The organism is Anaerocolumna sp. AGMB13025, from assembly GCF_029689925.1.
In the GTDB taxonomy this organism is placed as follows: Bacteria; Bacillota; Clostridia; order Lachnospirales; family Lachnospiraceae; genus Anaerocolumna.
In genome coordinates this window covers 1,828,431-2,289,803 of record NZ_CP121445.1, presented here as the reverse complement: position 1 = coordinate 2,289,803, position 461,373 = coordinate 1,828,431, and the positions used below count along the sequence as shown (strand labels likewise).

General features: G+C 39.9%; 361 protein-coding genes, 1 pseudogene, 1 riboswitch and 2 other annotated features (2 of these 365 running past the window's edge). Of the genes and pseudogenes, 59 read left to right on the top strand and 303 right to left on the bottom strand.

Annotated features, from left to right (window positions below):
• The 9 genes from QA584_RS09290 to QA584_RS09250 all read right to left on the bottom strand — a co-directional run.
• A protein-coding gene (locus QA584_RS09290; RefSeq protein WP_278274239.1) for a GMC family oxidoreductase N-terminal domain-containing protein crosses the window boundary here: on the bottom strand, positions 1-117 show its 5' end (the start). It extends 1,599 nt beyond the left edge of the window; the window shows 117 of its 1,716 coding nt (coding positions 1-117); its start codon is at positions 115-117; the stop codon falls past the left edge of the window.
• 175 nt (positions 118-292) lie between these two features.
• Positions 293-919 carry a hypothetical protein gene (locus tag QA584_RS09285; RefSeq protein ID WP_278274238.1) on the bottom strand — a complete coding sequence of 209 codons (627 nt, stop codon included), beginning with the start codon at positions 917-919 and terminating at the stop codon, positions 293-295.
• Between the two features lie 125 nt (positions 920-1,044).
• Positions 1,045-1,521, bottom strand: coding sequence for an NUDIX hydrolase (locus QA584_RS09280; protein ID WP_278274237.1), 477 nt, complete (start codon positions 1,519-1,521; stop codon positions 1,045-1,047).
• Positions 1,522-1,564: 43 nt separating this feature from the next.
• Positions 1,565-2,269, bottom strand: a complete 705-nt coding sequence (locus QA584_RS09275; RefSeq protein WP_278274236.1) for a hypothetical protein — start codon at positions 2,267-2,269, stop codon at positions 1,565-1,567.
• 26 nt (positions 2,270-2,295) lie between these two features.
• Complete coding sequence (locus tag QA584_RS09270) at positions 2,296-2,547, bottom strand: zinc ribbon domain-containing protein (protein WP_278274235.1); 252 nt, start codon at positions 2,545-2,547, stop codon at positions 2,296-2,298.
• Positions 2,548-2,579: 32 nt separating this feature from the next.
• Positions 2,580-3,164, bottom strand: a complete 585-nt coding sequence (locus QA584_RS09265) for a TetR/AcrR family transcriptional regulator (RefSeq protein WP_278274234.1) — start codon at positions 3,162-3,164, stop codon at positions 2,580-2,582.
• Positions 3,165-3,188: 24 nt separating this feature from the next.
• Complete coding sequence (locus QA584_RS09260) at positions 3,189-4,004, bottom strand: hypothetical protein (RefSeq protein WP_278274233.1); 816 nt, start codon at positions 4,002-4,004, stop codon at positions 3,189-3,191.
• 360 nt (positions 4,005-4,364) lie between these two features.
• Positions 4,365-5,192: a rhamnulose-1-phosphate aldolase gene (gene rhaD, locus QA584_RS09255; protein ID WP_278274232.1), complete on the bottom strand. Its 828-nt coding sequence runs from the start codon at positions 5,190-5,192 to the stop codon at positions 4,365-4,367.
• A 350-nt stretch (positions 5,193-5,542) separates the two neighbouring features.
• The gene (locus tag QA584_RS09250) at positions 5,543-7,093 is read right to left on the bottom strand and encodes a DUF3796 domain-containing protein (RefSeq protein ID WP_278274231.1); all 1,551 of its coding nucleotides are present in this window, start codon (positions 7,091-7,093) and stop codon (positions 5,543-5,545) included.
• 389 nt (positions 7,094-7,482) lie between these two features.
• Here QA584_RS09250 and QA584_RS09245 point away from each other — a divergent pair, with 389 nt between their 5' ends.
• The 7 genes from QA584_RS09245 to QA584_RS09215 all read left to right on the top strand — a co-directional run bounded on the left by QA584_RS09245 (position 7,483) and on the right by QA584_RS09215 (position 14,783).
• Positions 7,483-8,382, top strand: a complete 900-nt coding sequence (locus QA584_RS09245; RefSeq protein WP_278274230.1) for a glycosyltransferase — start codon at positions 7,483-7,485, stop codon at positions 8,380-8,382.
• A gap of 48 nt (positions 8,383-8,430) precedes the next feature.
• The gene (locus QA584_RS09240) at positions 8,431-9,561 is read left to right on the top strand and encodes a DegT/DnrJ/EryC1/StrS family aminotransferase (protein WP_278274229.1); all 1,131 of its coding nucleotides are present in this window, start codon (positions 8,431-8,433) and stop codon (positions 9,559-9,561) included.
• A 4-nt stretch (positions 9,562-9,565) separates the two neighbouring features.
• Complete coding sequence (locus QA584_RS09235) at positions 9,566-10,240, top strand: acetyltransferase (RefSeq protein ID WP_278274228.1); 675 nt, start codon at positions 9,566-9,568, stop codon at positions 10,238-10,240.
• 15 nt (positions 10,241-10,255) lie between these two features.
• The gene (locus QA584_RS09230) at positions 10,256-11,302 is read left to right on the top strand and encodes a glycosyltransferase (RefSeq protein WP_278274227.1); all 1,047 of its coding nucleotides are present in this window, start codon (positions 10,256-10,258) and stop codon (positions 11,300-11,302) included.
• 360 nt (positions 11,303-11,662) lie between these two features.
• Complete coding sequence (locus QA584_RS09225; RefSeq protein WP_278274226.1) at positions 11,663-12,562, top strand: glycosyltransferase family A protein; 900 nt, start codon at positions 11,663-11,665, stop codon at positions 12,560-12,562.
• A gap of 51 nt (positions 12,563-12,613) precedes the next feature.
• The gene (locus QA584_RS09220) at positions 12,614-13,714 is read left to right on the top strand and encodes a glycosyltransferase family 4 protein (RefSeq protein ID WP_278274225.1); all 1,101 of its coding nucleotides are present in this window, start codon (positions 12,614-12,616) and stop codon (positions 13,712-13,714) included.
• A gap of 142 nt (positions 13,715-13,856) precedes the next feature.
• The gene (locus QA584_RS09215; RefSeq protein WP_278274224.1) at positions 13,857-14,783 is read left to right on the top strand and encodes a DNRLRE domain-containing protein; all 927 of its coding nucleotides are present in this window, start codon (positions 13,857-13,859) and stop codon (positions 14,781-14,783) included.
• Positions 14,784-14,858: 75 nt separating this feature from the next.
• On the opposite strand, the gene pdxR is transcribed toward QA584_RS09215, so the two are convergent.
• A complete protein-coding gene (gene pdxR, locus QA584_RS09210) occupies positions 14,859-16,268 on the bottom strand; it encodes a MocR-like pyridoxine biosynthesis transcription factor PdxR (protein WP_278274223.1) in 1,410 nt (469 codons plus the stop codon).
• A 181-nt stretch (positions 16,269-16,449) separates the two neighbouring features.
• Here pdxR and QA584_RS09205 point away from each other — a divergent pair, with 181 nt between their 5' ends.
• The 7 genes from QA584_RS09205 (at position 16,450) to QA584_RS09175 (ending at position 20,714) form a co-directional block, all read left to right on the top strand.
• Complete coding sequence (locus QA584_RS09205; protein WP_278274222.1) at positions 16,450-16,818, top strand: pyridoxamine 5'-phosphate oxidase family protein; 369 nt, start codon at positions 16,450-16,452, stop codon at positions 16,816-16,818.
• 102 nt (positions 16,819-16,920) lie between these two features.
• Positions 16,921-16,973, top strand: a sequence feature (sodium ion sensor (DUF1646 type); this cis-regulatory element may regulate processes involved in with the transportation of sodium ions).
• A gap of 67 nt (positions 16,974-17,040) precedes the next feature.
• Complete coding sequence (locus QA584_RS09200) at positions 17,041-17,190, top strand: OadG family protein (protein WP_278274221.1); 150 nt, start codon at positions 17,041-17,043, stop codon at positions 17,188-17,190.
• A 54-nt stretch (positions 17,191-17,244) separates the two neighbouring features.
• On the top strand, positions 17,245-18,381 hold the full coding sequence (locus QA584_RS09195) for a sodium ion-translocating decarboxylase subunit beta (RefSeq protein WP_278274220.1): 1,137 nt from the start codon (positions 17,245-17,247) through the stop codon (positions 18,379-18,381).
• Positions 18,382-19,047: 666 nt separating this feature from the next.
• Positions 19,048-19,437, top strand: a complete 390-nt coding sequence (locus QA584_RS09190) for a DUF2089 domain-containing protein (protein WP_278274219.1) — start codon at positions 19,048-19,050, stop codon at positions 19,435-19,437.
• A 21-nt stretch (positions 19,438-19,458) separates the two neighbouring features.
• A complete protein-coding gene (locus tag QA584_RS09185) occupies positions 19,459-19,905 on the top strand; it encodes an SHOCT-like domain-containing protein (protein ID WP_278274218.1) in 447 nt (148 codons plus the stop codon).
• Positions 19,895-20,203: a hypothetical protein gene (locus tag QA584_RS09180; protein WP_278274217.1), complete on the top strand. Its 309-nt coding sequence runs from the start codon at positions 19,895-19,897 to the stop codon at positions 20,201-20,203. Before QA584_RS09185 ends, QA584_RS09180 begins: the two co-directional genes overlap by 11 nt.
• A 169-nt stretch (positions 20,204-20,372) precedes the next feature.
• Positions 20,373-20,714, top strand: coding sequence for a phage holin family protein (locus QA584_RS09175; protein WP_278274216.1), 342 nt, complete (start codon positions 20,373-20,375; stop codon positions 20,712-20,714).
• A gap of 118 nt (positions 20,715-20,832) precedes the next feature.
• Here QA584_RS09175 and QA584_RS09170 read toward each other — a convergent pair whose 3' ends face one another.
• The 10 genes from QA584_RS09170 to QA584_RS09125 all read right to left on the bottom strand — a co-directional run bounded on the left by QA584_RS09170 (position 20,833) and on the right by QA584_RS09125 (position 38,230).
• The gene (locus tag QA584_RS09170; protein ID WP_278274215.1) at positions 20,833-21,651 is read right to left on the bottom strand and encodes a TIM barrel protein; all 819 of its coding nucleotides are present in this window, start codon (positions 21,649-21,651) and stop codon (positions 20,833-20,835) included.
• Positions 21,652-21,906: 255 nt separating this feature from the next.
• Positions 21,907-23,022, bottom strand: a complete 1,116-nt coding sequence (locus tag QA584_RS09165; protein WP_278274214.1) for an aminotransferase class I/II-fold pyridoxal phosphate-dependent enzyme — start codon at positions 23,020-23,022, stop codon at positions 21,907-21,909.
• Positions 23,023-23,115: 93 nt separating this feature from the next.
• The gene (abc-f, locus tag QA584_RS09160) at positions 23,116-24,819 is read right to left on the bottom strand and encodes a ribosomal protection-like ABC-F family protein (RefSeq protein WP_278274213.1); all 1,704 of its coding nucleotides are present in this window, start codon (positions 24,817-24,819) and stop codon (positions 23,116-23,118) included.
• 876 nt (positions 24,820-25,695) lie between these two features.
• Complete coding sequence (gene hutH, locus QA584_RS09155; protein WP_278274212.1) at positions 25,696-27,225, bottom strand: histidine ammonia-lyase; 1,530 nt, start codon at positions 27,223-27,225, stop codon at positions 25,696-25,698.
• A 382-nt stretch (positions 27,226-27,607) separates the two neighbouring features.
• Entirely contained in the window at positions 27,608-28,195 is a 588-nt protein-coding gene (locus tag QA584_RS09150) for a PadR family transcriptional regulator (RefSeq protein ID WP_278274211.1), read from the bottom strand.
• A gap of 113 nt (positions 28,196-28,308) precedes the next feature.
• The gene (gene pdaA, locus QA584_RS09145; protein WP_442870356.1) at positions 28,309-29,106 is read right to left on the bottom strand and encodes a delta-lactam-biosynthetic de-N-acetylase; all 798 of its coding nucleotides are present in this window, start codon (positions 29,104-29,106) and stop codon (positions 28,309-28,311) included.
• Positions 29,107-29,352: 246 nt separating this feature from the next.
• The gene (locus tag QA584_RS09140; RefSeq protein WP_278274209.1) at positions 29,353-29,952 is read right to left on the bottom strand and encodes a rhomboid family intramembrane serine protease; all 600 of its coding nucleotides are present in this window, start codon (positions 29,950-29,952) and stop codon (positions 29,353-29,355) included.
• A 36-nt stretch (positions 29,953-29,988) separates the two neighbouring features.
• Entirely contained in the window at positions 29,989-34,128 is a 4,140-nt protein-coding gene (locus QA584_RS09135) for a DEAD/DEAH box helicase (RefSeq protein ID WP_278274208.1), read from the bottom strand.
• 158 nt (positions 34,129-34,286) lie between these two features.
• Positions 34,287-36,701: a leucine--tRNA ligase gene (gene leuS / locus QA584_RS09130; protein WP_278274207.1), complete on the bottom strand. Its 2,415-nt coding sequence runs from the start codon at positions 36,699-36,701 to the stop codon at positions 34,287-34,289.
• Between the two features lie 144 nt (positions 36,702-36,845).
• Positions 36,846-37,079, bottom strand: a binding site (T-box leader).
• Positions 37,080-37,186: 107 nt separating this feature from the next.
• A complete protein-coding gene (locus tag QA584_RS09125) occupies positions 37,187-38,230 on the bottom strand; it encodes a ketopantoate reductase family protein (RefSeq protein ID WP_331487873.1) in 1,044 nt (347 codons plus the stop codon).
• A 246-nt stretch (positions 38,231-38,476) separates the two neighbouring features.
• Here QA584_RS09125 and QA584_RS09120 point away from each other — a divergent pair, with 246 nt between their 5' ends.
• The 4 genes from QA584_RS09120 to QA584_RS09105 all read left to right on the top strand — a co-directional run bounded on the left by QA584_RS09120 (position 38,477) and on the right by QA584_RS09105 (position 43,275).
• Positions 38,477-38,998 carry an adenylate kinase gene (locus QA584_RS09120; protein WP_278274206.1) on the top strand — a complete coding sequence of 174 codons (522 nt, stop codon included), beginning with the start codon at positions 38,477-38,479 and terminating at the stop codon, positions 38,996-38,998.
• A 522-nt stretch (positions 38,999-39,520) separates the two neighbouring features.
• A complete protein-coding gene (hydF, locus tag QA584_RS09115; protein ID WP_278274205.1) occupies positions 39,521-40,732 on the top strand; it encodes a [FeFe] hydrogenase H-cluster maturation GTPase HydF in 1,212 nt (403 codons plus the stop codon).
• 211 nt (positions 40,733-40,943) lie between these two features.
• On the top strand, positions 40,944-42,263 hold the full coding sequence (locus tag QA584_RS09110; protein WP_278274204.1) for an aspartate ammonia-lyase: 1,320 nt from the start codon (positions 40,944-40,946) through the stop codon (positions 42,261-42,263).
• 121 nt (positions 42,264-42,384) lie between these two features.
• Entirely contained in the window at positions 42,385-43,275 is an 891-nt protein-coding gene (locus QA584_RS09105; RefSeq protein ID WP_278274203.1) for a polysaccharide deacetylase family protein, read from the top strand.
• A gap of 142 nt (positions 43,276-43,417) precedes the next feature.
• On the opposite strand, the gene QA584_RS09100 is transcribed toward QA584_RS09105, so the two are convergent.
• The 3 genes from QA584_RS09100 to QA584_RS09090 form a co-directional block, all read right to left on the bottom strand.
• Positions 43,418-43,636, bottom strand: coding sequence for a heavy-metal-associated domain-containing protein (locus tag QA584_RS09100; protein ID WP_278274201.1), 219 nt, complete (start codon positions 43,634-43,636; stop codon positions 43,418-43,420).
• 94 nt (positions 43,637-43,730) lie between these two features.
• Positions 43,731-45,137, bottom strand: a complete 1,407-nt coding sequence (locus QA584_RS09095) for a glycoside hydrolase family 5 protein (RefSeq protein WP_278274200.1) — start codon at positions 45,135-45,137, stop codon at positions 43,731-43,733.
• A 1,052-nt stretch (positions 45,138-46,189) separates the two neighbouring features.
• Entirely contained in the window at positions 46,190-47,899 is a 1,710-nt protein-coding gene (locus tag QA584_RS09090) for a M3 family oligoendopeptidase (RefSeq protein ID WP_278274199.1), read from the bottom strand.
• A 202-nt stretch (positions 47,900-48,101) separates the two neighbouring features.
• Here QA584_RS09090 and QA584_RS09085 point away from each other — a divergent pair, with 202 nt between their 5' ends.
• From QA584_RS09085 to QA584_RS09075, 3 genes are all read left to right on the top strand, one after another.
• Entirely contained in the window at positions 48,102-48,287 is a 186-nt protein-coding gene (locus QA584_RS09085) for an H-type small acid-soluble spore protein (RefSeq protein WP_278274198.1), read from the top strand.
• 303 nt (positions 48,288-48,590) lie between these two features.
• Positions 48,591-49,697, top strand: a complete 1,107-nt coding sequence (locus tag QA584_RS09080) for a response regulator transcription factor (protein WP_278274197.1) — start codon at positions 48,591-48,593, stop codon at positions 49,695-49,697.
• Positions 49,698-49,724: 27 nt separating this feature from the next.
• Positions 49,725-50,831, top strand: coding sequence for a helix-turn-helix domain-containing protein (locus QA584_RS09075; protein ID WP_278274196.1), 1,107 nt, complete (start codon positions 49,725-49,727; stop codon positions 50,829-50,831).
• A gap of 104 nt (positions 50,832-50,935) precedes the next feature.
• On the opposite strand, the gene QA584_RS09070 is transcribed toward QA584_RS09075, so the two are convergent.
• The 5 genes from QA584_RS09070 to QA584_RS09050 all read right to left on the bottom strand — a co-directional run bounded on the left by QA584_RS09070 (position 50,936) and on the right by QA584_RS09050 (position 59,041).
• On the bottom strand, positions 50,936-52,210 hold the full coding sequence (locus QA584_RS09070) for a LysM peptidoglycan-binding domain-containing protein (RefSeq protein ID WP_278274195.1): 1,275 nt from the start codon (positions 52,208-52,210) through the stop codon (positions 50,936-50,938).
• A gap of 104 nt (positions 52,211-52,314) precedes the next feature.
• Complete coding sequence (locus QA584_RS09065) at positions 52,315-52,929, bottom strand: CBS domain-containing protein (RefSeq protein WP_278274194.1); 615 nt, start codon at positions 52,927-52,929, stop codon at positions 52,315-52,317.
• Between the two features lie 159 nt (positions 52,930-53,088).
• Positions 53,089-54,501: a L,D-transpeptidase family protein gene (locus QA584_RS09060; protein WP_278274193.1), complete on the bottom strand. Its 1,413-nt coding sequence runs from the start codon at positions 54,499-54,501 to the stop codon at positions 53,089-53,091.
• Between the two features lie 114 nt (positions 54,502-54,615).
• Positions 54,616-56,829: a glycosyl hydrolase family 95 catalytic domain-containing protein gene (locus QA584_RS09055; RefSeq protein WP_278274192.1), complete on the bottom strand. Its 2,214-nt coding sequence runs from the start codon at positions 56,827-56,829 to the stop codon at positions 54,616-54,618.
• 118 nt (positions 56,830-56,947) lie between these two features.
• Positions 56,948-59,041 carry an alpha-galactosidase gene (locus tag QA584_RS09050; RefSeq protein ID WP_278274191.1) on the bottom strand — a complete coding sequence of 698 codons (2,094 nt, stop codon included), beginning with the start codon at positions 59,039-59,041 and terminating at the stop codon, positions 56,948-56,950.
• Between the two features lie 579 nt (positions 59,042-59,620).
• On the opposite strand from QA584_RS09050, the gene QA584_RS09045 reads away from it, so the two are divergent.
• Both QA584_RS09045 and QA584_RS09040 read left to right on the top strand, forming a co-directional pair.
• Complete coding sequence (locus QA584_RS09045) at positions 59,621-60,475, top strand: AraC family transcriptional regulator (RefSeq protein WP_278274190.1); 855 nt, start codon at positions 59,621-59,623, stop codon at positions 60,473-60,475.
• Entirely contained in the window at positions 60,472-61,158 is a 687-nt protein-coding gene (locus QA584_RS09040) for a YjjG family noncanonical pyrimidine nucleotidase (protein ID WP_278274189.1), read from the top strand. Before QA584_RS09045 ends, QA584_RS09040 begins: the two co-directional genes overlap by 4 nt.
• Positions 61,159-61,361: 203 nt before the next feature.
• Here the strand turns inward: QA584_RS09040 and QA584_RS09035 are convergent, their stop codons facing one another.
• From QA584_RS09035 to QA584_RS08875, 34 genes are all read right to left on the bottom strand, one after another.
• On the bottom strand, positions 61,362-68,159 hold the full coding sequence (locus tag QA584_RS09035) for a hypothetical protein (protein ID WP_331487872.1): 6,798 nt from the start codon (positions 68,157-68,159) through the stop codon (positions 61,362-61,364).
• A gap of 293 nt (positions 68,160-68,452) precedes the next feature.
• The gene (locus QA584_RS09030; protein ID WP_278274188.1) at positions 68,453-70,312 is read right to left on the bottom strand and encodes a UvrD-helicase domain-containing protein; all 1,860 of its coding nucleotides are present in this window, start codon (positions 70,310-70,312) and stop codon (positions 68,453-68,455) included.
• A gap of 16 nt (positions 70,313-70,328) precedes the next feature.
• Positions 70,329-72,392, bottom strand: coding sequence for an AAA family ATPase (locus QA584_RS09025; protein WP_278274187.1), 2,064 nt, complete (start codon positions 72,390-72,392; stop codon positions 70,329-70,331).
• Positions 72,393-72,857: 465 nt separating this feature from the next.
• Positions 72,858-74,483: a recombinase family protein gene (locus QA584_RS09020; protein ID WP_278274186.1), complete on the bottom strand. Its 1,626-nt coding sequence runs from the start codon at positions 74,481-74,483 to the stop codon at positions 72,858-72,860.
• On the bottom strand, positions 74,480-76,156 hold the full coding sequence (locus tag QA584_RS09015; protein WP_278274185.1) for a recombinase family protein: 1,677 nt from the start codon (positions 76,154-76,156) through the stop codon (positions 74,480-74,482). Before QA584_RS09015 ends, QA584_RS09020 begins: the two co-directional genes overlap by 4 nt.
• 1 nt (position 76,157) lies before the next feature.
• A complete protein-coding gene (locus tag QA584_RS09010; RefSeq protein WP_278274184.1) occupies positions 76,158-77,828 on the bottom strand; it encodes a recombinase family protein in 1,671 nt (556 codons plus the stop codon).
• 171 nt (positions 77,829-77,999) lie between these two features.
• Positions 78,000-78,263, bottom strand: coding sequence for a DUF6870 family protein (locus QA584_RS09005; protein WP_278274183.1), 264 nt, complete (start codon positions 78,261-78,263; stop codon positions 78,000-78,002).
• Positions 78,264-78,326: 63 nt separating this feature from the next.
• Positions 78,327-80,588, bottom strand: coding sequence for an ATP-dependent DNA helicase (locus QA584_RS09000; protein ID WP_278274182.1), 2,262 nt, complete (start codon positions 80,586-80,588; stop codon positions 78,327-78,329).
• 518 nt (positions 80,589-81,106) lie between these two features.
• Positions 81,107-81,601 (bottom strand): RNA polymerase subunit sigma-24, encoded by a 495-nt coding sequence (locus tag QA584_RS08995; protein WP_278274181.1) that lies wholly within the window; start codon positions 81,599-81,601, stop codon positions 81,107-81,109.
• A 390-nt stretch (positions 81,602-81,991) separates the two neighbouring features.
• Positions 81,992-82,081: riboswitch (cyclic di-GMP riboswitch) on the bottom strand.
• A gap of 121 nt (positions 82,082-82,202) precedes the next feature.
• Positions 82,203-82,445: a FeoC-like transcriptional regulator gene (locus QA584_RS08990; protein ID WP_278274180.1), complete on the bottom strand. Its 243-nt coding sequence runs from the start codon at positions 82,443-82,445 to the stop codon at positions 82,203-82,205.
• An 11-nt stretch (positions 82,446-82,456) separates the two neighbouring features.
• Positions 82,457-84,505, bottom strand: coding sequence for a ferrous iron transport protein B (feoB, locus tag QA584_RS08985; protein ID WP_331487870.1), 2,049 nt, complete (start codon positions 84,503-84,505; stop codon positions 82,457-82,459).
• Complete coding sequence (locus QA584_RS08980) at positions 84,505-84,738, bottom strand: FeoA family protein (protein ID WP_278274179.1); 234 nt, start codon at positions 84,736-84,738, stop codon at positions 84,505-84,507. The genes feoB and QA584_RS08980 overlap by 1 nt, the downstream gene beginning before the upstream one ends.
• 139 nt (positions 84,739-84,877) lie before the next feature.
• On the bottom strand, positions 84,878-85,303 hold the full coding sequence (locus QA584_RS08975; protein ID WP_278274178.1) for a metal-dependent transcriptional regulator: 426 nt from the start codon (positions 85,301-85,303) through the stop codon (positions 84,878-84,880).
• A gap of 174 nt (positions 85,304-85,477) precedes the next feature.
• Complete coding sequence (gene sufU, locus QA584_RS08970) at positions 85,478-85,927, bottom strand: Fe-S cluster assembly sulfur transfer protein SufU (RefSeq protein WP_278274177.1); 450 nt, start codon at positions 85,925-85,927, stop codon at positions 85,478-85,480.
• On the bottom strand, positions 85,914-87,143 hold the full coding sequence (locus QA584_RS08965) for a cysteine desulfurase (protein ID WP_278274176.1): 1,230 nt from the start codon (positions 87,141-87,143) through the stop codon (positions 85,914-85,916). Before QA584_RS08965 ends, sufU begins: the two co-directional genes overlap by 14 nt.
• Entirely contained in the window at positions 87,136-88,233 is a 1,098-nt protein-coding gene (gene sufD / locus QA584_RS08960) for a Fe-S cluster assembly protein SufD (protein WP_278274175.1), read from the bottom strand. The genes QA584_RS08965 and sufD overlap by 8 nt, the downstream gene beginning before the upstream one ends.
• A 14-nt stretch (positions 88,234-88,247) precedes the next feature.
• The gene (gene sufB / locus QA584_RS08955) at positions 88,248-89,654 is read right to left on the bottom strand and encodes a Fe-S cluster assembly protein SufB (RefSeq protein WP_278274174.1); all 1,407 of its coding nucleotides are present in this window, start codon (positions 89,652-89,654) and stop codon (positions 88,248-88,250) included.
• A 10-nt stretch (positions 89,655-89,664) separates the two neighbouring features.
• Positions 89,665-90,417 carry a Fe-S cluster assembly ATPase SufC gene (gene sufC / locus QA584_RS08950; RefSeq protein ID WP_278274173.1) on the bottom strand — a complete coding sequence of 251 codons (753 nt, stop codon included), beginning with the start codon at positions 90,415-90,417 and terminating at the stop codon, positions 89,665-89,667.
• A gap of 164 nt (positions 90,418-90,581) precedes the next feature.
• Entirely contained in the window at positions 90,582-90,995 is a 414-nt protein-coding gene (locus QA584_RS08945; RefSeq protein ID WP_278274172.1) for a metal-dependent transcriptional regulator, read from the bottom strand.
• Between the two features lie 289 nt (positions 90,996-91,284).
• Complete coding sequence (locus QA584_RS08940) at positions 91,285-92,562, bottom strand: methyl-accepting chemotaxis protein (protein WP_278274171.1); 1,278 nt, start codon at positions 92,560-92,562, stop codon at positions 91,285-91,287.
• Positions 92,563-92,680: 118 nt separating this feature from the next.
• Complete coding sequence (locus tag QA584_RS08935; RefSeq protein ID WP_278274170.1) at positions 92,681-92,878, bottom strand: hypothetical protein; 198 nt, start codon at positions 92,876-92,878, stop codon at positions 92,681-92,683.
• Between the two features lie 193 nt (positions 92,879-93,071).
• Complete coding sequence (locus tag QA584_RS08930) at positions 93,072-93,869, bottom strand: ZIP family metal transporter (protein WP_278274169.1); 798 nt, start codon at positions 93,867-93,869, stop codon at positions 93,072-93,074.
• Positions 93,870-94,160: 291 nt separating this feature from the next.
• Entirely contained in the window at positions 94,161-95,045 is an 885-nt protein-coding gene (locus tag QA584_RS08925; RefSeq protein ID WP_278274168.1) for a LysR family transcriptional regulator, read from the bottom strand.
• A 355-nt stretch (positions 95,046-95,400) separates the two neighbouring features.
• Entirely contained in the window at positions 95,401-96,015 is a 615-nt protein-coding gene (locus QA584_RS08920; protein WP_278274167.1) for a lactate utilization protein, read from the bottom strand.
• Positions 96,016-96,129: 114 nt separating this feature from the next.
• Entirely contained in the window at positions 96,130-97,005 is an 876-nt protein-coding gene (locus QA584_RS08915) for a methionyl aminopeptidase (RefSeq protein WP_278274166.1), read from the bottom strand.
• Positions 97,006-97,037: 32 nt separating this feature from the next.
• Positions 97,038-97,397 (bottom strand): helix-turn-helix transcriptional regulator, encoded by a 360-nt coding sequence (locus QA584_RS08910; RefSeq protein ID WP_278274165.1) that lies wholly within the window; start codon positions 97,395-97,397, stop codon positions 97,038-97,040.
• Positions 97,398-97,614: 217 nt separating this feature from the next.
• The gene (locus tag QA584_RS08905) at positions 97,615-97,851 is read right to left on the bottom strand and encodes an ATP-binding cassette domain-containing protein (protein WP_278275134.1); all 237 of its coding nucleotides are present in this window, start codon (positions 97,849-97,851) and stop codon (positions 97,615-97,617) included.
• Positions 97,852-97,976: 125 nt separating this feature from the next.
• Positions 97,977-98,306, bottom strand: a complete 330-nt coding sequence (locus QA584_RS28835; protein WP_442870355.1) for a hypothetical protein — start codon at positions 98,304-98,306, stop codon at positions 97,977-97,979.
• 199 nt (positions 98,307-98,505) lie between these two features.
• Positions 98,506-98,721: a hypothetical protein gene (locus QA584_RS08900; RefSeq protein ID WP_278274164.1), complete on the bottom strand. Its 216-nt coding sequence runs from the start codon at positions 98,719-98,721 to the stop codon at positions 98,506-98,508.
• 64 nt (positions 98,722-98,785) lie between these two features.
• Positions 98,786-99,259 carry a MarR family winged helix-turn-helix transcriptional regulator gene (locus QA584_RS08895; RefSeq protein WP_278274163.1) on the bottom strand — a complete coding sequence of 158 codons (474 nt, stop codon included), beginning with the start codon at positions 99,257-99,259 and terminating at the stop codon, positions 98,786-98,788.
• Positions 99,260-99,560: 301 nt separating this feature from the next.
• Entirely contained in the window at positions 99,561-100,877 is a 1,317-nt protein-coding gene (locus QA584_RS08890; protein WP_278274162.1) for a CynX/NimT family MFS transporter, read from the bottom strand.
• 345 nt (positions 100,878-101,222) lie between these two features.
• A complete protein-coding gene (locus QA584_RS08885) occupies positions 101,223-101,870 on the bottom strand; it encodes a helix-turn-helix domain-containing protein (RefSeq protein WP_278274161.1) in 648 nt (215 codons plus the stop codon).
• Positions 101,871-101,897: 27 nt separating this feature from the next.
• Positions 101,898-102,902: a hypothetical protein gene (locus QA584_RS08880; protein ID WP_278274160.1), complete on the bottom strand. Its 1,005-nt coding sequence runs from the start codon at positions 102,900-102,902 to the stop codon at positions 101,898-101,900.
• Between the two features lie 14 nt (positions 102,903-102,916).
• Positions 102,917-103,741: a C39 family peptidase gene (locus QA584_RS08875; protein ID WP_278274159.1), complete on the bottom strand. Its 825-nt coding sequence runs from the start codon at positions 103,739-103,741 to the stop codon at positions 102,917-102,919.
• A gap of 164 nt (positions 103,742-103,905) precedes the next feature.
• Here QA584_RS08875 and QA584_RS08870 point away from each other — a divergent pair, with 164 nt between their 5' ends.
• Entirely contained in the window at positions 103,906-104,157 is a 252-nt protein-coding gene (locus QA584_RS08870; RefSeq protein ID WP_278274158.1) for a hypothetical protein, read from the top strand.
• Positions 104,158-104,197: 40 nt separating this feature from the next.
• Here the strand turns inward: QA584_RS08870 and QA584_RS08865 are convergent, their stop codons facing one another.
• From QA584_RS08865 to QA584_RS08730, 28 genes are all read right to left on the bottom strand, one after another.
• On the bottom strand, positions 104,198-106,030 hold the full coding sequence (locus QA584_RS08865) for a VirB4 family type IV secretion system protein (RefSeq protein ID WP_278274157.1): 1,833 nt from the start codon (positions 106,028-106,030) through the stop codon (positions 104,198-104,200).
• A complete protein-coding gene (locus QA584_RS08860) occupies positions 106,023-106,718 on the bottom strand; it encodes a hypothetical protein (RefSeq protein ID WP_278274156.1) in 696 nt (231 codons plus the stop codon). The genes QA584_RS08865 and QA584_RS08860 overlap by 8 nt, the downstream gene beginning before the upstream one ends.
• Entirely contained in the window at positions 106,719-107,363 is a 645-nt protein-coding gene (locus QA584_RS08855) for a hypothetical protein (RefSeq protein ID WP_278274155.1), read from the bottom strand.
• A gap of 8 nt (positions 107,364-107,371) precedes the next feature.
• Positions 107,372-109,051 carry a hypothetical protein gene (locus tag QA584_RS08850; protein WP_278274154.1) on the bottom strand — a complete coding sequence of 560 codons (1,680 nt, stop codon included), beginning with the start codon at positions 109,049-109,051 and terminating at the stop codon, positions 107,372-107,374.
• A 76-nt stretch (positions 109,052-109,127) separates the two neighbouring features.
• On the bottom strand, positions 109,128-109,676 hold the full coding sequence (locus QA584_RS08845; protein WP_278274153.1) for a DUF6550 family protein: 549 nt from the start codon (positions 109,674-109,676) through the stop codon (positions 109,128-109,130).
• Between the two features lie 143 nt (positions 109,677-109,819).
• Positions 109,820-110,359, bottom strand: coding sequence for a hypothetical protein (locus QA584_RS08840; protein ID WP_278274152.1), 540 nt, complete (start codon positions 110,357-110,359; stop codon positions 109,820-109,822).
• 12 nt (positions 110,360-110,371) lie between these two features.
• Entirely contained in the window at positions 110,372-110,773 is a 402-nt protein-coding gene (locus QA584_RS08835) for a DUF4320 family protein (RefSeq protein ID WP_278274151.1), read from the bottom strand.
• 12 nt (positions 110,774-110,785) lie between these two features.
• Positions 110,786-111,661: a secretion protein F gene (locus QA584_RS08830; RefSeq protein ID WP_278275133.1), complete on the bottom strand. Its 876-nt coding sequence runs from the start codon at positions 111,659-111,661 to the stop codon at positions 110,786-110,788.
• A gap of 14 nt (positions 111,662-111,675) precedes the next feature.
• Positions 111,676-112,608, bottom strand: a complete 933-nt coding sequence (locus tag QA584_RS08825) for a type II secretion system F family protein (RefSeq protein ID WP_278274150.1) — start codon at positions 112,606-112,608, stop codon at positions 111,676-111,678.
• A gap of 4 nt (positions 112,609-112,612) precedes the next feature.
• On the bottom strand, positions 112,613-113,482 hold the full coding sequence (locus tag QA584_RS08820; protein ID WP_278274149.1) for a hypothetical protein: 870 nt from the start codon (positions 113,480-113,482) through the stop codon (positions 112,613-112,615).
• A gap of 15 nt (positions 113,483-113,497) precedes the next feature.
• Positions 113,498-114,853, bottom strand: a complete 1,356-nt coding sequence (locus tag QA584_RS08815; protein WP_278274148.1) for an ATPase, T2SS/T4P/T4SS family — start codon at positions 114,851-114,853, stop codon at positions 113,498-113,500.
• Entirely contained in the window at positions 114,838-115,311 is a 474-nt protein-coding gene (locus tag QA584_RS08810; RefSeq protein WP_278274147.1) for an XF1762 family protein, read from the bottom strand. Before QA584_RS08810 ends, QA584_RS08815 begins: the two co-directional genes overlap by 16 nt.
• Positions 115,311-116,171 carry a zeta toxin family protein gene (locus QA584_RS08805; RefSeq protein WP_278274146.1) on the bottom strand — a complete coding sequence of 287 codons (861 nt, stop codon included), beginning with the start codon at positions 116,169-116,171 and terminating at the stop codon, positions 115,311-115,313. Before QA584_RS08805 ends, QA584_RS08810 begins: the two co-directional genes overlap by 1 nt.
• Before the next feature lie 18 nt (positions 116,172-116,189).
• Positions 116,190-117,041 carry a Flp pilus assembly protein CpaB gene (gene cpaB, locus QA584_RS08800; RefSeq protein WP_278274145.1) on the bottom strand — a complete coding sequence of 284 codons (852 nt, stop codon included), beginning with the start codon at positions 117,039-117,041 and terminating at the stop codon, positions 116,190-116,192.
• A gap of 23 nt (positions 117,042-117,064) precedes the next feature.
• Positions 117,065-117,667 (bottom strand): prepilin peptidase, encoded by a 603-nt coding sequence (locus tag QA584_RS08795; protein WP_278274144.1) that lies wholly within the window; start codon positions 117,665-117,667, stop codon positions 117,065-117,067.
• Position 117,668: 1 nt separating this feature from the next.
• Positions 117,669-118,244 (bottom strand): MT-A70 family methyltransferase, encoded by a 576-nt coding sequence (locus tag QA584_RS08790; protein ID WP_334306018.1) that lies wholly within the window; start codon positions 118,242-118,244, stop codon positions 117,669-117,671.
• Entirely contained in the window at positions 118,241-119,941 is a 1,701-nt protein-coding gene (gene dcm / locus QA584_RS08785; protein ID WP_278274142.1) for a DNA cytosine methyltransferase, read from the bottom strand. The genes QA584_RS08790 and dcm overlap by 4 nt, the downstream gene beginning before the upstream one ends.
• Before the next feature lie 14 nt (positions 119,942-119,955).
• Positions 119,956-120,279 carry a hypothetical protein gene (locus QA584_RS08780; RefSeq protein WP_278274141.1) on the bottom strand — a complete coding sequence of 108 codons (324 nt, stop codon included), beginning with the start codon at positions 120,277-120,279 and terminating at the stop codon, positions 119,956-119,958.
• An 87-nt stretch (positions 120,280-120,366) separates the two neighbouring features.
• Complete coding sequence (locus QA584_RS08775; protein WP_278274140.1) at positions 120,367-120,828, bottom strand: hypothetical protein; 462 nt, start codon at positions 120,826-120,828, stop codon at positions 120,367-120,369.
• Positions 120,829-120,965: 137 nt separating this feature from the next.
• A complete protein-coding gene (locus QA584_RS08770) occupies positions 120,966-121,178 on the bottom strand; it encodes a mercury transporter (RefSeq protein WP_278274139.1) in 213 nt (70 codons plus the stop codon).
• Positions 121,179-121,194: 16 nt separating this feature from the next.
• Complete coding sequence (locus QA584_RS08765) at positions 121,195-122,037, bottom strand: conjugal transfer protein TrbL family protein (protein WP_278274138.1); 843 nt, start codon at positions 122,035-122,037, stop codon at positions 121,195-121,197.
• Positions 122,038-122,094: 57 nt separating this feature from the next.
• Positions 122,095-122,373: a SpoVG family protein gene (locus QA584_RS08760; RefSeq protein WP_278274137.1), complete on the bottom strand. Its 279-nt coding sequence runs from the start codon at positions 122,371-122,373 to the stop codon at positions 122,095-122,097.
• A gap of 82 nt (positions 122,374-122,455) precedes the next feature.
• Complete coding sequence (locus QA584_RS08755) at positions 122,456-122,659, bottom strand: DUF6133 family protein (protein ID WP_278275132.1); 204 nt, start codon at positions 122,657-122,659, stop codon at positions 122,456-122,458.
• 170 nt (positions 122,660-122,829) lie between these two features.
• Positions 122,830-123,192: an Mbov_0395 family pilin-like conjugal transfer protein gene (locus QA584_RS08750; protein WP_334306026.1), complete on the bottom strand. Its 363-nt coding sequence runs from the start codon at positions 123,190-123,192 to the stop codon at positions 122,830-122,832.
• Positions 123,182-125,443, bottom strand: coding sequence for a VirD4-like conjugal transfer protein, CD1115 family (locus tag QA584_RS08745; RefSeq protein WP_278274136.1), 2,262 nt, complete (start codon positions 125,441-125,443; stop codon positions 123,182-123,184). The genes QA584_RS08750 and QA584_RS08745 overlap by 11 nt, the downstream gene beginning before the upstream one ends.
• The gene (locus QA584_RS08740; protein ID WP_278275130.1) at positions 125,440-126,117 is read right to left on the bottom strand and encodes a DUF7768 domain-containing protein; all 678 of its coding nucleotides are present in this window, start codon (positions 126,115-126,117) and stop codon (positions 125,440-125,442) included. Before QA584_RS08740 ends, QA584_RS08745 begins: the two co-directional genes overlap by 4 nt.
• Positions 126,118-126,194: 77 nt before the next feature.
• A complete protein-coding gene (locus QA584_RS08735) occupies positions 126,195-126,644 on the bottom strand; it encodes a hypothetical protein (RefSeq protein ID WP_278274135.1) in 450 nt (149 codons plus the stop codon).
• A 12-nt stretch (positions 126,645-126,656) separates the two neighbouring features.
• Positions 126,657-127,505 (bottom strand): hypothetical protein, encoded by an 849-nt coding sequence (locus QA584_RS08730; protein ID WP_278274134.1) that lies wholly within the window; start codon positions 127,503-127,505, stop codon positions 126,657-126,659.
• Positions 127,506-127,646: 141 nt separating this feature from the next.
• On the opposite strand from QA584_RS08730, the gene QA584_RS08725 reads away from it, so the two are divergent.
• Complete coding sequence (locus QA584_RS08725; protein ID WP_278274133.1) at positions 127,647-127,955, top strand: helix-turn-helix domain-containing protein; 309 nt, start codon at positions 127,647-127,649, stop codon at positions 127,953-127,955.
• A gap of 27 nt (positions 127,956-127,982) precedes the next feature.
• Here the strand turns inward: QA584_RS08725 and QA584_RS08720 are convergent, their stop codons facing one another.
• The 23 genes from QA584_RS08720 to QA584_RS08610 form a co-directional block, all read right to left on the bottom strand.
• A complete protein-coding gene (locus QA584_RS08720) occupies positions 127,983-128,666 on the bottom strand; it encodes a hypothetical protein (protein WP_278274132.1) in 684 nt (227 codons plus the stop codon).
• Positions 128,667-128,678: 12 nt separating this feature from the next.
• Positions 128,679-129,350 carry a hypothetical protein gene (locus QA584_RS08715; protein ID WP_278274131.1) on the bottom strand — a complete coding sequence of 224 codons (672 nt, stop codon included), beginning with the start codon at positions 129,348-129,350 and terminating at the stop codon, positions 128,679-128,681.
• 20 nt (positions 129,351-129,370) lie between these two features.
• Entirely contained in the window at positions 129,371-130,582 is a 1,212-nt protein-coding gene (gene mobP3 / locus QA584_RS08710) for a MobP3 family relaxase (RefSeq protein WP_278274130.1), read from the bottom strand.
• A gap of 34 nt (positions 130,583-130,616) precedes the next feature.
• Positions 130,617-131,111: a hypothetical protein gene (locus tag QA584_RS08705; RefSeq protein WP_278274129.1), complete on the bottom strand. Its 495-nt coding sequence runs from the start codon at positions 131,109-131,111 to the stop codon at positions 130,617-130,619.
• A gap of 212 nt (positions 131,112-131,323) precedes the next feature.
• A complete protein-coding gene (locus QA584_RS08700; protein ID WP_278274128.1) occupies positions 131,324-131,617 on the bottom strand; it encodes a hypothetical protein in 294 nt (97 codons plus the stop codon).
• 80 nt (positions 131,618-131,697) lie between these two features.
• Complete coding sequence (locus QA584_RS08695) at positions 131,698-132,738, bottom strand: DUF5688 family protein (protein ID WP_278274127.1); 1,041 nt, start codon at positions 132,736-132,738, stop codon at positions 131,698-131,700.
• A gap of 43 nt (positions 132,739-132,781) precedes the next feature.
• The gene (locus tag QA584_RS08690) at positions 132,782-132,910 is read right to left on the bottom strand and encodes a hypothetical protein (protein WP_278274126.1); all 129 of its coding nucleotides are present in this window, start codon (positions 132,908-132,910) and stop codon (positions 132,782-132,784) included.
• A gap of 318 nt (positions 132,911-133,228) precedes the next feature.
• Positions 133,229-133,699 (bottom strand): hypothetical protein, encoded by a 471-nt coding sequence (locus tag QA584_RS08685; RefSeq protein ID WP_278274125.1) that lies wholly within the window; start codon positions 133,697-133,699, stop codon positions 133,229-133,231.
• 217 nt (positions 133,700-133,916) lie between these two features.
• Complete coding sequence (locus QA584_RS08680) at positions 133,917-134,258, bottom strand: hypothetical protein (RefSeq protein ID WP_278274124.1); 342 nt, start codon at positions 134,256-134,258, stop codon at positions 133,917-133,919.
• Positions 134,259-134,293: 35 nt separating this feature from the next.
• Positions 134,294-135,319: a DUF3991 and TOPRIM domain-containing protein gene (locus QA584_RS08675; RefSeq protein ID WP_278274123.1), complete on the bottom strand. Its 1,026-nt coding sequence runs from the start codon at positions 135,317-135,319 to the stop codon at positions 134,294-134,296.
• A 37-nt stretch (positions 135,320-135,356) separates the two neighbouring features.
• The gene (locus tag QA584_RS08670) at positions 135,357-135,728 is read right to left on the bottom strand and encodes a hypothetical protein (protein ID WP_278274122.1); all 372 of its coding nucleotides are present in this window, start codon (positions 135,726-135,728) and stop codon (positions 135,357-135,359) included.
• Positions 135,712-136,194, bottom strand: a complete 483-nt coding sequence (locus tag QA584_RS08665) for a DUF3846 domain-containing protein (RefSeq protein WP_278274121.1) — start codon at positions 136,192-136,194, stop codon at positions 135,712-135,714. The genes QA584_RS08670 and QA584_RS08665 overlap by 17 nt, the downstream gene beginning before the upstream one ends.
• Before the next feature lie 75 nt (positions 136,195-136,269).
• Positions 136,270-140,409: an S-layer homology domain-containing protein gene (locus QA584_RS08660; protein ID WP_278274120.1), complete on the bottom strand. Its 4,140-nt coding sequence runs from the start codon at positions 140,407-140,409 to the stop codon at positions 136,270-136,272.
• The gene (locus tag QA584_RS08655) at positions 140,406-141,716 is read right to left on the bottom strand and encodes a hypothetical protein (protein ID WP_278274119.1); all 1,311 of its coding nucleotides are present in this window, start codon (positions 141,714-141,716) and stop codon (positions 140,406-140,408) included. The genes QA584_RS08660 and QA584_RS08655 overlap by 4 nt, the downstream gene beginning before the upstream one ends.
• Positions 141,717-141,774: 58 nt before the next feature.
• Positions 141,775-142,446 carry a hypothetical protein gene (locus QA584_RS08650; protein ID WP_278274118.1) on the bottom strand — a complete coding sequence of 224 codons (672 nt, stop codon included), beginning with the start codon at positions 142,444-142,446 and terminating at the stop codon, positions 141,775-141,777.
• An 11-nt stretch (positions 142,447-142,457) separates the two neighbouring features.
• Positions 142,458-142,898, bottom strand: a complete 441-nt coding sequence (locus tag QA584_RS08645; RefSeq protein ID WP_278274117.1) for a hypothetical protein — start codon at positions 142,896-142,898, stop codon at positions 142,458-142,460.
• 9 nt (positions 142,899-142,907) lie between these two features.
• Positions 142,908-144,782, bottom strand: a complete 1,875-nt coding sequence (locus QA584_RS08640; RefSeq protein WP_278275129.1) for a helicase C-terminal domain-containing protein — start codon at positions 144,780-144,782, stop codon at positions 142,908-142,910.
• A gap of 716 nt (positions 144,783-145,498) precedes the next feature.
• Entirely contained in the window at positions 145,499-151,120 is a 5,622-nt protein-coding gene (locus QA584_RS08635; RefSeq protein WP_278274116.1) for an Eco57I restriction-modification methylase domain-containing protein, read from the bottom strand.
• Complete coding sequence (locus QA584_RS08630; RefSeq protein WP_278274115.1) at positions 151,117-152,133, bottom strand: ParB N-terminal domain-containing protein; 1,017 nt, start codon at positions 152,131-152,133, stop codon at positions 151,117-151,119. Before QA584_RS08630 ends, QA584_RS08635 begins: the two co-directional genes overlap by 4 nt.
• Before the next feature lie 2 nt (positions 152,134-152,135).
• A complete protein-coding gene (locus QA584_RS08625; RefSeq protein ID WP_278274114.1) occupies positions 152,136-152,948 on the bottom strand; it encodes a ParA family protein in 813 nt (270 codons plus the stop codon).
• 109 nt (positions 152,949-153,057) lie between these two features.
• The gene (locus tag QA584_RS08620; protein WP_278274113.1) at positions 153,058-156,444 is read right to left on the bottom strand and encodes a beta strand repeat-containing protein; all 3,387 of its coding nucleotides are present in this window, start codon (positions 156,442-156,444) and stop codon (positions 153,058-153,060) included.
• A gap of 115 nt (positions 156,445-156,559) precedes the next feature.
• Positions 156,560-156,892 (bottom strand): reverse transcriptase domain-containing protein, encoded by a 333-nt coding sequence (locus QA584_RS08615; RefSeq protein ID WP_278274112.1) that lies wholly within the window; start codon positions 156,890-156,892, stop codon positions 156,560-156,562.
• A gap of 422 nt (positions 156,893-157,314) precedes the next feature.
• Positions 157,315-159,795 carry a hypothetical protein gene (locus QA584_RS08610; protein WP_278274111.1) on the bottom strand — a complete coding sequence of 827 codons (2,481 nt, stop codon included), beginning with the start codon at positions 159,793-159,795 and terminating at the stop codon, positions 157,315-157,317.
• Positions 159,796-160,327: 532 nt separating this feature from the next.
• On the opposite strand from QA584_RS08610, the gene QA584_RS08605 reads away from it, so the two are divergent.
• Entirely contained in the window at positions 160,328-160,780 is a 453-nt protein-coding gene (locus QA584_RS08605; RefSeq protein WP_278274110.1) for a MarR family winged helix-turn-helix transcriptional regulator, read from the top strand.
• 123 nt (positions 160,781-160,903) lie between these two features.
• Complete coding sequence (locus QA584_RS08600) at positions 160,904-162,289, top strand: MATE family efflux transporter (RefSeq protein WP_278274109.1); 1,386 nt, start codon at positions 160,904-160,906, stop codon at positions 162,287-162,289.
• A 106-nt stretch (positions 162,290-162,395) separates the two neighbouring features.
• Here QA584_RS08600 and udk read toward each other — a convergent pair whose 3' ends face one another.
• Both udk and QA584_RS08590 read right to left on the bottom strand, forming a co-directional pair.
• On the bottom strand, positions 162,396-163,016 hold the full coding sequence (gene udk, locus QA584_RS08595; protein ID WP_278274108.1) for a uridine kinase: 621 nt from the start codon (positions 163,014-163,016) through the stop codon (positions 162,396-162,398).
• Positions 163,017-163,163: 147 nt separating this feature from the next.
• Positions 163,164-163,616, bottom strand: a complete 453-nt coding sequence (locus QA584_RS08590) for a hypothetical protein (protein ID WP_278274107.1) — start codon at positions 163,614-163,616, stop codon at positions 163,164-163,166.
• 305 nt (positions 163,617-163,921) lie between these two features.
• Between QA584_RS08590 and hisC the strand changes: the two genes are divergently transcribed.
• The gene (gene hisC / locus QA584_RS08585; protein ID WP_278274106.1) at positions 163,922-165,034 is read left to right on the top strand and encodes a histidinol-phosphate transaminase; all 1,113 of its coding nucleotides are present in this window, start codon (positions 163,922-163,924) and stop codon (positions 165,032-165,034) included.
• A gap of 94 nt (positions 165,035-165,128) precedes the next feature.
• Here the strand turns inward: hisC and QA584_RS08580 are convergent, their stop codons facing one another.
• The 7 genes from QA584_RS08580 to QA584_RS08550 all read right to left on the bottom strand — a co-directional run bounded on the left by QA584_RS08580 (position 165,129) and on the right by QA584_RS08550 (position 175,510).
• On the bottom strand, positions 165,129-166,469 hold the full coding sequence (locus tag QA584_RS08580; protein WP_278274105.1) for a discoidin domain-containing protein: 1,341 nt from the start codon (positions 166,467-166,469) through the stop codon (positions 165,129-165,131).
• Between the two features lie 281 nt (positions 166,470-166,750).
• Entirely contained in the window at positions 166,751-168,634 is a 1,884-nt protein-coding gene (locus QA584_RS08575; RefSeq protein ID WP_278274104.1) for a glycoside hydrolase family 127 protein, read from the bottom strand.
• A gap of 67 nt (positions 168,635-168,701) precedes the next feature.
• Positions 168,702-169,550 carry a carbohydrate ABC transporter permease gene (locus tag QA584_RS08570; protein ID WP_278274103.1) on the bottom strand — a complete coding sequence of 283 codons (849 nt, stop codon included), beginning with the start codon at positions 169,548-169,550 and terminating at the stop codon, positions 168,702-168,704.
• Positions 169,550-170,461, bottom strand: a complete 912-nt coding sequence (locus QA584_RS08565) for a carbohydrate ABC transporter permease (RefSeq protein WP_278274102.1) — start codon at positions 170,459-170,461, stop codon at positions 169,550-169,552. The genes QA584_RS08570 and QA584_RS08565 overlap by 1 nt, the downstream gene beginning before the upstream one ends.
• Before the next feature lie 92 nt (positions 170,462-170,553).
• Positions 170,554-171,954: an ABC transporter substrate-binding protein gene (locus tag QA584_RS08560; RefSeq protein ID WP_278274101.1), complete on the bottom strand. Its 1,401-nt coding sequence runs from the start codon at positions 171,952-171,954 to the stop codon at positions 170,554-170,556.
• A gap of 137 nt (positions 171,955-172,091) precedes the next feature.
• Entirely contained in the window at positions 172,092-173,912 is a 1,821-nt protein-coding gene (locus QA584_RS08555) for a sensor histidine kinase (RefSeq protein ID WP_278274100.1), read from the bottom strand.
• Positions 173,906-175,510: a response regulator transcription factor gene (locus tag QA584_RS08550; RefSeq protein WP_278274099.1), complete on the bottom strand. Its 1,605-nt coding sequence runs from the start codon at positions 175,508-175,510 to the stop codon at positions 173,906-173,908. Before QA584_RS08550 ends, QA584_RS08555 begins: the two co-directional genes overlap by 7 nt.
• 249 nt (positions 175,511-175,759) lie before the next feature.
• On the opposite strand from QA584_RS08550, the gene QA584_RS08545 reads away from it, so the two are divergent.
• Positions 175,760-176,488: a hypothetical protein gene (locus QA584_RS08545; RefSeq protein WP_278274098.1), complete on the top strand. Its 729-nt coding sequence runs from the start codon at positions 175,760-175,762 to the stop codon at positions 176,486-176,488.
• 446 nt (positions 176,489-176,934) lie between these two features.
• On the opposite strand, the gene QA584_RS08540 is transcribed toward QA584_RS08545, so the two are convergent.
• The 6 genes from QA584_RS08540 to QA584_RS08515 all read right to left on the bottom strand — a co-directional run bounded on the left by QA584_RS08540 (position 176,935) and on the right by QA584_RS08515 (position 183,184).
• Positions 176,935-177,771, bottom strand: a complete 837-nt coding sequence (locus tag QA584_RS08540) for an ABC transporter permease (protein WP_278274097.1) — start codon at positions 177,769-177,771, stop codon at positions 176,935-176,937.
• A 1-nt stretch (position 177,772) separates the two neighbouring features.
• Positions 177,773-178,693, bottom strand: coding sequence for an ABC transporter ATP-binding protein (locus QA584_RS08535; RefSeq protein ID WP_278274096.1), 921 nt, complete (start codon positions 178,691-178,693; stop codon positions 177,773-177,775).
• Positions 178,694-178,733: 40 nt separating this feature from the next.
• Positions 178,734-179,726, bottom strand: coding sequence for a Gfo/Idh/MocA family protein (locus QA584_RS08530; protein WP_278274095.1), 993 nt, complete (start codon positions 179,724-179,726; stop codon positions 178,734-178,736).
• A 155-nt stretch (positions 179,727-179,881) separates the two neighbouring features.
• Positions 179,882-180,826, bottom strand: coding sequence for a tRNA dihydrouridine synthase (locus QA584_RS08525; RefSeq protein WP_278274094.1), 945 nt, complete (start codon positions 180,824-180,826; stop codon positions 179,882-179,884).
• Between the two features lie 280 nt (positions 180,827-181,106).
• A complete protein-coding gene (locus QA584_RS08520) occupies positions 181,107-181,967 on the bottom strand; it encodes an AraC family transcriptional regulator (protein WP_278274093.1) in 861 nt (286 codons plus the stop codon).
• Between the two features lie 107 nt (positions 181,968-182,074).
• Positions 182,075-183,184, bottom strand: coding sequence for a C45 family autoproteolytic acyltransferase/hydolase (locus tag QA584_RS08515; RefSeq protein ID WP_278274092.1), 1,110 nt, complete (start codon positions 183,182-183,184; stop codon positions 182,075-182,077).
• Positions 183,185-183,542: 358 nt separating this feature from the next.
• On the opposite strand from QA584_RS08515, the gene QA584_RS08510 reads away from it, so the two are divergent.
• Positions 183,543-184,658 (top strand): tetratricopeptide repeat-containing glycosyltransferase, encoded by a 1,116-nt coding sequence (locus QA584_RS08510; RefSeq protein WP_278274091.1) that lies wholly within the window; start codon positions 183,543-183,545, stop codon positions 184,656-184,658.
• On the top strand, positions 184,645-185,730 hold the full coding sequence (locus QA584_RS08505; protein WP_278274089.1) for a tetratricopeptide repeat-containing glycosyltransferase: 1,086 nt from the start codon (positions 184,645-184,647) through the stop codon (positions 185,728-185,730). The genes QA584_RS08510 and QA584_RS08505 overlap by 14 nt, the downstream gene beginning before the upstream one ends.
• Before the next feature lie 107 nt (positions 185,731-185,837).
• Here QA584_RS08505 and QA584_RS08500 read toward each other — a convergent pair whose 3' ends face one another.
• The 3 genes from QA584_RS08500 to QA584_RS08490 all read right to left on the bottom strand — a co-directional run bounded on the left by QA584_RS08500 (position 185,838) and on the right by QA584_RS08490 (position 188,822).
• Entirely contained in the window at positions 185,838-187,652 is a 1,815-nt protein-coding gene (locus QA584_RS08500) for a BclA C-terminal domain-containing protein (protein WP_278274088.1), read from the bottom strand.
• Positions 187,653-187,990: 338 nt separating this feature from the next.
• The gene (locus QA584_RS08495) at positions 187,991-188,533 is read right to left on the bottom strand and encodes a DUF6323 family protein (protein ID WP_278274087.1); all 543 of its coding nucleotides are present in this window, start codon (positions 188,531-188,533) and stop codon (positions 187,991-187,993) included.
• 115 nt (positions 188,534-188,648) lie between these two features.
• The gene (locus QA584_RS08490) at positions 188,649-188,822 is read right to left on the bottom strand and encodes a chorismate--pyruvate lyase (protein WP_278274086.1); all 174 of its coding nucleotides are present in this window, start codon (positions 188,820-188,822) and stop codon (positions 188,649-188,651) included.
• 237 nt (positions 188,823-189,059) lie between these two features.
• Between QA584_RS08490 and QA584_RS08485 the strand changes: the two genes are divergently transcribed.
• Both QA584_RS08485 and QA584_RS08480 read left to right on the top strand, forming a co-directional pair.
• On the top strand, positions 189,060-189,983 hold the full coding sequence (locus QA584_RS08485; RefSeq protein WP_278274085.1) for a LysR family transcriptional regulator: 924 nt from the start codon (positions 189,060-189,062) through the stop codon (positions 189,981-189,983).
• Positions 189,984-190,089: 106 nt separating this feature from the next.
• Positions 190,090-191,226, top strand: coding sequence for a 5-methyltetrahydropteroyltriglutamate--homocysteine S-methyltransferase (locus QA584_RS08480; protein ID WP_278274084.1), 1,137 nt, complete (start codon positions 190,090-190,092; stop codon positions 191,224-191,226).
• A gap of 3 nt (positions 191,227-191,229) precedes the next feature.
• Here QA584_RS08480 and QA584_RS08475 read toward each other — a convergent pair whose 3' ends face one another.
• The gene (locus tag QA584_RS08475) at positions 191,230-192,534 is read right to left on the bottom strand and encodes an MFS transporter (RefSeq protein ID WP_278274083.1); all 1,305 of its coding nucleotides are present in this window, start codon (positions 192,532-192,534) and stop codon (positions 191,230-191,232) included.
• 205 nt (positions 192,535-192,739) lie between these two features.
• Between QA584_RS08475 and QA584_RS08470 the strand changes: the two genes are divergently transcribed.
• Positions 192,740-193,525 (top strand): TetR/AcrR family transcriptional regulator, encoded by a 786-nt coding sequence (locus QA584_RS08470; RefSeq protein WP_331487864.1) that lies wholly within the window; start codon positions 192,740-192,742, stop codon positions 193,523-193,525.
• 215 nt (positions 193,526-193,740) lie between these two features.
• Here QA584_RS08470 and yaaA read toward each other — a convergent pair whose 3' ends face one another.
• The 4 genes from yaaA to QA584_RS08450 all read right to left on the bottom strand — a co-directional run bounded on the left by yaaA (position 193,741) and on the right by QA584_RS08450 (position 202,183).
• Positions 193,741-194,523 carry a peroxide stress protein YaaA gene (yaaA, locus tag QA584_RS08465; RefSeq protein WP_278274082.1) on the bottom strand — a complete coding sequence of 261 codons (783 nt, stop codon included), beginning with the start codon at positions 194,521-194,523 and terminating at the stop codon, positions 193,741-193,743.
• 31 nt (positions 194,524-194,554) lie between these two features.
• Positions 194,555-195,832, bottom strand: a complete 1,278-nt coding sequence (locus QA584_RS08460) for a DUF6273 domain-containing protein (protein WP_278274081.1) — start codon at positions 195,830-195,832, stop codon at positions 194,555-194,557.
• A 368-nt stretch (positions 195,833-196,200) separates the two neighbouring features.
• The gene (locus tag QA584_RS08455) at positions 196,201-201,726 is read right to left on the bottom strand and encodes a S8 family serine peptidase (protein WP_278274080.1); all 5,526 of its coding nucleotides are present in this window, start codon (positions 201,724-201,726) and stop codon (positions 196,201-196,203) included.
• A 328-nt stretch (positions 201,727-202,054) separates the two neighbouring features.
• Positions 202,055-202,183 carry a hypothetical protein gene (locus QA584_RS08450; RefSeq protein ID WP_278274079.1) on the bottom strand — a complete coding sequence of 43 codons (129 nt, stop codon included), beginning with the start codon at positions 202,181-202,183 and terminating at the stop codon, positions 202,055-202,057.
• A gap of 139 nt (positions 202,184-202,322) precedes the next feature.
• On the opposite strand from QA584_RS08450, the gene QA584_RS08445 reads away from it, so the two are divergent.
• The gene (locus tag QA584_RS08445) at positions 202,323-203,063 is read left to right on the top strand and encodes a glycosyltransferase (RefSeq protein WP_278274078.1); all 741 of its coding nucleotides are present in this window, start codon (positions 202,323-202,325) and stop codon (positions 203,061-203,063) included.
• Between the two features lie 33 nt (positions 203,064-203,096).
• Here the strand turns inward: QA584_RS08445 and QA584_RS08440 are convergent, their stop codons facing one another.
• A complete protein-coding gene (locus tag QA584_RS08440) occupies positions 203,097-204,437 on the bottom strand; it encodes a CapA family protein (RefSeq protein ID WP_278274077.1) in 1,341 nt (446 codons plus the stop codon).
• Positions 204,438-204,453: 16 nt separating this feature from the next.
• Positions 204,454-205,761, bottom strand: coding sequence for an amidohydrolase family protein (locus QA584_RS08435; protein WP_278274076.1), 1,308 nt, complete (start codon positions 205,759-205,761; stop codon positions 204,454-204,456).
• Positions 205,762-205,876: 115 nt separating this feature from the next.
• Between QA584_RS08435 and QA584_RS08430 the strand changes: the two genes are divergently transcribed.
• On the top strand, positions 205,877-206,467 hold the full coding sequence (locus tag QA584_RS08430; protein WP_278274075.1) for a helix-turn-helix domain-containing protein: 591 nt from the start codon (positions 205,877-205,879) through the stop codon (positions 206,465-206,467).
• A 607-nt stretch (positions 206,468-207,074) separates the two neighbouring features.
• Complete coding sequence (locus tag QA584_RS08425) at positions 207,075-207,773, top strand: nuclear transport factor 2 family protein (protein WP_278274074.1); 699 nt, start codon at positions 207,075-207,077, stop codon at positions 207,771-207,773.
• Positions 207,774-208,228: 455 nt separating this feature from the next.
• On the opposite strand, the gene QA584_RS08420 is transcribed toward QA584_RS08425, so the two are convergent.
• From QA584_RS08420 to QA584_RS08200, 45 genes are all read right to left on the bottom strand, one after another.
• Positions 208,229-209,602 carry a radical SAM protein gene (locus QA584_RS08420; protein ID WP_278274073.1) on the bottom strand — a complete coding sequence of 458 codons (1,374 nt, stop codon included), beginning with the start codon at positions 209,600-209,602 and terminating at the stop codon, positions 208,229-208,231.
• Between the two features lie 105 nt (positions 209,603-209,707).
• On the bottom strand, positions 209,708-211,048 hold the full coding sequence (locus QA584_RS08415) for an FtsX-like permease family protein (protein WP_278274072.1): 1,341 nt from the start codon (positions 211,046-211,048) through the stop codon (positions 209,708-209,710).
• Entirely contained in the window at positions 211,038-212,111 is a 1,074-nt protein-coding gene (locus QA584_RS08410) for an ATP-binding cassette domain-containing protein (RefSeq protein WP_278274071.1), read from the bottom strand. Before QA584_RS08410 ends, QA584_RS08415 begins: the two co-directional genes overlap by 11 nt.
• 433 nt (positions 212,112-212,544) lie before the next feature.
• Entirely contained in the window at positions 212,545-213,447 is a 903-nt protein-coding gene (locus tag QA584_RS08405; protein WP_278274070.1) for a DUF7919 family protein, read from the bottom strand.
• A 343-nt stretch (positions 213,448-213,790) separates the two neighbouring features.
• Positions 213,791-214,261, bottom strand: coding sequence for a hypothetical protein (locus QA584_RS08400; protein WP_278274069.1), 471 nt, complete (start codon positions 214,259-214,261; stop codon positions 213,791-213,793).
• A 388-nt stretch (positions 214,262-214,649) separates the two neighbouring features.
• Positions 214,650-215,129 carry a hypothetical protein gene (locus tag QA584_RS08395; protein ID WP_278274068.1) on the bottom strand — a complete coding sequence of 160 codons (480 nt, stop codon included), beginning with the start codon at positions 215,127-215,129 and terminating at the stop codon, positions 214,650-214,652.
• 16 nt (positions 215,130-215,145) lie between these two features.
• Complete coding sequence (locus QA584_RS08390; protein ID WP_278274067.1) at positions 215,146-216,825, bottom strand: hypothetical protein; 1,680 nt, start codon at positions 216,823-216,825, stop codon at positions 215,146-215,148.
• A gap of 283 nt (positions 216,826-217,108) precedes the next feature.
• On the bottom strand, positions 217,109-217,375 hold the full coding sequence (locus QA584_RS08385) for a hypothetical protein (RefSeq protein WP_278274066.1): 267 nt from the start codon (positions 217,373-217,375) through the stop codon (positions 217,109-217,111).
• A gap of 622 nt (positions 217,376-217,997) precedes the next feature.
• The gene (locus tag QA584_RS08380; RefSeq protein WP_278274065.1) at positions 217,998-218,357 is read right to left on the bottom strand and encodes a hypothetical protein; all 360 of its coding nucleotides are present in this window, start codon (positions 218,355-218,357) and stop codon (positions 217,998-218,000) included.
• 42 nt (positions 218,358-218,399) lie between these two features.
• Positions 218,400-218,816: an immunity 70 family protein gene (locus QA584_RS08375; RefSeq protein ID WP_278274064.1), complete on the bottom strand. Its 417-nt coding sequence runs from the start codon at positions 218,814-218,816 to the stop codon at positions 218,400-218,402.
• Positions 218,817-218,828: 12 nt separating this feature from the next.
• Positions 218,829-220,400 carry a hypothetical protein gene (locus QA584_RS08370; protein WP_278274063.1) on the bottom strand — a complete coding sequence of 524 codons (1,572 nt, stop codon included), beginning with the start codon at positions 220,398-220,400 and terminating at the stop codon, positions 218,829-218,831.
• A gap of 325 nt (positions 220,401-220,725) precedes the next feature.
• Entirely contained in the window at positions 220,726-221,328 is a 603-nt protein-coding gene (locus QA584_RS08365) for an imm11 family protein (protein WP_278274062.1), read from the bottom strand.
• A 5-nt stretch (positions 221,329-221,333) separates the two neighbouring features.
• A complete protein-coding gene (locus QA584_RS08360; protein WP_278274061.1) occupies positions 221,334-222,854 on the bottom strand; it encodes an AHH domain-containing protein in 1,521 nt (506 codons plus the stop codon).
• A 96-nt stretch (positions 222,855-222,950) separates the two neighbouring features.
• Positions 222,951-223,523, bottom strand: a complete 573-nt coding sequence (locus QA584_RS08355) for a hypothetical protein (RefSeq protein ID WP_278274060.1) — start codon at positions 223,521-223,523, stop codon at positions 222,951-222,953.
• Between the two features lie 343 nt (positions 223,524-223,866).
• Positions 223,867-224,154: a WXG100 family type VII secretion target gene (locus QA584_RS08350; RefSeq protein WP_278274059.1), complete on the bottom strand. Its 288-nt coding sequence runs from the start codon at positions 224,152-224,154 to the stop codon at positions 223,867-223,869.
• A 16-nt stretch (positions 224,155-224,170) separates the two neighbouring features.
• Positions 224,171-225,493 (bottom strand): tetratricopeptide repeat protein, encoded by a 1,323-nt coding sequence (locus QA584_RS08345; RefSeq protein ID WP_278274058.1) that lies wholly within the window; start codon positions 225,491-225,493, stop codon positions 224,171-224,173.
• Between the two features lie 20 nt (positions 225,494-225,513).
• Complete coding sequence (locus QA584_RS08340) at positions 225,514-226,026, bottom strand: hypothetical protein (RefSeq protein ID WP_278274057.1); 513 nt, start codon at positions 226,024-226,026, stop codon at positions 225,514-225,516.
• Positions 226,027-226,083: 57 nt separating this feature from the next.
• Entirely contained in the window at positions 226,084-226,383 is a 300-nt protein-coding gene (locus QA584_RS08335; RefSeq protein WP_278274056.1) for a WXG100 family type VII secretion target, read from the bottom strand.
• A 2-nt stretch (positions 226,384-226,385) separates the two neighbouring features.
• Positions 226,386-230,930 carry a type VII secretion protein EssC gene (gene essC, locus QA584_RS08330; RefSeq protein ID WP_278274055.1) on the bottom strand — a complete coding sequence of 1,515 codons (4,545 nt, stop codon included), beginning with the start codon at positions 230,928-230,930 and terminating at the stop codon, positions 226,386-226,388.
• A 99-nt stretch (positions 230,931-231,029) separates the two neighbouring features.
• Positions 231,030-231,284 (bottom strand): EsaB/YukD family protein, encoded by a 255-nt coding sequence (locus tag QA584_RS08325; protein ID WP_278274054.1) that lies wholly within the window; start codon positions 231,282-231,284, stop codon positions 231,030-231,032.
• A 38-nt stretch (positions 231,285-231,322) separates the two neighbouring features.
• Positions 231,323-232,378: an AAA family ATPase gene (locus QA584_RS08320; RefSeq protein WP_278274053.1), complete on the bottom strand. Its 1,056-nt coding sequence runs from the start codon at positions 232,376-232,378 to the stop codon at positions 231,323-231,325.
• The gene (locus QA584_RS08315; protein WP_278274052.1) at positions 232,378-233,070 is read right to left on the bottom strand and encodes a DUF6382 domain-containing protein; all 693 of its coding nucleotides are present in this window, start codon (positions 233,068-233,070) and stop codon (positions 232,378-232,380) included. Before QA584_RS08315 ends, QA584_RS08320 begins: the two co-directional genes overlap by 1 nt.
• Before the next feature lie 48 nt (positions 233,071-233,118).
• Complete coding sequence (locus QA584_RS08310) at positions 233,119-233,433, bottom strand: hypothetical protein (protein WP_278274051.1); 315 nt, start codon at positions 233,431-233,433, stop codon at positions 233,119-233,121.
• The gene (locus tag QA584_RS08305; protein WP_278274050.1) at positions 233,393-234,487 is read right to left on the bottom strand and encodes a GGDEF domain-containing protein; all 1,095 of its coding nucleotides are present in this window, start codon (positions 234,485-234,487) and stop codon (positions 233,393-233,395) included. Before QA584_RS08305 ends, QA584_RS08310 begins: the two co-directional genes overlap by 41 nt.
• Positions 234,488-234,745: 258 nt before the next feature.
• On the bottom strand, positions 234,746-235,030 hold the full coding sequence (locus QA584_RS08300; protein WP_278274049.1) for a hypothetical protein: 285 nt from the start codon (positions 235,028-235,030) through the stop codon (positions 234,746-234,748).
• A gap of 415 nt (positions 235,031-235,445) precedes the next feature.
• Positions 235,446-236,507 carry a hypothetical protein gene (locus QA584_RS08295; RefSeq protein WP_278274048.1) on the bottom strand — a complete coding sequence of 354 codons (1,062 nt, stop codon included), beginning with the start codon at positions 236,505-236,507 and terminating at the stop codon, positions 235,446-235,448.
• Positions 236,508-236,591: 84 nt separating this feature from the next.
• On the bottom strand, positions 236,592-237,920 hold the full coding sequence (locus QA584_RS08290; protein WP_278274047.1) for a hypothetical protein: 1,329 nt from the start codon (positions 237,918-237,920) through the stop codon (positions 236,592-236,594).
• A gap of 25 nt (positions 237,921-237,945) precedes the next feature.
• Complete coding sequence (locus tag QA584_RS08285; RefSeq protein ID WP_278274046.1) at positions 237,946-238,449, bottom strand: hypothetical protein; 504 nt, start codon at positions 238,447-238,449, stop codon at positions 237,946-237,948.
• A gap of 86 nt (positions 238,450-238,535) precedes the next feature.
• Positions 238,536-238,994: a hypothetical protein gene (locus QA584_RS08280; RefSeq protein ID WP_278274045.1), complete on the bottom strand. Its 459-nt coding sequence runs from the start codon at positions 238,992-238,994 to the stop codon at positions 238,536-238,538.
• A gap of 15 nt (positions 238,995-239,009) precedes the next feature.
• Positions 239,010-239,672: an InlB B-repeat-containing protein gene (locus tag QA584_RS08275; RefSeq protein WP_278274044.1), complete on the bottom strand. Its 663-nt coding sequence runs from the start codon at positions 239,670-239,672 to the stop codon at positions 239,010-239,012.
• A 13-nt stretch (positions 239,673-239,685) separates the two neighbouring features.
• Positions 239,686-240,144, bottom strand: a complete 459-nt coding sequence (locus QA584_RS08270; protein ID WP_278274043.1) for a hypothetical protein — start codon at positions 240,142-240,144, stop codon at positions 239,686-239,688.
• Between the two features lie 53 nt (positions 240,145-240,197).
• A complete protein-coding gene (locus QA584_RS08265) occupies positions 240,198-240,722 on the bottom strand; it encodes a hypothetical protein (RefSeq protein ID WP_278274042.1) in 525 nt (174 codons plus the stop codon).
• Between the two features lie 73 nt (positions 240,723-240,795).
• Complete coding sequence (locus tag QA584_RS08260; protein ID WP_278274041.1) at positions 240,796-241,440, bottom strand: hypothetical protein; 645 nt, start codon at positions 241,438-241,440, stop codon at positions 240,796-240,798.
• Positions 241,441-241,735: 295 nt separating this feature from the next.
• Positions 241,736-243,802: a hypothetical protein gene (locus QA584_RS08255; protein WP_278274040.1), complete on the bottom strand. Its 2,067-nt coding sequence runs from the start codon at positions 243,800-243,802 to the stop codon at positions 241,736-241,738.
• Between the two features lie 23 nt (positions 243,803-243,825).
• On the bottom strand, positions 243,826-245,865 hold the full coding sequence (locus QA584_RS08250; protein WP_278274039.1) for an ATPase, T2SS/T4P/T4SS family: 2,040 nt from the start codon (positions 245,863-245,865) through the stop codon (positions 243,826-243,828).
• A gap of 15 nt (positions 245,866-245,880) precedes the next feature.
• The gene (locus QA584_RS08245; RefSeq protein ID WP_278274038.1) at positions 245,881-246,705 is read right to left on the bottom strand and encodes a hypothetical protein; all 825 of its coding nucleotides are present in this window, start codon (positions 246,703-246,705) and stop codon (positions 245,881-245,883) included.
• A gap of 2 nt (positions 246,706-246,707) precedes the next feature.
• Complete coding sequence (locus QA584_RS08240; protein WP_278274037.1) at positions 246,708-247,352, bottom strand: hypothetical protein; 645 nt, start codon at positions 247,350-247,352, stop codon at positions 246,708-246,710.
• Positions 247,353-247,459: 107 nt separating this feature from the next.
• Positions 247,460-248,404: an SAF domain-containing protein gene (locus QA584_RS08235; protein WP_278274036.1), complete on the bottom strand. Its 945-nt coding sequence runs from the start codon at positions 248,402-248,404 to the stop codon at positions 247,460-247,462.
• A 144-nt stretch (positions 248,405-248,548) separates the two neighbouring features.
• Positions 248,549-249,370, bottom strand: coding sequence for a hypothetical protein (locus QA584_RS08230; RefSeq protein WP_278274035.1), 822 nt, complete (start codon positions 249,368-249,370; stop codon positions 248,549-248,551).
• Positions 249,371-249,400: 30 nt separating this feature from the next.
• On the bottom strand, positions 249,401-250,507 hold the full coding sequence (locus tag QA584_RS08225) for a hypothetical protein (protein ID WP_278274034.1): 1,107 nt from the start codon (positions 250,505-250,507) through the stop codon (positions 249,401-249,403).
• A 200-nt stretch (positions 250,508-250,707) separates the two neighbouring features.
• A complete protein-coding gene (locus QA584_RS08220) occupies positions 250,708-251,730 on the bottom strand; it encodes a sigma-70 family RNA polymerase sigma factor (RefSeq protein ID WP_278274033.1) in 1,023 nt (340 codons plus the stop codon).
• Between the two features lie 257 nt (positions 251,731-251,987).
• Entirely contained in the window at positions 251,988-252,308 is a 321-nt protein-coding gene (locus tag QA584_RS08215; RefSeq protein ID WP_278274032.1) for a hypothetical protein, read from the bottom strand.
• A 234-nt stretch (positions 252,309-252,542) separates the two neighbouring features.
• Positions 252,543-254,534, bottom strand: a complete 1,992-nt coding sequence (locus QA584_RS08210) for a hypothetical protein (protein ID WP_278274031.1) — start codon at positions 254,532-254,534, stop codon at positions 252,543-252,545.
• Between the two features lie 32 nt (positions 254,535-254,566).
• The gene (locus tag QA584_RS08205) at positions 254,567-255,529 is read right to left on the bottom strand and encodes a hypothetical protein (RefSeq protein ID WP_278274030.1); all 963 of its coding nucleotides are present in this window, start codon (positions 255,527-255,529) and stop codon (positions 254,567-254,569) included.
• Positions 255,530-255,599: 70 nt separating this feature from the next.
• The gene (locus QA584_RS08200; RefSeq protein ID WP_278274029.1) at positions 255,600-256,226 is read right to left on the bottom strand and encodes a hypothetical protein; all 627 of its coding nucleotides are present in this window, start codon (positions 256,224-256,226) and stop codon (positions 255,600-255,602) included.
• Positions 256,227-256,484: 258 nt separating this feature from the next.
• Between QA584_RS08200 and QA584_RS08195 the strand changes: the two genes are divergently transcribed.
• Positions 256,485-257,177, top strand: coding sequence for a hypothetical protein (locus tag QA584_RS08195; protein WP_278274028.1), 693 nt, complete (start codon positions 256,485-256,487; stop codon positions 257,175-257,177).
• Positions 257,178-257,226: 49 nt separating this feature from the next.
• Positions 257,227-257,913: a hypothetical protein gene (locus tag QA584_RS08190; RefSeq protein ID WP_278274027.1), complete on the top strand. Its 687-nt coding sequence runs from the start codon at positions 257,227-257,229 to the stop codon at positions 257,911-257,913.
• Between the two features lie 137 nt (positions 257,914-258,050).
• Here the strand turns inward: QA584_RS08190 and QA584_RS08185 are convergent, their stop codons facing one another.
• The 9 genes from QA584_RS08185 to QA584_RS08145 form a co-directional block, all read right to left on the bottom strand.
• Positions 258,051-259,265: a helix-turn-helix domain-containing protein gene (locus tag QA584_RS08185; protein ID WP_278274026.1), complete on the bottom strand. Its 1,215-nt coding sequence runs from the start codon at positions 259,263-259,265 to the stop codon at positions 258,051-258,053.
• A gap of 328 nt (positions 259,266-259,593) precedes the next feature.
• On the bottom strand, positions 259,594-261,315 hold the full coding sequence (locus QA584_RS08180) for a glycosidase (protein WP_278274025.1): 1,722 nt from the start codon (positions 261,313-261,315) through the stop codon (positions 259,594-259,596).
• Between the two features lie 83 nt (positions 261,316-261,398).
• Complete coding sequence (locus QA584_RS08175; protein WP_278274024.1) at positions 261,399-262,382, bottom strand: adenylylsulfate kinase; 984 nt, start codon at positions 262,380-262,382, stop codon at positions 261,399-261,401.
• Between the two features lie 137 nt (positions 262,383-262,519).
• Positions 262,520-263,422 (bottom strand): carbohydrate ABC transporter permease, encoded by a 903-nt coding sequence (locus QA584_RS08170; protein WP_278274023.1) that lies wholly within the window; start codon positions 263,420-263,422, stop codon positions 262,520-262,522.
• Between the two features lie 11 nt (positions 263,423-263,433).
• On the bottom strand, positions 263,434-264,384 hold the full coding sequence (locus QA584_RS08165; protein ID WP_278274022.1) for an ABC transporter permease subunit: 951 nt from the start codon (positions 264,382-264,384) through the stop codon (positions 263,434-263,436).
• A 115-nt stretch (positions 264,385-264,499) separates the two neighbouring features.
• On the bottom strand, positions 264,500-266,071 hold the full coding sequence (locus QA584_RS08160) for an ABC transporter substrate-binding protein (RefSeq protein WP_278274021.1): 1,572 nt from the start codon (positions 266,069-266,071) through the stop codon (positions 264,500-264,502).
• Between the two features lie 99 nt (positions 266,072-266,170).
• Complete coding sequence (locus tag QA584_RS08155) at positions 266,171-267,676, bottom strand: serine hydrolase domain-containing protein (protein WP_278274020.1); 1,506 nt, start codon at positions 267,674-267,676, stop codon at positions 266,171-266,173.
• A 40-nt stretch (positions 267,677-267,716) separates the two neighbouring features.
• Positions 267,717-268,661, bottom strand: a complete 945-nt coding sequence (locus QA584_RS08150) for an alpha/beta hydrolase (RefSeq protein ID WP_278274019.1) — start codon at positions 268,659-268,661, stop codon at positions 267,717-267,719.
• 193 nt (positions 268,662-268,854) lie between these two features.
• Positions 268,855-269,970 carry an SGNH/GDSL hydrolase family protein gene (locus QA584_RS08145; protein ID WP_278274018.1) on the bottom strand — a complete coding sequence of 372 codons (1,116 nt, stop codon included), beginning with the start codon at positions 269,968-269,970 and terminating at the stop codon, positions 268,855-268,857.
• 106 nt (positions 269,971-270,076) lie between these two features.
• On the opposite strand from QA584_RS08145, the gene QA584_RS08140 reads away from it, so the two are divergent.
• Positions 270,077-271,057, top strand: coding sequence for a LacI family DNA-binding transcriptional regulator (locus tag QA584_RS08140; protein ID WP_278274017.1), 981 nt, complete (start codon positions 270,077-270,079; stop codon positions 271,055-271,057).
• A gap of 2 nt (positions 271,058-271,059) precedes the next feature.
• On the opposite strand, the gene QA584_RS08135 is transcribed toward QA584_RS08140, so the two are convergent.
• From QA584_RS08135 to QA584_RS08120, 4 genes are all read right to left on the bottom strand, one after another.
• Complete coding sequence (locus tag QA584_RS08135; protein ID WP_278274016.1) at positions 271,060-272,379, bottom strand: MATE family efflux transporter; 1,320 nt, start codon at positions 272,377-272,379, stop codon at positions 271,060-271,062.
• A gap of 299 nt (positions 272,380-272,678) precedes the next feature.
• Positions 272,679-274,262, bottom strand: a complete 1,584-nt coding sequence (locus QA584_RS08130) for a helix-turn-helix domain-containing protein (RefSeq protein ID WP_278274015.1) — start codon at positions 274,260-274,262, stop codon at positions 272,679-272,681.
• 45 nt (positions 274,263-274,307) lie between these two features.
• Positions 274,308-276,014, bottom strand: a complete 1,707-nt coding sequence (locus QA584_RS08125; protein WP_278274014.1) for a sensor histidine kinase — start codon at positions 276,012-276,014, stop codon at positions 274,308-274,310.
• A gap of 455 nt (positions 276,015-276,469) precedes the next feature.
• Positions 276,470-276,769 carry a WXG100 family type VII secretion target gene (locus tag QA584_RS08120; protein WP_278274013.1) on the bottom strand — a complete coding sequence of 100 codons (300 nt, stop codon included), beginning with the start codon at positions 276,767-276,769 and terminating at the stop codon, positions 276,470-276,472.
• Positions 276,770-277,831: 1,062 nt separating this feature from the next.
• Between QA584_RS08120 and QA584_RS08115 the strand changes: the two genes are divergently transcribed.
• Positions 277,832-278,422 carry a YdeI/OmpD-associated family protein gene (locus tag QA584_RS08115; protein ID WP_278274012.1) on the top strand — a complete coding sequence of 197 codons (591 nt, stop codon included), beginning with the start codon at positions 277,832-277,834 and terminating at the stop codon, positions 278,420-278,422.
• An 8-nt stretch (positions 278,423-278,430) separates the two neighbouring features.
• On the opposite strand, the gene QA584_RS08110 is transcribed toward QA584_RS08115, so the two are convergent.
• Positions 278,431-278,808, bottom strand: a complete 378-nt coding sequence (locus tag QA584_RS08110) for an iron chaperone (protein ID WP_278274011.1) — start codon at positions 278,806-278,808, stop codon at positions 278,431-278,433.
• Between the two features lie 466 nt (positions 278,809-279,274).
• On the opposite strand from QA584_RS08110, the gene QA584_RS08105 reads away from it, so the two are divergent.
• The 3 genes from QA584_RS08105 (at position 279,275) to QA584_RS08095 (ending at position 282,982) form a co-directional block, all read left to right on the top strand.
• Entirely contained in the window at positions 279,275-279,751 is a 477-nt protein-coding gene (locus QA584_RS08105) for an RNA polymerase sigma factor (protein ID WP_278274010.1), read from the top strand.
• Positions 279,744-280,862 (top strand): hypothetical protein, encoded by a 1,119-nt coding sequence (locus QA584_RS08100; RefSeq protein WP_278274009.1) that lies wholly within the window; start codon positions 279,744-279,746, stop codon positions 280,860-280,862. Before QA584_RS08105 ends, QA584_RS08100 begins: the two co-directional genes overlap by 8 nt.
• Before the next feature lie 380 nt (positions 280,863-281,242).
• On the top strand, positions 281,243-282,982 hold the full coding sequence (locus tag QA584_RS08095; RefSeq protein ID WP_278274008.1) for an ATP-binding cassette domain-containing protein: 1,740 nt from the start codon (positions 281,243-281,245) through the stop codon (positions 282,980-282,982).
• Between the two features lie 204 nt (positions 282,983-283,186).
• On the opposite strand, the gene QA584_RS08090 is transcribed toward QA584_RS08095, so the two are convergent.
• The 25 genes from QA584_RS08090 to QA584_RS07970 form a co-directional block, all read right to left on the bottom strand.
• Entirely contained in the window at positions 283,187-285,076 is a 1,890-nt protein-coding gene (locus QA584_RS08090) for a DUF4097 family beta strand repeat-containing protein (RefSeq protein WP_278274007.1), read from the bottom strand.
• Between the two features lie 10 nt (positions 285,077-285,086).
• Positions 285,087-285,392: a PadR family transcriptional regulator gene (locus QA584_RS08085; protein WP_278274006.1), complete on the bottom strand. Its 306-nt coding sequence runs from the start codon at positions 285,390-285,392 to the stop codon at positions 285,087-285,089.
• A 603-nt stretch (positions 285,393-285,995) separates the two neighbouring features.
• Positions 285,996-289,397, bottom strand: coding sequence for a glycoside hydrolase family 2 TIM barrel-domain containing protein (locus QA584_RS08080; RefSeq protein WP_278274005.1), 3,402 nt, complete (start codon positions 289,395-289,397; stop codon positions 285,996-285,998).
• A 385-nt stretch (positions 289,398-289,782) separates the two neighbouring features.
• Positions 289,783-291,450: an Mbeg1-like protein gene (locus tag QA584_RS08075; protein WP_278274004.1), complete on the bottom strand. Its 1,668-nt coding sequence runs from the start codon at positions 291,448-291,450 to the stop codon at positions 289,783-289,785.
• Positions 291,451-291,462: 12 nt separating this feature from the next.
• Positions 291,463-292,338 carry a hypothetical protein gene (locus QA584_RS08070; protein WP_278274003.1) on the bottom strand — a complete coding sequence of 292 codons (876 nt, stop codon included), beginning with the start codon at positions 292,336-292,338 and terminating at the stop codon, positions 291,463-291,465.
• A 211-nt stretch (positions 292,339-292,549) separates the two neighbouring features.
• On the bottom strand, positions 292,550-292,837 hold the full coding sequence (locus QA584_RS08065) for a hypothetical protein (RefSeq protein WP_278274002.1): 288 nt from the start codon (positions 292,835-292,837) through the stop codon (positions 292,550-292,552).
• 95 nt (positions 292,838-292,932) lie between these two features.
• Positions 292,933-293,214 carry a hypothetical protein gene (locus QA584_RS08060; protein ID WP_278274001.1) on the bottom strand — a complete coding sequence of 94 codons (282 nt, stop codon included), beginning with the start codon at positions 293,212-293,214 and terminating at the stop codon, positions 292,933-292,935.
• Positions 293,215-293,246: 32 nt separating this feature from the next.
• Positions 293,247-293,705: a hypothetical protein gene (locus QA584_RS08055; protein ID WP_278274000.1), complete on the bottom strand. Its 459-nt coding sequence runs from the start codon at positions 293,703-293,705 to the stop codon at positions 293,247-293,249.
• A 586-nt stretch (positions 293,706-294,291) separates the two neighbouring features.
• Entirely contained in the window at positions 294,292-294,570 is a 279-nt protein-coding gene (locus QA584_RS08050; protein WP_278273999.1) for a YciI family protein, read from the bottom strand.
• A gap of 72 nt (positions 294,571-294,642) precedes the next feature.
• A complete protein-coding gene (locus QA584_RS08045; RefSeq protein ID WP_278273998.1) occupies positions 294,643-296,127 on the bottom strand; it encodes a sensor domain-containing diguanylate cyclase in 1,485 nt (494 codons plus the stop codon).
• Positions 296,128-296,340: 213 nt separating this feature from the next.
• Positions 296,341-298,896: a DNA ligase D gene (gene ligD / locus QA584_RS08040; RefSeq protein WP_278273997.1), complete on the bottom strand. Its 2,556-nt coding sequence runs from the start codon at positions 298,894-298,896 to the stop codon at positions 296,341-296,343.
• 3 nt (positions 298,897-298,899) lie between these two features.
• On the bottom strand, positions 298,900-299,673 hold the full coding sequence (ku, locus tag QA584_RS08035; protein ID WP_278273996.1) for a non-homologous end joining protein Ku: 774 nt from the start codon (positions 299,671-299,673) through the stop codon (positions 298,900-298,902).
• A 123-nt stretch (positions 299,674-299,796) separates the two neighbouring features.
• On the bottom strand, positions 299,797-301,116 hold the full coding sequence (locus tag QA584_RS08030; protein WP_278273995.1) for a HAMP domain-containing sensor histidine kinase: 1,320 nt from the start codon (positions 301,114-301,116) through the stop codon (positions 299,797-299,799).
• On the bottom strand, positions 301,088-301,804 hold the full coding sequence (locus QA584_RS08025; RefSeq protein WP_278273994.1) for a response regulator transcription factor: 717 nt from the start codon (positions 301,802-301,804) through the stop codon (positions 301,088-301,090). The genes QA584_RS08030 and QA584_RS08025 overlap by 29 nt, the downstream gene beginning before the upstream one ends.
• On the bottom strand, positions 301,804-302,907 hold the full coding sequence (locus QA584_RS08020) for a lysylphosphatidylglycerol synthase transmembrane domain-containing protein (RefSeq protein ID WP_278273993.1): 1,104 nt from the start codon (positions 302,905-302,907) through the stop codon (positions 301,804-301,806). Before QA584_RS08020 ends, QA584_RS08025 begins: the two co-directional genes overlap by 1 nt.
• Position 302,908: 1 nt before the next feature.
• On the bottom strand, positions 302,909-303,496 hold the full coding sequence (locus tag QA584_RS08015) for a polysaccharide deacetylase family protein (protein WP_278273992.1): 588 nt from the start codon (positions 303,494-303,496) through the stop codon (positions 302,909-302,911).
• Positions 303,471-304,649 (bottom strand): MGDG synthase family glycosyltransferase, encoded by a 1,179-nt coding sequence (locus QA584_RS08010; protein ID WP_278273991.1) that lies wholly within the window; start codon positions 304,647-304,649, stop codon positions 303,471-303,473. Before QA584_RS08010 ends, QA584_RS08015 begins: the two co-directional genes overlap by 26 nt.
• A 204-nt stretch (positions 304,650-304,853) precedes the next feature.
• Positions 304,854-305,159: a carboxymuconolactone decarboxylase family protein gene (locus QA584_RS08005; protein ID WP_278273990.1), complete on the bottom strand. Its 306-nt coding sequence runs from the start codon at positions 305,157-305,159 to the stop codon at positions 304,854-304,856.
• 284 nt (positions 305,160-305,443) lie between these two features.
• Positions 305,444-308,290, bottom strand: coding sequence for an InlB B-repeat-containing protein (locus QA584_RS08000; RefSeq protein WP_278273989.1), 2,847 nt, complete (start codon positions 308,288-308,290; stop codon positions 305,444-305,446).
• A gap of 289 nt (positions 308,291-308,579) precedes the next feature.
• Positions 308,580-309,716, bottom strand: a complete 1,137-nt coding sequence (locus QA584_RS07995) for a response regulator (RefSeq protein ID WP_278273988.1) — start codon at positions 309,714-309,716, stop codon at positions 308,580-308,582.
• 64 nt (positions 309,717-309,780) lie between these two features.
• A complete protein-coding gene (locus QA584_RS07990) occupies positions 309,781-312,876 on the bottom strand; it encodes an ATP-binding protein (protein WP_278273987.1) in 3,096 nt (1,031 codons plus the stop codon).
• 311 nt (positions 312,877-313,187) lie between these two features.
• Positions 313,188-313,535, bottom strand: coding sequence for a GTP-binding protein (locus QA584_RS07985; RefSeq protein ID WP_278273986.1), 348 nt, complete (start codon positions 313,533-313,535; stop codon positions 313,188-313,190).
• The gene (locus tag QA584_RS07980; protein ID WP_278273985.1) at positions 313,535-314,053 is read right to left on the bottom strand and encodes a PadR family transcriptional regulator; all 519 of its coding nucleotides are present in this window, start codon (positions 314,051-314,053) and stop codon (positions 313,535-313,537) included. Before QA584_RS07980 ends, QA584_RS07985 begins: the two co-directional genes overlap by 1 nt.
• Before the next feature lie 9 nt (positions 314,054-314,062).
• Positions 314,063-314,890 (bottom strand): sialate O-acetylesterase, encoded by an 828-nt coding sequence (locus QA584_RS07975; protein ID WP_442870354.1) that lies wholly within the window; start codon positions 314,888-314,890, stop codon positions 314,063-314,065.
• Positions 314,891-315,133: 243 nt separating this feature from the next.
• On the bottom strand, positions 315,134-315,595 hold the full coding sequence (locus tag QA584_RS07970) for a Fur family transcriptional regulator (protein WP_278273983.1): 462 nt from the start codon (positions 315,593-315,595) through the stop codon (positions 315,134-315,136).
• 246 nt (positions 315,596-315,841) lie between these two features.
• Here QA584_RS07970 and QA584_RS07965 point away from each other — a divergent pair, with 246 nt between their 5' ends.
• The 5 genes from QA584_RS07965 to QA584_RS07945 all read left to right on the top strand — a co-directional run bounded on the left by QA584_RS07965 (position 315,842) and on the right by QA584_RS07945 (position 324,123).
• The gene (locus QA584_RS07965) at positions 315,842-317,518 is read left to right on the top strand and encodes a S8 family peptidase (RefSeq protein WP_278273982.1); all 1,677 of its coding nucleotides are present in this window, start codon (positions 315,842-315,844) and stop codon (positions 317,516-317,518) included.
• A gap of 65 nt (positions 317,519-317,583) precedes the next feature.
• A complete protein-coding gene (locus tag QA584_RS07960; RefSeq protein ID WP_278273981.1) occupies positions 317,584-319,278 on the top strand; it encodes a S8 family peptidase in 1,695 nt (564 codons plus the stop codon).
• A gap of 594 nt (positions 319,279-319,872) precedes the next feature.
• Positions 319,873-320,337, top strand: a complete 465-nt coding sequence (locus QA584_RS07955) for a MarR family winged helix-turn-helix transcriptional regulator (RefSeq protein ID WP_278273980.1) — start codon at positions 319,873-319,875, stop codon at positions 320,335-320,337.
• Positions 320,338-320,498: 161 nt separating this feature from the next.
• Entirely contained in the window at positions 320,499-322,229 is a 1,731-nt protein-coding gene (locus tag QA584_RS07950) for an ABC transporter ATP-binding protein (RefSeq protein ID WP_278273979.1), read from the top strand.
• A gap of 1 nt (position 322,230) precedes the next feature.
• Complete coding sequence (locus QA584_RS07945; protein WP_278273978.1) at positions 322,231-324,123, top strand: ABC transporter ATP-binding protein; 1,893 nt, start codon at positions 322,231-322,233, stop codon at positions 324,121-324,123.
• Between the two features lie 180 nt (positions 324,124-324,303).
• Here QA584_RS07945 and QA584_RS07940 read toward each other — a convergent pair whose 3' ends face one another.
• From QA584_RS07940 to QA584_RS07920, 5 genes are all read right to left on the bottom strand, one after another.
• Complete coding sequence (locus QA584_RS07940) at positions 324,304-328,764, bottom strand: InlB B-repeat-containing protein (RefSeq protein ID WP_278273977.1); 4,461 nt, start codon at positions 328,762-328,764, stop codon at positions 324,304-324,306.
• 414 nt (positions 328,765-329,178) lie between these two features.
• Positions 329,179-331,788, bottom strand: a complete 2,610-nt coding sequence (locus QA584_RS07935; protein ID WP_278273976.1) for an HD domain-containing phosphohydrolase — start codon at positions 331,786-331,788, stop codon at positions 329,179-329,181.
• Between the two features lie 515 nt (positions 331,789-332,303).
• The gene (locus tag QA584_RS07930) at positions 332,304-333,344 is read right to left on the bottom strand and encodes a substrate-binding domain-containing protein (RefSeq protein ID WP_278273975.1); all 1,041 of its coding nucleotides are present in this window, start codon (positions 333,342-333,344) and stop codon (positions 332,304-332,306) included.
• Between the two features lie 352 nt (positions 333,345-333,696).
• Complete coding sequence (locus QA584_RS07925) at positions 333,697-335,712, bottom strand: GxGYxYP domain-containing protein (RefSeq protein WP_278273974.1); 2,016 nt, start codon at positions 335,710-335,712, stop codon at positions 333,697-333,699.
• 694 nt (positions 335,713-336,406) lie between these two features.
• Entirely contained in the window at positions 336,407-337,558 is a 1,152-nt protein-coding gene (locus QA584_RS07920) for a GntR family transcriptional regulator (protein ID WP_278273973.1), read from the bottom strand.
• 258 nt (positions 337,559-337,816) lie between these two features.
• On the opposite strand from QA584_RS07920, the gene QA584_RS07915 reads away from it, so the two are divergent.
• Entirely contained in the window at positions 337,817-338,740 is a 924-nt protein-coding gene (locus QA584_RS07915; protein WP_278273972.1) for a phage tail tip lysozyme, read from the top strand.
• A gap of 123 nt (positions 338,741-338,863) precedes the next feature.
• Here QA584_RS07915 and QA584_RS07910 read toward each other — a convergent pair whose 3' ends face one another.
• The gene (locus QA584_RS07910; RefSeq protein WP_278273971.1) at positions 338,864-339,727 is read right to left on the bottom strand and encodes a hypothetical protein; all 864 of its coding nucleotides are present in this window, start codon (positions 339,725-339,727) and stop codon (positions 338,864-338,866) included.
• Between the two features lie 611 nt (positions 339,728-340,338).
• Here QA584_RS07910 and QA584_RS07905 point away from each other — a divergent pair.
• Positions 340,339-340,881: a sigma-70 family RNA polymerase sigma factor gene (locus QA584_RS07905; protein WP_278273970.1), complete on the top strand. Its 543-nt coding sequence runs from the start codon at positions 340,339-340,341 to the stop codon at positions 340,879-340,881.
• Positions 340,882-340,890: 9 nt separating this feature from the next.
• Positions 340,891-341,295: a phage holin family protein gene (locus tag QA584_RS07900; RefSeq protein ID WP_278273969.1), complete on the top strand. Its 405-nt coding sequence runs from the start codon at positions 340,891-340,893 to the stop codon at positions 341,293-341,295.
• A gap of 210 nt (positions 341,296-341,505) precedes the next feature.
• Here the strand turns inward: QA584_RS07900 and QA584_RS07895 are convergent, their stop codons facing one another.
• The 28 genes from QA584_RS07895 to QA584_RS07755 form a co-directional block, all read right to left on the bottom strand.
• The gene (locus QA584_RS07895) at positions 341,506-342,633 is read right to left on the bottom strand and encodes an anaerobic sulfatase maturase (protein ID WP_278273968.1); all 1,128 of its coding nucleotides are present in this window, start codon (positions 342,631-342,633) and stop codon (positions 341,506-341,508) included.
• A 574-nt stretch (positions 342,634-343,207) separates the two neighbouring features.
• Complete coding sequence (locus QA584_RS07890; RefSeq protein WP_278273967.1) at positions 343,208-343,522, bottom strand: putative quinol monooxygenase; 315 nt, start codon at positions 343,520-343,522, stop codon at positions 343,208-343,210.
• A 29-nt stretch (positions 343,523-343,551) separates the two neighbouring features.
• Positions 343,552-344,001 (bottom strand): MarR family winged helix-turn-helix transcriptional regulator, encoded by a 450-nt coding sequence (locus QA584_RS07885; RefSeq protein ID WP_278273966.1) that lies wholly within the window; start codon positions 343,999-344,001, stop codon positions 343,552-343,554.
• Positions 344,002-344,257: 256 nt separating this feature from the next.
• Positions 344,258-345,658 carry an MAC/perforin domain-containing protein gene (locus QA584_RS07880; protein WP_278273965.1) on the bottom strand — a complete coding sequence of 467 codons (1,401 nt, stop codon included), beginning with the start codon at positions 345,656-345,658 and terminating at the stop codon, positions 344,258-344,260.
• Between the two features lie 124 nt (positions 345,659-345,782).
• A complete protein-coding gene (locus QA584_RS07875; protein WP_278273964.1) occupies positions 345,783-348,272 on the bottom strand; it encodes a LuxR C-terminal-related transcriptional regulator in 2,490 nt (829 codons plus the stop codon).
• Positions 348,273-348,514: 242 nt separating this feature from the next.
• Positions 348,515-350,200, bottom strand: coding sequence for a glycoside hydrolase family 13 protein (locus QA584_RS07870; RefSeq protein WP_278273963.1), 1,686 nt, complete (start codon positions 350,198-350,200; stop codon positions 348,515-348,517).
• A 172-nt stretch (positions 350,201-350,372) separates the two neighbouring features.
• Positions 350,373-351,347, bottom strand: coding sequence for a hypothetical protein (locus QA584_RS07865; RefSeq protein ID WP_278273962.1), 975 nt, complete (start codon positions 351,345-351,347; stop codon positions 350,373-350,375).
• Positions 351,334-351,564 (bottom strand): helix-turn-helix domain-containing protein, encoded by a 231-nt coding sequence (locus QA584_RS07860; protein ID WP_278273961.1) that lies wholly within the window; start codon positions 351,562-351,564, stop codon positions 351,334-351,336. The genes QA584_RS07865 and QA584_RS07860 overlap by 14 nt, the downstream gene beginning before the upstream one ends.
• A 9-nt stretch (positions 351,565-351,573) precedes the next feature.
• Positions 351,574-352,542, bottom strand: a complete 969-nt coding sequence (locus QA584_RS07855; RefSeq protein ID WP_278273960.1) for a hypothetical protein — start codon at positions 352,540-352,542, stop codon at positions 351,574-351,576.
• 384 nt (positions 352,543-352,926) lie between these two features.
• Positions 352,927-354,780 carry a glycoside hydrolase family 13 protein gene (locus QA584_RS07850; protein ID WP_278273959.1) on the bottom strand — a complete coding sequence of 618 codons (1,854 nt, stop codon included), beginning with the start codon at positions 354,778-354,780 and terminating at the stop codon, positions 352,927-352,929.
• Between the two features lie 11 nt (positions 354,781-354,791).
• A complete protein-coding gene (locus tag QA584_RS07845; protein WP_278273958.1) occupies positions 354,792-356,141 on the bottom strand; it encodes a sugar ABC transporter substrate-binding protein in 1,350 nt (449 codons plus the stop codon).
• 90 nt (positions 356,142-356,231) lie between these two features.
• Positions 356,232-357,053, bottom strand: coding sequence for a sugar ABC transporter permease (locus QA584_RS07840; protein WP_278273957.1), 822 nt, complete (start codon positions 357,051-357,053; stop codon positions 356,232-356,234).
• A gap of 11 nt (positions 357,054-357,064) precedes the next feature.
• A complete protein-coding gene (locus QA584_RS07835; protein ID WP_278273956.1) occupies positions 357,065-358,402 on the bottom strand; it encodes a carbohydrate ABC transporter permease in 1,338 nt (445 codons plus the stop codon).
• A 399-nt stretch (positions 358,403-358,801) separates the two neighbouring features.
• The gene (locus QA584_RS07830) at positions 358,802-359,725 is read right to left on the bottom strand and encodes a LacI family DNA-binding transcriptional regulator (protein ID WP_278273955.1); all 924 of its coding nucleotides are present in this window, start codon (positions 359,723-359,725) and stop codon (positions 358,802-358,804) included.
• An 80-nt stretch (positions 359,726-359,805) separates the two neighbouring features.
• Complete coding sequence (locus QA584_RS07825) at positions 359,806-360,645, bottom strand: carbohydrate ABC transporter permease (RefSeq protein ID WP_278273954.1); 840 nt, start codon at positions 360,643-360,645, stop codon at positions 359,806-359,808.
• Positions 360,646-360,657: 12 nt separating this feature from the next.
• A complete protein-coding gene (locus tag QA584_RS07820; protein ID WP_278273953.1) occupies positions 360,658-361,542 on the bottom strand; it encodes a carbohydrate ABC transporter permease in 885 nt (294 codons plus the stop codon).
• 94 nt (positions 361,543-361,636) lie between these two features.
• Positions 361,637-362,947, bottom strand: coding sequence for an extracellular solute-binding protein (locus tag QA584_RS07815; protein ID WP_278273952.1), 1,311 nt, complete (start codon positions 362,945-362,947; stop codon positions 361,637-361,639).
• Position 362,948: 1 nt separating this feature from the next.
• Positions 362,949-364,748 carry an alpha amylase N-terminal ig-like domain-containing protein gene (locus QA584_RS07810; RefSeq protein WP_278273951.1) on the bottom strand — a complete coding sequence of 600 codons (1,800 nt, stop codon included), beginning with the start codon at positions 364,746-364,748 and terminating at the stop codon, positions 362,949-362,951.
• Between the two features lie 3 nt (positions 364,749-364,751).
• Complete coding sequence (locus QA584_RS07805; RefSeq protein ID WP_278273950.1) at positions 364,752-365,768, bottom strand: LacI family DNA-binding transcriptional regulator; 1,017 nt, start codon at positions 365,766-365,768, stop codon at positions 364,752-364,754.
• A gap of 327 nt (positions 365,769-366,095) precedes the next feature.
• Positions 366,096-366,782 carry an MgtC/SapB family protein gene (locus QA584_RS07800; RefSeq protein WP_278273949.1) on the bottom strand — a complete coding sequence of 229 codons (687 nt, stop codon included), beginning with the start codon at positions 366,780-366,782 and terminating at the stop codon, positions 366,096-366,098.
• A 46-nt stretch (positions 366,783-366,828) separates the two neighbouring features.
• Positions 366,829-367,611: a histidinol-phosphatase gene (locus tag QA584_RS07795; protein WP_278273948.1), complete on the bottom strand. Its 783-nt coding sequence runs from the start codon at positions 367,609-367,611 to the stop codon at positions 366,829-366,831.
• A 203-nt stretch (positions 367,612-367,814) separates the two neighbouring features.
• Complete coding sequence (locus QA584_RS07790) at positions 367,815-369,560, bottom strand: extracellular solute-binding protein (RefSeq protein ID WP_278273947.1); 1,746 nt, start codon at positions 369,558-369,560, stop codon at positions 367,815-367,817.
• Between the two features lie 42 nt (positions 369,561-369,602).
• On the bottom strand, positions 369,603-370,487 hold the full coding sequence (locus QA584_RS07785; protein ID WP_278273946.1) for a carbohydrate ABC transporter permease: 885 nt from the start codon (positions 370,485-370,487) through the stop codon (positions 369,603-369,605).
• Between the two features lie 16 nt (positions 370,488-370,503).
• A complete protein-coding gene (locus QA584_RS07780; protein ID WP_278273945.1) occupies positions 370,504-371,394 on the bottom strand; it encodes an ABC transporter permease in 891 nt (296 codons plus the stop codon).
• Between the two features lie 255 nt (positions 371,395-371,649).
• Entirely contained in the window at positions 371,650-372,678 is a 1,029-nt protein-coding gene (locus tag QA584_RS07775) for a response regulator transcription factor (protein WP_278273944.1), read from the bottom strand.
• Positions 372,671-374,428, bottom strand: coding sequence for a sensor histidine kinase (locus QA584_RS07770; RefSeq protein WP_278273943.1), 1,758 nt, complete (start codon positions 374,426-374,428; stop codon positions 372,671-372,673). Before QA584_RS07770 ends, QA584_RS07775 begins: the two co-directional genes overlap by 8 nt.
• 249 nt (positions 374,429-374,677) lie before the next feature.
• On the bottom strand, positions 374,678-378,436 hold the full coding sequence (gene malQ / locus QA584_RS28595) for a 4-alpha-glucanotransferase (protein WP_331487859.1): 3,759 nt from the start codon (positions 378,434-378,436) through the stop codon (positions 374,678-374,680).
• Positions 378,437-378,691: 255 nt separating this feature from the next.
• Positions 378,692-379,687, bottom strand: coding sequence for a LacI family DNA-binding transcriptional regulator (locus tag QA584_RS07755; protein WP_278273942.1), 996 nt, complete (start codon positions 379,685-379,687; stop codon positions 378,692-378,694).
• 359 nt (positions 379,688-380,046) lie between these two features.
• On the opposite strand from QA584_RS07755, the gene QA584_RS07750 reads away from it, so the two are divergent.
• Together QA584_RS07750 and QA584_RS07745 are read left to right on the top strand one after the other, a co-directional pair.
• The gene (locus tag QA584_RS07750) at positions 380,047-380,793 is read left to right on the top strand and encodes an SIMPL domain-containing protein (protein WP_278273941.1); all 747 of its coding nucleotides are present in this window, start codon (positions 380,047-380,049) and stop codon (positions 380,791-380,793) included.
• A 103-nt stretch (positions 380,794-380,896) separates the two neighbouring features.
• Complete coding sequence (locus QA584_RS07745; RefSeq protein WP_278273940.1) at positions 380,897-381,325, top strand: hypothetical protein; 429 nt, start codon at positions 380,897-380,899, stop codon at positions 381,323-381,325.
• Between the two features lie 318 nt (positions 381,326-381,643).
• Here QA584_RS07745 and QA584_RS07740 read toward each other — a convergent pair whose 3' ends face one another.
• The 4 genes from QA584_RS07740 to QA584_RS07725 form a co-directional block, all read right to left on the bottom strand.
• Positions 381,644-386,665: a carbohydrate-binding protein gene (locus tag QA584_RS07740; protein ID WP_278273939.1), complete on the bottom strand. Its 5,022-nt coding sequence runs from the start codon at positions 386,663-386,665 to the stop codon at positions 381,644-381,646.
• A 427-nt stretch (positions 386,666-387,092) separates the two neighbouring features.
• Positions 387,093-394,544, bottom strand: coding sequence for a chitobiase/beta-hexosaminidase C-terminal domain-containing protein (locus QA584_RS07735; RefSeq protein WP_278273938.1), 7,452 nt, complete (start codon positions 394,542-394,544; stop codon positions 387,093-387,095).
• Positions 394,545-395,448: 904 nt separating this feature from the next.
• Entirely contained in the window at positions 395,449-397,062 is a 1,614-nt protein-coding gene (locus QA584_RS07730; RefSeq protein ID WP_278273937.1) for an ABC transporter permease, read from the bottom strand.
• A 64-nt stretch (positions 397,063-397,126) separates the two neighbouring features.
• Positions 397,127-398,008: an ABC transporter ATP-binding protein gene (locus QA584_RS07725; protein ID WP_278273936.1), complete on the bottom strand. Its 882-nt coding sequence runs from the start codon at positions 398,006-398,008 to the stop codon at positions 397,127-397,129.
• A gap of 356 nt (positions 398,009-398,364) precedes the next feature.
• Here QA584_RS07725 and QA584_RS28830 point away from each other — a divergent pair.
• Positions 398,365-398,514, top strand: a pseudogene (locus QA584_RS28830) (hypothetical protein); the annotation flags it as partial.
• 539 nt (positions 398,515-399,053) lie between these two features.
• On the opposite strand, the gene QA584_RS07715 reads toward QA584_RS28830, so the two are convergent.
• From QA584_RS07715 to QA584_RS07665, 11 genes are all read right to left on the bottom strand, one after another.
• Complete coding sequence (locus tag QA584_RS07715; protein ID WP_278275126.1) at positions 399,054-400,262, bottom strand: DUF4118 domain-containing protein; 1,209 nt, start codon at positions 400,260-400,262, stop codon at positions 399,054-399,056.
• 225 nt (positions 400,263-400,487) lie between these two features.
• On the bottom strand, positions 400,488-403,310 hold the full coding sequence (locus QA584_RS07710) for an alpha-L-rhamnosidase (protein WP_278273934.1): 2,823 nt from the start codon (positions 403,308-403,310) through the stop codon (positions 400,488-400,490).
• 57 nt (positions 403,311-403,367) lie between these two features.
• A complete protein-coding gene (locus tag QA584_RS07705) occupies positions 403,368-404,249 on the bottom strand; it encodes a carbohydrate ABC transporter permease (protein ID WP_278273933.1) in 882 nt (293 codons plus the stop codon).
• A 14-nt stretch (positions 404,250-404,263) separates the two neighbouring features.
• Positions 404,264-405,211 carry an ABC transporter permease gene (locus tag QA584_RS07700; protein ID WP_278273932.1) on the bottom strand — a complete coding sequence of 316 codons (948 nt, stop codon included), beginning with the start codon at positions 405,209-405,211 and terminating at the stop codon, positions 404,264-404,266.
• Positions 405,212-405,332: 121 nt separating this feature from the next.
• Positions 405,333-407,003, bottom strand: a complete 1,671-nt coding sequence (locus QA584_RS07695; protein ID WP_278273931.1) for an extracellular solute-binding protein — start codon at positions 407,001-407,003, stop codon at positions 405,333-405,335.
• Between the two features lie 231 nt (positions 407,004-407,234).
• On the bottom strand, positions 407,235-409,610 hold the full coding sequence (gene lon, locus QA584_RS07690) for an endopeptidase La (protein ID WP_278273930.1): 2,376 nt from the start codon (positions 409,608-409,610) through the stop codon (positions 407,235-407,237).
• A 105-nt stretch (positions 409,611-409,715) separates the two neighbouring features.
• Complete coding sequence (locus tag QA584_RS07685) at positions 409,716-410,282, bottom strand: TetR/AcrR family transcriptional regulator (protein ID WP_278273929.1); 567 nt, start codon at positions 410,280-410,282, stop codon at positions 409,716-409,718.
• A 111-nt stretch (positions 410,283-410,393) separates the two neighbouring features.
• Positions 410,394-411,419 carry an AraC family transcriptional regulator gene (locus tag QA584_RS07680; protein ID WP_278275125.1) on the bottom strand — a complete coding sequence of 342 codons (1,026 nt, stop codon included), beginning with the start codon at positions 411,417-411,419 and terminating at the stop codon, positions 410,394-410,396.
• Between the two features lie 24 nt (positions 411,420-411,443).
• Positions 411,444-412,532 (bottom strand): AraC family transcriptional regulator, encoded by a 1,089-nt coding sequence (locus QA584_RS07675; protein ID WP_278273928.1) that lies wholly within the window; start codon positions 412,530-412,532, stop codon positions 411,444-411,446.
• Positions 412,533-412,696: 164 nt separating this feature from the next.
• A complete protein-coding gene (locus QA584_RS07670) occupies positions 412,697-413,782 on the bottom strand; it encodes a hypothetical protein (RefSeq protein WP_278273927.1) in 1,086 nt (361 codons plus the stop codon).
• Between the two features lie 468 nt (positions 413,783-414,250).
• Positions 414,251-414,934, bottom strand: a complete 684-nt coding sequence (locus tag QA584_RS07665; protein ID WP_278273926.1) for a YiiX/YebB-like N1pC/P60 family cysteine hydrolase — start codon at positions 414,932-414,934, stop codon at positions 414,251-414,253.
• A gap of 321 nt (positions 414,935-415,255) precedes the next feature.
• On the opposite strand from QA584_RS07665, the gene QA584_RS07660 reads away from it, so the two are divergent.
• Entirely contained in the window at positions 415,256-415,648 is a 393-nt protein-coding gene (locus QA584_RS07660; protein ID WP_278273925.1) for a MerR family transcriptional regulator, read from the top strand.
• Positions 415,649-415,766: 118 nt separating this feature from the next.
• Here QA584_RS07660 and QA584_RS07655 read toward each other — a convergent pair whose 3' ends face one another.
• From QA584_RS07655 to QA584_RS07590, 14 genes are all read right to left on the bottom strand, one after another.
• Positions 415,767-416,687, bottom strand: a complete 921-nt coding sequence (locus QA584_RS07655; protein WP_278273924.1) for an oxidoreductase — start codon at positions 416,685-416,687, stop codon at positions 415,767-415,769.
• Positions 416,688-417,244: 557 nt separating this feature from the next.
• A complete protein-coding gene (locus QA584_RS07650; RefSeq protein WP_278273923.1) occupies positions 417,245-417,595 on the bottom strand; it encodes an NUDIX domain-containing protein in 351 nt (116 codons plus the stop codon).
• 4 nt (positions 417,596-417,599) lie between these two features.
• Positions 417,600-417,728, bottom strand: coding sequence for a hypothetical protein (locus QA584_RS07645; RefSeq protein WP_278273922.1), 129 nt, complete (start codon positions 417,726-417,728; stop codon positions 417,600-417,602).
• Between the two features lie 587 nt (positions 417,729-418,315).
• Positions 418,316-419,704, bottom strand: a complete 1,389-nt coding sequence (locus QA584_RS07640) for a GH1 family beta-glucosidase (protein WP_278273921.1) — start codon at positions 419,702-419,704, stop codon at positions 418,316-418,318.
• 243 nt (positions 419,705-419,947) lie between these two features.
• Positions 419,948-420,826 (bottom strand): carbohydrate ABC transporter permease, encoded by an 879-nt coding sequence (locus tag QA584_RS07635; protein ID WP_278273920.1) that lies wholly within the window; start codon positions 420,824-420,826, stop codon positions 419,948-419,950.
• Between the two features lie 12 nt (positions 420,827-420,838).
• The gene (locus tag QA584_RS07630; protein WP_278273919.1) at positions 420,839-421,780 is read right to left on the bottom strand and encodes an ABC transporter permease; all 942 of its coding nucleotides are present in this window, start codon (positions 421,778-421,780) and stop codon (positions 420,839-420,841) included.
• A 141-nt stretch (positions 421,781-421,921) separates the two neighbouring features.
• Positions 421,922-423,442 (bottom strand): ABC transporter substrate-binding protein, encoded by a 1,521-nt coding sequence (locus QA584_RS07625; RefSeq protein WP_278273918.1) that lies wholly within the window; start codon positions 423,440-423,442, stop codon positions 421,922-421,924.
• Between the two features lie 267 nt (positions 423,443-423,709).
• The gene (locus tag QA584_RS07620) at positions 423,710-425,311 is read right to left on the bottom strand and encodes a response regulator transcription factor (RefSeq protein ID WP_278273917.1); all 1,602 of its coding nucleotides are present in this window, start codon (positions 425,309-425,311) and stop codon (positions 423,710-423,712) included.
• A 1-nt stretch (position 425,312) separates the two neighbouring features.
• Entirely contained in the window at positions 425,313-427,019 is a 1,707-nt protein-coding gene (locus tag QA584_RS07615; RefSeq protein WP_278273916.1) for a sensor histidine kinase, read from the bottom strand.
• Positions 427,020-427,926: 907 nt separating this feature from the next.
• Complete coding sequence (locus tag QA584_RS07610) at positions 427,927-428,679, bottom strand: endonuclease/exonuclease/phosphatase family protein (RefSeq protein ID WP_278273915.1); 753 nt, start codon at positions 428,677-428,679, stop codon at positions 427,927-427,929.
• Positions 428,680-428,714: 35 nt separating this feature from the next.
• Positions 428,715-429,740, bottom strand: a complete 1,026-nt coding sequence (locus QA584_RS07605; RefSeq protein WP_278273914.1) for a LacI family DNA-binding transcriptional regulator — start codon at positions 429,738-429,740, stop codon at positions 428,715-428,717.
• Positions 429,741-430,507: 767 nt separating this feature from the next.
• Positions 430,508-432,070: a DUF3502 domain-containing protein gene (locus tag QA584_RS07600; protein WP_278273913.1), complete on the bottom strand. Its 1,563-nt coding sequence runs from the start codon at positions 432,068-432,070 to the stop codon at positions 430,508-430,510.
• A gap of 233 nt (positions 432,071-432,303) precedes the next feature.
• Positions 432,304-433,215, bottom strand: a complete 912-nt coding sequence (locus QA584_RS07595) for a carbohydrate ABC transporter permease (RefSeq protein ID WP_278273912.1) — start codon at positions 433,213-433,215, stop codon at positions 432,304-432,306.
• A gap of 10 nt (positions 433,216-433,225) precedes the next feature.
• On the bottom strand, positions 433,226-434,161 hold the full coding sequence (locus QA584_RS07590) for an ABC transporter permease (protein ID WP_278273911.1): 936 nt from the start codon (positions 434,159-434,161) through the stop codon (positions 433,226-433,228).
• A gap of 440 nt (positions 434,162-434,601) precedes the next feature.
• On the opposite strand from QA584_RS07590, the gene QA584_RS07585 reads away from it, so the two are divergent.
• Positions 434,602-437,967, top strand: coding sequence for a GH36-type glycosyl hydrolase domain-containing protein (locus tag QA584_RS07585; RefSeq protein WP_278273910.1), 3,366 nt, complete (start codon positions 434,602-434,604; stop codon positions 437,965-437,967).
• Positions 437,968-437,978: 11 nt separating this feature from the next.
• Positions 437,979-440,774, top strand: a complete 2,796-nt coding sequence (locus tag QA584_RS07580; protein WP_278273909.1) for a beta-glucosidase — start codon at positions 437,979-437,981, stop codon at positions 440,772-440,774.
• Positions 440,775-440,971: 197 nt separating this feature from the next.
• On the opposite strand, the gene QA584_RS07575 is transcribed toward QA584_RS07580, so the two are convergent.
• From QA584_RS07575 to QA584_RS07495, 17 genes are all read right to left on the bottom strand, one after another.
• Positions 440,972-442,249, bottom strand: a complete 1,278-nt coding sequence (locus QA584_RS07575) for a LysM peptidoglycan-binding domain-containing protein (protein WP_278273908.1) — start codon at positions 442,247-442,249, stop codon at positions 440,972-440,974.
• A 158-nt stretch (positions 442,250-442,407) separates the two neighbouring features.
• A complete protein-coding gene (locus QA584_RS07570; protein ID WP_278273907.1) occupies positions 442,408-443,877 on the bottom strand; it encodes an RICIN domain-containing protein in 1,470 nt (489 codons plus the stop codon).
• A gap of 165 nt (positions 443,878-444,042) precedes the next feature.
• Positions 444,043-444,900, bottom strand: a complete 858-nt coding sequence (locus QA584_RS07565; RefSeq protein ID WP_278273906.1) for a carbohydrate ABC transporter permease — start codon at positions 444,898-444,900, stop codon at positions 444,043-444,045.
• 2 nt (positions 444,901-444,902) lie between these two features.
• Positions 444,903-445,793, bottom strand: a complete 891-nt coding sequence (locus tag QA584_RS07560) for a carbohydrate ABC transporter permease (protein WP_278273905.1) — start codon at positions 445,791-445,793, stop codon at positions 444,903-444,905.
• 349 nt (positions 445,794-446,142) lie between these two features.
• Positions 446,143-447,510 (bottom strand): ABC transporter substrate-binding protein, encoded by a 1,368-nt coding sequence (locus QA584_RS07555; RefSeq protein WP_278273904.1) that lies wholly within the window; start codon positions 447,508-447,510, stop codon positions 446,143-446,145.
• Between the two features lie 126 nt (positions 447,511-447,636).
• Positions 447,637-449,190, bottom strand: a complete 1,554-nt coding sequence (locus tag QA584_RS07550; protein ID WP_278273903.1) for a response regulator transcription factor — start codon at positions 449,188-449,190, stop codon at positions 447,637-447,639.
• On the bottom strand, positions 449,183-450,955 hold the full coding sequence (locus QA584_RS07545; protein WP_278273902.1) for a sensor histidine kinase: 1,773 nt from the start codon (positions 450,953-450,955) through the stop codon (positions 449,183-449,185). The genes QA584_RS07550 and QA584_RS07545 overlap by 8 nt, the downstream gene beginning before the upstream one ends.
• A 236-nt stretch (positions 450,956-451,191) precedes the next feature.
• Positions 451,192-451,872, bottom strand: a complete 681-nt coding sequence (locus QA584_RS07540; protein WP_331487857.1) for an ECF transporter S component — start codon at positions 451,870-451,872, stop codon at positions 451,192-451,194.
• Positions 451,873-451,911: 39 nt separating this feature from the next.
• Positions 451,912-452,454, bottom strand: a complete 543-nt coding sequence (locus QA584_RS07535; RefSeq protein WP_278273901.1) for a phosphopantothenoylcysteine decarboxylase — start codon at positions 452,452-452,454, stop codon at positions 451,912-451,914.
• Between the two features lie 49 nt (positions 452,455-452,503).
• Positions 452,504-453,112: a TetR/AcrR family transcriptional regulator gene (locus QA584_RS07530; RefSeq protein ID WP_278273900.1), complete on the bottom strand. Its 609-nt coding sequence runs from the start codon at positions 453,110-453,112 to the stop codon at positions 452,504-452,506.
• 441 nt (positions 453,113-453,553) lie between these two features.
• A complete protein-coding gene (gene nadC, locus QA584_RS07525) occupies positions 453,554-454,411 on the bottom strand; it encodes a carboxylating nicotinate-nucleotide diphosphorylase (protein ID WP_278273899.1) in 858 nt (285 codons plus the stop codon).
• Complete coding sequence (locus QA584_RS07520; protein ID WP_278273898.1) at positions 454,374-455,687, bottom strand: L-aspartate oxidase; 1,314 nt, start codon at positions 455,685-455,687, stop codon at positions 454,374-454,376. Before QA584_RS07520 ends, nadC begins: the two co-directional genes overlap by 38 nt.
• A 110-nt stretch (positions 455,688-455,797) precedes the next feature.
• Positions 455,798-456,706, bottom strand: coding sequence for a quinolinate synthase NadA (gene nadA, locus QA584_RS07515; protein ID WP_278273897.1), 909 nt, complete (start codon positions 456,704-456,706; stop codon positions 455,798-455,800).
• Positions 456,707-456,930: 224 nt separating this feature from the next.
• Positions 456,931-457,302 (bottom strand): hypothetical protein, encoded by a 372-nt coding sequence (locus tag QA584_RS07510; RefSeq protein ID WP_278273896.1) that lies wholly within the window; start codon positions 457,300-457,302, stop codon positions 456,931-456,933.
• A 362-nt stretch (positions 457,303-457,664) separates the two neighbouring features.
• Positions 457,665-458,576: a hypothetical protein gene (locus tag QA584_RS07505; protein WP_278273895.1), complete on the bottom strand. Its 912-nt coding sequence runs from the start codon at positions 458,574-458,576 to the stop codon at positions 457,665-457,667.
• Between the two features lie 94 nt (positions 458,577-458,670).
• Positions 458,671-459,123 (bottom strand): DinB family protein, encoded by a 453-nt coding sequence (locus QA584_RS07500; RefSeq protein WP_278273894.1) that lies wholly within the window; start codon positions 459,121-459,123, stop codon positions 458,671-458,673.
• A 124-nt stretch (positions 459,124-459,247) separates the two neighbouring features.
• Complete coding sequence (locus QA584_RS07495) at positions 459,248-459,928, bottom strand: CPBP family intramembrane glutamic endopeptidase (protein ID WP_278273893.1); 681 nt, start codon at positions 459,926-459,928, stop codon at positions 459,248-459,250.
• A 218-nt stretch (positions 459,929-460,146) separates the two neighbouring features.
• Between QA584_RS07495 and QA584_RS07490 the strand changes: the two genes are divergently transcribed.
• Positions 460,147-460,635, top strand: a complete 489-nt coding sequence (locus tag QA584_RS07490) for a hypothetical protein (protein ID WP_278273892.1) — start codon at positions 460,147-460,149, stop codon at positions 460,633-460,635.
• Between the two features lie 304 nt (positions 460,636-460,939).
• Here QA584_RS07490 and QA584_RS07485 read toward each other — a convergent pair whose 3' ends face one another.
• On the bottom strand, positions 460,940-461,373 hold the 3' portion of the coding sequence (locus QA584_RS07485; RefSeq protein WP_278273891.1) for a hypothetical protein. 412 nt of this gene lie beyond the right edge of the window; the window shows 434 of its 846 coding nt (coding positions 413-846); its start codon lies off the right edge, out of view; it ends in the stop codon at positions 460,940-460,942.

Here is a 461,373-nt window from a genome sequence, read left to right as displayed (position 1 = left end):
ATACCAGGCTCCTGCTTCCAGTACCAGTACTTTAATCCCTAACTCACCAAGCTCCCTAGCGGCAACCGCACCACCTCCGCCGGCTCCGATAACTATTACATCAGCGTCATTAATCATAAAACTCCTATCTGTGCGCCTTAGCGCACATTAAAATCAGGATGTTGAAAAATGTCATTCTTTTTCAACTTAACTCCTATCCGTGCGCTTTAGCGCACATTGAATCAGGATGTTGAAAAATGTCTTTCTTTTTCAACTTAACTCCTATCTGTACGCTTTAGCGCACACACTTTATTTATTGTACTGAATATCTTAAAACGCGGTAACCTAAAGAAGGACCGGGATAACCCACCTGACTCCAGCTTAAAGGATAAAATTCAAGTTTTCTGTCATCAGGAGGCATAAGTCTTGTTGATCCATATCCAAACCACTCCGAATAATAACCCATCATGGTATATCTAGTTAGAATCCCTGCAAAAGTAGTGACAAAACCCGGATTATCCGTATAGGGCATTGGCAGATCCGATAGATTCACTTTCAGTTCATCTAATAAGGTCAATGCCCGGAACCGGTCAACCGGTGCTAAGGCCGCAAAGGTCCCTCCCCCGGGAAACTGTGAGAAATCCAAAAGCCTGGTATTTTCTCCGATAAATATAAGCTGATCTGCTGCCATGTCAAGCATAACAGCGGTAGGCTCTGACATGGGAATAAAATAATAATTAAGAGTGATAATAAGATATTCATACGTATGCAGATTTAACGCTCCAAAATACTGTATTTTTCCATATTCCTCAGCCAGTCCGGGAGTTCTTGGAATGACAGCATCTACTAAAGCTTTAAAAGTTTCCGTCGTATACCTAAAACTATAATAATTCGGATCTGAGTAACTTTCATTCTCTGATTCATAAAACTTCTTATTCAATTTGCTGCCTGCCTTGATTATAATAGCTATTAAAAAATAATATGATTTTATTTTCCTGTTTATTACAAAAGAGCTGATATAATACCGGATAATCGGTATTGTATCAGCTCTTTTGCAATAAAATTTTATTCACCGTCTACAAATGTGGCATACGCCTTACCAAGCCCAAACTGTTTAACCTGCTCCACCATATGTCCGATATTTCCTTCCCCGGCAAATTTATTAAGGGCAAAAAAATCTTCCGTATTTTCCAGCCAGATAAGGGGATTGGCCTCCTCTTTTAATTCAATATTAAAACTGAGTATGCCTGCATATACCTCCACATAACAATCCTGATTATAATAGGTAAAATCCATCATGTGATATAACGTAATTTGATCCTTTCTGATTCCTGTCTCTTCTTCCAATTCCCGGTAGGCCGCAGGAAACCCTTCTTCTTTGGGTTCAATTTTACCTCCCACCAGATTATAAAGTCCCTTGTAGGGGTCTTTCCTTCTTTTGCAGAATAGTAGTTTACTCCTGTCCTGATTATACACTATAATACAATTATATCCCTGCATGCTGCGCTCTCTCCATTCTAAGGAAATATACGATATTGTCATCCCTTACTTTCCCTCAGTGTAACCTATCGCTCTACAGTTTCTCCTATTCCTTTATTAATATCTCAAATTTACGCTTTCCAATCTGCTGCTTTTCCAGTCGTCTAAAGCTTTTATTGGTGTTCTTCTGAGCTTTATCCATACAGATTCCAATAATTGTATTACTGCCGCATAGATCGTACAGCTTGTCCAGCAACAGATTAACACTTCCCACGTCCGCACCCTCCCAGCTTACTAAATCTCCATAGGGTACATCCGTCATAATAATATCCGGAATGGCAGTTAATGTAAGACCATTAAGGGCATTGGCCGCAAATACTTCTGTAACTATATTATTGTCTTCTCGTAATTCTAAGAGCCTTATGGCACTTTCTTCTGCTTCCTCATGGGATACTTTCCCATACTGTTCTTTTAATTCTCTGATTTGGCTGAGCCTTTTCTTTATACCTTCACTTTGAAGTAAGTCAAGGTTTGACCGTGCTGCATCAACTGCGGTCCTACTGATATCGCTTCCGATAATACGGGTAATCGTATTCCCGTATAAAAATCCTAAAACCGTAAGCAGATACCCGCCACCGCAGCAGCAATCATAAAGACAAATATCACGTTTCTTATCTGAGAATTCCAAACATCTTCCGAAAATCTCCTCTGCCAGCCTTGCAGGGAAATTCGTTATTCCTTTACAGTTATACAAAACCCTTCCGCTTGCAAAATCTTCGTAGTTATCCCTATTACCGTATCTGTATTCCATGATAGCCCAACTCTTTCCTCATATTCTCAGACAGTATCAAAATAATTCTCCCAGGCAGGCTGCTTTTTCATAAATTCTTCGGCCGTCTTATGAGCTACTGCACGATCAATGCCTTGGGTTCTCATAAGAAACTCTGACATCCCCTCTTTTTTTTCTTCAAAGGACTGCAGGGAACCGTCAGTCCTTGCACAATAAATACAATAGTCCTTGGATTCATCCTTAAGTGGATAATCTTCTGCCTTTGTCATAGGCATGCCACAGGAAATACATATCTTCATAAGTATCACTTCCTCTCATAAACTTTCACTTCTCAGACAGCCAGTAATTCAAGAAAATTTCTCACCAGCTCCTCTTTGTATCGGTTAAGGACCTTACCCTCCGGCGCGAATAATTCCTGATTTAGTAAATAATAATGCAAAAGCCCCAGCCAGGTATTAAAAATAAAATGAATGGGTATCTTTTTCAGTGTTCCTTCCTTAATACTAACCTCTAAAACTTTGCTCATATGAAACGAGACTGTAGACTGGATGGATAGATATATATATTTTACCTGTTCCGGTAATTGGCTGCTTTCACCAATCAGCCTTCGATAAAATTTCTGATGTTTTGTTAGTATTTCAATATGTGCATATAAAAATTCTTCAAGACTGCTATCATTCTCTGACAGTTCATGGAGCTGCCGATTCATATCTGTCCCAAATTGCTCTAAAAGATTCCTCTTTAAATCCTCTACTGTTGGAAAATGTGCAAAGATACTTCCATGGGCAATCTGAGCTTCTTTGGCAATACTAGTCGTTGTAGCACCAAAGCCCTCATTGGCATAAACCTTATAAGCTGCCTGTAATATCAGCTTTCTTGTTGACTCTTTTTGTAACTGCCGTTTACTTTGCTTCACTGATGACCTCCTTGCCTTCCTGAACTAACTCATAACTGCCTGAACCTCCCTGACTAATTCAGGGTATTTTTTTATAAGACGAGATTTGCCTAGATTGGATTTTAGTATCTTTATCATAATTTTATTATCTGACCCGGCAAACTTCTTAAGAAGTTCAAAGCCTTCCTCCGGCAGCTCGGTTACGAAAACGCTTAGGCAATATTCAAGACCTTTTATTAAAACACCAACCTCTTCGCTTCTCCTGATTTCTTCCTTTACTGTTAATAACTCTTTTAGGATATTCTCACTCATACTAAGGCTTAACCGAACTATTTCTTTGTCCTTTAAGATAGGCGGATGAGCCAGTGCTGCCAGAAAAGCCCGCTTTTCCAAATAATTGGAGCCTGGGTACCATTTCATGATATATTCTTTAACCGGTTCAAAATTCTTTTCTGCAATTAGCTGCAAGGCCATTGCAGCACTTTCTCTAATTCTCCATCTGCTGTCATTCATCGCTGCTTTTATCTGATTCATGATGTTTCCTTTTTGCTTTTCATCTGCATAAAAATAGTGTGAACTTAAAGCCATGACCGCACAAAAGGGCAGATATTCCCGGGGATTATTAACCGGTGATTCAAAAGCCGGTATGTTAGCCCAGCAAAATAATAATTCAATCAATTCATTACTAATCTGCTCCCTATCAAAAAACTCTGCAAATTCATAAGCTAAAGTCAGGTTTGCCCTTGGACCAGGCAGATTGGAGTTCATAAGAAGATATTCTTCTGCTTCCTTTAGTTTGTCCGGTGAATTTATCATTAATAGCGGAATAATCTTTTCTAAAATCTCATAATTTTCTTTCATCCGATTTTCTACCCCTTCGAAAAATTTCATCATATACTTACTAAAAATTACTAAGGTAACTATAAATAACTTTTCCATATAACTTTATTGACTAAATATGGGTAACATATTGTTTCTATTGATTTTTCACTCACTGAGTCATAACTCATTTTAATCATGAGCCATATACTTGTCAAGGTCTTTTTATATTTATCTACTCAAGTGGGTCAGTAAAGCTGATAAAATCAAAAAAAGTACCATGCGCTAAGAACAACATGGTACCTCTATAGGTTTTTACTTTGGTTTTTACTTTTTATTTTACTTTATATTTATTCATATTCCAGACAGAACTTTTCCGCCTGCACCGGTATAATATGTAATTTATTTTTCATATAAAAACCGTTCCGGCAGTGTCAACTTAAAATCAACTGCTAAGTCCCTGAAATTCTGGGGCTGAATCGTTTGTAATTTCTGAGGTGACATGGATAAGGTCTTAACTAATATTTCTGCTGATTTTTCAACCGTATGCATAAGCCCGAAGGTTAAATCAAAGTCTATGCCCGAACAAAACATACCATGATGTGCCCAGATAGCAACATCATACTTTTTCATCAGCTCGCTGGTGGCTATTGCTATAGCTTGCCCCCCCGGAACCATCCAGGGAACTACACCAACACCATCCGGGAATACCACCGGACATTCTGTTGCCATTTCCCAAAGCTCTCTGGTAAAAACTTCATCAGATAAAGGCAGCACAAAGGTAAGCGCAATAATGTTCGTTGTATGTGCATGATAGATTACTCTGTAGATTCCGTCTGTTACTTTTTTCTTTACTTCATGGTTCCTAAGGTGGGACGCCAATTCACTGGTAGGTCTTCCACCGTCTACAAGTCCCCAGCTGATCCGGTAATTCTCACCTTTGTCATCCAGTTCAATAATCGCAATACAGGCTTCCGGATCGACAATAATATTACGGAAATACTTTCCGCTGCCTGTTACCAGAAAGAATTCTCCGCCTAATCCCGGCACACTGGTGCCTATTGGCATCCACTCTGTATTAGTTGTGAGCCTTGTTCGGATACTTTCTACTTCTTCCACTTTCAGACGGTAGGAAAGATTACCCCCGTTGCGTTCATGCCAGCCCTGCATAAAACCATCATTAGCCATTTTTATAAAACCTTTTACAAATTCCGTATCTAAAACTTTCATGTTGTTTTTCCTCGCTTTCAAATGTTAATATTAGGTAGGATTCGAGTGTCAAACAGGAAGTACAGGCTGAGAGCCTTTTGATGTTCGTATCTATTGTACACTTATTTCATAAAATAGTTAACATCTTCATTTGCAAATTCATAAGAGCTTTCCTCGTCTATAAAATAAAAAAATATGGGCTGTTGCAGCATGATATGCTCCAGCATACCAACAAGCCCATATTTTTATCTATTCTATTAAGCAATATTTTTTACTTTATTTCCCCATTCAAAACCAATCATATTTGGCGGCATGACTAATCCGACCTCTATAAATTACATGATAGTATATTTCGCAGTTTCTTTTAAGCTTTATATTCGTTTCTCCGTACTTTTATCCATCTGATAAACAAAAAGACTTATTGTAAAGGTTAGTATTGATACAGCTGTACTAATCCCTAATCCAACTGCCAGCACAAAGGCACTGTTTTGAATTGCACCTAAGGTTATCATAAGTATGGATATGGCAATTCCGGCAAATAACGCGGGCAACGCCGCTTTTTTTACATCCTCCCAAAATACCTGATCCGGCAGGACAAAGAAATAACGAACATAGTACAGGAATGCCCAAAAGCCCAGACAGGCCTTGTTTTCCGTAAAGATTCCTAGTAATCCGAGAAATGCAAGCACACTAAAGAAACCTAAAATGTTTTTTATATGTATTGCTCCTGGATGTAATAAAGTTTCGCTGACTCCTTTAATTAATAGTTGATTTATCCTGGCTATAAAAGTTTCGGCTGCCAGCTTGTTAATACGCCCTCCTACACTAATATCCTGCACCGAGGTTTCATTCATACTGTCATCTAAATAAGGTATCTGGCTTTCTTCGTATATTTTAAACGCCTCAAACTGCAGATCGTAGGGTATGTTATCTTCTGAATTTTCAGTTTCTTTATCAGAGAATGATTTTTCTGATTTATCAGCAGTTAGAAGTTCATCCGTGTACTGCGCCTCCTCTTCTTCTGTCACTTCCACATCCTCTTTATCTTCACTATACAGCATTACCGTGCCTACAATACTGCTGCTGTTATATCTGGAAATGTCATGGTCCGCCTTTTCCTCATCCATTGTCCCTGCAATGGCCTCAAGGCTTTTGGAGGTTTCAGTAAAATCTTTATTGTTTTCTTCTTCTAGTTTCTCTGCCTTCGTATATGCATCTTCTTCAAATTCCGATATAAATTCTGATTCTGCTTCTATTTCCGCTTCTATTTCTGCTTCTATTTCTGCCTCTATTTCTGCTTCTATTTCTTCTATTTCCTCTTCTTTTTCATCATATCCAATAGGAACAAGCGATAACTTGCAGTCAACTTCTTCAATTACACATTTTTCATCTTCTATTATACTGTCATCATATATAGTGAAATTCTCAGGAAAAACTGCTATTTTAAAAGGCTCCGGTTTCTTTACCGCAGTATTATTAACTATATACTTCGTTCCTGCTCCCTTTGGGGCACCGGTTCTTATATTTTGTATCTGTCCGTTTTGAGTACTTTTACTCTGGGGAGTTTTGCCCTGGGTAGTTCTGCCCTGGATAGTTCTGCCCTGTGCTCCCCTGCTTTCGGATTTATTTTCAGAGTTCATTTTTACTGGTTTTCTAACGGCACTATTAAATTCTACCTGCCTGTTATCAATTGCTTTAATTTTTTTCCTGACCGTTTTACCCTGTAATTTATAGTTTGGTTCGGTGTATGCCAGACTCATAATAGAACTCTTACAGTCTACTTCTTCAATCACACAATTATTTAATGACTTAGGCACAGCACCAGCTTTCTCTTTAAACTGGTTTTGTTCCGCTTTAAATTTCTTATAGAAGGATTTTGGGTAATTGACTGTTTTGTCTATTTTGATTGCATTTATTTTCACTAATCTTCACCTCGTATAATTATTTTTTTAAACTACATATGAGTATCGGATTGATTTTACTGACCAGGAAAGGATTCCTGGCTTAATCTTAAGCGTTCTGGACGGGATTTTTATATGTCTGCCTCTTCTTTTATCCCTATTAACTTCCAGACAAATTAAATAGCAAGCAAGTATAGTTACGCAATTATAATATATGCAGTAATATTAAAAAGTTGATTTAATAACGACTCCTTTTTCAACCTTTCTTCTACTGCCCCTCCCAACACTTCTCAACTGACAGAACGGACCTGTAAATGACCCAAGAAAAATAGAATTAAATTATGTAGCAATTTATAAGGAGTAACATAAAATAAAGTTAAGATGAACTTATAACGAAAGGTTATGACCATATGTTACCTCCGCTTTTAAGTTATGTTACTTTTAACCGATTAGGTTTAACCGTTAAGAATTTATCTGCTATCCTTGATTCCAGTGAAGATTTTGAGATGCACATCATAGATAATAATTCTACCGACGGAACCTGGGCATACATCCAAAGTTTAAAAGACAGCCGTATTATGTCAAAAGCACGAATCAATGTTAATTTCGGACAGATTTATGCGTTAAATTTAAATCTTTTAAAAAGAAGACCTGATCAATTCTTTATAACTGTAGATAATGATGTTTTTATCGAAACAAAGGACTGGATTTCCCGTTTTATAAAGGTATTCGATGCTTTTCCGGAGGTCGGCTTGCTTGGAGTCCAAAAAGGTACGCCCTATCCGGAAGAATTACCTCCGGTGGTACCTAAGGTAAAAGATAATGTATTTTACTTAGAGCTTGACAACTCCACCCCAAACATAGAGAAGAATTATGTCCCCGGCTGCTGTATGTGTTTAAGACCTGAACTGATTCAGGAAATAGGCTACTGGTGCGAAGAAAACTGCTATGGAGAAATTGAATTGTCTAACAGAGTCAATAATTATACTTCTTTTAAAACAGGTCTGGTTCCCAACATAAGCATTCAATTGCCTCAGACAATTGAGTGCAGCGCTTGCCAGTATAATTCCAAATGTACATTGAATAAAGTTACTGATACCTGTTTTACCTGTTATAAAAAACTTTATAAAAATGAGGAATTCAAACAATATTACAAATGGAAATTTGACGAAACCGTAATTGATTTAAAAAGCGGTGCCAGACCAGTATTCTGCGCATCTGCCAACGACGGGACTTCACTCACGGATCATATTTTTAACAGTGAGTGGGCAATGGAAAATTTCCATTACTTTATTAATAATGCAAATTAAATAATTTAGAATCAATTTATTTGCAGGCTCAAGGAGGTGGATTACAATATGATAGAACCATTTGCAAAACCTTTCTATATCACCCAGCCCTTACTGCCTGATATGGATGAATTTAATGAAATGCTTAAATCAATATGGGCAAGCAAACAGTTAAGCAATAATGGAACTATGGTAAAACAACTTGAACGGGATCTCTCCGGTTATTTAAATGCAGATTACCTGTCGGTTTTTTCCAACGGTACCGTTGCATTACAGCTGGCATGTAAGGTTTTAAGGTTATCCGGAGAGGTCATTACTACGCCTTTTACCTTTGCAGCAACTACCCATTCCCTGCTTTGGAATAATTTAAAACCTGTATTCTGCGACATTGAAGAAGACACGTATAACATAAATCCCGATCTCATTGAATCTTTAATTACCCAGGATACTACGGCGATCATGCCAGTGCATGTTTTTGGTAATCCGTGCAATGTTGCGAAAATCAAACAGATCGCAGATAAGTATGGGCTTAAAATTATCTATGACGCTGCCCATGCCTTTGGGGTTAAGGTGGATGGGAAACCGATTTCAAGCTTTGGCGATATATCCATGTTCAGCTTCCACGCTACAAAGATCTATCACACCATAGAAGGCGGTGCCCTTACCTTTAAGGATCCTTATTTTAAGGAAAGAGCTGATTCTTTAAGAAACTTTGGCATTAAGAATACAGACACCGTACTGGAACCCGGAACCAATGGAAAATTAAACGAAATACAAGCCTCAGTTGGCATTCTGTTATTAAAACAAGTGGAAAGTGAAATAGAAAATAGAAAAGAAATTACAAATTATTACCGCCAGTTCTTAAAAGATATCCCTGGAATTATTACCGTCAATGATATCGAAGGCGTTTCCCATAATTATTCTTATTTTGTTATAAGAGTTGATAAAACTGAATATGGTTATTCCAGAGATGAACTATTTGATAAATTGTTGGAATACAATGTAATAGCAAGGAAATATTTTTATCCGTTGTGCAGTAACTTCCAATGTTATAGAGATTATCCCTCCTCCTTAAAAGATAAATTACCGGTAGCAAATAAAATCTCTGATATGGTACTATCCCTACCGCTGCACGGCAGAATGCAAAAGGAAGATGTAGAAAAAATCAGTTCCATTATAAAAGCAATTCATGAGGGTTGATTTTATGAAAGACATAGTTATCATAGGTGCCGGCGGCTTTGGAAAAGAAGTAGCTCAACTTATAAAAGAAATTAACCTGGATAAGAAAACCTGGAATCTATTAGGTTTTATTGATGAAACTACAACAAAACATGGGCTTTTAATTAATGAGAATCCCGTACTTGGGGGCTTTGATTGGTTTGCAAAAAATACCGGAAACCCAAAAAAGGTATGGGCAGTTTGTGCACTCGGAAATCCGAGGGATAAATATAATCTGGTAAAAAAAGCGTCAGCTTATCATTTAGATTATGCTACTTTAATACACCCTGATGCCAAAATGAGCAATTATAGTGAATTGGGATTTGGCTGCATCCTTTGCTGCAATTCTTTTATATCCGTAAACACAAAGATAGGTAACCATGTATGCATTAATCCTGGCTGCGGTATCGGGCATGATACGGTTATTGAGGATTACTCTTCTCTGTACTGGAATATTACCTTATCTGGAAATGTTTGTATTCATGAAGGCTGTGAAATAGGTTCAAAAGCGACCGTAATTCAGAAAAAAACAGTTGGTAAATGGAGTATTATAGGTGCAGGAGCAGTAATAATTAACGATTTGCCCGAATATTGTACTGCAGTAGGTGTACCTGGAAGAACTATAAAAATAACGGACCATGACCCAACAAAAAAAATATAGAAAGGACTGCTGAAATTGAAGCAATCATTTATAGGCAATAATATCAACCGCTTTACCGAAACGGTAAAAGATATAAGGGGAAAGTTATTCAGCAAAAATAATGATTATATCGAATGTTACGAAGCAACGGAAAGTGCCGAAGTAAAAAAAATGGATGTTGCTAAGATTCCTCCCTTTATTAACTTTGTAACCTTCAACAGGATGGGGCTGACCATTAAAAATCTGAATAATATCCTTGATTCCGATGAAGACTTTGAACTGCACATAATAGACTGTAATTCAAAAGACAATACCTGGGATTATATCCAGAGCTTAACCGACAAACGAATTAAATCGAAAACCAGATTTACTTTGAATCTGGGACCGATTTATCCCCTTAACTATAGTCTCACCAAACGCAAGCCCGGACAGTACTTTATCACAGTTGACAGTGATACCTTTATTAAAACAAAAAATTGGATTGCCTGCTTCATGGAGGTTTTTGACGCTTTCCCGGATGTCGGGCTGCTTGGTGTATCGAGAGATAAACCTTATCCCAGATACTTACCTCCTGTTATAGCAAGAGAAAAAGGTAATTCAAATTATCTTCAGCTTAAAAATGCCACCGTTGGAGTGGATCTGGATTTCATACCGGGACAATTACAATGCTTACGGCCTGAACTGATTGAACAAATCGGTTACTGGAGCGAAGAAAACGGCTATGGTGACGCTGAATTATCTCCCCGGATTGTTCATTATACAAATTATAAAGTAGGATATCTGACTACTGTTGAAATTGATATGACTCAATACATCGGCTGCAATTTATGTTTAGGCAGGGATATCTGCAAACTTAGTAAAAGTGTGAGTTCCTGTTTTTCACTTTGTAGAGCTTCTAACTTTAATGAGTCTTTCGTAAGAAAACACGGTTGGAAATATCTAGAAACCTTTAAAGAGCTGGAAGAAGGAAAAAGAACCGCTTACTGCGCTTCCGTCCATGACCCGGAATCTCTTAAAAATCATTATTACAATCAGATCTGGGCTTCTGAAAACTTTGATTACTATATCAAAAACTCTAACTGATAAAAAGTGACTAAGACTCATGAATATCAACTGGTCAGCTCCATGTTAAATCAGGCAGAAAACAACTTACTCATTAAACAGCTGTTACAAATGTTAAGGAGAAGTTGTTTTATGCCGGAAACAGGAATAACCGTTTATTATAACCTCACAATCCATAATCTGCCAAGCTTAGTCAGTTTAATCATATTCTCAGCCGGTTTTTACAGTTTACAGGCAGATGTATAAATACGAAACTATTGTATTATATGTTTTTATTAACAATCATCTCATAGTCACATAAGATATAAATAAACCATGTATTATATACGGATAACATAAATTTGCTCTTACTATTTACCGGTATGAATATGGAGGAATTCTATGACACCACCTTTAATCAGCTATTCAACCTTTCACCGAATGGGCTTAACAGTCAGAAATTTAAATTCACTCCTTAGAACTACGGATGATTTTGAGCTCCATATAATAGATAACAATTCCCAGGATGATACCTGGGAGTATATCCAAAGTCTGCATGACGGCCGTATTAAATCTAAAACCCGTTTTCCCATTAATTTCGGACCGATTTACCCGATTAACCTGAATTTAACCCGCAGAAGACCTGACCAGTATTTTATCGTCCTGGAAAGCGACGTTTATTTATATGCCCCTGATTGGATCACCCGCTTTATGAAAGTTTTCGAAGCCTTTCCCGAGGTAGGTCTCCTTGGTATCCCAAGACCGGTTCCCCTTCCCGGATATGAACCGGAGGTCATACCTGTTTACCGAAACGGTCAAAGCTATAATCAGTTATTACATTGTGAAGTCGGATCGATCTGTGATTTTGTACCCGGACATTGTCAATGCCTTAGGCCGGAATTGATTAATACCATCGGCTACTGGTGCGAAGAAAACGGCTATGGAGATGCTGAACTATCTATCCGAATTAATAAGTATACATCCTTTAAGGCAGGTCTGGCTACCAACATTCCTATCGATCTGACCCAAACCATACCCTGTGCTGCATGCGAGGGTATTGGATTATGTAAGCTGGATAAGATTACAAGAACCTGCTTTGACATACGAAACAGCAAGTACAAGAATGTGAACTTTTCAACGGCAAACCGCTGGAAATATTTTGAATATTTTAATGAGTTGAATCAAGGCAAACGGACGGTATACTGTGCCTCCGTTCATGATCCCATATCATACCAGACCCATTTTTACCATATGGACTGGGCTATGGAAAACTTTAATTATTATGCAGCTTATGCAAATTAAATCTATCATTTTATACAATACCGAACTAAAAGAATGGAGGGATAAGATTTAATGAACGGTAAATTAACAATTCTCGACGACTATTTTCCAAATCTCACAACAGGCTTTCGGATTTCCGAATTTAACTACTATCTGGAGAAGTTTCCAACCAGTGAAGTAATCTCCACCAGATATGACATGCACAATGCAGAGTATGTAGCTACCTATCCCCAGTTTTCAGGCAGAGTAAAACCCTTTACCGCCTTTGACTGGACCGGTAAGTCTACTTCTCTTTATTATTCCGTCTTTTTAGGTAATGCTTACTCTTTTTATTTTATCTATGAAATGTTTAATACCCCTTTTATCTTTGAATTATACCCCGGAGGTTCTTACTGGCTAAACGACCCGGAGGTCGATGAGAAACTACAGAAGGTGCTAAAATCTCCTCTTCTGCAAAAGGTAATCGTTACCCAGAAAATGACCTATGACGACATTATAAACCGTGGTTTCGTATCACCGGATAAAGTAGCATATATATACGGAATTGTAACACATCCTCAGTATTTTCAATCTACACCGCAAAAAAAACATTATAAGACCGAAAAGCAAACCTTTGATATCTGTTTCGTCGCACATAAGTATATGGCTGGTGGCATTGACAAGGGGTACCACATTTTTATTGATGTTTGCAAAAGGCTTGCAGCCACAGTTCCCGATATATTATTCCATGTTGTGGGTAACTTTAACAGTTCAGATTATGACATTACCGGTCTTGAAAACAGAATTATTTTCCATGGTCTTAAGGATCATACATGTTTCCCGGACTTTTACTCGGGAATGGATATTATCGTATCCCCGAATGCTCCCTTCCTGCTAATCCCCGGCAGAAACTTTGATGGTTTTCCCACTGGCTGCTGCATTGATGCTGCTTTGCACGGGGTTGGAGTTTTATGCAGTGATCTTCTGAATCAAAATACCAGTTTTGTAAATGGCAAAGACATATGTATCATTTCTCTTGACCCGGCTTCCATAACTGCTAATATACTGGATTATTACAGCGATCCAAAAAAACTATACCAGATGTCTGAATGCGGGCAGGCTAAATTCAGAGAGGTATTTGATTTTGAAGACCAGATGAGCAGGCGAGCTGCTGTATTACAGCAATTTCTATAATTGCAAATTGCGCTCTTTTCTCTTTTTATACCTTATTTATATCTTTTTTTAACACATTTCGACAAAATGAATATACTATACTGTGGCTATATTAAGTAATCCTTGATATACACCACAAATTTGCTAGAAAGGAGATGTTACTATGGCTAATCTTAATCTTCAAACTACTGGTACCACCTTCGTTTCAAGTTTATTAGCAACTTACAATCTGTCATTTAGTGCCGTAATTGTAGCCGGAACTGACCCAATCTATCTGGATAGTATCAGCTTTCTGAAATTCGACCTTTCATCAATACCGGTTGAATCAGTAACTAGTGCTATTCTCAGGCTATTTGTATTTGCAAAGAACGGTGCTTTACCAAGCACGGTTGTGGTTAACCGGGTCACTTCTGATTTTGATATCAATGCGGTGACCTATAATACAAGACCTCCTTATGTACCGACCGGTTCAACAACTATGGTTACAGCTGGTGAAGTCCTCCAGTTTATAGATATTGATATTACTGATTTGGTAAATCAATGGCTGAACGGTACATTTCCGAATTTCGGTTTGGCACTTACTGTACCTGACGGAACAACTTCCGTTCAATTTGGCGGAAAACCAATAGGCGCAGATTTTGAACCAATACTGATTGTAACGTATACACCGGGAACTGCCGGTACTTTTGATGGTCTTCAGGCACAGCTTCAGGGAAGTCCAGCTTCCCCTATAGCTAATGGAGCAAATGTTATATTTGATACCATTGTATCCGGTCAGTCCGAAAGAATCAGCTATAATGCCGCTACCGGCCAATTTACGCTTACAGGTGCAGGATTATATTACGTTAACTGGTGGGTAGCAACCGATGGTTCTGCCGGACCTGTTAATATGGTATTCGCAGTGAATGCTGACGGCACCCCTGTTGCGATAGGCAACTCACCAATAGTAACCGGACAGGTAAGTGGCAATGCCTTTATATCCGTAGACGGAAGTCCCGTTATTGTAACCTTATCTAACCTGACCGGCGCTGATGTACTGTATGGAAATATACCAATCCAAGCTGATATAAGTATAATTACGATAAACTAAGATTTGTGATTTATTGCTAAAAGCGGGGCGAAACTTAAATTTCGTCCCGTTTTTTACAGATAGTTTTTTCTATCTTTAAGACCATGCCTTTGATAATTGCATAACCCCCTTAAAAATGTCCGTTTCTGAAATACTTCCAAATCCCAAAAACACCATATTATTCAAATATCGGTCTTTTCTCTGCCAGAACCTGGATACCGGATAAACCAATACTCCGTTCTCTTTCGCTTTTTCAATCATCTCTGTTTCCGTTAATCCCAGCGTAGATTCCAGTAAAATGTGCAGTCCAGCATTCTTACCATGTATAATAACCTTATCCCCTAATTCTTCCTGTATTACATGAAGCAATAAATCATGTTTTTTCTTATTTGCCCCGCAGATTTTACGAAGATGGCTTTCCCAGTAACCGGAATTTATAAATTCCTCCATAATTCTTTGTTGTATAATTGAAACAGGACACTGGTACATCGTAAATTCTTTTTTGTAACGCTCCATCCAGTCTATCGGTAAAACCATATAACTTAACCTTAAACTAGGTGACAGTGCTTTTGAAATCGTACCGGTATAGATTACTTTACCGCTGGTGTCTACACTGCTTATAGACGGAATTGGTCTGGACTTGTAACGCAATTCACTGTCATAGTCATCCTCAATAATAATTCCGTTATTCCGTTTGGCCCACTCCAGTAACCTAAGCCTTTTTTGTATAGGCATAACAGCACCTGAGGGGAACTGATGAGATGGCGTTACATATACCATTCTGGCTCCGGATGCCTCCAACTCCGCAATATTTAAGCCATCCTTCTCAAGCCCCACGGGGAGGAGACTAAGTCCGTTATTGGCAAATAACTCTCTGGCACCCGGGTATCCCGGATCCTCAAACGCAATCGCTTTAAAGGAGTTCCTTACCAATTGACACAGGATGGAAAGGGCATAATCCGTACCGGAACAAAGAATTATCTGATCTCCACTGCATGGAACTCCCCTGGACTTTCTTAAATAATCCGCCAGAACAGTTCTTAACCCCAGTCCTCCAAGACGTTCTCCATAACTGGTCATTTCTTCTGCGGTTAAAGAAGTCATCGCTTTATTTGATACTTTTTTCCATACTCCAAGAGGAAAATATTCGGGGCTTAAATGTCCGTAATCAAAATTGTAAGGATACGACTGATGATGCTCCGGCTGCTTCTTTTTATCTTCTAGGGCAGTTTTATGGTTTTGATACCCTTTTACACCTACTTCCATACCATATATATTCTCAACGTAATAACCGCTGCCGGTTATGCTTTTTACATATCCTTCCGAAGAAAGCTGCAAATATGCATTTTCCACTGTATTTCTGCCCACCGCCAAGGTTTGTGCAAGATAACGGGTAGATGGAAGTCTTGATCCTTCCATGCGGACCCCTGTAATAATTTCTTCTTTTAACTGATTATAAATCTGTATATATAAAGGTGTTGCCAGACTACTATCTAATATAATCATGTTTTCTCTCCAACTGTATCCTATAAAATTATCGTAATTGGCTATTTCCATATATCCAATTTAATAGTATACTTACATCGTCAGCTTGTCAATTTAATATATACTAATATAGACGGATATAAATAATTTTATTTACCGTTCTGGTCTGATTGCGTGAGATGATACGCAGAAAGGAGCAACAATGCTTAATGAAAAATTACTTGAAGTTATGACTTATGAAGGTGTAGTTTCAATCGTTACCTGGAGCAGTAACGGGGTTCATGTTGCAAACACCTGGAATTCTTATCTGGTTCCGGTAGATGACAGAATTCTTATTCCTGCGGCAGGAATGATAAAAACTCAAAAAAACATCGAGGAAAACAACGATGTAAAAGTTACCCTGGGTGCCAGAGAAGTTATGGGCTATCGGTCCTTGGGCACCGGCTTTTCTATTGAAGGCACAGCAAAATTCCTTAAATCCGGATCAGAATTTGATCAGATGAAAGAAAAATTTCCATTTCTAAACAGAGTTCTGGAAATTACGGTTAAATCCGCGAAACAGACCCTCTGATTCTGTCAAAAGATATGTGTTTTTCATGTTATATCTTCGTTAATTAATTGACATTACCTGTAAAATATGGTATCATTGAGGAAAAAATATTTCATTTTTTCCGGTTGGCAGTTATTATGACTGTTTCAAGTTTTTAGCTTATAGGGTGGAGAGCTTCTATTGAAGTTCTTCGCCTTTTTTTAGTAAATTTCATATAAAATTTTTTTGGAACGAGGTGAAAGAATGTCGATATCTGAAAGCATACTTATTGGATTATTCTGCATGGCCGTTGTATTTGCAGTACTTGGAATATTATGGGCCATCATCCGGGTATTTTCTTCAATTATTATGTCTATTGAGAAAAAACCTGATGCAAATTCATCAGAAAAATAATGAAAAGTCGGTAAATCTAATAATAGACTGACGGAAATAAGGGAGGATTAAATTGTGTTTATTGATTCATTAATTAAATTATGGGAGGATTCCGGTTTTGTTGCGTTAACCTGGCAGTCTCTTGTAATGATAGTAGTTTCATGTGTACTCATTTATCTTGCTATAGGTAAAAAATTTGAACCCTTGCTTTTACTGCCAATTGCCTTTGGTATGTTACTGGCTAATTTACCCCTTACCGGTTTAATGAATGAACCGGCAAGTTCCAAAGAAGTCGGAGGACTTTTATATTATCTGTATCTTGGTGTTAAAAAAGGTATTTATCCCTCTCTGATCTTTTTAGGTATCGGTGCTATGACTGATTTCGGTCCATTAATTGCACGTCCCAGCAGTCTTATGATTGGTGCAGGATCACAGTTTGGTATTGCTATCGCTTTTATTATTGCTACTTTATTAGGCTTTACACCGGAGGAAGCTGCCTCGATCGGTATTATCGGCGGTGCCGACGGTCCGACGGCTATCTATCTCACAACAAGATTAGCACCTCATCTGTTAGCTTCCATAGCTATCGCAGCTTATTCTTATATGGCTCTTATACCACTTATTCAACCGCCGCTGATGAAATTAATCACTACGGAAAAAGAGCGCCAAATAGAGATGAAGCAGTTAAGACAAGTTTCAAAATTAGAAAAAATATGTTTTCCTATTGTAGTTTCTATCCTTTGTATCCTGTTACTGCCCTCTGTTGCACCCTTAATTGGTATGTTGATGTTAGGTAATCTTTTCAGAGAATCAGGAGTAGTTGAGAGACTATCCGATACAGTTCAGAATGCATTAATTAATATAGTAACCATATTCCTTGGTGTTACCGTAGGTGCAACTGCTGCAGGTACTGAATTCTTAAGACCACAGACTCTTGGAATCATCGTTTTAGGACTTCTTGCATTTATGTTCAGTACAGTGGGCGGACTCTTAATCGGTAAGTTCATGTGTTGGGCAACCGGAGGTAAGATTAATCCATTGATTGGCTCTGCCGGTGTATCCGCTGTTCCTATGGCAGCCAGAGTATCTCAGGTGGAAGGTCAAAAAGCAAGACCCGGAAATTACCTGCTTATGCACGCAATGGGTCCTAATGTGGCTGGCGTAATTGGTTCCGCTGTAGCTGCCGGTATCCTTTTATCTTTATTTGGCTGATAAATCAAACTTCTTTTATCTTGCCAAGAAGCAGATTTTTGTTATCAAATCTTAGCTTGGACACAACATTTTTTACGCTCTCTATTAACAAAAATTATATTTCTTTTTAATAATGAGCTGCATTAATGGCTGCAATAATGAGCTGCTGTAGATAATCTATCCTTAACTTATGAATACAAAGTATAAGTTAATCCAGATATTGATTATTTACAGCAGCTGTAATTTTGTATAAAAACCTTTTGATATCTGTTCTTCTCAATTGCTTATATTTCTCAGTTTTTCTGGTTTACACCTGTCATCTATTTCCATACTCCTGTTCTTCTTAATATTCTCCTTGCTTTATGAATTTCTTAATGTCTCTTTATATACTTTCAATGACATAAGTTTTTTACCTCTAAACTTTCATTTACCTTCTTTTGCACGAATACCATTCCATTCATTCAACCAGTCCAGGAATTTACCTCCTTAATTATTGTTTCACGATAGAGTTTTAGGAATTATAAGGTTAGATTAACTGTTTGATTAATTATTTTGAATATTTTTGAATATATTTCATGTAAAACTTAATATATTTAATATTTAATTTAATTATTTTAATTTATATATTGACTTTTTTAATTATTGGGAGTATATTTATGTCATCAAAATATATTAGAGGTGAATGCAATGAAGTATAAAGCTCCGGGAATATGTCCCGTATGCGGTGAAAAGCTTTCCATAACCAAACTTGGCTGCCCCAGATGTTCCACAGCAATTGAAGGAGACTTTCAGCCTTGCGAATTCTGCCGTCTTCCGGAAGATGATTTAAATTTTGTTAAGGTCTTTATAAAGTGCCGGGGCAATATCAAGGATGTGGAGAAAGAACTTGGTATATCTTATCCTACCGTAAGAGGTAAATTAGATGCTGTTATTAAAAACCTGGGATTTGATATTCCTGATAAGGAAACCACCAGGGAGAATGAAGTGAAAAAGGCTGCCAGAAGCGAGATACTAGAACAATTATCAAAGGGCGAAATCACCCCAAAAGAAGCCACGGAACAATTAAAAACTCTATAATAAGTATGAGGAGGTATTATCATGAATGAACAATTAAAAATACTGGAAATGATTGAAAAGGGACAGATCACTGCCGCAGAAGGGATGGAACTTTTAGAAGCTTTGGGAACAGCATCAGAAACTGAGACTAAATCTTATCTCGAGCCGGCTTCCGGGACTGTCCGACGGAATTACAAGTTCCTGAAAATTAAAGTTACCTCGGAAAATAACACAGTCAATGTTAATGTCAATGTACCCATACGACTGTTAACAACTCTAGGTGAAATTGCCGGAAAAATGGTAGTTCTGGTACCAAGCGATACAAGAAGGAATATGGAACAAAATGGTATTGACATCACTAGCATAGATTTTGTAAAAATCATCGAAGACCTGTTAAACGGTACCTTGGATGACCCTAACATAGTGGATGTGGAAGCCTGGGACGAAGAACATAATACCAATGTAAAGGTCAAAATATATGTCGACTAAATATTTTAGGTTAATTTGGATAAAATTAGGGGCTGAGAATAACCGTCACTTTAAGTTTTCTATTCCAGTTCCCATGTATATTCTTCAGGAACTTCTGGATTGTATCGACGATTTGGTACTGACCGCAGGTCTCTTTGTTCGGGGTAACCAAAGACAAACTTCCTCCTATTCCATTGATACCATAAAAGTATTGGTTCAGATGGCAGATAAACTGTTTGACTCCTTAAAAGGCGAGGAACCCTATGATCTGGTTAAGGTTGATACACCTCAGGTAAAGGTATCCATAGAAATCCGATAATATTATAGCTTTAATCGTTATATAACAGAGAAAAACAGCATTTCCACAAGTATTATAAATCTTACTGAACGAAAATATAAGAAATTGAAAAAAAGCCACAATACAATTCTACATCCTGTATTTTGTGACAGTATCGCAAGTGAAGCTGCGATATACATTGGGGGTAAACATGAATAAAATATTTCTAAAATATATTTCTATCATACTGACTATTTATATATTATCCAAGTTAATCAGCACGGTCTCAATAGAGAATACATCTTCGCTGCTCCTTATGGGATTTGTTTTGCTGATTGTTAATCTGATATTAAAACCAATTCTTTTATTGGTAACCCTGCCCTTTACGATTATTACCTTTGGGCTGTTCACTTTTATTGTGAATTCCTGGACTATAATGATATCAGACCATTTTGTAACAGGAATTAGTATGGGAGGCGCTTTAAATTCTTTGCTGGCAGCTTTTATTATTTCTCTATTGCATCATTTTCTTCGCGATATGCAAAAAAATTAAAACTTATATTATTCTAATCGAAGCTGCTCCAGATTCATACCGTATTAACGGTCCTGTCTCTTCTGTACAGCTGGTATACCATTAACAGAAGGGCAGCTCTAGCAGCCGCCCTTCCAAATTATAAGTTATTATACGTTTCCTTTAATAACAGTGCATCCCTTTCAAGAAGGGGTCCTTCTGCAATGATACACCCTCTGACATTAAAGTCTTTGATTGCCTGCAGACAAGCTGTATAATTAAAATCACTCTCTTGCAGAGGCAGATGCTTTATTTCACCCTTCAAACCATAAGCAATACCGCCCATATGGATATGCAGGTCATCAAGTGCTTCTCTTCCCAGATGACAGGAGATATATTGCAGAATACTTTTGAAATCTTCATAACTTTTCAAGCTTCCGTTCGTTCTGGCATGAATATGAGAAAAGTCGATACACAATTTGCAGGTCTTAACTTCTTTACATAGAGATACCAATTCCTCCAGTGTTCCAAACTGCGTTTCTTTTCCCGTTGTTTCCAGACGGTAATCTATCCCCTGACTAGGGAGTTTTAACAGATTTTCTTTTATGGTTAAGTAAGCCTCTGTTTTCGCAGCTTTCATGTAATAGCCCGGATGAAAGATAAGGCTCCTTCCTCTTACGCTTATCAGACCTGCTGCAGCGGCTTTGATCCTCTCCAGTGACTCATTCTGCTTTCCTTTTTCCTCTGAATTCAGATTAATATAATGGGAGCCGTGGGCAGAAAGATAAAAGTCATTCTCTTCTTTGGACTTTAATATTTCCTCCATATTCTTTGCTGTTACATTCACATTTCTCACAAAGAGAAGTTCCATCGCATCCAGACCAAGTGCTTTTAAATAGGGTATCGCCGAAGCATATTTAAATTTACGGCTTCCATCACCCTGTGGTAAACCGGATATACCAAATAACAACTGTTCCATTATATCTCCTTCCCTGTTTATCCAAAGGTAGAGTATATCAGCTAAGAATGTAATATTCCGTGTTTCTTTCAGTTTTTCTTCTAGTGTTTCTTCCAGTGTTTCTTTCATAATTTTCAGAGATATTTTTCAGAGATATTTACATTTGTTCACATCTTGAATATTTTTCTGCTAAAAGGCTTATTTTATTCAGCCTATAGAACAAACCGTTTTAGTTTCATCGTCCAGTTACAGGTTGCAGCTGCTAATTAGTTAATATTATATGTTTTCTGCAAGATATTCGTCTAGTTTTATCAGGGCTTTCTTAAAATTCTTACGTCCATAACCCATTCTGAAATAATCCCCATCGACCTCATATACATCTCCCGGAAGTAAAAGAACTCCTTTTTTCTCAATTAACTTCTCGCAAAAGCCTGTAATTCCTCCCGTAATCTTTAACTTATGAAAAGCAATGGGACCGGCCTGAGGTTTATTATTTATAAATAAATCACTATATTTTTCAAAGAAATTCTCGGCATATTCTATATTATCTTTAATAAGAGATATATTCCGCTTAAGAATCCTGTCTCTGTGCTTAAGTGCCAGAACGGATAGGAATTCGCTGGGTGCGCTGCTGCAAATGGTAGTATAATATTTATATTTTACCATACTTTCATACACCTCTTTGTTATGAGTTGCAATCCAACCAATCCGAAGACCAGGCAGACCGTAAGCTTTTGACATAACACCTAAGGACAGAGAATTCTCATATAAATCACAAAACCAGGAGTGTTCCTCACCGTCCCATTCCAGATCCTTATAGACCTGGTCACAAAATACAAAGATATTATGTTCCCTGGCAAGAACGGCAATACGCTTAAGTTCTTCCTCCGTAAAACTGTAGCCGGTTGGATTATGTGGTGTATTAATGACAAGTAGTTTTGTATTCTGCTTTATTAATCCCACAAGGTCATCAAAATTACAGCTCCATCCTTCCTCAGACTGGCAAAGCTTCCAGGGCGAAACCTCACAGCCTCTTGAAGCTGCCACTTCATAAAGGGACTGATAAGCAGGTGACAAGTATATCATATGATCCCCAGTCTGTAAAAAAATCTGCATAAAGTTAAACACCGCTTCTTCTGCACCTGCATGAATCAGTATTTCCTCACTTTGGCAGGTTTTATAAAGAGCTGCTGCCTTTTCCCTAAGCCTTACGTCTCCTTTTACTTCCGTATAGCCCAACCAAGTCTCCAGAAAAGCCTCCTCTGCACCCGGTTCGAAAGACAATAATTCCCTAATAGTCATAGATTCGCAATCGGACTGTGAAAGCAGGTAGGGGGTTGAGAATTCATGCTTATCGTAATAATCTTCTAATTGAAATGTTCTTAAATTCATACTATTTTCACTCCTTCTACTATACAGCTTATCACATTATGCCGCTGAATAAAACAACCAAGGCCTAAAATATACCAATCAAGGTTTATAATTTTATTTTTTACTCTGCACTGAAGTATCTCTTCTCAAACATAATTCGTCTAGCATCTCTCTATAATAATCAAAATTTCCCGGATAACTTTTAAAGTTTTTTTCTTCTATGGCGATAACTCTTTCCCCAATTTTATTAATAAAGTATCTGTCGTGGGATATAAAAAATATAGTTCCTTTAAACCCTTCCAGTGCTTTTTCGAGAGTTTCTATGGATACTGTATCCAGATGATTCGTAGGTTCATCAAGTATCAGCAAATTAATATCCTCATATAGCAGCTTACTTAACTTAAGTCGTATTTTCTCACCTCCAGATAGATGTTTTATCTTCTTGTAAACATTTCCTCCATAAAACATGAATTTGGCCAGATATTCCCTGGCTTTCCCTTCAAGAATCATGAGATCTTCCCGAAAGCAGTCCAACACAGTGAGGTCTTCATTATCAAAACTGATCTTCTGGGGCAGGTAGGCAGTTCTTACATTAGCTCCCAGCTTAACATAACCTTCATCAGGTGTTTCTTCACCCAGCAGCATTTTTAAAAAGGTTGTCTTTCCACTGCCATTGGCGCCAATCAATGCCACCCTTTCTCCATAATTAACCAGTAATCCAGTCTCTTTCAAAAGCATCTTATCCCCGAAACCTTTAGAAAGGTTTACTGCCTGTATGGTCACATTGCCTGACCGTTCGGAAGTGCTAAAATTCAACTTCATATTTCGTTTCTCAAATACCGGCTTTTCTACCCGTTCCATTTTGTCAAGCTTAATCTGCATACTGGCAGCCCTCTTAAAGAACTTGTTATTATCTGCCCTCTGTGCCCAGTCCCTTAATTCTTTCACGGACTTTTCCATGGAATTGATCTTCTTTTGCTGTTCTTTATAGTTGTCGTTTTGAATTCTCAGTTTATCCTCTTTAAACAAAACATACTGGGAGTAGTTGCCCTTATAGGTAACACTTATCTTATCTTCAATTTCAATGATTTTAGTAACCACATGATCTAGAAAATACCGGTCATGGGATACAATTATTACGGTCCCTTTGTAATTCTTAAGATATTCCTCCAGCCATTCCACCGACTCCATGTCCAGATGATTGGTCGGTTCATCCAGCAGCAGGATATCCGGATTATCAATAAGCAGTTTACCAAGTACTACGGTAGTCTTTTCTCCGCCGCTCAACAGGTTAAATTCCTGTCTTAAAAAGCTCTCTTCGAATTTTAGCCCTTTGCAGATACGATTTACTTTCTCTGCTGTTTCGTAACCACCCTTTAGTTCATAAAGCTCTGACAATTTGCTGTATTTCTTAAGGACTGCATCCAAATCATGGTCTATTAGCACCTTCATCTCCTCTTCCAACTTACGCATATCCTTTTCAATCTCTTGGACTTCTTCAAATGCCAGGTTTAATACATCAATTACCTTTAACCCCTCCCCATATTCCGGCATCTGATCAAGATATGCGCAGACACAAGTATCCGGTTTTACCACAAAGCCTTCATCATATCCGGGAGGTACCGGCGCAAAGGGGTAACCTGCACAGTGATTTAGTTTTAATTTACCTGCTATTAATTTAAGGATTGTTGTTTTGCCGCTTCCGTTTTCTCCGATTATTCCGGCTTTTTCTCCTCCATTCACCATAAAGGTTATATTTTTTAGGACCAATGTGGAATCCATATATTTTTTTACTCCATCCAGTGATATATCAAACATGTTTATACCTTCCTTACTTATTATTTGCTTACGGAAGAGGCTTTAAAGCACTACAAATCAATCAGGACCAACAAACTTCCTCATAGAAAGAACAAAGAGTCTGGCTCGCCAGACTCTAGCGCTGACGCACTGTCACGACAGTGACAATCTTCCTTAAGTGCATCATGCGCATCCTGCCTGGAAGGCTTTTTTATTGCTAGGTAAGTTCGAAGAAGTTTCCTATGCAATAAAAAAACTGCAAGAAGCAAAATTCTTCTTACAGTTAACATACACATTTCTCGAATTTATTTCATAAACAGTAAATGTTTCAAAGTAATAACTATGAAAACTTTCTGAATTACTGTAATTCCCCATTTCATCCATGACGAATACTGAAATATTATCAATAATATGGAATTGTAGATAAAGTAATTTCCCTTTAAATGCCTCATTCCGTAAAGAGTATAACAATAAAACCTGACAAAACCAGGTTTCATGAATCAAAAACTCATTACAAAATCACTATTAATTTACAATTAATAACGGCTATTTTCGGGTGTCATAACTTACTTTCTCCTTTCTTCCATAATTTGAATTAGGTAATTGCGAAACTCCAATATCTTATTTATGTATCATGCAAATAATACAATCTCAGAGCTTCACTTGTCCGTAGGGCAACTGAAGCTATGAAATCCGTATTAATTGTATGATATATTCAAAGAACTATATTGTTTCCCAATTGCCTAATAAATTGAAGCATGATTTGCGTGTCAAAACCCAGCTTCGAATCATATTTTACTATACCATCTTAACACAGGATTTATAGCTCTGGTACCTTAAAGACTTTTCAGAAATAACAATGAGGACTTAAGTTCCAGGCTATAAATCTAATATTCCCTAAAACAAAAGCTCTCCGGCCTCTTGCTCTACACGTTTGATTAGCTCACCGCTTTTGATTAATTCCTCACTTTGATTAATATCCTCATATAAGGCTCTGTCTTCCACAAGTTTTTCAATCTTTTCCCTTATTAAGCCATAAGCTGCTTCTGTTCCGATCCCAAGACCTTTATTACCCCGCAAATCTACAGCCTGGCAGGCACACATCAATTCCATAGCTAAGATACGTCTTACGTTTTTCATAATCTCATTGGCTTTCCTGGCTGCAATGGTACCCATACTCACATGATCCTCCTGGTTGGCAGAGGACGGAATACTATCTACACTGGCAGGATGGGCTAGTACTTTATTTTCAGATACTAAAGAAGCGGCTGAATACTGCACAATCATATAACCGGAATTAAGTCCTCCATGCTCCACTAAAAATGCAGGCAGTCCACTTAAGTTTGAGTTAACCATCCGTTCAATCCGGCGCTCTGCAATGCTGCCAAGTTCCGCAACCGCAATTCCCAGAAAATCAAAACTAAGGGCCATGGCCTGACCATGAAAATTCCCTCCAGAAATTCCTTCATAGGTATCTGCGAATATAATAGGGTTATCTGTTACAGAGTTAATCTCTATCTCTATTTTCTCTTTCACATAGTTCAGTGCATCTTTACTGGCTCCATGTACCTGAGGAACGCAGCGCAGGGAATAGGCGTCCTGTACTCTTAACTCTCCTTGTCTTGTTATGTTTTTGCTTTCCTTAAGGAGTCTGTTAATAATTCGTGCCGTATCAATTTGTCCTTTATGAGGTCTTAATTCCTGTATTCTGGGATCCAGGGCATCTATAATACCGTTCTGAGCTTCAAAACTTAAAGCTGCTGCAATATCAGCAGTCTTAACCAGCCATAGGGTATCAAAAAGTGCAAGTGTACCTGCCGCAGTCATAACCTGAGTTCCGTTAATTAATGCCAGCCCTTCCTTTTCAGTCAGCTCTATTGTCGGAATTCCCGCAAGGTCCATGGCTGTACCTCCGTCATATATCTGATTTTGATATACTGCTTTACCCATTCCAAGCATAGGAAGTACCATATGAGAAAGCGGAACCAGGTCACCGCTTGCACCAAGGGATCCCTTTTGCGGTACAACAGGAGTTACGCCCTTATTTAACATAAGGATCATAGTCAGCAGGGTTTCAAGACGGATACCGGAGTAACCTTTCGCCAGATTATTAATACGGAGCAGGATGATAGCCCTTACTACCTCTTCCTCAAAAGGTTCTCCGGCCCCCACCGCATGGGAGATAATCAGATTTCTTTGAAGTTTCCTGGATTCGTTAGAAGAAATAACTGTGTTGCAGAAATTACCAAAACCGGTGGTGATACCATACACCACCCTTTCCTCGGCGGTCAGGGTATCCACGGCTTTTCTTGATGCTATAACCCTTTCTTTCGCATCTTTATTAAGCTGTACTGCCGCCCCATATCTGCTTACACGGACTACCTCTTCTATCGTAAGGTCATTTCCTGTGATTACTACTGGTTTCATACTGTTTGTTCCTCCTATTTGTATTCTTCATCCTTTTGCACGCTTACATTATCTGTTTATCATGGTAAATTGTTAAAATAAATAAAGCAGACCACCTGGTCTGCTTTATTTACCCGTTCTATTTATATTCATATCTATCCTATCCAGTATATGCCTGGTTCTTCTTTGCATAAACATCCTCCTGCTTATAAGCCTAACAATAATCTTAAAACTTGAGTCAATTATACCACTATTTTAGGAAATGTAAAGAATTGGTCTTAGTATCGCTGAGTAAATGCATGAAGTAAGAAATCCTAATAGAGTTCGGCCATATCTTACTTCATGCATTGAAGGCGTGATTACCCTTACTATTACTTTTTACTTTTTAAGCTTATCTATCTTCTTATACTTTACGATTTTCATTATCTTCTTTCTGCTTATTCTCCTGTACTTCTTTCAATACCTTCACTGCCTGCTTCGCCCATTCAATATAAGCTTTATAAATCTGTTCTCCAAATAATACGGTAAGATAGTAATATAAGTGATCCTCATCTTCCTGCATTACCTGTTTTAAATTAGCTTCAAAAATCTCCAAAATTTTAACACTTTGAAGCTGCCGTTCTTTAAAGGTTTCAATCCGTTCTATATTATCCTCTACCGTTACCATACTGCCAAAAAACAGCTTTAACAGGATTTCATATTTTACATACTCTTTATCTTCTGGCAGTACCAGCCATTCCTTTAGCACTTTTTTACCTTCTTCGGTTATGGAATACAGGTTACGTTCCGGTCCCCTGTAATTTCCGTCTGGCTTGCGAAACACCAGTCCTTTTGCTTCCATGGTTTTTAAAGTAGGATAAATCTGTCCATACCCTACCTCCCAGAAATGGCTGATCATATCATCTATTCTCTTTTTTATATCATAACCGCTAAGTTCCTCGTGATTTAACAGTCCCAGAATTATATAGATGGTATTGTTCTTCTTTGGCATTTTATTAACCCTTTCCGCTGTAACAATTATTTATACTGAATATGTATCTTATTGTCATAGAAATTACTGTATCATTTTGATATAGGAGTGTCAACTCTTTTTACTCAGTTAACTTACTGCTGCTGTCCGGTCAGCTCATTCAAGGTACCAAACGTATAGCCCATCTCTTCCCATTTGGTCAGCAATTCATCCAGGATTTCGGAATTGGTTTTCGAAGTACTGTGGAGTAAAACAATTGCGCCGGGATGAATCCTGCCTAAAAGCTTTTTAAAGGCTTCTTCCTTGGTAGGCTGTTTATCATTATACCAATCCACATAGGCAAGACTCCAGAAAAAGGTTTTATACCCTAATTCCTGAGCCATCTTTAAGTTGCTCTGGCTGTATTTGCCCTGAGGGGGACGGTAAAATTTCACCATTTTCTGGCCGGTGGTATCCTCATATACTTTCTCTAAATCCTCCAGTTCCTTACGGAAGGATTCCATGGTAGATATATTTGACATATTCGGATGATGATACGTATGATTGCCTACGCAATGACCTTCTGCCACAATCCGTTTCACCAGATCCGGACTGCTGGTTATAAAGTTGCCTACCAGGAAAAAGGTAGCGTGTACATTGTGTTTTTTCAGGGCATCCAGTATTGCTCCTGTGTACCCATTTTCATAACCCGCATCAAACGTTAAGTATATTTCCTTCTTGCTGGTATCTCCAATATAATAGGTATCATATTTTTTTAATTCATCTGCGGTTGCATTTCCTGTGGGTGGTTTTCCTTCTGTTGAAAAACCAAGTCCCCAGTTTTCTTCCCCTGCTTCCATAATAGCATGACTGCCATATGCATTAACCAGCATGGCTATCCCGCCGCCTAAAAAGTACGCTAATGCAAACATAAAAACAGTAAGTATAACCATTTTATATTTTTTCAGTATCACAAGATGCTCCGTATCGCTTTTTATCATTATAGTATATTAGGAGTCATCGTCTGACATACCAATACAGTATTGTCCTTTTTTATTAAATCAATATAAGTCTAAATTTCTATTTTAATTGTCATGATAAATAATTTATCCCAATGTTTATCTTGTCCTGGCAATTGGTCTGTCCAGGTATCATTTTGTCATGATAATTTCTGTTATGGTAATTTATGTCATGGTAAATCACTTTCTCTTACCTATCCCAGCACCAAATTTTCTGTTGATTCCTAAAAATCCAAAGCCTGCGCCGCAGATACCACCCAATATATGAGCTCCATGGGCAATACCATCCTTTACTCCGATACTGCTCATCATTTCCCCGCCTATATAGATAATCAAAACCAATATCAAAGTGATAGGAATCCTGCCTGCCTCCATACCTGCTGCCGAGGAAAGGACAATCATCATGAATACGATGCCACTGGCTCCAAGTAAAGCATTCTGGGGATAAAAAACAACATAAAATAAACCGGATACAAAGGCTGTGACCACTATCATAGCCAATAAAAGTTTGGAACCGTATTTTTCCTCAAGCATTGGTCCCAGTACCAGAAATAGAACCATATTACCGGAAAAATGTGCCCAGTTCGCATGTCCCAGAACATGAGTAAACAGCCTTAAATAAGCGAGAGGATCCGTCAAATAGGACCTATAGGTACAAAAAAGTAAATTCGTACTAATCCCGTTGGTAACAATTCCAAGTAACAGGACTGCTAAGGAGATCAGTGCAAAGGTAAGGGTAACCGGGGAATTATATTGAAATTTTGATATTATTTTTTTCATAAGTTATTTAACCTCTCTTTTTCTTATGCCATGTAGTTATTTCCGATATAACACATAATCCTGCATTTCCCTGATAAAACCTGCGGCAGATAAGGCAGGGGCCGCTGATGCCGGATACTGTTTTACTACCAGACGGTTTAAGGTTTGATACAAACGTTTTCCATGAAAATCCTGGGCAAATACGTTAAGACTTTCCTCTAAATCCGCAGCTTCAAAAATCCGCAGTACTTTTCCCTGACGCTCAAACACCATAACCGGCATACCTCCCTTTAAGGAAACCACGGTTCCGGCTACGTTAAGGAAGGATTTTTCCTTACTGTGGGGCAGAAATTTTCCCCAGGGCTGGGATGGATCAGAGGCAGGAAGCCAAACAAGCTGATTGTCAGTCTGTTCTAATATCGACATGGTCCCGTTGAAATCCTTTTCTCTGATAAACTGGATTCCAGAAAGCCCTTCTATAAAATATCCTCTTCTTACTCGCCCCGTATATTCCCATACCCGCAAAACCGAAAGGGCTTCACCCCAGTTTATCTCCCCTGCTGTTTCCCTGCTAAGAATAACTACCCGGTCAAATATACGCTCCAACTGCTGTTCCAAATCAAACTCCATAAGGGGGCGGATTACTTCCCATCGTCCCGTGGACAGTGCCTTGCTGCGTGCTCCAACACGTTGTCTGGCTGAGGCTTTTTCTATCTTTTCCCGGTTCAGCCATAACCTGACCGGCTGATAACTGTCGGAACAGATAAGACCTTTTTCAGTTAATGAAAGTAAGACATCATAAGGAGAGCTGCCTCCTAAGAGGCTTGCCAGCCTCTGGGTAAAACTGGCTCCCTGTTTTAATAATGCTTCATATACGAGCTTTTCATTACCTTCTAAAGAATTCAGATTTACTGTAAGCTCAGCCTCCCAGTCTATGTCTTCATAAGATTGGAACATAAGACCTTCTCCGTTTATCATATGCCAGAAAAGTTTTCCCTGAGTTAAAAGTGTATCCAAAAGCTCGGTACGGTACCCTTTCACCCGGTAAGGCAGTAAGGTGCTTTCCCATAATGAAATCTGAAAGGGCAGTCCGGCTAATAATTCCAAGGTTCTCTCAAGCTGTTCCAGGGCTGGTGCGCTAATGCGGATACGGTTAATTAAAAGCGCTGCATAACGCTCAGGTCCCTGGGTTTTTATCTGCCGTCTAAGGTTCTTTACCGTTTCTCTCTGGGCTCTGCTGTATAATTCCCCATGATAATACACACCGTCTTTTTCTACAACACTTTCCTGTTCGCACAGACGGTTCAGTACTTTATATGCCTCTTCCTCCGACCAGAAATACCGTTCCCCAATCTGCAGCACAGTACTCTCACCCCGGTATCTTAAAACTTTTCGCACAAGTTCCATTCTGGCTTCTAAATCATTCTCAATCAGCGCAGCCATATACTTATCCTTTTGTTCCGCCGCAATCCACAGCCCCGGTTCGATATACTCCACCTGTTCTTTCTGTACTAAAGCTTCAAGCCATTCAATGGGAATATCCAGTTCTCCAGCCATAATATCCCCCTCCATCATAAGCAGGGAGTGAAGCTGGTTTTCATCCTCCGGAAGATGGGTCCGCATAGACACTTTGGCAAGCTGTTCGGTATCCGGGGTAATCATCTCTACCTGTTTTAGTGCTTCCTCAGAAGCTTTTATGATTCCAACCGGTGTAGGGGCATAATCATACATCATGGATGCCTCTGTCTGCTGCCTTAGTAGAAAAGACATAGGTGACGGTGTATCCAGATACATTTCCAAAAGATTGATATTACCACTTTGTATCCCATTTAGTACATACATAACCCCTTCTATATCCCAGTTATCCTCTAAACATTCCCGCTTTGTCTCCTGAATTAATGGGTGATTTTCATATTTAACCATAGAGTCTAACATCTCGGCACTTCGCATACGTTGTAACCACAATGGCTGACGTCCGTTTTTTCTCACTCCCATCATCAGGGCTCTACCGGCATTATAACGAAAGGTCATGTTAAATAGAGGTTCTTTGGGCAGCAGTGCGTATAGTATCTGTTTTGCCGAAGCGACTGGTATATCATATAATAAACGGTCGGGAAGATCACAGTCACCAAATGGGTATAATAAAAATCCATCATCATCCGCCACACAGTTAATTGTTTCCCCAGTCCTTTTTACAGCAGCTTCTCTGGCAAGGATGGCCAGAGGTTCATTAACCTGCCTGCCAAAGATGGAATGAACCATTATCTGGGGAAGTCCATTTTCATCTGTAAAGTGTTCCACCAAAACCGTACTGTCATCCGGCAGACTATTAGTAGCCGTAAGCTGTCGTTTCAGATATTCCCCGGCACTTTCCGCCGCCGGTTCATTCAGTCCCAAACGGAGTAATTCTTCGTTTAAACAGCCCCTCTCTTCTGCCTGGCTTAATCTTTTAAATATCTTTCCAAAAGCTATTCCTGTCTGTATTCTTCTGCCCTTTATCTCACCTTTCCAAAAAGGAAGCCTGGCTCCGCCTGGAGGTGCCTGGGTAACTACTACCGTATCTTTTTGAATATTTTTTATCTGCCAGCCAAAGGTACCTAAAAGGAATCTGTCACCTACTCTGGATTCAAAGATAAATTCCTCATCCAGCTCTCCAAGCTTAACTCCACTCTCGGTTCTCACTGTATAAAGCCCCTTGTCAGGAATGGTTCCCCCTGCGGATACGGCTAACATACGGCTGTAATTATCACCCTCCACACGTTCATGGATACGGTCATACAGGATTCTTGGGCGGACAGGCAGGTCAAGATCATGTTCATAATCTCCTGCTAACATCCGAAGAACCCCTTTAACCTCTTCCCTGGTCACTGTCTGAAAGGGATAAGCTCTGCTTAAAACTTCCATAACTTCCTCAAGATTGTAGCTCTTTACCGCTGCCATGGATACAAGGTGCTGAGCCAATACATCCAGGCATAGCCGGGGAGGCTTTGAGGGCTCAACTCCGCCTTGCCGTACTACTTCTGCCGTTAATCCGCAGTATAGACCTTCTGCTGCCGCACGGGGGAACATATGCATAACGCTAATCCGGTTAGGGTTATGTCCGGCCCGGCCAAGACGCTGTAAGGTACTGGAGATGGAACGTGGACAGCCAATTTGGAATACCTGGTCAATTTCTCCCACATCAATTCCAAGCTCCATAGAGGAGGTAGCACATAACAGCCTTAAATTCCCCTCTCGCAGGGAATTTTCCACTTCAAATCTCTGTTCCTTGGATAAGCTCCCATGATGGGTTCTTGCAAAGCCTTCCCCTCCCAATTGATTTACATAATAGGCAAGCTTTTCCGCATATCTGCGTCCCTCCACAAAGGCTATGACACTTTTTGCTTTGATACACTGTTCGTAGATCATGCCTGCCAGTTCCTGCCAGACAGGGTCCTTCATGGCAGGTTTTTTCTCCGCTAAAGGACTTGTAATCACGAGTCTGACTTCTTTTCCCATCTTAGGTGCTATAATTGCCGCTGGTTCCGGGGCTAGATACTCTGCTGCCTTATTTAGTGGTTCTATAGTAGCCGATAGGCCAATACGCTGCAAGGGTTTTTCGCACAACTGATCCAGTCTTGCAGCGCAAAGCATCAGATGGGCTCCCCGTTTAGAATCTATCAGGGCATGAAGTTCATCAATTATCAGGTATTTAGCCGTGTGAAGGATTGATTGTCCGGATTTACTGGTAAGCATCAGATAAAGGGATTCCGGTGTGGTTATCAGAATGTGGGGAGGTGTTTTAATCATCTTACGGCGCTCACTTTGAGGTGTGTCCCCGGTACGTATGGCTATGGTCAGATGAAAGGGCTCCCTGCCGGTATTGATGCCGGCTTTTAGCTCTTCCTCCAAAATCCCGTTAAGGGGTTTACGCAGGTTTTCTCGGATATCTCCAGCCAGTGCCTTTAACGGGGATATATAGATAAGCTGTAATTCCTGCTTTAATACTCCCGCCCTGGCCTCAGCTTTTAATCGGTCAATAAATACTAAAAAAGCAGAAAGGGTCTTACCGGTTCCGGTGGGTGCAGATACAAGGGTATGTCTTCCTTCTGCAATGGCCGGCCAAGCTTCTTTTTGCACCGCTGTCGGTTCACCAAGGGATCGTTCAAACCACTTTATGGTAAGGGCATCGAATATGTTGGATGTATTTATTGGCATAAGAACTCCTCCTTAGCTTTCGTGTCGGCTTCTTGCTGCATTTTTATTACAACGAACTTTCAGTTTCTCTTTTTTATTTAATCATACCATAAATTACAGCCGGCGCAAGTTATAAAAATCCTTCCTGCGCCGGCTGATAAGTTACGATTATATAATCCTTATCTTACAACAATATTTAAAATTCTTCCCGGAACATAGATAACTTTAACTATAGTCTTGCCATTTAATGCTGCTTTAATAGCATCTAATTCCTTCGCTTTTGCTTCTACTTCTTCCTGCTTTTCATCCAGGGAGATGACCAGGTTTGCTTTTACCTTGCCGTTAATCTGAACGGCAATTTCTACTGTATTTTCAATGGTCTTCTCTTCTTCATATGCTGGCCAGGATGCCTGATAGATTCTTACCCTTTCTCCAGTTAACTGCCATAACTCTTCTGTAACGTGAGGGGCTACCGGATTTAAAAGTAACAGTAAGGTCTTAAATTCACCCATTGTTATGGAACCGATACGGTAAAATTCATTTACCAGTGCCATCATGGCTGCGATCGCTGTATTAAACTTCATGCTTTCAAAATCAAAGGTTACTTTTTTAATCGTCTGATGCATTTTAGTTTCAAGGTCTGCGGAATAGGAATCACCTTCTTTTACCATGTCTTTTAACTTCCATACCCTGTCAAGGAAACGGCGGCAACCTTTAACCCCTTCATTGGACCAGGCCGCGCTTAAATCAAATGCACCGATGAACATCTCATAGGTTCTTAAGGTATCTGCACCAAATTCATTGATAATATCATCTGGATTAATGACATTGCCTCTGGATTTAGACATCTTTTCATTGTTCTCTCCAAGAATCATACCATGGGAGGTTCTCTTCTTATATGGTTCCGGTGTGTTCACTAGTCCCTGGTCATAAAGGAATTTATGCCAGAAACGGGAGTATAACAGATGCAGTGTAGTATGTTCCATACCACCGTTATACCAGTCTACCGGCATCCAGTAGTCAAGTTCTTCTTTGCCTGCAAATGCAGTTTGGTTATGAGGATCAATGTATCTTAAAAAGTACCAGGAAGATCCTGCCCATTGAGGCATGGTATCTGTTTCCCGGTGGGCTTTTCCGCCGCAGTGAGGGCAGGTAGTTTCCACCCAGTCCGTCATCTTAGCAATAGGGGACTCACCATTATCGGTAGGTTCATAGCTTTCCACTTCTGGAAGCAGTAAAGGTAATTCACTTTCTGGAATAGGAACATAACCACATTTATCACAGTGGACAATAGGAATCGGTTCTCCCCAGTATCTCTGACGTGAGAACACCCAGTCCCTTAATTTATAATTCACCTTTTTCGTTCCGATTCCATTATCCATTAACCATTCTAATATCTTTTGTTTTGCTTCGGCAACTTCCAGACCATCTAGGAATTCAGAATTAACCAGCTTACCGGTGGAGGTATTGGTAAAGGCAGCTTCTTCCACTTTACCGCCTGCAACAACCTCGACAATTGGTAAATTAAACTTCTTTGCAAAATCCCAGTCTCTTTCATCATGAGCCGGTACAGCCATAATGGCACCGGTACCATAAGTCATTAATACATAATCAGAGATCCAGATGGGGATTTCTTTTTTATTCACCGGATTAACAGCCGTCAAGCCTTCAATCACAACACCGGTCTTTTCCTTAACCAGTTCTGTACGTTCAAAGTCAGATTTCTTGGCCGCCTGCTCCCGGTAATTAATTAAGGCTTCATAGTTCTTAATTTCATTCTTATACTTATCAATTAAAGGATGTTCCGGTGAGATAACCATATAGGTTGCCCCGAATAAGGTATCTGGTCTGGTAGTAAAAATACGTAAGTTTTCTTCTTTTCCGGCTATTTTAAAATCCACTTCCGCACCGACAGAACGTCCAATCCAGTTTACCTGGGATACTTTAATTTTTTCAATATAATCCACCATGCTAAGGTCATCGATTAATTTGTCCGCATAGTCTGTGATTTTTAACATCCACTGGCTTTTTACTTTTCTGACAACTTCGCCGCCGCAGCGTTCGCAGACACCGCCTACAACCTCTTCGTTGGCAAGCCCAACTTTACAGGAAGTACACCAGTTTATAGGCATTTCTGTCTTATAAGCAAGTCCTTTTTTAAATAACTGTAAAAAAATCCACTGGGTCCATTTATAGTACTCTGGATCTGTTGTATTAATTTCTCTATCCCAGTCAAAGGAATAACCAAGAGCTTTTAACTGTTCTGTAAAATGTTCTATATTTTTCTTGGTTACAATCTTTGGATGGATATGGTTCTTAATAGCATAATTTTCTGTGGGTAGTCCGAAAGCATCCCAGCCCATAGGATATAAAACATTATAACCTTCCAGTCTCCTTTTTCTGGCGATGATATCCAGTGCTGTATAAGGTCTTGGATGTCCTACGTGAAGACCCTGTCCTGAAGGATAAGGGAACTCAACCAAGGCAAAAAACTTTGGTTTGCTCTTATCTGTACCTACTTTAAACGCTTTTTCTTCCTCCCAGATTGCCTGCCACTTTTCCTCAATTTCTTTTGGTGAATAAAACTCACTCATTTTTCATTCCTCCTGATATTTGGATCTATTCTTTTCTTGGTAAAACTAGAAAGCGCCTGACTTGTCAGACTCTAGCGCTCTTACTTAAGTGACATATTCCTCTTAAGTTTCATTCGCATTAAAAAACCTCTTCCTCTCTAATAATCTAGAGACGAAGAGGTTCTATCTATGCAAGAACTGCTTTCCGCGGTACCACTCTAGTCCATCGCCCAAAGGCAATGTACTCTTGTAATCTGTAACGGGATCTCCCGCTCTGCCTACTAACATGTTCAGTCAGAGAGCTCCAAGGCGAGTTCAAAGTCCTTAACTGCCACTTTCCACCACCAGTGACTCTCTGTAAGTCAGACTACTTTTACTACTCCTTATCATTGCCACAATATGATATATTTTATAACTTATTTTATCATTTCTAAGTTTGTTGTCAAGTAGATATTAATATATCCCCTATAAATCGTCAATTCTTCTTTTGACGGCATATTGCTATTCTAAAAATTAAATTTTCCCAGATTCTTTTCTTCACACACCTTAATGCCATGATAGAACATCCAGTTTAAAGGCGTTTCTATTCCAAGTTCTTCTCCTAGCTTCACCACTTTACCGGCAAACATATCTATTTCGGTCACTCGACCGTTCTCCAAGTCCTGCAGGGTGGAAGGCTTGTTGGATAAGGGCAGTTTTTTAATTGTCCCTTCCTGAATTTCAAGGTCTTCTTCGCCAAGTCCGACACCGAGTTTATTGGCAATTTGAATTACCTCACGCATTGCGGCATGACGGACGGCATTGGCATGTTCACTTACCTGATAGGCCCCAAAGGGTATGCCTAGTAAAGCACAGGTCAGATTTTCGCCTACATTGCACATGAATTTAAACCACATGCCCTTAATCATATCCGGGTCAATATTATAACCGATACCGCTGGCGTCAAATAATTCTTTCACTAAGTTTACCCGTTCTGATACTATTTCATTCTTAGCTTCACCAAAATGTACTTTGCCCCAGTCAGGTACTGCATCTGTAACTCCATCCTTCATGACAACGGAAACTCTCATATAAGAATACATAACATGTTCCCAGCCATAAACCGCTGCAACTCTTTCCTCACTGTCAATTCCGTTTAAGACACAAAGTATCAGGGTATGCTCACCAACCTGGTTACGGATATCCGTGATAGCCTGATTCAGACCGGTTTCTTTTACCGCTATAATAATCAAATCCGCCGTATCCTCTTTTAAGTCAGGCGTTATTACTGTAAATTGGTGTCTGACACCATTCACGGTTACCCCTCTTGTCTCTAACCTTTCCTTCCGCTCTCCCTCTGCCAGTACACGAAAGTTACCTTTTCCCAGATAGTGATCCAGTTTCGGTGCAAAAAATACTCCCATTGCTCCTAATCCAATTAAAGTTACTTTTTTGATAGCCATAATATTTCTTTCCTCCGGTTTGATTATTTTCAGTGTGTCAAAATGGGTATCCGCTATAAAACTATCCTTCGTTTCTTTTATTATATCTTTGGAAACTGAATTAAGCAATAGTCTCTCATAAAGCTTGATAGATACCAAGTTAGGAATAACTTCAAATGGTTGGCAGTATCATGAACCATGCTTTACTTAACGCATTTGGAATTAGTTGTAAACCTTTCCGATAAATGGTATACTAAATGTAAAACTTGAATCTCACTTTTCCTGTAGAGGTTCGTTAAATTCATGTATAAAAGACAAACAGAGATTTATTGACTCAATCAGAATCTTGCCCAGGGAAAAATGGAGGAATTAAATATGGTAATTCTAATAGCCGGCAGTTCACATACCGGAAAAACAGTACTTGCACAAAAGTTGTTACATAAATATGGATTCCCATATTTATCACAAGATCATTTAAAAATGGGCTTAATCCGAAGTGGTTTCAGTACAATAACCCCTGTAGATGACGTAAAAGATATCATGAACGTGATTTGGCCTGTGACCAGAGAAATAATCAAGACCTGTATCGAAAACAAACAAAACTTAACCATAGAAGGGTGCTATATCCCCTTTGACTACCATAAATCTTTTGACGAAGAATATTTAAAACACATAAAATATACCTGCTTAATCTTTAGTGAAACCTATATCCACCAACATTATGATGATATAATTACTCATGCCAATGCAATCGAATCCCGAGATAAGGAGGACTCCAAATACTGCACAAGAGAACTGCTTCTTACAGAAAATAACTATAATTTAAAACGATGTAAAGAGGAAACCCGAAATTACATACTAGTTAATGATAAATACGAAGTAGATATCACATTATAACAAACACAGCAAATAGCCTATTTTCTATGACTATGGCAGTTTTCTGATATGTAATTTTTTCGTTGGAATAATCCCTCATTCCATTTAAACTTGGTAAATCGCACCACACCAAGACGGAATAGAATAACTTTCGTAATAATTGACATAAATTTTTAGTAATGATATAATAACCGCATATGTTATAGGTTATATAAGCAGTGAGTTTAAGCATAAACCAACGTCATTTCCTTCTGACGCCAAAAATTTATAAAGGCGAAAGGCATATTCACACAGGAATGTATAGCGTCCTTTGCCGGACGCATTTTTTATGCAATAGTAAATTGTATCCAATTACACAAAAACGCTCTGTTATGGATGCGCACCTCGCGGAAAGAAGTTATTGCCAAGGTTCCCTCAGGTGCAAGTGTCAGTAAACCTACACTGTAATCTTTCCTGACCAAGATCATACCTTACACATATGCTGCAATCCTTGTTACAATTATGAAACTCAAACTTTAAACATCCCGAATTGGAGGTATACTTATGGGACTAAATGAAACTCCATCTGCGAATAGAATACACATCGGTTTTTTCGGCCGGCGCAATGCCGGTAAATCCAGTCTGGTTAATGCCGTTACCGGACAGGCCCTTGCTGTGGTGTCCGAAGTAAAAGGAACAACCACAGACCCGGTTTATAAGGCAATGGAACTGTTGCCTATGGGTCCCGTAATGATTATAGACACCCCTGGAATTGATGACGAAGGGGGACTTGGGGAATTGCGTGTAAAAAAGGCAAAACAGGTCCTTAACAAAACCGATATAGCCGTACTGGTAATCGATGCCTCGGAAGGAATTAAGGATACCGACCTTGATCTGATTACTACCTTTACCGCCAAGGAAGTACCTTATGTGATTGTCTATAATAAACAGGATTTACTTGATACGATACCTGATCCAAAGCCCAATGAAATATATGTAAGTGCCCAAAAACAGGACGGCATACAGGAGTTAAAAGAAAAAATTGCCCACTTAACTACGGTGGAGGATGAAAAATTAAAAATTGTAGCAGATTTATTACACCCCTCTGACTTTGTGGTACTAGTTACTCCCATCGATAAAGCTGCTCCCAAAGGCAGACTCATACTACCTCAGCAGCAGACGATACGTGATATTTTAGAAGCTGACGCGACTGCTATCGTTGTGAAGGAGTATGAGCTTCGGGATACCTTATTAAGTCTTGGTAAAGAGCCTGCCATGGTCATTACCGACAGTCAGGTATTTGCAAAGGTATCTGCCGACACCCCCAATCATATCCCGCTTACCTCTTTTTCCATCCTGATGGCACGGTACAAAGGACTGTTAGATACTGCGGTAAAAGGTGTGATTGCTGTTGAAGCTTTAGAGGACGGCGATACGGTTTTGATTTCGGAGGGCTGTTCCCACCACCGTCAATGTGATGATATCGGAACAGTTAAAATTCCCCGTTGGATGAAAAACTATACCGGTAAGAACATAAATTTTGAATTTACCTCCGGCACTGAATTCCCGGAAGATTTGTCCCCGTATAAAATGATTGTACATTGCGGAGGCTGTATGTTGAATGAACGGGAAGTCCGTTACCGTATGAAATGTGCCGTAGATCAGGGAATACCCATTACGAATTATGGGATAACCATAGCTTATATGCAGGGAATTTTAAAGCGCAGCCTTAAAGTCTTTCCCCATCTTGAGGCTATCCTTGAAGAGTTGATATAAAATCAAAAACCAATATAAAGTAACCATATGTTAGTAATAACTAGAAATCAATTACTTACTTTCAATTACTCAATATCAATTGCTTAATATCAATTAATCAATATCAATTAATCAATATCAATTAATCAATATCAATTACTCAATACAATTACTTAATATAATTTTTGAACGAGTACCTTCCATTATGTTAAATAGTCAGACAGGAGTTTCTATGAGAAAAGAATCGGATAAATTAGGCCAGTTGGAACTGAAAGAGAATGAACTGTATGGTTTGCAGACCAAACGTGCTTATGAGAATTTTAAACTGGAACATAAAAAGACTAATCTTCACCTGATCTATTCCATTGTGACTATTAAAAAAGCAGCCGCAATGACTTATATTAACCTGGGTGCAGATAAAAAAGAAATATATCCAGCCGTCATAAAAGCCTGCGATAGTATTCTGACCGGTGAAGCAGACAGCCAGTTTATTACCGAAGCTTTACAAGGCGGCGCAGGAACCTCCACCAATATGAATGTTAATGAGGTAATTGCTAATCTTGCCCTGCAGCAGTCAGGGCTTCCCATTGGTTCCTATGACAAGATTCATCCACTGGATGATGTAAACAGAGGTCAGTCCACCAATGATGTTTATCCCACTGCCCTTCGTATTGCAGCCATAGAGATTTTAAGAGAATTAAGCGACCAATGCGCAAAGCTCCAGGAAGCACTTCAAAAGAAAGAAAACGAATTTGACCATATTAAAAAAATAGGAAGAACAGAATTAATGGATGCCGTAGCCATTACTCTGGGAGCTGAATTCGGAGCCTATGCCCAGGCAATCTCCAGGGACAGATGGCGTCTGTATAAGGTAGAAGAACGTCTGCGCCAGGTAAATATCGGTGGTACTGCCATTGGTACCGGAGTAAATGCAGAAAAACAATATCGGTTTGGTATGATTGAAACCTTAAGGACCCTTACTGGAATCGGACTTGCAGTTTCTGAGTATCCCCTTGATATTACCCAGAATAACGATGTATTCGTAGAAGTCTCCGGTCTGTTAAAGGCACTGGCCGTTAATCTTATGAAGATTGCCGGGGATTTACGTTTAATGAATTCTAATGCGATTGGTGAGATCAGGCTAAAACCCCTGCAGATGGGCAGTACCATAATGCCGGGCAAAGTCAATCCGGTCATTCCTGAAATGGTTATGGAAGTGTCCATGCGTGTCATGGCTAATGACCAAGCCATATCCTTAGCGGCTGCCCACGGTGATTTCGAACTCAATGCATTTTTACCCCTAATTGCAGAATCATTACTGGAAAGTCTTGAATTATTAAGCCATGCCGTGAAATTATTCCGTGAAAAATGCATCGAATTGCTGGAACCAGATACCGAAAAGTGTCTGGCACTACTTAACGCTTCCTTTGCCTTTGCAACGGAATATACCACAAAACTCGGTTATGAAACCGTCAGCCGCATTATAGAACAATGCGGTGGAGATAACGAAATGGCAAAACAGCTTCTTAACGATTTACTAAAAGTAAAATAGGCAGATATCAAAATTGCCTGTAATAAAAATATTAAATATTAATTAATTTAACATAGGCAAGCCAGGTTAACACAACTTCTGTCATATAATTCTATAAAGAAAACAGTAAAGAAGTATCCCTATGTCCAAAAAATCAGTATTTAATTTACATAACCTGAAAATCCTTCTACTGGTAATAACATTTTGTCTGCTGTCTATTTCCATTACAAGAAATTTAATTGATATCTATGCAGCCTCTTCCAATAAACAGCTCGTGTGTGTACCAATCCTTATGTATCATCAGGTTAAAAACAGTAATTTAGGAAAAGATGTTATCAGTCCAGCTGAATTTGAAAGTGATTTAAAATACTTAAGCGAAAATAATTACAACACCATAACCATGTCCCAGTTAATCGATTATGTCTATAACGGTACTCCCCTGCCGGAAAATCCTGTGATTCTATCCTTTGACGACGGTTCCATCAGCATATATAAGAATGTATTTCCTTTATTAAAACAGTATAATTTCAAAATCGTATTATCCATCGTAGGGAAAAGTACAGACGATTATTCCAAGGTAGATGACGATAATATTAATTATGCTGTCATAACCTGGGATGACATTTATGAAATGGATCAATCTGGTTTGGTGGAGATTCAAAATCACTCCTATAATCTTCACCACATCCGCAATGGACGGTACGGTTGTTATAAAAAACAGGATGAATCCGTCGATCAGTATGAAGAAGTCATAACCGAGGACCTCAATACATTACAGAAAAAGGTACTGGAGGTAACCGATAAGATTCCTACAACCTTTACTTACCCTTATGGTAAATATAATAATTTAACCGAAAGTATCATAAAAAAGCTGGGTTTTAAAGCTACTCTTTCCTGTACCTATGGTGTCAATATCGTGACCAATGACCCCGAATCCCTATTCGGTCTAAAGCGGATCTGCCGCTCCCATAACCAGCCAATCGGGAAATTAATACAAGGCGGAATGAAGACAATCCGAACAAAAGTTGATTAGCTGATACTAAAAAATAACAGCAAGAAACGAAGCTGCTGTAACATTCCATATATTAAGTACCTGACAGTAAACTTAATTATGATGTTTCACAACAGCTCCGTTTCATAAATATAGGCTTATGTTGATTTGGTTCTGATTCAGGCTATTCTTTATTTATGTCAACCACTTTATAACCATTGTTCTGTAAATGGTTGTTTAATTCCGCAGATGAGGTCTGGTCGTCATAATTAATATCTACATAATCCTGACCAGCACTTAACATTACCTTCTGCACACCGATTATACCTTCTAACTGGTTTTTGACTCTGTCCTGAGTTTCATCGTCATTAAGCCCTTCGATATTAAGCCTTACACTATTCATATATGGTTCCTTTCGCAAGTATTATTTGATACTATTATAACTAATAAATATTTTTTTATACGAATAGGTAAAGCCTTGTACATAGCAATTTGCATTAGTTTCTGTAATACTGCCCAAGGGATATCCCGTTTGAACCCAGGGGAATCTGATGGTCAAGACCTATAAATTTACCGCCTGACTGCCATAATGCCGGTTTTAATAAAGCATACTTTGCTTCATCCCAGGTAGACCAGTCATAGCTTAATAAACCGCCAGTGTCACCAGAATTCGGATTAATGCACCAGAAGGTATGATTGATACGGTTATCTACGATATAATCTCTTAACAAAGTCATCCACTTCTGGTTATTGCCGCCATCCATAAATCCTCCCCATTCACCAATAAAAAGCGGGGCGATGTTCTGATCATTAATATATGCCCAGGAATCATACCAATAATCATCCAGAAGAGTCTGGGTAGTAAAGTTTTTATTAAACCAGGATTGATTGTAAACCGACGGACCATAGTCATGAGGTGAGTAGACAATCTGGCTGTTTAAGGCACCCAAATCAATTGGATAATCTTTTACCCCCCTTAAATTACCGCCCCACCAGGCACCATAATATGGCGCTTGCGGACCGCTTGCTCCCCATATCTCTGGTGTCTGGTAGGTATAACCTAATTCTGTCTTCGGGTACTGTTCCACACCTTCTATCATAATCAGCAGGTTGGGATTGGCGGCAAGTATGGAACTGGCACATCTTGAAGCCGCATATTTCCAGTTGTTCTCATCAGTAGAGTTGTCCCACTTAGCCATATTAGCCGGGGGGGCTGCAGTATATCCCCGTTGTCCGTGGGGTTCATTCTTTAAATCAATGGCCAGAATCGTATCATCATTTTTATACTTATTTGTCAACCATACCAGAGTGCTGATCCATTTATCCGTTGTAATTTCTCCTGCCGTATTGGTAGTCAGACCATACCACAGCGGATAGTTATGTCCTGAATTATTGGCATCCGGGCTGTGCACATCTACCATTACCTTAATGCCAAGTTCTTTGCAATAGCCCATAATAATATCAAAAATCTCCATGCTGTTTTTAACACCATTGGTGGACGGATCATAAAAATCCGGATTGCAGACATAATAGGGAGGATTATTTGCAGCAGTTACACTGGATACTTTATTCGGCTTACCGCTCATCCAGCTGTACAATAACTCGGTGGAAATCGGAACCCGTAAAAATCCAATTCCTCTGTCTGCTATCCCAGTCAGAATTCCTTTAATATCATACCAGGCACCATGAAATACATTTTCACTGCAATTAAAACCGAACCAGTTCGCGCCTGTAAGCCAGACTTCATTTCCATTCTTGTCATAAATCGTATTACCAACACAATGAAGCCAGTCGTCATTGGAGGTATCCGCTGCCGCTGCTCTTGGTTCCTTTGTAAAGTAACTGGTTGTAATTATCGTTACAGCAATAACAAATAGTGCAATTAATTTTTTTATACCTTTCATCCTTCTATCTTCTCCTTTATCTCTTAATTAAACTCCCAATAAGTAATTTTTTAATACTGAATATGTGTTTTACCATTTTGCAGATATAAGTTTCATACTTTTTACTTCTGTTATTTTGTTATTTCTTCACCTCCTACTACAATACATTAAGCAATCGCGAAACCGCAATTACCTGCTAAAATACATAATAAGGTCATATTCGAGCATGCTTCCCTTTTCTGGATATCCAGGTAGGAATTGCAAAAATAGTATTTAACCTGGATACATGGGGTAAAACTCACCTCCTTTGCTTTCTAATTCTTCATAATTTTGTTATATTACAATGCCATTGATGGCTTAAGTCGGCTTTTGATAAGGGGTAAATGACTAATCACGCAAGAGTTTTGCCAGTTAAATAACGCGGGACGATACTGGCCGGATAGATTGAGTACATGGCTTTCAGCAGATTATTGTTGCTTTAAGTGAACTTAGAATGTCAGAAGATTATAAATAATAAATATAGTGTCAGATAATTACTTATTAATCAGCATGGATCGAAATAAATCCATACTAATTCCGGAATAAATCATGGTAAAATATGTATGCCTATGATATATTATTAATATAATTGAGATGTTTTCATGGTACAAGTTTTCATAAATTACGGGGAGGTATATAATGATAAGCTTAGTTTATTATTTTGGTATTATATCAGGTTTCATTAAGGTTCTATTCTATATTCTTGGAATACTTTGTTTTATAAAATACTTAAAAGAAAAATGATGTATGAACAATAGAAGCATCAGCAGATTGCTGTATCGACGCTCTAGTTATTATGTATATTTTATCATATTTGTATTATTTTTACAATAACAAATATACAAGTTGAAATGTTGTTAAATGTTCATGAATACAATGTAATAACTGAGGGCCGAAGCAAACTGTTATTTACAGAACAGTGTAAATTAACCTTACAAGTTTGCATCAGCCCTTATTGCTTAACTCACAATTTGATTATTTTATCATTACTAATTTCGCTTATACCTTTACTATTTATTTCTTTATTTTTTCTTCTACTTGTCCTGACCTTTTATCTGGCTTAAAAGTTCTTCTTTTGCATAAGCGATGGATTTTGCAACACTTCCCTCTTCAAAGGGCACGGATAGATTAGCTAATTTTAAAAGGTTAAGATAATTGGTACTAGAGCCAGCTTTACATAATGCCAGATAATCCTTCCAGGCTTGTTCCTTATTCTCATGGTAACGCTGTTTAAACTCCATGGCCCCCATTGTGGTAAGGGTATAATTAATGTAATAAAACGGATATAAGAATATATGCAGCTTATAATACCAGAAGCCGCCGCGCTCCATGAATTCATCCTCCTCATAAGCACGCCAGGGCATGTATTTTTCCTCTAACTTATGCCACTCAAAAGTACGTTCCTTAGGGGTAAGTTCCGGATTGGCATAAACGATATGCTGAAACTCATCAACCGCAACACCAAAGGGAACAAAGGTAAAGGCTTCCTGTAAGTGCGCAAAGCGGAATTTGTCCGCATCTTCTCCAAAGAATTGTTCCGCATAAGGATAAGCAAACTGTTCCATTGCCATCGAATGGATTTCGGCAATATCTGTACTTACCGAGTAGTATTGAGATGTTTTCTGCGTCCGCATGGCTTCGTAGCCTGCAAATGCATGACCAAGTTCATGAGATAATACCTGCATATCAAAAATAGTGTGATTAAAACAGGAAAATACATAGGGTGCCTTATAATCTAACAGACTTGTCATATATCCGGTTGCAGCCTTATTGGGTTTATTTTTCAAATCCATTAATTCATGTGCAATCATAAAATCGATGAATTCACCAGTCTCTGTACTCATATCATGGTACATCTTCTGAGCCTCTGCTACCAGGTATTCCTCATCTCCGGCAGGTATGGCATTGCCATCCGGAAATACAAACTTTTCATCATAAGCCATGATTTTATCCACACCGATCCGTTTTGCCTGGGCATTATAGATTTCCTGGCACAAAGGTACAATTTCTTTTCTTACCTGTTCCCTGAAAGCAGCAACTTCTTTTTGTCCATAATCACTGCGTTCCTGCTGCATATAGCCGAGGGGTATAAAATTATCAAAACCTAAAGAACGTCCCATTTCATTACGAATTTTGATTAACTGGTCAAAAATTTCTTCCATTTCTTCTTCATTTTTATGATAAAAATCAGAAAAAGCCTTAAAAGCTCCCTTACGTACTTCTCTGTCCGGGTTTTCAAAATACTTCTGGATTCCATAGAGATTTAATATCTGACCATCAAAATCGATCTGTGCTGTTGCCATCAGCTTCTGATACCTGGTGGTAAGCTTTGCTTCCTGCTGCATAAAGGGTACCAGTTCTTCTTTAAACTGGTCAACAAAACGCTGTTCTGCCACCAGATATTCTTTCCCGAGATCCTTTATCATTTCCTCCCGGAATCTGCTCTCCAATAAGGCCTTGCTGACCTCTGCCTTCTTAACGGTTGCCGCCGCACCCCGTTCATCAATAAATTCAATTTCTGATTCGTAGAATTCATCGGTAGTATTTAAGGTATTACGGATGTATGCAATGGTTGCCATTGTATCAATGGAACTGTTAAGCTTCTCTCTGCGCTCAAGTACATCTTTTATTTGTTCATACTTATCTGCTTGTCTGATTTCCTCCGCCATTTTGATGCTTTCCTTCTCCAGCAGTTCAAAATCCGGTCTGACATATTCTAACGTTGAAAATGTAAAATCCTTCATTTCTTATCCCTTTCCTTATTATTTGAATGAGCCATATATTTTCTAAGTATAACACATATGTAATAACTTTCCAATACTTAACAAATAATGAATGTAGTTTTAAAAAGAATATTTATCATCTCTGAAAGGAAAACTATTTAGGTAATTGTGAACCTCTACTTACCAAGAACTATTAATAAATACGATAAAGGAGACAACAACAATGGACCGAAGACGGGCAAGCGAAATTGCAGATTCACCGGTTATGGCAAATGTGAACTATAACGGAAGAGCAATCTATATTGAAGAAGTTAACCCAAATAAAGATTTTGCCAGTATTCATTATCTGAATCAACCCTGGAACAGTCAGGAAGTGGCTTTAAATCAGTTGGTTGAATCGGAACATTAGTAAATCTATAAAAATCCGGCTCTTAGCATGGACAATTTATAATAATGCTTTAAAGATGCAGGTCTTGTTTTAAATTGTCCATACTAAGAGCCAAGCTTGAGAAAATATAGAATATATATCTGGCCTTAATATAAGTATAAACTTCCATATACTATATTTTTCCAGCTTCAATAAATTTATACATACAGGCAAATATAGTTCTTGTAATTTTACTATAATTTTACTATAATCAAGGTATTATTATGCGACATGATTCGCGCTTATTAACTTTAAATAGACTCTAATATGATAAGGACAGTCCATATGAATATACCTGTAATAAATACACCCGAGTACAGTAAACTAATAGCCTTTTTTAATAAGTGTGTGGGAATAACCGAAAGAGCTGTTTCCAGCAAGGACTTCTGTGAATTATTATTAACGAGCCTGTACGAAATTTTTAACTTAAAAAATTCCGCCTTTTGGCTCCTTGATACAAGGGAATCCAATTATTTTCTTGCCTGCCAGCGGATTAAAAACCTGGTTTCCCTGGATTTTTGCACCAAGAGCCCCTTATTTGCCGACAATTTAAAAGATAAGTATCCGCTTATCGGTAACAAAAATGTTATCACCATTCAGGATATAATGTCTACCCAGGAATATGAAGAGTCACAGTATTATAAAGAGTATCTGCAGGGTACGGATCCATTTTACTATGCAGCCCTAATGCTTCTAAGAAGTTCGAATGGGATTATCGGAGCTGTAGGATTTCTAAAATCCAAGACAGAAGGTGATTTCACGTCAGCAGAGTTAAGCAATATGAATGTAATAAGCGGTTTTATCTCCAATTTAGCGGTTAACCACCTGATGGTAAGAAATATAATTACTCAAAAATGTTTGTTAGAATCCTTAAGTAATCAGTCTCCTACGGGTTTAATCATATTCAATCCAAACTCTCCATACAAAATCATATATATAAATTCGGCTGCCTTAAGGTATACCAAGGAATTTTGTCCTAATGTGCCAGAGGGAAGTTTGGGTAATGAATTTTTATTAAACTATATTCTTGAAGATTTTAGATTCCCCGAATATGCTTCATCAAAGACCATAAAATCACCTTTCGAGAAAACATATATCGTACATACGGCTCCTTCCCAGTCTATGGACAAATATGCATCAACGGTTTATGTATATATTATCCCGCAGGTCACAATGGTAGAAAAAAAAGAACCAGCTTTCCTAAAAGACAATAATCTGACCCAAAGACAGCTCGAAATTGTCAAGCTTGTCATGGAGGGGAAAACCAACGAAGAAATTGCATTGCGACTGTTTATCAGCATGAATACTGTTAAAACACATTTAAATAATATTTACCGGGAGTTAAATGTTAACAGCCGTTTTGCCTTATATACCAAACTTGTTGAAAATTAACTAACCAAATAAATAAAGGAGTAAAAAATGAATACCCCCACAGAATTTACCCCCGAATATGATAAATTAATAACTTTCTTTAACAGAAGTGTAGAAATAACAGAAAAGGCCAGTTCCAGTAAGGAATTCTGTGATTTATTATTAAACAGCCTATACGAAATATTTGATTTTAAAACTTCTAATTTCTGGCTTTGTGATGCGGCAAACTCCACTTACTTTTTAGCATCGCACCGGATTAAGAACCTGGTTTCCCAATATTTCTATACCCAGAATCCATTATTTGCAGATAACCTTATGGATAAATACGAACTGGTAAGAGACAGGAATGTACTGACGATTCCTGATGTTATGTCAATGGAAGACTATGAATCCTCTCAATATTTTAAAGATTATATGAGTGTACCAGATCCTTATTATTACACGGCACTTATGCTTATTAAAAGTCCATATTCGGTAATTGGAGCTATTGCATTTTTAAAGTCCAAGTCTGAGGGTGATTTTACTCCCACCGACTTAGGCAATTTAAATATAATCAGCAGCTTTATATCTAATCTGGCACTAAATCATATGACGGTAAATAACTTAATTACCCAGAATCGTTTGTTTGAATCCTTAAGTAATCAGTCTCCCACCGGACTAATAATATTTAACACAAACTATCCATATAAAATCGGTTATATGAATTCCGCAGCTTACCGATATACGGCAGAACTCTGCCCTGATGTCAGAAATCAGAATTCTGGTGATGAATTTTTAATAAAACATGTCATTGATGAATTCGGCTTTCCGGAATATGCCTCTTCAAAAACGGTATTGTCTCCTTTTGATAAGAAATACATAGTAAATATTACTCCCTCCCAGACTACCGACCACTTTGCATCGTCGGTTTACGTATATATTATACCGATGGTTGAAACAGCCATGAGAAAAGAGCCTTTATTAACCAATGGCAACAATCTTACCAAGAGACAGATTGAAATTATAGAACTGGTCGTTCTTGGCAAAACAAATGAAGAAATAGCCTCTCAGCTATTTATCAGCGTGAATACTGTTAAAACCCATCTGAATAATATTTACCGGGAATTAAATGTCAGCAACCGTTTTTCTTTATATTCAAAACTTACCGAGAATTAATGCGATTTGTACCCTGCCGTTCCTATATTTTTCTTAACCGGCAGGGTATAGTAATAATCTATGTTTGTTATAGACTGATTTAAGTAAACTATCATAACATAACTTCAAATAACATTAATAATAGTATACTGGTTATTAATAAGCAAAAAGGTTTGAGTCAGGACATACATAATATTCCATATTCCAACACTCTCAAGTCCATTTCCGTTCATAATCTTTAAAGAAGTATCCACGCCTCTTATATCATGGAAATATACCAGATAATTATTGGTATCTGTTATATAAAAGTAAGAGGAAAGATTTGCTTCATTATAATTAATTACAGCTCCCACATCACTTGCTAATTGTACTGCATTGGTATTACTTATGGCATACGCACCGATGCCTCCTTGACTAGGAAGCTGCCATATATACCCGATGCTTGATATGCCGATTGTTATTTTTTCCGGAGGGATTATCGTCAGGGTATACCGAAGTAAAAGTTCCAAAATATAACTAGGTATTGCTTCCACTGGAATATCGGAGGCATACCCCCAGGAATAAGATAACAGGATGATACCATCAACAACCTGCTCCAAAACAGAAAAATCCACTGGTTCTAAAGCTGCTCCTGTTTCCGTTTCAAAAGAATTAGGAGTTATGGTTATAAACACTTTATAACCCTGGTCTCTTATACTTTCCGAAACTTCAGCTATAAAATCAAAGTATAAGGTTCTGTCTTCCGACCTGATATAAGGAGTGTCAAAATTGACACCATAGTAACCTTTTTGACTTAACATAACCAATATATTCGCAACGAAGTTATCCTTAATCTCCTGATTACCCAGTATATTATGTAAGGTTTCCTTGTCTATGGTACCCGCTTCATTTACATTCGATATTACCATAATAGGTGCAACACCATAAGCTCTGGCCAGATTCAGGATTTCCTGATCATTAATATCATTTAGATTCCCGTTTTCGTCGACAGAATAACTAAATACAGATAAATAGGTCAGATAGACCAGATTCTGAATTAGGATATCCCGATCAATATAGGGATAAGCATATCCGTTCGTTGTTATATTCCCTATTTTTTCATCCAAATAATTAATTATAATGGTTTCCCCGGGGTATATAAATTCTCTTTTTATAAGCTGCGGATTATTCCGTAAGAGCTGGATAACACTGGTTCCATAAGAATCCGCAATACTTTGCAGGGAATCTCCCTCCTGCACGGTATATATCTGATTGGGATAAATGATAAGAACAGCCTGACCGACTGCTAAATTATCAGGGTTTGTAATATCATTATCTCGAACTATACTGTCCTCACTTACCCCATATTCATCTGCAATGGACTGAATTGTTTCACCTGACTGGACAACGTGTATAATCATAAGACCTCATACAACTTATATATTATTATCATTGTATGTAGGGAAATATAAATTAATATCCTTAGACATTTTTATCTTGCTATAAAATCAAAGTATTTTGCAGCTCAGCGTTCTCTGATATTAATCAGGTCATAATAATACTTAATAATATCTCTTCGTGTTATAATTCCCACAAACTTCTCCCGATCATCAACAACCGGAACAAAATTCTGTTCCATAACCCGAAGCAGCAATTCTTCCATCGTGGTTTCTATCTTCACTGCTGGATTCCAGCCTTTTCTCAATATGTCTCTAATCGAATATTCCTCCTGGGACTTCATTGCAAATGCACCGCTGTCCAGCATATGCCATAAAAAATCACCTTCACTTACCGTTCCGATATAAGTGCCGTCCTGAGAAACTACCGGCATGGCAGTATAACCGTGATGACGCATTTTTTCAAGTCCCTGTCGTAAGGTACAATGGTCATCCAAATATGCCACGAAGGCTTTTACTGTCAGTAAAAAAATAATACTTTTTCTCTCTGGAGTCTTAGAACTATCTATATCTTCACTGTAAGTTAAATCTACAGTTGTTTCAGTATCATTAATTTTAACCGTTTCCGTTTTTTGAGTATTTAGACTATTTTTAGTATTTTGACTCTTTTGACTATTTTGACTATTTTGACTATTTTTATTTTGAGTATTGATGTTCTTATCCGCCATATCAATAATATGCATAACTTCTGTCTCCTCAGTAATCTATGTTTAAACAGTAATGAAGTATACGAATGAATTTTACTTCTTACAGCCTTTACTATCATTATAACAGAAATTGTATCCTTTTTGTGAAAAGTAAAGATAGAAAAAACACAAAAAAATAGAGAGTGTTATTTCTCTCTATTCTTCATAACTGATAAAAGGAGTTCCATCTTCCAGATTTTCATAAATCTTCTTAGCCAAATATAGCGGCGCATTTACACAGCCGTGGGTTCCCCTGTTTTTATAAATCTCTCCCCCAAAGGTATGTCTCCAGCTGGCATCATGCAGTCCGATATTACCATAAAACGGCATCCAGTATTTCACTACAACCTTATAATTCAATCCGGCTAACGTGGCGCTGTTCTGCTTATAATTAAGCATATAAGCTCCGACTACCGTAGGATTTCCCCGGTTGGGATTCCCAGTAACTACAGGTCCATGGATCAGCAGCTTCCCGTCCTTATAAAACCATACATGCTGTCTTGTTATATTAATTTCAACATAGGTATCTCCAATTTCATTGCCTTCTCTGGAAACGGCTTTTTGTGCATAGGCAGGTTCCTTCATCACTGTCGCACCTTGCAGGATATGATGATAGATTGCCTCTGTTTCCTCTTCTTTGTCAAGCTTCCAGCCATAAATTCCGCCTTTTACTTCTATCACCTTTCCTACAGAGGATTGAAAGCTCCGGTTTATTCCAACGGTATCATACTTTTTGCTTAAAGCCTTTACATATTTCATAATCTCAGCTCTGTTGATTACCACATCCAGATTATCATCAACAATAAGCCAGTTATTAAGAATACTTCCGTCAAGTCTTTCCCTTTTCGTACCAAACTTATAGGTAATAGAGGTTTTAACGAATTCATTCAATGCTTCAAGGGTATTTCGTGTTTTAGCGGAATTCAGTGTGTATACCGGGTTTTCATAACAATGATTATCCTCCAGGTTTAATATTTCTGCTCCTTTTTTAATGCCTGCGGTGATGACTTTTGTTAATGTATCTTTTCTTATCTTATTTCCATATACTTCCGCCACTGCTTCATAGGTACCGTCTTTATACCGAAAGCTTGCATTTTGGGGTTCTATTGTCTTATTATTTAAGCAGTTTAATGCTTTAATTTTATCAGCAAGCTTAACCTTATCGTATAAGAATAAATTGTCCACATAAAATTTCTGGGGTATAAAAAAAGCTGTTATCCATTTATAAGATTTCTGATTTTTGTAAACACGCGGAATATTATTTCTTTCATTCTGAGATAAAGTAATATCCTGCCCGGTTAATACTTCACTTTCACCATTTCTTTCTGTCAGAAGGAGTTTATAAGTCTGTACATGATTTTCCATAATCTTATCCACATCCTTATGGGATTTTAAAGAAACCGGTACACCGTTTAAAACTGTTCCGTAAAAAAAATGACTGGTAAAATAAAGTGCAGCCAGTAAATATAGCAGTATAAGAATACCTGCTGCTATCAAAACCCGTTCGGTGATATGTCTTATAATAAATTCTTTGATTCTTACCTTATTTCGTTTATTTATTCCCCTCATTCAATACACTCTGAAACAAACTTATTACTTTATCATATGATTGATTGGTATATTTTAAAACTTGATAGATTTACATCTCTTGTTCTATTTTACCAAACTACCTTTAATAGCTGACTAAAAAATTTCAAATACATAGGTTTCTCCCTTAATCAAAGAAACTGTACAGAATTTATTAGCTTCTCCATATAAAATCTCTTCTCCATTCAAGATTAATTTTCCATCTACCTTTGCAAATGAAAATCGGATGGTTTCATCTGCATTAGCATAAACCGTTACTTTCTTAACGCAGTACCTCTCAATGGCAACAGAAACCAGATGCCCGCCTTCCACAGTCATGTTTTCACAGGAACATTCCTTCCATTCATCAGGTATGCCATAAGAAATATAAACCGTATCTTTTGAACGGTGGACAAACATTTCACTAAGAGCTGCCGGAACAATAAAACCGGCCTCAACGGTAAAGGCATCCGAAGCTTCACCTGCATTGGTATCTGAAATCTTTAAGAGACCATTTTGATTTGGATCACCGTTGACAACAAAGGTATTGGAGGAACGAAAGGCCATACAGTAGAGTTCTAACATAGTCCGGGCCATGTTTCCCCTCCCGCAGCGGGAAGCGAATATAGACAGATATGGAAAAGACCAGGCCGCATATTCTGTAAATCCTTTGTCAATGACTGCATTCAGGGTTTTAACCGCAGTTTCACTATGAATATCCGTTCCCAGAGGAAATATTGGATACATGTGACAGAAGTGGCGGTGGGATTCAAATAATTCTTCTCCGGGAAATAAAGGATACCCTTTATCCGTCTCAATTACAGGCGTTAGTTTTTTATTAAAATCGCTGTATTTCAGGAAATCCTTATCCAAAAGTACTGCATAACGCTCCATATTCTCAAGGAGATAATGGAGGGCTGCTATAACCACGGTTGCATCATCTCTTATCAACATGCCGCTGTCTTTAAAGACTTCCGGAGAATTTGTAAAAGGAACGTGCAGATACCCGTCACTGCCTTCATAAGCAATCCCCTGATAAAGGTTGATTACCCGATCAATAAATGGATATATACTGCTCTTAAGTTTATCCAAATCTCTGGAATACTCATAATACCAGCAAAAGTCCGTGGCCACAAAAAGTTCCGGTCCAAGGAGGACATTCCAGAAGCACCACTCTCCTCCGACTCCATATCCGTCCGGTCCCATCATTACCGGGCAGTGAATGGCATCTTTGATTCCAAATAATTTATAAGCTCTTTCCGTAAGCCGCGGCATTGCCTTGGTATAATAATCAATATAAGGTTCTGCCAGTTCAATATGATTGGTTTTAAACGGTGCCCAGTAACAGGACTGGACATTTAAATCATTATGCCAATCCCCGTACCAGGCCGGCATTCTGGCATCATTATTCCAGATTCCCTGGAGGGTAACGGGACGGGAATTCCTTCTTTCATTTGCAAAGATTTTATACATTTCCAGATTATAGGCGTGCTGGAGCCTGTCATTTGGTACCGTAACAGCAGACCGCTTCCAAAACTCCTGCCAGGAAGCATTATGGGCTTCCTTAAATTCTTTTTCTCCTTCCGAGTAAACTCTTAGAAGTTCTTCATTTTTAAGGATTAGTTCTTCTCTGTTTTCCCTGCTGTTTCTTTCCTTTAAATTATCTCCCTGAAATGCCAGATAAATTTGGTCTGCTTTCTTTAACAGACTGATAACTGCCAGTCCGTCTTCTGAAAAGGGCTGTAATACATGTAAGATATCTTTGTTCTTTATTTCCTCGTATTTTTGATAATTCCAGTCTGCTAGACAAGATAGTTCCTTATTCGATGTATCCCAACCCTGTATTACAACCACTGCGTCAGTTGTATCCAATTCCACTTTTAATAGATTGACATTAGAATCAACATATACGAAGCAGGTAACCTGCCTGCCATTTTTAAGGGTGACCTTAATATCAGAAGCTGCTGAGTCAAAATCTATTTCACCATAAAAATCAACAATCTCATCTTCCAGTGCAATGTTAAGACTTAATCCCGGAAGATGGGTACGCCAGATTTTAGTCACTGCTAATTCTGTTTCCTTGGTAAAAGTACCATTATGGAACTTTTCAGGTTCCTTTATAAAATCCTGAAATTTGGCGGCAGGCATATCAAGTGTCGTATCCCTGTTCTCCCAAAGCAGGATACTATCAACTGAAAAACGCAGGGAATTATGTACCACATATAAAAATCCGCCAATACTGCCATTCCCCCAGAACAGCCCTTCGTTAAAATGTTTGGGCAGACGGTCTATTATTAATTTTCTTTGTTCTTTTAACTTTTCCTTATCCATTTCATGCTTCCTCTATAATGCAGCTTTTTGAGGGATTGCATTATAGTTTCCCTTTCTTAAAAGAATAGTGGTTTATATATGGTTTGTTAACAGTTCTTTCATATAGTACCTGCAATAGCTAATTAATTTTTGTTATTCTAATAAGCCTGCTGTCAAAGTCCCCCCACAGCCCAGTTTCCAATCCAACCTTCATTAACGTGCTTCCGTGGATGTTCTCCTCCATGCCTTCGATGTTGTATAAACCATCTTCTTTTAGTCCGTTTAAATAAAGATTTGGTTCGGCTTTACCAAACTGGCTGCCCTGATGAAAGGCAAATACAAGGATCTCCTTTTCATCCCTGCTGATATATTCCACTGCATGAAGGGAACTCTCACGAACAGAGGAAAGTCTGTATTGCTTCCCAAATTGGATAGTTTTGCGAATTTCTTTATAAGTTTTTATATGCTCCCTGAATTCATCAGCGGTATCCTCACTAAATTTACTGATGTCGGCGCCAATCCCCAATACTCCCATCATGGAAGAATGGAAACGATAGCTGTAAGGACGTTCATACTTTCTTAGGTTATTGGAGGATGCATCCGTAACCCAGCAGGTCATAATACTAGGTGCATAAAAGTAAGAGAAGCCCTCCTGGATGAAAAGCCGTTCGTAGGCATCTGTATTATCACTGGGCCAGCACTGATCTGCGTACTTAAGTATGCCAAGATCCACCCTGGAACCGCCTCCGGCACAGGCTTCGAATTCTACCTGCGGAAATCGTTCTCTTAAGGTTTCCCATATTTCATATAACGCTTTTGCATGCTTATACCAAAGTTCCTTATCCTCTGAAGTCTTACCCTGGCTCACATCTGTCAAGGATTTATTCATATCCCACTTGATAAAGGTAATATCCTTGTTTTCTGACAGAAGCTTAGTCATAAAATCCAGGATAAACTCTTTTACTTCACGTTTACTGATATTTAATGTATATTGATTTCTTCCCTGATAAGGCTCCTGCCCCTTAAACCTGTAAATCCAGTCCGGATGTGCCCGGTATAAATCGCTGTCTGGATTTACAGCCTCTGGCTCCACCCAGATGCCAAAATCCATTCCAAGAGATTTCACATAGCGGATGAAATCAGATAAGCCCTTGGGGAATTTTTCTTGGTTCACATACCAATCCCCAAGTCCTGCCTTGTCATTATTCCTGCTGCCAAACCAGCCGTCATCTATTACAAATAGTTCTACACCCATTGCGGCTGCTCTGTCTGCCAGAGCTTTCTGACTATCTGCCTGTACCTGAAAGCCGGTAGCCTCCCAGGAATTATATAACACTCTGCCATACTCTCTTTTCCTAATAATCTGCTCTGCTTCAAAAGTATGGAGTGTTCGGCTCATTCCACCATATCCTTCCCTTGAAAACCCAAAATACATAACAGGCGTCTTAAGAGATTCCCCTTTGCTTAAGGTATATGTAAAATCGAAATTACTGATTCCCCCGGTAATTTTAACATTGTTATAAATTGTTTTCTCAAACGTTATCTGCCAATTGCCGCTGTAACCTAACAAACCAAACCAGACCTCACCGGTCTTTTCCTCTGCAGTTCCGTTATCCAGGGCAAAAGCAGGGTTAAAGTGGGGTCCGGTATTACCGCTGCGGGACTGCATGGTAAAGGAACCGGTAGTCAGATGCAGATCATTCATCTGGGACTCTCCTGCCCACTTACCCGTTAAGTATTTTACACGGTAATCCGAAAGCTTTGGTATGCTGACCGAGGCAGATTTAAAGTTCTCTATTATTACTTCCTCCCCTTCATTAAGAACCTCCACATACCGGGCTATGATATCATATTCCTCGTAAACATCATAAGTCAGGGTGGCATAAAGGTCTGAAAAGCTATTCTTGTAACAGAAGGTCAGGCGCTCTAAGTCTTTATTAACCTGCATTATCTTAAATTCAAGAAACGTCATATCCAGCTTTCTTATCTCAGGATAATTCACTTTTAAACAGCTTTCCAAATAGGAAGCTCCGGTCCAGAAACTATATTCATCCCTTTCCAGATTGAGATTCTGGTCAAAACTGCTGTGTTCCCGTTTTTTAATCAGATAGGTAAGATCTTCTCCATGGATTTTGCTGCCCCAGTATAGATTCTGGAGCCAGTCATTGCTATAAAAGACATAGGATGAATGTTTCGTGGAAAGATGAAATAAGCCTTTGTTCTGTGTAATCATGTGATTCCTCCAATGCAGCCGTTTCGCTGCTTCTTATTATTTGTAAATTTGATTCGTGTGTCAAATTAATATATCTTCCTAGATTTGCCCACGAATTGTCCAGATATTACAGTTCTGAGTTATTATGGTTCATGCGTTATTATCGTTCTGAGTTATTATGATTCTGTTTTATTAGGTTCTGCTTTATTAGGTTCTGCTTTATTATGGTTCTGCTTTATTATGGTTCTGCTTTATTATGGTTCTGCTTTATTATGGTTCTGCTTTATTACCAGTTCAAATATATCATGTCTCTTTTTATATGGCTAAATACTATTTTTACTGTTACTATTCAGAATACCGTTTTAGTAATGTAATTCGTATCTAAACCTGATAAATCCGGTTTATTCAAAACAAGTAACTACTTTGTAAGTATATTCATTCTTTAACTGATAGTAAATGGAGTATTGCTAGGTTTATATGGAATATTGCTAGATTCTATACCATTGTTTTTTCTGAATCTATAAGAATCATTTTGCTTTTTCACCTGATTATAGGATATAATAGAAACTATCATAAAATATCGCAGGGGGATCTTAATAGATGGATAAGCATATCGCTGATTACCAGCATTTTCAGCATACAGATCTTTATGTGTACCAGTGCGGATCACTACAGTGTGAAAACGGACATGGCTACGGTCCGGCAGTACGGGACCATTTCCTGATTCATTATGTTCACAGCGGAAAAGGTATCTTTAAAATTGATAATACAATATACGAATTAAAAGCCGGTAACGGTTTCTTAATATGCCCTGACATAATAACCTTTTATAAAGCAGATGACGCTGACCCCTGGCACTATTCCTGGATCGGTTTTCATGGACTCAAAGCCGAAGCCTATTTAAAGGATTCCGGTCTTAGTCTTCTGCATCCGGTATTTGAATACACTCAGGATGATTTTATTGATACCTGTTTTTATGAGATGGTTGATGCCTATAACATAAAAAGAGGTGGAGAAGTGAAAAGATTGGCTTATCTATATCTTTTTTTACATAAATTAACCGAACTGAATCCGGTAGGTCTATATTATGATTCTGCGGACAGCAGACGAGATGCCTATATCACTAAGGCTTTGCAATATATTGAAATGAATTACTCAAGAAAAATAACCATAGATGCCATATCCCGGCATGTAGGGTTAAACAGAAGCTACTTTAATTCAATTTTTAAAAGTGCTTTGCATATGAGCTTACAAGAATACCTGATTGAATTCAGAATCCGCAAGGCCTGTGAATTAATCCCCAATGAGAAGCTTTCCATCGGAGATATTGCACGAAGCATCGGCTACAATGATGCTCTGCTGTTTTCTAAAACCTTTAAAAAAATAAAAGGAACTACCCCAACAAATTACAGAAATCTGCTGCCGGAATTAAACAGCAGACAGGAGGAAACATGAGTTATAAAATATTACTTTTTGATCTGGACGATACTTTATTGGATTTTGCAGCGAATGAAGCTGTCTCTTTAAACAAACTTTTTCAACTGCATGGATATACCTTCACGGATGAAATTTTTCAGACCTATAATTCTGTCAATAAACAACTTTGGAAGGATTATGAAAATGGAGGTATTATACTTGAAGAGGTCCTTAATTCCAGATTCTCAAAAACAATGAATAAACTGGGACAGACTGTGGATGGAATGGAATGGGAAAATCAGTACAGAGAGCTTTTAAGCAATGGATTCCAGCTCATGGAAGGTGCTTATGAGGTATGTAGCACCTTATCTAAATCCCATAGATTATTTATTATCACCAATGGTGTAACAAAAACACAAATAAAAAGAGTGAAGGAATCCGGTTTATCTGATTTTTTTGAAGATATCTTTATTTCCCAGAGCATCGGCTATCAAAAGCCGGCAAAAGAATTTTTTGATTATGTGATGAACCATATTAAAGATTTTAATAAAGAGGAAGCACTTATTATTGGTGATACTATAAATTCAGATATTAAGGGAGGAATTCTCTCAGGCATTGATACCTGTTTATTAAACAGCAAAGCTCAGGTAATATCCTCTGAAATTCAGAGTACCTACATCATTACAAAGTTGGCAGATTTATATGACACTTGCTCCCTTTAATGTGAGCACTAAAGCTATAAGCTAACTCTTAGCATCCGAAAAAAGAGTGTATACAAACTTCGTAATGTATATTGAGGATAGGATAAATATATGTTGCTAATTCCACGCTGATATTGGTGCCTGGAATCCTGTTAAGTTTTGACATCTTTATTATAAAATCTGAAAGCTGCCAGATATTAACTCTGACAGCTTTCAAAATAACTTTAACCAAAATTAATAACATTAATATTTCTATTGTTAGCAGTTACGGACGATAGTGCAGTTGCTGAGGTAATGATAGCGCGTACTTCATAGGTGCTTGTTGTTGTAGCTACCGCAGTATCAACATAGGTGTTAGCTACCGGATGAATCTCGGTACTTGCCAGGGTACCGTTACTATTAAGTGTTCTAGTATGAATCAATACTCCGTCTCGATACAACCTTGACTCACAGTTAAAGTCAAAACTTAGTGTAGATACAACCGTATAACTTAGCGCATAATCTATTTTTATTATATCTCCAAGATTAACTGGTACACTAGTGGATGCAACCGTTACTTCCGACCCTGTAGGAGGTGCAACAGTTATAGAGCCAGCTGTTTGACTAAAGAACACCGTTCCTGCTGGACCGGTATCTCCCGTTGGTCCGGTCGGGCCGGTAGCTCCCGTTGCTCCCGTCGGGCCGGTGGCTCCTGTTGGTCCTGTATCTCCTATTGCTCCTGTGGGTCCGGTTGGTCCGGTAGCTCCCGTTGAGCCGGTTGGGCCTGTAGCTCCCGTTGGACCGGTATCTCCTATTGCTCCCGTTGGTCCGGTAGCTCCTGTTGCTCCCGTTGGTCCGGTAGCTCCTGTTGCTCCCGTTGGTCCTGTGGCTCCCGTCGGTCCGGTAGCTCCAGTGGGACCTGTGGCTCCTATTGCTCCCGTTGGACCGGTTGGTCCTGTATCTCCTGTTTCACCCGTCGGTCCTGTGGCTCCTATTGCCCCCGTTGGACCGGTATCTCCTGTTTCGCCCGTCGGGCCGGTTGCTCCTGTTACACCCGTCGGACCAGTAGCTCCGTTGGGTCCGGTTGGACCTGTGGCGCCTGTGGGACCGGTAGCTCCAGTTGGTCCGGTATCTCCTGTTTCACCAGTTGGGCCGGTAGCTCCCGTCGGTCCTGTGGCTCCTATTGCCCCCGTTGGACCGGTTGGACCGGTAGCTCCAATTTCACCAGTTGGGCCGGTAGCTCCCGTCGGTCCTGTGGCTCCTATCGCTCCTGTTGCTCCTGTTGGGCCGGTAGCTCCGGTTTCTCCTGTCGGTCCGGTTGCTCCGGTGGGGCCGGTTGGACCAGTGGCTCCTATCGCTCCCGTTGGTCCGGTATCTCCTGTTTCACCCGTCGGGCCGGTTGCTCCTATTGCTCCTGTGGGTCCAGTAGCTCCGGTTTCTCCAGTCGGACCGGTAGCTCCTATGGCTCCCGTTGGACCTGTGGCTCCTATTGCTCCTGTTGGGCCGGTGGCTCCTATTACTCCTGTTGGTCCAGTGGGACCGGTATCTCCAGTTGCTCCCGTTGAGCCAGTTGGTCCGGTAGCTCCTGTTTCACCAGTTGGTCCGGTAGCTCCCGTCGGTCCCGTGGTCCCTATTGCTCCTGTTGGGCCGGTATCTCCTGTTGAACCCGTGGGACCGGTATCTCCGGTTGGTCCTGTCGGTCCGGTAGCTCCTGTTTCACCAGTCGGGCCGGTTGCTCCTATCGCTCCTGTGGGTCCGGTGGCTCCTGTTGGACCTGTAGCTCCTGTTGCTCCCGTTGGACCTGTTGGGCCGGTAGCTCCCGTCGGTCCTGTGGCTCCTATTGTTCCCGTTGGACCTGTATCTCCTGTTGGACCTGTTTCTCCGGTTTCTCCTGTCGGTCCGGTTGCTCCGGTGGGGCCGGTTGGACCAGTGGCTCCTATCGCTCCCGTTGGGCCGGTCGGTCCGGTATCTCCTGTTTCACCCGTCGGGCCGGTTGCTCCTATTGCTCCTGTTGGTCCAGTGGGACCGGTATCTCCAGTTGCTCCCGTTGAGCCAGTTGGTCCGGTAGCTCCTGTTTCACCAGTTGGTCCGGTAGCTCCCGTCGGTCCCGTGGCCCCTATTGCTCCTGTTGGGCCGGTATCTCCTGTTGAACCCGTGGGACCGGTAGCTCCGGTTGGTCCTGTCGGTCCGGTAGCTCCGGTTTCACCAGTCGGGCCGGTTGCTCCTATCGCTCCTGTGGGTCCGGTGGCTCCTGTTGGACCTGTAGCTCCTGTTGCTCCCGTTGGACCTGTTGGGCCGGTAGCTCCCGTCGGTCCTGTGGCTCCTATTGCTCCCGTTGGACCAGTTGGACCGGTGGGTCCGGTAGCTCCTGTTTCGCCCGTCGGTCCGGTATCTCCTGTTTCACCAGTCGGACCAGTAGCTCCTGTTGTTCCGGTTGGACCGGTCGGTCCGGTAGCTCCTATTACTCCTGTTGGCCCAGTCGGTCCTGTATCTCCTGTTTCACCTGTCGGACCGGTAGCTCCTGTTGCTCCAGTTGTGCCGGTCGGACCGGTAGCTCCTGTTTCACCTGTTGGGCCGGTAGCTCCCGTCGGTCCTGTGGCTCCTATTGCTCCTGTGGGTCCAGTAGCTCCGGTTTCTCCAGTCGGACCGGTGGCTCCTATTGCTCCTGTTGGGCCGGTGGCTCCTATTACTCCTGTTGGTCCAGTGGGACCGGTATCTCCAGTTGCTCCCGTTGAGCCAGTTGGGCCGGTAGCTCCTGTTTCACCAGTTGGACCGGTATCTCCTGTTGAACCCGTGGGACCGGTATCTCCGGTTGGTCCTGTCGGTCCGGTAGCTCCTGTTTCACCAGTTGGACCTGTTTCTCCTGTTTCACCAGTCGCGCCGGTTGCTCCTATCGCTCCTGTGGGTCCGGTGGCTCCTGTTGGACCTGTAGCTCCTGTTGCTCCCGTTGGACCTGTTGGGCCGGTAGCTCCCGTTGGGCCGGTAGCTCCTGTTTCGCCTGTCGGTCCGGTTGCTCCGGTGGGGCCGGTTGGACCAGTGGCTCCTATCGCTCCCGTTGGTCCGGTCGGTCCGGTATCTCCTGTTTCACCCGTCGGTCCTGTGGCTCCTATTGCTCCTGTGGGTCCAGTAGCTCCGGTTTCTCCAGTCGGACCGGTTGCTCCTATCGCTCCCGTTGGACCGGTTGCTCCTATTGCTCCTGTTGGGCCGGTGGCTCCTATTACTCCTGTTGGTCCAGTGGGACCGGTATCTCCAGTTGCTCCTGTTGGGCCGGTATCTCCTGTTGAACCCGTGGGACCGGTATCTCCGGTTGGTCCTGTCGGTCCGGTAGCTCCTGTTTCACCAGTTGGACCTGTTTCTCCTGTTTCACCAGTCGCGCCGGTTGCTCCTATTGCTCCTGTTGGACCTGTGGGACCTGTAGCTCCCGTTGCTCCTATTGCCCCCGTTGGACCGGTATCTCCGATTTCACCAGTTGGGCCGGTTGCTCCGATTTCACCAGTTGGGCCGGTAGCTCCCGTCGGTCCTGTGGCTCCTATTGCTCCCGTTGGACCTGTTGGGCCTGTATCTCCTGTTGGACCGCTGGGACCAGTATCTCCAGTTGTTCCATTTGGACCGGTTGGACCTGTAGCTCCGGTTGCTCCGGTTGGACCTGTAGCTCCGGTTGCTCCGGTTGGACCGGTGGGTCCGGTAGCTCCTGTTTCGCCCGTCGGGCCGGTTTCTCCGCTTGCTCCGGTTGGACCGGTGGCTCCTATTGCCCCCGTTGGTCCGGTTGCTCCGGTATCTCCTGTTTCGCCAGTTGGGCCTGTAGCTCCCGTCGGTCCTGTGGCTCCTATTACTCCTATTGGACCTGTTGGACCTGTTTCTCCTGTTTCTCCTGTCGGACCGGTATCTCCTGTTTCGCCCGTCGGTCCTGTGGCTCCTATTGCTCCTGTTGAACCCGTGGGACCGGTAGCTCCGGTTGGTCCGGTCGGTCCTGTAGCTCCTGTTTCACCAGTTGGACCGGTGGGACCGGTAGCTCCGGTTAGACCTGTAGATCCGGTGGGACCAGTTGGACCTGTTTCTCCTGTTTCACCAGTCGGGCCGGTGGCTCCTATTGCTCCCGTTGGACCGGTTGGACCGGTAGCTCCTGTTTCACCAGTTGGGCCGGTTTCTCCTATTGCTCCTGTGGGTCCGGTGGCTCCTGTTGGACCGGTAGCTCCAGTTGCTCCCGTTGGACCGGTGGGACCAGTTGGACCTGTTTCTCCTGTTTCACCAGTCGGGCCGGTATCTCCTGTTGGACCTATGGGACCTGTAGCTCCCGTTGCTCCTATTGCCCCCGTTGGACCTGTATCTCCGATTTCACCAGTTGGGCCGGTTGCTCCCGTCGGTCCTGTGGCTCCTATTGCTCCCGTTGGACCGGTTGGACCTGTAGCTCCGGTTGCTCCGGTTGGACCGGTCGGTCCGCTAGCTCCTGTTTCGCCCGTCGGGCCGGTTTCTCCGGTTGCTCCGGTTGGACCGGTGGCTCCTATTGCCCCCGTTGGACCGGTGGGTCCGGTAGCTCCTGTTTCGCCAGTTGGGCCTGTAGCTCCTATTACTCCTGTTGGACCTGTTTCTCCAGTTTCTCCTGTCGGACCGGTTGCTCCGGTGGGGCCGGTTGGACCAGTGGCTCCTATTACTCCTGTTGGTCCAGTGGGACCGGTATCTCCAGTTGCTCCCGTTGAGCCGGTTGGTCCTGTTGCTCCCGTCGGTCCCGTGGCTCCTATTGCTCCCGTTTGGCCGGTTGGACCTGTTTCTCCGGTTTCACCCGTCGGGCCGGTGGCTCCTGTTGGACCGGTGGAACCGGTATCTCCAGTTGGTCCGGTCGGTCCGGTATCTCCTGTTTCACCAGTTGGTCCTGTAGCTCCCGTCGGTCCTGTGGCTCCTATTGCTCCCGTCGGTCCTGTGGCTCCTATTGCCCCCGTTGGACCGGTTGGACCTGTAGCTCCTGTTGCTCCTATTGGTCCGGTGGGTCCGATAGCTCCTGTTTCGCCCGTCGGACCTGTAGCTCCTGTTGGTCCGGTTGGCCCGGTGGCTCCTGTTGCTCCAGTTGGGCCGGTGGCTCCTGTTGCTCCGGTTGGACCTGTCGGACCGGTATCTCCTGTTTCGCCCGTCGGGCCGGTGGCTCCTATTGCTCCTGTTGGGCCGGTATCTCCTGTTTCACCCGTCGGACCAGTAGCTCCGGTTGGGCCTGTCGGTCCGGTAGCTCCTGTTTCACCAGTCGGGCCGGTTTCTCCTATTGCTCCTGTTGGGCCAGTCGGGCCGGTATCTCCTGTTGGACCTATGGGACCTGTAGCTCCCGTTGCTCCTATTGCCCCCGTTGGACCGGTGGGTCCGGTAGCTCCTGTTTCGCCAGTTGGACCTGTAGCTCCCGTCGGTCCTGTGGCTCCTATTACTCCAGTTGGACCTGTTTCTCCTGTTTCACCAGTCGGGCCGGTATCTCCGGTTGGACCTATGGGACCTGTAACTCCCGTTGCTCCTATTGTCCCCGTTGGACCGGTATCTCCAGTTGGACCTATGGGACCTGTAGCTCCCGTTGAGCCGGTTGGTCCTATTGCTCCTGTTTCACCAGTTGGTCCGGTAGCTCCCGTCGGTCCCGTGGCTCCTATTGCTCCTGTTGGGCCGGTATCTCCGGTTGGTCCTGTCGGTCCGGTTGCTCCTGTTTCACCAGTCGCGCCGGTTGCTCCGGTTGGTCCTGTAGCTCCTATTGCCCCCGTTGGTCCGGTTGCTCCTGTTTCGCCAGTTGGGCCTGTAGCTCCCGTCGGTCCTGTGGCTCCTATTACTCCTATTGGACCTGTTGGACCTGTTTCTCCGGTTTCTCCTGTCGGACCGGTTGGACCAGTGGCTCCTATTGCTCCCGTTGGTCCGGTCGGTCCTGTATCTCCTGTTTCACCCGTCGGACCGGTTGCTCCTATTGCTCCTGTTGGGCCTGTAGCTCCCGTCGGTCCTGTGGCTCCTATTACTCCTGTTGGTCCAGTCGGTCCTGTATCTCCTGTTGCTCCAGTTGGGCCGGTCGGACCGGTAGCTCCGGTTTCGCCCGTCGGTCCTGTGGCTCCTATTGCCCCCGTTGGACCGGTTGCTCCTATTGCTCCAGTTGGACCGGTTGGGCCTGTAGCTCCTGTTGGACCGCTGGGACCAGTATCTCCAGTTGTTCCATTTGGACCGGTTGGACCTGTAGCTCCGGTGGCTCCTATTGCTCCGGTTGGACCGGTAGCTCCTGTTTCGCCCGTCGGTCCTGTGGCTCCTATTACTCCTGTCGGACCGGTAGCTCCGGTTTCGCCCGTCGGTCCTGTGGCTCCTATTGCTCCGGTCGGTCCGGTAGCTCCGGCGAGGCCTGTAGCTCCGGTGGGACCAGTTGGACCTGTTTCTCCTGTTTCACCAGTCGGGCCGGTTGCTCCTATTGCTCCTGTTGGGCCAGTCGGGCCGGTATCTCCTGTTGGACCTATGGGACCTGTAGCTCCCGTTGCTCCTATTGCCCCCGTTGGTCCGGTATCTCCGATTTCACCGGTTGGACCAGTGGCTCCTATCGCTCCCGTTGGTCCGGTCGGTCCTGTATCTCCTGTTTCACCCGTCGGACCGGTTGCTCCTATTGCTCCTGTTGGACCTGTAGCTCCCGTCGGCCCTGTGGCTCCTATTACTCCTGTTGGTCCAGTGGGGCCGGTATCTCCAGTTGCTCCCGTTGAGCCGGTTGGTCCTGTTGCTCCTGTTTCACCAGTTGGTCCGGTAGCTCCCGTCGGTCCCGTGGCTCCTATTGCTCCCGTTGGGCCGGTTGGACCTGTTTCTCCGGTTTCACCCGTCGGACCGGTTGCTCCTATCGGGCCAGTGGGTCCAGTAGCTCCTGTTGGGCCGGTTGCTCCTATTGGACCGGTGGGTCCGGTATCTCCTATTGCTCCAGTGGGTCCGGTCGGACCGGTATCTCCTGTTTCGCCCGTCGGTCCTGTGGCTCCTATTGCTCCTGTTGAACCCGTGGGACCTGTAGCTCCGGTTGGTCCTGTTGGTCCTGTCGGTCCTGTAGCTCCTGCTGGTGTCAAGACAGGACTAAAAAATATTTATTAGTTGGTAAATGCCACAAAAAACACGCTTTTTCAGGTTGTTTTCCGTTCGCAGTTTCATTTAATTTCTCTCACCAGACTCCTATCTCTGTTTAATTTGCCGCAGGGCTAGAAATGTATCTACATCAACCAGTGGTTCACGTGTATTTTGGATTTCTTCACACTGCCCCGCTGCATTGTCTAGGCAGACTCCCTTTATGCTAAAGCAAAAACGGAATGAAGAAGGCCATAAGTTTCCCTATCGCAAAAGGGTTAATATATTTGATGCTTATTTAATCACAGTTAATAACAGTAGAGATACCTGGCAACTTTAATAGTTCAAAAAATTCGTTTATTTCTGTATGTTTTTGATTTGGATTCCTTAACTTGTGACGATATGCACAAAATGAAAAAGACAAAAATTCTTTTGCCCTCGAAAGAGCGACAAAAAAAGCACACCTATCTTCTTCAGGTTGATTTCTAAAACTCCAAAAAGCACCATCTTCAAGCCCTACAAAGTAAACAGCTATATACTCAAGCCCCTTACTTTTATGTATAGTCATAATTGGTATAGAATATAATCCTTGAAAATTTTCAAAGGATAGATTCCAATTATTACATTCTTCAAATTCTTTCCATAATAGATCAATCATTTTATTAACAATATCTTCAAAGAAATTTCCTTGTGCATATGTTGGATATAACGCTTTTATTTTCTCAATATCAAAGAATTGAATAATGTTATTTATTACTTCGTGAAATTCGGTTTCCGTAATATCTAAAGCTAACTTCTCAGATGTCGCATTCAGAAGGTTTATTAAATTAATATGCTCCTGATCATATGCGTCAGATCTTTCGGTTGAATCAAATCCTTTCAGTCCTTCCATTGCGTTATTAACATATTCCCATTCTGTAGGTGAGCGTCGATTGATTGAAACTTTTAATGTATTTAAAACGAGTACAACAATAAATTCCTTTAATATGTCTTGATACTCCGTTTCTATTCTTGCCTTAATACCAAAAGAAGAAAGTACTGTTACAAGAGTATCTATGTAGTTTCCCGGTAATTGTTTAACTAAAATACAAATATCTTTTAATGAAACTCCATTAGATATTTTCTCGGTTATATCTGCAACCAGATATTTTGCTTCCAGATCTTCATTTTCTGATATATACAGTTTTATATCCCCATCATTCTTCTCCCATTTTTTTGAAGTTTGTAAATCAATAAGATCCACCTGTAAAGAGGTGTACATTAATTTCTGTAAATCAACTAGTCGTGGCGCAGATCTATGATTCATCAATAGTGGAATCTTCATAGCGTTGAAATCCTGCTGAAAATCTTCAAAGATAGTTTTCCTCGCACCTGCCCACACCATGATTCGCTGTTTATTATCCCCCACAGCGGTGATCTTAGAATTAGAATTTTGAAAACCCATTTTAACCAAATCATATTGCAAGCTGGTTGTATCCTGAAATTCATCTAAAAATACATGGGAATATGTCGCTTGTAAACCTCTTAATACATATGGATTCGTTGAAAAAATATATATTGTCAACATACTTATCATTTTAAAAGTTAAGCACGAAGGATTATCATCAAAACCTCTAATTAGTAATCTCCATACATTACTACCAATAGAATCTCCGCATACGGGTAAAGGAGTTGTTGCAATCACATTTTCATAATACACTGCCAATCTACTAGGTGTTAAACCTCTAGGATTCAAATAACCAGATTTCTTGAATGCTGCATCAATAGTTTTCTTGTCTCCTATAATATAATCCTTGCTAGGACGAAGTTCTTCTGGTAAAGCATTTCTAAATTGATCCAGAATCTTTTTTGCAAACGCATCGTAAGTGAGAGAAGAAAATCTGATAGCATATTCTTTTCCATATCTACTTTCTATTCTCTCTTTTAAGTTTGCAGCAGCGTCAGTTTTAAAACTGATAGCAAGTATTTTTTTTGGATATGTACAAATATTTGTTTGAAATAAATATCCAGTTTTTTGTGCGAGTAATTCGGTTTTTCCAGCACCTGGCCCTGCAACGACCAGTACATTTTTTTCAGCTTTTACAGATGTTGTTGCATTTTCTTCCAATATTATTCCACCACTCGGTGTCCATTGTAAAGGTGGGATTCTTTCCTGCATATAAAACCTCCATACATTAAATTAAAAGCTTCTTTGCTGTATCTATTAACCTACTAATTACACTTGGAATATTCCAAGCTAAATCGGAATCATCAAGTTGTGAAAGTGCAGAAATATGTGTACTAGGTTTACCGCGATTTAAAAAGAAATAATTGTACCAAACCATTAATCTTTTTTGTTTATCTGAATACGTTATTCCCTTACCACCACATTCTTTAAGCGTATTTTGAACATCGCATGTTATTCTTTCTTGATATTCAGGAGAGATTGATAGTTCGTTTTCTATATCTTGAATTCTTATAGTTGTATTTTCGTCCTCTTCATCTTTCTTGCTAATACGAGGACCTTCTTTTTTCGAAAGAATAGCTTTGTATTCTTCCTCAAAATTTTCAAGCATGAGAAAATCAATATCAAGAGGAGATGAAAAGAAAATATTGTAACTTTCTAAAAATTCAATCCATGAATTCATATCTTCAATGAGGTTAACATCCCAATCATTCATTTTATCTAATTCTTTATTTGTTAAAACTCCACCTTTTACTTTTAAAATTTCTTTCTTGTTATATCCATTTTCAATCAATTGCTTTAATACATATTTTATACGTCCCCATCCACCTCCATCTCGTTCTCTATCCAAATCGAGTAATGTTATATGTGGTATCTTCAAGTCATTAAGCAGACGCCAAAAATGATTTACATGTCTTCCACCTAAGGGAATAATAGAAATACCGGAACTATCAACACCATCTCCATTTGTTTCTAAAAACTTTGGAAGCAGAATTTCTTCACTATCACCCTCTCCAAGTATAACTAATTTTGCAAAGTAAAGTTCAGGGTATGCCTTTACTGCTTCCTTTACATATTTATATTGATCTGAAAGCTTTTCTTTGTCAGGTAAGGTTATATGGCGTATTTCTGTTGACAACATGTCTGGTATCAATCTAAAATATCGTAATTCTTCAGGTGAAATTCTTTTAACAATTGCAGGAGAATGAGATGTTAGAAGTGTTTGAGCATTACATTTTTTAGAAATATCTCTCAACTTTCCAATAAGTTTTCCTAAAAGATGTGGCGCAATATGATTTTCCGGTTCTTCAACCGCAACAATAGTTAATATTGGTGGTGTTCTACTAAAAGATAACTCTTTACCCTTTTCTATTTCTTCTCTTATTTTATTTTCAACATCTAACATACTATCAACCATTGAAATATAAAATAACGACCTCAATCCATCACCCATTTCATCAATAGAAAATTCTCGTTCTGTAACAGTTGGAGAAAAAAGAACTTCTGCCTTTTTAATTGCAGATTCTATATTGGTAGAATTAAATCTAAGTTGCGCATTTGAATATCTACTGTCCGAATGGTATTCTTCCCATTCGTCGTGGACAGCATTTTTAAGTATAGAGACTCCACTTTCTTTTAAAAATTCATCATTTAAATCTTGAATTAATCCTTTAACACTTTCTTTGGTAGAGTCTTTCCAATTAATGCTATTCATTATTTGATACATCATACTTCCTGATGCATTTTTCAACTGCTTAGAAGGGTCACGAACTGCTGGTACATAAATCATACGAATTCTATTTATATCATGTCTACTTGCAATCCTTTTATTTTCCTCTCCTATTTCTTCTGATTCAGGACAAGTAATATAATAAACCTTACTCTCAATAGATCCTTCAATATTACTACTTTTTTCCCAAGTTGCCTCCAAGCGAATACGTAAATAGGGTACACTTCCTGGGGATTCTACAACAAAACTATCAAAAAAAGTTGGTATAGCATATGTAGTAGATTCTTTTTCTTTTTGTAGCTCGTTAAAATGAAAGACTGCTTCCACATATAAACTTTGTTCTTCAAGATCTTCGGGTGCCTTATCTTTGGGAAGGAAAAAATCACCTCGCTCCAAAATACGATCACTAGAATTTTCTGAAAAAATGGTATTTAATGCATTAAGTGCAGCAGTTTTTCCTGAACTATTATTCCCTATCAATGCAGTTAATTCATCAAAGTTAATAATCTGCTCAGATTCTCCAAATGAACGATAATTGTATAATTTAAGTTTAACAAGCTTCATAATTTTCCTCCATCAAAGACAAAAATTTTTATACATACATATTTATTTCCTACAGTATAACATTTTTCACAATATTTGTCATTGATGATGGTCTCTTTTTCGTAATATTTACGATTAATTTCCTAAAAGCGATTAAAAATATCTTCTTGTATCCAAACTCTAATTTTTATAGACTGAGAGTAAAAGAAAAACTTCGCTTTGAGCAAAATCCAATATTACTTGAATAATAATTGCCCATAATAACATAAGTCCTGTTCTGCTAGATACAAAATATTATTATAGCCAATAAGGAAAATTAAAAACGCCATCCTTAGGCTTGTTGAACTTTCGGACAGCGTTTGGTGTGGTCATTCAATTATATGCTTTATTTTTTGTTGCATGAAGCTTTGAAAACAAAGGATTTTCAACTCTTAGCATAAATCTATGTCTCGGCGAATTTGACGGTCTCATGAATCCTGAATTTCCTTAGGGATCAGTAAGTTCAATATTTGCATTTACTCCTTTTTCAACATACTGAACCAACCTCATATACTCATCCATACGGTTCCATACAATTTCAATCGCTTCACTTCCGTAGACATAGATGCTGTCAATCAGCTCATCTGCCATTTCTTTTGAAAGCTCCGTAAATCCCTCATATCGCTTGAAACTCTCAATGATGGAAATTGGCTGTCCGTTTTCCTGATAACAGCATTGCAATGACGTTTCAAGTTCAGCGATTTGTGATTCTGTTTCCTCAATCTCCTTGCCAATATCCTCCTTTTGGCCCCGGTAGCTGTCCCTGTCCAAAGCCCCATCTTTGTACTTTTCGTATGCCTTAACTTTGGATGCTTTCAGCTTGGTGAGCACGACTTGGAGCTGCCTAATCTGCTCCGTCAGAGTGGTTATATCACTATGACTTTGGGTTTTTACTCTGTCAATAAGCTGTTCCATATCAAGCATGACCTCTATCTGCTTATGTATCACAGATAGGACGGTCTGTATCAAACTGACTTCGGAAATCCTATCCTTTGTGCAAGTGCTGTCAGCCACATACTGATGGCTTTCACAATAATAATATGCGGTGGCCGAGGGACTATTGCTTCTTCGCATAACGTGCCGACAAACCCCACATTTCACTTTACCCATCAGAGGTCTGACCTCTGTGTGTTTCTGTATCCTTTTTGGGGCAGAGAAACGCTCCTGAACCAAAGCAAATAATTCTTCCGAAACAATAGGTTCATGGGTGTTCGGTACGACAATCCACTCACTTTTTGGAATGCGTTTACCGTGCTTACTCCCGACAAAAGGGCTGCGATTTTTCCCGTTTACCATTTTCCCTGTGTAGCGTTCGTCATGGATAATGGTCAGGATGGTAGTATTATGCCAGTGATTTGTATTTCCAACGACATTGTATTTGCGGTCACATCCCATAAGCCGCTTATGAGTATATGGCGTTGGAATATTTTCAGCATTCAGGACATTGGCAATTTGCACGGCATTTTTGCCCTCGCCCGCCATCGAAAAAATACGTCTGACAATGGCAGCAGCCTCTTCATCAACCACAAGTTTCTTGCGGTTTTCTGAAGATTTTGCATAGCCATAGGGTGCGTGACTGCTGATGAATTCACCCTTTTCCATTCGGGTCTTCTTCGCACTCCGTACCTTTTGTGACAGGTCTTTGCTGTAAAGGGAGTAAATCAGGTTCCTGAAACCCACATCAAGCCCGCCGGTCGTGCCGTCAAAGTCATTGCTGTCAAAACGGTCATTTACGGAGATAAAGCGCACCCCTAAAAAGGGGAATATCTGCTCCAAATAATCTCCAATATCAATGTAGTTTCTTCCGAAACGAGACAGGTCTTTGACAATGACACACTGTATTTTTCCCGCACGCACTTCATCCAGCAAGGCTTTCACGCCCGGACGGTCAAAATTCGTACCGCTGTAACCATCGTCGCAAAACTCAACCACTTCATACTGTGAGAGGTCAGGGGAGCCTTTCACAAAGGCGTTCAGAAGATCCCTCTGGTTTATGATACTGTTGCTTTCACCCTCGTTCTCGTCCTCCCTGGATAGCCGGATATAACGGGCAAGGATATTCTTGCTGCTCACGAAACCCTCACCCCACTCTCTGCCTCAATAAAACCGAGCAAACTTTCAAACTCATCCCGATACCGAAAGCATATGGACACGCTTTGATCACTGAATATTTCCACCCGGTCTATCAGCTCGGAAATCATTTCTCCCGTTATGGCTTTATTCTTCTTAAATTTCTTCAAGGCTGTTATCCATGGGTTTTGAGGTGTCCGCATGGTATCAAGACGGCTCTTTTGCATGGACAGTTCATCAAGTCGGCCACGCAAAAGGGTGACATCTTTCTCGTACTTTGCTTTTGTAAATAGATATTCCGCTTCATCAATTAGCTTTTCCTGATAATCCTCATACAGAGAGCTTCTGAGCATGGATAGTCTGGACAGTTTCTTTTCCGTTTCGGAAATCTCTGTGTCCACCTCACTCTGCTGCTGGCAAAAGCCTTCCTTTTCATTGAGTTTAGACACCATTCGCTCCATGTCAACAGCAAGGTCAATCTGCCTGAGGATAGCCGTATAGAGAACGGATAACAAATCCAGTTCGTCCATTCGCTTTTTGACGCAGTCATTTTTGGCTATGTCCTCGTAGGTGGCGCAGCTAAAGTAATAGAGTGCTGAACCTTTTGATTTTGGCATTTTACGCCATTTCATGCTCCGTTTGCAATCACCGCAGAACACAAGCCCTTTCAAGAGATTTGACCTCCCCTGTTCCACTTCTTTTCTCTCGCTGGACTCCCGTTCCTGCTTGATTTGCCGCACTGCATAAAAGGTTTCTTCATCCACCAGCGGTTCATGGGTATTTTTGATTTCCACCCATTGATCCTGCGGCAGTTCTACGCAGACGCCCTTGCCCCATAGGTCAGATTTGGTTTTGCCCTGCACCATATGTCCGAGATAAACTGGGTTGATTAAAATCCTGCGGACGGCGCTTTTGTACCAATATCGCATATTGGCATAGCGCTCGTTTTTCAAAATCCCCTTCATGTAGCGATACTTGCTTGGGGAGGGAATACTGAGCGCATTGAGTTTTTGAGCGATACACATATCACCCATGCCGTCCGCTGCCCATTTAAAGATATTTCGGACAACCGGTGCAGTTTCTTCGTCAATCACCAGCTTGCTATTATCCGCTTTTTGATAGCCATAGGCTGCGACACAGCCGGTAAATTCCCCTCTGCTTCTCTTGACTGCAAGCCCCGACTTTATTTTTTTTGATATATCTCTGGCGTACACATCATGAATCAAGTTTTTCAGAGGAACAACATACCCTTCATCCTGACTGCTTGCATTCAGACTGTCATAGGCATCGTTCACGGAGATAAAGCGAACATTGAAGAATGGCAGTATTTTTTCAAGATAGGTTCCAGTTTCAATGTAGTTTCTGCCGAAACGGGACAGGTCTTTGACCACAATACAGTTGATTTTTTCGCCCTTGATGGCGTCCATCATTTCATTAAAGCCGGGACGGTCGAAGTTCGTTCCTGTCTGATTCACATCCTTAAAAACGGATATGAGCTTCAGGTGTGGTCTTTCGGCGATATAGCGTTCCAACATGGAGATTTGATTACCGATGGAATCACTTTCTTTTTTCCGCTCATCTTCCTCCGACAGCCGCCCATAAATACAGGTGTTCCATATCGTTTCAAGGGGGACCTGGGCAAGATTATCTATTTGCTTTCTGCTTGTTCTCGCCATCTCACATCACCCCCTTTATGGGAGCCGGTGGGGCTGTTGCAATCAGGTCTTTTGCGTTCTCGGCAAAGAACAAAGCTCTTTCATATTCATACTGATAACGGAATCGGATTTCCACCCGGTTGCCGGAATAGATATTTACCCACTCAATCAGGGAAACAACTACCTTTCGGGATAGCTCTGTGATGTTCCGATTCTTCTTAAAGGCTTCAATCCAAATGCTATTGGCTCCCTTACCTGCAAAGATCAGGGCAATATCCTGTTTCAGTCGTCCGGCAGCCTTTTCCGCGTCCTCACACTTTTTACCATAAATTTCTTTGAACTCTCTGTACTCATCGGCATCAATGATACCGCTTTTTAAGTCCTCATAGATGGACACTTTGAGGTTTTTATACTTTTCGATTTCCTCCTGTTTCATCAGCAGTTGGGTATCAATCTTTCGGATTTCCTCCTGTTGCATTGGGAGAGTATCTATATAACGGAGAATCCGTTCAATATCAAGAATAGAAGTAATGTGATTTTGAAGTGCTTTCAGAACTGCCTTTTCCAGTACCTTTTCACTGATGCAGTGGGTGGTACAACCGCCTCCAGCCTTATTCCTTGAACAATAATAGTAGGCGTACTTCTTCCCGCCTGCGGGTACAATTTTTCGCACCATACCGCTTTTGCAGTCAGCACAAAAAAGCAAGCCGGAAAACGGATATACAGCCTCTCCATCTGGAGCAATACGGGTGTCCTGCGCCAGCACACGGTTTACTGTATCAAAAATTTCTTGCGGGATAATAGGATCATGGGTGTTTTCCACCCGAATCCATTTATCCTCCGGTTTCATAAACCGCTGCTTAATCTTGTAGTTTGGCGTACTTTCCTTGCCCTGCACAAGATGCCCTACATAGATAGGGTTTTTCAAAATACGGCCAACCGCCACAGCAGTCCACTTCGCCTTGGTATTTACCTGAAAGCTGGTGGCAAAGTTAAGCCCTGAAAAGCGTTTATATTCCATGGGGGACGGCTCGCTGATCTCATTCAGCCTGTCGGCTATCCCTTGCTGGCTGAGTCCATCCAGCTTCCATGCAAAAATATCCCGCACAATCTTTGCCGCATAGGGGTCTATCACCAGTTGATTTTTGTTCTCTGCTGATTTCATGTAGCCGTAAACGGTAAAGGAACCGATGAACTCGCCATTTTTGCGTTTTACTTCAAGCTGGCTCCTGATTTTCACGGAGATGTCCCTGCAATACGCATCGTTGACGAGGTTCTTAAAAGGAATGATAATATCGTCTGACGGAGATTTTTCCTTTGCACTGTCGTAACCGTCGTTAATAGCAATAAAACGCACACCTAAAAACGGAAAAATCCGTTCAATGTATCTTCCTGCCTCTATGTAGTTTCTGCCGAAACGGGACAGGTCTTTAACTATGATACAGTTGATACGCCCAGCCTTTACATCCTCCATCATCAAATTAAAGGCAGGACGATTAAAGTCAACACCACTAAATCCGTCATCTATTCTTTCCGAACAGAGGCGGATTTCGGGTATTGACTTTACAAAATTGGTTATTAAATCTCTTTGATTGGCAATGCTGTCGCTTTCTGCTTTATCGCCATCTTCTTTAGACAGGCGCAAATAGTCCACAGCATTGTATATGTTTGTATCCTTATTATTAAATGGCATAACGAAACCTCCCGATTGAAAAAGTCAAGAAGCAAAACCTGACCGAATCAATGGGCGTCCGCTAATATTAGTCCATTTTTAATTATAGCACCCCTCTCAAGGCGCGTCCAGACAAAACAGCAGCTTTTTCGAACCAACATGGTCAGGCTCCGCCCATGAAAATCATCCATCTCACATCATCCTCAATAAATTTTCAATTCTGTCCTCCAGCGTGGCATTGGTATCATTAAAGCTGATTTTGACAACCACTTTGCCGCACCGGTAGCAATATGGGTTTCCTATTTGACGGATAAAATCCAGTATCCGCTCTTCCTTAGGCAACTTTGTATTAACCTTTATATCGTTAATGTCAACCAACGTATCCGGATTGACCGTCCGCACCTCCACCTGTTTTAATGCCGAAAAATCCATTTGGGAGAAATCAGAGATTCCCATGGCTTACCCTCCCATCTATACAAATGACACTTATATAGGAATATATGAAATCTGCCGATTGTCCTATTCAAAGTATGTGTTGTCCTTTTTTGACCGGATAAAGCTGCTGACATCCGAAAGCCGCTCAGTCACCGGCATATCAGGTAAAGCTGCAAGTATATCATTTTTATAGCGGCGGCCTGCACGGCTGTCCAGAATAGAGAACACGCAGGAATCACTTTCCCTGCGGATTCCCCGGCCAAACCACTGGCGCAGCTTAATGAGCATACCTGGCACAATGACCTCATTCAGATAGCCGTAGAAGTTAGGATACAGGGTCTTTTCATATTCCAGCACCGGATCGGGAGCCGGAAACGGCAGCCGTACCACAATGAGGGAAGATAAAATATCCCCGGCAAGGTCAATGCCCTCCCCGGCGCTGTCGCTGGCGCAGAGGACACCGTTGCCACTTTTACGAAAAGCATCGAGGGCGTCCAGACGGCCTTTGCCCATGCGGAACAAGGGGAATGAAGTGATCTGTCCGCACAGCTCGTCATATGCCTGCTCCATCATGCGGTAGGATGTAAACAGAATCAGGGTATGCCCATGGGTCACTTCAATCAGCTCCACAAGCCGGTTGACCACTGCCTGAAAATAACCGCTGTATTTGTCTGAAGGCAATGGCATATCCTGCGAAAGATACAACAAGGCATGGTTCGGATAATCAAAGGGAGAAGCCTTGCTTGTTTCAAAAATACGGTGCTTCTCTGCCAGTATAATTCCGCTGTTTCGCTTAAAATGCGAAAAATCGCCCCCAACAGAGAGCGTACCAGAGGTCAGGATATATGGAATTTCATCCTGCCAAATATCCTCCGATAGTTGAAAACCAAGCTGCTTTGGCAAGGCGCAGACCCGGCAGGACGTCGCCCCGGTCAGTTCCAGCCAAAGAATAGAATTGGCATGATGAAACAGAATGGAGAGCTTAGTTTCCTGCTGTTCCATGCGGTTCACCAGCCGGTCGTACCGATCCCTTTTTTCGCAGGCGGTCGTATAAAAAAGCACCGACAGTCTGCGTAGCACAGCCATCAGTGTTTTCAAAGCTCGTATGCAATTTAAATCAATCTGCACGGCATAGCAGTTTTTATCATAGCTTGTGCCTGCGGCATACCGCAGGGCTTCAAAGAGCAGGGCATTTTGTTCCTGCATGATTTCACAGAGTCTAATGATCTCGGCCTTATCGGGATTTCCTGAACCGATGGCATGATAAATGCTTGCCACCAGCCGTTCCATCTCCACGTTTTCCATTGTCATACCGTACATCTGCCTTGCGGCATCCAGGAGCTTATGCGCCTCGTCAAAAATCACCACTCCACGGGGAGGGAACAAGGCCCTTCTCCCGTTCTTTCTGCCAAGGACATCCGCCAGCACAAGGTTGTGGTTGGCAATCTGAAAGTCATAAACAAGGGACTGTGCTTTGCGTATAAAGTCACGGTATCGGCAGACCGAGGACAGAGGGCAGTTCAGAGGGCAACGTTCCACATTGATGCAGGATTTCACATAGTCCGTTAAAGGGAGTTTATCCAAATCAAGGGGGCAGGCGCCGGTGAAAAGTCCGGTCAGGGCAGAAAGCAGCTCCTTGTCCTCGTGTCGGTCATTGTGTGCGATAGAAGAACGATACCCCTTTACCCGACTGTCGCAGGCATAATGAGATTTTCCCTTTCGCACCACAAAGGACAGGGCCTTGTCAATAATCCGGTGTTCCATCAGAATATCGGAAATCTGAGGGATGTATTCCTCCGTCAACGCCTTTTGCAGCGCAATGGTAGAAGTCGAGATAATCGTCGGTAGCTTATTGCTACTGAACAGGTTATGGACGGTTACGGCTAGAATGTAGGCATGGGTTTTGCCTGTACCAACCTCGGCCTCACAGAGTGCCAGCCTGTTTTCCTGTAAGGACTCCAGCATTTCCAGCGCAAGGGCCGCCTGATTTTCCCGAAAGTCCATACCATGTTCCGGCAGGATGTTTGAAAAAATGTGTTCCAGCAGATTTCTTGCTCTCATGGCAGGCTTTATAGAAAAGGTGTTTTCCGGTTCTGCGTTTGCCTGTGAAAGCATTTTGTCCATCGCTTTTTGATAGCCGCTTTCATTCAGGGGAGCCGACTTGGAAAAAAGCCGCTTTGCCTTTAAGGTGGAAAGCTCCACCATGCGATAGCTGTATGTTTTTCCGGTGTAGTATTCCAAAAGCACGCAGTTTTCGGCGGTCAGTACAATGCGTTCCTCTTTCCGAATTAAGCCTGCTTCGTAAATCTTATTTTGAATATCTGCCATGTAGACAGGTTGTTCCATAATATTTTGCCTCCTTTGCTTGCCTAAAGGAGCGACACAAGAATGCGGCGGAATCAGGAAAAGGGTTGAAAGTTTGTTGACTCAAAAGCCTGTTCCGCCGCATGGTTTCTATCGCTCCGATAGAACACGATAGATTTTTATATCAAAGCAAAGGTGTGACAGGCGATCCGGCTGGTGATGCCGGACTCCATAAAAGCCGCCCCTCACTCTTTCTCAAATGAGGGTGATGCGTTCTCCCGGCCGTCTGCCGGGCTGCTCAATGCGGTGAAGCGTTCAAAGCAGAAGTACCATGATGACCGGCAGGGATCGTCGCAATCCGTCCCACCACGGGGCGTAACTGCCGCAGACATAATCGCTCGGAGGGCATTGCCCTCGTCTTGGCGTGTCCCAGCGTGTCGCTCCTCCTGCCAGTGATGTACCCGTCACACCCGTATTCTGTTTTCAATGTTCAGGCGAAAGGAAATCGGAAAATCCTTTCACCCAATGTCAAAAAAACAGGGGGGTGTAGGGGTACGAAATTAAATTTTTTTAAAAAAATTTTGCAGCTTTGCCGTAGCCGCCTCGATACTTTCGTGGACAGAGGTGAAATGTACCCCTTCACAGCCGGCAATCTGCCGGTAGGATAAGCCCTCCAAGAAATGCAGAATAAACCGTCGCCGCTGGATTTCTGTCAATTCTCCACTGTCCAGTAGCCTCTTTGCAGCTTCCTTGGCTTTTGTGGTATCGCTTTTATGTATCAAATCTAAATCAAGGGGCGGGGCGGCAAGCTGCTCTGTTTCCTCTAGCCCATTGATGCTCACATCCAAACGGCTTGTCCTATTTTCGTGTATGACTTGCTGGTGATAGATTTCATCCGATAAGGCTTTCAGCTCCAAAAAGTCCTGTGCCGTCTTGCCAGGGTTCTCCGCAAGATAGTCCTCCAGCGTGATTTCTACAATGCGGTCTGCGAATTTATATACAATACCCTCGCTGAATTTATTGAGGGCATAATCACTGTCTTTGTAATTTTTCATATTCCTTTCCTCCAGACTTTGAATTTTTGAAAAATCCAAAGTCTGGAGGGTGGGGAACGACATCGGAGCCTTATATGGCTTTTGGTCTTAAAATATGGGATAATTTGTAAATTAAGCGTTAATTTTGTCGAACAAAAAAAGTCAGTAGCTTGCCAACGACAAAATACTGACTTTTTTAGAATATGCTTATGAAATTGTGTATGTAAAAAGTGGGTTAGGCGGATTGCGCCGTTTTTAGCTCCACCTCGCAATAAGACGAAATATATATGATTTCATAGGAATACCTCTTTCGCAAGAGCAGGCGAAAGCCGGTATCCTGTTATCTGTCAAAACTCATAAAAGTAAGCAAGGGCCTACCCTTTATATTAGAGAGGGCAGGCCCTGCATAGTTTTGGCAGCCAGGCTATCATAACGTCCGAAAACGCCTTAGATCCTATGGCTTTGCGTCCCTACCTTTTGGCTGGTTTGCCCAAATTTACTATTCAGCAAATTTTTATGTGACTCTGAATTATTTGGTGGTTCATTACCATTTATCATAGATCCCATTTTTTTAAACTACTAAATTTATTTAATATAATCTTGAGGCTCTTCACATTAGACTTTATTTGACTCTCTCCCACATCAGATAAGGAGTAAAATCCAAATCACAGCTCTTGCCTTGAGAGCAGCCGGTACACCCATTGCAGGCCGGCACTTCCGCTCTGATCTGCTTTAGAAAACCAAGCTGCACCAAATATTCTATTTGGGCTTTTACGGTAGGAACATCGCTTTCCAACTTCATAGCCAGTTCTTCCAACGAGCAAGCCTGCCCATCTTCCAGTAAAGCAAGTATTTCTGTAAGCATACTGCCACCTCCTAAAAAATCAATAAACCAATATGGTAAACAATAAAGGACATTACCAGCGCAGCTGCAATATAGTAACCGGTCATACGTAAGACCCATTTTAAAGAATGTGTCTCTTCATAGGTTGCAGCTAGTGCTGAAATGCAGGGTATATTAAATGTAAACGCATAGATAAACGCTAATGCTTCCGCTTTTGAAACACCATTTAGCAATGCGTCACTCAAATTTGCGGTGCTACCAACACTAAACAATGTATTAAGCACTCCAAGTGCAGCTTCCTTACCCATACCGGAAACTACAAAAGCCATAAACATTTGCCACTTTAATCCAAATATCGAAGTAACCGGTTCAATAAAAGTTCCGATTTTATAAATGATGCTATGGGTGATATCACCGTCGTTTGTATAAGAAAGCATCCAGAAAACAACTGACACCAAGACGATAAGCTTAAAGGCACGAACGAATACATCTTTTAGGCGGTTCAATAAAAATCGGAATAGGTTTTTCCACTTTGGTTTATGGTAAGGCGGAAGTTCCATAATCAGTCCTGTCTTATCCGATTCTTTCACAAGCGAATTTCTAAATATCTTAGAGGTGATTAGCATATGAAGTAAAGCAGTTGCAAACAATGAGATAATCACAAACGGTGCGCCTGCACCAAAGAAGGTAGCACTTACCAACGCCACCACCGCCCATGTGCCTGAGCAGGGCACTGCCCATGCAAGCGCTATGGTTAAAACTCTTTGTCCCCATGTATCTATAACCCTTGTTCCAGCAGCCCCGCCTATGGTGCATCCAAAGCTGACGAGAAATGGCATAACTGCTTTGCCCTGGAGTCCAAGTTTGGACATGGTATTATCAAACACATAGGAAATTCGCGCCATATATCCAATTTCCTCCAAAAAACCGAATACAAGGCTTATTCCCAACACAAACCCCACCATAGAAACAACAAAACCAATGGCTCCAATAATTGCATCGCAAAGCAAGGAAATTAATATATGTGGTACACCGACAGAAGTAAGTGTTTCTGCTACAATAGTTCCAAAAATGCCCAAACCCGTCTTGCCAAGAAGCATTAGCGGCAAAGCAGGAATTAAGGAAACAATCAGTGCTAGTATAATGATAGTAATCGCCAGTGGTTTTCCCCATGTTCGACTGGTCGCGACCCTGTCAAATGGGCTCATCTTTGGTTTGTCTGCACGTGTAGATATTACGGCACCTTTAAGAATACTATCAATCCATCTAAACTTGCAGTTACCGGTTAACAAGCTACCGTCCTTTACGCTTGACAACAACTTGTTTACTTCAGCCAATTCTGATTCTTTAAGAAATTCGCCCACGGTTGCAAGAACCATTGGGTCACCTTCGATGAGCTTTGCCGAAAGCCAGGCAGGAGAATAGGCACCGATACCCTCTGAAGGCATCAGATCGTAAAGTCTTTGATATGGGGCATCCGGCATTTCCTTATAAAGATCCATAAGTGCATCAGCCCTAAGTGTGCAAGGATTATTTAGAGTCTTTTTCACTGCATCATAGAAAGTGGAATATTCCTTGAGATCAGAAGCAGTAAAAGGTACCACATGAATTCCCAGCTTTTTAGAAATTATAGCTGAGTCAATTCTCTTTCCTTGTTCTCCGGCAACGTCCATCATGTTGACTAACAAAATAATGGGTACTGTAATTCCCGCATAATCTGCGAGTAAAAAAAGACTTCTCTCCAGCTGCGAAGCGTCTGCCAAGATACAAACCAGATCAGGTTTTCCCTTTGCTATATAATCTCGTGTAACAACTTCCTCCTGAGAATTTGCTGACAAACTATATGTACCCGGCAAATCAACAACGGTATACTTTTTTCCGCCCTGTATAAAGTACCCTTCTTTTTGTTCTACCGTTTTACCCGGCCAATTACCCACATGTTGGTGCGAACCAGTAAGTCCATTAAACAATGTAGATTTGCCTGCGTTCGGTTGTCCCAGCAATGCAATTAAAGGTTCTGCATGTAGGCCAGTCTGATTCTCTTGAGAGGACTTTACCGTTATATTTGTCTGAACTCCCACTATTCTGTCACCTCCAAAACAATTCTTTCACTTTCATTTCGGTTAATTGCAATTATTGTATCTCTACCGAAAACCAAGAGCGGCTGCTTTTTGTTGTTTTGAATTACTTCCACCTCATTGCCAATTGTTAGTCCGATGGAGGTAATTCTGCTCAAAAATCGACTATCTCCGGAAATTTTGTGGATTTTCCCTTTTTGTCCACGTTTTGCATCACTTAGATTTTTCAAATCCATATTGTTCATTTCTCCTCTGGAATTATTATTACAGCTCATAATAGAAAAAGGCTGCGTGTATTCAACACGCGGTCTTTTTCTATTAATAAATATCATTTAAAAAATAATACATATATATTTAGAACTTCCGTTTTGCGTTCTAAAATGTCGGACTGCTTATCGGGCAGTTCTCTTTCTGGCAGTATCGACAATGGACGTTAACGAAATTCAAGATTTCTATCATAGCCTGGGAAGTCTCTACGCTCACGACGTGCTCTAAATCGCAAGCCTCAGCATCTGCACTTTTTTCATCTATTTTAAAAATTTTACTTAAAAACGTTTTAATAATTGAGAACCTATTTACTATTAATTCAGCCTCTGATTTTCCTTTAGTGGTAAGAACAACTCTACGTTCACCATCACGTTCCACTAGCTCTTTTTCTTGCAAAAGGCTTACTGCAACGTAAGTACTTGATTTCGCCACATTCAGTTTGTCAGCAATGTCTACTATCCTGACTCCATTGCCGCAATCCAGTTCGTAGATGGCTTTTAAATAATCCTCGTTGGACACAGTAAGCTTAATCATACATTTTCCCTCCTACTTTGTTTTATCTGTTTGTTATGAATTGGGGCATTCTTCTCCACGCCAGCAATTTCTGATGTCTCTGTAATCCGCTCATCAAGTTCCGCGCTTCTCCATAAATCTACAACGACACTTACTCCAATAATCTATTAGAATTTCTACAATAATATCTAAAAGTCAATACAATTTATCATTTGCCTTCTGCTTCTCAATTGCTTCCTGGATGGTATGCCAAGCTAGAACTGCGCATTTTACCCGCGCCGGCATATTAGAAATGTTCCTGAGTGCAGCCGCTTCTTCCAGCGCTTCCATGGCTACGTCGTCCGTAATCTCACGTTTTATCATGCTCAAGAAAAGTGCAATCAACGACTGTGCCTCTTCCAGAGATTTTCCTCGCAGCAAATCCGCCATGATTGAGGCGGATGCCTGTGAAATCGCACAGCCTGATCCGGTAAAGGCAATATCTTCAATGGTTGTTCCAGAGAACTTCACCGCAATGGCCAGCTCATCTCCGCAGCTTGGATTAACGCCTTCCATCACGAAATCTGGCTTCTCCATTTCTCTTTTATTTTTTGTGGAAACGCTGTGTTCAGCAATCACTTCCGTATAAATTTCACTCAAATCCAAGCCCTAGCCACCTCCTGACATGTTTCAAGCTCTCCGCCAACCGATCAATATCTTCCTCCGTATTATAAAAGCACAAACTGATGCGTGCCGTGGCGGTCAGTCCCAAATAGCTCATCAACGGATGTGCACAATGATGACCGGAACGAACACAAATACCGTCAGCGTCCAGAATGGACGCAACATCATGGGGGTGAACTTCCTTCACGTTAAATGAGATGACCCCTGTCCGGTCTTCTGGATCTGGATTGCCTACAAGGGTGAGATACGAATTCTCACTGAGTCTTTGCAGCGCATACTGAATCAAAGGCTTTTCAATTCTTTGAATCTCGTCAAATCCAATGGTCTGGATATACTGAATGGCTGCGGACAGCCCCACTGCCGCCTCCACGTTTTGAGTTCCCGCCTCAAATTTTTGGGGGAGCGGTGCAAAGGTGGCTGACTGCTCGAACACAGCTTCGATCATATCTCCCCCATACAGAAACGGCGTCATCTGCTCTAAATATTTTTCTTTTCCATATAGCACGCCGACTCCCATAGGTGCATACATCTTGTGACCCGAAAATACGGCAAAATCCAAATCAAGCTTCACAACATCAAGCTTTCTATGGGCAACACTCTGCGTCAAATCCGCAATGACAACGGCTCCGACCTCATGTGCTTTCTTCACAATACTTTCCATGGGACTCATGCCCCCCAACACATTGGAGGCATGGGTAACCGATACAATTTTTGCATTTTGAGAGATTTTGGTTTCAATCTCCCGCTTCGGAATCATTCCGTTTTCATCAAGGTACAGATAGACCAGCTTCGCTTTCTTAGCCGCAGCCACTTGCTGCCATGGTACCAGATTGCTGTGATGCTCTGCGATGGAAACCACAATCTCATCACCTTCCTGAATGGTGCTCATTCCATAACTGTACGCAAGCAGATTTAAGGATTCTGTGGCGCTTTTGGTAAACACGATCTCTCTTGTACTGCCCGCTCCAATAAATTCCCGAACGGTTTCCCGCGCCGCTTCATAAAGCTCTGTTGCCCGTACACTGAGTGCATACGCGCCTCGATGGGGGTTGGCGTTATCTTGGCTGTAATACGCAGTCAAAGCATCAATCACTGTCTGGGGCTTCTGCGTTGTGGCGGCATTATCCAAATAAATCAGCCGCTTACTGTTAACAGTTTGTTTCAAAGCAGGAAAATCTTTTATATAGGGATTAAACATTGCTCAACCTTCCTCTCACATATGAGAAAACGCTTTCTCGCAATCTCTCATCCTCAATCTTCTCAAGCACTGGTGAAAAGGAAGCTTCCACAATCACCTTTTTTGCCTCCGTTTCATTAAAGCCACGAGTCATCAGATAAAAGAGCATATCCTCATCAATTGTACCTGTGCTGACGGCATGGGCTCCTTCCACGTCCTCCTCTCCGCACAATAGAAGCGGAGTAGAAATGTTGATGATTTCAGGGCTGAGCAATACAGTGACCTCCTCCTCGCTTCCCTTGGAACCTGATGCACCACTTTTAAAGTCTATCGTGCCACGAAACACCTTTTTACACCGATCAGCCATGACGCCGCTGGAATGAATATTGCTAACGGTGCTTTTTTGAGAGTGGGTAACGATATAGTTGATGTCCAACTTACGTTCCCCATCTCCCAGATAAACAGAGTCGATCCGCCCCTCTGCGGCTTCCCCAATCAAATCAAGGCTACAATTGGTAATGGATTCCTGCGCTCCCAGCTCCGCCAGCAGTACCTGTACCTTTGCGTTTTCCTCTATGGAAGCCGCCACGTGATCCACATGACTGCTGCCTTCCGAAAGCATCTGTACCTTGACGAGTGTTATATCCGCACCAGCTTCTGCCCGAATACGGGTAATTCCACTATGAGAAACGGTGTCAGCTGCCTCAGAGATGTACTGGATTATGACGGTGGCCTTACTTCCTTTTTCAGCCAGTATCAGAATGTCCTCCGTCAAGACAGGGGATATTTCATCTAGAACATATGAAAGAAGAATCGGCTTGTCCATTTCTCTTCCTTCCGGTATACGAATCATATATCCGCTGTTACGCTTTTGCGACATATAGTCCAGCAGCTCTTTTTTTGCTTTAATGACAGGCAACTGCTCAAGCGGAAAGGCTCCTATCTTTTCATAAGATGACACTTCCACTCCAGCTGGTAGCACCTCCTGTACAGGGTTGTTTTGATATGGTAAAACACCAGGGAAGTCCTGTTTTAAATCCGCATCATTGACATGAAGCCAGCTCCATGTCAACATGGGAATTTCATTTAAATTCTTAAACGCTTGGTTCATTTCTGGCACCTCCTTTAGCCGATACTGCCTTCCAGTTCAATCGAAATCAGGTTATTCATTTCAACCGCATACTCCAAGGGCAGTTCCTTGGTAATGGGCTCCACAAACCCCCGCACGATCAAAGCCTTGGCTTCTAATTCATCCATTCCTCTAGTCATCAGATAATAGACCGCATCCTCGCTGATCCGTCCGATTTTTGCTTCATGCCCGATATCCGCCTCATCATTGCGGATGTCCATAACCGGCAGTGTATCCGCACGGGAGAGGGAGTCCATCATCAGGGATTCGCAGCTTACTGCGGATTTTACATGGTGTGCCTGAGGCAGGACATTGACCGAACTTCGGTATACAGCAATTCCACCGTCCTTGGAAATAGAACGTGAGCTGAGAGTTGACGAGGTATGGGGAGCGGCGTGAACGACTTTAGAACCGGTATCCAGGTTTTGTCCCTTGGCGGCAAAGCTTACGCCTGTAAAGTCGGTTTTCGCGCCTTCTCCATTCAAAATGCTGGTAGGGTAAAGCATCGTAATATGGGAGCCAAAGGTGCCGGAAACCCATTCCATGCTACCGTCCTTCTCAACCAGCGCGCATTTCGTATTTAAGTTCATCATATTTTTTGACCAGTTCTCAATGGTGGAATACCGCAGGGTCGCGCCTTCCTTGACAAACAACTCCACCGCACCAGCATGCAGATTGATGGTATTATATTTGGGTGCGGAACAGCCTTCAATGAAGTGAAGCTTGGCGCCCTTGTCCACAATAATCAAGGTATGCTCAAACTGTCCGGCGCCGGGGGCGTTAAAGCGGAAATAGGATTGCAGAGGAATCTTAACATCCACACCTTCCGGCACATAGACAAACGAGCCGCCAGACCACACGGCTCCGTGTAAGGCCAGAAATTTATGTGAAGTTGCTGGGAGGAGCTGCATAAAATACTCCCGTACTAAAGACTCATGTTCTCTTACTGCAGTTTCCATGTCAAGGTAGACAACTCCCTGCTTCGTTAACTCCTCTTTAATGCTGTGGTAGACAACCTCGGAATCATACTGTGCGCCCACGCCAGCAAGAGACTTCCGTTCTGCTTCCGGAATCCCCAGCCGTTCAAAGGTTTCCTTGATTTCCCTTGGGACGTCTTCCCAGCTTGCCTTTGCAGAAGCCTTCGGCCGCACATAGGTGACGATCTCGTCCATATTCAGTTCGTGAAGGGATGGTCCCCACTTCGGCATAGCCATAGAATGATAGGTTTCCAGCGAGGCAAGCCGAAGCTCCAGCATCCATGAGGGTTCGTTCTTAAGGGACGAGATTTCGCTGACAATTTCCTTTGTCAGTCCTCTGTTAATGTGATAACTGTCCTTATCTGGGTTTTTAATGTCATAAAGATCACGATTAATATCTTCTACAATTGTTTTTTTCTTCTCCATCGTTTGCACCTCACTTTCCGATTGAATTTTCCATTGAGGCAAAGCCAGTTGTTGAGATTTGCTCAATCAGATCCGTGCTTCCGGTTTTTACAATCTTTCCATCTACCAGAACATGGACATAATCCGCACGGAGCTGATCCAAAATTCGAGTGTTGTGGGTAATAATTAAAATTGCGTTATGATCATTTTTAAACTGATTGATACCCGAAGATACAGTTTTGACCGCATCGACATCCAATCCGGAGTCTGTTTCATCCAGAATCGCTAGCTTAGGATCAAGCATCAGCATTTGGAATATTTCGCTCTTCTTTCTCTCTCCACCGGAGAAGCCGACGTTCACATGACGCTTGGCATAGCTTTCATCCATTTGAAGCTCTTGCATTTTCGTAAGCACTTCTTTGTGGAAGGGGAATGCTTTTACTTCTTTACCTGTCAGCGCCGTTCTTGCTGATTTCAAAAAGTTCTCCATAGTGATGCCGGGAATCTCCTCCGGAGCCTGAAAGGAAAGAAAGAGTCCTCTTTTCGCCCGTTCGTTGGTTTTTGCTTCCGTGATATCATCATCCTCGAAATAAAGGTGTCCGTCTGTCACGCTATATCCCGGATGTCCCATAATAACGTTTGCCAAAGTGGATTTTCCAGCGCCGTTGGGACCCATCAAAACATGGATTTCCCCTTCCTTTATTTCTAAATGCAGCCCTTTGAGGATTTCTTTTTCCTCAACGGTTGCATGCAAGTTCTCAATTCTCAATAATGTTTTCTGCATCTTTACACCTCTTCTTTCTATCTTTGAGCGACATAATCCACTACCATGAGTTTGAAGCAATTGTGTTCAAGGTTCTCCGGAAGTGCCGTACATGCCGTTTGCTGTCCATGAATTTTTCTTTAAGTAAGCAGAGACTAACCCTTGTTCAAAAAAATCTTTTTTCTTCAAAGGTCATCTCCGTGTTCTAAGTTCAGATATTTTTTTAGAGCAAATAAAGACTCATCACTGATAATATGCTCCATTTTGCAAGCATCTGCACTTGCCGTTGGCTCACTAACATTACAACACGAATTTAAAAAATGCCTTAAGATCCGAAACTTAGCTGTAATGATTTTTCCTTTTTTGCATCCCTCCTCAGTAAGCTGAATTGCACCGCCCAAAGGCTTGATGACCAGCCCCTCTTCCTGCAACCTAGTTACAGCGTTATGAACACTAGGCCTTGAAACTCCTAAATATTCAGCAATATCAATTGAACGTACTAATTGAGTCATTTCAGATAGCTTATATATAGCCTTTAAATATTCCTCCCTTGAAGGACTGAGTTTTTTCTCCGAATAACGGCGCCTATTTTGCTGCACAGCAACCCCTCCATATTTAAACTTTAGCAAAATGTGTATGGCTACCATACTCATTGATGCAATTATTTGGTTTCTTTGCTTTTTAAGCAATGCTTATTTGCACTATCCTCCGGTCGTCTGTCCAAATGTCAGGTATGTGTCTTTTAAGGTATCCAAATCTCCCTGCTGGTGAATTCGCAGTTCCTGCTTTTTCAACCTTGATTCCCCCTATTCCTAAAACATCAATGCTTTACATAAGAGCCTGCTGATGCATGTCTGGTATCTTCAAAGGTCCTACCTTCCCCGATCTTCAGTGGCTGGTGTGTTCCTCATGAAGTTTGAATTTTCTTACTTCCTGTTGCAGTATTTCAGCCTGCGCAGCAAGTTCTTCACTGGCTGCAGAACTTTCTTCCGCAGTAGCCGCGTTGGTCTGTACAACTACAGATACCCGGGACAACCCCTGATGGATCTGTTCAATTGCTCCTGCCTGTTCAGTAGACGCAGTTTCAATTTCCTTTATTGCCTGTTCCGCCATCTGTGCCTTATCTTTTACTGTATACAAGAGCTTTAATGTATCATCAGCAAGACGCTCCCCATGAGATACCATTGTTACAGATTTTTGAATGAGATCTGCTGTCTGCTTTGCAGCATCAGCTGATTTTGCAGCTAAATTACGGACTTCATCGGCAACTATGGCAAAACCTTTTCCGGCATCACCGGCACGGGCAGCTTCAACGGCAGCATTGAGCGCAAGAATATTTGTCTGAAACGCAATATCCTCTACAAACTTTGTAATCTTTGAAATTTCCTGAGATGACTCCCCAATCTCTTTCATGGCGGTATTTAGCTCCTGCATAAAGTCGTTGCTCTCCATAACGCCCTGACCCGCCTGATTTACATAATCTGCAGCTCTCTCAACACTCCTGGCATTCTTCGATGCCTGATCGGCTACATTACCAATAGAAGTATTCAACTCTTCCAGGGTTGCCGCCTGCTCTGTGGTTCCGTTGGATAATGTCTGAGCACCGCCAGAGACCTGCCCAGATCCGGAATTAACCTGTTCTGCTATGGTTGTAATAGAAGAAGCAAGATTATGAAACTTTTCAACTAACTCTGCCAGCGCTTTGCCGAGAACATCTTCTTCGGAACGAATGGTCACAACCGTTGTTAAATCACCGTCTGCAATAGCTCTTGTCGTCTGGGCCTGCTCAATATTGTTGATAATCATCTGTTCAAAGGCACTAGCAAGACCTCCCACTTCATCCTTTCTGGAATCCCAGCCTCGTTTTTTTTCCCCTGTGATTTTTTCAACTCCAAAATCTCCTACAGCCACCATGCTGGCAAACGCTTCAAAAATACAAAGGGGATACGCAATAATATCTGACATATATCTGGAAAAATATACGGAAAGAATGACAGATACGATACAAATTAGTGCAATTACTATCATGATGACCACCATATTTCTGGTAAAGTGCAGAACACAAAAAATCCCCACACCAGCTGTAATCACGGTAAATGCAACAATTAGCAGATAGCTGATTAACAGTTTCTTTGCAACTTTCAGATCCTCAAACCATTTTTTCACTTTAACATTCCCTCTTTCATTTATTCCGGATGGCTGGATCCAGTTTCCTTTTTTGTTTCCGCCCACAAATTAATTCAATGCCATAGAACACCTCCGTTCTCTCTGTCTTTTTAAGTCTTTAGGGCCTTATAAACAATCCTGTTTGTGGAAACACCGGATAACTATATGGATGATAAAACGGAACACCGTAGCATTGGGGAATAGAATTAAAAAATGCTTGAAGCATGCTTTGATCAGCTTTGAGTTTTTGCAGATATCGCCGTTCATCAACCTCGCCATTATCATATATATGAGGTTTTTTCTTTTCTTTTTTCATGTTTTTTCCTCCTAACTTTATTGTGTAAAAATGCGTATGGTTGCAATACACTTGTATAAAATTTTTATTCCACTATATTTTAATCGAAATTCTCAACCCTGCTTATCGTGGTTGAAAAGAAGTTTAGCAAAAACTCCAGTTCCACTTCAAAATGAGAATTTACAGTCAAACCCATCGTACTTACTGTATAGAATCAGCCCAAGGCTATGTCCAACACCATCATGACGCTAAATCCGACTGCAAAAAACACCGTGCCGATATTAGAGTGCCTGCCCTCCGACATTTCAGGAATTAGCTCTTCTACCACCACATAAATCATAGCTCCTGCAGCAAAACTTAAAAGGTACGGCAACGCAGGTACGATAATTTGTGCTGCCAAAATTGTCAAAACAGCACTAATGGGTTCCACAATACCGGAGAGCACACCTCCCACAAACGCTTTTGGTTTACTCATTCCTTCTGCCCGTAAAGGCATGGAAATGATCGTACCCTCCGGAAAGTTCTGAATAGCAATGCCAATAGAAAGTGCAAGAGCTGCAGTTGCTGTAATCTGCGCGCTTCCGGATAAGTATCCCGCATAAACAACGCCAACTGCCATTCCTTCCGGAATATTATGCAGCGTCACCGCAAGTACTAACATTGTTGTCTTTTGTAGGCAGCTACTTGGGCCCTCGGCCTTTTCGCTATTCCGATGCAGATGTGGAACAATATGATCGAGTAAAAGTAAAAACAGTATTCCAATCCAAAAGCCGACCACCGCTGGTACAAACGACAATTTTCCTAACGCCCACGACCGCTGAATAGCCGGAATTAATAGACTCCATACTGAGGCTGCCACCATAACACCAGCGGCAAATCCCGTCAAGGCGCGCTGAACGCCATCACTCATGGACTTTTTCATAAAAAATACGCAAGCCGCACCTGCGATAGTTCCAATAAACGGAATTAAGATGCCCCAAAATGCATTTATGTTGTTGCTCGTATTTTTCATCTCCTTTCATGCAATTGTTTAGAGGAAATTAATCTGCCGAAAAGATTTATATTCCGAACAGTTAGCATTTGCTAACCTACGTTCAAAAAAAATTTGCCTTTGGCAACTACAAATTTCATCTTTATGCAAGTAAAGTTTAATAAATGCTTTAAATCTTTACTATCCACAGTATAAGCCCAAACATCAATAAATAAAAATATATTATTATGTATATATTTATAATCATTTATATATTAATTTATTTAAAAAAAGCATACCAATTTATTTGATTGGAATGCCTTTCTGCTCTAATTAAACTGTAGCATTAAAATATAGCGTTATATATTCACGGAAATTTCTTGCCGCTTTTGAAAAATATCGTTGCTCTTTCCATGCAAGTCGCAGAATATTCTTAAAATCAATCCCATCAATCTTAAGCAAAACAACAGGCAACTCCTTTTTCTCATCCTCAGAGCATGGTAAAAAAGATACACCCAGCCCTGCTTCGACCAAATTAATAACCGCCGTGAATTCACTGCACTCACAGATGATATTTGGCACAAATCCATTCTTTTTGCAAAGTTCATCACAAAATTCCTGTTGGCTATAATTAGCTTTTAATCCAATAAAGGCTTCGCCTTTCAAATTCTGAAAAGAAACTGTTCGGTATTTAGCAAGGGGGTGCGATGGTGGCACTGCTAAATAAATGTCCTCCTCTGTCAATTTTATAGTTGAGATATTAGAATGCTCATCAATCGTATTGATAAAAGCAAAATCAATTTCATCTTTATCCAATAGATTAAGTTTTTCTTTATCATCACCTAACTGTGTAATATGGAAATTTACTTTTGGATGAAGATTTGCAAAGTTTCCTATAAGATTACCGAATTCTTTATTCAAAGATGTAGTTGCAAAAGACACAGCACCCATTTCACTTCCGGACAGATCGGATATCTCCTGTCGTCCTTCATCAACTTCTTTCAATATTCTATTAGCCCGTTTTAAAAACGTTTTCCCATATTCATTCAAAATAATATTACGTCCTGTCCGATTAAACAAGGGAACTCCCAAGTCTGCCTCCAACTTAGCAATCATGGAACTTAAGGCAGGTTGAGCAATCTGCAACACATCGGCTGCTCTTGTCATGTGTTGCATGTTAGCCACAGTTTGAAAATATTTAATTTGCAGCAAGTCCATAAAGCACCTCCATATTAATAAATATTTTATTATTAGTTCGCTCGTATCAATAACTATTTATGTATCATACAATAACACGGATAATAGAATTTATCAAGCGCATTCAATTATCCAAATGAATTATACGAGAATGCCGTACTAACACCTTTTAAAAATTCGCTAGTTAATAAATTTCTTCTTTCCTAGTAGATATTTTGCAAGCTGGGTTGGAGGTACATCTCGCAAGTAGTGTGAGGTGAATATTATTTGGGGCATGACGGACTCCTTTCTCGGTTTTGGGCAAAAGAAAAGAGCGACCACAATCGTAATCACCCTTAACAATTATTTTGGCTATTCAGTAAATTAAATTAGTATATCAATATCCTAATTCTTCATCAATTAGAATCACTTCAAATTCACCTGTCATTGGCTTATCCCACAAAACAGAAAGTCCTCTGCAAATTCTTTCTGGACTTTTACAATTATAACATTTATCACCTTTAATAGCACAAGGAGTTTTTACACCTAATCGTTTTGCATTCAATGGTGCTGCTATATTTCTGGCACGATACAAAGCACTGTCATAATCTTTTTCAATTTTATTCTTTCCAACCACGAAGTATACTTTTTCATGCCCATAGAAAATAGATGCGATTCGATTACAATTCCCATCAATATTTATAATCTCGCCCGTTTCGGCCAATCCATTTACAGAAGAAATATAGATATTAGCTCCATTTGCCTGCAACCTTACTTCTTTACTTGTTCTTCCATTGGGTATACGATGATGCCAAAATACCTTATTATGTTTATTAAGCAATTCGTACAATCCCATTTGTTCAAGTGTCATAGAGCCACCAAAACCAATCGTCTGACTGTCAATTTGTGAGTCTATATATTCTGAAGCCTGTAATGCCGTATCAAAAAAACTTACAATATAACCTCTATCACGCAGTTTGTTTTCTACCAGTGCAAATTTCTCTTTTTTCATGACTTTTCCCCCTTTCTTATCAAAGCCACAATTCCTGTTTATGCCTTAAGACTATTTTCTTTATTCTGTAACGATCCACTTTTTATCCTTGAATATATCGCTAATTTTGTAACATTAATAGGCTAATATCTCATAGCCATCATTAGTGACTAAAACCATAATTTCCCATTGTGCAGATGGCATTCCATCTGCTGTATAAACAGTCCAGCCATCATTATCATCTACAAAAATTTCATCAGTTCCCATATTCACCATTGGCTCAATCGTAAATACCATACCTGGGACTAAAAGCATTTCTGTTCCTTTTTTTGACACATAGCTTACCCACGGTTCCTCGTGAAATTGCAAGCCAATACCATGTCCCCCTATTTCCTTTACAACCGTATATCCATTACTCATAGCATGTTCATGCACAGCTTGCCCCATATCACCTAAAAATCCCCACGGCTTTATTTGTGCTAATCCTAACTCTATACATTCCTTAACCACATCCACCAGTTTCTTTTTTTCAGGACTTACATTGCCAATACAAAACATCCTTGACGAATCTGAAAAAAATCCATTATATATTGTAGAGACATCAATATTTATAATATCTCCGTCTTTCAGAAAAACATCGTTTGCTGGTATACCATGGCATACTTGATTATTAATTGATGTACATACGCTTTTAGGAAAACCTTCAAAATTTAATGGTGCTGGAATTCCACCCAAAGCCACCGTTTTTTCATAAATTAAAAGATCAATTTGTTCTGTTGTCATTCCTATATGTAATTGTTCAGATATGAAATCTAAAACTGCTATATTGATTTTTCCACTTTCTCTAAGTCCAATAATTTGTTCAGTATTTTTTATAATATTTCTAGGTGGAATAATACAACCTTGGGCTTTGTAACATGATATCTTTTCGTCAAAAGACTCATGACATTTTTTATACTTAATTCCACTTCCACACCAGCATAAATCATTTCGTCCAATTTTTTTTAACATAAAAAACGCTCCTTATATTTACTGAGGAGTCTTCAAACATCTATTTGAGCTTCATCAAATGTTAAGATTTCCGGCAACAATTTACGATATTGAAAGGGTGTATAACCATAAGCACGTACAAAAGCCCTTGTAAATGCTTCATGTGATGAAAATCCATATTGTATCGCAATGTCAATAATACGATACTTCGTATTCTGTAACGCCATCGCTGCCATACTTAGCTGCCTCTTCTGAATATAGTCTTTGAATGAAACACCGACGTATTCATGGAACTTCGTAGAACAATAACAAGGTGAATATCCTACAAAACCGGACATTTCTTCTAATGTTGGACATTCTTCTAAATTTTCTTCAACCCAATTTACCATATTTTTAATTGTTTTAACAGACAATCTTGTTCACTCCCTGCCAATATATTATCTTATTTTATATTTCAAAACTTGATTATAGTTTCAATTTTTATAAAATTATATCACCCATCATTCAGTAAGTCATCAAGAATTTACGACTTTGTAAAACCCTTGTCTCACAGCGAAGGCTTGGCATAGCTTTCATCCATTTGAAGCTCTTGCATTTTCTCAAGCACTTCTTTGTGGAAGGGGAATGCTTTTACTTCTCTTCAGTCAGTGCCGTTCTTGTTGATTTCAAAAAATTCTCCATTGTGATACCGGGAATTTCCTCTGGAGCCTGGTTGGAAAGAAGCAGCCCCTTTTTCCCCCGTTCGTTGGTTTTTGCTTCCGTAATATCATCTTCCTCAAAATAAAGGTGTCCATCTGTCACACTGTAGCCCGGATGCCCCATGATAACGTTTGCCAAAATGGATTTTCCCGCCCCATTGGGACCCAACAAAACGTGAATTTCCCCTTCCTTTGTTTCTAAATGTAGCCCTTTGATGATCTCTTTTTCCTCAACGGATGCATGCAAGTCCTCAATTCTCAATAATGTTTTCTGCAGCTTTACGCATTTTCTTTCTATATTTGAGTGGCATAATGCACTACCACGAGTTTGAAGCAACTGTGCTCACAGTTCTCCGGAAGTGCAGTACATGCCGCTTGTTGTCCATGAATTTTGTTTTTAAGTGAACATAGGCTAACCCATGCTGTCAGTTCACTAACATTACAACACGAATTTAAAAATTGCCTTATAATACGAAACTTAGCTGTAATGATCTCCCCTTTTTTTGCGCCCCTCCTCAGTAACTTGATTTTCACAGCCAAAGACTTAATCATCAACCCTTCCTCCTGTAATGTAGTCACAGCACTGTGAACACTAGGCTTTGAAACTCCTAAATATACAGCAATGTCAAATAAACGTACTAATTCAGTTTATTTAGATAGCTTATAGATAGCCTTTAAATATTTCTCCCTTGAAGGACTAAGTTTTTTCTCCGAATAACAGCGCCTATTTTGTTGCATTACAAGTCCTCCATTTTAACCTTTAGTAATATGTGTATGGTTACAATACGCTTCAATGCAATTATTTGGTTTCTTTGCTTTTTATTCAGTCCTTATTCATGTCATCCTCCGATTGTTTGACCAACAAATCTGTTTGCGGGAAAATCGGATAACCATATGGATAATAAAATGGAACCCATAAGCATTGGGAAAAAGAACTAAAAAACATTTGAAGCATACTTTGATCAGCTTTAAGCTTTTGTTGATACTGCCGTTCGCCAGCCTCACTATTATCATAAATATGCTGTTCTTTCTCTTTCATGTTAGCACCTCCTAACTCTATTTTGCAAAAAATGTGTATGGTTGCCATACACTTTTGCAAAATTTTATTCAACTATATTTTCATCAAAATTTTTAACCCTGCTTACCATGGTTGAAAAGAAGTTTAGTAAGAACTCCTGTTGCGCTTCAGTCGCATTCTGTAGTTCATCTTCCACCATGCCATTTAAAATATCATGGTAGTGCATATGATTTTTATGTGCCTTTTTCCCTTTTTCTGTTAGGCTCAGTGAATATCTAGATAAATTCAACTCATCAACTTCCTTTTTAACTAAAGCCTTTCTCTCCAGCTTTTTGAGAATTTCGGAAGCAGCCCCTTTTGTTACTCCTAGAATATCCGCCAGGCCGCCTACATGAATGCATGGGTGCTCAGCTATTGCTTTTATTACATGGATTTCAGAGTGAAAAATAGGGACATCCGTTCCATAGTAACGTGTCTTTTTATCCAGCTCCATTAAAGCAAACGCCAAATCTAAAGATTCATATGCAATTTTATGTTTGTTGTTTTTAATCTTTTCCATATCATTAGTATATGGTTGCCATACACTTTTGTCAAGCCACTATTGGATATAATTTCTCATATGGAAATCAAATAATACATAACAGACAAGAAATTATCATAAAAGTTGTTCGTAAGCAATAAGATCAAGCGTCAAAATTCAAGCACAATCATTCTTAACTGCCATTAAGAATCTAGCGATGTAAGAATAGATTTTGATTCTGGCATTTGTATGGCTGAATTACAGGAAAAATAAACCTTCCTGTAATTCAAAGAACAACAGAGGTCTTTTGAGTAAGGCTATAAGCACAGTTCTACCTCTTTCATAAAGTATGCTTTCGAGATTTACCGGAGGAAGTGACCAACAGATCACGCGATGCTCCAAGCCCTACAAATAAGCATATACCCGCAATTGCAATCAGGATAATGAGTGGCATCGTCCAATTGTCAGTTATATCATGCAGAAGTCCAAAAATCATCGGTCCAAAAGAAGCTAGAAGGTAGCCAACTGATTGTGCCATTCCGGACAGTCTAGCTGCTTGGTCTGCATTTTGTGTTCGGAAATTAAAAAATATCAGAGACATGCTAAAAGTGAGCGCAGTGCCGCTGCCCAACAAGACCATCCATATAAATTCAAGTCTCGTCTCTCCCAAGAAGACCCCAAGAAGTCCAGACAGAACGCATAGAGACGCAACGATAGTCATAGCTCGCTGATTGGATTTACGCCCAGCAAGTACAGAGCCTATAAGCCCCATAGGGAGCGACGAAAGCTGACAAAGAGAGAGCATCCATCCAGCATCACCCGATTTCATTCCTTGGCTGATTAAAATATTGGGCAACCATGCGTACATACAGTAAAGAACCATAGACTGTAATCCTGTATATATTGTCACCTGCCAAGCCAAAGGGGATCTCCACAAATGAACCTCATTAATAGCCGATTCATTTATGTTTCCTATTCCATGTTTTACCACACTTACTCTTCTTGCATTATTGTCTCTATTGACCATGTCTTCAAGAATGGTTGTTTTTTGCTTTCCACGCTTCACTTGAGGTATCCAGAGGATAAGTGCAAAAAAGCTAAGGGCTGCCCAAATGCCTAATGCTCCTTCCCAGCCCAACCCCGCTTTCATTGCAACTGGAATACTAACACCTGATGCAATTGCCCCAAAAAGGCTCATAGAAGCATTATAAACGCCCGTCATCAAACCAACTCGTTTCGAAAAATCACGTTTGATAAGGCTGGGTACCAGTACATTGCCAACAGAGATTGATAGTCCAAGTATAGCCGTTCCAAAAAACAACCCTATCTCTCCAAACAATGAACGTACCCCTATTCCAAGTGTCAGAAAAATAAGCGACCAAAACAGCACCAAGCTAGCACCATATTTTCGCGCCAGCTTTGGCACAAAGGGGGAAAAAAACGCAAAAGCGAATAAGGGAAATGTTGTTATCATTCCAGCTAGTGTATTAGAAATATGTAGGCTATTACGAATTTGATCAACGACTGGGCCGACCGCCGTCAGAGGAGAGCGTAAATTTGCCGCAATAAATATAATTCCGATCACCAACATAAATGGCATAGATTTTGATGAATGTAATGAAATGTTATTTTTCTGATATTTGTTTAATTGCTTCATAAGTTTCTCCTTGTTCCATCTCTATGTATGTGGCTTAATGCCCCACTGTTTGTCCCTAGGTACGATTCCTTAACATACAAATTAATACCCAATAAATATCTCCAAAGCATTTTTATATGCTATTTATGTTTGCTATTTTATTCCTACTGCATCGATAAGTGTACAGCTGCCATACTCTTTTGTCAAGTTGCAAAAATAAATAATGAATTACGCAGACCATGAATCGAACCACTTGCAAATAACGGCAATATGCTCCTAAAGAGGTTAGCGTATTGCCGTTATTTAACTAGGGATTGCAAGAGATAATCCTATTTTTCCGCTATTACATCAGTTCACATGAGTAGTTCAAGGGGGCCGCAAAATGGACTCCACCCCCGTCCACCGATAAAGAGAAACCCGACAGACTGTCAAACTGTCTGTTCTTGCCTTACCCCCATATGTGCCTTGCAGCTTTGTGGGCTTGGGTGGTGCAGAAGCCTGAACGGAGGTGCAGAGATCAGACATCATCGGCCTGTCCTCAAAGCGGTAAAAGCCCTTTTCTTCATTTGTGATTTCTTTCTGGCTTTGTTTCTGTATTACTTTATTATTTTCAGCAAGCATATTAAACGTGATATATCTCACCGTATCACTTTTTGACAACTCTTGTGAAGTATGAATATCTATATGATCCCTGTCTGCCTCGGCAGAGGAATTTTCCTTTTCCGGTTCGGACGTCTGCTCCACGAAAAGCAAGATATAGAGGTTAGAGCTTTGCCCACGGTTTCGTTCACGGAAACGTGCTTCCTTTTGAATATATCCTGCGTCAGTCAGCTCCTTCAGGGCACGCTTTACCGTAGAAACAGATATATGAAGCTGCTCGGCCATCGTCGGAATGGCCGGGAAACATGTCAGGTCTTTATTGGATCGGTCAATCAGATAAATCAGTACGGAAAGTGCACGGCTTTTCAGACTACTGGCATATGCCTGTTGTTTTAGTTCAGCTTGCTTGGTCATCGTCAAAATCCTCCTTCCGCCGGGGCATTACGCCCCGGCGATATATTTTGTCATCATCGTTTTAAATGCCTTGGCATTGCTCATACCATCCGTAAGTTCAGGCTGGTACTCCAAAAACAACACTTTATGAAAATCGCTTTGCAAAATAGCGGCATAGTCACCTTTTACCTTTTCGTGGGTAAAAGGGCAAAGCACGGTAGTATCCATCATTTCCAGCCTTTTCAGCAAAAGCATAGAACGGGGCAGTTCATAGGGCTTTGTGCCGCAGACCGCCAGCAGCATATCGGCGGCTTTGTCTGTTTCGTTCAGGTTCTGTGTATATCCAATATCATAAACGATAAAATTTACGGGCGTTGTAATTGGGGAATTGCCGTAGTACACACCATCCAGCCGCCAACCGTCACCCTCCGGCTCCATATCATAATCGGCTGCCATGGTGGTCAAAATACCACTGTCGTTTTCCTCCACATAACAGACAGAAGCCCCCACAGCGGCAAGCCAAGAGGCAAGACCGATTGCCATAGTGGTAGCTCCCATTCGCGGTTGGGAGGAAACAATGGCTATATGGATATTTTCGCAGTCAAACCGACAGTGCTTGATTCCCTCCGCTTTTTTTGCCCGCTCCTTGGGATGATAGCGCGTCATGCCCTGTTCACTCAGGCATTCGGTTATTTCAATCTGGATAGCGGCAATTTCTGTTCCGCAGACGATATTTCCCACGCCGCTGTTCAAAAGAGCCTGAAACAAAGGGGTATCTTGCTTCACCCCCTCGTAAATCACCGTGATCCGGGGGCTGTACATGGTCAGAAATTCTTCGATGGCCTCGGCAAATTCACCGTCACTGTCCCCAAAGGCAATACGATCCAGAACAACCTCGGTCACATGAGAAAAATTACGCATATCATAAACAATAAACTGCTTGAGGACAAAGCTGCCTACCATCTTTTTGATGGGCGTATCACTGTCTGTATCATACCAGCCGGTAAAATCCAATAGGTTTGTATGCTCTGTGGATGAAAGATATAAAATCATGTTTTTGCCTCCATTCAGTTTGAAACCGCCCAGAACGGACCACCTGCGGCAGCTCCTTTTCGGGCTTCATTCATAATCAGCGACAGATCCCACTCCTGCTGGCTGCGCTTCTGGCTGGCAGGATCAGCAACAAGGATTTTTCCTTCGCTGGTAACACCCCGCAGGACAATAAAATGCCCGCAGGAGGTAAAGTGTCCTTTGCTCATAATGGCAACCACCAGCTTGCCGCCAGAAAGCGCGTCCACAATGTCCTGTGCGGACAAATCCCACACACAGGATAATCCATAGCCCTCGGCTGCGGCCGGTATCAGGCTGTGATAGGAGCCGTTCCCCTCACAGCGGTGTCCATTGGCGACAGACCAATTGGAAAGCTCTACGGGGTCATGGGGTTCTCCGGTCAGGGTGGATATGACAATGGACATGGCGGTGGGACCGCAACCGCCCTCTCCGATGGTGCCGGAAGTGCCGTACATCTTGTCCGCCCAGCGCTCATCAAGCTGGTTATAATAAACCACCTCCAAAACGCCGTCCGTGAATACGACTCCTTCATAGCTCTGTCCACTACCCTCAATATAATCCTGTTCATAAATACCGATATTCTGGTTATAACCGTAATTGATCTGCAAGTCCTTGATGGCGGCCAGTTCATCACCCATTGCCCATTCTGCGAATATGGATAACGGGCTGGTCAGTATATAAAGGATTAGGGCAATTAGCAAAAGCAAGGCAATTGCCGGGCCTAAAATAATAATGAGCAGACGTTTTCGCGCCTGCTCATCCGTTGCGGCTTGCGCCGCTATATGTGCCAGTAATTTGGCTGTAATCGGGTCTACTGCCATTAGCTTATCCTTTCCTGATTGTGCAGTTGTACCAACACAATTCTATAATATATAATTGAAAATTTATTTGTCAGCATTTCTGACGAAGATGTTTTATTCCTATTTACAATCTAATTTGGGATTGATAAAATTGTATTATCACATTAGAAAGCGAGGTTTTACTGATGGCTAAAATATTGAAAATTGATCCTATCACAGATGGTGTTCGCTATATAATTAAGTTCTATTTGGAAAGCGAAAAAGTAGCTAAATATTTTGATGCAAGCTGTTTAATGTCCGTACGAGAGATTTACCGCCTTGCAGATTTATATGTAAAGGAGAATGTCTTGTATTTAGATACCCCTGACAAAGACATGACCGACCATATCGGGACATTATTGAAGAACACAATAGAATCCACAGCGATAATTCCGTAAAAGATGGGGTGCAAATACAAAATTTGCACCCCATCTTCTTTTATCTTCCCCCCGCTTTTCCCATATACAAAAGCTTGTAATCGGGGATTTCAAAATTGACATGCAGACGCTTAGCGCCCACCATAAACAAGGCATGACCGCGCTTTCTTGCAAGTAAAAGCTCCTGTTCCGCTTCCGTCAAATCGTAGAGTTTGGCAGTTTCCTTCAAGTTTGGACCGTCTGTTCCCATCAAGAGCTTATAACACGGAATATCAAGCAGCGCCTGCCCATACTGCTTAATACTTTCGGAAAGAAAGTCAATGACGCTGTGAGAAATGATACCCAACGCCGCCTCATACTTTCTTGCCCGTTTCATAGCGTTGCGGAGATAAACAAGGGACTGCGGCACCTTTTGGTCAATCATCAGATAAGCCTCGTCGCAAATCAGCAGCACCCGTTCCTCCCGGTTCCGGCTCATCTGCTCCCAGCAGTAGGTGAGGATATTAAAATACTGTGTCCGTTTGATACTGTCGCTGGTTTCCTGTAAAGCGTTGGTATCCAAGCAGATAAACTGGCTATCACTGGTGATGGTGCTGTGTCCGTTCCAAATGAAGCTGTCCGCACCCTCGGCAATGTCATATAGCAGCAACGCAAGGTCTGCATATGCCTGCCTGTCCTGTTCGGTATCCGCCTTTTCTTTTACAAGCTGGTATAAATCAGAGAATATCGGAAAATCCTTTGGGCGCAAAGCGGCAATATTGGTATCCCATGTGATACCCAACTTTCGGTACAACTCTACAAGGCATTTCTTCAAGACCGCTTTTTGCATATCAGTAAGGCTGGGGATGTATAGACTGAAGAAGATTTCAAGATTTTTCATATGCAGGGCAAGGTCGTTCATGCCGTAGCCTTCATCCCGGTATAGCCGGTCGGCTTCCTTTTCCAGCTCATCATCACGGGGAGATGGCCGGACCTGCAAAGGATTGATTCTGCCGTTTGACCCACCCACAGCGTTGATCCAGTCACCGCCAAGGTTAAAGCAAAGGTCTTTGTATTCACTTTCCGGGTCTGCCACAAGGATTTTGGTGCCTTTCATGTACTCCGACATGATGATGTGTTTGATAGCGGTGGACTTGCCGACACCGGAATTGCCCATAATGACGAAATTGCTGTTGGTGCGGTCGCTTCCACGTTTCCAAATATCTACAATGACAAGACTGCCGCTTGCGTCCTGTGCAAAGTAGTAGCCCTCGCCATCATTAAAGCCCGAACTCGCAAAGGGAAAGCCACCCACAAAGGTAGACAGGGGAACAATCTTTTGCAGGATGCTTTCTATCTTTCCACTGGACGGAAAGGACGGAGAAATATGCTGAAAGCACTCCTTTTGCAGATTAGGAATGACCCTCATCTTGCACTTTAGCACGCTGATCATGCTTTCCGCACGGCGGCAGACCTTTTTGAAATTACGGTCATCCTTGGCAATGGGCATGACCGACACATTCATAAGCCCTACAGTTTCACCCTCACGATCGATCTGCATGATGATTTTCTCGCCGTCCTCGGCTGCTTTTTCCGCACGCTGACGGGTCAACGGGTCTTTAGCGCCCTCGGCAAATCCACGCTGTTGAACCACACTTCGGGAAATGGCATTAATCAGTGTTGCGTTATCTACCGGCTTAAAGCCAATGGATACGATAGTAGACGGAATATTTGTAATTTTAGACAACCATTCCGTTTCCACCTTTTGCGGATAGCGGATCAGTCCATATATCTTACCGAGATTTTCCCCCACAGAAAGACTGTTTTTCGTGAACTCCAGCCCCATAGGGGTAATGACATTGAGCAGGGCAGAATTAGTAATATTCCTTTCCTGCACGGTTTGTTTTTTAGGCATAGATGTCCTCCTTTAGCATTGGGATGCTGGCTTCAAATTCCGTATCCTCTAAATGCGTGTAGGAGGGATTGTTCACGAGGTTGAGAAGCCGCACAATCTCCTTTTCCGCAAGCACATCACAGCCGATCCCATTTGTGGTGAACTTCTCCGCCAGCAGGGATGCGCATTTCAGTAAATCCTTTTCCGCACCGTCCTCATACCTCTCCCAAATGGAAATATAGAATTGGCGCTCCACGATTTCGCCGGACAGCGCATAACTGCTCATCTGCAAAATCTCTTGCCGTAAAAGCTCTTTACGCCTGTCATCAGCGGTTTTAAGCATTCCCTGCATATCGGATATAAGGGGTGAAATGTCCACGGGTCTGCTGACTGCCATAAACTTAAACGGATACTGAATATCGGACAGCTCAGCGGTAAGCTGCTTAATCAGGGTGTTTTTTTCCGCTCTGCTGTAAAGGTCAATGCTGATTGCGTGAACGCGTAGATAAGTCAACACCAATCCGTCCTTGGTGTACAGGTACTTGTCTTTTACATCCCGCACATTGATAAACTGCTGTGCGGTCTGCATGGCCATGGTCGCTTCGTCTGACACCGGCCGTTTCTTAGCCGTTTTCAAGAACAAAAGTAAAAGACCGCCACCCACAAGGGTGACGGTCAGCATAATAATCGGGAATAAAAGTCCCTGCATTTATCTTTCCTCCATTTCTTCGGCGGTTTCCTCGTCTAATTCTTCCAGATGCCCAAACATCCGCCAGTAGCGCTCTCTATCCTCCTGCGCCTGCGGAGAATCCAGATATTCTTCAAAACGCATATATCCACGGGCAGACTCCAGCTTATCCTCAAGACCAGTGCTGCGCTGATAAATGGCAATCAGCCTGCCAAAATCATGGATGCCTCTTTCCTCGGCATGGGCAAGAAGCTTTTGCACGTTATCCAGCCACACATCAAGGTCAATGGAAAAACTGCCCATGGTGCGATACCATGGGCAGTTGGGGTTGTATTCCATCATAAAGCAGTTCTGATCGAGGTCAAATACCATACGCATTTCAAACTCGCTGCGTTCTGCGTAAGCCTTGTTGTATTCAGCCATTTCAGCAGGAGGAATACGGTTGCAGAACATATCCACATCATCCAGCCGGGGATTTTGATAAGCACCGTCATAGTCCAGATGTTCAAAAATATGGCTGACAGATTCCGACCGGGTCATTGTTTCCTGAAGCTTTTGCGCCTGGAACATCCATAATAGCGGTGACAGGGCATTTGCCCCGTGATACACGGAAAAGAAGCTGTTTTCTCCGTTTTCTCGTATAATATAAATGGCATGGTTTCCCATAGGCCACCTCACTTCACTGCGCGAATATGCCAGTCATCAAAAACCGTCCCTCGAATTGTCAAATCGTCCGTCAAATTGATTTGCAGCATCCCGGCAGGCGTCCATGAATCAAGGCATTCCGTATAAGTTGTGTACCGTCCGTCCGGGAACCACACCGGTGAAAAATGGCAGGGCTGGCCGTAGGTACTGTACTTGTTTTTCTGAAACTCAAAGGTACTGGAATAGCCGGTATTCAGCCGCTTTAATAATCTCCAGTAAGTCGAATAATTAAATTCCGGGAAGTACGCCACTACGTTTTGTACTCCAGTAATATGGCTGCTGGGAGCGGAGAAACGAACCTGCGCTGATACGCTGGCGTTCAACCCATACCCGCTTTTCATCGTTTTCCCCGAAGCGGTAGGCACCTTCTCATCCGGCTTGGTACTCAGATTGGCGGTCAGGCTTGCGGAATAAGAGAGCCAGGCATATTCAAACCAGCCCTCATCCTCCCAATATCCATCCTCATCGTCATCACCGCTGTGCCATACCCAATGCTCATGCCACCAGCAGTCCCATTCTCCCCATGTCAGGGTTGTAGTGTTTGGCTTATTCGGTGCAGACGGAATGCGAAAGCCATCATTGCGGTCGTTCGCCTGCGGGTCGGGCGGCGGGTTCTTATCAAGGTCTACAATCTCCGCTACAATTTCACTGCTGCTCAGAGAGCAGTTGCTGGTAACGGTAATCGTAATAAGTCCCGGCTCCTTGGGTGTCCGCCACTTCACCCATGCCAGTTGGGAGCCGTCCTCCGGGATGTAAATATCCGTATGGGAATAGGTCTTTCCGTTGATGAAAAACCTTGCGTATGCAGGATTATCCGGTGTTTTCTGTGAGCCAGTCGTAAGTGTGACGACTGTAATGACCTCTGTATCCGTGCGATAGGTCACTTTGCTTTCCTTGGGCGGTTCGGGGTCAGGTTCAGAGAAGCGGATAACGCCCATACCCAAGTATGTGATAATGGTTTCGTCACTCTGTGCTTTTGTCGTAGAACCGCTCCATGCCGGAAATCCCAAATCAGGGGTTTCTAAAAACATAGACAGGGGCAAATTTTTGTGGGACAAGGATACCATCTTACTGCGCAAGCCATTTCCAACCTGTTTGTTGTACAAAGCCGCTTCGGTGGCTGTCATGGCAAACATAACGCTGTTGTACTTAAAATACGCTATCGGCTCCAATAAAATCTTATACTTGCCGTTTATCAGGGTATCATAACCCAAGCCTGTAGCATTGGCAATATCCCGGATTGTTCCCTCACGGCAGAAGTAGCTTCGGATAGCCGCAATATTGCTGCTTCCATTGGAACTGACAATACGGGGCATAGCCTGACTTGGCTGATAACAAGCATATTTACTTGTATGTGGAGTAAGTCCTGTGCTGTTGCGATAAGATATTTTGCTTACCTTTCCAAAATGTACAGCCATATCGCTGTTGGAACCATTGGAAAAATCAATAGGGGTTGATACAGGCGTATTGTCACTGTCACGGACAACCGTAATCCGCACTCCGTCACGCCCCGGCGTCCATGAATTCTGCCCGGTTCCCTGACCCATTCCACCACCGCCGCCGTCAATGTTCGGATCGGCGGCATAAGCAGGCACGGCCAAAGAAAAAAGCATTGCCAGTAAAAGCAATGCATAGATCAGCTTTTTCAATTTATCACCTCCGAGAATAAAGAAATGGGATACAGCCGTAAATGACTGTATCCCATCGGTTTAAGTTATTCTGTTTTTACATATCGCCAACCGGCTCACCGGTTCCTGCATTCGGTGCCTCATGCACATCTGAACCGCCGCCTTCATCGTCAATCCAGCCAAATCCCGGTACATAAATTTTACCGTCCTGTTTTTCTCCGCCCTGCGGCTGGGTCTGCTCTTGTGTACTGTTAGAACTGTTTCCAGAACCTTGATTTGTTTCCGCAGGCGAGTCAGAGGGCGGTGTAGCCTCTGTCGGTGATTTCGGTTTTCCGTCAGATAGTTTGCTCTGTGGGTTTTCAGTGCCAGCAGGCGCAGCGGTTTCCTGCGACGGTTCTGCCGGAGTTTTTGACGGATCGGCCTCCGATGTATTGCTTTCTGTCTGTGCGATTTTCGGTGTTGCTTCAGGCTTGATTTCCGGCACAACGACCTGTGATTCGACAGGAGCCGTACTTTCGACAGGTGTTTCCTGCGGCTGTCCGCCCATAGTGCCAATATAATAGAACAGTCCTCCGGCAAGGCACACTGCCACAATAGATAATGCGGCGATTGCCGCTTTTTTCTTGGTGCTATAATCCTTTTTCATAACTCGGACCTCACTTTCATTGCAAATGAATGGTTTAGCCCTATATACCCATTTCGCTGTATTTACCCAACTCAATTATATCCTGAATTTTCCTGCGCGTCCAGACATTTTGTGAAAGTACATTTCACACGGAGCGCAGTCTGCTAAAACTTGGGCATATAGGCTGATCTTGTGCGTATCTCCATCGTAAACGGAGGGAGCGCATCCCATCCGAACGACAGAGGAATTTCAATGGTAATGCGGGCATCCGCTTCAAAGTTATCGTCTGTACTTCCCGGTGTCAAAGGTGCGTTTACAATATCCACAGAAAGCCCGGATAGGCGGTATTCATAACCGCTTTTGTCCTTTTTGATGTGATACCCCCCAGACTCATCGGCTCCCAGCAGATTATCAAGTCTGTAATACACATCATCATAATCAAGGTTTTCCTGCCAGCTTTCGCCGGACAGAGCGTACCCACCGGAGTAGCCCTCACGCAGCCCGTTATAGGTTTCGTCATAATTGGTGGTCGCTACGGTAATCACGGCCTGCTGGAGTCCGTCACGCACACCCTGTACAATGATTCCAAGCCTGAAAAACTCGGAGATCGCACAGATCAGAAGCAGAAGCCCTAAGATCAGGACAATGGTAAGAGGCGTGGAATGTCCTTTCCGGTCTTTCAAAATATTCCGCAATTGTATCATACTACACCCCCCTTACTTATAGTAGACTTCGGATTTACCCGTTGCCTTGGCCAGTATTTCAATGGGAAATGGACCAAAGATGAAGAATCCAATGTCCACCGTATCCGTCAGCAAAACCTCAATATCACCGTTTAGCTGTACCTTTTTTCCGCTGTAATAATCACAGTCCCAGCGAATATCCGGGTCAAGGCCGGTCTGCTTACGCATATGGGCAATCCGGGAATCCACACTGGTGCTGCCTTTGATTTCAGCCTCCCGCACGATTTCCGTAGCGAAAATATCAAGCTGTTGCTTTGAGGTAAACACCGGAAACAGTTGTACGGCGAAAGCCACCACCACCAGCAGGCAGAGGATGCCAATCGCAACATCAATATAGCCCTCGCCGCGTCTTGATTTCAGTAATTTTTTGAGCATATCTGCACCCCCTTAGAACATTCCCGACATGGCGCCGAGAATCTGATACCCCATAACGCCCATGTACAGGAGCAGCATACAGCCAAGGAGCAGAAAGGAATATTTGCGTATTTTAGGCGGCCGTTCCATTGCCAGCCTTTTCAGACGTTGCAGTTCTAATTGCTTCATATCGTGAGAGAGCATTTGAAAGAAGGTTACTCCGTCATCTCCGCGGAGAACACCAATCAGCCCACGCACCACATCAGAGAGCATGGCGCTGGACACTCTGGCTTCAAAGCGTGTCAGCGCACCCTCGTAGTTGCCGGTACGCATATCCGAGGTGGTAATGGCAAGCTCGTTTTTCATGGCTTTCCCGGCATTTTTCTGATAGTTCTCCAAAATAGAGAGGACATCACGGGTGGCTTTTAGCTCCTGCACCAGTGTTGCCGCAAAACGGGGCAATTCGTACTCAATCTCCTGCCGTCTTGCAGTAATGAGTTTTTCCGCCTTGCCGCTTTCCGTAAAGTAAACCGCAATACCTATGATGATAAAGGCCGGGAACAGTATGGGAGCAATCAGCAGGCAAGGAATTACACAGGTAAAAATCAGACCGGCCTTTACGATTGCCTGCGCCGCATATACCTCGGCAGTCATAGGGATTTCTGCGGATTTCAGAACTGCGGTCAGTTTTCGCTTCCGATACTCGTCCATGGGCAGAACCTTGGAGAGCTTTACCGCCAGCTCCATGATAAAGGCGTCGGAATCCCGTGCCTTTTTTCTCTCCCGTTTCCCGATACTAAGGATCGCCTTGGTTGCCTTATAGGTCGGCACGCTGAGAAGCTCCGCCGAAATCAGATAAAGCCCTGCTGTGAAAAACAGGGCAAAGAGCAGTAAAATCACATTCTGCATCTTCAAAACACCTCCTATCGCTTGTATTCAATGGGACGGGTATGCTTCGCAACAGCGGCCACCGACAGGAAAATCACACTAGCGCAGATTGCCAACAGCACCTTTCCAAACTCAGTGAACATCAATGTCTGATACCAGTCTTTGTTCAAAAAATACATGAGTGGAATACTCCCCAACAGGAGAATGACCATAGTAATGTATTCCTTGACCGGCTCAAACAAAAGCAAATCCAGCTCTGCCGATACCACCCGCATATCCGACAGCTTGGCGACAATGGGCGTCAGGGTGGTTTTCAGGTTATAATCGTCCTGACACGCAATGACCCCATCTACCCATTCATGAAATACTGCGTTATCAATCCCGGTCTTTAGCCCTGTCAAGGCTTCCTTGGTGTTTGAGTTGATGAGCTTGGCTTGTAATAGGAAATTTCGGAACACTTCCGCCACCGGGGGATTTAAGTATGGCTGGTTTTCCTCAATGGCACGGATGATGGTGTTTTTTCCTCTCAGGTAGCTGGTGGTGATGATGGACAGCGCCGTTTCCAGTTCAGTGTTGATTTGCCTTTTATGCCGCCCTGCCGTCAGCTTCACATAATAAAAAGGCAAAAGTGCCAAGCCAGCCGCCAGTACCGGAACAAGATAATTGTTTTTCATGGTGAGGGCAATCATGGCGCCCACTACGAACAAAAGCATGGACAAAATACACAGTGCAGTAAACATACCGCTTTTGCCTGTAATGCGCAGAACCTCCTTGGTTTCCAGAAAGAGCAGCTTTAGTCCCTTGGGCTGCTTATTCTTCCGGCTTTTTTCAATTCTGCTTTTCATAGAGGTTTTCTGCGGACGGATATAGGCCGCCAGCCCCTCCAAAAAAGTAAAGGGCGATAACGAAAGCAGGAAAAAGCTGCCCATTACCGCCAATAAAAACGCAAGCGTTACAAGTATTGTCAATGTTTTAAGCCTCCATTTCTTCTAATTCTTCCATTAAATCTTCATAGTCCTTGTACCGAGTTACAGTATCAGAAACCTCATGCAGATGGTCAACCATATCCCGGTGGCTCTCCGGCAGGCTCCAAGATGCAATCTCCGTTTTTATGTCTGAAAAGCTCCCAAGGAACCCCCAGCAGCAATCGGTTTCCTCGCCGTTTTCATACAACCGAAAACCGTAGCATTGACCGGAGAGGTAATAGTCATAGCACTCCACCTCACTTTTCAGCAGTGCTTCGGCTTTCTCATAGCTTTCAGGGGTCAGGCTGCCGTACTCTTTTTCAATATCTTCCGGTGTGGCGTAAATCCATCCAACCTGACCGGAATCCCACTCAGCGTGCTGCGCCCGTCCGAGAAAGGAACTGGCGGACATACGCAGCATGGAATGGTCATAGAGGTTTAGGGGCAGAATGATGTTTTTTTCTGCCGCCAGCGTGTAGAGGTCGGAATTAGGCAGGGTGTCCACAAGACTTTCAAAAATCTCCTGCCTGTTTGCGTCCAGTTTGCCGGGAAAAGAAGCCTCATCATACCATTTCTTAAAATGGGTATCATAGCTTTGGATTTCCCAGCTTCCGGCAGAACGGTCATATTCCAGCTTGACATGGGCCGCCTTGCCGGATTTCACATAGTCTATGACCGTATCCGGGGAAACGCTGTTTTGCACCAATTCCTTCAGCAAATCATTGGTATCTTCAAAGTGGTGTTCATCTCCAAGATTATACCGGCTGTGCCAGCAAATCATATGGCCGAAGTTATCCCAATCGGTGCGGGGATTCATCGGCTCGTCATCCAGCATGATTTGAAGCAGATACGGTTCTTTATAGGCTACCATGCTCATAAAAACGCACCTCCTTTATGCGCTCAAAAGCCGCTGCTGCAATTTCAGCGGCATACCGTTTTCACGGAGTCGCTTGCAAAGACTTTCAGACGGTTCGTGAACCTTTTCATAATGTCCAATAATCTTGGGCTTTCCGTTTTCTGTGAGAGTATCGGTGATATTGAAGCGGTACAGGGTACGCATGATAGGTGCTCCGCTTTTTACACCCACGCACTCGGCAATCTCCATCAGACGGCGGCTGTTGTCCTCCAGCTTCTTGGCAAAGGCCACCACGGGGAAGCCCCTTGTGGCAAGCCCCATCAGGGTGGCATCATCCATGGAACTGCTCTCCTTGCACAGCGCCGTCATACGGTAATAGGTGTCCTCGCAGCCGTTGGCATGGATGGTGGTCAGGGAGGTATGGCCGGTGTTTGCCGCTTTAATGGCTTGCAGGCTTTCCTCGCTTTTCATTTCCGCAACAACCAGAAAGTCCGGGTGCATGGTAAGGGCAAGCTCCAAGAGCTTCACCATGGATACCACCTGTTTGGGGTCGTCTGATTCCTTGGTGATAAAGTGAATGACGTTATTGAGGACCCTGCCCAGCTCGTCACGCTTCACGCTGTCAAACTCACGGCAGCCCTTTTCAATGGTAATCAGTCGCTTGTCGTTGGGTATCTGATCCAGAATCCAGCTCATCAACGTGGTTTTACCGGAGGAAGTTGCCCCGGTCATGCACATGGAAACACCGTAATAAAAAAACACCGAAAGCATATCCAGCATTTCGGTGGTGGCTGTGCCGTAAGCAACAAATTCCTCTTTTTTGAGCTTGCGTGGGTTGACAATACGGATGGATACGGAAAGTCCTTTTTCCTCATCCACAATACCCGGAGAGGTGGCTGTAATACGGATTTTGTTGGACAAATGGCCGATCACATAGGGTTTGGCATTATCCAGTATCATACCGGATTTGTGCAGCATACGCTTGATGACATCAAGGGCGTGCTGGGGAGAGGTAAAGCACTCTTTGGTAGGAAGAACCTCACCGTTAGAATAAATGACCTTTACATCATCCCATTGGTTGATATTCACTTCCTCTACATCGTCACGATAAAGGTACTTAGAGAGAAAAGAAAAGCCGGTCATTTCCCCATAAAGAAGCTCTGCCAGCTCATCCGGTTCCGTGCCGTCCACACCGATTCGTTGTTCCTCAAGATATTTTCGGATATAGCTGTGAATCAGCGCACGGCTTTGGTCGGGATCGTCCTTTAAGGTTCCGGCATAGTTTTTGCTGATATACTCCTGTACTTCTTTTAAGACCTCTGCAAAAGGGCGCAGCCGGATTTCGCCGCCCATCAGCCCTACATTGTTATGAATATCTAAGACATTCTGCAATTTATGTCCTCCCTTCGATTCAAAATGATTTCATATAAATGTTTCGGGCAGACCGGAGCCTTGTCGATTCTCGGTCTGCCCGGTTGGTTCCGGCTCCCGCCTTTATTGGTATAGCAGTAGGAGAAACCGCTTGCCAAAAGGCTTTTTCCGTTTTCTCCATCTAAAATGTAAGTGATGAGCCTGTCATAGCCCAACGCTACTGCTGCACGGCGGCAAGCTCCGTACAGCTTGGAGCAGGCATTCTTTGTGCCATCCGTACAGAGCCGCAGGACTTCCACGGTCATGTGCTGGTCAATACGACGTGATCGAGGTCTGCCAACGATAGCAACACCGCAGAGCCTGCCATTTTCATAGCAGGCAAGAGAAAAGCGGTGTCCTCTTACGGCTTTATGGTGTCGATGGTGTTCCATCACATAGGCATTGGCAGCCTTTAGCTCTATGTATCCGGTGGAAAGCATCAAAATCCCCCCCGGTTTTTGGCAAAGGGCAGTCGAAAGGCCGGTTTTCCTTTCGCTTTTTCTTTTTGCTTTGCTCCGGCTGTATCCGCAGCAGCGGGAGGGACTGGCTTCACCTTAGATTTGACCGATTGTATCCCTAAAAGCTTTTCAATCCCCGCTGTGTATCCTGTACTTTCCGGCTGGACCAGCTGTGTCAGCAGGGTCAGCTCGTCATACTGCTGTTCCAGCTCTGGCGCATAGGGCAGCACAAATTCCGTACCGCCTAACTGCTGAGATACGGACTCCCAATCCTGTCCAGCTTTCAGATTTCCGATCACAGTTTGATGGGTATCCTTGCGGAAACGGCTGTCCGCCAGCATGGGATTGTGGGTCAGATAATAAGATACGCTCTTTAGGTTGGCGGTTCCCAGCCGTAAAACCCTGTCCGCAAGCTCGATTGCCACAATGGAGGCAGGGTCAGCCTCAATATAGGCGGTACAGTCAATAATGATGTAGTCAGCCAGATAACGGAGCAGCACAAAAAGCTCCACCGCCTTGTCCCGTGTGATCTGCGGATACATCATCAGGCTTTCTCCAGCCTGATACCCTAAGAAACTGATGAATTCACTTTTTTCCGTTGGCACACAGGCATTCAGAATAGCCGCCTGTGTCAATGCCGGGGCGGTCAAAAGGCTTCCCAGCGAAGTGTCCTGCTTACTATCTGCCGGTAAAACTGTGGGAATGACCGGTGTAAACGGATCGCAGAATACCACAATCACATTCTTTTTTGCCATCGAAAGCGTCAGGGCAAGTTTAAGGGCAGCGGTGGTTTTCCCGCTGCCCGGACTGCCCATGATGGCAATTACCTTATCTTGATCCATATATTCAGCCTCCGTTTCTCAGTCCTGTACGGCTGGGGCAGCACTGCCTTCCGTTTCGTCCACGGAAGAACCATCGGCAGCCGGTGCCGCAGCGCTGTTGTCATTTTCACTTTCAAGCTCACGCCCCTTGCTTTTTACAGGATAAAGCGCCTCCAGCACCTTGGTCTGTTCATCCAAGAACTTCTGCGCATTTTCCGAGCCGCCACGGTAAACAAGGGCTGCGTGGAGCTTACCGGTCTGCTCCAGCTCCGCAAGAAGTGTTGCCTGTTCAGGGGTGGCAAGCACGGTAATGGTACTGGCAAGTTCCGTGTCCTCGCTGTCTTTGGGCTGATCCTGTGTATTGCTATCATTGCCGCTGCTGTCCGTGGTTGCGATAATCTCAACGTACTGAAGCTCATCAGGAATCATCGTTTCGAGCATTTCCCCTACGTCACTGGCAATCAGGGAAACAATGTCACCGCGCTCCAGCTTGCCGGAAAGTCCAGCGGCAAAGCTTTTGATGGTAACGGAGATGGCTCTGTTCTCGCCGTTGAGTTTACTTAAATACTCATTTTTCAGTTGGGGAGTATCCGAGAGTTTGCTTTTCAAAATATAGTCCCCTTTGTAAAGGTCTGCATTGGCATACTTGCCAACCACATCCTCGGCTTTGTACACCACATCAGAGGGCAGATTGTAGCCGCCTGTTTCCACGGTGGTAATCATGCCTGTGGTGATCTGATCGCCTTTTTTGATTTCACTGCTGACACGCACCAGCTCCACCTTGGATTTCAGGGCATCGTTAAACATGGGAGTCAGCCCAAAGCAGATGATAAGGGCCGTGATGATGCACAGAAGCCCCACGACAATTCGGTTTTTCAGTAGATTTTTCATTTTCATTTTCCTCCATTTCAGTTTTAAGTTGGCATAAGCGCCATAAAGCACCCAAAGGCAAGAAAAGGCGCGAGGGGCAGACTTTTTTGTCCCCGGCGGTAAGCCCGGTTCCAAAGCAATGCAGCCGCAAGCCCCCATATCATCATCCAGATGCCACCTGTCACACCAAGGGCAAAGCCGCTGGCCGCCATGAGCTTTACATCCCCGCCGCCGATTTTCTCCGTTTTCAGGGCAGCGATCAAGAAAGACAGAGGGACAAGCAGAAAACCCAAAAACGCAGGCAGGGGCTGAAAGTGAATCAGCCCCGCCATAGCAATAAACAAGTGCAGGCAGTCCGGGATTTCATAGGTTGCAAGGTCAATCGCTCCTGCGACAATCAGCACTTCGCATAGCAGGATACAGCGAAGCGCCAAGGGGGTAAAGCCGTATACTGCAAGAAAAACCGCCGTCACAGTCATGCTGTAAACGGCGGTTTTCGGTATTTTTTCCTGTTTTATCAGCCTATTCAGTGCCATATCGCAAAGGCCGCCTGTAAAAAGGGCAAATAATACACAGACGAGAAAGGGACTGATATAGTCAGCGTTCCAATTCATGAAAGGCAGGGAAAAGCGTTCGTCAAATGTCATATCATCCCTCCGTTTCTTTCAGTTTCGCAATCGCCTCCCGAATATCAAGGCCGTCGATTTCATTGCCAAGGCATACCCACCCGGCATATTGCCGCCGTGCAAACAGCTCCGCACGGGGGATCTCCCCCATAAGCAGTTCAATACGGCGGCGTACTTCGTCCGGCTTTTTGCTGTGCCGTTCTACCGGTGTGTCCACGATGCAATGTACCGCCTTTGATACCCGTTTCGGTCTGCCCTTCGTTGCAATCAGGCATAGCTCCGGGTTGGCTCTCGTCCAAAAGCCAAGTCCCCAAAACCATTTATCCGTCTGCTTTTTACAGCGTTTGACCCAGCAGAAGCCAAGGGTTTTATAAACAAAGCCCCAGCGCCGGATCGCTTCCAAACCCTCCAGCAGACAGGGAAATGTCACCCATAAAAACAATACGCAGTCCTTATCCGCAATCCCATCTATGTCAAGGCTGTAAATGTCCTCGGCACTCATGGTATGGTAATGGTTTTCGGCGCTGCGTCCTTCGCCCTTTTTGGAGTAGACCTTGTATGCCCATGGAGGGTCTACGTGTAAGACACCAAACCTCATAGGCAACCACCCGGCAGGCATACCCCGATTTCATAGACAATATTGACAGTCACGGCATTTCCAGCTTGACGGTAGAGCTGTGCGTCACTGACTCCCGCCGCTTTGGCTCGGTCGAACAGAGAATCCTCGAATGCCTGTAACCGCCATGCCTCTCTCGGCGTCAGCCTGCGGATACGGCAACACAGTAGAACCCCCATGCTCCCACTGGTAAGCAGGGTTTGGGCACATTGCTTTCCCACACGTCCCCGGCTCACGGTGCTGTTTGGGTAGGCAAGATTGATCCCGTCCCCATGATAGGCCATGGTGTGACCGTCCTTTTTTGCTTCACGGATAGGCAGCCCTCCATCATAGCAGCACAGCAAAATACCGTGGGTATCCTGCGTGGTTAGGGTGAAGCTGGGTTCGCCCGGCTCCTTAATCCTCCTGCCATTCTGCCGCTTGTTCTCCCTGTTCGGGGTAATGACCGCCCGTACACAGTCCGGGTGTCCCTGGCAAAGAAAAACACCGGAGGTTTCCCCCCGGTGATTGCCAATGCCCGAATGATACCTTGCCTTTAGACAGCGGGCATTTTCCGTCAGCTCCGTACTCCTATTTAAGTCAATAAAGGCCGCGCAGGATGGAACCTGTGTGGGAACCGTAAGCTTTATTCCTTCGCCTTTATTGGTGGTAAGCGTCGGTGAAAGCCCCTGCACGCTGTACACATTTCCATTCATACCATTACCGCTGGGATTCATATTGCCCACACAGACAATTCCTTTATGAGTGTTCTGCCCAGTATTCTGGCTCAAGTCGGTGAATGCCTCACAGTGCGTAATTTCTGAAAGCACGGCATTCTGATCCTGATTACGGTTCAACCCCCGGAAATCACTGGCGGTCAAGGTATGAGCGTGTTCGATTCTTCCGGTCAGCCCATCCTTTCGGTTTACCGATACGGCATACAGTCCTGTCCTACCGCCAAAGCCTCCGGCTTCGGCTACCATGGTGACAGACACACCGCTGGGGTCATAGACCCGGTTTCCCTGTGAGCCGTCTATGATTTGTCTAACAGCCGCAGGGTTTGCTCCGCCGAGAGGAAATACTTTTCGTCCACGGATTCCTCCAAAATGTCCAATAATGTACACTCGTTCCCGGTGCTGGGGAACTCCGTGATTTTTTGAATTGACGGCCTGCCACTCACAGTCATACCCAGCTTCCCATAGCTCAGAGAGAACGGCGGTAAAATTCCCGCCTCTCTTAATTGACAGCAAATGCTTAACGTTCTCAACGATAAGCCGCTTGGGTCGATTTTCGGGACTCGTGCTTTTGAGCAGGCCAGCAACCGTAAAAAAGAGTCCACTTCTGGCCCCGTCAAGTCCGAGCTGCTTATTGTTTGAGATAGAGATGTCGGTACATGGGAAGCCAAAAGTCCAGATTTCAGCCTTTGGTATTTCTCCTGCCCGAATTTGCTTAATGTCTCTGGCGTACCATTCGCCCTTGCAGTTTTTTCCGTCACAGTTTTTCCTCACCTCCGGTTTGCACATCATAAATGAATTAGAGCCTGCACCATTCCCATAGGGGCAAGGTGCAAGCTCATACATTGCCATATAGCTCATATTTGCGTACTTATCAATTTCGACATGCCCCACACAGGTATGTCCGCTTCTTTCGAGACCTCTACGGAATCCGCCGATTCCTGCAAAAAGGTCAAGAAATGTCAAGTAAAAATCCTCCTTTACTTTATACCCCATTCATCCTGCATACGGTAGGGGTAAATCTGCTGGCTGCGCCAAAACCGGATCATATCCCGGATTTGGTCTACCACGCTTTGATTGTTCTGGTCTTTTGTACACATCATTACGGAACCGAAAATCCCGGACAGGACTGCCACTACGGTCAGCGCAACATTCCCCGCAATCAGCCATAAAATAGCCGCCACAGCGTCGCCGAACAGAGAGCCGATTGCACTTTGCATAAGCTCTCGTTTGCCAAAGCCGTTAAACAGTTCATTTTCTGCCTTGACTCCGGTGGGTATATATAGATTGATTTCGTTTAACACATAGAGAACCTCCTTCATGAAAAATTCATTTGTAAAAACAGCACCCTCAAAGTCAAAAATACTTTGAGAGTGCTGTGAGGGTATAACTTAGTCTACCACTTCTTCGACATTAAAAAGCAAGGCTTTAATCTTCCGTTGTAATTCCATGTTTGCGTTTGTTTGCAATTCCCCACAGAATAAATCAATTATCTTTTTTAACGTATCACATGACGATATTCGATCTATATCGCTGGGAGGAATGCTTGTTTGCACTGACTGAAATACACGCCCATTGTTAATTGTGCCTGCAAGAGCAGGTGATAGTTCGAGTAACAGTCGTGTGAATTTTGCCAACGCTTTACTAGGAACATCAAGTTGTACTGGGGACTCAATTTTTATTTCGAGAATCTTCTGCTCCACGCTAAATGTTAGACTTTTTTTGTTGCGGACTGTTTTCAACGCATGGTACTTGTCGATTGCTTTCTGGATTTCTAATTTGATAGTTCTTAAATCAAACTCCTCTCTTTTTTTGTCATTTGCAATTTCTAGTTTCACAATATAGTTATACATACTTCAATCTTCCTCCTTTGACGAACAAATTATTTTTTGTTTGCTATGTTTATACTACCTCACAACATTGTCTTTGTCAATACAAATTTTTATTTGTTTGTCAAGTTATATTTTGTTCGCCGAAAGATGAGTTGTACTTATATATTGTAATAGTAAAAAATAATCTCTTTAATTTGCCAGATACATTCGGCAATCACATAGAAAACCACGGTGTTTTTCGCCCGCTTTTTATACCGTGCCTGTTCTTCCTCGGCACCATGAAGCCGAATCATGCAGTGAACGAAACGAAACACCGCACCCAAGCGGATAAGGGAAATGACCGCCATGGAAATATCGTCAAGGGTTATCACTTAGCCATCACCGCCTTTACTTGATCATGCCTTTTGCCATACCAACCAGCCGGACGGAATGGTACACGTTGTTGATAACACCCGCACCGCCTCCTGTGGGAACCATGAATTCACTAAGGAAACGCGGCGTTTTAATGGCAAGCACGATACAGGCGATTCCCCAAAAGATATTCATATTTACGCCAATATTCATCATCATACCGACTCCCAGCTTGCACAGGCATATCTGTACCACCACCGCAAGGGTGGACTGGAAAAACTTATTGATATAGGTCTTGAATACGCCCTTATCGTTATCCAACAGGCCGACACAGGCAAGGGGCAGGCCGATACGCAAAATCATAATCTCCAAGCCCCGCATCAGGAATTGGAAATACAGCACAAAGTAGCAGACTACGAAAATCAAACCGAATATGGCCGTAACCAGCCCAAGGGAGCTGATGCCGTTGACCCACGCCTGCCAGTCATAATTGGTTGCGGCACCAATGGCGGCCATCAGCTCATCCGTCAGGTTTTGGGTAATCTCCGCAAGCCAGCCGTACATGACCGGAAAGCAGACCGCTACGGCAATGGCCTGAATAAAGCGGATGACAAGGTGGGTCGGCTCCACATCCGGGTCGCCGTCCGTCCACATGACATAGCACTCAAAGCCTTTTTTCAAAAATTTCAGGATAATCAGCGACACGCCAAAGCCCAGCAGAATATCAAACAAAACAGATACCATGCTGCCGCCGCCTGCTGCTATCATATACTGGTCTGCGTTTAGGGTCATAGGAACGAGGTCGGAAAGCATTTCATCAATGAATGCCACCGCGCCGTTCAAGACTGCCACGATAAGCAGTACAAGGATTATTTCCAAATAATTTTCACCTCCCTGCCCTGTGGGAGATCCCGCAGGGCGCATACTCCATACTGCTTAATCGGCTTCATCCGCTGCTGGGGCCGATTGGTTTTGATAGGCTTCCAGCACCACTTCCTTAATGGTCTGGTGAAGCTCCGGGGTGATTGGAAAGCAGATGTCCCGGTATTCCTCTGCCTTAATTCTACGGCTGGGCATAAATACGCCAAGCCCTTTTTCGCAGTCCACGATGCGGACTCCGGTAATCAGAAACTCACCGTTTAAGCAAACGGTGGAAACAGCCTTGAGCCTGCCCTTATCGGTCAGATTGGCAACAATTTTTGCTGTTACTTTCATGTCGGTTCCTCCTTAAATATTGGGTGAAAATAAAATACCCGCCCCTTTCGTTTGATGGAAAGGGGCGGACCGGTTCTGCCATTTAGCCCTTATAGTTGAAAAGGCTTTTGATACGCTCAGTCAGAGTCGGCAGGATCGTGTCATTGAAAAGCATGTAAAGACCGGCAAGTAGCAGAGCGCCTACGACAACAGAAATCAAAATTTTCAGCGCCGTGTCAACGAAGCCCTCCCCGGACTGCTGGCAAAGAACCCTGCTGGTGTTTGCTTTCAACTGCTGGAGCTTCATTTGTGTGCGGATCAGGGCTGCTTTCGCCTTGCCCTCCATGCGCTGTCCCTTGGAAACGATGGTGTTCATCAGATTTTTCATAGTAATAATTCTCCTTTTTTATCATGGATTTTTGATTGCAACAGAAAAACCGCAGGGATTTCCTGCGGCTTCCTACAAGGTTTTCCGGCTTACTGATAGTAGCCGATAATGATGTTGAGGGTGGCGCTGCCCAGCACCGCCCCGATACAGGATACAATGGCAACCACAATGCGGTTGTTCCATTTCTTCTGATCCATTTCATCGGCTGCCGAACGCCGGATGCAGAAATAAATGATAAGCAGTCCCGCCACGACCGGAGCCAGCACCATGAGCCAGGTGGTAGCGTCCTGAATGAGCTTTTCCGTACCTTTGGCAATCTGACTGCCGCCGATACCACCACCGGCAGCGTAGGCAACCGTGCTGTTTTGAAGCATAAGAAAAGCGGTGAGCAATCCTGCGCCCACCGCCTTGGTCTTGGCCTTCAATTTTTTAGCCAAATGTTTAATCGACATCTTCACTCTTGTTCGATCCTCCTTTCCGAAAGCCTTTTTCTGAAAAAATCGCGCCCATCTGCGAAGCGAAAGCCTGTGACTTCTGTTGGGCTTCTTTAAGCTGCAAATCCTTGGCATAGTACACCCAAATGTTCCACAGAGGAATATCGCCCTTCATCTCCGAGATTACCGGGCGCGCCGCTTCTCTTGTTTCCCGTACTAAACGGTTATGCTCTTTATCGCCCAAGCCGCACATCCGGTTAAAGTACCACTGTGACAGATCGGGAGCATTCATCATAGCCGGATGGGAACGGCTGACAACAATCTGCGATGGACGCTGTATCCTTCGGATTTCGTCCGTGGTCAGAAGCTCCCTTGCCACAAGGCTGATGCTGTGGGAACTGGATGGATTCACATACCGCCCGTGCTGGCTGGAAAGCTGATAGGCGCTGGTGGTGTACTTGCCCAGCTTGTCGCACACATCCTGCAAGGTTTCTTTGTCGTCCGCTTGCAGATAAATCCATGTCTGACAGTTGGATTTAACAATAGCCGCTGTTTCCTTATTGTACTTTTGGGTAAGCTGTTCAAAGCTTTGCAGGAACAGATTAAACCTCATCCCGCGTCCGCCCGCCACGGTCAGTTTATTGGTAAAATCGGTGAGTTTCGTAAAATTTCCGAATTCATCAAGAACAAAGTTGACCCGGCGTTCCAGCCTGCCGCCCCGCTGATCAGACTGGCGTACCAACAACTCATAGAGCTGGGATACCATCAGGCTGGCGATAGGATAATAGGTGGTTTTTTCATCGGGCAGAATCATGAATAGTGCCTGCTTTTTCTGCCCGATCTCCGATATGTTATAGTCGCTCTTATGGGTGACGGAGTAGACGGACCGGCTGGTAAAGAGCCGCAGGGTGGTCAGGGCGGAGGTGTCAAAGCTGCCCTTGGTACGGCTGGGGGCGACCTCGGCTATGGACATAAGCGCCCGTGCCGGATGGGAGCTTGGCAGTTTCTTCATATACTCACTCATAGGTGTTTTACCGCCCACGGACTTGGACATTTCTGCGATAAACCAATACACATTGGTCAGATTCTGATACTCCGGCCGCTTTTTGTTATCCACCACCACGCAGAGAATTGCTGCCGCTATGGTGGATTTCTCACCATTTTCCCAAATCTTTTCGTTGGACACATCATCACCGACAAGAATATTGGTAATATCCCACGCATACATTTCCGCCCGTTCCATATTTCCGGCATTTACAGCGTCAATGACAGGCTGAAGGAGATTGTATCGGGTACTTTTTTCGGGATTCTTAAAATCCAGACAGATCACTTCATAGCCCAGCTTTTTCAGAAATTTCGAGGTATAGTGGAACAGTTCTGCCTTTGGATCGCTAATAACAAGGCTCTCTGCGGCAAGTCCCAGCAGACAGATGGATTGAATAACAAGGCAGCGGGTCTTGCCAGAGCGTGTAGCGCCGATGGTCAAGGTATGGGTATCGTCCGAAATGTAATAAAGCCGTTCCGGTGGTTCTCCCAATTCCTTACCGCCGATTCTGTCCATTCCCATTACAATCCCACCCTCGGAAAATAGCTGATAGGGGTCGGCCTTTTCTTCCTCCGCCCCCTGCTCCGTCGAAACAGAATCCGGCGCTTCCTGCGGCGGTTTAGTAATCCCGGCAGCCGAAAGGTCATACTCTACCGTTTCAAAATCTTCATCCTGAACAAAAACCTCCTTTTTTTGGTTTTCTATGGCAACGGGCGGCAGTTCTGCGGTTTGGTCCTGTACCGCCGTACTTTGCCCGGTGTCCTCCTGTACGTCCTTTTTCTTCTGCATAAACGGCAGATCAGAATATCCGGTGTCCAAAAGCTCCCGGATCAGCTCGTTTTGTGGGCTGATTATCTGTGTGCCGAAAACCTTGTTTTTTTCAGTATCCCGCAGCCACCGGGCTGATCCATGCTGAAATTGCCCCACGGGGGCAGGCGTGTAAATATCCTCGGCCACCCGCACAAGCTCACTCTGATAAGGCCGGTTGTTCTGTACCCAAAAAAGCACACCGCACAGGCAGATAAAACCCTCAAAGGACAAAAACAAAAGGAACTGCTGGCGCTGGGTGAAAAGCCCTGCGATGCAGTCCCATAGGGGAACCAAAGTAAGAGTGGAATACCGGCGCGACAGCAAGCCATGCAGAGCAGCGGTAAAAAATAGATTGAATAACGTGCCGAAACCGAATATTACGGCGCTTAATATAAGCTTTTCCTTTTTCTTCATCGGCAAAGCTCCCCGTCAGGTTCTGCGGCAGACTGCATAGCGGCGTCAAATTCGGGATAAGCCTGTCTGATGTAATCCATTATTTCAGATTTCGGAACACCCCACACATCACCACGGCCAACCGCCATATAATCGCCGTCCACCGGATGCCTTAGATGGATGGTATCGCTGTGGATATAACCCGGTCGGCAGCCGGGATCGTGGGTAACAAGCCAAACCTGATTGCGGGGTATCCGAAACTCTGGCTTTAGATTTTCATGCCGAAGCACTACAAGCTGTTTTTCATAATTTCTGCGACTGCTTTCCGGGATACAGTCAAACTTGGAAAGAAGCCGGTTTTCATCGGCGCTGACCGGATATGCCTCCGGTTCAAGCGGGTTTGTGATATGGTAGGCGGGAATACCGTGTTCCATGGCAAAGCTGATTTCACCCCGCATACCTTCACTGATTTTTTCACCCATAATCCAAAGCTCGTCGGATTTTTCAAGCAGGGCAAGGCCAAGCTGCAAGCCCTGTTCACGCTGCTGCGGAACCGTGTCATTGCACCATTGGCTGAAAATAATATGGGGCGCAAGGGGCAGTACGCCCCTTTCCCCGGCAAGGCGGCAATATTCCACCGCGTTTTTAATATTGGTGTTGTAATTCCCACGCAGGGGACTTGCGATATACACCATTTTCAAAAGTTCTCACCTCCAAAGAAAGAAAGGGCGAATACCAGTTGCCCGGTACTCGCCCATCTTTTTATAATACATCATTCGCTATTGAGTTCTTCTAAGAGTATGTTTTTTGCGGCTTCTTCAAGGGAAATGCCTTCGATTTCTGCCAATAAGTTAAGCCGTTCCCTCTGCTCGTCCGTAAGCCGGATACTTATGTTTAATTTCTCTGCGTTATCCAGCGGTACATCCAATGATACAGCACTGTAAACCATGCCTGACACTCCAAAGGAAAGTATTCTCCAATTTTCCAAAGGGATACCGGAAACGGGATCAGCCGGTGCATTGATCAGACGATAGGTATCCCTTTTCATATGCTGCAGTTGAATTTCAGGCACATTCACAATATCATAGCGTTCCAGCAATGTACGCTTGATTACATTTTGGGGAGAATTGTATTGCTGGCTTACCACGATAAAGCAGATTAAAATCAACGATACGCCTGCTGCTAACAGCAAATCTTTTTTGTTCAGCTTCTTTTTAACCATGTCCTATCTCCTTTAAGGCTCAAATCCAAAATCCTCCGCTTCCTCACCAAAAGTAAGGGGAATCAGATTGCTTTGCATCTCGGTATCAGCGGAGTGATCCGGTTCCTGTGCCGCCCGGTCAAGCTGCTTTTGCAGGAAAAAGCATATGGGAGCTTCCACGGGAGGAATTTTTGCTTCCTCCTGCATCAGATCATTATAATAGGAAATGTAGACGCCAAAATTTTCATTCAGCGTGGCAAGCAGACTGTCCTCCGATACGATTAAATCCTCAACCTCATCATAGATTTGGCGCAATTCAAAGAGCGGAACGGCGGCAGTGGTCAGGTCATAAAACAGGTATTCTCCCTGCTTTCTTCCAAACCCTTCGGCTATATCCGACATGAAATTATCGGCTACCGACTCATATACGGCAAAATAGTCCTCACCCTCCGAATGGACAAAATAAATGCCGTTGCGTACCCGGTTAAGCTGTTCCGGGCTGCTTTTTTCTGCTTCAAAGGGGACGGGCGGGGCGCACTCTCCGAAATAATCCGTAAGGCGCAGGCTGCCGTCCCGTCTAATTTCCTGCATCATTTCAATGGCCTTGGTTTCCATACGCTTGCAGGCGGCAACACGGCGCTGAAGCATTTCATACATAGGGATGTCCTTGGTATCTTCACCATAGCAAAGCCAGTCACCGTCCTGCTCCGCCATGGAAATGGCTTTCTCTGAAAGGACTTCTTTTGCCTTGGACTTTGGAACCATAATGCCCTCACGCTCAAAGCCGTTTTCATCTTTGGCAGCAATCAGGTAAATGTTCATGGCGATTTCAACGGCGGTGTTGATGTTTCCCCAAATCGTTTCTCCGCTTGGGTGGTTCATAATATCACTCTCCAATCTTTAAGAATAGGGTCTTACCTGTACATAATACAACTATATATCCGTATAATCAACAAATATTGTTGTCTTATATTTTGTTGTGTTATGCACCATAATAATAGAAGTACAGGAAGGAGGATAACAATGGATTTGCCACAAAAGTTTAAGAATCTCCGAACACAAAAGGAGATCAGTGTTTATAAGCTCTCTAAAGATACTGATATATCGCAAAATTATATCCGCAGAGTTGAAAAAGGGGAAAGTCAGCCATCCGTTTTGATACTGGAAAAACTGCTTACCCGTCTTGGCACTACACTTGCGGAGTTTTTCAACGACAGTAGTGAAGTGATGTATCCCAGCGCTGATGAAAGAGAGCTTGTGGAAAATTACCGTGTGTTAAACGAAGAAAAGGCCGCGGCGGTGCTTCACATGGTAAAGCTGATGGTCAAGTAACCACTGCCGCCCTTTTGCGGCAGTTTTTTATTCCCGTTCAATGCCGCGCTCCATGTTATTAAAGAGCCATGAAAAATCAAGGGCCTTTTCTTTTTTCTGCAATTCCGGGATAATATCTTCAATTTTATCCACCAGCCGTTCCACGGAATTAAGGTCGTCCTGCGTCAGATCGCTGTCAATGGTACGCATCTTTATAAGACCTGCATGAATAATCTTCAAATCCGTTTCGGAAAACAGCCGTTTTTCATCAATCAGGCCGCTTCGGGTAGCAAAGCTCTCAAAGGCGGCGTCCTTATTGTAAAAATACTGCCGCTGGATGGGATTTTTGTTCTCATCATTGCGATAGGTGCAAAGTACATACTCAAACAGCGGATGGTGCTTGCAGGCCAGCACCACACCGTTATGCTCGTTTATTTTGTATAGATTGTTCGGCAGCTTTACAGCAGTTTCCTCATCGTAAGGCTTATCAGAGCAGATTCCGCAGGCGACCGCCGTAGTTTTGGCAAGGGTCTGAACCCTGTCCATCAGCTTATCCTGTACCTCCACAAAGGGATTTTTCATGATCGTATCATTCTTTGTAAAAAAGGCGATTAGCTTATCCTTGTGGTAAATATCCGCCACATAATCGGGAGAGGTGGAGGGCTGGACGGTAAAGCCTTTCTTTTGCAGCGCTTCAAAATAGCTCTGATAAAACTCTGTTTTGGTTTTCATAGGCACACTCCTTTACATTTCATTCTGAAAATAATTTCTTGGGGAAAGTTCGGGCTGGGACGGCAGGCTTTCTTCAATCCTTGCCATTAACGCCCGGATACGGCTTTCGTTGCCGCTGTCCAGTTCGTTGTCCAGCATGACGCATCTTGCGCAGCAGGATACCAGCACACGCAGCTCATCATGGGAAAAGGTGAGAGCCGGAGCCATTTTCAGGCCGCTGCGCTCCATAAAGCTGTCCTGCGCCTGCGCCGGATCATAGAACAGCAGCTCCCGGTAATATTTCCGGCTGTTGTGCTTTGGAAATGCTTTCTGACAGGTGACAAACTCATATCCGAATAATCCGGTACGGCGGCAGAGCAGAACAGTTCCGGCGCTTTCAAACACCTTGATGTAGGAGCCTCCTGTCAGCAAAACAGGCTCCATCCGCTCCATATCCACAAAGGGAGCCTGTGTACAGCAGGCCAGCGCGGCGCGGGCTTCCTCACCGGCCTGCTCCAAAGCTCTTGCTTTGCCGCTTTCATATTTTTCAAAAACAAGCTCCCCGTCCTGAGTAATCACACAGAAAAGGGAGCTTTCGTCATACACCTCAGCGGCAATGTCGCTTTCCATGATACGTTCCACCCGAAAGCCGTTATCGGTCAGCCGGATGAAAAAATCGTCAAAAAATTCTTTTTTTGTTTTCAATCCATTTTCCTCCCTGATGGTTAATGTTCATAGCCCTTATCCTGATATTTCAAAAACAGTTCCTTTTTGGCTTCTTTCGATAAATTCCCGTGGTGGAGCTTCTGCCAATCCTCAAAGCGCCGGTCACTGTCGCGGCTTAAAGCGGAGAGCATATCCAAGGCTTCCATCAGCATACGCTCAGCATAATAGACCCGGCGGGCGCTTTGGTACTGCTCACGGCACAGTTCGGAATCCATGCGGTTCAGAGCCTTTACCATGCCCAAAATCCGGTTTGCGATAATCTTATCCGCTTCCCCGGCAAAGCGTTCCCTCTGTTTTTCAAAGTAATCCTCACTGCCGCCATACAGCAGCGCCATCTTTATCTTGCTGTCAATGTAGCTTTCTTTCTGCTCCCTGAGAGCAGGGGTACTTTTCAGAAGATATAGAACCAGTTGGTCTACCTGTTCTTTGATTTCAGGGGGCAAAAGCTGATATGCAATCCTGCCGGTGGGCGGCAAAGCCGACTTGATTTTGAATACCCGGTCGGCGGTTTCATTCAAAATCTCATCATCAAAATCAAAGCTGCCGGAAAGTTCATGATCCTCGTCATAATCCTCCCGCAGCCGCTTATATTGGTTTTTATGAAGCCTGCGCAAATGCTGTTCAAATTCGTCCACCAACTCATTGCTGATTATCCGCATATCGGCGGCGGCTATATTTTTCTGCTCGCCAAAGGCTCGGATTTTATCGGCAAAAGTATCCTTAATGAGCTGTCTGCGGATTGCGTTTGGAACAGCGGGAGGGGTAAAGGGATTTTTGACCTGTGACGAGGTATCCCAAAACACTACATGGATATGGGGGTGGTGCTTTTCCTTGTGCAGCGCACATGCCCACTGCAAATGCTCACGTCGGATATTGTTTTTCTCGGCAATGGTCATCATGTGGTTTTCAATGTAGCGCTGCCACGCTTTCTGATCCGTCAGATTAAGTTCGGCGGCTGTTTCCTCATCAAAGGAAATGATACTGCGGTACATGGTAATATGCTTCTTGGAACCCGCATACACCAGCCTTGCCACATCCCGCCAGTCCTCAAACTCGGTGATAGGACCAGGCGTAAGCTTTCCAAACAAGCCATGGGCCATGCCCTCATTTTTTGCGACTCTTGGGCGGGTGGCAATATAGCGCACATGGGCGTAATTTTTGCCCGCCGTACTTTTATAGTTAGGATTTTTGAACCGTTGCTTATAGACCAAGCTGGAAATAAGGAATCACCTCCATCCGAATGAGCTACCGTTCTAAGTCCTCGTCCCCCGGCTGGCTGTATTCCTCGTCCTCGGCAGCTTTGCACACAAGGGCGTAATTCTCCATGGTTGTGCGGTATCGCCTTGTTTCCTCCAGAATGAATTTCACGCCCTCCGCTGTGCTGGACGGCAGAGTTTCAAAGGATTTATAAAACGCATAGCGGTTGTATGGCTCCTGTGGTCTTTCCCCCAGCATATCCAAAAATTCCTCATACCCAAAGGGGCAAACCCGGTTCACTTCCTGACAGGCCAAATTCACGCCGGACAAGGTATCACCGTCCCGGAGCTTTGACAGGATCAGCTCGCCAACCGGTTCATTGGCAGCCAGCTTCACTTCAATCTGTTCCGTGCCGTAAGCCGAAAGCTCTGATGCGGGAGTGCGAACACCGATGCTGCCTAAATTCGAAGCCAGATCATACGCCTTGCAAGGAAACTCCACCACCAACGTACCGTTCTCATAAAGGATTACTCCTGTAATCATAAAAATCACCTTACCTTTCCGGCTCTGTGGCCTCGTCCTGTGCCCCATATCCGCAGCCATGGCGCTTTGAAGCTGCTCAAACTGCCGGTAAACACGCTTGGTTCTCTGATAATGGGAACCGTCCAAAGCCATTTTTGCCTCTCTGTCTTACCCCTGCATAAGCACCACCTGAACCTCTCCGGCAGCAATATAAAAGGCATTGCACACCAGTTTCATGTAAGGATAGCCCCGCCTTGAAATATCAAAAGGATAGCGTTGCATTTGCTGTTCCACGAAAATAGGCTGTGGGCAATGTCCACAACCTGTCGTGTGCGCTCGTCATAATCACGGGTTGCCCGTTTCAGCCCGGTAAAGCCGATGCCGTCCACCGTAACATATCGGGTGGTCGTTTCAAACAACTCCGGGTCATGGGACAGCAGATAAAAAGCCGCATGATATGATGAATCTATGGTATCCGTCCTCTTAGTCAATGCGGCCAGTTTCATATATCTGTCTGCTTGTGTCATGGGTTTTAATACTCCTGTTCCGCTTCGTAATAGAAGCTGATAAAATCGCTTTGAATTGGCATTTATGGAAAACGGCTTTTTTATAACTCCTGTTCCATATTAGGCTCGTTCTCCTGTGCCGTGAAGTCCACTGATTCCTGCAAGCTTTTCAACAATTCGGCAGTTTCCTCCCTCGTAGTTGCCATGGAAAAGGTATGTTTCTTTCCGTTATAGTAATAGACTTCATTTGACAAGCGATCTTCTATTGGTACAGCTTCCTGATTTACGCCCATGACCATAGACTGAAGCTCTACTGCATTCAATTCCCCGGTATCTCTCATCAAAATCAGCTCATGAATGCTGCTGGGTAGAATAAAAAGATTGGACTGCATATTATCGGAAAGCTGCTGCAACACCTCTGGATACAGCAAGGTAGCAGACCCAAACATTTTATCTGGATTGGTGAGTACATATTGCTCATACGGCTCCATTTTACAGGTTTCCGGCTTTTCCCACTTCACTTCATTCTGAAAAATAGGAAGTCCAAATAATTCGCCCATCATGGCACTTAATGTTGTGAGCTGCGCCGGATTTTCCCGCTCCGTGTTGGCAAGGGCATCCTGATATACCGTTTCCTGATCCTGCCCCCATTGTTCCATCATTTCCTTGGTCACTCGTATGGTGGCTGTCCCACGTTCGTCAGTAAAGAGCGGAATTTTAAAGATAGCGGCTAAATCTGTATCTGGAATTTCTCTGCCGGGGACCTCCTCCAGCAAGGCTTGATTCATATCCTGATTGACCAGTTGAAGCACAATCCGATCTTTGATTTGCTCGTAGTCTGATACATTCTCAGGTAGATTTTCAAAGGACCGGACTGCATTCTGAAAGTAACTTGCGTAGATACCCATCAATATTTCTGACAAGCTGACACCGTTTTCGTATAGCTCAAAATATCCGTTAAGATAAATCTGTGGCACTACTGTGTCCTGCTCACGTCTTATGATAAGCCCATCCAACTCTTGATCATTGTTTTTTACGATATGATTCAGTTCCACCTTGGCATTCTGATATTCTTTTGGAAAATAATCTTTCACTTGTTTACTCACTTCATCTAAAAATTCCTGATAATTCATCAAATTCATGAAACTACTCCTTTCTTTCTGCCCACACTTTACAGGTGCCCACTTAATTAGTTTCCTGCTTTGAAACGGCATCCCCACTGAAGGAAAGGTAAAGTGCTATAAATTCAGCCACCAGCATAAGCCGTTTTGTCTGGCGTTCGGTAGCTTCTATGGCCTTGGGCGCTTCCAGCATCTGCTCCAGTCCATGCCGCCGTCCAAACGCAAGCTGGGTTTACTTAGAAATTCCTGTCAGATAAGTAATGGACGAAATATATTCGCCCCGGCAGTCTCACAACCGCAGGGACTCTGCGATTTCATGCAGTGCTTTCAGCCTGCGGTCGATCTCATTGTTTATTTGCAAGCGGTAGGGCTTTTCTATCAGTGACCGAATACCGCATGCGTCAATATATCCCCCATCAATTTCCGGTGGACATTTCCAGCCGAGAGGATTTTGTACAGCAGTTCCTCTAACTGCTTTGTATCCTTTTCAAGCATTAGCAACCCCTCTCCGTTACAACTTATCTGCAAGGCGGCGTAGATTGTCCGTGTCCTGCAAAAAGCTATTGATTTGAAAGTCTTTTTTCTGCATATAGTCCACACCCAGCGTCACAGCCTCATTCAGCATTTGGTCAAACTGATCTTCTGTGCCCTCATGAGCGATGTTGATTAAAACTTTAATGAGTAGGAAAAAGGCGGCAGCGTCAATCTTACCAGATTTCATGTGCATTTTCGCAATACGGTTTGTCTGCTGCTCTACAACTGCTTTGATGTCCTCAATGTGGTAAATTGCCATTAGCTCTTGCCGGATAATACTGGCTATAAAATCAATATCCTGTCGGTATCCCTCCACGGAAAGTCCTTTCTCCACAAATTGACGTACCAGCTCCGAAGTAGTTGTGTCGTTCTTAGCAGCAAGAGTGTCCAGTGTCTTTAAGGTTTCCGGTGAAAAATTAATAGAGCGTTTCAGGCTTTTTTCAGGCATAGCAGCCTCCTTTCCACGGTGTTCCGTTTAGAACACCTCTATATGATGGGGAACCCCGTTACAGGCTTTGCCTGTAAGCTGTTTTCTTGGCGGGTGGAACCCGCCTATTCCTGCCTTAACTCCAAAATCTGAGATTTTGGCATTAAGTAGCCCCTGCCGTTTCCCGACAGGGGCGTAGTCGCTCCGCTTACTGAAAAAGCGAAAACAAAAGTCTATACTACCGTTCCCATTCATCTTCCTGACATGGAATAAATGGATTATCTGTTTCATGCTTTCTTGCTTCCCTGAGAATACGGGAGATCACAGCAGCATCAGCCAGACGAAACTGTTCAGCCGCACAGGAGGTCTGATATTCCTCTGCGTAGAAAACCATCAGACAGTCTAAATCCACAATCTTGGAATCCATACCGTTCTGTACCACCTCTTCAAAGCTCATGCCATAGTAACGCTGCACCTCAGACTTATCTCCGCCGCAGCCATTGAGAATCAAGCCCTCCAGCAGCTTCCGTATCTCATTCTGCTCCTTCTCGGAAAGCTGACAAATATAAACTGGGCGCATAGTAGCCTCCTTTCTCCAAGGCCCTCCCTGACTGATTATCGCTCCCATTCTTCCGATATTCGCTTTTCCTGTGTCAATACTTTTCTATATGCAAGGAGGTCAAGATTAAAATCCTTATTGACCGGTGTTTGTATCATGGTCTTATAGCCCAAATCTGCAAAGGTTTCTGCGGAAAGCTCCGCCTGTACCTGACCGTGATTGTGGGGTGTACCGTCTTTCAGTTTGCCGTTCATATCGTTATCATAGCAGAATACAATCTCGGTAATTTCGGGATGGTGCTGAAGATAACGGTACAGCGCCTTATCCGACAAGCAGCCCTCGGCAACCCGGTGATCCTCCCGCCAGTCAATGCTATAAAGTTTGCAAAGAGTAGCATGGCTCATGGCATCAATAGGTGCTTCAAAGGCGTATACCCGGTTTGATTTTCCCTCCATACAAAAACCGTAGGTCTTATCCGAGTTCTCCACATCCTGACGGAAGCTGCTGTCTGCGCTGGGAGCCCGCAGAGCGCAATACCGGGGCTTACCAGCTTCATCATAGCCTACAAAAGTACAGTTGTGAAAGGAGTAGGTTTGCCCATCCTTCTTTATCTCTGTTCTAGCTCCGTAGACCTTACCGGCATTTATCATGGCATAAACGATTTCCTTGTCAATGCCACGAGTTTGGGTCAGATAGGCAATTGTACGGTTAAAATCCTTGTCTTTAGGCGGCAGAACAAGTTCGCCCTTGGGCTTTTTTTCGCTGGGCGGGATATAATGCTCGATCTTCTCATAGGCACGGCAGCCTAAAATCATTTCCACAGCGCCCTTAAAGTCCTGTCCGAAATAATCCTTTACAAAGTCAATGATGTTTCCCTTACGCTCCGTTGTATAGCAATAGTAGCCCCTGCCGTGATTGAACAGATAAAGACCGCCGCTGTTCTTTACATGAACGGAGTAGCGGTCGCCCTTTTCAATTTGAAAGCCGTTCTGTACGGCAAAATCAATCATATTCGTGTCAAAGACCTGTTTCATCTGTTCCTCAGTAAACGGCATGGGCCTTGACTGTGTTCTCAAATCCACTCACCTCCAATAGAAAAACGCCCTGCAAACAGAGCGGTCAACGCTTCATGTCCATATCTGAATTTCCATTGTACAAAAGCTCTGCGGTATGCTCCTGAAAGGTTTGCAGAATTTCCTTGATGCCCTCCGGCAGCCTGTGCTTGGAAACATGAATATCGCCGGGAATATCCGCCGTATAGCAGTAATCATAGGGCAGATACCTTGCGGTTATTTCACCTGATAGAGCTTTCGGCAAATCACTATTTCCCTGCGAAATCACACCGTATTTACATAAAAATTCGGTTTGGCAGTGTTCACCGGAGGATTGCAGGTCTATTCCCAGCAGTGCAATCGCAATTTCTCCGGTTTTCTTTCCCTGTACTACACCGGGGATCACGGCATATTCCTCCTGCTTATCGTTCCATTTCATCGCTGCCGCCCAAAATCCCCAGCATACGCAGAACATCTTCCATGTCATTGCTTGCAGGCGGCATCACCTTGATTTCATATTCAAAATGATGGGCTTCCTTATCGGTGTACTGTTCCGGCTCCTGAAACCGTTCGGCGTAGTATTGGAGCTGCTTATCATTCAGAGAAATATCATTTCCCTCTCCATCGTCAGCACAGATGAAAAATGTGCCGCAGATAATATCGCCGTGATCCAGGCGGCGGTTTCCGGGCATACCGTTCAGCTTGCCTTCGTCGTTGCAGTAAAGGTGGCAGTCAGGCTCCGGTAGAGGAACAAACTCGATACAGCCGTCCACCAACTTCTGCATTGCCCGGTAGTCATTCTCTATCTGCTTGGCATAGGGTGCTTTACCCGGTTCCAATACCAACACACGGATTTGATTCTCTTTTTCTTGTTTTGCCTGCTCAGGCTCAATAAAATCCTGCATTTTGACCTCCTGTTCTAATAAAAAATATCAGGGCACCATCATTATCGACGATGCCCCGAAGCAAATGTTTTTTAACTATTCAAAGAAAAATTCCACGCTGTATGTGATATTGCTCTTATTGTACATACAAGAATGGGGCGTAAAGTAATAAAACTCAAGCTTGGTATAAATTCCTGCCTGCAACGTACCGTACATGTACACACCGTTATGGCTGTAAACACGCGCGGGGTTGCCGTCTGTGGCGGCAAAAGATGATCCGATGGACGAATCGAAGGATACTGTGGGCAACTGTTCCCATTTTCCGGTCAGTCGGTTGTAGCCTCTAACCTGACCGTAATCATAGCTGGCACTGTGTCCGCTGACCTGCGGAACCGTAAATGTCCATGAGGTAATGGTTGCGCCATCTACACCATCTTCAATAATCGTCGATTCCGGGCCGGTCAGGGTCATACCGCCGCCACGGTTCGGATCAGCAACAAAAAAGATAATCGCCGTCCATGGAGATTCAGCGCCGGTACTGTCTATTGCCTTAACACGAACAATATTTTTCCCAAGGGGATAGGTCTGTGTTTCAGCATTTCGCCCTTCCCATACATAAGTAATGGCATCACCATCAGGATCGGTGGAAGCTGCTCTGATGGTAACTGCTGTTCCGGGTGCTACGCTGTTGCCGTTTGGCGTTCTGGTAATCACAGGCGTGGTCGGTGCGGAGTTGGAAATTGTAAAGGTTGTTTGCGCCCATTCCGACATACCGCCGTAATTATCCTTTGCCCGTACCTGTACCGTGTGAGTGCCTGCCGAATAATAATTATCGGCGGCCTTATTCTGATATTCATAGCTCACGGAATCGCCATCAGGGTCTGTGCTGCTGACGGAGAGATTCACCAAAAACTTACCGCTTTTCACATTCCTTGTTATGCTGGCATTAATCATCGGCTTGGAAGGAGCTGCATTTGAAACGGCGAAGGTGGCAGCCGTCCAGTCAGATACGCCGCCATAGCTGTCCTTTGCCCGAACCTTGACGGTATGCGTACCAAGGGCATAGTAGTTATCCGCAGCCTTTCCGTCAAATTCGTAGAAAACCATATCTCCGTCCGGGTCGGTGCTGGCGGCAGTCAGGTTTACAAGGAATTTTCCATTCAGGTATGTTCTTGTGACATTGGCCGTCAGTGTCGGCTTCGTCGGAGCAGTATTGGTAACGGTGATGGTCTGAGCAGCAGTAAAAGCCCTGTCCAGCTCATCTGTTATCGTTGCAGTGAGCGTGTAACTGCCGGATACATCAACGTGTACCGTACTACCATTGTTACCCAAGCTTCCCTTGAAAAACTCGGAAACCGCCGCTGAATTGCCGTCCTTAGTCAGCGACCAAGCGATAGATTTACCATTCAGTTTTACATCGCTGCCCATATTTACGGCAAAGCTCTGCCCGGTGTGAATGGTAGACGGCATGGAGAAATTGCAGTTATAAAGGGGATAGATGCTGATTTTTCCACTGTAACTGAATACTCTGCCCAGCGCATCGGTCATGGATACAGTCAGGCGGTATTCGCCAACCTCCGGAAAACGGATTTTGCCGCCCTGTGCGTTCAGGGTGCCGCTGACTGCCTGATCCAATGGGATAATCTCGCCATTCTTCATCAGCGTCCATTCCACCGGCAGAACATTGTTGTTGCCTCTTGTACGCAAATCAATCTGCGTATCAGTGTAGCCGTTAGCAGGCAATTCAAAGGACAACGAAAGCACAGGCAGGACTTCCACTTTTCCGCTGTTAAAGAGGAACACCCGCCCGGTCGGATCAGTCACACGGGCCTGCAAATCATATACGCCTGCACGCTTAAAACGGATAGAGCCGCCATTGTTGGTCAGCTTACCGTCTACATAAGTATCCCAATCCTGAAAACCATAGGTGTTATCCACATACCATACTGCTGTTAAGTCCTCCATGTCGGTAAGGACCGTGTTGACCGACAGCACATCATCCGTATGGACGGCTTCTGCAAGGTCAAAAGCAATGTTCGGCACTGGATATACATTAATATTTTTACTGTCGGAGAAAGTTCGTCCGGCCTCGTCGGTGACAGAAGCGGTAACAGCGTAATATCCCTTTTCCGTTAAGCTGATTGTACCGCCCTCATGATCAAGGGTATTTTCAGCAGTGACAGGAATATTGTTTTTGCTTATGCTCCAAGCTACCGGAAGTGTCCCGGCATTTGTCAGCGTTACAGAAGCCGTTCCCACTCGGTCAGTATGGGTTTCCTTTCTCAGCTCCATAGAAACGGTGATAACAGGGTACACTGTGACCGGTGCCGTGTAGGTAAAACTGCGTCCCGTACCGTCCGTAACCGTAGCGGTCAGCTCATAGCTCCCCACGGTCTGGAATCGAATTTTACCGCCGTTATTATCAAGCGTTCCGTCAAAGCCGTCGGACAGAGGAATTTCTTTCCCGCCCTTTTTCAAGCTCCAAACAGCGTTCAATCCGTCCGCTTCCTTGAATGAGGTCTTTACCTCCACTGCGGTATCGGTGTGCGTCTTTTCAGGCAGATAGAAGCCGGTTTCCGCAACGGGATATACCACGATACTATCCTCATGGGTGTATGTGCGCCCGGTTTCGTCCATAAGCTTGACTTTAAGGGTATAGCCGCCTTTTTTTGTAAAGCGGACAGATCCGCCCTCATTGGTCAGCGTCCCCTCCAGTACATCCGCAAGCGGTACGCTTTCTCCATTATGGAGAATCATCCACTCAGCTTTCATATCCTGCAATTCGCTGGAAGTAACCGATACCGTGACGGCCTTATCGGTGTGAGCGGTTTCCGGCAGGGTAAAGGAAAATGCCGCAACCGGGTATACCTTGATTTCTTCTGTGGCGGTGAACACTCTGCCGGATTTGTCTGTAACAGCGGCAGTCAGCGCATAAACGCCTTTTTCACGGAAACGAACACTGCCGCCCACGTTATCCAGCGTTCCCTCGGCACAGTCGGAAAGAGCCGTTTCCTGCCCGCCCTTGGTAACACTCCAATTTACCGAAAGCTCGCCCAGCTCCTTGGTTTCGGCGGTAATAACGGTAGGGGTATCCGTATGAGCCGTTTTTGGCACTTGAAGGCTGAGTTCCACAACAGGTAGTACCTCAATATCCGCCTTACTGAAAAACTCCCGGCTGGTTTCATCAAAGGCCATGGCTTTCAAGGTGTATTTCCCTTTGTCCTTTAACTGAATGGAACCGCCTGTGTTGGAAAGCGTACCGATGACGGTATCCTCCCAGCTTACTTCATTCCCGTCTTTGTAGATATGCCAGTTAAGCTGCTGTTTTACATTATCAGAAAGGGTGGTGCTGACGGTAAACGCCTGATCGGTATGAGCATACGGACCGGCAGATACGGTTATTTCAAACACCGGGTAGATTATGACGGTCTTGGTAAAGGTATAGGTGCTGCCTCCATAATTCTTTGCGGCGGCGGTAAAAATGTAACTTCCGGGCATCGTAATTGTGATTTTCCCGCCATTCTTATCCAGAGTACCTTTCAGGAAATCACTTTCCTTGGCATCGCCGCCGTCCTGCGTAACAGTCCATTCCAGCGATTTCACATTGCGCAGGGACGTTTTTACTTCAAATTCTGTACCAGCATGGCTGTATTCCGGGGTGATAATCTCTACCACAGCGGCGGGATAGCTGACATGACCACCGCCAGAACCGCCACTTCCAGAACCACTGTCATCGTCATCATCGGAGTTGTCAGGGTTTGTGGGTTTTACAGGCTCTGTCGGCTTTACTGGTTTGGTGGGTTCCGTTGGCTTCACCGGAACTGTGGGGGTCGGTGTAGGCTGTGCAGGCTTCACTGGCACGGACGGGTCAGCCGGTTTTGGCGTTGGGGTGACTGGTTTGGGTGTGATAGATGGCTTGGTAGGGTTTGATGTGTTATTGTTGTCCTGACTGTCCCGTATTTCAGTTGATTTACCATCCTCCGATTTTTCATCAGCATCAGAAGAATCAGAGGGGGTATCTGATTCATTGCTGCTCTCCCTGTCTTTTGGGAGGGTCACAGTTTCATCATCAGAAACTGCGCTTGGATGATTGGGTTCGTCTGTGACTGCCGGACGGTCATCTGACTGACGGAGCTGCATGGAGCAGCTCCCGATACCGGCAATTAAAATAAGAAGGGCGATTATGGATAGCACCATAACCGCCCGCTTGGTCTGAGGGTTCATTTTTTTCTTCATCGCAAATCCTCCCGGTTATATTCATTTTCCTGTTCAGGGGCATAGCCCTGTTCTTCCTGTGGCAGCATACACTCCGCCTTGTGAATGATTTTATCAAGTAGTCTGCTGCGAGCAGGGTCATTTTCCATTCCCGCCTGCACGGCCAGGGAACAGATTTCCCGCATTTCCTCCTTTGTGAAAAGCGGAATACAGTCCTGTTTGAAATATTGCAAAATAGAGCGTTCCTCTGCCGTCATACCGAATAAAGCGCCTCTGTAATGACGCTCCTGATAGACCTCCCTTCCGGGAATCAGCTCCTTAGAACCGTCCGGGTAAAGGGCATAGCACGCAAGACCGTTCTTTATCGCTTTTTCTGCGTCCAGCGGGCCGGTCAGCACCAAATCATCGGCGGTATAACCGTAATCGTGGAGCCGATCATGCTCCAACCGTTTTACATAAGTATCAATGTCCATAGGTTCGGCGGCATCCCAAAACAGGCCGTGTGCCTCAATAGCGGCGCGGGACAACTCATAGGGGTCTGTTACACGGAAAGCCACCCGTTCTACGGTTCCATACCGCTGGGCAATGGATTGAAAGTTCTGGTCGTATTCCTGATAAGAAAAGGTACGTACATCATTTGGATTTTTGAATACGATTTCCACAGCAGACGGTTCAAAGGAGTGGGTGCAGAGATAATCCAAATGCTTCTGATAATCCAGCTCCACAATATCGCCCATAACCTTTTCATCCCGCATACCCTTCAGTTCAATCCAAAAGGTTTTGACATGTTCGCTTTTGTTCCCGGCACCATAATAGTTCCATGTGTTGTGCGGACTGGTGTTGCTGATATAGACATCCGGTTCCGCAAAGCACCATGTACCGCTTCCACGACTCAGCCAGAAGAAATGCCGGTCAGCATTCCGGTCAGCAGCGGCCTCCTGTAGCTTTGTTACATCGTACTGAAAATCCGACTGGTAGTAATCCGTGTTATGCTCCATAATTTTTTGCAGGGTTCCCAGTACATCCACGTTCAGAAAACTGGCGTTCCCATACAGGCGGTATCCCTGTTCCTTGAGCGTATCCCGCAGATCCGCCATGATCTGCTCTCTGGCGCCACGGACAGAGCAGCCGTTATGCCTGTTTTTCTCTGCAAAATCCTCGCCCATATCAACCGTAAACAGGCGCAAACCATTACTGTGAGGAAGTACAAAGTTGCAGATGGATTCCGGTTGTTCCTCGCCGGTATGGATTTCACTGAAAATCCGGCGCATATCCCCCTCAACAACGGGGGAACGCTGCCGGATTTGACCAATCTTGTCTCGGGGCATGGTAAGCGTCCACAGGGAATAATCGTCCGGGCCGAATTTGGTAATGGTGTTTATCTGGCTATATTCCATGTTCGTCCTCCTGTTCCTGTACGGTTTCCTGTTCCATACTCTGCTGGGGCAGATTGCTTTCCAGTTTTTCTATGACGGCCTGCAAATCCTTTTCGCTATCAAAGGTCAGGTCATCGTCATGCCGCCCGCGAAATACGCAGGAGGCATATAAGACCGCCATTTCATCCACTGAGAAAAGCTGATTTTCGTCAATCAGGCCGGAACGCACGGTAAAATCCTTGAGCGCCCCCTGATAATTGTTTTCATAGTAGTGTCCGAGGGTCACACCAGTGCGGTCATAGTCGTACTGCCATGTGACAAAGCGGATTTCGTTGTCCTTTGACTGCTTGGCGGCAAGAAGATGGTTGCCAAACTCTGAAATCAGGCGGAAATCCCGGACACCCTCACAATCCAGCGGCTTTGCGTTCAGGTACAGGTCATTACGTTCCTTTAAATCCAAGAGCAGACTATGAAGTTCTTTCCGTTCTTCCACAAAAGGGCTATCCCGCCAGAAACGCATGGCACCGGTCTTTTCAAACCGGCAGATTTCCTCCTGTCCCTTAAAAGCGGTGAGTAGTAGTTTTGGGTCGTGTTCTTCCGCTTCATTGCGAACAGAGTAGCCCATAGCGGTTGCTTTTTTTGAAAAAAGCTCCGCTAATTCCAGGGTAATGTCATGTTTCAAAAAAATCCCTCCTATCTGTCCATTTCTTCTGAATCTACTTCAACAGGTTCATTTTCCATTTCCAGCAGGCTTTTTCGGAATGCCAGAAAGTCCTCATCTGTAATGCCGTAATCGCGCCAAGCGTTCCAATCAGGGAGCAGGGGCGTATCCTCCGTGGTCAGTTCGGCGTAATCGGTTAAAGCCACTATTTCCGGTATATCGCGTTCGCCCATCTGCATAGAGGCAAGAACGGGAATAAGCTGGGTAGCTAAATACTTCTGATCGTAGCACTTGTCAATGAAGCCCAGCCGGATATTCAAAAGAAAATGCCCATCCAAGGTTTCCATGGTAATTTTAGGCGCAAAGGGATATTTTGCGATAATCGCGGCTATGTTCTCTGCATCCGCCTTGATGCAAAGCTGTATATCCTCATCCAGCCCCAGCGTGTAAACTGCTAAGTATTTCTGATTCATAGATTCTTCCTACCTCTCAAATTCATTTTCTTCCTCGGTTTCCGATTCGGAGGCGTACACAGACACCCTTTCCGGCTCAAAGCCCTGATTTACAATGTTGGTGAACCACTGCGACATAAAATCCTTCAAGTCCTGTACCATAGACAGCTTTGCCTGTGCTGTTTCGTAAAAAAGCCCTATATCGTCCTGTAGGAACGATGTAGGGTGAATGGAAAGGTTTTGTTTGTCGATGGTAAAAGTGATTTCTGGATCACGCATTGCATCACCATTTTGAGTATAGTAATGCGCAATGCTGTATTCGCCGCCGCCAATGGCTTCCAGCACCAAATCCTCAAAGCCGTCGCTTTTAAGCTTCATATAATAGGCTTCTCCGTCAAGAATCGGGCCTGCAAAAACCGCCAGCTTTTGATACAGCTTTTGCTCTAATGTAAACCGAGTGGATGAGAGCTGTATCGTGACTGAATTGCTTTCCTCGCCATTTGTCTCATCTTCCAGTTCTTCTGTACTATCTTCATCTGGTTCAATAATCTCATCGGCACTGTCTTTAAACTCTAGGGCAAGATCAAGCTCCACCTTTTTTCGCTGAAGCTGCGCCAGCTTTTCCTCACTGTGAAATGGCTTCTGGCTTTCCAACTTCGCCGCCTCAAGCTGCCGGTGTAAATCCGCAAGCTCACCTTTGGAAACTTCTAAATCTCCAGCAATATGATCCGCCAGATTTTCGATACGGGTGATGTTTCCAAGGGCGGACTCTCCCATATCGGTGGCATAGCTGCGCTGTCCGTCCAAAACAATCCGTATACTGCTCATCATGCCACGTTGCAGGGAAACTGAAAAGCCCGCATAGCTGCCCATATCCAGTGTATCACCCACTTCACGCCCCAATTTTCGGGCACGTACCATAAAATGCTCAGCAGCTTTAGTTCGCTCGTCATGGTTTCTTTCGTCAATCACCATCTGAAATTCCACCGGTTTGTTCTGTCGGTAGGTTTCAACATCAGCGGTCATTTTTACAATCTTCTTTTCCGTACCTGAAATTTCATATGGATACCGTTTTGAAATATCGTATTGCAGGCTGTTACGCTGGCTCTGCCACGAGGATTTTAACACCGTCATGCGACTGATTTCGTTGTCCGTTTCCATCTTTTCCTTAATCCTTAGGTCAGAAACAGCAAGGGCCTTGAACTCTGCGTACTGGAGCATGGTGCTGTCCACATCCTCACAGCTTCTGAGAGTAGAGCGCCCTGTCATAATTTGGCTGATATATCGTTGTTTTTGCTCTAAAATCTGCCATAGATAGGCGTCAAAAGTCTGCTCTGTAATATAGTTAAAAATGGAGATTTCCGGATTATCGTTGCCTTGGCGCAAAATTCGTCCGTTACGCTGAATGAGGTCGGAGGGGCGCCACGGCACATCTAAATGGTGGATGGCAATCAGTTTGTTTTGCACGTTCATGCCGGTTCCCATTTTGCTTGTGCTACCCATAAGAATACGGATTTCTCCGGTACGTACTTTTTCAAAAAGCTGCTCCCGTTGTACATCTGTCCGTGCATCGTGAATAAAGGCGATTTCCTCCGGTTTTACACCCTGTGCGATCAGGACTTCTTTGGTAGCTTCATAGAAATTAAAACTGCCGTCTCCCTTAGGTGTGCCTTGGTCGCAAAAAATAAGCTGTGTCAGCCGTTTTTCAGCAGTTTCGTGATAAATTTCCGCAGTTTTCCGGGCGCAGACATTGAGCTTGGTATTGGGGTCATCCGGCAAATCCGGGTCAATAGCTCTTGGGTCAGTAGACAGCAGACGGGCTTCCAGCGTGAGCTTTAGGAAATTATCCTCAGAACTATCAACCTCACCATTTCGGATTTTCTCCGCGCGTTCTCCAAGCTCCATGACAATACGCTTTTGTTCCGGTGTAATTTCCGTCTTGATGACCTGCACCGCACCGGTTTTCAACTTCGGGGTAGGCAAATCCAGCATATCCGCGGTTTTGATGTCGGCAATCATCAGAAACATATTCATGAGTTCGGGTAGATTGTGAAACTTAGCAAACCGGTTTTTCATCTGATAGCCGCTGCCTTCCGGCTTAATTTCCAGAGAGGATTCAATTACGCCGTAGGTGCTTGCCCAGCTATCAAACATCAGCAGTCCGCGATCTTCCAGTGCTTTCGGCTGTAAGGTTTTTTGCAGCACATACAGCTCCGCCATGGTGTTGGAAATAGGCGTACCAGTAAGATACACCACCCCCCGTCCATTGTTCAGTTCATTGATGTACTGGCATTTTTGATGCATATCCATGGCGCGCTGGCTGCTGACACCAGTGATTCCCGCCACGTTACGCATTTTAGTGTAAGAAAAATTATTTTTATAGGCATGAGCTTCATCCACAAACAGAGCGTCTACGCCAAGTTCCTCAAAGTTGACAACATTATCTTTTTTCTCCGCTTTGAATAATCGGTCGTAGCGAAACTGGAGATTGGCTTTGAAAATCTCCATCTGCTTGAGTGTCCAGTCTTTGCCATCACGGAATTTCTGCTCTGCGATGGCTTCAGTAATAGCTTCCAGCTCCGCCTCCATTGCCGCAAGCTGCCGCTCTCTAGATAAGCCGATCAGTTCAAAACTGCTGTGTCCCATAATAACGGCATCGTATTCACCAGTGGCAATCCGGCTGACAAAGCGGCGGCGGTTCTTTTTCTCGAAATCCTTTTTTCTGCCACTAAAATATTGGCGTTGGGGTACATTTTCATATAGTGAGTTGCCCATTCGCCAACAAGATGATTCGGCACGGCATACAAGGGCTTATGGATTGCTCCCAACCGTTTCATTTCATAGCCCAGTCCGATTGCGGCGTAGGTTTTCCCGGCTCCTACCTCATGTGCCATCAGCAGATTGCCGTCCCCATAAAGGCCATGGGCGATTACATCCCGCTGGTGCTTGCGGAGTTTGATGCCCTCCGCCATATCCGGTAAGAGCAGATCATCACCGTTGTACTCACGGGGCCGGATATTATTGAACCGGTCATTGTAAAGCTTGGTCAGACTTGCCCCGCGTTCTGGGTCGGCAAACAGCCAGCTTTCAAAGGCCAGCTTGATTTCGGCCTGCTTTTCACGGGCCAGTATGGTTTCCTTCTTATTGAGAACGTATTTGGTCTTTTCCTCGCCGGTAGCTGGGTCAATGTAGTCCACCGGGTCTTTGATCTCCACCGGGCGCAGATTCAGAGTAGTTTCCAGTATGTCATAGGCATTCATCCGTTCTGTGCCGTAGGACTGATTGACCGTAACGGAGGTGCGTTCTACGCTTTTGCTGGTAATGTGGTAAGCGCCGCTGTAACGGGAAAATTCAAGGAAAATCCCAAATCGTCCCTCCTGATTACTCGGTGCGGTCTGGAAGGTATCGTACATAAACTGCTGGTAAATCTCTGGAGGAATCCACGTGGAACCCAGCGTAAAGCTGATGTCCTGCGGAGTCAGGGGTACGGGTTGAACCAGTTTAAGGGCTTCCACATTGCGGCTGAACCGTTCCGGTTCTTCCTCCGCCTTTAAGATGGCAGCCGTCAGCTTATCTTTCACATAACCGCTCAAATAATCGTCGGCAGTTTTCCAGCCGGTATGCGGATTGCCAGTATAATCATCCGGGTCTTGGTAAATCCTATCGCCCAACTCCTCTATAATTTCATCCGGAGTCGCTTTGCGGTGATCGGGCCGCTGATAGAGCCAGGACATATAGGCAAGTTCTAATTTTCCTTTGACATTAAGAGAAACCATCAAGGCTTCCTCTGAGGAATGCACCGTTTTGGGCATCAACTTAGGCTTGATGGTCGCTTTATAGAAGATAGCCGTCTTTTCCCATACATCCTTTTGACCTTTTTTCTCGGCCTCAATGGATCGAAGCAGCGGCGCATTGGCATCCCTTGAAAACGCCATGACATTGGCATAAGAATTGAGGTACCCCTGCTTTTTTACAAAGGCATCATAAACATGGTTTAGATGGGCGATATGCTCCTGAAGCTTTTTTTCATATTCCATGGTGGGCAGTTCGTGGAGATCTGCGTACTCGCTGTTCTGAAAATCAATCAAACTGCGGATGGCTGCCGTAACCTCTAACATGCCCCGAATACGCTCAGCTTTGCGGCCAGTAATATTCTGCTTATACATCCGGGAATTTTCACGGTAATAGAGTTCATCATCCATCAGTCCATAGCTGAAATTGCGCACTTTGGGGTCGGCGGGTATAGACTCCGGCAGCATTTCTTTTTCGTCCTCGTACTCCGAGGTGGCTTCGATGTACTCGCCGTCCAGATAGGAAACAGCGCGTTCCAACCGTTCGTTTAAGTCCTCTCCTGAGATCGGGTGGCAGGCAGTAGTCTTTTCGTTGCCGAACATGGATTCATCGAATACCATTTCACCCAGCACCATTTCCGGGTGTTCAATAAAATAGCTATTCAGCGGGATGCCGTCCGCATTTTGCTCCACAGAAAGCCACGGGCTGTTCTCTTCGTCCGGCACAATTTCTCGTTCCCGCTTTTTGAGGAACAAAATATCCGTGGTGGCTTCCGTCCCGGCGACCTGCTTAAAAGCGTTATTAGGCAAGCGGATTGCGCCGAGCAGTTCTGCTTTTCCTCCAATGTATTTGCGCATCTTTGAGTTGGCTTTATCCATAGTGAACTTGGAGGTAATCAACGCCAGCATACCGCCCGGACGGACCTTATCCAGTGACTTTGCAATAAAATAATCGTGGATAGGGAAGTTATATTTGTTGTAGCGCGGGTCATCTACCTTGATGGCATTAAACGGCACGTTGCCCACCATTACATCAAAGAAATGATCGGAAAAGGCCGTCTGTTCAAAACCTGTCACCTGAATATCCGCATCTGGGTAAAGGTGCTTGGCGATATGGCCGGGGATTGGGTCGATTTCACAGCCATAGAGCTTGGAACCATTCATGCTGTCTGGCAGTACGGAGAAAAAGTTTCCTGTACCAAGGGCGGGGTCTAAGACATTACCGCCCCGAAAATCCATGCGCTCCAACCCCTTATAAATGTGACTGATAACGCTCTGCTCTGTGTAATAGGAGGTCAAGGTGCTTTTCTGTGCCGCCTGAAATTCCTCGTCGGTCAGCAGCTCTTTAATTTCTGCATATTCCTTTTCCCAGCCGCTTTTATCAGGTGTAAGCGCATTGGCAAGACCGCCCCAGCCCACAAACCGGGCAAGGGTAATTTGTTCTTCGGCAGTAGCCATGCGCCCCTGCGCCTGCAATTCTTTTAACAGACGGATAGCCTCAATATTGTTTTTACATTTAGTTTTCTGTCCGCCGTCATACAAATGATGGTCGGGAGAATATCGATAGTTTAAACCCTCGCCCCATGCGCGGGCGTGAAAATCATCCATGATGGCATGGCTATATTCATCATTGGACTGATTGACAAGAGTTGCAGCATGGATCGCCGCTTTGGTTTCTTCGCTGTTATCTCCACTTTGTACTGCTTCCACCACCATAGAAGCAAGCTCACCCTGAGTATAATAATCTTTGAGGGGCTTGCAGTCCGCAATTTCGTACAGTGGCACACGCTCCGTAATTTTCAGGTGGTTCAGATTTTTGAGTTGGGCAATATCACCGATTTCCACCGTGCGGCCGTCATGCAGGAATTTGACAATCTCAAATACCCGGTCATGGTAGTAAATACGGTCGCCCTCAATAAACGGCAGGCTTGGTGCTTCTTCGGAATTTCCGTCAATCACACTATCATTGTTATCGTCCGTGCTATCTTCGTAGCTGTCCTGTACAACGGGAGTCATATCGAATAATGTAAGCTGACGTTCAGGAGCTTCCTGTGTGGAATTTTCACGAGTAGGGATATATAGGGTTTTGCCCTGCGCCTCCAACTCAGCCTTATCTTCCTCTGACAAAAACTGATCCTGTCGAACCAGTTCCATAATACGGGTTTCCGCTCTGTCCCAAGTCCAATACTCGTTAATATCCACCCCGTCATGCTGGTATTCAATAGAAATCCCTTTTCCGTTGTAATTCAGACTCTTGTGTCCGCCATTCTCTAAACCACCGGAATAACCACTGATGCCGTATTCTTTTTTCAGTACATCAACTCGGTCTTTTTTCCCCAGAAGAGAAATCATTGCCCGATATATCTTCTGTCTGCCGACTGAAAACCCATGGCCGTTTCTAAGAATTTCATCAATGATTTCCTGCTTGGATGGTGGTACGGGTGTATTGGGATTCACATAGCGGTCATCTTCTATGAGCATAGCAATATTGGCTGCAACCTGTTCCCATGTCAGGTGAATTTTAACGCTTTCCTCCAGTTCAATAACAGTAAGGTGCAGCCCATCATCATAAGTCCGCGCTTTTATTAAAATCCCATCTAGCTCTATTTCTCGGCTACCGCCTCCATAGGTTCTGCGGACAAAATCAGTCCGCAGTTCGATATCCGTTTCTTCCTTGAAATAATTCTGAATGGTTTGCTGGATATAGAGTGACTTGGACTGATCCCGCAAGAATGCATGGATATATCGGCTGTCGGCAGCTTCAGATGAGTCAATGTCTATTTCTGTCTCATCTTCATCCGGTGTGCCCTGCATTTCGTTCATTTCATCGGGTATGGAGAAATCGTCAATCAGGCTGTCGGCAGAACTAAACGGGTAAGCACCCATCAAAATGAGTTGATCAATGCGGCTTGTAAGCTCCGCATAGCTGGCGGTAAACTGCTGTCCCTCTGTTTCAAAGGTCAGCCCCTCACTGTCGGCAAGGATATGCAGAAAGTGATCGCCTGTTTTAGCCATGTACTCCGTATCCAGCTTGCCATAATAGGCTTTTAAGATTTTAGCTTTGGTGGTCTGCTTGTGTCCACCTTCAAAGAATTTGTGAATCTCCGATACCCATTCTCTCGTATCGGGGGTAATATCGTCGGCACAAAGCACCACATCAATAAGGTCTGAAATTTCTTCTTCATCCAATGGCTGAACCGTTTGGGGTGGTGTCGAAACCGAAGCCTCCGGCTCGGCTCTCGGCGGTACAACAAAAAAGCCGCCCATAGACGGCTGTTTACCATCTATGGGCGGCTCTGCGGTTTCTGTTATCGGGGTTTCTGTACTAGTTCGCTGATTACGATTTCCTCCGCTGTGGAGGTTATCATGCTCATGTGACCGGCTCTCTCCAGAGTATCCTCGGTGTACGGCATCGGCTGGGCGCCCAGTAATTCCTGTATCAGCCGTTCCTTTCGGTTCTCGGCTTCCTCGTCCACTTTCAAAATCATTTCGTTGATTTTGCCCTGTGCCACCAGTTCCGACAGGCGGTGTGGGTGGTTCTCCAACATATAATTCTTCCACAGGCTCCCGAATCTGCCCACCGGTGTCCGGTCGATTTCCTCGTTCTCCGAGATTTGGAGGTTGGGATACATCATCCCGTCCTCGCCCTGCCGATACGAGAGGTTCATTAACGGTTCGGTTCTCATAAATTTGGCTCCTTTCGATTTTTATTTGCTGAATTTCCTGATGAATTTCTTTCAGTATAGGTCTGGCAAGAGACACCGTACAGTTTCCCATTGCCATAAAAAGCTCCAAGCTGTTAAAGTGACTGATATTCTCAAAGGTATTCTGCTCAAACAACTCTGTGGAAAGTCCGCATTTTCGAAAGACAGTATAAGCAACGCTGTCAGTAACAAGCTCCATAAACTCCGCTTTTACTGCAGCCACAGGAAGCCCATACAGTATGTTGCTTTCATCATGCACCTTGAAATTTTCCATGTACTTCGGTAAAACCTGTCTCACACGCTTCTGTACCAATTTATAAAGGCACAGTTCTATGCTGGAGGTAGGTGTATGATACTTTTCATGGAACTTCACCAGCAAACCGGGCTTGTACTGATCCTCTAGTTCCCACAGATAGTTTAATACTTTTTTGAAGCTCTGTGCATCCCCATTAGTGTCCATGAAATCAAACAGGTGCTTGATGCTTGCCGTAGGGTTTACCATGTCGATAACCGCAATGCCTTTTGCGCCTCGGTTAATATTACGGTTAATCCGCTTGTCATGCCACTCGTCAAAAGTAGCAAGCTGACTTGCGTCGGGGCGCTGGGCATAAATCAGAACGGCATTATCGAAAGAGCGCTTATAGTACCTTGCCACACAGGACAGCAAACCTTTCCACTCCGCAGGGTTCTTCGTGTATTCCTGCACCGATTCCTTATATAAATCAGCAAGAAAGGTTACTTTACTCAAGATGCCACCTCCTTATTCTGATTTTCAAAGTACAGGGCCAGAGCCTTATCAATGGTTTCCTCAATTTCCTTTTGGGTCTGCTGTGGAGTAAAATATTTGGAAATGACAGCAGGCTTGATTTTGACGGGCTGCGGCTTACTGCTTTTGGGTTTACGGGTTTTCTCGCCTGACAGAATTTGCACGATGGCAGTATCAGTCAGTTTGCCAGTCTCATAGTAACTATGGAACAGCTCCGCCTTTTTCATATCCACCTTATAGCTAACGGATTCCATGAGATCAGCAATTTGCTGTTGCTTTGCCGTGTCCTCCACAAAGGAAAGGTCATATGCGGCAAGAAAAGCAATTTCCCCTGTATCAACCCTCAAAATGAGAGGGTCAATTAAGTTTGAAATGCGGATATATTTTGCAACCTTATCCCGTGAAAGGCCGTAATCCTGACCGAGTTTTGTGTCCGAACGGGACTTCGTCTGAACCTCAGACGAAGTTGAATTTTCCTCAGAACCATGCGGGTTTAAGATCATTTCAATCTCTTCTAAAAGGTCATTTCGTTTGCCCTGTGATTTGAGTGCTTCATAGTGCTGGGCCAGGCAGTAAGCCCGTTCCGAATGGCTCATGTCGGAGAAAGAGCGCTGGCGCAGATTGGTTTCTGTAACAATTAAAACTGCATCCTCATAGGTCAGGTTTTCACGGATAATAACGGGGCCTTTAGTCAGCCCCGCAAGTTGAGCGGCATTTTTACGATTGTGTCCGCTTAGAATGATGTATTGTCCATCCTCTGTATGCCAAAGGATAATGGGGAGCAGAATACCAAACTGGCGGATGCTCTCCACCATATCCACTAACTGCTGTCCTTCATAGAGTTTAAATCTGTGATTCGGAAAGGACTCCATAAGGCTGAAATCCATTTCCAAGATACCGCCCTGCACAGGAGCAGGGGCGGTATCTTGCTGCGGTTCAATACTCAGCATTTCTTCAAAGTCTACGAAACGGGCTTTGGGTTTCGGTGTAGCCATACTTACGCGCTCCTTTCCGCAGTTTTTCTGTGTGTCCCTGCAAGCAACTCGTCCGTAAACTGTTCATAGGCGATTGCCGCAGGATTTTCTGGCCGAAACTCGCAGATAGTCTGATGGTATCCCACTGACTCCGCTACCTTGATGGAACGTGGGATGTGCGTTTTGAAAATAGGAACTTTATCCGCAAATCCACGGTGGATCATATCGTTCACCTGTGCGGACAGAATGGTGTTGGGAGAATCCATGGTAATCAGAATTCCCTCAATACGCAGACTGTGGTTGCTGTTTTTCTTGATAAGCTGATAATGCTTTAAAATCTCTGCAAGTCCCTGTGCTGACAAAAGCTCCGCTTGCGTTGGGATGATAATACTGTCTGCACACATCATTACATTAATCATAGGCGTACCCATTTGCGGCATACAGTCGATGATAATGTAGTCATAATTATCCTTGATGGTATCAACATATTGTGACAGGATATGTTCACGGAAATCCACATTGCAAAGATTTCGCTCAAGAGTAAAAAGCTGTGAGTTGGAGGGAATCAGGTCAACACCATTTGCTGACTTGAATATGTAGCTCTCCAAGGCAGGCAGTGGCTCGCCCTCCACCAGCTTGCGTAACATAGTGTTGATTGTAACCTCCAGCTTATTTGTGTTGATCACACCTAAAATAATACTGGAATGCCCCTGACCGTCAAAGTCAATCAGGGCGGTACGGTATCCTCTCTTGGATAGGAGATAGGCAAGCGTGGTCGCCGTGGCTGTTTTGCCCACGCCGCCTTTCTCATTGATAGTTGCAATGATTTTAGCCATCGGTGCACTCCTTTCTAAATAAAATTGGGTTGGGTAATTGGTAAATGGGGTAAATAGGGTATAAAAAAATTGGACTAAGATTAGCGAAAACCCTTTAATTAAGCGGGTTTCACTTACTTAGTCCAATTATAACAGAGTCACCTGTTTCACCAGTTGGACCGGTTGGACCTGTAGCTCCGGTGAGACCTGTAGATCCGGTGGGACCAGTTGGACCGGTTTCTCCTGTTTCACCAGTCGGGCCGGTTGCTCCTATCGCTCCTGTGGGTCCGGTGGCTCCTGTTGGACCTGTAGCTCCCGTTGGGCCGGTCGGTCCGGTAGCTCCGGTGAGGCCTGTAGCTCCGGTGGGACCAGTTGGACCTGTTTCTCCTGTTTCACCAGTCGGGCCGGTTGCTCCTATCGCTCCTGTGGGTCCGGTGGCTCCTGTTGGACCTGTAGCTCCCGTTGGGCCGGTCGGTCCGGTAGCTCCGGTGAGGCCTGTAGCTCCGGTGGGACCAGTTGGACCTGTTTCTCCTGTTTCACCAGTCGGGCCGGTATCTCCGGTTGGACCTATGGGACCTGTAGCTCCCGTTGCTCCTATTGTCCCCGTTGGACCGGTATCTCCAGTTGCTCCCGTTGAGCCGGTTGGTCCTATTGCTCCTGTTTCACCAGTTGGTCCGGTAGCTCCCGTCGGTCCCGTGGCTCCTATTGCTCCTGTTGGGCCGGTATCTCCTGTTGAACCCGTGGGACCGGTATCTCCGGTTGGTCCTGTCGGTCCGGTTGCTCCGGTTGGACCTGTAGCTCCTATTGCCCCCGTTGGTCCGGTTGCTCCTGTTTCGCCAGTTGGGCCGGTAGCTCCCGTCGGTCCTGTGGCTCCTATTACTCCTATTGGACCTGTTGGACCTGTTTCTCCGGTTTCTCCTGTCGGACCGGTTGGACCAGTGGCTCCTATCGCTCCCGTTGGTCCGGTCGGTCCTGTATCTCCTGTTTCACCCGTCGGACCGGTTGCTCCTATTGCTCCTGTTGGGCCTGTAGCTCCCGTCGGTCCTGTGGCTCCTATTACTCCTGTTGGTCCAGTCGGTCCTGTATCTCCTGTTTCACCAGTCGGACCGGTATCTCCTGTTGCTCCAGTTGGGCCGGTCGGACCGGTAGCTCCGGTTTCGCCCGTCGGTCCTGTGGCTCCTATTGCCCCCGTTGGTCCGGTTGCTCCTATTGCTCCAGTTGGACCGGTTGGGCCTGTAGCTCCTGTTGGACCGCTGGGACCAGTATCTCCAGTTGTTCCATTTGGACCGGTTGGACCTGTAGCTCCGGTTGGGCCGGTGGCTCCTATTGCTCCGGTTGGACCGGTAGCTCCTGTTTCGCCCGTGGGTCCGGTAGCTCCTGTTTCACCCGTCGGTCCTGTGGCTCCTATTACTCCTGTCGGTCCGGTAGCTCCGGTTTCGCCCGTCGGTCCGGTGGCTCCTATTGCTCCTGTTGGGCCAGTCGGGCCGGTATCTCCTGTTGGACCTATGGGACCTGTAGCTCCCGTTGCTCCTATTGCCCCCGTTGGACCGGTATCTCCGATTTCACCGGTTGGACCAGTGGCTCCTATCGCTCCCGTTGGTCCGGTCGGTCCTGTATCTCCTGTTTCACCCGTCGGTCCGGTGGCTCCTATTGCTCCTGTTGGGCCTGTAGCTCCGGTAGCTCCTGTTTCGCCCGTCGGTCCTGTGGCTCCAATTGCTCCCGTTGGGCCGGTATCTCCTGTCGGACCTGTGGGACCTGTAGCTCCCGTTGCTCCTATCGCTCCCGTTGGGCCGATCGGTCCTGTATCTCCTGTTTCTCCTGTTGGGCCGGTATCTCCTGTTGAACCCGTGGGACCAGTTGGACCTGTTTCACCAGTCGGGCCGGTTGGTCCTGTATCTCCTGTTTCACCAGTTGGTCCTGTAGCTCCCGTCGGTCCTGTATCTCCTGTTTCACCAGTCGGACCAGTAGCTCCGGTAGTTCCGGTTGGGCCGGTGGGACCGGTAGCTCCTATTACTCCTGTTGGCCCAGTCGGACCGGTATCTCCTGTTGCTCCTGTTTCGCCTGTCGGTCCTGTGGCTCCTGTTTCACCAGTCGGGCCGGTTGCTCCTATTGCTCCTGTTGGACCTGTGGGACCTGTAGCTCCCGTTGCTCCTATTGCCCCCGTTGGACCGGTATCTCCGATTTCACCAGTTGGGCCGGTAGCTCCCGTCGGGCCGGTTGCTCCTATTGCTCCTGTTGGTCCGGTATCTCCTGTTGAACCAGTTGGACCTGTGGCTCCTATTACTCCCGTTGGACCGGTTGGACCTGTAGCTCCAGTTGGACCTGTGGCTCCTATCGGACCGGTTGGTCCGGTTTCTCCTGTTGGACCTGTGGCTCCTATTGCTCCTGTTGGTCCGGTTTCTCCTGTTTCACCAGTTGGGCCGGTAGCTCCAGTCGGTCCCGTAGCTCCTATTGCTCCCGTTGGGCCTGTCGGTCCTGTGGCTCCTATCGCTCCCGTTGGACCGGTTGGGCCGGTAGCTCCCGTTGGACCGATCGGTCCTGTAGCTCCTGTTGCTCCCGTTGGTCCTGTGGCTCCTATGACTCCCGTTGGACCGGTTGGGCCGGTTGCTCCCGTCGGTCCTGTAGCTCCGGTGGTCCCTATTGCTCCTGTTGCTCCCGTCGGTCCTGTAGCTCCGGTGGGACCGGTGGCTCCTATTGCCCCTGTTGGACCTGTAGCTCCTGTTGGACCTGTGGGACCGGTAGCTCCCGTTGGACCTGTTGCTCCAGTTGGGCCGGTAGCTCCTGTGGCTCCTATTGCTCCCGTTGAACCGGTAGGACCTGTTGCTCCAGTTGGGCCGGTCGGTCCTGTGGCTCCTATTGCTCCAGTTGGACCAGTAGCTCCGGCTGGACCGGTAGCTCCAGTTGGGCCGGTTGGTCCTGTGGCTCCTGTTGGACCTGTTACTCCTGTTGGACCGGTAGCTCCTGTTGGACCAGTAACTCCTATTGGACCGGTAGCTCCTGTTGGGCCTGTAGCTCCTACTGCTCCTGTTGGTCCTGTGGCTCCTGTGGGACCGGTGGCTCCAGTTGGACCGGTGGGACCCGTAGCCCCGGTTGGACCTGTTACCCCGGTTGAACTATCATCTTCTACGACTACTAAGGTTGCATTCAAAGGAGCTAATGAAGAATAAGTAACCGTGCCCGTACTGCTGTTTATTAATGCAACCGTCACTGGTGCACTAACTACTTCAATAATACCAAAGCCTACTACCTCTCCTGTTTTTATTGGAGAAACCCCTTCTAAAAGATCTCCTTTTGAAGAACTTAATGCAAACGCTGTACCGTTAGCAGACAAGGAGGTCTGGGTAGCTACCCACCAGTTAATCACATATCTGCCAGCTTCATTAAAGGTTATTATGCCTGTACTATTATTGTAACTTATATTTCCTGTGGAATAAATAATGGAATCAAAAATCACATTCGCTCCTACTGCTACAGAACCTGCAATAGTGCGTTCTATTTGTAGAGCAATATTACTCATACTAAATCCTCCTTCACTATAGGTGAAAATACTATCAACAATATTCTTACTGATAAGTAATAATCAGTAAGAATATTGTTTCCTGCGTTATAAAAACTCAAAATAACTAGGTTCGTTATATAGTATGAAGATTCACTTTTTGTGTTAAGATTCCATTGATATCTTTATTATTTTTTACAATCAAGTAGAAGGGAGCTTCAAGTATGTTTCCATACAATACCCCCGCTTTTAGCCATTGTCCTATCAGCTTCAGTATCCGTCTGTCCGATATCATTTGTTCCACCAGTTTCATCAATTTTTCCTGATTGACATTGTCAGAGAAGAAGGAATGGATGTCGGTATTTACAACGTAATAGCTTTTGTTATTACATGCTTTTTTAACTACTTCAAGCGCCTGTTTCACACTGCGGTTCGGTCTGAAACCATAGGTGCTGTCTTTAAAGTCCACATCGAATACGGGCTCTATTCAGACTTTCATAGCCATTTGCTCAATCCTATCTCTTATCGTAGGTATTACTAACGGTCTCCATTTTCCATCCGGCTTAGGTAACATAACTCTTTACACCGGACTTTGAACATATCTGCCACCTAGAATTTCTTTCTGAATTTCTCTTAAGTATTTTTCCACTCCGATAGCTTTGATGTCTTCAATTCGAATTCCATGGACACCATTTGAACCTTGCTTTTCCTTTACTCTTCTCCAGTTCCAAAAAGCACATCCTCATGATATACCTTATAGTAGAGGGCATGGAATCGTCTTGTACTACAACACTTCTTGGCTGTCTTCTTTAATTCATAGAGGCAAAATCAGCTATTTCCAGACTGTCCCTTTCCTTTAGTCTTTAGTGACCAGCCTTATTCTGGATATTACTAGCGCTGATCACTAATGGTAGCGCTACTATTATTAGCAGCTAATTCAGTTAATGGGTCATATGGGGGACCAGTGATCGTTCCAACTAACAGGGCAATATCCACCGCATTCTCTGGAATTCCCCAAGAGTTACCGGAGAAGACGAATATTGATCGATCAACCACATATCCCCGTGTATTATAACAAACATTATCTACAATATACCCGGTGGAATTAGGATTAAGATAGGCAGGCTGCCGCAATGAATAGAAAATGTTATTCTGGACAATTAAGTTAGTAGCACTGCTCTGGGTTAAAAAGCCTCGATTAACAACCCAACCAGTAGAAGGTCCCGCCTGGGGAGGACCATAGATTACATTATCCACAAGCTTATGATTAGGGCCAGCTAATTGAATAAATTCCACTGCATAGGGTAAATCACTGGTAATTGTAAGACCCTCTAGAGTGATTCCATTAGTCGTAACGAGGAAGGCAATGACAGCCGCCTGAAGTATAATCAAAGTACTAGGTGAGCCCTTTAATGTCACACCTGCCTTATTAACGGGGATGGTTGCTGTTATCATGTAGGTGCCTCCCAATATATGAACTACTCCAGTTGATGAAACAGCTAATACCCCCGCCGCAATGGTTCCAAAAGGATTTGCTTGAGTTCCATTACCTCCAACAGCTCCTGCTTGAACGTATACCTCAAAGGGGTTAGGTTGAACAGTACCGGTAGGTCCAGTTGGTCCCGTAGCTCCAGTCGGACCAGTTAGTCCTGTTGGGCCTGTTGGACCTGTTGGACCTGTTGGGCCTGTTGAGCCTGTTGGGCCTGTTGGGCCTGTTGGACCGGTCGGACCAATTGGACCAGTTGGTCCTGATGAGCCTGTTGGTCCTCCTCCTGGACCGGTTGGTCCGGTCGGGCCTGTTGGGCCTGTTGGACCGCCTTCTGGACCGGTTGGTCCGGTCGGGCCTGTAGCTCCTGTATCTCCCATTGTTCCCATTGGACCTGTGGCTCCTGTGACTCCTATTGCTCCCGTTGGGCCTGTAGCTCCTGTTGGGCCGGTAGCTCCTATTGCTCCTGTTGGACCTGTAGCTCCTGTGGCTCCCGTTGGGCCTGTGATCCCTACTGCTCCCGTTGGACCTGTAGCTCCTATTGCTCCTGTTGGACCGGTAGCTCCTATTGCCCCTGTTGGGCCGGTAGCTCCTACTGCTCCCGTTGGGCCTGTAGCTCCTACTGCTCCCGTTGGACCGGTAGCTCCTGTGGCTCCCGTTGGACCGGTAGCTCCTGTGGCTCCCGTTGGGCCGGTAGCTCCTATTGCCCCTGTTGGGCCGGTAGCTCCTACTGCTCCCGTTGGGCCGGTGGCTCCTGTTGGGCCTGTGGCTCCTATTGCTCCCGTTGGGCCGGTAGCTCCTACTGCTCCCGTTGGGCCGGTGGCTCCTATTGCCCCTGTTGGGCCGGTAGCTCCTACTGCTCCCGTTGGACCGGTAGCTCCTGTGGCTCCCGTTGGACCGGTTGCTCCTACTGCTCCCGTTGGACCGGTAGCTCCTGTGGCTCCCGTTGGGCCGGTAGCTCCTGTGGCTCCTGTTGGACCGGTAGCTCCTGTGGCTCCCGTTGGGCCGGTTGCTCCTACTGCTCCCGTTGGGCCGGTGGCTCCTGTGGCTCCTGTTGGACCGGTGGCTCCTATTGCTCCTGTTGGGCCGGTGGCTCCTATTGCTCCTGTTGGACCGGTGGCTCCCGTTGGACCGGTAGCTCCTACTGCTCCCGTTGGGCCTGTAGCTCCTATGGCTCCTGTTGGACCGGTGGCTCCTATTGCTCCTGTTGGACCGGTAGCTCCGGTGGCTCCCGTTGGGCCTGTAGCTCCTATGGCCCCTGTTGGGCCGGTAGCTCCTACTGCTCCTGTTGGGCCGGTGGCTCCTATTGCTCCCGTTGGGCCGGTAGCTCCTATTGCCCCTGTTGGGCCGGTGGCTCCGGTGGCTCCCGTTGGGCCGGTAGCTCCTACTGCTCCCGTTGGGCCGGTGGCTCCTGCGGCTCCTGTTGGGCCGGTGGCTCCTATTGCTCCTGTTGGACCGGTGGCTCCAATTGCTCCTGTTGGACCGGTGGCTCCCGTTGGGCCTGTGGCTCCCGTTGGGCCGGTGGCTCCTGTTGGGCCGGTGACTCCCGTTGGACCGGTGGCTCCCGTTGGGCCTGTGGCTCCCGTCGGTCCATTAGCTCCCGTCGGACCTGTTGGTCCTGTTACCCCTGTTGAACTATCATCTTCTACAACTACTAAGGTTGCTTTCAGTGGAACAATTGAGGAATAAATAACCGCATCCGTACTACTGTTTATTAATGAGACTGTCACTGGTGTACTGACGACTTCAATAATACCAAAACCTACCACCTCTCCTGTCTTTATTGGTGAAACTCCTTCTAGAAGATCGCCTTGGGAAGTGCTTAATGCAAACACTGTACCGTTGACAGACAACGATGTCTGGGTAGCCACCCACCAATTTATCACATATCTTCCAGCTTCATTAAAGGTTATTATGCCTGTACTATTATTGTAACTTATATTTCCTGTTGAATAAATAATGGAATCAAAAATTACATTTGCTCCTACTGCTACAGAACCTGCAGTGGTGCGTTCTATTTGTAGAGCAATATCGCTTATATCAATTCCTCCTTCACCGCAAGTGAAAACTCTAATAACAATAACTTACTGATATGTAATAATCAGTAATTCTATAGTTTTCCTGCATTATAAAGTCCCAAAATAACTCGATTCTTCATATAACATAAAATCCTAAAATAACTTGGTTCTTTATATAATATGAAGAATCACTTTTTGTGTTAAGATTCCATTGTTACTGAATTTTTTTTATATATTATTATACAAAGCGGGTAAATTCCCCTGAATTTATAATTCATACTAAATTCCAAATCTCTATGAATTTTTCTTCTTACTTTAGTTATTCTTTGTATTGACAAAGTAGAAGTCTACTTATATAATAATAAATAGAAATCTACCTATCCTGAAAGGAGTGAATAGCATGGATCCCCATCGTCTCCCACCTCACGATTTTTATATTAAGAACATTGCTCATGTGTTACGCTATAAAAATGACCAACGATTGGCGGCATACGATATTACCGAGCCTCAAGTACGTCTTTTGGGTCACATTGATGGAGCGCTTAAATCTGAACAAGAAATCAACCGCAGATATCTAAGCAAAGCCATGCAAATCTCTGGTCCATCCGTGACAAGCTTACTCAACAGCCTTGAGAGAAATGGATTTATTATACGCCGCTCAGGTAATGAAGATGGCAGGACGATATTAATTGAACTTACTGAAAAGTCCCAAAAACTTTTAACTGAAATGTCTGGTATTCTTAATGAAATAACCGATGAATTGCTATCTGGATTTTCCGAGGAAGAAAAATCTATTTATTTGGATTTTCTAAAACGGACATATGAAAATTTAGGAGTAAATTCGCACATATAAACATTTCTTTATTTTATAGAAATAGGTAGAATTATACTTAATTGTTCTGACCTAATTCTATAAAATAAAATAACAGAAGGAAAATAGGTAGAAATCAACTTATATTTTATGGAGGTGTTCCACATGGAAAACGAAAAAAAAGACGCAATGTACTATCTTGAAAAAGCACCTGTGCCAAAAGCTATCGCACATATGGCTATTCCTATGATTTTAGGTATGGTTGTCAATATGATTTACAATATTACGGATGCATATTTTATTGGGAGGCTGAACAGCACACCCATGTTAGCATCAATCACCCTTGCTTTGCCGTTTACAACTATTCTCATGGCACTTGGAGAATTATTTGGTACCGGCGGCAGCACATATATTTCAAGATTATTAGGAGAAAAAAAATTAGATTATGTGAAAAAAGCTTCGTCTGTAACCTTGTATCTATCATTGATTTCCGGTTTTTTGTTTATGCTGCTTTGTCTTCCCTTCTTATCCCCTATCTTAAAACTGTTGGGGGCTACGGGAGAAACGCTATTTCATACTCGTTCTTATATTATTGCCTATACAATCGGAAGTCCGTTTGTAGTGGCCAATTTTACGCTCGCCCAAATGGTTAGGAGCGAAGGTGCATCCACCGAATCTATGATTGGAATGATTATCAGCGTTCTTGTGAATATCGTTCTTGACCCAGTATTTATTTTTCTCTTTCACATGAATGTTATGGGTGCTTCGGTTGCCACTGTAATAGGTAATGTCTGTGCCGTTGCTTACTATATTTACTATCTGGAGAAAAAAAGTGCAGCTCAAAGCGTTCGTATAAAACATTTTAAGCCAAATCGAGAAATTCTTATTAATATCTTTAAGATCGGTATATCTGCGCTTTTATTGTCTGGCTTTTTGATTGTTTCAAGTCTGATGTTTAACAATTATGCGGTCATATATGGTGACAATGTTGTTGCTGCATTTGGTGTAGCAAATCGTGTGTGTCAAATATCAGATTTTATCGGCATGGGGTTATACATGGGTGTGGTTCCGCTGATTGCATTTTCCTATGCCTCCAACAATACTGAACGTCTCAATAAAGTGTTGAAAACAACTGTATTTTATCTGGTTACTATTATATCTGTGATTGCTGCTGTTTTGTTTGTGTTCCGTACACAAGTCCTTGAACTGTTTAGCTCAGACGAATCCGTGATAAAAGTCGGTGTTACCATCCTTTCAGCTTTATTGCTTTCCACCTTATTTGCAGGTATATCGGGGCTTTTAACCAGTATGTTTCAAGCGTTCGGGAAAGGTCTTCAATCTACGGTAATGTCAGTATCCAGAGGAATTGCACTTATTCCTATCATCATTATTGGAAACAGTTTGTTTCAGTTAAACGGTGTGATCTGGTCAATGACTGCTTCTGAACTGTGTGCCTGTTTGATGGGTCTGCTCCTGTGGTTTGGCTCTAAAAAAGGAATTATGGAGGTTAACCCGAAAGAACGTATGGCATTTGATCCAGCCGATATGTAAATAGTTCCTGTACCAGTATCCCCCATGTTTAATGAGGGGTACTGGTGTACAAACATGGATGGAATCTGTTATGAGAGGGATTGCCACCTAACAGTTTTCCGCAAATTTATCCTTCCTTTGATATAGCTTCAATGCGATGGGCTAACATATCAACTGCAATGTCATTTAGACCGCCCCGAGGTATAATGATATCAGCATAATTCTTATATGGTTCCACATACAGTTCGTGCATAGGTTTTACTGTATTGGTATATTGCGCTATAACAGACTCCAAACTTCTTCCCCGTTCATTAACATCCCGGATGATTCGTCTGATCAGTCTCTCATCCGCATCGGTATCAACGAATACTTTTATATCCATAAGGTCTCTGAGTTCTTTATTTTCAAATATCATAAAGCCATCGATAATTATTACTTTCGCCGGATTTACCCTTACGGTCTCCGCTAAACGTGTATTTTCAATATAGGAATATACCGGTCTGTCAATGGGGATTGCTTTTTTCAATTTTTTAATATCCTCAATCAATAGCTCAGTATCAAAAGCATCAGGATGGTCATAATTTATTTTTGTTCTCTCTAAGGGGGACAGTTCTGTAAAGGGTTTATAATAGTAATCGTGGCTGATTAATTCAACCCTATCCTCACAAATTTCCTTTAATCGATTGACAACGGTTGTCTTTCCTGAAGCTGACCCACCTGCGACCCCAATAACCACTATGTTCTTCATGTATTCCTCCAAAATATTTGTAATCTTGTGCAGTTACATATTCTTATTACTTTATACCATTAAAAAACTATACTCCGATTACCTCCCCACACTGTCAAATACAGACGGTATAAAAGCTGGATCATCTGAGATTGCATCAGTTTGGTTTTAGTCAATTAAAATTGATAACATTTCCCGGATAAGGGACTCACTTTTTCCTTTTCCTATATACCCTACTCTATAAGGTGTCCCGTCTATTATTATTTTTGGGGTATCGGTTAACTGGATTTCATGTTTGTGACCTTTTATAACAATCGTATCGTCAAAACTGCCAACAAAGGTATCTTTCGTAAAAGTATCAATAGTCAAATGACAATAATAGTTTTCAAGCAGGTTGTAAATGGATTTATAATCTTCTGAACTGCTGCTGATATTATAATTTTTGAATTTCATCTCCATATTAACAGGAGTTTCTGATCCTTTCAAATAGACAATTTGTAAAGATGTTTCTCCTTTATTGTCCACAAGACTGCTTATTTTAACAGGCTTGTAATAAACTGTAACTATGATAATCATAATTACAGCAACAAGAATTAATAATACTCTTTTTCTATATGTCATATCATTCATCCCTTATATATCTAGTCAGCAGATTGTACAAAGTATAATAAAAAATATATATTTTATTATATCATAAATCTCATGAATAGCTACCTTTTAAATCTACCAACTCTTACTAAAATTATTAACCTCTTTGGGATCTCTTTTGCCTCACAGCCCTGAGCTTACAACTTTTTACCTGACTGTTAATATAATAATAAAACACCCTTTAAAGCAGTATCAAGCCGTCATTAACTATTTTTAATCCTGCTTGATTAAAATAGTAAAACAGGCCTGCAAAGTATTTTTGAGGAAGGAGTAACAGGATGATTAAAGGAATCAGAAAAGAAGCATACGCCTGCGAAGCTTACGCAGCAGGCAGAAGTATGGAGGAGGTTATGGAGGACTATGGGTTGACCCGGGTAATTAAATTAAGTTCGAATGAGAATCCATATGCCCCTTATGAAATTTCCAGGGATGCCATGCATTCCGAAATTTCCAGAATAAATATATATCCGGAAAAAAATTATAGACGACTGAAAAAACTTCTGGGTGAGAAATTCGGTATCGGTACGGATTACATCAGTCTTGGTCATGGAGCGGGAAATGTATTGGAGGAAATCGCTAAGACTTTTCTGGAGGAAGGGGATGAAGTGATTGTACCAAAGCAATCATACCGGTTATACCGGGAGATTTCAAAAATAATGGGAGCAAGGGTTGTGGAATTATCCTTAGATGAAGCTTATTCCATTAACCTAGATGATTATAGCGCCGCCATTACTCCAAAGACCAAATTGATATGGATCTGTAATCCTAATAATCCCACCGGTACGTGTATACCCAAAGAAGACTTTAAGAATTTAGTTGACGCTTTATCAGAACATACCTGGATGGTAGTTGATGAAGCATATGCAGAGTTTATGGCAGCAGAAGAACGACCAGATTTTATAGAATATATTAAGAATAAGAAGAATGTAATTATTGTAAGAACCTTTTCAAAGTATTATGGACTTGCCGGTGCAAGAATCGGTTATATAATTGCTGATCCGGAAGTGATAGCCATGTATGATACCGTAAGTGAACCCTTCAATGCCAACCGCATTGCACTTGCCGGTGCCGTGGCACTAATTGAACACGAAGCTAAGACCTGCAAAAAGTATGGAGATATTTTGATTCATGACCGGGATCTGTTATATACTGAACTGCAAGCTATGGACCTTAGCCCTATCAGATCCAGCGGAAATTTTATTTTCTTTGGCACACCATATCCTGCGGCAAAGGTCAGCGAGCAGCTATTATATCGTGGTATCCTTGTCAGGCCCTGCAATGGATGGGGATACAATTATCACCTTCGGGTCACTGTCGGGACGACAGAACAGAATAAGATTTTCTTAACCGAATTGAGATCCGTTTTGGATTTTTTGGCAGAGTTGCTTTAAAATAAATATCCTCCTATGTTTCTGTTTGCAGCTTCGTCAACCACTCAAAAAGCATAGGAGGAATTTTATATATAAATAAATAAATTACTCAAATTTAGTATAACTCAAACTCGTAAATCCTTGCCGCTATGTTACTGGTGGAAGTTTGGGGATTTGTAATGTAAAGTCTTACATATCTCGCTGTAAAAGCCGTAACAGTACGATCCGTTATGTTAGCTGTATTACCGGTAACCGCATCCACATCTGTCCAGCTGTTTCCATCCGTACTCTTTTGCAGTTTAAAATCCCTCGTATTAAAACCAGTGGTTTCTCCCCCTTCTCCTGCATGTTTTACAATCCATCGTTTGATTGTACAGGCTGAACCTAAGTCGACTATAAGCCACTGTGTCCCAATGTTAGACGTGGAACACCATTTGGAATTGCCAGTAACGGTTCCATCCACTGCTTTTTGTGGTGTCTCTCCGGTTACATATTGATTTGCCGTTGCGGTTTTATTCAAAGCATAATTACCAGGAATCGGAGTAGGTGTAGGTGTTGCCGGTCCAAAGGCATTCTGAATGGCTGACGCATAACTTGCCGTACTTAAGCCATTATTCCGGATATCATCATAAAGCCAGATAAACCCGCCTGCAATACCATAAGAATTATTCCAGCTAGCTAACTGGGACTGTACTTGTGCCGGAGTTTTACCGTAGGATGGTTTTCCTGTATTGGTACACCATAAGCCCGGTATCACAGACATTCCTAAATTAGTTGCCCAGGTTCCCGGATTATTTCCTGCACCTCCGTCATAACACTGTAGATAGATCCGGTCAACGGCACCGGGTTTAAAGGAATCCAGTCCCGACTTAACTGCTTTCCAATATGTCGTATTGGTATACGGGCATAAGGTAATATAGGAGTAGCCCATATTAAGACACATTTTGCAGAAATTTATGGTGGAGACACTGTCATATGTGTCTTCTGTATCCAGATTTATGGCATCGGCACCCGTAGCACTCTTAAGTGCCAGCATATTTTTATATAGATTGGTATCCGATCCCGGAATACCCTTTGAACATAGCGCTTTTATACTAGCAAAATCCGTTGTCCCACCTGCTCCCACGCTGATTTCCAGACGGTTTATGGATGTAGTGCCACTCTTATATGATAACCATTGATTCGACCAGGCAGACTGCCCTGTATATGCTCCGCCGGTACAAACCGTTTCGTCATTCATTTTGAGATTACCATTGGTATCAATGTGAAGTGACCACTGAATCAGAGTGTTAAACCCAGATGCTTTCAAATCATTTTGCGTACTGCTGACTAAGTAGGACGGACCTCCGCTGTAGATTGCAGATACCGGTATATCTGCTGCACTTGCGGAGTTTGCTGCATTGATTGTAAAGATTACAAAAATTGCTGTTAAAAACATGAGTAATAATTTTTTCATGACGTTTACCCCCTTATATTATTTAATTCGTAAATGGAAATAATTTTATACCAGACAGATTCGGTTAAAGTTGTCCATTTGATTTTATGTTATAAGTAGAAGTTTAATGACAACAAAACCTGATAAACTATAAAGTAAATCAGGTTCCGTTATTAGTAATATAATTTAATTATATAATTGCTTCGGATTACTTAATCCGTCTTCTATCCTTTCGTTAATCAGCAGATTCCTGTCAGTTTTTTATGACAATTACAAAACCTTCCATTTTCATCTCCCTAATATTAATCCTCTAATAAAAACCAGGTATTCAGCTCGGTTTTTCCACGGTTTGCCCTTGCAAAATAGGGAATTAATTTGAAAGGAATACTCTGTTTTACTGCTTTTTTATCTGTATAAAGCTGATCTGATACCTCCCGAACAGTCGCAGAGGTAGTAATCATCGGAATCTCTGTATTACAGATTGTATCCTTTAGGACCGCATATTCTGCGTTCCTGGATATACGGGCATCCCTGAGTTCAAACTTATTATCCACACCTTCGGCGCAATAAACCAAAGGACCTCTGGTTACAGCGGCACGGCCGCACAGATGTATTACTTTTGGACTCGCTTCCAGAATCTTAATCTCCATTTCTAAGTTAAGACTTAACGTATCTCCTGATTTCCAGGTACGATTACAATATGCATAACCGTCTTTCACCGGAGCAGATGCTTCTTCGCCATTAACGGTTATGTCTGCTTTCTGAGCCCAGGCAGGAATTCTTAATGCCAGGGTATAATTTCCACCTGTCAGTGTTGTAATTTCGATTTGCCCCTCATAGGGATATTTTGTTTTCTGAACAAGACGAATGAGTTGTTTATCCTGAAGTTCTACCGTACCGGCGGCATCCATAAAGCAATGGGCATAGATTACATCCTCTGCCGTAGAATACATATAATCTGCAATGGAGCCTACCACCCGAAGGAGGTTTGGCGGGCAGCAGGAACATTCAAATACTTTAACGCGCTCCATAATCGGCAGGTGTTCCATTAGTCCCTGGGGTCTTGAATCGTTAAATTTATTGCGCTCAGGGTCGATTGCCAGGGGATTCTCATAAAAGAAACTGTCCCCGGAGAGGGAAACTCCGCTCAGTACGGTATTATATAAGGCTCTTTCCGCACAATCCGCATACATATTGTTTGGCTCAATTAACCACATACGTCTGCAGAACATGGCAAGTGCAATAGAGGCACAGGTCTCATTATAAGCAGTATAATCCGGTAAATCATAATCAAAGGTAAAGGATTCCCCTCGGTTTGTTGAACCGATTCCTCCGGTAATATACATTCGCTTATTTACAATGTTAAAAAAGAGTTCCCTGCAAACCTTATAGAGTTCTGTATCTTTATTGATTAGGGCTAAATCAGCCATACCACTGTAAAGATATAAGGCGCGTACCGAATGACCCTCCGCGGTAACTTGTTTTCTTACCGGAAGGTGGGACTGCATATGTGCCTGGTCGGTAAAACTATACGTTTCGTCCCTGTCGCTGGTCCCTCTGGTATTGATAAAATACTCTGCCAGCAGTTTATATCGTTCTTCTTTGGTATAATCATATAGTTTCATTAAGGCAAGCTCAATTTCTTCATGGCCCGGTGTATCAAATTTTGCTGAATGGTCAATACGGAACACGTTATCTATCAGGTCAATGTATTTCATGGCCACACCCAGCAGTTCGGTCTTTCCGGTTGCTTTCGCATATGCAATTGCTCCTTCAACCAGATGACCCGCACAATAGAGTTCATGATCGGTCCTTCTTGTAAAACGAGCCTCCGGTTCTACTACTGTAAAGTAAGCATTTAAGTATCCGTTTTCCTCCTGGGTATTTACCATTCGTTCCACCAGTTCATCCACCCTGGCTTCTAAATCGGGATTCCTTTCTTTCTGCAGAAAATAAGCAGCACCCTCAATCCATTTGGTAACATCCGACTCCCAAAAAATATGTGGTTTGCCAGGCATACCTTCTTTCCAGTTAAATTTCAAGGCTTCAAACCGACCGGTTTCTTCAAAGCGGTCGTATACCGCATTGATTGTTACCCGTTTGAATAGCTCCTGTTTTTCTTTCCAAAACCCTTCCGTTATCTCAAGGTGATCAAACGCCGCCGGTTTACCGATAAATTTTTCCATTATTAACCTCCTGCTGCCAATTAAATGAATTACTGTTGTCAAAATCCTTGTCTAATTTATATTAAGCTTAAGCTTTCATTCCTGTCAATGAGATTCCTTCAATTAAATATCTTTGTCCAATGAGATAGATCAGGATACAAGGTGTTACTACTATGGTGGAGGCTGCCATTAACAGATTCCATTTTGTTGCATAATCTCCGTGGAATTGCAAAAGTCCTACGGCCAGAGTAAACTTTTCCTTGGTATTAAGATAGATAATCGGTCCAAAGAAATCATTCCAGTTTCCAAGGAACGTAAATAAAGCCACTACAATCATCGCTGACTTTGACAAAGGAAGAATAACCTGAAGAAAAATACGGAGTTTTCCTGCTCCATCGATCTCAGCCGCTTCATCCAAATCATTGGGAATCGCTAAAAAGAATTGTCTTAACAAGAATATATTAAAAGCACCGCCGCCTAAAAAGGCTGGTACTATCAACGGCACATAGGTATCCACCATATGTATATTTCTCCAGATTAAAAACTGGGGTACAATCGTTACGGCACCTGGCAACATCATAGTGGTTAAAATCATTGCAAAGCAGAACCCTCTGCCCTTCCACTTTATTCTTGAAAATGCGTAAGCGGCCATAGACGCAGTCAACAGGGTACCAAAAATATTTAAAACTGCTATTACGATAGTATTTATAGCATATCGGGTAAAAAGTGCGGATTTCCAGGCATCAACATAATTACTCCAAAGCATTTTCTTTGGCCAGAACACAAAGGGATCCATAACATAAATATCCGTATTCTTCATAAAGGAAGACCTTACCATCCAATAAAGCGGAATGACACAGACAAATGCCAGTATACCAATCAGCAGATAAAAAAAGATTCTCTTAATGTAATAAGGAGCAGATTTCTTTATAACCATTATTCAACTCCTCCTTCGTTATATACCCATTTATTTGAGGTCTTAAAGATAACCATGGTCGCCAATAATACCACCACAAACAAGATCCATGCCATTGCGGAGGCCTTTCCCATATCCATATATTTAAAAGCCTGGCGCCATAAATTAAAGACATAAAAGAGGGAGGAATTATTAGGACCTCCTTCCGTAATGATATAAGCTGCTCCAAATACCTGTAAAGCCCCGATGATACCCATTACCAGGTTAAAAAACAAAGTAGAAGATAACATAGGAAGCGTTACCCGAAAGAACTTATGCCATGCATTACCACCGTCAATTTCCAGCGCTTCATAATATACCCTTGGAATATTCTGAAGACCTGCTAAAAATATAACCTGAGTAGAACCGGTTCCCCATATCCCCATAAAAACGATGGAGGGAAGAACACTCCCCTTATCCCAGAAAAATTTGCTCTCCGGTAAATGCAGAAAATTCAGTACTATATTAAAAAATCCAAAATCCGGATTCATCAGTAAAATCCATACAAAACTTGATGCCACAGCAGGTAATATACAGGGCAGGTAAAACAAGGAACGGAAGAAAGCCCTTCCCACCATGTCACGATTGAGTAATAATGCTATCGCAAGAGCAAAAATTAAATTAGCTGGAACAGCCATAATAGCATATAATAAGGTTGCTTTCACCGACAGCCAAAAAGTAGCGTCTTTGCCGTCAAAAAGCGATATATAGTTATTGAAACCTGACCAAACCGGTTTACTGATTATATTATAGTCACAAAAGCTATAATAACCACTGAGCAGCATTGGTACCAGATTCAATAATAAAAATCCTAAAATTGCCGGAAATGCAAAAGCCCAGCCTATGATATTGGATTTCGTTTTTGCATTTATGAGTCTTTTTTCTTTGTCCAATTTACCAATATCCTCCTTCTTGCTTTATGGAAAAGGCTGCCGCGGCGGCAGCCTCCCCAATATTAGATTATTCTTTATCCGGAATGAAGCAATTATTTTCCCAGATAACCCTTAACTTCCGCATTTGCCTGGTCTTTCACAGCGGCAATTGCATCTCTGGCATTCATTTCTCCGGCCCATAATTCATCAAGGGCAGGACTTATAATATCGTTTATTTTGTTAAAATTCTTCACGGTCGCTACAACCGGTCTTTGTGCGGTACCATCCATCATAGGAACAACAATTGATTCGTAATAGTTTTTTGGATGCTTATCTGTTATAAAAGATTTTATGTATTCATCGGTATATTCATCCGCAGTAGTTGGCAGCCATAAACCTGATTTATATAATGGATCGCATGAGCCCTTAGAAAGTAAGAATTTTTCAAATTCCCAGGCTGCATCTGCTTTATCCGTATTCAAAATACTGATACCGCTATAAGTCATCGTAGTTTTAGCCTGATCACCCATCTTTGGAAGTGCGGCTACATTGTAGGCTACCCCGTCTGCCATCAGCGTTGCATTTGTCCATTGACCGTCAAAAGTCATCGCTACTTTATTGGTAGAAAGTGCTTCGGAAAGTCCCGGCATAGTTTCACTGGCGGTTGGTGTTGGTGCAACATGATACACGTAGGTCAAGTCTGCTAATTTCTGCAGGACATCAATTCCTTGTTCAGAGGCATATCCGATTTCGGTACCCTCTGCATTCAGATAATCTCCGCCTTCTGAATATAGGAACGGCATATAGCCAGCCCACCACTTACTGATTGTTACACCGTAAGTTTTAATGTTTTCCGGGTCAAAATTCGGGTCAAGGGCATTTTTCCCATTCTTATCAATTGTTAACCTTTGTGCGACATTTACAAAGGTATCCCAATCCCACGCATCTTTATAGCTGGCTGGCGGCTCTTCTACTCCATACTGCTTAAATAAAGCCGGGTTATAAAACATTGTTATATTTTCCGAACCAGAGGCATATCCCGCCATATAATCACTGTTTAGCATATATTTAAACTGGTCCAGCATACAGTTCTTATCAAAATTCGGATCTTTATCTATAAAATCCTGCATATTTCGTATAATACCATCTTCTGCATAGGGAAACATCAAGGTTCCGGCTTCCATTTCACAGATTTCCGGTGCATCATTTCCGGCAACCATCGTTGTTATTTTGGTATCATATTCATCCGGGATGTTCATAACGGTTACATGGATTTTTGACTGTGATTTATTGAATTCATCCGCAATTTGTTCATAAACTGCCAATGTATCTCCGCCATCCCATTCGGTAAAGCGTATTTCAATAACCTCATCTTTTTCTCCCCCAGCTTCACTGCCTGTCTTAGAAGCGCTGTTATTCTTGCTGCCTGTATCCTCCGTTTTTCCTTGGCAGGCTGTAACACTAAGAACCATAATTAATACCAATACTACACTTACAAGTCGTTTTAATTTCATAAATTACTCCTTTCAGTATTCATATCAAGCTAACAGACGTCTTATTAACCTAACAATCAAAGTTTAGCATAAGGTCTTTTTGTCTTCTATATGAGGATTCTCATATAATAGTACAAATCAAAGTTGTTTTCGTTCCATCAGACCTGGCAGGGTATTATCACTCTAAAAACCGTACCTCTTCCGGGTTCTGACTTTATATCAACGGAATAATTTTCTCCATAAATAAGAGATAACCGGCGTTTCACATTCGTTAAACCGATTCCGCTCTCCTGACCTTTTACTGCTGTTGCTTCAAAGTCTGCACCGGTCATTCCTTTCCCGTTATCAGAAACTGTAAAAATAATTGTGGCATCTTGTTTTTCAGCCCGAAGGCAGAGGATTCCTCCGCCTGTCATACCTTCAAAGCCATGGAGTATGGCATTTTCAACAATAGGCTGGAGGAAGAACTTAGGAACTTTGTAAAGCATTAATTCCTCTGGAATTTCTAATTTTGTTTCAAATACTCCTAAGAAACGTCTTGACATGATATTAACATAGTTGATTGTCCATTGGATTTCATCGGAAAGAGGTATTTTATCATAGGTATTTTTAAAGGAATAGTGAAGCATTTCCGATAAGCTGACAATGATATCTGAAGTTTCATAATCCTCATTCATTATGGCCATCATATTGATGGTATTTAAGGTGTTGTATAAAAAATGGGGGTTGATCTGCATAGTCAAAGCCATGATCTGGGTATCTTTCTCCCTTATAGAGATTTTATAGTTTTCATCAATTAGCCTGGTAATTTCCGTTTCCATATGATTAAAGCTCTGTGTAAGAATCTTAAAATCTTTTCCCCTGGGAACGGGGGTATCTGCGCTAAAGTCCCCGGTTGCAACCCGCTTCGCAGCCTTAGTAAGTATCTCAATCGGCTTACTGATGGTTAAAGACAAAAGCGCTGCGATAATAACTGCAAAAACCAGCAAAATTATAGTCAGCCACATCTGGGAACTCTTCATCTGTGCTTTTGTAGTCTGAATCACTTCCGACATTGGGATTAGACAAAAAGAAAACCAATTTCGTTCCTTCATGGTATCATAACACAATAAATATTTAATATTATTGATGTAATAGGAGGTATATCCGGAATCCGGTTTTAATTTGATAATCTCCGAAGGAGCAGGTTCGCTGATGGGAAATATCGTATTATCCGAAGAGATAATTTTACCTTCTTCATTGACCACCCCATAAATACTCCCTTTATAATTTACACTGGATTCATAGAGGGAGGCCAGAGTGCTTTCCAGTACATGTACAACCAGAATAGGCTTTTCCTGATTGCTTTTCATTGCATACAGTTTACCATTTTGCAAGTACTGAAAATTCATCTGTCTGACCATCGTTATGGGATACCGGTATTCATAATTCTCTTTTTTTCCTAAGTATTCCTTCTGAAACCACTTACCATAATCATAGCCGGTTATCCAGTAAGCCTGTCCTCCGGCTTTTGCAGCTTTTACATCCAGCTTAAAGTTTTTAACTTCGTTGATGGTTGCTTTCATGGAGGTTTTGTTCGCTTCAAAAATCCATTTTGAAGTGTATAAGTATTTGGCATATATCTTATTGTTTGCTGCGAACTGCTTTCCCAGCACATCTGAAATAACCCGTTCTTCTTTTAAGAAATCACTGACGGAAAACTTGTCCATATTAGAAAAGCAGTCATAACAGTCTTCATTATTCAAAAGCAGATATGAAACTTCCTCAATACGGTTTAAGGTTGTATCAATCAGATTATTATTGGTCTTTACAATAGACTGTACATTCTGGGAGGCCACTTTTACCATATCCTCCTCATAGGTTTTCATTACCTGCCTGTATATGACATAAGAAGGTATCATCGCAAATAACATCAAAATAAAGCCCAGTTTCGTCCGCAGGCTCATATACAGTATCCGCTCTATAAGCTTTTTTACCATTTTTTATTAGCCTTTCTGTATTGTTCCGGGGATATATTATATTCTCTTCGAAACATCCGGTTAAAATAATTGCTGTCATGAAAACCGCAGCGGACAGCAATATCCTGAATCTTATCATTGGTATCCATTAATAATCTGGTGGCTAACTCCATCCTTAATTGCAAAACAAAAACACTGTAGGGCAGACCAATCTTTTCTTTTAACTTACCCGAAAGATAGTTCGGATGGAAATGTACATAATCCGCCACTTTCTGCAGTGATAAATCACTGTCTAGATGTGTTTTAATATATGTAATGCAGTCATCTATGGCATTGTTTTGATTTGATTTTATAAACGTAGCCTCCATTGCCTGTCCTAATAACTGTTTTGAAATCTCAAACAACTGGTCAAAGGAATCACATTCCGCATACATCTGATAAGACCGGTTTAGCAGCTGGTCATACTGTTCCTGCAAAATGGTATTCTCCATTTCTTTTAAGAGCAATACAATCATGGAGGAAATCCGGTGCTTCATTTTATTTGGATAACATCTGACTTCCTTCAATAAAGCTGCTTTCATATCGTCTATTACTGTTTCCATCTGCTTTCTGTCAGAACTGCGTATAGCACGGTGGAGCTGATTTTCAAAGAAGGCTGTGGATTTTGTAGGAATATCCATAATGGTATGCATCTTGTCAAAGGAAAATATGCCTCCCCCGGTTTCATAAAAATAAAACGCCAGCATCTCCTCTGCCTGAGTCAAGGCTTCCGCTGCTAACACGCCCAGACTCAATTTTGTATTAGATAAGCCTGCCCAGAAAACAATATTGTCCTGCTGCAATTGTTTTAAGCAGTATTCCAGTTTTTGCGCTACCTCCATAGCGGTTTCCCTGGGCAGTAATAAAACTGCCTTATGTACGGATTTATCAAAATCATTCTGCTGGGGGATCAAAAACATATTGGGGAACAAAAAGGAGATATGCTCCATTAATTTAGCTTGCTGCTCTTTTGTTAAACCTTTGGGTATTTTAACAGCCTTCGTTTCTCCCGCCCTCCATCTGATTATTGCAGCCGTACCAAATTCCTGCAGTAAACTGTATTTTTCTTCTTTTAATTTGTCTGCCTCTATATTTCCCTCAATCATATTCTGCAAAAATCTACGCTCTTCCTCTTTTTGGGCTTCATCTGCTAAAAGCTGGTATTTATTTAGACTCTTTTCATTTTCGGATTCCTTTTGTATTTCTGCTTGAACTCTTTTTAAAACTTTTTGGACCTCTGATACCCGAAAAGGCTTTATAAGATATTCAATAACCTTATACTTTATAGCATTCTTGGCATACTCAAATTCCTGATAAGCACTGATTAATATCATTTTAGTTTTCGGATATTCATGATATATCTTTTCAATCAGTTCCATGCCATCCATGACCGGCATACGGATATCGGTTAAAACAATATCCACCGGTTTTTCCATCATAACATCATAAACCTCTTTCCCGTTACTGCAGGCAATAACCTCAAAAGCTGGATATAATTTGTGGATAATCTCGGTTAGTACATTACGCTGCATTGTCTCATCATCTGCTACTACGACCCTTAATTGTACTTCATTCATCATAAAATAAGTCTCCTCCAAAAATTCCATACTCGTATAAATTATAGTCCCTTACTTTTCTTCCCCTTATCTATATTTCACATGGAACACCGGTCATTTTTCATTAACATTATAAATATTGAACAAGTAATTAGCAAGTAATTATAATAAAAACATGTCCTTATTCGTAATTGTGTATGCCACATAAAAATGATATAATAATAGAAATCACAAGAACTACCAAAAATACGAAAGATGAAAAGGAGAATAAACATGTCTTTTGTTACAGCAAAATGTATCCATTGCGGTGGAGTTATAACCGTTGATGACACAAAACCCATCAGCAAATGTGACTTTTGTGACTCTACCTTTCATACAGAAACTGTGTTGGTTCATCACAAAAAGAACACCGTTAAAAACGCAGATGATGAAATCATGGATGACTTTATCGATTGTATGGAACAGATTATTGAAGGAAACGAGCCTGAGAAAATCAATGAATATTATAACCGGGTTCTTGATCTGGTTGATTCAGGTAACATAGATGAATGGAGTGCCCAATTAAAGGACTTAACTTTATCAAGTGAAACTCATGACCTTGCAATAGACACCATTATAAAGAATATCTGCACCAATTATAAGACAACACCTGGCACCGCAGAAATTAGTGGTGTTTACTTGGAAAAATATGACACCAAAAACTATCCGAAAGCAGCAAGTTATTATGATATTCCTGCTTCGGAACATATCTATTTTATAAAAGATTCCACTGTTTTAGATTCCTTTAAAAGAGGTTTTGCCATCGGTTCAAAGGGGATTTACTATTGTTCCAATCAGAAAATAAAGGGTTTTTTACCCTGGAAAGATTTTGCCCAGTCTAATGTAGTAATAACTCGGGGAATTTTATACATAAATAACCTGGAATTTTACCCGGGATTAGGTAAACATATTTTAGAGCTGCTGGAGGAACTACAAAAAGCGGTCAGGTATCTCCATAGTTAATAAATTTCTATGTTTGATAAATACTTTAGGCTGTGAGAATTCAGCCTTACCGATATACATTTAGAAATTAATTACAATCTAAGCTTCTATACCTTCTCAATTTAAAACTAAAAAAAACTTGATAAAATCAGCACAAAAACCTGGCTTAGAAAGCATGATTATGATATCGTTTCTAAGCGCTTCATACTGAGTCTGCCAATTCACTTATGACTTTTTCATGGGGTTCAGAGTAAAAAGGCACACTGTCTGACGAGTGAAACGAGGAGTTTGTGACTTTTTGCTCTTGCTTTACCCCATGAAAAAATCATTAGTGAATTCAGACTCAGAATACTAAGCTTAGAAACGATATCATAATCAATGCTTTCTTCACAGCATACAAGGCTGATTTTATCAAGTATCAAATATCAAGTATCAAGTATCAAGTATCAAGTATCCAATAAACTCCATTACCCCCATAAAGCACTGGCATCATTAGAGCTTCGGTTGATTCTGGAAAAATCGGTTTTAATAAACGCATTGGTGGATAGGGTTAAAAATATGACACCAATAACGGCTATAATAAGAAAGGACATAAACGGAGTAACAATAAAACCGTTAATATTGACGGCAAGACCCTCTTTAACCAGTTCAGCGGAAGAAAGTCCGGTTTTCTCCAGAACAATCATACGGAAGAAGGCTGTAGCATAGGTCATGGGGTTAATATAAGCTACCACTTTAAGGGATCCGGGGAGTAAATCGATTGGCAGGTAAGCACCGGAAAGAAACGTTAACGGCATGGTGACCGCTGTTTTAATGATCTGAAACGTCTGACCGCTTCTGACCATGGTTGCCATAAAAAGACCTACTCCGGAAAAGACGAGACCTACGCAGATCATAGCAATGAGAATGAAGATAGGTGTTGCCAGGCTGGTAAATTTTATGCCGATGAATAGTCCGATAAAAAGTATCATAACCCCTTCAACAGTGGCTACGGTGGCTGCTGATAATAACTGTCCCAATGCAACAGATATCCTTCTGGCAGGAGAAACTAAGACCTCTTTCATAAAACCACTTACCATATCATCCACCGTTGTGGAGGCTAAATTAAGGGAGCTTTCAAATACGGTGGAGATAATTACACCGGAAAGCATGTAAGCGATTGGATTTTCTATAAATTCATTTTTGAATATTGCACCGAACACATATACAAAGAAAAACGGAAATATAAGGGAAAATATCAGACCTGTCCGGTTTCTTACAAATGCTTTCAAACCTCTTTTCCATAATGCAAATACTGTTTTCATCCTATGCCTCCTCTCTGATCTTTCTGCCGGTAATCTCTAGGAATACGTCATTAAAAGTACCTTTTTTAATTTCAATATCTGTAATTTCCTCTTTATGAAGACTTAAGATCTGAAGCAGTTTATCTGTATTCTCAGCTTCTACCTTATAATAGTCCTCCCGTTTCTCATAGCTTACATCATATTCCGTAAGAAGCTGTTCCAACGCTGCTGCTTTTTTGGTGGTAATATAAGCTTTGTCTTTTGTATATTCTTTTTTTAACGCATATGGTGTATCATGGGCAACAATAACACCGCCGTCTATTATGGCGATTTTATTGCAGATTTCTGCTTCTTCCATGTAATGTGTGGTAAGGAATATCGTGATATTACGTTCTTTCTGCAATTTCAGAATGTATTCCCATATATGGGCACGGGTCTGGGGATCTAGTCCTGTGGTAGGTTCATCCAGAAATAAGACTTTGGGATAATGGATTAAACCTCTGGCAATCTCAACACGCCGTTTCATTCCGCCGGATAACGCACTGACCAGTTTTTTTCTTTCCCCTAGTAAATCCACCAGGTTTAATACGAACCGGATACGCTCCTCCACTTCTTTTTTTGGTACATTATAAAAAATACAATGCATTTTAAGATTTTCTTCAATGGTCATTTTACCATCCAGAGTCGAATCCTGAAATACAACTCCGATTGCCGACCGGACTTCGCTTTTCTGGCTTGTAACATCCTTTCCGTCAATTAACAAGGTACCGGAGGTCTTTTCAAATATGGTGCATAAGGTATTTATTGTAGTACTTTTCCCTGCTCCGTTAGGTCCTAAAAATGCAAAAATAGAACCTTCCTCCACTTCAAAGGAGATGTCATTTACGGCAGTAAAGTCACCGTATTTTTTACTGAAATTTTTTACTTCTATGATTGAGTTCACATAGCCTCCAATCTGCGTATTCTATACACTTTTATTTCTGTCACAGCGTTTTCTGATTGAACTGTATACCCGCCTGCTCTCTTATTTGCTCCATAACTTCACTTACACTTATGGCAAGTTCACCTGCATACTGATAGTCTTCCCTATATTCAGCAGAATTGGTTACATAATTATAAAAGCTTTGTACTTCTCCGCTCATAACCACATGTCTTGGTATCTCTCCGGTTAATTCCTCTTCTGTACCGTCTTTATAATAAATCTTTATATTAGTAAAAGTGGATATGGAATGGATTACAATGGTTCCCTTATCACCAATGATTTCTGAGCCCAAACTGCTTTGTCCGATTTTGGAGTAACTCAAATTAATCTGCTTATCCGGATATAGAAAGATACTGTTGCCATAACCGTCGGCTCCAGTAGTCAGAAAACCAGCGGTTGCAATAATTTTATCAGGCCTTCCGAATAAGTCAAGTACCGGATACACACAATAGATTCCTAAATCCATCAGACAGCCGGTTGAAAACCTGGGATTAAAAATATTAGGTACATCCCCCGCAAGATAAGCCGGGTATTTTGAGGATAACTGGGAATAATCAATTCTTGCGGTAGTTACCTTGCTAATTTTCTTAAGGGCCTCTTGTAAAAGAGGACGGGCAGGTACATGTAACATCTTAATGGCTTCCATATAAATCACATTTTTCTCTTTGGCCAGATGAATCAGTTCTTTTAATTGAGCTGGGGTTACTGTAATTGGCTTTTCACAAATAACATGTTTGCCATGGTTTAAAAATAATTTGCTTTGTTCATAATGCAGAGAATTAGGACTTGCAATATATACTGCATCAATTAAATCACTGAGTGCCATCTCTTCTAAATCAGTAAATACTTTCTCTACTCCATATTTTCCTGAAAAGGCAAGACCCTTTTCCAGATTCCTGGAATAAACCGCAGTAAATTCCATTCCTTCTACTAGTTTGGCACTCTCAATAAATTCATTTGTTATAAAACTTGTCCCTATTGTACCGTATTTCATAATCATCACCATCTCATGAAACCTGATCAGCCTCATTTCCACAGTAAAAGATAGATGCAACTTTTATGTGGTTCTTCCTTTCTTCGATTTTTAATTGCCAACCTGATTCTATATTTTATTATACTTGTCTATAAAGTTCATTGCTACTCTGCCGGTCATTCATTTATAGCGATATTCAAATCTATAAAAATACTTGCTACAGCTTCTTCATAATCCCGTAACCGTTCTGATTTCTTTATCCTCTTGGCATATTTTCCATTATCTTCAAATATTGAAATTAAGTAAAACCAGAATTCCTTCATTTTAAACAGAACATTTCGCTCTCCTGACATAATTTTTTTGTAGTCCTCATATACCTGGTCGTGAAACTCCCTGAGTTTGAGTTTATCTGGGGTTTTATTCCCCAAAATCATACTGGTTAGCCCGGGATTGTTAAGTAGACCTCTACCAATCATTATGGCGTCTACTTCCGGAAACTGTGCAGTAAAGTCCTTATAGTCCTTAACACTGGTAATATCGCCATTATAGCAGACCGGATTTTTACTTAATTTTAAGGCATCTTTAAAAACAGGTAAATTGGGTTTATTTTTATAGATATCTTTTTGAATCCGGGGATGGATCGTCAGCTCTTTGATTGAATATTTATTAAATATTTCAATTAATTCATAAAATTCTTCGGGCTGATCTTTTCCAATTCTGGTTTTAACAGAAATCTCCATTACGGAATGGGTAAAAATCTCTTCTAAAAAGGCATCCAGTTCTTCTCTTTTGGCAAGAAAACCGGAGCCCTTGTGTTTTGCAACTACAGTTCCGGAGGGACAGCCCAAATTCAGATTGATTTCCTCATAACCCAGTTCCTTAATCTTTGCGGCAGAATTGATAAAATCCTGGGCGTTGTTGGTTAAAAGCTGTGGTATAAGTACCAGTCCAGAATTATTTTCCGGCAGAATATCATTAATTTCTCTGGTTTTAAAACTCCCCTTTTGATTTGCCGATATAAAAGGGGAATAGTATTTGTCTATATTACCGAAAAAGCGATTGTGGGCATTACGATAGATGTAACCAGTCATTCCCTCCATCGGCGCAAAATAAAACTTCATAAATAAGTAACTCCTTTGTCATTAGCAGTCAATGTGATGTTTACACACTGTTTTATAATTCGTTAATCCTTTTTATTATATACGAAGAATTGATTCTTGACCAGTATCTAAACTTGTCTGTTTATTCTGTTATTATTCTATTGTTATTACGTGTTTATTTCTCTCTGTCTATTTCTTTGTATTTCTTTACTTAGTCTCATGTTCATCCCATAATATTCTCTTAGGTCATTTCCTGTCTGTTTTCCTACACATTCTCGTATAATTCATAATTACTTGTCTGTTATTCAATTGGGATATAAAAAGAGAGATAAGTTCCCTCCTTATTGGCTTCAAAATTATCATAATATTCAAAATCATAATTTCCCGCCGCTTTTAAGCCGGAGTCTGGAAGATGGCAGGAATATATTTCGCCGATACTTTTGGGAATGGTTTCTACCAGCGCAGGTATTGTAAATACGGCGTATTTACAGCCTTTGATTTTCATATAATCGATACCCGCGGGAAGATTATCCGTATTACTTACTTCAATCCCTGCTAAATAACCAAAGGTTCCGTTATTATCAAACTCCTCATCATAATGTTCCAGACCATAGCAGATATCTCTGTTGATCCAGCTGCTAATTTCATTAACTATACCATCTAATTCATTCCACAATTTAGGTATTTCATAATTTTTATTTTTCCCGGTATACTTAAGCCCTGCTATTAAGAACTCCTCCTTATACACAATCTGGGGCTCAATTCTTGTGATGGAAGCTGTTTTTTGGTTCAGGACTGATTCACTTAAAATAACCTGTTCTACATTCCGGTAGTTAATTCCTTTGGAGCGGTATACGTTAGGAGGCACATTATAGGTTTCTTTAAAAGCTCTTGAAAATGCTTCCTGAGAATTCCAGCCGTAAAGTAAAGCGATCTCAATAATCCTCATATCCGTTTCTAATAGTAATCCCGCCGCTTCCGTTATTTTTCTCCGCTTTATATAGTTATGAATTGTATGCCCCGATAAAGCCTTGAACACTCTCATAAAATGATATTGTGAAAACCCAATCTTTTCAACTATGTCCTGGATTCTTAAATCTGCAGTCAGGTTATCTTCAATGAGTTTTGCTGCTTTTAACACTGCATCGTAATAGTAATTCATAGAGCCTCCAAAAAAAAAGTGTTATAACTTAGCTTATTATAACACTTTTCTTTGAAACTTTTGATATTATGTTGTCTTTTACAAAGTAATAATCTAAATGCACACACTTATATTCTCTGCCATATATCAGGGTCTGCTTCTTCATCGGGAAGTACAGCGGTGTATTCATAAATCCCTTCCTTAGTATTTAGTCCAAACGTGTACCATTCATTAACTACCGGTGATCCAAAACAAATTTCTGCCTCAAGGCTGGTAAGGTCATACAATACAGCCCACATAGTTCCTAAGCCTTCACTGTAATGATGACAGGCCAGCCCTTTTGGCATATGGGTTGAAAGCAGTTTTTTTAGTGAGTTTTTCTCTACGGCTGCTGTTTCCAGAGTAGTAACAATTGCTTTATATCTATCCACTGACTGCTGCATCCGATTTTTGACAAGGTGCTGCATCTGTGGCAAAATGTAGTGATTTGTGGAACAAAGATATTTCTTTTCGGATGCTTTTGAAATTCTTTTTATGGTTTTAACGGAGTTATTTATTTCTACCAGCGCAGCTTCATTATTCCGGTCAGTAAGTATCAGGTTGCAATAAGATGCAAGAGGAATTATCTTCAATAAATGGATTGCCTCGCTGATATCCTTACAGGTATCAAGAATAATACGGATGACCAGCCAGAACCGCAGCCCTTCCTCCTCAGACATTATGCACGGGGCAGCATTGGACATGGTTACACACAAACCTTTTTCATTCATGCCGTCATATCTTCCAAAGAACAGTAAACTAAAACCCATATGGCTGTAGGAACCCTCTGCCTTTATGGTAAGGAGCAGTTTATCCTCATCCGCATCCCACTCATAACTTCTTCCTGCATAGATATGCTCTTCGTCGGCATTGGATAGGACTGTAAAATGTCCGCAGTTGCCTTTACCGACATGAGAAAAGGAATAATAGATAACTTCCTCTGCTGTTCGGTTAAAATATTCTGCAAACCCTCTTATTTCTTCATTCATATTCGGGCTATACTGATTAATAAGCTCCATTACTTCCCGAATACTTTTTATAGAAGCCGGATGTATCATCTCATTGCCTTTAAACCAGAAATCAATTCCTTCCGGGAACTGTTCCTTCATTATTTCAGCTTCCTTCCTGCCAATCTCATAAGATGTCCCTTTTAGTGACACATGTCTGTAAATTACTTTATTTTCTTTCTCATCCCTCATGGTATTCTCCTTCTTTCTGCAAGATTTATATCTAGATTATATTGTAAGAATACCCCGTCCGTTTTGATTAAAACTGCTAACTTCTTAACATTGCTTCTATTTTAGATTTCAGCTCAAATGCCTCGCCCCCTTAGTTTTAAGCATCCTTGACACATTATATTTATCTAGTAAAGGTTTCTCACATATAGAAGATCTTATAAATGATATAAAATAGATTCTTAGTAACACCCAACCCCTGTTTAAACATATAATAAAAATGATTGGAGTATTTATACTGCTTTTATCTGTTTTTATGTAATTACTGTTAATGCTCTGATTAAATAAGACTATCCCTGAAGGACAGAGGTGTATAAATCAAGTGAATAAATATAAGATATGTGTTTACGCAATATGTAAAAATGAAGAGCAATTTGTAGACCGCTGGATGGATGCTGTTGGTGAGGCTGATATGGTTGTGGTGACAGATACCGGTTCAACTGACAATACCGTAGAAAAGCTCCGTTTAAGAGGGGCTGTTGTCTATACTGAAACCATTAATCCCTGGCGGTTTGATACTGCCCGCAATACAGCAATGAATCACATTCCGGAGGATGTGGATATTTGTGTGCCTAATGATATGGATGAGGTATTTGAAACAGGGTGGCGCGAAAAGCTGGAAGCGGCCTGGCAGCCTGTAAATACCCGGGCAGCCTATCTTTTTACCTGGAACTATAATGCAGACGGAACACCGAATAAGCAATTTGTTATGGAGAAAATCCATAGACGCCATGATTTTCACTGGGTGCATCCCGTTCATGAAATATTAGTATACACCGGTGAAAGTACTGAATCCATCGTATGGGTACCAGGCATGGTATTAAACCACCGCCCTGACCTTAGCAAACCAAGGTCACAATATCTGCCCCTATTAGAATTGTCCGCTAAGGAAAACCCCCAAGATGACAGGACAGCCTTTTGGCTGGGCAGGGAATATATGTTTTACGGTTTTTATGATAAGTGTATTTCGGAGCTTAAACGTCACCTTAGTCTCCCCTCCGCGAAATGGAACGAGGAACGCTGCGCTTCTATGCGTTTTATAGCAAAATGTTTTCAGAACAAGGGTGATTTAAAAGAAGCCCGCGTTTGGCTGTACCAGGCAATTGCCGAATGCCCACATACGCGGGAGCCATATCTGCATATGGCAAGACTTGGCTATCTACAAAATGATTGGCCTCTGGTTCACCTTATGACAGAAAAGGCCTTGGCCATTACAGAAAAGACAGGCAGCTATCTCCTGGAAACCGATGCCTGGGGCTATGAACTATATGATCTGGCTGCCATTTGCTGTTATCAGCTTAAGCTGTATGAGAAAGCCCATAACTATGAAGTTATGGCTATAAAGCTGGAGCCGAATGATATCCGTTTAAAAAGAAATCTGGAGTTAATTGATATGAAATATAATGTAAAGGTGGAAACCGCCCATGAACAGGTATAAGGTATGTGTTTATGCAATCTGCAAAAATGAGGAGCAATTTGTAGACCGCTGGATGGATTCCATGAGTGAGGCCGACCTTATCGTCGTTACCGACACAGGTTCCGATGATAAAACCGCAGAAAAACTGTTAAGCAGAGGTGCAGTAGTCTATGTAGACCCGGTCAAACCCTGGCGGTTTGATGCTGCACGAAACCTCTCTCTAGATCATGTACCAGAAGATGTTGATATTTGTGTCTGCACTGATCTTGATGAACTATTTGAAAAAGGCTGGAGGGATCGCCTGGAGCAAGCCTGGACACCGGATGCCAAATCCGGCAGATACATTTATAACTGGAGTTTAAAAGCGGACGGCTCTCCTGATGTCCAAATGTATTATTCTAAAATACATTCCAGACAAGGGTTTAAATGGGTACATCCAGTCCATGAATGGCTCAGCTATTATGGTGCAGAGACTCTTAAAACTGTTGAAATAGAAGGTGTAGTGCTGAATCATTATCCGGACGGCACAAAGTCCAGGAAATCCTATCTACCGCTTTTGGAGCTGGCTGTGGATGAAGATCCGGCAGGAAGCCGTGTTAACTATTACCTTGGAAGAGAATATATGTACAATTACGAATGGCAGAAATGTATTGATACGTTGAAGCGGTATCTTTCCCTGCCCACTTCCGTGTGGAAGGAAGAACGAAGTGCGGCAATGCGATGGATTGCAAAGTCCTGCTTCCAACTAAATGATTTAAAGCAGGCCTACAGCTGGTATTATAAGGCCATTGCCGAGACACCGGATATGCGTGATCCGTATATTGAGTGTGCAAAAATGGCATATCTGATTTCTGATTGGCCTACGGCATTCTTTATGTCAGAAGAAGCCCTGAAAATAAAGGAAAAGTCCAAAACCTTTGTAAATATGGGGTATTGCTGGGATTATAATCCCAATGACCTGGCTGCTATCAGCTGTTACAGACTTGGCATGTTTGAAAGAGCCAAAGAACACGCAGAAGCCGCACTTTTATTTAGTCCTGAGGACGAACGGCTTAAGAACAATCTAAGACTGATCGAGGGGAAACTAGTATAACTGAGTGGAACCTGGGTATTTGGGCATCCTTATAATCTTATGAATCGTTTGAATAAATGAAAGCCGGCATATTCTGCCGGCCTTCACTTAATTATTAAGCAATATCCTTAAGCTGCTGCTTCTAATAAAATAACATTGAATTGAGATCCAACACCTGGTGCAAGGGTCAGTACCAATGGTGTTGCTGAGTTATTCCTAAGTGTAAGTGTATCTCCAGCAGCAAGGGTCAGTATTGCTGTGCCTGAAATCTCACCCGTAGCTACCAGAGCGACAATATTAGTGGAGGCATCAACCGTACCATTAACTGCTATAGCTATAGCGGAACCTACACCTGCCGTTATGCTGACATAATAGTCAATCTGGTAAGAGCCAGCTACCGGAACAGTGATTGTTGTAGTTCCTGCTGTATGAGTTACTCCGCTTAACGGACCATTATTACTAAACGGTACGTCTGCTCCGCCTACAACAGTAGAGTCAGCTATGGTAGCAAGCTCATATACATAACCATAATTCGTAATATCAGCCGTTCCTCCTGGACCGGTAGGACCGGTTGCTCCTGCCAGACCTGTCGGTCCTGTTGCTCCTGCTACTCCGGTTGGTCCCGTTGGTCCGGTCGGTCCCGTCGCTCCGGTTGGTCCCGTTGGTCCGGTTGCTCCGGTTGGTCCCGTTGGTCCGGTTGCTCCGGCTGCTCCGGTCAGTCCTGTTGCTCCGGTTGGTCCTGTCGGTCCGGTTACTCCGGCTGCTCCGGTCGGTCCGGTTGCTCCGGTTGGTCCCGTTGGTCCGGTTGCTCCGGTTGGTCCCGTTGGCCCAGTCGGTCCGGTTACTCCGGCTGCTCCGGTCGGTCCCGTGTCTCCGGTTGGTCCCGTCGGTCCCGTCGCTCCGATTGGTCCCGTGGCTCCGGTTGGTCCGGTTACTCCGGCTGCTCCGGTCGGTCCCGTGGCTCCGGTTGGTCCCGTCGGTCCCGTCGCTCCGGTTGGTCCCGTGGCTCCGGTTGGTCCGGTTACTCCGGCTGCTCCGGTCGGTCCCGTGTCTCCAGTTGGCCCCGTCGGTCCCGTCGCTCCGGTTGGTCCCGTGGCTCCGGTTGGTCCGGTTACTCCGGCTGCTCCGGTCGGTCCCGTGTCTCCGGTTGGTCCCGTGGCTCCCGTCGCTCCGGTTGGTCCCGTTGCTCCGGTTGGTCCGGTTACTCCGGCTGCTCCGGTCGGTCCCGTGTCTCCGGTTGGTCCCGTTGCTCCGGTTGGTCCGGTTACTCCGGCTGCTCCGGTCGGTCCCGTGGCTCCGGTTGGTCCCGTGGCTCCCGTGGCTCCGGTTGGTCCCGTTGGTCCGGTTACTCCGGCTGCTCCAGTTGGTCCCGTTGCTCCTGCTGCACCGGTAGGACCGGTCGCCCCTGTTGGACCAGTCGGACCTGTTACCCCTGCTGAACCGGTCGGTCCCGTTGCTCCCGTCGCTCCGGTTGGACCTGTTGGACCAGTTGGTCCCGTTGGTCCGGTTGGTCCCGTTGGTCCCGTTGCTCCACCAGTAATATCATCTTCAATAATAACTAAGGTTGCCTTAACTGGTACAATTACCGAATAGTACACCGTATCTGCGCTGCTGTTTAATAAAGTTAGCGTTGCTGGCGCCGTAACGATTTCGATAATACCCGTACCCACAACTTCTCCAGTTTTTAATGGAGAAGCTCCTACTAAAAAGGCTCCATTAGAGGATGATAATGCAAATACTGCTCCGGTAAGTGACAGCGTACTTTGAGTCGCAACCCACCAATTAACCACATATCTTCCTGGTTCGTTAAATACAATTACACCTGTTGCAGGATTGTAGCTTATATTGCCGGCAGAGTATACGACAGTATCAAATATTACATTAGATGCTAAAGCTACCGACCCGGCACTGATGCGTTCTAGTTGTAAAGCTATATCACTCATTCTAACTCCTCCTATAATAATTTTGAGTAAAATCATTATAAAGATATCTATAAAACCTGGAATAAATGATATTTTTCAGCAAAAAATATCATTATCCCCTATATCATATGAAAATATAACATTAATGTGCCTTTTACTCTTGTCCTATACACAATCTCCCATAATCTGCAGGTCTGTTTTTATTTTACAGGATGGTTCAAAGAACTTTCCTGTAAATAAAAAAGGCGTACTCTACCTAAATGTACGCCTTTCTCTTATAATATCCATTATCCTTTTGTAATGTGATATAGATGTTATCCTGATTGCAAAAAGGTATCCGAGTGATTCTTACTCTTACATCATCTCCAGCACAATTCTGTGAGCACCTCTAAATACAAGTCTTTATCCCATCTCTGCTCTTCATCAAAATCTCCGTACTGGTCATGACCGTCGGTACCCACATACCCGGTATATCCAGCCCTGACAGCCTGTGCAAACCTATCCAGACAGGTATCGGCAAGATAATCAGTATCACCTGTGCAAACACTTTCAAACTGTTCTTTCATGAAGGTCAACAGTTCCTCATCTGTCAGCTTATCATCCGATTCATTTTTATACTGATAAAAGATATCCTGCAGCTCCGTTAACGTTTCGGTATAATTTTCCTGATTAATATACTGGGAATCGCAAAAATAGAATATCAGCTTTTCTAAAATACCAGCTCCGAATTCTACCCGTTTATAACTCTTCAAGCTATCATTTCTGCCTGCTACAAGTTCCGTCGCATCCTCTTTTGTTAATACAAGACCAAATTGTTCCGTTTTTTCATTGCAGGAAAGTAAACTAGTAATTTCGAGTTCCTGCTTATTCATTTGTACTAAATCAAAAATATCGTCTTCCATAACATCACCCCTTTAAAATATAGTAACTCATTATACTTCCGGTCCCTCCGTATTACAAGACTTGTAAAATGGGCGATTTTATGGTATTATATAAGTAGAAAAGAAGTACTGGATTTCATTCGATTATGGTATATTCAAAGAGTTCATATTTTAAACAAGTACCCTCTGAAATCTCTGCGGGCAATATAGCACGGGCAACCAGTTTTAAGTCATTGTCCGGTATATCGGTTCTTCTAAGATATGCATAATCCCCATCAATTTTTTCTACCAGGTAATTCCATATTTCCATTTTTATCTCCTGCTTTCTGTGTTTAATCCCTATCAATTATTTATTTATATAAGTCATAAGCATGATTACTAGAATAATTCTACTATCTATAGCAGAAAAAGGAAAGACTATTACTCCTAAAAAGTTAGTTTTTTAGAAATGAAAACTCTTATATTATTAAAATACATTTGCTAAATATTATCTCTAATCTATAACTTATGCTATAATTGAAAGCAATCAACCAACGGAGGTGCTTATATGACACTGCAGCAATTAAAATATATCATCGAAATTGTAAACTGCGGTTCCCTTAATGAGGCTGCAAAACGCTTATTTATTACTCAGCCCAGTCTGTCCAGCGCTGTAAAGGAACTGGAACATGAAATTGGAATCGAACTTTTCATAAGGAGTCCAAGGGGCATCACTCTTACCATAGACGGAGCAGAATTTTTAAGTTATGCCAGACAGGTTGTGGAACAGGCAGGGTTATTGGAGCAGCGTTACGTTAATAAAAAACCCTCAAGACAGCTTTGCTCCATCTCCACCCAGCATTATGCCTTTGCAGTAAATGCCTTTGTGAATCTAATCAAGCAAAGCGGGGCTGATGAATATGAATTTACCCTTCGTGAAACACGTACCTATGAAATTATCGAAGATGTAAAGAATCTCCGAAGTGAAATCGGCATACTATACATGAATCCTTTTAACAAAAAGGTAATTGAAAAATTACTCCGGGAAAACCGGCTGGATTTCTATCCATTGTTTACGGCAAAACCCCATATCTTCATAAGTAAGCAGAATCCTCTTTCTTCCAGGGAATTTGTAACTTTGGAGGATTTATCGGAATATCCTTATCTTTCTTTTGAGCAGGGCGAATATAATTCCTTTTATTTCTCCGAAGAAATTTTAAGTACTGCCTTCCATAAGAAAAGTATTCATGTCAGTGACCGTGCTACTCTGTTCAACCTATTAATCGGATTAAACGGTTATACTATCTCTACCGGAATCCTCAGCGCTGATTTAAACGGGGATAATATCATTCCGGTTCCCCTTAAAGCGGAAGATGAAATTCAGGTGGGCTGGATTGCCAACCACCAGATACAGCTTAGCAAACAGGCTAACACTTATGTGAAGGAGTTAAAATATGTAATCGCGGAATACGGTCTTCCTCTGGAAGAATGATGGATATAGGTTTTACCTATATCCCAATATAAATTATTAGAGTTACCCTATAGGTTGTACTCCATGCTATACTTATGAAAAATAAAAATAGTAAGGAGAAACCTATATGAGTATATTTGAAAACATAACCAAAAGAGCAACTGTTCCCTTTCGTTACGATATAGTCGGCAGCTTCCTGCGTCCACAAAGATTAAAAGAGGCAAGGGAACAATTAGCTGCCGGTAAAATTACACCGGCTGATCTTACCCAGGTTGAAGATGAAGAAATTACAAAGCTTGTAAGCAAGCAAAAAGAAGTCGGACTAAAAGCGGTGACCGACGGTGAATTCCGCCGCAGTTACTGGCATCTGGATTTCTTTTGGGGCTTTGATGGTGTGGAGCACATTGTCTTAGACCATGGTTATTTCTTTCATGGTGAGGAAACCCGTGCAGATTCTGCCAGACTTTCTGGCAAGATAAGCTTTAAGGACCATCCTTTTTTAGCTCATTATAAGTATCTGAAACAGATTGCTGGCAATGAGGTAACCGCCAGACAAACCCTGCCTTCACCCGCCCAGTTCTTTGCAGAACTTGTTCGTGGAGAGAATGCAAAAGCAACCGCCCTATACTATCCTGACAGAGAAGAACTCTACCGTGACATTTCTGCGGCATATCATAAGGCAATTCTGGCATTTTACGATTTAGGCTGCCGGAACCTGCAATTAGACGACTGCACCTGGGGCATGCTCTGTGATAAAAACTTCTGGTCTGCTATGGCAGGGGATGGATATGATGTGGAAGAACTATTAAAACTCTATCTTCGCCTTAATAACGATGCCATCGCTGATCTTCCAAAAGACCTGACGGTAACCACCCATGTCTGCCGTGGCAACTATCACTCCACCTGGGCAACCTCCGGAGGTTATGAACCAGTCGCCAAGACCCTTTTTGGCGGCGAACATGTTTCTGCGTATTATCTGGAATATGATACCGACAGAGCCGGTGATTTTACACCTTTAAAAGAAGTCTCCGGTGAAAAATCCGTAGTACTAGGTCTGATTTCCTCCAAAACCGGTATCCTGGAAGATAAGGAACAAATCATTAACCGAATAAAAGAAGCTGCACAGTACATCAGCCCAGACCGTCTCTGCTTAAGTCCTCAATGTGGTTTTGCCTCCACTGAGGAAGGTAATATCTTAACCGAAGAAGAACAATGGAAAAAGCTTAGTTTTATAAAAGAAATTGCTGATGAAGTCTGGGGATGAGCCTTAATCAAGTTTTATTTTTCTCTCCGTAAGATAATATAGGAATGCCAGAACTGGTAAACTAAAGCCAATGAAAGAAGCTGCCCTCCATTCACCATAAGCATAAGACCATCCTCCCAAAGATGAGCCCAATGCTCCTCCCAGAAAGAAAACAGCCATAAATACTCCGTTTACCCTGCCTCGTATTTCATCCCCTAATGCATAAACGGCCTGCTGACCAAGCACCAGATTACCGGAAACCGCCATATCTAACAGAATTGCAGCAATACAGAATATAATCACGGAAGCTCTCCCGCTGTTTTGTAAAACATGAGTAAGGGCATAAGCCATGGACGCTAACAAAAGCGCAAACCCAGTAAGCTTCTTCGTCCACCCCTTATCTGCTAGTCTTCCGGCAATCGGTGCTGCTACCGCACCGGCAACACCGGCGAAACCGAATACTGCAATTTCCTTCTGAGAGAAATGAAAATGCTGTGCCAGGTATAAAGGTACTACCGTCCAAAATAAACTGAAACTTCCAAACAGTGCTGCCTGATATAAGGATCTTCTGCGTAAAACCGGCGTTGTTTTATAAAGCTGCCACAGCGATTTAATAATGACCGGATAGGTGTCTTTTGGAGTCGGTTTTCTTTTGGGCAGAAGGAAAAAAAGCAAAATTGTAACGATTACCATAATAAAAGCTGATAAAAAAAACACGACATGCCAGTTCCAGATTCCGGTAATCAGACTGGAGACAGGTCTTGCCAGCATAATTCCAAGCAGCAGTCCGCTCATGACATTACCAACAATCTGTCCTCTTTGCTGTGCAGGTGCCAGATAGGCTGCTAACGGTACTAGTATCTGTGCTGCCGCAGAACCAAGACCAATTAGTACGGTAGCTCCTAAAAAGATATATGAATTTTGGGCAAGGGATGCATTAATAAGTCCCAGTATAGCGATAATCAAAACAGATATTATAAGACTCTTGTTCTCCAATAAATCACTTAAGGGTACCAGGAATAAAAGTCCGGCCGCATAACCTAGCTGGGTCAGCGTAACGATGAAACCTGCTGTAGAAGCTTTAATACCTGTATCAGCACTTATAGGTCCTACCAAAGGCTGTGCATAATATAGATTTGCTACGATTAACCCACAGGATATGGCAAATAGCAAGATCAGTCCCATGGAAATTTTTTTACCATCTTTCATATCATTGACGTTTCCATTCTTCATTTTATATTTCTTTTCATTATTCATTTCATGTTTCATTTCATGTTTCATTTCTTGTTTCATTTCTTGTTTCATTTCTTGTTTCATTTCTTGTTTCATTCTAATCCTCCTTTTCCATCTGGCGAAAGCTAGTTTCTAAACGAATCGTTCATTAATTATATAGTAGACGATGCGTTTAGTTTTGTCAACCTCTTTTTTTCTTATGATAATTATAGTATAATAGACGTATCGTTTATTATTTATATTAATTTTTAAATCTTGGCATGGGGAAATAAATAATATTTTTAATATTAAGGAGACAAACATGAAAGAGAAATCAGAAAAGAATTTAGAAATAAATCCAGAAAAGAACCTTAAAAAAAATCATGAAGTGAATCTAGAAAAAAGTCATGAAGTGAACCTAGAAAAAAGTCATGAAGTGAACCTAGAAAAAAGTCATGAAGCGTACCTAGAAAAAAATCATGAAATGAATCTAGAAAAAAATCATGTAATAAATCATGAAAAGAAATTGGGGCGTCCCCGCAGTGAAGCAACAAAAAAAGCTATATTAACAGCTTCCTATGAACTGCTGTTAGATAATGGTTTTAAGAATGTAACGATTGAAGGTATTGCCGAAAGAGCCGGCGTTAGTAAAGCAACCATATATAAGTGGTGGTCCAATAAAGCCGCTGTGGTTTTGGACGGTTATTTTGCCGCAACGGAATCCTTATTGCAGGTACCGGATACCGGTTCGGTGAAAGAGGATTTATTTATTCAGGTTAACAATCTGGCTGCTTTTATAACCAGTCCGAAAGGTAAAGTTATAACCGAATTGATAGCCGAAGGGCAATTTGACAATAATGTAGCAAAAGAATACCAAAAGCGGTATTTCACGCCCAGACGTCTTATAGTAAAACACATTCTGGAACGTGGTCTGGACAGGGGAGAATTAATACAAGACCTGAATATTGAACTAAGTATTGACCTGATTTTTGCTCCGGTGTTTTACCGCTTGTTAATAACAGGAGAAACAATTGACCCGGATTTTATAAAGAACCTGATTACCTATACACTTATGGGGCTTGGTATTAAGACAAGAACAACACCCTAAAATGCAATATAGAACCTTCAGCCTCGGTATAGAACTGCTCAACTACCGCATTTACCGCATAAATTTCTAATAAAATATGCTAATTAAGACAATCCGGATTAATTAGCATATTTCCAATGAAATTTTCTAACATAACACTGGGATTTCCCTTATCTTACTCTCTGCCCTTTTTCAGGTATTCCAGCACATCGCCTGCAGTAGTGTCCGGCTTTACCTTAATCAGGACTTTCATATTCATCTCCAACTTGTAACTTTTCTCTTTTTACAAATGTATATGTAGTTTCATCGGATAATGATTCAGAAAAGGTGTAATTAAGTCGGTTAAAATTTTTGATTTTTTCTATCTCTTCTATCTGATGTTCGGCCATATATCGAACCATTTCACCTCTTGCCATCTTTACCTGAGTTCCTTTTTCAATAACCTTGTTATGAATCATCTCACCAAACACACAGGTTAAAAATCTGATGTCTTTAGATAACCAGCCGGATATACCTTTACTATACTCTTTGGAGGCCAGATTTACAATGCAGTTGGTTTCTTTAGAAAGCTGTTCCGCCAGTTTCCCGTTCCAAAATTCATAAAGCGAACCAAACTCTGCACTTTTCAGTCTTGCCTGCATTTCCAATCTGTAAGGAGTAACTCCGTCAAAAGGTTTTAACATTCCATAAAACCCGGATAAAATACGAAGATGCTTCTCCAGATATTGATATTCCTGATTATTAAATACTGCCGGTGCCAGATACTGATACTGTATCCCTTCATAAGAAAGGATTGCAGGTGACAGATTCTTATACAAATCCATCTTCTTTACACGCTCATAATTTAAAGCGGCTAGGTTATCGTTACAATTCCAGACCCCTTTCATTTCGTCATAACTTAATTGTCTTAAGTATGACAATAGACTTTCTGCTTCTTTTATAAAATGAGGAAAGTCCTTATACTCCAGAAGATCTCTGTTCCTATTCATTTTTTTTGCGGGCGAAATTATTATTCTCATTGTTTTCTCTATCTATGGTCTATCCCATATACTACTCAAACTGAAACCATAATGCAGGACGTACGGTAAATTCATCTTTGTCGGCAGCTGCATACCCATAATCCATTACCTTACCGCTTACAGAAAGAAATGCAGCACTGTCCGGTCTTGCACCAGGTGAACGAAGCCAGCTGTTATTCTTAAATTCAGGGAACAGTTCACTGTATTTTTGTACTTCCTCTATGCTCAAAAGGAAGATATAATCTTTGGTATCACTACCGCCTAAGGTATGATAGGATTCATTATCTTTATTCTTTACCTCTGAAAGAGTTATCTTTTGCTGTTCTAATTCAGAAAAGGTGTTCGTAAGATACTCAGAATTAAGCCATTTTCTTAGTGAGGAATTTTCCCAGGTGGTATCTCCGGAAACGTCGTTGTAGGCTCTCTCCGGCAGTGCCGTCTTTTTCAGCAATAGTACCTGGTTGCCCTGAAATTCAAGGATTTTCCATTTAAAACCACCTATGGTGACGTATTTACCAACTTCGCTGTTTTTAATAGCTTGCTGCTCCATGTTGACTTTTTGTGCTTCACTGTCTTTATAATTCCCTGCCTCTGCGAAAGCTTTTCCAGCGCTTTCAAAGTTACCTTTTTTCTTTTCTTTTTCTCCATACAGATATTCACTTTTTGCAAGTCGTTCAGTACAGTCTTTATATGGGCCAAGCTTCTTATACATATTTATGGACAACTCATAAGAATGAGTAAACATAAATGTGTTTGCTAAATAATACTTAGCATGGGAAGTCTGCATTCCTGCCGCTAATATCAGTATGATGACTACCGCAGCCCCAAACTTTATTACTCTCTTTTTAGCCTTCTTGATTTCAATCTGATCGATTAGGCGTTCGCACTCCAAAGCCTGTGCATCGGCATCCAGATAACCACTTACTTCCTTAAAGTTCTCTGCCGCTAATTTGTAATCTGCCGTATGTCTAGCTTTTTTCTTTTTATTCTGCGCAATTTCATAGACTTCTTTTTTGATTGTCCCATCGGTCTTTGTGGCCAGATTACTACACTGACCGGCAAACCCCTCTGCCTCTTTGTAGTCGGAGAATGACTGAAATTTAACGGAAACCTGCCGGTACATCTCTACCTTGGAACTGCTGTCCGGCATACATTTAATACAATTCATCAAATTAACCAGTTTTTGATAATCCTGTTCTTTTTGCTCCTCCAGGTTTTCTACTGTTTCAGGTTTTATAGGAGTCGTCTTGCTGGCTGCTTTCTGCTCTTTTTTTATTTTTTCTGATGATACATTTTTTTTATTTTCCATAATAACTTATACTTACCTGCCATTCTTTCTTATTTGCCAATCAAATCCTCCCCGGCGTTCATGGGGAAACCTTTCTAACTGCCACCTTACAAATAGTTACATTACTCCCCTTAACTCAGTTAATCCAGCAATCAAGGAAAGATATACTTTTCTCTTATAACCGTAACATTATAAATCAAAGGCGGACAGAAATCCAGCATTTTTTTATGACCAGTTATGTTAAAAGAAAGATGAAACAGGCTGTTGTAAAAATTACGCAAGCATACCTCTTCTACAGCTTTAAGACTCATTACAGTCAAAGCATTGGCAGCCCTACCATTTTTACAACAGCCCTTGATTTATTTTATATAAAAGATTAGAATATCAAATTACATTGTCTCCTTGGGGACAACCGGTATAATGGGATGGGACGGAACACTTGGTCTTTCTGGTAATACCGGTTTCTGCTGTTGCTCCGGTATTTCTGGTTTCATTTCATTACCGCCGCCGATGGTTTCCATAACATTAATTTTACCTTTTGCAGTTGTAATAACGGTGTTGCCCTCACTATCCGTATAGGTTATTTCAATGGTTAGCCCATTTATTTTGGTATTATACGGAGCTGTCCAGGTTCCTTCATAATATCCAGGCGAAGTTTCCGTCATAGCTGATCTGGTAGTTTTCGTTACATCATAACCGGAGAAGAGTATCCTAAACGCCCCTGTTCCACCTGTACTGCTTCTAAAACTGATATTTATGGTCTCACCGCCATTTAAGTTCACATCTTCAGAAGGTGTTACCGCTTCTATTCCTTGTTCAGACACAATATTTACTTTTCCCTGTGCAGTTGCAGTTACGGTATTACCTGCGCTGTCAGTAAATTCAGCTTCAACGATCAGACCGCTTATGTTTGCCTTCGGTGCGATAAACGTACCTGTATAATAGCCCGCCTCGACTTCTTCCATGGCAATCAGGTTATTGCTCTGTGCGTTTATACTGCTTGGAAGAAGGACACGAAATGCTCCTCTGCCGCCTGGTTCGCTTCGAAAGCTGACCGTCAGCGCTTCACCAGGAGTCAGCTGAACATCCTGCTCCGGCTGTAAGTCAGTGATAACTGGAAGCTGCTGTTTCACAGATACGGTTACGGTTTTTTCCGTCTTATTACCTGCCAGATCATAGGCTGCTAACTGAAATACGTTCTCACCCTCATGAACAATCTTTTCAATATGGAAGGCCCCTCCTGTAACTACAGCTGTCTCCCCGCCGATTTCCAATCGGTCCAGGTGAGCATCGGAGACGGTTCCTATAATATCTACCACTCTTTCCTTGGTGACGGAACCGTCTGCAGGTGATGAAATTGTTAATTCCGGCGGCAGCTTATCCTTTATGACGGTCTTTGGTGCAGAGGGTTCTGTTTCCTTACCATTTAGTTCCGACGTTGCGGTAATTATACTTTCCTCCGCTGTTAGCGGTATTACTTTATGAAAGGTTTTGTTCACCGCATTTACTTCTTCCACTTTAACTCCGTTAGCATATAGATTAACTTTTCCGTCTGCTGTTACAGTTCCTTCTACCAGAATACTATCCTGATTGGTATAGGTTACATCTTTTAAATTAGTTATAACCGGAGTATCAACCGAATATTCCATTCTGGCCCTTATCATTAATCCGCCTTCCGTATCTTCCTCTGCCAGGGGTGTAAAGGTATCCCCTACATACAGATAAGATCTGTCACCATACGGACTTGCTTCATCAATGCCTGTTCCAGGTGATGCTGTACCGGCGGCAGTCTGACAAGTAGCAATGTAAAAATCTTTATCCGTTGAGAATCCAAATTCCGATAAATCAATATAATTCCATTGACCTCTCACTACGTTAACTACTTTTGGTGCTGTATCGAGTTTTACCGGATTTCCAGTTTCATCCGTATCATAAAGAGTAACTCCAATCTGTGTACCGCCAGGACTTGGCCAGTCAGTTCCCCAGAAAAAGATGTTAGCGCCTTTCACTTTTCCAAAACCAGAAGGGCTCACTCTTATTGCTAATCCATTCCCTGCTGAATTCAATACCAGTGCATTTTCTCCTGTGCCATCATCATAGACAATTTCTTCTTCATAGCCTACAAACCGCTTTAACGCCACCTGGATATCTGTGGTTTCATTACCGGCTACCGTAACGGTGGTTTCTCCCGGCTCAAATCCATCTGCGATTACTTTTAAGGTATAGGTGCCTTCATAAATCTCAGGAATTACAAAATTCCCGTTTTCATCTGCAGTTACCACCGGTACTTTGGAATCCTCCTTAACCCTTATGGTGGCAAAGGCAGCCGGAGTTTTGGAATACCGGTCTACTACACGGCCGGTAATTGTTCCTTTGGGCATTTCCTCTAAAACAAAGTTCTTTTTCACTGTTTGATTTTCTCCCAGATGCACCTGTCCTTCTGCCGGATAATATCCATATGCTTCAGCTCGTAACGTCCAGGTTCCATTTGCGTCATTCATCGCATGTTTTAAGGTATATCTTCCATCTGCCGGGTTCGTTCTTGCACTTCTGCCTGTTTCAAGAACGGTAACCACCGCATCTACCGGTAAACCAGTGGTTACTGAGGAAATTGCACTTACTTCCTCATCACTGACAGTTTTGTATTTTGCGTTCTTCTTCGTCTCTACTGCTTTTAAATCAAGCTTAAAGGGTTTTGGCTCGGTCTCTTTCTTCGTAACCGTAAGGTCAGTATTTTTATTTATTTTAGTTTCTTTCTGAAGTTTACTAAGAGTATCATCATTTACTGTATCAACTAATACATAGTCAATATACCAGCCTGCTTTGTTAACAGAGCTGTCGCTTGTTAACAGGAATCTTACTTTAACGGTCTGACCAGCCAGAGAGGAATTAAGCGGCAGATCAAGATTGGTCCAGTTCTTCCCATCTCCTGTAAAATATCCTCCCGGTACAAGATCTGTCCAGGCTGACCAGTTAGCTCCATCTTTCTTAGCAATCTGGATATATCCCTTGTCATATTTATTCTCCAGTTCATACCATTGTCCTACTGTCAACACACTGTTTTCCCCAGCCGGCAGCCTGATTTCAGGTGATTCAATATAGCAGTTGCTGCTATTGGCATAATTTCCAGAAAGATTGGTAGCATAAACCTTAGCCCCATAAAATCCTGTTCCAGGTCCCGAAGCCGGGATTCCCCAGGCCCAGGAATTATTGGTACCACCTGCTGTAAAGTTCCCGTTATCCTCTTCAAAATCAGCCAGGAATACATAGTCTCCCAGATTCCCAACTACGATTGTCAAAGGCTGCGATAAATCGCTTTCATTCCCTGCATAGTCATATGCTGCGACTTTATAATAATAGGTGGTTCCTGTTTCAATGGTATTATCTCCAAAGGAAGTACCTGGTGTATCACCTATCCGCTCATATCCGCTGTCAATGGTTTCCGAGCGGTAAATCCTATATCCTGCGGTATCAATGTCTGAAACTCCATTCCACTGTAAGGCTGCTGTTCCAAATACAACTCTGCCGTTTAAACCTGCCGGTGTACCCGGTGCTATGGTATCGGTAGCTATGAGTTTTGCGTTATCCAGATACCATCCGGCTTTTTGGACCGAACCATCCGAGGTCATTCTAAAAGCGATAAATACTGGATCTGGAGATCCAATATACTCATTTAGATTAATAACAATTTCCTTCCACTGGGTCTGTGTACCGGTATAGACAGGACCGACCTGATTCCAGGTCTCGCCATAGTTATTAGTAACATAGATGGTGCCCTTATCACGGTTTGCTTCCATATCAAACCACTGGCTGATTCGAAACTGTGCCAGGGTTAAATCTGTATTCCTTAAATCAAGAGGTACTGTTACCAGTACGCTGTCAGCATTATTCGCATAATTACCTTTTAAATTAGTTCCGATTAGTTTTGTTCCGCTAATAGGTGTAGGTCCTACTCCTTTAGTCGGTTCTCCCCATTGCCAGTCCCCATTTAAACTAAAACCAGCAATACTGCTTTCAAAATCATTGGAATACTCATCCGGCAGAGCACCAAATTTTACTGAAATATTATACTCGCCGGTGGTAACCACATTACCGTCATAATCCCTGGCTTTTATTTTATAGCTGACTCCCGCCTGTTCCAGAATATCCCCGGGTATAGTTCCCGAATAGATACCAGACTTATAATCCCCTGAGGTTCTTGTTAAGGGTAAGGTAATCCAATAGGACTTTCCAGTTACCTTTACTAACAGTTCTGTATCTATGACCGACACATCATCTGATATTTCAGCCGTGACTGGGATGTCCGCTCCTAAATAAGTTTCAAATATCTGTTGATTATGCTCAATCACAGGATTAGTTAAATCTTCCCCTTCTTTTAATACCTTGCCTTCAATGGTACCGGTTCCTCCGGCTATTTCAGATACTGCTGCAAATGCATCAATTAACCCGTAGCCATATCCGTTGTTGGGGTAACCTGGGTCATCGCTGTCTTCTTTATGGACTGCCGTACTTTTTAGCAGGTTCTCTACTTCTTCAATGGACAGCGAATTATTGGCGGATAAAATCAAAGCAATGGTTCCGGTAACTGCCGGAGCCGACATACTTGTGCCACTCCAGCCGCTTTCATACCCTCCGGGAACACTGGAACGTATATTCACACCAGGGGCAGAAACATCCGGTTTTAAGTTATTATAAGGTCCCGGGCCTCTTCTTGAAAAATCACCTCTGACATTGTTAATGTCTAAGGCCCCCACTGCAAAGCTTTCCGGATAGTTAGCTGGTGCGCTTACCGACGCCGGGGGGGCTGCCTGGTTCTCTTGATTTCCGGAGGAGAATACCGGTATAATACCGGCTGCTCTCCAGGCAGTTACCATAGGTCTAAACCATTCATCCAGACCCGGACCACCGCCCCAGGAGTTATTAATTACATCCGGTGCGGCTGCCGGATCGCCGCCTGGTGCCAGCATCCATTCTGCTGCCGATAATATAGCATCATCACTGCCGCCATCCGGGGTAAATGCTTTGGCCGTTATCCATTTTGCCCCAGGCGCCGCTCCTACTTTATTACTCCCATCCGGTTCTTGTCCCAAAATCGTTCCAAGTACATGGGTGCCGTGGGGAATGCTTGGTTCATCTACCGGTAATCTGGTCCCATTTACAGGATCAAACCAGTTTCCCTCGGGATTTGGATTAGCAGGGTCATTTGGATTATACCCTCTCCATTTCGTCATAAGGGCCGGGTGGTTCCAGGTTGCGCCAGTATCGATGGTGCCGACTACGACTCCCGTACCGTCTATGCCAAGACTCCATACTTCATTTGCCCGGATTCTTTCCACATTCCATTCTACTCCGGCTGCATTCGCTTGAATTTGTTCCTTGGAAATTTCAGGCTTGTCTAACTGAACTATTTTATTTTCGTAGATTTTCTCTACTTCGTTCATGTAAGAAATAGTTTCCAGAACATCTTTTGTTGCCTTAACATATATGGCATTGATTATGTAGTAGGGTTTATATTCCAGGATATTTCCCTTTTTTTCTTCCTGGGTAACGTATTTTAATAACTTTTGCTGGGTATCTTCTGCATTATCCTTTAAAGCCCCTATTACTTCTTTTCTTACTTCAATTTTAGCTTTATGGGGGGTTAAGGCAGAAGAGAGTTCACTCTTTGCCTCACTTGCAACTCCCATACTGTCTACCTGACTCTTCAGATAAACAATCGCTTCGGCATAGCCTCCGTCTGTCAGAGAATCTCTGAATGAAGCATCCATCTTGTTCAGGGATTCTGTACGTAGATCCCCCTCTGCGGAAGAAAAGACCTGAGAATAATTTGCTTCTGCCATGGCAGCGGCAGGGTTAAATATCATTAGTAAAAGTAATAATGCAGTAATAAATTTTCTAAACTTACCCTTATTCAATTTTTATTCACTCCTAAACTCATTATATTTTTAAAAATATCTGCTCTGTGATTTACTTTCCTCCTTTCGTTTTTATTTGAGCAGCTATCTTTAATTCCCCTCGAATTATAATGACGCTTTATTCGTGTAACGCTTTACAGATTTGCCTCATTAAAAAACTATGTTAGATAAATGTATATTCGAAAATTCTTTTTTTTATGCCTACAATTGTAAAAACTTTATTTAATTTTTCATTTCCTGAAATTAGTTTCGTTTCTTAAGTTGACGGCAGGAAGGAATGAATATTATTAAGTAAATTGCAAGGTATAATTAGCGGAAAAAACAAAGATTATCTTTTGTAAAATATTTGTTCCATAACTTCTGTTGTCCCTGCCGTTCTCAGGAGGGTATTGGTGTTTGCCCCGTCAATAGCTGTCAATAAAAGCTCCGATAACTCTGATTTAGCAGTCTCCGGCACCTTAACTCCTGGTCCTAAGTGGTTTTTCAGCCTGCAAAGCGCTTAGTACACAAGTCCCTTTTTTTGCATTGAGTAATTATTTATTTAAACTATCATACATTGTAATAAATAACTTTTAACTTAAATTACGGAGCTTCCAATGCGAAACCAAGATGGCGTATCCATTATTACCTGTACTCATTTACCAATTTATATGAATAATATTTTTGATAATTATGCCAGACAATCTTATCCTGTTAAAGAACTGATTATCATCCTTAACAGCTCCTGTTTAGACCTGTCCGACTGGTGTAGAAAAGCCCAGAATTACGACAATGTCAAAATCTTTAAACGTCCGGAGAGTGAGTCCGTTGGCGCGTGTTTAAATTTTGCAGTGAAACAGACCAATTTTCCCTATCTTGCTAATTTTGACCATGATGATTATTACGGTCCAAATTACCTGTATGATTTTATGACTATAGCACCTTATAAAGAAATCAGTGTCTTTGGTAAAAAGACTCATTATGTTTATTTTAAGGATCAAAACAATCTGGCAATTATACATCCCGGGAGAGAAAACGAGTATGCCGATTATATTATTAACTGTACTCTTTTTGTAAAAAAGGAGATCTTTCAAAAAGTCCGGTTTATCGATGATAATGTTGTTGATGAGCAATTCGGGGCGGATTGTACTAGGCTGGGTATTCCCATCTATGCTATCGGCAAATATAATTTTGCATATATCCGGCGTGATGATTTAAAACTTCATACTTACAAACTGGATAACAAACAGTTATTACAGCAGTATTGCCAGTTTGTTGCCAAGGTTGATGACTTCAAGCCCTGGGTAAATGCAAGAGCAGGTTTACCTGTATTAACTAAAAATCCTTACACTCTATAAAGCGTAAGGATTTTTGGTTTTTATATTTGCGATTTAAGTGGGGCTAATATAGTCCATGAGTTCTGTCTTAAGCAGTTTATGCTTTAATGCCTCCAGCCTATTTAATTCGTTCAGCGTAGTTTGCTCCAGCTTGAAACGGTTGTTTCCAGACTTTATTTCATTAATTAGCTTATTAAAATTTAGGAGCCGGAAATCCATACAATTCCCACCTTCCATTTTTGAATAAATATACATGGGTCTGATTCGTAATTCTGAGATTATGGTAAGCTGTTTTCCCTCTATCTTTCCTTTGGATATTTTTAGACGGATCAGGTTATTAAGACGGGAATTGGGGATGTGGTCATGGCAGGATATTAAATCTCCCAGAGCATAGACAATCAGCCCCTGTTTTTTTACACCCGAATAAGGGTCAACAAAAGCATATTTTTCCATTGGCTGAATACCATGGGGATGGTTACCCACAATAATATCGATCCCCAGTGACAGCAGTTTATGTCCCATGTCTATTACATTACGGATTGGATACGCTTCAAATTCCAGGCTCCAATGCAGACAAGCAATTATCAGATCTGCCTTTCTCTCGGTCTTTGCTTTATTAATCTGTTTTTCAATGAAGGAAATATCACAATCCGGACGGTTCAGCCTTATGTAATTAACCAGATACTCTCTGCCCTCTGGTACTGTTTTCCCATTGGTTGAAAACGTATAGGAAAGAAATGCAATCCGTATTCCATTCTTCTCGATAACCGGAAAGTCGTCTCTTTGATTTTCATTTCTTGCAGTGCCCACATGAGGACAGCCCTTTTTATCAAGAAAATCGAGGGTTTCTAGTAAGCCTGCTTCTCCCATATCCAAACAATGATTATTGGCAGTAGAAAAGAAATTAATCCCCTTTCCTTTCCTGAAAAGAAGTTCAAAGACTTCCGGGGTATTATTGAGTGCAGGTGCTTTTAATATATTCACTGGCACAAAACTGGCAGAGGCGGATGGGACTACCGGTGTTTCAAGATTAGCACAGCAGATATCTGTATCAAACAAAAAATCTTCTGCCTCTTCCCACAAGTGGAGGGTGTTGTCTGGTCGTATATGATGGGATGCCAGAATATCTCCGCCTGCCGTAAAACTAAGTTTCCCCTCTTCTTTAAAATTATTTAGTAATGTAAAATCAAGCTCCTGTTTTTCAAAAAATTCTTCTATATTTTTACCTTTTTCAGCCTTTTCTACCGGTCTATAAAAGTATTTATATCCCCACCAGAGTTTCTCTCCAATGCTCATACAGGCGGAATTTCCTTCTGATTCTCTGGAATAAAGAAACTTACTCCTATGTAACCATCCGTCAATTTTGCAGATAAATTTTAATGTTGCAGTTATCATCTTAGTCCTCTTTTCCTTAAATCGTATCCAAAAGTTCTTCCACCTGCGAGAGTTTCTTTACTATTGGTTTATCAATCATAAGTTCTCCTCTCATTACCATCTGTACTTGAGATAACCCTCGCAGATTAGTTAATGGGTTTTCCTTTACCACAATTAAATCGGCTGCTTTCTTTGGTTCTATGGTACCGGTTATATGATCGATTCCAAGAATCCTGGCATTATTTCTTGTTGCATTCTGTATGGCCATTTCTGGAGTCAAACCAGCATATCTGACCGTATAATCAAGTTCCCTCCAGGTATTGTATTGTGTAACAAAAGGACAGGAGGCGTCCGTGCCCAGACCGATTAATACACCGGCTTTTGATGCATTTATTAAGCCTTTTACCATTCCCTCAAAGACTATATTGGAGTTTTCTACATTGACGGGACTCATAAGAGTATCGTTCGGATTTAACTTACAGATGGTAATTGCCGGGTAAAGTGTAGGGATCAGGCTTGAATATCCTCTGAGAGACTTAGGATTATTTAAGAAAAGCTCAATTATCTCCTGATCAAATTCACTGCCGTGTTCAATGGTGTCTACACCGCCCTGTAAGGCAAGTCTGACTCCCTCCGTGCTTTCTGCATGGGCAGCTACTAAAAAGCCGATTTTATGTGCTTCTTCACATACAGCACTGACCTCCTCCAGTGTCATTGCCAGCCTTCCTGCCTGACCGATTACTCTGCTGTCCGTCACACCTCCGGTAACACAGATTTTAATCAGGTCTACCTGCTCATGTACATTCATACGTACGGCCTTTCTGGCCTCCCAGGGAGAATCCGCTATGGCTGCAAAACTTCCGGAGCCATGTCCGCCGGTAACAGAAATGGCTTTCCCCGCAACAAGCAGCCTTGGTCCGGAAAAATTACCTGAATCAATTTGATCTCTGATCTTAACATCCGAATAAAATAAGTCTCCAACAGCCCTTATGGTAGTAACCCCTGAATTAAGTGCTGCCATTACATGGTCTTTTACCATACGGTCAAGGATTTTTCGCCCAAGGGCTGTTTTTAAGAGTCCTACAAGCTTCTCCTGTGACTTCCCGCCACTGATGGCTTTCATCGGTTTACCGCTGCCGAACAGATGGGCATGGGCATTAATCAGCCCAGGCATTACATAATTACCCTTTAAGTCAAGCTTGTTATATTCTTTTGGTATTTTCACCTCTGTAACTTTTCCAAGCTGTTTGATATTACCGCCGCTGACCAGTATGGACATATTCTCCTGAATACCGGTACCTATTCCATCAATAATGCGGCAATTGGTTAAGGCATAATTTGACATGTTTACATCTCCTTTATTCTTGTTAGCATAATAGACAATATTAAGGCTATTGACTTTATAAAGTATGGGGGCTAGTATAATAGTAGTTTTTGTAACTTTTATAGGAGGAACGGGCATGGATATTATAAAGCTGAAACAGATCAGGAAATCAAAAGGGTATACCCTGTCAGAACTTAGCAGAATGACCGGCTGTACTTCCAGTTATCTGTCCCAGTTGGAGCGAGGACTAAAGCAGCCGTCTTTGGATATGCTTAGGCGTATCAGTAATTGTCTTGAAGTCCAGGTATTTGACCTTTTATCAGATAAGGAAGGTTCTAACACCTGGATTAAAAATACTGTTAATAAAAAGTATGATATCATCCGGGAGAATAGCAGAAAAAAATTCATCATGCCGGAAATTCTTACCGAATATGAATTTATTACACCATATTCTGCTGACGAAAGTGACAACTCCCGTATTATTGGAATGCATATTACACTACAGCCTGGTAAATGGTCCTGCGAAAAACCAATTTCTTTAAACTATGATTTTAGTATCTTTGTAATAAAAGGAACCTGTAATGCTATCATAGGGGAGGATACCTCTATTCTAAAAGAAGGTGATAGTATCTATATCTATTCTGGAATAATGCATAATTTTTACAATCCAGGGGATACGGCTCTTAGTATGGTGGGCTACGGTGTGCGTAATCAGCCCTCTCTATGAGATTCCTTTAAATCTGATGATAAAAACCATATTATTTATTTCATAAAAAATTATCAGATAAATCTCATATAATAAATCTTATATTTTAAATTTCATAAAATAATTTTATAATTAATTTATAATTCCTAATTATATTATTATAGATTTTAAACTAAGATACCAAAATATTAACTTACAGTTAATTAACTATGAGTTAATATTAATCCGTATGTATCTCTCTGTCAATAAAAAAATCTATGATTTTGAATATAACAAATCTATGACTTTGAATATATATATCTATATCCGATATTTGTAGTCTCCCTGAATAGATTCTGATATAAAAAGCAGAAGGAATACAAAATGTCGATTCCTTCTGCCAGCAATTCACACCAAGCGTTATTAAATTTCCTTGAACTACCGTAATTCCAAAGATAAGGTCTATTTTCTGATCATTACTATTTTACTTTTTTATAATTGATTCTTACATAATAATGATTAAAATCTGTTATTCATTCATGTATAAATAAATAATTAAATTAACAAAGATAACCTGACACAATGCTGTCAGGTTATCTTTGTTATGATACAGTTACAACTATAATCAATCAAACAGGAGGATTCATTCATGTATAATAAATTCCATTTACCAGAACCCATTGAACAGCAGTTTCATGCTGCAAATACAGACAACCCAGAAGGCTTTTTAGCCACCTTCAAGGAAGATGCCACAGTATTCGATGCTGGAGTAGAATACTATGGTAAAGCCGCTATAAAAGAATGGAGTAATAAAGTCTATTTTAAAGATCACTTAAGATTAGAACTTACTAATGTAGTACAGCATAGTAAGGAAACCGTTGTTACAGCTATAGCAGACGGCGATTTTGAAAAAAGCGGTCTGCCAGATCCGCTTTTTCTGGATTTCCATTTTGTTATAGAGGACAGTCATATAAGTAACCTGAATATCGTACTATCTTCTAATAGCAAAGCGATACCTCTGCCACCTTCTATTGCTGCCTATTATCACGCTTCCGATATATATGACAATGCCTTGCTTGCAGACTGTTTTACAGCCGATGCACTTTTATATGATGAAGATGAGGAATTTCTTGGACCTGAGGTAATCAGCAGTCATATTTTAAAAGCGAACCGAGAGGCAAAAGTAACTTTAGAGATTATGCGCTTTGTGGAGTATAATACTGATTTGGTTGCAACTGCCATGCTTCAAGGTGAATTTGAAGGAAGTCCCCTGCCACTGGATTTTCATTTTACTCTGGAAAACGGAAAAATTAAGACTTTAAATATTACTTTGGAGAAGGATGTATAACTTGATAAATATGTGTTTCACCCAGAAGAAAAAAGGGTTACGGTTTACTGGTATGTTTTCACCCATGGGGGATTTTAGACATTCTTGTGGGTCTTCTAAGCTAGATTTGGGCTTTTTGTTAAATAGGACAAACATTTTCTTGATAAGAGAAAAAGCCTGTACACATGACATAATTTGTGTACAGGCTACAATACGAATTGTATAACAGGCTTCTGGAGCATCAAGCAGTCTGTAAACCCAATTTTTATATTCCTGCTTTATCACTACTGCTTTTCTACTACTTTCTCGTTCCTGCTTTCTTATTCCTTCTTTTCATTCCAAATTCTCATTCCAGATTCTTATTCTTGATTTTAATTCCTGATTTTTATTCCTGATTCTTATTCCTGATTTTCATTCTTGATTTTCATTCTTGATTTTCATTCTTGATTTTCATTCTTGATTTTCATTCTTGATTTTCATTCTTGATTTTCATTCTTGATTTTACAATTAACACACGGGTGGGTCTTGCCCCAAAGCTGGTCTGCTGCAACCGCCCATTTATCAGCAGCTTCACAACATTTTTGTTTTAATTCCTTAACATCTTCCGGGTGAAGCAGATCGGTTGATTTTGCTCCTGACTTCTCAACCATTTCTACCAAGCGCTCCGGATTATCAAGGAGCGGGCACGGACGCAGGTGATTGCTGTTAAAGGGTTGATTTTTATAATACTGCATAAACAGCGGAGCCTGCAATGCTTTAAGTAAAGTTGTATTGTGAATGTTTGAATCAGAATAATGGACGAAGGCGCAGGGTTCAATATCCCCGGCAGAATTAATATGCAGATATCTCCGGCCTCCGGCAACACAGCCACCGGCATGTTCTCCATCATTCCAAAAATCCACACTAAATATTGGTTTTGTCCTGCGGAATTCATTAACTTGGTGATACATAAATTCACGCTGCTTGGCACTTGCTATTAACTCCGGTACCGCATCTGCACCAACTGGTATATAAGTAAAAAACCAGGTAAACTTGGCACCTTTGGCAACTAAATCATCAATAAAAGCTTCACTTCCCACAACCTCTGCATTCTTTCTGGTATAGCAGCAGGACGCACCAAAAGCAAGCTTTTTCTTCTTTAATATCTCCATAGCTTTGATTACCGCTTGATAAGTCCCCTTTCCCCGTCTTGCATCTGTCTCCTCTTCAAAACCTTCTATACTGATTGCCGGTATAAAGTTCTTTACACGAAGCATTTCATCAGCAAAGGCTTCATCAATCAGTGTGCCATTGGTATAAGCCGTAAAAATACAGTCTTTATGTTTTTCACAAAGTTTAATAATATCACGTTTACGGACAAGTGGTTCTCCGCCGGAATAAGCATAAAAATGTATTCCCATCTTCTTACCCTGCTTAATAATATCATCCAGGGTCTTATAGCTTAAGGATTGATTATTACCATATTGTGCCGCCCAACAACCAGCACACTTTAAATTGCAGGCAGAAGTAGGGTCCACTAGTATAGCAAAAGGTATATTACAGTTATACTTCTTTTTCAGTTTATCATGTGTCGAACTGGAGAATATCGTAGCATTAAACAAAAAATTCTGGAAGAAGGTCTTTCTGATTCCCGGATCAATATCCTCCCACATACTAAGTATATATTTGTACCAATTGTTATCCTTATTCTCCAATATATTTCGCAGTACTTTACATTGTGCTTTCAAAATATCATTTTTATCCAGCTTGTCAACTATGTTAACCAGCTTAAGCATTCGCTTTTCCGGATTGTGATTCAGATAGCTATAAACCATATCAGTCATTATTGTCAACGTTTTTTCTTTTAACATATTAGCCTCCTACTATACTTTTTTATAATTAATTTATGATTTTAGGCTGTAAATGTTCTTGTTGAAATATGGTTTATTTTATCGGATTGGATAAAGACAATTGTATTAGTATTTAGAATTTATTGAGGTATCAACATATTTTTTGCTGACAACACAAACAACAAAAAAGTAAAAAAAGTACATTATAAAAAAGCATAAAGAAAATCCACTTGCAGATTTTGTTAATATGTTTTCCATTGCAGAGGGTAAATCCGAATTCAATTTATAATTCAAAAGAGGTACACTTATTACCAACAAAACAAAGCACATAATGGTAGGAATAAATAATTTTAATAAAATCTGTGTTTTTACTAATAGCTTTATCTGTGCTTTGGTTTTCCCTATATAATGCAAGATTTGTAGTTCTTTAGTTTCTCGTTTAAGTTCAATAATCTGCTGTAAGGATAACACTGAAAAATAAATAACAATGAAGATGATGCAAAGGCTAATTTGCAAAAAGCCCATCCATTGCTGGCTTCCAGTGTTAAAAAGCAAAAGATCTGAGTGTAGCATAAGTGTTCCAAACATAAAAGACATTGCTGAAAAGAACAGGCACATACAGAATATGCCGTTCATAACCGCACTGGTTTTCGTTCCAGATGTAATCTGCGCAATCATGTAAAGCCGATTATTTTGGTACAAAGATACTGACTGATTTCTCCTTTTTTCTGCAAAGTACTGAAACAGCCATTTATAAAAGGAAAAAATGGAAAACAGTAGAGGTAATGCGATAAAGGAAATCAATATAGAAGATACTTCTTCCGTTAATCGCACAATACCAAAGAGTAATCCAATCAAAATGAAAAAACTAATGCAAAAGGTGATTCCCCAAATTCGATATTGCTGCATTCCGCCCAATTTCTGATTGAGCTTCTTTTCAATCATAAGTTCTCGAATTTGAAGGTTACTTATTCTTTGCTTTGCGCAAAACACGGACAACAGCTCTACTAAACAAAAGTAAAATAATGTTTGTGTTAAACTCCTTGCGACAAAAGCAAATTGAATTCCAAAAGTATTAAAAACCTGAAACATCGTAGAAAATAAAATAAAGTATATTCCAATGCCAATTAAGCAGCCTATTATAAAACATATAATACCTATCATTAAGAATTCGCAAAGAAACATCCAAGACAACTTACTCTTTTCCATTCCAAGTAACAAGTAATTAGCAAATTCCTTTGCGCGTTGCTTCAACATAAAGTTATTTATGTATCTTACTAAAATTACCAGAATCAAGGTAATTAGTATGGGAAGAGAACTGGTTTGAAAGCCCGCTTGAACTTTTCCGGTTATAGCTATGTAGTTAGATACCATCATGATAACGATTAAGATTGTTAAAGCCGTCATGTACAAGAGATAATCATATATAGAACGTTTTGCGTTACGAAGTGCAAGTTTAAGATACATAATTATCATCCCCTCCTATCTGGGCAACAACTTCTAAAATGCTTGTGAAGAATTCTTGCTTTGTCCGTTGTTCGCGGTCGAGCATATCCTTTATTTCACCGTCCTGCATGAACAGGATTTTATCACAATAACTGGCGGACATTGCATCGTGAGTAACCATTAGAATGGTTGCGCCATATTCTCGACGAAGCATTAAAAACGTATCCAATAATTGTTTTGCTGAATGAGAATCCAATGCGCCGGTTGGTTCATCTGCAAGAATTAAGTTGGGATTAACAGCTATAGCCCTTGCACAAGCGCAACGCTGACGCTGACCGCCGGATATTTCATAAGGAAATTTAAATAAAATATCTGCTATTTCAAGTTTTTCGGCCAGAGCATCAATTATTTGCTTCACATTTTCTTTCTGCATTTTCTTGATTGTCAATGCCAGTGCAATATTTTCATAAACTGTTAATGTCTCAAGAAGGTTGTATTCCTGAAAGACAAATCCTAAATAATCTCTGCGGAATTTGGCTACATCCTTTTCGGAAATATCCACAACGTTTTGTCCGTTGATTTCAATAGTCCCACTCGTCGGTTTGTCAATCGTAGCGATCAAATTAAGCAAAGTGGATTTTCCCGAACCAGACGCACCCATGATCCCCACAAAGCTACCTTGCGCTATCTGGAAACTTACGTTATTTACCGCTAACGTAGATGTGTTTTCATAGTTTTTTTTAACATTTTGCAGCCTTAATATAATTTGCGTGTCGCTGGTATTTTCATGTAGTTCCCATTTATCTTGACCAAGCCAGCTTGTAATAATATCCATAAGTATTTCGTTTGATTTTTCTTTTAGCTTCTCATCAGGGATATGTTCCCCAGATAATAATTCGTTCAAACTAATTTCAAAAAGGTCACATAAGGGTGTAAACAGAGATAAATCCGGCATCGATTTTCCGGTTTCCCATTTTGATACTGCTTTATCAGTAATTCCTAATTTTTCGGCTAATTGATTTTGTGTCCAACCTCTGACTTTTCGGCATTCAGAGATAAATTTTCCTATTTTTGATTGATTCATTCGTCCAGACCCCTTTCTTGATTATATCTTATAAATACCGGTACAAAACTAACACCCACCTGTGGTAGAATTCGAAAGCAATATGAAATATATACTCTACCATTGGTTGATTAGTTTAAAATACTTATTAAAAACCTATACTGTTTCAACAGTAAATTTTCATTTTTATGCTTTTACGTACGATTATTCATTGTCACTGTATCCTTTGCAATACCTATCTTCGGCTTAAATGAACTTCTGCTAAATTATACTAATATTATTATTTTCTTTAATAATATTTATTGAAATTCATATCAACATTCGTATACTTTAATATCTGATCTCGAAATTGCAAAGATTGCTTCGACACATTCATATTATCCATTTAAGAGCTCCCTTATATCCTTTACACGTTTTAATCCGTTACTATTTTTCTTATATAGCTTGTTATCATTTAATTTTCCATTACATATCCTTGTAAAATATCAATTATTTCAGTATTATTACACCTACGTGCAATATCTAACATTGTGCAATTCCTTACAAACTCATTTGAGTATGTTTTGACTAATTCAGGCTTTTTATTTAGTAATTTCAATACCAGATGTTTATCACCAGATCTGATAGCACTAACAAGCGGGTTTGCATTCATTACCGTATCATCCATATATATATCCTTCTCTATCAATACATCAGCAACTTCAGTCATATTCATTTTTATAGCATTTAATAATTCTATTCCACCAAATATATTAATATCAATGCCAGCTTCGATTAAATATGATGCTATATCATTTTTACCTATATTAATTGCATAGTTTAATAAGGAACCATCAAGTGTTACACAATTTTTTATATCATTATCTTCAATGCAGTATCTAAATTCCTTTATACCTTTACTTAATTCTGCAACAGCAGAGTTAATTTTCTGAACATAGTAATCTTCTTCTCCCCAATAAGTATCGGGGTTATATCTGGATATAAATTCTTCATATTCAATCTCGCCTGGTTTAGGCGATAATTTTACTGCTTCAACAAATTCTGAGTCTGGTATATAAATCCCCTCGAGAATATCATCAATTATAATATTCGGAGCTGCATACCGTATTTTCTTATTCAAATCTAAAATACGAATCTCACCGAATCCCTTTACATATTTTTTCCCGTCTACTTCTATTTCACGGTGTTTTCCATTTAAATCATAGTTAAGAGGTGATTCACAGAATAGTTTTAACTGTTCATAAAATTTGTCATCTAAACTGACCTTTTGATTATTAGCGGATTTATTATCATTCCAACCAATATTAAATGCATTTTCAAAATGCTGAAACATATACTTATTTAAGTCTTTATTCATTATAGCCTCCTTATTTATGAATTCTTATCATGGATGTGCTCACTTCGTGAGAGCCATGATATTGAATTAAGAGACATGGATTTATTTAAGTAGTTGAAAGTCCTAAAGCTTAACCATATTAAATTTTATATGGTTTCAATTTTTATCTGCGCATTCATTTCCGTAGCCTTTTCTAATGCATGTCCAAATATCTATGTAACAAACAACATAATCTAAACCATTCTCTTTCAAATACGTTAAATGAATGAAACTAATTTTATATCCTCTTCTTTAATTTTATCAAACAATTCATTTTATCAATAAGATTAAGTTGAACTTCAGTATATAGAAAGCCTCTAACTCTTTAGTTTTTTTGTTGTTCATAATTTTCATATTTCTTAATCATTTTTTTGTCAAATTCAGTTGGTTCTGTTTGCTCTTTAACTAATATTCCCCTATCATCCCATTCCATAAATGACTCACAATATCCATATTTGTAACTACCCTCATACTTTTTTTTACCATCGTCATAACATTGAAAGGACTTTCCATGTTTTGTACCTTTATACATGTAGCTAATACTTTTTACATTACCATTCTCATAGAAACAAACATATTGACCATTTGAAATACCACGAATATAATAGCAGTAGTAATTTAACTTTCGATTTTTATATAGCTCATATACAACTCCCGTAACAGGTTCTTCTACTCCATCTTCTGAAATTCTACACACCTGTTGCCCATATTCTCCACCATAATAAACGATATCTCCGTCAAAATACAGACCTGTTTCCATAACTTCTTTTTGAGTCAAAATTATTTCTTGTTCCATTTATTCACCTCATTCTTATTTAATCTGAAATTATATTAAATCCTTGTAAACTTCATAGGAATTGAATTCATTCAATTCCTTGGTGTTCTCCCACCGTTTTAAATTTTACTTCGGTCTCCTCTCTGAGAATAATTGATTTTAATCCACTTTTTAATTCGCATAATAAAACGCACCTTTCGCAACAAATTTTAATGTTACAAAAAGTACGTTTATACAAGAGTATTGTAACTACTCCTAAAAATCCGATTGTATATCCAAGGCAAAATTTTTCGCTAAAGTCTCTTAAATGTTATTAATATCTCCTGCCATCTCTTCGTAAGAGCTCCGACATTAATTAATTTAAAAGACTGGGATTTAGATTGTTGGAAGTCCTAATGTATAACCATAATTAACTTATTTCAGAAAGCCAGTTATCCAAAGCATCACCCTCTAAGATTTTTTCAGATGGTTGTATATCTTTAAAATCAATTGTCGGTTTCTTTACTATCTTTACAGCCTCAATTTCTTCTCTGGTAATGTACTTAATAAAAACAAACTGCTCTTTCTTTTCAAACACATAATCGTGTGCCAATTGTTCCGAGTTAGTCCATACCATATATGAATTATTTAATACATCATTTTTAAATATTTTATCTGCAAATAATTGAAAATACTCCTCTTGATATTTTATAAACACATCTTCTTTGTATATAACATCTACTTCATCTATATTTACGCTTTTCATAAAAAAATCAATATGTTCTTTTCCTAGAACATCAATATAGTTAGTAAAACCGTCTTCTTTTATATGAGATGTAATTATAAATCCCCCATTTCGTTTTTTAATTTTATATATAGAGCCATTATATTCACAATGCAAATCACTCATATCCAGTCTCCTTCTTTCATTTTAGTACCCATCCAAAATCTGAATCGTATACAAACTGTTGTGTAAGTGTTCCTGTTTCACTGTCATAAACTCCTAAAATATCTCCGTCTATAAAGCTTCTATTATCTTGCACAAGTTCTGGTAGTACAATGTTTTTGCTACCTGTAAAACCACGTCCAGTATAAGGAGCATTTTCAACTGTCGGAAAATCTGTTGGTACTTTAATAGTATCCGCATCTTCTAATACATATGTAATTTTACCGTATACAGTATCAGCATTTCCAACTGATTGTGAAATTCCATCTACACCACTTCCTGTCTTAAATGCTGTATTGTTATAATCCAACCGATTTCCTTCAAATACATCATCTAATGTTTTCAATGCACTAGAATGTTCATCCACTGACACAAACCCTCTTACTCCACTATAATTTTCATTATATAAGTAGTTATATATATCACTTTGAGGTATTGTTTTATTCATCACTGTACCAGACTGTGGCAAGCCAACATCAGCTCTTATTGTATCCACCAATTTCAATTCACCTGGAGTTAATGTTTTATTAGGGTCAAGTAATTTTGAAAACTCATCAACTGACATTCCATTCTTTTCAATTGCAGCCTTTACTTCTGAGGAAGTAAGCTTACTAACTGTTGATTCACTACCACCCTTTAATGCATTATCAATCTTTTCTTTGATACCATTCTTTGAATCCGCATATCCATCCAGGATATTATTCTTTAAATCTACAATATCACTCTTTGAACCATTCTTCAAGTCAGAAAAATTCATGGATCCTTTATTTTTTAACAGCTTAAAGGCATCCCCTTTAAATAACTTTATTGCATTTTTCCCAATCTCTGCAAACCCTACGACATCACAAATTGTTTCCGTGGTATCCAATGCACCCGCACCTAAATTGGAGAGGGCGTTCCAGCCGCCGCTGCCAAAATTGGTCTGCCTCAATACATCCGAGAGCTTATCCTGTTTTCCATATATAACAGCCCATGCAGGATTACCGTCAATGGCAGCATCTGCTGCCCGGAAAGAAGTTGCTACATTGGTAATCCCATTGATGGCTGCTATTCCTGCACCGATTGCTCCGCATACTGCGAAGAATCCGGAAACCGGAAATGCTGCGACAAATAATGCAACCGAAACTGCTGCGACCACAACAGAGCCAACAGCCCTAACGATATATTTTCCGCCCTCACATTCGTACCAGTGCTTTATGGAATCTGCCAACGCTTCAAAGACTGCATTAAGCCCGTCCAAAATATCTGCTATTGTATCCAAAAGTGGTATACTGTTTTTAATGTCCACAATCAAGCCCAGTAATTTTGCCTTCCAGTCATCAATTCGTAAGGCTTTGTGATGATCCAAAAAATACTCTCTTTGAGCTGCTATGGCATCCGCTACTTCCTGATCTATCTGTTCTGCAACTTCAAGCAGATTTGAAATCTGATCAGCAAAATGATAAAAAGCGTCGGATTTTAATTTCAGGGCATTGATTTTATCCTGGACTGAATCACTGGCGCTAGTTAGGTAACCCGATGATGGACCTGCAACACGATCAATCCCTGTTATAATTTTACTTTCCAGTTTTTCGCTATACTCTTTTGAACGTTTTCCTAAGGATTTTGAATTATTTGCTATTGATTCTAATATATCATACTCTAATATAAAATCAGCCATCTTATATAACCCCCTTTTCTTATACTGCCCTCCTGTCATGATACTTTATTGTCATTAGTTTATTGTAAAATGCTGCGAAATTGTAATGACTTATAGTTACTTGTTAATAAATCAATTATTTACTTTTTAATACAACAGAACCAGTACTTCCAATCAATCAATACTAGGTAAATGCTGATTTTTATTGCAACATAATATATTTAAAGTTAGTTAAGCATATTTATAAACCTGCTCATCTAATCTGCTCACCTCGTAAATAATTTGCATGTCTCACTACTTTAATTTAATTTTTCGACTTGTCTATAAGACTAGTTATTCCGTCAAACAAAGCATCTCTCAATATTTCTGTATAATTATTATAACTATCATTTTTTAACATAATTGTATCAAATATTTGCTTAAGTTTTCCATCGACTATTATAGTAATTCCTTCAACTTTTTCACCTGTTTTATCATTTTCAAATTCTTCATTTAACATTGTTATTGTATTCTTGTCGCTCATTAGCACACCTCTAATTCCCATATTGTAAAAAGATATTTTCATTGCCATCGTTTATCCAAAATTTATCCTTATCTGGAACCAGTTCCGTAAAATCTCTATACTCTCCAGTCCATCCTTCTGGAATATAATCTTCAAATAATTGCAGGTTCAAGAAACATTGAATAAAATTTTTTGATATCAAAATCAACAACCTGACCTTTCGTCTGAAATATCTTCAAAATCCAAAACCGTTTCTATTGTAAGCTCGATGAAGCTTATTATAATCCATAAACCACAAATCTTTATCCGTTACATACCAACTACATACTTTATGAAAATTTCAATACCAGATGTTTATCACCATATCTTATAGCACTAACAAGTGGGTTTGCATTCATAACCGTATCACCCATATATATCTCTTTCTCTAACAATAAATAAGCAACTTAAATCATATTCATTTTATAGCATTAATAATCCTATTCCACCAAATATATTAATATCAATGCCTGTTTTAATTAAATATGATGCTGTTTCAGTTTACCTATACTAATTGCATAGTTTAATTCAGTAATTCAATATAGCTGTCATTTATATTCCCCATTTGATTATTAATGGTGTTCTTCGTTGCAATTAAGAAAAATATGAAGCTAGTTTTAAATTATTTTGTAGTTGCACTTATAGTGGCTGCCTATATTATATGTGGTAACTGGTCCATAAGACGTTCAATGTCTTTCTGAGTATTTTCATCTAATTTGTTCATACTATCTTCATACAGCACCAATGATTCACTGGTATTGAGCAATTTTAATGCAGCCATAGCTAAATGTCCATTATTCCATAGCCCAATTACCTTTGATTCCTGATTTATTCTCAACGAAATTTGGTATAGTTTATTTATGATGCTACTTTCCTCAGTCTTTCGCTTAATTATAGCCATTATTGCATTTGCTTTAACCAATATTAATGCACTTTCAAGATATTGGCTTAACTCATTATTAGTACAATTACCTTGCCTAATCTTATCAATAATATCTTGTATGTTGTTCATTTAATCACTCCTATTGCGTTAGTAATAAAGTATAATTAAATTTTATATGGTTTCAATTTTTATCCGTGTATTCATTTCCTTAGCCTTTTCTAATGCATGCTTAAATGTAGTAATTAAATCTTCCCCTTCACTTGTAACAAAGTAATTCGACAAATCTGTGATATCGTTACTAATATTATTTCCCCATGGTGGACGTTTGGTCAAATCTTCAATATCCCATACTACTTTATCAACAGAAAATTTTTTAAGGCTCTGGTATATATCTTCTAACTCTATAAGTGCTATGTCTAATTCTTCACAATTAATTTCTCCTTGATATAACTGGTTCATAATTACAGGATACCTACTGCCCCAATTATTATCTTCCAAATTATATGCTATGGTAGAAAAAAATGAATGAAAAAAATCCCCACTACCAACTTGATACCAAAAGAAACTCACACTTAATCCGACTGTCATTCCTACTTCTCCTTAATTAGTTTTAATTTTTATAGTTATTCCATTATTTGTTCGTTTCATTATATCATTATATAAAGACGTCAGGTCTGCATTAGAAACATTCTGTCCTCTGATATCAATCAAAACAGTTTGTTTAGTACCATCAGGCAATTTATCAACTCGCTGGTAATATTGTTTTGCTATATTCTTAGCAAGATTACTTCTACCAGTTGCAGTTTCAACCTTATAATTCTTGACATCTATACTACTACCTTCTTTATACAAATCAGGTCTGACACTTCCCTTGGTCCCATATGGTACTTCATTTCCATCAATAAATGATTTTTGTTCAGCGTATTCTGGGAATTGTTTTGAAGCATCTATTTCAGATTGTCTCCAAGAAGGTCTATTAATAGTTTTATTGCCACCCTTAACAACATCATTAACCTTATCAAGTTCTTTTAAATGTTGATAATACTCCTCTGCATTCATACCATATGGTATATCATGAGCACCTGTTGCTAAATCATCCCAATGCTTATTATATCTGGTAAGGTCATCTACAGACATATCACCCAATGAAGACTTAGGGGGTGTTATTTCTTTGATACCATTCTTTGAATCCGCATAGCCATCCAGGATATTATTCTTTAAATCTACAATATCACTCTTTGAACCATTCTTCAAGTCAGAAAAATTCATGGATCCTTTATTTTTTAACAGCTTAAAGGCATCCCCTTTAAATAACTTTATTGCATTTTTCCCAATCTCTGCAAACCCTACGACATCACAAATTGTTTCCGTGGTATCCAATGCACCCGCACCTAAATTGGAGAGGGCGTTCCAGCCGCCGCTGCCAAAATTGGTCTGCCTCAATACATCCGAGAGCTTATCCTGTTTTCCATATATAACAGCCCATGCAGGATCACCGTCAATGGCAGCATCTGCTGCCCGGAAAGAAGTTGCTACATTGGTAATCCCATTGATGGCTGCTATTCCTGCACCGATTGCTCCGCATACTGCAAAGAATCCGGAAACCGGAAATGCTGCGACAAATAATGCAACCGAAACTGCTGCTACCACAACAGAGCCAACAGCCCTAACGATATATTTTCCGCCCTCACATTCGTACCAGTGCTTTATGGAATCTTCTAACGCTTCAAAGACTGCTTTAAGCCCGTCCAAAATATCTGCTATTGTATCCAAAAGTGGTATACTGTTTTTAATGTCCACAATCAAGCCCAGTAATTTTGCCTTCCAGTCATCAATTCGTAAGGCTTCGTGATGATCCAAAAAATACTCTCTTTGCGCTGCTATGGCATCCGCTACTTCCTGATCAATCTGTTCTGCAACTTCAAGCAGATTTGAAATCTGATCAGCAAAATGATAAAAAGCGTCGGATTTTAATTTCAGGGCATTGATTTTATCCCGAACTGAATCACTGGCGCTAGTTAGGTAACCCGATGATGGACCTGCAACACGATCAATCCCTGTTATAATTTTACTTTCCAGTTTTTCGCTATACTCTTTTGAACGTTTTCCTAAGGATTTTGAATTATTTGCTATTGATTCTAATATATCATACTCTAATATAAAATCAGCCATCTTATATAACCCCCTTTTCTTATGCTGCCCTCCTGTCATAATACTTTATTGTCTTTAGTTTATTGTAAAATGCTGCGAAATTGTAATGACTTATAGTTATTTGTTAATAAATCAATTGTATTTTTTCAATATAATAAAACCAGTACTTCCAAACTATCAAATACTAGGTAAATACTGGTTTTTAATGCAAACGATATAATACTTAATATCTTCATAGTTAGTTAAGCATATTTATGAAATGAAGTTATAATATTGCATAACTTTACAAAAAACACCTTTATTCAATTACCACATGAAACAAAAATTGATTTGTATTATCATATTCTTAAGGTTGTTCATATAATTCAAAGCCAATCCAATTATTTTCTTCTATTATTTTTTTTATTTTATTAGATACATATATGGCAGCTACACTTTTTGAACATCTAAAAATATCATATTGACTACATACTTCTTTATCTAAATAAGTTGCCTGAGGAACAAATGTATATAAATTATATTTTTCATTATATTTATATTTACTCTTCTCCATATTAAAGGCATCAATAAAGTTATTTATATACATTAACACATAATTATTATTAATATTGTTAGTAACTACATCAACCAACTTTATCGGAAAATATTGTAGTCCTTTAATATCCATTTCCACAAATTTCTCCATAACTCTAACATGAATGATAGGCCATCGTTTTACATTTAATAAATAATCACTTTCTAAATTTGATACCTTTGAACTATAGTAAAATTCAATGTTGGGCCAATCAACTATATTACGTTTGGATAAGATAATATTATCAAAATATCCTTTTTTAACATCCAAATATACTATATCATCTAAATTAGTGGTTTCTGCATAAATGGTGTTTGTTCCATCTTTTATAGAATCATCTATTCTATCCATATCAAATGTTAATTTATAAAACATCCTTTTTACTCCTTTAAATTTTTCCAATATTTTGAATACAACATGTCAGGATTATCTCGAATTATACTCTTTATCTCGCTTTCATATAATTCTAAAAATATATCCTTGTTCCCCTGTGCAATATTATCAATATTCTTCATTTCATCTAATACAAAATCATGATAAGCATTTGGATGCCTTCCTTGATGATGAAGTAATTCCTTGTTCCAATCGTCATCTAAATTAAGCTCATATTTATCAGTGATATCTTTAAATGATTGTGTATATGTTTTGCTCTTATCAGTAGCATAGTGATGTACTTGTTTGGGTTTAGTTGTTAATTGTGAATTTTTTAAACTCTTATCCGCCCCTTTAATAGCATCATTTACCTTATCAAGTCCTTTTAAATGTTGATAATACTCCTCTGCATTCATACCATATGGTATATCATGAGCACCTGTTGCTAAATCATCCCAATGCTTATTATATCTGGTAAGGTCATCTACAGACATATCACCCAATGAAGACTTAGGGGGTGTTATTTCTTTGATACCATTCTTAGAATCCGCATAGCCATCGAGGATATTATTCTTTAAATCTACAATATCACTCTTTGAACCATTCTTCAAGTCAGAAAGATTCATGGATCCTTTATTTTTTAACAGCTTAAAGGCATCCCCTTTAAACAACTTTATCGCATTTTTCCCAATCTCTGCAAACCCTACGACATCACAAATTGTTTCCGTGGTATCCAATGCACCCGCACCTAAATTAGAGAGGGCGTTCCAGCCGCCGCTGCCAAAATTGGTCTGCCTCAATACATCCGAGAGCTTATCCTGTTTTCCATATATAACAGCCCATGCAGGATCACCGTCAATGGCTGCATCTGCTGCCCGGAAAGAAGTTGCTACATTGGTAATCCCATTGATGGCTGCTATTCCTGCACCGATTGCTCCGCATACTGCAAAGAATCCGGAAACCGGAAATGCTGCGACAAATAATGCAACCGAAACTGCTGCGACCACAACAGAGCCAACAGCCCTAACGATATATTTTCCGCCCTCACATTCGTACCAGTGCTTTATGGAATCTTCCAACGCTTCAAAGACTGCATTAAGCCCGTCCAAAATATCTGCTATTGTATCCAAAAGTGGTATACTGTTTTTAATGTCCACAATCAAGCCCAGTAATTTTGCCTTCCAGTCATCAATTCGTAAGGCTTCGTGATGATCCAAAAAATACTCTCTTTGCGCTGCTATGGCATCCGCTACTTCCTGATCAATCTGTTCTGCAACTTCAAGCAGATTTGTAATCTGATCAGCAAAGTGATAAAAAGCGTCGGATTTTAATTTCAGGGCATTGATTTTATCCCGGACTGAATCACTGGCGCTAGTTAGGTAACCCGATGATGGACCTGCAACACGATCAATTCCTGTTATAATTTTACTTTCCAGTTTTTCGCTATACTCTTTTGAACGTTTTCCTAAGGATTTTGAATTATTTGCTATTGATTCTAATATATCATACTCTAATATAAAATCAGCCATATGAACTCCCATCTGTGTGCTTTAGCACACATGTAAATGCTGCCCTCCTGTCATAACACTTTATTGTCATCTTTAATAGTGTCATCTTTAATAGCTTCAAAACCGTTCCTTATATTCAATCTTTAATCCAGACAGTTCTGACAGGTTGTCTATGAACTCTTTCGCATTGGCAGTATCCAGATAAAGAATATGTATTCTTGTATCATCCCCATTAACAATTATCTTGTTACCGGGATATTTCTTTTGATTTTCAGACTGTACCTGGATAATTGGTTTTCCCGATATCCGCAGTCTGAGAAGTTCCTGACAATACTCCAGACCATAAATTTTCTGATAGGGAAAAGTGATAACTTCTTTCCGCTCTCCCATTCCGTCTCTTCTGTCAATTTTTAAATAGTCGAGTATTAACTCATTACTTTTTATAGCTGCTTCTACTGTTGTGGATACAATCCCGCCTTGATCTGCCGCCTGGTTCCTGTAATATACATAGAATGCCAGGGACAGAAGAAGCAGTTTTAGAACCTGATAATTAAAGTCACTGGTAATAAAGCTGAAAACAATTAAAACAACGGAAGAAATCATAACAAATTTAAGCAGCTTTAATCTCTTGGCACTGCTCTGGGTTCTGGGTACTTCTACCTTACTGTTAATTACATAATTTTTCTCCATGTTCTCTTCTTCTCCTTATCTAAATATGTTTAATTTATACTTAAACCGCGCAATTATTTTTTTGTATTGCTATACTTGATAAAATCAAAGCTAGAGGTAGTTAAGAAAGATTAAGTTGGCTGATTTTATCAAGTAATTTTTAGTTTTTTACTACAAAGTTTAAGTTATATATTCATAATACAGCTACATAGGAGCCGCCGTAAAGAAGATTATGGTTATTTTTTCCATTCTCTTTCTTAAGCCATGGTTGTGTATTGACTGTGATTCCACCTTTAACCCAGATGAATGTTATATCTGTAGTGAGCACCAATGGTAATTAATCCAATTACCGATGGGTTCTCCATTAATGCAATTTAATTTTATCTGCCGTATCAAATACCGTCTGGTATTTATTGTCTGCAATCTGCATATTATCGGACATATGCTGGATTACATCTATATAATCCGTGATATTTTGCACCCATTCGTTATCGTACTTTTTAAAAAACGCATCCCCGGCTTTTGAATCCCAGCCATCCTTAATACCATCAACGGCTGTAGACAACTTTGACTTTAATGCTCTCATCCGCTGTGACTGTTCCTGGTAGGTTACTTTTGCCTTCTTTAGCGCTTCCTCATTCACTTTAAGCATGCTTACTCCACCTTCCTTACTCTTTATTTGCGGGCAATAGTGCGGTTAAGCCGCCAAGGCTTCTTGCCTTTGCTCTTGCCTCTTTTGCTTCTTCCTCCCGTCCCATCTCAGACAGTACCATACCGCGTATCGTATAAAACTCGCTTGAATCATCCTTAACTTTTATAATATACTCCGTAAGTTCCAGTGCTTTTTCATACTGCTTTAATTCCTTTAAGCATAATATCCTGAATACATAAGCATCCAGGTGATGCGGATACTTTAGTGTATGGTTGCGCAGTATCTCAGCCCCAGCCTGATAGGATTCACTGGCATCTGTTTCTCGGTTAAGCTTATGTAAACAAAATGGTTCATAGTAGTAAGCTGCCAGGGTATAAAACCCTGTTTCCTCCATATCTTTTAGAGACTTTGCACAAATCAGGGCATTTTCAAAATCTTCAACATTGATGTAGCAGTTTAAAAGAAAATATTCAGCCACCGGTTCGCTTTCAGGCGGGTCTTTTTCCAGGGCAGCTTCTTTTACTATAATTAAGTTTTGAATGGTCTCCTGCATATCCCCTTTTAAGGCATAAATACGTGCCCTCTCTATAGCAGCCTCCCGCTTTTCTAATCGATTTCCTTCTCTTCCCTCTTCCTCTGTCAGTACCTTTAAGGCCTCCTCAAACCGGTTTAATTCCGCATACAGATTTGCTTCGTCAAGAATGAAACCGGAGTCCTCCGGAAATGCTTTTTTGGCGGCTTCTAATACCTCCCAAGCCTTCTCATACTCTTTCAGGTCAATATATAATCGGATTTTCATATGATATCCTTCAAAATAGTCCGGACACTCAATCGTCATCTCCTCCAGATTCTGAACGGCTTCGTGGTATTTCTTCTGTTTTAGGTATAGCTGTACTTTTCTAAGTCTTATTTCTCCCCGTAAGGGTGCTTTTAAAATAGCTTTTGTATAATTTCTCAGAGCTAATATTTCCTCTCCATCTTCTTCATACACCATCCCAAGATTATAATAAAGCTCAGATTCTTCATACCCTTTGGCAATTGCCTGATTATAATATTGAATTCCTCTTACCTTTTCACTTTTTATGAAACTGATATTTCCCAAATGATAATAGATTTCTCCGGCTTCACCATTTACCTTAAGTGCTTTAAAAAAGGCATCCTCCGCAGGACCATATTGTGCCAGATTGGTATAAGCAATTCCCATGCCAATATAAACTCCTGGATTAAAAGGATTTTCCTTTTCTGCTTTTTGAAAATATTGCAGTGAATATTCATACTTACCATTTCCAAGGAGTACCTCTCCCTGGGCCTTATACTCCGTTGCTAAGATCTCATCCATGTCTTTACATTCCTTTCTACTTATCTGGCAGCTGAACTTGATGACTGCCTCTCACTGGCTTCCCGTCTGCGTTCCTCGGCTCTGCGCTCCTCTGCTCTTCGCTCTTCCTCAAGCCTTCTCTCTTCGGCGCGGATTGCTGCTTCTGTATTGGCGATTTGGGTTGTCAAGCTGGAAATCCTGTTTTGCAGTTCGACAATCTTATTTTCAACGGTTGTTTTTTCTCTTAGTAAGTTTGAATTAGCAGAAGAAAGTTTTGCATCTGCCCAGGGGTCTTGTTCCCTCTCCTTTTCAACATCATAGGAGCGTTGTGTCATATTTCCATTTCCCTTAATTCCGTCTGTAATCTTGCCTGAGGTTTTACTAGTATATCTGGAGATATCACTGGCATAATCATCGAAATCCCTGCTTAAATCAGATAGTAAATTCTTAATGTCAACCAGTCTTTGCTTCTGAATTTTTAACTCCTCCTGGGCTTTCCTTAAGTTTTCTTTATACATACTAAGGGAACTATTCAAACTGCTTAAATAACTCATAAAAAACTCCTCCTTCCTATAACAGGGCATAGTCTCTAGTCTTTAGAATGAACCTGGCTATTTGGTCATTTTTTTCTGTAATCCCTCATCTGTAGTAATATAAGCACTTAGTCCATCTACTAGCGCATTGTATAATTCGTATAAAATATCCTCAATATCTGTCAGCTGCAGAAAAATTGCATCATAATCCTTTTCAAAAGCCTTTCTACCTTTACCGCTCCAATTCAGCAGCAAATCTGTAGTGGCTAACTTTACCGTTGTACGGATGCTGTTATATTCTTTTACCCCTTCATTAAAGGCCTGAATGGCCGCATCCATCTTACTGGTATCCAACTTTCTTATAACTACTTCCTCCATGTTTATACCTCGTCCTTTCCGAATATGATTTTTTGCTTTTGAACTCCTTTTTCGGTAATAAAATAAGAGTCCCCTAATTCGATTTCTTTCTTATAATTTCTTACAACCGCAACCGGTACTTCCAATAACTTAAGATTTGCCAAGTCCTCAAATACAAAAGTATTCTTATTCTCCTTAAGCAGCTTTAAAAGCTCGGAAGCGCCATAGGCAATTGTAGCATTCTCTACATCTGCAAATATAAAGCAGACTTTTAGTTGTTTATAATTTTTAAGAATTCCTTTTAATAAATCCAGTGAGTTTTTACTAATTCCATCAGTACCATAAATACTGTTGTTTTTGATAACGAAAAGCAGCAAAGGCTTGTCCTGCAAGGCTTTTATTCCGCTTTCCATAATTAATTCAGACCTTACTAAGAGTTCTGAATTTATCTCCTCAATAATTGGCTCAAAATCATTAAAATCAATTGTATATTTTTCTACAATACCTGAGGTTTTCAAATGATTCAGCCGTTTTTGGTAATCATCCACGATATAAGCTTTTACCGGATAATCAAACATCCCCTGCCTTAAATAATGGAATATTATTGTTAACAGGTTGGTTTTACCACTATTGTCTCTGCCAGTTATACTTAGTAACTGCATTTTTAACAAATCAATAAAGCTTAAGTCCACGGTATCATAATCGATACCAATTGGTACGCTGTAGGATTTCTGATGGGTATAGTTCAGATTCTTAATGATAAACTCGTAATTTAAAACCTGAGGTACTTCAGGAATCCGTCTTGTATAACGCTCCGGATATCTGTTGTTTATCTCTTTGATATATTCTTTAATACCTTCTACCCGTTCAATTTCCTTTTCGCCCTGGAAGGCAAGATAGGTCTGATACTCATAGATGTTTTTATTAATCTCTACAAGTCCTCTGCCCGGTACATTCTTTGGCTGAATCCGGCACTTATCAAAAAGTGCACGGTATTCATCGGCCGTATTGCAGTAGAGGCAAATCCGATTCGGAAAATTACTTAAGTATTTATAACTGATTCCACTGGATTGCTTTGAGGTTATAATCAAGCTGATTCCTACGGAGGTACCTTCTCTGCATATATTAAGGATATTTTCCTCGTACTCTGGATATAGTTCTTTTAAGGCTAAAAAATTATCAACCATTACTATAATGTTGGTCATATCGGTATATCCGGCCTCTTTATAAGAACTAAAGGAGGTAATACCGATTTTGGAGAATTTCTCTTTTCTTTCCTTAATTTCTGAACTTAACATGCGAATCAGATTCTTAAGCTTTTCATCCTCAGACGCCAATACCACTCCGCCAAGATGATTTAAGCCTTCAAACACACTTAAGGCCATGGAACCAAAATCCATAATATAAAGGGATACTTCCTCTGGTGAATACTGATCGGATATTCCCCTTATAATGGTTTGCAGCAAACTGGTTTTACCAAACTGGGAAGCTCCAAGAATAAAGGTATTCCCGCTTTGGATATCAAGGGTTACTTCCTCCTGACGCTGATTACTTGGATCATCATAGATTCCCAGTCGTATTGAGGTCTGCAAATTTTTTGCAGCTTTTACTATTTTTTCATATACGATAACCTCTCCAAGGGGCGGCATACAGATACCGGGAAGCTGTTCTATCTTATGCTCCAGGCAGTAATTATGTATATATCCCACCACTGCTTCAAGCTGTGTCTCGCTATCTTTATTGGAGGTTCCTTTTTTGCTTTTATAAACAGGAGTCCGCTTACCGGATAAGGAGATTTTTGAAATAATATGCTCTTTTTTCATTGCCGCTTCCTCCATGCTGGTGGAGGCACCGCTGTAAGCGGACTGGAATAATTCAAATATTTCATTATTTCCGACCTGCAAATATGCCCGGCCTGGTTCCTTAATCTCGGCTGCTAAAGGAGTCTTTAATACTTCATTACTATCCTCTTTATTCTGAACCTTTAAACAAAGCTTGAATTTTGAATTGGACCAAATCTGGGCATCCACCACACCACTGGGTTTCTGGGTCGCCAGAATCAGATGGACACCAAGGCTTCTGCCGATTCGCGCCGCACTGATGAGTTCTTTCATAAATTCCGGCTGATCCATTTTTAATTCAGCGAATTCGTCGACAATCAAAATCAGATGAGGCAGAGGTGTTTTTAATTCGCCTTTTTTAAACATCTTAATATAAGCATCGATATGATTTACATTAGCCCCAGCAAACAGTTCCTGGCGTTTTCTAAGTTCAGCCTTAATGGATAAAAGAGAACGCTCTATTTCCCTGCCGTCAATATTGGTTATAGCGCCTACTAAGTGAGGTAAATTCTTAAACTGGTTTACCATACCGCCTCCTTTAAAGTCGATGATTACAAAGCCGACTTCATAAGGATGAAACAAGGTTGCCATGGACAGAATATAACTTTGCAGAATTTCGCTCTTACCAGAACCGGTCGTTCCAGCAACCAGACCGTGGGGACCATGATGTTTTTCATTTAAGTCCAGGCATACCACTTCTTTTTTGGAATTAACGCCAAGGGGTGCTGCCATGGATTTATAAATTTCTGATGTTTCCCATCTTTTATCAACCTCCAGATCATCTACCGACAGAATCCCCAGCAGTTCATAAAGGGAGATATTCTTGGTAAGAGAGCCTTCCAGACTGACCTCTTCACAATATACCGGTGATAATTTTACTGCGATATTAAGGGCTGTGCTGTCATCAACAAACTCATACTGAAACTCATTTACTTTGGTGGAGTCCGCCTTGTCAATTAGTTGTCCAAGCCTTTCATTCCGGTTTAAGACAATGATTTTCTGACAGCCCAGGGGAAGAAGTTCTTTGTATTCTTCAAAAAATATAAAAGTAACTCCCAGATCTGACGCTTTCTCAATATACTGAGAGATTGGATGACGCTTAATCCCAATTTCGTTATATACAAATACTACAATTCGAGGATTTATAATCTTATCATTTTCTCTTCTGGAGAGTTCTTTATAGAGGTATTCGAATAAAATATTCCTGCTTTCCTCATCACAAACAATGTTACGCATTCCCAAATCATCATTCTGCAGATGGGGCAGCAGACGAATCCATTCGATATACTTTGAGTATTCTTCTTCAATAACAAAAAATAACTTTAAATCACTATAGTACTGCCTTATACATAAATCCAAAAGCATATTCTTACAAACTTCTCTGATATAGTTATCATCCCCAACCACACCAACGGCACTGCACTCCGTAAGTTTTAGGACAATAGCAGCATCCTTTAAAAACTGATACGCTGTAGTAACCTGCTCCGGAATATTAGCCATGGAGTCTTCTGATTCAAACCGTTCCAGCTTTTTATAACCTATCTGACGGTTAGATTCTATGGCTCCGGTGCCCAGTCTTACATCTAGAAAGTCCTTATCCTCATAACTTCGGTTAAACAAATCCCCGGAGAAATCTTTAACCAGATCCACCTCATATTCCAGGGAATAATAAGAATCATTGATAATCTGTAATTCCTCTTTTCTTTTAGTCTCAATTTCTTCCTGCTTATGTTTAATATAATTGGTATACATGGATTTCCGGTCTTTGGTGGAGGTTTTGTATTCTTTATCTTCATCGATAATACCGTATATGGAAGATAAAATACCCATACTCATGGAACAGACACTAAATATGATAAAAGACCCGCCGCCACCCATAACTCCTCTTAAGACCACCGTCAGTCCAAGCGTAGCAAAGGCTGGGGCCAGCTTTAGTATTATATTTCTCTTTGGTTTCTTTGGCTGCTCCGGAGGATCTAATATAGAGATTTCTTCTGTTGGTATCAAGGAGATAATCCGTGTATTTCTGTTAAACCTTGGATAATCCAGATGACTTTTTGCATCATTGCTGCTTATGTAAACTAATGAAGGTATTTCCATTGTACTTGCCTGGGACGTGTAGAGTTTCCCGTTTTTATAATAAAAGCTGAAGCCAAGAAGGGAGAAAAAGTCCAAGTTTTTTAATTCGGCTTTTTGCCTTACCTTAGCACCATTTACATAAAGTCCATATCTGGTATTATTATCAATAACAAAAAGTTTTCCCTGTTCTTTTATCAGGGTAATAAAGTCCGAGCCAATCAGTTCGTCCTTTAGCCTGATATCACTGTTATCCTTTCCGCCAATGACGATCTGATTACTGTAGCTGATATCAATTTCTCTCCCATAATCCTTCTGTTCAAAATCAAAATCCAGTACAAAGCTGACACGAAAGACCTCCTGGCTTGATTTCTGATACTTTATTATGAAATCGTCGCCATGAGACAGTTCTCTGCTGACCAGCTTTATTATGCCATCAGAGGATATGTAGACATTATCGTCGCAGCGAAGAATCCATTCCCCATTCGTATTGATAAAGGTAAGTTCAAAATCCTGAAAAAACCGTTCCGTTCCCAGGCGGATATCGCTGTGTTTATAGGTTCCTAACTTCACTTCTTTGTTTTCTACCGGAAGTTCAATCTCTTTATATAACCGTTTGCCAAGAATAATAATTTTATATCGCTTATCCACTATTAACCTACATTCTTGCGCACGCTATTTGCGCATACCAAGTTTGTGGTGCGCAAGCACAAACTTGCGGTTGAAACATTTATTTTCAACCTACATCCCCTATTCTGTAATATTAATTGTTGTCCCGTTTCTTAACCCATACTCTGCAATACACTTATTCCCCTTTAAAAATGCAGTCGGATTTTCCGTTTTTAAATAACAGGTTGACAAATCAGTGGTATCAAACCCCAGTCTAAAACCTTCATTTAATCCAATGATTAATTCATTTACCGTAATGTCCAGAGGGATATCAACATCGATTTTTTTATTTTCCTTATGGATGTGTAATATTGCCGTAATTCTATCCTTATTCATAAAAATCACCTTTCAAAATGGAATAACCCCTATATCAATCAGATAAACCTTAAGGCTAACTTTTGAACACTACGGTTGTTTAAAAACCGGTTCCGTTCAGGTTCTCCCCTCTCCGGCAGGTATTCTATATATTCTGTCATGGTACACAAATTCATAAAATGGTCGCTGTTTAAATAGTCTTCTTTTTCACTCCTGTATTTGTTACAGATAAATACAAAGCGTTCCGTATCGGAGCAATCAATATTCCTTAACAAACAGTCCAGTTTATACGCAGAACCCATATCCTGCCCTGCAACAATAATGGTATGATTTGCAAAAGCCATAAGCCTTGAGATATCCTCCGTAAAATCACTGGCACCGTCAACGATAATATAGTCATACTCCCTGGAGGTTTTGATGTAGTTCATTAAATTAATATAATCTTCTCCCTTAATGGTAAGGGCTGGAAGGGAAAGGTAAAAAGGCGGAACGATATCAAAGGTTCTGGTAAGGATCTTGGATTTCATATCCTCATAAACATACTCATTTCTCTGAATCATCAACTTTTCCGCACCCATTTCCATAGCCTTTAAATCCTCTATAACACTGCCAAAGGTTTGAAGACTGTCCATTCCAATAAACAGCACCTTCTTATGGTATTTCGCAAACGCTTCACATAATGCCGCTGCAACAGAAGTTTTCCCGATTCCACCAATCGGGGAGTAAATCATAAATACTTTTGTATCTTCTGTGCTATTAAGGGGTACGGTTCTTGAGGAGGATTTATTAATTACTTCATTATATATCTCTTTTACACTGGTATATTTGTAAATCTCGTTGGTATCGAAGTCTCCTAAATTGTTAATCCCGGTTTCTTCTTCCTTAAGTATGAAAATATTTGCAATGTTATGTTTCTCAAGCTCTGAGCTATATAGTTCTTCGTTGATAATTAAAATATCTAGTTTCTGAGGGGTTTCAAAATATTGTTTTAGATAATCCCTGTCAGTTATTACGATAAGATCTACCTTGTCCTCTAATTCATCAATAAACTTTCGTTCCAGGGGCATCAAATACCGCTCATCGGTGTCTGCCAGTATAATTTTAATAGTTGCCACTATCTGCTCTCCTTTCTAGTAAAAGAAAACAGCTTTTTCACATTGCCAATCAAATCATTATTCTCTGCCGTTTTCCCTGATGTCCTATCCTTCGCCTTACTTCCTAGTGTCCCAAGCTTCTTATAATTGTTTTGCTTAAATTCTTTTAAAACAGTGCAGATCTCTTCTATTGCAAAGCCAGGATTGTTCATGGCCTGACAAAGGGTTGCTATATAAGGATTCTTTCCGGTATAAGTACTAAGAATAACACAAAGATTCGTCTTAAGTTCAGCTTCAAAGATACTAAAGTTCTCGCTGTCAGATTCCTGATTAACCGGCAGATAGATCAGGTTCACCTGATAATTTTCCCCGTCAAGAAAGATATGATCCGGTGAAATCAATATGTTTTCGCATTGCATGAAACCGTTAGATTTAGCCAATAGAATGGTTTCTAAAAGATTAATAAGTACATTAAGAGTTGTATCAAATCTCAAGGTGTACAACAAAGCTTCTAAGGTTTTATATTTTGAAATATCATAGATTAGCTTGTCCTTTCCATTATGGGTTACTTTCGTACACCGAATAAATCCGTTCTTCTCCTGTCCTAACAGGACTTTATAGCCTACTGCAAAGAAAAGTGACGGTGATTCTAATATATATGCATAATTCTGTGTATCTTTTATCTCTATTACTTTACCCATGAAGTTCATCATAACTGCCTCCGTATCCCGGTATTGCCAGGTTTCATATACCGGTTCTTCCTATTTTTTATTACTTACTGCCCGCATTTTTTTTATTTTTGTGTGTTTCATAATAATGCGGTTTAATTCTTTTTCTGCTATCTCTTCCTCTTTCGTTTCAGGACCGTCAGGATTTGATAAAATCCAAAGAATAAAAGCATAATACTTTGGAATATCGGTCTCCATCATTTCAATTTCTTCCATAGTGGGATAATAACGAAATGCGGAAAACTCAATGGTATCAACAATTGAAAATAAATCATCCATGTTTTCATGAGTCATGGTAACGTAATTTTTAACTTTCATAGTTCCGATATTTTCTTCTGAAATCTTCAAATTTATCCTCCCATTCTACTATATGTTCATGATATACAGTTGTTTGATTTTTGCCATGTTGTTTTGAATAAAATAAAGCCTGGTCACATTTTTCTATTAATTCCTGAGGCATTGCTCCTCTTATGTTATTCTCTATCAAACCGATGCTAACGGTAATCGGCTTTTTTGTCCTTGCCCAGTCAGCATTATGATCATAGGTTTTTTCACTAAATATTTTCCTTATTTTCTCCGCAAGCCGAAACGCTTCATCATCTGTAGTCTTTGGAAAGATTACCGCCATATCCTCTCCGTTATACCGAAAGCCAATATCCTGATCACGGCACCCTTTCTTAATCGCTTTCACTAAAGTCATTAAAACATAATCCCCAAAAGGCAGCCCATAGGTATCCTTAACATATTTAAAATTATCAATATTAATAATAATGAAACAAAAAGGAGCCATTAACTGAACCTTCTGTGCTACCGCTTCATAAAAAGCACCGGTATTATATAACCCGGTCACGCTGTCCCTCTTTGATTTATCCTTAAAAAACTCTGATTTTGCACTTAAGGACAAGGTGTCTTCGGTTAAATTTTTAATAATATAGAGTATCTGCAACAACGGAATAACAAAAAGCAGCAATTCCGTGAAAATATTAGTTTGAAACGGCTTAAAAAATACAGAAATAATAAGGGTTACAACCATAAAGCCTGCCGTTATAAAACTTTCCCGCCTGATTAATTCAATATCCTTTCTTAAGGTCATAACAAAAACAGGAAGAATCAGAGCTAACGCCGCCGGGAAAAAATTATTGTAAATAATACTATCCATAGAAAAAAACAATGTTATAAAACACAAACTAAATGTTAAACTGGTGTTATCATTTGTTTCTTCCAAATGAAAACTATCTCTCAGAAGCCATAAAATCAACTTTATCGAAACAAAAAACACCGTAACCAAAGTTCCAAAAAGACTGATATTAAATAAAAAAACAATACAACTAAACACAATTGATGCAATTAAATCAAAAATCAAAACCTTTTTATAACACTCATAAAACTTATCCTCTTCCATCCCTAACCCCCTCTATAACAACTCATTTTTAGAACTATTTTTAGATACCGCCGAAACAATAAATGTAAAAACTACAAACAACATGTTTAAACTCTAGTAAAAACTAAATGTTTTACTCCTAAGAACAGTAAAATAAATAATAGTAAAATAAATAATAGTAAAATAAATAACAGTAAATAAATAACAGTAAATAAATAATAGTAAAATAAATAGCAGTAAATAAGTTATAGTAAAATAAAAATAGTACAAGAAATAAAATTATAATTTAACAAATAACAAAACAATATAAATTAAAATCAAAACAATCATTATAGAAATAACCATAAGCACCGGCTTTAAATTTAACGGAGTCTTCTTTTTCCCCTTTTCATCAAACATCTCTGTAATCTTAGTACCTGAGGGCTCATGGCTCATAAAATACCTAAGCAGCCAGACAATCGCTGCAATAATCGCCACCAAAACAAAATACCCATAAAACAGCCTCACAACAATCAATAAATTATGTAAGTTAAAATCGCCTCTTAAATTTTGAATATCACGCATCCTTGTTATGTCCTCCAATACCATTTTCAATATACATAATATGATAGAAAAAAGAGAAAATAAGCTCGAATAAACGAAAAACCAGGTTAAAAAATAATTTTCCTGCCCATGCCTAAAAACTCACCAGATAAAATCAGCCCAAAACCTTTTCAAAAAAGCAGGGTGGAGTATATTGTTCTTAAGCGCATTATTCCGAGGCTGCTAAATTCACTTATGTAATATTCATATGGTATAGAGCAAACAAACACACTGTCTGACGAGCCCGGCGAGGAGTTTGTGTTTGTTTGCTCTCGCCTTACCATATGAATATTTCATTAGTGAATTCAGCCTCAGAATCTAAGCTTAAGAACAATATACTCCACCCTGCTTTTCTCACAACCTAAAAGGCTGATTTTATCTCACAGCCTTTAAAATCCTACCTAGTCTTATAAGCCGTATCAATCTTGTTAAAAATAAAATTGAAATCCGGCATAAACCCCGCCAATGTAGCTTCCTCAACACTGTTAAAATAAGCATGGGCACTAAGATTAACTTTATTGCTGTCAGTTATCTGGGACTCATAACAATACTTTCTTTGACCGGCATCATTAAGATATCCGATCACACGTACTTTCTTAACCACCTTCAAACCAGATATTTGAGCATTCCTGACTTTTGCCTGACCGGAAAAATCAACATCCTTCATAACTAAAATCAAACTGGGACTGGATATCTTGTTAAGTCCGCTGGACGTCTGTTCCGAGGGAATATAAAGGGAATAATCCTTATCACTTCGTAAATCAGCTATGGCATCAATATTTTGGGTAATGGCATTGGTTATCCTCGTATTAATTGCCCTGGAGACTGTTTCACTGTTAAGAGACATACTTGGGCTTTTTACACTGCCTTCGTCCGGACTTGTTTTAATACTGCCAATATCCGCATAGGATACCCCGTTTGTAACGGCTAAGGTATTGGTATTTACCCGTATCCATTTTTCTGATCCTAAACAGACGGCAATTTCAGACGCCGGTTTATTGCTGTCATCATAGGTTTTAATGGTATAAGGCAGTTTCGGGGACCAGTTAAATTCAAAGGTATTACTATGGGCTTCCCCCGTTTCATTTACCTCTGACATAAGGGTGATATAATAACCGTCATTGGTAGCAAGTAAGGCCGTAGCTATACTGTCTTCAATATATTTTAAATTATCGGTGTAGATAGCCATATCATAATTTAAACACATCATCTCTTCAAAGGCAGGCAGACACATATTGGGACTTAAGGTAACCTGATTCATATCCTGATAGGTCAGTTCATCATTAACGCTGGCCAGAGAATAATTAAAGGCCATATCCCCGGAATACTCTATGGCTTTTGATAGCCTGTCCGTATCATATTCTGTGGCAGCCGTCTCTAATTGAATGTAAAAGGTTGAAAGCATAACCGCAAGACAGCCAAGTGCTATAAAATTAAAAATCATTAGCCAGTTTTTCAAGTATCTGCAACTCCTTTATCACCGATATACTGCTTTGTTTCAACTGTTTTGAGAAACTTCCTTTTCATACCGGTCTTAATTTTATTACTTGATGGTAAACTTAACGGTTTTTGAATTTCCTACAGCATCTGTTACAATTAAGGTATACGTACCTTTCGCAGATACTTTCGTACCATCCTTAATTGTTTTTTTATTTAATTTAGCCGTGTTTACACCTGATAACTTATCATAGAAGGTTATGGTAACCGGTGACTTATAGGTCTTTTTATTCTTAACCCCCAAAATTACCGGTGCTGTCTTATCAATATTGTCTATATCAACAACATACAGATTATAATTTTTCAAATAGTCCCGAACTCTGAAGGTATAGGTACCATTAGCCGTAACGGTATAAGTAGTGTCAGATAATTCCTTCGTCTTATCGCTTCGATATGTATTCCAGGTAGAATAATCTGTAATATCAGCTTTTGAAACCTTTGCCTTTGTAACAAGAATTTCAGAATATTCAAAGGGCACTTTTAAAGTGATTTTTACATTTTTGTTTGTAAAGGCCTCTGTACTCTTTTTTGCCTGAATTTTGTAAGATACCTTTTTAACCTCCAAAGAAGTTATTGTAGTACTGCCTTCCATGGTAATATAATAAACACCGGGGTCTAAAATTTTAGTAAAGGTATTATATTCTGCCCCTCTGGTACTGTATGACTGTACGATAACATTAGCATTCATAGAATTCTTTAAGATGCATTTCGAATCTTTTATATTAATATCTTTTAATTCCAGAAAATTAAAATTTACCGTTATAATGCTTTTTTCTTTTATTTCAAATCTGTAATAATCAATTGGTGCGGTAATACTTAAAAATCCGGTTTCAACTTTACCAAATTTAATACTATTCGGATTATTTTTTGAAGATTCGTTTACTTGTTCCGTGCTATTGGCATACTGACCAACTAAGCAAACTCCAACGGTTGTAAAATAATAGCTGTTTTTATTATTGTTGTTTGCTTTTAAAGCATAATTAAAGTAGTAAGTTCCTGCATCCAATAAAAGCAGTTCGTAATTTTTTTCAGACGTTAATTTTACTTGAGCCCCAACTAAATCGATTCCCTTCACATCCCTGGAGAACCAGATCACGGAGGAGTTTACCTCTGCAGTATCCCAGTTCATATATGCCTTAATTACCGTTGGCTTATTAATAACAACTTTACCAACTCCTGATATACCAGTTACCGCCGTAAACTGATTGGTTGCAGGATATTGTAAATTATCGACGGATGACGTATAGGTAATCGGTATTTCATAATTGGGTGAAATATCTGCCTTGGCTGTTACAGCAGGACTTAACGAGGCTATTACCAGCAAGCAAAAACATAAGCCATACAATTTTGTTTTTAAATTGTTGTTTTTTTTCATATCAACCTTTCCCTCCATTTTATTTTTAGTGGACCATTTCGGCCATTGTTAATGAATAATTCTCATCATCAACCCCTATGAAAATATTCAATATTTTCTGATAAGCCGATTCTGATTTTTCCGTTAATTTTATCTGAACCACATCTTTTTGATTTAGTAAACTGATATCATCTGCTGCTATATATGTAACATTTACATTACCGTCACTCTCTAAGGTAGCTGTTTTTACAAGCCGGCTAATCTGCACATCCAGTACCATACCATAGGAAGCTGTCTTCATATAAAATTCGTTCATATCATCATTGGTTATGGATTTTTTATCGGTTACCACATCTAAAAAACTTGTCACCTCATTTAACAGCTGCCTTCTGTTTTCCATTTCTGTAACACAATAGGAGTATAATAAGGGAGCCAGTATTAACATTAAAAAAACAAGCACAAGAGAAATTATCCTTGATAAAAAACCATTCATCTTCCTCGATACCAGGTCCCCTGGCACCTGCCTCCTTTCCGCATAACCCTGCTGCAAAATTTCCGTTCCTATTCCTATTTCAATTTCTATTTCTATACCCTCCGGGGGTTCTACTGTTTTAGACCTTCTATCTAAATAATTATTTACTCAGTCTTTGCAAAATTGAAATATGCATTTTTCGTTTTTCCATCACTATTAATTTCATATTCATAGGAAATCAGATATTTTGTATCCTTTCCATCACTTAGAATGGCACTTGCCATATATTGACCATAGGTTATCAAATTTTCTTTATAGGTATAATTAACATTGAACTGTGTATCATGAATTTTAATATTCTTAGGTGATGGCATATTAGAATCCTGTATCTGGGTAATCAGCATAAGTTCTGCTCTTGATAAGCTGGCATCAAAGGAACCATATTCCTTTAATACGTATGCATTGTTTTTTACAGTAGTATTTTTATCCTGCATATAAGTTTCGTTATATCCATAGGCACGCCTGTTTGTCATAAACGTAGAAGTGACTCCGGTAACAATACACAGCGCTACGACTAACATTAAAATTCCTAAATCCAATATCTCAAAAGCCTCTTTCTCCAATCAAACCACACTCCTTTAGGGTACCCAAACAGCATATAAAATAAGTTCTCCAAATAGCAGCTGATTCTTTATCTTCTGACCGTCTAAGAAGGTAACGCCTCCTCCTTTTGTCAAAGACCAGCCGGCGAAATGGTAGCCCTGCCGGTAAAAAGAATTAGGGTTTAAGGCCTGTTCTTCTATGGAACCGTCGTTCTCATAATCATATATAAACTCTTCACTTGCCATATTTCCGCTGCCGCCGCCCGGATCAAATTTAACGGTATAGGAATAGGGATAAATAAATAAGTGGTATTGCCCAAGCATTTCATCATATTCCGTTTTCAGCTTTACTTTTCCTTGTAAATGCTCCAAAATACAAGGGGTATCACTAATTAACTCATATTTGCCGTGGTCAATATCACAAATATAACAGGTCAGATCATGAATCTGAGAAGCATTATACTGGGTCAGTGAATATACGGAGGCCGCTGGCATAATTACTTGATCATAGGATAACGCTGAAAGATTAGCATTTCCTGCTTCAATTTCTGCTTCCGCCATAACATTATACGTCTCATTTCCTATGTCTTTTCCAACCTGGACACCATATATTACGTAAATTAATAGTACTGACAAAAAAGCCATCATAACTCCGAGCTTTACAACGTCTATTCCCTCATATCCCAAGCCATGCTGCATGTAAACACCTCCTTTACTGGGCTTTAAATGTATAGATTTTTCTTATCTGGCTTTTATCTATGGTGACAGAAAAATTATCAAAGATATTGTCTTTCATTACGTCATTTACCAAATAGTCCTGGGTCCACAAAATAGTAGGAAACTCTGCCATGCCGGGGTTTTGCAGATAGGTCAGATATAGTTCATTGGTGATTGGATACGTCCTATCCTTAAGGGTGATATAGTAGTCATATTTATTGTCATACTTTAAGATAAACTCAACAATATCATTACCGGTAACCTTTTCTCCGTGTTCAAACAAGTAATCTGCTGCTTCATTCCGGAGCAGTTCTCCCTGATTGGTGATCCAGGCTTCCCGGTTATAAAGATGCCTGGCAGTTACAGACAGAAAGAATAAAAGTACACAGAAAATCCCCATAGCCGTCATATTGATTGCCAATCTGATTACATCTTGTAATTCTTCCCTTCTCATACTTAACGCACCTTTCAATTAATATCCGATACACGAGGTAATTCTGCCTCTTTTTAATATCTTATAAAGGCTATTCCTGTCACGGTTCCAGAGGAATGATTATTGCGAAAGGAAGGATCTTTTACATCACTTCCGTTATAAATCAGATACGGATGAAATAAAGCTTTCATATCAATCCCCCTGGAAGTAGAAGTTAACACTTCCATCGAATAGTGTGATGGATTCCGTTCTGCATCCTCTCTGCTTAGGTAAAGGAAAGCTCCTGTGCTGTTTGGTTTATCCACATAAATTTCAATACTTCCGTCACTGTACTTTCTGATTGCTTCAATCACATCATCGGCATACAGACATTCACTTTTATAACCGGCGGCATCCACGTTTATATCTGTAAACCCAGTTTCATATTTTCCAAACTCCCGGTATTGCCTGATATTATGGGAGGTCACTATTTTTTCATTTTTAATATCCGCAAAATCCCTTTTTATTCCATAGAAGTTAACTACAAAAACCAGAAATACAGCTACCGTTAAAAACTCTATTCCAATCGTAATCATTTCTTCTAACGTCTCTCTGGTCATTTAACAATCACTCCTTAAAAAAACGAGTTGGGAATCAGACTTCCCAACCCATCTTATAGTTTGTACTTACGTCTTAGTTCGCTGAGGTCTGAACAAATACAACTCCGCAAGTGGAACCGGTAGAGTCCTTAATTAAGGTAGACATATACTTAGCACCTGTTGGTATGTACTCTGCGGTACCTTGTTTTTTTAGATTTGATACCCGATTATAGTAATCAATGGAACCGGTATCCTTATCTGTAACAAATGTACCGGTTGTCAAAAAAGCACCATTTTTCATTTCAATAGTTTTTTCCTCAAGTAATGCATTGTAATTTATCCCCCAATAATCTTTAACAATATCTCCTTTGCTGTTAGTTGCATTAAGACCTATCATACCAATCTGGGTAACAGCATCTGTATCTAATCCCGGACAATCAGTAGGTGTACCCACATGATCAATCATGCTTCTAGTAGCAACAATAATCGCAAAAGCCTTTCCTTCAAAGTTAGAATATGCAGCTTTTACTTTAGTGCCAAGGACCGTCTGCTGGTCATAATCATCAAACTCCGACTGCCCCACGATATCCAGCTGCGTAGTTACTTTATCCGCACCTGAATTTGTAATAGATTTACCTACTGTAAAAATTGTAAGACCGATTACCAAAACAAAGCCAAAGGCAAATAACGCCGTACCCAGTTTCGATAGATCAATACTCTCGTCTCCCATTCCTGCCATTTTTAATCAATCCTTTCTTATTTTTATTTTGCAGTTCTTTGTTATTGTTTTGGGAATTAACAATAACCGTTCCGGTATAAGTTGTTAAAACCGGATTGTTTTTGTTTGTGTTTCTACAACTAATATGACAGACATTTTTAAAAATCTGCTTTATTCCTCTTCTTTTTTTCCGATTTATTTTTACTTTTTTTCTGCCTGTTATCTATATCTTTTAGACAGCTAACAAACTTTCCTTCTAGCTGCATTTTAAACTTTTAAGGTCTTCTTATAATTGTTTTTGTATTTTATTACCGTTTTATATACCCTGTAAATCATTGATACCAGACATCATCTCTGTATATCCCATATACATAAGAGGAAATACAAATAATAAGATAAGGGTCATCATAAAAGGCATTTTCGCTCTTTGACCGCATTTATTCCTGCGGTTATCAATATTATTTTTCAGTACTTCATCACGGGTATTACAGATATGCTCCCGGTTTTGAATTAAGTCACTAAACGCTTCTTCCAGGGATAATTCATCCACCGTCATTTTCATCTTTTCGATAAAACGCTTAAAATCCGGTATCGGGGTTTTATCAATCATGATGTTTAATTCCTTAATCGGATTAGAGGCATAGCCCTGATAACAGTAAGTCAGCATGTCCTTATGCATGGTGGAAATCTGGGTCAGATGCTCAAGGGCTTCCATGGTATCACAATTCATAGACATAAGAATGGTCATAATTGTCTGGAGCTGTAAGAATTCCTCCTCCTCTTCCTCCTTTAAAAAGTTGCTGCGCTTCTTTATATTAATATCCGGCAGGAAAAATCCAATAACGGCAATAACAAAGGATATATCAATATAGTACCAATAAAACCGAACCTTCTGAAGCCAGTCATATTTCTTTTCCAGTCTGGCTTTTTGATCCTGTACCTGCAAATCATTGATATCCGGCATCGTTCCACGGATTAACTGGGTCAATTCCTCCTTTTCATCATCTGGGTTCCCTGTTATATGTTTAAAATCAAACTTGCCTTGATTTCTAAGTGCTATGTAGGTCATGTCCATGTCCAGTATATCTTGTTGGGTATACATCGGTTTCCCGCTTTTATCGTTGTAATCTTTCTCATCGGAAATTAAAGATAAAGAACCGGTATAATGAAGCATATAGTTCCTGCCGGCTATGGTAGCGCTGAAAAACAACAACATACAAAAGGTAAAAGCAGCAACGGCATATAACAGTTTCTCTACATAAAATTCCTCTATGGATTTTTTAGAAAACGCATTTAATAGCTTTTGGTTTAAGAGTCTTCTCTTTCTGTTTTTCGGTGTTATATTTTTAATAAAATGTTTCAGCGTTTTATATTTTAATAAATTATAGATAAAAAGGATTCTGTCATCTTCTTTTACGACATGCATGCTGTTTGCTTTGGATATATAATCATAACAATAAATACAGGCCACAATTATTAAAATCCTGATTACATAACCTGTCATTCCCTGTATAATAATTGATGTACCCGGCATATATTTTAAAAGGAACATCTGAATCAAAGGGATGCATGGGATTGGAATTAAAGTAAGATATTCCAGTTTTCCAAACTTCATAAACTGATAATCCTGCCTTTCCAACTCCTGATTAATATCTTTATTCATAATAAGTAAAGTTGAAATAAATGTGGAGTTACCCTCCGCATCAAACTCATCACCCGTGTTATTAATGGAATAACAAACGTAAGCTAAGGTTTGTATGGGTTTAAAGGGTGTGGATTCAAAAAACTCTTTGAGTCTTAATTCACCCTTGGTAGAAATCAGTACTCCATGGATACTCTCCATAATTTTAGCGATTCGATTGCCATATACTGCTGTTTCAAGGGCTTCTACAACATCGTTGCATCTCATGTACTCTAAGCGAATGGATTCCATGGCATATTTCAACTGAGTATAGACTATATAATTGATGCGTTCCATTCTTTTTTCCAGCATCGTGGTAAACAAGATATAGGATAAAACTGCGCATAATATTACACTGGCAATATCACTAAATATCAGCAAGGCGACGGAGGTTGTTATTACAACACCGACCATTGTTACGGTCAAATATTTAGAAACCAGCGATTTGACCTCATTTTTGCTGTAAACGGACATGGAGGATAATTTTTTTGTCATAACCCTTAAATAGGTTTTTAAAACAGGAAATTTTTTGTATTCTTCATATAAACAACAATAAAAGGCTTCCTGTTTTGTTTGTTTTTTATAATTAACTTTTTGTTTCGATAAGTTTAATATAATAGCTCCTGCAATCATTAATATCAAAACAGCCAGCAGTCCGGCAATCATAACAGGAGATTTAAATAGTTCAATTATATTCTTCATGGTATCCTACCTCCATCTCCCTGTTATTCTCCCATATTAAATTGTTTTGCAACAGAACTTCTATTACTAAGGAAAGCAACGGCGGAATTAAAATCCACAGAGTCGTCTTCTTCATTATAGCTATTGGCTATCTTAGCGCTGCCAAACTTGGCATTATCATCATAGGCTTCTTTTTTGGCGACCCCTTCATAATCCTTAAAAGTTTCACCTCTCCAATAATAAGCCATGAATTTCTCGAATTCCTCCCTCTCTTTCTTTGATAGTACCTCCCGGATTTTTTTATATAAGCCATCACTGAATTCCTCTTTGGCTTCATAGGTATCCGTATCCGTGTTATAAGTTAAGATATCTCTTGTAGAAAAGGAGATTCGGTCTGTCTGTCTAGTATAATATTCCTTATTCAGCTCGTAGATTGATTCTTCCGAACCAGACTCTTTTTTAAACTCCGGATATGGAATTCCTTCCTCTAATTGAGTAATTTCTGTAATACGTTTTATATACCGCTTCCCATCCGGGGTAAAATCAAGATGAACATTGATTTTTAAGACATCGGTAACCTGCTTCTCCGCAGTAGTCATGTTATCAAAGCCGCCGGCATTAACAAGGGAGTTTCTTAAGGTGAGTACCAGGTCTTTTGCTTCGTTGGCATGATGAGAGAATAGGGTAAATAAAGAACCCGTCATAGCCAGCTGTATCATACGGGCCGCTACCGGATCCGTAGCAACTTCACCGATAATCGTAATAGAGGAGTCTGATTTTTTTAAGGCATCCTGCAGGGATTCCGCAGTAACCGTATCGGTTTCTTGTACGGAATAAATATTTCTATTGGGATATATTTCACGAAGGTACATTTCCGGTGCCATTTCTAAAACACGAATATTATAACGGGGGTCCATATAAGCTATGATTGCCTTCATAAGTGTAGTCTTGCCAGAGCCCTGGCGTCCGGTAACAGCAGTAGTTACCTGACCACGCATTAAAAACTCAATTAATTTGATGGCAAGTTCTCCGTCTGTTACCCCTGGTTTTATAACCAGTGCTTCCGGAGAAATAATATCCAAGGTGAATTTACGGACAAAAGCCGCCCACATTTCACCTGCCGGAGGTCTTACGGCTAAGATACGGGATTTATCGTGCATGGTATTCACAAGATAACCCCGCTTTGCAGATAAGGGGCCGGGAGAATTCCAACGGATTAAGAGCTGTATAATACGTCTGATCTCATCTTCCGAACCAAAATCCAGAAATTGCAAGTGTATATAAGAGCCTTTAAAATACAACCATAAAGCATTGGTTGCTTCACTGGAGGCTTCTGAATTCTCTTTGCCGGACTGGGAACTATTAACGTTTACAGCATCCATTACTGAACCAGAGACTCCCACATTATAACCGTTAACATTCATTTCCGCCAAGGTGTCAATACACCCAAACCCTTTATAAGCCTGATACAAAAGCGTTGTAAATATATCGGTAACCTCTGCATCCGTCAGGTGATAATCCAGAACAAAATAACTTTCCTCAAGGTCTGCTTTTGTAATATAATAGGCCGTATCATTCTCTCTTCCGATACCAACGGCCGGTCTTTCCCGCTCAAATCCGTTCTCAAGAATCCACTTTGTCAATGCATCTCTGCCGTATATTTTTTTATACTTATACATGATAATCTCAAACATTGTGTTGGTGTTTGGTTCACTTTCTCTGTCAAGACCGATAATCTGTCTTATCTTTTCCGGTTTCATATGATCCTCAAGAAATAAGTGGATCATTTCTTTTACCATTAATTTTGCTCCATCCAGACCATAAACAGAATTCTTTAAAGCTTCCTTTCTCTGGGCCTTTCTTTTTGCAAGCCGTTTTAAATCATCATCTGATTCCAAACTGGCAATGGAATCTTCTTTGGTTAAATTTACAATATATATTTTAAGCGCATCCAGGACTTCTTCGAAGGATGATAGATCTTCTTCTATCACCACCTGTTTTTTAGCTTTCGCACGTATATACAATATAAAGACAATCAGGGTAATTGCTAAGATGGAAGCTAATGCAAGATTAAAATTACTCATAGTTACACCTCCTTTTTAATATCCCCTTACTATTCTTTTTTGCTCTCTTGAGGCTTGTTTTATGCTTTGTACGCCTCCGGCCAAATGTTTAATATCGGAATCCAATTCAATTACGTCTACGTTCCTTTTTTGAATCTGTTCAGCTAAATATTTTAACTGTCCCCTGTTTTCACAATAGGGAATCCATTGATTGAACCTGATACGATACCACTTGTTCGGACGTTTGATCCCCAGGATATTGGCAGCGTCCTTTAGAGTTCCTATCATATCACTGTACTTGTTTATAACAACTAAATTAGGTATGTTTGCGGTTTGTTTTAATATCTTTGTTTTTTGTGCTGCAAATCTTTTTAGTTCTGTTAACGATTGAGACAAAACAAAAACAAGGCAATCCGTATGGGCAAGAGCCATTTTTACATTTTCTTTTTCCAGATTATTTTCATCGATATCAAATATAATGTAATCATAGGGGAATTCCTTACAGATAAAAGACAGTACTGTCTGCATCTGCTCTTCACTCACGTTGGTTTCTTTCCCTGTTTTTGAAGTAAAGGTGTCCAGACTGAATAAATCCAGTCTGTCGGTAACTTCCCTGCAATAATTGCTGATTTCTTCTTTTCTGAGCCCCCCTTCTCGAATCAGATTGATAAGCTGCAGGGGATTACTTGTCTGGTCATCCGATTCTTCAAATCCAAAGTATGGAAACATGGACTCCGATTTACTGGTCACATGGGTTAAGCAAACATCTTTATTCCGGGAAGACAATTCAAAGGCTAACAGCGCCGCGATGGTAGTATTCCCATTGCCGTGAATGTGGGGCGAAATTACTGATATATTCATTATCAGGCCTCCTTCCGATTGTCTTTCTTCATATATGCATACCGCTTTCTTTTTAATAAACTGTTTAAGGAAGCAGGCTTGATATTAAGGGGAGCAGCAAAAGCATTTACTAATAAGGCGGTTATGAATTTATCTTTTAAGGGCTGTAACTGCCTCATTTCCTCTACTTGAAACAGATACATGGAATGTTCCGGCTTCCAGGTGATCTGATGCATATGTACTTCTTTTGGAACAAAGGCCTTAATTTTATGAGGAAATAATGTTAAGGTCCCAAAGGTCACATTATTATTCTGATTATCAATGATATCTTCAATATAATTCCCTAAAAAGGTGCAATTTTGTTCACACAGCATTAAAATATGGTCTGCGTCTTTTGGATAATATGAATCAGAGATTACGATCAGATACTCTGTTTCGTCTATAACCGCCTGCTCTTCAATTCCTTTCAGGGTTTCATCGGTCAACTCAAATAAAACATTAATTTTGATGTCTTCGATTTCACCATAATTCTCTTTTCCGGCATATAATCTTTTATAGGCCGCATCATCCGTAACAACTGAGGTATGCCCGGATATGGAACATGCTCTCATCAAGGGATATGCTAATATTCTTTTGTCAGCTTTTCCTGTAATTGCTATTTTTATCATACTTTGATTGTCTCCTTATTCGTTATTATAATGAACAAACCGGGTGTACCAAGGGTAGCAAACCCATGGAAATACCTGATTATCATCTGCTTTTCTGAACAACCGTTTTAATTATCACTTGTTGAATCTTCTTCTGTTTTTTTCGTTTCTTCCTGTTTCTGCTGATAGGCAGCGGCTGCCTGTTTTTTCTCCTGCAAAGAATCATAATCGGCTTTCGCTTCTCTGAATTTATCAGCAAGGCTTTCTTTTCCATTTGTCACGGTATCATTAATGGTTACTTTCTCAGAACTTAATAACTGTTTTTCCAACTGTTCCCTCCGTTTTAACACATCACTGTAATCAGAGGTATCAATGTTGGGATCCAATAACATAGTTTTTAATACATCAAGACTGACTGGATAATACTGTTTTGCAGCTGCCTGTACTCCTCCTTCAATATAAGTAGAGCCATATGCCTTAGTACTTGAGAATAGTGCTTCATCGGTCTGCATGGATTGGTATGCATAGAAATCCTGCTGGGAGACGATTAACTTAAGTGTAGCCCCGTTGATTTCCACCACTTGTTTATGGGTCATGGCGATATAATCCTGCCCTAAGGGAAATGCAATTCTGATATCTACATAATCTCCGATTTCAAGTCCGATTGGAATTTCATCAAGTACTACATCCAACGTTCTTTCATCATCTGTTAGTTCCTGCTGCATCAGCATATCAGACGTTATAATGGTTCCTTTGCCTAAAGCTATTTTATAGTAAAACCCTTTTATATCCTCAAGGGATAAGACCGCATGCTCCGGAACCGAATATTCCGGTATCTCGACCTCTGAAAATTGAAAATCCTGCATCTTGGTACCACTTTTTGCTTCTGCATTTAACTGATATACGGTAACTAAATCACCGATTTCATCCAACTGCTTAACAAGACCGTCGATTTCTTCCTCTCTCTGGCTTATGATATTCTGATAATTTCTAACAACAATGAAAATACCGGCAGCCGCCAGCAATAATACCAGCACCGCAGCCATAATAAAATATTTCTTTTTTGAATACATACTTACACCCTTACCTATCCTTTCTATTCTTATGTTTTCTTTTAACTTTCCAGTCAAGAAGCCGTTTCATGCGGCATTTAAAACGGTAATCTCCAATGGGATTAGCATGCCATTCCTGTGACAGCTTTTTCTTCAATGATGATTTTACTGTTTGTTTTCAATAACAGTGACTAAGTCAGTGGCTGCCGGAATTAATACTGGTTCCCTGCATTGTTTATAGATCAGCGTACCTGTTTTATTACCTGAATCATACAGGAGTAACCCTCTCATCACCTCGCCTGTCTCCTTTTTGACATAACATTCAAAATAAGACGGCGTCCCATATGTAAACATAATGGTGCCGTTTACTCCTTCCTTTGTTAAGAAATCCTGTACTTCATCAATTTTACAGGTAAAGATAAATCCAGAATCATCTGCAAACTGTGATAGGTTCTTAACCTTCGTTCTGATTTTATTATCTAGTGTGAGTTTAATACCTTCCTTCCTGAATTCCGTTTTTACTTCCATTACGGTTTTTTCTGCTTTATTACTGTTTTTCTCATTTAATACAAGATAAGATTTTTGTTTCTCCGGATAATAACGGACCTCATAATAATTTATTGTTTCACCGCTGTTTTCCGTGAAGTATTCTGTTATTATGTAATTCTTTGTATCAACTGTTGATTCAACAATATCTTTTTTATTTATCTTTATAAAAATAAAGGTTATCAGAATAAGAAGCATTACCAGGGATACCGTTGTGATTACTATTTGCTTTTGTTTAATGGTTAGTTTTTGTTTATTGATTGGTTTTTGTTTGTTGGTTGGTTTTTGTTTATCGATTGATTTTTGTTTATCGATTGGTTTTTGTTTACTGGTTGAGTTTTCTTCACCGATAGGGTTTTGTTCATTAATTGGGTTTTGTTCATTAATTGGATTTTGTTTTGTTTCTTTTTTATTTTTCTTATGGATATGTTTTGCAATCAAAACAACTCTGCCTCCTTCCTGAATATTATTTTAATCTGTAGTGCTTCCGGCCTCTGTTTTATCCAATATCAGGTGATCCGGTGTGTTTGTATAACCATTATCACCCTCAATAATAATTTTCTTAGAGAGACCGTCCTGGTTTGTAATAGTACCGGCATTATAAAGCTCCGGCGCTTTTTCTATTTCTTTTTCCGGCAGCTTATCCAATAAAACGGTGTAATTATTTATATCTATGGCACAGCCGGGATTCGAACTTTTCCATAGTTCATACCAGACTGTGCTCATAGAACCATATAGTAATAGCGGATCTTCATATACTGTGTTCAGTTTAAATTTTATTGTCATGGTTTTTGATTTTGTTGTACCAATTAAGCCATATTGTTTCACTTTTTGATTTTTACCCACAGCAGGTTTTATGCCTAGGTATTCAATTTCAATTGATTTACCGGTTCTGATTGTAACCGTATTATCGGTTACTCCTGCTACGGTTCCATTAAACTGGGAATACACCTTTATGTCCTGAGGGACTGCTATTGTAAGCCCGTTACTGTCCTGCTCTTTTCCGCTGTCTATAGAATAAGAACGCCCAAATGGAACCGTAATTAGTAAATTGGCTTTTGTGAAGGTCTTCATCTTATATCCGATAACGCCAATCTTAGTTTTATCATCCGCCCCTTCTAATATGGAATTTGCATAGTCTATTTTTGCTTTAATATCACCCGCATCAATGAATGATAACCCTGAGGCATCGGACTTTGAGTAAGCAGCTCTGTGAGAAGCGGCTGTCTGATAATTAACATAATCGCTAAGGATTGTCTTTATGGGTTTATTACCGGTAAAATTGGCTTCCAGCTTATCCTTGGCCTGATACCAGGCATCTTCTTTCTCTTTGAAATCTTTCAGTTCCTTATCATCAACATCTTTCAGGCCCTGTACCAGTTCATTCCACTCCTGCTGTTTATAGCAGGTGCTTAATAGGGCTTTTATTTCAAGTATCGTGCCTTCTTCCGATAATCTTTCCCTTCCCATTAAAACCCGCAGATCATCCGTGGTATAACCGGCTAAAGCATAGGAATGTGTCGGAAGTAATAGTATACTCAATAGAATTACAAAAAGTTTTTTCATAAATTTACACATAGTTATCACCTTTTATTTATTTCATATTTTGGAAGTTTTAAATGTTTTTCTAGCCATAATTCAGATTTACTATTCATATTCTATATTAATATGATAGATTATTTTTAATTTCGACTTATTACAGGCTGTAATTCGAGGAAAAAAAGACATAAAAAAAAAGCTATTATAAAATAGCTTTTAAGTTAATAAACTATATTCCCTTAAAGGTCTGGCTGACTGCCGGTTAAAGTCTGAGCGTTTAATATCAGGTTACCTTCTTCCGGGGAAAGAATCGGAATATATTCTGTATTAAGGATTTGTTCTGATTTACTTAATTCAGAAACTATATTCGTCTTGCTTACAACAGTATGCAGTTTTCTTAAAGCACTTGCATGATATTTTCGAACTTTATCATAAGGAATGCCTAAACTTTCACTTATATTCCGAAATGCTTTCTTTGTCGGAAACCCAGCAGTCCTTTCTGATACGCCTTTGTTACCAGCTAAACCATAATACATAGTAATAATTCTTTTCTCTGTGTCGGTCAAATATCTCTCTATTGTATTATTGATGGTTTCCCCAAGTTCTTTCTTTAAAACAATCTGCTCTGGCGTATCATTTTCATCCGCTTTATTCATAAATACTTCATCAAAAGCCACATTTGAGGTAGAGGCTATCATATTTCTGATCTGCTTTACATTTTCCGCTGTTATACCTGTAATCTCAGCTATATTTACATCACTGGTTTCTCTGTTTTCATTCTCCAGCTGATTGATAGCTTTGTTTATCTTATACTTTTCATTGGCATAATAGGTAGATAATCCATTGACATAATTATTAATATATTGGCTGACTTCGTGTTTTATATATAATACGAAAAAAGTAGTTGGTTTTGCTATCTCCGGATTATATTTATCCAGACCGATAATAATTCCCATTCTTGCAGCCTGTATCATATCTTCGTAATGTGAGCCGATAAATGTGGGATACTGTTCTGAAATGAATTTTGATATAAACTTGTCCATATTTTTAACAAATAACTCTTTTGCTTTATCACTGATCAAGGGATCCTCAGAAGCCTTCGTGGCATCAATTAGAATTTTTGTCATCTTAACATCCTTATTAAAACAATTAGAAACAAACTCCAACGTTTCTAGTTTTTCCATTATACTTCCGTTTCTCATTATATTTTCTACATCATTAACCAATTCGTCATCAAATATACCGCTATATTGATTATTCATTCGCTAAGTCCCCCCCAGAGAATTTTAAAGATCAGATTTTTAGATACGATTTGTTTTTTATCTACAATTTTACAAAAAACAACAAATTTAAAGATGTTATTTTGCTTATATAAACATAGTATAACAAATAATGCCAAAAAAGTAAATATTTTTTACATTAATTGATAAATTATGTATAATTTTGTTTTTATATAAAAAAAAAGAGCGAATAGCTCTCTTCTTTTAAGGAATCGTCTTTTTATAAGTCAACGAATCATTTATTTTTGTGTAATATGTACTGTGTTTTCACTCGTTAAAGCAGTTATCTCCCATGCTCCGATATGCAGACTAATAGCACCGTCTTCCGTAAAATTTTTCCCGTCAATTTCTTTCATTCTTTTTATAATGTTTTCACTCGGTTCTAATCCACACTCAATAATAGTCTGCCCATTACATGTATGAATAATTGCTTTATCATTAATTAAAAATGCGGTTATTATTTTATATGTCAATTGGCTGTAAAAAGCACCTATTACATATTCGCATAAACAATCTCTGACCAAGTCCAGGTAATTCATGTCTATAACAGTATTATCCATTGGATTATACTCCTTTCTTTGTGTTTTTACATAGATTTACTGTTATCTATTCATTCAGAATATCATAATAATTTTTTGTTTGCAATATCTGTAACAATTAATTATCCATGTATTTGCTTGTCTCAGTTATTATCTCAAATAGTAACTGCTTACCATTAATATGACTAAAAAAATGAAAAAACATCTAATATGAATGAATTACCTAGAATTGATTTGCTTTGACTTTCCTATCATCTACAATAAATTTCTCTTAAGTATCGATTCCCACAGTTTACCAATCTTTTTCGGAGGATCCTCACTATCATGCAAGGGAATGAAACATATTTTATAACCCTCCATTATTTTACGAATCATTGTTTCCTTTTCTCTGGAGGTTATCAGATTAAACGCAAATATCCATTCTCCCGAGGACTTTCCTAACTGCCTGATAAATTTTGCCAGATTACCAAGATATTTTTCATCCCCGTTACAAACCATTATTTTAATGTTACAGCGTTTTAATTCAATAAGCTGCTCTTGATTAAGTTCTCCTAGAATACCGCAATCATAAATGATAAACCGGTTCGTACTGAATATGTTATCATAGTCCGTATCTTTGGTATATTCTGTAATATTCTCTTCCTCTAAGTCATATGCCCCCTTCTTGTGGCATATGCATATGTTCTCAGAATATGAATTAAAAATGTACTTGGTAAAGCTTATTCCGGTGTGGGAACAGCCACAGCCATGTTTTAATCCTGTAATAAATATTGTTTCTTTTCCGCATAATACCTGATTTGCAGGCTGTTTTTTCTTAAATTTGAGTTTAATTTCTTCTGCATAATTAAAGATATTATTTTGCTCCTCACTGCTGCCTTTTCTATCTTCAAAATTTGTATAATCATAATTTAAATCATCTTCCTTAAGTTTCTTGTTTTCATTTTCCTTTTCTGTTTCTTTGTATGAGAAATTTGAATCGTTCATAGAATTTTCTTCGTATTCGTTACCTTTTCCCGGGTTCAACCAGCCGGGTAATATAGCATTCCTGCTTTCCTTGTTCAACTGCTGGGCTGGATTAATATATGCCCCTGATGACGATAGGGATTCCTTTACATTCTTTCTATTAATTGTATTCGCTGATTCCTTTCGATCCAATGCTTCTTTGGTATTCATTGCTCCCTTTATATTCGTTGTATCCTTTGTATACATAGCTTCTATGGTATTCATTGCTCCTTTTGAATTCAATGCTTCTTTTGTATTCAATGCTTCTTTTGAATTCAATGCCTCTTTTGTATTCATTGCTTCCCTTGTATTCATTGCTTCCCTTGTATTCATTGCTTCTTTCTCATTGCTTACCACTTTTTTATTATCTATTCCTATATAGTTATAGTATTCGTCATCCTTTATATTTGCTTGATTTGTGGCAGGTGGTTTAATTTTAGGTGCGGATACCTTGGGATAAGGAATAGGTTCGGGCTGTGAGGATTCAGGCTCTTCGTATTTTGCCTGTCTTTCAGGTTTTGCTTTCGCTCCATCCCCTCTTAAAATCTCCGCCTCCCTTAACATATTAAGATAGTTTATTCTCCCTGCACTATTAACCTCCATGTTACCGGGAATATCTAAACCATAATCATGCAGAGTTAATACTAATAACCTTTTTAATTCCAGAGAACACTCTTTAAAAACAATCCTGACGTCATTCTCAGAATCAATCTCCTGATTTCCTGATACCTCTGAAAATAAAATAGAATATCGGAAACTACTGTTATTCCCCAGTTTACCTGAATCAGCTAAGTCTTTAAGCTCTGTATCCGAACATATAAAAATTTTCTTCATTTTACACAGATAGCAGGATTCTTCATAATTCATGCTACTGAAATCAAATATAACCACATCTGCCGTAAGGATATTCTCTGACAAATCCCATCCTGTATAATAATCGACATTCTGAAGCTGAATCATATTGTCCTTAGAAAGACCCGGCAGTAATTTATTTAATATCATGCCTTTCGAGAAATCCGGTTCTACTAATGAGACTTTATAGCCACAATCTGCTATGTAATTTGCAGCAGAAATTGCAGTAACCGTACATACAAAATTCCTGTCCGTACCACAAAAACCTATTGCGACGGTTTTATCACTTAAAACAGCCTGTTTACCCGGGGTCTCAGCTGGCTGTAAGGTTTGTTTCCTTTCTGCTTCAAGTCCAGAAAGATTGATTTTTAATTCTACTTCCAGTTCATCCATTCTTATTACCTCTCGCTGATAAATATTATTGTTTAGTTTATATCTGATGTACCTGTTGTTTCTACTGTATCTGTAGTTTCTGTTGAATCCGTTGTTTCTGCTGTATTTGTAATTTCTGTTTCTGCTATGTTTGCTGCTTGTGTTGAGTCTTTAGTTTCTTCCGTTGCTGACTTTTCTGTTACATCTTTCGTGCCCGGTGTATCTGCTGCTTTTTTCGAGTTGTCTTTTGACAATTCTGAAAAAGAGATCTGCTTTAATAAATCCCAGTTAATTGAGGTTTTATAATTGTAATTTTTATCATATTGCGCTGCCAGATTATGATAAGTTTCAATAAAAAATTGCTCTTTACCAGATAAATCCTTCTCACCCGTATCATTGGCTTCCTGGATTGATGCCTGATCGGTATCGTAACTATCGCCGATTTTGTTATAAACTTTTTGAGCCAGCGCATTTTCTTCATAAAATTTTGCAATCAGCTCAACGGTTAATGCTTTATCAACTACATTGGCAGCAGTTAAATTCGTATAATAAGTTTTCGCATTCTCTAGCAATATTTTCTTCTCGTCCTCCGATAAGGACATTCCCTCCTCTTTTGCTTTCAGGCAAAGGATTTTGGTCATTCTGATTTGCTCACAAATCGTTCCTTTAACCTGTTCTTCGAAGGTAATGGAATTATTTTCAGCATCAGAAACCACAGAATCCCAATTTGCATCCTTTTGCAAGTTATATCCCTGATAAACATCTGCCGCATACAACAAAAATTCATCCATGATTACTTTTTGATTATTAATTCTCATTACCTCGTCAACCTCGAAGGTATTATTTGCAGGGAGATCCTTTTCTTTTTCCCTGCCCGATAATAAAAAGGCGCATAAACCGGCTATCAGAAATACTGATATGATACCGGATAAAATCACTTTGTTTTTTCCGGAATTTTTCTTTTGTTTTAAATCTTTCTTATGGTCACTATTATTCCTTTTACCATCAGTTAACATGTTTGTCACCCTCCATTTTCCATCACTTAATCATACATTTCATTCTATTTTCATATCAAAATAGGATTTATTAATTCATAGTTTCAATATACAAAATCCCTATTTCCTTATAGTTCCCGTCATAAATGGGGTATGGGGTAAACTCGGCGTTATTCTTAATGGCAATGGATTTGCTTTGCGAATATTTATTGAATTTTGTATCTCCATTGGCGGTAAATCCATACGGGGTGATATACCCACCGGAGATATCTTTCGTCACAACCAAGTCTTTTAAAAGTCTGTTATAATTTACAAAAATGGCATCCCTGTCATTTCCTTCTTTATCCTTAATGGTGCTTATTTTATTACCTTCATTATCCTCTAATATATATCTATAATAATCTTTACTTCCATTGGTTTCGATACCTTTAAGTAAATCATCTGTAGTAACTAAGATAGCAAAATCGGTACCTTGCACTTCCTTGTATTTGTTCTTTATATCTACTCCTAATGTAATACTCCTGGTTTCTTCTGTTTTTAATTTAGTATCCTCCAACGGTATAATTTTATCTGTTGTTTGCGTATCTGTTTTGTTTTTTGTAACAAAACAAAATATAACACCCAAAACCACTAATAACAAAATAGGGAGAAGCAGTATTACTATTCTTTTCTTTTTTGTATTGAAAAAGTAAAGTTTTGTTCTAATTTTAAAAAACATAATGTATACCTCGTTTCTAAATAAGTAATATAAATTAGTTTCATTTTAATTGTTTCATATAATATGATTGATTTTTTTTATTTTCATATAAGAATAAACCATTTATTACATACGAAATAAAACTGGCTATAAAAACTGCCTGTTTTTGATTTTTTACATTGATTTTATTTATTAATTCGATATTTCTTTCAAATTCTATCATATTAATAAAAGCTATGAAAACTAATGAAAAACATATAAAAGAAGGGTGAGGGGATTATGAATTCACAAAATATCATTAAGGATTATGAAAATTTATTAACAAATGAAGAAGGTGCTAACTTATCTACCAGTTATTTTTGTTATAACAATTCTAATAATCACAAACTTGCACTGGAACTATTTCGTTATGCGATTGAAACGGTACTGAACTGGTCACCAATGGAGGTTGTTAACTGCCTCGATATCAAAATAATTGAAAAACTTAATCTTTATGTACCCTATAAGTACCTCATATTTCCGGAAGAGCTGAATAAGCGGAAAGACTGCTTCTATGTGGCTCATTTGCTTTATCCGGAGATAATACCTTACAACATGCGGGAGTATGTGATTATATCCTATAAAAAAGTACTGAGTCAGGAAACCGGAAAGTTTTCAAAGAGTTTTTTTGCCGGTTCAGAAGGTGAACTTAGAGCTTGTTTATGCCTTCAATATCTGCTGAAAGAATATTTCACTTTTTCATCAATCGAAGAAATTTATTACTATTTCTCTACCGCCAAAGCAATCACCTCCCTCCGGCAGTATCGCCTGGCAGGGGTTTGTTCGGAACTTTTTGAAAGCCCCCTGGAATTTTTACATACCGCTTTGCCGAATAAGCAAAAAAATGAATTATATTATCAATTCTACCACTTTGAAGCTGTATTAAAGGAGAAAAAACTAAAGACAAAAGTTAAACGCATTGTTGGCTGCTAATTATCAGGATTCTAATATCACACTCACAGCTTAAAAGGAGACTGCTCTTATGAAGAAAATGAAAGTATCGGGAATTCTGAACAACTGTTGTAATGTTTGCCTTTTGGTTCTGGCCGCTGCTGCCATAACTTATAGTGCATTTAGTCTGCTGATTTCTACCAAAGAGGCAAAGTCTGTATATAATTTGGTAGAACAGGATTACGAAGCCTGCTTTGGCAAAAATTATTTACCGGAAGGTACTTATTTCACCAATATAACCTGTATGAAAATGGAGATAGTTACGGACATTATAAATAAATCCTCAGAATTAAAAAAGCAATATAAGGATTCTAAAAGCAATGATAAGTTAATTGTTTCATTAAATGCTATGCAGGAGTATAATAAGCCCATACTTTATCGAAAACACCCCCTACCGCTATTAAGCTATGGTAATTCTCTGTATTCGTCTCTGAATTATATGACATATGCTTCCAATGCCTTATTAGTGGATATCCATAACTTTATAACAGACCCGGATGCATTATCCCTGGCTGCCGATAAAGACAACCAGCAAATACATATAATGGCTGCCTTAAGTTCAGATCTGGCCTTGAATGTAAATAAGCAGATTTATTACTGTTTATTTATTCTTCTGGCAGGCTTTCTTACCCTACTGGGCACAAGTATAAATATTTACCGGTTAAAAAAAAGAAAACACAAATATAAAATAAAAGTTACAAAACCATCCAAAAGATAACTTTCAAACCGTACAAAAGATAACTTTCAAACCGTCCATAACTAACAAAAATGCAGTGAAAGCAATCTTTCTTACTTTCACTGCGTTTTATTATTCATGACTTGAACTATAGTAACAACTTCTATGATTTCTAAAATTTACATATTGCTCAAAACTTTTTCCAGCATACCTATATTAGAGATTAGTTCATCTCTTGTTTTTTTCATGGATGCAATCATTTTAATTAATTCAAATTTATTAGCGGCAATATTTGCTGAAATTTCCTTAAGTTTGATTTGTTCTGGAACTGCAACCTCTGCCGAATTATACTCATTAGCTATATTACTATCCTCTGCCCTATAATTCTTCTCTGCACTATTGCTATCCTCTGCCCTATAATTCCTCTCTGCACTATTGCTATCCTCTGCCCGGTTACTATCCTTTACCTTGTTACTATCCTCTGCTCTGTTACTATCCTCTACTCTGTTATAATCCTCTACCCTGTTATTATTCTTTACGCTGTTACTATCCTCTTCCGTGTTACTATCCACTGCATTTCTGTCCATAATAGGATTCTGTGGTTGAAATTTGATACCCTCTTCTGCTGAAATAAAATCAAGTAATTTTATCTTCACTTTCTTGCTGATTGGTATCTTACCATTTTCAATCATACTCAGCTGGCTTCGGTTTACTCCGGATTTTTCTGAGACTTCAATTTGCGTATAACGTTTTTCTTTTCTAAGCATTTTAATTTTATTTACGATATCGTCACCTGAAATGTTATAAATAGTCATTTCTTGGTCTTGATTCTTAAAACAGATGGCATTGATATCTCCTAACTTTATGCATTGGTTTTGCGGAGTTGTCAATAAACTTGTTTTTAGATAATCATTCAGTTTCTTTTTAATCTTATCCGTTAAATTTCTTTTACCGGTTTCTATGTAACCGATTTGAACGGAGGTTACACCGATGGCAGCTGCAATCTCTTTTCTGGATAATCCTAATATCGTTCTGGTTGCTTTTAACGATTCACCGTCTGCAATATATAGATTTTGTTTTGCTGTATTCTTGGTATCCTTGTCATTGTAATCCGACTCATCTGTTACCTTTACCTCCCCTTTTAACTCCTGTTCTTCTACATAGCCGCTAATATCGATGGCATCGAACCAATTCTCCGGCAGTTCAAAGGTTTCGCTTATTTTTCTTTTATCCCTTGTGGACAGGGGTAAACAACCCTTTTCCAGCAGATTAATAAAACTTGGGTTGATTTTTGTTTTTTCAGAAAATTCTGCAACTGACAATCCCATGTTATCCCGTATAATCTTAAGTTTTAACCCGTCTTCTTTCGACATTAGTACGTCATCTTTCAACATAATTCAACTCTCCCCTTTGGTATTCATTATCCCCGGTATCTCCGAAAAGCCTTTATAACTTTTAACTATAATATTACATATAATATGACAGAAAAAAATACTTTTCGATACAAAATTTTATTTTTTAGCGGTTTTACATATATAAGCCGCCAGTTGACAATCTTCCTTAAGTGCGTCATGCGCATCCTGCCTGGAAGGCTTTTTTATTGCATAGGTAAGTTCGAAGAAGTTTCCTATGCAATAAAAAAAGAGCGCTGCATTTGATATGCTTTCGCTCTTTCTATCTATACGATTCTAATAGCTTTATAGAAAAACAAAACAGCCAGTTTTATTGAAATCCGGCTTTATACAGGAATTTAATATTTCCCTCTTTATCAGCAGCCTCTATTTCAAAACAATAGGTCTTTAGATTTGCTTTCAGTATTGCACTTTCTTCGTTGTTTTCCCATTTTAATTTAAGTATATGTTTATCCGTCTGAAACACTTTCAAATCGGAATCAAAACCAAAAGCTGCACAGCTGTTTCTAAAACGAAGCAGTTTCAGTTGTTCTTTAACAACCTTCCGTTTCAGTTCTCTCTTTACCTGTTCAACCGTCAGATTCGTCCGGTTAATCTCTTTATGACCGTTCTCGCCTGCCCTTTTAACCCCTTTATAATCATTCTTCCCGGCTAATAAATCCAGATACCAAATCTGGGGTTTACCAGGCATAAATAGTTGAATCGCCCTGGCTAAAAGCAGTTTATTGTCATCTTCTCCCAGTGCGCTGTAGTAAGCTGCGTTTACCTGATAGTAGATATTCTTTTTCCCATGAAGATCCTTAACTTGACCGCCTCTGGCAACAACTAGTCCTATTAATTCTTCAATTTCCTTATCTGGTATCAGACCTTTTAAATCCAGTAAAGGAATACCGTCATGACAGCCAAGCATATTAACCGTCTTAATATCATATTCCCGGATATCCCAAAGCCACTGAAGCAGATATTGGTTTGAGTGCTTCTCTATGGCATCGAGCAGTAAACCGGGCAGGAAAAAATCGTAGGTCATATAACCTTCTTTTGCAAGTCTTTCATGAATTTTTTCTTCATATTTTGCATGTATTTCCGGAAGGACCTCCAAATCAAACTGCTCTGCAAGGATTTTTATTTTCTTTAGCAATTCCCAGGTTCCCGGATCGTTAAGAAAGTTCCTTTCACCAGGTTCTTTCGGCGCGTAGGCAAAGGCATCTAGTCTGATTAGATCTGCACCGTAGGTTTTTAGTTTACTTAAGGTTTCTTTATAGAAATCCCATACCAGGTCTGATTTAATGTTTAAATCCATTTGACCCAGATATTCCCGATTTGATTCCAAAAGTCCTATTGCTCTATCTCTATATTGCTTAAAGGGTCCAAAATCTATTTCTTTTGGTTTTTTCCCTTCTAATATAGATGCATTCATTATCTCCGATAATTTTAATGCGGCAGCATACTGGATATCCATAGCTTTCATCAGTGACTGAACGCCTATGGTCTTATATTTTATTTCCTGATAAAAGGTATTCCAATAGGGTACCTCTTTTCCATCCGGCATTAATACACTAAGGATTGGCAGACCTGGTTTTCTGAAAAACATGTTTTTCATATATTTCTCTTCTGGCTTGATATATCCTTCTTCTGTCAGTTCACCATAACCCTTCCAAAAATCATTCCATTTAATAAAAAAATCCTGATACTTAGAATGTTCACCATGTATCAGAATATCCTGAAATTGTTTTGATAACACAGAGGAATGGTTAAGGATAATATCCAGTTTCAATGCAATATTCATATTCTTAAGAACCGCTAAGTCCTCCCTGGTGGCATATAAATCATTCAACTCATAATCAATAACGGAAAATCCTCTGTCAAGATCGGTATTAAAAATACTTGGCAGAATATAAAAGGACTGAAATACCTGTTCCAATTCCGGTAACTGCAACAAAGAAATAATATCACCCAAAGTGCCTCCCATACTATCCGGATAGGCATTTAACATAGGACCTGCATGTAATGGTTTTTTATCCTTATCTTTCATACCATCTTTAATACTATTTTTGATAATATCTTCGATAACTCTCGCCTCCTTTCATTACCAAAATGGGTCTATATACACTAATTCTATTCCAACATTACACTTACAAAATCACGATAGGATACTATCTCACCGCTTTGGGCAACAATCATTTTTGCTCTTTTGGCTTGAGATATCAGGATTTCCTGTTCCAGGGCAAGAACCATCTTGATGAAAGGACTGTCCGTATCATCTCCTCTGTTGCGGGATTTCCGCTGCTCTAAGGTTTCCTTTGGGGTACTGTTTAGCATAATCGGGAAGTCTATTCCCTGAAGATTATGATTATTCCCATGAGTCCATTCAAGAATCATTACATCTTTATCGGCAAAATCAACTTCTTCGTACCAGAGGTCAGTTTCTTCCCTGCCCATTCTTTTCAGATAAATGCTATCCTCTCCATTTTTAAATCGGGCTATGATTGAATTTAATTCCTGAAAGTTAATTTCCCTCTCCGTTCCTAAGTAATTCTTAAGTCCATTACGCCCAGATTCCTGATATAGCTTTAACCAGGAATATTCCCTGGCATATTCAGGGTCTGAATCTACCCCTTTTTGCTGGAGGTCTTTTAACACTTGTGCAAAGTCCTTACGATACTTTCCATGAGCAAGCAGTCCTCTTATTCCGCTTTGCCTGAACACCCTCAACCGCTCGGCATCATTATATTTTGGAATCCGGTGGGGATAGTTATCACCGGATATGGTATAACTTCCTATCTTTAATTCATTCAAATAATAAGAAATCAAAGATGCAATGCCGGACTTTCCGACACCCGAACCTCCGAATACAGAAATTACTGCTCTCTGCTTGGGGTGTTCCTTTAGTACAGGGATTAGCAGATCTAATATGACCGGAAATATTGTCTGGGCCTTTTTTATATTATCCGGACCTATTATAACCTTATCTCCTGGCATATCCCCTTTTGGTATTGATTCTATACTTTCAATTTCAACCGGAGTCCAACTTGTTTTAGTAAATAATTTATCCTGTATTCCAGAACTACTGCTAGTTTCTAAAATTTTATCCGCTTTCATTACAATCTCCTTTTTTTGCACAACCAGCTATTCCCTTGCTTATTAAACCAAACCTCCCGAGGTAACCTCCTATGGGTAACAGTTTTGCAATTGCCTATAAATGCCTTTCTCATACTGCACTATGGAGTTTAAGCTGACTAACCTTTCACTCCTCCTATGACCACACCTTTAATCAGTTGGGCCTGAATCATGGGAAAAATAATAATAACCGGCAATATGGCAATAACTGCAATAGCCATTCGTATCCCGACACTTGGAAGATCAAGCCCTACCAGATTTGAGCCTTCTGTAATTGAGGAGGAACTTTTTAAAAAGGTGATGTTATTCATCAATCTGTTCAGATATACATTGATACTGTATAATTTAGTATTGGTAATATAATATAAACCATTGGTCCAGTCATTCCAGTAAGCCATACCGGAAAACAGGGAAATTGTTATTAATACCGGCTTTGAAAGGGGCAGGATAATACGGGTGTAAATCGTTAGTTCCTTCGCCCCGTCTACTCTGGCAGCTTCCAGAATAGAAACCGGGATACTTGCCGTGTAATAGTTTCGAACCAATAATACATTAAAGGCCCCCATAAGATAATTTGGTACCAGCAAGGCCCACATTGTATTTTTTATATGAAAAATCTGGGTCCATACAATATAGGATGCCGTCATTCCACCATTAAAGAGAATGGTAAAAAAGAGAAAAAATGCAAAGAAATTTCTATATTTGAAATCCTGCCTGGATAAGGGATAAGCAAATAAGGAGGTCAATATTACATTGACTACAGTGCCAGCCACTGTGACTAAAATAGAAATCCCATATGCGCCAAAGATTGTTTCACGCTTTGCCCAAAGGTAAAAGTATGCTCCCAGGTTAACTTTTGAGGGCCAGAATTTATACCCTTCTCTTATTAATACATTTTCATCTGTTATGGATGCTGAAATCATAAGTACAAAAGGCATAATACAAAATGCAGTGATAATCAACATTATAATGAGGGATATTCTTTGGAACCTATGTTCAGAATTATGCTTATTTATTTTCATTCTCCATCCTCCTAAAATAATGCACTTTCGCTGTCTATTTTACGCACGAAAGCATTGGATACCATAACTAGTATAAAACCAATGACAGATTGAAAAACACTTGCTGCGGACGACATACCAACATTATGAAGTTCCATCAACGATCGATATACATAAGTATCAATAGTCTGGGTCGTTGAAAATAACATGCCTGAATTCATAGGCACCTGTAGGAACAGACCAAAATCTGAATTAAATATTTTACTAACCGATAACAACAGCATCAATACAATCATAGGTTTAATGATCGGCAGGGTGATTTTAAAAATCTGCTGCATTTTTGAGGCACCATCCAGCTTTGCGGCCTCATACAGACTTGCATCGATTCCTGAGATACTTGCTATGTAAATGATGGAACTATATCCTGCACTTTTCCAAAAGTTTACGATTACCAGGATAAAAGGCCAATACTTTGCCTCATTATACCATTTGATTCCATTCCCATGTAATATGGTATTATTAATGAACCCGTTGCTCCCAAGAAAGGCATAAACCAAATAGGCTACAATAATAATTGAAATCATATTGGGGAAACAGATTGCAGGCTGTATAAATTTTGCTATCTTTTTCTTTCCGATTTCCGTCATCATAACAGCAATTGATAATGCCGTCACTAATCCTAAGGCAATGAATATCAGATTATAACCTAAGGTATTACGAATCATGATAAATGCATCTTTTGTTTTGAACAAATACTCAAAATTACTTAAGCCGCACCAGTCACTACCAAGTATCCCCTTCGTATAATCCATTTTTTTGAATGCAATTAAAATTCCAAACATCGGAATATAATTATTAGCAATCAGATATGCAATTCCAGGCAGCATCATAAAATAGAAGGGGATATAATTAACTCTTGATGTTTTTTTCTTGCCCTTACGTCTTCCCGCGGTTCCATCTGTTTTCCTGATAGCCTCTGACATCTTTCCCTGCCTCCTTTTATTGATTGAAAATGATAGAAAACAACCCTGGGTTTCTTTTTCTCGATCAGACTCCCAGGGCTGATTTCTTACAGGAATGACCTAAATCAAACCTGACTTATTTATTCCCAGCCGCCCATGCATCCAACTGCTTCTGAGCCTCTGAAATAATATCGTTAACGCCTGCTGCCTCCATTGCAGCTACGAACTGAGGAATTACAACGTCTGGATCTACTTCACCGCAAAGCAGGGAATACTGGTACTGTTGTATCACATTATCTACCGCAGAACACTGGGAAGTCAGATTCGTTGCATCCAGATGGAAGCCAAAGGCCGCCGAATATTGACCCTCCTTATTATTTTGCAGCATATAATCCACATCTTTGGGATCGGTATTGCCTCTTAAGGCATATTGCTTAAACATATTACCAACAATACCACAGGAAAGTGCTGCCGTATAAGGAACTGTGTTCATATCAAGTCCTTCCGGATAGGATATGGTACCATCATCATTCTTAACATAATCCGTTCCTTCAATGCCGAATATAACAGAGTTCAAAACAAATTCATCGTTATAAAGGAGATTTAAAACTTTTGCAGCAGCCTTCGGATTTTTACAGGTATATGCAATACTCCAGTTAACTGCCAGGCTTTGGGAGGTCAGCACGTATTTATTTAACGATTTTGCATAAAAATCAAATCCGTTACATCTGCTCTTATAAGTCGCCTCCACACTCTCTGGTATGTATCCGTATCCGGTAATTACGGAAAATGCCTGTTCTGAGCCGAGAAGATCTGTGGACATATCCGAAGAAAGAGATGCATCCGGCATGATTAATCCTTTATTATTCCAATCATAAGCAACCTTACAAGCTTCTTTAAAGAAATCCGTATTATAATAATTCTGTACTTTCAGCTCGTCACCAACAATACTTGCACCATATCCAAAATTATCTACTTTATAACCCTGAATACCATTCATGGCAGTATCAATCATCATGGTATTTCCGCCGGCTGAACCACCGGTAGGAACCAAAGGATACATATTCGGATAGTTTTCCTTCACCTTGGTAAGTAATGGTTCAATGTCTTTTACTGACTTAATGCTGTCCATGTCAAAACCTAATTTATCTACGATATCCTTACGGCAGATGAAATATGGTTCCAATACCACTCCTTTATAACAAGGGATTGCATATACATTTCCATTATAGGTAGATGGCTTTAACCATTCCTCACCCATTAAGGAAACTGTACTTTTTAGTTCATTATCAAGATAATCATTTAAGGGCAGTACCTGGTTGGTGGCTATAGCTGCTGTTAAGCCTGTAAATGGGCAGTAAATGTCAACACCTTCTCCCCCTGCAAGTGCCATATCCATCTGATTATTATAATTTGCTACATCAACGGGTTCTAATTGTAATCTGACATTTTCACCTTTTTGCTCCAGATAGGAATTAATGGAATCCTCTACCTGCTTTGTACCATCCTGGGAAGGAACTACCATAATTACCGGATAACTAAGTTTAATTGTGGTAATTTCCTCACTCTTCGTATCTTCCTTCGTGGTGTCTGCTGTTTTGGCCAAAGCAGGTGTGTCTTGTTTCTGATTCTCATCTTTTTTACCTGCACACCCCATTAAAGATAAAACCAGTACAATTGATAAAACAATAGAAATCATTCTTTTCATAGGAATACCTCCTCTTTTTTTATATAATAATCTTATCAAATATAAAAACAGAAGCATTAAAAAATATACTATATGGCTTTAATTTTGTACGATGATTTGTTATTTTAGTAAGGTTCCATTGATTAACGGCATCTTTCTTAAGAAAGCAGCACTTCCTTCTTCCTCTATTGTTACCGCATCCTCCGTAAATGTAAAATTCAGTTTTTGCTGATTACAGGTTTCAACCCAGCGCAGAACCATGCTAAATACTTGGTCTTTCGTCCATGCGCCGCTGATTAATACATCTGTTACTGCCCCACCGGGTAATTTATTATAGCGGTAGGCTCCGTCTGTTCCAACTGATATACTTCTTTTTTCTCCGTCTTGCAGGTAATTAAAGGTACAGCCTTCCTTTCCGAAATGAAAGCTGAATTCTTCAATGCCTTTTGGCGGTTTCACGCCTCCCATAAACATAGAGGTCGCAATTACATTATTATTTAACAAAAATGTATCCTCCTGGCACTGATATAACGCACCGTTTACTTTCTCAAGAAACTTGCTATAGGGTGCATAATCAGGTGCCTCCAGAGCTAACATACGCATCCTTCTTTTTAATAAATGTGAGAGTTCTTCCTTTTCCGATAGGATATCCTCCTCCGGTATATCCTCAAGAAATTCCCACATCGTATCCAGGGTAGCCTGTGCCCAATGCGCTCCTGCCGCATTTTCAGTTATAGAAATAATCATATCTTTATCCGGAACAACAATGGTAAACTGACCCATTGCACCGTCTGCACGGTAAACTCCTTTTGGCTTACACATCCAGATCTGGAACCCGTATCCCAGGAAATTGTCCTTTGCCAACGGATTGTTCTTAGCCTCTGTCGCCGATTCATTCTGCAAAGTAGTCGCTTTCTTTACATAATCCTCCGAAAGGATGCGTTCTCCTTCCCATACACCACCGTCTGCATAGAGCTTCATTAATCGCAGATTGTCTTCTGTTGTTGCATAAAGACCGCCACCGCCTACTTCCATGCCATCCGGCATATAAATCCAGCGATGGTTCTCCGAATCAATACCAATCTTATCATAAAGTCTTGGTTTCAGATATTCATGAAGACCTAAACCGGTGACTTTACGTACCATAGCACCCAGTAACGTGGAGCCGGTACTGTTATACATATACGTCGTACCCGGCACATGATTTACCGGGGTTTCAAGAAATTCCTTAATCCAGTTTTTTGAGGGATAAGGCATGGTATCCATACCGCAGCCCATACACAACACATCCCGTACTGTTAATTTCTGAAGGTTTTCAGATGGATTATCTGGTGCCTCCTCCTTAAAAATGTCAATCACCCTGTCCTCCAGTTTTAGTAAGCCTTCTGTACAGGCAATCCCTACTGCCGTAGCTGCATAGGTTTTGGTATGGGATTGAAGACCATGGCGGATTCCCGGGGCATAAGGGGCCCACCATCCCTCCGCACATATTTTCCCATGACGCATAATCATCAGTCCATGGGGTTCGGTAAAACCACTCTCCAATTTGTCCAATAGCTTCCAGATTGCCTCAGAGGGTATTCCAACGCTTTCCGGAGTTACCCGTTCAAATTCTTTCCTGTTCATAATTTTCATATCCTTTCTATTTTTTAATGATTATTTAAAACTAAAACCCCAATTCCTCCAGCCATTCTGCACATAGGGTACTCCAATGCATAATATGAGGGAATTTCTGGTCCAAATCATTATTGCCATCCGCTAATGCAAGCCCATGTATCCCCCCCGGGAAGCAGTGAAGTTCAAAGGGGATATCATAATCTGCTAATTCCTTTGCCAGATACATTGAAAATCTTGGATCATCACTATTTGTCTGCCAGATGAAAAAAGGCGGTGTCTGGACAGTAATATTCTTCTCCGGCGCCAGGTAAAGCTCTTCTGCTTTGTTATGATCAACAAAGGGATTTTTCATAAAGCCATGAGGAAAGGAAGTAAATGAAATTGCTCCATACCCTATAACCGCAGCATCCGGCCTGCAAGAGAATCGTTCTGTATAATCCTCCGCTTCCGGTCTGCCATAATCAAAATGGGTGGCACAGTTACCGGATAACATCCCTCCTGCGGAAAATCCCATCACCGCGACTTTATCAGAAATACGAAGTTCCTCTCTTCTGGCACGGAGCAGCCGGATTGCTCTTTGCATATCCGCAATGGAATCCCTTCTGGTATAAGGTTTCAGCCGATAGGTAAGTATGGCAACAGCAAAACCTGCTTTGTGAAAGTAATCTGCTATATGAAAACCCTCGCAGCCGGTACGGGTCTCAAATCCCCCTCCATGGGCAACAAGAATGGTTCCCCGTTCTGCCTTATCACCTTCTGCCGGTATAAAAACCATATGTGGTCTGGTCTGATTCTGGTCTCTATCATCAAACCCCGGTGTCTCACCCTCCCAAAGCCATATTTTATCAAACCGTTCCATCAGCTCGTTCCATAACTTTAAATTCCCTTCTACATCCACACTACCATCTGGTTTACGATGCTTGGAAACATGTCTGATAGATGCCCGTTCGGCAACTATTTTCTCCAATATCTCAATATTTTTCTGATACTCCATATAAAAACTCCAATCTGTGTGCTATAAATCGCATATTAAAATCAGGATAATTGGGATGTTGAAGAAGCTCCTACTTTCAACTTAATCCCGTCCGCATGCTTTCGCGCGCACTTTATAATAAGACTATACCGCTGATTGGAATTGAAAACTATTAATAAAGTATACTTATCTATCAAATACGTACAGAGGTATTTTAATCTATAAACAAGCCCAGCTCCTTTATATAATCAGCCAATTCTGTACCCATTCTGATTTGAGTGGACATAGATGGATGACCGCATGCACCATAGCCCTCCTGTAATTTGATTTTCCCATATTTAAAGCATTTTACCTTCGTATCCTTCGTGTCTTTTGTATAGTTCTCCACTGCCTTTTCGAGGTTTTCATACAGATAATAATCCATTGAGCCAAGTGTGCACAGGAGGACTGGTTTTGGTCCGTTTAATCTTCTGACTAACTGCAAAAACTCATAATAATTCCGCTCAAAGTTAATCTCTCCCTTCCGGTAATCACCTTCCATAGAAATCACGGTGCTATCGTTGGTACCAAGATTAATTACAATAAGATCCGGTATCCATAATTTGAAATTCCACTCAGTAAGGGAGTTGTTATTCTTTTGACTTTCTTCATACAAACGATCTGTATAAGGATATAAACTCTGCATCGGGTTTAACGGCCATTTTATTTTACCAATGCCCTCACCCACGGTTATACCAGAAACACAAATCATATTAAAATCCGCCTGCAGTAATCTGGCCGCCACTGCTGCATGGGACATCCATCCGTTTTCCTCTCCTGAATAAAAAAAGCGTTCCTTTTCTTGAGTCTCATTGCCAAACCCACAGGTTATGGAATCTCCAATGAACTCCATGGATCTTCGTTTATCTGTATTACATAATAACTTTGTGATAGAACCCTCCATAGAAAATGAACCGATGCCGACTTTTCCCTTGGCATTTTCAGAAAGCTTTATAATTCTGATTTTATGAGTTTCTATTCTCTCGCTGGCAAATATGATAACTGTCTCCTGTTCTGAGCTGATCTCCATCCGCCTGATTGGCACTTCCTCCTCATCCAAAAATACTGCAATCCAGGGAAAGACCCTTCTCTTTGGAGCGATTGGGGGTATACCGTCATATTCATCGGCAGGAACGGCATATACTTGTGCCAAAAGACAGGTTCCGGTGAATTCAAACTCCATACCGGAGCAAGTCCAGTTAAAATAAATAATTTCCTGCTCCATATCCTGGTAAGTCCTTCCTATTAACCTAATTTGATTAAGACATTCAGCGATCCTATATTGTTTCATAAAAACACTTCCTTTCTAATAATTTGCTATACTGGTGTGAAACCACACCGATTGACTTTTTATAAAAAAAATGTAAGATTATATATAAAAACAAAGGAGAATCCCCATGGCAACATTACTTAATGTGGCTGAACGTGCCGGAGTTTCAGTAACCACTATTTCACGAATGTTAAATAACCGGGTTAATGTAAGTGAAAAAACCCGAAAAAAAATCTACGCCGCCATGAAAGAATTAAATTATTATCCAAATGAGATTGCAAGGTCCCTGACTAAGAAGAAAAGCAATATAATAGGATTAATAGTGCCCTCCGCAAAGAATTTCTTTTATAGCCAGATAATCGAATATACGGAATATTACGCTGAAAAAAAGGGATATAAACTTCTTCTATGCATATCGAATCATGATTCAGAAAAAGAGTCCAGGTATTTTGGAATGCTGAAAGCAAATAAAGTTACCGGGATTATTATTGCCAGCCGAACACAGAATCTTTCCGATTATATAACCATGGATTCCCCACTCATCTCTATAGACCGTATTATCTCTCCGGGTATACCTTCCATTTCCTCTGATAATTACAAAGGAGGTATAATGGCAGCAACTGAGTTCATAACAAAAGGCTGCAAAAACCTGGCCTATATCAGCGGCAGTGCAGACCTTGATTTTGAAGCAAACAAACGTTTTCTGGGTTTTCGGGATGCCTGTCTTTCACATGGTCTCACTTTCCCGGTCTTTCTTGATGCTACGGAGGAACGTTTCTTTTCCATGGATTACCGGGAAATCGTTGCCGAATTATTTCAAAAGCACCCCTATGTTGAAGGCATATTCACCTCCAATGATATTATTGCAGCCCAAACGATTCAGTATTGTAATAAGCATCATATTTCAATCCCTGGTCAGGTAAAGTTAATCGGTTATGATGATACCGATGTGGCAGCTTTGTGTTCCCCGTCCTTATCCACTATTCACCAGCCCATTGAAGAGATTTGTCAACAGGCTGTAGAAGGCATCTTTATGGCTTCTGCAAAGGGTATCCTTCCCAGGAGCCAGCTGCTGCCAGTTACCTTTGTGGAACGTGAGACTACTTAGCATCACCTGGAAATCTTGTTTATCCAGTTGCCCTTAATCAACCGCAGCGAACACCAAATTGATTTGATGATATAATCCGCACGCAGACACAGATATACTACAAAAGCAGGTAAATGAAGTACTAAACCCGCAAAAGCTCCAAGGGGAATTGATACCAGCCATAAAAATAGTACATCTGCTGCCATAAGAAAACGTGTATCTCCTCCTCCCCTTAGCACTCCCTTCGTAAGAACTGTCTGAGCAGACTGAAATACCAGAATAAATGAAATTGCATACATTAACTGATTGGCAATCGCTTTCGCCTCACCAGAAAGCTTAACACTTAAGAGAATCAGAGGACATATTCCTAATAGTATAACCCCAGCGATTAGTCCAAGGACAACGCTTAGACTTAAAAATGTAATTCCCTCTTTGTAAGCTTTTTTCACATCTCCTTCTCCGAGAGTGTTACCGGTAATGACACTAGAGGCACTTGATACACCAGTGGTTAAGACCGTTGTCATCCGTGTAACCTGTGATACAATTGCATTAGCGGCAACAAAAGAAAATCCGATATGTCCAATAATAACTGAAATTGCACTATTACCTATTGCTAATATGGTGTCCGAAATCAGAACCGGAATGCAGAACTTAATGTACTGCACATATAATCCTTTGCCAGATTTAAAAAGGTCCTTTAAACGGTATCCCACTTTTTTATCTGCAAGAAGAAAATAACCTGCAATAAGAGCCACTTCAAACAGGCGTGCGATTAAGGTACCCAGGGCAGCGCCTGCAATTTCCATTCTGGGAGCTCCAAGATGACCAAAAATAAAAACCCAGTTAAAGAATATATTGATAAAAAAAGCCATAATTGAAGTAAACAACGGAATATGTACTTCTCCATAGGACCGTAATATCGCAGTGATAGTCAAGGAAAGTCCAGTTGGTAAAAAGCTCCAGGCTACAATCTTCATGTATATGGCACCTTGCTGTATTAATTCTTTTTCCGGCGTGAATATCCTCATAACAGATTCCGGCGCAAAGTAGGCGATCAAGCCAAGAAGGCAGCTCAAAAAGATGCACATTCTCATCATAATTGCTACGATTTTTTTAAAAGACGGTATATCTCTCTTTCCCCAATACTGCGCCGTCAGAACAGCAGCTCCATAACCGGTTCCCATACATAGAATCTGAAATAAAACGATAAACTCATTGGCCAGGGAGGAAGCAGAAAGTGGTTTTTCTCCTAACTGCCCAACCATTACTGTATCAATCATACTGACTCCCATGGTTATCATACTTTGAATCACTACCGGAACCGCCAGTCTTACTACCTTCATATAAAACTCTTTGTTTCTAACAAATAACACCATCTAGTCAACTCTCCATTCCTAATTGATTGTCCGTATTTTGCACAATATATCCATTTACTCCATTTTACCACAAGTAAAATCAGCTGCTTTTAATAATATACGCAATGCTTTTGTTCCTGTATAAAAATAGGCTCTATGATAAACTATAGGGGTGTGTAAATAACTCATTCCTACTTTTATTATAGAGCCTAAAAATTAAGGAACTGTCAGAAGTTTAAGACCAATGCCACACATTGGCTATTCCTTACAGTTCCTTATCCTCTATTCTATAATTTCCTCCAGGCATCCGGATTGCAGCCGCAATATTTTTTAAATACCGTTGAAAAATATGATACATTCTCAAATCCTACATCCATGGCGATCACACTGATTGCTTTACTGGTTGAACTTAATAATTTTTTGGCTTCATCAATCCTTAACTGGTTAATATAATCCCGAATGGTAAGACCGGTTTCCTTATTAAATAATTTTGATAAATAATTAGGGGTTAAGTAAACACTTTTTGCTACATCCTCCCGGTCAATATTCTCTGCATAATGCTGTTTAATATATTTTTTAGCCCTAGCTACGATTGTAAAAGTCTCTTTTACTTCATTGATTAGAACTGATATACGGTCAAACATATAATTGGCGTATTTAATCATATCAAAAATCGAGTATTCCGAAGCAGCATTTAATTGCCTTGCTACGCTCTCCTGCAAAAGTCTGTCTGCCTGAATATTATGCTCTTGCAGGTATCCGTAAAAAATCTGCAGCAAATCATGGTGAATCATACTCATAATATTTGAATTCAGAGTGTCAGCCTTCCTACTATCTTCCATGAATGTCCTGATATAATTAATCAATGCCACTTTTTCTTTGTTTCTTAAGGCTTTTCGAATTCTCTCGTAATCTATTCCCTCCTCCACTGCTAAAGAAGAATTGGTATTATTATAAGTAAGTACTTTTTTTCTGTAGCCTGCCTCCTGTAAAAACAAGGCATCCATCTCTTTTTTGGAATCAGCAAGGCTTTCACAACCAATTACATTACCTACCAGACATTCAATATCTGCATTCAGATAAGACTTCGATACCTGTACAAGCTTCTCACAGCGTTCGATTAAGGTTTCCTTGGTAGTTTCAGATTCTTTTACCACAAGGAGCAAAATATTATAGGGTTCCAGAGAATATTCTACTGCATATTTATAATCGAATTGGTCATTAATCACTTCTAAGGTCAGATGTCTTACCATATAAAAAAAGTCTGACTCTTTATAATCCTTTATCATGAGTTTGCGGGTATTAATTCCTGAATATACCAGATAATAGTTCTCCGCTATATCAAAATTGATATTCCTGGCTGTTATGATATTTAACAATTTTTCTTTCTCATTTGGAATGGTCTTTTGGAAAATAGCCCATAAAAAGCTGTTATGAATAATATCCTGATTCTTTCTCCATAGATAATCCTTATGAAGCAGCTCGCTATGAGCAGTTTTATTGTTCACCTTAACGATAGCTTTCATAATTACAGCATATACTTCTTCTGATTTAAAAGGCTTCATAAGATACCCCATTGCATTTAGTTCAATAGCCTTTTTAGCAAATTCAAAGCTTTCATGACAGGTAAGAAAAATCAGCTCTGAAACAATATTATTCTCATAGATAAATTGAAGCACCTCCATACCATTGCATAGGGGCATTTCAATATCACAGAGAACGATTTCCGGTTTTCTGGTTTCAATAACCTGTTTTGCATGGATTCCATTGTAGGAAAACAGAACTTCTTCAATTCCCATTTCGTCCCATTTCATTGTATTTTTAATCAGCTCTATGGTATTCGGATCATCATCTACTAGCAGCACCTTCATATTAACCTCTATCCTTTCGCACGCTCTTTGCGCATACCGCCCCGTCTATTCCTCTTCTTCTGGAATTATATTTTTTGTATCCGGTATCCAAATTTCAACTCTGGCTCCATGGGGTTTTACATTGGAAAGCCGAAGTAAATCTTTTCTTCCATATTGAAGTTCCAATGTTTTTTTTATGTTACTCAGACCAATGTGCCTTCCATCCTGCTTTTCTTCTACTTCATTGCCGATTCGGAATTTATCAATTTGTTCATTGGGAAAACCATTGCCGTTATCTTCTATGATAACCCGGTAACCTATAAAACCCTCCTCTTTTACTGCTTCACATTGAATCAATAGTATCATGGTATCATACAAATTCATCGCAAATTTAAAAGCATTTTCTATGACAGTAAATAGAATCAGATGTCCAATTTCTTTTTCTTTTAAGGAATCACTGCAGCCGATATAATAAGCTGCGGAATTGGGGAATTTGATCTCCTGCATCTTCAGATAATTTTCAATATGGGATAGTTCCTCCCACAATTTTACTTCACTGTTATTCACTTTTAACATGTAACGGAGATGTTCGGATAAGGAATCTAAATAGGCCCGTATATCATCGTCTCTATCCTGATAGGTCATACTCCTGATTGTTGTGATTGCATTCAGGTAAAAATGCGGCTTTATCTGCATTCGTAAAAGTTTTATCCTTCTCTCACTGTTCTTAATCTGCTCCTCGTATTTTTCAATACGAAGTTCACCAATCTCACCAATCATCCGGTTAAAACTTTTATATAATTCATCGAATTCCGTACTTCCGGTATCTTCTACCACCTGGTATCCTAATCTTCCATTCGATATATGATGCATTCCTTTTAAAAGCATATGAATTGGTTTGAGAATAAACTTAGAAATATTTCTTTTTAAGACAAACAACATTCCCATAAAGATAAATACAGTGCCAATCAGCATGATATATGTCGTATTGAAAAACAATGTTAATATCTTTAGTTTAAAACAGCCGGTAAACGTAATGCCGCTGTTTGAAATTGGACTTCTTATGGTTACGGTTTCATCAATGAATTTTGTTTTATCTGAACTGGTTTCTTTTTTCGAATCTGCTGCTGTGTATGTATATATATCCTTTCCAAGATCCAGGTATGTATAGCTTTCAATATCCTGATCCACTACAAGATTTAAGATCTCATCAAAAGAAGATACTCTGATTAAGGCACCTGCCATATAACCGCTCATTTCATAGACCAGATAAAAGAAAGCCTCCCCTTGGATTTTGGTCACTTTCCAATAACTTCTTCTGGACTTAAAAGTCTCAATTGGTCCATTCTGCTTTAGATAATTCATAATATTCTGCCGGCTAAGTCCAGGAAGCTGGGTATTATAACCTTTTATAATCCAGGTATCCTTTACTTTGACAAAAATACAGTCCACATCACTGTTAATAGAAAGCTTATTTTTTATTGCAGTATTAATTCTGTTTTTCGCCCAATATCTAGACAAAGCATTCGTACTTCCCAGATCGGATTCATTCATAGTACCCAGCATTAAATCAATTAACTGGAGCTCTGCTTTATTCAAATGCTCTTTGATGGTCTGAACACAAATATTAACAGCGTATGCTTTCTCTTCTTTAAAATCCTGTTTTGATTTATGATAAAAAAGCAAACTGGTTCCCAAAAGCAATATCAATAAAAATATCATGGTCAGAACTAAAATTCTGACTACTTTTAATGTTAATGATTTATTTTTCATAGATGCTCCCTGATTTTTTGTCATATTAAACAAATCATCCGTGTTTTACAACTTAAATATATACTAATTAAACATAAATGTCAACCGCATGTCATTTATTTGTAAAAAAAGAGAATTCTTTAAGCAAAAAATTTATGCTTCTATGTTTTAATTCCTTGAACGTATCTTAAACTATATAGCATCAAAAAAGGATCTTAGAATTTTATTCCAAGGTCCTTTTAAGTGGGTATAAATGTAGGTGTTAATGTGGGTTTTTATCATTAGTATCTGATATATACCTTAATCAGCGGATTCCTATTTCTAATGTGCAGATGAATCTACCTGAAACAGTAATGAGCGCTGAACTAAGCGGAGATAATTGTTAAAATTTTAGTATAAAAGCTGCAGCTAACTTGTAACAAAACTTTAAATAGAACGATACAATTTTACTGCAGCCTTTTCATTTTACAGATTTCTTATACGTTTAACTTAGTGGCAATTTCAGTATCCGTATCTTCTAGTGCCTTTGCAGTTGCATTCAACTGCGCCATTATACCATTAATTACTTCAGGTAAGCTTTTACTTAATACCGGCCACATATCAGTAGTGAATCCGGTAACGAATGCTGACTGGGCAGCACCTTCCCATTCTGCTGTTACTGCGTCAATTTTTGTTTTTAATGAGTTTGCTTCTGTGGTCATTGCCTCAAGCCTCTGTCCTAAATAAGTTGCTGCTGTTCTGAGTTCTGATGGTGTAATTCTAATAGTTCCTGCCATTTTTTTATCCCCTTTCGTTTTGTTATATTGTTTAATCCTTCCTATAGTGATTATAGTGCAGATTAATGGCTCAGTAATATATTCTGAAAAATCCACAGTGCCAATATCCGTTATTTCATAACAGTAACCAAGAACTGCTTGTTTATTTTTTTTACTACGGTTATTTTTAACTGTAAAAGATTCATTAACATTACTTTCAACTATAATATGATATATAATTTTAATTTTTGGGTAATTTGGGCATTAATTTGAATAAAAATTTTAAACGCTGAGACTAATGTAATTTTAACCACTGTTTTGCAGCTTTTTTAACTCTCTTTGTACGTATTTAATTCTCTTTTTATGTTTGTTTTGATAGTATTCTTTTTATTGTTGATAAAAAAGAATATCTAACGTAAGTATAGATAACAGTTTTTTTGAGAAACTTTATAATTGTACAGTGTTTGACAACCTTATTTAATTTTATTAAAATGATATTAAAACAGTTTTAGAACAAATATTTATAGAAACTAATCTTTACTAAAACATATATACAAAACAGATAAGTATAAAAACCGTTATTCTTAAAAACAGTTATTTATAGAAAAGCAGTTATTTAAAAAAAACAGTTATTTTATAAAGGATTGATTTGAGAGTCAAAAGCCTAATTTAGGTTGTAAAATGAATAACCCGGTATATATATTCATTTTGTCTACCTTACCTTCCTGCGGCATGTCCTTTGTAGAGCCTCATAGATGCAAAAAGCATCGCACTGCTCAGCTTTTTGCTGAGTCTCTAGTCGGACATAAACAGCCTTGTCAGCCGGTCTACGACAAAATGAATATATATACCGGGTTATTCATTAATTAAGTTTTTTGAGGCTTTTGACTCTCAAATCAAGGATTTATTTTTTAAAAAACAGTTATTTTTAAGAAACTGTTATCCTAAAAAAACAGTTATTTTTAAAAAACAGTTATTTTAAAAAACAGTTACTCTTAAAATACAGTTATTATAGACAAGTTCAGTATTAAGCTGTCTTATTTTGAACCATATTACAATTTATTAGTCGGGAGGGTATTTTTTATGGAAAACAACAAAAATCCTAAGGTTGATGAGTTTATAACGAAAACCCAGAAGTGGCAGGAAGAGTTTATGAAATTACGGGAAATCGTACTTAGCTGTCCTCTTAATGAGGAAATTAAATGGGGTAAACCCTGTTATTCATACCAGAAAGAAAATATAGTCTTGATACATGGTTTTAAAGATTATTGTGCTCTTTTATTTATCAAAGGTGTTTTGTTAAAAGACCCCAAAGGGCTTCTTATCCAACAGACCGAACATGTTCAGGCAGGGCGTCAGCTTCGGTTTTCTAATGTCTTTGAAATAGAATCCATGGAATCCGATATAAAATCATTTATTAAGGAAGCCATAGAAGCAGAGAAATCCGGTCAGGAAGTAGAACTTAAAAAGACTTCTGAATATACCATACCGGAAGAATTCCAGAATAAGCTAAGTAAAGATCCGTCCTTAAAAACTGCTTTTGAAAAACTAACCCCTGGCAGACAGCGTGCATATCTGCTCTATTTCTCTACTCCAAAACAAGCTAAAACCAGAGAGTCAAGGATTGAAAAATATATTCCGCAAATTCTAACCGGAAAAGGATTAAATGATTAAGCTTAAACCTAATCTATTTTTCTCCAGAAGGTTGTACAATCCGCTTTATCCGCAATATTGAAATCAATCATACTCTCAAGTAAGGAATACTCAACTGTGCTGCTCCACGGTATGCGTACCAGTTCCTTAGTGTGTTCATAACCGGACTGCTTAATTAGATCTGTAAACTGTTCAATCCAAACCTTCTCCGGAGCAACTGCCATATGATGCTTTGATATGCTAAAACCGATAATAAATGTACCATGATCCGTAAACATAGGCTGGTTCCATGCGATCTTAGGTGATAACTTCGGATATTTATCCATAATCCAGTTAAAAACTTCTTCCATTCGAGCACGCTTCGCTAGATTGTCAATGCGGCTTAAATACTCTTCAAAAACTTCCATATAAACACCTATTACATAACACATCTGCTAGCAGATGTGTTACTGCCACATATAAAAAGGTTGAAAGAATACATAAGTGGCATCCTCTCATTCATAATATTTTCTTTCAACCTAACACCTATGCATATCGCAAGCTGGCTTGCGATACTGCCCAAATAAGAAGTGTGAAATGTTCTTTATTTCACACTAACGCCCATGCATATCGCAAGCTGGCTTGTGATACTGCCCAAATAAGAAGTGTGAAATGGTTTTATTTCACACTATTTTCTCCTGTTTTCAATTTGCTTATTATTCTCTGCAATAAATTTTCAATCTATTCGAAAGGATCCCTAAAAATGAAGGTATTACGCTAATTAATACCAAACTTGGTCTGCTGATTGATATAAATAATTAATTTATGTGACAATTATGACCTTTAAAGTGTATTATTAATGAAAGCTTTCAAACTACACAGGAGGTGATTTTTTTGGAGCACGATATTTTTCTTGAACTTGCAGAAAAGTATAAAGATACCGTGTTTCGGATTGCATTAAATTATTCGGGTAATTACTATGATGCAGATGATATTGTACAGGATGTCTTTATGAAATTATATCTGACTAATAAAAAATTCGCAAGTGACGACCATGCAAAATACTGGCTGATACGGGTGACGATAAATACTTGTAAAGATTTATTAAAAAGTTCCTGGAAAACTAAAAATGTCGTACTAGATGATATTGCTGTAACCCAAACCCCTACTTTTGAGAAAAGGGAGCAGGAAGACCTATATCTGACCGTCATGGGCTTACCGGAAAAATACCGTACCGTCTTATACTTATTTTACTATGAAGATTTTTCAGTCAAGGAAATAGCTAAAATGCTGAAAGTTAAAGAATCCGCTGTTACCACAAGGCTTTCTCGAGGGAGAAACCTGTTAAAGGAGGTATTTAAGAATGAATAACAAAGATTTCTATAAAGCCACTTTTTCACAAGTCCGTACCGACAAAAACTTTAATATAGAAGAATTCAAGAATCGAAAAAGAAAGCGAAACCGTATCCACAAACTGCTGGTAACCGCTGCCGGGGTCTGCCTGATTTTGATAACGTCCACCTCGGTATATGCATCAAAGATGTTTGGTCTTAGGGATATGCTTATCGGGAACACAGACAGCTCCTTCTCAGATCATAATTCAAACAGAAATCAAGGTTCTGACGCAAATGTGAATTCTTCTGAAGATACGAAAGAAACTGCCAATCGTCCATCTGGAAATACGAAACCTGCTGATACTATTCCTACCGATTCTGCTTCTGCCGATACTGTTTCTGATGTTCCTTCTGAAGCTATGTCAACGGATGGTGAAACGTCAGACAGCGAAAGTGGTCTGCCTAAAACACCACCCGCTGAAATGATTTCACTTCAGGGTTTTGCTGACAGTGCTGAAAGTAAAGCTGTTGCAGAATGGACTAATTTCCGTGATAACTATGACCAGGATGGTGCACTTTTAGAAAAGGTAGGCAATGGACCAACCGGTCTGGATAAAAGATTTGACCTGTATTCTGTATACACTCAGGAAATGGCAGACAAACTAGATGAAATAGTAAAAAAATACAATTTAAACCTTCATAATTCACTAACCATTATTGAAAATACGGAGGAACTGATACAAAAGGCAGGTACTGGCAATTTTCTCGGCACAGCCAATACTGCCTACAGTACCTATATGTATGAGGATGGTACTTTTCATATTGATGGCACTGCCAATTTAGAGGGCGGTACTGTGATTGATTATCAGTTCATGAACTGTAAAAAAGGAGCTTTTACCGATACCATTTTAAATATTGGAAGCATAAAGGATTACAAAGAATGGTCTTATAAAACCATCAGCGGTACAACCGTCAGTCTGGCCCTAAGCCCGAAAAAATCCTTAATTATTGCGGATTTAGGTGAATCCTTTATTACTGTTAATGTTTTAGCCGGTACGGATTATGGATTTTTAGATGAGGCCGGGAAAATTACTGCTTCTGATTTAGAAGATCTGGCAAATTCTTTTGACTTTTCTTTAATTAAATAATTGCAATCATTCTAAGGAGGCTGGCAGTAAGTTATTATACTGACGGTCTCCAACTTTATATAATACTCTAGCATTCTACTGGAATTAGTAAATTATTTACACCACAGAAATATCTCATAAATCTCAATTAGTGCATATAAACGGTTGCAATCAATATGAACTTCTATAAAACCAATATGTGAAACGATGAAATGATTGAAATTAGTCATAAAAAATGTTATGCTACCTATGGTAAACTTGAAAGATTGGTTTATATATATAAAAGTAAATTGAATTGCAACAATTGGAAAGCTACTATATTTAAGGGCTTATTCTTTAGGCTCTTTTTTTTACTGATACAAAAAGGTTATTCGCTGTGAATGCAGCAGATGGAGGTTCTTATGATAAAAGTTGAAAACTTATCCTACTCATTTCCGCAAAAGGATTTATATAATAAGATATCATTTACGTTAGAAGAAGGGCAGCACTGTGCCTTTATCGGAACAAGCGGCAGCGGTAAAAGTACGTTGATTGATATCCTTATGGATACTGAAAGCTATTTATACGAGGGAAAGATAGAGATACCTGAAAATTGCAGAATTGGATATGTCAGCCAGTTTTCCAGACTGGATCAAACAAGTGAGGTTACGGTTTCCCAGTATTTAGGGGAAGAATTTATTAAGCAGCAAAATGAAATAACCTCTATATGTACTGAAATGGAAACTGCAACAGATATTGATGCCTTAATGGAACAGTATCAACAAGCTTTCGACGCTTTTTGTGCAATCGGCGGAGATGATTTCGAAAGCCGCATAAATAAAAACCTGGGTCTGGCTAACTTAAGCAGACATGAAAATCTGCCGGTTTCAAAACTCAGCGGCGGGGAATTCAAATTAATTCAGGTAATAAAGGAAATGCTGACCGGTCCGGACTTAATGATTATGGATGAACCCGATGTGTTCTTGGATTTTGAAAACCTGAATTCTCTGAAAAATCTAATTAATTCTTACAAAGGTATTCTCTTAGTTATTACACATAACAGGTTTTTGTTAAACCATTGTTTTAACAAAATCATTCACCTTGAAAACAGGGAGCTTCAAGAGTTTAATGGACGATACATCGATTACAACTTCTCCTTACTTCAAACTAAAATAGAATTACAGGAACTGTCCATCGCAGATACATTAGAAATTGAAAGAAATGACCTCTTAATCGATAAGCTCAGAGCAGCTGCAACCAGCAATGCAGAGGCTGCCAGAGGAAAATCCTTAAATGCCAGAGTTAAAATCCGTGAAAGATTGGAAGCCCGCAGAATTAAAGCACCTTTTGTAACCATTAAACAGCCGGCAATCCGTTTTGCTACTGATAAAGAAATAGGGGAAGCCACTGCTTTAAAAGTCACGGATTACAAGGCTGCTTTTGATGAGATACTTTTAGAACATGTTAACTTTGAGCTTAAGTCCACTGACAAAGCTGCTCTAATCGGTCCAAATGGCACTGGTAAGACAACTTTACTCCGTGATATTTATAAAAATAAGCAAGCCTCCATCGAGGTCAATTCAGAAACCGAAATGGCTTTTTTATCTCAGCTTCAAGGCGAAATGCTTAAGGAAACAGGGACAATATATGAAGAGTTTCTGGAGGCAGGTTTTAAAACCTATGAAGAGATTCTCTCCTATATTACTTCTTTTGGTTTTGAAGAAGAAGCCATAAACCAAAAGATAAGCTCCTTATCCGGCGGCGAAAAAAATATCCTTCAATTAGCAAAAATTTCAGCAGGAAACGCAAACCTGTTATTACTTGATGAACCAACCAGTCATTTAGACACTTATTCACAACTTGCCCTGGAGAAAGCTATTGAAAACTATAACGGTGCAATTTTGATGATTTCCCATGATTTTTATTCTATTGTAAACTGTATGGATTATGTTTTACTGATTGAAGATAAGACAATTCGGAAAATGAGCATGCGAAAGTTCAGAAAGATGATTTATGCTGGTCATTTTGATAAGGATTATTTAGAAAATGAACAGAAGAAAAAAGCAGTTGAAACCAAAATCGAATTAGCTTTAAAGGATACTGATTTTGAACTGGCTAAAGTTTTATCAAAAGAATTAGAAGATCTGATTAAGTTGCTTTAAGTAAAACGAGGCTGTCGCAAAACTATAGGATATAGAAGCTGGGAGAGAATAAGGGTTATATTTTGTAAAAATATAATCTTTATTCTCTCCCAGATAAGTTATTCTTTGAATTTTTCGGCACCCCATGGTACTGTATAAGTGTAGATATAAGACTTAGAAACAGGTTTTATGTTTACACTTTTTTTAGTGTCCTATTTTGTTTTTTTAATCCGCTAAATGAATATCACCGCTCACTGAATTCAAATCCAGTTCACTTCCCTGACTGCCATAGGCATAACTTCCCGTTTTTAGATTCCTCTGATGCTGGTTGTCGTAATTAATATAGAAGGCCCCAGAGATAGTTTTTGATTTAACAGTATAGCCGTGATTGTAGTTTTTCAAAGTAATATTGATATTTCCGCTGGTGCTGCTGGACTCTAATATAATATCCCCCCTGCATAGTATGTCAACATCCCCGCTTTTTGAACTTGCATGACACCTCTTAACATTGACCGCAGCAGATATATCACCACTTACACTGGTTACTCTTAAGCCATCTCCAATTATCTGGGGGATTTTTATCGTTCCGCTTATACTGCTGATATCAGCGTTGTTCATCGTAAATTCATGGATATTAATATCACCGCTGGTACTTCTGATTTGACATTCACCCGCTTCCACCATATCCATTTTCAGATGACCGCTGGTGGGCTTGCAATCAATTACATCAGCTTTTATATTCTTCGCTCCAATATCACCACTTGAACTTTTTAAGGATAAAAACTTTGCTGACAGGTTATTTACCGTAATATCACCGCTCATGGTTCCGGCATTTATTTGATTACTGTTTATCTCTTCCAACCTGATATCTCCGCTGGAACCTTTGATTCGCAATTCTGTTGTATTAATCCGTTCACTTAAAACATCCCCACTGGCGGTAGATGTAATAATTCGGTCTGCAGTTGCATTGGAAAGTTTAATATTACCACTGGCAGTTTTAAGATTTATGTCTTTCATATAATCTGGTAGTTCTACATTGATATGAATTGAATGATCATTAAAATTGAACAAAAATACGGCTTTTCCAACCCTTCGGATTCCCGCATAAACAGTGGTTCCTTCTTTATAGCTGTAGAACTCATACATCTGTCTCTGTTTTTCATTCCCGTTATTTTCATAACTGATATTTAATTTTCCATCGGCAGATTCTTTAACTATGATATCAGCACATATGCCGTCTACCACCAGATTTAAGCCTTTGCGGGTTCCTTTTTTAGTTTCCGTCTCATCTTCTGTGGGTTTTGCTGTCGGTTCCTCACTGTTTGAAGCTTCTGTTTTGATATCTTGATGATTTTCATCCTGAGCTTCTGTTTCTGTATGAAAATTCATGTTACTATCATCAGACTCTTCTGTCCCAGCCTTGAAACTCATATCACTATTATCAGACTCTTCTGTCCCTGTCTTGAAACTCATGTCACTATTATCAGACTCTTCTGTCTTAAACTCCGTGTCATTATTATCAGCTGCTTCTGACTCTGCCTCAAAGCTCACATCATTTTTATTTGTCTCTTCTGTTTCTTCGTATTCATAACTTTTTGATACATTTTCCTGATAACCTTCTGCATTTCTCTTATTGCCTTCAAATGGACCAAATCCCTGATTTTTAATGTTGTCGGCGAAGTTATTAAAGGAGGTGGTAGCGTGGTCAAAGGTACTTTTTAAGGTACGGCTGATCTCATTAACATCTATTTTACTGATGGCATCACCAGCAGAATCTAGTGCACTATTAATTGCATCACCAAGTTTTTCACTATCTAGGTTGTGGATGCTTGAATACCAGTCTTTAAATTTGTTATTCTTATTATTCTCTTCATTTTCATCTGATTCTTTATTTTCTCTTTTATTTTCTTTTTGGTCGGTATGATATACTTCCTTTATTTCCTCTACCAGATCCTCGATTGCACCCAAATCCTCACAGATTTGTTCTTCACTTTTTCCGTTTTCCATACCTATTTGAAAATGTTCTTCGTAATCAGACACTATTTCCTCAATTACGCTTTTATCGGTATCTTTTAATGCTGTTTTTAATGCGTTTAAATACTCTGTCTTATTCATATCCATCCTCCTATTCTATAATATCTTGTACTATTTCTATAAAATCCAGCCATTCTTTCTTTTGTGCTGCCTGATAGGTTCTTCCTTTTTCCGTCAGATGATAATATTTTCTTGCGGGACCTCCGCCGGACTCTACTAAATAAGTTTCTACGTAGGCATCATCCTTTAAGCGTTTTAAAATAAGATATAGGGTTCCTGTTGAAATCACCATTTGTTTTGATATGGCTTCTGTTAATTCATATCCATATCGGTCTGCTTCAACTAATTTAGATAGCACGCATAATTCTAATACACCTTTTTTGTATTGAGCGTTCATAAGTCAACTCCTTTCTGTTTATATCGCAAACATGTTCTTGATTTGCAGCTTTTCTTGATTTACAGCATTTCTTGATTTACAGTATTTCATGATTTACAGCATTTCTTGATTTACAGTATTTCTTGATTTAGAGTATTTCTTGATTTACGTCATTTTTTAATTTATGACGTTTTCTTACTTTACGGCTTTTTCTTACTTTACTTTGCAGTATTTTTGGTTTACATCATTTTCATAATTTGCAGTCTTTATTTTCCTGAAAGACGAATTATAATCATTACTATAATTCATCTTTTAATATATAATATCACTAACTATTATATAATGCAACATAGTATTTATAATATAATTGTTTTTTTATATTTTTTTAATTTATTTTTCTGATTTATCACAGGTAACGCAAAGCAACAGCTAAAGCAAATATCAGTTAAACAAAGCAGATTCAGCTTCCATCCTATAGAAAAAGGACATGAACGTTCTCCATGTCCCTTATACCATTATATTTTATTTATCATCCAAAAAATGCATAAATATATGTATTACATCTGACATTGCCAGCCTTTCATAATTCTTAATAAGCCTTATTCATTCCCTAAGTTCTATCATTTATTCAGTTTTATGAAGTATTTTATTCGTTGTCACTCCGAAACTAATTGTAACTGCCGCCATAAATGTCTTTTTTGCTGCTAATCGATACTCTTTGTGAGTGGCTGCTATTCCCGGTAAATCACCACCTACACCGCACATTTCTCCGTCAATATTAAGAGTAGTAAAAGGCTCTTTCTTAAGTTCATGAATATGTACCGCCTCTTCCAATGCCTCCTGGCTGTAATGCCAGGCACTGAAAAGAAAGAGTCTTCCCTTATGACCCTGTACAAACAGGCAGCGTCTTGGTGAAAATATTGTTAGATTTCTGACATCAAGGCGGGTTCCATTTTCCTGGGGTCTGATATATCTATGTTCCAGTTCATCTACATCAGCCTCATAGGTTGTAATACGGGCACTGCTTTTTCGATCCGGATAACACTCATGGGGTCCTCTGCCGTACCAGATTATTTTGTCAAAGGCTTCCGGCAGCACCAGCTTTACCCCAATACGCATCAGGTTTTTATGCTTTGACCGCACTGTTAATGACAGCTTCATGGCGCCATCTGGAAATACCTCATATTCTGTAGTCAGCACTCTGCACATGGGATGATGCCATTTTGCCATAACAATGCAGCGGCGTCCTTCTTTCCTCACTTCCCACCTTTTAACATACTGCTTCTTTTGTGCCCTAATCCACTTAAAACCGCTGATAAACCGCCGCAAAAAAGGAAAGAAATTAGCTATACCTAAATCATTATCCGTCAGGGCCCTGTAAAGATTAGGAGTAATGGGCTGCTCTAAACATTCTTCTCCGAAAGCTAATATAGATAATGGAGTACCTTTTTCAAAGGTATAAGCAAAGGTATCTCCTTTCACCCGCAGTAGGTTATCCTGTTGTTCCATATCAAGCATTCCTTCCGTTATTTTATCCGGGTTCCTTTCAATTTTTTCTGCCGGATTCTGTTCAGGTTTTCCTGCCGTATATTTTTTAGTTTTTTCTGCTGAATACCTTTTAGATTTTTCTGTCGGATCCTTTCCTCTTTTTTCAACCAGATACCTTTCAGGTTTTTCTTCCGGATTCTGTTCCGTTTTTTCAACCGGTTTTCTTTTTGCTTTTAATTCTGTATACTCATCTGTTTCATAAGACCCTGTTTCATAAGACCCTTCTTCGATTGCTTCCTGCTCCCTCACGGCGTCCCTTATGATGAACTGGCTGAAAGCTTGCTCATATCCAGCCCCAGCCCACCTTTTTGTATTTTTAAGTAACCAGTGAAAGGTAATTATTATTTCACCCTGATCAAGGAATTCCGCAATGGGCTTTACGCATATCCTGGTACTGCTCTGAGGCGGCGTATGTTCATAAACCACCGCCGGTATCTCCTCTTCTTTCACCAATTCACCATCGTATTCGATTTTTATGAACAGCCGGTAATCGGACAAATCCCGGAACATTTGATTATTGACGATGTCATATAAACCTTTTGCCGTATCCTTAAGTTCCACCTGTATTGACTGATAACATTTCTTTACTTCATAGGCCGCGGGATGAAACTTCCGGTCTGCTGTAACAATGCCGTTGGCGCAGAAATATCCGTTGCTGCCGGTAAGGAATTTCGGCTTAAAGCCTTTTTTGCTGTATTGTTCTTTAAAATCCTCTCCATAAAGCCACTGCTCCCCTTCGGAATCTCTTCTACGGATGGTCTGATCTGCAAAATCCCATATAAATCCCCCGCACATATGGGCATATTTTTGAAACCCTTCTGTAAAGAAACTTAAATTACCCAGGCTGTTTTCCATACAATGTGCATACTCACAAAGCAATACCGGCATTCCTTTATAGTGTTTTGCAGAGATGGATTTATCATCCGAAGCAAGTCTGATAAACGGATTATTTGACTTTCCCACATGCTGTTTCTTACACAGTCGTTTAAATACCTTTTCCGTAGGATACATCCGGCTGATCACATCACTGCTTCGCTTACTGTATTCTCCTTCATAATGAAACGGTCTGGTATCATCCAGTTTCTGGGCCGCAAGACGCATTTTAGTAAACGTATTTCCCCTGCCTGCCTCATTGCCAAGACTCCAAAAAAAGATGCAGGCATGGTTTCTGTCCCGAAGGAGCATCCGTTCCATACGATCAATACAGGCTTTACTCCATCGGATCTGGGAACGGGGCAGCTTTTTTCTCACTCCATGGGATTCTACCTCTGCTTCATCCATTACTAATATGCCATACTCATCACAAAGCTCATAAAGCATGGGATCATTCGGATAATGACTAGTACGGATTGCATTTATGTTCAGTTGTTTCATAATCCTAAGATCTTCATGGTAGCGTTCTGGTTTCAAGGTCCAGCCGGTGTCCGGATCAAAATCATGACGGTTGATACCATGTATAATTAATCTTTTACCGTTTAGCAGAAGAAGATTTTCTCGGATTTCAATTTTCTTAAAACCATACCGGAAAGACTTATAGTAAGTATGACCGTTGCAGCTCCATTCAATAAGTATGGTATAAAGTGCAGGCTGCTCATGGCTCCATTTTCTAGGAGATGGAACAAAACCATGTAAATCAAGCTGGATATTATCAGTAACCACCAACTCCTGTACAGGAAAGAACACGCCCAGTGCCGGAATAGAAGCCCGGACGGTGACAGCTTCCGTACCTTTAAAGGTTCTAACTGTAAGGTTAAGTAACGCCTTGGCATCCACATAAGCTTCATCTACATCGGCTTTCATATAAAAATCCCGTACGCAGGTTTTTGGCTCGGCATACAGATATACTTCCCGGTAGAGTCCGCTAAAAAACCACATGTCCTGATCTTCCAGATAGGTTCCGTCAGAGTAGCGCCAAACTACTGCCGTCAGCTGGTTCTCCCCTAGGGTAAGATAAGGAGTCACATCAAATTCATGAGGTGTCATAGAACCTTTTGAAAACCCCACATAAGTGCCATTAAGATACACCTCCAGAGCTGCTTTGGCACCTCCAAAATGCAAAAAAACCTCGTGTTCTTTAAAATTCTCTGGCAGAGTAAAAGATCTTTTGTATATTCCTGTTTCCTGTAACTCACGGCTAATAGTAGGGATTCTTCTTTTACGGGTATCCATAGCCTGTGGATAGGAATTCGCGTAGTAATACGGAGTTCCATAGCCCTGTAACTGCCATACGATTGGAACTAAAATCGTGTCCCAGTCCGTATCGTTAAAGCCACTGGTTTCAAAATCAGGTGGTAAGGAGTCTCCAAGGGTATAATAAAATTTCCACTCACCATTAAGTGAATACCGGTAAATCGGAGCTGCAAAGGATAAAGCTTCCTCTTCACTTTCATAAACTGGTGCCAGTGCATGACCGTCCTCTTTGTTACGTCCGATTACCTCTGGATTTTCCCAATCCGGTTTTTTTATGCGGTTTTTCAAAGTATTTTCCTCTTTCCTCCAGGACATAATTTTAATTATTTATGACCTTATGTCCTCGTGCCGCAGAAAAAAGTCTCACACTCATGGAATTAAAACACTTCATAACGGAGTATTTATCTGGATAAGAGGACAATAAAAGGTTCTTCTTTTCCATATTCATAAATACCGGGTTTTATTACATATTTTTATTTCAGTAGGTACTTAAAGACTAATTCTTTTTACCGTATCACTCTCAATCAGACCTTTCTTATTAATCTTTTGTCAATATCGTTAAAAATCTATTGTTCGGTTGGCAGATATTTCACCCTCTATCAACGAATTAGGAAATAGTATAAGGTTACCTGATTAAGATGTTATATTCATATCCGGTTTTCAAATTGTCCCATTACAAACCTAATATCTTTTCATTCAATCCATTTAATTTACCAATCTCCGTTGTCATAGTTGCTTTATAATCGGTGACAACCTGATCTATTTTATCAAAGATCTGAAGCATCTGCTTATGGCTTGTCCCGTTAATATCAATAACTTTTTCATAGTATTCATTGATTTTATTCTTATATCGGTCAATATTCAGCAATCCTAACCAGTCCTCAAACCGATACCAAACATCCCATTTACTGATATCATATGGTTTTTCATTGGCGACTGAGTCCGTCAGCTTTAATAGCAATTCTCTTTTCTCCTGGGAGTAGTCACGAAGGTTATCGTTTGCATTCATATTATAATTAGCCGTATTTTTTACGGTTGCTTCTTTTACCTCATCCTTTTTGCTTTCATAACCTTTTATTATATTGTTAACCAATTTTTTTATGTTATCAGGTGCCTTCAATAAATTAAGGATCCAATTGATTTGTTTTTTGCTTTTTAAGATTTTCTTCAGAAGATTTTCCGCTCCGACCCAATCTTCTAACTTCCGCAGCCATTTCGTAATATTGGCCATGCCAAGGCTATCCATAATATCAAAAATCACATCGGTTATTCCTTCATTATATTCCTCATACTTGATGATATAATTAATTAGCAATCCTAATTCCTCGGAATTTTCTTCTGCTGCTAAATAATCTAATATTTCATTTGAAGTATATTTATTTTTGTAATCATCTGGTTTCCTGCCTAACCCCATTGCTGCAACATTACCTAGAAATGTAAATAATGAATCTCTGTCTTTATCTGGCACGGTAGAATCCACATAATTAACAAAGGAATGTAATTTAGCCATGGCATCTGACTGTTCTCCCTTTTTTAATTCGAATCCGTTTACCTTACCTTCCCCCGTATAAGTAAAATGAAACAATGAGTTAGGGCTATGATTTTCTATAAAGCTACCGATACTATTTCCTTCAATATAGTGCTTTTTATTATATATATCATAAAGAAGAATATTTACAAAATCGTTGTCTAAGGCATAACAGGTAATTTTATGTTTATTTGCTTCTATTCGGTCCTGATACTTTTCAATAAAAAATTTCGAAAAGCCCTGACCATCAAAAGCTACACATCGGTCTACCTTATCAGATAACAAAGCCACATACTTTGCCTTATTGCCGCCTTTTGAATGCCCCACAACCGTAATATGATCGGCACCAAGGCTGTTTATATAATCAAGTGCTTTCTTTTGCTGTTCGGTATCTGCCACAGCTCCTGCAAGAAAATTATCCTCCCATTCTCCGGCACCAGTTCCTCGAAACACTACATATGCCTTGCCTTCTTTATCCGTAAAATATGTTATTAAAGCTTTTTTGCCATCAAAATCAACATCCTTTAGTTTCAGTTCACAGACATCGGACTTCTTCATGGAATCTAACATATCCGCCCATTCAGCTCCGGATATTTCACCATCAAATAGATGCTCGTTAAGCGGTTTTTGACGTAGCTTCGTTGTATCAATATTTTTTATAATAGCACCTATCGTCATATTTTTCTGCTTGTCATCCCATATATCTTTAAATACATCCAGATATTGGTTCGTCTTACTGTCATAAACTTCTTCTCTCCTCATATGCATAAGGTTACTTAAAAACAATAATTCCTCATCCTTTAACTCAGCCATATGATACCCCCTCTATCTTACTGTGCTAATATAATCATTCCACTGAAAAGAATCATTCTCCAGTAATAAGTTGAAATCCTCAACGGACAGATCGGGATCTATCGTACCTTTTAAATAACGCACGCCACCACTGGATGATACCCCATTATCCTCTAACAGCTTAGCAATTGAATCAGCGATTTCATGAAATTTTTCTTCTGAAGTAACCGAACTGGTTATAATTATATTGTAACCAAATTCGACTTTTTTTAACATCTCTTCCCCTGTATCAGCAAGAGCTATTTCATCTCCATATTCACCTGAAAGAGATGGAAATATCAAAACATCTCTAAACTTACTCTGTATTAATTTCTTTAATGCTTCACATGCTTCCTCTTGTTTTAATAGTGTGATATAGCCATCTTTGTAACCTCTCTCTCCCAAATAATAAACATCGAACTTTTCTCCCGCATGTTCTCCATCAAGGGCTTCTGCCGTAATCCAATATTCATGTGAAAAAATCCCTGGGATATCTCCTCCAACTACCGTAAATTTTTCACTATATTTATGTTCCAGGTAATTCAACATCATAATGGCAGTATCGGCAAAGCTTTGTTCTTTATAATCTAGACCTTCTTTTTTCATTTTTTCTATTTCTTCATTTGATAATCCATAAGAACGAAAAACTTCTTCTTGCTGAGCAGTCATCTTCGTTTTCTCCCCTTCTGATTGATTTTCTGTTTCCTTGTTACTTTGTTTATCTTCGGCTGTTTTTTCACCATCTGTTTGAACTTCTGCTTTCTTGTTACTTTGTTTTGAAAGGTCCGCTTGCTGAGCAGAATTTCCATTACAACCTGTACACAATACAATCATTAACATTATTCCTATATCCCTTACCCACTTTTTCATCTTATCTTTATTACCCCTTTCGGATTATCTATCCTGAGTTTTGACAATTTATTGACCTATTCTTAGTTGAAATAACTCTCAAATTATTGCAGTTTCATTCCTCCTAATTAAGCAACCATGGATGACAAACCTCTCAGGGATAGTCATTAAACTATCAAAAGTACATATTCTACTCTTATTCAATTTAAGTTTCTACATTTATGTAAAACATTTAATTATGAGTCATTTTACTAGCAAGCAGGTTATCTTCCTGCTTCATCCTTTCTTTTGTATAATTAAGATCATTAATGATATCTTTCAGCATAATAGCAATCGTTCCGGCAAATGATGACATGGATTCATAAGCATCAAGCAGTACGTCTTTTGGCTCTCCTTTACTTAACGGCATGTCAAATTTTACACTACTGCAAGTAACTGCCCTAACCTGCAGCTGCTGCAATTTAGTAATTTCTTCCTCTATTTTATTAAAGTCAATTTTTATCTCTTCAAGGACTTTCATCGGTACCTCCTTTATAGATTCATTCTATCAGGTTCACAAACTATGTAGCTTATCTGGCTTTCGAATTTAATCATTCAATCCTTTGACTAATCTGTTTAATCATATAAATAAGCATCTGCTTCATCAATATCCACTAAAAATTTCTCAGTTTTATTCACTAAGAATGAAGAAATTTCATTAAACTCTTTCCCGTATGACATTAATTTATCTAACTTAGCAGTTAGTACATTATCAATAGCAATATCACATATACCTTCTTTTTTTAAATTCTGTATTATTGTTGAATAGGTATTAAAGATTTCATTCAGTTCTTCCGACATATCTCTTATTCTTATAGCTCCACGCTCGAACTCCTCATCTGCAACAATTAAACTCATTGTTAATCTCCTTTCCTATAAAATCATTACCTTTATATCTTTTTGTTCCCTGCTTCCCTTCTCTTAGCCTCTCTCCGTTCAGATTCTCTTCGTTCGGCTTCTCTCCTCTCTTCTTCTCTGATTTCTTCTATTTTACTTCTATAAGATGAAATTAGTCTGTTCTCCTCATCGATAGCTTCTCGCAGCTCCCTGATAGCTTTGTCTGCTTCATTTTTTATCTCATAAAAATTGTCCAAAACCAAATTTTCATAATCTTTATCAATAGCATGCAAAATTTTACCATGAAGTTTCTGAACCATGGGATGTTTTACAGTATCCGATAAAGAGGTGTCAATGTGGTTTCGCCTCTGTACAGTCACCGTGGAAAAAATCTCCGACCCATTAGCAGTTTCTTTTTTAAATGCTTCCAAGCCTACGATCCGTTCTTTGTATTTCCGAATCCGTCCATTACATTCAGTAATTAAATTCTCATAATAACTTATACTGCTCATCGTTTTATCCTCTCGTTTCTTACAGTGATTACTGCTACCCTTCCTTTATCATACCAGTAGCACCTGCATTGTAGCACGAGAATTAACAAATTATTACATCAAGTAAATTATACCAAAACTATTTTAACAAGTAAATGTCTTCCAGGACTAGTATTTTATGGTGGTATGGTCTAATTTGAAATTCCCATGCCTAATGCACCTTGGTCTTTTACTCCTTTCTGCATAAAAGTTTAATATTTCGTTTCGCAAAGATTTTTATGTTGATTGTTTTACGTTCTTTTATGTTTACAGATATCACCTATAATATGATAGTTTATTTTTCTTTTGAGTTTAAAAAATTAATAATTTCAGATAAATAAAATAGAAAAAAGTTAAAATCTAAAAAAAAATGAAAAAATCTTCCTTAAAGAGGACTTTTTCATTTTTTTAATGTAATTTTTTGATGTAATTTATTGATGTAATTTATTGATGTAATTTTTTGATACTTATTTGATTTTTATACTTTTCCTTCTCTTGTCTTTTTACAATTTGCTGTTATCCTGTTAATATATTTCTTAATGTTAACATTATTTTAAGGTTACCACTGTTATTCTTCTAATAAATAATTATTTTCCTCATCTGCAGGTTCCAATGTTCTGATTTCATAGGATTTACACCCGGAGGCTATAAAGGGGTCTGCCTCTGCAATCTTCTTAGCCTCCTCTAAATCCTCTGCCAGAAAAACCACCATCCCTCCGGGATAATCCGTAAAAGGTCCACAAAGCACAAGTTTTCCCTGACTCTTTAAATTCTTTAAATGCTTTACATGACTCTTAATAAGTTCCTCATTAAGAGGTTTTTTATTCTCCATAAAATATACATACATAAATTATTACTCCTTTATAATATACAATTGATAAGCCATATTAAATATCTTATCTCATTTTTCACCTGACTGTTATTCCTTTTTAAACTGTTGTTTTTCTTCGTACATGAATTTATCTGCCTTATCTATCATCTGCTCCAAATTAGTATCCATACCTGAACAATAATAGAACAAGCCATGGCTCGCCATTATGTTATAGGTAAACTCTACCTGTTTATTTCTCTCATCAAACTCTTTCTTAATCCTGTCCCAGATCATTTCGGCCTGAGCTTCCTTCCTGCCTTTAAATATAATGATAAACTCATCACCGCCCATACGGAAAAATATATCTTCTTCCCCTAGTTTTTCCTTGATTATATTGCATAAGGTAAGTATATAACGGTCACCCTCATTGTGACCAAAGGTATCATTGACATATTTTAGATTATTAATATCCAGAAAACAAAGTACAAATTCCTGAAATTCTTCTTTTGCTTTTTCAATCAGCTCTTCCAGATATAAAAAACCCGTTCTTCTGTTTAAAATTCCTGTTAAGGAATCAATAGAAGCATAATGGGATAGTTCTTCCTCTGCTCTCCTGATATTGGTAATATCCATGATGCCCGTTAAGATGCACTTCTCGTCATGATAGTCAATTAATTCATAATTGGCTGTCACCCACATCCGCTTACCGTTAAAGTCATACTCTACAATCCGGTTAAAGGTACTGTTATGTTCCTCTAATTCTTCCTGCAGGACCTGTCTGCTGTTATGATCAACATAGCGGATAATACCGTTAAAACGATCCAGATTCTCTGCATTAATTCCCATCAGGCTGCAGGCTCTTTTATTTGCTTCGATTATCTTACCGTCCTTAAGTCTTGTTATAAAAACGGGATAAGGATTTACGTAAAAGAGCTTCTTAAAATTCTCTTCATTTTCTTTTAGTTTTTTCCGATACATAAACTCGGTCATCCTATGCCTGTAAAAGATAAACCCCAAAAGGGCAGCTGCACCAGAAAGTATTGTTGCGTTTATTACTTTTCCCAGCAGCAAGGTAACATCATGACATAGAATATTGATTCCAATCAGGAAAAATAAATGATTGACACCAAAAGCAAAAAGCATGAATAATGGTTTTAAGTTAAAAAGAACTGCTGCGATCAAAGAAAGTATAATATAGGTATAAATATTCCCGGTATATCTTTGACTATTAATTGATGAAAATGCCCCGAAAAAGATGTATAAAAACACATAGATCTTTGAAACCTTGCTTATTAGCCGGTAATCCGTATGCTCTTTCTTTCCCATCACCCTGCGGTAGAAAAAAAGAAAAGCCACAGAAACAGCTATACTTATACTATGTAACAGGATAAGCGTTATACTATATACCTCATCTGCACCATTATATACAATTAACAAATCCATACATGCCCAAAAAACGGACAGGAAAATATCAGCCAGAGAAATCAGCCGTATCCTGCTTAAAACCAGCATACTGTTATAGTTCTCAAACTCTTCTTGATCTGCACCGGAGTGACTTATCAACAATTTTAATCCTTCCCGCATCCATCCCATAGTATTATCCTTTGTATTGCAATTTTTGCTGGTGCTCAAATATAAGAAAAGCATTCCCAGTCTTGGGGAATGCTAAAAAACACCCTTTTATTATAGCATAGTTATTAGTAGTCAGGCAATATTATTTTACTTAATTTGGTGTTTCATTTCATGTTACTGTTATTATTCACACCACTGCTAAAAACAGCAGTGATGCGAACAATAACATGTTACTCACCGAAGCTTCTGATCATTACGAAAAAAATCCTTCCAGGGATCATTACCATTCATCCTACTTAGTGCTTCCTCCATACCAATTCCGTCGGGAGCTACCACGTCCAGTTCCTCCCAGGCGATAGGCATAGATACCCTGGCTCCTTTTCTGGCACGTAGGGAATACGGGGCAACACTGGTAGCACCTCTTCCATTCCGAATCCAGTCAATAAAAATCTTGTCGGTACGCTTTGCTTTTCTGACATTACTGGTATAGCGGTCCGGCCACTTTTTCTCCATTACTTCCGCTACCGACTTCGTAAAATCATGGACAGCCTCCCAGGAAGCAGCTGGCTTTAACGGTACGACAACATGGTATCCTTTGCCCCCGCTGGTCTTAAGATAGGAATCCAGGGACAGCTCGGCAAGGATACTTTTCATATCCCGTACCCCCTGGCGTACCTTACTAAGATCCATTCCTTCATCCGGATCCAAATCAAAGACCATCATGTCAGGCTTCTCAAGTTCCTCAACCTTACTTCCCCAGATATGAAACTCTAGAGTACCCATTTGTGCTTCTGAGATAAGCCCTAGTGTATCCTCAATATAAAAGTATTCTTCCGTTTCCCTGTCTTTCGTAACAGGAATTACGACGATGCCTTTGCTGCCCGGACCCGGATGCTTCTTAAAAAAACAGGTCTGTGCTATACCCTTGGGACAACGTACAATACTTAATACTCTGTGGCTTACGTAAGGGAGCATCCGTGCTGCAATTTTTTCGTAATATCGTATTACCTCTTCTTTTGTAACTACTGGATTATCATATAACACTTTATCCGGATTTGATATCTTTACTCCTTGAATTATTATATCCTTAACCTTTGCATCCATTGACTTCCATACTTTCTCATCTGGTATCTCTTTTTTGTCTATTGATTCTTCCTTTATTAATTTCCCGTCTGGTGCTTCTTCATCTGATGCTTCTTTATCTGTTACTTCTTCCTCTGCTAATTCTTCCTCTGTTACTTCTAACTCATCTAGCCCTTTATCCTTATATACTGTTTCAAACTTCACTTCTTTTGGTGCTTTATCTGTTCTTAAACCTTTATAGCTTGCCTGCCTTAACAGGTTTTCTTTTGTCCACTCTGCAAATTTAATTTCTGCCACCAGCTCCGGCTGGGTCCAGGTGATTTTTTCATTTGCTTTCGACTTGGGGACGGTCAAAAAGGGAGACTCGCTCCTTTTTATATTCTCGAATTTTTTCACAAGGTCTTTCTCGTCACGTTCGCTTAGACCAGTTCCGGCACGCCCAGTGTATATTAATTCATCCCCTTCATAGACTCCAAGTAAAAGAGAACTGACTCCAATGGTTTTCTTATCAGACAGGGTAAAGCCTCCAATGACAAACTCCTGTCTTTTATCACACTTAAGTTTTATCCAGTCACCATTTCTGGTACCGCTGTAGATGGAATCCGCTTTCTTCCCTACTATGCCTTCCATATCTGCTTCACAGGCTGCCGCAAAACTTTCCTTGCCGCTTCCACGGATATGCCGGCTGTAATACAGATTTTTTGGAGCATCCTTCATCAAAGCCTCCAGGGTTTCTTTCCTGTTAAGAAGACTTTGCTCTCTGATATCCACACCGTCTAAGGCAAGGAGATCAAAGATAATATAAGTTAGATTCTTACCCTTGGGATTTTTTATATAGCTTTGCAGAGCCTGAAAATCGGTTTTTCCAGTCAGATCCGTAATTGTCATTTCACCGTCTAAAATCATCGCCCTCCCTTTTGCAAAATCTATGAGAGAATAGGCAATATCCGAAAAACGCCTGGTATAATCCTTGCCGTTTCTGGTTATCAGTCTGGCCTGATTGCCTTCAATAAAACTAAGTATCCGGTAACCGTCGTATTTTAACTCATAGAGCCAGTCATCGCCATATGGTACTTCATTCACTAATTTAGCAAGCTGTACGACAGCATTTTGAAAAGGGTTTTTCGTGATCTTTTCCTCTTCCCCTTCTTCAATTTCCTTCATCGTCCGTCCGGTACGTATACTGGTCGTAAATTCAGAAATACCGTCTGAGGTTTGTACATACTCATCTTTTTCTTTTAATAAAAGCCAGTTATCCTGTGTTTCACCCTCTTTTGCTTTTAACCGGACCAATGCCCACTTCCCCTTAAGTCTTCTTCCCTTTAAGACAAACTTAAGCATACCTGTGCTTAGTCCCGCCGTAACATCACCAAGAGGTTCCCAGAATCCCTCATCCCAGAGCATGACCACACCGCCGCCATATTCCCCTTTGGGAATCGTTCCTTCAAAGTTCCTGTATTCCAGTGGATGCTCCTCTACATGTACTGCAAGCCGCTTATCACGGGTATCATAGGAGGGACCTTTTGGTACTGCCCAGCTAAGTAATACTCCCTCCCATTCCAGCCGGAAATCATAATGGTCTCTCCGTGCCAAATGGTGCTGAACCACAAACTTAAGCCCCTCTTCCCCGCTATCTGTCATGCCTTCCGGTTCCAGGGTTCTGTCAAAGTTTCTTTTCTCGTTGTATTTATTGAGCTTATCCGTCATACCCTACGCCGGTTCTTTCTCTTTTTTAGCCTTTTCTACACTGGCTCTTAGCGCTTCCATGAGGTCAATCACTTTGCCGTCATTTTCTGATTCTGGAGCAACTACTTCCTTGCCGGATATTTTAGTCTCAATTAGTGCCCTGAGCTTACTCTGATACTCGTCTTTATACTTGGCCGGATCAAAGGGCGTGTCCATGGAGTTAATCAGCATTTTAGCCATGTTAAGCTCCTGCTCGGCAACTTCGGGTTTCGTATACTGTTTTTGCAGTTCTTTTATATCCTCCGCATAGAACATGGTGGAAATCAGGATACCCTCTTCTCTGGGAATAATGGCCATCAGCGTATCCTTTGTCCCCATAACTGTCTTGCCTATGGCTATCTTCTGCTCTCCCATCAGCGCAGATCGAAGCAGTTCAAAAGCCTTCTCACCTCCAGCTTCAGGAGCAGCCTGATAGGTTTTGTCATAGTAAACGGGGGAAATTTGATTTAACTGGGCAAAATGCAGGATTTGAATGGATTTTTCTTTTTCCGTCTTGATTTTTTCAATTTCACTGTCTGTAATGACCACATATTTGTCGTCATCATACTCATAACCTTTTACAATATCTTCAGTTTTAATCTCCTTGCCGCAGTGAGCACAGGTCTTTTTGTATCGGATCCGGCTATTGTCTTCTTTATGCAGTTGATTAAAATGAATATCATTGTCCTGAGTGGCTACGTACATTGCGATTGGAATCGCCACCATGCCAAACGTTATGACCGATTTACGCGATATCATATAGAAACACCTCCGGGATTATTGTTTCCATATATAAAAATAAGTATGCGGTGTTTATCGAAATGTTCAAATTGTCAAAGTATAAGTGTTTATCCTGGCACCATACACCGCCCACGATACTGGTTAAACAAGGTATATAGGAATATATATAACAACCTGAAACTGATCTTCTTCAATGTAACACTCCATTTCCCCGGAGTGCAAGGCTATAATCTCCCGACAGGTATTGATACCGACTCCATGACTTTCTATATTCCTATTATTCAGAATATAGTTGATACCCTTAATTTTAATCCTATTATTTTCCAGCACAGCCGAATACGTAATCGGCTTGGTTTTTAAGGCATATTTTAGTAAATTGCCCTCCATATTATTAAATACCCTTTGAATTTGCATTACATCTATCTTAAGGAAAAATTCTTCTTGAATATTCTGCTCGGTTCTAATCTCGTAACCCTTGTCTTTTAAGGCTTCTTCCAGACTCCGAAACAGATATGCCATAAATTCATTGCCGGTTACTATTTCGTAATTCAGCACATACTCCGTACTCTGATTGATAAAATGATTAAACAGATTATCCGTCAGATCTTTAATGATGTAAGACTTTTCTTTTATTTTAGAAAGATAACGTTCCATTTCTGTCGTGTCGGAATATTTCTTTTCCATAATCAAATCGATATAGCTGTTTACCGAAGTTAAGGGTGTCCGAATATCATGGGAGATAGAAGTTACCAAATCATAATTCTTTTGCCGTAGGGTACCTTCTTTTTCTTTCTGATACTCAAGTTCCTTGCTCATGCGGTTGATGCTGTCTGCCAAATCTGCTATTTCATCTTTACGGTTAGTATGAATTAAAAATGACATCTCACCATTCTCCAGAATATGAATTCCTTTTTCAATGATAAGAATATCTTTAACAATTAACTTAAATTCATGCAGGATTGCAAAGCAAAATAATAATACACATACCGCACCAATACAAAAATCCATCCGCTGTTCAATACGTTGTTTATATAAAATCCCAATGTATAAAGCAGCTGTCCCATCAGAAAAATTAATCTGATTTGAGGCATTTCTGGTGGTTTCATAATATACCGTGGAAACCTTAGGTATATATTTTGACATATAATCCATGGTTTCATAAATTACCTTATTATTATCCACCAGTCTGATATACATCAGCTTTTGTTTTTTATCCCACTCTCTGATAGAAGAAGTATCCTCCATGGAAATCTTGTTTTCCGTGATATAATTCTGAAAATCTTCTGCTGCTTCACTGATCTGATTCATATATTTATCAATGTCTATCCGCATATGATCCATATATATAATTGCAAAGTTCATTAATATCAGATAAAAGCCAATACATATGATTCCTATTATTATTACCTTCACAAACAGCAAAAAGCCCAGTTTAGACGGTTTTATCCGATTCCTCCACATAATATCCTCTTCCCCACATGCTTTTAATAATCTCCGGATTCTTAGGGTCATTTTCAATTTTTTTCCGTAAATTACTTATGTGTACCACAATAATATTATTCTCCAGATAAGAATAATCCTGATTCCATACTGACTCGTAAAGGTTCTGTGCACTGAACACTTTTTTAGGATATCTTGCCATTAATTCAAATATATCATATTCAATGGGTGTCAGAGTAATGGGCTGATCGTTTAAGGAAACTGTTTTGGTACTGGTATTAATGGTAACCGCTCCCTTTTTATAAATACCATTCTCTTCTCTTTTCACCGGCTGGTACTGATAACAGCGCCTTAACAAGGCCTTTACCCGGTAAATCAGCTCTGCATTGGAAAATGGTTTTGAAAGATAATCATCTCCGCCAGCAGAAAACCCAACCGCTTTGTCGGATACCTGGGACTTTGCAGTTAAAAACAAAACCGGTGCCATTGACTTTTCACGGATTTCTTTACAGGCTAAAAAACCATTCTTTTCAGGCATGGCTACGTCCAAAATAATCAAATCCACCGAAGCATCGGCAGCATCTACTGCTTCTATACCATTCGCAGCCATAACTACTTCAAAGCCTTCTGCCTTAAACAAAATCTCTAATATCTCCCGTATATCCTCGTCGTCATCTGCAACCAGGATTTTAATTTTATTGTCCACCATTACGTATCACCTCTTTTAATATTACCGTGTGTCCTTACGTGTATAATAACGGAAATGAAAAAACTGACCAGCAGCGGCAGGTAAAAACTGATTACTCTGCTTAAAACCATTGCCAAAGTTATTACTTTGTCTGAAAAAAACATTCCAAAGGCATATAAGAATCCGCCTTCCGCTGCTCCGACCGATCCTGGCAGGGGTACGGTAGAAACAGCTATGGTCAATAAGGATTGTGCCGTTATCATATCCTCTGGTTTGTAATCTCCATACCCCAGGCTTTTGTATACCATATAGGGCACCAGACATAAGGCTATTAACTGAAAGAAGGTCACAACTAATACCTTTCCAAATAGTACAGGATGTTTCTTTAAAATCAGTGCCTTTTCATGATAAGCAGTGATACCCTGATTAAGTCGTTCTTTCCATTTATCCGGGTCTTTCAGTAGCTTAACCCGTAACCCTATTTTAACACATAGATCAATAATAAAAGAAACTGTTTTTTTTGAAAACATAAGTAGAAATAAAACCAAAACAAATCCCAGATTTGTAATTGTACCAAATATCAACAGGTACTTTAATTTTCCTGCTATTACCATAGCAACTTTATAATCAAAAACAGCCATAATACCACCAATTAAAATCATGGCTATCTGATATACCAATACAACAAAAAATATGGTTAAAGACGAATCTGACACCGATAAATTGTCTTTTTTCATATAATAAATCTGTGCCGGCTGTCCTCCGCTGGAGGAGGGTGTAATGGAACTGAAATAAAAGCCAATAAAGGAATAGTCCAGGCATCTTTTAAACGCTACTGACTGGTTTAGTTCCTTCATAATCAATTTTATATTCACACCTTCACAGAATATAAAAAACATAATAAGAAAGAATCCTGCCAATAACCAGTAAGGATTACATTGTTTTAAGTAGTAGATCAAATCCTTAAGGGAATAATCTTTCAGAAATATATATACTGTAATTAGCATCGCAAGAATAAGCAGACCAACGGCTTTTAACTGGCTTTTTATTCCTACAATACTATTATCTTCGTTTTCCTTTATTGCATTCTTATTCGCCGTATTTCCCTTAGTATCTTTATTCATGTTAAGTTAATTCCTCCAGGGTCACAAATTCATAACCTTCTTTCCTTAACTTCGGAATTACGAGCCTTAATCCTTCAATCGTATTACGTGGAGCCCCTTTCGCCCCTCCGCTTTTTTCTCCTGCGTCATGCAGGCATATGACAGCTCCGTCAAACACCCGCTTTTCTATTTTATCTGCAATCATAACCGGTGTACTGCTGCCCTTCCAGTCTTCTGCCATAACATCCCATAATACCATTTTTAACTGATATTGCCTTAAAAACTTACCTGTAAATAGATTCCTTACCCCCCAGGGCGGACGATAATAGAGAATTCTGCCGCCGAAGCGTTCTAAGATTCTCATGCTTTCTAAAAAGTCCCTCTTCATATAATGATAGCCGCAAAGATAAGCATGCCTGTGCTCTAGGGAATGTAAACCAACCGTATGACCTTCTTCTTTCATTCGTTTTATAAGTTCCGGACATTGTAATGCATTATTTGCAACTACAAAAAAAGCTGCCCTTATTTGTTCTTGCTTTAATAAATCCAGCAGTTCTCCCGTATATCTGTTATCCGGTCCATCATCAAAGGTTAAAATTAACTTTTTCATGCAAAATAATTTCCTTTCCGGAAGCATAATATTCTGTCAGCGGCGTTCTACCAAATTGACAGGTCGTTTCTTTTAAAAACCTTATAACTATACCGTCCAGTTTATTTTCTGCAAATTTGTTTTTTAACTTCTTCATATTATCCTTATAGATACGAAGTTGATTCCCATCTAAGAGCAGCCTCTCGATATCTATAAGGCATTCACTTGTATTACCTTCAATTACTGTACCAATCTGCACCTCATGAATGAACTCGGCATTATATAACTCCTGCTGGAGAACTGGATTTAAGGCTATAATAGGAACTTCCGCATTGATTGCTTCAAATGTGGTAATACCCCCTGGTTTCGATACAATCATATCCGCTTCCCTCATGTACTCATAAACATTATGCACAAAGCCCACCGCCTTAAGATTGTCATATCGTCCGGATAGTTTACCGTATAATTCTGTATTCTGTCCGGTTATGACCGTTACCTTGGTATTGGTTAATTGACTTAAGTTATCGTAAAACTCTGTATTGCCTGGAAGCATACCGAGTCCGCCGCCCATCACCAATATATTTCTACTCTTCGGTTCACAGACATCAGTTTTATTCAAAGGTACATTGTCAAATAAGGGGTTAACTGGAATTCCTGTTATGTAGATTTGTTTTAGAGGTACACCTTTACTTACAAGTTTTTCTTTCACAATACCGGAACCGACAAAATACAGATCTGTTTTGCGGCTGATCCATTCGGAATGTCCTGTTATGTCTGTAACACAGGTTATCAGAGGCAGGTTGCTCTGCATTTTTTCTTTATACCAGGATACCACCTGGGAACAGACCGGTAAAGTCGAAATTATAATATCAGGCTGCTTTTCCATTAAGAATTTTGTAAATTGTTTCATAAAATAGTGATACAGTTCCGGCTTACGGTTTGTCCTTTTGTTCTCTAACCATTTATATCTTTGGTTATATAATTTACTTACATTATTTACTGCAAAGCCAAAAAGCCGGTATAACTGACCGGCATATTTAGGTGTTGCATATTCAAGCCAGTCTATTATTTCAATTTCTGCTGCCACTGGGCTGTTGTCAAGAATTTTTTTTATCGCCTGGGCTGCCATAAAATGTCCCATGCCAAACCTTCCGGTCATAATAATTATTTTCATACCCCTACTGCCTCTCTTCTAATATTTCTCTTATATTAAGTATGTAGGAGGAATATTTAGATTTTCCCTTCACAAATATTAAGAATTATTAAGAAGAGTAATTAAGGCAGTAATGAGTGTCTGAAAAAGTATGAAAAGATATTTCTTGTTAACTTTTGGATTTAAGCTTTTTACAATGACTTATTTACTTGTAACTGGACCTATTTACTCATCATAGGCAGAAAGTGCAATAGGTAACGCATTCACCACACAGTTACCGACAGCAGGAAGTCCCACTAAGATTGCACCGATCACTTCCTCTCTTGTAGCTCCGTGTGATTTAGCCATTTGGGTATGAAAGGGTACTCCGCTCTCAAGCCGCAGGGCTGAGAGTACTGCTAAATATGCGAGTTCTTTTGTCTTCGTATCAAGCTTATTCACAGTATCTAATTTTTGTACAGCCTCCATCCATATTTTTTGGTATTCCGGTGTTTCCGATGCAAATGTTTCAAATGCCTTGCTGACCTTCATTTTTTATATCTCCTTTGCGGTTTTTTAATTGAGTTCATACTCACTGAGTACTTACTCATTTTATTCTTCAATCACTTATTTGTCAATATTAATAATTAATGTAAGACTAAAATCCCATAATCAACAAAAAACTATGCAGACTAAAATCCGCAATGGGTAATTTAGTCTGCATAGTTCTCATCTGCATAGTTCTCTTCTGCATAGTTCTCTGCAAAACATGTACACGCAGCACGATTTGATTATTTTACTTCATGACCACTTCACGCTACCGGAACTAATAAATATTAGTTAAAATAGTAATTAATAATATACTGTCTGCGTTTCATATCCTCACAGGCTTTTATTGCTTCTGTTTTGTTTTTAAAGTCCATAGTAACCAGATAATATTTACCCTTGCCCGTAACCAAAACATTGGCACTGTCATAGTCCTGCTTAAATATTTGTGCAACACTATGGGCATATTCTTTACTGCCGATTAGCCCAAGACGGATATGGCTTTTATATACTTCTTCTTTGCGGGTAATTTTTAAAGTATAAACTTTAGATAAACTTCCATTCCCTGCAGTTACTTTAAGATATACGGTGTTAACGCCTGGTTTTAAGTTAACCTTATTCTCTTTTATTACTCTTTTTAAGGCTTTATCACTATATATTTTAAACGAGGCTTTAGAACTTACCTTCGCTTTTACAATAACAAAAGTCTTATCACTGGTAACTTCCGCTATAATACTGGTATCCTTTATTACTGTTTTCTTAGGTACCATAACTTTGATCAGTTCAGCTTTTAAGGCTTTGTTTTCTTTAGCCGGGGTCTTTTGAAAGGCATCTGTTTTTACCACAGTAAATGTACTGAATTTTGTAATACGAAAGCGTATTCCATATACACCCTCTTTATATTCAACGAGTTTACCCTGTACCAGTTCTCTCTCTCCGTCGGAATGTTCAATATATACTGCTAACTGCTTCATAAAAGCAGCTTTCTTTGCTGCACCATCAGGAATCTCAATTCCTGCTAGCGGAAGAGTAATATCAATCTTGGCAGAAGGCATGTTTGTTTCAATGGTCACAGGATTTCCTATCATTGATACGACTGCATTATTATTACCGCTTAATTTTACAGCATCTATTTTGGCTTGTTTTATAACATGTTGTTTGTCAATGTCTTTCTTCACTGGCACTAGACGGAAATACAGGTCATCCTCCAGTTTCTGGCTGGCAGCTTTCACACTTTCTTTTGGCAGACTGATTTTTGCTTCTTCTGTATCCATCTGAAGGTTGATTCCGCCCTTAAACAGGGTTTTTAAAGAATCCTGCGAAATACTTATTGTAGTATCTGCTACCTCATCCATTTCATCCGGTATAACAATTCTTGCTGTATCTTTTCCCTCTGCTTTTAATTTCTTAACGGTCTCCATAGCTTTGTCATTTTGATAAGTTACCTTATCTGATTTCACTCCGTCTTTGCCCTTGGTTCTCTCAATTGTAATTTTAGAAGCAACGCTGTCTGTATCACCTTGTTTTACATCAACTGTAATCTGTTTGGTATCATCCTTAGTTGTTTCCTGGTTACTATCTGAATCGTCCGGATTATTAATAGGATTGCTGCCGGAGTTATTATCAGGATTGTTACCCGGGTTGCCTGGATTACCTGGGTTGTTACCCGGGTTGCTGTTCGTGTTTGTTTTCCACTTGGCATAGACTGTCATATTTTCATTTACAATTGTATCAGAAGTAAAGGCACTGCCTAAACCACCCTCTTTTGTATACCAGCCCTGAAAGGTATATCCTGCTTTTACCGGGTTAGCGGGCCAAAGACTACCAAGACTCTCTCCGGCTTTTACTAATGCTGTGATAGAATTTACCCCACCATAGTTAAAGATAACCGTATGGTTTTGAACCGGGGGAGTAATTATTAACTGTTGATTTACTGAGATACCAAGATCTGTATAGGTAATTATTACAACTGATGTTTCCGTGTTTAGTGTTCCTCCGTTTACCGGAAAAGTACTAATACCTTTCTCGGCAAATTCTGAGAAAGCTACATCTTCACTGCTGCCATCATTTTTATTAAGTGTTACCACAAGACCACTCAGATCAAGAGTTTCACCTTCCATATAAGTAGTTTTCACAGGTGCGGACTTTATACTTATAGAATCTACAATACCCCATCCATAAAATTCACTCTTAACAGGTGTTCCTGTAAGAGTACCGGTTAATGCCACTGGAGTGACTTCAAACCGTATATATTTTCCATAGTCGTCCTCAGTTAAGAGATAACTCGCTTCAACTGCATCTGGAATTGCAATTTCGTTAGTACCTTGGGCATCATCTGCTCTGTACCACTGAAATAAGCTTATTCCGCTCTCATCCCCCTCAGCATCCGCATACTCAAACGTACCCTCTAAAAATTCACCGGAGGAATTTGGCTCTATTCTTAACTGGGTTGCAGTGGGAGCTTCATTGGTACTCTCCTGAGCATCCTGAGCCGTGATGCTTTTTATTAATATACCAACATTAGCTCCAACCGAATCGCCTAAAGTAATGACAGCAGCATCAATTCCTTTAAAGGCATTGTTATCCGATACATCAAAAGCAGCATTCTCTCCGCCTTCATAAATAAGGGACTTCACCTGTTTGCTTAAAAATGCACCTTCAACCGGACTATTATTTTTATATCCGGTCAAAATGATGTCATTTGTTTCTGACAACAAATCTGCAATAGCTAATACAATAGAATTAAGATCGAATTTACTATTATCATTCTTAGTTATTACAAGTTTCGTAACCATAGGATTAAAATCGGGTCCAGGATTATAATCCAGCCAAGCCATAAGATAAGTACTAAAACTACCTCCGACAGCTTGATTGCTTATTGAGATAGTACAATCCTGTTCAAAACTGTTGGAGTACATTGTAAATTTATATCCATTCACATTATTTACAGTCAATCCATCAATAGCAGACTGCCTTTCCGTCAGGTCAACACCACCGTCTTCTCCGTAATTCTCAAAATCTGTATGCCCACTGCCAGTAAATCCTGCTTTAGCGGTGACAGCAGGAATTGTTATGAGTCCCGCGATTAATGTCAGGGACAGAAAAAAAACCATAAATTTCTTTAATAATGTTTTCATAAATCCTCCTTAAATTATTTTTTAATAGGATGTTTTTCCATATTGAAATATTAACAAATCAGATGTTGCAAATTTGTTACAAATATCGGTGATTTTGTCATATTAAAGGTTATTATAGAATTATTTGTATTTTCAGTTATTTGTTTTATTCTGAACCTATTGGTACTTATAAAGTTTTATTATTCTTTTTATTATAAATTCTTAGATAAAAATTACTATACGAAATACTCTATAATGAAAAAGCATGGTAATAAGTCTTCTTCCTGACTTATCCACCATGCTTTTATTTTTAAGATTCCTGTAATAATGTCTGATAAAGCCTTTTCAGCTTTTCTCCAGGCTCCATATCTAGATCTTTCTTAAGAAGTTTTTCATAATCCTCATAATATTTAACTGCCGTAGCTCTTCCATAACTGCCATGATATAAGGTTAACACCAGTTCCCTTATTTCCTCCTCATAAGGTTCAAACCTTACCAGCCATTCAATAATATTTAATATCCGAAGGGTATCTTGTTGTCCTCTTTTATAGTATTCCATTAATTTCTTTACAGCCATTTTGAAATACCTGTGATAAAGGGTTTTATACATTTCACACCATTCGCTGTCATAATCCTCTAAAAACATATCATTATATTTTAAAATAACCATTTCAAAATACATTAAATTATCCTCTGTAAGGATATAGTTTTTATCCGCTATATGCCTTAGAAGGAATGCATCCACTTCAATATCTTCGTTCACTTCCAGCTGATAACCGTTTCTTGCAGATTTAAGGGAAATCTGTATGTCTTTTTCCCGAAAGGTTTTATTTAATCTGCTTATAGTACTCCGCAGATTAATGCTGCCCTTATTTACATCTTTATCCGGCCAGATTTCATCAATTAACTTCCACTTAGAAATCTGAGCATCTTCTTTTTGTAATAACATAAAGCAAAAAAGTTCAGCCACTTTAACTGTCATGAAGCGAATGTTTTTATCTTCTTCATCGGTATATACTGAGGTTTTTCCAAACAATGTCACATGCACACGTTTTTTGTCGTTCCTGACACTTTCCTGATAAGGTGCTTTATCCCCTCTTCTTTTTACAATACGTTTTATAGACCGCTCAACCTGTACGGGAGTTACCGGTTTCAGCAGATAATCAATGGCATTTACATCAAAGGCCTCCAGAGCATATTGATTATGCCCGGTTATAAATACTACTTCACAATCCATATTAAGGGTATGAATTTTTTCAGCCAGCTTAAGACCGCTTATCTCCGGCATCTCGATATCCAAATAAAAAACATCCGCACTTTTTAATATCTCATTCTCCAATGCCTCTAAGGGATTTGTAAAGGCGTAAACCGTGAATCCTGCTTTTTCCAATAACCTGCTTATATGCTCTACTGCCAGCACTTCATCATCAATAACTATAGCCACCATGTACATACTTCCTTTTTTGTCGTTTACCCTTCTATTACCCTGATAGTAAGAAGTCCTCTGCTTATCATGATACAGGTATTCTTATCATGATACTAGTTCCCTTATCGATTTCACTTTGTATATACAGACTTTCTCCATATTCATTCATAAGCCTCTTATTAACATTTTTCAGTCCTATACTGCCCTGAGAGGTTTCTTGTAAGAGATTCCCCAGTTTTTCCTTCTCGATGCCGACACCATCATCCTTAATCTTGATTACAAGTTTACTCTCCTTTTTTTTCATGGATATAGCAACGGTCCCTCCTGTCATTCTGCCCATAATGCCATGCCTTATGGCGTTTTCTACGATAGGCTGGACTAAAAATGCCGGTATCTGGTACTTTAGAATGCTCTGGTCATAATCAAATAAAATCTTCAGACGCTCTCCAAACCGGGCTTTTTCCAATTCCAGATAGGACTTAATCAAAGAAATTTCCTTTTTGATCTCAATAAAGGAATGATGGGGATCAATCTCTAAGATACTGCGTAAATAGTGACTAAGTTCTCCCAAAAGATTGCCTGCCCGTTCCGGATCACTATAACATAAGGACACAATACTATTAAGAGAATTGTATAAAAAATGCTGCTTAATCTGTGATTGCAGGAACACCGTTTCTATTTTTACTGCCGACTGCAAAGCTTCCTGCATTTTTCTCAGGGTCTTTACCCGGTTAATTAATTCTTTTGCATGAAAGGGTTTAACCAGAAAGTCATTCGCACCTGCCATAAGTCCTGTTTCGATATCTTCTGTAGCATTCCTTACTGTTAGTAAAAGAATCGGCAGATCCAATAAGGTGTACAGCTCCCTTATCTGTCTGCATACTTCGTAACCGGAAATATCAGGCATAACCACGTCTACTAAGGCAAGACTGATATCCCTGTCTTTCTGTATTATTTCAAGGGCCTGCCTTCCATTATAAGCAATTACCGGTTCAAATTCCTCTTTACAGATATCAAATAACAGTTTCAGGGTGACCACATCATCATCTGCCAACAAAATCTTTGGTTTTTTATGACTCTTAAATTCAGCATCACCAGTCTTTGGTATTTTTAAAGAAAGTACATTCTCTTTCTCTGCTCTTGATTTAAACCCAGTCTTATTACCAGGTCTCCCGGTTTGTCTGTTCCTCCTGGCTTTTGGCATTCTTATAATAAAAGCGGATTCCTTCTCTCCTTTTGATTCCACGTAGATATCTCCACCCATATTGACTGCAAGAAGTTTTGATACATAGATTCCCATTTCCGCCGGAATATTGTCCCCGATTCCTTTTGCTGTAAGAGGGGTATATTCCTTGAATAGTTCCTGTTGAACCTTATCCTCCATCATTCTTCCGGTTTTCCATAAAGAGATACCTATATATCCGTCGAACTCCTGACCCTTGATTTTAACCGTACCCTCCTCTGAGCCTTTTAAGGAATATCCAATTAAGTTATGTATAATCTGTTCCAGCCTGTGTTCATCGGCAGTAATAAAGTAACGCCCTTTTGGTATCTCATTTTTTAATACTACCGTATCCCTGCTCATATATCTGACTGTTTCTAAAACCACATTTACCAGCCCATAGATATCAAAATCCCTCTTATTAAACTTTAGTTTATTATTTTTCAGGTTTTGATAATCCATAATATCATTAACTAAATCTGACATTTTAACGGTAATCCCTAATACATACAGCAGATTTTCTTTTTGACTTAGTAAAGAAGTATCGGCTTCATCGTTTAATATGCTCCGGGTAATATTGGTAATGGCATTCAGGGGTGATTTAAATTCATTGGAAGCATAGGCTAAAAAATCATCTTTTATTTTATCTGCTGCTATGAGATCTGCATTCATTATTTTTAGGGCTTTATACGCTTTCATGTACTGATCTGCAAACAGGTAACACAGCACAAGAAGCAAAAGTAAATAAATTATATTTGAGAGAAGAAAACTTTTTACAACAGAGTAATAATAAAGAAGGGATGAGATATATTCATTGATAAACTGCAAATCTAAAAACAGCAAGAATATAACCGTATTCTTACGAATTCCCCCATGGCGCTTTTTAACAATACAATATACCAGCCTTAGTGCCACTAACGAATAAGTCAGTAAATACACGACTGTTACCGCTTTTTCAAAAATCGCCATCCGGGCATAAGGTACCAAAAGCGTTACAGCCATACAGCAGCACATGATAATCACAATTAATTTTATTGATAAATCCGAGATAAGTTCCCTGCTCATATCCTGTATAAATAAACAAATAAAAATAATATTGACAGCCACAATTGCAGTTCTTATTTTAATATCAACTAAATATGGTACAAAATCCGTCATAAGCAATAAGACCTTTGCATTGGCTGTAGCAATGATATAAGCAAGACTAATATAAAAAAGAGACATGTACAACAGTTTTTTCTCATCTCTTTTTCTTAAGAAAATAACAAAACAATAAATACTAGTCAAGATAAGGAAGGAGGATATCATCACATCCATTAACATCTCTTTGTTATACTCCCAGTTAATATCCTTCTGGTTTCCCAAATAGATACTTTGGATAATTCCTCCGTTGTAATAATGGATATTGGCTGCCTGGATTACTAAATCAATAATGGCTGTATCTCCATCCCCTTTGGATAGGGGGAAAAATACGGTCATAGGAAGATTATTCGCAATATAACCGCTTTGCTCATCCGGTGCCGGATTACCGCAGGCTGCCACTTCCTTTCCGTTAACAAATATTTTATAGGATAAGCGGATATTTTTAATCCTAAGTCCTAAAATATCCAACTTCTGATTGACTTTAATCTTTAACCGGTAGGTACCTATTCCGTCATCCTTTTGGATCTCTTTTAATCCTCCATAGGACCATCTGCCGGGAACCAGTGCATAACTTGGCGGCACGTTATTATTATCCAGTTCCTGGGGTGTCAGCAGAGTGTTGGTATAAAGTTCCCAATAACCATCCAGTTTTACACTTCCCTCCTGATTAAAATCCCAGTTAGACAAATCAAGAAATCCCTTCTCCCCCTTCGGTGTGACTTTCTCTTTATGATTCATAAAGGTAATGGATATTGGTAACAGCAAGACTGTTATTATCAGCAGTAAAAGCAGCTTTTTATCTCGTAATGTGTTCAATGCGGCCACCTCATGTCTAGTACCTTGTTTTCATTAACTGAACTGATTACTTTCCTTAACTTCCAGATGCTGCATCCTAAAAGCCACGGTTTAGACCTACCAGTCCCAGTTATATGCAAAACAATGTGCTGGTCTTTTGCAAATTCTACCTAAATTTTATTATTTTATGTTAAGTCCTTGTATTCCGACTTTTATTGTATAATTTTATCACTATTTTGTAATTATTACAATATTTAAACCAACTTATCGTTATGTATACCAGTAAAACTTGTTAACTTTTGTTATCTGGTAAATCATACAATCAGCTTTCTTTAGGTTGTCATTGTAAAATCAATACAATCTGATTCATTCGGTCTCCATAGGTTTTCATCCCAATCTTCCAATACATCAGGATAAGCCGTAAATACTTCTTCCTTCTCTTCTTCCGGTAACGCAGCCACCCAATTAGATATTTCCGTTACCGAAGCATTTCTCCCTGCCTGTTCAAATAACTGAGTATGCATATCGTCATCCTCAAACCATATATATCCTTTGGCACGTATCAGTGTACCAGGGTAATTCTCCAGGAAATCCATGTAGCAAACAGTAAAAATGGGCTTTCTAAAAGTTTTTCTTTTAGAAAGCCCTAATAACAAACTATTTTCGGATAACAATTTCATTATAGTGTATCCACATCTTTTAAAAGCTTCTGAAACCATTCTAAATTTACCAAATGGTGAGCCAAGGAGTTTTCCAGCATTTTTTTAAAATAAACCGGAAGTTGTTGTTCGCTCTTTAGAGCATCCCTTAACAGTAGAATTTTTGCTTCTGTCTGTTCCATTTGAACTTGAATCAACTCTATCAGATTATCTCTTTTATATTCCTTTGAAAATAAAAGAGCTCCATAAAAAGATAAGTTAACATATTCTGTCTTTGTACCATACTGGTACATCAATTTCTGAAACTCGGTTATACCATGCTCCGTTATGACATAATGATGACTTTCCCGGTTTTGGTCTGCTTGACTCGTCTGCCTGATTAATTCCTTTTCTTCCAGTTGTGAAAGATTGTAATAAAAGGAGCCCTTAGTAAAATTAACGATATACTTATAATGTCTTTCTTCCATGCATGCCAGTAGTTCATATCCATTCGCTCCCGGATTTTGCATTAATAAGCCTAAAATCAGTAATGGAATCATATTGCCCCCCTACATCCCACTTAAAAATCCTTCAAAGGAAAGTCTGCCGAGTGCAAAGTCAACCTGCTTCATAAACATTAATTCTGTCTTTGTATGCTCTCTGGCATTCAGCCTGTTTAAAAACTCCTGCTCCTGACTTAAGGGAGATAAAATATGTGTCTTTTTATGAAAGGCTTCAAAATAACGCAGACCAAAATATCTCTGGGATATCGCATTCAGATGAATCCCATCCGGATTCGCCGTTAACCCCTTAGCGGTTACAAAATAACAATTTGCCTGTTCAAATGCATATTTTTGAATAAGCTCATTAATATGATTGTACTCGGTACACTGCTGCCCAAACCCTGATTTACCCAAAAAGTCTCCAAGACCTCCGAGGATAATAGGCACCTCCTGTGCGCCAAGGGCTGTTCTAAGAGCCTTTATAAGTATCAGTAATTTATCATAATACACTTTATAATTGCCGCCTGCACTATCACTTTCACCCTGATGCCATAATATACCTGTTAACGTGCTGTTTTGCATCGCGAATTTAGCCTCGCTTACGGCATGCCCAAACAATTCTCCCTCAACCGCCCAGTCGTCTAAGGAACTACCGCCTTCTGCACATGGTATTAAACCCACCGTATCTTCTGTATACTGAAAACACCAGGCATCTGCAAAAGAAGCCGCCAGACTTACACCGGAAACAGAGCGGTCAAAGTTTACCGGCTCTGCCATCATCTGCCACCTGCCATTACGCAGCATTTGAATTCGTTCGTTTATAATTGGAGGCACTTCCTGTAAGAAACCACGTCCCGCCATATTGGATTGCCCTATCATTAAAAAAGATTTTATCATCTTGTTCACCTTTCTATAACAAATTACCGGGATCAATAACTTGTTCTTTCTCTTTATTATATAGTCTAATTAGACTATTACATATAATATACTCTAATTAGACTATTTGTCAAATAAATTGTAAATTAATCATAAAATTATTGTTTTCCGGTATTACTTGTTTTTTACTTATTTTTACGAAGAATATATTTCAAGTAAATAAGTCAAATAAGATCACCAAATATTAACACTGAACTACCATTACAAATGAGACGCACACTTCTTACATATTCCGTAAAATTGAATTTTTTGACGGGTTATCTTAAATCCCTTTTCGTCAAATACTTTTTTACTAAATAACGCATCCTGTTCTTTCGGGATATCGACTTCATCCTGAATATCCACAACATTTCCGCATATTTCACAGATCAGGTGATGATGCTCCTGCCTTTCGTCGGGATCAATAATCTGGTATCTTAATACCCCATCATCCATGACTATATGCTGTATAAACTTTATTTTTTCAAACAATTTTATAGTCCGGTATATCGTTGCTAACCCCATAGGATTCCCCGTATTTTTTATTTCATCATATAACTCCTCCACACTTAAATGCTTATCTTGATTTTTTATAATAATATCCAATAATATCTTGCGTTGTGTTGTTAGTTTATACCCCCATGACTGAAGTATGCTATCATAGGTACAACTATTTTCTATCATAGGTATCCGCCTCTATCCCTTCTTAGCTTCTATCTTTATACTGCCTCATCTGTTATTAACTTCTCCTAAATACAATATACTCTTTATTTAAACTCAGTTTAAACAAAACCTCACCGATAAAGAAATATGACCCGCCTGTTATTTACAAAAAAATCTGCCTGACAAAGATAAATTACCCTATACTTTCATATAATGAATCAACTTAATTAATCACAAGGATTTTTAAGGATGAATGAGGAAGAAAGAATGAAAATAATCAGCAATGATTATACAGATGGCATTGTTGAGACTGCCCTTAGCCCAGAAGAATATGCTCGCTTTGCAGGTGAAACCATTAACTATATTAATGAAAAATACGCAGCCGTATATGCTCCTATTTCAAAAATACCGGATCGGTTAATCGGCTCTTCCGCTTATTCTGTAATACCCAAACTTTACACTCCCCTGGATATCTTAAGTCTTGATGAAATGGGAGTGACAAAGATCCAAAATACTCCTTTGTCTTTAAGGGGCAGCGGTGTCCTCTTAGGTTTTGTTGATACCGGTATCGATTATCTCAACCCGCTGTTTCAGTATGCAGATAAAACTACCAGAATTATTACCCTTTGGGATCAGACCATTGTAAATATGGAGGCCTCTTCCGATACCTTTTATTATGGTACGGAATATACAAAAGATCAAATTAATGCCGCTATTCAAAGCGAGGCACCTCTTAGTATTGTACCCAGCGTAGATGAATATGGACATGGAACTACTCTGGCTGGTCTTGCGGGTGGATATACAAGCCCGGGGTTAAATTTTTCCGGGGTTGTTCCATTGTCAGAATATCTAATCGTTAAGCTTAAACCTTCCAAGCCTTATGTGAGAGAATTTTTTGGTGTACCAGAAAGCGCAATCTGTTACTCGGAACATGACATTATGTTTGGTCTGGCCTATTTGTTTAATACAGCAAGAAAATTAAACCGGCCAATTGCTATCTGTATTGGACTGGGCACCAACCAGGGGAGCCATGAAGGCCTGGGACCTTTAAATGACTTGATATCCTATTATTCTAATCAGGTCGGCATAGCTATTGCAGCGGCAGTTGGCAATGAAGGTAATGCGAAACATCATTTTTTTGGTGAAATTGATCCTACTGTCGGATACACTTTAGTCGAATTAAGAGTCGGTAATAATGAAAATAATTTTGCCATGGAATTATGGGGTAACAACCCCGGCACATATTCTATTGATATTATTTCTCCGTCCGGGGAATATATTCCCCGCATTCCTGCACGGTTAAATGAGTACAGGAATATAAGATTTCTTTTTGATAAAACAACAATCTATGTGGACTATGTTATTGTAGAGTCACAGACAGGTGATGAGTTAATCCTGATCCGCTTTGTAAACCCTTCCCCTGGTATATGGAAATTCAAGGTTTACGGTTCCAAAATCACGGCCGGCTTTCACATTTGGCTTCCTATAACGGGTTTTATTACCGATCAGACTTACTTTTTGTCACCGAATCAATTTACAACAATAACGGATCCCGGCAACAACTTATCCGCTATTACCTCCACTGCCTACAACCCGGCGAATCAAAGCCTGTATTTGGAGGCCAGCAGGGGTTATACCCGGTACAATCAGATAAATCCGGATTTAGCTGCTCCTGGCGTAGATATCTATGCTCCCCTGCCTGATAATCAATACGGTTTAATTTCCGGAACCAGCTTATCCGCTGCTTATATGACAGGCATATCTGCTATGCTTCTGGAATGGGGCATTGTAAAAGGCAATGACCGTTCCATGGATACTTATCAGATTAAAAAGTATTTAATTCGTGGTGTAAGACGCAGCCCGGGCCTAAATTATCCCAATCGGGAATGGGGATACGGCATTGTCAATATATATGGCACATTTGAGAGCTTAAGCGGTGAATGATATGCTATATTTCTGTAGGAATTCATATAATGAATAGACTTAAATAATCTGAAGGCTGATTGAGGATGAATAAGGAAGAGAGATTAAAAATAATCAGCAATGATTATTCAGATGGAATTATTGAATATGCCCTTAGCACTGACGAATATGCCAGGTATTCAGGTGAGACCCTTAACTTTATTAATAATAAATATGCAGCAGTTTATGTTCCCCTTTCAAGAATACCAGAACGATTAATTGGTTCCGTAGCCTATTCTGTTATCCCCAAACTATACACTCCCTTAGATACCCTAAGTCTTGATGAAATGGGAGTAACTAGGCTTAGAAATACCCCTTTATCTTTAAGGGGCAGCGGAGTACTCTTAGGATTTGTCGATACGGGGATTGATTATCTCAACCCGTTGTTTCAGTATGCTGATAAAACCACCAGAATAGTTTCCATATGGGATCAGACCATAGTTAATATGGAGGCCTCCCCCGATATCTTTTATTATGGTACGGAATATACAAAAGAACAAATTAATGCTGCAATCCAAAGCGATACACCACTTAGTACCGTTCCAAGTGTTGATGAAAACGGTCACGGAACCACTCTTGCCGGACTTGCAGGTGGTTATATCAGTGAAACAGCAGATTTTTCCGGCGTTACTCCGTTATCGGAATATTTAATTGTCAAGTTAAAACCTTCAAAAGCAGGGGTTAGAGCATATTTTGGCGTACCAGATGAAGCAGTTTGCTATTCAGAAAATGATATTATGTTTGGCATCACTTACTTGTTTCATACAGCCAGAAAATTAAACCGACCTATTGTTATCTGCATAGGACTGGGTACCAATCAGGGGAGCCACGAAGGATTAGGTCCCTTAAATGACCTTATATCCTACTATTCTAATCAGGTTGGAATAGGTATTGTTACAGCAGTCGGCAATGAAGGAAATGCCAAGCACCATTATTTTGGCGAAATTGATCCTGCTGCCTTGAATACATTAGTAGAATTAAGAGTCGGTAATAACGAAAATGACTTTTCCATGGAGTTATGGGGCAATAATCCCGGGACTTATTCCATTGATATTCTTTCACCTTCCGGGGAATATATCCCCCGTATACCTGCACGGTTGGATGAATACCGGAACATAAGATTTCTTTTTGACTCAACCACAATATATATAGACTATACCATTGTTGAATCTCAGACTGGTGATGAATTAATATTGATTCGTTTTAGAAATCCTGCCCCCGGAATATGGAAATTCAGAATTTATGGTTCTAAAATAAACTCTGGTTTTCATATATGGCTACCAATTCGAACGTTTATTTCTGATCAGACCTATTTTTTAATGCCAAACCAATTTACAACAATAACTGATCCAGGCAATAATATGTCTTCTGTTACAGTAACCGCTTATAATCCCGCCAATCAAAGTTTATTTTTAGAAGCCAGCAGAGGTTATACCCGGTATAATCAAATTAATCCTGATTTGGCAGCTCCAGGTGTTGACATCTTTGCTCCTCTTCCAGAAAACCAATATGGATCGGTTTCCGGTACCAGTATTGCGGCAGCTTATATGTCAGGTATTTCTGCGATACTCCTTGAATGGGGAATAGTAAAAGGCAATGACCGCTCCATGAATACCCACCAGATTAAAAAATATTTAATCCGGGGTGTAAAACGCTCCCCCGGTCTTAATTATCCTAATCGGGAATGGGGGTATGGTATGGTTAATATCTATGGTACCTTTGAGAGCTTAAGCGGTGAATGAATTATTGAAAAGCAGGACTGCTGCATATTTCTTAAGGATAAACCTGCTATCATGTTTGACTTTTTGATTTAGTGGACATAATTGTTGTTTGTTCCAGGCATTCATCAAGTATATTGAGGAATTGCAGCAGATTAAAGGGATTAAACTCAATAAATATTGAAATAAAATTGATTTGAGAGTCAAAAGCCTAATTTAGGTTGTAAAATGAATAACCCGGTATATATATTCATTTTGTCTACCTTACCTTCCTGCGGCATGTCCTTTGTAGAGCCTCATAGATGCAAAAAGCATCGCACTGCTCTGCTTTTTGCTGAGTCTCTAGTCGGACATAAACAGCCTTGTCAGCCGGTCTACGACAAAATGAATATATATACCGGGTTATTCATTAATTAAGTTTTTTGAGGCTTTTGACTCTCAAATCAAAATTAAAGTTTTAAATTAAGTTAAATTATTCGATTGACAAAATCAAGAATCCTGTTATAAAATATTTGTTAGACATCTAACAATATAACAATCAAATATCTCTGAGGGAGTGAATCACAAGCATGGATTGAGATTATTTGTAGGTGCGCATAGCACAGATAGGAGTTCAGGTTGAAAAAAGCGAAAACGGCAGATTTATCAAAACCTTTAGCGGAGTACGGTTATTATATCCAGAATCTGGCCAAGAATATTAAGTATCTGGCAGATGAAAACCTGGTTAAGCAAAACCTTACCATTGAGCAGGTTAAAATATTACGGTTTCTTAGAGAACATAATGAAGAAGGGTCTGCTTTACAAAAGGAAATAGAAGTCTATTTTAAAATCAAACGTTCCTCTGTTACCAGTATACTACAGAATATGGAGAAAGGCGGTTTACTTATCAGGGAAGGTATAGCGGCAGATGCCCGTATTAAAAAGGTCTGCCTTACCAAAAAGGGACAGGATTTGTCTATAAGTTTAGTGGGTTTTATATTAAATCTGGAAGAGGTAATTGTTGATGGTATGTCTTTAGAGGAACGAGCTGTCTTTGCAGAACTTTTAAAAAAATCTTTGAATAATGTTGAAAAACTGATGTGAAATGGGATTTCAAACTGGTCTGAATATTATTATAAAATTGATTGGAGAAATGTTAAAAAACAGATCTGAGTAACGCAAAAAAACTGTTATAGAAAATGACAAAAGTAAGCTGTTATTTACAACAATAAACAAGCAGATAACAGCGGGAAAGAAGGCGTAATATGATAAAACAACTGGCAGGCTGCATTGGCGAATACAAAAAGTACGCCATACTTACCCCCATAGCTATGGTCGGTGAGGTATTGATGGAAATTTTAATTCCGTTTATTATGGCAGCAATTATTGATAATGGAATTTTAGGAACAGCAGGAAGCAGCTATATAATAAAAATGGGCACTCTAATGATAGGTATGGCTGTCATCTCTCTGATGTTCGGTGCGTTTGGGGGACGGTTTGCAGCAAAAGCAAGTATGGGCTTTTCAAAAAATCTAAGAAAAAAACTCTTTGATAAGGTACAGGATTTTTCCTTCTCCAATGTGGATAAATATTCTACTCCATCTCTGGTTACCAGGTTAACTACGGACGTTACCAATACCCAGAATGCCTTCATGATGTTTATCCGCATGGCTTTCCGGGCGCCGATCATGTTAATTGGTGCTACGGCAATGGCAATAATAATCAATGTTAAGTTATCCTCTGTATTTCTGATTGCTATACCTTTACTTGGTATCTCGTTATACTTTATTATGACACATGCCCATCCAAGATTTAGGGCTATGTTAAAGCTTTATGACCGTATGAACTCCGATGTTCAGGAGAATCTGGTTAATATTCGGGTGGTAAAAGCTTTTGTAAGGGAAGATTTTGAGATAAAAAAATTCTGTGCCTCTGCTGACTCTGTACGTAAGGCCCAGGTTTTTGCCGAAAAATTAATTATTCTTAACGGTCCTCTTATGCAGCTTAGCATGTACGGCTGTATCATAGCTATTCTATGGTTTGGAGGGGATATGGTAATGGGGGGCAGTTTTGAAATCGGTAAGCTCTCCAGCTTTATCAACTACATAACACAGATACTGATGTCCTTAATGATGATTTCCATGATTTTTATTATGCTGGTTATATCCATGGCTTCCATAAACCGTATAACCGAGGTGTTAAATGAAGAGATCGATATAAAAGATACTGCTTCAAACCAAGAAACCACAGTTAAGGATGGTTCCATAGAATTTAGAGAGGTATCCTTTAGTTATGCAAAGGACGAAGATAATCTGACGTTAAGCCATGTCAATTTATCTATAAAATCCGGTGAGACAATCGGAATCATAGGCGGTACCGGTTCCTCTAAAACTACTCTGGTACAACTAATCCCCAGATTGTATGATGTTTTAGAAGGCGAAGTACTTGTAGGAGGGCACAATGTAAAAGACTATCCGCTTAAAAATCTCCGGGATGAGGTAGCCATGGTGCTTCAGAAAAATGTCCTGTTTTCCGGTACCATAAAAGAAAACTTGTTATGGGGTAATGAACAGGCCTCGGAGGAGGAAATCATCGAGGCCTGTAAATCCGCAGAGGCCCACGATTTTGTCATGTCTTTTCCAAAAGGCTATAATACGGATCTAGGTCAGGGCGGCGTTAACTTATCCGGTGGTCAGAAGCAGCGCTTATGCATTGCCAGAGCTTTATTAAAGAAACCTAAAATCGTGATAATGGATGACTCTACCAGCGCTGTTGATATGGCAACAGACAGTAAAATCCGTCAGGCTTTTAAAGAAAAGCTTTCCGATATCACAACAATTATCATAGCTCAGAGAATAGCCTCCGTATCGGAAGCCGACCGGATTATTGTACTGGATGATGGTAAAATTGACGCCTTTGCAACCCATGAAGAATTACTTTTGCAGAACCGTATTTACCGTGAAGTATATGATTCCCAACAGAAAGGAGCTGAATAATATGCCCGGACCAACAAGAGATATGAAACCTGGCGCAAAACCACAAAATGCAGGTAAATCCTTAAGACGGATTATGGGATACATGTCCGAATATAAATTACAGCTGATATTGGTGATAGCGGGAATCGCAGTCAGCTCAGGTGCTCAAATTATCGGTACCTCCTTCTTAAAAAGAATGATTGATCAATATATCAGACCCTTATCAGAACATTACAGCAAGGATTTATTTTCCGGCTTTGTGAAAACTCTCCTTTTGATGGCAGTCATTTATCTGTTTGGTATACTATCTACCTATGGCTACAGCAGGATTATGGTAAATGTATCCACAAAGACCTTATATAAAATCCGTGTGGAACTATTTAAAAAAATGGAAACCTTTCCCATTAAATATTTTGACACCCATGCCCATGGGGATCTGATGAGCCGTTACACCAACGATACGGACACAATCCGCGAAATGCTAAGCAATAGCGTAGCAAACTTTATCTCCTCCGGCATTACCGTCGTCGGCGTTTTTATTATGATGCTGGTATTTAGCTGGCAGCTTACCATATTAGTCGTTATTATGCTGATTGTCATGTTAAAAGTCATTAAGACGATAGGCAGTAAAAGTGGCGCTTATTTTAAAACCCAGCAGAAAGAACTTGGCAGGGTAAACGGATATATTGAAGAGATGTTTGAGGGTCAAAAGGTAGTTAAGGTATTCTGTCATGAAGAAGCCTCCAAAGAACAATTTGAAAAGTTAAATAATGACTTGTGTGAAGCCGCGACCAACGCAAATACCTTTGCCAATATCCTTATGCCGATAATGGGTAACTTATCTTATCTCCTCTATGCAATTACTGCTATAACCGGCGGGATTTTAGCCTTAAACGGTGGTATAACTGTAGGTACTGTGGTGGCCTTTCTCCAGTATACCAGAAGTTTTTCCATGCCTATTACCCAGCTTTCACAGCAATTTAATTCAGTACTATCTGCCCTGGCCGGTGCGGAGAGAATCTTTACGATGATCGATGAAGAACCAGAAACAGATGAAGGTTATGTAACTTTAGTTAATGCAGCGCTGGATGAAAACAACAATCTTTTGGAAACCAGGGAGCATACCGGAATCTGGGCCTGGAAACATCCCCACAGTGATGGCACCGTAACTTATACCCAAGTAAAAGGTGAGGTAGAACTTGATAACGTGACCTTTGGCTATGAGGAGGATAAACAGGTATTAAAAGAAATCAGCCTTTTTGCCGGAACCGGACAGAAAATCGCCTTTGTCGGTTCAACCGGGGCAGGTAAAACCACAATTACCAACCTTATCAATCGTTTCTATGATGTGCCGGATGGCAAAATCCGTTATGACGGTATTAATATTAATAAAATTAAAAAGAATGATCTTCGACGCTCTCTTGCTATGGTACTACAGGATTCCCATCTGTTTACCGGAACGGTTATGGAAAATATCCGCTACGGCAATTTAACCGCCACAGACGAAGAAGTCATAAATGCTGCCAAATTAGCCAACGCCCACTCCTTTATAAAACATCTTCCTCAGGGGTATGATACCCTGCTGACTTCAGACGGTGCGAATTTATCACAAGGTCAAAGGCAGCTGCTAACCATTGCAAGAGCCGCCGCCGCAGACCCTCCGGTACTTATACTAGATGAAGCTACCTCCTCTATTGATACAAGAACGGAAGCCCTGATTGAAAAAGGAATGGATCGTTTGATGAACGGCCGTACAGTCTTTGTAATCGCTCATAGACTTTCCACTGTCCGAAATTCTCACTCTATTATGGTACTGGAAAATGGACAGATTATCGAACGGGGCAGCCACAAGGAATTGCTGGATCAAAAAGGAAAGTACTATCAGCTCTATACCGGTACTTTTGAATTGTCGTGACAATTTGATAGAATGTAAAAAGCGGAGGATTTATGCCCTCCGCTTTGGTTTGTACTAGTATCCTGCTTGCTTATTCAGAAAGTATGAGTCATAAAATGATTCCTGCCTCAGTCCCTACAACTATGGACATAATCATTTTATTACTGTTTCTTTTATTACTGTTTCTTTTATCCCTGTATCCTATTCAAAATAATAATTTATGATGTATTGTCTGCTTATCATATCCTCACAGGCTTTTTTTGCAGAAGTCTTATCTTTAAAGTCCATGGTTACCAGGTAGTATTTCCCTTTTTCTGTAATTACTACATTGGCACTGTCATATTCCTGTTCAAAAGTATTAGCTACAGCCTTTGCATATTCTTTACTACCAATTAATCCCAGGCGGATATGACTCTTATATTGCTCTGCTTTTTTTGTTAGCTTTATGGTGTAGATCTTACTGTTTTTTCCGTTTTCTGCCGTTACTTTAAGATATACTGTATTAGTACCTTCTTTTATGTCCAGCTTACGGTTTACTATTTCCTTTGTGCAGTCCTTATCAAGATACAGTTTCCAGGCTGCCTTTTGGCTAACCTCTGCTTTTAATGTAAGGGAAGTTGTTTTAGCTCCTAATGCTGCTGTTATTGTATTCCCCTTTATCACAGCTTTCTCTGGTATGATTACTTTGGTAATGACGGCACTGGAGGACTTCCCTCTGGTGATAGTAACTTTATAAATTTTCGTTGTCTTATCTTCTGCTGTTACTTTAATATAGCTGGTATTTACACCCGTTTTCAATTTCAGTTTGCCGGCCTTCACTTCTTTTGTGCAGGCTTTATCTGAATATAACTTCCAGGAGGCTTTTTTACTAACGGCTGCTTTTACCGTAAGGCTGCTGATTCCGCTTGATACCGTTGCAGTAATCGTATTACCCTTAATGATCGCTTTGGAGGGTACTGTTACTTTTGTGATGTCGCAAGCTGCGGATTTTGTGAAAGCATCCGTTTTAACTATGGTAAAGGTACTGAATTTTGTGATATGAAAACGGATTCCATATACACCTTCTTTGTATTCCACCAGTTTTCCCTGAACCAGTTCTTTCTCACCGTCAGAATGCTCAATATATACAGCCAGTTGTTTGACCAGGGCTTCCTTTTCCTTTGCATTAGCTGGAATTTTAATTCCGGTCAAAGGCAGTGTAATATCTGCTTCGGAGGACGGCATGTTTGTTTCAATCGTTATGGGATTACCGATTACGGCAATATTACTGTTTTTATTACCGCTGACCAGTGCTGCTTCTAATAGAGCCTGGGTTTTAACTATTTCCTTCTGCCCTTCATTTTTAACCGGTACCAGATGGAAATACAGGTCCTCGCTGGCAGTCTGGCTGATCTTTTTTAAGGTTTCTTTACTCAGGTTAATCTTTGCTTCTTCTGTATCAATCTGAAGATGTATCTTACCATCTGATAAAGTTTCTAAGGAAGCTGCCGGAATATTGACACGGGTTTCCGATACTTCATCCTTTTCATCAGGAATAACGATTCTTGCCGTATCTTTACCTTCCGCTTTCAATTTATTTACGGTTTCTAAGGCTTTCTCGTTCTGGTAGGTCACGGTATCTGATTTTTGCCCATCTTCCTTCGTGGTTCTTTCAATGGATATCTGTGAAGCAATGCTATCTGTATCTCCTTGCTTTACATCAACGGTAATAGTTTCCGTACCGGAGGCAGGTGTTGATCCAGACGTATTTCCTGGTGTGTTTCCGCCGTTATTTCCACCGTTGTTTCCGCCATTATTTCCGCCGTTATTTCCACCGTTGTTCCCACCGTTATTTCCGCCATTATTTCCGCCGTTATTTCCGCCGTTGTTTCCGCCGTTGTTTCCGCCGTTGTTTCCGCCGTTATCTCCATCTCCAGGACCTGTTATCCTTGACCAGGTAGCATGTACAGTAAGGTTATCATGAATGATATACGAAGGAGTAAAGTCACCGCCGCTGCCGTTCTTATCATAATACCATCCAGTGAAGGTATAACCGGATTTTGTCGGAGCCTCAGGCCAGTCTGTACTACTGATACTTTCGCCATCTGCTGCATACTTTTCTGCATATATGTTATTATCATTCATAAAAGTAACTTTGTATTTAACTGCTTCGTCTGGTACAAATACAGCCCTTACAGTTACATCGGTATCCGGCATGTTAAATCTATTATCTGTAATAACCAGATCACTTGGACTAATTACCTCCCAATGACTGAGGTGATACCCTTGGTCCGGACTGCTGATTAATGTAATAGCCGCTCCGGATACTGCTGTGACAGGGTTTGGTACAGCAACACCGTTTCCGTTATTTAAAACTGTAATACTGTGGTTGTTCTCTCCGCCGTTGTTTCCGCCGTTATCACCGCCTGGACCGGGGGAAAATAACCAGGACGTATATACCGTAAGGTTTTCATTTACCACATAGTCATAGTTAAATTCGTCGCCGGTACCTAATGGATTAAGATACCAACCGGTAAACAAAAAATCCTGCATTACCGGTTTTACCGGCCAATCCGAAATACTAAGACATTCTCCCGCAGACACTGTTCTGACTGCATATATGGTACCATCGTCCATAAAAGTAACGGTATAACTTACTGCTTCATCCGCTTCAAATATCGCCCTTACATGTACTGCTTCATCCGATACTGTGAATTGATTATCCGTAATTGTAACTCCACCACTGATAACCTCCCATTGAACAAAATGATAGCCAGGATCCGGTGTGGCAGTCAGTGTGATTTTAGTCCCGGTTGGCGCTAAAGAGCTGCTGGCACTTCCCGTTCCATGACCATTAGAGGTTACTGATATGCTGTAGGTATACTTAACGTTAAGATTCAGAGAATCTGATTTATTCGTCGGTGTATGGGTGATAGTAACGACAGAATCCGATGTCCCCAGAACACTTCCATTTGCCGGACTGGTTGTAATATTATTGGCTTCAAAGTCCTTCAAAGCCACATTCTCAACGCTGCCGTCACTCTTAGTCAAATTCACCGAAAGACCGCTTAAATCAAGGGAATCCCCAGCATTATAACTCATTTTATCTGGTGCCGTGCTAACGTAAAGCGCACTGACAGTTGCCGGTGCCGGAGTAACTACAATACCTTTTACAGGATAGAAGCTGTTATTATTGTCAAATCCATACATAATACCATAATTGTCTTCAACTTCCGCCCATACAACGGTTAAGTCTTCCGGAATATGATCAATATGTTCCGTACTTCCGGCTGTATAGGTTGTCTTCCCAGCGTCCTTATTCCAAGCAATTATTGCTGTATCTCCGGTAATATCTAGGCCGTTTGGATTGTTGGTATATACCACGTTTTGGGCTGATTCTGTTCGGGCAATCAGCGTACCACCGCTTAAATTAATGGCAGCATTATTGCCATTCGCCAGGATTGCACGGCTGCCCTCGGAGGTAATCAAACCGCCGCTTACACGGATAATGGAATTCGTGCCCAGAGCATTGATGCCCCTTTCTCCTCCAATAACCTTTCCGCTTTGTACCTCTATCTCCGTATCTCCATTTGTTGAAATTCCAAATCCATACCCTGAATATACGCTACCTCCACTCACTGTAACAGAGGCTACATCTTCTTCGGCATATATGCCTAGTCCCTCTGTTACATAAATCAGACCTTCCTCAGCTACCTCAAAGTTTCCCTGACCGGTGAGTCTGATCAGTTTGATATCATATTCGTCGTCTGCAACTATTTCTGCATTCCAAATGACTGTAACATCTTCAGGAATGTCAAGTACCAGACTGGAGGCTGCAAATGAAACTCTTCCGGTTACGGTTACCGTCTTACTAGCTTCGTCTATCTCTGCTTGGAGATGACCTTCTCCGCCATGATAGGTATCAATCGCGGTTTTGAGGGCTGTTAATGCTGAATTCGTTGGCGCTGCCTCACATAAGACATGGACACTGCTGACCGTCTCCATTCTTCCGCCCCCATCCGTATATCTGACTTGCAGTATTAAATTCTTACCTTCATCGTCCGGTGTCAGAGTATAGGTGCTGTTTGTAGCTGATGCTATCGGTGTAATGAAAACACCATCATAATACCCCCATTGATAGGTAAAGGGACCGATTCCGTCAGCATCCGCAATTTCTGTGGTGTCAGCTGTCAGGGTTTGTCCCACAATTGGAGTTCCAGTGATAATTGGTCTTCCGGTAGGATTTTTATTATCCGCATAGACTAATATATTCACTTGTACCGGATCCGAGTACTCCATATTACTATCACATACAACTAATTTAAATGCCGGAACCAGACCGTTGCGATTAGCTTCTGGTATCCAGGTAAGTTGTTGTCCGTAGGGGAACCTATCATTGGCTTTTAGTACCTGTTCGCCATATTTAAGGGTTCCAGAATCAATGCTTTGGATGAGTAGATCGACAGTATCCCCATCCGGATCAGAGGTTACCACACCTAAATTTGTATAACTAAAATTATAAGGTTTATCCTCTGTTGCGCCTGTTAAGGTCTGGTACGCAACAGTTAAACTCGGCCGGTCTGCAAAAACTGTTAGTTTTGGTGTTGCTGCCAGCAATCCAAGCACCAGTGAAAAAGATAGAAAAATTGACATATAGCTTTTTAAAAATCTTTTTTTCTTCATGAACTCCTCCTTAAAATTATTTTAAAAAGTAGTCCCTGTTATTTGACTTTCCCCAGTTATTTTCTGTCTCTTACCCTTAATCATTAATAATAAAAGCGAAAAGTTTTAATCAGGGTACACTTCTCATAAATTTTATCAAATCACTTGTTGCAAATTTGTTACAAAAGGAGGGTTTTTGTCAAAAAAGGTATGGAAAAGAAGTTTAACAGTACTTCTTTTCCATACCTTTTTGAAATAATTCATCCCATTCATTAGGTTCCTAATTATTTTACATTACGAAATCTTTTTAAATCCGAATTCATTCCCATAATCGTAACGATTGAATCGCTTTCAATTACCGTATTCGCATCCGGTATAATGTTAGTATTATATCAAGACAAAAATAACTGCGAAGTTTGAATAGTTTAGATAAGTTCAGATTTCTTTTTTTAGTACCCTCTCAACAAAAACATCGGTCAAATAAGGATCAAACTGGCTCCCCCTGCCAAGCAGGAGTTCCTTTACAGCAATTTCTTCGGTCAAAGCCTCCCGATAGCTTCGGTCACTGGTCATTGCATCAAAGGTATCCGCTATGGAAATTATTCTGGAGACCAAAGGTATCTCCTCTCCTTTTAAGCCTTTTGGATAACCCTTCCCGTCCCATCTCTCATGATGGCAAAGTACAATCTCCGATATGTCTGCAACATGGGAAACCGACTGAAGAATTCTATGTCCGATTTCCGTATGCTTACAAATAATTTCATATTCCTCCCTGGTAAGCTGACCTGGTTTATTTAGTAATTCTTCGGGAATCCCAATTTTTCCAATATCATGCAGTAAACCAGCTGTCCTGATTTTCTGGATTTCGGAATTTGTAAACTCCAATTCGCATGCCATCTTCTCGCACAACTCCGCTACTCTGTGGGAATGCTGCTCTTCCCTGGGGTTTTTTTCCTGTAGCGTCTTCATAATAACATCAATAATTGCATTCTGCCTGCTGTCGGCATCATATAATTTATTTTTATACATCTGGTCTTCCGCATATTTAAGAACATCTTGAACGAAATCTTCTTTGTTATTGATAACTCCAAACCCAATGGAGATTGACAGAGTAATTCCATTAATCTTCTCTTTGCTGCAGCGCTCTTCTATTTTTTTTATATATTCTTTAAGCTCTGATTCATTCTTTTGATAGACAATGATAGTAAATTCGTCTCCTCCGATTCTGGAAATCACCTCGTCTGCTTCTTTACTATCTTTTAAAACCTCAGTGTATTTTTTCAAGAGAAGATCACCTACATCATGTCCAAAAGAATCATTGATTACTTTCAGACCATTAACATCCGAAAATACTATTCCCATCGGATACCGTTCTTCCCGTTCAAGGGCTATAAGAGCATTTTCGAAATATCTGCGGTTATATAATCCGGTTAATTGATCATGCAGTCCCAAATATTCAACTTCTTTCATACGCTTATGGGAGTCTGTAATATTTCTAACAATCCCAATTACCCTATCTTCCTGAAATGGTGCAATTCTTACTTCAAAGTATCCGTCTTCACTTCCGTTCTTTAGTTCATATTCAAAAATCTGGATTTCACCGGTTTGAATAGCAGCTTCAATTTTTAATACACTGTGATACGCAATGTAGGTAGGCAGTACCTCACTGATATGCTTACCAAGAAACTCTTCTTTCGGCATATAAAGATTCCTTTCATTTCCCTGAACGTCTAGGAATATTCCATTTTCAGAAATTACAAAGATCATATCGGGGATAGTCATGATTAGGGTAGCTATGTACCGTGATGTATCTAAGAGCAGCTTTTCTTTATCAATCAATTCTTCATTCTGCTGTTGTATCTCTTCCCCTGAGGCAATTAACTCTTCCATGGATTCATTCAGATTGTGTTGATATTGATGCAGCTTATGCTTCATTTCTAAAAGTGCGTGACCAATCCGACCAAATTCATCCTTCCTTTTTGTTAAAGCCTCCGGAACTAATTCCTTATATTCATTATCACCAATCAACCTAAATTCTTCTTCCAGATATTTAAGGGGTCTGATAATATAGTGTGAAGTAATATAAAATATCGTTATGGAAGGCAGGAGCAAAGAGATTAAGCTCATATAAAAAAACAGGGTATTGAATTTATTCAGTGGTTGATTTAATTCCTTCTCCGGAATTTCATATATTATTTTCCAGCCTAATGGATGGATCGAAGAATAATAAAGCCGGCTTGTCTTCCCTGCTTTTGTATAATCAATTATCCCGCTCTCCCTCTGCAGCAGTGTTTTCACCGTATTATTATAAGAATCCGATTCTGTTTCTGTTATATTATCTTTGTTTTTTACCTGCGAGACATCACTGCGGGCTAAATAATTACCCTCTTTATTAACAATATATACCTCTCCTCCATATGTATCACTGTAGTCCTTAACCATCTTTCGCATGGTAGAAAGCTGGATATCCATTGTTATACATCCAAGGAACTGTCCCTTTGTACCCAAAACAGGACTGGAGCAGGTTATAAGATACATCCCAAGCCACTCATCATAATAAGCTTCTGAAAATACAGTTTCTAATTGTTCCTTAGCTTCTCTGTAAAAATCCTGGGATAAATAATCATAGGATTCATTTGCATACTCATCGGTCACCATGGTTTTGTCATCTCTCTTGTATACATAATGACCCACATATTTTAAATTTTTATTATATTCATAAGGTTCAAACCATATTCCAGCACCCAGGATAAACGGATTATTGTTCACTGCCGAGCGCAGAATATTCTCATAAGCCGGTATTTGTGTATTGCGGTATGTATTCCCAGCCATTTTTGCAATATTATCTGAAATCATTCTCGAACTGTCCAGTTCTTTTTCTATCATGGTTGTCAGTGTCTGCTGTTGGGCATTGATTTTGGATGTTGTCTGGACATCGATAATACTCTTTCCAATATTAATACTAAACCAATAAGTAATAAAAACTACCACCATAGTGATGGGAATCATAATTAGTAGTATTCTTGTCTGTAAATGTTTTATCATTCTGTCTCCTTATCCTCAAATTATCCTTATTTTATAGCTAATGGGTAAAAAAAATCCCGGAAATACAATAATAGACTCTCTCCGTCTTATTATATCCACAGGGATTTATAATTTTATTCATAATTAAATTATTCTGTGTTTTATAACTTTTAACCTGTTTTTTTGATCCAGCCTTTTACTTTTTACTGACATAGATGTAAAATTTCCTCCGATAACAGCCGGTATTCATTACTAAAGTTACGCAGCCATATTATAATGTTTCATACATATTATAGTATTTCATCCATAGTATAGTGTTTCATTCATATTATAGGGTTTTATTCATATTATGGGGTTTCATTCATATTATAGGGTTTTATCCATATTATAGGATTTCATCCATAATCTAACATATTTTGGATATATTATATACCCAGGCTCACTTTATTTCAACATAAAACGATAAAATATTACATTATGCACTAATTTTACCATTTTTTATCACCTGCTGGATACTGCAGGAATAAGTTAGTACTTCACTGTTTATGAGAAAAATAATTTCTTGGTTCACCGGTTTCATCAATTAAATAAATTTCAACATATAATTCTTTGGATTCCACATCATCATATATGATTCTGCCGCCAGTTAAGGCATTCTTTGCAATATCAACACCCAAAGCTCCCATTTTATATGGCTGCTGTGCTACGGTACCCTGCATGAGTCCTGCTTTTATTGCATCAATAGCAGCCTGATCCCCATCAAACCCAATAACCATAATCTGACCGGTTTTTCCGGCTTCCGTAATTGCCTGTGCAGCTCCCAAAGCCATTCTGTCATTCTCACAGAATACAACCGCCAGATCATCACCATATGACTCTAAAATGTGTTTCATAGCTTCATAAGCCTGGGTCGTTTCAGAGTTGGCAGTTATCTCAGCAACGATATCATAGCCGTTTTCGGTCAAAGTTTGCTTAAAGGCATCTCCCCGGCGTCTTGCAAAGGTGGATGTCTCTTCTACCTTTAGAATTGCTGCATTCTTACTGGTTATGTTATGTTTATTTATTAACTCCAAGGCATATTCCCCGGCTAAGGACCCTCCGGCAAAGGAATCCGAAATGATAAACGCTTCCACCTCAGCACCGCTAGTTCCGACATCAACGACGACCACCGGAATCCCCGCCTTTTTTGCTTCCTCTGTAATTATAGGAATGGCAGGTGGATAAAAAGGAGAAATTATTAATACATCAATACCCTGCCTGATTAAATTAATTGCTCCTGTAATCATTTCCACCTCACTGCTTTTTTGGTCATGGGTAATCACTTTCATACCAAGTTCTTCTGCTCTGGCAAGGACTCCCTCCTGCATGCTGTGAAAAAATTGATAAGAATTATTGTATACAGACCAACCAATCGTAATTGGTTTTTCGCCGACAGGCTCTAACGTCTCAATGGATAAATGATTTACTCTGGTAACTGCCATTTTATTTTCTTTTGCCGGACTATCCGGTCTATATAATAGGAATGCGAAGAATACCATGAGCATAATAACGGTTGCTGATTTATAACTTCTATTCATAGTTCATTACAGTTGATTTATTTGGCATCCACCAAATATAACTGTCCCCTAAGTCTGGTTGGTTTAATTTATGCAAGTAATTTTTAATATATTCATATGCCATTTCAAGAACCTTTAAGCTTAAATTGATTACCATCACTAGATTGAAGGTTTTAAAAAACCGTCTGAATCCAAAAATCCTGATTCAGACGGTAACATCAATTTACATGAGTTTATACTTCTTAATATAAGCAGTTTTTGTTTTGTTCATATTATCCCACATATCATCACCGTACTTACTAATCAGTACAGAAATAAATGTTTTTTGTCGGATAATACACTGACACAAAGCCTACTTCCTAATTCATTCTCTTTAAGGTGTCACAGCTACAAAAGGGTCTATGGGCAGACCTTTATACTCTCTCATCAGTTGGAAGTAATTATCGGTTCTAACCACTACAACATCAGAGTTTAGAGTACTGGCTACATTATTAATAATGGTAGGAGTCACATCCCAGGGCTCGCATTGAATTGCCACAAAACGTGGCGCCGATCCATCCCATCCGGCAATGGCATTATTCACTTCCATCTGCAGGGAAGCCTGATTATAACAATAGGTCGCATTCAGTCTCTGAGCCGGCAGACTATTTTTGTATATATCTATCTGTCCTCCTGCATTCATGGCTGTCAGACCTAATAAAGACGGTGCATGATCGGCAAAGCTTTCGCCTACATTAGTATTAATACCGCCTGTTATTGTATTCCATATGGTAATGACCCTAAGCCCTGCACGGCTGCAGTAATCATTTGACATACTGACAAAATTATTAAGAGCGTTCTGGTTAGTCCAGTAATTGGGATAAGTATATCCAATTCCTGACGGACCGCTGATCAGACAGTCATTGGGTGTAGCGGTATTATAATAGTAATTCAGCATAGAAGGTGCCGCATCCAGTACAGCCGGAGATACGGTCCAGCCAATGGGTACACTGCCCCGGTCAGAACTGTCCCAAAGCTGTTTCATCCTATGTTCCATATACTGCAGGTTATCTCCGTCACTCAGGATAAAGGTTAAGTAGATTTTGTTCTTAAGTTCAGGCTTTGCCGGTACCGGTTTGACATTTACTGTCCTGGACATCCCTGCAAATACCGATAAATTTGTGGACCAGTCACTGGCCACTGTAGAAATACCATATTCCGAAGCCAGCATTACACCTGCCTGTTCCTCCGTCCACCAGCCCATATAGGCAGAGCCCGCAGGCATAGAGGACAGGAAACTTCTTAACAGGGTATTTTCACTTGACACATTAGGATCCAGCCAAACTACCGCAGCACCCATGGCAATCGCATAATCCCGGATGGTTCCTTTATGGGCATCGGGATTCAGACCGATTAAAACCCGATGTGTGCAGGAAGCCCAGTAATTGTTATATAGATATTGGTATACGGAAAGCTTACTGTTAAATTGCCCCCGCAGATCCTTGATAATCGGAAGATTATACGGTGCAGAGGTAAGTGCGGCTACTTGGGAAGGTGCGGCTGCTATACCGTTTGAAACTCCTGCAATGGTCGTTGCCAGATTGATGGTATCCGGATACTGGTCATCATATACGACAATACCGCTAATTTCATTTCTATATTTGGTGATCAGGGACATTTTATTTGGGACTTCAGTATACGTAAGATTAAGAGCATTCAGCCAGGTGTACTTGCCTTCCCCATTAATCGTATTATTATCATAGGAATAAATTCGGGGCTGGGTCTTATTTACAAGTCCTTTCAGAGTTGTAAACAGGATGGCATCTTCACTTAGGCCTTTGGAGTTATATGTAATCTTGTCAACTTTGATATAGGCTCGTCCATACCAGTAAACCCTGAATTCCAAAGAATTACCTGCTGCCTGGTTATTAAAGGTAAGACTGAAATCCTGATAAATACTGGCAGTTGTAAACTGTTTCCTGGTAACATCCTGCTCAGCCAGTACAGTACCTGTGGTAGAATCGTATACATCGATATGTACCTGAGCTAAATTATCGGCGGTATTATTATCTATCTTCATTCTATAGACTACCGTACCTTCACCTGCCGGAATACCAGCATCATAAGGTCCATAAATCATATGGCGGTTCGCTTCATCAATACCGCATTGGCACAGCCATCCATCCCCGTCATTATGTCCTGTTCCATGAGATACTTCACTGCCTTCTCCCTCGTAAGACCTGCTGGTGGCGGTGTTGATCAGATCAAGTGTTGCTGCCGGTGCCGGAAGAGACGGAAGAAATTGATTTGTCGGCCAGGTCACCGCTGAACTAGACGGTACTGTATAAGCAAAGAGCGAAATAATTACACTAAACATAAGAATCCAACTGATTTTCTTAAATGGTTTCATTAAAAAACCCTCCTTTTTTCGTTTTAATAATATTATTATTATGCAATACTCACTCGTCATTTGTTGTCATTGCTGATATAATTTCTTATCAATGTTCCTGTACAATCTGTCGAACAACTGCTGCCATGCTCTGGAATAATAAACCCCTTCTTTCTAATATAATTTTTCCATATAGAAAGCAACTATATTAATTAAATTTTTGCCACCCCTCCTTTCGCTCTAATAATAATGAGTGTGAAAGTGTTTTCTTTCACGCCATGATGCTAGGATGTCGCTTTGCCGGTATCCGATCGATTTTTGTATAAGGATTAAGATGCGGCTCCTGAAGTGAAATGGATATCAGTATCGCCTCATTTCCGCACAATTCTAGACAACTTGTCCAAACGACTGCACCTGTATTTAGTCCGTTTCATTCTGCTAACGCTGGATTTATCAAAAGCATTTATATATCACCTGATATTTTATATATACCACCTAATATATTTATGATATTGCATTTCAAATAATTTGTCAATCATTTACATGGAATTTATAGGTAATTTTGTCGTCTTGATTGACTCTGACTTTATATTTTCAGGAAATAGAAAAAACAATCCGATTAATATCATAAGATAAACAGTTCTAATAAAAATAACAAGGTATGTGAAACTGTTTTCCACATACCTTGTCATTTATGATAGAACTGTTACGCTTTCTATTTTACACTATCTCTTTCCACAATTTCCGTCTTAATTCTGATTGTTCTTGTCGATGTATTACTACCAGTAATCTTATCCAGAAGCACTTTCACCGCCAGAATACCCATTTCTTCCACTGGCTGCTTCACCGTTGTCATTTTTAAAGGTATAAACTGAAGTATCTCATTATCTGTAAAACCAATGATAGATAAATCTTCCGGTACGCGTATTCCAAGGGACTGGGCCGCATAATAGACATAGACCGCAATATAATCATCAGCACAAAATACAGCAGTCAGATTTTTGTTATTGATCAGATATTCTTTTAACGTCTCGGTAAGGACTGTAGTATCATTGGTCAGAACACTTTCGTTCCGGATATGTTGATTTCCTTCCATCATACCGGTCACGTAGCCCTGATAGCGTTCCTCACGGCTGGTTACATTGGAGATACTCTTAGAGATAAACCCGATTTTGGTATGACCCTTTTGAATCAGATAGCTTACCGCATCTTTTGCTCCCTGGAAGTTATCATGGCATATGCTGTCAAAGTCAATTTCCTTGTAGACTCTGTCGATTATAACAATAGGGTAATTACGAACCTTATAATTTAATAATTCAATTCCGCAGGTGTTATTATCTCCCGGGAAGAGTATAACCCCCCTGATTTCAGACACCCTTGCAATTTCAGAAAGGATTTGTTCTTCCTTCTCGCTTACTCCGTCCGTATATTTAACTATAACATGATAATTGTGATCCGCTGCCGTCTTCAATATTACTCTTACAATATTACCGCAATATGAATCCAGCTTCGGAATAACAAGTGCTAAATAATTGGTACCGGAAGCTGTTTTGTTCATAACATTATCGGCATCCACCATACTGCGGATCTTATTTAAGTCCACATCAGCCAAAAAGCTGCCCCTTCTGGGAATCCGGTAAATAATATTTTCCTCCGCCAGAGAATTAAGGGCCAGCTTGCTTGTCATCTTACTTACACCGCACTTTTCGGCGATTTCACCTTCGGAAGGCATCAGCTCGTTGGGTTTGATCGGCTTTTCTATAATCATCTTTAATATTTCGTTGCGCACTCTATTGTAAAGCGTATCCGAAACCCTTCCCCTGACTGCCTTTTTTTCAACGGCTTGTCTGCTTATTTCTTTCATCATTTCACCCGCATCTGCTGTATTTATTTGACATAAATTATAACAGATGAATTACAAACAAACAATAATTATGGAAAATATTACAAAATAAAATGTTCGAAAATAATATTATCTGTAGTCTTTTCTGTTTAAGTGCCTGATTTTAAAAACAGAGTTTACATTTCGGACAAGTCTGTCTCTTTACTTTGTAGAAGCAGCTTCTTAAACGGCGCGCGACATTTTAGGGGTGCTTCAATAAATTTATGAAAGTAGGTAGATAGTATGGCAGCAACTCCAGCTTGGCCTGTTTTACAGACAGGCAGTTCAGGAAAAAATGTAAGCGCTTTACAGTCCTTACTGACTTATCAAGGATATTCTCTCACAATAGACGGAAGTTTTGGCTCAGGCACCCAAACCGCAGTAAGCAACTTTCAAAGCAGCAGAGGTCTTACCGCTGACGGCGTAGCAGGGGCAAACACTTTGTCAGCACTCATTGTTACAGTACAAAACGGTTCCAACAACTATGCAGCCAGAGCAGCTCAGTATTTATTGAGTAAATTTGAAAGTATAACTGTGGATGGTATATTTGGTACGGGGTCAACAACCGCTGCGAGGACTTTCCAGCAGAAGATGGGAATTACGGCTGATGGCATCGTCGGTCCCACTACCTGGCAGTTTCTTTTTGGCTACAGTTCGTATCCTTCTACAGGCGGCGGATCCATTTATTGCAGCAATAGTTACCTGACACAGAGTCAAATGACCGTAAATGCCCAATATATCCTTGATTATTTGCGGGGTAAGGGTTGGACCAAAAATGCCGTGTGCGGTATGCTCGGTAATATGCAGACAGAAAGTACCATTAATCCAGGTATATGGCAGGGTCTGCATGAAAATAACTTAAGCGGTGGTTTTGGCTTAGTCCAATGGACACCAGCAACGAATTATATCAATTGGGCCCAGAGCAATAATCTGCCGGTTGCCGATATGGACAGTGAACTAAAACGTATTCTCTATGAAGTAAGTGCAGGTCTACAGTTTTATGCTACCTCTGCATATAATATGACGTTCACACAATTCACTCATTCTACGGAAAGTGCATATTACCTTGCCTGTGTATTTTTGCACAATTATGAACGACCGGCTAATGCTTCTCAGGATCAAACAAGGGGTAATCAGGCGACGAACTGGTATAATACATTAATTTAATAGCAACCGCTTACCAGATACTTGAATCACAAAAAATCGGCCAAGGAAATCACTCCTTGGCCGATTTTTTATATTAAAGCTGAAAAATTACCGTTTAAATTACCAAAATGTACCTGATAGATCTTATTCAGTTTCCCAATACTTCTGACTCGGTAGATAAAACTGCTGTATATCACTATATTTTAGCTGTGCTTCTAAGTGATCACTTCCGGTTGCATGTACCGCTGGCAAACTCAGAACTATACCGTCCGGTTTAAGGAAAAAAGTTACATTATCCGGTATACTAAAAGGGTCTACCGTTTGATATTCCGGTGATTGAAGTTTAAGCATATCCGCAAAAGTATCCTTGTCATAGGAGGTTATTGGATCCGCAGGAAAAAAGGCTTTCTCGAAAAACACCTTTTCAAAATCAGCATTAGTCGTATATAAATCTTTAAGGGTAATTTCTTTCATTGTTTGTAAATCAACATTGAGTGTAATCAGGTTATTTACCGGATATGCACTGCCTTCCATATAACTTGAGCCCCAGAAAATAATGCTGGCTATTTTACTATTTAATAAGGTAACTGCCGACTGGTAATCAATTGTAAGTCCGGACTCACTTGGGAAAAAAGAGGTATCGATTTGTGCAAAGCTCTTTACTTTATCATAAACCAGTGTATTTAATGCTTCAAGATTATGATCAGAGAAACTTGGGTATTGAATTTTTATTGAGCTGTTTTCATTGGGAGCTTTTGTATAAAGATTCATGGTATAGCTGATAGCTATAGAATCCTCACTGTTCGTTTGATTATTAGTGTTTGTATCAGAGGATGTTTGTGATGGTTTTTCACTTGTGTTCTCCGAAGATGGTACATCAGAAGTAGGAACCGGTCCGTCAGGTGTACTGGAATTATCAGGGTTTTGAGAGCAGGCGCTTAGAATGAGCAGAAGCATTGATATGACCAGGATGACCGCTGCTCTTTTTGACAAAGGTATCTGTTTCATGACAGCCTCCTAAGTTGTTTTTTTCCTCCACATTATACCTTAATCACGCGCTTTTTGCAATCATAAATCAACAGATAAAAATCACGAAATCTTCTATTCCCTCAAGGTAAACAAACTTAAGTTAGCTGGCGGTCTACCCTACTATGTAAGTATTTTATTGTTATAATTTTCTAATAATTCTATATATCTTCTGTATTTTCTGTTTCATTTCTTCTTTATTTTTGATTAATTTTCGTTTTAATTCTCATTCTAATTTTTGTTTTATTTTCGATTTTTATTTTTTAACGTTTCTTTTATCGACATTAAGAACTCTTCTGTATACAAACATAATATTTGCAATTAATATGAGCTGTTTTCTAGCGGAATTCAGAAATTATTACAGCGAAACGTTAATTTTTCTGTCATTTTTTTACATATGGCAGGTTTCCTATTTCAACTCCCTGTCAGCTTAATAAACAATTTGTAAAATTGATTACATGAATAAAACAACAAATTATCAAAATCTGCCTTTCACTTTTCCATATGTTTATTTTTTCCATGTATTTGTTTTTTCCATATGTTTACATTTTTTCACTTTCCATCTCTTTATTACTCGAAAGGTGGAATTCAGTATGATAATTGATGATATTATGAAAATTCAAAGCGGCGACAATGAGATGACTTTAAAACTCATAGAGAAATTTAATCCAATCCTGAAAAAATATGCCTATAACCTGCATTATGAAGACGCCTATGATGATCTCCTTGTTGATTTTATCGAACTGCTTTTTCATATAAGCCCTGAAAAGATAAAAAATAAGGATGACGGCTGCATAATTTCTTATCTGACTACTTCCATACATAATAGTTATGTCAAGAAATTGATAAAAATGAAGCAGCTGAGAAATTTTATCATCTATTCGGATTTATCTGAGAAAGAATTATATTACATCGACTCTTTAACGGCGACAAATGACTCTTATCGTAACACAGATTTGGATTTACTAAAAAAAATTCTAACGAATCCAGAATTTCTTATCATAAAGATGATTTTTTATGCAGGCTATTCTGTCTCAGAAACTGCAAATGCCATAGGTATTACCAGACAGGCAGTTAATCAGATGAAAAACAGAGCCTTAAAAAAGATAAAAAAAGTATATGCGGACAAGCACTAGGAGGTTAGTATGGATATTATTGAAGATTGTAAATTTATATTTGCATTTATCGGAGGTATTTTAGGCTGGATTTTTGGTGGGTTTGATCCTCTCATTTATGCGCTGACGGCTTTTGTGACTATTGATTACATTACCGGTATTTTATTAGCAATCCATGATAAAAAGATATCAAGTGAAGTAGGCTATAAGGGCATTGTTAAGAAATTTCTGATTTTTATGATTGTATCCATGGGTAATATCCTTGATACTTATATTCTTGGAACAGGAAGTACTCTTAGAACACTGGTGATCATGTTTTACCTGACAAATGAAGGCTTCAGTATATTAGAAAATGCAGGACAGCTGGGGCTTCCCATTCCGAAAAAGCTTAGAGATGCTATACAGAAACTGAACAACGGCAATGAATTAGATTAATCAAAACACCCTACTATTTACCGGTTGAGCAGAGAAATAATAGGGCATGGGCAGTTCTCACAGGAACATTGCTTTTTATGAGTTAAAATATATTATTACTAGTTATTGATTTGAGATTCAAAAGCCTCAAAAAACTTAATTAATGAATATATATACCGGGTTATTCATTTTACAACCTAAATTAGGCTTTTGACTCTCAAATCATTATTATCACTTTAATAAAAGCGTCTCTGCTATTTCCTGCATCCTGCCTAGTGTATAGTCAAAAAACATCCGATAGCCTTCGCATAAACAGTTCTTCATGCCGTCAGTCTCTGGTACTGTGCGGTACCGGTAACAGCCGCCCCGGCAGACCGGATGGAACCGGCAGTTTTTGCACTCCTCTGTCTGATTCCTGGAGTCTTCAACAAAACGAAGTTTACTGCGTTTCCGGTCGATTTCCTCCATGGTACAGGTATTTAAATTACCCAGTTTAAGATTATCCAGGACATAGAAATCACAGGGGTAAACCTCTCCGTCAGCCTCTATTACATATTGAATCCCGCAGTATCCATTCTGGTCACAGGCTTCCGCAGGCATTCCCATAAGGATGGCAATATAATTTTCAAACGTACGGATATAAGGCTGCCTGCCCTGCTTGAGATCTTCATACCAAAGGTCAAACAACTCCATCATAAACCTTCCGTAATCTTGCTTCGATAAGGAAAATTCTTCACCTGGCTCATTCCCGTTTATTTTAATGCCCTCGGCAAAAGGATCCATACAGGGAATGAATTGAAGATAATTTAATTTATATTTTCGGTAAAACTCATAAATTTTTCCAGTTTTCTTTACCGTTTTATTGTTAACAACTGTTAAAATATTATAATCCACCTGATACTTGTCAAAAATACTTTTGGTGTCCATAATATCAAAAAACGTATCCTCTCCAGAGGCATTTTTCCGGTAAGCGTTATGAATGTCCTTCGTGCCATCCAGGGATAATCCCACTAAGAAATGATTTTCTGCAAAAAATTCAGCCCATTCCTTTCCCAGCCGATAGCCATTGGTCTGGATTGCATTATGGACCGGGATTCCTTTTTTGTTATACTTCTTTTGGAATTCTATAGACTTACGAAAAAAATCAATTCCGATCAGGGTTGGTTCTCCCCCCTGATAAGCTATGGTACAGCCGTCGGCGGAATATTCCAATGCTTTTTTTATAACCTGTTCCAGCGTCTCCTCTGTCATAAATCCATAGGAGGCCTGCTGTCTGTTTTTTGCTTCATCTGCATAGAAACAATATCTGCAGCGCAGGTTGCATAGGCTGGAAGACGGTTTAATTAGTAAGTTTATCATTGGCTTATGTTTCTCCTAATATTTTTTTGGTACAAAACTTGCAGTTTTTTAGGCTGAGGACTTGATAAAATCAGCTTGGGACTTTTTGAAGAAAGCATTGATTATGATATCTTTCATAAGCTTAGTATTCTGAGTCTGAATTCACTAATGATTTTTTCATGTGGTAAAGTAAGATTGAAAACCCACAAACTCCTCGCGATGCTCGTCAAACAGTGTGCGTTTTCAATCTGAACCACATGAAAAAGTCATAAGTGAATTATCATACGCAGAATGAAGCGCTTATGAAAGATATCATAATCATGCTTTCAAATTAGTTTTTACAGCTGATTTTATCAAGTAATTCAGTTTTGGGGAACTGCGGAGGCTCCTTGTATTTATTTATATTTTTATTTATATTTTAACTTGTATATTAATTATACATCGAATTAAGCCGATATCAAGACCTGAGTGGATAAAGCTTTTTTTATGTTGCCGAGGACAACTACACTCATAAATGCCATTCCATTCCTCTTCTGACGATATGATCATGTATCTTCGAGCACACCAAGTAATATAAAATTTAAATCGTTCCTGATTATCCGATTCGCCTAAGAATATTGGTTATAGGTGGTTCCCGCAATATATTAACAGCCTCGTTCAGTCCGGTTTTTGCAGCCCTCATGTGAGCATGAAATGCTTCTTCATTTTCCCATTCCTGGGTTGAATAAAAACACCCTGGGTCACTACTGTCTTCATAAATTTTATAGCCTAATAGTCCGGGTTTTTCTGATGTCGCTATTGTTGTTGTAAATACTTCCCGTACAATCTCTTCTTTTCCTTCTTTTGCATGTATTTCAATAAATAAAGTTACACGATCGGGATAGTTACTGTTATGGTTTTTTGTACTCATATAATTCTCCTTTTTGAACTGCTTTGAGTTTATTTGTCGAATTTTAATAGCAGCTTTTTCATAGCCTGTGTAGTTTCCTTAATAAGTTCCAGATCCTCCTCATCAAGATAATCTAATAATTGGGCAGAGGATTGAATTAACTCTTCTGATGATTTCCTGACAAACTTCTCTCCTTCGTCTGTAAGACGTACTAAAATTACTCTTCTGTCATTTCCGCGGCTTACACGTTCAACATAACCCTGTTTAACTAGTTTATCAATTAAAACGGTTATGTTTGGTTTGGTTACATGGAGGATTTCGCTTAAATCGCTCATCGAAAGATCTTTTCCGCCTGCCAGCGCATTTAAAATTTCAAAATGTGTTCTAACCAGACCGGTTTTATTTAATTGGTCATTAATAAATTTCAGGGTCCTATTATTAAAATCATGAAACGATTTTGTAAATTCCTTAATCATGATCAATTTTTCATCATTCTGCACGTTATGACTCCTTTTAAGAAAGTGTCTGGTTATTATAATTTTATTTGGTTTAGTTAAATATTTAATATTTAAATATTTAACTAAGTTGAATATAAACCTTTCTCTATTAAATGTCAATATAAAAATAATTACTTGGCAAATAAATTCTCTTTTCAAAGCCAGAATCGTACCGAAGATCATGATTTTCAGATGGCTAACCAAAACATAAGGGGCAGCTGCAGTAATAGCCCCCCCTTGTTATAATGCTAAAGCGATATTAAAAATATCTGGAATAGCATAAATAAATATATTCTCCGCCGGCACCGGTGTTTAAGTCTTTTCCTATTTTGTTATAGCCATAGGCAGCCGGTATATCACCGGAATTACCGGAAATTATCTGTATGCTGCGAACCGGTTCATAGGAAGTGTCTCTTGAGTAGCAGATATAGATATATTTTCCCCTGGCTCCGGTATTTAAATCATATTCAATTAAAGTATGATTGGCAGGAGTCTTCGCCCTTGCCTCATTAAGACTGTCTGCAATAATTACATCAACATTAGTAATGGGCTTTTCAACATTAATTACGTCATCCAGTCCTTCCTTATAGCATAAATAGATATATTGACCGCCGGCACCGGCATTTAAATCTTTATTAATCTTAATATATCCGAATTGAGGTGCAATTCCTGCATTCGATGATCCGATTACGTTAAGAGAAGTTATACATTTTTGCGAAATTTTAGAGAAATTATTTTTAGCATAGTCCGCAAACGCATTTTGAAGTTCTTCCTGTCTTATTGGGTTATCACAAAGTATCCAGATTGGAGCAAGGCTGTTACTTGTGAAACCGCAGAATACCGGATTCTCATCTATAGATTCTATCCATTTATCATAATTGCCTGCCGTAGTTATATACTTTCCATATTCAGGCTTTCCGCCATATACGTTAAGTTTTGTAACCGAATGTCTATTAAACTCATTTATTAAAGAGCCATACTGTGCTTCTTCACTTGCGGATATTTTATAAATTGCCCGTTTATAGGACAGTTCTGCTGCAGTTTTAATATTTATTTCTCTTTGAAATTCCACCTGGTTTGTTGCTGAGAAGTACTCACATTTTGCTCCGATAATAATTTCCTTTAAAAAATGTGTGCCATATTTTATGAATAACTCTAACGGCGGTAAGGTGTTAATATCTGATTTTACCTGGTCTTTCAGAAGTTGAATCAGGGAAGCATTACTTGGAGTGTTAAGACTTAATTTCAGTTTTTGAATGCAATCGGAAACTTTAGTGTATTCATGCACTCTGTTTTCTATCTCTGTCTTTTCAAAATCAACACTTAAAGAACCGCTGAAGAAGTTATATTCTCCTTCCAGGGATGTTGATGATCTTAATTTCCTTAAATACCCGGAAATGGTTAAATCATTGCAAGAATCAAAATTACCCTGCAGGATTTCCTGGACATTTACAATCTTCGGCTTAAAATAATCTTTCCTTAAAACAGAAATTTGTTCCTGCTCGCCTAAATTAAATAAGTCCAAAGTTGTACTTTTAGGATCGGCATACAGATCAAAAACTTGATACCCCTTACCCAGGGAATCCAGTCCTGGGACTGGGACCCCCAACGCAGCCGTACAGGAAATGCACTCATTTTTAATAACTTCATTGTTTATCATACCAATTCCTCCTTATGAATTTTAATATGGTTATACTACATATCCAGATGTAACTTAACCATATCCTAATTATATAGAGGATTATTTTCTGCCGATACTACCCGGGCGGGTAGTTTTTTATTTGTTATTTAAACTGCAGGGATTTCATATAATCTTTTAATAGGAGTCTGTTATTTATGGAAAGCTTACAATAAATACTTTTAATTGCCATTTTAACTGTATTGGCTGAAATAAAGAGCTGTTCTCCGATTTCCTTATTGGTTAACCCATCTACCGCAAGACCAGCTATCTCTATTTCCCGTTTAGACAACTTAGAAGTACTTTGGAAAAAGTACTTCTTATTTATCATTATAATTGATTTTTCATAGGTATCATGTAAATTAAAAATCCTTTTCGCTGCCTCACTATAATTGTTCTCTTTACCCAATTCCTTCAATAAGGGTTTTATGTAATCACAATTCTCAACAAAAGGCATATAAAGATTATCCGGAATAGCTAGATCCAGAGCTTTCTTCAACAACATAAGAGCCTGGTCCTGTCTGAATATCTGCCGGTTTGCTGCCGCTACGTAGATATAGGTATGAATATGACCTAATAGATTGGGAAATACAGAAGCTATTTCTAAAAAACTATCCAGGCTGCCGATAAGCTTATAATATTCTCGTTTTATCAGCAGTGTTCTGCCATAAATAATATTGAGCAAGGCGTAATTTGGAAATAACAGGCTGTCACTGCTGTAATCGCCTTTCTCCAGCCATTTTGGAATTCGATGGGGCTGGCTCAATAAAGAATAAATATACCCCTCACATATTTCTACGGTATACAGTAAAAGGTATTCTTTTGCAGCAGTAACCTCCTCATACATTGTCTGCATTAGTTCTTGTACAGTATCAAAATTGCCGTCTGCCAGAGCGATACGCATCATTACAAACAGGGAACATATTATATTAGTTACCTGCTTTTTGGATTTTGCACGACAGAGCGCCTGATGGCTTGTAATTAAAGCATTCTCATATTCTCCCTGATAAAAATGACCTTCTGCTTTCATACAATATTCCCCGCCGCCTCCATTTCCATTTGTCACAATGCTATAATTAGGCAGCACCTCAAACATTAACCCAATCGCATCCCTTAGTGTTCCGCTCTCTCGGTAAAACATATACAAAATGGATGGAGAACCAAAAGTCCATATCCCGCTTCCAGGAAGCAGGTAAGAAGGTTTCTGGTACAAAAGTGCGGCCCTTTTATGGTGAAGGGACATTTTCTGTATATCATTGTATACGGTAAAACTCATGAGCAGTTCATAATCGCATAAAAGGCAGTTTCTGTCCTCTTCTTTTATCCCCTGATCTTTTTTTAAATTTTTCAGAAATTCCTTGCGCGCCTTATGAAAGATCTCCATTTCATGATAGGTAAAAAGCTCAAAAGCCAGGATTAGCATGGCAAAATGACGTTTTTCCCTGATTTCTTCAGGACAATCTAGAAAAAATCTGATGAGTGCATCCTTTTTGTATGTATAATTGATAGATGCATGTCTTTCTGTTTCTAATGTCAGATAAATACTGTCGAAGTCTTTGCATAAATAAAAATAGTGCTGGGCCAGATTATAATCCCCTGTTTTTAAGAACCACTGTCCTGCCCTTTGATATAATTCGTTCTGTAACTTTCTATTTTCCAGTTCTTCCTTTAAAAAATTCATAAAGATGTTATGTATCTGATAGATTTTACTGCCGCTGTCATATGTCACAAAAGCATTTTTTGAGATAACCTCCGACAGCAGGCTTTTGGCATTTTCATTTTCACTGACATAAACGGCCTGCTCAAGGCTGAAACCTTCGAAAATGCACAAAGAAAGCAGTAATTTTTTAACCTCTTCCGAAAAATTCCGGTATACGGCATGTTCAATGAGTCTTTTTGTATCCTTAGAGATATTTAAGGATCCATTTTCACGGTAGTTTACTGCAATTAAGTACAGTGCACTGATCCAGCCTCCGGTTAAGGTGTAAAGCTGCTTTACTTCCACCACCTTTAGAATGATTCCGTAGAGACAGAAATAAGCCTTTATATCCTTTTCGATGAACTCGAAGGCTTCTTTTTTTATATGTAGCAAATACCCTTTTAATTTCAATTCCTCCATTCCCTCAAGTTCGAGGTAGCGTGCAATGAGAATCAGATGCAGATACTGGATTTCACTTTTTATCAGCAATTCTATAAAATAATTTATCTCCGTTCCGGCAACCATATGGTAATCATCAATAACAATCACGGTATCTTTTTGCAGCCTCATTTCTTCAAACAGACTCAGAGCTTCATACCTAAGTGTACTGTCACAGGGCGGACCAAGAGCTGCAAGACTATGGGCTAGATCCTGATCAATTGCCCCAAATTGACGGCAAAAGCTTTTCCAGAAACCGGGCAACCCTCTGTCATAAACCTTTTGCCATAAAATATCTGCATCTACAGTATTTAAGCTCTCCTTCACAAAGGTTGTTTTTCCATACCCCATAGGCGCTTCGACAATAATGATCGGATAGTCTAAAAACCTGTCCTTTACATTTGATAAGCTTTCAGGAAAATAAAAGTTCTTTCCATTGTATTGTTTTTCTTTCGGCACAAATGCCACCCCTTATCACTTATTTTCATTGGTTATACTACTCAGCTTTTCCAATATGAAAGACTTGTAAAAAATTGAATACAATTAAAACCGGGCGAAAATTAACATTTTTCAGCCCGGTTTACTCTCTCATTATATTTTCTATTATATCACAATATTTTACATTTTATACCATATTTTTTACTATTTAGAACAAAATTAGTAATAGCAAAGTAGCTTTTTTGATGTTTAGTACCGTAACTTTATTGAATTAACTTATAAACTCCTGCTTCATACGGACGCAGATTAATATCACAAATTGAATTTATTCTATGATCGGCATAATTGGATACTAATAATTCTTGAGATCGATACGCTCCGCCTTCCGGCCAAATAAACCTTGTTTCATCACCTGAGAAGTTAAGAATCACCAGATATTGCTCCTCTTCCTCTCCTCTTACATAGGCAAAAACTTTTTCATCCTCCTCGGCAAGCAGTTTGAAACCGCCGTATACCCAAACTAAGTTATCTTTACGGAGCTTTATCATATCACGGTAATAATGATAGATGGAGTCTTTATCACTCTCTGCCTGAGCTGTATTAATCTCTTTATAATTCGGATTCACTTTAATCCACGGCTTCCCCTCGGTGAAACCTCCGTGTTCAGAGGCATCCCATTGCATAGGAGTTCTTGCGTTGTCCCGGCTAAATCTGTGAATTCTTTCAAGCATTTCTTCCGGAGAAACTCCATTGCTTACTTCATAATTATAAGTATAGATGGAACTCAAATCGCGGTAATCCTCAATCGATTCAAATGCTGCATTCGTCATGCCAATTTCTTCCCCCTGATAGATATAGGGGGTTCCCCTAAGCGTGAGCAAAAAAGTGGCAAGCATCTTAGCCGATTCTACCCGGTATTCCTTATCATTGCCAAAGCGTGATAAGGCTCTTGGCTGATCATGGTTCATTAAGAACTGTGAATTCCAGCCAACTCCCTCCAGCAGATAATCCTTTTCTGCAAATATCTTTTTAAAGTCAGATAACTTCCAGTCCAGCCTCTTCATATTCCCAGCCACCAAATCGACATCCAGGCATACATGCTCCATCCGGAAAATCATATCCAGCTCATTACGGTCTTCGGAAACCGTATTTACTACCTCTTCACCGACCGTTCCAAAGCATTCTCCAACTGTCATACAATCATATTTATCCAGGACTTCCCGGTTCATCTCCTGTATATATTCGTGAAAACGTGGACCATTTATTATGTAAGCTAACTGCTCTCCGAAATTATCTGCATCCGGCAAACCAGAAGTCTTCGATATCATATTGATGACATCCATTCTGAATCCATCAATACCAAGTTCAAACCACCAGGTCATAATGTCGTAGATACTCTTTCGCACCGTTTCATTTTCCCAGTTCAAATCCGGCTGTTTATCTGCAAACAGATGCAGGTAGTATTCCCCGGTATCCTCATCATATTTCCAGGCCTTCCCGCCAAAGAAGGACCTCCAATTATTCGGCTCCTGACCGTTAAGGGCCGGTTTCCAGATATAATAATCTCTGTAAGGATTATCTTTTGCCTTTTTAGACTCCATAAACCATTCATGTTCATCAGAAGTATGATTGGCCACAAGATCCATGATTAATTTCATGCCCTTATTATGAGTCTCGGTGATTAACTCTTTCATATCGTTTATATCTCCGAACTCGTCCATAATAGCCCGATAATCAGATATGTCATAACCATTATCACAGTTAGGAGATTTATAAACGGGGCATAACCATATAACATCCACGCCAATACTCCTGATATAGTCAAGTTTTGATAAAATCCCTCTTAAATCCCCAATACCATCACCGTTGGAATCCTTAAAACTTCTGGGATAAATCTGATATACAACTGCTTCCTTCCACCATTTTCTTTTAAAATCCGGCTTGACCATAAATACCCTCCCTTGTACCAAATATTTGTAATAAATCATGAATATCATATGATGTCTGGGGCTAAAATATGTTACCTGCCACTATTGAAATGAAGGAACAACCTACTCTAATTTCAATGATGATGAAACGTTGAGTAAATTCCTAATTCTTACTCATACACTACAGCAAGTTTTATTTCTTCCATTTTAACTGCACCCATTTTTTAATACACACACCATCCTCTCTGCAATAGAACGTATCTAGAGAATCTGCATCCCTCCCATACAGCTTCCGTGTGATGAGAGCATTATCACTTGTGTCGGTCTTGAGAGTCTCAACTACGATATACTCGGCATTCTCCTTTGGTGTGATTGATGTTTGTATTTCTCCCGGGGCATATTCCTTTCTGGAGATAACAGTACTGTCTGCATCCATTTGTAAAATCGTTACTTTTTCAGGTGGGAACATGACACTAAAGGAAATCTTCACTGAGAAACTATCTTTTTTGGTATTTCTGTTTTCTGTTGAGGTATAACTGGCATCAAGGATTTGTGAATAGTTCGCTCCCTCACTTTGGACTCCATCCATAGATATTCCGTTGCCTGAAAGCGCATAGACCTGGCCATCTATACTCTGATAAACTGGATTAACATAATACGTGTTGTTCATGCCAGGGGATATATAAACCGTTCCATCCAAGGTAATGGTATTCCCTTGGTCACTGTAGTTCAAGCTTGTATGTCCGTCGCTGATTGCTTCATCTGATCCTGCAGAGACGTAACTTTCGCGTCCTGTGGTAGCGGATATGTTAGCGCTAAAATACGAAATGCCTTTAACCCCAGGGAAAACGTATTCTTCTGTCTCGCTTTTTTCACCTGTTTCCTGGTTAATCAGCGTTTTGGGTCTTAATTCGGCGTTCAGCCTGCCCTGATACTTATCCGTTGAGCCATCAACCTGTATTTCTCCTCCTGAGAAACTCCTGTTACTGTTATTGAGATAACCCTCAAAATCGAATAAATCGAGATAATCCGTCGTTAAAAAGACGCCAATCAATCTATCCTCTGTGGTACTTATACTGTCTTCTTGTGCCAGTTGACATCCGGACAGTGTGCTAAGTATTAAAGCGGCTAGGAAAAATACTGCAATCCTCACTTTATATTTCATCATCGTCATCCTCCAGATTTCCATCGAATTTCAATATATCTCCCACATCACAACCAAGATGCCAGCAAATTTTATTAATTGTATTAAAACGCACGCCCTTCGCCTTTCCGCTGCGGAGAATTGAAAGATTTGCTTCCGTAATTCCTACTAAGGCACACAATTCCTTTGAGGTCATTTTTCGTGCCTTTAATATATCCTCCAAAAATATTCGTATCGCCATCCCAGCTCCTTATATAAACATATCAATATCATCCTTAAGCTGCTTATTTTCCGCAATGAACCGGGAAAACAGCAATACAGCCAGGACAAAGATAATAAAGAGTACCGGGAGCTGCACCGTGCTGTTTATAACCATCAGTTTCCTGGCAAATAAGAGCTGCAGGAGATTAAATACAATATTCGTAAGCACCGTAGCCGCAAGAGCTATCACACACAAACGGGACAGCTTCAGAGCTGCTGTCACGCTGTCATTTGAATAGCGATCAGTCTGAAGTTCGACCAGCAGCCGAATTCCGGCAAATACTACCAAAAGATTAAAAAGATATGGCAGGACATCAACTGCATACTGCAGAACAAGAAACCAAATGCTTACGCTAAGCAGATGTTCGCTACCCCTATTTCCCTCACGAAGCACTGATATGGAATTCAGAAGATTGTTAAGGCTGGCACCGAAAATCATATATACAAAAATCACATTCAGCAGTCTGAGAAGGATAATCATATAGTTCTGAAGCTTTTTTGTACCGCTTATATAGCATAGGCGTAGTACTCTTAATATTAGATATCCGCAGAGCAGTGAATATACAATACCGCCTAACATCGCCTTTGTTATAGCAAATCCTTTCATCTTGCTAAAGAGTGGGTTGATAAGACCTGGGTTAATCATGAGATATAATACTCCAAACAAAACAGCGCTTAAAAGCAAAAGTAGACCATCCTCCAAATGTAGATTTTGTTTTTTAGAAAGCATAAGAAAACCCGCAGCAGGCAACAAACTAACCAGAGTGTAGATTACTATTGCAGCTATATTACCTATACCACCAGGTAAAGAGAGCATCCGCAGTAAGATCCCAAGCTCCTCAAACGGGAATGCCATAACTGCTGAAAACATTCCTGAAAAGGATGCCTGTATAATATTAAGTACGACACAAAACACTGCTTCGATTCCAAGAAAAATCAAAAAAGTCCTGAGTTTCATATTCACCTCCAAGATAGAATTATTGTTATTCGATAATTACTAATCATACAATAACACGTTTAATTATTGTTTGTCAATAATTTCCTGACTTTGCAATTATAGAACAAACCCATAAAAAGCCCCACTGAAATGCATCCTTAGTCAGAATCCAAACGATGCACAATGCATATTCAACAAAAAAAGAACCATTAAAATCAATATAACCAAATGGTCCTTCTCTGTTGTTTAGCCTTCTGACAATTATGTTATTTTAGTCGAAATAAACGTTTTCTTGGTCCATCCGTACTCATAAATGGCTTCCAAAATCTTTGTTACTATCTTAGCTGGATTTCGAATGATTATCATGCTGCTAACACTTATAATCTTGCTGCCTTAAGTTAATTGCTAAAAATTCACCTTTAAAATCCGGTAATCATATGGACTGAGTTTCACTTTTTTCCCAAATTTAATGTTACTACCGTTCATAAGATCTTTACACTCCACCCCTATCAGCTCTTCCGGCAGCTTAATTATTACTTCTTCCTCCTCATTATGGAGCAGAACATAAAGTGTTTCCTTTTTAGTTACCTTTTTATACATAACCGTTTCCGTATCCGAATGCAAAGTTACCCAGCTGAAATTTACTGTTTTAAAACTATCATATGACTTTCTTAAATTAATTAATTTTTGAATTATGCCGGATAACTCTTTGTTCTGCCTGTTTTCCTCCCAGATCATACATTGCCGGTTACTATGATTTCCTCCTTCCATACCAATTTCGCTTCCATAATAAACACATGGTGTTCCTGGATAGGTAAACAGAAAAATATAGGTCAATATTACAGCTTTACTATTTCCCCCTGCCACATTCAGTATTCGTTCCGTGTCATGACTGTCCAGAAGGTTAAAAAGATTATTGGTTACATGTTTTGGATAATCTGAAATCACTTTTCCCACAGCAAGTTTAAATTCCCGTGCATGATACTTGACACCGTTCCTTCCATCCTTGCGGAAGAAATTCCAGACAGGGGTCGTAAATTCATAATTCATCACTCCGTCAAATTGATCACCCTGTAGCCAAGGATAGGAATTATCCCAATTTTCTCCCAGAATATAAACATCTGGATTTACTGCTTTCACTCTTTTGCGGAATTCCCGCCAGAAGTCATGAGATATCTCATTGGATACATCCAGCCTCCAGCCATCGATATGGTACTGTTCTATCCAATAAACAGCTGCTTTAAGCAGGTGTTCCCGCACGATAGGATTTCCGGTATTCCATTTCGGCATAGACTGTGTATATGCAAAGGTACGGTAATTTAAGTACTCTTTGGGACAATCCTCCGGCATCCCATTCTCCAGTTTTCCATATAGAATCGGTTTATCTGCATCCAATATGTAAAAGCAGTCGTAATACCGGGAATTCACTCCATTTTTTAACACATCCTGCCAGAAAGGATGAAAGAATCCACAGTGATTAAAAACTGCATCCAGCATTACTTTAATTCCCCTGTTGTGTGCTTCTTCTACCAGGCGGCCAAAGATTTCATTATCGCCGAATTCTTCATCCACACTAAAATAATCTGTTGTATCATACTTATGGGAACTAGGTGAAGTAAAAATAGGATTCAGGTAAATACCGTTAAAACCACATTCTTTGATATAATCAAGCTTCTCTATAATCCCGGTTAGGTTCCCTCCAAATTTTTTACTATATCCATCCAGTTCATCACTTCCCCATGGCAGGACATCCCTCCCATCTTCTGGTGAACCATTACAGAACCTTTCTGGAAAAATCTGATACCATATGGTGTCAGAAACCCAGTCAGGTGCTAGATAAAGGTCTTCCTCATTTATGTATGGATAGTTGAAATAATTATTCAGATTATATAGTATACCTTCCCCCTCAGTATAAGGAATCCTGTCATGGCTGCCAATGATATATTTTTCACTGTCATTTTCAACAATGAAACAATATTTCGTGCGTTTCCATTTAATATCCGGAATTTCTGCAAACCAACAGTCATAGAAGTCCGTTTCCTGATCTTTTAGCATATTGACATGGATGACAGAATTTTTGTCAAAGTCATAAACCGGCGTATCATCCCCACGGGGTATCCAGTTAAAAGGGTCTACTGCCATTAATTCTACTTTTTTTACCTCATCTCTGGCTGTTTTCAGCCGGATATGCAGAGTGCTTTCGTTATATGCATAAGATAATGCACTTTTTGGTTCATGTATGATTGCTGAAAAATTCATTCCGTCTCTCCTTACTCACTGGCAACCAGTGCCTCAAAATCGTCCTGGGCTTTCTTTGCCCCTTCCTGTGGTGTCAGCTTTCCATCAAACACAGCACTTAGTACACTCTGCATAATCGTCCAGTAATAAGAAATACGCTTAGTACTGGGCATGGGTACGGATTTTGTGAATTCTTCCGAGAATACTTTTAATTCCTGGTCATCTTTTAAGCCTTCAATGCCGGTTATATCTTTATTAGCAGTAATTTTATAAGCTTTACTGTACAAAAGGGAAGCTGCCTCATCAGAAGATAGAAATACTGCAAGAAGTTCCGCTGCTTTCGGGTACTTTGTATAGGCAGATACATAAGCATTTTGTACCGCGCTGAAAGATCTCATGGGTTTACCATCATAGGTAGGAAGTTGTGTCACCCCAAAATCAATGTTTTCTTCTTTGAGGGATTTAACCAGCCAGGGTCCGATTGGATAGTATGCTGTCTTTCCCTCTTTAAATTTTTGTTCTAACAGCGACATAGTTTCTATTTTAAGATCATCTGCTTTAATTGGTATTATTTCTTTTAAGGATGCAATTGCTTCCAATCCTTTTTCAAATTCCGGTGTATTAAAGCCGGGATTATCCCCATCTGTTCCATCCGCACCAAATAACTGAAACCCGTAAATACTTAAGAATGGATATGCCGGATAACCATCAGTAGGAACTGTTAGGTACCAAAACTTATTTTCAGCTGCATTATTATAAGACCTTGCTTCTTCTTTGATTTGTTCAAAAGTAGTTGCCGGTTCTCCTTTTACCAATGTTTTATTATAAAGCAGGGCATAGGTTTCAATTGATACAGGAACCCCGTATATTTTTCCGCTTTCAGTTACTGTCTTTACTGCGGTCTCATTGATTTTTTCCGAAACGGTTCTTGCACTATCTGCACTCAGTTCAGCTAGAATTCCGGCATCCTTTGCTGTTAAAAAGGAATCATGGGCAGCCATAAAGACATCTGCGCCATTTCCCGAGGGTCCGTCTAACATCATTTTATTAACTGTATCCAATCCATTTTCCTGCACCTCAACCTTAACTCCATATTTTTGTTCGAATAAATCGGCGACTGCTTTTCCATACTCCAAGTAGCCTGACAAGGTCCAGAAATTAAGTTTAGCACCGTCTTCCGGTGTTAAATCTTCCGATTCCACCGGACGTGTCTCATTTCCCGTTACTTCAGAGGTTTGAGAAGCCTCTCCCTCTGACTTTTGAGATCCTGCTTCTTCTACCGTATTCTCCTCCTGCTCAAAAGGTATTTCTTTTTTAGCACAGCCGGAAAAAGCACTGCAAATCAATGTAATAATTAGTAATATACTTAGAATTTTTTTCATCTTCTTAACCTCTTTCTTATTTTTTCTACAATCTTATCTGATAATTTTTCTATTCTAACCTTTTACCTTTCACCTTCTGGTTTGGTTTCCTTATCCTTTATCTGCCCCAGATGAAATTCCCTGAACCAGATATTTCTGGAAAATAATAAACATTACCGTTATTGGCACCGCTATCAGTACGGCACCACAGGCAAATATTGTAAAGTTAGTGCTTTCCTTCCCATTAATAAGGGCAAATAATCCAACGGCCAGGGTTCTAGTCTTGTCACCGGATAAAAGAATATTCGGCAGGATATAATCCATCCAAGGCAGCATAAATTGAGATACCCCACAGTAAGTGATGATTGGTTTTGACATGGGAAGCGTAATATACCAAAAAGTCTCAAACCTTTTACAGCCATCCATATAAGCAGCCTCATCAATGGCAAGGGGTATCCCGTCCAGATAACCTTTTACGAGCCAGGTATTATAGGGAATCGCTCCGGCAGAGTAAACGATAATCAAAGTGACAGGCTTACCAATCAGACCTAATGTAAGAAACAAGGTATAAATTGCAGTCATGGATAAAAAGGTTGGAAACATGGATAAAATCATAATCGCCATCAGACTGTATTTTTTACCTCTAAATTGGAACCTGGACATAATCCAGGCTGTAACCATGATCAGGGTCACGGATAATATCATATTTGCAAGGGCAACCTTTAAGGTATTAAGAAACCATATCCCATAACTGGTTTCGGTAAAGAGACGTTTATAGTTAGCAATTGTAAGCCCGGCAACTCTTATGTTTTCTGAGGGACCGCTTCCTTTTTGAAAAGATGATAATAAGATCCAGAAAACCGGTACTAGTACTATACATGACATCAAGACCAGTTCCGTATGGATTAATACAGATACAATTTTTTTCTTCATTCCTGCTCCTCCTATAATTCCTTAAAGGAAACGGTTCTTTTAAAATTCCAGAAAGATACAGCACCTACCATCACAAAAAGCAGGACACTCATAACAGCAGCAATGTCATACATCTGCTGATTTAACGTCAATTTATAAATCCAGGATATCAAAATATCCGTGCTGCCTGCGAACTGCATATCTGCATTATTTGGTCCACCCTGGGTGAGAAAGTAAATTGCACCAAATGCATTAAAATTTCCTGCCATACTCATAATTAAATTAGCTGAGGTAGCCTGCATAACTAAGGGCAGCGTAATTTTACGAAAACTCTGAAAACTCCCTGCTCCGTCTATGGAGGCTGCTTCATACAGGCTCTGATCGAGATTTGCCAATACCCCCAGCATCATTACCATAAATATAGGAAAACCCAGCCATAAATTTACGACTACGATTGAAATCTTAGCGATTATCGGATCCGTTAAGAATGGTATGTTGTCAGAAATAATGCCAAGCTTTAGCAGAATCTGGTTAAGGGGGCCAAATTGTCCGTTCAGGAGATTACGGAATACCAAAAGGGACACCATCTGCGGAATAGCCCATGGCAGTATTAAAATCGTCCGGAATATACTTTTGCCATGTACGAAGGGATGATTCAAAATTAAAGCCTGGAGCAAGCCAAAAAAATAAGTGCTTAACGTTCCCGCCAAGGTCCAGATCACTGTCCAGATTAAAACCTTTAAAAATGTGTGGGACCAGATAGGAACCAGGAACAATTTGCGAAAATTTGATAATCCCACCCAGTCAAGGAGATGTCCCGGGGGCAGATGATCTCTGTTATAATTTAAGAATGCCGTCAAAACGGAAAATATAATAGGCATTACCACGATAAACAAAAATACGATTCCAATGGGCAATAATACTATGTAAGCAAAATTTTTACTGAACAACTGCTTAAAGTAATTCTTAGAACTGTTATATACACCAGTTTTATCAATTTTCTGTCCGGACTTATAAGCATCCATAACATTCCACAGGTAAGCCGCTGTAAATAATTCTAACACAAATAGTGAGATAACCCCCTTAATTAATAGTATAGTAGAATGATCCCCATATTTAACCCCGGTTTTTACCCCTAAGGTAATCAATCCCCATATTCCCTTTGTAAAAAAACCTCCATGCAAACGGATTGAAAAATTCGGGATTAGCCCTCTTGCATATTCCGGCCAATATCCACTAAACAGCTCAATACATATAAGTAACAGCTGTATCCCAAAAATCAGTAACCCTTTCATCCTTTGTCTGCATACGATAAACTGCCCGCTTCCCCATATAAAAACAGACATCCATAATGCTTTGCATTTTTTCATAATCCTAACACCTGTCTCTCATTTCAAATTTCATGTCCTTTCACAAACTTATCCAGCTTCCCCCTTTGCAATATAACTTAAGCGCTTAAATTACTGTAATTATAGTGTTTATTAAATATGTAGTCAATGACATATGTGCATTTTATATATTTTCATCATTATATACAATTGATTTTTATTTTATTTTTTACTTAACGAACTTAATTTTCTTATTTAAGTAAATGTATATTTTAAACAGCTATTGTTTTTCGCTATGGTTGGTTATTCTACCTTTTTGTTAAGTACTTAATTATTTTGGAGAAGAAAAAAAAAGAAATCGTGATTTGGTAATTATCACGATTCCTTTTCGCTCACTTATAATTTATATACTAAGATTGAAATGTTATAAATGCAATTTATTTAATTATCCGTCCCCAAAGGATGAATATAGGAAACTCTCTCTACTTCATCAAGGTTGTCCAGTCGCAGTAACCTGTCCATTATCTCAACCGCTTTTTCTGCTTTCTGTTTATTGCTTACAATAATTAATTTAGTATCCGGCAGCAGCATAATATCCTTATCAGAATTTACCACCACAGATATATTACGGTTATCTGCATAATTTTCCACCTGCATTCCTAATAATTCACCAATAACCAATCCTTTCTGATTGTGGTGTTCCTGGAGAAACTGTATCAGGCTGCTGTCATAACGGTTAATAAATATATCTTTGGGAGGTATCCTCTTAGATATGGTCTCATAAACGTTCCTGTTAAAGTGATCCTCCATTACTACATAGAAGCGGTCACCTAGCTGTTTTTGGGCTACTTGTAAAACGCTTTCATAATCAGTAAGTATTTTACAAAAAATAGGATCTTCTATATATCCATCAATAAAGATTGCCGGTACATAAAACCTTGAGGCAATGGCTTTTTGCAGTTCTTCATCCATGTCCAGAATAAATACGGCATCCAAAGAACGTTTCTGCCCAATTACGATATCCTTTTCCATCTCTTTGGCAGGTAATAAGACCACATCATAACCTTTCGGATATAACTTCCGTTGAATTTCCCTGGAAAGATCGTAATATTGATAGATTTTACTTTTTTTGTTACGTCCCTCCATATTAATAATGATCCCCACTAAATAACTTCTTTGGCTTGCCAAGGTTTTCGCATTCATATTGGGGACATATTTTAACTTATTCGCAACTTCAAAAATATGCATTCTTGTCTCATGGCTGATTTTTTCCTTTTCCGAATAATTAAGCACATAGGACACCGTAGCAGTAGAAACTCCTGCTTCCTTTGCTATGTCTTTCATGGTAACCCGTTTATCTGACATAATAACCTCCCGGAACAAATTCCTTATGCGGTTCAGTATATCATTTTGCTAATATGCTGTCAATTTAGAACACCAAGTTATCAGCCTTTTACACTTCCCGTTGTTAATCCTGCCACAAAGAATCTTTGGAAGAAAATAAAAATCATCAGGACAGGAATAAGACTAAGGGCTGATAGGGCAAATACATAACCCCACTGAGTAAATTGATGTTGACCAAAAAATCCGGATATGGCGATTGGTAATGTTCTGATCCTGTCATCATTTATAACAGTATTGGCCCAGGGAAATTCTTCCCATGCAGTCAGAAAATTAAATATAGATACCGATGCGATACCAGCTCTGGCCAGCGGTAATACAACTTTTGCAAAAACTGTTATAATATTCCCGCCGTCCATGTATATCGCTTCATCCAATTCTCTAGGTATATTCTCCACAAATCCTTTAATCATAAAGGTAGAATACGGTATTACCCATGCAGTATAAAAAGGTATCAGGCCCAGCAGTTTATTGATGGCATTCATTTTAACCGCCAATTCGTATTGCGGAACAATCAATGTCATTCCTGGAATAATCATTGTCAGCATAATAAATGCAAACAAAAAAGACTTCCCAGGGAATTCAAATCTTGCAATCACAAACCCTAACGCGGCAGCAACTATTGCAACCAGTAAAACTGTTACAATTGATACAATAGCACTATTTAAAAAATTCATATAAAATTTTGATTGCATCATTATATACTTATAATTTTCCAGGGTTATCTGTTTATAAGACGGTAAGAACTTTGGAGGGAAATCATACAAAGCTCCATTTGGTTTCAATGATGTACTAATCATATAGACCATCGGGAGTACAACTATAAAAATACCCGCAATCAAAAGTAAATACAAAATACCCTGTAAATAAAATCTCTTTTTCATATTCACCGGTCCTTAATTTTTCTCTGTTTTTATAAGCTGAAACTGTATTAGGGCCAAAATCGCCAAAGTAACTGCTATAATAAATGACAAGGCTGCCGAATAACCGAACTTACCAGCGCTGAACGCTTTATAGTACATCCAGGTCAAAACGGTATCCGTCTGATGTCCGGGTTCTCCTCCGGTAATCATTTTAATGGAGGTAAAGACATTGAAACCGCCTATGGTAAGCATAACCAGTGCAAATAAAACAGTAGCTTTGATGGATGGTAACGTTATACTTACAAATCTTCTAAGAACTCCTGCTCCATCCATTGCAGCCGATTCATATAATTCGACAGGCACAGTTTGAAGTGCTGCCAGAAAGACGACCATGTTCCAGCCGATTCCTTTCCAGGTTCCAAGTAATATGGTAACCGAGAGACCGCTCCACCGGTTGTCCAGCCACCTGATATTCTGATCTGCCGCATGTACAATATGAACCAGAAAATAATTGAGCAATCCTTCCGTATTAAAGATATATTTAAATACCAAAGATGCAATAACCCAGGAAGTGATTACCGGCAGGTAATACAAAACCCTAAAGCCTACCTTAAAGCGGCTGATGCTATTAATCAGCATTGCCACGAACAGCCCTGCAATCATTTGTGCCGGTACCGTCACAATAGTATAGACAATGGTATTAACAAAAGCAATTCTAAAATACTCATCCTGCAGAACATTCTTATAATTATTAAGACCAATAAATTTCTGCCCCAATACCGATCCAAAATCCCATTCAAAAAAACTGCTTAGGAATAGTCTGGCAATTGGATAGAGTGTAAATAAAGCAAATATTAGTAATCCCGGAAGGAGCAATACTGCAAGTTGTATTTTATAACTGATTGTTCTTTTCTTCATTTCTGCTCCTTTTTAATTCACTTGGTTGACTTCATGATTGTATCGTTATATAATGGCTATGTATTACGACTAAATCTCATCGTAATACTTAAAATTATTCCTTAAGAAGACGATCCATTTTAACAGCAAGTTCATCCATTGCTTCCTGTGCTGTTTTATCACCAAGCATAACGGACAGCACTGCAATTGAAAGCTCGTTGTCTATTTCAGACCAGCTTGCTACCGTAGGACGTGCTTTTGCATTTTTAATTGCTTCAATAAATGGTGCAAAATCTGAATCTTTAACAGTATCACTTTCCAGTGTCGTCTTATTAACGGGTATTTGACCGCATTTTGCCATTTCTTCCTGCGCATATTCTCCGGTCATAAATTTCATAAATTTCCATGCTGCCTCTTTATTTGAGGTATTAAACATAGATATATCTTCGCCGCCTAGTACAGAGTGGGATCCACCTTTACCTGCCGGGATTTCTGCCGTTGCATATTCAAAATCCGGATAAGCTCCGGCCATTTCGGCTATTTTCCAGGGTCCTTCCAGTATCATCCTATATCTGCCGGTTCCAAAGCCGTCCGTCATAGGAATATCTCCGCTGTTCCATCCGGTAATAGCCTGATTCTTATATAAGCCGGCAAGCATTTCAATTGCCGCTACGGTTTCCGGACTATTTATATAACCGGTGGCAACCGTTTGCTCTTCATTAGTTAATGCGCCGCCGAAACTCCATATATAAGGGCATATATTCCAGCCTGACAATGCGGGTTCATTGTACCCCCATACCTGTTGACCATTACTGTTAGTTCCTGATAGTTTTTTTACAGCTGTTGTAAATTCATCCATTGTAGTTGGAACAGTTATACCGGCTTCCTTCAGGGCTTTGACATTATAAAAAAGTATTTTGGTATTGGTGTTTAATGCCAAACCATAGGAGTGACCTCCTATAATGGCAGTGCTCATGGCACTTTCCAATAGCTTATCCGCAGTTTCCTTATAGTCACCCATTTCCTGATCAAGTGGTATCAGTTTTCCCATTTTCTGAAATTCCGGGATCCAGGCACTGTCTAACCGTGCTACATCCGGAAGGGTATCAGAAGTAGCGCTGATTAATAGTTTTTGATGCAGATCAGCCCATTCATGGGATACCGCATTCACATTTATCTCCGGATTTTCTTTTTCGAATTCCGGAATTAAAACTTTCATTAAGGTATCATTTTCAGCAGACTGGGCACTGTAATGATGCCAAAAATTAATTGTAACTTTTTCCACTTTACTATCTTCTGTTGTTTCTGTTTTCCTGTCTTCCTGACCGGATTCAGATTTTACTGGTGATTTACTACAACCTGTCATAGCCGCCAAGCACATTACAGTTGTAAGTATAATTGCCAGTATTTTTTTGCTTCCTTTCATATTAAATACCTCCGTTTACTTTTTTTATGACTTTCATGGAATATGTACCAAAATCGATGTGAATCGTTCCTCGATATTCCAATATGTCCCCATTGTAATACTTTTGTTCACCCACAATATTTTCTGCGATGTATTCTTCGCTATCTGTCAGACTGACATACTTCCCCTTTCCTAAAACCGGCAGTTCTGTTGTTGTAGTATTCTCACCGTTATGGAGTACCACATATATCTCCTCGTCTTCAACAAACCTTACAAAACCGTATATGTTTTTTTCTTCCTCACATAAAACAGTCCGGTAATCACCAAATCGGATGCAGTTATATTTTTTCCGGATATGTATCAACCATTGATACCATTGCCATAGCTGATTTTTTTGCCCAGCCTCATCCCATACCATAGCTTTTCTACAGTCTGGATCATTCCCTCCGGTCATTCCGATTTCATCCCCGTAATATATTGCCGGTGATCCCATCATGAGAAATTGAAAAGCAATTGCTAATTTAAATTTATCTATATTTTCACCGCATAGGGTAAGAAAACGGTCCGTATCATGGCTATCAAGCAGATTGTATAAAGCCTGATTAATCTCTTGGGGATAAGCCGCCAGCATCTGGTTAATCCGGCTGTCAAACTCTTTCGTACTGATTTTTCCAATAGCGAAATATTCCAATACCGCGTCACGGAAAACATAATTCATTACGCTGTCCAGGGTATCTCCCCGCAGCATACTTCTTCCATATCCCCAGGTTTCACCAAGAAGCAGTTTGTCCGGATATTGGGATTTAATAATCACTCTGGCTTCCTGCCATACCAAGCTGTCAACCTCATCCGCCACATCCAGCCGCCAACCATCAATATTAAATTTTTCTATCCAGTAAGCCATAATATCCAGAATATAATGCCTTACCTCTGGGTTTGAGGTATTCAGCCTTGGCATCCACTTATAAGCACCTACGCATTCGTAACAGTTATGGGAGATAGTTACTGGAAATTCAGTTACATGGAACCAGTCCTTATAGTTTGACTTTTCCTGATTTATAAGTAAATCCCGAAAAGGTTCAAACTGCACTCCGGTATGATTAAATACCCCATCCAGGATAATCCTGATATTATTATTATGGCAGACTGTAACCAGTTCACGGAATTCTTCTGCCGTACCAAACTCCGGATCGATTTCATAATAATCAGTAGTTGCATATTTATGGTTAAAGTCCGCTAAGAATATGGGATTCAGATAGATACACTGGATACCTAATTCTTTAAGATAACCGATTTTATCTGTGATACCCTTAATATCCCCTCCCATATAGTTTTCCCTAGTCGGAACGCTTCCCCAGGGTACGCAGTCTTTTCTGTCATTTTCTTTTATTCCGTTGTTAAATCGCTCTGGAAAGATTTGATAATGGATAATTCCTTTCGACCAATCCGGAATCTCATATATATCATTCTGATTGGCATACAGAAATTCAAAATAGCCATCTTCCGGTTCCTGATTATAAATTCCATACGAACTTACAAAGATGATCTCATCTGATTTGCTTTCCAGCTTAAAATAATATTTTTGGTATCTTGCAACCTTGGAGAATACCACTTCTGCTTCATAATAATCAAACAAAGCATCTCTTTGTTTACATACAAGTTTCACTTCTTTTTTCTCCATAGGGTTTGTCCTTGCAAAGTAGATCAAGATACAATTCTTTATATCTTCCCTGGCTGTCCTTATCCGAAATAACAGACAGTTTCTACTGCGCAAGTATATATATTCTTTTGTATTTATATGCCTTACAGCCTCTTTTATCATATTTCACCTTCTTTGGGAGGATTGACGCAGTATCAATCTGGTAGAGATGACCGTTTGCCGGTTCCCGCTGTCAGTCCTCTTTATTTTGTTTAATAGGTTTGCAGCCGCCTGTTCTCCCAGGGTATAGGTATCTACATCGACTGCCGTTAACGGAGGTTCCATATACTCCGCAAAGGGATAATTATCAAAGGTAATTAACCCGACTTCCTCCGGTACTGAGATCTTCCTGCCTTTTAAAAATTTCAGTACCTGAAATGCAATCAGATTATTTGAGCATATGAACGCATCCGGTTTATTCTGCCCTGATATCATCTTATCCAACTGTACCTCTAAGTCACCGGCATTTTCATTACAGGTTTTTATGAATTCTTCCATACAGGGAAGTGATTCTTTTTTTAAGGCTTCAAGGAATCCGTCCAATCTGTTTTTTGCAAATACCGTATCCAGATTTTCAAATAAAAAAGATATCTTTTTAAATCCCATATCCACCAGGTGTTTAACAGCGAGTTCGCTGCCGGCTTTATTATTGATATCGACCCAGCTTATCCTGTCTTTTTCAATCTCCGGTTCACCCAGCACCAAAAATGGAAAGTCTTCTTCAATTAACAGATTTATTAGTTTGGATGTAACACTGGAGGATGGTAAAATTATTCCATCTACTTTATGCTCCAGAACAAGGCTTTTAACAGCGGTTCTATTTTTGTTTTCCCTGTTATTTGTGATTAAAAGATTATATCCATTGGCTTGTACCACTGCCTCAATGGCAAATACGCTTCTGTTAAAAAAAGCATTTGAAAAAGTTCCTTCTTCTTCCGCGTCAATGACAAGTCCGATTGTATTCGTACTTCCATTTGCAAAATTTCTTGCCAGGCTGTTGGGATGATATTTCATTTCTTCCATAGCCTCCAGTATCTTTTGCCTTGTTTCTTCTGAAATAGCCGTACTTCCGTTTGCAACTCTGGAAACGGTAGAAGGGGATACTCCCACTTTTTTAGCTATATCTTTTATGGTAACTGTCAAGTTTGCACCTCCTTTCAATGCAAACGTTTGCACAAATGTTCAAAAAAAATATTTGTTATATAACCATTATCATGTGCAAACGTTTGCATAATTATCATAATATATTTTTAATAGCTTGTCAATATTAAAAATTATGAAATATTAATAGCTGGGGGAAAACTCTAAGTAGCTCATTGAGCTTTGCTGACTACTTGGTTCTATTCTTATATCTGCTGCGTATATCATTCAAAGCATGATATCTTCTCAAAAAAATAAAGTACAGCGTAAACAAGAATGTAAACACTGCACTTTATTTATGGATAAAAACGCACATAAGCGATACTCTCTTTATATTTCTTCCAGATAGTCTACCCCATCTATAGAATTAACCAGAAGCTGGAGTTTATCATAATCAACTCGGTCCAACGGTATTAAGATCAAAGTCGCTCCAATTTTTGATTTATCTTCCGGCTTAATAATTTCCAAATCGGAAACTTTAACCCGGTTTTCTTTTAAAAAAGTCATCATCTCCCGTATTACCGATAATTCTCTGAATTCAAGGTATACCCGGTACATTTTAGCCCGCGAACGTATTGGGATTTCCAGACGATGTAAAAGTGAATTAACAACCCATATGGATAATGTCCCTAATATAGCAGCACTATAAAAGCCGCAGCCAATGGTCAATCCAAGACAGGCACATGCCCAGAGTGAAGCTGCTGTTGTTAATCCTTTTACCTGATGCCTTCCCGTAATCAATATTGTTCCTGCTCCCAGGAAACTTACTCCGCTGATAACCTGAGCCCCCAACCTGGCTACATCCACCGAGTTTCCCATATAATATAAGTACTGATTTGTGATCATAGCTAAACTTGATCCAATACATACCAGCATATGAGTGCGAAGACCTGCCGGACGTCCTTTTCTCCCTCTTTCAAATCCAATAATTCCTCCGCTGATCAAAGAAAACAATAAACGGAAGGCTATGGATGCAGCGGAGAGTGATTGCGCTATATTAAGAATGTTATGTATCAATTTTCTTCCTTTTCTATTATTGCCTGATAGTAACTATAAATTTTTGTTAGCTATTTATTTCCATAATAATATTTAAACCTAACTTCCTTGCATCATAATATGCTTTTTTTACAGTATCGTCATAGACCTGAATAGGTTCATGACAGTCTGAACCGATGATTACAGGAATTTTTGCTTCAACCACCTTTCTCCAAAACTGGATATGAGGATATTGATACCGCTCTCCGTCCACAAATTCATGCATACCCCGGCGATATCCGTTAGCATTGTATTCTAATATGATATTATTGCCGGCCGCTGCTTCTACTATCAAATCACTGGCACGGCTGCAATTATCATCCCATGCTATATTATTGACAAAAATGATATCCGGATGGGCAAAAACACTAAAATAACCGCTTTTCATGCCTTGAATTGAATAATCGGCATACTCAATATATTGTTCCGAATTCTCAATCTTATACACATTAATCATATTATCATTGGAATCTTCATAAAAATGCTGACCCATTATCAGATAATCACACATTTTATCCTTTAATAAATTTTCATAATAGTATTCTTTTCCTTTTATATATTCCCCTTCAAAACCGCATAATATCTTAAGTTCATTTTTATAGTTTTCTTTTAACTTTAGTACGGTACCAATATATTCTTCCAATTCTCTAAAGGGCATCCGCATCCCAAAAATATCTCCGGGAAATGGGAGATGATCTGAAAACCCTAAAATATCCATATTATATTCAAGTGCTTTCTTCACATAATCCTCTTCCGTTCCAAAAGCATGTCTGCAACGAGCACAATGCGTGTGATAATTTACTCTTTTCATAATAGCTCCAGTCCATTCATCGAGCATTTATTAATCCTTACTTCATTCTATGGTTAGATGAAGCATTTACTGGGACTGTTACAAAATATTGTACTAATCCAAACCTGATCAGGTATATTCAGTCAAATATAAACTATACTCTCTCTAGGGCAAGATAGAGTTTGAATTTTGCAACAGTCCCTTGTTAGTTTATTCAAGTAATACTATTTACTAATTTCTGCTTTAATTTCTTCTATTATCTTATCTCCGCCCTGCTGTTTCCATTTGTCTACAAAATCATCGAAACTGTCAACTGAGGCTTGACCCATTATAATTTTCGCGAATGTTTCATCTTCCATCTTCTTTAAATTAGACCAATTTGATTCCATCGTTTTTGTCTGTCCATAAAAAGCACTATATATTTCTTCATAACCTTCCTCTACCGACGGGCGTTCTCCAACCATAATAGAAACCAGTCTTGGCAGATTGGTTGATGCCAGATCACTACCTAAATCCCAGTATTTCAGACTATAATCATCAAACGGTTCTTTTTTTAATGCTTTAATGGCTTCCATATCATTCTTTAACAATTTATGTGTTGAAAAATCCACATCGTCTTCTGTGATTTCCCCATTCACAAATTTCTTCATAGTGTCATAGGATACTTCAATTTCATCTGCATTATCGTAAACATTAAATAATGGATATACATCCGATGTATCCAGTTCTTCAGGTGTTATACCACTATCACCGATACCGTTTTTAACCCAGGATGGTTCATTATACAATAAGTAATTTATAATTTTCATAGCAGCTTCCGGATTTTTGCAGTTCTTATTAACTACAATATATTGGCTGGTAGGTTCTGCCATATGTGCATAATATTTACCATCGGAGGCTAAAGGAGCATTATAGGCCTGCCAGTCAATTTTTCCGCTTAATAAACTGTCCGCAACAGTATATCCTGCCCACCAGGGTCCGAAAAAGATACCTACATTACCAGCAAGTACAGGTTCTGAACTGTCATCGCGGATTAACATCTGCGGATCAATTAATCCATCGGCATACATAGATGCTAATTCCTTTAAAGAGTCCTTTATTTCAGGCTGTATAGAACCATATTTAATTTCACCTGATTCATCTTTCAGCCAATATTGGGGAAACGATTTAAATGCTCCAAAAATCGGATCCAATCCCCAGAGATTACCGCCGATACCGGTAAGGGAACCAGAATTGGCCGGACCAATGATACCAATTGTATCATCCTTTCCGTTTCCATCCGGATCCTGGGTTACAAAAGCTTTGGCAACTGTTTTTAAATCTGCTAAAGACTTTGGTACTTCTAATTCCAATTTATCCAGCCAATCCTGACGAATCCACATAACATTGACCCCTCCAGCTTTAATATTCGGAGCCGGTACCGCCATCATTTGTCCATCCATAGTTATCATATCTGTTAATTGATCCCCGCCGCTGCTTACAAAGCTTTTTAGCATATCGGATGCATAATTATTATAAGCATCTGTCAATGGCATCAACTGACCGTATTTTAACATTGCACGAAATTGATTGGAACCAACATTCATAATATCCGGAAGCGTATTGCTGCCAATGCAGAGATTCATTTTCTGTTGGAAATCTGTATTAGAACTGACCCAATCATAAACGATTTCAATATTTAGATCCTTTTTAATCGCATCCAGAAAAGCATTTTTCTCAATAGACTGACCCTCTGGGAATGATACATTGGGATTTAAGCCCACCCCTAAATGAATTGTAACCGTATCCTTATAAGGCTCTAAAGGTCCGCCTGCTTTGGCAGACTCTTCTGATGTCTCCTTGGTTGAGTCCGGAGATTGTGCTGTTACTGACTGATTTGGTTCTTTTTCACTCCCCGTACTGACAGAACATCCATTTAATGTTCCGATCATTGCAGCAATTAATACGAACACCCATAACTTTTTTTTCACTTTACTACCTCCTAATAATTAATGATCTATATTGCATAAGGATCAGCCTTTCACTGAACCTAACGTAATACCTTTTACAAAGTATTTCTGAAGGAAAGGATAGATAATCAAGATAGGAATCATTGCAATAAATATCTTAGCCGCATCCAAGGATTGATTATTCAGTTGTATAATTTTTTTTATTTGCTCTACGGACATAGAAGAATAATCCTGAGAGACAACCATCTGCTGAATATAAGTCTGCAGCGGATAATTACTCTGTTTCGTATTTAAAACCAGACCCTGAAAGAAATCATTCCAATGACTGACAATCGTTAATAACGCAATGGTCGCAATCATGGGTTTTGCAAGAGGAATATTTACCTTTATAAAAGAAATCCAAGGGTCAGCTCCGTCCACATATGCTGCTTCTTCCAGTTCAACCGGAAGATTTCGAAAGAAATTCATTGCCATGATTACATTAAATACCGGTAGGCTTCCTGCTAATACAAGCCCCCATATATTATCAATCAAATGATAATTCCGCATTGTCATATACCAGGGAATGGTGCCCCCATTAAAAAGCATACAAAAAATCAAGGTCCACATAAATATATTACGCTTCGGGAACTGCCTCTGGGTCCGCGAGAGGGGATATGCTGTCATAAGTGTGCAGCCAACACCGATAAGTCCTCCTAATAAGACTCTTTGTATGGAGACAAAAAATGACTTCAAAAAAGCTGTTTCTCCTAAAATTTTCTGATAAGAAAGCAGATTAAAACCTACGGGCCAAAATGTTACCTGCCCCGCATTAACTGCCTCCTTGCTGCTTAATGATATCATCAGAATATACCATAAGGGAATCAGGCAGGCTAAGGTTATTACAACCAGGGTAATTACATTACAAATATCAAAGATTTTGGATCCTATGGATTTATTTTCAATCATACTGCCACTCCTTATGTTAAAAAATCTTATAGCCCGCAAATTTATCCGCCAGCCAGTAACCAAGTGTTATAAGAACCAGACTTACAACTGATTTTAGCAGACCAACTGCCGTTGCGAGACTGAACTGAAGATTTAATAGACCGGCCCGATATACCCAGGTATCTAAAATATCACCGGTTGAGTAGACCAAGGGATTATAAAGATTAAAGATTTGTTCAAAACCTGCATGTAAAACATTACCCAGTGATAAGATAGCAAGCAGAGCAATGGTCGTTTTAATTCCAGGTAAGGTAATATGCCATAAGCGTGAGAATCTTCCTGAGCCGTCTACCGCTGCAGCTTCATATAAAGTCGGATCAATACCTAGTAAAGCAGCTAAATAAATAACTGCATTATAACCGAAGCCTTTCCATATATCAGTACCAATAACCAGAGGACGGAATAAATCAGCACGTCCAAAAAAGTTAATGGCATCCACCCCAAAATACTGTAATAAATGATTGATTGGTCCAGTATATCCAAAAATATTCAAGATAATTTTAGACAGTATTACCCAGGAAAGAAAATATGGAAGATATACTATAGTCTGAATTGGACGGAATAATTTTTTAAAACATAATTCATTTAATAATAAAGCAAAAATAAGTGGTACAATTAAATTTCCTATTAATTTGCCAACAGCAATTATTATGGTATTTATAAATACCTGTTTTGTATCACTCATCTGGAACATATATCGAAAATTATCCAGTCCCACAAATACCGACTTGAAAATACCATCCACCGGGTTAAAATTTTGAAAAGCCATTACAATACCAAACATTGGTATGATACTGAATAAAGCAAGCCAGACAAAGCCGGGAACCAACATGAAATAATATTGCTTTAAAAACTTTTTATTGAACATATCTTATTCCTCCCATTTTTTATTCCACAAAACTAATATCCGACCGGGTTGTCTTGGTTCACTACCCGTTTAGTAAATAGTAACAAAATTTGCTTTTTCTATCTATAGACTAATGTTATATATTCACATAACAATATCTTGTATTTTTATCCGGGTTGTAAAAATTGTTTCATCTGGAGTAAACATTTTTCCTGTAATAAAAAAAGCTGAAGTCTAATTCTTTTGAACTAAACTCCAGCTAATATATCTTAAGCATTACAATTGAAATAATTTTTTTCTGAAATCCGTCGGAGAACTTTTCATTACTTCATGAAAAACCCGGTTAAAATAATTTATGTCATCAAATCCAGACTCTTTTGCGATGTCTATAATCTTTTTATCTGTTTTCGTCAGCAGACCGGCCGCTACAGACATTCGTTCCTGCTTCACATATTCATGAAATGTCTTCCCTGTAAGCTTTTTGAAATTGATACTAAAGTAACTTCGGCTCATCCCTATTTCATCTGCAACTTCCTCCGCTTTTAAATTTTCCGGCAGATGCAGCTTTAAATAGGTAATGGCTCTGATTATACAAATCTGCATACTTTCATTCCTGGTCATAGCCAGGGCATATTCATACAATGAATCTCTCCATTCCTTAAGCCAATTCAGAACTAAATCAACCTCCGTTAAAAAAGGCATCATTGTCTCTTCTCTTTCCAGATTGTTATCAATGGATTGTATACATTTTATTAAAATACGTTCCAACTCTCTATTATCCGGTTTTAATAACTTTGTCTTATTGATGAGTATTTCAAACTGAACGGTATCATAAATCCAAAACAAATGTAGCCACTCTTTTTTTACAACATCCCATTCTTCCTGGTTTGGATAATTTTCCATATTGTTAACCGCGGGAGTTTTTCTTAATTTATAGTTATGTAGAACCCGCTTTAATATGGAATCACCATCTTCTTTTTCCATCTGGACTTTTGAAATATAATCTAAAACTCCATGCCGGATAGCTGCCTGGGCATAGGAAAATTCCTCATAAAATGTTAATACCACGAACTGTACCTCTGGAAATTTCTTACGGCATTCCTCCATCAGTCCTATGCCGCCCAGTTCAGGCATATCAATATCGATAAACATGATATCTGCTTCTTGCATCTGCAAAAATTCAAGTGCTACCCTTCCGTTTTGAACATCACCGATAATTTTCATATTATATTTATCCCATGGCATAAATGAAATAATTCCTTTTCTCGCCAGTTTATCATCGTCCACAATCAAAACCTTAATCATTGTTCTCCTCCAATGGTAATAATAATGTCACTTTAGTACCTTTTTCGAGTTCACTGTTAATCGTCAGGAAAGCGCGCCCTCCATAAAAAGATTCCAGCATGGATCTGACATAACGTAATCCCACTCCGTCATTTTCCACACTTCCATCCGATTTATATTGAAACGGCCGGTTTAGTTTTTCTAATTGCTCCAGGGTCAAACCCTTCCCGTTGTCTTTAATGGTTATTACTATATATCCTTTTTTCTCATCCTGAAATAAAGATATAAATACTTTCCCGGTTTCTCCAAGACCATGTCTTAATGCATTTTCAACCAAAGGCTGTAACAAAAGTCTTATCGTCGGCTGATCCAGATAATCTCCTTCTTCTACCTGTATATCTACCTCAAAATCATACCGCATTTTCTGAAGATTTACATATTTCTTTAAGAATTCAAGTTCTGAACGGAAGGTTGCTATTCCATCCTGTTTACCCAGATTGTAAGATAATAAAAATATTAGGCTTGATAAAAAATCACTTATATCCTTTTGTTTGTTAATCTGTGCCATCCATTGAACCGAATTTAAAGTATTCAACAGGAAATGGGGATTGATTTTATACATGAGTTTCTCAACTTCAATCTTACTACGCTTTTTTTCTTCGGTTTCTACTTCCTCCAAAAGTTTCCTTATTTGCCCTTTCATATTGCCGAACTGTTTTAAGAGTTGATCAAACTCTGCAATACCAAGTTCATACTCCGCTGCTTCCAGATTTCCCTGCCCTGCCTGTTCGATTTCCTGCCCGAATAATTGAAGTGGTCTGCAGATCAGCCGGTATATTGTTAAAACCGACAGATAAAGCATTATGGTTGACAAGAAGAGTATGAAAAAGATACGGTTTCTCCATTGATAAATTTCTTTTCTATAATATTTCTCCTGTACTGCAAATACATTGATATATCCTATTTCACTTCTTTTTGCAACAATAAAATATCCGTTTTTCATGCCTGTATACATTTTTTCTGCATTAAAACTGTCCAAATTAAAACTCTCACCTGTTATAAAACTGCCATTACTGCTGTATTTTATTATTTGTCTTGTATCAAGCTGCAGCAAATCAATAGGAACTATATTTTCATCTACCAGATTGGAGTTTTGCTCCAAATATTCATCCACGTTAACATTCATTTCAACATATGTATATAATTGCTTATCCTGATATGAATCCTGTCCGAGCATTGAGATTACCAGTCCATTACTCTTTTTGGTCTTGGTGGCAGACAAACCCCTTAAGCTGTCACCCGCAGCGGTTACCAGCTCAGGCGCATCTAAAAGATCATAACCCGGAACCATCAGATTTTCATCAAAAAGGCATTTATGATTAAGAGAATCATAATAACTGGCAAAATTAACAGAGGAATTGGGAAAGCTTACATTAATCAGTTCATCCGATAATTTTCTTTTTGTCTTATAGATATAGTAAGTATTTTTCTGAGACATATAGTCCAACAATAAGGCACCAATGAATCCGTTTTCTTTCATCTGCTGTGTAATTCGAATCATACTGTAATATGCCTCATCCATATGTTCGGTCATTTGGTTTAAAGATATTTTTAAGGTCGCTTCCGTCTTGTTTTTCTCCATGGAATGAAGTGCGGCATAAGAAACAACTACGAGTGACATCAGACTTACTATGGTAACCATTAATATTATTGCTACTAATCTCTGTCTTATGGATGACAATCTTTTTCGTTTCCACCTTAGCATTTTCATCTTGATATTTCACCATTCCTGTATCAATATTGTGTATTATTTAAACGATTATCCCATAATTTGCGGCAAAAGACAACTATGAAGTGTTTCCAGAACTTGAAGTTTAATAAGCTAAAGAAGGTGCCTCAATTCAATTATCGAATTTTAGGCACACTTTCTTCAGTTTTACTATGGTATTTGGATTATCTTACTTACCTGCCATTTACAAAAAATACTCTGATAATTTAGGATACCTTGTTTATTCGTTATTTATATATCCCTATTTAATTTCCATATATCCTGATTGTATTGGGCAATGGTGCGGTCAGAAGAAAAATATCCGGCTTTACTGATATTAACCAACATTTTATCAGCCCAGTTTAAACGGTCTTCATAGTCGTGATAGGCCAATTCCCTAACCCTTACATAATCTTTAAAATCCAGTAAGGACATAAACCAATCCTTATTTAGAATCTCTTTATAAAGCCTTACAAGGTTTTCTTCTTTACCAATGGCTAACATCTGGTCGCTGATAATAAAATCCAGTGACTTTTTAATATCACCATCTATTTGATAATATTTTTCGGCTACATAATCTGCCTTTTGATAATGATTAATAATCTGATCACTTGTTTCCCCAAACAGGTAAATATTATCTGCTCCCACTAAATCACTGATTTCTACATTTGCTCCATCTAATGTACCCAGAGTCAATGCTCCATTTAGCATAAACTTCATATTACCGGTACCGCTGGCTTCTTTGGAGGCTAAGGATATCTGCTCCGAGATGTCACAGGCCGGTATCAGCATCTCTGCTTTTGAGACATTATAATCTTCCACCATGACAACCTTAAGATACGGACTCACTTCTGCATCTGTTAGAATCAGCTCCTGGAGGCAGAGAATCAAATGAATGATATCCTTTGCAATAACATAAGCTGGTGCAGCTTTCGCTCCAAAAAAAACAGTAACCGGTCTAGCAGGCAATTTGCCGCTTTTTATTTCGTGATATTTATGTATGACGTACAAAGCATTCATTTGCTGGCGTTTATATTCATGGAGGCGTTTAATTTGGATATCGAAGATTGAAGTTTCATCAATTTCAACTTTTTGGTTTTTGTATAACCAGTCTTTCAACTTTAGCTTGTTCTTATATTTAATATTCAAAAGTTTATTTAATACCATTTCATTTCCACGAAATTCCATAAGCTTTTCTAAATCCATAGCATCCTTTTTGAAGCCGTTTCCAATAAGGCTTTCAATGTATGAGGCAAGCTCTGTGTTGCAATGCAGCAGCCAACGCCTAAAAGTAATACCATTGGTCTTATTATTGAATTTCTCAGGATAAAGTTTATAGAACTGATTTAATTCCTGTGACTTTAATATCTCGGTATGCAGGTGAGCAACACCATTTACGCTAAATCCATAATGGATATCCATAGAAGCCATATGCACCCTGTCCTGTTTATCGATAATTACGGTCTTATCGTCATTGAATTTTCTCCTTACCCGGTTATCCAGCACTTCTATGATCGGGACTAGCTGCGGTACTACCTTCTTTAAATAATCAAGGGGCCACTTTTCCAAGGCTTCCGCAAGGATGGTATGATTGGTATAGGCACAGGTCTTGGATACGATATCAATTGCCTCGTCCATACTGATCCCCCGTTTCGTCAGTAAACGGATCAACTCGGGAATTACCATGCTGGGATGGGTATCATTGATTTGTATAACGGCATACTCATATAGGTCATGCAGGCTGCTTCCTCTGCTTATGGATTCTTCCAGAATATACTGTGCTCCGCAGCTTACCATAAAATACTGCTGAAATATACGCAGCTGCTGTCCGGCTTCATCACTGTCATCCGGATATAAGAAAAGAGTCAGGTTTTTCTTAATATCCTCTTTATCAAAATCAATTCCCTCCTTTACCAGACTTTCCTCCACCAACTCCGTATCAAATAAATGAAGCTTGTTGGTACGGTTTTGATATCCAATGACATCAATATCATAGAGGACAGATTTTAATTTAAACCCATTAAACTCCACTTCATAGCTGCGGTCCCTTTTCGTCAGCCAGCTCATTCGTTCGATCCATGGGTTTTTCTCTTCTCTTTGGAGATTATCTTCAAACTGCTGTTTAAATAAACCGAAATGATAATTCAGTCCAATGCCATCACCGGCAAGACCAAGGCTTGCTATGGAATCCAGGAAGCAGGCAGCTAAACGCCCAAGTCCTCCATTGCCCAAGGATGGCTCCGGTTCCACTTCCTCTATCTCTGATATATTCTGTCCGTGTAAAGACAGCAATTCCTTTATCTCATCATAAATACCTAAATTAATAAGGTTGTTTGACACCAATTTTCCGATTAAAAATTCGGCTGAAATATAATACAGTTTTTTCTTATCTTTTACAACTTCCTTAACCGCCGCGAGGCGCTTTGTCATACTAATCAACCCAAAAAGCAGCTGCTTTTTTGTACATTGTTCTATGGTCTTTCCATATTGCTGTTCCAATAATCTGGAAAGAAGCTTTATGGGATCCTCGATCTTTTTACTTACAGTGGTAATATCTCCTGCTCTTTTGCTCTCAAGTACTGCTTCTGCCAGGAATTCTGCTTGCTTTTCCAATTTATCCAGGCTATCCAGTTTCCATTCCCAGTTGGGGGAACCTAACGTTCCTGGTGTATTCAGCCGTCCTTCGTTACCTAATCCCAAAATGTCTTGCACTGGTATAATGGCAGTATCTGCTATATTATCCAGCGTATAGCGGATGAACCGATGGGAAATGGAACCGGTATCATACCCGAAAGAGTATAGTTTTAGGTCAGTTTCATTCTGGATCTGCCCGGACTGGTTCTCAAACCATCCAAGTATGGTCTCATTATCATGGGTTCCGGTATATATAATCATATTTTCCCGGTCAATAAAATTGTTGTTATTTTCTAATGGATCGAAGGTGAACTGTATGATTTTCATACCTTTTAAACCAAAATGATCCCTTAACTGATATACCTGGGGTCTCATCTCCCCCAGATCTTCCGCTACAATAGAAATATCTGGGAGGGTTTCAAACAGCCGGTCAAATAATTCATATCCGGGAGCCTGGGTCCATTCCCCTTCTATTGCAGTTTCACAGGATGCCGGAATCTTCCAGTAGGTATCGAAAGCCCTGAAGTGATCAATCCGTATAATATCAAACAGCCTGGAATTGTAAGCAATTCGATTCAACCAGAAACCAAATCCGTTTTCTCTTATGTGTTCCCAGTTATAGATCGGATTTCCCCATCTTTGTCCTGTACTGCTGAAATAATCAGGCGGTACTCCGGCGATAAAAATCGGGTGTCCATCCTTGTCTAATAAAAAGTCCTCCTGATTTCCCCATACATCCAGTGAATCGATACCCACATAAAAAGGAATATCCCCCATAATTTGAATTCCAGAAGCATTGGCGTAATCCTTTAAGCTTATCCATTGACGATAAAATTCATACTGAAGAAACATTTCATACCGGATATCTCCATCATAAATACTCTCATCAAAACTACGGTCTTTTATCCAGTTCTTATGTACTTCCTCCCATTCATTCCAGCATTTCATCTGATTTTTTTTCTTAAAGGTAAGATAAACAGCATATAAGTAAACCCATTCCTGCTTAGTGAACTCCTCATATGAGTTATCCGGTATAAAATTTAAAAAAGCCTGCCTTAAATAATCCTCTTTATATGTCCTCACTTCCTGATAACTGATCTTACTGGTTCCTTTTCGAAAAGCCGGCGGCAGTTCCTCTAATAATCCTTCCTCATATAACCTGGCTAAATCAAGGTATAATTCATCCCCTGCAAAGGACGAATAGGGCTGATACGGTGATTCTCCATATCCCAAAGGATTTATAGGGAGAATCTGCCATATACGTATATGGCTTTTCTTTAAAATGTCAATAAACTGATAGCTGTACTTTCCAAAATCCCCAATCCCATAATCGGAGGGAAGGGAAGCTACCGGCATTAAAACTCCAGCTTTTCTCATATTTTACACCCATTGCATATCGCAAGTTTACTCGCGATACTGCCACAAATATAACTGGTTGAAAGAATCATAATGTGGCATCCTTTCTACTCTTGTATTTTCTTTCAACCTTCACCTATCGCATATTGCAAGTTTACTTGCAATACCACCACAAACTTTTCCCTATTGCTGCTGTTTATGAACTTCCTTATGCACCAATACATCCCCGGAAAACGGTTTCCGAAAATGGTGAAAAATAGATGGATGTGGATTCCATTATTTTTGAATTACATCCATGTAGTCAATTTTACAGACTTTATATGGCATCACAATATGCTGCCCCTCACCTCCGTCTAAAAGCTTTTTTAACTCATCAAAGGCCTGCTTGGATTTTTCAAAAAAATCTTGCCTGACGGTATTCATGGCTATTTTGGTATAACCCATAAGGGGTATTCCATCAAAACCACATACAGGTTTAAATATATCCATCTCTGTCAGGGCAAATACTGCCCCAATTGCCATCATATCGGAAGCACATACAATAATATCTGCTTTTTTTGCCCATTTTATAATGATTTCCCTGGTTTTATATTCATTAAAATCACCATGTTTTACAATTAATTCAAAAGGAATCTCTTCCTTAAGTTTTTTCATCGCTTCTAACCTTTGTTCCGTAATATAACTTCCCCTGCCTCCTGCAATATATAACACTTTACTTTTAAACTTATTTTCTTCAATTGTTTTTCTGGCTACATCATACTGAGCTGTAAAATGATCAATGGTTACGGAAGAGGTTTTTTTATTCACTATAGGTGAATCCACTAATACACAATAAAATTCCTGCTTTTCAATTAACTTAACTAAATTCTGGTTCTCTCTGGATAAGTTATAAATAATCAGGCAATTGATCCGCTGGGCTTCTAAATAAGAACTTACCTGTTTCGCAGTCATTCCTTCAAATTGGGAGCTGAAAAAAGTAACCACATCAATCTGGTATTCCTTTGACTTTTCAAAAGCACCGGTTAAATATTGCATGTCTATTTCGTCTATAAACTGGCTGTTATGCCTAATATCAACTATTAGCCCCACCCTGTTAAATACTTTTTTGGAAAGTGAGACCGCTACGGAATTCGGTACATAACCCAATTCCAATACGGCGGCTTCCACCTTAGCTTTCGTTTCATCACTGACTAACTGATAATTATTTAGAACTTTGGATACGGTTGATTTCGCCACACCGGCCATTTTTGCCACATCATTAATCGACGCCATATATACTCCTCTTTTTCCGGAAACCGGTTTCCTGTTTATATAATATTACCATACCTCTACATTGTCAATAATTTTTTTCAGTTATTCCACATAATTTTTTTCAATTATTCCACATAATGTAATTCTTGAGTATTAATTTCGTCAGAATATTGTAATATTCTTTTAAAGAATTGTTAATTTGACTTATACAGACTCGATATACTATATTTATACTTATAGTACATAAAGTTTCCAGAAGTTACCGGAAGCTATCAGTAAACCTATACTATTTCCGCTTATGGCTTTATATATTATAAAGAAAAAGGTAAAGGATAGAGCAAAACAACGGATTAAAAGGTTACTTTGAAAGGAGTTTCATAATGAATGAAATGAACAAAAGGTCTATCAGTAACATTATTGTAGCGATTATACTGGTTCTTGGTGTTATAAGCGCAGCGCTTATTCTGACAAACGGCGTAGTTAAAATTAAAGCCACCAGAACCAATATCGTAGTCACCGGTTCAGCCAAACAACAGATTACCTCGGATTTGATTGTTTGGACCGGCAGCTTCAATGCACAGTCAGCCAATTTACAAGATGCTTATACCAAATTAGAGGCAAGCCGCGATAAGGTATCCACCTACATGACAGGCAAGGATATCAAAAAGGATGATATTGTATTCTCATCCATAACAACAACGATTAATTACGCTATGAACGATTACGGTAATTATACCAATGAGATTGAGAATTATACCTTGAGCCAGACGGTTACCATCAGCTCCAAAGAAATTGATAAAATTACAGACATAAGCAGAAATGCTACAGAACTGCTGAATCAGGATGTGGCTTTTGAATCCAATCCGCCTCAATATTTCTATACAAAACTTGCAGACTTAAAAGTTACTATGCTGGCAGAGGCAACCAAAGATGCAAGAAAACGTGCTGAAATGATCGTAGAGAATGCCGGTAACAAACTCGGTGATTTAAAGTATGCGGATATGGGTGTCATGCAGATTACACCTTTATATTCCAATGCTGTAGATGATTATGGTATTAATGATACCTCCTCTCTTGAAAAAGAAATAACCGCAGTCGTACATTGTCAATTTGAGATTGCAAAATAAACGAAAATAAAAATGTTTATGTTAAAGCAACAAAAGGAACAATTAGATTACCGTATAATATTAAAACCAGTGGAAATACTACTCCAAAAAGGAGTGTATTAAGATGAATGGCAATGCCGAGCTTGCAAACTTTATTTATCAAAACTCACAAATGGGTGTAAATACCATAAAACAGCTGATTGATATTGTTGAAGATAACAATTTTAAGAAACATCTGCAATCTCAATATAAGGAGTACAAAGAAATCCATGAGGCAGCAAAACAATCTCTGAATGCTAGTGGATATGATGAAAAAGGTATCAGTGCATTGGATAAGATAAAAACTTATCTGATGATTAACATGCAGACCCTTACTGATAAAACTCCCTCACACATTTCTGAAATGCTTATTATCGGAAGTAATATGGGTGTTATCAATGCAGTTAAGAACCTCAAAAAGTATAAGGATGCAGAATCTGATCTCCTCGCCCTTATGGAACGGCTTCTTAGATTTGAAGAGAATAATATTCAGCAGTTAAAAGAATTTCTATAAGTATTATAATTAAGGCGGAAGGTTTTCTGAGAACAAATCAGAAAACCTTCCGCCTTATAATCTAATTATTCATTAGTTTCAAAAGATTACTCTTGTTATTAATAAACAATACCCTATGCGTTAAATCAATTTCCTTCATTGGAATTGCAAACTGCATTAAACTAATATGGAGAACATCTAAGGAGTTTACCCCATAGATGCTTTTCACATCTGTCACGCTTCTTAATTCTTATGTTTTCTACACACAATTGTACTTTTTAACTTACTTTCTTCCTGCTGGCTTTACATAAATTTATACCTGATTTGAAACAGAATTTCTCAGCGTAAGTTAAATTTCATCCAGTTTAAATTAAATTTACCGCCGCTGATATTAACTCTGATCGTATAGGTACCAGCTGATAAATGAAAGGGTTCGGAAGTTACGGTTGCCCATACATCTCCGGTATTGGTCCCAGTAGTCGCCAGAACATTGCCGTCTTTCATTAACTGAACCTGTGCTCCCCCATCCCAGCCTTTTACTCTGTAATCTACGGTGTAAGTTCCTTCTGCCGCAACCGTGATCGTATAGTCCATCCAATCACCGGTATCGATATATCCTACATTCTGCCCGCCGCCGACATCACCGCAGGGTTCTGTCGCTACATCAAACATATTGATATAGTTTTCTGCTTCCACCAGTATAGATACCGGTCCAGAAATGGTTATTACAGCGGTTGCCGTATCGGAAACTGTCATTCCTGATTTATAAGCTGCCGCTTTGATCGTTGTCGTAGCCGACACCGTAAATGATCCTGCATATACAATTCCGTTTGTCTCTGACGGTTCTGTTCCATCCGTCGTATAGCGTATGGCTGCTCCGGGAGTTGCATCTGTAATTGTTACGGTCTGTGCTGTCCCAAAGGTACCCGAGGCAGGATTGATTACCGGTGTTGCTGCTTTTTCAGCAGACGCCGTCGATTTAAATTCCATCCAGTTAAGATTGAATCCGCCGCCGCTTGCATTAATTCTTATTGTATATATACCTGCCGTTAGATTAAAGGCATCGGAGGTTACGGTCGCCCATATATCGCCTGTATTCGTACCGGTAGCCGTTATAACATTGCCATCCTTCATTAACTGAATCTGAGCTCCTCCATTCCATCCTTTTACTCTATAGTCCACCTTATAGGTTCCTGTTGTGGGTATATTAACAAGGTAATCCATCCAATCACCGGTGTCGATATAACCTACATTTTCTCCGCCTCCAACGTCACCGCAGGGTTCCGTTGCCACACCGCTCATACCGGTGTAATTTTCTGCTTCTATTTTAAGTGACGCGGGCACAGAAGCTATGGTGATTACAGCGGTTGCCGTATCAGAAGCCGTCATTCCTGATTTATAGGCAATTGCTTTTACTGTTGTAGTAGCCGATACCGTAAAAGTTCCCGTATATACGATTCCGTTTGTCTCTGACGGTACTGTTCCATCCGTTGTGTACCGTATGGCTGCGCTGTCCGTTGCGTCAGTAATTGTTACCGTCTGTGCTGCAGCATAAACTCCTGTCTTTGGAGTAATTACCGGAGTTTGAACCTTGGTAGCGTTAGCTGGAGTTATGGAAAACCAGTTGAAATTAAAACCGCCTTTGCTAAAATAAGTTTTCAGCCTTTGGACCCCTGCTTTTAAGTGAACGGTCCCCGTAACCGTAGACCAATTACCTGTAACAGGTATCGTTACCGTTGATAGTACAGTACTTCCGCTGAGATTTGATTTTAATTGGAGCTGCCCTGGTGCGTTACTGTTATTAATGACTCTGAAGGAAACGGTATAATCCGCTTCCGAGGTTACATTAACATCATATACTGCGGAATCTCCGGAATCAATGTAAGCAAGACTCATTCCACCCTCAGAGCAGACTTCTGTCATACAGCTGAAGTTGGTATAATAATCTTCTGCCTCTATAAGTCCCGGGACAACCTGTGGTTGTGAATCAGGTTGTGGTGCCGGTACCGTATCAGCCGGTACTCCATTGTTTATAAAAGGATTTACTGTCAGTGTAGCTCTGGCAGGTACATATGCCGAGCCCGTATTGCCCTGGCTGTTACAGAACTGTACAAACTGGGTGGAATCTGTCGGATTCCAGATTACTGCACTGTATACTGTTCCTTTCTTAAATACCTGATAGCTGGTCCAGTTGCTTGACCAGACATCGGTTGCACGGTTACCCTTTGCAGCCATATTCTGAACAAACCAATACGAGTTGAATCTTTCGTCATCCGGAAGCTTGCTGTTATCCCATTTATTGATAACTGCCTGGGGATTAGAAAGTGCTTCATAAGGCCATGTAATATGAAACCATCCTTCCGGATCTGCATCCGGTTTTCCTTCAGCGGCAAGTTTTGCCTGGTATGCATCTTCATCTCTTCTATAGTCACTGTTAATTCTGGCTGCAATTACCGGATTATATCCTAAGTAGGTTAATACCGGTGAAACCGGCAGCCAGTGAATACCATAGATACAGCTTGGATTCCCTGAGAAGTAAGTTCCGTAAGTGTATGCATTACCCCAGACCATACCTGTTACTCCCGGGTCATAGTCACTGGCCCAATTATCCTGATCATAGTCAAACCAATATTGTTCGATTGCATTTACTTCCAAGGTAAAACCCCAGATTCCTGCATCCCTGTAAGTATCATTACCTGTAGCCAAACCCCATAAATATTCTCCTGCCCAGGCAAAGGTTGCCTCAGAAGACGATTCCTGATTGTTACTGCTTTGGTTATCACCATATCCGCCTGCCCAGGAATGCCCTTCGTAGGGATCAAAGTTTCTCATCCAGGGATACATCGGGTCATTTCTATACGGGTTTTGCGCATCTCTTAGGAGCTGTTCTACCATGCCGCCGTAATCCCTGACAAAATTCTTATCATAGGAAGCAACCACTCCTGCCGCAAAGGTAAAGTATCCCCATAGAAAATGGTGATCGGAAAGATTAATCCCCATTCCATGATCACCGCCCTGTCCGATTAAGGTTCCCCAATCGGAGGAGTAGTACATATAGTAAGGATAATCATCAGAACCGTCGTAGGTTAACCAGTTTACCAATATCTTTTTTAAGATACTGATAAATTCATCCCGCATTTCGTACTCACCAAGCTGCTGCGAGATCAGGATAGCCATTGACAATGGATGCATTTTTTTGCCTTCCCAGTAAGGGTCTGCTACCCAGTAATCCTTGGTAACACTTTCTTTAAACGTATTTAAGTAGTCTAACATCTGTTGTCTATTGTAGGAACCCGATTCTGTAGGTTCACCAAAGGACGGTGTAATACCGTAGAATTTATTGGTCGTAGTAAAGGAATTACCCTCCAGGACTTTCATGGTTCCCCGTGCTGAGGTATAGTTCATGTTTTTCAGAGCATCACCGGTATATTTCCACTGGGTCGGAAAAAGAGTCATCAAGGTGTTAGAGGAGAACCCCCCGCGCTTTACCTCTATCGTATTGGTATAGGTAGTAATAACATCTGCCTTATTTTCGTCATAACGGTAGGAAACCGAGGTATCTGTAACCACAGCATAGGCATGCTGGTATACATAGTTCAAATCTGCTCTGCCGGGAAGCAGCCCAACAACCATATAATTTTGTCCGCTTCCAAGACTTATTTTTATCTTGCTTCCGACTCTTGTAAATACGGTACCTGCCGGTGCGAAAATTCCATAATCGTGGGTTAATACATCCGTTACCGGTGCCGTATCGGTATTGGTTACTTCTATCCCGATATGATCCGTTGTTATGGTGTCACCGTCATTTGCAAGAATGGGACGATTGTTGTCATCAAACAGTCCTGCAATTGCGGTACCCGATACTTCTACCGATTTCGGATCCGTAAAGGTATTGTATATGTAAGGTGAACCTTTGATTAGTGTTGTCTTCATCTTTGGCGTATCATTATCACTAAATACAATATCCGCCGAGTAATCCCCATAGCCGTCAAGTTTTGCCACAGGCGTATTTACAATACTGCTGGTATTTATATAGAGATCCATATTATTACATTTGGTATCCATTCCTCCGTCATTCGGAGCTGTAAACAATTTACTGGCATAATAAAATCCAAGGCCGGTATCATAATACTGATACATGAAAGGTAGGGCTGCGATTCCGTCACTAAGCCGTTTATAAATAACGGAGGTCCACCAGTCATTGGAGGGAATCGGCCCCGTAACATTACTTGTAACGTACTTTGGGTCTCTTGGCTGTGCCAAAACAGCGTCATCCGTTAAATAACTGCCCTGTCCGTCAGCTACTGTCTGGGGAGTCGTCAATGGTTCAATGGTATAGGTCGTATGAGGGTCTCCGGTTACATACTGCAGAACTTTAAATTCATGGACCGAGTAGCCTGAACCTCTGCCCATTGCAATCCCCTGCATCCTTACATACCGAGCCGAAGCATAGAGAGGAATCATTTCCGGTTCGCCGGTTCCGTGCATCTGCCGGTATATGGTAGTCCAATTCTGGGCATCATTTGATATTTGTATGTCATATATCCTTCCAAACTCAGCATCCCAGGTGATATCCACTTCCCCTATAGTTTGAATCTGTCCAAGGTCTACATACATCCACTGGGTATTGGGATCTCCCGTCACATCCGATAACCAATAGGTCGACTGGTTTCCGTCAACTGCCTGTGCACCTGTCAGCGGAACTGTAACATTGCCGTTGGCATCTTTTGACCACCAGGGCTGTAGAAAGGACGAAACAACTACCGGTTTATTCAGTGCAAGATTTACCGTATTCTTTGGAGGAACTGCAGCACCTCCTGTACCGTATACTTTAAAATCACGAAGAGCAACACCATATCCGGTAACACATTTTGCCGCATACACACGTACATAACGTCCGGTTCCAGTGACGGTCAGATCTTCCACGCAGTAATTATTTCCATTTACATCCGGTACTCTGGTGCCTCCGGTGCCGTTATTCTGTGTATAAATTGTCTGCCAATTCACTTCATCTGCAGATACCTGTATTTTATACTGGGTGGCATAGGTATTAGGACTTTGCCAGGATAACACCACACGGTCAATATTTGCCGCTGCACCCAAATCTACATCGAGCCACTGATTGTTAATATTCCAGGCTGCCCCCCAGGCTGTATTAATATCTTCATCCGTTGCTCTTGAAGCCACATCACCGCCATTAACGGTGGAAGCATAGGCTTGCCTGCCCAGTGATAGAAGGTAAGACCCCGCAGCTGCTTTTACTTCCGGTATCCCAGCCATTTCAAAAATCATACAAATTGTTATTAAGACAGCGAAATACTTATTAAAATTTTTTCTAAATATATGAACCACTTTATTCATACCTTTAACCTCCTCATAGTATTAATCGGTTATTTAGGCAATTGCGAAACGATATAGTTTTTTGAATATATCATACAAATCAATACTTGTTTCTAGCTACAGCTGCCCTACGGGCAAGATTCAGCACTGAAATTTTATTATTTGTATGATAATGATATATAAATACAATATTTGTGTTTCGCAATTACCTGTTAATCTGTTTATATATGCTTCAAACAATATGCGGCAAACATTGCATAAAGAAATAACGTATAACTGGTATAAATCAGGACAATCATCGAATAAGCTGAATCTTGCCCAGAGGGCACTGAAGCTATGAAATTCGTATTAATTGTATGGTATATTCAGAAAACTAAATAGTTTCGCAATTACCAAATAATAATTTTAATAGAAAAGGAGTGCATCCCTTACCCTCTCGTCCAGTATTTTAAGCTTCTTGCAGCAGGTTAAAGTTCATCCAGTTTAAGTTAAATTTGCCGCCGGTTATATTTACTCTGATTGTATAGGTTCCGGCGGTTAAATGAAAAGCCTCCGAAGTCACCGTGGCCCACACATTACCGGTATTGGTACCGGTTGTTGCGAGTATATTACCGTCCTTCATTAACTGAATCTGTGCTCCGGCATCCCATCCGTTTACTCTATAATCTACTGTGTAATTTCCTGCCGTGGTAATTGTGATGGTATAATCCATCCAGTCACCCGTATCGATGTATGCGACATTCTGCCCGCCTCCAACATCACCGCAGGGTTCTATTGCCACATCACTCATATTGGTATAGTTTTCTGCTTCTATTTTGAGTGATGAAGGTACTGCTGATATGGTGATTGCAGATGCTGCTATATCAGAAACTGTCATTCCTGACTTATATGCAATTGCTTTTACTGTTGTCGTAGCCGATACCGTAAAGGTTCCTGCATATATTGTCCCGTTGGTTTCTGACGGTGCTGTTCCATCCGTTGTATACCGTATCGCTGCTCCTTCTGTTGCTTCTGTAATTGTTACCGTCTGGGCTGTTCCATAGGTTCCTGATACAGGGGAGATTACCGGTGCTGCTACTTTTTCAATTGGCACCGAGGGTTTGAATTCCATCCAGTTGAAATTGAAGCCGCCGCCGCTTATATTAACCCGGATGGTATAAGTGCCTGCTGCCAAATAAAAGGCATCAGAGGTTACGGTTGCCCATACATTCCCTGTATTGGTACCAGTAGTCGCCAGTACATTACTATCTTTCATTAACTGAATCTGTGCTCCGGCATTCCATCCGTTTACCCGGTAATCTACGGTGTAGTTTCCTGCTGTGGCAATGGTGAGCGTATAATCCATCCAATCACCGGTGTCGATGTAGCCTATATTCTGTCCGCCTCCAACATCACTGCAGGGTTCTGCTGCCACATTACTCATATTGATATAGTTTTCTGCCTCTATTTTAAGTGACGAAGGTATTGCTGATATGGTGATTACTGAGATTGCTGTATCAGATACTGCAATGCCTGTCTTATAAGCAATTGCTTTCACTGTTGTCGTAGCAGATACTGTAAACATCCCTGTATATACTGTCCCGTTTGTCACTGACGGTGCTGATCCATCCGTTGTATACCGTATGGCTGCCCCTGCCGTTTCATCTGTAATTGTTACTGTCTGTGCTGTTCCATAGGTTCCTGATGCGGGGGTGATTACCGGTGTTGCTGCTTTTTCAATTGGTGTCGACGGTTTGAATTCCATCCAGTTGAAATTAAAGCCACCACCACTCACATTAACTCTTATGGTATAAGTACCAGCTGCCAAATAAAAGGCATCAGAGGTTACGGTTGCCCATACACTTCCTGTATTAGTACCAGTAGTCGCCAAAACATTACTATCTTTCATTAACTGAATCTGTGCTCCGGTATTCCATCCGTTTACCCGGTAATCTACGGTGTAGTTTCCTGCTGTGGCAATGGTAAGCGTATAATCCATCCAATCACCGGTGTCAATGTAGCCTATATTCTGTCCGCCTCCAACATCACTGCAGGGTTCTGCTGCCACATTACTCATATTGATATAGTTTTCTGCTTCTATTTTAAGTGAGGAAGGTATTGCTGATATGGTGATTGCAGAGGTTACTATATCCGAAGCTGCAATGCCAGACTTGTAAGCAATTGCTTTTACGGTTGCCGTAGCAGATACCGTAAAAGGTCCCGAATAGATTGTCCCGTTTGTCTCTGATGGAACTGTTCCATCCGTTGTATACCGTATAACTGCTCCTGCTGTTGCATCTGTGATTGTTACGGTCTGTGCTGCATGATAGGTTCCCGTTACCGGTGTAATTACCGGTGCCGCCGCTTTTAAAACCGACGTACCGTTTACTTCAAATTCCCACAAGGAATAACCATAACCTGTTGCTCTGGCAGTTCCCAGCATTCGTACATATTGTCCCATAACAGGCACATCGAAGGTAATCGTTTCCGTTCCGCCGGTGCCGCCGTTCTTCTTATAAGCATCCGTCCAATGGACCTTATCTCCTGATACCTGAATTTTGTAATCTTTTCCTGCTGCTGTCTCCCAGGAAAGTTTCACCCCTGTGACGCTATAGCTTGAACCCAGGTCGACGCTTATCCACTGGGAATCTGTCCAATCCGATGCCCAGCGGGTATCCATATAACCGTCAAAAGCAAGGGACCCGGATCCGGAAGAAGCAATTCCAGTCTTATTTAATGCAATATTATTCTTAAGAGAAGTATCAATTTTAATAACCGACGTTGCCACATAAGAATCCTTCATACCTGTTTTATATGCTATGGCTTTTACCGTGGTATCAGCTGATACCGTAAAGGGTACCGTATAGATTGTTCCAGACGATGCCGTCGGATTTGACCCGTCTACGGTGTATCTGATAGTAGTTCCCGGGGTTACATCCGTTATCGTTACTGTTTGAGCTGCTGCATACACACCGGTTATGGGTGTGATATCCGGCTGCTCTGCATTGTTGGAATAATCCGTAATAAAGTTCCTCATATTACCGGCTTTTGCAGTATCGCCTGTATTGTTGACAATGTGCGTTATCTCACCATTTCCATTCAGGAAAACACTTGTTGCATTATGTATTTTTACACCTGCAGTATCCGGGCACTGGATGGCACTGTTTAGTTTTACAACTGCATCTCTGAAATAAGAATAAACTCCCATACCCCAGGTTTCATGGGAAGTTACCGTATCTGCGACCTTGTAGGAGGCATATCCATACTCTGTTCCATCCATAAAAGCAGCCTGATCCGGTACATCATATGCCGTTTCACTCTGGTAAAAATATACAAGGCCTCCGTTGCCGTTCCAGATTGTGCAGTTCTGGTTAAAATGTTCACAGAACAGGCCATACATGGTTACATTATTACCATTTACAATAAGACCGTTTTTAGCAGTGTTCTCTGTCCAGCCTACTCCAGTTCCATGGTCTGCTCTCCATACCCAGAAATGATCTCCGATTACATTGCTGCTGTTTATTGCAACACAAAGATCTGTCTTTCCGGCATCGGTTCCGCCAACCCGGAAGAACAAGTCGCTAAGTACCGAAGGATTTGCCGAATGGCCTGCTGTGCTTGCGGCAGGTCCCATCTGAAGTAATACCTTTGAATTATTAAGACCGGCTTCAAAGAGGATACCGGCTATTCTTACTCCGTCAACATCTGCTACAGTCATAGCGGCAGTCCCATTATCCGGGGTCAGGGTTGCCAGCCCAAGACCAAGTAAAACGGTATTGGCCTGTGTTACTCTTAACGGTTCGCTAAGGTGATAGATACCCGGTGTAAATAAAATGTTCTTTCCATTTTTCAGTGCCTGATTTAAGCTTGCTGCTGTTGAGGTGTCAGGATGTGCCACTACAAACTGATCCAGGGACAGAGACGTTCCAGGTCCAACACCATTCTGCCAGGTAACTCCCTGTGCATTACTCCTGAGTCCTGGAACAAATACACGGTAGTTATTGCCGTCAAAGTAAAGAAATGGCTTCTCACTGATTACAGGTGTCTGATTAACTACTGTAAATCCTCTGGCTTCATAGGTGTCAGAAGGCGCACCGGTATCCCCTACAAATACCATGTTCCAGTTGGAGTCGTTCCAGGCTTTCATCTGACTGTTTCTTGTAAAAAATTGCTGCTGGGATCCGGAATAAATCGTACCGTCTATAACAGAATCCGCTATATATCCTCCGCTGGACCAGCTGCCGTCATAGTTGTTCGGATTTGGATCCCATAGCATTAAATCTCCCTTTATATGAACCCGCCTCATGGGAGCTGCCTGTGATATTGCCCAGGTCTCAGTCCCTGCAGGAGCTAATGGATTAGCGGAATAGGTTGGAATGTCGGCAAAATTCTCAACCGATCTCCAAAAATTCATGGTTGCATTTCCTCCGTTCCAGTCCGCTTCGCTGCGTACCGAGCCGGTTATGGTTACATCATCCGGTCTTTGCCCCAGACCTGCTACCTGTGTATAAAAACCTACATTGACATTTGCATTATAGGCACCGGGCTTAAACAGGAGTGCATACCGTTCAGAACCAAATTCATTGTATTGCATTTGATTAAATATGGTATCGCATATGGTTTGAATAGCCGAACCTGACATGGATGGATCAAATATCTTGACGTTATTGCCAAAATCCAGGGTTGTTACCGCGGATACTGTCCCTGATAATAAGGATTCTCCACTGTCATTCACAGAAGCCACCTTATAGTAATAAGCTGCGCTGTCCAAACCAGTATCGGTATAGCTGGTTGAAGTGATCAGGGCATCGTTGACTTTGGTATAGATTCCTGCTGCGGCAAAGGATCTGTATAGATTATATCCTGCTGTACTGGATACCGCTCCCCATTTTAAGCTGACAGAAGTTGCAGCGGCGGAAGTTACACTAAGACCGGAAGGCGGATTAATAGCGACTGACCGGATGTTTATAACGGCCGTTGCTACGTCAGAATCTGCTAATCCTGTTCTTATTCCCATCGCTTTCACTGTGGTAGTAGAAGACACCGTAAATATGCCGTCATACACGATTCCATGTGCCGCTGTAGGTGTTGAACCGTCCAGTGTATACATAATCGTATCGCATGGAGTATCCACCTTAATGCTTACCGTCTGAACGTCCGCGTAAACACCGGAAGGCGGACTTATGACAGGTGTTGATACCTTGGTAGGAATTGCAATAGTTATTTCAGAGGTTGCGGTATCGGATATTCTCATTCCGGCTTTATAAGCAATTGCCTTTACCGTTGTTGTATCCGATACGGTAAAAGCTCCTGTGTATACCGTTCCGGCAGTTGCAGTTGGTACAGAACCATCCAGGGTGTAGCGGATGGTAGCATTTGGAGTCTCATCGGTTATTCTTACTGTCTGTTTTATGGCATAGGTCCCGGATGCCGGCTTAATAACCGGTGTTTTAGCTTTTTGTGTGGGTTCTGCCGCAATGCCGTAAACCTCGAACTCCCTCAGTGAATAGCCGGCGGCCGAATTCCTTTTGGTTCCCTGCAGCCTCACATATTGACCGGTTACCGGGGTAGTAAAGGTGATGTTTTCCGTACCGCCTGTACCCCCTGTTTTGGTATAGGCATCCGTCCAGTTCGCATTATCGGCAGATACCTGAATCTTATAATCCTTTCCGCTTCCTGTGTCCCAGCTTAGTTTGACACCTTTTACTTTGTAGGCGGAAGCTAAATCTACCATGATCCACTGGGTATCCGTGGCGGCTGACTCCCAGCGCGTGGCACTGCTGCCGTCAAAGGCATAAGCTTCTGGATTTCCTGTTGTGCTGGAAGAAGCTGAGGCGCTTTTATTTAACGCTATGTTCTGGCTGTATACATTGAATTCTCCGATTCTCCACCACTTTTCTGTACTGGAGCCGGTTTGCAGGATTTTTATATAACGGGCGGACTGACTCGGAAATTGCAGTACCATTTTGTTTCCAAATCCTGCGCCGCTTTTTAAGGTCGACCAGTTATTTTCGTCATTTGATACCTGAAGTACATAACCGATCGGATAGTCACCGGAATATGCGGAAGTGGTCTCAAAGGAAATCTGGTCAAAGGTTTTACTCTCCTTCATATCTACCTGGAACCATTGTCCGTTAGCCTGGTTTACACCTGTGCTCCACCAGGTATTATAGTCATTGTCCAAGGCATTTTCCGGTGCCTGACCGGTTTCAGTTACCGAGGCCGAAGCCGTCCAGCCTGTTTTACCATACTCCCCTCTGCCAGGCTCAATAGCACCGCCGGTATACTGACTTACTACATTGATAAACTCTGTATTCGGTGTGAAATACTCTGTGCTGAATTTGCTCCATTTGGAGGCAATTGTATTGGCATCATCACGATTGACATCCGGTACGGGATTTACATTCGTGTTATAAAAGCCAAAATTACCACCTCCGCTTTCATTCATACTTCCTCTTGCCTTATAGGTCCAGTTGGCCCAGGAGATATGATTTTCATTCATTTCAGACATCCATTTTGCCCAAAGGTCATGAAAGAAATAAAAATTGTATTCTCCGAAATTAACAGGAACCTGAAAACGGTTCTGGAATTGAACCGCTTCATCAATTTTCGCATCAATTAAATCATTCTGGGCATCCCAGTTCGTAGGCTGCTCCATGGCATAGGGATGTGCTGTATACACAACATTGGTCCAGCCATAGACAGATGGCGGAGCGATTGCATCCAGGCTTCCAAGTGCTCCGAAAAATATAATATGCTCCGCATCGATTGCCCGAACCGCTGTATAAAGCCTATTCAAAAATGTATTTTTTTGATTCTGCTGATCCTCTGTCTCCGGAAAACCTAATACCGGTTCATTCACCAGCTCATAACCTGCTATGGTTGCATTTCCTTTATAATGTTCCGCCATCTTCTTCCATATGGCTACGGTAGTATCCTGATTCCAGGTATTGGTCCATAACCGGTTGGGATTCGGCCCGGCCTGTCCGCTGCTTGCCCAGGGACTGGCACCGCCGGGAGAAGCATGGAGGTCAAGGACCACATAAATACCTCTTTGTTCACAATTATTCACCAGCCAATCCAGCTGAGTCCATGGGTTTGTCTTCCAGTTGCCGCTCCTATCCATCAGTTCCAGCCAGCTGATGGGAACCCGGACATAATTCATTCCCATGTTTTTAATATGATCCAGGTCACTTGTCTTAAGCCAGGCATTCTGATATCCACGAATCAATTCATCTCCCTGAGTTTGTCCGAAACGGTCATATAATGCTTTTCGCATACTATAGTCATCGCCCATATACACATTGAGTTCAGCCATAGACCAGGGACTGCTTTTACTTCCCCTTTGGAATATAAGAATATAGCGTGCTGCCTGTGCTCCGCAGGTTACTGTAACACGCTGATTTTCCACGGTTCCGGCCGGCATATTAGACCACCCGATTCCATCAAGTGATATCTGCACCAGACTACCGGCAGGATTTCCCGTGCTGGAACCTGCATCAAAGGTAATCTTATCAAAGTACTGCACAGAACCAAAATCCACCTTAAACCACTGTCCATCCTGCTGAGGCACACCTGTCGTCCAGGAGGTACCAGAATTGCCATCAATGGCATTACCTGGATTCGCGCCAACCGAAGCGGTGGCAGTCCATCCGCTTTGACTTAAAATACCTCCTCCGAGTGGGGAAAGCCAATCTTCCTGCATTAACCATCCTCCAAGGTTTGTCCCATGAAGATCTACGATATCCCCTGTTCCGCTGTTATTTCTTATTACTGTTCCGTTTGTCTTTAAGAAGTCAGCCGATGTAAAATCTGCTGCATAGGCTGTCATTGGTACTGAAAAGATAATACCGGATAACATAGCCAGGATTAGTACCATTGATAAGCATTTACTTCCATTTGATTTAACCTTATGTAACATAATTCACCCTCCTAAATTATATAGTTTTACTAGATAAATTTACTTATGATGCCCTCATAAGCATCCCCCCTTCAATTTTTAGGTCACCAAAAAATGCTGATCTACTTCGTGTCAACCAAATTATTCTGATATTGCAGTGTAACTATTAGTATAAAGTGAAAAGCAGCCAATTTATAAGTTGTTATAGAATTGTAATCGTAATTGTGTGGGTAAAGTAAAGAATATAATTTGATTAGATGGTCTAAAATGTTCACAATCATTCCTTCTTGTGATTCTTCCAGTTCTATTGAATTATGTAGATACGCAAGCCCTTCCATATATATCATGTGAGATTAAAACACATTGTTCGGGTGTAATGTTAAATTTTTTAATTGCCCAGGCAAAATTAATCTTTTTATAAAAACACTATACAATAAATTGAAAATTTTTACATTTGATATATTTAAGGTATTTTATTGTATAATTTTAATACCAGGGATTGTACACCTCCCACGAATTACCTTCCATGACTGTAACGCTCCTAGAAAAAAGGAGCTCATACACTGTTTTTATATAGTGTATAGCTCCTTATTGCACCGTTTCTTATTATCCCTCTTTTTTGCCCTACTTCATTTTTACCCTACTTCTTTTTTGCCCACTTCTTTTTTTGTCCACTTCTTTTTTTGCCCTACTTCCTTTTTGCCCTACTTCTTTTTTGCCCACTTCTTTTTTGCCCACTTCTTTTTTTGCCCTACTTCTTTTTTTGCCCTACTTCTTTTTTATAATTTACAACAACAGTGGACGCGTTATTAGTAGCGACCATTTTTCAGAAATTCTTTCTAAATAGTTCCTTAGTTATGAACACTTACACTTCTTTTTTCTCCTATTACTTTTTACCTCTACTTTTTCATACCTCTTAATTTTGTTAAGCCCCCTCAACCATATCTCGTCTGCGGTATCCGATAAAGCCAACTGCCATCAGTGCGATGCTGATTATTGTCATGCTGATAAATACCGTACCATCAAATTTATCTACCGGCATTCTTGGAACCCAGCTTTGAACCGCAGTTTTTGAAAACCATTCCGGGAGTTTTAAAATACCGCCAAAGTAGTTTAAAGCAAACGAATATCCAAGATATACATAAATAACTTTACCTAACCTGGGTACCCAGCCTAAAGCTATCGCTGCAAGTCCGGTAAAAAATAATACGGAAGGCAGGAAATTATAGCCCGCAGCAATAAAATCACCCATATTCATGGAAGAACTGCCTCCCATTGCAGAAATCGCCGTACCACCAAGCCCGCCTGAGGCCAGTAAAATTCCGATTACTCCGGTCAAGACAGCTAATATGACACTAGTCCAGTAAAGTTTAGTCCGGGTTACTTTCGTGGAATAAAGCTGGCTCAGATGCAGCCTTGCCTCTTCTGAAAAAAGTTTATTTATGATAGCAATGGGTAAAATAGAAACCAACCCAATCATTACCATGATAATAGTTCCGGTAAAGGAGGCTTCAATGGAAACACCAGCCATTGTAAACATTTGGCTCATCATTTCATTACTATTTAGGAAAGTCTGCATATCTCCGTATATGGAACCATAGGCTGCCCCCATGATTACAAACCCAATGAACCAGCTGATTATAACGCCTTTATTTAGCTTGAGAAACAGACCTGGCACGGACAGCAGAGACTTTTTGGCAGCTGCCCTGCCTTCTCTTTCTGGTAAGTAACCGGCTCCCATATCACGGCCGCCTTCAAGGGCAAAAGCGATAATTACAACAAGAATACAAAAGATTACTGCAATCATTAGTGGAGCCACATTATTAGTAGTAAATGGATACGTCAGATATGTCCAGCCCATTGGATTATATATTGATAAGTCAGGGTTTGATACATCGGTACCGGCTCGAACAATATAAAGTAAACCCACGAGACCAAGAGCGGAACCCGTTGCACCTGAGGAAGTTGACATAATCTGTGCCATAACCAGGGCAATTACTGCTCCCAGTATACCGGCCATACCAATAGAAGCGCCAAACAAAAAGGCTCCTTTTGCAGTAATGGTATCCGCACCAAAACTGGTCATAACCACGCCGATAAAAAGCGCTAATACTAGATGAATGAAGACTGTTTCGGCTGTTACGGCTAATGAATTGGCTTGACGTCCTACCTGAAAGGATCGTACCAGCTCAGTAAGTCCATGATCTTCTTCCTTACGGGTATGGCTCACAACATGCAAGGCAGCCACAATCATTGCAAATAGACCGCAGAATAACAACATTTCATTAGCATACATAGCTCCTAACGTATAATCCGCCGCGGTTCCAACCGGTGTCGTACCTACCATAGAAATCATGGCAGGATTCTGCATGGTCTCATACATTGCCATCAACCCCTGCCCCTTACCGATTTCCACAAAAGCCGGAACAAATCCGGCAGAAAATAATCCCAGACCAAGAATCCAGATAATAATTTTTTTCCAATCACGTTTCAGATATTGTACAAACAATACATTCCAACGCGCAAATTTTTCTTTCATATAAAAACTCCGATCTGCGTGCTTTCGCACACATACTGATATATTATCTTGCTCCGATTCCCTGTCAAACCTCATAATGACGCATAAATAAGTCTTCAAGGGTAGGCGGCACCGCCTCAAACTTCTTAACACCTATTTTTGCCGCTTGGGATAATATATCATTGATATATACATTGTCTGCAGAGAACGTAGCCTGGCTGCCCTTTTGTTTAAAATCATGGACACCGTTCACCAAAGCCATCCCCGCTACATCACCGGTTGTTTCTATCGTCACAGTAGAACGGGTTAAGTGGCGTAATTCATCCAGAGTTCCGGTTTCAACTACTTTTCCCTGACGGATGATAACCACCTTATCTGCTAAACGTTCAACTTCGCTTAAAATATGTGAGGATAGTAAAATCGCTTTTCCCGAGTGCTTGATTTTTTCTACCTCATCCTGAAATACAGCTTCCATCAAGGGATCCAGACCGGAGGTCGGTTCATCAAAGATATATAGATCAGATTCCACCGATAAGGCTGCTATCAAACCAACTTTTTGGCAATTCCCTTTTGAATAACCTTTTGATTTCTTTTTCGGATCCAGCTCAAAACGTTTTATCAGATAGTCCCGTTTTTCCTTGTCTCCACCACCATGTAATTTTATAAATAAATCGATAATTTCACCGCCTGTTAAGCTGCCCCATAGTGAAACATCTCCTGGAACATATGAAATCCTTTTATGAATCTCAAGGCTGTCCCTCCAGACATCCCTGCCAAAGATTTTCACCTCTCCGGCATCACGGTTGATGATACCAAGCAACGTACGAATTGTTGTTGATTTACCAGCGCCGTTTGGTCCAATAAAACCTACCACTTCACCGGCTTTTACCTTGAACGTAACATCATGTAATGCTTTAAACTTACCAAATTTTTTTTGCAATCCCTGCACTTTAACAATCTCTTCCATAACGTTAAAACTCCTTTTTATTTTTTTAAGGTTTTATAACGTGCTTTCCAGTCTAAAGCAAAGTAATAACCGCCGCGGTTTGTTTTGAACTTTTATTATATAATTAGTTCATATCTATATATTATTTTCTTTGTTTTAAACCAAAGTTCATTTACGAATTCATTATATAACTATTTTTCTAATCCGTCAATTAAAATACAATTAAAATCTTTTCTTTGCTTATTTTGAACAATAGTAATCTCATTTAATACTATAGATTATTCTATTTATAAATAACTGTTTGATAATTCAATACGATTCCTATATAATATTAGAAAAAGAATAATGCAAAAAAACTTCGAATAAACAGTTTCAATATGATAATCAGAAAGCAGGAATCAGGAATGGATGGTTATATAAAGCGAACCCAGGATAAAAAAAATCAAGTTTTAAAAGCCGCTTTTAACTTGATGAATCAGGATACCGGCATAGAAAATCTAACAATGGATGAAATCGCTAAGAATGCCAATGTCAGCAAAACCTCGGTTTTTAAATATTTTGGCAGTAAAGATAATTTAATTTATGAAGTGTTTAAGATTTTTTTAGATAAATTAGGCGAAACCGCAAAGGAAATCATGGTGCAAAATAAACCCTTTGAGGAAACTCTCATTTTAATGAGCCAGAATAAAATCCATTATTTAGAGAAAGTCAACCGGCAGTTTTATATCGACCTGATGGATTTTTATACGAAAAAGGGAGATGATGGTCTAACTTTAATTATGCAGCAATATAACAAGGAAAGCTCTGGTATTATGCTGGATTTATTCCATCGTGGACGCAAAGAAGGCAAGGTTGATCTAAAATATTCCGACGAGTTTCTTATGATTTATTTTCAGGCCCTGGTAGAAGGCATTTCCAGTCCTCATATCTACCAAAAAGTTCTTCCATATACCGCCCAATGGACGGAACTGCTGATTAAAGGCATTGCGCCTAACAACTAAGCTTAAGACAAATGGGAGTGTCTAATCACAGCCACTCCCGGGAAATATAACCTTTTAAAAGTTTATCATTCCTGCGCACTCAATCCAGCACCTAATCTGCTTCCACCGGCTACCAGAAAAAGCTCTCTATTTTTATTGGTTATATTTCCCATCATTTCATCAGCGTAAAACAATATAATATCATCCGGTAATTTTACGTGTATTTTATGATTGATCTCCCGTTTATTTACATGGGCAATTGCTTCCGTAATAATTTCTTCCGCTGCTTCCTGCTCAGCATTTAATTTCACTTTTCCTTCCTCAAACCGGGTTGTTTGAAGTATATTCTCAACCAATTCATTTAACCAATCCGCATCATTGTATATCGTAGATAAAAAATCTTTTTTTACGGTATCATCTATTTTATCATAGTTATTTAAAAAGGTACTCGTAAGCCCCATAATTCCGGTTAATGGAGTTCGTAAATCATGGGATATGGATCGTAACATATCAGCCCGTAATCTTTCTCCCTGGATTTGCAGCTGCACCTCCTGCTGTTTTTCGTATAATCGTTCCCGTTCTAAAACAACAGCAATCTGAGGTATCATTGCATCAATAAATGCCTTTTGCTCTTTCGTCAGTATTTTTTCATTTTGTAAAGCAATCCCGATCACACCTACTACCCCATTTTGACTTAAAATCGGTGTATAATATCCTTTTGCACCTGAGTACAAGTTGGTTCCAAATCCACATGGGCTTCCTGATTGATAGGTTTCCTGCATTGCTGCCTTATCAATTTCATTTTCAAATATATTTGCACCTTCTACCTCTTTATAACAATGAAGTCCATTAGAATCATAAAATTGCGCAATTACATATGCTTTGAACTGTTCCCCGATTTTATTTGTCGTAACCTTAGCCAACTGTTCCAAACTGCTTACTTCTAATAAATTTTTACCAATCGCATGAAGGGAAGCTATTTTTTCCTCCCGTTCGATTACCATTTGTGATTCATTTTTTATTCTTATAGTAAGCATGCTTGTAATAAATCCAACGGAAAACATAACGATAAAGGTTATGGGATAATCGGGATTGTAAACCTGAAGTGTATAAATCGGTTCTGTAAAAAAGAAATTATAAAACAATACGCCAAAAACTGATGCCATCAAACTATACAAATAACCTCCAGCGAGATAGGAATACACCAAATTACCTAGTAAATAAATCATAATAAAATTAGACTCAAACATATTGACATATTTGAACAGTATTGAAATCCCAGTACATAAGAGCATGATTAAAACCATTAGTAATAAGTTTCTTACAACTGATATGATTGTGGTAACCTTCTTGTTTTTATTTGCAATGAGAAACATAAAAGTATATCCCTCCAACTCTTTATGATATATGTATTATATGGCATCCAATAAAATAATCAAGTGCCTTTCTAGGTATTAATATAGTTTTAGCCTCCTTTGACAATTCAAGTAGAATCATCAAAGGAGGCTAACCCTTTTTTCCTATTCTTTTTTAACCTTCCAACTATAACTTCCCGAGAGTATATTACTGAGTTTTATGTATCCTTCTTCTAACACTTCCCAGGACTCACAGAACTCTCCCACCAGGCTTAAAGCTCCTTCAGACCTCCATGGGATATAGATATCCGCCCTGCATCCGACTGGAATTACAGCACTTAATTCAATTCCATTCTCCAGTTCACAGCAGGACATCTCTGCTTTTCCCCGGACTGTGAATACAGAACCTTTTATGGATTTTATATTCTCCTGGATATATGGCTTGATTTCAAGCTTTTGGTATCCAGGTTCTAAAGGCCTGATTCCCAGGACAAATCGGGAGATCCATTCTTTTACATGTCCCATCATGGCATGATTGCGGGAACGTCCCAAACCATTCCAAAGCTCTGTATAATTCCAGAACTCCGGCAGTGTCGTCAAACCCTGGTCCACATGATGTCGGTAACTTGGTTGTGTTGGATTCATGACCATCCGATATACTACATCATTCCTTCCCTCAGAGGCAAGAGCATGAAAGACCTGTTTTAAACCTACTTCTCCCGAAGTCAGGTGATCACCGGTTTTTTGAACAGCCTCCAATAGTTTCTTAAGAACAGCATCCTTCTTCTCTGTCTTTATTATTCCGGAAAAGAGAACGCAGCCATAGCTGGCCTGGCTGTCATTTCCATAGATTTCTCTATCCGGCTGATAACATTCTATATCTTCATAAAATCCGGTCCTTATGTTTTGCGCCAGTTTAAGATACTGCTCCATCTTCTCGTTGTCTCCAAGAATACCGGAAACCTTACTTACAGTAACCGCCTGGAGGTAAAAGGCACAGGTAGCCACCAGCACCGCCGGTGTATTTTCATTTAACTGCCCCCATTCTCCCATATGGGCATAGTCTTTTAGCACGCCATTACGGGCTGATTTGTTAAGGTGCTCCAAATAGCCGCACATCATCGAATATGCACCTTTTAGGATCGCGGTATCTCCGTATTCCAGGTAATAATACCAGGGTGTCATAATACAAGCCCCGCCCCAGTTAGGATCTTTAAACAACCTGCCGATACGATGATATTCCGGTGCAATTGCAGGCATAAACCCGATATCCTCTGTTTCCCTGTTTAAAAGTCTCTTAAAATCAAAGCCCGGATACTTCTTGTTATTCACTTCCATAGGAGGCTCCGCCAGTATATCTTCTGAAATCTGTGCATCCTGCATATCCTGAATTATTTTAGGAATCCAGCTGCGTATATCATAACCGGCTGCCATAGAAGAAAACATAAGATGTGTTGTTTCAAGCCAACCTAATTTCTCGATTTGGGGGCAATCGGTAAAACTGGACATCATATTGCTTTCTATGGATCGGTCGGTAATCTCATTAATTTTATTTAGTATATCATTATCCGTTGTAAAATCCGAATATTTTTCATTCATTACCCTGACGGCACATCCATCAAAGTTATCCACCGAAGGTATACCAGGAAAGCCTGCTACTTCCACATATTGAAATCCGTGATAGCAAAATACAGGGTGCCATTCCTCCTCACCGGTTCCTGCAATTGTATAGCAGTCTTTCACGCTGCAGGAAAACAAAGTATCACAGCTTTGCGTCGAAGAAGCCTGATCGACACCGCTTCCATCCGGCTTTACAATCTCAGCAGGATACATCTCGACTTTTCTTCCGGCATATTTTAGCGTATCTTTTAGTTTAAGTACGGGAAATCCCGCACTGTTTTTCCCCATATCTACCAGCCAGTTGCCGTTTGGCAGCTCCACAACGCTCTTTGCCCTCCATCTCTCTGCAATTTGAATGGGAAGAAATTCTCTGGCTGAGAGTTTCCCCTTAGGCGGAGTCATCGGTATGGCATTCTTCCACTGAGTCCTGTCTGTACCAGACGTATCCCAGCCTGCTTTTTCTAAGGCTGCCAAAGCATCATAATCCTCTCCGCCATACCAGTTCTGAAAGGTTATGGGACTCTCTGTTATTTTCCAGGTTTCGTTACTTACCAATGCAGTCTCTACAGTTCCATCCCTTCTGGTCAATTCCACCTGGGCGATTAACTTTTTATTACCGCAGATACCGTTCTTTAAAAATATTGTATCATCTTTTTGGTAACGGTGGTACTCACAAAGAGTACCGTCTCCCTTTTTCATTACCGGAGCCGCTGCAAAATTCTCATACTGGCCGTTACCCAGTATTATCCCTAATACATTTTCTCCCTCGGTCAAAAAAGGTGTGATATCATAAGTAATGTAAAATACCCGGCGGTTGAACTCACTTTCTCCAGGTTCATATAAGTTATCTGTCAAGGACTTTCCATTCATGCTGACCAGGAATAAGCCAAGACCGCTGATGTAGGCTCTTGCTTTTTTTATGGTAGCTCTGTTATGGACCTGAAAACTTCCTGTAAGGGCAGGAGCTGCTGCCTTGTCCCCGTCAAAATCGTCGCCTTGTCCAATCCACTCGGCTATCCAGTCGTTTTCCTTAAGAAGTCCCAGTTCAAACCATGCTGTAGTACTCCACCTTGTGACCTGTCCCCAGGCATCCCAGACACGTACTTTCCAACAGATATCCTGCCTGGCGGAAAGTTCTGCTCCCTGATAAGGAATTGCAAAATTATCTGTGCACAGAACTTTGCCGCTATCCCACAAATCAGCTCTTCCTTCTTCAAGTAATTCTTCTTTGGTAGCGGCAAGAATCTGATAAGCAGTCTGTTCATCGCCTTGTTTTTCCGAACCTAATTGATAACTAAAACAAGGATTCGTTATCCCTAGTCCCAGCGGATTAGATAAGTTCTGTGTCATTAGTTTTGATATCTGCATCTATTATAATCCCTCGTCTTTCATTTTAACTGTCTTATTCTTTAACTGTATCACTATTTATCCTTTTACTGCTCCTACTGTCATACCCTTTACAAAATACTTTTGTGCAAAAGGATAGATCAGCATGATTGGTATTAATGCGATGAAAATCTGTGCACACCGAATCGTCCGGTCATCAATCATGGATAATGCTTTATACTGGTCTATGCTTAGCAGGCTCATATCCCTTTTTACCACCACTGTATACAAAAACGATGCTAAAGGATAGCTGTCCGGAAAGTTAGAAAAAATCAATCCGTCAAAATAGCTGTTCCAATGTGTGATAAAAGAAAATAGGGTCAGTGTTGCAATAGATGGCTTTGCACAGGGTACATAGATACGAAAGCAGGTCTGAAACTGATTTGCTCCGTCAATCAGGGAAGCTTCCTCTAATTCCTTTGGAATTCCCCGAAAGAAATTTAACATTAATACAATATTGTAAACCGGCACCGCCAAAGGTAAAATCAATGCCCAGATGGTATCCATCATATGCAGATTCTGAATCAGCATATAACCCGGAATCAATCCTCCTGAAAACAGCATGGTAAAGAAAAATAACCAGACATACACACCTCGTAATCTAAGTTGATTCTTATCTTTAGACAACGGATATGCTGTCATAATGGTAATTAACATCATCAAGGGTACACCGATGATCACTCTTTCCACTGACTTTAACAATGAAATCCAGAAATCTTTTTTCCCAATTACATACTCATACGCATGTATATTAAAATCCACCGGCAATAAGGATACCTTGCCTGCAGATACTGCTGTCGCACTTGAAAATGACATTGCAAGTATATTCAATAAGGGAAACAGACACAGTGCAGCCAAAATAACCAATATTGTATAATTGATTATTTGAAAAATAAGTCTTCCCTTAGTCAATTTTTTCATTCTGTTTCCCTCCTTTAGAAAATGCGGTAATCCGCAAATTTATGAGCCAAATAGTAAGATACCGAAATAAATATTGTGGAAATAATCGATTTAAATAATCCGACTGCGGTAGCCGGTCCATACTGAGCGTCAATCAGACCCATCCGGTAGACAAACGTATCCAGTATATCCCCTGATTCATAAACTGCTTTGCTATACAGGTTAAATACTTGATCAAATCCTGCATTTAATACATTTCCAAGACTTAAAACCAACATCAGTACAATAATCATCCTCATACCTGGGAGAGTCACATGCCAGGTCTGCCTCCAACGGTTGGCACCGTCAATCTGTGCCGCTTCATAAAGATCCGTATCAATACCAAGAATTGCAGCCAGATACACAATTGCTCCATAGCCAAAATTTTTCCATATGTCTGTGGTAATCAGTGTCGGCTTAAAATAGCGGTTGTCTCCCAGGAAGAATATGTCCTGGACTCCAAACTGGTGAAGGATATGATTAACAATACCCGTACTTGGCGAAAGCATATCCAGAAAAATACCTCCAAGAACAACCCAGGATAGAAAATATGGTAAATAAACGACGGTCTGTACCGTTCTTTTAAAACCATTACTATGTATTTCATTTAACAGCAGCGCAAAAATGATTGGAATAAGTAATCCCAGAAGGATTTTCCAAAATGCAATAATAATTGTATTCTTAATAGCCTGATCAAAACCGGGCAGTCCGAATACATAGGTAAAGTTGTCAAAACCTACCCATTTTTGGTTTCCAAACATCCCTTTACTCGGAATGAACTTCTGAAAAGCCATAACCAAACCTGCCATTGGTGTGTAACTAAATACTGCAATTAGTATCAGTCCCGGCAGGAGCATTAAATGCAAGGGCAGTTCCCTTCTGAATACTGATAAGGTATATTTTCTTTTTACATATCTTTTATTATTGTTCCTATTAACACCCATTGCCTAATCATCCTCCATGACATGCTTTTTTCCATCCTCCTGCTTCTGACTACTTACAGCTGGAGGATGGATGAGGGAACCTGCGACAGCCTCTTTCGGTCAGCTTATCACACTAAATTTGTTATTTATTATCGGAATACCATTCATTTACCTCAGCTGTAATCTTATCTCCGCCGGCAGCTTTCCAGTCACTTACCACTTTATCAAAAGAATCCAGGGAACTCTGGCCTGCAATTATCTTAAGGAATTCCTGATCCAGCATATCATCCAGCGTAGACTTGGTGGAGGCCATAATTTCTCCCGGTGCACCAACAAAATTATCGTATACCAGTTCAACATTACTGCTGTTCTGGTAAGCCATCAGTAACTGCTGAGAGCCATTTTCACCAAAAACCCTGTTCCAGCCCCATAAAGTTTTATCACCTTGTAACGCCTTATAACTATAATCCCACATGGAATACTGTTCGCCGGTAAGTTTTCCGGGATCCCCAGTTTTTAAAGGTTCTGCAATTGCCTGGGCTGTTACCTGGTTCTTATTGGGACTGTTAATGGTGACAGGAGAAAGTCTCCATACACCTTCCAAACCATCCCCGGGGTTTGCGTATACTTTATATTCGTTTAATTCAGGATCCAAAACCTTTTCACAGTAAAGATTGAGCATTTGGATTAAAGCCTCCGGATTTTTGCAGTTTTTACTGACTGCATACCAGCTTCCGGTACACATATGTATACCCGGAGTGATTTTTTCTCCTGCTTCTTTCATAGGCAGCATATAAGGCATCCAGTCCGCATTCGGATCTGCATCAACGGTGTCCTGCAGGGGCCACAAAGAGGCTGCATGATAACCATACATGGCACCGCACTTGCCGTTTACTAAAGCTTCCTTGGCTTTATCGCTGTCATTTACATAGAATTCCGAATCCAGAAGCCCCTCTTTATATAACTCGGCTAGACCGCCCAGGGCTTCTTTCATCTTCGGTGTCGTGCTGCCATATTCGAGATTTCCGCCTGCATCCTTAATCCAATATCCCGGATATGCGCCATAAGCATTGGTCCAGCCTTTGATATCAAAGGTATTACCATAAATATCACTGCTTATCGAAAGACCAACCCCACCGTCTCCCGCATATTCCTTAAATGCTTTGAGAATCTTCTTTAATTCATCTAGCGACTTAGGTGCTTCAAGATTCAGTTTCTCCAGCCAATCCTGACGAAGCCAGAGCATCTGCGCTGTTTCCAGATCACAATCCACATAAGGAAGGCCATACTGGACACCCTCGTACGTTGCAGCCTTTATGCTTGCATCCCCCGCCGAAGTAATCAGGTTTTTAACAAAGTCGCTTGCATACTTGTCAAAGTAAGGCTTTAAATCAATAACCAAATCTGATTCTACCAGCTGCTTTAAATCTGATTTTCCAACACAGACAATATCCGGAATCTCCCCGGAAGCCATCGCCGCATTAAATTTCTGGGTCTGTAAATCTGCGCTTGATGCTATCCACAAATACTTCACATCATACCCAAGTTTCTCTGCAATTAATTCAGTCCACAGATTTTTCTCATAGGTTGTATCCTTCATTTTAGCAAAGATATCTGTTTCCATTGAGGAATCTTGTGCACGAGAGAAGGTTATGGGAATTAGACCTTCCGCCTTGGAAGTTATTTTATCTTCATTAGATGCTGCTTTATCCCCTTTTGCTGTTGATGCATTTTTAGTACCTTTATCGCCGCAGCCGGCCAATAAGGACATCATAAGTACGGCCAACATTAATACCGCCAATAATCTTTTCATAAACTTGTTCCTCCTTCACATTTTTACCATGGCAACATTTATACAATCCGGATGTTTTGTACGTTGTGTACAAATTTATTATACAATTCATCACTTTATTTAACACTCTATCTAAAACTTGTTTTATATGACCTTTTGAGGGTTTATACAAAGAAATCCCCCCAAACCATATGGCTTAGGGGGAATCTCGTAGTTTATAATATTTAAGTTACTGTCAAAACTCTTGATGATTTATGCTTCCTTATAAAAACCTTTAATTTCCTTTTGCAGAAACATATGCTCAATTCTCGGCAGGGATATTCCCAGCGTTTCTTTCAGTACATCTTCAATGGTTTCAACCGGTATCACGGTAAGCTGGTTCTTAACTTCTTCCGGCACATCCTTTAAATCAATCAGATTGTCTCTAGGTATAAGAACTTTATTAATACCTGCTCTTTGGGCACCCAGTAATTTTTCCTTTAAGCCTCCGATGGGAAGTACGGCACCTCTTAAGGTTATCTCACCGGTCATGGCAATTTTGGAATCCACTTTCTGACCTGTAATCAGGGAAGCAAGAGCAGTGAATAATGCAATTCCGGCGGAGGGACCGTCTTTGGGAACCGCTCCGGAGGGTACATGGATATGAAGGTCCCTTTCTTTAAAGTTTACCGTATTAAGAGGCAGCCTTGATTTTAACAGACTTAAAGAAATTCTGGCTGATTCCTTCATTACATCTCCTAGTTTACCAGTCAGCATAACCTCTCCGTTTCCTGGCATATCTGTAGCTTCAATAAATAAGATTTCGCCGCCTACCGGGGTCCAGGCTAGTCCGGTAACAACTCCCGGCGGATTATCCTGCTGGGCTTTGTCATGTCTGGAAACCTGTCTGCCAAGAAGTTCCTCTAGTTCCTCTGCCAAAATCTTATAAGGCAGCTCTGCTTTATTTGAAACTATCTTCTCAGAAGCCACTCTGGCAAGGGCTGCCAGTTGTTTTTTCAATCCTCTGACTCCGGCTTCTAAAGTATAGTCATTGATGATTTTATAAAGAATTTCATCTTCTATCACCAGCTGATCTTTTGTCAAGCCGTGTTCTTCTAAAACCGCCGGTATTAGATAATTTTTTCCGATATGGAATTTTTCATCCACAGTATAACTGGAAACCTGAATCACTTCCATTCGGTCTAGCAACGGTCCCGGTATACTTTCCAGGGAATTTGCCGTGGCAATAAAGAAAACATCGGACAAATCAAAGGGAAGATCCAGATAATGATCGGTAAAGCTGTTGTTTTGCTCCGGATCAAGCACTTCCAGTAAAGCGCTGGCAGGGTCTCCACTGTAGCCGCCGGTCATCAGCTTGTCCACCTCATCAAGAACCATGACCGGATTATTCGTTCCTGCCTTTTTGATGCTTTGAATAATTCTGCCCGGCATAGCCCCGATATAAGTCCTTCGGTGCCCCCGGATTTCAGCTTCATCACGGATGCCGCCTAAACTCAACCGGATATACTCTCTCTCCAGTGCTTCTGCAATACTTCTGCCAAGACTGGTTTTACCGGTACCGGGAGGTCCCACCAGTAAAAGTATGGAGCCTTTTTTATCATTTTTCAGTTTCATAACAGCCAAATGTTGAATAATACGGTCTTTAACCTTGGTCAGTCCATAGTGCTGTTCATCCAGTGTCTGTCTGGCCTTGCCCAAATCAATCGCACTTTGTTCGGTTTTTTTCCAGGGAAGCTGTACCAGAAGTTCCAGATAATTGCGGATAACATTATACTCGGAACTGTTAGGTCCCTGGGCATTTAATTTATCCAGTTCTTCCAGTGCGCTCTTTTCAATATCAGACGGCATCTGAGCTTCTTTAATTCTGGTTAGATAATCCTTATCTTTTTTATTCTCGTCCTCATTCCCTTCATTTAATTCCTCCTGAATGGCTTTCAACTGCTCCCTGAGAACGGATTCCCTGTAATATTTATTGGCTTTTTCGGAGAATTTCTCTGAAATCTGTAATTGCAATTCAATGGCTTCCTTCTGTTTTAGCAGATGATCCATAAACCGAAGGCTTCTATCTTTTAAAGATTCTATTTCCAGCAGTTCATACCTTTCTTCATTGGAAACAGGGATATACTGACTTAAATATACAATAAGACTGTTTAAATCCTTAAACTCGTCCACAATCCTGATATACTGTTCCCCACCCTGGAATTTTGCACTGATATCACGGATTACTTTCTTTAAATAGTCAAGCATATCCTCCTGACTCTTATGGTCTAAGTCTGTTTTATCCGGGGCGACCTCATATTCTGCTAAAATCAGCCCGCTTTCAATATTTATTTCCTTTACTTCTACCCTTTCGGTAATATGAACAGTAAGCAGCATACCCTTGTCTGTTTTCTGGGTATCATGAACTTCAAATATTACCCCCAGACGGTAAAAATCCTCAGCTTTTAGATTTTTTTGCCCTAAATTCTGTTTTAATGGCAAGGCAATATTAGTACTATTCTCATCATTTAGAAATTTCAGCTGCCCATCTTCCGGTGTTTTTATGAAAAACTTTGTTGCAACCCCTGGCAATAAAACCGTATTGGATACGGGAAAAACAATTCCCATGTTATTATTCTTTTCTGACATACTATCATCCTTTCCCTTTAAATGAATATTCGTTTATTATTGAATATTAATAATTGCGAGATTCTTTGCAGGTTTCCTATTACAAAATCATCTCGCTGAAAACTTCTATTGTATTAATACCGCATTCTGTATGATTACAATCATCTCCTTTAATAAATCTGCTTTCTCAGTCTCGCTTTTATGGCTATCTGCTGCGATGGCTTTAACCGGATAAAAGATAATCGCCATCAGATTGTCATATCGGTAATTCTTAATAATCTGATTCTTCTTCATATCCTCAATCAGTGTGTAGATATGGCAGATGCCTTTTCTTCCTGAACAGCTGTTGACTAAAGAGGGACAGTTGGAAAACTGCTCTACAAAGCTGTAGATTTCCTTATTTTGAATAATGTAGTTGTAATAACTTCTGATTAGTATCTCAATAAGCTGCTGCCCGCCCATCTTAAGGTCCACACAGCTAAGTAAATAATCAAATATATCTTCAGAATATTCATTATATATATTCTGCAGCATGTTTTCTTTGTTTTCATAGTAAATATATACAGTTGCCGGCGAAACCCCAGCCATCTTTGCGATTTTTGAAATAGAAGCACCATGGAAACCTTCCTCAAGAATGAGTTTGATTACCGCTTCTTTTATGCTTCTCTCTTTTTCATCATCTTTTTTTCTCATGATATCACCTCAACGTAGTTCTATAATAAACGATCATTCACTTATTGTCAATAGATAAAAAATAATTATAATAATTTAATTTTGGCAACTCTTCTTATCACGAAAAATCTTTTATAGTAGTATTCCTTCTTTATCCCGATATTCCTGAGGAGTCTTACCATACTGCTTTTTGAAACTACGGTAAAAATTTGTTATATTATAGTAACCAACTTCCTCAATAATTCTCTCCACGCTCAAACTCGTGTTTCTTAGCAAATATACTGCTTTGCGTAGTCTGAGATCCCTTAGCAGGTAGTTAAAAGTGTAACCGCTTTCTCTGACAACATAGTGTCTTAACTCGCTTTCATCCATCTCAAAGTTCCTGGTAAGTTCCTCTATGGTAACCGTTTTTATATTATTCTTAATATACTGAATTATGGCCGGTAGTACGTATACATCATCCATTAGTTCTTCTAACAGCTGCAGCTCGTTTAAGTGTTCCCTCATAACAATCCCTAAAAAGATTAACGCATAACTTTTCATCAGTAAATTACTGGCTCCTGATTCTCTCTCTGATTCCACATATATGTTTTCTACCCACCGGTCCAGTTTAGGGTCATTGGGGCAGCGAAATAACAGCATTCGGTTACTGTGTTTTGTATATAGAATTCTCCAGAAAAAATCTGATAAAATATTCTGTTCCATTAAAATCCCGGAAAAAGCATTGGAGAACGAACTGATCCTCATTAAAATATTAATTACCGAATCTTCATCCTGCTTAGAAAAAACCGTATGTTTTATACCTGGTGTAATGATGCAAAAATTACCCGATTGCATTTCATATTGTATATCATTAAGATACACGATAACTTGTCCTCTGAGAACATAGATAACCTTAATAAATTCCAGCCGATGTATAAATGGAGGGCAGTAGCGCGAATTCCTTATGCATTTTACTTCTTCCTGACTCGATAGAAAGAAGTCTTCTTCGTTTAACACGTTTCCCATTTTTGTCGGTTCTTTTTCCGGAATAAGTTTAATACCATTCCTATGACACCTGTGGACCACCTCCGACCAATCACTTACAGGTATCTCCCATTCCTCTGGCATCCTTTCATATAACCTTTTATATAGGATTTCTTCTTTGCTTAATTCCATAGTCAAAGGGCTTCCTCCTTCCTGTTACAATACCCGCATTACTTCTGCCTGACGTTTCTTCTTCCTGTATACTGCCGGTGTCATGCCATAAGCCTCTTTAAAATTACGGAAAAAAATACTTTGGTCCCTATAACCGATAAGCGAAATAATCCGTTCCATGTTACACTCGGTATTGATTAATAATTCAGCTGCCTTTTTCATCCTCATTTCCAATAAAATATGGCTGAAGGTATAGCCGGTCTCTTTCTTAAAATATCTGCTTAAATAGCCTTCGCTCACAAAAAATTCTTTTGACAGGGTTGTTAAAGAAACGGTATCGATATACTGCTTCATATACTGTTGGTATTGAATCAGTGGGTATTTCTCTATCTTTTTATTATCTTTTAGGGATACCGCTTCCTCCTCGTTAATTCTTAATATATAACCAAAGATAGCAGTCATCATGCTTTTCATCACTAACCGGCTTTTTTTAGGCAGTAAAAATGTCTCCTCATAAAGCTCCATTACGCTTTCTTCCAGCAATTTATAAGGCTTGCTATGAAAAACCATCACTTCTGCGCCTCTTCTGTGATAGATCATTTTCCAAAAAAATTCCGCTATGATTCCTCCTTCATTAATCTCAAGCAGTTCCGGAAACGCTTCTGTAAAGGAACTCCTGCGGATCAGCAGGTTGATGACTATATCTTCATCGGAATGGGAAAAAACTGTCTGCTCAACCTCCGGTGCTACAATACATATATTTCCTGCCTGCAAATCAATCCATTTCCCAGAATAATAGAATAGACAGCTGCCCTGAAACACATAGATTAATTTGATAAACTCCAAGCCGTGTAAAAAGGCGGGACAATATCTTGCATTTACTACTATATTGGTTTCCTCTACAATTTCCTGCGAAAAGTATTCCTCCTCTGTAAAACGGTTTTCGATGGGTGTAGGCGGTAACTGGGGCAGGTTTATTTCCCCCTCCTCATTGTTTTCCACAAAACGATCGAGAAAATCCTCCCAGCTCCTGACGGGTTCTTCATAAATTTTAGGATTTTGGAGATATAATTTTTTGTAAAGCTTTTCTTCTTCTCTCAGATAAAAACTATGAATAAAACGGTCACGTTCCATATAATACCTCGTACCTTCTGTCACATAAGTTCTACTAGCATTATACGCTCTCATGCCGGTGATATCAACTTTTAGCCTTTATACTTTCCTTTATCTTTTATTTATACTTTCTTTTAATTTTCCTTTATACTTTCCTTTAGGACATTAAACATAGTATGGCCCTGTTAATCATTGATAAAGAATCCAACAATCCGGAAATGCATATTAGCTTCCTTGCGGGGAATTTCAATATTTTTTTTCTCTATTAATTTTAATGTATTCATATCATAGACATACAGACTTTGATCATCCCGACTGTAGAGCAAATCCTCGTAAAGCTCACATTGTACCAGCGTATTCTCCATAGTGACAAGGGTCTGACTTCCTGTCTGGCAATCATAGACAGTGATTTTATTTCCTTGGTGAAATAGAGGATCACAATGGGTAATATAGAGTTTGTCCTTGTATTCAAAAATCTGATAGGGTGAATTTCCCCCGAGAAGAATATTCTCAATTATACCGGTTTTCATATTATACTTGCTTAGTATGTTTCCTTCCCGTTCCTGATAAGTAGTGTAATTATTAGTAAAATAGATATCACTGCCTTTTTTGAAAGAAGCATATTGGTAGGAACCGCTTTTCTCAATAGAAATCTTTTTACTCAACTTCAAGGGATTGGTATCAAAGAGAAAAAGGTATGGCTGATCTACATTATTTTCAGATTGTGTTCCCCAGGCATATAAAACTCCATCATAGCATTTCAGACTGCTTATAATTACGCCTTCCATGCTCCAGGTTTCTAAGTCTTTTGTTATGGTGTTGCACTTAGTAATTGTTCCCTGATTATTAAAGGTATTGGTCGTATATAGATTTTCTTTTTCCACACAAAACATCAGGGTACCCTGCTGATTAATCGGGAGTTTCTTATATTGCCAGGTTTCCTTATTAAACTTTAAGGCAATTTTGAGCTCTTTGCGATTACCAAGACCTAAAGGAACGACATATACCGAATCATTTGTTACCAATGGAAGGCGTGTATCGTCCCCCATATCTCCATATTTAATTTTTTTCTCACTTAAAAAATTCAATGAGGAATCATAGAAGGATATATAGCTGAGATTTGAATTTTGTGTAGTCTGAACGATACCTATATGAATCTTATTAAATACCTCGGAATTATTCGCAGAATGACCAGTGCAGGCTGTAATCAAAACTGCAAAACCGAAGATACATAGAAAACCAAATGCCTTTTTATACATTTTTAAACCCATTGCTTATCACAATCCCGCTGGCGCTACCGCCACCGCCACAAACCGGTTGAAAGAATCCGTTTACGGCATTCAATCCATACCTGTATTATCTTTTCAACCTTTGAACGAATCAGTTAATGGTATTCTTCCCATACTTGCATTTTCTTTCAACCTTTGAACGAATCAGTTAATGGTATTCTTCTTATATTTGCATTTTCTTTCAATCTTTGAACGAACCAGTACGGTATTCTTCCCATATCTGCATTTTCTTTCAACCTTTGAACGAATCAGTACGGTATTCTTCCCATATCTGCATTTTCTTTCAACTTTTGAAAGAATCAGATTGTGGTATCCTTTCTATATTTGTATTTTTTTTCAACTTTTCTCTCCTACCAGAAGAAATTAAGAACCAGGCTGGTTAACACCAATCTGGTGTCACCAACCTGGTTTAACATCAACCTGGTGGGACACCAGCTTGATGTTATAAATCTACCAATTGTATTTATACGATATGTAAGTCAAATCATTCGCTAATAATTCCAGTGGGTGAATCGGATTTCCCAATATAGTATTAAAAGCATCCGTATTTAAGTCAATATGGTAGTTATCGAAATAGGATGCCCAAACAAGCTGCGAACAATAGAAAGAACTCCGTGTTCCGATATTGAAATAATTGAAATTATAAGGTTTACCTAATTGACCTTTACACCATTCCGCAGCGGCTGCATCCTGAGCGGCTGTTGTACTATTGACAGAACCTGCAGCGGATGAATTTTTACTGCTCCACCAATCGTTCTTGCCCATAACAACACCACTACTTACTGATTCCACTACTTGTGTAGCCGAATAGACAATGGCTGAATGACCAGTGGGAATCAAGCCTTTGTAAAAATCACTAGTAACCAGTATCATACCTTTTCTGGTAGGATAATTCGCAGGTGCAGAAGCTGCAGATACACTAGCATTTCTTACCATTGCTGGAGCTTTAAAATCTGCAACCGTTTCTTTTGAACTAATAGCAGAGCTGGTCTGGTTTACCATTTGCTGAGTAAATACTTCATCGGCGGTCACTTTAGCAGAATCTGCTTTGCTTTGAGCATTAGCCGGTACAACAAATAAAGTCAAGGATAATATAGCAGCAAGTGCTGCCGACAGGATTTTTTTAGATTTCATATATAACCTCCATTAATTATTTTTAATTGACAGACAACCTTTTACTTTTATACTTTAAATTTATTTGGTGATCTAATACATATCAAAACTAATCTCCCCCCCTCTTAACAAACGCTTACGCATATGTCATTTTCAGATTACCATATATTGTAATTATTTACAATATTTCACATTTTAATTTACCGGAGAGATTTTATAATGATATTAAAATATTGTAAACTTTGAGAATCCGCATTATACTAATAACATTAATTAAAGCTTTTATCCTTTTATATGCAAAACAATATACATCATATAATGTTAATTAAGGAGTAGTAATCAATGTATACAATAAATGAAGTGGCTGAAATATGTAATATTTCCCCCTATACCCTTCGATTCTATGATAAAGAAGGTCTCTTACCCTTTGTCTCAAGGAATCGTTCCGGGAACAGACAGTTTAGTGATACAGATTTAAACGTTATTAAACTAATTTGTTGTCTGAAGAATACTGGAATGCAGATCAAAGATATTAAAAAGTATGTTGATCTAGTGATGCAGGGAGCCGAAACCTCTGCCCAGAGAAAACAGATTATGATTGAACACCGGAAAATGGTATTAAATCAAATAGAGGATCTAAAGAAAAATTTAAATATCATTGAATTAAAAATCGCGCTTTATGATAAAGAGGATGCGTCCTCCTTCGCCAGTATATTTTCTGAACAAGAAGAATAAAGCGCTGGGTGAACTTTTTCAAATATAAGAATAGTGCGGATGCACATACCTATTAGGTATAAACATCCGCAAGGGAAAAATACAAGTATATAATTTTTTAGCAAGTTCTATATAAGCCTTAGATAAACTCTGCATCCGTCAGTTTTTCGGATTCTTCCCAAAGCTTTGAAGCAGTTTTCGTATCCTTTGCCTGGGGTGCAATTGTTGCTATTGCTGGATATCCTCTTGTTTCTCTCATTTTGGATGGTCCATAATAGTTACCCCCTGCTGCGTCAATCCCAGTCGCTGCATAAAGAGAAGGCCAAGCCCCATGAGCCGCAGGCTGAAATAAAACCGGTCCAAAGATACGCCGTACCATACCTGCTGCGCTATTCTTTCCCGCTCCGTTTGGTATCAACTCTGTTCTGGAAATGCCAGGATGCACAGCTATACTGGTTATTCCCCAACCTGCTGCCTCACTTCGCCGCTGTAGTTCAAGAGCGAACATCAGGCAGGCAAGTTTTGATTGAGAATAGGATACCATTGGTTTGTAGTTATGTTCTGCTTGAAGATCACTAAAGTCTATCACTCCGTTAAGATGGGCTAAGCTGCTCAGAGTGACTACTCTTGGCTTATTGCCTTTTTGCAGAAGGGGAAGCAGATATGCCGTTAAGGCAAAATGACCCAAATAGTTCGTACCCATTTGAAGTTCAAAGCCATCTTTTGTAACGATACGTTTTGGCGGATTCATAACCGCTGCATTGTTTACAAGAATATCCAAACTTTTGCGTTGTGTCCTTAGCCTTTGACTAAAGGCTTTTATAGATGCAAGATCTGCCAGGTCAAGCTGTTCAAAACGAATCGTCCCGGCAGGATTGATTTTACTGATTTTGCTTATCGCTTCTTCCCCTTTATCCCTGTTTCTTCCAGCCATAATAACTTCTGCACCTGCCCTGGTCATTTCCAATGCAGTTTCATAACCAATCCCGCCAGTGCCGGTAATCACAATAGAACGTCCTTTTTGTGAAGGGATATCCGCTGAGGTCCAATTTTTTTTCATAGTTATCCACCTTTCTTATCTACTAATCTAATATACTAAACTTAGTTACCAATCTTATGGATTTTAAACCATTTCTTTTAACTGCTTTTCTATCTATCCTTTCAGTAGTTTTATATAATAAATGTTCTTATATAGTACCTGAATTAATGATATCACTTAGAGTTTTATCAATGTCAAGCTTTCTTATTTTTAAATTTTTATAAACCATTTATAAATAATTCTTTATCTAGTAAGAAAAAAACAGTTAATAATAATAACATTTTCAAGCGATTTGGTCATTAGTATAGAAAATCTGAGAAATCTATCCTGTACTGTACAAATACAGCTAGTTGAAAATCAGAAAAAAGCTGCTAATTACTTAGAGTAATATCTAAGTAATTAGCAGCTAAAAGTTTTGAACTTTATAGTATTGAAAATCCTATCGTATTATACACTTACAGAGTTAAATGATTGTAATAAAAGGATCTGATAATGGTAACTCTCTGCATGCTATCCATCCACATGTCAAAGAATTAGTGCAGAAACATATTTGCTAACACTGTACTAATTACAATTAATTATAATAGATCAGTCTGTTTACTATTCATTTCGGAAGCTAATATAGTATTTTTTTCATTACTGCTCAACCACATCGGTATTAATTCTGCCAGACTGCTAGGAAGTATTTTTAAATCATTTAACATATTTAATCTATACCACTTAAATTCTATATGTTCTTCGTTTGATTTTATTAATTCACACATAGTTTCAAATTCAACTCTATATACAATATTAATTTCATGATAAGGGGTACCCTTATTATCCCAAGTACATTCTAGTATACCTAAAAGCTCCATTACTTCAATTTTTCCCAGACCCGTTGTCTCCTCATATAGTTCTCGTTTTAGAGCTTCTGAACACGTTTCCAAATATTCAACATGCCCTCCCGGGTAAAAATTTGAATTCATTTGAAAACCTATCATTTTTGGGGGTTGCTGACGATAATAAGATATTATTGTCTTTTATAATTACAGCTCTGACTATTGGATGTATCGATTCCATAAACTCCTCCTAGTATTATATATTTTATGATAAAATCCTATAAAAAAATCATGGCGGAGTCAAAATAAAAATTCAATAAACATGCTTATATAGCATATATGAGAAATCCGTATCTTCCATCCCACACGTAGGTATAATTATTGATGTCCTGTTTTCCGTATCCACCATCTCCCTAACAATGCTTTCTTTAGAACTTTTATTTCTTAGATTATTTGATATAAATTTATGTTATCACATAGGCGTTGATCAATTAAGTATTAACATTTTTCTTTGGTGTCATTTTTTTATTAATTCCTAAACTTCGATTGGTATATAATTATTACCAATTAGAACTAAGTGTATGTCAGGCTCCGCAAAAAAGGGAAGAGGCGTTTGCAAAATTCAAAGAGTAAATTACTTGGGAGAGAATGGGGATAATGTTTTTTAAAAATTTTGTGTAAAGTATGCGCGAATGGCTGCAAGAAAGAGAATGCAGCCGCTTATTCGCGCAATCTTGGAACAAAATTTTTAAAAAACATTATCCCCATTCTAAGCCCAAGTTCAAAAACCTTACAATTTTGCATCAGGCATATATTATTATTGCTTACCTACTTAGAAAGACATTCCCCATCACTTAAAATGACCTCCCGGTACCAGTGGGCAGAATCTTTTAAAGTCCTTTTCTGGGTTTCATAATCCACATGAATCATACCAAATCTTTCGGAATACCCATTGGACCATTCATAATTATCCATTAGTGACCATGCAAAATATCCTTTTACCGGAGTACCCTCCTCTATTGCTTTACCAAGTTCCAATAGATAACGTTTCATAAAGTCAATTCTTAACGGGTCATGTACATTTCCGTCCAGACTTACCCAATCCGCCATGGACAGACCGTTTTCCGTAATATAAATCGGCAGGTTATATCTTTTATATAGGAAGGTAGGCATGTAATGGAGAATTTCCGGTGTGACCCCCCATTTAAAGGCGGTCATATCAAAACCTTGCTTTCTTGGAACCACAACGGGTTCGCCCTTCTCATCTGCCATGATTTTTGTCCCCTGGTAAAAATTGCAGCCAAGAAAATCCAAAGGCTGTGATATTAATTCCATATCTCCTGGTTTTATCATCTCCATAGGAAAATCTTCACCGAATACCCTAATCCCATCCTCCGGATACCTTCCCAAAAGAATCGGGTCCAGCCACCAGGTGGAATTCCAGAAATTTCTGGTTGTAATGCGAAAAGAATATTTTTCTGCCGCTTTCCTATCTTCTTCCCGCTCTGTGGCAGGGTAAAAGGCCTGAGGATTTGGGGCTATTCCGATCTGGGGTTTTTTAACGGCATATTCTCTAATCACCTGTACCCCTTTGCCGTGAGCTTTTAATATACTGTGAATCAGGTAAAAGCCCTGTTGATCGGATACCCGAAGCTTCGGCGCACATTCCCCCATAATATGTCCGATAATAATATGGCACTGGGGTTCATTTAAGGTCATCCAATAAGTCACCCGGTCTGACAGGGCTTTTACTACTATTTTTACATATTCCGCAAAAATAGCCGGCATCTCGGGATTGAACCAGCCGCCAATATCCTGTAAAGCCTGAGGCAGATCCCAATGGAATAAAGTAATATAAGGCTCTATCCCAGCTTCTATTAATTCATCCACTAAACGGCTGTAAAACGCAAGACCGGCTTCATTAACCTTACCTCTTCCTTCCGGCAGAATTCGAGACCAGCTTATAGAAAAACGGTATGCCTTAAGCCCCATTTCCTTCATCAGTTTTACATCTTCTTTATAGAGATGATAGTGATCACAGGCTGTATCTCCGGTATCCCCGTTTAATATATTCATCCGGTTTCTAAGAGAATCTATTTTTTTATCATGGGAATAGGTATCCCAGATAGATGGACCTCTGCCATCTGCATCTGCACCGCCCTCAATCTGGTATGCCGCCGTTGCAGCACCCCAGGCAAAATCGTTTGGAAAATTCATAATTTTCTCCCTTCGTGTAATTTTGTTATTCTGGCAATAACAAAACTTAATTATTGTTTCTATAAACCATACAATTAACACATTTTTAAAGCTAAATCTTGCCAAGAGGGCAACTGAAATTATTAAATACCTACTAATTGTATGGTTTATTCAAAAAACTGTATTGTTTCACAATTAAGAAAGCTTACTTTAGTAATTGCTGTTAAATACTATCCTTTAACTATATCTTTAAATTATTATTTATTAACCTTTTACCGCACCAACCACAATTCCCTTTACAAAGTATTTCTGAAAGAAGGGATAGATAATTAACACCGGCAAGGCTCCGATAACTGCTACTGCCATCCTTATGGAGGTAGAAGGAAGCTTCATGGTTGCCGCTCCGGAAGAAGCTGCATTTTTAATCATCTCCACATTTTGTAACATCTTATTGAGCAGTACCTGTATACTATATAAACTATCATTATTCAGATAATACAAACCATTCAGCCAGTCATTCCAATAGCCAAGACCAATTAATAACACCAGGGTGGCCATAATTGGTTTTGACATAGGCAGTACGATTTGGAGCAAAGTTTTGACTTCCCCTGCACCGTCTGCTTTTGCTGCCTCGATGACCTCTTCCGGTATGTTAGTAGTCAGATATGACCTCATCATAATTACGTTAAAGGCATTCATAAGAAGCCCCGGAACAATCAAAGCCCAAATCGTATTTTTAATATGGAATATCTGGGTCCACATAATATAGGTAGGAACCAGCCCTCCATTAAACAGCATCGTAAAGAAAATAAAGAACGCGAAGAAGTTTCTGCCCGGCAGATTCTTTCTTGACAAAGGATAAGCAAATAAGGTAGTAAGCACCAGACTGCAAAAAGTACCGGTAACCGTTACTAAGATGGATATCCCATAACCTCTTATGATTGACTTTGAGCCGAAAATCAAATATTTATATGCTGTCAGATCCAGTTTTTTAGGAATAAAGGAATAACCGTTTTTCACTAATTCATTATCTGCTGTCAGGGAAGAACTGATTAACAGCAGAAAAGGACACACACAGATCAGACACAGGATAATCATAATTATATTAACTGCAACTTGGAACCCTCTATCATTTTTTACCATTTGATTATCCTCCTAAAATAATGCATTTTCCTTACTGATTTTCCGAACAATATAATTCGCAGTCAGAACTAGAACAAAACCAACCAGGGACTGGTACAAGCCTGCTGCTGCCGCCATACCGATATTGTTCTGCTGGGTAAGGCCACGGTAGACATAAGTATCTATTGTATTGGTAACATCAATCAATGCGCCGCTGTTCATGGGCACCTGATAAAACAATCCGAAATCCGAATAAAAAATCCTGCCCACAGACATTAATGTCAGGGTAATGATCGTAGTTTTTAACCCCGGCAGGGTAATATATTTTATCTGCTGCCAGAAGGTAGCACCATCAATAACCGCAGCTTCATAGAAGCCTTTATCGATACCAATCAGAGTCGCATAATAAATAATGCAGCTGTAGCCAAATACTTTCCAAATGTGGACAAATACCAGAATATAAGGCCAGTATTTTGCTTCTGAATACCAGGAAATTGTATTCATTCCCAGTTTTTCTAAGATTGAGTTATTAATAAATCCACTCTGTGTATTTAAAAAACCATATACGATATAACTAACTACCACAATAGATATCAGATATGGTATTAAGATCAATGTCTGATAAGATTTCTTTGCCTTTTCATTTTTAATTTCATTTAACAAAATTGCCATAATAATTGCTACTAAAGTACCAAGTATAATAAAAACCAGATTATAACCTAAGGTATTTCTGGTAATGGTAAATGCATCCTTCGTTTTAAACAGGAATTCGAAATTCTTTAAACCAATATTCGGACTTAAGTACATCCCTTTTTTCATGTCATATTTCTTAAAAGCAAGGACAATACCGGTCATTGGCATATAGTTATTAATCATCAGATAAATTAGCCCCGGTACCATCATCAAATATAACGGCAGAAACTTTTTCAGTTTTTTTAAACCGGTAACCGGTGATTTTTTTGATTTTGTGTGCATATTTTTACCTCGCTGTGAAAATAAAGGCTGCTGCAAAAAAATCAAGTTATCTTACCAGGTGGAGAGTCCCATTAACTTTCTCCCCCGGCAGGACGATTTTAAAATTTGCAGCAACCTATTTCTGTTATTTATACCAGGGTATTACTTTCCGGCTAACCAAACATTTAATTGAGTCTGTTTTTCCGTTAAAATTGTATCGATTCCGGCTGCTTTTAGTTCTTCATTCATCTTAGGAATGGCTGTTTCAGGATTTAGGCATCCGGTTATTAAACCATTTTCATACTTATCAATTACATTGTTGCAGGCAGTTATTTCATTTAAAACATTCTCATTATTAAATACAAAACCTTTGGCCGGTGAAGAATGAGCAGAGGCATTAAAGTCACTGAGCTGTTTCCAGACATCCGGCTGGTCACCTTTCCAAACATAAGTAATCTGTTCGTTTGGCCATGCCCATCCTACTACGGAGTAATTGGAAGTGGAGGAATCAACCCCATCCACATAATCAATTATATTATTTTCTTTATCTACGAATTTATAGTTGTTTCCTTCAATTCCATTGATAAACAAATTAGCAATATCCGGGTTTGTATACATTAAATTAAGCATTTCCATGGCTTTTTCCGGTTTCTCACTGTTTCCGGCAATACTCCAGCATGCGTTAACCATAGAAGTTGTGGAATGGGCATCAAATAATTGAACTGTAGCAATTTCTACGCCGCATTTTCTGGATTCTTCTGCTTCAAAACCTGCTTTCAGCGGTGTGAAGGTACCAAAACCAACGCCAGAACCAATATACGTTGCATAACTTTCATCTGTATTGGCACCATCCGGCATCATAAGTCCGTCCTGTACCCATTTATAAATATAAGAACAATATTCCTTAAAAGAATCCGTATCAAACAGATTGACTACGGTTGTACTATCCGTAAGGCAGTTTTCTAATACGCCAAGACTGTCTCCAAGTACGTCACAGGACCAGGTCGGGAAGTTCATGCTTCCGCCATTTGGTACACAAGGATACATATCCGGATAAGCTTCTTTTACCTTTTGTAAATCTGCTTCCAGTTCTTTGTAGGTAATTGGCTTACTATAATCGATTCCTAATTCATCGGCAATCTTTTTATTCATTTCAAAGCCTCTGGCCTGGGCTTTATCCTTATTCATCGGTATACCATAAATACCGCCATTTACCGTAACACAAGCCCAGTCATCCTTTGAAATGCTATTCTTTGTATCCGGTGCGTACTGGGTCAGTAAATCATCCATTTTAACCACTTCGTTGCTGGCAACCATACTGGACAAAGATACTTCCCAGGGAAATGCATAAAAGAGATCCAATTTTTCACCTGAGGTTAAGGCTAAATTCAACTGATCCTTTGTTACCCCTCTGACTAATTCCACATTGCAATTGATTAATTCCCTTGAAATTTCACTTACCTTTTCAGAAACTGCTTTGCACTCTTCGGTTGTTGCATCATAAGGTGCATAGATTGTAACGGTATATGGTTCTTCGCCGTCTTTACTGTCGGTATTTGCAGCACTTCCCCCTGATGTACTGCTGTCTTTGGATGTGCTTTTATCAGCTCCCCCGCATCCGCTTAATAAGGTACATGTCATGACTGCGATTAATAATACAGCCAAAAGTTTTTTACTTTTCATAACCTTCCTCCTTGATTTGATGTTATTATTATAATAAAGCCTCCTAGTATGGACTACCTTTCCTGTGCCTACTTATCATTAAAAATGTAAGCTCTTTTGCCATAGGCTTGTACTTCCTTAAAAAATGTAACATTCCACTATCGGAAATGTTACATTTTCCAGGTTAACTATTGATTTGCAAGTACTTCCTCCAGGTCCGCTTATTGATGGCAATGCTTTATACACAACATAGATTTCTTTCTTCTTTTGCAGCTTTGTAACTTCACTTTAATGGTGCCTGCCGTTTATTTCCCTGTCCTCAACCGGAGGCAGACCGTTAATTTTCTTATAAACCTGTGCAAAATAAGAAAAGTTGTTATACCCGACTTTCATTGTAATAACACTGATCGACAGCTTGGTATTTCTCACCAGTTCCCTGGCTAATACCATCTTCTCCTCCATAATGTATTCCTTTAAGGATTTTCCCATCTCATTTTTAAATAATCTGGAAACATAATTGGGATTTAAGTGTACTGCCTCTGCTATATCGGTTCGGCGTATATCTGACTCAATATTACTTCTGATATACTGCAGTATATAATCAATTTGGGTTTTCTGCTTTTCCTCTGAAGCACATTTTTCATTGAAGAAGGCAGTAATATATTTTATCAGCCATTTCATCTCCTCAACAGAAGCATAGGCTTTTAAGGACCGTTCCCGTTCGGTATCCTCTTCAAAGATTTCAGAAGAGGAAATGCCGTATTTATCCGCCGACAGATACATTACCCTTAAAAAATCCTGATAAAAACGAATCAGGATATCCGCATTCATCTGTTTTTCTCCGGACAGCTCGTCTAATAGTGCTATTGCATCATCACAGATCTTTTCGTATAAATTATTCTTAGTCAGAGTTCCCATCTTATCAAAAAAACTCTTTATTTCTTCCCCGCCGGATTTTTCCTGACTTTCTAAGTCACCATCTATAACCCCTTGCTTGCGTATTACGTCATTGGACTTAATTAGTTCTAATTTATCTACCAATGACTTTAATTCCCTGATACTGTTACAGGACAGAAGATAGCAGGTAGTTTCACAGCCGCAGTATTCCTTATAAATTTGGGTAAAATGTTTTAACTGGGTACAAATAATTTCTTTTTCAATATTACAAGGTTCTTTCTTATAGATGTAAACCACAAAATTCCTGACTGATTTTGTATATACCAGGATACCATAGCCATATCCGGATACCAGTTCCCCCAGAATATTTTCTATGGTATATTTAATCAGATCACTGTCCCAGTCTCTAATTACCGGACTCGCTTTTTGGATTTGCAGGTATATAACAAAACTATTTTCTGTTTCCTTTACAGCGATACCAAGGTTTTTCAGATCCTGTACAGCCTGTTCCTGAGAAAAGCCGCTCTCACAAAAGAACCGTTGCAGCACCGCATCCAGGAATATGTTCTTTCTTTTCTGAATCAGGTCACCGCAGTAGGCCATTTCTTCCTTTTTTCTGGTAATCCTTATTTTATCCATAACCTTTTCAAGGGTTTTCTCAATTTCCTCATACCTGACTGGCTGCAAGATATAATCAAAGCTTCCCAGCCGCAGAGCTTCCTTGGCATATATAAAATCCGCATGGGAAGTTAAGAAAATACATTCCAGGGGGTAATTATTTTCCTTAACCCAGTTAAAAAGACTTAGTCCGTCTTCTACCGGCATCTCAATATCACATAACAGAATATCAACGGTCTGACTGCTTATGATTTTTTTTGCCTCGCTGGCATTATAAGCTTTTAATACTTTTGTAATCCCAAGCTTCTTCCAGTCTATTCCAAATACCAAGCCACTTACTACACTGATATGATCATCTACCACTAATACTGTCATCTTAATTCACCTCGTTTTGGTCCATTGGAATATAGATTTCTACACATGCTCCGTTTGAATTGCTAAAAAGGAGGGTTCCTTCTCCATGATATAATAATTCAATCCGCTTTTTGATATTAATAATGCCGATATGTTCCTTGGAATTCTCATCATAGGGTTCTTCTGAGGTATTTAATCCATCACTGGGAAATCCCGGTCCGTTATCTAAAATCGTAATACATACATAAGAATCAGTCTCACTGATCAGCTTTGACACCCGGATTGAAATCATCAGCCGTTTATCAGACACTCCACCGTATTTCACAGAATTTTCAATGAAAGTAATGATTGACAAAGTAGGTATACTAAACTGCCAAAGTTCCGGGTCCACATCAATCTTACATTGGGGCGGTTCTGACTGGCACATCTGCTGTAACGCAATGTAAGTATTCACGCCTTTTATTTCCTCTTCTATACTGATCAGAGACGGATTGATTTGAAACAGGCTTCTCAGATACTGGGACAGCAAAAGAATCATCTCCTGTATGGAGTCATACTGTTTCTGATTGGCCATTGCATATATGTTTTTCAGACAATTTAAAAAGAAATGAGGGCGGATCTGAATCTGTAAATACTGCATCTGGACATTTTTATATTGCAGCTCCTGTTCATAAGCATTGATTTTTAATTCCTTGATTTTATCCACCATTGCATTAAAGGTATCTTTCACCTGTAAAAATTCCGCTATTTTATAGTTTTCATCCATATGAGCATCTGCTTGGCCGGAGCCGATGGATTCCATGGTTGTTATCATGGATTCCATGGGATTAAACAGTGTTTTTTTCATATAATAAAAGCCCACCGGTATAAAACAAGCACTGCCTATGGTGATAATCATCAGCAAGATCTGTACCACATCCAGATATCTGACAGCGCCTTTATAGGGGCTGACATAAAACTGTCTGATACCTGCATAGGGAAAATCTTTTTGTACTATCATATAATGATTGGCTTTACTGCCAGAGATATAATAGCCACCGGAGGAATATTTAAGTTCAATATCATTTTCTTTGATAAATTTTTTCATGGTTAAAGCGGCATTACTTTTGGTGGTATAGACAAGATATCCGCTTTCTACCTCATCGGCTTCTTTCTGGGGTGTAGTCATAAGGGAAAAATCAATTACCATTATGACGTAGACGTTATTATTTTTTAGTATTCTTACCAGGTAATCCCTCTTGGTCAGAGAAAGCAGCTGCCAGCCCGCCTTGTAACATTCCTCATCCTGCATAAGTAAGGCTAAATAATTATTCAATTCACCTTTTTCATTATATGTATATTTTCCTGCATCCGAGTAGACCATTCTGGTAAGCTTATGTTTGGGACTACTGATCCCTAAGGCTGCAAGACCTTCTAGTTCCGACCGGACCAAAGCTTTAAAATCCGAAGCAATATCATTACAGCAGATATAAGCTTCCATATATCCTGCTGCATAATTTAACTGGAGCATACTGGAGTTATTAGCCATAGCATTGGCCATGGAATAGCTGATATAGTCCATATCCTGAACTACCGGTTTTTCATAAATTGATATAATATCGCTGTTATTTGCCGCTACCTGTTTATTCAGAATTTTCAGGGTATATATATTATAGGCTGCCAATACTGCCAGCAGCGGAACAATCAGGACAACCATCCATATCAATATCTGTGATCTTAATTTTTTCATACTAACACCCATGCATATCGCAAGCTAGCTTGCGATACTGCCCAAATAAGAAGTGTGAAATGTTTTATTTCACACTAATACCATTGCATATCGCAAGCTCTGCGATACTGCCACAAAATGATTAGTTGTAAGAATCGTTTTGCGGCAACCTTTTCTGTTTTTTATAGTTTCATTTATCTTACACCTATGTATACGCTTTTATTAATTAGTGAAGGTAAAGCCTTCATTAACCTTATCACACTGCTCTTTATTAATTCAAGTCATTTCTTCATTTAACATAATTTGACTGACTTGGGTACAATCGTTTCTTTCACCATTGGTTAATGCCATTATATTTTTTTATGATATCTTAGCTATCAATTATGTAAGCTCTTTTTATAAATAATGTTACTTCTTATGCGTATCCTTGGTATGTATATTAATATTGTTACCTTGTTATATTAATTTTGTTACTTTTCTAATAATTACATTTTAACCTTTTCTAATAATCACATTTAATCTTTTCTAATAATCACAATTAACCTTTTCTAGTAATTACATTTTAGCCTTTTCTAATAATCACATTTAACCTTTTCTAGTAATTACATTTTAACCTTTTTTAGTAATTACATTTTAACCTTTTCTAATAATCACATTTAACCTTTTCCAATAATCACATTTAACCTTTTCCAATAATCACATTTAACCTTTTCTAGTAATCACATTTTAACCTTTACTAATAATCACATTTTACCTTTCCTAATAATCACTTTATAACCTTTCCTAATATACCTTTCTCATTATGATATCCACAAAAGAAGGGTATCCTTGAAACTGTATACAAATATTAAAATAAAAGCGTTGCAGTCATCTTATCAGTGATATCTGCAACGCTTTGTATGAAACTTTCTTGTGGTAACTGTTACTACTATTCCAATACCGTACTTACGGGATAATGATCGGACAAGTAAACACCGTTTACCTGGTCCGTCCATCTGACTGTCCCTTTACAGTTAAATGCTTTATCGGCAATAATATAATCTATCTTCTCTTCTATTTTTTCTCTGCCATAATCATGAAAGGTGCCGGATATGGTTTTAGTACAGTCATAAATACCTTTATAATTATTTAAGACAGCCAGCTCCTCTGAATCCGGCAGCGCATTAAAATCTCCAGTGAGGATAAAAGGAACCTTCCCCATATAATCCGTCTGGCTGATTTTATCCATGATAAGCTTAAGCCCCTGACTTCTAGCTTCACTGCCAATATGATCTAAGTGAGTATTGTATACCCGGAGGACTCTGGCTTTCTTTATATCGTAAAGATATAATACCGTACAAGTTCTCGGGCATTCACTCTGATTTGTATAGCGGCTGCCAGGAATATCCGGTGTATCCGATAACCAGAAGACTTCCATCTTCACCAGGTGAAACAACTCTTTGCGGTAAGCAATACTGGTCTGCTCATTTTGAAGGTCCTTGTCTCTTCCGCAGCCTAGGACATAATAATCCGTGAGACTTTCTTTTAACCATTGTGCCACATGGGGCAGCACTTCCTGGAAACAGATTATGTCAGGTTGTTCTTCTTTTATTTTCTTTTCAATCAGCACTTTACGGTTATCAAAGTTATTCGCACCGTCCTGACCGTAATCACAACGTATATTAAATGTTACTATCTGCATGTTTACATCCTTTTTATCTCCTGTCAGTTTACCGCCTATTTGTGCATGACCATACAGGAGCCTCTCTTTAATAATGAAGATTCAAATACAATGTGTTTGGTCTCTCCGCCCTGAAGCATATCAAAAAGCACTTCAACGCTGGATAATGCCATCTGTTCTGCCGGTTGTGATATGGTATCTATGGACGGATGGTAAAATTCTGCCTCTTCGATACCATCAAAACCAATAATGGATATATTCTCCGGTATTTTTAAACCACTAGACAAAACCGCTTTCGCAGCCCCGATTGCTACGATATCGGCAAAGGCAAAGACCGCGGTCATATCTTTATTCTGAGCCAGGAGTTGTTTCATCATCTTAAATCCAAAATCATAACCGGAAAGGGAGGAAAATTCCGAGGCTACCAAAGCCGCATCATAAGGAATCTTATACTGCTGCAAAGCTCTTAAATATCCCTTAAAACGCAGGGAGTTAGGCGTCATTTCATCCGCAGGAGCATTCATTATAAAACCAATCCTTCTATGTCCCAATGAAATCAGATAATCCACAGCCTTAAAAGCCTCCAATTCATCATTGATGCGTATGCTGGAATAACTCCCCAGTGGGATATCCTCCCCTGCCGAGACGGTCAGGAATACGCAGGGTATCTTAAGAGCGCTGAATTTCGCCTCCGTATAATTGAATGACCCTCCCATAATTATGATTCCCTGAAGATTTCTTTCTTTGGCTTCTGATATTGCAATATCCAGTTCATTTTGCAGTCTTGTAACATTTTGGATGATTAGTTGATATCCCCTTAAAGCTACTTTTTGTTCAATTACATGAATCATTTTCTGAAAAAATGGATTGGTAATGGATTTTACCAGAAGGGCTATGCTTTTGGATTGATTGGATTTTAAGTTTCTGGCGCTGTTATTGGGAACATAATTATATTCCCGGACCACAGCCATAACCTTTTCCCTGGTTTTTGGGCTCACTGGTCCCGAATTATTTATAACTCTTGATACTGTGGTTATTCCAACTCCTGAAAGTTTGGCTATGTCTTTTATCGTTATTTCCATAATCCCCGTCCCATATTTTTATTCTTTGTTTTTTACTTTACCCATAATTAACAATTATACACAATTCTTTGCGTATTGTCATCAGAGAAAGTATTATCTTCACGGTTGAATTTAAATTTTCCAGCAGTATTCTGGTATGCTTGGAATCTTTTTGTAGGGAAAGAACCCTCCTGTCACTATAACTTGGTGAACTGCTTAAAGCAGGAGGAAATGAGCAAAACTCACTTCGTTCAAACAGTTGCTCTTTTCCTCCTTGGCGCAGTTCACCAAGTTTAAGTTCCAGGGGGAACCTTTCCAATACAAAAAGATTCCAAGCATACCAGAATACTGCTTTAGTCTTTGGCGTTTCTTTCCTTTCGGATTTGCCGTTTAATTTCCTGGTATTTATTTATAGAGAAACTGACAGGGAGATTTCCCCCTGCCACTTTCCCTGTTATATTTATATAGCTTTTATCTTTGTATAATTTTTTCTTTGCATATCTTTTTCTTTGTATAGCTTTTTCTTTGTATAGCTTTTTCCGTAACTTCTATATTAATAAAACTTCTGTATTTTGTAGCCTATAGAAAGTTATAATTACATTATTACTTAATTTATATAAGTAAGTATTTATGTTTTTTACTCTCCTACAATCACTTAAATATGGTAGATTATATATGTTTTGCTGTATGGATATAACACTCTTACAATAACAATTTATAAGATATAACCTCCGTGTGCTAGCTTTATCAGTTACTAACTTATATCTGTTTTTAAGTTTAGCTGCGTTTTATTTAGCAGTATTGGAGGCTGTCCATTGTTTATTTACTTCATCAAGTACAGTATCTACGCCTGCGGCTTTTAATTGCTTTCTGTATTCAGCAACTGCTTCTTTTGGGTCTTGTGCGGTCTTGCCTAGCAGTATCTGTATTCCAAGTTTTGCGTCAAGGTCAGAGATGATGGATAATTCTGTTGAAACAGGGGTGCTGTCAAAGTTAAATCCTACGAAAGGATCATCAATTGCTGTCTTAGACCATTCATCATTTAAGGTATAGCGGCGAGGATCTTCACTGGCCTGAGGAATGTTTAAAGCATCGGTACGGAAGGCCCAGGCTGAAAAGCCGCCACCGTTTTTAGTAGCATCAAAGCCTTCAGGTTGTGTGATTTTTCCATCTTTTAGAACATATTGTTTTCCTTCGATACCATACTGGAATAAGTCATAGCATTCTTTATCTGTCATTAATTTTTCAATTACCATTAGAGCTCTTTCCGGATATTTGGAATTCCTGTTGATAGCTGTTGCAGCACCAACGCCGGTGGCTTTAACAATCTTTCCTTGTGCTTCCGGGAAGCAATAGAATTCAGTTTCAACTCCTGGTAATTTGGTAAGCTGATTTCCGTAATTACCAGTCCAGTCAGGCTGATGGCTGATATAGGCTGAGGACAGACCATTGTAGAAGTTGTCTTTATCATCCTGTGCGGAAGATAAAATATCCCTAGACCAATATCCTTTGTTTGCCCATTCATTCATCTTAACCGCAAAGGCTTCGAATTCATCTGTAAATGCGGGATGTATAATCTTACTGGTGTCCTCTTTATCGGTTACCAGATATAAGCCGGAGGATGGTATACCAGGCGCATTGATCCATCCGTCTGTAGTAGCTACAAACATTCTATAAAGATCGTTTGCTAAGTTTGAACTTCCGTTTAGAGGAATCTGACCGTCTGCTAAGGCTCCATCCATATATTTCTCCATATCAGCTATGGAACTGATGGCAGGAACTCCATACTTATCCATTAAGTCTTTACGGCTTACAAAACCATAAGCAGTATATTCAGAATATTTGTTAGGTACGGCATAGATTTTACCGTCTACGGTTACATTAGCCCATTTATCTGCTAACTCTGTATTTAAAGCAGGAGCATATTTTGCAATCAAATCAGTTATGTCATAAAGTGCATCCTGCTTCACCAGTGTGGAATAAGGTACATTGGCTGTGGAGGATACATAAGCCATATCAAAATCCTCACCGGAGGACCATAATAATGGATATTTGGTTCCAATATCACCCCAGTCGATATACTTCACTTCAATTGTAGTATTGATGCTAGCTTTTAATTTTTCATTTAATTGTGCAAGTATTTCCTTATTGGCAACACCTTCACCACCCCATAAATAGAGCACCAGATTAACCTCTTTTGAGGTATCTACAGTTCCTTTGTCTATTGTTTCTGCCCCGCCATTTTCTGCTGTTTGTGGATTGCTGCTGTTATCCGTATTGTTCTTACTACAGCCTGCAAGCATTCCTACAGCCAAAACTACCACTAATAACATTGTAATGATTTTTTTCATGCTATTCCTCCTAAATTTTTAATTTATAATAAGCTGTTTGATGCAGCAAATTATCGTATCTTTTATCTTTTTCTTAGCTTCTAATTTTTTCTTGGTTTCTTATCTTTTCATAACTTCTTACCTTTTCTTGGTTTCTTATTTTTTCTTAGATTCTTACCTTTTCTTAGTTTTTTACCTTTCTCAACTTCTTACCTTTCCTAACTTCTTACCTTTTCTGAACTTCTTATATTCTATTATCCCTTAACCGCGCCAATGGTCAGACCGCTTACAAAATACTTCTGGACAAAGGGATATACCAATATGATAGGTCCAATGGCTACTACTGCGGTTGCCATCTTAATTGACTCCGAAGGCAGATCTCCAACATTAATACTTAATCCCTGCTGCACCAGAAGCTGGACATTGGCCTGGCTTACAATCTTTTGCAGAAAGTATTGCAGAGGATATTTATTTGCTGACTGGATATAAAGCATTGCATTATACCATTCATTCCAGTAACCAAGTGTTAAGAATAAGCCGATGGTTGCAAGTGAAGGTTTTGAAAGAGGTATAAATATCTTCCAATAAATCTTAAAATCACCTGCGCCATCAATGGCTGCGGATTCATACAAAGAGTCCGGGATGGACTTCATAAAGTTTCTCATCAGAAAAATGGACCAGGGAGACATGAGTCCCGGCAAGATCAAAGACCAGATATTATCCTTTAAACCCAGTCCGTTTACCATTAAGATATAGCTTGGAATCAGACCGCCGCTGAATAAGGTAGTAAAGTAGATGAAGAAGGAAATCTGATTACGGTATTTAAAATCTTTTCTGCACAATACATAACCTGCCATAGACATAAGCCAAAGCCCAAGTAACGTTCCAACGAAAGCAATTGTTAAAGTTGTTTTATAAGCATTCAGCAGATTCTTAATGTTACTGCCTAAAAATTCATAAGCACTGAAACTAATCTTGTTTGGTATTAGTTTATATCCTTCTGTCAAAATTTCTTTTTCACTCATAAAGGATGAGGATATCAGCAAAAGAAAAGGAAACAGGCATATTAAGGCAAACACCGTTACCAGAATAGTAAAGACAACCTTCATTATCTTTTCGTCTTTACCTATTGGTTTTTTATTTGATATCTTTTTCATATTACTCATTTGAAACCTCCTAAAATAACGCACTATCCGGCTCTATTTTTTTCACGACTGTATTAACAAGCAATACGAGTACCAACCCAAATATTGATTGATAGAAACCTACCGCTGCACCCTGGGAGAAATTAAACTGACCTACCAGACTTCTAAATACAAAGGTATCAATGATATCGGTCTGGGGGAACAAAACTGAATTATTGCCAATCAGGTTATAGAACAAATCAAAGGAACCCTTTAAAATACCGCCTAAACCAAAGAGGAAAAGTAATATAACAGTAGGTTTTAATAATGGAAGTGTTACATAACGAATCTTTTGTGTTGGTGATGCACCATCCAGGGCAGCAGCCTCATAGATTTCGGCACTGATTCCGGTTATCGTGGCCATGTATATTATCATACCGTATCCCGTCTGGCTCCAGACCTTGAAAAATACGATAATATATTTCCAAATGCCCTGGTCGGCATAAAAGTCATGTTTTTCCAGACCGATAGTAGCCAGCAGGGTATTAATAAAGCCATGATCATAATTAAATAAGTTATAGGCAAAGAACCCTACGATAACCATGGAAATAAAATATGGCAGCAGAATAATTGACTGGGATATCTTCTTAAACCATTTACTGGAAAGCTCCGAAATCATAATTGCAAAAGCCACCTGGAATAAGTTGCAGAAGGTTAAAAACGCCAGGTTATACAGCAGGGTGTTTTTTGTGATTCTCCACAGGTCTCCTGTTTTTGCAAGAAATTCAAAGTTTTTAAGTCCGACAAAATGGCTTCCAAAAATTCCTTTGCCTATACTGTAGTCAACAAATGCAATATATGCACCCGGCATAGGTATGTAAGCGAACACAATAAAGTACACGATTACTGGTAAAATCATTAAGAATAAAACTCGCTTTCGCTTTACTTCACGAAAAAAGCTCTTCATGCTGATTGTCAATTTACCCATATAAAATCCGCCCTTCAATTCATTTTTTAGATATACTTACTATATAACCAATTCATAGATGAAAATTATTCCCCTATTTGTAGCATTATTTCATGGAAACGTTTCCATTTCTAAACCAAATTGTGATTTATGTTAAAAATTATAATGTCATTGAGGTTCTTTGTCAATCAGTTTTTTAATATTTTACAATATTATTTTTATATATTTACATATTTTCCTAGATAATTAATTATCTTTTCGCTATTTCTTCATTAAATGTTTATGATTTTGTATAAATTACTGATAATATTTCTCTAGTTTTCATTGACAATTACAATCAGCAACGCTATAATATTTTCAATAACTCTTGAATATGGTAACGTTTCCACTTGTGTTCAAAGCACAAGATAAACCCGGAATATATCATATTAATGTTGCTAACGTAGAAAGGACCTGACTCTATGAAGTTATTTGAACATCTATATGTATTTCAAAAGGGCAAAACCACCTATCGTTTCCTGCCCACTGGTGACATCTTTGATTTCCTCCATCAAGGAATTATGCTAAATGAGTTTCGCGGCAATGCAAAAGATGGCTCACCAAATAATATCTATCTGAGAATTTACAGAGATGACTCTGTTTGTGTTTATCCGCTTTTAGGAATCCGTTCCGAATCTGTGCTGAGTAAAGGCGAGAATTCCCTTACCTTTAGCGGCACTGCTTCCGGTATCTGTTATGAAGTAACTTTTTATGGACTGGAAGGTGTCTGGTTCTGGGATATCACCCTAAAGGGAAATGGGGAAACGGTTGATCTCTTATACGGCCAGGATATTGGTGTATCCTCTGCTGAAAGTGTACTGACCAATGAACTTTATGTTTCACAATATCTTGGCCACAGTATCGTAAAAACAGATAAAGGCTATTCGGTATGTTCCCGTCAGAATCAGGAGCAAGGCGGTAATTATCCTTATTTAAGACAAGGCTCAGCGGGAATACCTGTCCTTCATTATGCAACGGATGGTATGCAGTTCTTTCAGACTTCTTATAAAGACAGCGATACTCCTGCCGCACTCTTAAGGGATCTCCCCGATGTGAACTATCAGTTCGAGTTCTCCTATACTGCTTTACAGACTGAGAAGTTTTCCTTAATAGAACCGGTAACAACTGCCTTTTACGGACTTGCCAAGGAGAACCATAAAGAGGCAATCGAAGGAGCAGAATTTGAGGAAGAATTAAAAGCTGCTTATGCCAGCCTAAAAAAAGAACTTACTGCTCCCTGCCCCGGAATGAAACTCAAACGAGAGTTTGGACTTCCATACTCTTCCCCAGCTCTTACCAGGGAAAAAATATCCGAACTCTTTCCCCACTGGGTATTAGAGGAAACAAAAGAGGATACTCTCCTTTCCTTCTTTACAAAAGATTACAGCCATATCGTGACCAAGGATAAAGAGCTTCGTACGGAACGCCCCCATGGTACTATCATCATGAACTGCCCGAAAGTACGAACAGAAAACCTGGCTGCTGATACCACAGAGGAAATAGGGCAAAACGCCATGGCCAGTACTGCTTATATGTATGGTTTATTCGGCAGTCAGACAATCCTTGGAAACACCTCCTTTCATAAGCTTCTCTCCACCTCAAGGGGACTTTTGAATATACAAAAGAACTGCGGTCAGCATCTCTATGTTAAATTATCAGGAACTTATAGACTGCTAACCCTTCCCGCCCTCTTTGAGATGGGAATGAATTACGCAAGATGGTATTATGTACTGCCAGATGACCTCTTAAGAATTACATCTTATACTGCGGCTCGTGATCCTTATGTTGTACTTAAGGCAGAAAGCCTTCAAAATAAAACTTACGATTTCATTCTGACAAATCAATTAGTACTCGGTGAAACGGAACACTCCAAAGAAGTAACTTATGAAACTCTGGAAAAGGGGTTACGGTTTAAAGATATCTCAACCGAATATCCAGAGCTTTATTATGATATGCTCTTTACGGGCGCTGACTATCTCATCAGTGATGACCGTATCTTTTTTGAGGGAGAACGCTCCTTTGATGAAAGCTTCTTAACTGTAACGTTAAAAGATACTGCTGCCTTTTCCTGCATGATAAAAGGCAGCACCGACAGTAATTTTACAGAGGAAATTCCTGACCTTAATTTTGAAGAAGAAAAGGCTGCGGCACTTGATTATTACCGCAACCTTAACAGAGGCTTCCAGGTAAGCGGAGGCAGTCCTGAGATTGCAGAACGTGTTGAGATTTTGAATCAGACTGCCTGGTGGTATACCCACAATGCCCTGATTCATTTTGCTTCCCCTCACGGCTTGGAACAGCCTGGCGGTGCTGCCTGGGGAACCAGAGATGTCTGCCAGGGTCCTATGGAATATTTCCTTATGACTCAGCACTATGACCTTGCCGCTAAGATACTTAGGAATATATTCTCCCACCAGTATGCTTCTACCGGAGAATGGCCTCAGTGGTTCATGTTTGACCGCTATACTTTAGATGCCGGTGAATGCCATGGAGATGTTGTCTTCTGGCCTCTTAAGTGTATTGGTGACTATCTGGAACAGACCGGCAATTATGATTTGCTTACAAAGCCTCTTCCCTATGCTGATGATAAGGCTTCGAACGAATCTCTGCTCCTTCATATAAAGAGAGCCTTTAAAGCCATACAGACCCGGTTTATTGCAGATACCGGTCTTATTACTTATGCCGGCGGAGACTGGGACGACACCCTCCAGCCAGTAGATCCAAACATGCGTGAACACCTGGTAAGTTCCTGGACAGTGGCACTTGCCTATCAGACCTTAAAGCGCCTTGGCACTGCACTGACATCAACGGATTCGTCTTTCGCAAAAGAGCTGACAGAAGACGCAGATAAGATTTTAAAAGATTTTAATACCTTTTTGATAAAAGATGAGGTAATTCCAGGTTTTGTGAGTTATGATAAAGGAGATATGAAATACATACTTCATCCAGAGGATTCAGACACAGGAATCAAATACCGGCTCCTCCCCATGACCCGAAGCATTATTTCAGAACTGGTCACACCAGAACAAGCTCTTATAAATATGGATGTGATAAATAAGGAACTTAAATTCCCTGACGGGGTACATCTAATGGATCATCCTGCCAGCTATAAAGGCGGTGTCAGCAAGCTCTTTAAGAGAGCAGAACAGGCCGCTAATGTTGGAAGAGAAATCAGTTCATTATATACCCATGCCCATATCCGGTATCTGGAAGCCTGCGCAAAAACCGGTGACGCTATGTCCGCCTGGGAGGGTTTATTTACCATTAATCCAATACGGATACAGGATTCTGTTAAAACTGCCTGCCTAAGGCAGAGCAATCTGTATTTCAGCAGTTCTGACGGAAATTTTATGGACAGATATGAGTTTGCAGAAAATTTTAAACAATTAAAAGCCGGTGAGATTCCGGTAAAAGGGGGCTGGCGCCTTTATTCCAGCGGTCCTGGGATTTATTTAAACCAGTTGGTGTCCAATATACTTGGAATCCGTTTTCAGCAGGACTCCCTGATTCTTGATCCGGTACTGCCAGAGAGCCTTAACGGCTTAAGGGTAATGTTTCGATGCTTTGAAAAGGATATTACCTTCCAGTATCATATACACTCAGAGAATGACAACACTGCTGATTCTTCGGATGGAATCACCGTATATGCAGACAAGACAAAACTTGAGGGGGAAGCAGTATCAAACCCTTACCGTAAAGGCGGCATTAAACTCCAAAGAACGGTTTTGGAAAAGGATTTTTCCGAACTCAATATATTTATAAGGCTACCTTTAACCAAAGTACCCTAGAAAGGAATTTTATGAAAACCTATGTTACAAAGGAATCCAGGCTGCAGCTGGCGAAAGAGCTGGCCGGTGAAGGAATTGTTCTATTAAAAAATGATACTGCTTTACTCCCTTTAAGTCCGAACACTCCCATAGCTGTATTTGGGCGTGCTCAACTTGATACCATTATTGGAGGAAGCGGCTCAGGTGCTTCTTCTTCTGAGGAAGCCACCCTGATTCTAGATGAATTCATAAAAGCCGGACTTATTCCAGATACAGTTCTTACTACCTTTTACCGGAATGCCCGAAAAGCCGAAAAAGATATGGCTTTGTCTCCGGAAGAAGACCTGGCTAAATTCGCAGAACTCATAAACAGCGGACTAATCTATGAGATTTTTGGGAAATACAAAGCCCCGGCGGTGGAATACCCGGTGCCCGGAGAACTTATCACGAACCTCCCTTCCTCCCAGACAGCGGTGCTGATACTTGGCAGAGGTTCCGGCGGTGAAGAATGTGACCGGAGGGTAGCGGAGGATTATTATCTTACAGTCTCAGAAAGAGAATTGCTCCATCATGTAGCCTCCCACTTTAAACAGGTCGTCCTGGTCTTAAATATTAACGGTTTTATTGACCTTAATCTGATCCATTCCTACTCCTCTATCTGTTCCATCCTGCTGCTTGGTACAGCAGGGGAGCAAGGTGCTGCCGCGCTTGCCGAGGTGATAACCGGTAAAATAACTCCCAGCGGGAAGCTTCCTTCTACCATGGCCTGCTCCTACGAAGCTTACCCCTTTGCAGACCTTTTCTTTACGGATAAGGACCAGCCCGATACCCTTCTGACCTATAGTGATTTTGGGCTGTCGGCTGGGAATAATCACAGTACCGGTTATAAAAAAAGTCCGGTTGCGCTTTACAAAGAAGGTATCTATGTAGGATACCGGTATTTTGATACCTTTCATGTCCCTGTGCTGTATCCCTTCGGATATGGCTTATCCTACGCAGACTTTCACATGGAGACTATCAATGTGAACCAAAAGGGTAAGGAATTGCTGGTAACTGCCAAAGTCACCAACCAAAACAAGGAGTATACCGGTAAAGAAGTTCTGCAGCTCTATATCAGTGCCCCCTCCCTTTGTCTTGAAAAGCCCTATCAGGAATTAATGGCTTATGTAAAAACCCCCGCCCTAAAACCAGCAGAAACCGTGGAACTTACTTTAAGCTTCTCCCTGGAAGAACTTGCAAGCTACTCGGAGGCTTTGGCAGCTTATATAATTGAAGAAGGTACTTATTTTCTAAGGCTTGGTAATTCTTCCCGTAATACCCACATTATTGGCAGGCTTTTCGTCACGGAAACAATTGTTACCAAACACCTGGCTAACAGACTGGGACTTTCACCAGCTAACAAAGGTAAACTTGAGTTCTTAAGAAAAAAGGACGTATTGCCTTATTCCTATGAAGAGGAAAAAGAAGAAAAGGACCATGCTCCCTGCTTTCTGACCTTGAATCAAGCCAGCTTTAATACCTTTTGCGACAATTACCCCGGTGCTGATTCCCTTGGCGGTGACTTCATCCGTGATGACTCCATTCGCAGTGATTCCATTCGCAGTAATTCCGTTTGCATCAATTCCGTTTACAGCAATTCCGTTTGCTCTAACTCCATTGATACCAATTCCCCTGACGTTGCTTTTCTTGATACAGAAGGAAGACCTACTGACGAAGAAAAGACACTTACAGCTCAGATTTCAGACAATAAATTTACCGCTTTAACCGTTTCTTCTGTAGATCCCTCTGACCTCTTAATAGATAAGTCAGATACCATTACTCTAAAAGATGTGAAAGAAGGCAGATTGTCCTTAGCGGATTTTGTGAATCTCCTAACCCTGGAAGAACTGGCAGTATTACTAAATGGGTATGGTCCCGGACTTCCCTTTGGTGGTATGGGCGGTAAATATCCCGCTACCATCCAGTATCCGGACGGGACAGATATAGCCGTATCTACTCATCCAACCGGCTTCCCGGGATACCTCTCACCGGCCCTTAAAAAATACGGTATCCCCTCTGTCTTTTACAAAGATGGTCCGGCCGGCGTACAGATGACTGCCTGGCCAACCGGTATATCCATGGCCTGCACTTTTAATAAGGAACTCTTGGAAGACTTTGGTGCTGCCTGTGCAGCAGAAGCTATGGAATTACAGGTTGACAGCTGGCTGGCACCGGGAATCAATCTCCACCGAAACCCCATCGGAGGCCGTAACTTCGAATATTATTCCGAAGATCCCAGACATACCGGCTTTTGCGGTCTCTCCATAACTCTGGGTGCCGAAAAAGCAGGCATAACTACTTGTCCCAAGCACTTTGCTTTGAATGAACAAGAGACTTACCGTAGAGGCAGTTCTAAGAATTCCTTTGATGCCCTGGATTCCATTGCAGAAGAACGCACTATCAGGGAATTGTATTTAAAGCCCTTTGAAATGATTATTAAGAACAGCAAGGTATCTACGATTATGACCTCATTTAATAAAATTAATGGTCTCTTTGCCGCTGGCAATAAAGACCTATGCCAAGGTATCTTAAGAGAAGAATGGGGATATAAAGGGATTGTAATAACTGACTGGGGCGATATGGATATCGTTGTTGATGGAGCAGATGCCATTGCTGCCGGTAATGACATTATTATGCCAGGTGGTCCTCCGGTAATAGAACAGGTTTTAAAAGGCTATGAAGAAGGTCGTGTTTCCTTAACTGACCTGCGAACTTCTGCTATAAGATTCCTTACTTTTGTTATGAACAGCAATAGCTGTCAGAAATACTGGGATGCTGATAACAGCTGATTTAATCAAGGTGTAAAGTTACAGACAATTTAGCGCCAGCCAGAGCGGACTAACCAGTAATACACTGCCTCTCCGTCAGGTGCACCGCAATAGCTACAAGGTCTGGGCATAGAAAAGGGATTATATTTCAAACAATCTAAAATATAATCCCTATTCTTTCCCAGTCAATGTAGTCTTTTGATATGCAACTGCCCCTCTTAAATTTTCTCTATTATAAACATTGAATTCACCAGCAGCCAGATATTCGTTGTAAAGTACATGATATTCCAGATAGAAGCCCCCTGTAAGCCATAACTATTGACATATGACAGATAAGGATATAACACTCTGCTGTCTTTAAACCAGGCAATATATTCCTTGTCATCATTGATAAATTGAAAATATGATGAACGGGAGGGATCATTAAACTGGATCGGCGCTTCGACATTTCTAGCTAAATCCATAGCAGAATTATAGTTAATAAAGTTAGCATAAGTAACCGCTGAAAAATAAAGAAATTCCCATAGGTAGCCAATAATTGAAATACCAAGCGAACATTTTTCAGGTGAAAGCAGGGTAACCGCATTATCCAACGTATGTAGGACTGAGTCAAAAGGCAGTATACTAATTGGTAAATTGCGTGGGTATCGAAAGGCATAGGTGAGCTGATATAATACATTATTCGCTGCCTGACTTAAGCCAATGTAATCAACACCGGTGTATATAATTCCGGTAGACACCTCAAAGGTACTGGGTGCTATGGTAATCATAACAAAAAAACCTTCTGAATTCAGTCTCTTGGTTAAGTCTGCAATAAAATCCACATAAGCTTCCCGGTCCAAAGGTTGTATATATGGCGTATCAAAATTAAGACCATAATAGCCCTTACCCCTTAAATTTCTTAAGAGATTATCAAGGAAATTATTCCGTATGTCGGCATTGTTGATTAAGCTGTGAGCAATGGTAGTATCCACATCCTCCCCTTCATGGGGCGCATTCACAAACATAATTGGCGCTACCCCATATTCTTTTGCAGTATTTACTACTTGCAGATCATCAATCTCTATCAAATCGCCATTTGGCTGGAGCTGATAGGAATAGACGGTAAGGTAGGTCAGATAAGGCAAGGTTTTTTTGAGGGTTTCCTGATCAATAAAGGGATAGGTAAAACCATTTATCTTACCTGCCACCCCTTTCGTATCCTCATAACGTATCACCAGCTCCTCGCCCATGTAAAGCTCCCGGTTTGAAACACCAGGATTATTTCTAAGCAGTTCCATTACCTCTATCCCCTGTTCCTTTGCAATACTCTCTAAAGTGTCTTCTTTTTGTACTATGTAAGTTTGACTGGGTATCAGTATTATAAGTGCTTCACCTACAACCGGTCCCTCTGTAATACTTAAATCATTTTCTATCATTAATCTTTCCGGAGATATACCATAGGTGTCTGCAATGCTGTTAACCGTATCATCTTGCTGCACTATATGAATGTACATGAATAGCCTCAAATCCATTTAATACTATTTATAGTATGACAATTGTTATAAATGTTTCATAATGGTTACTATTCCTGCTCCTTCTTGTCATAAAGTAACAGTCTTATCCGGTACTGGTCCCCATTACCGTGGCTTTAGCAAGGAAAAACAAGCATCAATCAGGGTGTAACAACCGACCACAGCTGATTATTACTTGAACTGCCTGTTCCTTGTAATAAACTGGCTCCGTTGGCAGTTGAGCCGCCGCCATCCAAATACAGTCCAGAGGCAGCATTCTTAAATTTGTAATAATTCCCGGAGGTTTCCCGAATCCATTTCTGATTGTTACTGCCACTGTTACTCCATTGACCGCAGATAGAACCACTTGCTGTACGGCCCATGCCGTCAAGGTATAAGCCGGTGGATTTATTTCTGAACATATAATAGCTGCCGGATTGCTCAAGGACCCATTGCTGATTATTATTGGTGTTGCTGGCATATTGTTTACAGTCAGAGCCATTCGAGGTGTATCCATAGCCGTCAATACATAGCCCGGTAGCCCGGTTTGAGAGCTTGATATATGTATCGGTTGTGGTGGAAACTGCCATATCGCCATAGGTGACACTATTTAAACCACTGCCGTTCCAACCTGCTCCAATGGCAAACAAACGTCCGTTATTCAGCGGAACAATGCATCTGGAATAACAGGAGCCAATAATACAATTGATCTGGGTCCAGGTACCGGTACCACTATTGGTATTGATATACAGTTTACCATTCCCGGCACTGCTTAAAACCATGGTTCCATTTAAATTAACACAGTAGGGACTGCTGCCTGCCGTGTCAAAACAGGTTCCGGCATCCGATGGGTTCCAGCTTTCTGGATTTGATGAGATTTTATAATAAGCTCCGCCTCTTCCTACGATTTCATAGGTCATAATATAGTTTCCATTTGGCATCTTTGCCACTGCTGCCATTCCAGGTCTCTGACCTGATATTGCAACATCATTTACCGTACTGCTCCAACTGATACCATCGGTGGTAGTCTGATGCACTAATTTCTGACTGTAGGCATTATCCCGTTCATCGGAGTAATAGCAGATAAGCTTATTATTTGCCACCATTAAAAACGGTTCCCAAATCGGATCATCCCCAGGGGTTGCTTTCTTTCCCTCTGCAATGGTGCTTACATAAGACCAGTTTCTTCCCCCATCGTTACTCTTATAAAGATCGATTTCACAAAAAGACCGGTCATAAGGCAAAACCAGTCCTGCACAAAGCAGAGTACCTGCCGGCATATTGCCAATTGCCTGGGGCAGTTCATAAAGCTGTGGTTCCCATCTCATTCCTACGCCCTTATGGGTATCCCTTACATCTCCAACCTTACTCCAGGTTTCCCCGTTATTGGTGCTTTCAAAGATTGGGAAGGAAGATACCCCTGTGGTGTATTGCTCAAAAGTAGCATACATAGCACCGCCGCTGGTTTGTATTGCCCTGGCGTATAAAGCTCCCGGTGCCGGTGAACCGGCAGGAGAGGTATACATAGTGGACGGTCCATAAGCTCTTACAGACTCTGGAATTATAAAAGCAGCCAGTATTAGTAATAACAACATAACCCCATTTAAAACTTTTTTTGTAATAGTTTTCATTAACTACATCCTTTCATTTTTATATTTTCTTTCAAACCTTACCGTCTCCAGAAGAGACATCTTAAACAACAATACTTCCCCTAATAAATCGCTTTCTTCTCCTTTCTTAATATTAATTTATTTTTTCATATTGAGGTTTGCTGTTACCACCTCAACAACTAGCTCCTACTCTTTCACCGCTCCGGCCGTAATACCGGAGAGAATATGTTTCTGGAAAATAAGGTAGATAACGACTGTCGGTATCATAATTATAATGATTGCGGCAGACAGGTTCTGCCAGGAACCTTGTTTTGCACCGGCATAGGTCATTAAGAAGGTCGTCAGGGTCTTTAACTTGTTATTCGGCATATATAAATACGGAATGTACATATCATTAATGATAGTAACTGATTTAATTATGCTGATTGTCGCAGTGGCCGGTGCCAGCAGCGGGAAAATGATTCTTCCAAATAAACTAAAATAACCACAGCCATCAATTAACGCACTTTCATCCAAGGATACCGGCAGTTTTGAGACGAACTGTCTGTAGATGTAAAGCTGCATCAAATCGGAGGCAACATAGATTACTATAGGAGCACCAAGGGTATTATAAAGTCCTAAACTCTGAATGACTTTAAAACGGGCTATCTCCGTTATAAACGTGGGAATCAGCATCCCCATAAAGAATAGTGCAAATATTAATCTGCGGAAACGGAACTCAAACCGTTCCAATATGTATGCCGTAACGGAACCCATGAATATATTAAAAACAAGGCTGACCGCAACAATTAGTGCTGAATTTCGAAAAGCAAACCGAAGCATCTCATTGCCGAATACTTCTTTATAATTTTTAAATGTTAGATTGCTTAATTTCGGAAGCATCAAGGGTGAGGTCATAACCATATCTCCCTTTGATTTAAAGGAGGCAAATAAAGTAATTAAAATCGGTCCGATTACCAGACATGCCAGGATGGCGCATACTATGTATTTTAGTCCATTGGTGATTCGCCTTTTTCGCTTGGCGGATGTTATTCTTTTCTTCAAAATTAATGCCCCCCTCTTCGTACAAACTTGATAAAAAGGCTTTGAACCGAATACACCAGGATAATTAAAATCATGATTGTTACAGCCATGGTTGCTGCTAATCCGAAATTATTATATTTAAATGCAGTATTTATCGTATAAAGTGTAAAGGTTGAGGAGGCGTATCCAGGACCTCCGTTTGTCATGACAAAGGGAATATCAAAAATCTGCAAAGCTCCCCTTACATTGTCAAATAGGATAAAATCAATTACTAATTGTATGGAAGGAATCTGTATCGCCTTGAATTTCTGCCAGGCATTCGCTCCATCTACTGTAGCAGCTTCCATAATGTCCTGAGGAATGGACTGGAGGGCTGCTATAAACATGATTACGTGATAACCACTGTATTTCCATAAGGAGACACTGGCTAACACATAATTAACAATACCTTCATCCGATAACCAGTTATGAATGGCTCCCCCCAGTCCGATTTCCGTCAGGACTGCGTTAAACGCACCATTGATTGGGGAATAAAAATAGGAAAATGCATAAGCTATAGCCACCCCATTAATAATGTAGGGAAGAAAGGTCATGGACCGAAAGAATTTTGCTCCCCTGAATTTCGTATTTAACATTACCGCAGCCATTAATTCAAGAGGAATGGCGCATAAATGAACAAAGAAATATACAAAATTATTCTTTAGGGACAACCATAAATCCGGGGATTGTAATAACATGGTTATGTAATTCCTGGCTCCAATATAATTCTGCTTAAGTGACAGTCCATCCCAATCCGTAAAACTCATCCGAATCAAATCCAATGACGGATATACCACAAACATCAGTAATAAAAGAATCGGTACCAGCAGACAGGTAAAAATAAACTGATTCCTTTTTCTATGTAATGTATTCATATTTACACCCACTGCATACCGCAAGCTTGCTTGCGGTACTGCCTCTAATGAAACATGTTGAAAGAATCAGAAGTGGCATCCTTTCAGTATTTTGAATTTTCTTTCAACAATACACCCACTGCACACCGCAAGCTTGCTTGCGGTACTGCCTCTAATGAAACATGTTGAAAGAATCTAGAAGCGGCATCCTTTCAGTATTTATATTTTCTTTCAACAATACACCCACTGCATACCGCAAGCCTGCTTGCGGTACTGCCCTTTTTCTATTTTATTCAATAAAATCGGCTGTTACAAAATTACTAAGCCAACCCCTTTGCAACAGCCAATTATATAGTATAAACTTTTCCGTCTACTGAATACCTAATTTTCCTCTTGCTGCCTTCCAGCTTGTATCCAAATCGGCTAATGCTTTATCAAGATCAAAGCCATCTGTAAACATCTGAGAACCAAGTTTTTTATAGTCAAATTTAGTCTCAGACACCAGGTTGGAGAAATCATCATTTCCTCCATCATAGGTCACAAGGACTGCATCCGGCTGTTTATCATCTGATGCTTTAAAAATTGGATCCTTTTCCTTAGGGAAAGAGGTCATAGTGCTGTCATCACCGATTCTGGCGATAAAATCCGGATACCAGGCATCACTAAAATAGAATTCCAGGAACGCTTTTGCAAGCTCCGGATTTTTGCTATGTTTCGTAACTGAAAGGAAGCTGTCACCCTGTACAATGGTACGGAATTCATCGGAGGTATTATCCCTTACCGGCAAATAAAAAGTACTAAGGTTTGAGATATCCTCCGTGCCCTGTTTAATGGACTCTAAGCACCACGGACCTGCCGCAAGCATAGCTGCCTGCTTCTGGGCAAAAAGGGATACCACCTGATCATGTCCCAGTCCCAGAGGGTCTTTGCCAAATACTCCGGAGGTAAATAACTGGTCTACCTTTTTATAAGTTTTATAAATATCTGTTCCCTCGGCAAAGGGTTCATCCTGGGTAGCCAGAAGATTCCAGGTCTGACCGTTTCCGCTTTCTACTGCCGGCATGAATTCCATAAAAGGATAAGTAGGCCATTCATCTTTTGCTCCCAACCCTATTGCCATAAAATCAGGTTTGCCGGCACTATAGTAATCCTGCAGCTTTTTAGAGACCTCCAGAAATTCACTCCAGGTAGTCGGCACCTGAACCCCTGCTTCTTCAAACATATCCGTCCAGTAATAAACATAATCCTGTGTGGCTTTTTCTGCTACACCCAGAACCTTGCCATCAAATTTATAACCTTCGGTATACACATTATCTGCTGCTGCCTTTGTATCACTTAAATCATATACATAGTCTTTGAATCTTGCAAAAGTAAAGGGTTTATTATACATAAGATCCGGAAGCTCCTTGGCGGCAGCGCGGATTTTCATGGAATTCCAGTATTCTGAATCATCCTTTGTTTGCTCAATTTCGATGGTTACATTTGGATACAGTTTCTGAAACCGTCCCTGTATATCCAGCTCATCGTATAAGGCAACATTATTTTTATCATAAGTTGCTAACACCAGCGTTGCCTTGATATTCGGATCAAGGGCTGTTTCACTGCCGCTTTCCCCAGTTTCTGAGACTACAGCCGAAGTACCGGCAGAATCTGTTGTCCCTTTATTCCCACATCCCGTAAATAAAGAAGCACACATAACTGCACACATCATAATCGTTATAAACTTTTTGTTTCTCATGGCTTTCCTCCTCTTTTAAAGATGTCATTCATCTTTGATGTATGTATCATAGCACCCCTTATATTGTTCCGATATGAACTTTTTCCAGTTTCCTTGACATATTGTTTGTGTCTTTTATATCTTCCATTATTTCTTATAATACGCAGCCGGAGAAATGCCCATCTTCTTTTTAAATACTCTGGTAAAATGTTCCACACTGCTGTAGCCTACCGCTTCGCTGATTTCGTATACCTTCATATTGGTCTTCTCCATTAATTCTTTTGCCTTATGAAGCCGGAGCTCTGTTAAGTATGAAATAAAGGATTGACCAAATTCCTGGCTGAATCTGGAGCTGAAATATTTCTCGTTAAAACCGGCTACACTGGCAACCGCACCTAAGGTAATTCCCTCATCCGAATAATTATCTTCCATAAACCTCTTTGCCACCAAAAATGCATCATGTACCGGATGACTTTCATATTTATGCTCAATATAATCAAACACCCATCTGCAAAAATTAATGAGCCACATTTCAACATCCCGGTTCGATTCCAATCGCTGAAGCTTATCATAAAAATTAATATTCTTATCAAACAGATTAAAGATGGAATCTTCACTTTCCGAAAGCATAACGGCTATATGATAGATAATGGTTAAACACTTGGTTTTTGCCTCCGGCAGAGACACCGAAAATAACCCCGGAAACACTTCCCGCTGGTACTTAAACATCTCTTCGCTCTTCGTATTCTTTATACTGTTAATGAACGGCAGATTATTTAAACTACCGGCAATGGCTGCCTCTACATCGAATCTTTCGTTATATTCCCAGGTATACACACCTTCTCTGCCAAAAATAAATTGCATTGACAGGTTATGATACGCATCCCTAATCTTAGTATCAAAATCCTCTGGACTGCTGCCTAAATTACTGATACCTGCCGAAGCAATGATATTCATGTAATTTTTCCAAACTGTCATTAGCTGCCTGCAGATGGATTTAATTCTCACCAGGTCCTCCATCTCCTCCGCTTCATATAAAAGCACATAGTTTGAGGCGCTTACACTGGTAAGCAGACATTTGGAATTAATCCTTGGCACCTGTCCGGCAAATTGCAGCAGCGGCTGAATTAATTCCTGCTCCATATGTACAAAGCGTCTTCTGACCTGTTCAAAATCAGCAATCTCAAAACATACCAGATAATAAAAGGGAGGTATCCTTTGTTCTGAAATCTCTGCCCTGCCTGTGATAAGTTCCTTTAACCAATCAGTACTGCTCTGGTCCGCTTCCTTTATCAGCTTCTGACTTTGTAAAACCCCTGTCTCCTTTTTAAGTAAGGTATGTAAATTCATAAAGCAGCTTGTAAGAGTAGTTTCATTCAAGTCTGTTTTTAATAAATAATCCTCTGCTCCTAAACGGAAAGCCTTCCTTACCAAATGAAACTCGTTGAAGGCACTCAATACGATTACATAAGGTGTTCTAGGAAGTTCCTTCATCCGTTCCATTAATTCAATGCCGTCCATAACCGGCATGTTGATATCCGTTAAGACAATATCCGCCTGTACCTGTGAAAGAAGCTCCAGTACTCCCTTTCCGTGAATTGCTTCTCCAACAATCAAAAACCCCATCTCCTCCCAGTCTATCATCATTTTAATGGAGGCTCTAATTACCGTATCATCATCTGCTATTATTACCTTAAACATAGGTTTTCTCCTCAGATTTACCCTGTATATCCGGTATTTTTATTATAGTTTTGGTATATTCTCCCGGTTTACTTTCCATACTGATTCCATATTCCTCCCCATAATTGAGTTTTATCCGTCTCTGGACGTTGGAAATTCCTATATTTTCACCGCTCCTCTTCTTATCCTCCAATAAATGCTTAATTTTGTCTTCCGTAATTCCATACCCATCATCCTCCACAATCAGACTGAGGATACCGCCCTGTTTATGTATAGTTATGCTGATATGGCCGGGATCTTCTTTATCCTGTAACCCATGGGATATGGAATTCTCAACAATCGGCTGGATTAATAATCGGGGAATCAGATTATCCATGCAGTCCTCTTCTGCCATAATCTTAACATCAAAGTTATCCGAATATCGTATTTTCATTAGATATACGTAACTTTTAAGAATATCTATCTCTTCACGGATGGTATAAAAGCTATTAGAACTTTTAAAAGAGCAGGATAATATTTTTATAAGGGATTCCGCCATGTTTTTGATACTGTCATATTTTGAAGCCTGGGCTATGAACCGGATCGTATTCAGTGTATTTACAATAAAATGCGGATTAATCTGGGATTGCAACGCTTTTATTTCTTCCTGATGCTTTTCTTTTTCCTTTTCTTCATTGCTCGTAATCAATTCGCCAATCTGACGGACCATTTTATTAAAGGAATGTATCAGTTTGCGTACCTCCATGGCGCCTTCCGGTTCCACATGGGTGTCAAGCTTCCCAGTCTCCATGTGTTCCATTCCCTTTACCAGGTGATTAATAGGGGAAAGGATATTTTTTAAGAACAATCTGGTAAAAAAGTAAAACAAGATAAAGAGCAGAATAGAGACAGAAATAAGTCCGATTGCTAAATTGCGGTATATTGCTATTAACTGGTTGGATTTTGATATGGTTATCAGTTTCCAGTTGGTATTAGCCACGTCCTGAATCAAAAGCTGCAGCTTTTCGCCATGTAGTTTAATGACACGGCTGCCGGTTGGATAGGCAGCAATACGGCGGATAATGGCATCATTTTCCTTGTCCGATTTTACGATAACATTTCCCTCATTGTCTATTAGGTACATGCTTCCGATATCGGACCATTCCTTGTAGGCTTCTATCATATGAAAGGACTGAGGATTTATGTACAAAGCTACTGTTTCAATATTTTTATTTATATCGTATTTCTTTGGCGCAAACGCGATTACCATCATATTGGATATTTTATTGGTTGCTTTTCTGGCAAATAAGATATTTTCTTTTTCATATCCCAGCGTGACATTATCCAGATTTTTAAGTGCTTCCTGATACCAGATACCGGTACTGACAGGTTTATGGGATGAATCCAAATCATCCTTCAAATCATAGTGGCTGCCATCCTTCATATAGAAATGCACAGCCAATACGTCTGCTTTGGGAATAAACAGTGAATTATAGGACATTTTTAATTTTTCACTGTAAATTTGTTTTTCTTTTTTGTTCCCGCCATTATAAAGGGAAGCATATTCCAGTACCTGATTCTCATTCGTTAACAGAAAATGGCTAAGGCTCATACAGCTGTCTTCAATTTCTCCATCCAGCACTGTCTTTACATTATTCTGAGATAATTTGATTTTCTCTACCAACGATTCTTCTGAATTTTTAATCACGTAAATCATAGCTGCAATGATAATTACAAGGATTGGGATTACTATTAAAACCATAAAGTTAAAATAAAAAATTTTACTCAATTGTTTTCTTTTATTCATAAAATCCCCCATTATATTTTGTAATATCACTATAGCATATTTGTGGAAGACCCTACATACATTTTGTACATTTTTCTTGATTTTTTTTCATTTTTGAAGAAAATTTGTGCATTATGAATAGAAATTAAAAAAGATGCCGTCTAAGCCTGATTGGGCCATAGCAGCATCTATTTTAAAAAACTTTTTTTGATAACTTTATTTATTTCAATCCGCATAGATTACTTAAAAATATTTATTTAACGGCTATTCCCCATATATTTCTGTAACGCCCGGCAGACTGCCGAAGTAATAACAGCTGCTAAAACAGCCTCTGGTAATCCGTTTGCAAAAATAACAGTAAGCACGGCTTTATACACAGCATCCGAAGCTATATTACTGACTTTGCTGTAAGAATCCCGAAACAAGAAATAAATAAGGTGCATCACCAAAATCGTATTCGTCATTGAACCTATAATTCCACTAATCCCAAGTGAAACTATCCTGCCCTTTCCTTTTAACAGCTTATCAAGCAGCTTATAAGCATAGTATGGAACTACACCGACTAAAATACGGGGAAGAAACGCTACGATAAGTGCTGTAAAACTGCCGCTGTCGGTTCCAGGAATCGGTATGGCAGGTGAAAAAACAAAGGATAAAAGAGTTGGTGTAAACGTATTATTATAAAGACTGGTAAGCCCGAATACAAACCCCAGACCCGCACCAATTCCCGGTCCCAGCAAAATGGAGCCGATGATTACAGGCACATGGATAATTGTAGCTTTTATAAGCGGCAGCTGAATGTATCCAAAGGGGGTGAAGTTTAAGAGCATTATGATTGCTACAAAAAGAGCGGTCAATATCATATTCTTAGTTTTTGTTTGTTCATGGGTACGTTTCCTTCCAATCGTTCTTGTATATTTCCTGTATATTTCTTTCATATATTCTCCAAATCCTTTTTTATATAGTAAAGTCATTGTTTATTTAACCTGCAAAGCAGACTCAATACTCTTAAGAATCTCCTCAACCTCTGCAAGTGCTCCTTTTCCAAGATCTCCGTCAGCAAGTATTGCCTCCCGGGGTTCAATAAACTGATATCCGTACTTTTTAAGCTTTTTAATATTCTCCTGTACTATAGGGTTTTCCCACATTCTTGTATTCATTGCAGGTGCAATCAGCATGGGAATTCCAGTCATGGCAAGGGCGACGGAAGTGAGCATGTCATCACCGATTCCATTGGCTATTTTCCCAATGATATTAGCAGTTGCGGGGGCAATCAAAAATAGATCGGCTTTTTTAGAAAGTGAAATATGTTTGACTTCCCTTGGATAATCCAATTCAAAGGTATCCGTATAGACCCTGTTTTTCGATAATGTCTGCAGCGTCAAGGGAGTTATAAATTCCATACCGCCTTTTGTTATAATCACATCAACATTGTAACCCCTTTTAGTTAAAGCATTTGTTAGGTAAGCTGCTTTATATGCGGCAATGCTTCCGGTAACTCCTAAAATTATGTTCTTCATTTTCCATTCTCCTCCCTGATTTTTATTACACCGCTTACTAATGCTGTTGTCATTTCCCGCTTTCTTCTCCGCCAAAAATGTCCGAGTAAACCATTCGCTTACACACCTTAAGCTGACTCTCTGCCAATTCCGGAGCTATATCACTGGAAACTGCCAGTGACCGCAGGCCTTCTATTAAAAACATAATGGAATCTGCCAAAGTATTAATATTTACTGCTGTGATTGACTTGCTTTTCTGACCAAATTTCAATAGCTCCATTATGATATCCTTTGTATTAAAGAACTGTTCTGTATAAAAATCCTTGTCCGATATATTTTTATGGCTGAAACAGAATTCAATCATTGCGGCATAAAGACTTTTATCCATATTGAGAAGCTTTTCCTTTTGCTCATTGAAAAAGGAATCGATTAACTGGTGAAAATCGGTGCTATTTTCTATGCTGCTCTTGATTCCGTCGATTTTTGCACGGTTATGCTTTTTGACGACTTCAATAAAGATTTCATCTACCGTTGAAAAATATAAATAAATACCTCCTCTGCTGATATTACATTCTTCTATAATATCTTTCATGGTCACCCGGTTAAATCCTTTTTGGATAAAGACCTGCTTGGCATTGTTAAGAATTAGTTCTCTTTTTATTGATGACTTAGTCGGCATATTTATTTTATTCCTCCTATAAGGTTAACGATTTCTAAGGTTTTATATACACTGATTGCAATTGTTCGAATAAAGAAATGACACGAATGTCATAAACAATTATATGACATTCGTGTCATTTCTGTCAAGGCAAAAATATCTAAGAAGAGTCTGGCTCGCCAGACTCTAGCGCTGACGCGCTGTCACGACAGTCACATCTTCCTTGAGCGCGTCATGTGCATCCTGCCCGGAGGGCTTGTTAATTTATAGGTAAGTTCGGAGAACTTTCTTATAAATTAAGTAAGAGTCTGGCTCGCCAGACTCTAGCGCTGACGCGCTGTCACTTTAGTGACAATTTCCAATAGCACGTCATGGGCATCCCGCCCGGAGGGCTTTGCCAGTATGTCCTTGGTATACCAGCGCTTGTCCATCACAGCCTGCACCGGCTTATTCGTTTCCTATTTACTCCAGCACTTTTAGATTTTTCAGTGAGAAATCCAGAATTGGAGCAGAATGTGTTAAAGCACCACACGATATATAGTTAACACCGATATCGATTAACTCTGCAATCCGTTCCTTTGTCATATTGCCCGAACATTCGGTTTCCGCCCTATCTCCTACTAATTGTACCGCTTCTTTCATCATCTCAATACTCATATTATCAAGCATGACAATATCGGCGCCAGCCTCTAACGCCTCCTTAAGCATCTCAATACTTTCAACTTCAACCTCTATCTTATGCACAAAGGGTGCGTATTCCTTAGCCATTTTGACTGCTTCTTTTACTCCGCCTGCTGCGTTTATATGGTTATCCTTAAGCAGGACCCCATCAGACAGGTTAAATCTATGATTATGACCGCCTCCCATCTTAACTGCATATTTCTCAAAAACTCTCATATTCGGAGTTGTCTTACGCGTATCTAATAATTTTGTTTTATTACCTTTAAGTAAATCAGCAATAGCACGAGTACAGGTGGCGATTCCACTCATCCTCTGAAGAAAATTTAATGCTGTTCTTTCTCCTGATAATAATGCTCTGACATCTGCAGTTACTTCTGCAAGCAAATCACCATTCTTTACCCTGTCTCCATCCTGAACATAAGCTTCCATCCGGGCAGAGGAATCCAGCAGGGAGAACACTCTGAAAAACACTTCAATCCCTGCGATGATGCCATCCTGCTTGCAGATAAGCTGTACAAGACCCCTTTTATCCTCACGCATTACTGCATTCGTTGTAATATCTTCACTGTTAATATCTTCCCTTAAGGCTTGAAGTATTAAATTATCCGCATTTATTTTGAGTGATATTTCGTTGTTCATTTTGATTGACCCTTTCTATTTCTTGTAATATTAGTTTTTTATCCGCCGCCTTGATTTGTTCGTAGTTTTCATAAACCTTCCCGTCCGCAAGGGGTTTTATTGTATTATTTTTTTCGAAAGTACTCCCAATGTGAACTGCCGCTTCTTTGGCAAATACTAAGCTCTCCAGCAAGGAATTACTAGCTAGCCGATTCGCACCGTGCACACCGTTGCAGCTGGTTTCGCCCACAGCATAAAGATGTTCCATCGAGGTTTTGCTATACAAATCCACCTCGATACCCCCCATAAAATAATGCTGTGCAGGTATTACCGGAATGCATTGCCTGGTAATATCGATGCCCTCTTCCATACAACGCTGATAAATATTAGGAAATCGTTGCTTTATAAAATCACTTTCCAAATGTGCAACGGTAAGCCATACATGTTTACTTCCTTCTTTCTTCATCTGTTGGTAGATTTTCTGAGTTAACATATCTCTTGGCAGAAGTTCGTCAACAAACCGTTCCTTGTTGCTTCCCAGTAAATAGGCTCCTTCCCCCCTTACCGATTCTGATATTAAAAATCTTCTCCCTGTTCTTTCCATAAACAGTGTGGTAGGATGTATCTGTATATAATTCATATTTTTCAGATTAATTTGATGTCTGATTGCCAGTGCCAGCGAATCTCCTGTAAGATGAGGATAATTAGTGGAATCCTGATACAAGCCCCCTATTCCCCCAGTGGCTAAAACTGTATAGTGTGCCTCCAACCTTGCTATTACTCCCTCTTTTGATCGGAGCATAACTCCGCTGCATCGGTTATTATAGCAGATTAAATCAATCATCTCGGTATATTCCATGATTTCTATATTTTTTTTCTTTTTTACCTGTGCCAGCAGCTTCCCGGTAATCTCCTGACCGGTAATATCCCTGTGGTATAATATTCTTGCAGTAGAATGGGCACCTTCTTTGGTATAAAGCATTTTTCCGTCCTTTTGCTCAAACTCTACACCATAAGAAATCAAATCATTAACAACCTCAGGAGACTTACGTATCATCTGACGTACCGAGGCCTGATTATTTTCATAATGTCCTGCTTTCATAGTATCCCAAAAGAAGCTGTCAAAGTCCTCTTCTTCCTTGAGGACACAAATTCCACCCTGGGCCAGGTAGGAATCACTCATTTCCAAGGAGCTCTTAGTAATTAATTTGATCTTCTTGTCGTCCGGCAAATTTAATGCACAATATAAACCGGCGACACCTGCACCTATGATCGCAACATCCGTTTCTAATTTCATTTTAACCTCTATTCTTGCGCACGCTTTTTGCGCATACCAAGTTTGTGGTGCACAAGCACAAACTTGCGGTTGAAAAAATTATTTTTCAACCTAAATCGCCTAACTATCTCTTATTTAGCCAGTTCAAGCATTCTTGTTAATGATTGATTCGCTTTCTCATACAGTTCTTCCTTCAACTCAACCACATTGTCCATGGTCTCTAATTGCTCCAAAACTTTTTGGGCCGTTATTCGTTTCATGTTGGGGCAAAATTGCCGATGTCCCACTGAAAAAAATTTTTTATCCGGATTTTTCATTTTCAATTCATGCAGGACACCCATTTCGGTACAGATGATGAAGGAGCCGGCATCGCTTTTCCCTGCAAATTCGATTATACCTGAAGTACTTCCGATATAATCAGAGATTTCCAGGACTTCCCAGGTACATTCCGGATGTGCTAATATCAATGCCTCGGGATGCACTTTCTTCGCTTTTTCGATGTTTTCTTTCGTAATGCTTGTATGCACATGACAAAAACCATCACTCAAGATTACATTCTTTTCCGGAACCAGGTTTGCAATATATCTTCCAAGATTACCATCAGGGATAAAATATATATTTTTATTAGGCAGGGCTTTCACAATGTTAAGTGCATTAGCCGAAGTAACACAGACATCGGAATTTGCCTTAATTTCTGCGGTAGAGTTAATATAGCAAACAACAGCAACATCTTCATAGGTATCCCTAACTTCTTTAATCTTGTCGCTGTCTGCCATATGAGCCATGGGACAGTCTGCAAAACTGTCCGGCATAATTACAGTCTTCTCCGGGTTTAATAGCTTTGCGCTCTCACCCATGAAGGACACCCCGCAGAACAAAATGGTGTTTTGCACTACCTCTGTAGCAATTTTACTCAGGTAATAGGAATCCCCCACATAATCAGCAAGAGTCTGGATCTGGCCGTCTGTATAATAATGGGCTAAAATAACCACATTTTTTTCGTTTTTTAGTTCCTTAATCCGCTTCATAATATCTTCCATTTTGTATCCTCCTTGTCTGCTATAATGAATTTTGTCTATTATAGCACATATAAATTCACCTGACAAGACACTTGTAAACTCATGTGACAAGATAGCAGTTTCCCCTGAACATGGAAAATACATATGGCTATTCTGCTATACCTTAGTTTTTCGGTCTGACCAGTGAAATCAGCCTGGAAGCCTCCGGTATCAGCAGGTTAAGAGCTGTTCTATTATAATGCTTTTTAACAGTCATTCTTCATTTTTCTTTCTGCAAACTTGTACTTGTTCATGATTGATTGCAAACCTATTAATTCAAAGCTTTTATCTTTTTGCTCCAAACTTTTATATAACTGAAACCCAATAATTAATCCCATTTCCAGATATACTTCACTGTGGGTTATGGAAAAATCCATTACGGCATAATATAAGTCATCATTCCTCCGACTGGCAGTTGGAAACATTTCCTGTAATGCTATAAATATCTTGTCATAAGATACTTTTATTCTCTCCTCATACGTTCCGCTATTCTTGGCCTTGGATTCCGAGCCAAAAATTAAATATGCTATCATTTCATCTAATTTTACCCTTTCCAGCATATCAGTGAATTCACTCATAATTTATAACCTCCCTTTTTCAATAATATTTTAGTCATTAGCGGAATAATGGCATTATTATATCATCTTAATGAAGACATAAAGATATCTTGACGGCAATGTGACGGCTTAAAATTAATATAGACTACTTACTGCTCTATTCTGCCATAATTCTTTTCAAATTCATCGATATTATGTAGTGGATTATAATACCAGATCTGCTAATCGTTTCATTGAAGTCCTTATGAAAAAGCATGTCGATGAATTTGAGAAAAAACATGGTAAGATTACGATTGAATGATTTAGAAAAGGCGTAAGAGTAAAAACTCTTACGCCTCAGGTTGTACCATATTAAATTGGAATTTGTCCGCTTCGTACTATGCTTATTTGGCGAATAAGGCTTCATTCCAAGCGGTATAAAATTCGTTTATCGAGGCATACCGTTCAGACCTTTCTACAGCGACAGATTTTAGTGCAACATCATAGCACGCTTTACTTAATTCCCATTTTTCAAAAGAACAAGGAGTAAATGCGTTCATTTCATATCTCAGTCTTACTTCAGCATTTGTATAATTACCGAAAAAGCTGTCAAATAGTAACGCTCCAAGTGTAAAAACATTTGTAATTTCATCAATAACAGCACCATAAACATATTCTTCAGGTGCTTTTAACCTCTTTGTCCCCCAGTAATCTTCACCCATATTATTGAGTGTTGGCTTTTTCCTAAAGAAGTCGATATCACAAATTGTGGTAGTATCCCGTGAAAAATCATACATTATGCTACCGTCATAAAAGTCTACTGCAACATATTCGCTTTTAGAAACGGTATCCAAAAATGAAAATAACACATCTGCTGATTCCGTTCGCTTGGAAATCGATAGTTGCTTGAAACGCTTTGCAGGGGGTAGAACATGTGGATTTTTTTTATATTTTTCAAAATTCCAATAATCGAATAAGCAATCACCGTCAGTCCACTTAAATACAGCAACATAAATCTCTCCAAGGGAATAATGCTTAACTAGTTTAATCAAATTTTTATGATTGATAACCTCGTATATAGACATTGCCGCTTTTAAAGCAGATATTGCTTCTTGCTGCGTCCGTACGGATTCAGTTGTTTTTAATCCTGCCACCTTAATGAAATGCTTTTCTTCACCATTATCTACACCAAAACTTAAATTTCCAGAATCGTTTTGGGCAAAAACAGCAAAAACTTTGCCAAATGATTTAAGCCATGAAAAATTGTGTTCTTCTTTTAAACTAAAGTAAACACTATCCAATTTAACATTTACCATAATTTCCTCCAAGTTTTAGGAGGGCTACTTACCTAAAGTATCACCTCCATCAAAGATAAATAATTCATAGCTCAATCAGAATTTGCCAGTATTCTTATTTTATACGGGCTGCATATAAAAATCGCCCATAACCTATCTCCGATGCATTTTTCATTAATTCTGCGTTTAACCATAGTGCAATATCAGCAAAGCTCCTATCTACTAATGGCCATTTTGCATACTGTTTTAATTGAAAATCTTCATCCGGCAAATCGTTTAATTTTGATACCCATTTATCGTGTAGTAAGCTTATTGCTGTTTTTGCTTTTTCAACACTTCCCGGCCAATGAATATCTTCTTTTTTTAATACACCATCACCAAAATTATAATCTATTGCGGTACTCCACCAATATATTATATGCCACAAAATCCAGGCAATACTGGCCGGACCTATCTTATAACTTTCGGTTTCAGGCCAATCTATACCCCACCCATCTTCTTGCTTGCGCACCTGCAGCCCTGTGGGGCTGAATGCCCATAGTGCCTCTGGTTCCTCAATATTGTCCATATGATAAAGATAAAGTTGCCAGCACATTTCTAGCTGAAATAGTATATTCTCTTTTATTTCATGATTTTTTATTGATTGTAACCTCCCAAAAGTGATTCAGTATTAAATTGTAATTCGTGCTTGATTAAAGTATCAAAGAGCAAAGCAAATCGTAAAAGCTATGTGCAAAAATAGGACACCATATAGACTTACCTTCTTTTAACAAAATGCAAAATACAATTCCTAAAGCAAATGCAGTAATACTCTGGCCGATTAAACCGACGAAATCAAAATTCCCATAAAAAAAGTATTTTATTATATAGGCTGGCCAATGTACAGCGGCAAACATAAAAGAAGATAATAGTATTGCATTTATATTAGACGTTGCACTGCGTAAAGCATTATATCCCCATCCACGAAATACTGTTTCCTCCACGATTCCAACAATAACAAATTTAATAACCACTAAACTAAGATTTCTTTCATTAAAGTAAAATCCCTTATGTATAGCAAACATATCAGTGAAACAATAAATAGTCATAGCACTTAAAGTTATTATGAAAAATTTACCTATCTTTGGCCTTGATATCAATGTTTTCCATTGCCAAAATAGACTGTTATTGAATTTTATGATTAATAAAATTGCAGGAAAAAACCAAATAATTCTGCTTATATAGCCATATATATATTTACCCATGTTTAAATTATTATCAGAAAAAATTAAATCACTATATCCCCATGCATCTGTAACTAATGACCAAAAAAGAATAAATCCAAACAATGATGATAGTATTACAGAAATAGGACGCTTCTGTTTTGAGTTCATAGACTATATCCCCCTTCAAATTCTGATTGTCTTTCCATCTCATCCTACCACAATATTACTTTTACATCAATTTATTTCCCATGCCTTTAGAGACAGTAATAGATTAATTACCCAATATTCTGTAAAGAATTAAACATTGGGCTCTGTTAGGTAATGGTATTGTTATTCATTTAATTTTGGCGTATTATATTACCAAATTATATATTAGGGGGTTAAGTATGAATTTTGATAAAGAAATGAAAATACCTTTACAAATAGCATTGTTATTTGTCGTCCTTACCAGTATATTTACTCTGCTGGAGAACCTTGGTTCATTCGTATCCATGGGAGTAAACAAAGACAGTATTGTTTATTTTTTTAAGAGCAATATGTTATGGTTTATTGTTGTGATATTAATTATATTAGGATTAAGCATTTATTTAAAGAAAGTAGAAGGAAAGTATAATCCATCGTTTATACATAATGAAACAATACGGTCAACATTAGGTCTCTTATTAGCATTTGAAGGATTAGTAATTATATCATCTAGAGCCCCAAGCCTTTTATTATTCATCCAAGCAAATCATCAAACAGCATCTACATTTAAAGAAGTCTATATACGTAGTATTTTGGCTTCATTCATTATACCAATGATAATAAATCTGGTAAGGATATTACTTGGTTTATATTTTGTTTTACAGAAAAATAAGAACAATGAGATTGAATAGATTGAAAAATGCGTTGCATTTTTATCATTTCTATTTAAGCAGTATCGTAAGCGGGCTTGCGATATGCATGGGGATTCGTGTGAATAATATTTATTTTGACGACAATTTAGTTGAACAATTTTTAGTCTAAAAATGTTCTAAATAACCTTTACTTAAGGTTTTTATAGACATCGAAAATGCCCCAATACTTTTTTAATTAAGTATTAGAGCATTTTTCTCTTAGATGCGACAACCTGTTTTGAACTATTTGAACTTCACCAGAAGAAAGGGGGGCCATTTAGCTAATCTATTTATACGTTTCCGATCAGTCCCAAATAGGAACTTTTACAAATAAATCATCCTGTGAACCGTCAATCCACCCCTTCACATTTTTACTATTGATGATTCTAATATAACATTTTCCTTTGTTTGAAACATATATTTTATCGGCTCTTACCTTATCTCCCGAATTTAACTCAAATGCAATAGCTGCACCTTTCTTAAGAGATTTGTATGTCACATATTCCTTTTTTACCCTATACACATATTTTTTGGAATAAGGCGTTAGGTTATACGTATTCGTTTTTACCGCCACAATCTTACGATTGATTAATTTATAAGGTATAAAGCATTCATAATCACCTATTACATCTCCAATGGGCCTATTTGCTATCAGCTCAAATGATGCATTATCGGATACATGATCAAAAAAATAAGTCGCCATATTTAAGTACTTAGGACCATCTTTCCTTTCTATCG

Excerpts from the sequence above, each read along its gene's own strand:
- QA584_RS09280 (WP_278274237.1), bottom strand. The coding sequence starts at position 1,521 with ATGACAATATCGTATATTTCCTTAGAATGGAGAGAGCGCAGCATGCAG.
- QA584_RS09275 (WP_278274236.1), bottom strand. The coding sequence starts at position 2,269 with ATGGAATACAGATACGGTAATAGGGATAACTACGAAGATTTTGCAAGC.
- QA584_RS09270 (WP_278274235.1), bottom strand. The coding sequence starts at position 2,547 with ATGAAGATATGTATTTCCTGTGGCATGCCTATGACAAAGGCAGAAGAT.
- QA584_RS09260 (WP_278274233.1), bottom strand. The coding sequence starts at position 4,004 with ATGAAAGAAAATTATGAGATTTTAGAAAAGATTATTCCGCTATTAATG.
- rhaD (WP_278274232.1), bottom strand. The coding sequence starts at position 5,192 with ATGAAAGTTTTAGATACGGAATTTGTAAAAGGTTTTATAAAAATGGCT.
- QA584_RS09245 (WP_278274230.1), top strand. The coding sequence starts at position 7,483 with ATGTTACCTCCGCTTTTAAGTTATGTTACTTTTAACCGATTAGGTTTA.
- QA584_RS09240 (WP_278274229.1), top strand. The coding sequence starts at position 8,431 with ATGATAGAACCATTTGCAAAACCTTTCTATATCACCCAGCCCTTACTG.
- QA584_RS09235 (WP_278274228.1), top strand. The coding sequence starts at position 9,566 with ATGAAAGACATAGTTATCATAGGTGCCGGCGGCTTTGGAAAAGAAGTA.
- QA584_RS09225 (WP_278274226.1), top strand. The coding sequence starts at position 11,663 with ATGACACCACCTTTAATCAGCTATTCAACCTTTCACCGAATGGGCTTA.
- QA584_RS09220 (WP_278274225.1), top strand. The coding sequence starts at position 12,614 with ATGAACGGTAAATTAACAATTCTCGACGACTATTTTCCAAATCTCACA.
- QA584_RS09215 (WP_278274224.1), top strand. The coding sequence starts at position 13,857 with ATGGCTAATCTTAATCTTCAAACTACTGGTACCACCTTCGTTTCAAGT.
- pdxR (WP_278274223.1), bottom strand. The coding sequence starts at position 16,268 with ATGATTATATTAGATAGTAGTCTGGCAACACCTTTATATATACAGATT.
- QA584_RS09205 (WP_278274222.1), top strand. The coding sequence starts at position 16,450 with ATGCTTAATGAAAAATTACTTGAAGTTATGACTTATGAAGGTGTAGTT.
- QA584_RS09200 (WP_278274221.1), top strand. The coding sequence starts at position 17,041 with ATGTCGATATCTGAAAGCATACTTATTGGATTATTCTGCATGGCCGTT.
- QA584_RS09190 (WP_278274219.1), top strand. The coding sequence starts at position 19,048 with ATGAAGTATAAAGCTCCGGGAATATGTCCCGTATGCGGTGAAAAGCTT.
- QA584_RS09185 (WP_278274218.1), top strand. The coding sequence starts at position 19,459 with ATGAATGAACAATTAAAAATACTGGAAATGATTGAAAAGGGACAGATC.
- QA584_RS09180 (WP_278274217.1), top strand. The coding sequence starts at position 19,895 with ATGTCGACTAAATATTTTAGGTTAATTTGGATAAAATTAGGGGCTGAG.
- QA584_RS09175 (WP_278274216.1), top strand. The coding sequence starts at position 20,373 with ATGAATAAAATATTTCTAAAATATATTTCTATCATACTGACTATTTAT.
- QA584_RS09170 (WP_278274215.1), bottom strand. The coding sequence starts at position 21,651 with ATGGAACAGTTGTTATTTGGTATATCCGGTTTACCACAGGGTGATGGA.
- QA584_RS09165 (WP_278274214.1), bottom strand. The coding sequence starts at position 23,022 with ATGAATTTAAGAACATTTCAATTAGAAGATTATTACGATAAGCATGAA.
- abc-f (WP_278274213.1), bottom strand. The coding sequence starts at position 24,819 with ATGTTTGATATATCACTGGATGGAGTAAAAAAATATATGGATTCCACA.
- hutH (WP_278274212.1), bottom strand. The coding sequence starts at position 27,225 with ATGAAACCAGTAGTAATCACAGGAAATGACCTTACGATAGAAGAGGTA.
- QA584_RS09150 (WP_278274211.1), bottom strand. The coding sequence starts at position 28,195 with ATGCCAAAGAAGAACAATACCATCTATATAATTCTGGGACTGTTAAAT.
- pdaA (WP_442870356.1), bottom strand. The coding sequence starts at position 29,106 with ATGGTTATACTTACTGTTTTTATGTTTGCATTAGCGTACTTTTTAGGC.
- QA584_RS09140 (WP_278274209.1), bottom strand. The coding sequence starts at position 29,952 with ATGAAAAAAATAATATCAAAATTTCAATATAATTCCCCGGTTACCCTT.
- QA584_RS09135 (WP_278274208.1), bottom strand. The coding sequence starts at position 34,128 with ATGCCAATAAATACATCCAACATATTCGATGCCCTTACCATAAAGTGG.
- leuS (WP_278274207.1), bottom strand. The coding sequence starts at position 36,701 with ATGAGTGAGTTTTATTCACCAAAAGAAATTGAGGAAAAGTGGCAGGCA.
- QA584_RS09120 (WP_278274206.1), top strand. The coding sequence starts at position 38,477 with ATGGTAATTCTAATAGCCGGCAGTTCACATACCGGAAAAACAGTACTT.
- hydF (WP_278274205.1), top strand. The coding sequence starts at position 39,521 with ATGGGACTAAATGAAACTCCATCTGCGAATAGAATACACATCGGTTTT.
- QA584_RS09110 (WP_278274204.1), top strand. The coding sequence starts at position 40,944 with ATGAGAAAAGAATCGGATAAATTAGGCCAGTTGGAACTGAAAGAGAAT.
- QA584_RS09105 (WP_278274203.1), top strand. The coding sequence starts at position 42,385 with ATGTCCAAAAAATCAGTATTTAATTTACATAACCTGAAAATCCTTCTA.
- QA584_RS09100 (WP_278274201.1), bottom strand. The coding sequence starts at position 43,636 with ATGAATAGTGTAAGGCTTAATATCGAAGGGCTTAATGACGATGAAACT.
- QA584_RS09095 (WP_278274200.1), bottom strand. The coding sequence starts at position 45,137 with ATGAAAGGTATAAAAAAATTAATTGCACTATTTGTTATTGCTGTAACG.
- QA584_RS09090 (WP_278274199.1), bottom strand. The coding sequence starts at position 47,899 with ATGAAGGATTTTACATTTTCAACGTTAGAATATGTCAGACCGGATTTT.
- QA584_RS09085 (WP_278274198.1), top strand. The coding sequence starts at position 48,102 with ATGGACCGAAGACGGGCAAGCGAAATTGCAGATTCACCGGTTATGGCA.
- QA584_RS09080 (WP_278274197.1), top strand. The coding sequence starts at position 48,591 with ATGAATATACCTGTAATAAATACACCCGAGTACAGTAAACTAATAGCC.
- QA584_RS09075 (WP_278274196.1), top strand. The coding sequence starts at position 49,725 with ATGAATACCCCCACAGAATTTACCCCCGAATATGATAAATTAATAACT.
- QA584_RS09070 (WP_278274195.1), bottom strand. The coding sequence starts at position 52,210 with ATGATTATACACGTTGTCCAGTCAGGTGAAACAATTCAGTCCATTGCA.
- QA584_RS09065 (WP_278274194.1), bottom strand. The coding sequence starts at position 52,929 with ATGCATATTATTGATATGGCGGATAAGAACATCAATACTCAAAATAAA.
- QA584_RS09060 (WP_278274193.1), bottom strand. The coding sequence starts at position 54,501 with ATGAGGGGAATAAATAAACGAAATAAGGTAAGAATCAAAGAATTTATT.
- QA584_RS09055 (WP_278274192.1), bottom strand. The coding sequence starts at position 56,829 with ATGGATAAGGAAAAGTTAAAAGAACAAAGAAAATTAATAATAGACCGT.
- QA584_RS09050 (WP_278274191.1), bottom strand. The coding sequence starts at position 59,041 with ATGATTACACAGAACAAAGGCTTATTTCATCTTTCCACGAAACATTCA.
- QA584_RS09045 (WP_278274190.1), top strand. The coding sequence starts at position 59,621 with ATGGATAAGCATATCGCTGATTACCAGCATTTTCAGCATACAGATCTT.
- QA584_RS09040 (WP_278274189.1), top strand. The coding sequence starts at position 60,472 with ATGAGTTATAAAATATTACTTTTTGATCTGGACGATACTTTATTGGAT.
- QA584_RS09030 (WP_278274188.1), bottom strand. The coding sequence starts at position 70,312 with ATGCAGGAAAGAATCCCACCTTTACAATGGACACCGAGTGGTGGAATA.
- QA584_RS09025 (WP_278274187.1), bottom strand. The coding sequence starts at position 72,392 with ATGAAGCTTGTTAAACTTAAATTATACAATTATCGTTCATTTGGAGAA.
- QA584_RS09015 (WP_278274185.1), bottom strand. The coding sequence starts at position 76,156 with ATGGCGAGAACAAGCAGAAAGCAAATAGATAATCTTGCCCAGGTCCCC.
- QA584_RS09010 (WP_278274184.1), bottom strand. The coding sequence starts at position 77,828 with ATGCCATTTAATAATAAGGATACAAACATATACAATGCTGTGGACTAT.
- QA584_RS09005 (WP_278274183.1), bottom strand. The coding sequence starts at position 78,263 with ATGGGAATCTCTGATTTCTCCCAAATGGATTTTTCGGCATTAAAACAG.
- QA584_RS09000 (WP_278274182.1), bottom strand. The coding sequence starts at position 80,588 with ATGGAACAACCTGTCTACATGGCAGATATTCAAAATAAGATTTACGAA.
- QA584_RS08995 (WP_278274181.1), bottom strand. The coding sequence starts at position 81,601 with ATGAAAAATTACAAAGACAGTGATTATGCCCTCAATAAATTCAGCGAG.
- QA584_RS08990 (WP_278274180.1), bottom strand. The coding sequence starts at position 82,445 with ATGCTTACAGAAATACTTGCTTTACTGGAAGATGGGCAGGCTTGCTCG.
- QA584_RS08980 (WP_278274179.1), bottom strand. The coding sequence starts at position 84,738 with ATGGATTTGAAAAATCTAAGTGATGCAAAACGTGGACAAAAAGGGAAA.
- QA584_RS08975 (WP_278274178.1), bottom strand. The coding sequence starts at position 85,303 with ATGATTAAGCTTACTGTGTCCAACGAGGATTATTTAAAAGCCATCTAC.
- QA584_RS08965 (WP_278274176.1), bottom strand. The coding sequence starts at position 87,143 with ATGTTTAATCCCTATATAAAAGATTTTCCTGCTTTGAAACAAACTGTT.
- sufD (WP_278274175.1), bottom strand. The coding sequence starts at position 88,233 with ATGAACCAAGCGTTTAAGAATTTAAATGAAATTCCCATGTTGACATGG.
- sufB (WP_278274174.1), bottom strand. The coding sequence starts at position 89,654 with ATGGAGAAGAAAAAAACAATTGTAGAAGATATTAATCGTGATCTTTAT.
- sufC (WP_278274173.1), bottom strand. The coding sequence starts at position 90,417 with ATGCAGAAAACATTATTGAGAATTGAGAACTTGCATGCAACCGTTGAG.
- QA584_RS08935 (WP_278274170.1), bottom strand. The coding sequence starts at position 92,878 with ATGAAAAAAGAAAAGAAAAAACCTCATATATATGATAATGGCGAGGTT.
- QA584_RS08930 (WP_278274169.1), bottom strand. The coding sequence starts at position 93,869 with ATGAAAAATACGAGCAACAACATAAATGCATTTTGGGGCATCTTAATT.
- QA584_RS08925 (WP_278274168.1), bottom strand. The coding sequence starts at position 95,045 with ATGGACTTGCTGCAAATTAAATATTTTCAAACTGTGGCTAACATGCAA.
- QA584_RS08920 (WP_278274167.1), bottom strand. The coding sequence starts at position 96,015 with ATGAAAAAAGAGAAATTTGCACTGGTAGAAAACAAACTGCGTGATAGA.
- QA584_RS08915 (WP_278274166.1), bottom strand. The coding sequence starts at position 97,005 with ATGTTAAAAAAAATTGGACGAAATGATTTATGCTGGTGTGGAAGTGGA.
- QA584_RS08900 (WP_278274164.1), bottom strand. The coding sequence starts at position 98,721 with ATGAAAGAGAAAGAACAGCATATTTATGATAATAGTGAGGCTGGCGAA.
- QA584_RS08895 (WP_278274163.1), bottom strand. The coding sequence starts at position 99,259 with ATGGAAAAGATTAAAAACAACAAACATAAAATTGCATATGAATCTTTA.
- QA584_RS08890 (WP_278274162.1), bottom strand. The coding sequence starts at position 100,877 with ATGAAGCAATTAAACAAATATCAGAAAAATAACATTTCATTACATTCA.
- QA584_RS08885 (WP_278274161.1), bottom strand. The coding sequence starts at position 101,870 with ATGACCAAGCAAGCTGAACTAAAACAACAGGCATATGCCAGTAGTCTG.
- QA584_RS08880 (WP_278274160.1), bottom strand. The coding sequence starts at position 102,902 with ATGATTTTATATCTTTCATCCACAGAGCATACAAACCTATTGGATTTT.
- QA584_RS08875 (WP_278274159.1), bottom strand. The coding sequence starts at position 103,741 with ATGGCAGTAGACCCGATTACAGCCAAATTACTGGCACATATAGCGGCG.
- QA584_RS08870 (WP_278274158.1), top strand. The coding sequence starts at position 103,906 with ATGGCTAAAATATTGAAAATTGATCCTATCACAGATGGTGTTCGCTAT.
- QA584_RS08865 (WP_278274157.1), bottom strand. The coding sequence starts at position 106,030 with ATGCCTAAAAAACAAACCGTGCAGGAAAGGAATATTACTAATTCTGCC.
- QA584_RS08860 (WP_278274156.1), bottom strand. The coding sequence starts at position 106,718 with ATGCAGGGACTTTTATTCCCGATTATTATGCTGACCGTCACCCTTGTG.
- QA584_RS08855 (WP_278274155.1), bottom strand. The coding sequence starts at position 107,363 with ATGGGAAACCATGCCATTTATATTATACGAGAAAACGGAGAAAACAGC.
- QA584_RS08845 (WP_278274153.1), bottom strand. The coding sequence starts at position 109,676 with ATGAAAAAGGATTATAGCACCAAGAAAAAAGCGGCAATCGCCGCATTA.
- QA584_RS08840 (WP_278274152.1), bottom strand. The coding sequence starts at position 110,359 with ATGATACAATTGCGGAATATTTTGAAAGACCGGAAAGGACATTCCACG.
- QA584_RS08835 (WP_278274151.1), bottom strand. The coding sequence starts at position 110,773 with ATGCTCAAAAAATTACTGAAATCAAGACGCGGCGAGGGCTATATTGAT.
- QA584_RS08830 (WP_278275133.1), bottom strand. The coding sequence starts at position 111,661 with ATGCAGAATGTGATTTTACTGCTCTTTGCCCTGTTTTTCACAGCAGGG.
- QA584_RS08820 (WP_278274149.1), bottom strand. The coding sequence starts at position 113,482 with ATGAGCATGGTAGCCTATAAAGAACCGTATCTGCTTCAAATCATGCTG.
- QA584_RS08810 (WP_278274147.1), bottom strand. The coding sequence starts at position 115,311 with ATGCTTTCCACCGGATACATAGAGCTAAAGGCTGCCAATGCCTATGTG.
- QA584_RS08805 (WP_278274146.1), bottom strand. The coding sequence starts at position 116,171 with ATGGATCAAGATAAGGTAATTGCCATCATGGGCAGTCCGGGCAGCGGG.
- cpaB (WP_278274145.1), bottom strand. The coding sequence starts at position 117,041 with ATGAAAAATCTACTGAAAAACCGAATTGTCGTGGGGCTTCTGTGCATC.
- QA584_RS08795 (WP_278274144.1), bottom strand. The coding sequence starts at position 117,667 with ATGACATTTGACGAACGCTTTTCCCTGCCTTTCATGAATTGGAACGCT.
- QA584_RS08790 (WP_334306018.1), bottom strand. The coding sequence starts at position 118,244 with ATGAGGTTTGGTGTCTTACACGTAGACCCTCCATGGGCATACAAGGTC.
- QA584_RS08775 (WP_278274140.1), bottom strand. The coding sequence starts at position 120,828 with ATGTATAACTATATTGTGAAACTAGAAATTGCAAATGACAAAAAAAGA.
- QA584_RS08760 (WP_278274137.1), bottom strand. The coding sequence starts at position 122,373 with ATGAAAGTAACAGCAAAAATTGTTGCCAATCTGACCGATAAGGGCAGG.
- QA584_RS08755 (WP_278275132.1), bottom strand. The coding sequence starts at position 122,659 with ATGAAGCTCCAGCAGTTGAAAGCAAACACCAGCAGGGTTCTTTGCCAG.
- QA584_RS08750 (WP_334306026.1), bottom strand. The coding sequence starts at position 123,192 with ATGTCGATTAAACATTTGGCTAAAAAATTGAAGGCCAAGACCAAGGCG.
- QA584_RS08745 (WP_278274136.1), bottom strand. The coding sequence starts at position 125,443 with ATGAAGAAAAAGGAAAAGCTTATATTAAGCGCCGTAATATTCGGTTTC.
- QA584_RS08740 (WP_278275130.1), bottom strand. The coding sequence starts at position 126,117 with ATGGTGTATATCGCAAGTCCCCTGCGTGGGAATTACAACACCAATATT.
- QA584_RS08735 (WP_278274135.1), bottom strand. The coding sequence starts at position 126,644 with ATGGTTAAAAAGAAGCTGAACAAAAAAGATTTGCTGTTAGCAGCAGGC.
- QA584_RS08730 (WP_278274134.1), bottom strand. The coding sequence starts at position 127,505 with ATGAACCACCCAAGCGGAGAAACGATTTGGGGAAACATCAACACCGCC.
- QA584_RS08725 (WP_278274133.1), top strand. The coding sequence starts at position 127,647 with ATGGATTTGCCACAAAAGTTTAAGAATCTCCGAACACAAAAGGAGATC.
- QA584_RS08720 (WP_278274132.1), bottom strand. The coding sequence starts at position 128,666 with ATGAAAACCAAAACAGAGTTTTATCAGAGCTATTTTGAAGCGCTGCAA.
- QA584_RS08705 (WP_278274129.1), bottom strand. The coding sequence starts at position 131,111 with ATGATTACAGGAGTAATCCTTTATGAGAACGGTACGTTGGTGGTGGAG.
- QA584_RS08700 (WP_278274128.1), bottom strand. The coding sequence starts at position 131,617 with ATGACACAAGCAGACAGATATATGAAACTGGCCGCATTGACTAAGAGG.
- QA584_RS08695 (WP_278274127.1), bottom strand. The coding sequence starts at position 132,738 with ATGAATTTGATGAATTATCAGGAATTTTTAGATGAAGTGAGTAAACAA.
- QA584_RS08690 (WP_278274126.1), bottom strand. The coding sequence starts at position 132,910 with ATGCTGGAAGCGCCCAAGGCCATAGAAGCTACCGAACGCCAGACAAAA.
- QA584_RS08685 (WP_278274125.1), bottom strand. The coding sequence starts at position 133,699 with ATGCCTGAAAAAAGCCTGAAACGCTCTATTAATTTTTCACCGGAAACC.
- QA584_RS08680 (WP_278274124.1), bottom strand. The coding sequence starts at position 134,258 with ATGCGCCCAGTTTATATTTGTCAGCTTTCCGAGAAGGAGCAGAATGAG.
- QA584_RS08670 (WP_278274122.1), bottom strand. The coding sequence starts at position 135,728 with ATGAAATGGAACGATAAGCAGGAGGAATATGCCGTGATCCCCGGTGTA.
- QA584_RS08665 (WP_278274121.1), bottom strand. The coding sequence starts at position 136,194 with ATGCAGGATTTTATTGAGCCTGAGCAGGCAAAACAAGAAAAAGAGAAT.
- QA584_RS08660 (WP_278274120.1), bottom strand. The coding sequence starts at position 140,409 with ATGAAGAAAAAAATGAACCCTCAGACCAAGCGGGCGGTTATGGTGCTA.
- QA584_RS08655 (WP_278274119.1), bottom strand. The coding sequence starts at position 141,716 with ATGCCCCGAGACAAGATTGGTCAAATCCGGCAGCGTTCCCCCGTTGTT.
- QA584_RS08645 (WP_278274117.1), bottom strand. The coding sequence starts at position 142,898 with ATGAATCAGAAATACTTAGCAGTTTACACGCTGGGGCTGGATGAGGAT.
- QA584_RS08640 (WP_278275129.1), bottom strand. The coding sequence starts at position 144,782 with ATGGAGCTTGGAGAACGCGCGGAGAAAATCCGAAATGGTGAGGTTGAT.
- QA584_RS08630 (WP_278274115.1), bottom strand. The coding sequence starts at position 152,133 with ATGGCTACACCGAAACCCAAAGCCCGTTTCGTAGACTTTGAAGAAATG.
- QA584_RS08625 (WP_278274114.1), bottom strand. The coding sequence starts at position 152,948 with ATGGCTAAAATCATTGCAACTATCAATGAGAAAGGCGGCGTGGGCAAA.
- QA584_RS08620 (WP_278274113.1), bottom strand. The coding sequence starts at position 156,444 with ATGAGTAATATTGCTCTACAAATAGAACGCACTATTGCAGGTTCTGTA.
- QA584_RS08605 (WP_278274110.1), top strand. The coding sequence starts at position 160,328 with ATGGATCCCCATCGTCTCCCACCTCACGATTTTTATATTAAGAACATT.
- QA584_RS08600 (WP_278274109.1), top strand. The coding sequence starts at position 160,904 with ATGGAAAACGAAAAAAAAGACGCAATGTACTATCTTGAAAAAGCACCT.
- udk (WP_278274108.1), bottom strand. The coding sequence starts at position 163,016 with ATGAAGAACATAGTGGTTATTGGGGTCGCAGGTGGGTCAGCTTCAGGA.
- QA584_RS08590 (WP_278274107.1), bottom strand. The coding sequence starts at position 163,616 with ATGACATATAGAAAAAGAGTATTATTAATTCTTGTTGCTGTAATTATG.
- hisC (WP_278274106.1), top strand. The coding sequence starts at position 163,922 with ATGATTAAAGGAATCAGAAAAGAAGCATACGCCTGCGAAGCTTACGCA.
- QA584_RS08580 (WP_278274105.1), bottom strand. The coding sequence starts at position 166,469 with ATGAAAAAATTATTACTCATGTTTTTAACAGCAATTTTTGTAATCTTT.
- QA584_RS08575 (WP_278274104.1), bottom strand. The coding sequence starts at position 168,634 with ATGGAAAAATTTATCGGTAAACCGGCGGCGTTTGATCACCTTGAGATA.
- QA584_RS08570 (WP_278274103.1), bottom strand. The coding sequence starts at position 169,550 with ATGGTTATAAAGAAATCTGCTCCTTATTACATTAAGAGAATCTTTTTT.
- QA584_RS08560 (WP_278274101.1), bottom strand. The coding sequence starts at position 171,954 with ATGAAATTAAAACGACTTGTAAGTGTAGTATTGGTATTAATTATGGTT.
- QA584_RS08555 (WP_278274100.1), bottom strand. The coding sequence starts at position 173,912 with ATGGTAAAAAAGCTTATAGAGCGGATACTGTATATGAGCCTGCGGACG.
- QA584_RS08550 (WP_278274099.1), bottom strand. The coding sequence starts at position 175,510 with ATGATGAATGAAGTACAATTAAGGGTCGTAGTAGCAGATGATGAGACA.
- QA584_RS08545 (WP_278274098.1), top strand. The coding sequence starts at position 175,760 with ATGTCTTTTGTTACAGCAAAATGTATCCATTGCGGTGGAGTTATAACC.
- QA584_RS08540 (WP_278274097.1), bottom strand. The coding sequence starts at position 177,771 with ATGAAAACAGTATTTGCATTATGGAAAAGAGGTTTGAAAGCATTTGTA.
- QA584_RS08530 (WP_278274095.1), bottom strand. The coding sequence starts at position 179,726 with ATGAAATACGGTACAATAGGGACAAGTTTTATAACAAATGAATTTATT.
- QA584_RS08525 (WP_278274094.1), bottom strand. The coding sequence starts at position 180,826 with ATGAAGTTTTATTTTGCGCCGATGGAGGGAATGACTGGTTACATCTAT.
- QA584_RS08520 (WP_278274093.1), bottom strand. The coding sequence starts at position 181,967 with ATGAATTACTATTACGATGCAGTGTTAAAAGCAGCAAAACTCATTGAA.
- QA584_RS08515 (WP_278274092.1), bottom strand. The coding sequence starts at position 183,184 with ATGAGGGATGAGAAAGAAAATAAAGTAATTTACAGACATGTGTCACTA.
- QA584_RS08505 (WP_278274089.1), top strand. The coding sequence starts at position 184,645 with ATGAACAGGTATAAGGTATGTGTTTATGCAATCTGCAAAAATGAGGAG.
- QA584_RS08500 (WP_278274088.1), bottom strand. The coding sequence starts at position 187,652 with ATGAGTGATATAGCTTTACAACTAGAACGCATCAGTGCCGGGTCGGTA.
- QA584_RS08495 (WP_278274087.1), bottom strand. The coding sequence starts at position 188,533 with ATGGAAGACGATATTTTTGATTTAGTACAAATGAATAAGCAGGAACTC.
- QA584_RS08490 (WP_278274086.1), bottom strand. The coding sequence starts at position 188,822 with ATGGAAATATGGAATTACCTGGTAGAAAAAATTGATGGGGATTATGCA.
- QA584_RS08485 (WP_278274085.1), top strand. The coding sequence starts at position 189,060 with ATGACACTGCAGCAATTAAAATATATCATCGAAATTGTAAACTGCGGT.
- QA584_RS08480 (WP_278274084.1), top strand. The coding sequence starts at position 190,090 with ATGAGTATATTTGAAAACATAACCAAAAGAGCAACTGTTCCCTTTCGT.
- QA584_RS08475 (WP_278274083.1), bottom strand. The coding sequence starts at position 192,534 with ATGAAACAAGAAATGAAACAAGAAATGAAACAAGAAATGAAACAAGAA.
- QA584_RS08470 (WP_331487864.1), top strand. The coding sequence starts at position 192,740 with ATGAAAGAGAAATCAGAAAAGAATTTAGAAATAAATCCAGAAAAGAAC.
- yaaA (WP_278274082.1), bottom strand. The coding sequence starts at position 194,523 with ATGAGAATAATAATTTCGCCCGCAAAAAAAATGAATAGGAACAGAGAT.
- QA584_RS08460 (WP_278274081.1), bottom strand. The coding sequence starts at position 195,832 with ATGGAAAATAAAAAAAATGTATCATCAGAAAAAATAAAAAAAGAGCAG.
- QA584_RS08445 (WP_278274078.1), top strand. The coding sequence starts at position 202,323 with ATGCGAAACCAAGATGGCGTATCCATTATTACCTGTACTCATTTACCA.
- QA584_RS08440 (WP_278274077.1), bottom strand. The coding sequence starts at position 204,437 with ATGATAACTGCAACATTAAAATTTATCTGCAAAATTGACGGATGGTTA.
- QA584_RS08435 (WP_278274076.1), bottom strand. The coding sequence starts at position 205,761 with ATGTCAAATTATGCCTTAACCAATTGCCGCATTATTGATGGAATAGGT.
- QA584_RS08430 (WP_278274075.1), top strand. The coding sequence starts at position 205,877 with ATGGATATTATAAAGCTGAAACAGATCAGGAAATCAAAAGGGTATACC.
- QA584_RS08425 (WP_278274074.1), top strand. The coding sequence starts at position 207,075 with ATGTATAATAAATTCCATTTACCAGAACCCATTGAACAGCAGTTTCAT.
- QA584_RS08420 (WP_278274073.1), bottom strand. The coding sequence starts at position 209,602 with ATGTTAAAAGAAAAAACGTTGACAATAATGACTGATATGGTTTATAGC.
- QA584_RS08415 (WP_278274072.1), bottom strand. The coding sequence starts at position 211,048 with ATGTATCTTAAACTTGCACTTCGTAACGCAAAACGTTCTATATATGAT.
- QA584_RS08410 (WP_278274071.1), bottom strand. The coding sequence starts at position 212,111 with ATGAATCAATCAAAAATAGGAAAATTTATCTCTGAATGCCGAAAAGTC.
- QA584_RS08405 (WP_278274070.1), bottom strand. The coding sequence starts at position 213,447 with ATGAATAAAGACTTAAATAAGTATATGTTTCAGCATTTTGAAAATGCA.
- QA584_RS08400 (WP_278274069.1), bottom strand. The coding sequence starts at position 214,261 with ATGGAACAAGAAATAATTTTGACTCAAAAAGAAGTTATGGAAACAGGT.
- QA584_RS08395 (WP_278274068.1), bottom strand. The coding sequence starts at position 215,129 with ATGAGTGATTTGCATTGTGAATATAATGGCTCTATATATAAAATTAAA.
- QA584_RS08390 (WP_278274067.1), bottom strand. The coding sequence starts at position 216,825 with ATGGCTGATTTTATATTAGAGTATGATATATTAGAATCAATAGCAAAT.
- QA584_RS08385 (WP_278274066.1), bottom strand. The coding sequence starts at position 217,375 with ATGGCAATGAAAATATCTTTTTACAATATGGGAATTAGAGGTGTGCTA.
- QA584_RS08380 (WP_278274065.1), bottom strand. The coding sequence starts at position 218,357 with ATGAACAACATACAAGATATTATTGATAAGATTAGGCAAGGTAATTGT.
- QA584_RS08375 (WP_278274064.1), bottom strand. The coding sequence starts at position 218,816 with ATGACAGTCGGATTAAGTGTGAGTTTCTTTTGGTATCAAGTTGGTAGT.
- QA584_RS08370 (WP_278274063.1), bottom strand. The coding sequence starts at position 220,400 with ATGGCTGATTTTATATTAGAGTATGATATATTAGAATCAATAGCAAAT.
- QA584_RS08365 (WP_278274062.1), bottom strand. The coding sequence starts at position 221,328 with ATGTTTTATAAATTAACATTTGATATGGATAGAATAGATGATTCTATA.
- QA584_RS08360 (WP_278274061.1), bottom strand. The coding sequence starts at position 222,854 with ATGGCTGATTTTATATTAGAGTATGATATATTAGAATCAATAGCAAAT.
- QA584_RS08355 (WP_278274060.1), bottom strand. The coding sequence starts at position 223,523 with ATGGAGAAAAATTATGTAATTAACAGTAAGGTAGAAGTACCCAGAACC.
- QA584_RS08350 (WP_278274059.1), bottom strand. The coding sequence starts at position 224,154 with ATGCTTAAAGTGAATGAGGAAGCGCTAAAGAAGGCAAAAGTAACCTAC.
- QA584_RS08345 (WP_278274058.1), bottom strand. The coding sequence starts at position 225,493 with ATGGATGAGATCTTAGCAACGGAGTATAAGGCCCAGGGAGAGGTACTC.
- QA584_RS08340 (WP_278274057.1), bottom strand. The coding sequence starts at position 226,026 with ATGAGTTATTTAAGCAGTTTGAATAGTTCCCTTAGTATGTATAAAGAA.
- QA584_RS08335 (WP_278274056.1), bottom strand. The coding sequence starts at position 226,383 with ATGGAGGAAGTAGTTATAAGAAAGTTGGATACCAGTAAGATGGATGCG.
- QA584_RS08325 (WP_278274054.1), bottom strand. The coding sequence starts at position 231,284 with ATGAATAAGGATAGAATTACGGCAATATTACACATCCATAAGGAAAAT.
- QA584_RS08315 (WP_278274052.1), bottom strand. The coding sequence starts at position 233,070 with ATGATGAACTTCATGGGTAAAGTAATAGAGATAAAAGATACACAGAAT.
- QA584_RS08305 (WP_278274050.1), bottom strand. The coding sequence starts at position 234,487 with ATGGAAGAGGATAAGTTTTATGAGTGTTATAAAAAGGTTTTGATTTTT.
- QA584_RS08300 (WP_278274049.1), bottom strand. The coding sequence starts at position 235,030 with ATGCGTGATATTCAAAATTTAAGAGGCGATTTTAACTTACATAATTTA.
- QA584_RS08290 (WP_278274047.1), bottom strand. The coding sequence starts at position 237,920 with ATGAAAAAAAACAACAATTTAAAAACAAAATTGTATGGCTTATGTTTT.
- QA584_RS08275 (WP_278274044.1), bottom strand. The coding sequence starts at position 239,672 with ATGCAGCATGGCTTGGGATATGAGGGAATAGACGTTGTAAAGCTCGGA.
- QA584_RS08270 (WP_278274043.1), bottom strand. The coding sequence starts at position 240,144 with ATGAGAAGGGAAGAATTACAAGATGTAATCAGATTGGCAATCAATATG.
- QA584_RS08265 (WP_278274042.1), bottom strand. The coding sequence starts at position 240,722 with ATGACCAGAGAGACGTTAGAAGAAATGATTACGATTGGAATAGAGTTT.
- QA584_RS08260 (WP_278274041.1), bottom strand. The coding sequence starts at position 241,440 with ATGGCAGGAATGGGAGACGAGAGTATTGATCTATCGAAACTGGGTACG.
- QA584_RS08255 (WP_278274040.1), bottom strand. The coding sequence starts at position 243,802 with ATGAAGAATATAATTGAACTATTTAAATCTCCTGTTATGATTGCCGGA.
- QA584_RS08250 (WP_278274039.1), bottom strand. The coding sequence starts at position 245,865 with ATGAGTAATTTTAATCTTGCATTAGCTTCCATCTTAGCAATTACCCTG.
- QA584_RS08245 (WP_278274038.1), bottom strand. The coding sequence starts at position 246,705 with ATGAATATATCAGTAATTTCGCCCCACATTCACGGCAATGGGAATACT.
- QA584_RS08240 (WP_278274037.1), bottom strand. The coding sequence starts at position 247,352 with ATGATAAAAATAGCAATTACAGGAAAAGCTGACAAAAGAATATTAGCA.
- QA584_RS08235 (WP_278274036.1), bottom strand. The coding sequence starts at position 248,404 with ATGTATTCAAAAAAGAAATATTTTATTATGGCTGCGGTGCTGGTATTA.
- QA584_RS08225 (WP_278274034.1), bottom strand. The coding sequence starts at position 250,507 with ATGTGTAAATTTATGAAAAAACTTTTTGTAATTCTATTGAGTATACTA.
- QA584_RS08220 (WP_278274033.1), bottom strand. The coding sequence starts at position 251,730 with ATGAATAATCAATATAGCGGTATATTTGATGACGAATTGGTTAATGAT.
- QA584_RS08215 (WP_278274032.1), bottom strand. The coding sequence starts at position 252,308 with ATGGATAATACTGTTATAGACATGAATTACCTGGACTTGGTCAGAGAT.
- QA584_RS08210 (WP_278274031.1), bottom strand. The coding sequence starts at position 254,534 with ATGGATGAACTGGAAGTAGAATTAAAAATCAATCTTTCTGGACTTGAA.
- QA584_RS08205 (WP_278274030.1), bottom strand. The coding sequence starts at position 255,529 with ATGTTAACTGATGGTAAAAGGAATAATAGTGACCATAAGAAAGATTTA.
- QA584_RS08200 (WP_278274029.1), bottom strand. The coding sequence starts at position 256,226 with ATGTTTTTTAAAATTAGAACAAAACTTTACTTTTTCAATACAAAAAAG.
- QA584_RS08195 (WP_278274028.1), top strand. The coding sequence starts at position 256,485 with ATGAATTCACAAAATATCATTAAGGATTATGAAAATTTATTAACAAAT.
- QA584_RS08190 (WP_278274027.1), top strand. The coding sequence starts at position 257,227 with ATGAAGAAAATGAAAGTATCGGGAATTCTGAACAACTGTTGTAATGTT.
- QA584_RS08185 (WP_278274026.1), bottom strand. The coding sequence starts at position 259,265 with ATGTTGAAAGATGACGTACTAATGTCGAAAGAAGACGGGTTAAAACTT.
- QA584_RS08180 (WP_278274025.1), bottom strand. The coding sequence starts at position 261,315 with ATGAAAGATAAGGATAAAAAACCATTACATGCAGGTCCTATGTTAAAT.
- QA584_RS08175 (WP_278274024.1), bottom strand. The coding sequence starts at position 262,382 with ATGAAAGCGGATAAAATTTTAGAAACTAGCAGTAGTTCTGGAATACAG.
- QA584_RS08170 (WP_278274023.1), bottom strand. The coding sequence starts at position 263,422 with ATGAAAATAAATAAGCATAATTCTGAACATAGGTTCCAAAGAATATCC.
- QA584_RS08165 (WP_278274022.1), bottom strand. The coding sequence starts at position 264,384 with ATGTCAGAGGCTATCAGGAAAACAGATGGAACCGCGGGAAGACGTAAG.
- QA584_RS08160 (WP_278274021.1), bottom strand. The coding sequence starts at position 266,071 with ATGAAAAGAATGATTTCTATTGTTTTATCAATTGTACTGGTTTTATCT.
- QA584_RS08155 (WP_278274020.1), bottom strand. The coding sequence starts at position 267,676 with ATGAACAGGAAAGAATTTGAACGGGTAACTCCGGAAAGCGTTGGAATA.
- QA584_RS08150 (WP_278274019.1), bottom strand. The coding sequence starts at position 268,661 with ATGGAGTATCAGAAAAATATTGAGATATTGGAGAAAATAGTTGCCGAA.
- QA584_RS08145 (WP_278274018.1), bottom strand. The coding sequence starts at position 269,970 with ATGAAACAATATAGGATCGCTGAATGTCTTAATCAAATTAGGTTAATA.
- QA584_RS08140 (WP_278274017.1), top strand. The coding sequence starts at position 270,077 with ATGGCAACATTACTTAATGTGGCTGAACGTGCCGGAGTTTCAGTAACC.
- QA584_RS08135 (WP_278274016.1), bottom strand. The coding sequence starts at position 272,379 with ATGAAGGTAGTAAGACTGGCGGTTCCGGTAGTGATTCAAAGTATGATA.
- QA584_RS08130 (WP_278274015.1), bottom strand. The coding sequence starts at position 274,262 with ATGAAGGTGCTGCTAGTAGATGATGATCCGAATACCATAGAGCTGATT.
- QA584_RS08125 (WP_278274014.1), bottom strand. The coding sequence starts at position 276,014 with ATGAAAAATAAATCATTAACATTAAAAGTAGTCAGAATTTTAGTTCTG.
- QA584_RS08120 (WP_278274013.1), bottom strand. The coding sequence starts at position 276,769 with ATGGCAGGAACTATTAGAATTACACCATCAGAACTCAGAACAGCAGCA.
- QA584_RS08115 (WP_278274012.1), top strand. The coding sequence starts at position 277,832 with ATGGAAAACAACAAAAATCCTAAGGTTGATGAGTTTATAACGAAAACC.
- QA584_RS08110 (WP_278274011.1), bottom strand. The coding sequence starts at position 278,808 with ATGGAAGTTTTTGAAGAGTATTTAAGCCGCATTGACAATCTAGCGAAG.
- QA584_RS08100 (WP_278274009.1), top strand. The coding sequence starts at position 279,744 with ATGAATAACAAAGATTTCTATAAAGCCACTTTTTCACAAGTCCGTACC.
- QA584_RS08095 (WP_278274008.1), top strand. The coding sequence starts at position 281,243 with ATGATAAAAGTTGAAAACTTATCCTACTCATTTCCGCAAAAGGATTTA.
- QA584_RS08090 (WP_278274007.1), bottom strand. The coding sequence starts at position 285,076 with ATGAATAAGACAGAGTATTTAAACGCATTAAAAACAGCATTAAAAGAT.
- QA584_RS08085 (WP_278274006.1), bottom strand. The coding sequence starts at position 285,392 with ATGAACGCTCAATACAAAAAAGGTGTATTAGAATTATGCGTGCTATCT.
- QA584_RS08075 (WP_278274004.1), bottom strand. The coding sequence starts at position 291,450 with ATGGCTGAGTTAAAGGATGAGGAATTATTGTTTTTAAGTAACCTTATG.
- QA584_RS08070 (WP_278274003.1), bottom strand. The coding sequence starts at position 292,338 with ATGAAAAAGTGGGTAAGGGATATAGGAATAATGTTAATGATTGTATTG.
- QA584_RS08065 (WP_278274002.1), bottom strand. The coding sequence starts at position 292,837 with ATGAAAGTCCTTGAAGAGATAAAAATTGACTTTAATAAAATAGAGGAA.
- QA584_RS08060 (WP_278274001.1), bottom strand. The coding sequence starts at position 293,214 with ATGAGTTTAATTGTTGCAGATGAGGAGTTCGAGCGTGGAGCTATAAGA.
- QA584_RS08055 (WP_278274000.1), bottom strand. The coding sequence starts at position 293,705 with ATGAGCAGTATAAGTTATTATGAGAATTTAATTACTGAATGTAATGGA.
- QA584_RS08050 (WP_278273999.1), bottom strand. The coding sequence starts at position 294,570 with ATGTATGTATATTTTATGGAGAATAAAAAACCTCTTAATGAGGAACTT.
- QA584_RS08045 (WP_278273998.1), bottom strand. The coding sequence starts at position 296,127 with ATGGGATGGATGCGGGAAGGATTAAAATTGTTGATAAGTCACTCCGGT.
- ligD (WP_278273997.1), bottom strand. The coding sequence starts at position 298,896 with ATGACGGATAAGCTCAATAAATACAACGAGAAAAGAAACTTTGACAGA.
- ku (WP_278273996.1), bottom strand. The coding sequence starts at position 299,673 with ATGATATCGCGTAAATCGGTCATAACGTTTGGCATGGTGGCGATTCCA.
- QA584_RS08030 (WP_278273995.1), bottom strand. The coding sequence starts at position 301,116 with ATGTGGAGGAATCGGATAAAACCGTCTAAACTGGGCTTTTTGCTGTTT.
- QA584_RS08025 (WP_278273994.1), bottom strand. The coding sequence starts at position 301,804 with ATGGTGGACAATAAAATTAAAATCCTGGTTGCAGATGACGACGAGGAT.
- QA584_RS08020 (WP_278273993.1), bottom strand. The coding sequence starts at position 302,907 with ATGAATAAAGATACTAAGGGAAATACGGCGAATAAGAATGCAATAAAG.
- QA584_RS08015 (WP_278273992.1), bottom strand. The coding sequence starts at position 303,496 with ATGAAAAAGTTAATTTTAACCTTTGATGATGGACCGGATAACAGATAT.
- QA584_RS08010 (WP_278273991.1), bottom strand. The coding sequence starts at position 304,649 with ATGAAAATAATTATTATGACCGGAAGGTTTGGCATGGGACATTTTATG.
- QA584_RS08005 (WP_278273990.1), bottom strand. The coding sequence starts at position 305,159 with ATGAAGGTCAGCAAGGCATTTGAAACATTTGCATCGGAAACACCGGAA.
- QA584_RS08000 (WP_278273989.1), bottom strand. The coding sequence starts at position 308,290 with ATGAAAACATTATTAAAGAAATTTATGGTTTTTTTTCTGTCCCTGACA.
- QA584_RS07995 (WP_278273988.1), bottom strand. The coding sequence starts at position 309,716 with ATGGTGGCTATAGTTATTGATGATGAAGTGCTGGCAGTAGAGCATATA.
- QA584_RS07985 (WP_278273986.1), bottom strand. The coding sequence starts at position 313,535 with ATGAAATTGTTATCCGAAAATAGTTTGTTATTAGGGCTTTCTAAAAGA.
- QA584_RS07980 (WP_278273985.1), bottom strand. The coding sequence starts at position 314,053 with ATGATTCCATTACTGATTTTAGGCTTATTAATGCAAAATCCGGGAGCG.
- QA584_RS07970 (WP_278273983.1), bottom strand. The coding sequence starts at position 315,595 with ATGATAGAAAATAGTTGTACCTATGATAGCATACTTCAGTCATGGGGG.
- QA584_RS07965 (WP_278273982.1), top strand. The coding sequence starts at position 315,842 with ATGAAAATAATCAGCAATGATTATACAGATGGCATTGTTGAGACTGCC.
- QA584_RS07960 (WP_278273981.1), top strand. The coding sequence starts at position 317,584 with ATGAATAAGGAAGAGAGATTAAAAATAATCAGCAATGATTATTCAGAT.
- QA584_RS07950 (WP_278273979.1), top strand. The coding sequence starts at position 320,499 with ATGATAAAACAACTGGCAGGCTGCATTGGCGAATACAAAAAGTACGCC.
- QA584_RS07945 (WP_278273978.1), top strand. The coding sequence starts at position 322,231 with ATGCCCGGACCAACAAGAGATATGAAACCTGGCGCAAAACCACAAAAT.
- QA584_RS07940 (WP_278273977.1), bottom strand. The coding sequence starts at position 328,764 with ATGAAGAAAAAAAGATTTTTAAAAAGCTATATGTCAATTTTTCTATCT.
- QA584_RS07935 (WP_278273976.1), bottom strand. The coding sequence starts at position 331,788 with ATGATAAAACATTTACAGACAAGAATACTACTAATTATGATTCCCATC.
- QA584_RS07930 (WP_278273975.1), bottom strand. The coding sequence starts at position 333,344 with ATGAATAGAAGTTATAAATCAGCAACCGTTATTATGCTCATGGTATTC.
- QA584_RS07925 (WP_278273974.1), bottom strand. The coding sequence starts at position 335,712 with ATGAAACCATTTAAGAAAATCAGTTGGATTCTTATGTTTAGTGTAATT.
- QA584_RS07920 (WP_278273973.1), bottom strand. The coding sequence starts at position 337,558 with ATGATGAAAGAAATAAGCAGACAAGCCGTTGAAAAAAAGGCAGTCAGG.
- QA584_RS07915 (WP_278273972.1), top strand. The coding sequence starts at position 337,817 with ATGGCAGCAACTCCAGCTTGGCCTGTTTTACAGACAGGCAGTTCAGGA.
- QA584_RS07910 (WP_278273971.1), bottom strand. The coding sequence starts at position 339,727 with ATGAAACAGATACCTTTGTCAAAAAGAGCAGCGGTCATCCTGGTCATA.
- QA584_RS07905 (WP_278273970.1), top strand. The coding sequence starts at position 340,339 with ATGATAATTGATGATATTATGAAAATTCAAAGCGGCGACAATGAGATG.
- QA584_RS07900 (WP_278273969.1), top strand. The coding sequence starts at position 340,891 with ATGGATATTATTGAAGATTGTAAATTTATATTTGCATTTATCGGAGGT.
- QA584_RS07895 (WP_278273968.1), bottom strand. The coding sequence starts at position 342,633 with ATGATAAACTTACTAATTAAACCGTCTTCCAGCCTATGCAACCTGCGC.
- QA584_RS07890 (WP_278273967.1), bottom strand. The coding sequence starts at position 343,522 with ATGAGTACAAAAAACCATAACAGTAACTATCCCGATCGTGTAACTTTA.
- QA584_RS07880 (WP_278273965.1), bottom strand. The coding sequence starts at position 345,658 with ATGATAAACAATGAAGTTATTAAAAATGAGTGCATTTCCTGTACGGCT.
- QA584_RS07870 (WP_278273963.1), bottom strand. The coding sequence starts at position 350,200 with ATGGTCAAGCCGGATTTTAAAAGAAAATGGTGGAAGGAAGCAGTTGTA.
- QA584_RS07865 (WP_278273962.1), bottom strand. The coding sequence starts at position 351,347 with ATGATGAAATATAAAGTGAGGATTGCAGTATTTTTCCTAGCCGCTTTA.
- QA584_RS07860 (WP_278273961.1), bottom strand. The coding sequence starts at position 351,564 with ATGGCGATACGAATATTTTTGGAGGATATATTAAAGGCACGAAAAATG.
- QA584_RS07855 (WP_278273960.1), bottom strand. The coding sequence starts at position 352,542 with ATGAAACTCAGGACTTTTTTGATTTTTCTTGGAATCGAAGCAGTGTTT.
- QA584_RS07850 (WP_278273959.1), bottom strand. The coding sequence starts at position 354,780 with ATGAATTTTTCAGCAATCATACATGAACCAAAAAGTGCATTATCTTAT.
- QA584_RS07845 (WP_278273958.1), bottom strand. The coding sequence starts at position 356,141 with ATGAAAAAAATTCTAAGTATATTACTAATTATTACATTGATTTGCAGT.
- QA584_RS07840 (WP_278273957.1), bottom strand. The coding sequence starts at position 357,053 with ATGAAGAAAAAAATTGTATCTGTATTAATCCATACGGAACTGGTCTTG.
- QA584_RS07835 (WP_278273956.1), bottom strand. The coding sequence starts at position 358,402 with ATGAAAAAATGCAAAGCATTATGGATGTCTGTTTTTATATGGGGAAGC.
- QA584_RS07830 (WP_278273955.1), bottom strand. The coding sequence starts at position 359,725 with ATGTCAGATAAACGGGTTACCATGAAAGACATAGCAAAGGAAGCAGGA.
- QA584_RS07825 (WP_278273954.1), bottom strand. The coding sequence starts at position 360,645 with ATGAAAAAGAGATTTTATTTACAGGGTATTTTGTATTTACTTTTGATT.
- QA584_RS07820 (WP_278273953.1), bottom strand. The coding sequence starts at position 361,542 with ATGAAGAAAAGAACAATCAGTTATAAAATACAACTTGCAGTATTGCTC.
- QA584_RS07815 (WP_278273952.1), bottom strand. The coding sequence starts at position 362,947 with ATGAAAGGAAGCAAAAAAATACTGGCAATTATACTTACAACTGTAATG.
- QA584_RS07810 (WP_278273951.1), bottom strand. The coding sequence starts at position 364,748 with ATGATAAAAGAGGCTGTAAGGCATATAAATACAAAAGAATATATATAC.
- QA584_RS07795 (WP_278273948.1), bottom strand. The coding sequence starts at position 367,611 with ATGAAAAGAGTAAATTATCACACGCATTGTGCTCGTTGCAGACATGCT.
- QA584_RS07785 (WP_278273946.1), bottom strand. The coding sequence starts at position 370,487 with ATGATTGAAAATAAATCCATAGGATCCAAAATCTTTGATATTTGTAAT.
- QA584_RS07780 (WP_278273945.1), bottom strand. The coding sequence starts at position 371,394 with ATGTTCAATAAAAAGTTTTTAAAGCAATATTATTTCATGTTGGTTCCC.
- QA584_RS07775 (WP_278273944.1), bottom strand. The coding sequence starts at position 372,678 with ATGATTAAGGTTTTGATTGTGGACGATGATAAACTGGCGAGAAAAGGA.
- QA584_RS07770 (WP_278273943.1), bottom strand. The coding sequence starts at position 374,428 with ATGAAAATGCTAAGGTGGAAACGAAAAAGATTGTCATCCATAAGACAG.
- malQ (WP_331487859.1), bottom strand. The coding sequence starts at position 378,436 with ATGAGAAAAGCTGGAGTTTTAATGCCGGTAGCTTCCCTTCCCTCCGAT.
- QA584_RS07755 (WP_278273942.1), bottom strand. The coding sequence starts at position 379,687 with ATGGCGTCGATTAATGATGTGGCAAAAATGGCCGGTGTGGCGAAATCA.
- QA584_RS07750 (WP_278273941.1), top strand. The coding sequence starts at position 380,047 with ATGAATGAAATGAACAAAAGGTCTATCAGTAACATTATTGTAGCGATT.
- QA584_RS07745 (WP_278273940.1), top strand. The coding sequence starts at position 380,897 with ATGAATGGCAATGCCGAGCTTGCAAACTTTATTTATCAAAACTCACAA.
- QA584_RS07740 (WP_278273939.1), bottom strand. The coding sequence starts at position 386,665 with ATGAATAAAGTGGTTCATATATTTAGAAAAAATTTTAATAAGTATTTC.
- QA584_RS07735 (WP_278273938.1), bottom strand. The coding sequence starts at position 394,544 with ATGTTACATAAGGTTAAATCAAATGGAAGTAAATGCTTATCAATGGTA.
- QA584_RS07730 (WP_278273937.1), bottom strand. The coding sequence starts at position 397,062 with ATGAAAGAAAAATTTGCGCGTTGGAATGTATTGTTTGTACAATATCTG.
- QA584_RS07725 (WP_278273936.1), bottom strand. The coding sequence starts at position 398,008 with ATGGAAGAGATTGTTAAAGTGCAGGGATTGCAAAAAAAATTTGGTAAG.
- QA584_RS07715 (WP_278275126.1), bottom strand. The coding sequence starts at position 400,262 with ATGCTCTTATGTACTGGGATTTCAATACTGTTCAAATATGTCAATATG.
- QA584_RS07710 (WP_278273934.1), bottom strand. The coding sequence starts at position 403,310 with ATGCAGATATCAAAACTAATGACACAGAACTTATCTAATCCGCTGGGA.
- QA584_RS07705 (WP_278273933.1), bottom strand. The coding sequence starts at position 404,249 with ATGAAAAAATTGACTAAGGGAAGACTTATTTTTCAAATAATCAATTAT.
- QA584_RS07700 (WP_278273932.1), bottom strand. The coding sequence starts at position 405,211 with ATGGGTGTTAATAGGAACAATAATAAAAGATATGTAAAAAGAAAATAT.
- QA584_RS07695 (WP_278273931.1), bottom strand. The coding sequence starts at position 407,003 with ATGAAAAGATTATTGGCGGTATTAATGTTGGCCGTACTTATGATGTCC.
- lon (WP_278273930.1), bottom strand. The coding sequence starts at position 409,610 with ATGTCAGAAAAGAATAATAACATGGGAATTGTTTTTCCCGTATCCAAT.
- QA584_RS07685 (WP_278273929.1), bottom strand. The coding sequence starts at position 410,282 with ATGAGAAAAAAAGATGATGAAAAAGAGAGAAGCATAAAAGAAGCGGTA.
- QA584_RS07680 (WP_278275125.1), bottom strand. The coding sequence starts at position 411,419 with ATGGAATTAAGCAAAGAAGAAATCCTATATAAAAGGTTATATGAAAGG.
- QA584_RS07675 (WP_278273928.1), bottom strand. The coding sequence starts at position 412,532 with ATGGAACGTGACCGTTTTATTCATAGTTTTTATCTGAGAGAAGAAGAA.
- QA584_RS07670 (WP_278273927.1), bottom strand. The coding sequence starts at position 413,782 with ATGGGTTTAAAAATGTATAAAAAGGCATTTGGTTTTCTATGTATCTTC.
- QA584_RS07665 (WP_278273926.1), bottom strand. The coding sequence starts at position 414,934 with ATGAAATCTAAAAAAATCCTGTCGGCAGCACTTGCTGCTATATTATCC.
- QA584_RS07660 (WP_278273925.1), top strand. The coding sequence starts at position 415,256 with ATGTATACAATAAATGAAGTGGCTGAAATATGTAATATTTCCCCCTAT.
- QA584_RS07655 (WP_278273924.1), bottom strand. The coding sequence starts at position 416,687 with ATGAAAAAAAATTGGACCTCAGCGGATATCCCTTCACAAAAAGGACGT.
- QA584_RS07645 (WP_278273922.1), bottom strand. The coding sequence starts at position 417,728 with ATGGAATCGATACATCCAATAGTCAGAGCTGTAATTATAAAAGACAAT.
- QA584_RS07640 (WP_278273921.1), bottom strand. The coding sequence starts at position 419,704 with ATGAATTTTCCAAACGATTTTGCCTGGGGTGCTGCAACGGCGGCATAC.
- QA584_RS07635 (WP_278273920.1), bottom strand. The coding sequence starts at position 420,826 with ATGGTAAAAAATGATAGAGGGTTCCAAGTTGCAGTTAATATAATTATG.
- QA584_RS07630 (WP_278273919.1), bottom strand. The coding sequence starts at position 421,780 with ATGCACACAAAATCAAAAAAATCACCGGTTACCGGTTTAAAAAAACTG.
- QA584_RS07625 (WP_278273918.1), bottom strand. The coding sequence starts at position 423,442 with ATGAAAAGTAAAAAACTTTTGGCTGTATTATTAATCGCAGTCATGACA.
- QA584_RS07620 (WP_278273917.1), bottom strand. The coding sequence starts at position 425,311 with ATGACAGTATTAGTGGTAGATGATCATATCAGTGTAGTAAGTGGCTTG.
- QA584_RS07615 (WP_278273916.1), bottom strand. The coding sequence starts at position 427,019 with ATGAAAAAATTAAGATCACAGATATTGATATGGATGGTTGTCCTGATT.
- QA584_RS07610 (WP_278273915.1), bottom strand. The coding sequence starts at position 428,679 with ATGCAGATAGTAACATTTAATATACGTTGTGATTACGGTCAGGACGGT.
- QA584_RS07605 (WP_278273914.1), bottom strand. The coding sequence starts at position 429,740 with ATGGAAATAACGATAAAAGACATAGCCAAACTTTCAGGAGTTGGAATA.
- QA584_RS07600 (WP_278273913.1), bottom strand. The coding sequence starts at position 432,070 with ATGAAAAAAATCATTACAATGTTATTAGTGGTAGTTTTGGCTGTAGGA.
- QA584_RS07595 (WP_278273912.1), bottom strand. The coding sequence starts at position 433,215 with ATGAGTAATATGAAAAAGATATCAAATAAAAAACCAATAGGTAAAGAC.
- QA584_RS07590 (WP_278273911.1), bottom strand. The coding sequence starts at position 434,161 with ATGGGTAAATTGACAATCAGCATGAAGAGCTTTTTTCGTGAAGTAAAG.
- QA584_RS07585 (WP_278273910.1), top strand. The coding sequence starts at position 434,602 with ATGAAGTTATTTGAACATCTATATGTATTTCAAAAGGGCAAAACCACC.
- QA584_RS07580 (WP_278273909.1), top strand. The coding sequence starts at position 437,979 with ATGAAAACCTATGTTACAAAGGAATCCAGGCTGCAGCTGGCGAAAGAG.
- QA584_RS07575 (WP_278273908.1), bottom strand. The coding sequence starts at position 442,249 with ATGTACATTCATATAGTGCAGCAAGATGATACGGTTAACAGCATTGCA.
- QA584_RS07570 (WP_278273907.1), bottom strand. The coding sequence starts at position 443,877 with ATGAAAACTATTACAAAAAAAGTTTTAAATGGGGTTATGTTGTTATTA.
- QA584_RS07560 (WP_278273905.1), bottom strand. The coding sequence starts at position 445,793 with ATGAATACATTACATAGAAAAAGGAATCAGTTTATTTTTACCTGTCTG.
- QA584_RS07555 (WP_278273904.1), bottom strand. The coding sequence starts at position 447,510 with ATGAGAAACAAAAAGTTTATAACGATTATGATGTGTGCAGTTATGTGT.
- QA584_RS07550 (WP_278273903.1), bottom strand. The coding sequence starts at position 449,190 with ATGTTTAAGGTAATAATAGCAGATGATGATACGGTAATTAGAGCCTCC.
- QA584_RS07545 (WP_278273902.1), bottom strand. The coding sequence starts at position 450,955 with ATGAATAAAAGAAAACAATTGAGTAAAATTTTTTATTTTAACTTTATG.
- QA584_RS07540 (WP_331487857.1), bottom strand. The coding sequence starts at position 451,872 with ATGAAAGAAATATACAGGAAATATACAAGAACGATTGGAAGGAAACGT.
- QA584_RS07535 (WP_278273901.1), bottom strand. The coding sequence starts at position 452,454 with ATGAAGAACATAATTTTAGGAGTTACCGGAAGCATTGCCGCATATAAA.
- QA584_RS07530 (WP_278273900.1), bottom strand. The coding sequence starts at position 453,112 with ATGCCGACTAAGTCATCAATAAAAAGAGAACTAATTCTTAACAATGCC.
- nadC (WP_278273899.1), bottom strand. The coding sequence starts at position 454,411 with ATGAACAACGAAATATCACTCAAAATAAATGCGGATAATTTAATACTT.
- QA584_RS07520 (WP_278273898.1), bottom strand. The coding sequence starts at position 455,687 with ATGAAATTAGAAACGGATGTTGCGATCATAGGTGCAGGTGTCGCCGGT.
- nadA (WP_278273897.1), bottom strand. The coding sequence starts at position 456,706 with ATGGAAGATATTATGAAGCGGATTAAGGAACTAAAAAACGAAAAAAAT.
- QA584_RS07510 (WP_278273896.1), bottom strand. The coding sequence starts at position 457,302 with ATGAGTGAATTCACTGATATGCTGGAAAGGGTAAAATTAGATGAAATG.
- QA584_RS07505 (WP_278273895.1), bottom strand. The coding sequence starts at position 458,576 with ATGGTAAATGTTAAATTGGATAGTGTTTACTTTAGTTTAAAAGAAGAA.
- QA584_RS07500 (WP_278273894.1), bottom strand. The coding sequence starts at position 459,123 with ATGGACAATATTGAGGAACCAGAGGCACTATGGGCATTCAGCCCCACA.
- QA584_RS07495 (WP_278273893.1), bottom strand. The coding sequence starts at position 459,928 with ATGAACTCAAAACAGAAGCGTCCTATTTCTGTAATACTATCATCATTG.
- QA584_RS07490 (WP_278273892.1), top strand. The coding sequence starts at position 460,147 with ATGAATTTTGATAAAGAAATGAAAATACCTTTACAAATAGCATTGTTA.